The sequence below is a fragment of the Devosia neptuniae genome, assembly GCF_025452235.1.
Taxonomy (GTDB): Bacteria; Pseudomonadota; Alphaproteobacteria; order Rhizobiales; family Devosiaceae; genus Devosia.
Map to the genome: position 1 here is coordinate 3,257,000 of NZ_CP104965.1, position 461,373 is coordinate 3,718,372.

A 461,373-nucleotide genomic window follows, 5' to 3' on the forward strand; every position below is an offset into this window, starting at 1 on the left:
ACCGTTTCGACGGTTTCCGGTAGAGTAGATTCTGCATTATATGCAGGAATGACTACAGATATTGACGGTCTGTGCAAATTGTAACCACGATTCTGTCGTTAGAACCACTTTCGGCTACTACAATATTTCAAGTATGCTTGCGAATATATTGATTTCTCTGGACCAAAAGTGTGCGCCGCGTTGAATAATATATCAGGCTTACCCGCAGAGGTTTGTGGGCCGCCGCCGGTTCTGGCGGCCGCACCACTGATCGGCACAGCCCATGCACAAACGGCCTCCAACGCCTCGGCTCCTGGCCGGACAGCCGAAAACGCCGCCCGGCCCTAAGGCGTCGCGGTTATACGGTAACGGGCGGCCATTGGACCTTCCGAAACAGATAGAGTGGGCCAATGGCCGCCCGTCACGATCCGCTTTTTATGCAGGGTCCGGTTCAGGCGGTACCATTCTTGCAGGTCCGGCTGCCGAGTTTCCAACCCCACTGGACAGGCGCCCCCATCCCACGGTCTCCCCACCCGGCCCTGCGTCGGGGCCGCGTAACTGGCGGGGATGGGGGTATAGTGACATAGGGGTTTGGGGCGGGGATAAGTTTTTTGCAATGGCCGATTTCGACCCCATTGCGGTCGGTCGATTGGACTTGGCGAATTCCGAAAAGCGGACACTGTCAGACTACCCAACTATGAGGTGGCCGCAGCCACCTCCCACTTGGCACATCGGTCGCCCCTAGCACCATTGTAGAACCGAGCCAGATGCCAAAGCATCAATCTTGGGCTAGCGTTCAGGCGGAGGTAAACATGGCATTCGAGAGCACTACTGAAGACCAGCGGCAGGCAACGGCCGCCTCTCTCCTTTTAGAGATGGAGGAACTGGCTGCACGGATGCGGGCGATCATTGTCACGCAGCCACCGCACGACCTGCTGGGATACATCCAGGCGCAGCGGGTTATGGGTGCTATGTTTGAATTCGACGCGGAAAACCCGGAAGAAACGGACGCAGCGCGGTCAGACCTGATCAACGATAGCCAGTTCCTGCTTGAATACGTCCACGCTGTCCTCGCGTCGGACCCCGAGGCGGACGCGGAGTTCGACGAGGCCGCCTGTGTCGAACTTGGTGAACTCAGCAAGAAACTGCGAATGCAGGCCATCATCCACGCCATGGCCACGTCGGCAGACGCGGAAACCGGCATCTTTGGACCAAGCACGGCTGAATTGCAGTTCCGCGCGAAATCCAACTGGGTCATGCTGCGGGGAAATCGATACCAGGTCCTTGAAGGCGAATTTTTCGCCTATGTGCTGGCCCCCCACGACGGGATGCTGCGCGATGCCTATGGCGTGGGCGCCGCCGACATTGCGGCGGGCTTTCAGGATATGGCTGACGCTGCCCGTGCCGGCCACGCCAATGCCTTTGACGAGGTCACCAAACAGTTTGACGCCGCACAAGCCTTTGCGGAGGCGCGGGGGAAGTCGTTTGACGAAGCGGCGGCCGAGTGGGCCGAAATCCATGCCGCTGATATGAAGGCGGCGGCGCTTGCCATGGATGACATGGTCAAGGGTGGCACAAGCAACGTGAGCCGTCACACGAAGCTCCCCGGCGACCTTCTGGCCGACCTCGCCTACCGACGCGGCGAGGAAACGGAGTTCTTTAATCCCGGTCCCTATGCAGGGACACCATATAGGACGTTGCCCGCGCGGAAGAAGCCGCTGATCCAGCTAGGCGAGGAATACTACGCCGTCGACCCGTGCCTGCCTCGCGACGCTGGCTACCGGGCGTTGCTTTGGAACCTGCTGAATCGCAAGCCGGAGTACAAAAAGGACTTTGAGGGCCGCCAGAAGGCTTTGGGTGAGACCGCATTCGCTGACCTGCTATCTTCGCAGCTGGAGGGCGCGACGATCTACAACGAGGTCTACTACCGTGACCCCGTAAGCCGGCAGTGGGTAGAGAATGACACGCTCATTCTTCTCGACGACGTGCTGTTTCTGGTTGAGGCCAAAGCGGGTGCCGCCGCCACAATCGCCTCACCCGCCCTCGACTTCGATCGCCACGCGCAAGCGGTGCAGGACCTTGTGGTCAAGGCCTACAAACAGTGCAGGAGATTTTTCGACTATCTCGACTCCGCGGACGAGGTGCCGATTTTCACTTGGACGGGCAAGAAGTACCTCGAGTGCGGCCGCCTTCGGCGCGCGGACTATCGCGCCAAGTTTCCTATTGGCCTTACGGTGGAGTCGTTCTCGCCGTTTTCCGCCTTCTGCAAGGAACTGCCGGAAATCCTACCGCTACTGGGGAAGCACGCATTCGTGTCACTTTCAATTGACGACCTCTTCGTGCTGCGGCGATTCCTGCCCTCGGCCGGTGAATTTGCCCATTACATGGAGGTTCGCCAGGCCGTCGCCGCCATGCGCGGCGCCCACCTGTTCGACGAGCTGGACCATTTGGGAGCCTACATCTGGAAGAACCGCTTTGACATGGAGATCGCGGATCAGCAGCGGGCACAAGAGCGGCCCGGCCTCATAATCTGGGACGGCATGAGTGAGAAAGTGGACCGTCACTTCGAAGGGGAGGATTGGGAGGCGCGCCCCATTCCGCGCCAAGCCTTTCCTGACGGCGTTTTGCAGCTGCTCGCGGCTCTAGAAAAGACGGGCGCAGCCGGTCGGCTGGGGGCGGAGAGCCATATCCGCAACTACGATGAGAACACCCGTGTCGAGCTTGCCAAGATGCTTGAGAAGTGTCGTGGGACCCTCGAAGAGCATCCTGCGCGGTACTTTGTGATTGCGGGCGAAACTCCTCTGTTCGTGTGGCTTCAACGGGCAGATTCCCCTCTAGATTGGGCCTCGATGCAAGACAAAGCCAGTGCCGCGGCGATCGCCGTGCAGGCGATGAGTGTTGTCGGACTTGTGGTGGCGGCGCATGCGGGCGGCGACATCGTCGATGCGCGGCAGGTTCAAGTGGCGGTTCCAAGGACGAAAACCGCAGACAACGCGCACATATATAGGGATGCGGAACGGATGTCTGGCCGTGCCGTGACGCTCTAGCGAACGATCGGCGACTGCCTACCACGGAAGTTTGGGATGGGCGCCGCAAGGGGAGATTGGTGTGGCCATCGGGTACCAGACCGTCATGAGCGCTGGTTGTAGGTCAGCTGTGCCAATTGGCGGCTCATGTTCTTCCCGCTCCTGCGCCACCTACCGCAAAAGGTTCCACTTCAGAGTGCGCAACCCCACTCGGACCGTCCGGTTCTCGTCAGGCAGCTCCCAAAGCTGCCAGTCTGCAACCCACCCCATCTCTGCCATAGAAGCTAGCTTTGGAACGGCAGCTTTTGGGGATTGATCGGCACGCCTATCCGAACCAGCAATAGCAAAGACAGCCCGGTTTCCCGGGCTGCCTTGTTTTGCATAACAATTCTATGCGCAGCTACGGATAGTCTATTCGATCACGAGCACCCAGTCGTGGTCCCGCAATCCTCACACACCATGCAATGCCCGCTGACTTTCATCCGCATGGAATTGCAATTGCTGCACTGGTCGCCGGTATAGCCCTTCATCTGGGCTTCGGCGCGGAGCTGGTGTTTGTCAGCTGAGGGCGGCGGGGAGGGGATGGGCTCCAGTTCGGCGGCGTTGAGGGCCGTCGGGGTCGGGTCGATCTTGAGGGCCGTGGCCGAGCGCAGGGCGGTCACGGTCGAGGTCTGCATGGCCTGGACCGGATTGTACTGGTGATCGCCGGAGACGATCATCAGGCTCTTGTTGGCCACCTTGCCGCGGGTCATGCCGCGGGAGACAAAGCGCTCGGCGGGCACCGGAGCCGGGGCGGGCGCGGCAAGGCGCGCACCCTGGTCTTCGGCAACGCCCTTGCCGAGCGAGGTCGGGCTGTCCGGATTGACATGGGCGAGGTCGTTCCGGTCGAGATAGGACACGGCCAGTTCGCGGAACACATAGTCGAGGATCGACGTGGCGTTCTTGATCCGGTCATTGCCCATGACCATGCCGGCAGGCTCGAAGCGGGTGAAGGTGAAGGCCTCCACGAACTCGTCCAGCGGCACGCCATATTGCAGGCCCAGCGAGATGGAGATGGCGAAATTGTTCATCATCGCCCGGAAGGCAGCGCCTTCCTTGTGCATGTCGATGAAGATCTCGCCCAGGCGACCATCGTCATATTCACCGGTGCGCAGATAGACCTTGTGGCCACCCACAACGGCTTTCTGGGTATAGCCCTTGCGGCGATCGGGCATCTTCTCGCGATTGCGGACTTCGACTTCGCGCTCGATGATCCGCTCGACGATGCGTTCGGCAATGGCCGGGGCACGGGCGGCGGCGTTCATCGAGACCAGCTCTTCGGCCGAGTCCTCGTCGTCCTCATCATCGGCCGCGGCAAGCACGGACGAATTGAGCGGCTGGGAGAGCTTGGAGCCATCGCGATAGAGCGCATTGGCCTTGAGCGCCAGGCGCCAGGACAGCATGTAGCTTTCCTTGGCGTCTTCGACGGTGGCGTCGTTGGGCATATTGATGGTCTTGGAGATGGCGCCCGAGATGAAGGGCTGGGCGGCAGCCATCATCAGGATGTGGCTATCGACCGAGAGATACCGCTTGCCGATCTTGCCGCAGGGGGTGGCGCAATCGAATACCGGCAGATGCTCGTCCTTGAGGAAGGGCGCGCCTTCCAGCGTCATGGCGCCGCAGACATGGATATTGGCGGCTTCGATGTCCTTCTTGGAGAAGCCCAGGAACGGCAGCAGCTCGAAGCTGAAATCGTTCATCTGCTCATTGGTGACGCCCAGCGACTTGAGGAAATCGGCACCCAGGGTCCACTGGTTGAAGATGAACTTGATGTCGAAGGCCGAAGCGGTTGCAGCGTTGAGCGCGGCAATCTTGTCGTCGGTAAAGCCCTTGGCGCGCAGCGTGGTGGGATTGACGCCGGGAGCCTGGTTCAGGTTGCCATGGCCGACCGCATAGGCCTCCATTTCAGCAATCTGGGCTTCCGAATAGCCGAGGGTGCGCAGGGCCGGGGGCACGGCGCGGTTGATGATCTTGAAATAGCCGCCGCCGGCGAGCTTCTTGAACTTCACCAGGGCGAAGTCGGGCTCGATGCCGGTGGTGTCGCAATCCATGACCAGGCCAATCGTGCCGGTCGGGGCGATCACCGAGACCTGGGCATTGCGATAGCCATGCTGTTCGCCGAGCGCCAGAGCATTGTCCCAGGCGATCTTGGCGCGGGCGCTGAGGTTGGCGTCGGTCAGCGAGCCGTGGTCCAGCGGGACGGGGTTGATCGAGAGCTCTTCATAGCCTGACGCATTGCCATAGGCGGCGTTGCGATGGTTGCGGATGACGCGCAGCATATGCTTGGCGTTGCGCTTGTAATCCTTGAAGGGGCCGAGTTCCTTGGCCATTTCGGCCGAGGTGGCATAGCTCACGCCGGTCATGATGGCGGTGACGGCACCGGCAATGGCGCGGCCTTCGTCGGAGTCGTAGGGAATGCCCGAGGTCATCAGCAGGCCACCGATATTGGCGTAACCGATACCCAGCGTGCGGTATTCGTAGGAACGCTCGGCAATGGCGCGGCTCGGGAACTGGGCCATCATCACCGAGACTTCGAGGACAATGGTCCACAGGCGCACGGTGTGCTCGTAGGCGGCGGTGTTGAAGGTGCCGTCCTGGTTGCGATAGGGCAGCAGGTTCACCGAGGCGAGGTTACAGGCCGTATCGTCGAGGAACATATATTCCGAGCAGGGGTTCGATGCATTGATCGGACCGGCTGCGGGGGAGGTGTGCCACTCGTTGATGGTGGTGTGATACTGAATGCCCGGATCGGCCGAGGCCCAGGCGGCGTAACCGACCTGTTCCCAGAGGTCGCGCGCCTTGAGGGTCTTGACCACCTTGCCGGACTGGCGGGCCGTCAGGTTCCAATCGCTGTCATTCTCGACAGCCCTGAGGAAATCGTCGGTGACGCGGACGGAATTGTTCGAGTTCTGGCCGGAGACGGTCAGATAGGCTTCGCTATCCCAATCGGTATCGTAGATGGGGAATTCGAGATCGGTATAGCCCTGCTTGGCGAACTGGATGACGCGGTAGATGTAGTTCTCCGGCACCAGCGCCTTCTTGGCAGCGCGCACTTCGCGCTTGAGGGCAGGGTTCTTGGCGACGTCAAAGCAATCATCGCCCGTGCCGTCGCAATTCACGGCGGCCTTCATGATCGCCTTGAGGTGCTTGGAGACGACCTTGGAGCCGGTCACGAGAGCCGCAACCTTCTGCTCTTCCTTGACCTTCCAGTTGATATATTCCTCGATATCGGGGTGATCGATATCGATCACGACCATCTTGGCGGCGCGACGGGTGGTGCCGCCCGACTTGATGGCGCCGGCAGCGCGGTCGCCGATCTTGAGGAAGCTCATCAGGCCGGAGGACTTGCCGCCGCCCGAGAGCTTTTCGCCCGAGCCGCGCAGGGCCGAGAAATTGGTGCCGGTGCCCGAACCGTATTTGAACAGGCGCGCCTCGCGGACCCAGAGGTCCATGATGCCGTTTTCATTGACCAGATCGTCATTGACCGACTGGATGAAGCAGGCATGGGGCTGGGGGTGCTCGTAAGAGCTCTTGGACTGCACCAGCTTGTGGGTGAAGGGGTCCACATAGAAGTGGCCTTGGCCGGGGCCGTCGATGCCGTAGGCCCAGTGCAGGCCGGTGTTGAACCATTGCGGGGAGTTCGGCGCAACGCGTTGGCTGGCCAGCATGTAGCACAGCTCGTCGAAGAATGTGCGGGCGTCTTCCTCGCTGTCGAAATAGCCGCCCTTCCAGCCCCAATAGGTCCAGGTGCCGGCCAGGCGATCGAAGACCTGGCGGGAATCCATTTCCGAGCCATAGCGCTCGGCTTCCGGCAGCTTGGCGAGCGCAGCTTCGTCGGGGACGGAGCGCCACAGCCAGGAGGGAACGGAATTCTCCTCGACCTTCTTGAGAACCTTGGCGACACCGGCCTTGCGGAAATATTTCTGGGCGATGATGTCTGCTGCGACCTGGCTCCAGGTGGAGGGGATCGCGATGTCTTCGAGCTTGAACACGACCGAGCCATCGGGATTGCGAATCTCGCTCGTCGCCGAGCGGAATTCGAGCGACCCGTAACGGTCCTGATCAGCTGTCGTAAAGCGGCGTTCAATGCGCATTGTCGTCGTAATCCCCAATGTAGCAGGCACATAGGTGCCCGCGAGCCGAACCCCGGCTTCTCATTCAAATCTGTTTTGACGCTACCAACCCGGCGCCCGGTGCCCGGACTGCCGAAACTTGCCCCGTGCCTGGATTTGGTGACGGTCTTGTTGCCGCCACTCGCCTCCGGGACTTGTCCGCAACTGGAACGCTGCGGCCCGTCGAAAACACTCTGCCGATTCAAACCCAGCGTCAACGACAGAAAAACTAATTGTAGTGGTGGGGCGCTGGGCGGGAACTAGCTCTAGTAGGTGTAATATGTGGATTGCGGGGAAAATCTGCAAGGCATTTTGGACCATTGAGGGGTGCCGCAGTGACTATTTTTACCCTCCCGGAAACCCTCTGGCGAAAGACCAGAACAGTCCGCTAAAGCGGCGTAAAATCTGGCACTTCAGATGCCGCCATCACGCCGCAATCGGTGCAATTAACCATGCCCGGCAATGGCGCGAATCGCGTCACAATTTGAGTCAAGTTCATTATTCCGGGGCGGGTTGGCGTTGTGGATGCGCACAAGCTGTTGATGGCGCCACAAGGGCTAGGCGCAACCCGAGGTGCGTGGTACACCCGCACCAGATTGCAACGCCGTTCGCGGCATGAACTTGGTTAGCGGCATGAAGGACTTCCTGCTCGAAATCTTCCGGTGGTGGCATGGCCAGACCTGGGGAACGCGCCTGTGGATCTGGCGCTACGGCGACCTCGTCGGCACAGACGAATTGGGCAACAAGTACTATCAGGACAAGAAGGCGAACCGGCGCTACGTGACTTATGCCGGTCCCGCCGATGCCTCGGCGATTCCGCCCGGCTGGCATGGCTGGATGCATTTCCGCACCGACGTGGTGCCGACAGAGGCTAATTATGTGGCCCGCTCCTGGGAAAAGCCGCATGAGCCGAACCTGACCGGCACGGCCGCGGCCTATCGGCCCGATGGCAGCATGCTGAACAAGGGCGAACGCCCGCGCGTTACCGGCGACTACGACGCTTGGTCGCCTGAGTGAGAAAGCCGGCCACTTGCGCCTGACCGCAGTTGTTTTGACATCTGTTAAAGCGCTGATGCCTGTTGCGGCATTGGCGCTTTTGGCTTTTGCCGGCCCGGCCACGGCACAGCCGATTGCCAATCCGGTAGCGACGTTTGCCGGGCTGGACAAGATCACGGGCCGCATCACCCAATTCGACGTCTATATCGGGGAAACCGTGCTGTTCGGCGCCCTCGAGATCACGCCGCGCGCCTGTTACGACCGGCCATCGACCGAAACGCAGCGCATATCGGCGTTTCTGGAAGTGGATCAGCGAAGCCTGACAGGCACTTCCAAGCGAATCTTCACCGGATGGATGTTCGCCGATAGTCCGGCGCTCAATGCGGTGGACCACGCGGTTTATGATGTGTGGCTGATCGAGTGCAAGACCAGCTCGGATGTACCGCCGCCCGACGCGCGCGGTTAGCCACTTTTCTGTCTCCTCTGTCGAAAACGGCGACTATCGCACGTCATAGTGGCGAGGGGCGATTTCGACCGCTCAACAGGAGGAATGACCCATGCTTACATTGCCAGAGATCGTCGAGCGCCCGGCGCAGCCCTATGCCTTCATTACGTTCACCGTGCGGATGGATCAGATGAAGCAGCCGGCTGACGAGGGCTTTCCCGCCCTTTTCAGCTGGTTGGGCCAGCGCGGCATCGAGCCGGTAGGGGCGCCATTCTACAATTACCGGCGGATCAACATGAGCAAAACGCTCGATGTCGAGGCCGGCGTGCCCATTGCCAGGTCTGTGGAGGGCGAAGGGCGCGTCCAAACCGGCATGCTGCCCGCCGGCAAGTTCGTAACGCTTGATTGGTTCGGCCACTATGACGGGCTGATGGGCGCAAATGCCATGCTGATCGGCTGGGTTCGGCTTACCCAAACCGAGCTGGATATGAAGACTGAAGGCGAGGATGACTATTTCGCCTGCCGGCTCGAGATTTACGAGACTGACCCGAGTGAAGAGCCTGACCCTGAAAAATGGCAGACGCGGCTGGCATTCAAGGTGAAGGGATAGGGGCGCTGAGCTGGACGAGCGTTCAAAACAACTCGTCCAGCATCCGAAAATAGGCCATGCGTTCGCGGTCGGGCTTGGCGATGCCATAGGCGGCGAGGAAGGCGTCTGCCCAATGGGTGTCGAGGTTGAACACCAGGCTGCGATGGGCCAGTGCCAGATCCTGATAGCGGTCGGCTATCCCCAAACGGCCGCAATCGATGAAGCCGGTGAAAGCGCCATTGTCCGCGAGTAGATTGGGCAGGCAGGCGTCGCCGTGGCAGACCACCAGGTCTTCGTTGGCGGGGGCAGTCTGCCTTGCGGCGTCGAGAACCTGGATGGCGGTCCAGCCGGTACGATCATCATCGAAATCGTCTTCATCGACCAAGCCTGCCGCGACACGGACAGCAGCGCGGGACAATTGAGTTTCGATACGCTGGTCGAAGGAGCAATCGGCAATATTGAGGGCGTGCAGCGGCTGCAAGGCCTCGACATAGAGGTGAATGAGCCGGTCCGGGGACAGGTCACCGGAAGCCAGGTCATGGCCGGGGACGGCGGACATCAACAGCCAATGGGCGTCGGCATGATCGGCGACATCGATGATGCGGGGGCAGGGAACGCCGTGCTGCGCCATCCAGTCGAGGCGGGCGATCTCGCCCGGCAGCTCGGCCAAGGCCGTGTATTGCTCGCTCTTGACGAATAAGGGAGCGCCGCCGGCCGGCGTCAGCCGATAGACCGAGGCGTTCGATTCACCGATTGTCTGGCGTTGCCAAATCGCGTCGGCATATTTGGCACGCCAGGAAGGCGGAAGGTTTTCGGGGATCATTGGTCGCGGCGGTCCCATGCCGACCAGTCGCCCTCGAGTTGCAATGCCGCCGCCAATTGCTCTTCATATTCGGCGCGAGGGATTTCGACGCCCCCGAGCGAGGCCAGATGGTCGGTGACGAATTGCGTATCGAGCAGCACGAAGCCGCCGGCGTTCAGGCGCTCCACCAGATGGGCCATGGCCATCTTGCTGGCATTGGTGGCGCGGTGGAACATGGACTCGCCGAAGAATGCGCCGCCGATAGCCAGGCCATAGAGCCCGCCGACCAGGTTGGGGCCGTCCCAGACCTCCACCGTATGGGCGATGCCGCGGCGGAACAGTTCGCCATAGACGCCTCGGATGGTCGCATTGATCCAGGTGGAGCTACGGTCCTTGCCCACGGTGGCGCAGCCCTCGATCACGGCGGGGAAGTCGGTGTCGACGCGGATGACGAAGGAACTCTTGCGGATTGCCTTGCGCAGGCTTGTGCTGAGCTGGAAGCCATCGAGTGGAATGATCCCGCGATGTTCGGGGCTGACCCAGAACAGGTCCTCGTCCTCGGCATCCTCGGCCATGGGGAAAATACCGGCGCGGTAGGCGCGCACGATCAATTCCGGGGTGATCTCGACATCGAAGGGATTGGGCCGCGACATGCTCGATCCTTGCAAAAGAAAGGGCGCCGCAGCGCCCCTTCCATCAGACTTTGTTCTCGGCCAGGTATTTTTCAAGCCAGTGGATGTCGTAATTGCCCGCGATAATGTCGGGTTCTTTGATCAGCCGCTGGAACAGGGGCAGGGTGGTCTTGACGCCATCGACCACGAATTCGTCCACGGCGCGACGCAGGCGCTGCAGGCATTCTTCGCGGGTGCGACCGTAAACGATCAGCTTGCCGATCAGCGAGTCATAATAGGGGGGATCTTGTAGCCCTGATAGACCGCCGAATCGACGCGCACACCCACGCCACCGGCTGGGTGGTAGAAGGTGATCGTGCCGGGCGAGGGCGCAAAGGTCTGCGGGTCTTCGGCATTGATGCGCACTTCGATGGCGTGGCCATAGAACTGCACGGCGTCCTGCGTCATCGAGAGCTTTTCGCCCGATGCAACGCGGATCTGCTCATAGACGATGTCGATGCCGGTGATGCGCTCGGTGACCGGGTGCTCCACCTGCAGGCGCGTGTTCATTTCGATGAAATAGAACTCGCCATTCTCGTAGAGGAATTCGATCGTGCCAGCGCCTGAATAGGAGAGCTTGCGCATCGCGGCGGCACAGATTTCACCGATCCTGTCGCGTTCCTCGGGCAGGATGGTGGGGCCACCGGCCTCTTCCCAGACCTTCTGGTGACGGCGCTGCAGCGAGCAGTCACGCACGCCCAGATGGACGGCATTGCCCTGGCCATCGCCCAGCACCTGCACCTCGATATGGCGCGGCTTGCCGAGATACTTTTCCATATAGACGGAATCGTTGCCGAAAGCGGCCTTGGCCTCGGTGCGTGCCGTCGACCAGGCTTCGAGAACGTCTTTCTCGGTCTTGGCGACCTTCATGCCACGGCCACCGCCACCGGCAGTTGCCTTGATCAGCACTGGATAGCCGATTTCTTTGGCGGTCTTGATCGCCTCTTCGTCGCTTTCCACCGCGCCGGCGGAACCCGGAACGACGGGAATGCCAAGCTCGACAGCAGTCTTTTTGGCCGTGATCTTGTCGCCCATGATCTCGATGTGATGAGCGGACGGGCCGATAAAGGTGACGTTGTGCTCGGTCAGGATCTTGGCGAAACGAGCATTCTCGGAGAGGAAGCCATAGCCAGGATGGACGGCATCGGCGCCGGTAATCTCGCAGGCGGCCATGATGGCCGGGATATTGAGATAGCTATCCTTGGCGGATGGCGGACCAATGCAGACGCTTTCGTCGGCCAAGCGCACATGCATGGCATTGGCGTCAGCGGTGGAGTGCACCGCCACGGTCTGGATGCCGAGCTCCTTGCAGGCGCGCAGGATGCGCAGAGCAATCTCGCCGCGATTGGCGATGAGGACCTTCTGGAACATGGAAGTTCCCCCTTACTCGATGACGACGAGCGGCTCGCCATATTCGACGGGCTGGGCATCATCGACCAGCATCCGGGTAATGGTGCCCGAACGGTGCGCCGGAATCTGGTTCATGGTCTTCATCGCCTCGATGATGAGAACGGTCTGACCTTCGGAAACCTTGGTGCCGACATCGGCGAAGGGTGGCTTGCCGGGCTCGGGCGAGCGATAGGCGGTGCCGACCATGGGCGAAGTCAGGGTGCCGGGATTGGACGCGAGGTCCTCGACGGCGGGCACGGCAGCGGGAACCGAGCCGGCCGGGGCGATCGAGGTCGGGGCGGCATGCTGGGGCATGTACTGCATCGGCGGAGCCGCATAGGTCACGCCTTCATTGGCGTAGGAGCGGGTGACGCGGACCCGGAAGTCCTCCTGCTCGATCTCGATCTCGGCCAGGTTTTCTTTGTTGAGCAGTTCGGCAATAGACCGGATCAGATCCTGATCCACCTGCGATGACTTTGTCATTCTTCTATCTCTCCCGCGTTTCCCGCGTCGAAGCGTTATTTGAGTTTTTCGGCCAAAGCGTGGAGAGCCAGTCTATACCCCGCCGCCCCAAAGCCGCAAATGACGCCATAGGCGACAGCCGAGACATAGGAGTGGTGCCGGAACGGCTCACGCTGATGGATGTTTGACAGATGCACCTCGGCGACCGGCAGGCCGACCGCTTTGAGCGCGTCATGAATGGCGACAGAGGTATGCGAATAGGCGGCCGGATTGATCAGGATCGCGTCGGCAGTGCCGCGGGCTTCCTGAATCCAGGTGACCAGTTCGCCCTCATGATTGGACTGGCGGAAATCGACCGCAAGGCCCAGTTCGTCCGCCGCAGTGTGGCAAAGAGCATCGATATCGCTGAGCGTGGTGTGCCCATAGATATCGGGCTCGCGCATGCCGAGCAGATTGAGGTTCGGGCCGTTGAGGACGAGAACGCGCTTTGCCATTATTTTTGCCTTGTGCACCGGCCATTCCGGCCGACGCAAGGCCGGTTACACGAAATGCACCGAAAAGGCAAAAGGCGCGCGATATCCAGCGTGATCACCCTTGGCACTGTGCCTCGCCACATTCGCGCATATTGGCGATCCGCGAGCGCAATTCATCGATCCCGATAGCGCCCGGAATGATCTCATTGCCGATGATGTATGTGGGAGTGCCGGTGATGTTGAGTGCCTTGGCGATCTCGTAAGAGGTTTGGATCGCCTGGGAAACGCGGGGCTCGCCCATCTGCATTTCGAGGGTAACGGGGCTCAGGCCCAGTTCGCTCGCGGCAGTGAGGGCCGCACCCTTGTCCACCTGGCCACGAGCGGAGAACAGGGCTTCATGGAAGCTCCAGTAATCGACATCGGCCTTGCCGACCAGCACGGCCACGCGGGCGGCATCAATCGATTCGTTGGAGAGAATGGGGAATTCCTTGAGCACGACGCGCAGATTGGGGTCTTCGGCCAGCAGGGTCGCCAGATCGGGCAGGGCGCTGCGGCAATAGCCGCAATTGTAGTCGAAGAACTCGACCAGCGTGACATCGCCCTTGGGGTTGCCGAGCACGACCTGGTCGGGATCGTTGTAGATCTTGTCGCGCATGGAGGCGATGGCGGAGGTCGACTGCTCGCGCTGTTCGGCCTGCAAGGTGCTATCCAGGGCGACCGACATGCGCTGCAGGATTTTGGGGTCGCTCAGCAGATATTGCTCGATCAGGGGATTGAGCTGGGCCGGGTCGATCGCCGCGACTGCCTGGGGCTTTTCGGCCGCGTCGCGCTCTGCCAGGGCCGCATCAACGATGGCGCGCACGGCTACCGCATCGGTAGTCTGTGGAGCGGGCTTGTTGAAAGCCGAATAGCCGAGCGCCCCAGCCAGAATGCCCACCAGGGCGACGAGAGCGAGGGTGACGCGCGACATAGGGCAGGCTCCGGCTAGTTGGTTTCCTGCCTTCTAGCAGAGGTTTGCCCACAATAGCAGCCAGGGATGAACAGGCGGTGCGTCTCATTATCAATTGTTGTTGAGGCGCAACGCTGTTCGGGCTAGGCCGGATGAAACTCTGGAGCCTGCCATGACTGACGCGCCCAATGATGGCCTGATGCCTTTCCACGCCATGGAAATCCTCAAGCGCGCCAAGGCTATCGAGGCGTCCGGGCGCACGGTGTGCCATCTCGAAGTGGGCGAGCCCGGCGCGCCGCCGGCGCCCAAGGTGATCGAGGCGGTGCGCCGCGTGCTGCCCGACGCGCATGGCTATACCAATGCCAAGGGGCTGGGGGAGCTGCGCGAAGGGCTGACGGCCTATTATGCGGCGCAGCACAGCGTTTCGGTCGATCCCGATTCGATTGTCTGCACCATGGGATCGTCGGCCGGGTTCATCCTGGCGTTTCATACGGCATTCCGGCCTGGCGCCCGCATCGCCATCACGCGACCGGGCTATCCGGCCTATGTGAATACGCTGCTCGGGCTGGGCTTCGGCATCGCGGAAATCCCGCTGCATGCGGGCAATGGCTGGCGCCTGACCGGCGCGGACATTGCGGCGGCCCATGCGCGTGAGCCGTTCGAGGGGTTGCTCTTCGCCAGCCCCGCCAATCCCACCGGCGCGGCGGTCGATCGGGCAGGGCTAGCCGATATCGTGGCGACCTGCAAACGGCTTGGCGTGCGGCTGATCTCCGACGAAATCTACCATGGGCTGGATTATCGCGGCCCTTCGGTCAGTGCGCTTGAGCTGACGCGTGACGCCATCATCATCAACAGTTTTTCGAAATATTACTGCATGACCGGCTGGCGCATCGGCTGGATGGTGTTGCCGGATGAGCTGATCCGTCGGGCGGAAATCCTGCAGCAGAACCTCTTCATCTCGGCGCCGACGCTGAGCCAGATCGCGGCCACGGCGGCGTTGGGCGAGCGCGACTATTCGGAGCAGCAAAAGGCGGGCTATGCGGTCAACCGCGCGCTGCTGGATGAGGGGCTGCATAGTTTGGGCTTTGAGATCGGTAGCCCGTCCGACGGCGCGTTCTACGCCTATGCGGGGATTGGCCGGTTTTCCAACGATTCCATGGCGTTTTGCGAATCGATGCTGGAAGACGCCGGGGTCGCCATCACGCCCGGCATCGACTTCGACCGGACAGATGGCGCCCATTTCGTGCGGCTCTCCTATGCGGGCAAGCGCGAGTCTATCGAGCTGGCGCTTGACCGCATGGCTAAGGTTTTGCGGTAGCTACCGCGGGTTTTCCGCCCGGGCGAAGACGCGCAGGATATAGCCGTCCGGGTCCTTGGCGGCGAAGGTGAAGCCGAAATCCTTGTTGGACGGCTCCTGCACGATCGTGGCGCCGCGCTGCTTCCAGGTCGCGTAGGTGGCGCTCACGGCAGCCCTGTCGGGTTCGGTGAACGTCACTTCGACGCCACCGGCGGGCAGGGGCTTGGGCTCCATTTCGTCCTTGATCCACAGCCCCAGCTTGATGCCGTTGGGAAGGACATAGAGCACGAAGGTAGGGGCCTTCTCGACCGGCTGGATGTCGAGCAGGCGCGAATAGAATGTTTCGCTCTTGAGCGGATCGGCGACGGCAAGCAGGATGTAATTCAACGTGGTCATGGCGACCTCCTTGTTCTGATGGAGGTCACTCTAGGCGCAGGGACTGTCAGTTTCCGGCAGTGGCGTTCAGCTTTTCCTGGTGTAGAGGGCGCGCCATTCGCGCAGCATGACGGCCCGGCGTTTGGGGTAGCGCTCGGGGAGGCGTTCGACGGTCTCGATCCGGTCGACACGGAAGTGCCGATAGTCCTGCCGCAATTCGCACCAGCCGGCGACGATGCGAGCCTCCTCGAAAAAGCCGATCAGGAAGGGCCAGATCGTGCGGCGGGAAACCGCCTCGTCGAGGCTGCGATAGCCGATGGTGATCTTACGCTCGTCGCGGATAGCCAGGCGGATTTCGGCGGCATCGATGCTGTCGGCATTGGCGCCCTGCGGTACCAGCAGAGTGGTGGCCTCGACGCGATCGCGCAGGTCGGCGGGCAGGACCGAAGTGATCTTGCTCAGCGCCTGTTGGGCGGAGCTACTGAGGCGGCTATCCGACGAGCGGGCGGCTACCCAGCGGGAGCCGAGCACCAGAGCCTCGATTTCATCAGCGCTGAACATCAACGGCGGCAGGGTGAAGCCGGGGCGCAGCACATAGCCCAGGCCCGGCTCGCCTTGGATATCGGCGCCCTGGCCCTGCAGGGTCGCGATGTCGCGATAGAGCGTGCGGATCGAAATGCCGAGTTCGGCAGCCAGATCCTGCCCGCTGACCGGCGTTGAGCGGTTGCGCAGGGCTTGCAGTAGATCGAGAAGACGGGCGGCGCGGGACATGTCAGTGGTCCAAAAGGACGAAAGGCGGCACAGGTGCCGCCTTTCTGAAATTATTGTTGAAGTGGCCTAGCCGAGACCAAGCCGGCGCTGCCACCAGCCGACCTTCTTCTTTTCCGGCTCGTCGGGCGTATCACCCTCGGCCTTTGGCGCGCTGGAGGAGACAACAATGCCTTCCGCCGGCAATTCCTTCTTGGCGCGGCGCGGCTTGGGCGCTTCGGCCTCAGGCGCAGCGACCGGCTCGGCCGCAGCGGGCGCGGCTTGAGCCACGCTCGCGACTGGCGCGGCTTCGGCCGGTGCGGCGTCTGCCGCCTCAGCTTTGGGCTTGCGGGTGCGGGGCTTCCGCTTGGGCTTCTCGTCGCTTACCGGCGTTTCTTCCGGGGCCGCTTCAACGGGGGTGACTTCCGCCACCGCCATCTCGGCAGGCACTTCGGCGGTCTTGCGGGTGCGGCGCGTCCGCTTCGGCTTCTCGGCCGGCGCTTCGGCCGCAGGCTCTGCCTCTACAGCGACTGGCTCGGATGCAGCTTCGGGAGCAGGTGCTGCCTCGGCCACAGTCTCGCTGGTTGCTTCGACCGGCTCGGCATCGCCGGCAGTCGCGGGCGAACCCTCGCTGCCCTCAATGCCTTCCTCGCCCTCGCGGCGATTGCGGCGGCCACCACGGCGACCGCGACGGCGGCGCTTGCGCGGCTCGTCATCGGCACGGGCATCCGAGGATGCGGAGGCGGTATTCTCTTCGCCCTCTTCACCTTCATCATCGCTATCTTCGGCATCGGCCTCGATAGCGGGCTGCTGGGCGGCACGCTGCTGAGGCGGACGCTGACCACCTTCATCACCACGCTCGCCACCACGACGGCGGCGGCGACGGCGACGACGGCCTTCGCCGTTCTCGGCTGCCTGGCGTTCGCCGGCTTCGGCTGGTGCCTCTTCGGCCTGTTCTTCGTCTTCTTCCTCGATGATATCGTCATCGGCGCTGTCATCGATGACGGCGCTATCGACGCGGACATGCTCGGTGGCGCGCTGATCGGCATAGGCGGAGACCCGGGCCTCGCCTTTTTCGATGGCGAACTGGTGCCCGGTCATCTTGCTGTCGGCCGTGATGGTGATCGACAGCGTGTTGCGGATTTCCAGTGCCGTCAGCGTGTCGCGCTTGAAATTGAGGATATAGAGCGCGACTTCGATCGGCACGCGTACATTGATCGACTGGCCCTGGCGGCGCAGCACGTGATCTTCGATATGGCGCATGATCATCAGCGCCAGCGACTCGGTGGAACGCACCAGACCCGTGCCATCGCAGATCGGGCACTTATGGGTGGAGCTTTCGACCACGCCGAAGCGGATACGCTGCCGGCTCATTTCCATCAGGCCGAAATGGCTGATGCGGCCAACCTGGATGCGGGCGCGGTCGTCCTTCAGGCAGTCCTTGAGCTTGCGCTCGACGGCCCGATTGGAGCGGTTCTCCATCATGTCGATGAAGTCGATGACGATGAGGCCGGCCAGATCGCGCAGCCGCAACTGGCGCGCAACTTCGTCGGCCGCTTCCAGATTGGTCTGGAGCGCGGTGTCCTCGATATTGTGCTCCTTGGTGGAGCGGCCCGAGTTCACGTCGATCGAGACCAGGGCCTCGGTCGGATTGATCACGATATAGCCGCCCGAGGGCAGGGTGACCGTGGGGGAGAACATGGAATCGAGCTGGGCTTCGATGCCGTATTTGGAGAACAGCGGCTGATCTTCCTTGTAGAGCTGCACGTTTTTGGCGTGGCTCGGCATGATCATCCGCATGAAGTCCTTGGCTTCGCGATAGGCGTCATCGCCTGCCACGAACACTTCATCGATGTCCTTGTTGTAGAGATCGCGAATGGTGCGCTTGATCAGCGAGCCTTCCTCATAGACCAGGCATGGGGCCTGGCTCTTGAGGGTCAGTTCGCGCACGCTTTCCCAGAGGCGCATCAGATATTCGAAGTCGCGCTTGACCTCGGCCTTGGTGCGCGAAGCACCGGCCGTGCGCAGAATGACGCCCATGCCCTGCGGCACCTCGAGATCGCTGGTGATCTCCTTGAGGCGCTTGCGGTCGGCAGCATTGGTGATCTTACGGGAAATGCCGCCGCCACGGGCGGTATTGGGCATCAGCACCGAATAGCGGCCGGCGAGCGACAGATAGGTCGTCAGAGCTGCGCCCTTGTTGCCGCGCTCTTCCTTGACCACCTGCACCAGCATCACCTGGCGGCGCTTGATCACTTCCTGGATCTTGTAGTGACGGCGATTCTGGCTCTGGCGGCGGCGCTCGGGAACTTCCTCAAGCGCATCCGCGCCGCCGATCGATTCGACCGGTTCGGTATTGGCCGGTGCCTGCTCGATATGGCTGGCGCCTTCCATGTCCTGAGTATCGGTTTCGGCGTCCGGCTCGGTCACGCCTTCGGGCAGCGAGATATTCTCGTCGGCTGCCTCGTCATGGTGATCGTCTTCCTCGTGCTCTTCGCGCAGCAGGGCTTCGCGGTCGGCAACGGGGATCTGGTAATAGTCGGGGTGGATTTCGCTGAACGCGAGGAAACCGTGGCGATTGCCGCCATATTCGATGAACGCGGCCTGTAGCGAAGGCTCAACGCGCGTTACCTTGGCGAGGTAGATATTCCCCCGCAACTGGCGGCGGGTCGCCGATTCAAAGTCGAATTCCTCGAGCCTGTTACCCGATGTGACGACAATCCGTGTTTCTTCCGGGTGGATGGCATCCACCAGCATTCTCTTGGTAGCCATAATAAACTCCGCGCGCTCGCGCGCCGACAAGAGGCCGCCGGGAAGCCGGCATCCTTCTCATGGCGCTGTGCGAGGCGAATGGTTTGAAGGTAGTGGCGCGCGAAACGGAGGTGTTGGGTGCGCCGGCATAAATGGTCATGGCCGAGAGATGCAGCGTAGCAAAACGGCAATCGTTTACATCGATCGCGTCGCGTTTTGTCCGCCTGCGGGCCATCTGACCTCTTCCTATTGGGCTGCTCGCATCTAAAAATGCCAGCAGCCGTCCGGTCCGAACGGACCGAAATTTGTCGAGAAGCGCAGGATTTGCCGCTTCTGAACCGGCTTTCGGGAAGTCTCTTCGCCCCGTTGCCGGCCCACCTCCTGTGCCAATGTCGTCAGCCTCTAGCCAACGCGAACTGGTGCCGCAGGAAGCTTGCGCCTCATCTATAGCGTGTAGGGGGGTTGCAACAGATTGGCAACAGGAAAGTCAAAAAGCGCCTGTGCCCGACTTTTCAAACAGGCTTTATTGGCCCTCCGGGCAAATCATCGCATAAGAGCCTTGGCGCCGCAGAATCGCCCGAACTTTCTGGCATTGCGGCAGCCGTGACATAGGGGCAGTTCCAGTCTTGTTCAAATTTCTCCGCTCCATCAAATGGCCGGTGACCGCAATGGTGCTGGCTTGCGCTGTGCTTTCAGCCGCTGCAAGGGCCCAAGAGGCGACGCCGCTGCCGGCGCTGCCCAATGTGATGGACGTGCGAGTGTCCGACACGCCGGAGCGCGCGCGGCTGATCGTCGATCTGGCTGCCAAGACCGAGTTTGCGCTGGTATCGCTGGATGGGCCGAACCGATTGGCCATCGATGTGCGAGCCGCAACGTTTTCGGTACCCGAACCGACCGGCCAGCCGGCGGGCGAAGGGATTGTTTCGGGCTACGAGATCGAACAGGCGGCGCCGGACCGGGTCCGCACGATTCTGACGTTGGCTCAGCCGGCGCAGGTGCAGCAGGCTTATGTGCTGGACGCGTTCGAGGATCAGCCGGCGCGGCTGGTGGTGGATATTATTCCGGCGACGCCCGAGGAATTTGCCGCAAACGTCACCAAGGACAAGGCGGCCTCCACCGATATTGCCGCGGCCCCGGCGCAATCCACGCCAGCAGGTGGTTCTGAATTGCCGATCGCGACGCGCCCGCTGGTGGTGATCGATCCCGGTCATGGCGGCATTGATAGCGGTGCGGAAGCGGCCAACGGCATCAAGGAAAAAGATATCGTCCTCGCCTTTGCACTCAAGCTGCAGCAATTGCTCGTTGAGTCGGGGCGCGTGGACGTGGCTTTGACGCGCGAGGACGACACGTTCCTGCGGCTTGAGGAACGGGTGGCGCTGGCCCGCCGCAACAAGGCCGACCTGTTCATTTCGCTGCATGCCGACAGCTTCCAGCAGCCGGAAATCCGTGGCGCCAGCGTTTATACGCGGGACGAGAATGCGACCGATGTGCTCGACAAGGTGCTGGCGGACAATGAGAACAAGACCGACGTGATCGCCGGCTTCACCATGCCGCAAATGGCGCCGGAAGTGGTCGATATCCTGATCGACCTGATGCGGCGGGAAATGCGTAAGCAATCCTACATGGCCGCCCAGTCCATCGTGCATCAGCTCGAGCCCAGTGTGGAACTGCGCCGCTTTCCGGTGCGCCAGGCCGATTTCTTCGTGCTGCAGGCGCCCGACGTGCCCTCGGTGCTGATCGAGCTGGGCTTTCTGTCTAATGCCACGGATATGGCCAATCTGATGCAGAGCGACTGGCAGGAACGCACCGCCAATGCGCTGGCGCGGGGCATCTCGACTTATTTCGATAGCCTCAAGACCGACGAGTGATGTGATAAATCCGTCACGGCGGCGCTCAACGGCAGGGACCTGCCGATAAGTGCGGGCTTGTGATGCACATTCCGCGCGGCTTCTGGTATGATTCCAAACAGAAACGACGGGTGTTATCAGCGCCACGTCGGCGACGCTATGCGGGCATGCTGCCATTGATCGGGCAGGGCCCCGTGGAGAGACTATCTATATGCTGCGTTTGCTCGGCTGGTTCTTTGGCTTTGGTATGTTTTTGGCACTGGCCGCTGTTGCCGGCGGTGCCGTCTACCTGACGACTGTCTCTGCCGAACTGCCGGATTATACGGTGCTCAAGGATTACCAGCCGCCGGTAACGACGCGCGTGCACGCCGCCGATGGCACATTGCTGGCCGAATTTGCCCGCGAACGGCGGCTGTTCCAGCCCATCGAAACCGTGCCGCCGCTGGTGATCAACGCGTTCCTGTCGGCCGAGGACAAGGACTTTTACCGCCATGGCGGCATTGCCGTGGACGGCGTGTTCCGTGCCGTGCGCGACAATCTCATGGCGCGGATGGATGGCAATTCCTCGATCCAGGGGGGCGGTTCGTCCATCACGCAACAGGTGGCCAAGAACTTCCTGCTGACCTCCGAGCAGACCTGGGACCGCAAAATCCAGGAAGCGCTGCTGGCCATCCGCATCGAGTCGACCTTTTCCAAGGATCGCATTCTCGAACTCTATCTCAACGAGATATTCCTGGGCCTCAATTCCTATGGCGTCGCAGCCGCGGCCCTGAACTATTTCGACAAGGCGCTGTACCAGCTCGACCTGGCCGAAGCCGCCTATATCGCAGCGCTTCCCAAGGGGCCGAACAATTACCACCCCTTCCGCCGCCCGCAGGCCGCCATCGAGCGCCGCAATTGGGTGATCGATCGCATGGTCGAGAATGGCTATGCGACGCCGGAAGAAGCCGCGCTTGCCAAGGAAGAGCCACTCAATGTCGTGCCGCGCGCCGGTGGCAGCCAGCTCTATGCGGCGGAGTATTTCACCGAGGAAGTGCGGCGCGAACTGGCCAAGCTTTACGGCGAAGACCAGCTCTACGGCGGGGGGCTTTCGGTGCGCACGACGCTCGACCCCAAGCTGCAGGGCTATGCGCGCCGGGCCCTGATGGATGGGCTGATTGCCTATGATCACGGCCGGGGATTCCGCGAACCGGTCGCCAGTATCGAGATCGGCGAGGATTGGGGCCTTGCTGTCGCCAAGGTCAAGCCGCTCAGCGATGTGCCGGAATGGCAGCTGGCGGTGGTATTGGAAATGAACGGCAACGAGGCCCGGATCGGCTTGCGGCCCGATTCGACGGTGGACGGCGCCATTGCCGACGATCGGGTGGAAGGCACGCTGTCCGGCCCTGAAATCAAGTGGGTTTCCAAGCCGCTATCGAGCATTCTCAAGGTGGGGGATGTGATCTATGTCTCGCCCATAGTCGGCAAGGCTGGCATTTACACGCTGGAGCAGGTGCCCGAGATCGAAGGCGCATTGGTGGCCATGGATCCGCGCACCGGGCGCGTGCTGGCCATGGTGGGCGGCTTCTCCTTTGCCGAATCCGAATTCAATCGCGCCACGCAGGCGCTGCGCCAGCCGGGCTCCTCGTTCAAGCCAATCGTCTATGCTGCCGCGCTCGACAATGGCTATACGCCGGCCTCCGTAGTGCTCGACGCGCCGGTGGAAATCCGCAACTCGGACGGCTCGATCTGGCGGCCAGAAAACTACGCGCAGCAATTTTATGGTCCGCAAACCCTGCGGCGCGGCATCGAGCGCAGCCGCAACGTCATGACGGTGCGGCTGGCCAAGGATATCGGCATGCCGCTGGTGGCCGAATATGCCAAGATGTTTGGGGTCTATGACAGTATGCAGCCGGTGCTCGCCATGGCCCTCGGCGCCGGTGAAACCACCGATATGCGGATGACGGCGGCCTATGCGACCATCGCCAATGGCGGACGCAAGATCGTGCCGACGCTGATCGACCGGATTCAGGATCGCTATGGCGTGACGGTCTATCGCCACGACCAGCGCACTTGCGAGGGCTGCCAGGCGGAAGCTTGGAATGGGCAGGGCGAGCCGCGCATCATCGACAATCGCGAGCAGGTGCTCGATCCGATGACGGCCTACCAGATCACTTCGATGATGGAAGGCGTGGTGCAACGCGGCACCGGCACTGCCGCCAAGGTGCTCAACCGCCCGGTGGCCGGCAAGACCGGCACGACCAACGACTACAAGGATGCCTGGTTTGTCGGCTTTACGCCAGAGCTCGCCGTGGGCGTCTATGTCGGATATGACCAGCCGCGCTCCATGGGCTCTTCGGTGACCGGCGGCACGTTTGCCACGCCTATCTTTACCGAGTTCATGCAGAAGGCGCTGGCCGGCACGCCCGCCACCCCGTTCAACGTGCCTCCCGGCATGACGACAGCCTGGATCAATCCTAATTCGGGCGTGCAGGCCTATAATGGCGAAGGTGGCATCGAAGAATCCTTCAAGCCCGGTACCGGGCCGAACCTCGCGACCTCGGTGATTGGCCTGGGCGTCAATGCGGCCGATGCCATCCAGCGCCAGCAGGAGATGCAGCAGCAATATGGCAATGGCTATATGGCCCAGCCAAGTGCCGATTCCGGTCGCGGCGGCCTGTTCTAAGTGCCCGATTTCGTCGTCTATCCGCATCCCGCATTGAGCCGGGCGGCCACACCGCGTCCCGTGGACGACTCGATGCTGAAAGCAGGGGACCGGCTGCTGGCGGCGGCCAGGGAGGCGCAGGCCTATGGGCTGGCGGCGGCCCATCTCGGCGAGAATGAACCGCTGGCCGTCATGTCTATGGCGAGCGATCCAGCGCAGCGTGATTATCGGCTGTTGTACAACCCCGAGATCGTGGCGGTCGCTGAGGAAACAGCGAGTGGGCCGGAGGGATCGGTATCCATGCCGGGCATCGAAGTGGTCGTACAGCGGCCAGTCTGGGCCGAAATCGCCTATGATGATGCCGATGGTATCCGGCAGCGTGAGCGGCTCGAAGGCTTTGTGGCGCGAGTTGCGTTGCACGAGATCGAGCAGGTCAACGGCATCTTCTTTTTGAGCCGCGTATCGCGGCTGAAGCGCGATGCGGCTTTGCGCAAATTCGACAAGAGCCGGCGGGCATAATTGCCGCCGAAAGGTTGATCCTCAACCCGCACTCCGCTACACGGGGCGCCAGTTTTGAAGGAATAGACCATGCGTACGGAAATCGAAAAGACCGTCGCCGAAATCGAGCAGGTTCTGACCCTGCTGAGGAGGCATCTTTGACTGGGATACTGCAGAAGTCCGTCTCGACGCGCTGAACGCGCAAACCGAATCTCCCGATTTCTGGAACGATCCGGAAAAGGCCCGCGCTGCCATGCGCGAGCGCGACGAACTCGATGTGGCCGTCAAGGCGGTGCGCGAGCTTGAGGCCGGTATTCGCGACAATACCGAGCTGATCGAAATGGGCGAAGCCGAGGGCGACGCCGATATTGTCAAGGACGCCGAAGACGCGCTGATCGAGCTCAAGCAGACGGCCCGCCGTCGCCAGATCGAGACGCTGCTATCGGGCGAAGTCGACGCCAATGACTGCTATGTCGAAATCCATTCGGGCGCCGGCGGCACTGAAAGCCAGGATTGGGCCAACATGCTGCTGCGCATGTATACCCGCTGGGCCGAACGCCGGAAGATGAAGGTCGAGGTCATGGAAATGCATGACGGCGAAGAAGCCGGCATCAAATCCGCGACCATTCTGGTCAAGGGCCACAATGCCTATGGCTGGCTCAAGACCGAGAGCGGCGTGCATCGCCTGGTGCGTATCAGCCCCTATGACTCGGCCGCGCGGCGGCATACCAGCTTTTCGAGCTGCTGGGTCTATCCGGTGGTCGATGATTCAATCGACATCGAAATCCGCGAGTCCGACCTCAAGATCGACACCTATCGCGCCTCCGGCGCCGGTGGGCAGCACGTTAACACCACCGACTCGGCGATCCGCATCACGCACGTGCCCTCGGGCATTATCGTGGCCTGCCAGCAGGAACGCAGCCAGCACAAGAACCGTGCGACGGCCATGGCCATGCTGAAATCGCGTCTCTATGAGGCCGAATTGCAGAAGCGCGAAGAAGCGGCCAACGCCCAGGCGGCCAGCAAGACCGATATCGGCTGGGGCCACCAGATCCGTTCCTACGTGCTGCAGCCCTACCAGATGGTCAAGGACATGCGGACCGGGGTTGAAAGCGGCCAGCCCTCGGTCGTGCTGGATGGCGACCTCGACGAGTTCATGGAAGCCGCATTGGCGCAGCGCGTCGGTGTCGCAACGGACGTGGCGGAAGCCGAATAGGAGCCCCGATCTTCCTCCCTCCCCCTTGAGGGGAAGGAACGAGGGTGGGGTTCTGGATCTGCCACCGGCATGGAGTTCGTAGAGGGCGCAGAACCCCCACCCTAGCACTCCCCTCAAGGGGGAGGGGACTGGATCGTGGCTCGCGAGCTGGATGAGAAGCGGCTTAGCCCAGCAGGCCCGTCAGGCGCTTTCCAGCCTCGAGGAAGTTCTTGGGGTTGATGGCGACGTCGTCCTTCCGCACCTCAAAATGCAGGTGCGGGCCGGTCGAACGGCCGGTCGAGCCGACCCTGGCAATCGGGGTGCCGGTATTCACCCGCTGCCCGACTTCGCTCAGAAAACCCGACAGATGCCCATAACGGCTGATCAGGCCATTGGCATGGGTGACTTCCACCACATTGCCATAGCCCGATTTGACGCCGACAAAGCTGACCACGCCCGCGCCGGCGCTGAGCACACTGGTTCCGGTCGTGGCCGCAAAATCCATGCCGGAATGAAAAGCCCGCCGTCCGGTGAACGGATCGGTGCGATTGCCAAAGCCCGAACTCTGCCGGAAATTGCCGGATATCGGCATGTGAATGGGAGCGGTGTCGATGCTGTCGCGCGCCGCCTTGTAGCGCACCAGCGCCGCCATCACCGCATTGGCATCATCGATCATCGGCGAAGCTTCGGCCCCATCCACGGCAGCCAGCAGCGGGCCGCCGACACCATCCAGATCATCTTCGGGCAGGGTGACGCGAATGCCTAGCCCCGACAGCTCCGTCACGATATTGCGGGTGCGCTCGGTGGCCGTTTCGGCGATGGAAGTCATGGCAAATTGCGTCTCGCCCATCATCTGGGTAATCGCACTGGCGGTCGCGTCGATCTCGGCATTGCCGCTGCTCATTGCCAGAGGCGCGATGGCCGGAGCGCCTGATGCCGAGGGTAGGGCGGCGCTATCGATGCCCAATTGTCCGGCCTTGTCGACCAACACCTTGACCAGTTGGTGCTGCTCGATCAGCACTTCCTGCTGCTGGGACAATTCCTGCAATTGCAGGTTGATGTCGCCCGCCTGCGCATAGCTGCGCGAATGCAGCCGATCCACCTCGACGCGCAATTGCGCGATGCGATCTTCATAGGCGGCGACGACCTGATCGTTCTGGCGATTCCACAGCTTGGCGATGTCGTTTGAAAACAGAAATGCGGTGGCGGTCAGGGCATTGGCGCAGAGCAGGGCGGCGAACATGCCGTAAAACAGGGCCGGGCGGATGCCCTGGCGCACAGGAACTGACGCGGGAGCTGGACCGCCAAAACTGGCTGAATAACGCACGCAACATACCTCGCGACACCAACAACATGGTGAGCAAAGTATGGCTATGCATGGTTAATAAAGGCAAAAGCCGCGCTATTTTGCGGCCAGATGGGCATCCAGCGCGTCGAGCATTTTCTGCGCATGGCCGGCAATGCGGGTGGCTCGAATGATCCGCGCCGCCTTGCCATCGGCGCCGATAATGAACGAGGTGCGGATCAGCCCCATGAATTCGCGGCCATAGAGTTTTTTGAGCTTCCATAGGCCAAACGGCTCGATAGCCTTGTGTTCTGGATCAGCGACCAGCGGAACTGTCAGCCCGTATTTGGCCCGGAACTTGGTGTGGCTCGCCACGTCGTCGGGCGAAATGCCGGCTAAAACCGCTCCACGCCTGGCGAATTCGGGGGAGAGCGCCGAAAATTCCTGGTTTTCGTTGACGCACCCGCCCGAGTCGTCCTCTGGATAGAAATAGAGCACAACAGGCTTGCCGCGATGGCTCGCCAGATCAAAGGTCGAGCCATCATCCAGCGGCAAAGTGAAAGTTGGTGCGAGGTCGCCCTCTTGCAGTTCGGTCATCGCGATAGGTCCTGGCTTTTCGGGCTGGATGCTATTGGAGGTGTCGGCGCCATATTACAGCCGGTATCATCAGGCACTAGACCGCATTCTGCGGTTGATTCTCAGGGGTGCCAGCAGATACCGGCCGAGTTTCGATCTGGAAGCAAGTGAGCGCGTCAACCTTACCCGCAGACACGCCAATTGTACCGTCTGCGACAAGCGGACGACATCCCGTGCGCCATGCAGCCAAAGTCTGCGTGTGGGTGGTCGGCATTCCTGCGGCTCTGTCGCTGCTGCTCTATCTCATCCTGCTGATTACCCCGATCCGCTTGCCATTCGGCGGCGACGCGGTGCGGGCCTTCGCCCAATCGACCATGCCAGCCACCTCCAATCTGCAGCTTGGACAGATGGCGCTGGCGCTCGAGAATGGCGTCTGGCCGGTGATCCAGTTCTCGCCCGTGCAACTGACCGACACCAAGAGCGGCGCCAATATCTCCATCGAGGCGCTTGAGATCGGCTTCTCGCCGGCCCGGGCCATTTTCGGCCAGCCGGGCGCGACGATAACGCTGGTGCGCCCGCATGTGCAGGTGGTGCAGGACCTGTTCGGGCCGCGCGTCACTAGTTTTGATCTGATCGATGATCCCAATGGCGGCCCGCCGACCGTGCAGGTCAGGGAAGGCGAGGATGCCTTTCCAGCCGTCGATATTTCCCAGCGCGGCATTGATCTGAGCGGAGCGGCGCAGCCGCAGCAGATGCGCTCCGACAATGATTGGCTGATCTACAATCTGGAGACCAGCGAGCAGGGCATTGCCGACATTGTCGAGCATGCCGCGCAGGGGCGTTTCTCCAAGCTCGTGATCCGCGACGGCACGGTGGATATGAGCGACACCGTATATGGCCTGTTCCGGCAATTCGAGCACATCAATGTCGAAATCGGGCCGACACCGGACCGGCGCAATACCAATGGTAAATTCTCCGCCACGCTGGGCGGCCGCACCATGACGGGCAACCTGTCGCGCACTGTGGATGACGAGGGCGGCTCGCGGCTTGAGGCCGATGTCACCAATATCGATTTTGCCGCCTTCCTGCCCTTCATCGATGATGCAACGAGCCTTGCCGCCATCCGCGGTGCCGGGGCCTTGTCGATCGATGTGCGGTTCCAGCCGGCTGGGGGCAAGTTGATCGATGGTGCGTTCAAGATCGACCTGACTGGCCTCGACCTCCGCATTGCCGATGCCTATTTTCCCATTGCCAGCTCGATCCTCAGTATCAACTGGGCGCCGGAAAAGGGGCAATTCACGCTGGAAGACAGTGCCTTGCAGATCGGCAAGAGTTCGGCGCGCGTCTCGGGCGTGTTCGGCCTTGGCCTTGACCCCAAATTCGGCCCGACCACCGGCATAGCGCTCAAGGCGACCGACGTTCGCATTCAGCCGGACGACATGGAGGCGCCGGCGGAGCCGTTTGACAGCATGGAATTTTCCGGCTGGTCGGCGCCGCTCTATGGGGCGCTCGGTATCGATCGGCTGATCGCCCGCAAGGGCACGGCGAGCGTCGAAACGACGGGCCGTTTCGACATGCTGCAAAAGGGCCTGGGCGTCGATCTGACGCTGACCGGGCAGGGCATCAGCGCCGATGATGCCAAGCGGCTCTGGCCCTATGTGATGGGCACGGAAAGCCGCGACTGGTTTGTCGCCAATGTGACCGATGGCACGATCACCAACGCCCGGATGCGGTTCAAATTCCCGGTCGGCACCCTGGCGCTGGAGGGCGAGAACAAGGCCATCCCCAAGGACGCCATGCAGATCGACATGGTCGGGGCGGGCGTCACGGTCACCCCCACGGCCGAAATGGCGCCAGTTACCCTGCAAGGCGATACGCGCCTGCAGATCGATGACAGCAATGTCACCATCTCGGCCGGCGGCGGCCAGATCGAAACTGCGGGCGGCCCGCTCAAGGTGACCAATCCGGCGCTCGTGATGGACAATTCCGAGCCCACAGAGAGCATTATCGAGGTTTCCGGCGATCTGGAGGGTTCCATTCCCGCTCTCCTCGCCCTGACCCGCGAACAGCAGCCGCAGGCCATCGAGCATACGCCGCTCCCGCTTGATCTGGATTCACTGCAGGGCAGTGTCGATGCCGGACTGGTCGTGACCGTCAAGCTGCCCAATGAGGAGAGCGGCAAGGCGATGAATGTGGACTATGTGCTGAATGGTACGGTCTCGGACTTTGCCAGCTCGCAGCCCATCAAGGACCACAAGATCGGTAACGGCCAGCTTGCCTTTAGCGCTTCGCAGGCCGGCTATCAGGTGGGGGGGACGGCCGAGATCGACGGCATGAAGGCCGATGTCGAGATCATCGGGACGCTCGAAACCGAGCCGACCTTCCGCCTGTCCTCGGTCGTCAGCGCCGATGACCTCAAGGCAATGGGCTTTGATGCTTCGCCATATTTTGCCGGCACCATACGGGTGGTCGGCCAGCCCCTGGCGGATGGCTCGATCCAGGTCGCCGCCGATTTGCAGGATGCGCGGCTGACTATTAGGGATATCGGCATCTCCAAGGCGGCGGGCACGGCCGGCACGCTGCATGCCAATGTGAAGCAGGATGGCGAACTGACCGAGCTCAGTGGGGTCGATCTGGCATTCGGCTCGGTGCACCTAAAGGGCGGGATCAAGTACCACGCCACCGAGGGGCTGGAATCGGCCACTTTCGAGCAGTTCGCGCTGAGCCCGGGCGACAATGCGCAACTGGCGCTCGCCCCGCGCGAAGGCGGCTATTCGGTGCAGATCCGGGGCGCCCAGCTCGACCTCAAACCCATGCTCAAGCAATTCTTCGGGCTGGGCGAGGGCACTGGCGGGGTGCAATCCACCTTCACCCAGACCATCGCGCTCGATGTGAAGCTGGACCGCGCGCTTGGCTATTATGCCACCACCGCCTTCAATATGAATCTCGACCTGCTGCTGCGCGGCACCGATCTGCGCCGCGCCAACCTCACGGCGCAGTTCAGCGATGGCAATGCCGTGTCGGTGACGACCAATCCGACGCCCGATGGTCGCACCATGTCGGTGGCTTTCAATGATGCCGGGACCATATTGCGCCTGCTGGGCGTCTATTCGCAGTTGGCCGGCGGGGAGGGGAGCCTCGTGCTCAACACGTTCAGCGCGCAGAAAATGGATGTCGGGCAATTGCTGATGCGCCATTTCGCCATTGTCGACGAAGCCAATGTCGCCCAGGTGCTCGGCAACCATTCGGACTCCCGCGCTGCTATCTCCAGGCAGAACCGGCTCGATTTCGACAGCGCCAAGGTGGATTTTGTGCGCCGCTCGGACCGTGTCGAGGTGTCCAACGCCGTGCTGACCGGCAGCACGGTGGGCGGCACGCTGCGCGGCTTCATCTATACCAATCAGCGCCAATACGACCTGACGGGGACCTATGTGCCCCTGTTCGGGCTCAACAGCGCGTTCCAGAAGATCCCGCTGCTCGGCCCGTTGCTGGGCGGCCGCGATGGCGAAGGGCTGCTCGGGGTCACCTTCTCGGTCACAGGGGCGCTATCCAGCCCGGTCTTCCGCATCAATCCGCTCTCCGCCCTGGCACCGGGCGCGCTGCGCGAGCTGTTCGAATTCCGCGCCAACGAGCAGCCGCGCGTGGAATGAAAAAAGGCGCCCGAGAGGGGCGCCTTCTACGTTCAGTTGGACCGATTTAGACCGGCTTGATCAGCGCATGGCGCTTTTTGCCGACCGAGAGCTTGATGACGCCTTCGGGCAGCAGCGCATTGTCGCCAATGCTGAGCTTGTCGTCCTCGATCACTGCGTCATTGACCCGCACGGCGCCCGACTGGATGTGGCGACGTGCTTCGCCATTTGATCCGGCCAACCCGGCGGTGACGAGCGCGGCAAGAATGCCCAGCCCGGTTGCCAGCTCGGCATGCGACACCGTCGCGGTCGGCAGCGATAGATCAATGCCGCCAGCCTCAAAGGTCGCCGATGCCGTCGAGGCCGCCTGGATGGCCGCATCACGGCCATGCACGATGGCGGTGACTTCGGTCGCCAGCACCTTCTTGGCTTCGTTGATCTCGTTGCCGCCCAGGGCAGCGAGCTTGGCGATTTCGCTCAGCGGCAGGCGGGTGAAGATCTTGAGGAACTTGCCGACATCGGCGTCTTCCGTATTGCGGAAATACTGCCAGAAATCATAGGGGCTGAAGAGATCGCCATTGAGCCAGACAGCGCCGGAGGCCGACTTGCCCATCTTCTCGCCCGATGCCTTGGTCAGCAGCGGGGTCGTCAGCGCATAGAGCTGCTCGCCGCCCATGCGGTGGTTGAGGTCGACACCATTGATGATGTTGCCCCACTGGTCCGACCCGCCCATCTGCAACACGGTGCCATAGCGCCGGTTGAGCTCGGTGAAGTCATAGCCCTGCATGATCATGTAGTTGAATTCGAGGAAGCTCAGCGATTGCTCGCGGTCGAGCCGCAGCTTGACCGAGTCAAAGCTGAGCATGCGATTGACCGAGAAATGGCGGCCCACATCGCGCAGGAATTCGACATAGTTGAGCTTGAGCAGCCAATCGGCATTGTTGACCATGATGGCCGGATTGGAGCCCTCATAGTTCAATATGTTGCTGTAGACCTTCTTGATGCTCTCGATATTGGTGTCGATCTGCTCGACGGTCAGCAGCTTCCGCTGATCGTCGCGGAACGAAGGATCGCCCACCATGGAGGTGCCGCCGCCCATCAGGCTGATCGCCTTGTGGCCGGTTTCCTGCAGCCAGTAGAGCATGGTGACGGTGATCAGATTGCCGATATGGATCGAGGTCGCCGTCGCGTCATAGCCGACATAGCCGGTGATCGGCCCCTTGAGGGCGAGGGCGTCGAGCCCCTCGGGATCGGAAATCTGGTGAATGAAGCCGCGCTCATCGAGGACGCGCAGGAAATCGGATTTGAACTTGGTCATGTGACAGCCACTGAGGTTACTGAGACCTCATGGTGAGCTTGTCGAACCACGAGGTCGGTGCATACGGGACCTCGTCCTTCGACAGGCTCAGGATGAGGTCCCTCCAACGGATCGTAGTGTTCGCGCTGCTATTTAGCGCCCGCCGCCGGCGGCGATCTCCTGCCGGCGACGGTCGAGATAGTCGGCGCAGCGGGTGGTCAGATCATCGATCTTGCCTTCGAAGAAATGGTTCGCACCCTCAACGATCTGCTGTTCGATGGTGATGCCCTTCTGGGTCTTGAGCTTGTCCACCAGCTTCTGCACCGAAGTGGGCGGAGCCACGCGGTCCTTGTCGCCATGGATGATCAGGCCCGAGGAGGGGCAGGGCGCCAGGAACGAGAAGTCATAGAGGTTTTCCGGCGGCGCGACGGAAATGAAGCCCTCGACTTCCGGGCGGCGCATCAACAGCTGCATGCCGATCCAGGCGCCGAAGGAGAAACCAGCGATCCAGCAGCCGCGGCTTTCGCGGTTGATGATCTGCAGCCAATCGAGCGCAGCAGCAGCATCGGAGAGTTCACCAATGCCGTGGTCGAACATGCCCTGGCTGCGGCCGACGCCGCGCGAATTGAAGCGCAGCACGGCAAAGCCGCGTTCGGCGAACATGTAGAAGAGATTGTAGACGATCTGGTTGTTCATCGTCCCACCGAACTGCGGGTGGGGGTGCAACACGATGGCAATGGGAGCATTGGGCTCCTTGCCCGGCTGATAGCGGCCTTCCAGACGGCCCTCGGGCCCGTTGAAAATCACTTCTGGCATGGTCTTGTTCTTCCGGCCATTCGGCTCTGTTGGCGTGGTATTTCCAACCGTCGATCCGGCGGCACTGCGGCTTGACTAAGCGCGCCTTGCTGCCTAAAACATGGGTCGAAAAATCCAGTTTAGAATTATTCGAAACTTGGTTTTTGGCCGCAAAGCGGCCTGTGAGAGCGCCCCTTGTAATGAAGTTGGGCGGCAAATTTCAAGAAGTGTTTGGATTCGGCGGCATATCGGTGCCCCGAGGCTAGGCATGGAAGCCATGAGCGGCGCGCATGCGCCGATGAGAATTCGATGACGCGAGCGGCGATCTACCTCGATCACAATGCCTCGTCTCCGCTTCTGCCCGAAGCGCGGACGGCGCTGCTCGCTGCCCTCGATCTCACCGGCAATCCATCATCCGTGCATGGCCACGGCCGCGCGCTTCGCAACGTCCTGGATACCGCCCGCGCCCAGGTGGCGGCTTTGGCCGGGGCCGAGCACAAGCAGGTGGTCTTTACCGGCTCGGCCACGGAAGCCATCACCCAAGCCATTGTTGGCGGCGCCAGGATTTTCGGCAGCGACGCCATTATCATCAGTGCAGGCGAGCATGCGGCGGTCTCCAAGGCCGCTGAAGCCACTGGCCTGCCGGTACTGACCATCGGGCTTTTGGCCGATGGCCGCATTGATCTTGAGCAACTGGCCGCCATGCTGGCCGATGCTGACGTCAACGGCCGCACCTTCCTCGTCGCCTTCCATTGGGTGAACAATGAGACCGGCGTGGTCCAGCCCATCGGCCGGATCAATGCCCTGGTCGGGCCGACGCGTCACACACTGTTCATCGATGCGGTGCAGGCCTTTGGCAAACTGCCCCTCGAATTTGCCGCCTCGGCACCCGATATGATGGCTATCAGCGGCCACAAGATCGGCGCGCCGGCGGGCATTGGCGCGCTGCTGGTCAAGTCGCATGCCGATGTCGTTCGGCTCATTCCCGGTGGCGGGCAGGAGCAGGGGCGGCGCGGCGGCACCGAGCCGGCGGCCCTGATCGCCGCATTCGGCGCAGCCTCGGCGGCTTTTGCGAGCCGCTATGGCGCTGTTGATGTGGCGGGCCTGATTGGCCGGCTGGAAGCTGGTTTGAAGGCCATGGCGGACGATGCGGTGATTTTCGGCGCCGAGCGGCTTGGCAATGTGACCAATTTCGCCGTGCCGGGCATCAAGAATACCACGGCCATGATGGGCCTGGACCTGGCGGGGCTTTCTGTGTCCTCGGGTTCGGCCTGTTCGTCCGGCAAGGTCGGCCCCAGCCATGTGCTGGCCGCCATGGGCGTTAAGCCCGAGCTGGCCGAATGCGCCCTGCGGGTCAGCCTCGGCTGGTCCTCGACGGCAGAGGATGTCGATGCGTTCCTCGCCGGTTACCAATCCATCCTGTCGCGCCATCGCGCCCGACAGGGGCAAGCGGCCTGAGGCCGCAATAGTTTTTGACGGCTCACGGCGACCTTGAATCGCCTGTTGGGCAAATAGGAGAAGCCAATCATGGCGGATTACGACGATATCCCGACGCTCAAGGAAAACATTGATCGCGCCACCGTGGACTCGGTGCGCTCGCTCGATGTCGACAAGTACAAGTATGGTTTCGAGACCGATATCGAATCCGACATGGCCCCCAAGGGCCTGAGCGAAGATACCGTCCGCTTCATCTCGGCCAAGAAAAACGAGCCCCAGTGGATGCTCGATTGGCGCCTAGAGGCCTATCGCCGTTGGCTGACCATGAATGAGCCGACCTGGGCCAAGGTGCACTATCCGCAGATCGATCTGCAGGACATGTATTTCTACGCCGCGCCCAAGTCGACGCCGGCGCCCAAGAGCCTCGATGAAGTCGATCCGGCGCTGATCGCCATGTATGACAAGCTCGGCGTGCCGCTGAAGGAGCGGGAAATCCTGGCTGGCGTCGAGCGCCCCAAGGTGGCGGTCGATGCGGTGATGGACTCCGTGTCCGTGGTCACCACCTTCCGCGAGGAATTGGCCAAGGTCGGCATCATTTTCTGCTCGATCTCGGAAGCCATCCGTGAGCATTCCGAGCTGGTGCAGAAATACCTGGCCTCGGTCGTGCCGGTTTCGGACAATTATTATGCCACGCTGAATTCAGCCGTCTTCACCGATGGGTCCTTTGTCTACATCCCCAAGGGTGTGCGTTGCCCGATGGAGTTGTCGACCTATTTCCGCATCAACGAGAAGAAGACCGGCCAGTTCGAGCGCACGCTGATCATCGCCGAAGCTGACTCGTATGTGAGCTATCTCGAAGGCTGCACGGCCCCGATGCGCGACGAAAACCAGCTGCACGCCGCAGTGGTCGAGCTGGTCGCGCTCGAGAACGCCGAGATCAAGTATTCCACCGTCCAGAACTGGTATCCCGGCGACAAGGACGGCAAGGGCGGCATCTATAATTTCGTCACCAAGCGTGGTGATTGCCGCGGCGACAATTCCAAGATCAGCTGGACCCAGGTGGAAACCGGTTCGGCCATCACCTGGAAATATCCGAGCTGTATCCTGCGCGGCGACGGCTCGCGCGGCGAGTTCTATTCCATCGCCATTTCGAACGGCTACCAGCAGGTCGATAGCGGCACCAAGATGATCCATCTGGGCAAAAACACGTCCAGCCGCATCATCGCCAAGGGTATCGCCGCCGGCTTCTCGGACAATACCTATCGCGGCCAGGTTTCGGCCCATGCCAAGGCGAAGAATGCCCGCAACTTCACCCAGTGCGACAGCCTGTTGATCGGTGACAAATGCGGCGCCCACACGGTTCCCTATATCGAGAGCCGCAACGGCACGGCCGTGTTCGAGCACGAGGCGACCACGTCCAAGATTTCCGATGACCAGATGTTCTATTGCCAGCAGCGCGGCCTCAACGAGGAAGAAGCTGTGGCCCTGATCGTCAACGGCTTCGTGCGCGACGTGCTGCAGCATCTGCCCATGGAATTCATGGTCGAAACGCAGAAGCTGATCTCGATCTCGCTGGAAGGCAGCGTGGGATAATGGCCGACCAAACCAACCCGGTCATCTCGCTGGGCGGGCTCAAGCTCGACCAGTGGGAGCAGGGGACGCTTTACAAGTCCGCGGATACCTCGTTCGGCGCCCTTCTGGGGCTGCGCGGCCTTGGCATCAGCTACAATGAAGTGCCGCCCGGCAAATCGAGCTGCCCGTTCCACAATCACCATGTGGAAGACGAGCTGTTCGTGGTGCTGGAAGGCGAGGGCACCTATCGCTTTGGCGAGGCTCACCTGCCGTTCAAGGCCGGCGACGTGCTCGGCGCTCCCGCTGGTGGCAAGGATACGGCGCACCAGATCATCAATACCGGCCCGGTTCCGCTCAAATATCTGGGCGTCGCCAACAATGCCGCGACCGAGGTCTGCGAATATCCGGACTCGGGCAAGTTCCAGGTCACCAGCCGCCCGGCCGGTGCCGCCAATCGCCTCCGTCACTGTGGCCGCGAAGGCCAGAACCATCTCGATTATTGGGACGGTGAGCCTGGCGCTTGAAGCGCCGCTGCCGTCCACCCATTGGAGACTAAGTCATGACCACCCCAATTCTTGAAATCCGCAACCTGCATGCGCGCATCGAAGATCGCGAAATCCTCAAGGGCGTGAACCTGATCATTCCGCCCGGCCAGGTGCATGCCGTGATGGGCCGCAACGGTTCGGGCAAGTCGACGCTGAGCTATGTGCTGGCAGGCAAGGAAGACTACGAGATCACCGAGGGCGAAGTGCTGCTCGATGGCGAGAACCTGCTGGATATGGAGCCGTCCGAACGCGCTGCCGCCGGCCTGTTCCTGGCCTTCCAGTACCCGATCGAAATCCCCGGCGTCGCCACCATGACCTTCCTCAAGGCTGCGATGAACGCCCAGCGCAAGGCGCGCGGCGAGGGTGAACTCTCGACGCCCGACTTCATGCGTGCGGTCAAGACTGCCGGCACCGATCTGAATATCGACACCGATATGCTCAAGCGCCCGCTCAATGTCGGCTTCTCCGGCGGCGAGAAGAAGCGCGCCGAAGTGCTGCAGATGGCTTTGCTGGCCCCCAAGATGTGCATTCTGGACGAAACCGATAGCGGGCTCGATATCGATGCGCTGCAGGTCGTCTCCAAGGGCGTCAATGCGCTGCGCGCCGCCAATCGTTCCATGCTGGTCATCACCCACTATCAGCGCCTGCTGAACCACATCGTGCCCGACGTGGTGCATGTGTTTTCGGACGGCCGGATCGTGGAAAGCGGCGACAAGGACCTGGCACTGCAGCTTGAAGCCAAGGGTTATGCCGACTTCGACGGCGCGGCGGCCTGATCATGCGTCAAACCATGCCAGTCCGGCTCAATGCAGCCGAAGAAACCCTGATCGCCCAGCTCAAGAGCGTCGGCGCCGAGGCGGATGCGGAACGCATCAGCGTCGCCGGCCTGCCCACGCGGCGCGTCGAGAGCTATCACTATACCGACCTCAAAATGCTGCTGAAGGCCGTGCCGCCGTTGGCAGAGGCCGCTAACGAAGCCAGCGCGCCCGCGCTGCGCGTCGCCGGCGCCTATCAGCTGATGATCGCCAATGGCGTCGTGCAGAGCGGCACCACGGCTCCGGCCGGCATTATCGTTGGCTCGGCTGAGGGCTCGGCCCTCTCCACCCGCGACGACGTGCTGGTGCACCTTAACACGGCGCTGGTCCGCAACAGCCTGACCCTGACGCTGGAAAACAGCGTCGATCCGGTGATCCAGATCGACCATCGCAGCGAGGGCGAGGCCGCCCATGTCGCTGACTCGGTCAAGGTTTTCGTGGCCGACGGCGCTTCGGCGACGATTCTGGAAACCTTCTCGGGTTCGGACGCCGCCCACGTCAACAACCACGCCACCTATATGGCGCTGGGCAAGGATGCCGTGGTCACCCACATCACCGTCGACCTGTCGGGCCGCGCAAGCTCGCATTTCGCGACCAACGAATATCACCTGGCCGACGGCGCCAAGCTGCGGACGCTGGTGATCCATGCCGGTTCGGGCCTGAGCCGCACGCAGCTCTTCCCACGCTACGAGGGCGCCGGCGCCCATGGCGACATTACCGGGCTCAACCTAGTGTCGGATGGGCAACATAACGACATCACGATGGACGCGACCCACGCGGTGCCGCACACCACCTCGCAGCCGCTGTTCAAGTCGATTGCCCGCGGCCGCGGCAAGGCCGTGGTGCAGGGCCGGCTCGTCGTGGCCCGCGATGCGCAGAAGACCGATGCCAAGTTCATGCATCAGGGCCTGATGCTGTCTGACGAGGCTGAAATCCTCAGCAAGCCCGAGCTCGAAATCTATGCCGACGACGTTGTCTGCGGCCACGGTTCGACCTGCGGCAAGCTCGATGCGGATTCCCTGTTCTATCTGGTCAGCCGCGGTATTCCCAAGGCCGAAGCCGAAACCATGCTGGTGCGCGGTTTCCTCGAGGAGCTCGTTGATCCGATCGAGGACGAGGCGCTTGGCGAGGCTCTGCGCAGTGTCATCGATGGCTGGTTGCTGGCTGCAAAGTAACAGCAGCCGTCCGCATCGTAGGAAAATCAAAGGCGCTGCTAGCGCCGAGGAACGTGCATGACCTTCGATCTCGAAAAAGTCCGCGCTGATTTTCCGATCCTGTCGGAACAGATCCACGGCAATCGGCTGGTCTATCTCGATAGCGGCGCATCGGCCCAAAAGCCGGTGCAGGTGCTGGACCGGATGGATTATGCCTTCCGGCACGAATACGCCAATGTCCATCGCGGCCTGCACACGCTGGCCAACCGCGCGACCGAAGCCTATGAGGGCGGCCGCCATGCGGTGCAGCATTTCCTCAATGCGGGCCGGCCCGAAGAGATCATCTTCACCCGCTCGGCCACCGAGGCGATTAACCTCGTGGCCTCGTCCTTTGCCGGTCCGCGCATCGGGGAGGGCGATGAAATCGTCACCACGATCATGGAGCACCACTCCAATATCGTGCCCTGGCATTTCCATCGCGAGCGCAAGGGCGCGGTGATCAAATGGGTCGATGTGCGGGATGATGGCAGCTTTGACATCGACGCCTTCGAGGCGGCGCTGACCGACCGCACCCGTATTGTTGCCGTTACGCATATGAGCAACGTGCTGGGCACTGTCACCCCGATCAAGGACGTGATCACCATTGCCCATGCGCGCGGCATTCCCGTGCTTATAGACGGCAGCCAGGGCGCGGTTCACACCAAGGTGGACGTGCGCGATCTCGATGCCGATTTCTACGTCATGACCGGCCACAAGCTCTACGGCCCGACCGGCATCGGCGTTCTCTACGGCAAATACGATCTGCTGGCCGAGATGCAGCCCTATCAGGGCGGCGGCGAAATGATCGATGTCGTGACCATGGAAACGGTAACCTATAACGAACCGCCGCATCGCTTCGAGGCCGGCACTCCGCCCATCGTCCAGGCTATCGGGCTGGGCGCGGCGATCAAATATATGGACGATCTGGGCCGCGATGCCATTGCCGCGCATGAAGCAGATGTCGCTGTCTATGCCCATGAACGGCTGAGCCGGATCAATTCGCTGCGCCTGATCGGCACGGCGCCGGGTAAGGGCGGCATTTTCTCATTCGAGGTCAAGGGCGCCCACGCCCACGACATGGCAACGATTCTGGACCGTTACGGCATTGCCGTGCGCGCCGGCACGCATTGCGCCATGCCATTGCTCAAACGTTTCGGTGTCACCTCTACCTGCCGCGCCTCCTTCGCCCTATATAACGGCAAGGACGACGTGGACGCGCTGGTGGACGGCATCGAACGCGCCCAGAAATTTTTTGCCTGATTGGTATCGCTATGACCGACGAACCAGAAATCGCTCCGGCTCCGACCATTCCCGAGCCCCGCATTACGCCCAATGTTTCCGGCGGCCTGCCGGAAGCAGAGGTCGAACGCATCACCACCGACCTGATCGGTGCGCTCAAGACCGTCTATGACCCGGAAATCCCGGTCGATATCTACGAGCTTGGCCTGATCTACAAGGTTGATCTGGATGACGACCGCAAGCTGGTCATCGACATGACGCTGACGGCGCCCGGTTGCCCCGTGGCCGGCGAAATGCCCGGCTGGGTCGAAAACGCCGCTCGCGGCGTCGAAGGCATTCAGGACGTGACGGTCAACATGGTATTCGATCCGCCATGGGACGCATCCCGCATGAGCGAAGAAGCCCAAGTCGCGCTCAACTGGTGGTAAGATGAACCGGCCGCCCTTGCATGGCTTGGTAGAAACCTGCCTCTACGTCTCCGACGTGGTGCGCAGCCGCGAGTTCTACGTCAAGGTGTTCGGCTTCGAGCCGATGGGCGGTGACGACCGCATTCAGCCGCTCCAGGTCGGTCCGGGTCAGGTGCTGATTCTCTTTCGCCGCGGCGCCACGCTGAAGCCGATACCCGTTGGCGGCGGTTTCATCCCGCCCCATGACGGCGCCGGAGAACAGCATTTCGCCTTCGGCATAACTGAGGACGCCTTCGAGGATTGGAAAATCTACCTTGAAGGTCTACATATAGAGTTGGAAAGCGAAGTTGCCTGGTCGCAAGGTGGCCGCAGCATCTATTTCCGTGATCCGGATCGCCTTGTGGTCGAATTGATCACCCGGGGCGTCTGGCCGAATTACTAGAAGGATATGGCTTCATGGCCTTCAAGATTATGTCGCTGACCGATGCCGCTGCTGAGCGCATCACCGAAATCATCGAAGATTCGGACAAGCCGGTCATCGGCCTGCGCGTCGGCATCAAGAATTCCGGTTGCGCCGGCGTGGCCTACACCATGGATTATGTGTCCGAGCCGGTTAAGGGCGACGACCAGGTCACCGACAAGGGCGTCAATGTCTATGTCGACCCCAAGGCGACCATGTACCTGCTCGGCACGGTGATGGATTTCGAGCAATCCAAGATGAGCTCGGGCTTCACCTTCACCAATCCGAACCAGACTGGCGCCTGTGGCTGCGGCGAGAGCGTCACGCTCAAGGCTGCCGATCTCAAGGCCATTGCTGAGGCCCGCGTTCCCGCCTGATCGTCCGGTTGCACCTGCCCGGTATTTGCCCTAACAGGCGGGAGCAATTTGGCTCCAGCCCGTAGAGTATATTCCATGACCGGCCTGCCTCCGGCTCTCACCATCGTTCCGCCCGATCATCCGCTGGTCGGCCGGGTATCGCCTCCAGGTTCCAAATCCATCACCAATCGCGCTCTGCTGCTGGCCGCTTTAGCCAATGGCACCAGCCGCTTGTCCGGTGCGCTCAAGAGCAAGGACACGGTGCTGATGGCGGCCGCCTTGCGGCAAATGGGCGTGACGGTGGAGGAACCCGACGAAACCAGCTTCGTGGTGACCAGCAGCGGTCGCCTGCAACGGCCGGATGGCCCGCTCTTTCTCGGCAATGCTGGCACCGCGACCCGTTTCCTAACGGCCGCGGTCGCCACCGTCGATGGCGAAGTGATCGTCGATGGTGACGACGAAATGCGCCTGCGTCCCATTGGCCCGCTGGTAACTGCGTTGCAGTCCCTGGGCATTGATGCGGCCAGCCCAACCGGTTGCCCACCGGTTACCGTTCGCGGCAAAGGCAGCTTCGGGAAGGGGCGCGTCGAGATCGATGCGGGTCTCTCCAGCCAATATGTTTCCGCCTTGCTGATGGCCGCGCCATTGGGCGATGGGCCGATCACCGTCGCGCTGAGCGGCAGCGATATCGGCGCCCGCGGCTATGTCGATTTGACACTGGCTGCCATGCGCAGCTTTGGCGCCGATGTCGAGCAGATCGACGCCGGCTCCTGGCTGGTGCAGCCAACCGGTTATGTGGCCGCCAACCTGCTGGTTGAGCCCGATGCTTCCGCCGCAACCTATCTCTGGGGCGCAGCCGCGCTCACTGGCGGCAAGATCGATCTGGGCGTAGCCGCCGACGCCTTCACCCAGCCTGACGCCGCCGCACAGGCGGTCATTGCGCAATTCCCCAATATGCCCGCCGTCATCGATGGTTCGCAGATGCAGGACGCCGTGCCGACGCTCGCAGTGCTAGCCGCCTTCAACAATCATCCGGTGCGGTTCGTTGGCATTGCCAATCTGCGCGTCAAGGAAACCGACCGCATCCGCGCCGTCGCCAACGAGCTGAACCGCATCCTGCCGGGCCTGGGGACCGAGGAGGGGGATGATCTGCTCGTGGCGTCCGATCCCAATCTGGGCAGGCAGCTGGCGGGCAAGAATGCGCTTACCCGCATCCACACCTACCACGATCATCGCATTGCCATGAGCTTTGCCCTGGCAGGCTTGCGCCTTCCCGGCATCACCATCCTTGATCCGGCCTGCACCGGTAAAACCTACCCGGAATACTGGGACATGCTGGCAGGGCTGGGCGTCAAGCTGGAACCGGCCGCCTGATCAGGCGGCCGAAACGCCGTCCTTGGGACCATGCTGCTCGGCCAGATCGTTCTCGCTGACCACCTTGTTGCGGCCGGCATGCTTGGCGGCATAAAGGCAGCGATCGGCGCGCTCGAGCAGTGAAGAAGGCGTGTCCGAAGGGCGGAATGCCGCCACGCCGAACGAGGCCGTGATGCGGCCCAGCTTCTCATTGGTGGAGCGCTTGAGCAATTCCTTGGCCTGAATGGCCCTGCGGACATTCTCGGCGACGATGACCGCGCCTTCGAGGTCTGTGGAGGGCAGGATGGCGACGAATTCTTCCCCGCCATAGCGGGCGGCGAGATCCTTGCCCTTGATATTGGACTTGATGGTCATGGCGACCAGCCGCAGCACCTGATCGCCGGTCTGGTGGCCATAGGTGTCGTTGAACGTCTTGAAGTGGTCGATGTCGGCGATCAGCAGGCAGAGCGGCTGATGGCCGCTCTGCGCCTCGGCAACGGCGGCTTCCAGGCCCTCATCGAAGCTCTTGCGATTGGCGATCTTGGTGAGCGGATCGAGGCGCGATTCCCGCCGCACGTCATCCAGGTCGCGCTGCAGCGCGGCAATATCATCGCGCGAAGCCTCGAGCTTCTGCTCCAGCGCGCGGTTGGTGTCTTGCATGACACGGGTTTCCAGCAGCAGTCGATTGGCCAGCGATTGCAGGGCCTCGGTGGAGATATCCTGTTCGAGATCGCCGCTGGCTGACTGCAGCGAGCCGGAATAGGCGCTCGCCGTTGTCATGGCCGTGTCGATGGCATCGTGCACCGCTTCGATGCGGGCATGCATGCGCTCGGAAACGTCGGTTATGCGGTCGTTGACGTCGGACTTGAGGAATTCGTTGTAGAGCGCCTCCGCCAAATCCGCGGAAGGGGCATGCCCCTCCCGGAAAATGGCGTTGATCCGGCTGTTCAGGGACGGATTGACGCCCGTGGCATAGGTGTAAAGCAGTTCATAGAACTGCGGATAGGGCGGAATTCCGCTGCGCTTGAGCAGGTCGAAAGCGGCATTGGCATAGCCAAGCGCTCGTTTGAATTCCTGTCCGGACACCGCTTCCCTCGCGTCCCGTTGCGCTCACCCGGCATTTCTTGTCCCAGAAACCCGAATCTATACGGATAGATACAGGTCCCGTCGCGCTAAGTACAAGTGTAAGATCGCTTTTTACTGCGAGCTACATAGTCAACCGCTGTACTGATCAGGACGCGGTGCGTGTCGATCGCAGTAGAAACGCCGGCACTGGACCGTCATTGCCGAAGGGCGAGCTGGAATCGATGCCCGATTCGTCCATCTTCGGTTCTGCGGGCCGGCGATTGCGGCCGCGCGGGGACCGAGACTCTTCGTTGCGCGAAGGCTTGGCTTCCTCGCTTTGCGCCGGCTTGGCGGGCTGGCTCGGCGCGGCCGGCTGAGCTTCGGCGGGGGGCCGGCGACGCGAGCGAGACGCGGGCTTGGCTTCTGCCGGAGCGGGAGCAGGAGTTGCCTCGGCGCTTTCCGTCTTTACCGGGCTTGCTGCTGATTTTTCGGCAACAGGGCGTGGACCGCCACGGCGCGAGCGGGCAGGGCGCTTGGACTTGCTCTCTTCGCCAGCTTCCGCTGTCTCTGCCGAGGCAGGGGCGGCGGCACCAGAGGTTTCCAGGTATTCGATGGGCTTCTGGATCAGCTTAATGATGGCATCGAGATGCTTGCCGTCAGCTGGGGCTACCAGCGTATAGGCAACGCCGGAGCGACCAGCGCGACCGGTGCGGCCGATACGGTGCACGTAGTCTTCGGCATGCACGGGCACGTCGAAATTGAACACGTGGCTCACCGCGGGAATATCGAGACCGCGGGCGGCCACGTCGCTGGCCACCATCAGGGTCAGCCGGTTGGCGCGGAACGCATCGAGCGTTTCGGTGCGGCTCTTCTGGTCCATGTCGCCATGGAGAGCACCGACGCTATAGCCATGCCGCTCCAGCGAGCGGGCGAGGGTGGCCACATCGCGCTTGCGATTGCAGAAGATGATGGCATTGGTCAGCCCGGTGGCCGCATCGATGCGGGCGCGCAAAGCGGCGCGCTTGTCTTCGGGCTTGGATGACACTCTGACCAGCTTCTGGTCGATCGTGTCGGCCGTCGAATTCTGCCGCGCGACTTCCAGCTTGATCGGATCGCGCAGGAACTGGTTGACCAGCTTCTGCACTTCGGGCGGCATAGTGGCCGAGAACAGCAGCGTCTGCCGGCGGGCCGGGAGCAGGCTGCAGATCTTCTTGATGTCGTCGATAAAGCCCATGTCCAGCATACGGTCGGCTTCGTCGATCACCAGGATATCGACGCCGGTGAGCAGGATGCGGCCGCGGCCGAACAGGTCGAGCATGCGGCCGGGCGTGGCGATCAATACGTCAACGCCGCGATCCAGCTTTTTGATCTGGTCGTCAAAGGACACGCCACCGATCAACAGCGCCATGTTCAGCTTGTGGTTCTTGCCATACTTCTCGAAATTCTCGGCAACCTGCGCCGCGAGTTCGCGCGTCGGTTCGAGAATGAGCGTGCGGGGCATGCGCGCACGGGCGCGGCCGCTTTCCAGCAGCGTCAGCATCGGCAGCACGAAAGACGCGGTCTTGCCGGTCCCGGTCTGGGCGATGCCGATAATGTCCTTCTTCTGCAGGACGTGGGGGATGGCCTGCGCCTGGATTTCAGTAGGCGTCGTGTAACCCGCAGCGATAACTGCCTCGGTTACTTTGCTCGAAAGGCCCAGCCCGGAAAATTCGTCGGTCAAATTCAGTCGTTCCACTCAAAGCTGTTGCCCGATGCAGGATCCGCTCGAAACATTCAAGGCGGCGCACCGGGAAGAAAGCCGCAAACGGCGCAGGCATGATGCCGCGGTTTGCGTCAGCGGCGGACTGGAAAGGCAATCACACAAACAGTCCGCATACGGGAGGTGGCCACGAAAGCGAGAGCAACACGTGCTGGTCGACAGAGTGGCCCTGGGGCACCTTCAGCAAAGGCGGACTGTGTCCAATAAAACCAGCCGTCAAGCCGGAAATGCTCCAGCGGCGCGGACCATAGCGCAAAGGCCTTTCAAGTCAACGGCCTTGCAAGATTTAACATTAACTGCTGGCCAGATGGTCAAGATAAGTCGAGATTCACATCAGTGTGAGGCTCGACTCGCCTAGATATCGAGGTCCGTAACAAAGGCCGCGTTCTCCTGGATGAAGTCGAACCGCGCCTCCGGCCGATTGCCCATCAGGCGATCGACACTGATCTTGGTGGCATCCAGCTCGTCCAGGATTTTGACTTGCAACAGCGTCCGCGACTTGGGTGACATGGTCGTTTCGCGCAGATGCGCATAGGGCATTTCGCCCAGGCCCTTGAAGCGGGTGATGTCGACCTTGCTCTTGCCGGTGAACTCGGTGGCCATCAGTTCGTCCTTATGCGCGTCATCGCGGGCATAAAGCGTCTTGGGGCCTTGGCTGATGCGGTAAAGCGGCGGCAGCGCCAGGAACAGATGCCCCCCATCGATGAGCTTGGGCATTTCCTGGAAGAAGAAGGTCATCAGCAGCGAAGCGATGTGTGCGCCGTCTACGTCGGCATCGGTCATGATGATGATCTTGTCGTAGCGCAGGTCATCCTCGCGATAGCGATCGCGCGTGCCGCAGCCCAGGGCCTGGATCATGTCGGCGATCAACTGGCTGGCCGCCATCTTTTCGCGGCTGGCGCCGGCCACGTTGAGAATCTTGCCACGCAGCGGCAGCACGGCCTGGCTGGCGCGATTGCGCGCCTGCTTGGCTGAACCACCAGCCGAGTCACCTTCGACGATGAAGAGTTCCGCGCCCTGTGCCGCGCCCTGGGTGCAATCGGCCAGCTTGCCCGGCAACCGCAATTTGCGGGTGGCACTGGCGCGGTCGATCTCTTTTTCCTTGCGGCGGCGCAGGCGTTCTTCGGCCCGCTCGACCGCCCAGTCCATCAGCTTGCCGGCCTGATTGGGCGAGGCGGCGAGCCAATGATCGAACGCATCGCGCAAAGCCGTATCGACAATGCGGGTGGCTTCGCCGGAGGCCAGCTTGTCCTTGGTCTGACCGACGAACTCGGGCTCGCGCACGAACACCGAGAGCATGGCGCTGCAATGGGCGAACACGTCTTCGGCCGTCAGGATGGCAGCGGCCTTGTTCTTGGTCAGCTCGGCATAGTTCTTGAGCCCACGCAGCACGGCGGTGCGCAGACCGGTCTCATGGGTGCCACCATCGGGCGTCGGCACGGTATTGCAATAGGAAGACACGCCGCCGTCGCCCAGGGTCCAGGCGATTGCCCATTCCACCGCGCCATGCGAGCCGGCCTTGCCGGTGCTGCCCGAGAAAATGTCGTCGACAATGCGGGTTTCCCCCTCGATCCGCGCGGTCATGAAATCGCGCAATCCGTCGGGATAGTGGAACACCGCCTTGGCCGGTGCTTCCTCGGTGGCCAGGCTCTCATCACAGCTCCAGCGCAGTTCGACGCCGCCGAACAGATAGGCCTTGGCGCGCGTCATCTTGAACAGGCGGGCGGCCGAGAACTTGGCAGCCTCGCCAAAGATCTGAGGATCGGGGTGGAAACGCGTGGTGGTGCCGCGGCGATTGTTGACGCGGCCGAGCGCCACGATGTCGCCCTGCGGAATGCCGCGCGAGAAGGTCATGCGGTAAAGCTGCTGCTCGCGCGCGACCTCCACCACCATGTCGTCCGACAGGGCATTGACTACAGAAACGCCCACGCCATGCAGGCCGCCCGAGGTTTCATAGGCCTTGGAATCAAACTTGCCGCCAGCATGCAGCACGGTGTGCACGATTTCCAAGGTGGAGCGGCCTGGAAATTTTGGATGCTTTTCGACCGGGATGCCGCGGCCATTGTCGGAGACGGTGATGTAGCCATCTTCGCCGAAATGCACTTCGATACGGCTGGCATGGCCGGCAATGGCCTCGTCCATCGAATTGTCGATGACTTCGGCAAACAGGTGATGCAGTGCATTGATATCGGTGCCGCCGATATACATGCCCGGCCGGCGGCGGACGGGCTCGAGCCCTTCCAGAACCTCGATATCGGCCGCCGAATAGCTTCCTGCTACCGCTGGAGCGGCGGGCTTGGGCGCCTCGGGCTTTGCCCGTGGGCGTTCGGGTTCGATGGGGCCGCCGAAAAGGTCGTCTGCCTGGGACAATGCACTATCCGTATTAAAGCCCGAATCGGGCGATTCCGCCTTTTAACATATCTGATCCCGAGCGCACGCTGGTGCCCGATCGGCGGCTGTGCCTTGGAATTTCCACATATCTGAACGAATTATGAGCGGGCAGTTCGGCGCTGGTTCAGCATGCGTCTGCTATGCGGCAAGCTGATGTATCGCAGCCGGGAGATGGCCATGCGCAAAATCGGTTTAGCCCTGGTTTCTGTCTTATTCATGATCGGGGGAATGAGCGGCGCCGCGACAGCGCAGCCCTCTTTTGGCTTCGGCTTCCATTTCGGTGATGAACGGGAAGATTTCTTCCATGGCCGGGTGATCTGCCAGACGGACCGGCAGATCCGCAACACGATTGCTGCCGCTGGCTATACCGATATCTCGCTGAATGTGCCCAATGACGGGCTGATCAAGGTGCGAGCTACCCAGGGCGGCTGGGTCTATCAGCTCAATTACAACTATTGCCGCGCCTATATCAAAGAACGGATGCGCCTGCGCCCGGCGGGTTGAGCAGCATATCGGCACAAAACCGTCCCAAGATCGGGCGCCGTATTTACGTTCCGTTTGCTTCTTGAAAGCACTTTCTTAAACGCCCGCTGCTAAAACAGTGGACATACGGTTTTTGTCTGGAGTTGCCGTATGCGAGCCGATTGGGATCGTCGTTCTGCGTATCAAGCGAACCCTGCTGGCTCATTTCTCGGTGTTTGGCCGCATGCCGGATCAGGTATTGCGTACCGGCTGGCCAAGCTGTCCGTCCCGCGTTTTGGGGCGCTGACTATAGTTTCTGCCTTGTTCTATCTCATCTGACCGCCGCGAATTGATTTTCGCGGCGGCCGGGGCTATTGCTGCGTCATTGATCAACACCAGCACGGAGGAGGGCTGCATGAGATTTTCGTTCGAGCATCGTCAGCGCGGCCCCGTCGAGGCCCTGTGGCACAAGCTACAGGGCTGACCAGCGACTGGTACTGACACGTCTTCCTGTCTCCCATTCTGGTTTGCCCTTCCAGGCGGCGCATTGATTGCAGCCGCGCAGTGAATGCAAAGGCGCGCGAATATACAGCGCCAGACCAGTGAGACGAAAATGGGCTCGATCAGCCTCCGCAATGCCGGCCTTACGGCAACCGACACACTCTTCAGCAAACTCGACATCGTCATCGCCGAAGGCGACCGCGTGGGCCTGGTTGCCGGCAATGGCAAGGGCAAGACCACGCTGCTGCGCGCCATAGCGGGCAAGGGCGAACTTACCGAAGGCGAGATCATCTGCTCGCGCGGCCTGCGCATCGGCTATGTCGAGCAGGACGTGCCGGCGGGCATTCTCGATATGCCGCTTTACGATGCCGTCCTCGCAGTACTGCCTGAGACAGACCGGGCCAGCGATAGCTGGCGGGTGGACGTGGTGCTTGTCGATCTCGAAGTGCCCGACGATCTCTGGCAAAAGCCGGTACGGGAGTTGAGCGGGGGCTGGCAGCGCATCGCGCTGATCGCCCGCTGCTGGATCGCCGAGCCCGATGCATTGCTGCTCGACGAGCCGACCAACCACCTCGATCTGGGCAAGCTGCTGCTGCTGGAAAACTGGCTGGAGCGCGCGGCCCGTAACATCCCGGTTATCATTGCCAGTCATGACCGCGCGTTTCTCGACGCCACGACCAATCGCACGCTGTTCCTGCGGCCCGGCAATTCGGCCTATTTCCCGCTGCCCTATGGCAAGGCCCGCATGGCGCTTGATGAACTGGACGCGGCGGCCGAACTCAAGCGCGAACGCGATATGAAAGAGGTCGACCGGCTGCGCCGGCAGGCGGCCAAGCTGACCAATATCGGCATCAATTCGGGTAGCGACCTGCTGACGGTCAAATCCAAATATTTGCGCGAGCGCGCCAGCAAGATCGAGGACAATCTCAACGAACTGCACAAGGAGCGCTCGGGCGACATCAAGCTGAGCAATAGCGGCGCGCAGGCGCGGGTGCTGCTGGCCATCGAGAATTTCGACGTGACCACGCCCGATGGCCGCAAGCTGTTCCGTATCGACAAGCTGCATATTTTTCAGGGCGACCGCTTGGTGCTGTTGGGCCGCAATGGCACGGGCAAATCGCAACTGATGGGGCATCTGCATCGCGCCATGACGGGGCAGGACGTGCCCGGCATTCGCGTCAGCCCGCAGCTCAATGTGGGCTATATCGATCAGGCCATGACGCAATTGCCCAACAAGCTTTCGCCGCTGGCCTTCATCACCGGCCAGTTCGACAATGGCGACCAGCGCAGCAAGAGCCTGCTGGCCGCCGCCGGCTTCCCGGTGGAGAAGCAGGACAAGCCCATCGCGACGCTGTCTTTCGGGCAGCGGACCAGGCTGGGCCTCCTGGCGCTACGGCTGAGCCAGCCCAATTTCTATCTGCTGGACGAGCCCACCAACCATGTCGACATTGCGGGGCAGGAGCAACTGGAAAGCGAAATCCTGGCCCATGGCGCGACTTGTATCCTGGTGTCGCATGACCGCAGTTTCGTGCGCGCACTAGGGAGCCGGTTCCTGCAGATCGATGGTAAGAGACTGAAGGAAGTGGATGATCCGGAAGGGTTTTTCGCCGCAACCGTCGCAGGGTAGGCGGTTTAGCGAAGGGGCGGAGGGCAAAGACGCACGCTCATTGCCTTCGCCCCCTCGTTGCGGCTCAATTGGCGGTCAGCCAAAGCCCTCTTGCACTTTCCTGCGCGCAATGGCTTGCTACCTCCCTGGTAGGGGTCGTCATCAGGCTCCCTGAGGAGACATCATGATCGATCCCGCAATCATTCTGCCTTACATGCTGGCCTGTCTGCTGTTCTCCATCATTCCGGGCCCCTCCGTGTCGGTGGTCATCGCCAATTCGCTGGCCGGTGGTACGAGGGCAGGGCTGTTCACCATTCTTGGCACCGAATTGGGCATGTTCAGCATGGTCTTCATCGTGGCCATTGGCCTGGAAGCGGTGATGAGCGTCGTCTCCGGCGCCTTTGAAATCATCAAGATTGTCGGCGCCGCCTATCTGATCTGGATCGGCTGGAAGATGTTCCGCTCCTCCGGCCAGCTCAGCTTTACCGATGGCGCCCGCCTGCCGGTCGGTCGCTATATCTGGCAGGGCGTGCTGACCAATTGGTCCAATCCCAAAACCCTGCTGTTCCTCAGCGCCTTCCTGCCGCAATTCATCGATGTGAGCCGCCCCGCCTTCAGCCAGATCATGATCCTGGGCCTGATCGTCATGGCTGTCGCTACCGCCAGCGATTGCATCTATGCCGTGGCTGCAGGCCGGGCTCGCCACCTGTTGACCGCCGCCCGCGTGCGCCTGGTCAATCGCGTTTCCGGCGCAGTGCTGATGTGCGGCGGCGTCTGGCTGGCCCTGCAAAAACGCGCCTGATGGCCGGCAACTCGGTAGCGATTCAGGACCTGAACGACGCGCCCGAATTCAAACCCATCGTCACCGACCGAATCTGGCAGGCATTCTGGCGCCCATACGGCGCCGCGCTCACCGATGTCGAAACGGCCCTGGCCGACGTTCTGGCAGGCGGACCATTTCCCTTCAGTCTCGTCGCGACCGATGGCGAGGGGTTCACCGGCACTGTAACCGCCATAGAATCTGATCTCGACGCCCGCCCGCTGCTCTCGCCCTGGATCGCCGCCCTCTGGGTCGAGCCGGAAAAGCGCGGCCAGGGGATTGCCGAGGCGCTGGTCAATGCCGCGACGACAAGGCTCTTCGCGCAGGACCACTCGCCCCTCTATCTCTGTGCCAAGCCGCCTATGCGCGGCTTTTATCAACGGCTCAAGTGGGGCCTGATCGAGCAGGATGTCGGCCCTGATGGGCTCGATGTCTTTACGCTTCACGCGGTTCCGCGCTTGCATTGGGCCACCGACCCATGACACAAACCGCGCCAAACAGGGGGAAGGCCCAATGACCAAGCTCGTCGGATTTTATCCCGGCTCGTTCGATCCTTTGACCAATGGGCATCTCGATGTCATCGAGCGCGCCTGCAAGCTGGTCGATACGCTCGTCGTGGCCGTCGGCATCAATGCGGGCAAGAAGACGCCACTTTTTGCCCATTCCGATCGGCTCGAAATTCTCGAGCAGGTGCTCGCCCCGGTGGGCAAGCGCACCGATACCGAATTCAAAATCGTCGATTTCTCCGGCCTGATGGTCAATGCGGCGCGCGAGCACGGCGCCAAGCTGATCATTCGCGGTCTGCGCGACACCACCGATTACAATTATGAAATGCAGATGGTGGGCATGAACGCCCAGATGGCGCCCGATCTGCAGACCGTGTTCCTGCCTTCCAGCCCACCCGTGCGGCATATCTCGGCCACATTGGTCCGCCAAATCGCTGAAATGGGCGGCGATATCTCCGCCTTTGTCCCGCAAATCGTACTCAAGGCCCTGAAATCCAAATGATCGCCTTTACCCGCCGTTTTGCCCTGGTCGCCGCCGCTGTGCTGGCCGCAACCTTCGCCGCTCCAGCCTTCGCCCAGACCGGCACGCCACACCTAATCCTGACGCTCGAAAAGGGCGATGTCGATATCGAGCTGCTGCCCGCACTGGCCCCCAAGCATGTCGAGCGCATCGTGACGCTGACCAATGAGGGCTTCTACAATGGCGTGGTCTTCCACCGCGTCATCGACGGCTTCATGGCCCAGACGGGCGACCCGACCGGCACCGGCATGGGCGGCTCCGAACTGCCCGATCTGGCCGCCGAATTTACCGACAAGGAAAGCTTCCAGCGCGGTGTGCTCGGCATGGCCCGTGCGCAGGATCCGAACTCGGCCAATTCGCAGTTCTTCATCACCTATGCCGATGCCAGCTTCCTCGATGGCCAATACACCATCTTTGGCAAGGTCGTTTCCGGCATGGAATATGTCGACGCGCTGCCCAAGGGCACCGATCAGTCCGGCATGGTCCAGAACCCCGGCAAGATCGTCTCGGCCAAGATCGAATATAAGTAGGACAGCGCGGCGACCCGCTCGGGTTGCGCCAAACGCCAACATTCCTTACATGCGGGGCCAAGGCTTTCGACAAGCCTCCCCCAACACGAAAGTTGCAGAAAATGGCCGAGATCACCGATCCCGAAAACACCCTCGTCATCGAAACCACCAAGGGCAAGGTGGTCATCGCCATGCGCCCTGATCTGGCGCCCAATCACGTCGCCCACATCAAGAAGCTGGCACGCGAAGGCTTTTACGATGGCATCGTGTTCCACCGCGTGATCGATGGCTTCATGGCCCAGACCGGCTGCCCGCAGGGCCGCGGCACCGGCGGTTCGAAGTATCCGGATCTGAAGCAGGAATTCAATGCCGAGCCCCACGTGCGCGGCACCGCCTCGATGGCCCGCGCCCAGAGCCCCGATAGCGCCAATTCGCAGTTCTTCATCTGCTTCGGCGACACGCCATTCCTCAACAAGCAGTACACCGTTTGGGGCAAGGTCATCGAAGGCATGGAAAATGTCGACCAGATCAAGCGCGGCGAGCCCGTGATCAACCCCGACAAGATGATCTCGGTCAAAGTCGCCGCTGATATCGCTGCTTAAGCGAAGCTTGCGGATGAGGATATTTGGTCCTCATCCGCCTTTTAGGCCGTCAGCACCGAGCGGCGTCCACTCACCCCACCAGATAAAACAACCGCGCCACCGTATGGTCCCGCATGGCCTGCGCCGGCAGTTTGCCCGTTAGCGCGGCAACAACTTGCCCTGGATCGGCCACCGCACTCGCATCCACCACCACATTCTTGAACGCCGGCCGCAGTCCTTGCTTGGCCCCTTCAAGCAGGTCGAACAGCATGGTGCGCACGTCGCTGCGGCCGGCGCAGGCGATGCAATAGTCGCCATCGGCATGGCCGTGCCCGCTATTGGCGGGCAGGCGCAATAAAGCGGTGTCCGGGCCCAGCGCCAACAGGCGCGTGGGCTCGGTTACCAGGGTCACCGGGATCGGTTCGACGCGGCCCATGGCATTATTCCGCCGCCACGATGGCGGGGCCGGGGATGTAGTTGAGGATCGGGCCGAGCCAGCGTTCGACCTCCGCCACGGCCATGCCTTTGCGCTGGGCATAATCCAGCACCTGGTCGCGCTCCACCTTGGCCACGCCGAAATAATAGGAGTCCGGATGGCTGAAATAGAGCCCGGAGACCGACGAGCCGGGCCACATGGCGTAGCTTTCCGTCAGCGTCACCCCGGCATTCTTTTCGGCGTCGAGCAGGCGGAACAGCGTGGTCTTTTCGGTGTGGTCGGGCTGGGCCGGATAGCCTGGGGCAGGGCGGATGCCCTTATAGGGTTCGCCGGCCAGTTCCTCGGGCGAGAAGGTTTCGCTGGCGCCATAGCCCCAGAATTCGCGCCGCACCCGCTCATGCATGGCCTCGGCAAAGGCTTCGGCAAAGCGGTCAGCCAGCGCCTTGACCAGAATGGACGAATAATCGTCGTTCTGCTGTTCGAAACGCTCGGCAATGGCCACTTCTTCCAGTCCCGCCGTGACGACGAAGGCACCCAGATAGTCGGGCGTGCCAGCCGGCGCCACGAAATCGCTCAGGGCCATGTTGGGCTTACCATCGCGTTTGGAAAGCTGCTGGCGCAGGGTGAACAGCGTAGCCAATTCCTCGGCGCGGCCCTCATCCTTATACAGCCGGATATCGTCGCCCACCGCATTGGCCGGCCAGAAGCCGACCACGGCGCGCGGATGGAACCATTGCTCGTCGATGATCTGCTTGAGCATCTTCTGCGCATCGGCAAATAGCTGCCGCGCCGCCTCGCCCTGCTTTTCATCCTGCAGAATGGCGGGGTAGCGGCCCTTGAGCTCCCAGGTCTGGAAGAAGGGCGTCCAGTCGATATATTTCGCCAGCGTTTCGAGGTCATAGTCCTCGAACACACGCGTGCCAAGGAAGCTGGGCTTGGGCGGCGCATAGGCCGACCAGTCCGGCTTGAAGGCATTGGCGCGGGCCTTGGCCAGCGGCAGGCGCTGCTTTTCTTCCTCCGCCCGCAAGTGGGCATTGGCCGCCTTGGCGTATTCGGCGCGCACCTGCTCGATAAACGTCACCTTGGTGTCCTGCGACAACAAATTGCCCACCACGCCCACCGCGCGGCTGGCGTCGTTGACATAGACGGCCTGGCCGGTGTTGTAGCGCGGGTGAATCTTGACGGCCGTATGGACGCGGCTGGTCGTCGCCCCGCCAATCAGCAGGGGGATGTTGAAGCCTTCCCGCTCCATTTCGGCGGCCACATGCACCATCTCGTCCAGCGAGGGCGTGATGAGGCCGGAGAGCCCGATAATGTCGACCTTCTCGTCGCGCGCCGTCTGCAAGATCTTGGCCGTGGGCACCATGACGCCCAGATCGATGATCTCGTAATTGTTGCAGCTCAGCACGACGCCCACGATATTCTTGCCGATATCGTGCACGTCGCCCTTCACCGTCGCCATCAGCACCTTGCCGGCGCTCTTGCGGCCGGTGGCGTTGCCATCGGCATTCTTCTCGGCTTCCATATAGGGCAGCAGCAAAGCCACGGCCTGCTTCATCACGCGGGCGGATTTCACCACCTGCGGCAGGAACATCTTGCCCGAGCCGAACAGGTCGCCAACGATGCTCATCCCGGCCATGAGCGGGCCTTCGATGACATGCAATGGCCGCGGCAGCTTCTGGCGGGCTTCTTCGGTATCGGCATCGATATATTCGGTAATGCCATTGACCAGCGCATGGGCGATGCGGTCCTCGACGGACTTTTCGCGCCAGCTCAAATCCTTGGCGGCAACTTCCTTGCCGGCGGCGCCGCGATAGCGTTCGGCAAGCGCCAGCAGGCGATCGGTCGCATCCTCGCGCCGGTTGAGGATCACATCCTCGCAGGCGTCGCGGAGTTCCCGGTCGATGCTCTCATAGACCGCCAGCTGCCCGGCATTGACGATGCCCATGTCCATGCCATTCTGGATGGCATAGTACAAAAATACCGCATGCATGGCTTCGCGCACCGGCTCATTGCCGCGGAACGAGAAGCTCAGGTTGGAGATGCCGCCCGAAATATGCACATGGGGCAGGGTGTCGGTGATGATCTTGGTCGCCTCAAGGAAGGCGACGCCATAGCCATTATGCTCCTCGATGCCGGTAGCAACCGCGAACACATTGGGGTCGAACACGATATCTTCGGGCGGGAATCCCACCTCCTCGGTCAGCAGCCTATAGGCGCGCGTGCAGATTTCGACCTTGCGCTCCAGCGTGTCCGCCTGGCCCTGTTCGTCAAAGGCCATCACCACCACGGCAGCGCCATAGGCGCGCACGAGCCGCGCGTGATGCAGGAACTGCTCTTCGCCTTCCTTCATCGAGATGGAATTGACCAGCGCCTTGCCCTGCACGCATTTCAGGCCCGCCTCGATCACCTCCCATTTGGAAGAGTCGATCATCAACGGCACTTTGGCGATATCGGGTTCGGCGGCCAGCAGGTTGAGGAACTCGATCATCACCTGCTTACTGTCGATCAGGCCCTCATCCATGTTGATATCGATGACCTGGGCCCCGTTGGCCACCTGGTCGCGCGCGACATCGAGCGCGGCGGTATAATCGCCGGCAGTGATCAGCTTGCGGAAGCGAGCCGAGCCCGTGACATTGGTGCGTTCGCCCACATTGACGAAGGGGATGTCGCTGGTCAGCGTGAAGGGCTCAAGCCCGGACAGGCGCAGCAGCTTGTCGGCCTCGGGCACCACGCGGGGCTTGTGCTTACCCACCGCCTCGGCGATGGCGCGAATATGGTCCGGCGTCGAACCGCAGCAGCCGCCGACAATGTTGACATAGCCCGAGGCCGCGAAGCCTTCGATCTGCTCGGCCATGAATTCGGGCGTCTCGTCATACTGGCCGAAGGCATTGGGTAGGCCGGCATTGGGATAGGCGCAGATGAACGTATCGGCCACATCGGACAATTCGCCCAGATGCGCGCGCATGGCATTGGCGCCCAGGGCGCAGTTAAGCCCGATGGTCAGCGGATTGGCGTGGCGCACCGAATACCAGAACGCCGTCGGCGTCTGGCCGGAGAGGGTACGGCCGGAAAGATCGGTGATGGTGCCCGAAATCATGATCGGCACATCGATGCCGCGTTCGCGGAACAGCTTTTGTGCCGCAAAGATGCCGGCCTTGGTGTTCAGCGTGTCGGTGATGGTCTCGAACAGCAGCAGGTCGGCGCCGGCATCCACCAGCCCGGTTATGGCTTCGCCATAGGCCACGACCAGCTCATCAAAGGTGATGGCGCGGTGACCGGGGCTATTGACGTCCGTCGACATGGACGAGGTCTTGTTGGTGGGCCCAAGCGCACCCGCCACGAACCGCCGCTTTCCGTCCTCGGCTTCAGCCCGCAAGGCGGCGCGCCGTGCGACGAGCACGCCCTGGTAGTTGATGTCATAGACCGCGCTTTCACAGGCATAGTCCGCTTGCGCCACCGAGGTGGCCGAAAACGTGTTGGTCTCGGCGATATCCGCCCCAGCCATGAAATACTGGTAATGGATATCCTCGATCATCTGCGGTTCGGTTATAACCAGCAGGTCGTTATTGCCTTGCAGCGGCAGCGTCCAATCCTTGAACCGTTCACCGCGGAAATTTTCCTCGGTGAGTTTGAGGCGCTGAATCATGGTGCCCATGGCGCCGTCCAGAATCAGGATGCGCTCGCGCGCTGCCTCGGCCAGCGCAGTGCGGACCTCGTTCCAGTCGGGGATATGGGCGTTCTCATGCTGGCTCATCGCCATCACCTCGGTTCGATCGATATTTCCGGTGACATAAAGATATCTTTATATCCCTTGAGATGCAAGGACAGGAGCACTGCCACATTTTGCACTCAAGCACCGCCAATTTACGTCAAATGCTACGCTCAACGCTAACAGTCCGTTCCCTTTAACCTGGCTGAAACCAGAAAAGGGTTCTTTGCGCATTACGGCACGAGATCGCGTTATGATCTGTGCGTACCAGTGTGACCAGCGTAAGAGTTTGCGTACCGTGACGATGACCCCCTGGCGCCAAGCCATTCGCCTCGTGGCCCTCGGCGCCCTGATCGCCCCAACACTTGCGGCCTGCTATACCGGCGGCCTTGGCGCCACCGTCAAGCGCGGCGCCTTCAGCTCGAAAGAGTATGGCGTCGGCGTTTCTCCCCGCGTTACCAACAATCCCAATCCCCCCAAGGGCGGCGGTCGCTATCAGGTTGGCCAGCCCTATACGGTGCGCGGAAAAGTCTATGTTCCTCAAGAGGATCCGAACTACCGGGCTGTCGGCAATGCGTCCTGGTATGGCTCGGATTTTCACGGTCGCCGCACAGCCAATGGCGAGATATTCTCCGCCAATGCCATCACCGGCGCCCATCCCACATTGCCGCTGCCATCCTATGTCCGGGTGACCAATCAGGAAAATGGCCGCTCCATCGTGGTCCGCGTCAACGACCGCGGCCCCTATCTCCCCGGCCGCATCATGGACCTCTCCCACCGCGCCGCCGAGATGCTCGGCTACGTCAATAACGGCTCCACACAGGTGCAGGTCGAATATGTCGGCAAAGCCCCGCTCGAGGGCGACGACACCCGCGCTCTGCTGGCCAGCTATGACGGCCCGCCCATCTCCGGCGGCACGCGTTATGCCGATGGCACCAACAGCCTGGCCGACATGGCCGGCAATTTCTTCGGCAATCTATTCTCCTATTCCGACACCACGCCGCAGGCCCAGGACGCGAACATCGGCACGGCCTTCGCCGCCGTCAACGCCATGGCGACCAAGTCTCCCGACCTGCAGGATTGGGCCAAGTCAGTGGATGCCGACTCGCGCACGATCAAGCTGGGGCTGGGTGTCTTCTCGGACCAGGCCAATGCAATCGCGCTGTCCGAACAATTTGCTGTTATCGGTTCGGTTCTGGAAGAGCCAGTTTCCGTCAATGGCAAGCCAGCAACGCGGCTAACGCTGACTTATCTCAAGCCCGGCGTTGGTCGCGAAGACGCTATCGCGCTGGCACGAAAACTTGGCCTCGGCGACGTAAATCTCTATTAGTCTATAAAGCCGGCGCGGCTATCCTGGGTGCCGGCCCGAAAGGGATTGGAGGCCTGGTTCGTGAAGCTGATAGCGCCGATTATTGTCCTCCTGCTGGCGCTGACCGCGCCGGCTTTCGCGCAAGCCTCTTTCGACACCAAAGCTCGTTTCGCCATCCTCATGGATGAAGAATCCGGCACGGTGATTTTCCAGAAAGACGCCGACCTGCCGATGGAGCCGGCCAGCATGGCCAAGCTCATGACCATCGCCGTCGTCTTCAATGAAGTCCGGGCCGGCCGCGTCAAGATGAACGACGAGTTCTTCGTCTCCGAACATGCGTGGCGCACCGGCGGCGCGGCCTCCGGCGGCTCGACCATGTTCGCGGAGCTCAACTCCAAGATCAGCGTCGAAAACCTTATCCGCTCGGTGATTATTCAATCGGGCAATGACGCGGCTATCGTGCTGGCCGAGGGCATTGCGGGCTCCGAAACCAGCTTTGCCGCGATGATGAACGAGTTGGCCGAAGATATCGGGCTGGAAGGCTCGGTCTTCACCAATGCGACCGGTTTGCCGGACCCAAACATGCATGTAACGGCCCGCGATCTTGCCGATCTGGCACGCTACCTGATCCATGATTTTCCCGAATATTACCACTATTTCTCCGAGCCGGAGATGGAGTGGAACGGGATCAAACAGGCCAACCGCAATTCCCTGGTCGAGCTGGGAATCGGCGTCGACGGTCTCAAGACCGGGCATACCGAAGCCGCAGGCTACGGTTCGGTGATCTCCACCGACGATGGCGGGCGGCGGCTGATTGCCGTGGTGCATGGCCTCAAATCCATGGCCGAACGCACCGAAGAAGGGCGCAAGCTGATCACCTGGGGCGCCCGAGCTTTCGAGCGGGTTGCGGCTTATGCGGATGGCGCCGTGGTGGCTTATGCCAATGTTTATGGTGGTACGAGTGGCAGCGTCGGCCTGGTTGGCGAGGGAGAAATTGCCCTCTATCTGCCGCGTGGATCGCGCAAATGCCTTGGCGCATCAGTGGTCTATACGGGGCCGTTAATGCCGCCGGTCAATGCGGGCGACAAGGTTGCGGAATTGCGCGTGTTCTGCGACGAACAACTGGTACAGACCGCGCCGCTCTTTGCCGCCGAGACGGTAGAGCAGGGCGATATCGTGCGCCGTGCGACCGACGCGCTGAAGCAGCTGGCCTTGGGCTGGCTCTAAGACTGGGATAAAGACTGGCTGATGCTGGAAGCGCCAAAAACCAACCGGGCCCGTTTCATCACCTTTGAGGGTGGCGAAGGCGTCGGCAAATCGACGCAGGTCAAACGCCTGCTGGCCAATCTGCATCGCCTGTCCATCGAGGCCATGCGCACCCGCGAGCCCGGTGGCACGCCGCGGGCCGAAGCGATCCGCTCATTCATCCTGCAGGGGCGCTCGGAGAGCTGGGGCGCCGGGGCCGAGGCCGTGCTGTTCGCCGCTGCCCGCCTCGACCACGTCACGCAACTGATCGAACCTAATTTGCAAGCCGGAACCTGGGTTATCTGCGACCGCTTCCACGATTCGACCCGGGCCTATCAGGGCCTGACCGGCGGCGTCGATGACAAACTTATCCGCGGCCTCGAAACCCTAGCCCTCGACGGGCATACGCCCGATCTGACAATCATCCTGGATATGGATCCCGAAGCCGCCTTCAAGCGTGTGGCCTTGCGCGCCATCGAGGACGGGCTGGTCCAGACGGGCGATCGCTTCGAAAAGGAAGACCTGAATTGGCACAAGCGGCTGCGCGAGGGGTTTCTTGAAATTGCCCGCAACAACCCGGACCGCTGCGTCGTGATCACGGCCGAACAGAGCGCGGATGCCTTGGAGACCACGATCTGGGACGCGGTTTGCCAGCGGTTTCCCGAATTGCTGCGTGGTTCGCAGGCATGAGCGACCCGGACGCCATCGAGGATGTGCCGCTACCTGAGCGGCGCCAGCGGGCGCGTGGGCATGATGCTGCGCGCAACGCCATTTTTGCCAATATTGCCGAACGCCGCCTGCCGGGCGCCATCCTGCTGCATGGGCCGCAGGGCATAGGGAAAGCCACGTTCGCCTTTGAAATCGCCGCCGCGATTCTGGTGGCGACGGGCGATGAGGATGCCGGCCGCGTCGAGGAACAGGTAGCGGCAATGTCCCACCCCAACCTCTTCCTGCTGCGCCGCCGCCCCAAGGACGGCAAGGGTTATTACACAGTTATCCGCGTCGAGGACGTCCGCGAGGTGCGCGATTCCCTCCATCATACGCGGGGCAGGGCAGGACACCGGATCGCCATCATCGACAGTATCGACGACTGCAATCCATCAGCCGCCAACGCCCTGCTGAAAACGCTGGAGGAACCACCCGCGGACACCACATTCCTGCTGGTGTCGCACCGCCCCGGACAGCTCCTGCCGACCATCAAATCGCGCTGCCACAATCTGGCGCTGCGGCCGATTGCCGGTGCTGACGTCGCCGCCGTGTTGATGGAGCAGGGGGATGCCCTAAGCGAGGCCGAATTGCAGCGTGCCGTTGCGCTTGCCGGTGGGCGGCCACGCCGGGCGTTCGAGACGCTGGCGCTTGAGGAAGGCTCGGCTCTGGGCGCACTGCAGGCCTGGCTGGCCGATCCGCTGCGTCATCCGGCCGGTGTGAGCCTGCAATTGGCGGATGCCCTGGGCGCCGATGCGCAGGGCACCGAATTGTCGTTTGCCCGCGAAATGCTGGACGACTGGATGGCCGACGAAGCCCGCAATGCGGCCATGCAGACAGGCGCCCGCAAGCGCCTTGCCTCCGCCAACGAGCTATGGGACAAGGCACACGCCCTGCTCGCCGAGGCCGACAGCATCAATCTGGACATGAAACAGACGCTGGCCGCCATTTTCGATGCGATCAGAAAGCATGTTTCACTGACTGTTCCCGTTTCCGCCGAGCCACGATGACCGCAAAGCCCTTCTACGTCACCACAGCGATCTCCTATCCCAATGGAGCGCCCCATATCGGGCACGCCTATGAGATGATCGCGACCGACGCCATCGCCCGCTGGAAGCGGCTGGAAGGCCGCGAAGTCTATTTCCTGACCGGCACTGACGAGCATGGCATCAAGATGGTGCAGACTGCCGCAGCGCAGGGAGGTCACCCCGCGCGAGTTGGCCGATCGCAATTCCGGCGAATTCCGCCGGCTGGCCGAGCTGTTGGACATCTCTAACGACGATTTTATCCGCACCACCGAGCCGCGTCACCACGAAGCCAGCCAGGCGATCTGGTCCAAAATGGCCGCCAGCAATAATGGCGACATTTTCCAGTCGACCTATAAGGGCTGGTATTCGGTGCGCGACGAAGCCTATTTCGACGAGGACGAACTGACGGAGAAGGATGGCAAGCGCTTTGCCCCATCCGGCGCCGAGGTGAACTGGGTCGAAGAGCCGACCTATTTCTTCCGCCTGTCGGCCTATCAGCAGAAGCTGCTCGATCTTTATGAGAGCAACCCGGATTTCATCGCGCCCAAGGAGCGGCGCAATGAAATCATTTCCTTCGTCAAAAGCGGCCTGAAGGATCTGTCGATTTCGCGCACCACATTCGATTGGGGCGTTCCCGTGCCGGGCGCGCCTGGGCATGTGATGTATGTGTGGGTCGATGCGCTGACCAATTATATCAGCGGCCTGGGCTTTCCCGATGAGCAGAGCACGCTGTTCAAGAAGTTTTGGCCGGCCGATCTGCATGTGGTCGGCAAGGACATCATTCGCTTCCACACCGTCTATTGGCCCGCTTTCCTGATGAGCGCGGGCATCGATGTGCAGCATCGCGTGTTTGCGCATGGCTTCCTGACTGTGGACGGCCAGAAGATGAGCAAGTCGCTCGGCAATGTGGTCGATCCGTTTGAACTTGCTGAGGAATTCGGCGTCGATCAGCTGCGCTATTTCCTGCTCCGCGAAGTGTCTTTCGGGCAGGATGGCGATTATAGCCGCGATAAATTGGTCAACCGCGTCAATGCCGATCTTGCCAACAATCTGGGCAATCTGGCGCAGCGTTCGCTCTCGATGATCAACAAGAACTGCGATGGCCTGGTACCGGAATATGCCGGGGCAACGCCGGACGACGAGGCTATCGTGGCTGAGGTCGAGACGGCATTGGCCGAGGCGCAGCGGGCCATGGATGGTCAGCTGGTGCATGAGGCGGCGGGTGCGATCATTGCGGCGCTGAGTGCGGCGAATAACTACTTTGCGGCTCAGGAGCCGTGGGCGCTCAAGAAAACCGATCCGGTGCGGATGGGCTCAGTGCTCTATTTGACGGCAGATGTGGTTCGCCGGCTGACCATTCCGCTGCTTGCTTTCGCGCCGAGATCGGCCAATGCGATCCTCGATCAACTGGCTGTTCCGGCTGAGGAACGCATTCTGGCGGCCGCGCAGCTTGCCAATGGGCTGCAGACCGGCGCCGCTTTGCCGGTGCCCCAGGGCGTTTTCGCACGGCTCGAGCGCAAGGCTTCCTGACCATGCTGATCGATAGTCATTGCCATCTCGACTTCGAGGCCCTGGCCGGTGATATCGAGGGCGTGATGGCGCGTGCGGCGGCGGCGGGCGTCGATGGCATGGTGACGATATCCACGCGTGTGGATAACTTTTCCACATACGCAGCCATCGCGGAACGTTTCCAGAACGTCTGGTGCTCGGTCGGCACGCATCCGCATAATGCGGACCAGGAATTGCATATCCAGACCGAGGATTTGATCCGGCTTTCCGCCCATCCGCGCTGCGTTGCGATCGGTGAAGCCGGGCTCGACTATTTCTATGACAATGCGCCGCGCGAGGCGCAGGCCACCGGTTTGCGCCGGCACATTGCGGCGGCGCGATCCACAGGTCTTCCACTGGTTATCCACAGCCGCGCGGCCGATGATGACATGGCGGCTATCCTCGAAGAGGAGAGCGGGCAGGGGGCCTTCCCCTTCGTGCTGCATTGCTTCACGGCGGGCACGGATTTGGCGAACAGGGCGCTCGCTTTGGGCGGCTATATCTCGTTTTCCGGCATTATCACCTTCCGAAATGCCGAGGAAATCCGCGACGTGGCCAAGATCGTCCCGGCGGATCGCTATCTGGTGGAGACTGACGCACCATATCTGGCGCCGATTCCGCATCGCGGCCAATCCAATGAGCCATCATTCGTGCGGCATACGGCGGCAAAACTGGCCGAAGTTCGAGGCATCGATCTGGCGACGCTGGGTCAACAGACCACGGCCAATTTTGCGCGGCTCTTCGCCAAAACCGGTTTGAGCGCCTAGATGGCGGCTGCGCAACGGATCATCGCAACGATCCTGGGGTGCGGCTCATCGGGCGGCGTGCCGCGCATCGGCAATGTCTGGGGCGATTGCGACCCGGCCGAGCCGCGCAATCGGCGCCGCCGCTGTTCCTTGCTCATCGAGGGCTGGAGCGACGGCAGCAGCGAGCCGACACGGGTCCTGATCGACACCGGCTGCGATCTGCGCGAGCAGTTGCTGGATGCTCAAGTCGATCGCGTCGACGCCGTGTTCTATACCCATGAGCATGCCGACCACACCCATGGCATCGATGATCTGCGCGTATTGGCGTTGCACAATCGCCGCCTGGTCGACGTGTACTTCACCCAGGTCACTGGCGAACGCCTCCGCGAAGCCTTCGGCTATTGCTTCACCGCGCCGTCCGGCAGTTCGTATCCGCCCATCTTGAGCGCTCACACGATCGCGCCGGACGCGAAATGCATCGTGGACGGGCCGGGCGGCTCCGTCGCAGTCCAGGCCTTCGAGCAGACCCATGGCGATATTTCCTCGCTGGGCTTCCGCATCGGCGACTTTGCCTATTGCTGCGATCTGTCGGGCTTTCCGCCGCAGTCGCATGAGGCGATATCGGGTCTCTCGATCTGGGTCATCGATGCGCTACGGCCGACGCCGCATCCCAGCCACCTAAGCTTGCCTGAGACCTTGGACCTGATCGCCCAATTCGCACCCAGCCAAGCCGTGCTCACCAACATGCATATCGATCTCGACTACCGTGCAACCGAAACCGCAACGCCGGCAAACGTCACGCCGGCATTCGATGGCATGCAGATCGACGTGCTGTCCGGATGCATCCTCAATCGCTAGGTTTGTGGTGCAGTTGGCTTAAAGGCCCGCAATGCCTAGGCATTTTGATCCATTTTAGTTCCATAATATATATTATGCGAATGATGGATATACGACAGAGGCCACTGGCCAGACCCGCCCACTATGTCGTTCCGATAATCGCCGGCCCCGCCTAGCGACTGCCTGGTAGCGGCATGCGTTCAATTTCGGCGAGGACTTCGAGCATGCCGGCGACATTGTGCTCGGCGATCTCGCGGCCCTTTTCTGCTGTTGCGATAGACGCATCGCCAACTGCGCCGCCCGGATTGATGTCGGAGGCGATCCACGCATAGGTGTGGCCGAAAGCGCCGGTGGGCCGCAGATATTTGTATTCGGCCTCGTCGCGCGCTGCGATGGACACGAAGTTCTCGGCGCGGCTCATATCGACTAGATCGGGCCGGAAATGCAGGACGAGCGAGGTTTCGGCATCCCCGCCATGGATGCCGTGGCGGCGTTCGAGCTCGCTCAATAGCCCGGATGGCGTGAAGCGCCAGCCGCTTTTGACGGCCAACATGCCGGCTTGCACCCGCAGTTCGCGGGCGACGATGCCCATGATCTCTTCATTGCCGCCATGCGAATTGACGAAAATGATCTTGCGGACCCCTGCCCGCGCCACTTCCAGTCCGATCTGCGTCCAGGCGTCGATCAGATTGGCTGCCTTGTGGCTGATCGTGCCCTTGGCCCAGATATGTTCGTTGGATTTGCCAATGGCCTGAACTGGCAGGATGCGAATATCGAGCTCGGCCGGCGCGCGGGCCGCGAGCAGCTCCATCATCGACTGGTTGATGATCGTGTCCGTGCCCACCGGTAGATGGGGGCCGTGCTGCTCGACGGCCGCGATGGGCAGGATGGCAATGGTCTTTGCCGGGTCGATATTGTTGAAATCGGACGCGGAAAAGTCGGTCCACCAGATTTTGCGGGTCATAGAAAGGTCCTCAGGCCGGTCCGGCGGCAATGGCTTCGATTTCGACCACGAATTCGGGCCGGGCAAAGCCGGAAACAATCATCAGGGTCGAGGCGGGATAGGGCTCGGCGAACAGTACGTTGCGTACGCCCATATAGTCCGGCAGGTGCTCCCTGCCCGTCACATAGGCGTTGATGCGGATGATATTGGCGAGCGTCATGCCGGCCTCGCCCAAAATCGCCGCGATATTGTCAAAACAGATGCGCGTTTGGCCTGCGCAGTCGGGCGGCACAATCTTGTCTGCCCCAATGCCCAATTGGCCGGAACAGAACACCAGACGCTGCCCCGGCGGCACGACAATGCCGTGGCTGTAAGGCGCGAAAGGCGGATGAATCTGGTGGGGAGAGAGGGGCGTCGCCATAGTCAAAAACTTCCTTGAGGTGGCGATGCTAGCGTCCGGTAAACCGCTTGCCTAGCCCAAACTGCACAATTTGCATGCATGGCAGGCATTTTGTGCAGCTGCTCATTTTTTGACTTCACAACAGACCAAGACCGGGCCAACAATTGCGCAAGCGACGCGGTCGCACAGAAATTGGTCGTGGCTGCCCATAGCCATGCCGGGGAGCGCAACATGCACGATATTACCAAACTCGTCTCATCGTCGGTCCTGATCTTCGGTGCCCTGTCGGGTGCCGCCACGGCCCAGGACAAGGTCACATTCGGCACCAACTGGCTCGCCCAGGCCGAGCATGGCGGCTATTACCAGGCCGTCGCCGATGGCACTTACGCCAAGTATGGCCTGGACGTGACCATCCGCCAGGGCGGCCCGCAGGCGCCAAATGGTCAGCTCTTGGTTGCCGGTCAGCTGGACTTCTACATGGGCGGCATGGGCACCATCGACTCGGTATCGCGCGGCATCCCCGTCGTCACCGTCGCAGCGATTTTCCAGAAGGACCCGCAGGTCCTGCTGGCGCATCCCGATGCACCCTTTACTGATCTGGCGAGCCTGACCGGCGCCAGCAAGATGATCCTGGGCAAGGACAGCCTGTTCAGCGGCTTCTGGCCGTGGATGAAGTCGTCGATGGAAGGTTTCTCCGACGACAAATACGAGCCTTACACCTTCAATCCCGCGCCCTTCATCGCCGATCCGCTGGCCGTGCAGCAGGGTTATCTGACCTCCGAACCTTATGAAATTGAGCGCCAGACCGGCTGGGCGCCCAAGATTTACCTGCTCGCCGACTATGGCTACGACCCCTACTCCACCGCCATCGAAACCCGGCAAGAGATCGTCGACACCAAGCCCGACCTGGTGCAGCGCTTCGTCGATGCCTCGATCATCGGCTGGTACAATTACCTTTATGGTGACAACACAGCCGCTAACGACCTGATCAAGAAGGACAATCCCGAGATGACCGATGGTCAGATCGCCTTCTCGATCGCCAAGCTCAAGGAATATGGCGTGGTTGTATCAGGCGAAGCCGAGACCCAGGGCATTGGCTGCATGACGGCCGAACGCTGGCAGGCTTTCTATGACATGATGGTCAAGGCCGGCGTTTATGAAGCCGGTATTGATATCTCCAAGTCGTTCTCGACCGCATTTGTCTGCAAGGGCGTGGGTCTGGAACTGGCCAAGGCCGAATAGCACCGCGATCAATCGGCGCGGGCAATCCCGTCCGCGCTGTTTTGACCCTAATCCGGGTTCCGATATTGACCGATACATCAGCTGCCGTCGCCGCTCGTCCCATCGAGGTCGAAGCTCCTCGCGCCATCGTCTCGATGCGCAACGTCACCAAAGTGTTCTCCAACGGCACGCTGGCCCTCAAGGACATGTCGCTGGATGTGAAAGCCGGCGAGTTCATCTCGCTACTCGGCCCCTCCGGTTGCGGCAAGTCGACGGCCCTGCGCATCATTGCGGGGCTGGGTGCGCCAAGCTCGGGCAGCATCGATTGGCCATCGTCCAAGATCAACACCAAGGGCCTGCCCGAGGGCGATGTGGGGTTTGTGTTCCAAGACCCGACCCTGATGCCCTGGGCCAGCGTGTTCGACAACGTGCACCTGCCGCTCAAGCTCAGGGGCGTTTCCAAGGCGGATGCGCGCGAGCGGATCATGGAAGGGCTGGCCAGTGTCGGTCTGGCGGATTTCGCGAAATCCTATCCCCGCGAGCTGTCCGGCGGCATGCGCATGCGCGTCTCGATTGCGCGCGCCATCGTCACGCGGCCCAAGCTGCTGCTGATGGATGAGCCCTTTGCCGCGCTCGATGAAATCACCCGCCAGAAGCTCAATGACGACGTGCTGCGGCTGTGGCAGCAGTTCGGCATGACGGTGATTTTCGTCACCCACTCAGTCTACGAGTCCGCTTATCTGTCGAGCCGCATCGTGGTGATGCGGGCGCGGCCGGGCCAGGTGTTCACCGATATGCAGATCACCCAGCCCCCCGTTCGCGACCACGATTATCGCAATTCCGAGGGCTATCGGCAGACCTGCCAGACCGTTTCGGATGCGCTGCAACGCGCCATCCATGCTGCGGAGATCACGTCATGAACCAGATCAAGACCATCGCCCCAGCCGAAGCCGGCACTGATGCCGCCGTGGCTGCACTGATCCCGCGCGCCACCACCAATGAAAAGGTATTGCGCATCGCAGTCCCCCTTATCGCACTGGTACTGGCGATCACGGCCTGGCATTTGCTGGTCACGATCAACGGCATTCCCAAATACATCCTGCCTGGGCCGGTCGATGTCGTCATCGCGCTGTTCACCGATTCCGCCACGCTATGGCCCGCCCTGCTCGTCACCCTCAAGATCACTTTCATGGCCCTGGCTTTGGCGCTGATTGGCGGCGTCGGGTTGGCGATCCTGTTGGTGCAGTCGCGCATTCTCGAACTGGCGCTATTTCCCTTTGCAGTGATCCTGCAGGTGACGCCGATGATCGCCATTGCGCCGCTGCTGCTGATCTATGCGCCCGATACGCAGACTGCTTTGCTCATCTGCGCCTTTCTCGTGGCCTTCTTCCCCATCCTCTCCAATATGGCGCAGGGCCTCAAGAGCGTCGACCATAACCTCTTGAACCTGTTCGAGCTTTACGGCGCCTCGCCGTGGCAGACGCTGCTCTACCTCAAGATTCCGACCTCCATGCCCTATTTCATGGCCGGGCTGCGGATCGGTGGCGGCCTGTCGCTGATCGCGGCGGTCGTCGCAGAATTCGCTGCTGGCTCCGCTGGCCAGGGCGCAGGTCTCGCGTTCCGGCTGCTGGAAAGCCAGTACCGGCTCAATCTGCCCCGCCTCTTCGTTGCCTTGCTGATGCTGTGCGGCACCGGCATTGCCATCTTCGGGCTAACTTCGTTTATCTCCTGGCTGACGCTCCATCGCTGGCATGAGAGCGCCATCAAGCGGGAGAATTAAGGTTTTGACGATCACTATTCCTTCGACCGGCCGCTATGTGCTGGCCAATGCAAACGTGCCGGCAGCAGTGATGGGCGAGCCCGCCTCGGGTGCGCTTGTTCTGGTCGATATCGAGATTGCCGATGGCAAGGTCACCAGCATTGGCGCCGCTGGCAGCGGCCTGCTCGGGCCGGATCGTATCGATCTCGACCATGGCATTGTGCTGCCAGCCTTTGTCGACCTGCATACCCATCTCGACAAGGGCCATATCTGGCCGCGCAAGGAAAACCCCGATGGCACCTGGCTTGGTGCCCTGATGGCCGTCGGCGAGGACCGCAGTGCCAATTGGGCGGCGGCCGATGTCGAGCGGCGCATGGATTTCGCCCTACGCTGCGCCTGGGCGCATGGCACGGCCGCCGTGCGGACGCATCTTGATACGGCGCCGCCGCAGCATGAGATTTCCTGGGACGTGTTCGAGGCCGTACGCGAGCGTTGGGTGGGTCGGATCGAGCTTCAGGCGGCAGGTCTTATGGGGCCCGACACCATTCTTGACCCGGCGGCGCTTCGCGCCGTCGCCACACGCACCAAGGCGGCCAAGGGGCTGCTGGGCGGCTCCACGGGTGTTCACCCGGACAATCCCGCCATTATGCGCGCGCTGCTCCAAGTCGCTGGCGATTTCGGCCTCGATGTGGACCTACATATTGACGAAACCGGAGACCCGGCGGCTGACGCTTTGCAGAGCCTGGCCGATGCGGTGATCGAGACCGGTTTTACCGGCAAGGTGACGGCCGGGCATTGCTGCGCCATCGCCATTCAGCCCGAAGCGACGGCCATGGCAACCATCGAGCGCGTCGCGCAAGCCGGCATTGCTGTGGTCTCGCTGCCGATCTGCAACATGTATCTGCAGGATCGCCGCAATGTGGGCGGGGTGCGAACGCCGCGGTGGCGGGGTGTTACCCTGCTCAACGAACTCAAGGCGGCCGGGGTGCCGGTTGCCATCGCGTCGGACAATACCCGCGACCCGTTCTATGCCTATGGCGATCTCGACGGCTTTGAAGTCCTGCGCGAAGGCGCGCGGATTTTGCACTTCGACCATCCGCAGGCCGATGCCTTTACCTGGGCGCGCTCGGTCAGCGCCGAGCCGGCGGCCATTGGCGGCTTCAACTATTCCGGCACGATTAGCGCCAGGCTTCCTGCCGAGCTGGTGCTGTTCCGCGCCCGCACCTGGACCGAGCTGATGTCCCGGCCACAAACCGACCGCGTCGTGTTGCGCAATGGCGCTGTTATCGACACCACCCTGCCCGACTACCGTGAACTCGACGACCTGATGGGACGACACGCATGAGCATTTCAGATTTCCGCGCTGACCTTGGCGACATTCCAGTCGAGGATCATCCCCGCATCGTCCAGCAACGCAGCCGCGATCACTATTGGTATTCCCCGATACTGAAAGCCAAGCTCGATCATGTGACCGCGGAAATCGTGGTGTCGCCGCGCTCCAATGCGGAGGTGAAAACCGTCCTCGCCGCCGCGTTCCGCCATGGCGTCGCCATCACCCCGCGCGGGGCCGGTACCGGCAATTACGGCCAGGCCATGCCGCTTTCGGGCGGCGCCATGCTCAATCTGATGAATATGGACAAGGTCCTGGAGATCAAGCCCGACCGTGTGCGTGCCCAGGCCGGTGCGGTGCTCGAACAGATGGACCACCAGACGCGGGAATCCGTAAACGGCGAGTTACGCTTTCATCCCTCGACCTATCGCATGGCCAGCATTGGCGGCTTTATCGCCGGCGGTTCGGGCGGCGTCGGCTCGATCCGCTGGGGTGGTCTGCGCAATATCGGCAGCATTCTGGGGGTGAAGGTCATCACCTGCGAAGAGAACCCGCGCGAGCTGGATCTGGTGGGCGAGGACATCCTCAAAGTCGCCCATGCCTATGGCACCAATGGCATTATCGTTGAGGCGGAAATGCCCCTGACGCAGGCGCATGACTGGGTCGATATGATCGTCGGATTCGACGACTTCATTGAGGCCTGCCGCTTTGGCGGCGCGGTCGCGCTGCAGGATGGCTTGCTGGTCAAGGAGGTGGCGCCCTGCGCGGCCCCGATCCCGCAGGACTACTTCAACCGCCACAAGCCCTATATCCGCGATGGCCAATCCGTCGTGCTGCTGATGGTGGCGCCGGTGGCGGTGGACGCGATGACGCTGTTCGTGGCCCACCATAAGGGCGAAATGCTCTACCGCTCCGACGAGGCCAGCGCCGAAGAGCTCAAGCGCCTTCCGCCCGTGTACGAACTGGCGTGGAACCACACCACGCTGCGGGCGCTCAAGGTCGATCCGACGATCACCTATTTGCAGACGCGCTACCCAACCGTCGCTCATGTCGAAAAGATCATCTCGATCCTGGGCGATGAACTGCCCATGCATATCGAGGTGGGCCGGCAGGACGGCGTGGTCATGTATGGCGGCCTGCCGCTGGTGCGCTACACCACCGAAGAACGGCTCAACGAGATCATCCGCATCCACGAGGAAAACGGCTGCGCCGTATTCAATCCGCATCGCTACACACTTGAGGAAGGCGGCATGAAGCGGACCGATCAGAAACAGCTCGATTTCAAGCGCGAGGCCGACCCCAAGGGCATGCTCAATCCGGGCAAGATGATCGCCTGGGATGATCCGAATTTCGATTTCAATGCCGGCCGCGTCTGGCTGTTCGACGGCCTCAATCCAGTGAACGCCGCCTGATGCGCGTTCATGTGGTTCACGCTCACCCGGTGGAAACGAGCTATAATCGGGCTTTGTTCGATGCCGTGGTGGGCGAACTGACCGACAATGGACATGAGGTAGACGCTCTCAATCTTTATGACGAGCAGTTCGACGCGGTGCTGAGCCGCGAAGAGCGCCTGAACTATCACGAGGTGCCCGGCAATCTGACGCCGGCGATCAAGCCCTATGTCGATCGGCTGCGGGCGGCGGACGCCATCGTCTTTGTGCATCCGGTGTGGAATTACGGCTATCCCGCTATTCTAAAAGGATATTTCGACCGCATATTCCTGCCGGGCGTGTCCTTTGTGATGGAGGGCGGCGGGGATCGGGGCCGGCTGGTTCCGAACCTGACAAACATCAGGAAGGCGGTCTTTATCACCACCTACGGCGGCAATCGTTGGCGCACTATGCTCATGGGCGATCCGCCGCGCCGAATCGCGCGCCGCTGGGGTTGGGCCACCTTCCGGGGGCGAATGCCGCCGAAATATCTGGCGCTTTACGACATGAATAATTGTACGCCCGAGCAACTCACCGGGTTCATTCAGACGGTTCGCAGCGAGATCGGCAAGTTCTAGACTGCAACTCCGATTCCTAGCCACGAGCCCGCCATGCAGCCCTCCCGCGATATCTCCCGTCTGATCGAGATCATGGCGGCGCTGCGCAATCCAATGGGCGGTTGCCCCTGGGATCTGGAGCAGGATTTCTCGTCCATTCGTCACTACACGATCGAAGAGGCCTATGAGGTCGCGGACGCGATCGAGCGGCAGGATTTCTCCGATTTGCGGGAAGAGCTGGGCGATCTGCTGTTGCAGCCGATCTATCACGCGCAGATGGCCAGCGAGGCCGGTCATTTCGATATTGGCGATGTGATCTACGGCATTACCGAAAAGCTCATTCGCCGGCACCCGCATGTGTTCGGCGATCTCGACGCCAGTGATTCCGATGCTGCCAAGGGCCGCTGGGAGGCGATAAAGGCCGAGGAGCGCGCCGCCAAGGCAGCCCGCAAGGGCGAAACCACGCCTTCAGTGCTCGATGATGTCGCCGCGCCCCTACCCGCTCTGGCGCGCGCCGAAAAGCTCACCAGGCGCGCTGCCAAGGTCGGCTTTGATTGGCCGGACTATGCCTCCGTGCGGGCCAAGGCGGTCGAGGAACTGGATGAAGTCGATGAGGCTGTAGCTGCGGGAAACCCGGCGGCAGCCCATGAAGAGATCGGCGACCTGCTGTTTGCCGTCGTTAATCTCGCGCGCCACGCTGGAGTAGATGCCGAAGCGGCTTTGCGCGATGCCAATCTCAAATTCACCCGGCGCTTCCACTATGTGGAGGCCAGGTGCCGCGAGGACGATATCGAACCCGGCAATGCCGGGCTCGAACGTCTGGATGGCTATTGGAACGAGATCCGTAAGGCCGACAAGGCCTAGGCGTCGAGACCCTTCGATCCGGCCGTTGAAGCGTTCGAGGAACGCCGCTTTGTGGCGGGGTTCCACGCGCACGACGAAGCCGGAGCCTTTTTCGGTCGCCTCATCGCGCGAGATAATCTCGGCATGCGAGTGCAGCCAGCCGATGTCGCTGCCCGCGCTGTGTGGCACATGCACGTGATAGGTTCGGCTCTTTTCGGCAAGCGCGGCCTCGATGGCCAGCTTGAGCGCCTCCAGCCCCTGCCCCGTCTTGGCCGAAACCGGCACCACGGCCGCAACGCGACCGGCTGGGCTGATGGCAGCCAGGGCTTCCTCAGTCGAACCGTCCACGGTTCCGAGCAGATCGACCTTGTTCCAGACCTCAATGACCGGCGTGGTTTCCGCCGACACACCCAGGTCGCCCAGCACCTTGAGCACATCGAGCGCCTGCGCCAGATGGTCGGGGTTGGCCACGTCGCGGGCATGCAGGATCACGTCGGCATCGACGACTTCTTCGAGCGTGGCGCGGAAGGCAGCGACGAGGTCGGTCGGCAGGTCGGCGACAAAGCCCACCGTGTCGCTGAGCATCACTGCCCTGCCATGCGGCAATTCGAGCTTGCGCACAGTGGTGTCGAGAGTGGCGAAGAGCAGGTCTTCGGCAAACACCCCTGCCCCGGTCAGCGTGTTGAACAGGCTCGACTTTCCGGCATTGGTGTAGCCGACCAGTGCAACGATCGGGAATGGCGTGTCGTCGCGCTGACGCCGCTGCTGGGCGCGGGTCTTCTTGACCTTTTCCAGCCGATCCTCGAGCAGCACGATACGGTCGGTGAGCTGGCGCCGATCGCTTTCAATCTGCGTTTCGCCAGGGCCGCCCATAAAGCCCATGCCGCCACTGCCGCGCTGGCGCTCAAGGTGGGTCCAGGAGCGCACAAGGCGGCTCTTCTGGTAATTGAGGTGGGCAAGCTCGACCTGCAACACGCCTTCGCGTGTCGCAGCGCGCTCGCCGAAAATTTCGAGGATCAGCCCGGTGCGGTCCAGCACCTTGGTGCCGGTTTCCTTTTCCAGATTACGCTGCTGGATCGGGGTCAGCGCGGCATCGACCAAGAGCAGGTCGATCTCGTCCTCTTTGACGCGGGCCGCCAGGGTTTCGACATGACCGCCGCCGATAAACGTCGCCGGCTTGACCTCGCGCACCTTGACGATCTCGGAAAAGGCAATGTCCAGCCGGATTGCGCCAGCCAGGCCTTCAAACTCCGCCTTGCGGGCCTCGATGCTGTGCTGGGAGACAGCCCCGCGGACATCGGGGCAAATCAATCCGGCCCGTGTCGGTTGGGCGCGTTGGTCGATGAACGCCTGCGGGCCGCCCTTTTGGACGGCCTCGTCGTCGTCGTGAAAATCGCTCATATAAGCTCGTTAGTCGTCGTGGTTCTGTTCTGGATCGAACAGCTGGATCGGCGCGCCCGGCATGATCGTCGAGATGGCGTGCTTATAGACCAGTTGGGATTGGGCGTCACGGCGCAGCAACAGGCAGAAATTGTCGAACCAGGTGATGACACCCTGCAGCTTGACGCCGTTCACGAGGAAAATCGTGACGGGCACCTTCTGCTTGCGGACGTGGTTGAGGAAAGAGTCCTGGAGATTTTGTTGTTTTTCGCTAGCCATTTAGGTCTCTTTTCGCGGCATTTGTTGTCGCTGTTATAATTGCGCTGGCTGGTCCAGGCTGGGCGCGAAAGCCGATGCTCCGCCCCCATCGCAAAAGTGTATTCACTACACGTTAAACACTATGGCACAGAAGCCCAGGGCTGCCTACCCGCGCCTCATGCATAGCCTCCGCCCAATTTTCAAAGCCCCAGCGACTTGATTTTGCGGTGCAAGGCGCTGCGTTCCATGCCGACAAATTCGGCCGTTTTGGAGATATTGCCGCCGAAACGCTCGATCTGCGCCAGCAGATATTGCCGCTCGAACACCTCACGCGCGTCGCGCAGCGGCAGGCTCATCAGATGCGCCGAAGCGTCGGTATCGCCTACTGTGGGCAGCACTTCGCCAATGTCGGATGGCAGCATGGCGGCGGTGATCACCCCATCCTCGGGCTGCTGGTCCTTCATCAGAATCAGCAGGCGTTCGATGGAATTGCGCAATTGCCGCGCATTGCCCGGCCATTCCTGTGCCTGCAACACCGCAATCGCGTCATCGCCCACCGTCAGCCGCTGCAGATTATGCATGCGGCAGACCTGCTCGATAAAGACGCTGACCAGCGGCGGCACGTCCTCGCGGCGTTCCTTGAGCGGCGTCAGGGGGAGCGGGACGATGGAGAGGCGGTGGAACAGGTCCGAGCGGAACTCCCCGGCCTCGATCTGGGCCGCCACGTTCTGCGAGCTGGACGAAATGATGCGCACGTCGATCGGCACAGCCTGCGTACCGCCGACGCGATTGAAGCGGTTTTCGACCAGGGTGCGCAGCAGCGCTGCCTGAGTCTGGGCCGGCAAAGTGGTCACTTCCGACAGATACAGCGTGCCGCCATGGGCGCGTTCCAGCGCACCGACCTCAACCTTGAGGATGCCGGTCTTTTCGCGAGCTTCGCGGCCGAACAGCACGACCGGCACTTCCTCGGGCGCATAGAGCGAGGCGTTGATTTCGACGAACGGCGCGTCGGCGCGCGGGCTGCGCTGATGGATCAGACGAGCCACCAGGCCCTTGCCGGCGCCGGATGGGCCCGAGACAAAGATGCGCGAATTGGTCGGCGCCGACTTCTCGATAATGCCGCGCACCTGCTGCAAGGCCGGCGAGGTGCCCACCATGTCGATGCTCTTGCTCGCCGAGCGTTCCTTGAGCTCCGCAACCTCGTTGCGCAGGCGGGTGGCTTCCATGGCGCGCTGCGTGATGTGCAGCAGGCGATCAATTTTGAACGGCTTTTCGATATAGTCATAGGCGCCGCGGCGGATCGCCGAGACGGCGGTCTCGACATTGCCATGCCCCGAAATCATCACCACCGGCATGTCCGGGTGCTGGCTCTGGAAAACGTCGAGCAATTGCAGGCCATCGAGCCGCGAGCCCTGCATCCAGATATCGAGGAAGACCAGGCTGGGGCGGCGGCGGGCGATTTCATTGAGCCCGCTATCGGCATCATGGGCCTGACGGGTTTCAAATCCCTCGTCCTCCAGAATGCCGGCGATCAGGTCGCGGATGTCGTCTTCGTCGTCGATAATGAGAATGTCGAGTGCCATTACTTATGAACCGCCGCTGAAATAAGCGGCTCCTCCTGTTGCGAGGGGGCGGTCGATGCCGCATCGGCACCGCTCTCCTCGGACGTCTTGATTGGCGATTGCAGGGGCAATGTGAAGGTGACGCAGGCCCCGACCCGGCCGGTCGCATCAGGCTCGGCGTCGACCAGTTCCACTATGCCGCCATGTTGTTCGATGATTTTCGCTACAATAGCGAGACCCAGGCCCGTGCCCTTCTCGCGCGTCGTCATATAGGGCTCCAGCAGCCGCTGCCGGTTTTCGCTAGGCCAGCCCTTGCCATTGTCGGACACGTTGATCCGGGCATGATTGCCCTCCAACTGTCCTTGCACAGTGATGGTAGGTACCCAATCGGGTGAAGAACCTACGGATTCAAAGGCTTCTACCGCGTTCTTGATCAGGTTGGTCAGACTTTGCGAAATCAGGCGACTATCGAACCAGGCGCGGATCGGCGTCTCCGGCAGCTCGGTGTGGATAACCATTTCCGGCAGGCGGACGCTTTCGAGGAATACCGCCTGCCGAATGGTATCAGACAGGTCCGCCATTTCAGGCGCGGCCTCGGGCATGCGGGCAAAGGCTGAGAATTCATCGACCATGCGGCCGATATCGCCCACCTGACGCACGATGGTGTTGATGCATTTGTCGAAGACTTCGCGATCGTCCTCAAGTTTAGAGCCATAGCGACGGCTTAGCCGCTCGGCCGAAAGCTGAATGGGGGTCAGCGGGTTCTTGATCTCATGAGCGATGCGCCGGGCCACGTCGGCCCAGGCGCTGGTACGCTGGGCAGATTCGAGATCGGTAATGTCATCGAAGGTCAGCACATAACCCTTGGATTCGGCGATCGACCCCTCGCGGGTCAGCTGCACCTGATAGGTCCGCCGATCGGTCTCGTTGCCGAGCTGGATCTGATCGCGCACCTGGCCGCGGCGGGCCGAGCGGGCGCGCTCGAGGATGGGCGCCAATTGCGGCATGGCCACTTCGATCCGCTCGCCCATCAGGCCGATTTCATCGCGTTCCAGCATCTCGCAAGCGCGCGCATTGACCAGCGTGACGGCGCCGAACGGATCTAGCCCGATAATTCCAGCCGACACGCCTTCCACCACGGCTTCGGTGAATTGCCGGCGCTTTTCGTTCATCTCGCTGGCCGTCACCAAATCCTCGCGCTGCGATTTGAGCTGCAGCGTCATCTGGTTGAACCCATTGGACAAATCGCGCAGGTCCCCCCTGCCCTCCTGCACCGGAACCTGCACATCGAGATCACCGCGACTGACGCGGCTGGAGGCGATCATGAGGTTTCGGATCGGGTCGACGAAGCGGTTGGCAAGCGCAATGCCAATCCAGAGCGCGGCGAGCAGCAGCACCACAGCCAGACCGACATACATGATGGTGAAGGTGATCTGGAACACCAGCCGATTGGACGCATATTGCCGGTATTCGGTGATGTTCTCGTCGGTCAGCCGCATATATTCGAGCACTTCGGCATCGACCGGGCGGGCAACGAACAGATAGGTGTCGTCGTAGCCGCGCAGCTTGACGATGGAGCCGACCAAATTGGTGCTGCCCGGCGCAATCTGGCTCGGCACGCCTTCGACCACCCCTTGGGTAATGCCCTCCGGCAGCTTGGGATACGCCCCCTGCACATTGATCTGCGCCCGCATCAGCGTGTCGCCATCACCGTGAATGAGCGACGTGAAGGGCAGTGAACGGGTGACGGCCAGCGCGGTCAGGATACGCTCGAAACGGTCGCGATCTTCCTCGAACGTGCCGCGCGCCTGTTCGAGCTCGGTGGCCACCCAGATGATGTCGTCTCGCAAAACCTGCGCGTGCTCAAGCATATAGGAGCGAGCGACGAGGCGCGAGCTTTCCACCATGGCCCTGGTGCGCTCGGAGAACCATTGATCCAGCCCCTGGTTGAGCGAGAAGGTCGCGACCACTGCTACGATGACCGCGGGAATGGCGGCGACGATAGCGAACATCGTGACCATGCGGAGCTGCATGCTCGAGCCGGGCTGGCGCTGCGAGCGGGCCTGGATGAGCAGCACGGCCTCGGTAACAACCAGGGCGATCATCAGCAGGACCAGGATGCCGGTGACGATCCAGATGACGGTCCAGACGGTTGCCGAAGGCTCGATATTGGTCGCGCCCGACAGGATCAGGAACGAGATCGAGGACATCAGGACCGAGGCGAACACCACCACAAAACCCAATACCCGCAAGGGTCTGTTGGTATGTGCAGCAAAAAACGGCACGCGAGAGGAATGCGCCGCCTCGCTCCGCCGTGCTGGCGCAGCCTGGTTATCGATGATCGCCGTTTCCGTCATACAATGCCGCTTGGCACTCCATCTCCGCCACAGGAAGGCAGAGCCTGACCCAATTCGGGCAACCCTTCAAGACAATTGTTGCCAAAATGTGACAGTGTGATCAAACCGCCGCATTTTCGCCAGTGCGGCGAACGGTTTGTGAACAGCCGCATCAATTGCGGCGGCTGTGCTTGACGATCTCGATGCTGTGGGTGCGGATTTTCTTGCGCAGCGTATTGCGATTGAGGCCGAGCAGATCGGCCGCCTTGATCTGGTTCCCGCCGCAGGCATTGAGCGCCATGGCGATCAGCGGCGCTTCCACCCGATCGATCACCCGCTGATAAAGCCCCGCCGGCGGCAGGTTCGGCTCATATTCGCGCAGCAACTGGCCCACATGGGTTTCCACCGCCATGGACACGTCGACCGGGCCGGCCATGCCGTTGGTCTGCGGGCGCTCGGCGATATTGAGTTCGTTCTGCACGATCTCAGCCGAAATGCTTTCGTCCGCATAGAGGGCCGAGAGGCGACGGACGAGGTTTTCCAGTTCGCGGACATTGCCCGGCCAGGAATAGTTCTGCATCAGCCGGATCGCTTCGGGAGCGATGGATTTGACCGCCTCCCCTTCGCGCTGGGCGGCGTTGAGGAAATGCGTCGTTAGATCGCCGATATCGTCGATGCGCTCGCGCAGCGGCGGCAGGCGGATCGGCACGACGTTGAGGCGGTAATAGAGATCTTCGCGGAACAGGCCCTGCCGGATCATCTGGCTGAGATCGCGATGCGTAGCCGCAACGATGCGGACATTGGTCTTGATCGAGGATCGGCCGCCGACCATGGTGTATTCGCCTTCCTGCAGCACGCGCAGCAGGCGGGTCTGGGCATCCATCGGCATGTCGCCGATTTCGTCGAGGAACAGCGTGCCGCCCTCGGCCTGCTCGAAGCGACCTGAGGAGCGCGTATTGGCGCCGGTAAAGGCCCCCTTCTCGTGGCCAAACAGTTCGGCTTCGATCAGGTCGCGCGGAATGGCGGCCATGTTGATGGCAACGAACGGCCCGTTACGGCGCTTGCCGAAGTCGTGCAGTGCCCGCGCCACCAATTCCTTGCCGGTGCCGCTCTCGCCGGTGATCATCACCGTCAGGTCGGTCTGCATCAGGCGGGCCAGGGCACGGTAGATGTCCTGCATGGCGGTCGAGCGACCGACCAGCGGCATGGTCTCGCCGGGCTCCTCGGCCTTGCGCTCGGCTGTGGTCGGCTTTTTGGCATCGGCCAGGGCGCGCGCCACCACCGAAAGCACTTCGGTAATGTCGAACGGCTTAGGCAGATATTCGTAAGCGCCAACTTCAGAGGCGCGAATGGCCGTCATGAAGGTGTTCTGCGCCGACATCACGATCATCGGCAGATCGGGGCGCAGCTTCTTGATCTTGGGCATGACCTCGAAGGCATTGCCATCTGGCATGGCCACGTCGGTGATCAGGATATCGCCTTCGCCGCGGCTCACCCAATTCCACATGGTGGAGATATTACCGGTGGGGCGCACTTCGTAGCCGGCGCGGGTCAGCGCCTGGTTGAGCACCATGCGGATGGCCGCGTCATCATCGGCTAGCAGGACAACGTGGCTCATTTTGCCGATACCTCTTCAGAAGACGCGTTGAAGGCCCCGCTGGCGACGGGCAGGAGAATGCGGAAGCGAGTGCGGCCGGGGCGGCTATCGCAATCGATGACCCCGCCATGGTCGCCCACGATCTTGGCTACCAGGGCCAGGCCCAGGCCCGAGCCATTGAGTTTGGTCGTGACGAAGGGGTCGAACAGGAACGGCAGAATATCGGGCGGCACGCCGGGGCCATTGTCCTCGATGACAATTTCGAGCGGCAGCGAGATGCGCTCGGACACGCCCGTCACGCTGATGCGAATGCCAGGACGGAAGGCCGTGGTGATACGGATTTCCGGTTTCTGTGTGCGTTCAAGGGCTTCCGAAGCATTCTTGACCAGATTGAGGAAGACCTGAATGAGTTGGTCGCGATTGCCATAAACCGGCGGCAGCGAGGGATCGTATTCTTCCGAGAAGGCAATACCCCGGGCGACGCCATTGCGCGCCAGCAGTTTTACGCGGTCGAGAATGACGTGGATATTAATCGGCTCGCGCTCCATCGGGCGCTCGTCGCCAAACACTTCCACACGGTCGATCAAGCCGACAATGCGGTCGGTCTCTTCGCGGATCAGACGGGCCAGCGGAATTTCGTCGCTTGCCACGCTCTGCTCAAGCAATTGGGCGGCGCCGCGAATGCCCGAGAGCGGGTTCTTGATCTCGTGGGCCAGCATGGAGGCAAGGCCCGTCACCGAGCGCGCCGCGCCACGCGACACCATCTGGCGATCGATCTTGTCAGCCATGGTCCGTTCCTGGATCAGCAGGGCCACGCGGCCATCGCTATCCGAAAGCGGGCTAGCGAACACGTCGGCAATACGCTCATCGCCAAAGCGGGACGAGCCGACGCGGACGCGATATTCAGTCATCGGCCCACGGCGCAGGATGACGGTTTCAACGAGGCTAATAATGGGCGAGCCGAAGGCAATGAGATCGTCCAGCCGCTGGCGCGTCAAAACGCTCAGCGAAGCGCCAAAAAACGCCTCGGCGGCATAATTGACGAAGATGATCTGGCGGTCTTCGTCGCAAACGATGATGGGCTGCGGCAAAGCCTGCAGCACCGCAGTCGAAGGCACGCTGGCCAATTTGCTCGCATTCGTAGACGCGCTCATGCCGCCGCCTTCCATTCGCCCGAGAAAATCGCGCCGATCATCTCGAGCACATGAGACGGCGTTTCATTGTTGAGAAAGGCAGTGCGAGTCGGCTTGTCGAGCGCGATGCCGGCGGCCTCCAGATACCAATCCAGATGCTTGCGCGCGGCCCTCAGGCCCACCACCGTGCCATATTCGACCAGGATGCCCTCGTAATGCTCGGCAACCAGTTCGGCAAGCGCTTCACCCTGCGGTGCAGGCTGCGCCTCCCTCCCGGCCAGCGCAGCGCCAATCTGGCCAACTGCCCATGGGCGCCCTTGAGCACCGCGGCCGAGCATGACCGCAGCCGCACCGGATTGCTGCAGGGCCTCGCGCGCACTGGCAAAGTCCACAATGTCACCATTGACCACCACGGGCACGTCCACCGCCTCGACAACCGCCCGCACCAGTTCCCAGCGGGCATTGCCCTTGTAAAATTGCTGGCGGGTGCGGCCATGCACGGTGATCATCCGTGCCCCAGCATCGACGGCGCGGCGGGCGATTTCGGGGGCATTGAGGCTGTCATCGTCCCAGCCCAGGCGCATCTTGACGGTGACCGGTAGCGGCGTGGCGGCAACGACGGCATCGATCAGCGTCATGGCGTGGTCGGGCACGCGCATCAGCGCCGAGCCGGCATAGCCGTTAGTGACGCGCTTGGCCGGGCAGCCGAAATTGATGTCGATGATATCGGCGCCGGCATCGTGGGCGATCTTGGCACCACGCGCCATCCATTCGGCCTCGCAGCCAGCCAATTGCACCATGTGGGGCAGCGTGCCGGGGCGACCGAGCTTACGCACCATCTCTTCATTGCCCACGCCCAGGGCATTGCTGGCGATCATCTCGGAGACGACCATGCCAGCGCCGAACCGCTCTGCGAGGACACGAAACGGGCGATCGGTGATTCCCGCCATGGGAGCAAGCAAAGCATGACTGCGAACCCGATGGCTCCCAATGCTCAACTCGCAGGCAATTTCAGACAAGGACTGCCCCAGAAATGGTCATTTTTGAATTTCTGCCCGCACAATAATCAAAAGCGCCGCTAGCGCAACACCTTATGTACCGTTGCCGGGTGTGCGGCAGCCCTGCACTTGCCGCATGACACCGGCACGGCTAGACCAGATTCCTATGACGGTTTCCGGGTTGAGTGTCTGTTTCGATATGCGTCAAAAATCCATCGCCGTCATCATTGTCGCTGCTGGCCAGGGTGAGCGCGCGAGCGCCGGTGGAGCCCCCGATCCCAAGCAATACCGCAATGTTGCGGGCGTTCCGGTGCTGCAGCGGACCATCCAGGCATTTCTCGACCATCCGGCCATCGGCCAGATTCTCCCCGTTGTCCACGCAGGCCATGCAGAGCGCTACGCCGCCCTTGGCCTCAGCGACAACCGCCTCTTGGCGCCGGTACTCGGGGGCGGTACGCGGCAAGCCTCGGTGCTGGAAGGCATCAAGGCCCTGGCGCCGCTGCGGCCAGATCTGGTGCTGATTCAGGATGCAGCGCGACCCTTTGCGACCACCGACCTGATTGGCGACGTCATTGCGGTACTGGACCAATATGATGGCGCCCTGCCCGCTCTTGGTGTCACCGACACCATAAAGCGCTCGCTGGACGGCCGCCTGGTCGTTGCCACCGAGGACCGCAACCAGCTTCATGCCGCCCAAACGCCGCAGGGTTTCCGCTTCGGGCAGATTTTTTCCGCGCATATGCGCGCTTCCACCATTCGCCGCCAATTCACCGACGACGCAGAAATCGCCGAATGGGCGGGGCTCAAGGTCGCCATGGTGATGGGCGATCCCAACAACATCAAGATTACGCATCCCCAAGATTTCGAGCGGGCCGAGCGGATCGTTTCAGGAGATTTCGCTATGGAAACCCGTGTCGGCACCGGCTTTGACGTTCATCCATTCGAGGCCGGCGATGCCGTATGGCTGGGCGGCGTGCGCATTCCCTATAGGGCCAAGCTCAAGGGCCATTCAGATGCGGATGTGGCGCTGCATGCGCTGACCGACGCTATTCTGGGCGCAATCGGCGAAGGCGATATCGGCGTGCACTTCCCGCCGGCCGATATGCAGTGGAAAGGCGCGGCCTCCACTATCTTCCTCAAGCACGCTGGCGATCTCGTGACCGGGTTGGGTGGGCGCATCGTCAATCTTGACGTGACAATTGTCTGCGAAGGACCCAGGATCGCGCAACATGTGCCGGCAATGCAGGCGGTGATTGCCGAAACACTGGGAATTGCGACCAACAGGATCGCGATCAAGGCGACAACGAGTGAAAAGCTCGGCTTTACCGGGCGGGAGGAAGGTATCGTGGCCATGGCGAGTGCGAGTGTAGAAGTGCCGAGGGGGGATTGATGGCAGCCACGGCAGCGCGCGATCCCGGCAAGGAAGTCATCGATTTCCTCACCCAGGCCGGCAAGACTATCGTTACCGCAGAGAGTTGCACCGGCGGCATGATTGCCGCGGCGTTGACCGACGTTCCGGGCTCATCGGCCGCCTTTTATGGCGGTTACATCACCTACGCCAATTCCGCCAAGTCGCGCATGATCCAGGTCCCTGCCCGGCTCATCCATGATTACGGCGCAGTGTCCAACCAGGTGGCCCGAGCCATGGCGGACGGCGCGCGCAATACGGCGCGGGTCGATTTTGCGGTATCCGTGACCGGCATTGCCGGGCCCGATGGCGGCACCGAGAAGAAGCCGGTGGGCCTGGTTTATGTGGCGGTGTCGTCGGAGCTGGCCACGGTGGTGATCGAACACCGCTTCGGCGATATCGGTCGTGATGCCGTGCGCCGGGCCACTGTGGAAGCGGCGTTCGAGCTGATCCTGCAGGTGCTCAATAGCGACGACGACTAAAACTTAGTCGCCGATCAGCACAAAGGCATTTCCGTCCGGCGCCTGCATGACGGCCACATGACCTTGCTCGATGGGAAAGGGCTCTGCCAGCCACCGAACGCCTGGGCTCTGGCGCAATTGCTCATAAGCGCGGCGAACGTCGGCAACCCGTATTTCGACCTCAATCATCCGCCGATCAGGATGCGTGCTGAGTACAAGTTGCGAACTGGTCTTGTCGGGGAAATCCAGCCCGACCAAAGTCCAGGGCCTGCCGTCGTCAAGCAAGCGGTCGAGCCGCCAAGCCTCGGTCATGCCCATATCGCCAAGGAACGTCAGGGATGCCTCGATGTCGTCCGTATGCAAACAAACGCAATCGAGCCGTTCGAACATCGCTAATCCCCGTAGCGGCTGTCCGCCTCATCGGCGAAGGCGCGCATGATTTCGTCCTGCTTGGCGGCGAAAGCCGGCTCGGCCACAGCGGCGATCAGCGGGTTGGAAATCTTGAAGTCGATTTCGAAGCGTACGCGCGTGCCCATGCCCTCCGGCTCGAAGCTCCACACGCTATCGAGATAGGCAAAGGGGCCGTCCACCGCCTTGGCACGGATGGTCAGCGCTTCAGGATCGACAGTCACCCGGCTGGTATAGGCCTGGGTGATCGGGCCGAAGAACAGAGTCATCTTGGCCAGCCTTATATCGGCCGCGCCGGCGGCGGGGTCCTTGCGGACCTCCATCGCCTTGCAATTGGGGATGAAGCGCGGATAGTCCGACAGGTCGGCGACGATGTCGAACATGCGCTTGGGCAGATGCGGCACATGCCGTTCGAAAAAGCGTTTCATCAGTGGCCGAGCTTTGCCATCCGGGCTGCCTTGAGCTTGGCGAAGTCTTCGCCAGCGTGGTGGGACGAGCGGGTCAAGGGGCTGGACGAGACCAGGGAGAAGCCCTTGGCGGTCGCAACGGTGGCGTAGGACTTGAATTCGTCGGGCGTGACGAAGCGCTGCAGCGGATAGTGCTTCTTGGTCGGCTGCAGATATTGCCCGATGGTCAGGAAATCCACATCGGCCGAACGCAGATCGTCCATCAGCTGGAGCACTTCATTCCGCTCTTCGCCGAGGCCGACCATGATGCCAGACTTGGTGAACATGGTGGGGTCGAGTTCCTTGACCTTTTGCAGCAGGCGGATCGAGTGGAAGTAACGCGCGCCGGGCCGCACCTTGAGATATTTGGACGGCACGGTTTCAAGGTTGTGGTTGAACACGTCCGGCTTGGCCGCCACGACGATTTCGAGGGCCCCTTCCTTGCGCAGGAAGTCAGGCGTCAGGATTTCGATCGTGGTGCGTGGATTATGCGCGCGAATGGCCAGGATCACGTCGGCAAAATGCTGCGCGCCGCCATCGGCCAGGTCGTCGCGATCCACCGAGGTGATGACGACATGCTCAAGGCCCAGCTTCTGCACGGCGAGGGCGACCTTTTCCGGCTCACTCGCGTCGAGCGGGCCGGGCATGCCGGTGCGCACATTGCAGAACGCGCAGGCGCGGGTGCAGATTTCGCCCATGATCATCATGGTCGCGTGCTTTTTGGACCAGCATTCCCCGATATTGGGGCAGCCGGCTTCTTCGCACACCGTCACCAGCCCATGCTCGCGCACGATCTGCTGGGTTTCCTTGTAGACCGGAGAACCGGGCGCTTTCACGCGGATCCAGTCCGGCTTGCGCAGCACGACGCTGTCGGGCCGGTTGGCCTTTTCCGGGTGGCGCGGTTTGAGCGCCGAATTATCAATGAGCGTAACCAATTTTGGTCCTGACTGGGCAGAGCGTGCCCGTTATATCGCTCCCAAAGGCTGCCGGTTCAACCCGGTCTTTATGATGGGCTGCCCCTACTTGGCGACAACCCGCGCCACGATGATGACGACGATGGCGCCAATCGTTGCGGTAATGATCTGGCTCACCAGCACATTGCCGATGGGCAGTGAAATATTGGCCACCGACAGCAGCCAGCCCCCGACAAAGGCGCCAATGACGCCCACGATCAGGTTGCGCAACAGCCCACCGCCGCCGAGCAGCAGTCCGGCCAGCCAGCCGGCGACCAGGCCGATGGCCAGAAATATCAGTAGTTCCTGCATTCCGACGCTCATTGCATGATCTCCGCTATGTCGACCCATTCGCCGCCCCGGGCGGCTGAAGTGATAGTGGCCTGCACCAAGGCAAGCGAATGCAGATTGTCCTCGCCCGAGCTGAACCGGGCAGGAACCGAGCCGGACTCGATCACCTTGGCAATTGCCGCCAAAGTGCCGGTACGGTCGGTGAATTCGACGGGCGCCAGCGGAACGGCAACGGCTTCCTTGTCGCGCTCGCGCAGGCTCAGCCGGTCCGGGCCGGCCTTGCCCATGAAGTGATCGCGCGAGGACCAGATGATCTCGCCTTCCGAGCAATCCATGGTCCATTCGCCCGCCCATGGCGTCACCGGGCCGCTGCTCATCCAGCTGCCCCGATAGGAAACGATAGTACCCTTCTCGAATTCCAGCGTCGCCACGCCGATCGGGTGGTGACCGAAGGGGCTGGCCGCCGGGTTCCAGGTGCGGCAGGAGACGCGCTTGGGCTCGTCCGATAGCACCATGCGCATCAGGTCGAAATGGTGGATCGACATATCGGCCAGCAGCGGATCGGGCATATCCCAATAGCGGTAGCCCTGGCTTGGCGCGTGGCGGCGGAAATCGATGGAGACCAGGTTCACCGGCCCGAATTTCTGCGCGCCGATCAGCTCGGCTGCGGCAATCGGCGCCGGCTGGAAGCGATAATTCTGGCTGACCATCAGCACCCGGCCATTGGCCTTGGCGAGATCCACCAGTTCCTTGGCTTGCGCAATGGTCGAGGCGAAGGGCTTTTCGACCAGCACATTGAAGCCCAGCTCCAGGCACCGCTTGACCACCGGATAATGTGCCTCGGTGCGCAGCGTGCAGATGGCAAGGTCGGCTTCGACACCCTTGGCCGCCTCATCAAGGCTCAGGAAACAGCGCTTCTCCTCGATGCCGAGCTCACTCTGCACGCGCTTGACCGCGTCCGGATTGGAATCGACATAGCCCACCATGTGAATGCTGGGAACTTTGGGGATAACTTCCTTGGTCCAGCTGAATCCCCAGTGTCCGAGGCCGACTTGGATGGCTTTGACCATGTGGATAACTCCTTCAATTCCGTTGCTGTTGCGTCCCACCCTGCACGCGTAGCAGGGCGAGGTCGTGGCAACGGCGGTGAGCAGTTGCGCGCTAGATGTTCAGCGCGCGACCATAGGCGTCCAGAACGCTTTCCTTCATCGTCTCGCTCAGGGTCGGGTGCGGGAAGATGGTGTGGATCAGTTCTTCCTCGGTCGTCTCCAGGTTCATCGCGATGACGAAGCCCTGGATCAGTTCGGTGACTTCGGCACCAATCATGTGCGCACCCAGAAGTTCCCCGGTCTTGGCGTCGAAAATGGTTTTGACCAGCCCATCGGGCTCGCCCAGGGCAATGGCCTTGCCGTTGCCGACGAAGGGGAAGCGACCAACCTTGATCTCGCGACCCAATTCCTTGGCCTTGGCTTCGGTCAGCCCGACGCTGGCCACCTGCGGCTCGCAATAAGTGCAGCCCGGCACCTTGAGTTTATCGAGGCCATGGACCTTCAGGCCCGCAATCTTTTCGACGGTGATAACCGCCTCATGCTCGGCTTTGTGCGCCAGCATCGGCGGGCCGGCGACGTCGCCAATGGCCCAGATGCCGTCTACATTGGTCTTGCCGTAGCCATCGATGACAATGGCGCCGCGCTCGGTCTTGACCCCGACGGTCTCAAGCCCCAGCCCTTCGATATTGCACTGCACGCCGACAGCCGAGATCAGCTTGTCGCCCGCGATCTGCTGCTTCTCACCGGATTTCAGCTCGACATGGGCGACTACGCCGTCCTTGGTCTTTTCGACCTTGGCGACCTTGGCATCGGTCAGGATCTTGATGCCGCGTTTTTCCAGCCGCTTGCGAGCAAGGCCCGAAATCTCGGCATCTTCCACCGGCATGATCTGCGGCAGCAGCTCGATAATGGTCACTTCGGCGCCCATCGAGCGGTAGAAGGAGGCAAATTCGACGCCGATGGCGCCCGACCCCATCACCACCAGCGATTTGGGCATGGCGGCTGGTTTCATCGCCTCGAAATAGGTCCAGATCTTGTCGCCATCCGGCTCGATGCCGGGCAGCACGCGCGGGCGGGCGCCGGTGGCGATGATAATATTTTTTGCCTTGTACGTGCCCTCACCCAGCGCATTCTTGGGCACTGGCCCCTGCGGCTGCACGATGGCCTTCTTGGTCGGGGCGACCTTGACTTCGCCGGGCTTGGTGATGACCGCTTCGCCCCAGATGATGTCGACCTTGTTCTTCTTCATGAGGAACTGGACGCCATTGTTCATCTGCGCGGCAATGGCGCGCGAACGCTTCACCACGCCATCGATATCGACACCGAATTTCTCGACCGTCAGGCCGTAATCCTTGGCGTGGCTCATATGGCCGTAGATTTCGGCCGAACGCAGCAGCGCCTTGGTGGGGATGCAGCCCCAGTTCGAGCAGATGCCAGCCATATGCTCGCGCTCGATAATGCCCACCTTCATGCCGAGTTGCGCACCGCGAATGGCGGCAACATAGCCGCCCGGACCGGCACCGATGACGAGAAGATCGTATTGGTCAGCCATTTTGGCCTCCAGAGTTTGGCCTAGAGGCCGAGCATGGATTTGACGACAGGCACGAGCCCGACGCCGATGGCGCGGGTATTGGCCGCATCGAGATGAACGCCGTCAGCCGGGTCGGCCTTGGCCACCGTGGACGCGTCGAAGAAGCCGGTATTCCACTCCTGCGCACGGCGCGCATAGTGCGCGGCAAACTGGCTCGATTGCTCGAGCCCGTGTTGCAGCCCGCCGAAATGGCCGAGCATGTCGGCATTGTCGCTGTCGCAGATCAGCGGCGGCGCAACGAGGATAATCTGGGGCGCAGTTTCGCCCTTGCCGGCCGCCTGTCCCCGAATGATCTGCACCAGCCGGCGCAGGCCAAACGACGCCTCAAGCGCCGAACCGCACACGGCGGGCTTCAGATCATTAGTGCCCAGCATGATGATGACCAGATCAAGCGGCGAATGGCTGTCGAGCAGGGTCGGCAGGATGCGCGCCCCATTGCGATCGGCAGCGGCATACCAGTCATCCGATGCCGTCGTGCGACCGCCAAGCCCCTCAGCAATCACCCGCGCCTTGCCGCCCAGGCCCTGTTCGAGCACACTCGGCCAGCGATCTACATAGGCATGCCGCGGCCCATTGGGCTGTGGATTGGCGCCGTAGGTGAGGCTGTCGCCATAGGCGAGGATGGTTTTCATTGTCCAACGGCCGCCCGAATCTTGGCAATACGCTCAGTGAATGGCAGCGGACCTGGAACCACGCCTCCTGCCCGTAAGGAGAAAACATTGCCCGGTACGGAATCCACGAAGGCGTTAATTGCACCCGGGATAGACATGCAACCGCCTGGGCTACCGTCAAACTGCAAGCAGAGCAAAGAAACACCATCAACGTACCATCGCCCCGCTAGCACTTCAGTCTGGCGTGGCCGCCACGCCAAAACCTGGCCGTTGTCAGAAAAATAGGCAACAAACCGAGTCATCGGTATGACCTTTCTGGCGAAACCGTAGCTGTCCGGCAACCGCTCGATGAGCAGCGTGTGGCCAGCAAAAGCAGCTCTTACTTCCTCGGGGGCTGCTTCCAATACGGTGGTGCCGCGCGCCCCAACTATTTCCAAAGCAATCGCTGAAACGGTTGGCAGACAAAAGCTGAATAGGACAGCAGCCAACTTAATCAAACGCATCAATGCCCCCTAGGCCAGCATCATCACGGGATTTTCGATCAGGCCCTTGAACACGCCCAGCACTTCGGCGCCCAGCGCGCCATCGACGGCACGGTGATCGCAGGAGAGCGTGACGGTCATGAACTGGCCGATCTTTATCTGCCCGTTTTCGGGATAGACGCGTTCCTCACCAACGCCGACCGCCAGGATCGTGCCATGCGGCGGATTGATCACCGCGGCAAATTCCTTGATGCCGAACATGCCAAGGTTGGACACCGATGAAGCGCCGCCCTGATATTCATGCGGGGCCAGCTTCTTGTTGCGGGCGCGACCGGCCAGATCCTTGACCTCTTCGGAGATTTCGCGAAGCGTCTTGGTGTCGCAGGATTTGACCACGGGCGTGAACAGCCCGCCGGGCACCGACACGGCAACCGCCACGTCGCTGCGCTTGTGGTAAAGGATCGAGTCTCCGGCCCAGGTCGCATTGGCCGCCGGCACGCGCTGCAGGGCAACGGCCCAGGCCTTCATCACGAAGTCATTGACCGAGAGCTTGAAGGCCGGCTTGCCCTCCTTGCTCTTGGGCGCAGAGGCGTTGATCTGCTCGCGAGCCGCCAGGAGCGCATCGATCTTGCAATCGAGCGTCAGGTAGAAATGCGGCACCGTCTGCTTGGATTCGGTGAGGCGAGCCGCCACAACCTTACGCATGCCATCGTTTGGCACCAGCTCGTAGCTGCCTTCTTCGTAAAGCGCGATGACCTGGTTCTTGCTCATGCCGGTCGCAGGAGCCGCACCGGCCGACGCCGTCGCTGCAGCGGGCTTGGTTGCACCCTTGCCCGACTTGGCGGCCTCGACGTCCGACTTGACGACACGGCCCTTGGGACCGGAGCCGGCAATAGCCGACACATCGATGCCAGCTTCCTTGGCCAGGCGCCGGGCGAGTGGCGAAGCAAACACTTTGCCGCCTTCAGCCTTGGCTGGGGCACTGGAGCCTGAATTGGCAACCGGCGCCGGATCGGCCTTGGCGGTCGGCGCCGTCTGTGTTGCAGCGTCCGCGCGCATCACCGTGCCGGCATCGGCTTTTGGAGCATCAGCCTTGGTCGCTTCCGCCTTCGGGGCCTCGGCGGGCTTGCTGCCCCCCGCCCCAATGGCGCTGGCGTCTTCGCCTTCCTGCAGCAACACGGCGATAACCGCGTTGACCTTCACATTGTCGGTACCCTCGGCAACCATGATCTTGCCGATCTTACCCTCGTCAACGGCCTCGACTTCCATCGTGGCCTTGTCGGTTTCGATTTCGGCGATCACGTCACCGGAGGAGACGCTGTCGCCCTCCTTGACGTGCCATTTGGCAAGCTTGCCCTCTTCCATCGTGGGAGAGAGCGCCGGCATGGTGATTTCAATCGGCATCTCGTCTCTCCTTACGAGCGGTACGTCACGGCATTGACCGCCGCGATGACTTCATCGACGTTCGGCAGCGCCAGCTTTTCGAGGTTGGCCGCATAGGGCATTGGAACATCCTTGCCGGTCACGCGCATGACCGGGGCGTCGAGATAATCGAAGGCCTGTTCCATGACGCGGGCCGAAATCTCGGCGCCGATGCCCCCCTGCGGCCAGCCCTCTTCCACGGTCACGAGGCGGCCGGTCTTTTTGACCGACGCGATCACGGTGTCGCTGTCGAGCGGGCGCAGCGTGCGCAGATCGATCAGTTCGACATCGACGCCCGCCGCAACCAGCTTTTCGGTGGCCTGGGTGGCGTAGCGCATGCCCATCGAGAACGAAACGATGGTCACATCAGCACCCTTGCGGGCAATGCGAGCCTTGCCGATCGGCAGCACGAAATCATCGACCTTGGGGACCAGGCCCGTCGAGCCGTAAAGGATTTCGTTTTCGAGGAAAACGACCGGGTTGGGCGAACGAATGGCGGCCTTGAGCAGGCCCTTGGCGTCGGCGGCGCTATAGGGCGCGATGACGGTGAGGCCGGGAACGTGACTGTACCAGGCCGAATAGTCCTGGCTGTGCTGGGCGCCAACGCGCGAGGCAACGCCGTTCGGGCCGCGGAACACCATGGGCGCGGTAACCTGGCCGCCCGACATATAGAGCTGCTTGGCGGCCGAGTTGATGATCTGGTCGATTGCCTGCATGGCAAAGTTCCAGGTCATGAATTCGACGATCGGCTTGAGACCGGCAAAGGCCGCGCCCACGGCGAGACCGGCAAAGCCGTGTTCGGTGATCGGGGTATCGATGATGCGCTCGGGGCCAAATTCCTGCAGCAGGTTCTGCGTGATCTTGTAGGCGCCCTGATATTCGGCGACTTCCTCGCCCATCACGAAGACGTCCTTGTCGCGGCGCAATTCTTCAGCCATGGCCTCGTTCAGCGCCTGGCGCACGGTCATCTCGACCATCTCGACGCCTTCCGGCAGATCGGGATCGCTCTGGGCTTCAAACTTTGGCGCAGCCGGAACCGTGGCAGCAGCGGGTGCAGCCTCGGTCGCCTTTTCAGCAGGAACCACGGGCGCCTCAGCCGGCTCCGGCGCGGTCTGCGCGGCAGGCGCCGCATCGGCGGTTTCGCCTTCGGCCAGGATCAGCGCGATGGGCGTATTGACCTTCACCGCGTCCGTGCCTTCGGCGATCAGCAATTCCTTGACCACGCCTTCATCGACCGACTCGACTTCCATCGTTGCCTTGTCGGTTTCGATTTCGGCCAGCACGTCGCCGGATTTGACACTGTCGCCGACCTTGACCAGCCACTTGGACAGTTTGCCCTCTTCCATGGTGGGCGACAGCGCAGGCATCAGAATTTGGGGCATTTAACTCTCCAGCGAGGGGGCGCCGGGCATCGCGGCCACGCGGCGGGCAGGAATTTCAGGATTGGATTGGATAAAGGCAGTGGTGCTCTCTGCCGGCGCAGGGCGATTGGCGGACCAACCGCTCAGCACCAGGCCAAGCACCAGAAAGATCAGGAAGGCGATGACGGCGCGCTTGTAGATCGCCAGGGGCCCAGCCGCTTGCGGGCCGGCCTTGGCGTCGAGCTTGCTGAACTTCCACCAGCCGAGCGGAAAGAACGAGCCGATCTGCTCGCTGGCGGGCGCCAGGCGAGTGATTGCCATGGCCTGGACGACAGCCACGACCGCCGACAGGATGGCAAACAGCACGATGACGCCGAGCAGGATACTCACGCCGGCCTCCCGCCACGATCGATAACGGACGCCGCGAGGAATTGGGCTACACCCTCCTCCACGCGCCTGGCCAGCGCCTTGGGCAAGGGTTCGTAGCCATTGGCCATCAGCACTGTCAGCTCGCGATAGCGAAGCTGCAGATAGATCAGTGCGCGCAGCGCCAGCGGCCAGCTGTCGAGGTCTCGCGTATAGGAACGGACATCGGCCCGGTCATCACCGAGATAGCTGCGTGCGAAAATCGTCTGCTCGTCCGCCGCAAAGACATAGTCGAGAAAGTTGTAGTGATACTCGATGTCCCCGTTGGGGCGCGTGCCCACGTCCAGCCCATGGGTAATGGACACGGGTACGCCGTTGATACTCTCGACAATGTCGACAGGGCCGGTCATCAGACGCTGATGGTGATGTCGGTCCAGAGCTCGGATGCATCCGGCTCGGGATCGTTGGTCGCAAAATCGGCGGCTTCGGTAACGATGGCGCGGATTTCGCTTTCCGTTGCCTTGAGCGATTCTTCGGTTGCGTAACCCTCGGCCAGCAGCCGCGCCTTGATCTGCTCGATCGGATCGCGTTCCTGGCGGTACTTGGTCACTTCGTCCTTGGTGCGATACTTCGCCGGGTCGGACATGGAATGGCCGCGATAGCGATAGGTCAGCATTTCGAGGATGAACGGCCCCTTGCCGGAGCGGGCATGCTCGATGGCGCGCTTGGCGGCATCATAGACCATGCGCACGTCCATGCCGTCGACCTGCTCGCCCGGAATGTCGAACGAAGCGCCGCGCTTGGAGAAATCGGTGGTTGCCGACGAGCGCTCGATCGAGGTGCCCATGGCGTATTTGTTGTTCTCGATGATGAACACGACCGGCAGGTTCCAGAGCTTGGCCATGTTGAAGCTCTCATAGACCTGGCCCTGGTTGGCCGCGCCGTCGCCGAAATAGGCAATGGAGACCGAACCGTCGCCCTTATACTTGGCTGCAAAGCCCAAGCCCGTGCCCAGCGACGCCTGCGCGCCGACAATGCCGTTGCCGCCATAGAAGCGATGCTCGTTGGAGAACATGTGCATCGAGCCGCCCTTGCCGCGCGACAGGCCGCCCTGACGCCCGGTCAGCTCAGCCATGACGCCCTTGGGGTCGAGCCCCATGACCAGCATGTGGCCGTGGTCGCGGTAGCCGGTGATCTGGGCGTCCTTGCCCTTTTCGCTGGCCATGGTGATGCCGGTAACAACAGCTTCCTGGCCGATATAAAGGTGGCAGAAGCCGCCGATCAGGCCCATGCCATACATCTGGCCGGCCTTTTCCTCGAAGCGACGGATCAGCAGCATCTCGCGATAGGCTTCGAGCTCCTGTTCCTTGGTCAGCTGAGGTATGTTGGATTGCGTCTTGGCCTTGGTGGCCACAGCCTTACGCGCCATAGGGAACGCTCCGCATCGGAATGGATTTGCCGCAGGGCCCGAATTGGCCACACAACGCCATCATAGTGCAAGCGATTGGCGGAAAGCAATGCCCATGCGGTAGATCAGATCAATGCTAGAGGATTGAATCCGCTGATATAATTGCGTTTAACTGGTCTTTGGCTAATTCATCGAATTTACCGGAAAGCGGTTTACCGCTCACCGGATCAACCATGACGATAATGTCATTCGCATTGGCCATGTTCAGCAGCGCCCGCGCCCGCTCGGTGACGATGTCGGGATCAAGCTTGCGGCTATCCATCAGCGTCGAGCGGTGCCGGAACGCATCGATTTCCGCCTGTAGCGCCGCAGAGCGCGCCTTGAGCACATCGATATCAGCCAGTATCTGGCCCCGATTGTCGATGCCGAACTGCCCGCTGATCGCCGAATAGGCCAGATAGCCCTGAAACCCGAGCAAAGCCACAGTCATTGCCAATGGACGCCAAATGGCCGGACGTTTGAGACGGGTGGGCATGGGCAAACCGAATACTGAACGCGGCCAGTATGGCTGGCAATGCCTTAACGCGGGGTTGCGAAGCAGTGCGTTAGCCGACAGCTACGGTGCACCCAGCTTGGAGTGTGGTGCCACCACGGTCGGCGCCACCCCTCTCCTCAAAGCGCCACGTAGTCGATCTCCAGAAACCGCGCCACTTCCGGCACCCAGCGGTCCCGCACGAACGCAACATGCTCCGGATGCTCATTATAGCCGGTGTACGCAGCCTGATCGGCAAATTCCATCGAGAAGCCGAAGGCATAATCGTTCTTCGGACTGACCTGCCGCAACTGCTCGAACTTCTCGACGCCCGGAATGTCTGCCAGCACCTTGGCATCGCGGAGGAAGGCGCCCTCCTCCGCCGATCCAGCCTGATGCTTGAGCGTGAAGACGACCGTATGCCGGATCATGCTTCGGTCCCGATCGCTTCATTGGCAGCGATGGCCGCCATGTTGACGATGCCACGGCTGGTGGTGGACGGCGCCAGGATGTGGGCCGGCGAACGCGGCCCCATCAGGATCGGGCCGACCGAGAGCGCATTGTTCATTTCCTTGAGCAAGGTCATGGACAGGTTAGCCGCATCGAGGTTCGGGAAGATCAGCAGATTGGCTTCGCCGGTCAGGACCGTGTCCGGCACATAGCGCTCGCGCAATTCCTGGTTGAGCGCCAGATCGCCCTGCATTTCGCCTTCGACGATCAGGTCCGGAGCGACTGCCTTGAGCTTGTTGTAGGCCTCGCGCATCTTGTAGGCGCTGTCGCCGTCGCGCGAACCGAAGTTCGAATAGCTCAGCAGCGCCGCGCGGGCTTCGATATTGAAACGCTTGAGGTGGTCGCGGGCCTGCAGGGTGATGCGTACGATCTCGTCGGCGGTCGGGTCCTGGTGGACATAGGTATCGGCCAGGAAAAACGCGCCGCGCGGCATGATCAGCATGGAGAGCGCCGACACGTCATTGAGCCCGTCCTGCAGGCCGATGACCGAGCGGATATCGCGCACATGCTTGATAAAGCGCCCCTGCAGGCCACAGATCAGAGCATCGGCCTCGCCGCGCTTGACGGCCAGGGCGCCGATCACGGTCGTATTGGTGCGCACCATCTGGCGGGCGGTATCGGGTGTCACGCCGTCGCGGCCGACCAGCGAATGGAACAGCGCGACGTAGTCGCGATAACGCGGATCGTCCTCGGGATTGATAATCTCGAAATCGGTGCCGGGCTTGAGGTTGAGGCCGAAGCGCTCGATACGTGCCTCGATCACCGCCGGGCGGCCGATCAGGATGGGCCGCGCAATGCGTTCCTCGAGCAGCACCTGGGTGGCCCGCAGCACGCGTTCGTCTTCGCCATCGGCAAAGGCGAGGCGCTTGTTCTGCCCCTGGGCCCGGTCGATGATCGGCTTCATCACGAGCCCGGAGCGGAACACGAAGCGGTTGAGGCTATCGAGATAGGCCTTCCAGTCGGTGATCGGCTTCTTGGCCACGCCCGAATCCATCGCCGCGCGGGCGACGGCCGGCGCGATGCGCAGAATCAGCCGCTGATCGAACGGATTGGGAATGATGTGCTCGGGGCCATAGACGGCCGGCGTCCCCGAAGGCGAGGATTCCAGCCCCGGCTCATGCGCCAGCTTGGCGATGGCGCGCACCGCGGCCAGCTTCATTTCCTCATTGATCGTGGTGGCGCCGACATCGAGCGCACCGCGGAAAATGAACGGGAAGCACAGCACATTGTTGACCTGGTTCGGATAGTCCGAACGGCCGGTGCAGACCATGGCGTCGGGCCGGGTCTCCTTGGCCAATTCCGGCATGATTTCCGGGTTCGGGTTGGCCAAAGCCAGAATCAGCGGCTTGGGCGCCATCTTGGTCAGCATTTCGGGCTTGAGCGCCCCGGCCGCCGACAGGCCCAGGAACACATCGGCGCCGTCGATCACTTCGGCGAGGCTCGTCGCCTCGCTGGTGCGGCGGAACTGACCGCGCCACTTGTCATTGACGTCGTTGCGCTTGTGGGTGACCAGGCCATCCTTGTCGGCGACCCAGATATTCTCGTATTTTGCGCCGAGCGCGACCAGCACATTGAGGCAGGCAATAGCCGCGGCCCCTGCCCCGGACGTGCAGATTTTGACGTCTTCGATCTTCTTGCCGGCCAGTTCGAGTCCATTCAGCACCGCAGCACCGACAATGATAGCGGTGCCATGCTGATCGTCATGGAACACCGGAATCGGCATGCGCTCGCGCAGCGTTTCCTCGATTTCAAAGCAATCGGGCGCGCGGATATCTTCCAGATTAATGCCACCAAAGGTCGGCCACAGCGGCGCCACGGCATCGATGAATTTCTTGGGGTCGATCTCGTCGATTTCGAGATCGAACACGTCGATGCCGGCGAATTTCTTGAACAGAACCGCCTTGCCTTCCATCACCGGCTTGGATGCCAGCGCGCCAATATTGCCCAGGCCCAGAACGGCGGTGCCGTTGGAAATCACCGCGACCAGGTTCTGGCGAGAGGTATAGCGCGCCACGCTGTCGGGGTTTTCGGCGATTTCCTCGCAGGGCGCCGCAACGCCGGGAGAATAGGCCAGCGCCAGATCGCGCTGATTGCCCAGCGGCTTGGTCGGCTGGATTTCCAGCTTGCCCGGCTTGGGGAATTCATGGAAATGCAGGGCCGCTTCGCGAAGGGCTTTCCGCTGCTCGTTGATGTCGGTGGACACGAGGTATTCTCCTGGCGATCCGGCGGGGACCATCGGACAATGGATTGCCGGCACGCGTACGTGCCATCAATCCGGCAGGATGAAAAGACCTAATGTCCGAAGGGGACTTGCCTTCTAGGCAGCGCTGGCGACACTGGCCTCGCCGCGCCGCCGGGTAGGATGGGTCGCCTGCAGCGCCAGGGCCAGTTCCTTGAATGCCCCGACCTTGAGTGCCGGTGCAAAAATGAAACCCTGGGCATGCAACACGCCCCGCGCCCGCAGGTAGAGCGCCTGCGCTTCGGTCTCGACGCCCTCGGCCACGATCTCGCAATTGAGGTCCTTGGCCATGGCGATCAGCCCGTCCAGCACCGGCACCTGGGTCGTCTCCGGCTTGACCATATCGACAAACACCCGGTCGATCTTGATCACATCCACGCCAAGCGTGGCGAGATAGGCCAGGTTGGAGTGTCCGGTGCCCGCATCGTCCATGGCCAGCTTGGCGCCCAGCGCATGCAGCCCGGCAATCACACTGATCGCCACAGTCGAATTGGCCAGCGGGCGACGCTCCGTAATCTCGAACACCAGCTGCCGATAGGCGATCGGCGAGCCCCCGAAAATAGCCTGCACATCCTCGATAATGCTGCCATCGCGGAAATGCCCCTCGAACAGGTTGATCGACACCTTGAGGTCGGGCATCTGCCGGCACAATTCGCCCAGGTCGAACTTGACCTGCTGCATCAGCGACAGCGTCATCGGGATGGCGAGGCCCGTGACTTCGGCATAGTCGATGAACGCCCCGGGCGGCACCACTTCGCCATTGCGCTTTTCCCAGCGGCACAGCACTTCGCAGCCGACCAACTCGCCCGTTCGCAGGTTGATGACGGGCTGGTAATAGGGCTTGATCTGGCCACGGGCGATGGCGCGTTCCAGATCGAAAGCCGGCACGCGCGAGCGGCGAACATAATGCAGCGCCATCAGCAGAAATCCCGCGCTCATCAGGCAGGCCAGAACAGTGAAGCTCATATCGAGATCGGCGTAACCTGCGCGCACCACGGCGAACGGTACGGCGGCCTCGATCTTGAGCGGCAATTCCCCGGCAAAACTCTGCGCCGAAACGAATTCGGTAGCCCCCTGCCCGTCAAACGCCGTCGCGTCGCCCAGCGTGAACACCGAGGTGCCATTGGTCAGCACCACGCGCAGCATGCCGGCAGCGGGAATGGTTTGGGCCAGCCCCGCCTGGCTCTGGCCGACCAGCGGCACAAAGGCGGAAACCCGCCGCGTCGTGCCGAATACCTGCGTGATCTTGAGCGCGGGCATCGCCATCTGCCCCAGCTTCACCACGGTGATTGTCTCGGTATGCCCGGGGATCGGCAGGCTTTGCGACAGCGGCGAATAGGAAATCGTACGGCCAAAGGCGTCGCAATATTGGACACCGTCGGCATTCTCGACCAGCACCTGCTTGAGGTTGAGGCTGGATTCGATCTCGTTCTGCACATTGGCGACAAAGGTCGGCGTACAGAGCGAGGGGCTGGCCGCCAATATCCGCCGCAGCGAGGCCACAGCGTCCATCGCGCCAATTTCAATTTGTGAACTAACCAGGCTAGCGGATTGTTGAATAACGGCTTTTTCGCGAACCCGCACATAGGCGTCGAGCAGATAATCCACCGCCAGGATGGGCACAAACGCCAAAATGGCGCCCAACAGCATCAGGATGTGGGAATACCGCGACTGCACAAAACGAATCCGGGAAAATAGTTTCTCGCCGCCCTAGCGGTAACAACAGGCGTTTAACGCATCATTAACGCTGATTAACCGCCGGAAACGAAAAGGGCGGACACCGTCAGGTGCCCGCCCGCAATGGGTCTGCCGGCAGAGCCTATTTGTCCTGCACGTTCAGGCGGATGCTGAGCTCGCGCAATTGCTTGGCCGAAGCCGGGCTGGGCGCGTTCATCAGCAGGTCTTCGGCCTGCTGGTTCATCGGGAAGGCCGTGATCTCGCGCAGGTTCTGCACGCCGCAGATCAGCATGACGATGCGATCGACGCCGAAGGCTGCGCCGCCGTGTGGCGGAGCGCCATACTGGAAGGCGCGGTAGAGGCCGCCGAACTGCTCTTCGACCTCGTCGCGGCTCTTGCCGGTCAGCTCGAACGCCTTGACCATGGTCTCGGGCAGCTGGTTACGGATCGAGCCAGAGGCGATTTCGTAGCCGTTGCAGACCGCATCATACTGATAGGCTTTGATGGTCAGCGGGTCCTGGCTGTTGAGCGCCTCGATCCCGCCCTGCGGCATGGAGAAGGGGTTATGCGCGAAGTCCACGCGCTTTTCCTCTTCGTCCCATTCGTAAAACGGGAAATCGACGATCCAGCACAGGGCAAACTGCTCGGTATCGACAATGCCGATATCGGTTGCAGCCTTGGTGCGGGCCTCACCGGCAAACTTGTAGAACTTGGCCGGGCGGCCGCAGACAAAGAACACGGCGTCGCCATCGGCAAGGCCAAGCTGGGCCTTGATGGCGGCTGTGCGTTCTTCACCAATATTCTTGGCGATCGGGCCAGAGCCCTGCCCGTCCTTGAAGAAGATATAGCCAAGGCCCGGCTGGCCCTCGCCCTGCGCCCAGGCATTCATGCGGTCGCAGAATGCCCGGCCAATCGGCTCGGCGCCGGGCTTGTTCTTGGCCGGAATGGCCCACACTTCGACCTTGTCGTCAGCCTCGATTTGGCCGGCAAACACCTTGAAGCCGGAGCCGGCGAAATGCTCGGTCACGGCCTGCATTTCGATGGGGTTGCGCAGATCGGGCTTGTCCGAGCCATATTTGCGGATTGCCGTGTCATAGGGAATGCGCGGCCAATCCTTGGTCACGCGCTTGCCATCGGCAAATTCCTCGAAAATGCCGGTGATGACCGGGGTCATCGTGTTCCACACGTCTTCCTGCGTCACAAAGCTCATTTCCAGGTCAAGCTGGTAGAACTCGCCCGGCAGGCGGTCGGCACGCGGATCTTCGTCGCGGAAACAGGGCGCGATCTGGAAATAGCGGTCAAAGCCCGCCACCATCAGCAGCTGCTTGTACTGCTGGGGCGCCTGCGGCAGCGCAAAGAACTTGCCGGGATGGATGCGACTGGGCACGAGGAAGTCGCGTGCGCCTTCAGGTGACGACGCAGTGAGAATCGGCGTCGAATATTCGGCAAAGCCAGCCGTCGCCATTTCGCGGCGCATCGCAGCGATCACCTTGGTGCGCTTGACGATGTTGGCATGCAGCTTCTCGCGGCGCAGATCGACGAAGCGATACTTCAGCCGCACGTCCTCGGGATATTCCTGATCGCCGAACACCGGCAATGGCAATTCCTTGGCCGCCGAGAGCACTTCGATCTCGCGCACATAGATTTCGACCGCGCCGGTGGGCAGGTTCGGATTCACGGCTGCCGCGTCGCGCAGCTTCACTTCTCCGTCAATGCGCAGCACCCATTCGGCCCGGATTTTCTCGGCAGCGGCGAAGGCCGGAGAATCAGGGTCGATCACGGCCTGGGTCAGGCCATAATGGTCGCGCAGATCGATGAAGAGCAGGCCGCCATGGTCACGGATACGATGCACCCAGCCGCTGAGGCGGACGGTCTGGCCTGCGTCCTGGGCCGTCAGGGCCCCGCAGGTGTGCGAGCGGTAGCGATGTGTTGTCATGTCGGAACTCGGTAAAAGGCCGGAATCTTGGGCCGGAAAAGCGCATGGGTCGCCATGCTTGTCAAGTTTGGCTGGCCCAGGCGGTGGGGTTGCATCATCCTGCCGCGCTAACCAATTCCTTATGCTTAAAGATTCACTTCTGGAGTGACGCTCTCGCACCTGCTAGGAACAATCTTGACTATTTTGAGACGGAAACCGGTATGGACGCCATAATTTCCACAGATGCGCTCGCGGCCTTCTGCGATCGTGCCGCTAAGTTCGACTTCGTAACGGTTGATACCGAGTTCTTGCGCGAAACCACTTACTGGCCAAAGCTTTGCCTGATCCAGGCCGCGACTGATGATGAAGCCGTACTGATCGACCCGCTGGCGTCGGGGATCGATTTGACACCCTTCTTCGCGCTGCTGGCCAATCCGGAAGTCACCAAGGTGTTCCATGCCGCACGGCAGGACGTGGAAATTTTCGTCAAGCTGAGCGGCAAGGTGCCGGTCAATATTTTCGACACCCAGATCGCCGCCAGCGTGTGCGGCTTTGGTGATAGCGTGTCCTACGACAATCTGGTGCGCTCCATCACCAATGTCGAACTCGACAAGTCCTCCCGCTTCACCGATTGGTCGGCCCGCCCGCTTTCGGAAAAGCAGCTGACCTATGCGCTGGCCGACGTCACCTACCTGCGCGATATCTATCGCGAATTGCGCAAGCAGGTCGATGCCACCAAGCGCTGGGATTGGGTTGAGGATGAGCTGGGCGTGCTGCGCAGCATCGATACCTATGTCGTGCAACCGGACAAGGCCTGGGAACGCCTGAAGATGAAGATCAATCGCCCGCGCGATCTGGCGGCCCTCAAGGTGCTGGCCGGCTGGCGCGAAAAACGCGCGCAGGACAGCGATCAGCCGCGCAGCCGGATTCTCAAGGATGACGTGCTGTTCGAGCTGGCCATGCAGCGCCCGCTGACACCCGAGGCCTTCGACAAACTACGTGCCGTGCCCCGCGGCTTTGGCCGGAGTTCCGCAGCCGCCGAGATCATGGCGCTGCTCAAGGATGTCGAGGAGCTGGGCAAGGCCGAATTGCCGACCATGCCCGAGCGCTATCGCGGCCCCTCGCCCAAGGGCGCGGTGGGCGATCTCATCCGCGTGCTGCTTAAATCGGTGTCCGAGCAACATGGCGTCGCCGCCCGCATCATCGCCACCTCGGACGATATCGATGCCCTGGTGCTCGATGACGAAGCCGATGTCGCCGCCCTCAAAGGCTGGCGCCGCAAGCTGTTCGGCGAAAAGGCCCTGGCGATCAAACACGGCCGCGTCGGCCTGGTTGCCACCCGCAAGGGCATCGTCGAATTCCCCGTCGCGCAGGCGGAAGCGGCTGAATAGCCGCTTCGACTAGCTCGCGACGCTGATGAACGAGGCCTTGTAGCCTGCCAGGTTGGCGAACTGGTCCAGCCTGCCGCTCAGATGTTCGCCGTTCAGGAACGCGAAGTCCTGCGGCAGCACCAACGCCAACACGCTGCCATCCACTTCGAACCGGATGCGCGGCAGAATGCCCGGCATGGCTGCCGTCATCGGATAGGCCACCCGGAACAGTGCCCCGATCAGCTTGGCGCGCTGCGAGGCTTCGGGCGTGGCGAGGGCCAGCAATGGCTGGTTGATGCCCTTCATCTTGAGCCCGCCATAGCGCACGGCAATGACCTGGCACAGGAACGCCCGGCCGGGATGGTCGACGCCGGTCAGCGAGCCATACGCCACCGCATCGACACTCTGCACGCCGCGATAGTCGGGGTGAGCCCGCCAGGCAATATCCGCCAACAGGCACGCCACTTTGCGCAGCCGGGTTTCCTCGGCCGTTTCCACAATCCCCGCGATGGCGAAATACTGCCCGGTGAACTCGATCAGGTCATTGGCATGCGACGGCGAGCGCGAGCGCAACACGGAAAGTTCCTCGGCCGCCTGGATCAGCGGGTCGATGGCCTGTTCCTTGGCGTCGAGCAGGCCATGCAGATAGCCCTCGCGCACGCCCAGCGCCGAGAACATCACATTGGTGAAGGCGCCGGCCTTCAGCACTTCGCCCAGTACGGCGGCGCCGAACGGCACCAGATCGCGGCGGGAGGAACTGACGAATTCCGAGCCGGGATAATTCTTGAGCGAGCCGGCTTCCACGATCTCCGTGCAAAGCGCGATCATGTCCTCGGCAGGCACGGTATAATGCTGCACCATCTGCAGCGGATATTCGCGCAGCACCTGATGTAGCTTGGCCAACGAGCGCCAGGTGCCGCCAATGGCCGCAAAACTGTTGCCCGGCGCGACAGCCTTGAGAATGGAGGCTTCCAGCCGCTCCCGCACGATGCTCGCGGCCTTCATCGGATTGCCGTTGCTGTCGTCCTGCAGCCGGATCACGCCAAGCTCGTAGGATTCCCCGTCGGTATCGTTGCCGCTCTTGATGGCGGAAAGTTCAAGGCTGCCGCCGCCCAGATCGCCGACAATGCCATCAAAACCGGGAATGCCGGCCACCACACCCAGCGCCGCGAAATGAGCCTCGCGCTCACCGCTCAGCACCTGCACCTTGGTGTCCATGATGGCCTCGACGGCATCAACGAATTCGTCGCGATTGGCCGCGTCGCGCACCGCCGAGGTCGCCAGCACATAGACCTTGCCCACCCGCATCATGCGCGCCACCAGCGCGAAGCGCTTGATGGCTTCCAGCGCCTGGGCGACATTGGCGTCGGCCAGGCGCCCGGTCTGGGCAATGCCGCGCCCCAAGGCGCAGGCGGATTTTTCGTTGTAGAGCGGCGTCAGCGAGCGCGCGTGGCGCTCATAGACGACCAGGCGGACGGAATTGGAGCCGATATCGAGGACGGCCACGGGCTTGGCGCCCTTGATCCGTCCCTGTGCCGTAGGATCGGCATCGACCCCCCAGAATTGTGTCAAACCGTATCCTCGTCGCCCTCACCTATTCCGGCGCTGCCGCGACCCGACAGCGACGGATTGGTCATGAAATAATCGTGCGCATTGAACGGCTCTTCGCCTTCAGCCATGCGAATGCGGTGCGAACTGCCATCCGGCAATACTTCCCAGCTCTGCTGGTTGTCACGCAGATAGGCAACCAGAATCCGGTCCAGGATCTGCTTATGCACGGTCTTGTTGAGAATGGGCACCATGATTTCCACCCGCCCATCAAGGTTGCGGCCCATGATATCGGCCGACGAAATATAGACCCGCGCATTCGGATTGGGCATAGGCTCGCCATTGCCGAAGCAATAGATGCGGCTGTGCTCGAGGAAGCGACCGACGATCGATTTGACCCGAATATTCTCCGAGAAACCAGGAATGCCCGGCCGCAGGCAGCAGATGCCGCGCACGATCAGGTCGACCTTCACGCCAGCCTGGCTCGCATCATACAGCGCGTCGATTACCTGCGGATCGACCAGCGAATTCATCTTGAGCAGGATGCTGGCCGGCTTGCCCTGGCGGGCATGCTCGATTTCGCGGCCGATATCCTCGATCAGCGTCTGCCGCAGATTGACCGGGGACACCGCGATGGTCTCGAGCTCGGTCGGCCGGGCATAGCCGGTGATGAAATTGAACACCCGCGCCACGTCCCGTGTGATGGCCGGATCGATGGTGAAATAGCTGAGATCAGTATAAATCTTGGCGGTGATCGGGTGATAATTGCCCGTGCCGATATGGCAATAGCTGACCAGCTTGCCCTTTTCGCGGCGCACCACCTGGCTCATCTTGGCGTGGGTCTTGAGCTCGATAAAGCCGAACACCACCTGCGCCCCGGCCCGCTCGAGATCGCGCGCCCAGCGGATATTGGCTTCTTCGTCAAAGCGCGCCTTGAGCTCGACGAGGCACGTCACTGACTTGCCGGCTTCCGCCGCCATCACCAGCGCCTTGATGATCGGGCTATCCGACGACGTGCGATAGAGCGTCTGCTTGATGGCGACCACATCGGGATCGCGCGCCGCCTGCATCAGGAACTGCGCCACCACGTCAAAACTCTCGAACGGATGGTGGACCAGAATATCCTTGGCGCGAATGGCGGCAAAGCTGTCGCCATTATAGTCGCGAATGCGCTCGGGGAACCGCGCCAGATAGGGGGTGAACTTGAGGTCGGGCCGCTCGACATCGCAAACCTTGCGCGCATCGGCCAGCCCGAGGAAACCCTGCACCTCAAAGATATCGCCATCCTTGACGCCCAGTTGCTCGCCGATCTGGCGCTTGAGCGCCCGCGGCGTCGAGCTTTCGATTTCGAGCCGGATCACCTGGCCGCGACGGCGCTGGCGCAGGGCGGATTCGAATTCCACCACGAGATCGGCCGCTTCGTCGTCGATTTCGATTTCGCTGTCGCGGATGACCCGAAACGCGCCCGAGCCCACCACTTCGTGGCCCGGAAACATCTTGTGGAAGAACAGCTTGACCAGGGTGTCTATCGTAACGACTTCAGTCCGCCCTTCCGATACCAGCCCGCTGGGCAGCGTGATGAAGCGATCGAGATTGCCCGGAATGCGCACCAGGGCGGTCAGCGGCTGGTCGCTATCGGGCCGGCGCAGCTCGAAAGCCAGCGCCAGGCCCAGATTGGGAATGAACGGGAATGGATGGGCCGGATCGACTGCGATCGGCGTCAGTACGGGGAAGATTTCCTCGCGGAACAGCTTCTGCAGGTAATTGACCTGGTCGGCGCTAAGGTCATCTTCTTCGTGGATCACCACATTCTGCGCGAACAATTCCTCGCGCAGGCTCTGCCAATGGTCCTGCTGCTCCAGCTGCAGGTGCTGGGCCAGCGTGGCGATTTCCTCGAGCTGTTCGGCCGGCGTCAGGCCATCGGCGCTCTGCTTGGATAGCCCTGCCCGCAACTGGCCTTTGAGGCCGGCCACACGGACCATGTAGAATTCATCGAGATTATTGGCCGAGATCGATACGAAGCGCAGGCGCTCGAGCAGCGGGTGGCTCTCATTGCCGGCCTCTTCGAGCACGCGCATATTGAACTGCAACCAGCTGACTTCGCGGTTGACGAACCGGGCCGGACTGGTGCGCAGCGCTTCGGCATCGGGCACGCCGGCGTCCGCTTCGGCGAAATCGCTCATTTCATTCATCGTTCGGCCCATCCCAATCCTGTTCGTGCTGCACCGCGCCGCGAGCGACCGCGCGGCGGTCGAGCGCATCGGCGGCGATGCTGCGGGTAATGGCCGTACCCTTTGCCAAGGCCAGCCTATCCATGAGGTCAGCAAGAATCGCGACTTCCTCGGTAGAGCGCTCCATGCGCGCCACGAGGTAGCCGATGATTCTGGGATCGACCTTGATCTGCCGATCGCCGAACAGTTTCACGAACATCTGTGACAATTGAATGTCGTCCGTCATTTCGAGGCTGAACGCGGTCGCCCGCCGGGCCCGAGAGCGGACATCATCGGTCGCCAGCGGCCATTGCGCAACCTCTTCGCGCGCCGTCAGCAAGATGGCGCGCTGGTCGCGCATCGATTGGTTGAGCAGGTGAAACAGCCCCGCCTCGTCATAACCCAGCCGATCCACATCCTCGACAATCAAGGGGTGCTGCCCGCCCTGCGTCGCCAGCGCCTCCAACTCATCCACCCCCGCGAAATGTGCGCCGCTGCGATCGGCGAAAATTCGCGCCAGATGCGATTTGCCCGAGGCCGCGGCCCCGATCAGCAGCGTCAGCGGCTCGGACCAATGCGGAAAGGCCAGGATCCGCCCATGCGCCAGGGCATTGCCCTCGCCCACCAGGAAATCGCCTTCGCCCTGGGCCGGAACATGCGGCAGCTCGAAGGCAAGCTGCCCCCTTGCGGCACCCGTCTCGTCCATGTCAGGCCGCGCTGGCGTCGCCATCGGCGTCCCCATTGGTGCCTTGGTAGAGCGCGCTGGATTTGTATTTCTTGACGCCATAGCGGATCAGCACGGCAACGATCGCCGCCAGCGGCACTGCCAGTAGCAGGCCGACAAAGCCGAACAGGGCGCCAAAAGCCAGCAGCGCGAACATCAACCAGACCGGGTTGATGTTGATCGAGGAGCCGACCAGCTTGGGATAGAGAATATTGCCCTCAATGAATTGCCAGCCCAGGAAAATGGCGCAGACCGCCACCACCATCCAGTAATTGGGCCAGAACTGCACGATGGCGATGCCAACCGAAAGCGCGAAGCCGAAAGCGAAGCCCACAAACGGAATGAAGCTGAGCAGCCCGGCCATCAGGCCCACCGCTAATCCGAAGTTCAGGCCGAGCAGGCTCAGCGCCGTAGCATAATAGGCCGCGTCGATCAGCAGCACGCCGCCCTGCCCGCGAATAACGCCGGCCATGGACTTGTCGATATCGCTGAGGATGCCGTTGATTTCGCCTCGCGAATCCCGAGGCAGTAGCCCCTGCAAGCCGCGCACCATGCCTTCCCAGTCGAGCAAGAGGTAGAAAGCCACCACCGGGGTCAACAGCGTAAAGCCGATGACTCCGGCTCCGGTCAGGCCGATATTGACCAGTTCGGCCGGTAGCGTAGCGATAAAGCCAAGCACTTGCGTAGCCATGCCGCTGATGCTGGTCTGCAATTGGGCGGCCCGCTCCGGCCCCAGCCATTCGTTGATTTCGGGCGACCAGCGGGTGATCAGCGCCTGCAGATCGGTAACATAGCCCGGTAACCGCTGGATCAGACCGATCACCTGCTGGCCAATCAGCGGCACCAGCATGAAGAACAAGCTGACAAAGATGGTGATGACGCTCAGCAGCACGACTGCGGTGGCCCAACCGCGCCCGAAGCGCCACTTCTGCAACTGGTTGACCAGCGGGTTGAGCAGATAGGCCAGTGCCGCGCCCACCACAAAGGGCAACAGGATGCCGCGGAACAGCCAAAGCAGCAGCACCAGCACCACCAGGAATGCGACCCAGATCAAGACTTGATTGCGCAGTGTCATCTTGCCGTACGGCCCTTGCGTCGTGGTGGTGGAGAAGCTATCAGGCCGTCTAGCTTCCGGCGCCGGAGTTGGCAATCGCCTTGGCTTTCCGGTAATGGCTTTGCGCACGCTTTCCCCAAACGGTTCCAGGCCAATGTCCGATCCTCAAAACCTGACATCAAACGGTCTCTCATACAAGCAGGCCGGTGTCGACATCGATGCAGGCAATGCGCTGGTCGAGGCCATCAAGCCCGCCGTCCGCTCCACCAGGCGCCCGGGTGCCGATGGCGAGATCGGCGGCTTCGGCGGCCTGTTCGATCTGAAGGCCGCCGGATTTACCGATCCGGTTCTGGTCGCGGCCAATGACGGGGTGGGCACAAAGCTCAAGATTGCCATCGATACCGGCAATCATTCCACCATCGGCATTGATCTCGTGGCCATGTGCGTCAACGATATCATCGTGCAGGGCGCCGAGCCGCTGTTCTTCCTCGACTATTTTGCCACCGGCAAGCTGGATGTCGAACAGGGCACGGCCATTGTGTCGGGCATTGCCGAGGGCTGCCGCATTGCCGGCTGCGCGCTGATTGGCGGGGAAACCGCTGAAATGCCGGGCATGTATCACGGCAATGACTATGATCTGGCCGGTTTTGCCGTCGGCGCTGCCGAGCGCGGCACCCTCCTGCCCCGCCCCGACATCGCCGCTGGTGACATTCTGGTGGCCATTGCCTCCTCGGGTGTGCATTCCAACGGCTATTCGCTGGTGCGCAAGATTGTCGAACTGTCGGGCATTGATTGGTACATGGACGCGCCCTTCGCGCCCGGCCAGTCATTGTCCGAAGCCTTGCTCACCCCCACCCGCATCTATGTCAAGCCGCTATTGGCCGCGCTCAAGGCCGGCATCGGCATCAAGGCGCTCGCCCACATTACCGGCGGCGGCTTCATCGACAATATTCCGCGTGTGCTGCCCGACCATCTGGCAGCCCATGTCGATCTCAACGCCATCACCGTGCCCAAGGTCTATGCCTGGCTCAGCCACATTGGCGGCATGAACGAGCGCGAAATGCTGCGCACCTTTAACTGCGGCGTCGGCATGCTCGTTGCGGTAACGCCTGAAGATGCCGAAAAGCTGGTCGAACAGCTCAATGCCGCCGGGGAAACCGCTGGTATCGTCGGCAAGCTCACCGAGCGAACCGGCGAGCCGGTAACCTTTGAAGGCAAGCTCTCGCTGTGAGCCGCAAGCGCGTCGCCATCCTGATTTCGGGCCGCGGCTCCAATATGCAGGCGCTGATCGAGGCCGCCAAAGCGCCGGATTATCCGGCCGAAATCGTGGGCGTGCTCTCCAATCGCGCTGCCGCTCCCGGCCTGGCCCTGGCGGCCAGTCAGGGCATTGCCACCGCATCGCTGGCGCAGAGCAAATTTCCCAGCCGGGACATGTTCGAAGACATCATGACCCAGACGCTCGAAAGCTGGGATGTCGATATCGTCTGCCTCGCCGGCTTCATGCGCATTCTGGGCGAAGATTTCGTCAATCGCTGGGCCGGCCGGATGATCAACATCCACCCATCCCTTTTGCCGCTCTACCGAGGGCTGCATACCCACGAGCGAGCACTTGCCGACGGCGCCAAGGTGCATGGCTGCACTGTACACTTCGTGACCCCGGGCCTCGACGAGGGCGCCGCCATCCTGCAGGCCGAAGTGCCGGTCTTGCCCGGCGACACCCCGGACACCCTTTCCGCCCGCGTGCTGGTCGAGGAACACCGCATCTATCCCGAGGCCCTGCGCATGCTGGCCTCGGGCGAGATTGCGCCGCTTTAGTTTGGCAGCGCCGCGATAAACGCCGTCACCACGGCCGCCGAATTGGCCGATGCCAGCCCCATGAACGTACCCATCTCATTTTCGCCCTCGCCGCCACCGGCCAGGTCAGATAGCGAGCGGAACGCGATGAACGGCACCTTGTTGGCATAGGCAACATGCGCGACCGCCGCACTTTCCATGTCCAGCACCTGGGCCTCGAACGTGCCGAAGGCATATTCACGGAAGGCGGCGTTGTCGACGAAAGCCGCGCCCGACACGCCGTTGCCGCCGACATAGATGCCCGGCGCCGTCGTCAGGCATTTATTGGCCTCGACGCAGTCCTCAAGATTGATATCAGCCGCCACTTTTTCGGCTACGGCCAGCAGATCCGGGTCAACCGCAAACCAGAATTTCTCTTCCGGTTCAGCGCCTTCCCGGGCGACGCCGACATTCTGCGGGAAGATCATCCCGAAATTGGGAAACGGCGCCTCAAGGAATGGTGGCGGCGTGAATTCACCCTCCGCGGTCTCGCGCGCGAGGATCGCGTCGAGATATTGTCCCCACTGCGCAGGTACGATCACGTCCCCGATATGCCGCTCGGGATTGACGCCGCCAGCAATGCCGGAAAACACGATGCTTTCGAGGTTGAAGAAGTCCATCGCCAGTTGCGAGGTCATCGCGGCATTGACCATGCTGACCCCGGTCAGGAACAGCACGACCGGCTTGCCCTCGATCAGCCCGGTCGCAAAGGTCGTACCATTGACCGTATAGTCCTTGCGCTCGCTCAGCGCCTCCTGCAGCACAATCCATTCGGGCGCGAAGGCGGACATCACGGCGACACGCGGCGTGGCGTCCAGCGTTTCGGCGGCCAGCGCCGGGGCGCAGGTCAAAGCGGCAAGCAGAGATGCGGCAATCGTTGTTTTCAGCATGAGTCCCTCATTATTTGCCGGCAAAGACTAGTGAGCCCGATCCGGCCCGGCTATCGCCACCCTTGCATGGCTGCATCCCCATCAGCGGCGCTGATGACAGCCATCGTCAAAATCGGTTCGACCTTTGTTCTCACCGGGCGTAAGTTCCGCTCCTTAATGGGCTGGGGAGGAATCACATGGCCACGCGTGACTGGGCTTTGCTCATCTTTGTCGGCAGCATCTGGGGCTGCTCGTTCCTGTTCAACGCCATATTGATTCGCGAGCTGGGGCCGATCTGGGTCGCCGCCGGCCGCGTGAGCATCGCCGCCATTGCCAGCTGGGTCGTTTTCTTTGCCATGCGCAAGCCGCTGCCGCGTGATCCCATGCTTTATCTCAAACTGGGCCTGCTCGGCGTCTTCAGCTATGCCCTGCCCTTCACGCTGTTCCCGCTCGGCCAGGCCCACATTCCGAGCGGGCTCACCGCCATCATCAACGCGCTGACCCCAATCCTCACCGTCGTGGTCGCCCACTTCTGGCCCGGCGGCGAAAAGGCCAAATACAACAAAGCGCTCGGCGTCATTGCCGGCTTTGCCGGCGCGGCGCTGCTGGCGTCTCCCGCCCTCACCGGCGGGCATGCCGGCGACCAGTTGATCGGCATCGGCTTCTGCCTATTGGCCACGATCCTTTATGCTGTCACGCTCAATGTCGCCCGCAGCTTCCGCATGGTCGAGCCGACAACGCTGGCCACCATCGCCCTGACCGGCGCGGCGGTCGTCGCCGTGCCGGTCGCCTTTGCCGTCGAAGGCCTGCCCCATGCCACCCGCCCGGAAACCTGGGCCGCCTGGCTCGCCCTGGGCTTGTTCTCGACCGCATTGACCTTTCAGATCATGTACCGCCTGCTGCCGCGTATCGGGGCGACCAACTTCGCCTCCAACATCTTCATTTCCCCGGTCGTGGCCATCATTCTGGGCGTCACACTGCTGGGTGAAATCATCCTGCCCGTCCATATCGCGGGTATGCTGCTGGTCTTTGTCGGTCTGCTCTGCATCGATGGCCGTATCTTCAAGCTCGGGCGCCGCGCACCCGCCTAGGACCAATCGACATTGGCTCAGGCTGAGCCGAAAGTGGTGGTTTTCGAGAACCGGAGCGGAACGTACATTTGGGTACGTGAGCACCGGAAGCGCAGAAAACCGCCATTTGCAGGCCAGCATCAGCCAATGTCGGTTGGTCCTAGGGGCATTGGCCTTTTACCGCGCGGGCGCTACGATCCCGCCGCGGTAACTGGAGAGCAACCAGTGTTTCTCAAGACTGTCACCCCGGAGGAGGCGACCGGCGAGGTCGCCCGGATCTACCAACACGAACAGACCAGCATGGGCTTCGTCATGGAAGCCACCCGCTGCTGGACGGCGCGGCCCGAAGTGCTGCCGCTCTATGAACGGTTTTCCGAAGGCATCAAGGCCAATTTCTCGCTCGGCATGCGCGCCTGGCGCCTCATTACCTTTATCGCCGCCAAACAGGTCCCCTCGACCTATTGCACCCATGTCTACGCCCGTTCGCTGACCAAGGAGCTCGGCTCCAAGGACATGGTGCTCGCCCTGCAGCGCGACTATCGCTCGGCGGGGCTGTCGGAAAAAGAAGTAGCAATGCTGGCCTATGCCGAGCAGGTGGCCCGCGACGCGTCCAGGATCACCAAGGCTGACATCAACGCCCTGCGCGCCGTTGGCTTCACCGATGTCGAAATCTCCGACATCGCCCTCTGCGCCTCGTTCCGCGCCTTCATCAGCCGCTTTTTCGACGCAACGGGGGCAACGCCGGAGCCGGTATTCTTCGACGCCGACCCGGTGTTTCGAGATGCGATGACGGTCGGAAAGCCGATCTAACAACGCATATTGGAGGGGCATGCATTGCACGTTCCCTCCACCGCGATCCCTTCACCCCACGGAGATGAGAGAGTTGGGGAGGCCCCTACTCGATCCCGAGCTTCTTCTTCATCAGATCGTTCAACGCCTGCGGGTTGGCCTTGCCGCCCGAGGCCTTCATTGCCTGGCCGACAAACCAGCCGATCATGGTCGGCTTGGCCAAAACCTTGGCGACCTGATCGGGATTGGCGGCGATGATTTCGTCGACGATCTTTTCGATTGTCCCCATATCGGTCACCTGCTTCATGCCGCGGCGCTCGACGATATCGGCCGGCTCGCCCTCGGGCTCCTCGGCGATCACGATCTGCAGCAGGTCCTTGGCGCCCTTGGACGAAATGGTGCCTGCCGCGACCAGATCGACAATGCCGGCGATCTGGCTGGGCTTGAGGTGGGTCTCCCACACGGCCAGGCCCTGGCTATTGGCATAGGCGGCCACATCGGCATTGAGCAAATTGGCCACGGCCTTGCCGTCGCGCTTGGTGCCGCCAAAAGCCACGACGGATTCGAAATAATCCGCGGTTTCGCGATCCAGCGTCAGCACCATGGCGTCATAGGGCGTCACGCCATAGTCGCCGATGAAGCGTGCCTGCTTTTCGTCCGGCAGCTCGGGCAGCTTCTCAGCCAAGGCGGCGATGAAGGCATCGTCAAATTCGAGCGGAAGTAGATCCGGATCGGGGAAATAGCGATAATCATGCGCTTCTTCCTTGGACCGCATGGAGCGCGTTTCGCCCAGCTTGGGGTCGAACAGCCGCGTTTCCTGATCGATGCTGCCGCCATCTTCGAGAATATCGATCTGGCGGCGCGCTTCATATTCGATCGCCTGGCCGGCAAAGCGCACCGAATTGACGTTCTTGATTTCGCAGCGCGTGCCGAATTCGCCGCCGGGGCGACGCACCGACACGTTGACGTCGGCACGCATGGAGCCCTGCTCCATATTGCCGTCGCAGGTGCCCAGATACCGCAGGATGGTGCGCAGCTTGCTCAGGTACGCCTTGGCCTCGTCGGACGAACGCAGATCGGGCTTGCTGACGATTTCCATCAGCGCCACGCCCGAGCGATTGAGGTCGACAAAGCTCATATTGGGATGCTGGTCATGGATCGACTTGCCGGCGTCCTGCTCCAGATGCAGCCGCTCGATGCCGATCTCGATGGTCTCCCCGTCCACGTCGAGCAACACCTTGCCCTCGCCCACAATGGGGTCCTTGAACTGGCTGATCTGATAGCCCTGTGGCAGATCGGGATAGAAGTAATTCTTCCGGTCAAACACGCTGCGCTTGTTGATGGCGGCCTTGAGCCCCAGCCCCGTCCGCACGGCCTGGCGCACGCATTCCTCGTTGATCGTGGGCAGCATGCCGGGCATGGCTGCATCGACAAAGCTCACATTGGAATTGGGCGGATTGCCGAACTCGGTCGAGGACCCCGAGAACAGCTTGCTCTCGCTCGTCACCTGCGCATGCACTTCCATGCCGATGATCACCTCCCAATCGCCAGTCGAGCCAGCAATGAGGCGCTTCGGATGTGGGGTGCGGGTATCGATAAGAGTCAATTGAGCAGTCCTAGAGGCGGGACGAAATTATGAGTAACGCATAGTGCGATGATCTGTGGGATGCAATGGCTTGCCGCATCGCCAGAGACCTCATGGTGAGCCTGTCGAACCACGAGGTCGCGCGAGTGGAGGCCTGGTTGCCACGACCTCGTCCTTCGACAAGCTCAGGATGAGGTCTGCTGGTCGGTCGGAGCCGCCATTAATCCTCGTCGTCGATCTCGCCCTCAAAGGGGTCGAGCCGCTTTTCGAGGTGGACGCTCATGAAGGGCTCATGAGCCGCCCGGCCATCTGGCCGCAGCGCCAGGATGCGGTAGCCCTGCTTTTCGTAAAAGCGCACCGCGCGCACATTGTCAGCCGGCGTTTCCAGATGCACCCGGTCGGCGCCTTCGAGTTCCAGCATGGATTCCATGCGGCGCAGCAGCATGGAGCCGAGCCCATGGCCCTGCAATTCCGGCATCACGAAGAGGAACGGAATATAGGCCCGCCGCGCCGAGCGCGAACACCAGGCCACCGCAATGCCGTCTACTTCGGCAACGATAATGCGCGAAATGCTCTCCGACACAGCCTGGGCCAGCCGGCGTTGCTCAGCCTCGCGCATGCCGGGCTTTTCGGTCAGCAGCGGCAGAATCCCGCTTTCCCAGGCCCGATAGGCGATATCGGCCAGCCGATGGGCATCCTTGGGCTCTGCCTTGCGCATTGTAATACCGGGCATGGGACCTCTCCCTATTCCGCGCCTCGCCGGGCCGCGATGATGCCCTTCTCGTAATTGATGTTCCAGTCGATCAGGGTACGCCATACAAGTTCGGCCTGATCTTCGTCGAGATCAAGAGCCAAACTGCGATTGCGAACTTTCTCGATGATCGATTCTATCCGCGCGCGGTCGTGCGCCTCATGTGGATCGGTCTTGATCTGGGCCATGCGCGTCACATAGCGATGCCGCTCCGCGAACAGGCTGAGCAGTGCCTGGTCGATCCGGTCGATCTCGACACGGACATCGTCCTTGGTTTCACATTGGGCAGGCGATTTTAAAGCGGTCACGGCAATTTCCAGTCCAGTAAGGCTGTTGCTGGTTTGCACCGGCAGGGCGCGGATTTCAACTGTGCTGCGCGCTCACTCTTGGCGGAGCGCGCCGGCGGCGCTAATTTAGAACCGTAATCAAGGTCACGCCTTATGTCTAATCAGTCTGAGATCGTCTGAAGCCCCGTCCAACCGAGACGGGGCGAGAATGAACCAATCGGCCGTCCTGCGTGATGCGGGCGGCTGATCACGTTTGTTCGCGGGCTGCTTTATGCGCCCGCCGGCACAGGCCTCAGACTATTCATGGATATTTCCAAACACGAACAGCGGGTGCTGCATGCCCTCGCGCAGGGCGGCTGCATTGCGCTGCTCCGGGACGACAATGGCAAGGTGACCGGCCTTGAATTCTACAACCGCGATGGCTGGCTGATGAGCAATTGCACCCTGGTCCTGTTCAAAAAGCTCAAAGCCAAGAAGGCGATCAAATCATCCGGTGGCAAACCGTACCGGATCACCAAACGCGGCTTGGAACTGGTACGGAGCGAGGTGAGTAACCGGTAGCTGGCAGCGGTGGTTTGGGAGCATTCCCCAACCACCGCGTCATTCCGGCGTGTTGAATGGGCTCCGCGGCCTCGCCTCCCCACCGCCTCTCCCTCGGGCTCGACCCGAGGGCCACTCTCAACACGGCACAAACAACGAACGGCCTCGGGTCAAGCCCGAGGAAAACGCGGCTGTAAAAGAAACGCCCCCTAATGCCGCGTCACTTCACTCAACGCGGCCGCAATATGTTCCCATTCCTGCGAAACGCTCGCCGTTGCCCGCCGCTTACCCGCACGGCGATACCAGTAATCGGCATTGCCCATATCGGCTTCGATCCAGTGCATCAGGGCATGCACCCAATCAAATTGCTGCACGCCTTCCATGGCCTGCACAATGATATGCGCCTGTTCCCATTCGGGCCCCACGCGCAGGCTGCCCTTCTTGAGCCACCACAAAGCCTGCAGCGGCTTGCTCATGTCCTTGGGCGGCTCGGACCAGTCGAGCGAGGTAAAAATGTCAGAGGCCATCGGCGAAGTTCCTGTCGGCCCGGACGCCGCCATGGGCCGCGTCACAACCAGTTTCAATTTGTGCATGGTCGCCAAGTAGTGCGGATTTCAGCCGGGATCAAGTCACCCCGGCTTTTGCTCACCACCACGGCTTGGGCGAAAAGTCGGTGTCGGCGCTGCGCTCGATCACGCGAGCGGCGGCAAACAAGGTCTCTTCGTCGAACGGCTTGCCGATCAGCTGCAGCCCCAGGGGCAGCCCCTGCCCGTCCTTGCCGGCCGGCACCGCAATACCCGGCAGCCCGGCCATATTGACCGTCACCGTGAACACGTCGTTGAGATACATGGCGACCGGATCGGCAGCCAGCGCCTCATCGCCAATGCCGAAAGCGGCCGAAGGCGTTGCCGGGGTCAGGATGGCGTCGACACCGGCGTGGAAGGCATCTTCGAAGTCCTTCTTGATCAGCGTGCGCACCTTCTGCGCCTTGACGTAATAGGCGTCGAAATAGCCGGCAGACAGCACATAGGTGCCGATCATGATGCGGCGCTTGACCTCGCGGCCGAAGCCGGCGGCGCGGGTCAATTCGTACATATCGGTAATGTCTTTGCCCGATACGCGCAGCCCGTATTTGACGCCGTCATACCGCGCCAGGTTGGACGAAGCCTCGGCCGGCGCCACGATATAATAGGCCGGCAGGGCATATTTGGTGTGCGGCAGCGAGATGTCCTTGACGGTCGCGCCCTCGGCCTTGAGCCATTCCAGCCCCTGGCTCCACAGCTTTTCGATTTCGGCTGGCATGCCATCCATGCGGTATTCGCGCGGCACGCCAATGGTCAGCCCCTTGACGCCGCGTTCGACGGCAGCGGCAAAGTCCGGCACGGCCAGATCGACGCTGGTCGAATCCTTGGCGTCGAACCCGGCCATGGAGGTCATCAGTAGCGCAGTGTCTTCCACCGTGCGGGCGATCGGGCCGGCCTGGTCGAGCGAGGAGGCAAACGCCACCACGCCCCAGCGCGAGCAACGGCCATAGGTCGGCTTGATGCCGACGGTGCCGGTGAAGGCGGCGGGCTGGCGGATCGAGCCGCCGGTATCGGTGGCGGTTGCGCCGGCACAGAGCCAGGCGGCAACAGCCGCAGCCGAACCACCCGAGGAGCCGCCAGGCACCAGATTGGCATTGCTGCCTTCGGCGCGGATCGGATTAATCACCGGGCCGTAATAGGAGGTCTCGTTGGACGAGCCCATGGCGAATTCGTCCATGTTGAGCTTGCCCAGCATCACCGCGCCATCGCGCCAGAGATTGCTCGTCACGGTCGATTCATATTCGGGCTTGAAGCCATCAAGGATGTGGCTGGCCGCCTGGGTATGCACGCCCTTGGTGCCGAACAGGTCCTTGATGCCCAGCGGAATGCCTTCCAGCGCCCCGCCCTGCCCTTGTGCCAGCTTGTCGTCGCTGGCCTTGGCCATGTCGAGCGCCTGCTCGCCCGTCACCGCCACATAGGCGTTGAGCTTGGGATTGGCGGCATCGATCGCCTTGAGATAGGCGCCGGTCAGTTCGGTGGAGGTGAAGCTCTTGTCCGTCAGCCCCTTGCGGGCTTGGGCAAGGCTCAGTCTGGTCAGGTCAGTCAACGGGTATCTCGCTCAGATTGTCGCAGCGGTGGTAGAGAATCGCGCCGGGATTGCCGATCGGGCTGGTGGGTTCGTAGGTCCCCGACACCTGCATCATGGCGTCATAGGACGATACCACCTGGATGGTCTTATCGTCATAAGGGGTTATGGCGAAGGTGTCGGGATAAATTTCGTCCAAGCCCTCGCACACCGCCGAAGCGAAGAAGGACCGGTTGGTCGCGTGGGTTTTGACGTCGAAAAACTCGCAGCTATGCTCCAGCGACCGAATGCCGCCCGCAAAGGTCATCACCGAGACATTGGCATCGGACAGCGCGTCAGCGCCGTCCTTCTCCAGCGCCTGGCACGTCTCCGGCGTCGTCACATAGACCTTGCTCTGGTCGACGGTGAATTCAGGCTGCGCCAGCGCCGGAGAGGCCATGAAGCCCAGCGCCACAACAAGAATCGCCTTCATGCTGTCTGCTCCTGGCGAAGCGGCTTTTCAAAAAACGCTGACCACTGGCTGTCCGGATAGTCGAGGAACGGCCCGCGAGCGACAAATCCGCTGCGCGTATACAGCCGATGCGCCTCGGGCATGTCAGCCGCAGCACCCGTTTCGAGCATCAGCACGTCCAGCCCGCGCTCCTGCGCCAGCCCGACAATAGCCTCGAGCAACGCCGACCCGACGCGCTTGCCGCGCACCTCCGGATCCGTGAACATGCGCTTGACCTCGCCCATCCCAGCCGAATGCACCCTAAGGGCGCCGCAGCCAATGGCCCGCCCCGTCTCGTCCCGCGCGACAAACACACTTGTATCGGCGCCGGCCATCTGCTCGACCGTCAGCTTGAACTGGAATTCGGGCGGCGACAGCGGCAGCAGATGGGCATTGAGCTTGTCGATCAGCCCGCGCACGTCATCCTGCAATGGGGTCTCAATGGCGATCGAAACCGCCATTTACTCGACCACCTTCGGCACCATGAAGAAATTGTCTTCGCTGAGCGGTGCATTGCTGACGATCTTGTCGGCATAGCCGCCATCGCTGATCACGTCATCGCGGCGCCGCAGCGTCATCGGCGTCACCGAGGTCATCGGCTCGACACCCGAAACATCGACTTCGGCCAGCTGTTCTACAAAGCCGAGAATGGCGTTGAGCTCGCTCTGATAGCCGACGACCTCGTCTTCTTCGATGCGAATGCGGGCCAGGCGCCCAATGCGCTTTACAGTTGCGGCATCGACGGACATCTCAAACTCCAGAAAATTGCGGCACGATTTTCCGCTTCAATAGCAATGCGCGGCCACAAAATACAATGAAATTGGCTTATGCGCCGGATCAGACTTCCAGCGCCATGGACGGTTCAAGCGCCACCAGCCCCGTTCCGTCCAACCGGTCGCGCAATGCAGCCACCGCCACATCCACATCGGCCTCGCTACCACCCAGCACCAGCAGCTTGGGCGCCGAAGCCTCCAGCAGCCCCAAGCCAAGCCCGGTCAGCGCAGCCCCGTCGCCCAGCAGCACGACCACGGCATCGCCCGCCCAACGCCCCAGAACCGGCAATGCATCCGTTACCAATAATAGCGGCGGCTCGCCCACGGCATCGACCAGCGTAGCGCCCTGCCCCGCCCGAAAAACCGCAACAGTCTCCGGATCCGATCCCTCATCAAGCAACCGCGCCGGCCGCCGCGGTTTCCAGCGTGCCGCATCAACACCCGGCACACCATCCCCCCGCGATTCGAACTGCGCATCCGCCCCGGACACCAATTCCACCGCATCGATTTCCGCAGGCGCCGCCCCGGCATCCATCACCAAAATCTGCCCACCAATATGCATCCGCAGCGTCGTGCCGCCAAACCAGGTGAGTTTCATTTGAGCTTTCCTGTCGCCATTTACGTGGCGAGCCTATAGGACGGAACTAATGACACAAGCCAGAGCAGCATGACCGACGACGTCCCCGCCAATCCGCTCGAATCGATCCCCCCAACCGGACGGATCATGGGGCTCGACCTCGGCACGAAAACCATCGGCGTCGCAATCTCTGATGGCATGCGCTATTCGGCCACGCCGCTCGAAACCATCAAGCGCACCAAATTCACCCAGGATGCGATCCGCCTCGAAGAGCTGATCGCCCAGAATGCCATTGCCGCCATCATCCTGGGCCTGCCGCTCAATATGGATGGTTCGGAAGGCCCGCGCGTGCAATCCACCCGCGCCTTTGCCCGCAGCCTCGCGCAGCGCATCACCCTGCCCATCGCCTTTTGGGACGAGCGCCTTTCCACGTCCGCCGTCACCCGCATGATGATCGACGCCGACCTGCGCCGCGATCGCCGCGCCGAAATCGTCGACAAGCTGGCCGCCAGCTATATCCTGCAAGGGGCCCTCGATCGTCTGCGGCGGCAATAATCTACGCGAAAATCGCACAACCGCCTTGCCCCCCATCGCCCCCTCCGCTAGACCGCTGCAAATATCGCAGGATGGGAGCGCATGGCACAAACTCGCGCCAGCAAGACCGCAACGCCCGCCGGTTCGACCGGCGACTTTCCCCCATTTAACCAGCGCCATCTGCTTTCGATAGCCGACCTCAAGCAGCACGAGATTATCGATCTGCTTGATCGCGCCGAACGCATGGTTCCGGTCAGCCGGCAGGAGCGCAAGACGCTCCCCACCCTGGCGGGCAAGACGCAGATCAATCTGTTCTTCGAGCCATCGACCCGCACCCAGGGCTCGTTCGAGATTGCCGGCAAGCGGCTGGGCGCTCTGGTCATGAACATGTCGGTCAAGACCAGCTCGGTGAGTAAGGGCGAAACCCTGATCGACACCGCCACCACGCTCAACGCCATGCGCCCCGACGTCATCGTCGTGCGCCACTCGGCGGCCGGCGCGGTGGAACTCCTCAGCCAAAAGGTCGGTTGCGCTGTCATCAATGCCGGCGACGGTGCCCATGAGCACCCCACCCAGGCGCTGCTCGACGCCCTGACCATCCGCAACCACAAGGGCCGCATCTCCGGCCTGACCGTCGCCATCTGCGGCGATATCGCCAATTCCCGCGTGGTGCGCTCCAACCTGCTACTGCTCGGCGCGCTTAATGTGCGCACCCGCGTCATCGCTCCGCGCAATCTGCTGCCCGCCGGCATCGAACACCTCGCCACCGAAGTGTTCACCGACATGCGCGAAGGTCTCAAGGATGTCGATGTGGTCATGATGCTGCGCCTGCAGCATGAGCGCGCCAATGGCCGCATGATCCCCTCGGTCCGCGAATATTACCGCTTCTATGGCCTCGACGCCGAAAAGCTCAGCTTTGCCAAGCCTGACGTCATCGTCATGCATCCCGGCCCGATGAATCGCGGCGTCGAGATCGACCCCGCCATTGCCGACGGCCCCGCCTCGGTGGTCACCGAACAGGTCGAAATGGGGGTCGCCGTGCGCATGGCCGTTCTCGATGCCCTGCTGCCGGCCCGAAATAACGAGGGGAACCAGCCATGAGCCGCCCCCTCCTCATCGAAAATGCCCGCATCGTCGATCCGGCTTCGGGCACTGACCAACAAGGCGCCGTCCTCGTCGAAAACGGCCTGATTTCCGACATCGCCTTTGGCGGTCCGGTCGGCGTGCCCGAAGACGCTGAAGTCTTCAACGCCAATGGCCACGTGCTCTCGCCCGGCCTGATCGATATGCGCGTCTTTACCGGCGAGCCCGGCAAGGAATATCGCGAGACCCTCGCCTCGGCGGGCGAAGCTGCCGCTGCCGGCGGTGTCACCAGTTTCGTCATGATGCCCGATACGACCCCCGTGGTGGACGACGGCGCGCTGATCGATTTCCTGATCCGCCGCGCCAAGGCCACCAGCAAGGTCAACGTCCTGCCCGCCGGCGCCATCACCAAGGGGCTCGATGGTCAGGAAATGACCGAGTTCGGCTTGCTCAAGGAAGCCGGTGCGGTCTGCATCACCGATGGCCGCCGCTCGATCCAGTCCACCTCGCTGCTGCGCACCGTGATGAGCTACGCCGCCAATTACGGCCTCACCGTCGTTCATCATGTCTCCGACAAGGGGCTGACTGGCGATGGCGTGATGAATGAAGGCCTCTTCGCCACCATTCTGGGCCTCAAGGGCATTCCCCGCGAAGCCGAGACCATTCCCCTCGCCCGTGACCTGCAATTGGCGGCTCTCACCGGCACGAAATACCACGCTGCACAGATCTCCTGCGCCGCCTCGGTCGACCTGGTCGCCGTCGCCAAAAAGCGCAACACATCGGTTACCGCTGGTATCTCGATCAACAATCTGGCGCTCAACGAAAACGACATCGGCCGCTACCGCACCTTCTTCAAGCTCTCGACGCCCCTGCGCTCCGAGGATGATCGCCAGGCGGTCATTGAAGGCCTGCGCAATGGCACGATCGATACCATCCATTCCGATCATGACCCCCAGGATTCCGAGGTCAAGCGCCAGCCCTTCGCCGAAGCCTCGGATGGCGCGATCGGCCTCGAAACCCTGCTGGCCGCCGCTTTGCGACTGGTCCATTCCGGCGATGTCGACCTGCTGACAGTGCTGCGCGCCATGACCAGCCGGCCCGCCGACATTCTCGGCCTGCCATCCGGGCGCATCGCCAAGGGCGCCCCAGCCGATCTGATCGTCTTTGATCTGGATTATCCCTGGCAGGTCACCGAGCGCGAAATCCGTTCGCGTTCGCATAATACCTCCTTTGAAGGCGCGCGACTTGCTGGCAAAGTGCTGCGCACAATCGTGGGCGGGCAAACCGTCCATACCCATGTCGAGGAGAGCTGATCCGTGACGGATTCCTACGTGCCGATGTTCGCCAATTGGCTGTTTGGCGGCGCCATGCTGCCGGGCCTCGTGGTCACGCTGATCATTGCTTACCTGTTCGGCTCCATTCCCTTCGGCTTGTTCCTGACCCGCGCCGCCGGCCTGGGCGATATCCGCCAGATCGGCTCGGGTAACATCGGGGCTACCAATGTGCTGCGCACCGGTAATCGCCCGATCGCGGCGGCAACACTGCTGCTCGATGCCGCCAAGGCCGCTGTCGCGATCCTCGTGGCCCGCACGCTGCTTTATAATCCCAACCTGCCGGTGGGCGGCGATGCCGCCCTGCCGCTCTATCTGGCGGCACTGGGCGCGTTTCTGGGTCACTGCTTTCCCGTCTGGCTCGGCTTCAAGGGCGGCAAAGGCGTCGCCGTGATGATCGGTAGCCTCCTCACCCTGTCCTGGCCCGTTGGGCTGATCTTCTGCGGTGTCTGGCTGCTCATCGCCTTCACGCGCAAGCTCTCCTCCCTCGCGGCCCTCACCGCTGCCGCCACCGCCCCGATCTTTGCCTATGTGGTGGTCGATGAATGGCTGGCGGCCACGGCAGCCCTGCTGGCCATCCTGCTGTTCTACCAGCACCGCGAAAATATCATGCGGCTGATTGCCGGCACCGAGCCCAAGATCGGCTCGGAAAAGAAGGCCTCTTAGGCCTTGGCGCTGCGCTCGGGTGAAACCATGTTGACCCCCCCGCAGCGCGTCGCCTGGCTTCGCCTGCTGCGTACCGACAATGTCGGGCCGGTCACCTTCCGCCAATTACTCAATCGCTTCGGCTCAGCCGAGGCGGCGATTGATGCCCTGCCCGGCCTGCTCAAGCGCACTGGCAAGCCGCTGCGCATCACCACGCCATCCCAGGCCGAAGACGAGATTGCCGGGCTTGAGCGCTATGGCGCGCGCCTCGTTGCCACGGGCGAAGCGGCATACCCTGACCTGCTCAACCACATTCCCGCCTCCCCGCCGCTGGTCACCATGGCCGGCGGCGAGAATCTGGATTGGCAACGGACGGTCGGCATTGTCGGCGCGCGCAATGCTTCGTCCGCCGGCATCAAGATGACCCGTCTCTTGGCCACGGACCTCGGCGAGCGCGGCTACACCGTGGTCTCGGGCCTGGCCCGTGGTATCGACACGGCCGCCCACCAGGCCAGCCTCACCACGGGCACGATTGCCGTTCTGGCCGGTGGCTTCGACAAGATCTATCCGTCCGAAAATATCCCGCTCGCCCACGATATTCTCGACAATGGCGGCGCCCTGCTCACCGAAATGCCGCTGGGCTGGGAACCGCGCGCCAAGGATTTCCCGAGGCGTAACCGGCTGGTTTCCGGTCTGTCGCTCGGCATTGTCGTGGTCGAAGCCGCCAAGCGCTCCGGCTCGCTGATCACCGCTCGGCTGGCATTGGAACAGAACCGCGACGTGTTCGCCGTACCCGGCTCGCCCTTGGACCCACGCGCCGAGGGCGGCAATTCGCTGATCCAGCAAGGCGCCAAGCTGATCACCAATGCCGAAGACATCATCGAAACATTGGGCAGTGCCGATCCGGCCCGCAACGCCCTGTTCGATCCGCCATGGGAGCCAGACCTCGGCATCGAAGCTGCCGAGCCAGCCCCCGGCGACGACGAAAAATCCCGGCTGCTATCAGCCCTCAGCGCCACGCCCGTCGAGATCGACGAGTTGATCCGGCAATCCAGCCTCAGCGCCGGGACCATGCAAATGCTGCTGCTCGAACTCGATCTGGCCGGCCAGATCGAGTGGTCGAGCGGGCAACTTGTGGCGCTGAAATATAGCTGAGACTAGCGACCACGGTTGCGTTGATTGATGCCTGCGGTGCCATAGGGATAGTCGCCGACCACCGGCTTGCTCGCCGCATTCAAAGCATCAATGTCCGCCTGGCTCAGCTTGAGCGCCGCCGATTTGAGATTATCGGCCAGTTGCTCCGGCGTCCGCGCGCCCAGAATCACCGATGTCACTGCCGGCTGCGCCGCAACCCAGGCCAGCGCGACCTGCGCCATGCTGACCTTATGTGCCTTGGCGATGTCCTCGACCGCGCCGATCACCGCCCAGGTGCTGTCCTTGGCATTGCGCGCCTCGAAGGCCTCCATGCCGCGATTGGGGTTTTCGCCCAGCCGGGTTGCGCCCGTCGGCGCCTGATCGCGCTTATACTTGCCCGACAGCCAACCGCCACCCAGCGGGGACCAGGGCAAAAGCCCGATCTGGGCGTCGAGCGAGGCCGGCACGATCTCGTGTTCGATGTCGCGGGAGAGCAGGCTATATTGCGGCTGCAGCGTCACCGGCGGCTGGTAGCCATTAAGTTTGGCCAGATACACCGCCTTGGTCAGCTGCCAGGCAGTGAAGTTGGAAAAACCATAATAGGCAATCTTGCCGTTACGCGTCGCGTCATCGAGAAAGCGCAGCGTTTCCTCGAGCGGGGTCACCGCGTCGAAGGCGTGCATCTGATAGAGATCGACCTGCTCCACGCCCAGCCGCTTGAGCGAGGCATCGAGCGCCGAGCGCAAATGCTTGCGCGATATGCCCACATCGTTCCGCCCCTCCCCCATGGGAAACCGCGCCTTGGTGGCGATCACCACGCTATTGGCGCGGCTGGCATCGGCCTTGAGCCAGTTGCCGATAATGCTTTCGGACGCGCCGGCGTTGTAAACATCGGCCGTATCGATGAAATTGCCCCCGGCCGCCACATAATCATCCAGCAGGCGATGCGAGGTTGCTTCGTCGGCTTCCTTGCCGAACGTCATCGTGCCCAGGCACAAATGCGAGACGATCGTGCCGCTATTGCCGAGTTTGCGGTATTCCATGGTCCATTCCTCCTCGGGTGACCTGACATGCAGCCAGCGGCGAACTCACTGACGAGCTCAACGCACGATGGCCAGTTTGGCTGAATGTGTGAAACGGTTCGCCTGATGGGCGACCACCACCATTCCTGCACAGAACCGCCCGCCCTGACAAGGCTGCAACGTTGCACCTGCGCTTCTGCGTGGCGAAACCCCTTGGAAAGGCGTAGATTTGCGCGGCTCGTGATCGGCTCCGGGGGGAGGCCCGAACGGGCATGGGGAGATAAAAATGCCAAAAGTGTCCAACCTGTTCTTCAAGGCTGCCATTCTGTTCCTGATCGTGGGGATCGGGATCGGCATCCACATGTCGATCAGCCACAACCACAATGTGATCGGAGCGCACGCCCACATCAACCTGCTCGGCTGGGTCACCAGCGCCCTGTTCGGCGGCTATTACGCGCTCAACCCCGCCAAGGCCGAACGTCGCCTCGCATTCATCCACTTCGGTGTCTACACCACCGGCGTCGCCATCATGGCCGTCTCGCTCTACTTGCTGCTGCAGGGCGTCACCGCAGTCGAACCCCTGGTGGCGCTGAGCTCGCTGGTCGTCTTTGCCGGCGTGCTGATCTTCGCCTGGACCGTATTTTCCAGCGACACCCCGGCGGTTTCCCGCAAGGCGCGCCTCGCCTGATCCAACGACTTTGCTCGGTCCTTTTTACCGGGGGCCGAGCCCGTTTAGACAGGGGCCGTTGACACGACCCTCCGCCTTCACCATGTTGCGCCACCTCAAGACAAGCGGTTGCGGAACGGAATATCCATGAAGGTCGTCGTCGTTGAAAGTCCGGCTAAAGCCAAGACAATCAACAAATATTTGGGCTCGGGCTATGAAGTCCTGGCGTCCTTCGGCCATATCCGCGATCTCCCCGCGAAGGACGGATCGGTCCGTCCGGATGAAGATTTCGCCATGTCCTGGGAGGTCGACACGGCCTCCAAGAAGCGTGTTGCCGACATTGCCAACGCCCTCAAGGGTGCCGATGGCCTGATCCTCGCCACCGACCCTGACCGCGAAGGCGAAGCGATTTCCTGGCATATTCTGGATGTGCTGCGGGCCAAGAAAGCCATCAAGAAAGACACGACCGTCCAGCGTGTGGTGTTCAACGCCATCACCAAGGATGCCGTGACCGCCGCGATGGCTAAGCCGCGCGACATCGACATGCCGCTGGTGGACGCCTATCTCGCCCGCCGCGCTCTCGATTACCTCGTGGGTTTCACCCTTTCGCCCATCCTCTGGCGCAAGCTGCCCGGCTCCCGTTCGGCCGGCCGCGTGCAATCGGTGGCCTTGCGCCTGGTCTCCGACCGCGAAGCCGAGATCGAAAAGTTCAAGGCCGACGAATATTGGTCGGTTGAAGCCAAGCTCGCCCAAAAGGGCAAGAGCTTCCTGGCCCGCCTCTTCTCCGTCGATGGCAAAAAGACCGACAAGCTCGACATCAAGACCGGCGAAAACGCCGCCGAGCTCAAGCAATTGATCGAGGCCGGTCAGTTCAACGTCTCCAACGTCGAAAAGAAGCCGACCAAGCGCAATCCCTACGCGCCCTTCACCACGTCGAGCCTGCAACAGGACGCCAGCTCGCGCCTCGGCCTGTCGCCGTCGCGCACCATGCAGATCGCCCAGCGCCTCTACGAAGACGGTCTGATCACCTATATGCGTACCGACGCCGTTCAGATGGCGCCCGAGGGCATTGCCATGGCCCGCTCGGTCGTCGGCAAATATTTCGGCGAGGAATATTTGCCGGAAAAGGCCCGCATCTATCAGACCAAGGCCAAGAACGCCCAGGAGGCGCACGAGGCCATCCGCCCCACCGACATGTTCAAGCGCCCGGAAAATCTCAATCTGGATGCTGACCAGTCCAAGCTCTATGGCCTGATCTGGCGCCGCACGCTCGCCTCGCAAATGAAATCAGCCGAGATCGATCGCACCACGGTCGATATCGCCGTCAACGTGCCTGCCCGCCAGGTCGAACTGCGAGCCGTCGGCTCGGTCGTCACCTTCCCCGGCTTCCTCAAGCTCTATGGCGTCGAGGTCAAATCCGACGAGGATGAGGAAGACGAGGATAGCCGCGAACTGCCCCCGCTCGCCGTGGGCGACAAGCCCGATCTGCAATCGGTCGATATCGAGCAGCATTTCACCCAGCCGCCCAGCCGCTATACCGAAGCCAGCCTGATCAAGAAGATGGAAGAACTCGGCATCGGCCGCCCCTCCACCTATGCGGCGACGCTGACCACCCTTAAGGACCGCGACTATGTCCGCCTCGAGGGCAAGGCTTTGCATCCCGAAGATCGCGGCCGCATCGTCACCGCCTTCCTCGAGAGCTTCTTCACCCGCTATGTCGAATACGGCTTCACCGCGGGCCTCGAAGAACAGCTCGACCAGGTCTCGGCAGGCGAACTCGAATACAAGACTGTGCTGCGCGACTTCTGGAAGGATTTCACGCACGCCACCGACGAGATCAAAGATCTGCGCGTTTCCGAAGTACTGGACGCGCTGAACGAACTCCTCGCCAGCCGCATCTTCCCGCCCAAGGAAGATGGCTCGGATCCGCGCCGCTGCCCCACTTGCGGCACCGGTCAGCTCTCGCTCAAGCTGGGCAAATTCGGCGCCTTTATCGGCTGCTCCAACTACCCCGAATGCAAGCACACCATGCAGCTTTCGGACGCGGCCGCCGGCCAGTCCAGCGAAGCGGCGCAAGGCGATGGCATTCTGGGCACCGATCCGGAATCGGGCGAAGAGGTTTATCTGAAGACCGGCCGTTTCGGCCCCTATGTCCAGCTCGGCGAAGGCAAGGAGCCCAAGCGCTCTTCCCTGCCCAAGGGCTGGGAAGCGGCCACGCTCAATCTCGAACAAGCCCTCAAGCTGCTCTCGCTTCCCCGCGAAGTGGGCTTGCATCCCGAGACGCAGCTCCCCATATCCGCTGGCATCGGCCGCTACGGTCCCTTCGTCCTGCATGATGGCAAATATGCCAACCTGCCCGACGTCGAAGAGGTCTTCACCGTCGGCCTCAACCGCGCCGTCGACCTGATCGCCCAGAAAGCCGCTGGCGGCTTCAAGCGCGGCGGTGGCGCAACGGTCGCTGCCATCCAGACCTTCGAGCACGATAACGGCCCCATCACCGTCCGCGCCGGCCGCTACGGCCCCTATGTCAACCAGGGCAAGATCAACGCCACCATCCCCAAGGACGTACAGCCCGAGGCGGTAACGCTCGACCAGGCGGTGCAGTGGATCGCGGCACGCGCCGAAGCTACTGGGACCAAGGTGAAAAAGGCTCCGGCGAAGAAAGCCGCTGCCAAGAAGCCCGCAGCAAAAAAGGCGACGACTAAAGCTGCTGCTGAAAAGCCCGCCGCCAAGAAAGCGGCACCGAAGAAAACGGCGGTCAAGAAGGTCGTATCGGACGAGGATGTGCCGTTCTAGGCATCGCTCTATCCTCCTCACTGCGTCGCCCTCGGGCCCGACCCGAGGGCTGCTCTCTAAATGCGCCCCCTCAACCGCCCTTCGGGCACCTTCTCCGACGAGGGAGAAGGCGTGGCTCCGTGATTGGGTTGAATGCGGAGCCAACCCTCGCCCCTTGTGGGAGAGGGACAGATCATTCTGCGTTCAGCAGAATGATCAGGGTGAGGGGTTCTGCGCCCTCCCATGCCCAATAACCGGGGCCAACGACCGCGATCATGCCGCCCAAGCGGAATGCTCCGGTTGTACGCCCTACTAATCCAGTCCATATCTAGGTGATTAGGCAGTGCCCGCCATGCGAGCCGGACTGTCATCTAATTCAATACCCGGCGCTCCCATTCGGTGACGCGCCCATAGAAAGATACCCATGGCCCAAGTGCCACCCAAAAAACCAAAAAACACCTCCGGCCCCAGGCGCGCGCGACAGCCCGCTGCTGGCGCTCTGCCCACCCGCGAACAGCTGCTCGAAGCTCTCGCCCAGCAGTCCGACATCAAAGGCAAGCGCGATCTTGCCAAGGTCTTCGGCATCCGTGGCGACATGCGCCGGCCGTTCAAGGCCATGCTGGCCGAGCTTGAGGGCGAGGGGATCATTACCCGCACCCGCAAGGCCCTGCGCCGCACCGCCGCCCTGCCCCATGTCACCGTGCTCGACATCCCCAGTGACGCCGACCCGGACAATCTCCACGCCTTCCCCGCGCAATGGAACGAGGAAGAAGGCGAACGCCCACGCGTCGCCGTTATCCAGGGCCGCGACGCCCGCGTTGCGCCCGCCCCCGGCGACCGTATTCTGGCGCGCATCGATGCCGGCGAAGCCGAGGTGCCGGTCTATACCGCCAAGCCGATGAAAATCCTCGATAAGCCCCGCAAGGGCCAGATCGGCATTGTCCGCATGGACGATGATGGCGCCCGCCTGATCCCGGTCGATCGCAAGCAGAAGGAAATGCGGATTCCGCTAGGCGATCTGCTGACCGCCAGCGATGGCGATCTGGTCGAAGTCGAGGTCAAGCTATCCGGCCGCCTGATGATTCCGCGCGCCAAGGTCGTTGCCGTCATCGGCAATCCAATGTCGGAAGGCGCCATCAGCCTGATCGCTATTCATAATCTGGAAATCCCTTACCGCTTCCCAGCCAGCGTCACCCGTGAGGCCGAAGAGGCCAAGGAAGCAACGCTCAAGGGCCGCGAGGACTGGCGCGAATTGCCGCTGGTCACCATCGATCCGCCCGACGCCAAGGACCATGACGACGCTGTCTACGCCGAGCCCGATACGGACGCGGCCAATCCCGGCGGCTTCATTGTCTATGTCGCCATTGCCGACGTCGCCGCCTATGTCCGCCCCGGCACGGCACTCGACCGTGAAGCCTATCTGCGCGGCAATTCGGTCTATTTCCCCGACCGCGTCGTGCCTATGCTGCCCGAACGCATCTCCAATGAGCTTTGCTCGCTCAAGGAAGGCGAGCCACGCGCTTCGCTGGCTGTGCGCATGGTCATGGGGGCCGATGGCCGCAAGCGCAGCCACAGCTTCCATCGCGTGCTGATGCGCTCGGCCGCCAAGCTCAGCTACCAGCAGGCTCAGGCCGCCATTGACGGCAATCCTGATGACAAGACCGGGCCGATCCTCGAGCCCATCCTGCGCCCACTCTGGGCCGCCTATGCCGCCATGGCCAAGGCGCGCGACCAGCGTGGTCCGCTTGATCTCGATCTGCCCGAGCGCAAGATCGTGCTCGACGATAAGGGCCTGGTGAAGGATATCCGCATTCCCGACCGGCTCGATGCCCATCGCCTCATCGAAGAAATGATGATCGCGGCCAATGTGGCGGCGGCCGAAACGCTGGAATCCAAACGTTCGCCCCTGCTCTATCGGGTGCATGACGAGCCCAGCAGCGAAAAGCTGCAGGCTTTGCGCGATTTCCTCGGCTCGCTCGATATCGCGGTCAAGAAATCCGATTCCGTCCGCGCCAGCGATTTCAATGGCGTGCTCGCCCAATCCCGCAAGGCGGGTAATGTCGAGCAGGTCAGCGAGATGGTGCTGCGCAGCCAGGCCCAGGCTGAATATGCGCCCGAGAATTACGGCCATTTCGGCCTCAACCTGGATCGCTACGCCCACTTCACCTCACCCATCCGCCGCTATGCCGATCTCATCGTGCACCGCGCGCTGATCAAGGCGCTGGACCTGGGTAGTGATGGTCTGTCCGAGCAGGAAGGGCTCAAGCTCACCGGCATTGGCCAGCACATCTCGGCCACCGAGCGCCGCGCCATGCTGGCCGAGCGCGAAACTGCCGATCGCCTGCTGGCGCAGTTCCTTTCCGCTCAGATCGGCGCCCGCTTTGAGGGCCGTATTTCCGGCGTCACCCGTTCGGGCCTGTTCGTGCGCCTGCTCGACACCGGCGCCGATGGTTTTATCCCCGCCTCCACTCTGGGGCAGGATTATTACCGCTATGTCGAGGAGATGCAGTCCATGGTGGGCGAGCGCACCGGCGAAAAGTTCAGCCTGGGCGATCGCGTAACCGTGCGGCTACTCGAAGTTGCCCCGATTGCCGGTGCTATGCGCTTTGAATTGTTGTCCGAAGGGACGCGCGTCAATCCGTCATCTGTGCGTCGCGGGCAGAAGCGCCCATCTAGGAGTTACGGGCCCAAGGGCCGCAAAAAGAGGTGATGAAATGACCGCGGAGGTCACGACTTTGGAAGATCGGCAAACCTGGCAGGCCATCGGGCGCGGCACGATGTGCAAGTGTCCCCATTGCGGCAAGGGCAAGATGTTCAAGTCCTACCTCAAGGTCACCGATTATTGCGCGTCCTGCGGCGAACAGCTTGATCTGCACCGCGCCGACGATTTCCCGCCCTATATCGCTATCATGATTGTCGGCCACCTGCTGGTCGCCGTCATGCTGCACATGGAAATGACCTGGCACATCAATCCCATGCTCTATATCTACACCATGGTGCCGCTGGCTATCATCCTGCCGCTGGCCATTCTGCCCTCCACCAAGGGGGCAATTGTCGGTTTTCAGTGGGCCAGGCGCATGCATGGCTTCGGCCACCCGGCGCAAGCCTGAACTGCAGCTTGACAATCGGCGCTAAATCCGTAGGTTGCGCCCAAATTCCGGCGCTGCCATCCGCAGCGCCTTTGGTTTTGTGAAGGACCCGAAGAATGGCCAAAGCCGCCTCCGTAAAGATCAAGCTGGTGTCGACGGCCGATACTGGTTTCTACTACGTCACCAAGAAGAACGCCCGCACCCAGACCGAGAAGCTGTCGTACAACAAGTACGATCCGGTCGTGCGCAAGCATGTCGAATTCAAGGAAGCCAAGATCAAGTAATCTGGCGCCTTTGATCTGAAATGCAAAAGCCCCGCATCATCGATGCGGGGCTTTTTGCTGGTTGTCATTAGCGCGACAAATGCGACGTCGATGCTAGCAGTCCGTTAGCGTAAAGGCATAAGTGGCTGGTCCGGAGCGGCATGTCGAAGAGGCCACTCTATCCGCGTCCGGACCAGCCGCCCCACGGGGCTCAGGAGTTGCGGCATTCCCGAGACAGGCCGTAGGGAGCTGTGAGCGCGGATGCGTAAGTAGTGCCCCGCGGCTTGCTTGGACCCTACTCCGGCACCCCGGAAACTCAAGCAAATCCAGGCGTCTGGCGCCGGTAAGTTCTTGTTAATTATAACGGATAACCCTAACGCGTCCAATTGCAGCTTTCTCAAGCCGCGTCGAACACCACCCGGTTGCGGCCTTCGCGCTTGGCCCGGTACAGCGCCACATCTGCCCGCTTGATCAGCGTCTCCGGCGTATCGCTCAAACTCTCATTGAGCGTAACCCCAACCGACACCGTCACCCCGATCATCCGCCCCGCCCCAGCCTCAAAACTCCGCTCCGCCACCGACTGCCGCACCCGCTCGGCAATCGATTCTGCCTGCCGAACATCGGTATCGGGCATCAGCACCACGAACTCCTCGCCACCAAAGCGGCAGGCCAGATCGACCCCGCGGACGTTACGTTTCAATCGGTTAGCGAACTCCTTGAGCACGGAATCGCCGATATCGTGGCCATAGGTGTCGTTGACGGCCTTGAAGTGATCCACATCGAGGATCATCAGCGCCATATCGCGCCCCTGGCTCTGAGCCTTGCTCAGCATAACCCCCAGATGCCGCTCGAAATAACGCCGGTTATAAAGCCCGGTCATGTCGTCGGTGACGGCCATGGCCATGGTCTGGTTGACGCTGTGGCGCAACTCAGTGGCATAGCGCTGCCGTCGAATCTGCGTCCGCACCCGCGCCGCCAGCTCATTGCGCTCCACGGGCCGCATGATGAAATCATTGACGCCCAGATCAAGCGCCCGCACCACCTTGGGCCGGTCAGCCTCATCGGCCACCAGAATGATCGGCAGGTTGCGCGTATGCTCCAGCGTACGGATCTGCGAGCAGACCCGCAGCGGATCGAAATCGGTGAGCGACATGGTGATCAGCGCCAGCTCATACTGCGCGCCCGTCACCTGGAACACGGCGTCTGCCGGCTGGGTCAGCACGTCAACCCGGTGGCCGGGCGCCAGATAGGCCTTGATGCGCTCAGCGTGGCGCGCATCGGTATCGACGATCAGGATGGAGCCGTTGTCGGCGTTAATCTTGTCCATCGCGCGGAACGAATCCTCGATGGCAATCTGCTGGCCGGTCACGGCGCGAGAGCGCAGCTCATCGGTTAAAGACTTGAGCCGCACCAGGCTCTTAACCCGGGCCATCAACTGCATGTCATCGACCGGCTTGGTCAGAAAATCGTCGGCGCCGACCTCCAGCCCCTTGACCCGGTCGGAGGGCTGATCGAGCGCGGTGATCATCAGTACCGGCACGTGATGGGTGCGGGTATTGGCCTTGAGGCGGCGACAGACCTCGAAGCCGTCCATGATGGGCATCATGACGTCGAGCAGCACCATATCGACATCCGAGCTTTCGCAGATATCGAGGGCTTCCTGGCCAGACGAAGCGGTTACGACATCGAAATATTCCGCACTCAGCCGCGCCTCGAGCAGGCGGACGTTGGTGGGGATGTCGTCGACGATGAGAATGCGCGCAGTCACTTGGCAGCCTTCAGCTCATTGCCCACCCAGCAGCGTCCACCGCGGGTTCGGAGCAAGCCGGATCGGCCTTTGAAGACGACCGCTCAGGCAGGGCCAATATAGTGGGCAATAGTTTCCAGAAAATGAGGCACGGAGATGGGTTTACTAATGTATCCCTCGCAGCCGCCCTGCAGAATCCGTTCTTCGTCGCCCTTCATGGCAAAGGCGGTGACCGCGATAACCGGAATATGGGCCAATTCCTCGTCGTCCTTGAGCCATTTGGTGACGACCAGGCCCGAAACCTCCGGCAATTGGATATCCATCAGAATCAGATCAGGATGATGGGCGCGGGCTAGATCGAGCGCTTCCATCCCGTTCCGGGTCTGGATAACGGCATAGCCGCGCGATTCGAGCAGATCGTTGAACAGCTTCATGTTCAGCTCGTTATCTTCCACGATCATCACAGTCTTGGGCATCGATCCATCCTCGCGCCGCCGGGGCGCTGGCGACACTTCGCTTTGCCGCCCCGTTCAGCTACCATGCTATCTCTTACAAAACACCAAATGAGGCTTGGCGTTGCCCCGTACGCAGACTGCACAACCCGATGTGGCAAGCCTCGCCGATTCCTGCCTGGGCTATCTCGCGGAAAATCCCGATGAACTGCTGGCTTTCATGCAGTTTGCCGGTTTTGACCCCGATATGCTGCGCCGCTCCGTCGGCTCATCCGCGCTGCAGCACGGGCTCGTGGACTACTTTGCCTCAAACGAGTCGATTCTGCTCGCCCTCTGCGCAAATACCGGCATCACGCCCGAAGCGTTCATGCGCGTGTGGCAGCGCCTCAATCCATCGGGGTAGATATGGCGGTCGATTGGCTCTGCCGCGATTGCCTGGTCCATGGCTCGGCCAATGCGGCGCCACAGCGCTGCCCTGGCTGCGGTTCGCCGCGCTTGCGGGCACATGAGGAGCTGTTTGCACTGACGACGGCCCATGTCGATTGCGACGCCTTCTATGCGTCGGTCGAAAAGCGCGACGATCCTTCGCTGCGCGACAAACCGCTGATCATCGGCGGCGGCGTACGCGGCGTGGTGTCCACCTGCTGCTATATCGCCCGCCAGTCCGGCGTGCGCTCGGCCATGCCGATGTTCAAGGCGCGGCAACTGTGTCCCGACGCTGTCATCATCAAGCCCAATATGGCCAAATATGTCGAGGTCAGCCGCCAGATCAGGCGGCATATGGATGCGCTCACTCCGCTCGTGGAACCGCTCTCCATCGACGAGGCGTTCCTCGATCTCTCCGGCACCCAGGCCTTGCACAAAGCCCCGCCGGCTCTGGTGCTAGTCCGCTTTGCCAGGACCATCGAGACCGAGATTGGCGTCACTATTTCGGTAGGGCTTAGCCACAACAAGTTCCTGGCCAAGGTAGCGTCCGATCTCGATAAACCGCGCGGCTTTGCCGTGATCGGCGCTGCCGAAACGCTATCCTTCCTCGCACCGCAACCGATCAGCCTGATCTATGGCGTCGGCAAGGTGCTGGCGGAGACCCTGCGTAAAGACGGGCTGGTGACCATTGGCCAATTGCAGGACGAGCCGCCGGAAAATCTGATGCGCCGCTATGGTGAAATGGGCGCCCGGCTGGCGCGGCTGGCTCGGGGCGAGGATAGCCGCCGGATTTCTTCGGATAGCGAAATGAAAACAGTGACTTCGGAGACGACATTCAATACCGATATTAGCTCACTTGAAACCCTCTCTACCGAGTTGCTGCATGTCACCGAACGGCTTTCCGAGCGGCTCAAGGCCAAAAATATCGTCGGCGATACGGTGACGCTGAAATTGAAATCTGCCGGTTTCCGCTTGCGTACACGCGCCCGGCACTTGATGATCCCCACGCAGCTTGCCAGTGTGATCTACGAAACGGGGCTGTCGCTGCTGGGGCGCGAGATCGATGGCACTGCATTCCGGCTGATTGGAATCGGTGTTTCGGGTATTGAACCGGCCGACGGGACCGATCCGGCGGATTTGCTGGAGCCGGCAGTGGCCCGCAAGGCTGCCGCTGAACGCGCCATGGATCGGGTCCGTACCCGATTTGGCCGCGAGGCAGTGGTGCGGGGCAAGCTTTATGGAAAACGGCAGGCGCCGCCGCCGCTCGATATCGATGACGACCAGAACGAAGGTAAGACCAGATGACCAGCCCGATCGAAAAGCTCCGTGAATATGGCTATGAGCTACCCGCCCCCAAGGCGCCGGTGGCCAGCTATGTTCCGGTCACCCGGACCGGCAATATTCTTTATGTCTCGGGGCAGATTTCGAGCAATGAAGGCGGCGTGATCACCGGCCTTCTGGGTGACACGATGAATGTCGTCCAGGGAGGGAATGCCGCCGAACTGGCTGCGCTCAATGTGCTTTCGCAGATCGTCCATATGGGTGGCGTACCGCTGCAGGACATCAAGCGCATCCTCAAGGTGACGGTTCTGGTCGCCTCGACCCCCGACTTCACCGAACAGCATCTGGTGGCCAATGGTTGCTCCAACCTGCTGGTCGGCGTGCTCGGCGACAAGGGCAAGCATGCTCGCGCAGCCTTCGGCGTTGCGTCCCTGCCCTTCGGCGCAGCGGTGGAGATCGAAGCAGTCGTCGAGGTCTGAGTGTAACGCCAGCGTCACATTGCGGTGCCACTGAGGCCCGAACCCAAGATGAGGCACACCATGTCCGAACCGCTCTTTCCCCGTCCCGTTGCGCACCGTGGCCTGCATGATCGGGCAGCGGGCATCATCGAGAACAGCGCCAGCGCATTCGAGGTAGCCATTGCTGGCAATTTCGCCATCGAATGCGATTTGCAGCTCACCAGCGATGGTGTGCCAGTGGTGTTTCATGACGATGATCTGAAACGCCTGACGGGCAAGGACGGCGCGGTCGCCGATATCACCTGGGCCGAGCTGAGCGTGACGCCGCTGCTGGATAGCGCCAAGGGTGATTGTCCGCAGCGTTTCGAGGACTTTCTGGCACAGATCAATGGCCGGGCGCTGTTGCAGGTCGAGCTCAAGCATCAGCGCGACATTGGCGGCACGCAATTGCTGGCTCGCGCTGCTGCGGAGGCGCTCAAGACCTATACCGGGCCGGTGACCATTGAATCGTTCGACCCCAAGCTGATCACCCTGATCCGGCAATTCGGCTTTACCGGGCCGCGGGGCATCATTACCTATGATTATGAGCCCGATGACGGCGACAAGAACCTGACCGACGATCAGCGTTATACACTGCGCCATCTGCTGCATTGGCACGAGACGCAGTTCGATTTCATCTCCTGCGCGGCGGATGCACTTGAACTGCCCGCCATCAAGTTCTGGCGCGCCCTGGGTAAGCCCGTCACGGCCTGGACCATCCGCTCGCAGGCGGCAGCTGACGCGGCCCTGGCGCATGCCGACCAGATCGTCTTTGAGGGTTTCGACCCCGCCAAATCTACGTGATTGGACGGGGCTGCGGTCTTTTAATGCCGGGCAACGCGACCTATGTTAGCGAACCTGCTGACCTCCGCCCGGAGTTCCCGCTATCCCCTCCCCTTCGCTGACTGCAACGATCTATCCATCAACCGCGGCTATTCCCGCCGAGACTTGGAATGCCTTGGTGCCGTCCACAGGCGGCAAGACCGATAATCCGTTTCTCGACCATGCGTTCTTTCTGGCGCTGGAGCAGTCAGGCTGCGCCACGGGCCGCACGGGCTGGCAGCCGCAACACATCGTGCTGACCGACGCTGACCGGCCGGTGGGCATGATGCCGCTATTCCTTAAGTCCCATTCCATGGGCGAATATGTGTTCGACCATGGCTGGGCCGACGCCTATGAGCGCGCCGGCGGGAACTACTATCCCAAGTTGCAATGTTCGGTGCCCTTCACTCCCGCCACGGCGCCCAAGCTGCTGGTGCCCTCGGGCGATGCGGCCATTCAGGCCGCCCTGCTCTCCACCGCCCAGCAATTGGCCGAGCAGCGAAAAGCCTCCTCGGTTCACGCGACATTCGTACCGGAGGTCGAGGCCGACCTGATCGCGGGTGATGGCTGGCTGAAGCGGATGGATACGCAATTTCACTGGTTCAACCAAGGTTTTGTCAGCTTCGACGATTTTCTCGAAACGCTGTCATCGCGCAAGCGCAAGACCATCCGCCGCGAGCGCCGCGACGCCCTGGCAGATGGATTGACCGTCAAATGGCTGACCGGCAGCGATTTGATGGAGCATCATTGGGATGCTTTCTACGATTTTTATGAGGATACCGGCGCCCGCAAATGGGGCCGGCCCTATCTCAATCGCGAGTTCTTCTCGCATCTGAACCAGACCATGGCCGACCGCATCGTGCTGATGCTGGCCTATGACGGGTCGACTCCGATTGCCGGGGCGATCAATTTTCTTGGGTCGGACCGGATTTTTGGCCGCAATTGGGGCTGTACCCGGGACGTGCCGTTCCTGCATTTCGAGCTCTGCTATTATCAGGCCATTGACTATGCCATTGCCCACAAGCTCGCGGTGGTCGAGGCCGGCGCGCAGGGCGAGCACAAGCTGGCGCGTGGCTATGAGCCGACACCGACCTATTCGGTGCATTGGATCGCTCATCCCGGTTTGCGCCATGCCGTGGCCGATTTCCTCGAACATGAGCGCATGTCGGTGACGCACGAGCAACTGCTACTGGATGCGCACACGCCCTTCCGCAAAGGCGAGCGGACGGACCGCTAGCGCGGCGTGGCACTATCGCCACTTCCACCGGTCCGCCCTGCCCGCTATGTAGAATGCCATGATCTGGGATATTATCGTCTTCGCCCTACAGACTGCCTTGGTGTTCATCGTCTCGACAGCGCTATTCGATGCGCTGCATTGGACACTGCACAAATGGGAGGGATCGCGCTTCAAGCTGCTGCGCGTCTTCTCGTCGTGGCACTGGGTGCACCACAAATTCCTTGGGCTGGATATGCAGATCAATTCTGCCTATGCCAAGCAGAACATCTGGTTCCATATCCTGCCGGAATACCTGACCGGGATGGCCGGAACGCTGATTTTCCTCTTTGTTTTCCCCTGGCCTCCTGTCGCCTTGGTCGCGGCCATCCGCACCGTGATGCTGCTGATGACGCTCAAGGAAGAGGGCCTGGACTACAACCACATGTCGATGGATCGCGTCGGCGGACAGCAGGGCCTGCTCTGGGTGGACAATAATTACCACGCCATGCACCACGTCTATCCGCACAATTTCTTCTCGTCCTTCACCAATGTGTTCGACATGATCTTTGGCACGGGCTGCCAGATCGAGGGCCGGCATTTCCTGGTCACGGGCGCCTCGGGCGCCTTTGGCTCGGCCATGGTGGCAAAGCTCGAAAAGCTGGGCGGGATTGTCGAGACAGCCAAATCAGGCGTGGATTTCTCGGCCGGCAATTATGATGGCATGCGTGAAAAGCTGGCCCGGGCCGATGTGCTGGTCTTGGCGCATGGGGCCAAGAGCGACGATTGCTGGAATGCCAATTTCGTCACCTTCCGCGACCTGACCGAGCTGTTCACCGAAATGGGCAAGACGCGTCTGGCGCCATCCGAGGTTTGGGCGTTGGGGTCGGAGGTCGAGTTTCATGGCGATATGGGGCTGGAAGAGCTCAAGGCCTACTCAGTGTCCAAGCGGGCGTTTGCGGCCGTGGCGGGGCGTTATTATCGTTCTGACGCGTTGATTTATCGCCATATCGTCCCCTCCTCATTCACCTCGGCCATGGGCAAGGGTGCAATGAGTGCAGCAACGGCGGTGAATATCAGCCTGTTCTTCATCCGCCGCAGCTTCAAATATGTGCCGGCGACCTTTACCGGCCTCGCCGTCCTCAACTATTTCCGTTTTCGTTTTCAGAAGGGCCAGCCCGATCAGCTCGAGCCGGCGGAATAGACCATGACCTATGACCCCACCAATATCTTCGGCAAAATCCTGCGCGGCGAATTGCCGGCGCATAAGGTCTATGAGGACGATACTGCCCTGGTCATGATGGACATTTTTCCGCAATCGCGGGGGCATGCTTTGGTCATTCCGAAGGCCGCGTCACGCAACCTGCTGGATGCCGATCCGGCCGCGCTGGCAGCGGTGATCCCGCTGGTGCAGCGGGTGGCCAAGGCCGCCAAGACCGCGACTGGAGCCGATGGTGTGCGCGTGGCTCAGTTCAATGAGGCGGCGGCCGGGCAGACCGTGTTCCACCTGCATTTCCACATCATCCCGGTCTACGACGGGATAGCGCTCGGAACCCATGCCGGTGGCGGGCGGGCCGACGACGCGGAACTCATTGCATTGGCCAAGGACATCGCCGCAGCGCTTTAGCGCAGGCGTTAGTCCGGGCGGTGGACGACCGTCAAAGTCGCCAGAATCGCGGTGATCGCGATGATCATTAGCATAGCCATGGGCGCGTTCCTCCAAGCAGAAGAATGCGCCCAATGGCGATGGGGTTCAATAATCACAAAGAATGATCGATCACGAGGCCGTTGCGCAGCGTAACGATACGGTCGGCCTTGCGCGCAAGGTCGTGATTATGCGTCGCAATCAGGGCCGCGGCCCCTTCCGTCTTGATCAGGCTGCCAAGAGCAGCGAAGACCAGATCGCTGGTTTCGGGGTCGAGATTGCCTGTGGGCTCGTCGGCCAGGATCACCTTGGGATGATTGGCGGCGGCCCGGGCGATGGCGATGCGCTGCTGTTCGCCGCCGGATAGTTCTGCCGGGCGATGCGTTGCCCGCTGGCCCACGCCCAGCAGATCGAGCAGTTCCATGGAGCGCTTGTCGGCCTCGGCCTGGCTCTTGCCCGCGATCAGTTGCGGCATGGTGACGTTCTCAAGCGCGGTGAATTCAGGCAGCAAGTGGTGGAACTGATAGACATAGCCCACTGTGGAGCGGCGCAGCTGGGTGCGGCCGCGGTCGTTCAACTGGCTGGTCTTGATGCCCGTGATCTCGATTTCCCCGCCCTGCGGGCTTTCCAGCAGGCCCGAGAGGTGCAGCAGGGTCGACTTGCCGGCCCCGGAAGGCGCGACAAGGGCGACCATCTCGCCGCTTTTCACAGTCAGATTGGCTGCCTCGAGCACGCGAACGATGGTGTCGCCGCTGCCGTAATGGCGGTGGACGTCGGTCAGTACCAAATGCGGCTTACTCATAACGCAGGGCCTCGACCGGATCATATTGGGCGGCGCGCCAGGCCGGATAAAGCGTAGCAAGGAAACTCAGGCCTAAGGCCAGCCCAACCACCACAGTCACCTCAAGCGGGTCTGTCTTGGATGGCAGCGAGGACAGGAAGAACACTTCAGGCGGGAAGATGGCCACGCCCAGCGTGTTGGACACGAAGGCCCGGATCGCCTCGGCATTGGACGCCACTAGAAGGCCCAGCAGCAGCCCGGCTATGGTGCCGATAAAGCCGATGGTTGTGCCGGTGATGGAGAAAATGCGCATGATCGAACCGCGCGTGGCGCCCATGGTGCGCAGCACCGCGATATCGGAGCTTTTGTCCTTCACCAGCATGATGAGGCTGGAAATGATGTTGAACGCGGCTACGAGAATGATCATCGACAGGATGGTGAACATCACCACCCGCTCGACCTGCAGCGCCGAGAAGAAGGTCTCGTTGCGCTGCTGCCAATCCGTCAGGATCAGTGGGCGGGTGTTCGGGTCGGTCTCGATGCGCTGTCGCATGACGGTGGTGTTGTCAGGATCGTCGATGAACACCTCCGCGGCCGAGGCCTGGCCGACGCGGTCATAGGCGGCGTCGATCTGTGCATCCGTCGCCATGGGGTCAAGCGGCTTTTGGCCCGGCTTGAGCACGTCCTTGTAGAGCTTGAAATAGTCCTGGGCCGTCTCGATCGGCATGTACATGAAGAAACTGTCGAACTCGACCATGCCGAGATCGAAGATCACCGTCACCGGGTAGGAGCGGATCTGCGGCGTCGAACCGAACGGGGTCATGGCGCCGTCGGGATTGATGATCTGTACTTGATCGCCCAGCGACACGCCAAGGGTCTGGGCAAGCCGATAGCCGATGGCAATGCCGCCCGAGGTGTCCCAGCTGTCCCAGCCGCCCTGGCTGGCTGCGCCGTAGAGCAGCTTGAGCTTCTTGATATTCTCTTCGTCCATGCCGCGCACGGTTGCGCCGGTGGAGCTGCCCCGGCCCGAAGCCAGCACCTGGCCCTCAACGAAATAGGTGGCAAAGCTCACGCCGGGAATATTCTGGAGCGAGGCCACCGTCTCCTTGTAGTCGGTGAATTCCCGCTCGATCGGGTAAGCCGTGAAATGCCCGTTGAGGCCAAGAATTTTGGTCAACAGCTCGCCGCGGAACCCGTTCATCACCGACATGACGACGATCAATGTCGCCACGCCGATGGCGACACCCACCATGGTCAGGCTGGCGATCACCGAAATGAACGCCTCCTTGCGGCGGGCGCGCAGATAGCGGCCGGCGATCATCCATTCAAAGCGGGAGAAAGGCTTGGTGCCCTTGTTGAGCGCCGGCTGCCCCAGATCGGTCAAATGTCGGTCTTTCTTTGCGGTTCGATCAGGCCCTTGAGACGCGCGACGGCGTCGGCGATCGGCAACGTTTCGCGCTCGCCGGTCTTGCGGTGCTTAATTTCGGCCTCACCAGCCTTGAGCCCGCGCGGCCCCAGGATGATCTGGTAGGGAATGCCAATCAGATCGGCGGTGGTGAACTTAGCCCCTGCCCCCTGGTCACGGTCATCATAGAGCATGTCGAGGCCCGCAGCGGTCAGCTCTGCATAGAGCTTGTCGCAGGCGGCATCGCACTCGGCATCGCCCGCCTTGAGATTGATCAGCACAGCCTCGAACGGCGCCACGCTGACTGGCCAGACAATGCCGGCCTCGTCGTGGAAGGCTTCGATGATGGCTGGAACCACACGCGTCGGGCCGACGCCATAAGAGCCCATATGCACGGTGATTTCCTTGCCGTCAGGACCGGTCACGGTCGCCTTCATCGGCTCGGAATACTTGGTCCCGAAGTAGAAAATATGGCCAACTTCGATGCCGCGCGCAGAAACCCGAAATTCCTCGGGTACTGTCGCCTCGAACTCAGCCATATCAACCATTTCCTCGGTCGCGGCGTAAAGCGAGGTCCAGTCGTTGAAAATGGGCTTGAGATCCCCGCGGAAGTCGACGTCGGGACCGGGAATGGGCTTGTCGAGCAAGCGCTTATCGCAGAACACCGCGCTTTCGCCCGTATCGGCCAGCACGATCCATTCGTGGCTCAGGTCACCGCCAATAGGGCCCGTATCGGCACGCATCGGAATGGCCGTCAGCCCCATGCGGGCATAGGTGCGCAGATAGGCCACGAACATGCGTTCATAGGCTTTGACCGCGTCTTCCTTGTTCAGGTCGAACGAGTAGGCATCCTTCATCAGAAATTCGCGGCTGCGCATGGTGCCGAAGCGCGGACGGACCTCGTCGCGGAACTTCCACTGGACGTGATAAAGATTGAGCGGCAAGTCCTTGTAGGACTTCACATAGGTCCGGAAGATATCGGTGACCATCTCCTCATTGGTGGGACCATAGAGGAATTCGCGCTCGTGCCGATCCTCGATGCGCAGCATCTCTTTGCCATAGGCGTCATAGCGCCCGCTTTCGCGCCAGAGATCGGCCGACTGGATGGTCGGCATCATCAATTCGATGGCGCCGGAGCGGTTCTGCTCCTCCTCGATGATGGCCTTGACCTTCATCAGCACCTTGTAGCCGAGCGGCAACCAGGAATAGAGGCCAGAGGCCTGCTGCTTGATCATCCCGGCCCGCAGCATCAGGCGGTGGGAGGCGATTTCGGCATCCTTGGGAACGTCCCGCAGCACCGGCAAAAAATAACGAGACAGGCGCATTTCGGCTCCGCGACAGGATCGACTCATGGGTTCTCTTGATGCCCACTGAAATCCTACTCGTCCATCCGATGCAAGCATGGATGGCATGCAGAATCTAGGTGACAGCTATGGGACAAGTTGTTAGGGTCCGACGCAATAAAACAAAGGCGGTTAAAACCGCTGGACGTCGACAACGTCAAGGGAGGAGCGTTGGCAGCCGCTTTCATAGCGCGCCTAAGACCAGCGTATTGTCGAACAAACTCAATCCAGCGGGGCCTTGTGCCCCGCTTTTTTGTTTCCGCCGGCAGGATTGGACAAAAACATGGCCATAGCAGCGGATTTGAGGCGGTTGGCGCTGGTCCTGCCCGGCACGACGGAAACACCGCATTTCGAGCGGGCGGCGTTCAAAGTGGATCGCATCTTTGTGACCCTGGCAGCCGACGAATTGACCGCAAATCTTGCGCTGACGCCGGATGAGCAGGAGTTCAAATGCCAGCTCGCGCCGGACGTTTTTCAGTCGGTCGACAATGCGTGGGGCCGCAAGGGCTGGACGACCATTATCCTGGCCAATGCCACTGAAGCGGACTTGGCGGCGGCGCTCGCCATGGCGCATATCCACGCTATGGGCAAGACTCGGCGTGCCTAGCGGTTCCAGTAGTGATGCAGGGTTTCGTTGCCCAAGCCCCAGAACAGCAGGCCGGTAAAGACCACGGCCAGAGCCGTTGCCATTCCAACCTTGCGCCATAGGCGCGGGCTGACCGGTGCGCCGGGATCGGTGCCCGCCACGATCTCGCCCCCGGCTTCGGACTGGCTCTGATTGCCGATCGGCAGCACGGCGACAAAAGACAGCCACCAGATGACGAAGAATACGGCGAGCAATGAGCCAATCTGCATTTGAATTTCCTTAGGGGCGCTCTGCCCCGGCAGGCAAACGACGTGGCGCCGACAATAGCGCCCCGTGCTTTGTTCCGACAGCCCCACCAGCAACTTGCCGGTGGGACATTCCGTCTCGCCTAGACGCGGTGCACGAACACCGAGACGTTGGGCTTGCGGCCCCAATAGGCGTTGACCTCGTTGCGGATGCCCTTGAACAGGGCCGAGTTCAGCACTTCGGTATCGCTACGGCGCTTGGCCGGCACTGATTTCAGCACGCCGGCAATGGTGTCTTCCACCAGATCGGTAAGCGATTCATCTTCGGTTTCGGGCAGGCCTTCGATAACCAGATCGGGGCCGGAGACGACATGGCCCGAGCCATTGACGCAGAGGCTGACCACGATATGGCCGCCAAAGGACAGGCGACGACGCCCCTTCACGCCGCTTTCCTCGGGCGTGCAGAGCACCAGCCCATCGAGATAGAGCTCGCCGGTGCGCACTTCGGCCTGATGCACCATGGGCTCGGGGAACAGGCGAACCAGATCGCCATTGCGCGTTTCGCACACGTTGGCAATGCCAGCCTCGCGGCCCAACTTGGCATGGGCGTCCAGATGCATCGCCTCGCCATGCACGGGAATGAGCACATCCGGCTTGGTCCACTCATAGAGCTTGCGCAGCTCATCGCGACGGGGGTGGCCGGTGACGTGCACCAGGCCATCCTTCTGCGTGATGATCTCGATGCCCTTGTCGATCAGCAGGTTCTGGATATCGATGACTTCGCGCTCGTTGCCCGGAATGGCCCAGGACGAGAAGATCATGCGATCGCCAGCGGTCAGGTCGATCACGGGGTGCTCACCGCGGGCAATGCGGGCGATTGCGGCGCGCGCCTCGCCCTGGCTGCCGGTGCAGATCAGCACGCATTTGTCGCGCGGCACGCTCTTGTAGGCGTCCTGATCGAGCAGCGGCGGCAGGCCTTCAAGCATGCCCAGTTCACGGGCAATGCCGGTGATCCGGTGCAGCGAGCGACCGGACATCACCACCTGCCGGCCGGCCTTATGGGCGGCGCGGACGATGGAAATGACGCGGCCAACGTTGGACGCGAAAGTGGTGACGGCCACGCGGTGCGGCGCTTCGGCGATGAGGGCGGCGAGCGTTGCTGCAACCTCGGCTTCGCTCGGGCTTTCGCCGTCCTTCATGGCATTGGTGGAGTCGCAGATCAGTGCCAGCGGCGTGGTGCGATCCTGACCAATGGCTTGCAGGCGCGCCACGTCGGTGGGCGCATTGCCAACGGGCGTCGGATCGAGCTTCCAATCACCGGTATGCAGGGCACGGCCGACCGGGGTCGAGATCAGCAGGGCATTGGACTCGGGGATCGAGTGGGCCACGTTGATGGCTTCGATGGTGAACGGGCCGACGGTGAACGGCTTGCCCGGACGCATGATGGTGATGTCGACATTTTCGACAATGCCATCCCCTGCCCGCTTGGCAGCCAGCATGGCGGCTGTGAACGGAGTGGCGTAAACGGGCTTTTCAAAGCCCGGCCAGAGGTCGAGCACAGCGCCGTAGTGGTCTTCGTGGCTGTGGGTGAGGATCAGGGCGAGCACGTCATCGGCGCGCTCCTCGAGGAATTCGGGATTGGCCATGATCAGTTCGATCCCCGGCAGATCCGGCCCGCCGAAGCTGACGCCGCAATCGACGACGATCCATTTGCGCGAGCGCTCGGGGCCGAAGCCGTAAGCACCCATATTCATGCCGATCTCGCCAACGCCGCCAAGCGGCACAAAGACGAGTTCATCCCTTTGGGTTTTAGCCATGGGTCAGTTTAGTCCTTTCGGGCGTGGCGCCGGTCGCAACTTTGGTTGCCGGTCGCCGCGCTATAGTTGTGGTCAGCTTCGGGCGCTGGCCGTTGCCCCAAAATGCACGTCGCCCGCCGTGATCGCGATGCGACTATCATCATTGGCGCGGACGATCAGTCGCCCCGCGTCATCGATTGTTTCAAAAATCCCGCGCACAATGGCGCCGTCCTGGTTCACCGCTACGGGTGCACCAATGCCTGCGGCGGATTCGCGCCAACGCTTGAGCACGTCGCCAATGCCGCGGCCATCATCCCACAGCCGGAAGATTTCCACCCAGGCGTCGCTGAGCGCCTCGAACACATCCTGCGCGGAGCGCGTGACGCCGAGTTCGGCCAGGCTGGTCGCCGGATAGGGCAAATCGGTCGGCGCCGCAACAATATTGACGCCGATGCCAATGGCAATTGCATGGCGGCCATCGCCAAGCTTGGTTGCTTCAAGGGCAATACCGACCAGCTTGGCACCATCGGCCAAAACGTCGTTGGGCCATTTCAGCGCCACGCGGCTCCTGCCGTCGAGCCCTTCAGCGCCATCAAGGCCAACCTTAACGGTGCCGGCGGGCAGTACTCTGTCGAGGGCCACGCCGATAGCGACACCGGCCACAAAGCCCAATGTTGCAGCCAAAGCAGGGTCGGCGTCAGGGACGATCAGCAGCGTCGCCGCCAGATTGCCTGGTGTATGCACCCACACCCTGCCCCGCCGGCCGCGACCTGCCGTTTGCTCGGTGGCCACAAACCAGATGCCACCGGCATCGCCGGCCGCGGCTGCAGCTACGGCCTCGGCAGTGGTCGAGCCGATCGAGTCAAACGCGCGCAACCGATATCCGGCCGCGCGCGCTTTTGAACCCAGTGCGAAATCCGCCACCTAGAACAGGCTTCCCGCGGCGGTATGCGCGGCATCTGCCAGCGGGCTACCGACCGTGAAGTAATAGGTGACGATGAGGAAACCGCTCACCGCCATGATGATGTTGAGCTCGGCCGGAACCGCCGCGAACTTGCGGACCGGTTCGTCGAAATACATCACCTTGACGACGCGCAGATAGTAGAAGGCACTGACGGCAGAGGCCAGCACACCGATAACCGCCAGCACATAGAGCTGGGCATCGATAGCGGCCAGGAAGGCGTGCCACTTGGCGAAGAACCCGGCCAGCGGCGGCATGCCGATCAGCGAGAACATCAGGATGGCCATGATCGCGGCCACGAATGGCCGTGTCTGCGCGGCACCGGCCAGATCGTCGATATTCTCGACATAGCCCTCTTCGCTGCGCAGCGAGAGAATGCAGGCAAACAGCCCCACGGTCATGGCGACATAGATGGCCATATAGATCGCCACGCCCTCGACACCCACCTGGGTACCGGAGGAGAGACCCACCAAGGCAAAGCCGACATGGCCGATGGACGAATAGGCGATCAGGCGCTTGATCGACCTCTGGCCGATGGCGGCGAAGGCAGCCAACACCATGGAGGCGATCGAGAGGAAAATGACGATCTGCTGCCAGTCGTGGGAGATGGGCGCGAACGTATCCATCACCAGGCGAACCATCAGCGTCATCGCCGCCACTTTGGGCGCCGTGGCGAAGAAAGCCGTTACCGGAGTCGGCGCGCCTTCATAGACGTCGGGCGTCCACATATGGAACGGCACAGCCGAAATCTTGAAGGCGATACCGGCCAGCAGGAACACCACGCCGAACACCAGGCCGATGGAGCGGCCTTCATTGGCGATAGCAATGACGATTTCCTGCAGATTGGTGTGGCCGGTGAAGCCATAGAGGAAGGACGCACCGTAAAGCAGCATGCCCGAGGACAGAGCGCCGAGCACGAAATACTTCAAACCCGCTTCGGTCGCGCGGCTGTCGTCGCGCTTGATAGCCGCGAGCACATAGAGCGCCAGCGACTGCAATTCGAGGCCGACATAAAGGCTCATCAAATCGTTGGCCGACACCATCATCATCATGCCGAGCGTCGCCAGCAGAACGAGGATGGCATATTCGAACTTGTGCGTACCGTTCTCCACCGCATTGGGCAGCGAGAGCAGCAGCGCAAAGGCCGAACCGCCCAGCACCAGGACCTTCATGTAACGCGCGAAGCCGTCGGCGATGAAGACGCCGTTGAAGATCACGCCATCCACCGGCTGGAACATGACCAGCAGCGCCACGGCGGCCAGCAGCACGACCGCCAGATAGGAAATCAGCGGCGAGCGTTCTTTGTTGATGACCACGCCCACCAGCAGCAGCACGATCGCGCCGATTGCCAGCAGGATTTCGGGATAGGCAGGAGCCAGGCTCGCGAAATCGATAACGTCAGAGTTCACGGGACTCTCCTAGTGGGCAGCAGGCTCGGCGGCCGGCTCTGCAGCGGTCGCCGGGTCGGCATGTTCGAGTGGCGCTTGCGCGTCGGCCAGCGAAACGGCGGGGTCGAGGCCGACCGCCGTAGCGTAGTGAGTGACCAGATTATCGACCGCAGCGGCTGTCGTATCGAGGATCGGCGAGGGATAGAAGCCGAAGACGATGGTCAGCACGATCAGCGGATAGAGAATGATCTTTTCGCGCAGATTGAGATCGAGAATGGCCTTGAGGCTGTCCTTGGTCAGTGCGCCAAAAATCACTCGGCGATAGAGCCACAGAGCGTAGCAGGCCGAGAAGATCACGCCGAAGGCTGCGCCGAAGGCCACCCAGGTATTGACCTGGAACACGCCGATCATGGTCAGGAATTCGCCGACAAAGCCGGAGGTGCCGGGCAGACCGACGTTAGCCATGGTGAAGACCATGAAGGCGAAGGCATAGCGCGGCATGCGTTCTACCAGGCCACCATAGGCTTCGATATCGCGGGTGTGCATGCGGTCATAGATGACGCCGACGCAGAGGAAGAGTGCGCCGGAGACAATGCCATGCGAGATCATCTGGAACATCGCACCCTGGATGCCGAGCGCATTGCCGGCAAAAATACCCATGGTGACAAAGCCCATATGCGCCACGGACGAATAGGCGATCAGCTTCTTGATATCGGTCTGCACCAGGGCAACCAGCGAGGTCAGAATGATGGCCGCGACCGAAAGAAAGAAGACAATATTAGCGAACTGCGCCGAAGCATCGGGGAACATGGGCAGGCTGAAGCGCAGGAAGCCGTAGCCGCCAAGCTTGAGCAGAATGGCGGCCAGGATCACCGAGCCGGCGGTCGGCGCCTGCACGTGGGCTTCCGGCAGCCAGCGATGGAACGGCCACATCGGCATTTTGACTGCCAGCGAGGCAAAGAACGCCCACCACAGCCAGGGCTGCATGCTCTTGGGGAATTCATGCGTCAAAAGCTTGGTGATATCGGTCGTGCCGCCATTCCAATACATGGCCATGATGGCCAGCAGCATCAGCACCGAGCCGGTGAAGGTGTAGAAGAAGAACTTGTAGCTAGCCTGGATGCGGCGAGCGCCGCCCCAGATACCGATGATCAGGAACATCGGCAGCAGCGTGCCTTCGAAGAACACGTAGAACATGGCCAGATCGAGCGTGGTAAACACGCCGATCATCAGGGTTTCCAGGATCAGGAATACGATCATGTATTCCTTGACCCGTGTGTCGATGGATTCCCAGCTGGCCAGGATCGCAAACGGCATCAGCAATGCGGTCAGCACCACGAACAGCACCGAAATGCCGTCGACGCCGACACGATAGCCGATGGTGTCGCCAATCCAGGCATTGTTCACGACGAACTGAAAGCCCGGATTGGACGGATCGAACGTCTGCCACATGGCGAGCGAGAGCACGAACACGACCAGGGTCACGGCCAATGCAATCCAGCGGATGGCACTGAGCGAGGTCTTGGGCGTGAGCAGCAGCACGATTGCACCAACCAGCGGCAGCCAGGTCAGGATCGTCAGAATGGTGTTGTCGAAGGTCATCAGATCAGTCCCCCGGCCACGATGGCCCAGGTCAACAGCGCCGCAATGCCGATCAGCATGGCGAAGGCATAGTGGTAAACATAGCCGGACTGCAGCTTGGTGGCCCAGGAGGTCACATTCTGCACGCGACGGCCCAGGCCCTCGGTCAGCTTCTCATCGATCAGCCAATCGTCGAAACCCTTCCAGACGGCACGGCCGATCCAAAGTGCGGGCCTGACGAAAATCCGGTCGTAGAGCTCGTCGAAATACCACTTGTTGAGCAGGAACCGGTAAAGCGCCGGGTTCTGCGCAGCGAGGCGCTTGGGCGTCTCGGGCGAGCGGATATACATGTACCAGGCCGCGACGAAGCCGAGGATCATCGCAACCGTGGCACTCCACTTGACCCAGAGCGGGACATGGTGAGCAGCTTCGATGATCTCGTGATCGACCACGAGCGAGCCGGCGAAGAAGTGTTCGATATGCTCCACATCGTGGAAGAACATACCGTAGAACACCGCGCCCGCAACGACCGCGCCGAAGGCCAGCACATAGAGCGGCACCATCATCACATTGGGCGATTCATGAGCATGGTCATAGGCCGAGCCATGGCCGTGATCGTCATGAGCCGCGTGATCGTCGGCCAGCGGTTCATCGTGGCTGTCTCCATCATGGGCATCCACGTGATGACCATGGGCATGCCCTGCGTCGCGCGGCGAGCCGTGGAACGTCAGGTGGATCAGGCGCCAGGAGTAGAAGCTGGTGAACAGAGCCGCGATGACCAGCAGCCAGAAGGCGAACATGCCGCTATTGCCGCCGACCGCATAGGCCGCTTCGATGATCGAATCCTTGGAGAAGAAGCCGGCAAAGCCCAGCCATTCCGTGCCCGGAATGCCGACGCCCGTGAGCGCCAGCGTGCCGACGATCATCATGCGGTAGGTCCACGGAATCTTCTTGCGCAGACCGCCCATGTTCCGCATGTCCTGCTCATGGTGCATGGCGTGGATAACAGCGCCGGCGCCCAGGAACAGCAATGCCTTGAAGAAGGCGTGGGTGAAGAGGTGGAAGACACCGGCCGAATAGGCCCCTGCCCCGAGTGCCACGAACATGTAGCCGAGCTGCGAGCAGGTCGAATAGGCGATGACGCGCTTGATGTCGTTTTGCACCAGGCCCACCGTCGCCGCGAAGAAGGCGGTGATGGCACCGATGACCAGCACGACGGTCATGGCCGTTGGCGACGTCTCGAACAGCGGCGAGAAGCGCGCGACCATGAATACGCCGGCGGTCACCATGGTAGCGGCATGGATCAGCGCCGACACGGGGGTCGGGCCTTCCATGGCGTCCGGCAGCCAGGTGTGCAGCAGGAACTGTGCCGACTTGCCCATGGCACCCATGAACAGCAGCAGGCAGATCACCGTCATGGCGTGGAGGTCCCACGACAGGAAGCGGATGGTGGCAGTGGCGGCTTCGGGCACGGCATGGAAAGCGCCGTCGAAATCGATGTGGCCCAGCACCATGAAGGCGCCGAAAATGCCCAGGGCGAAGCCGAAGTCACCCACGCGGTTGACGACGAATGCCTTCATTGCGGCCGCATTGGCCGACGGCCTGGTGTACCAGAAGCCGATCAGCAGATAGGACGCCAGGCCCACGCCTTCCCAGCCGAAGAACATCTGCAGGAAGTTGTCGGCCGTCACCAGCATCAGCATGGCGAAGGTGAAGAGCGAGAGATAGGCGAAGAACCGATTGCGGTGCGGATCGTCGGCCATGTAGCCGATGGAATAGACGTGCACCAGGCTCGAGACCGTGTTGACCACGACCAGCATGATGGCGGTGAGTGTATCGACACGCAGCGTCCAACGCAGGTCCATGTCGCCGACCTGGATCCAACGCATGATCTCGACCTTGAGAACGGCCGTATGGCCGTCCGTCACAGCGCCAACCAACCCGCCGCCAAAGGCGACTGGCAGGAAAACGACCCAGGACAGTACAGCGGCAACCAGCAGGAGCCCCGTGGTGATGTACTCACTGGGCCGATGCCCGATGGTGCGCCCCAGCAGTCCGGCGATCAACGCGCCGATAAGGGGCAGGAAAACAATCGCTTGAATCATAGCGGAGGTTCTTAGCCCTTCATCATGTTGATGTCTTCAACCGCGATGGAGCCGCGGTTGCGATAGAAAATAACCAGGATCGCGAGGCCGATGGCGGCCTCGGCGGCAGCCACGGTGAGGATCAGCAGCGCGAACACCTGCCCCTGCAAGTCGTTGAGCTGCGCGCTGAAAGCGACGAAGTTCAAGTTGACGGCAAGCAGGATCAATTCCACCGACATCAGAATGACGATGACGTTCTTGCGGTTGAGAAAAATGCCGAACACGCCGAGCGTGAACAGAATTGCTGCTACGGTCAGGTAGTGACCGAGCCCGATACCCAAGCCCATATTTGCCTCCTACAGCCCTTGACCGCTTTTGACTTTGACGACCTTGACGGCCTCCGATGGCTTGCGCCCAACTTGCTCGAGCGGGTTCTGCCGCTTGACGTTGGGCTTGTGGCGCAGGGTCAGGACGATCGCCCCGATCATGGCCACGAGCAGCACGGCGCCGGCACCCTGGAACAGGAAGACATAGCGCGTGTAGAGCACTTGCCCCAGCGCCCGAATATTGTCCATGCTGCCATCGATGGGCAGCGCGGCGGCACCCGCAATTTCGGGGGAAACCACGAAGCTGCCGGCAACCAGCAGCAATTCGAGCAGCAGCACTACGCCGACCAGCATGCCAATGGGCGCATATTGCAGGAAGCCCTGTCGCATTTCGGCGAAGTCGACATCGAGCATCATGACGACGAACAGGAACAGCACGGCGACCGCGCCCACATAGACCACAATCAGGATCAGCGCCAGGAACTCGGCGCCAGCCAGCATGAACAGGCCTGCGGCATTGAAGAAGGTCAGGATCAGGAACAGCACGGCATGCACGGGATTGCGCGCAGAGATGACCATCACCGCCGAAGCGATGGCGATGGCCGAGAACACATAGAAGAAGAACAGTGGAAGGGTCATGCTCTTCTCTCTTATCGGTAGGGCGCGTCGGCAGCGAGATTGGCAGCGATTTCACGCTCCCAACGATCACCATTGGCCAGGAGCTTTTCCTTGGAGAAGTAAAGCTCTTCACGCGTCTCGGTCGCAAATTCGAAATTGGGGCCTTCCACGATCGCATCGACCGGGCAGGCTTCCTGGCAGAAGCCGCAATAGATGCACTTCACCATATCGATGTCGTAGCGCACTGTGCGGCGGGTGCCGTCATTCTGGCGCGGGCCGGCCTCGATAGTGATGGCCTGGGCCGGGCAAATGGCCTCGCACAGCTTGCAGGCAATGCAGCGCTCTTCGCCATTGGGATACCGGCGCAAAGCATGCTCGCCCCGGAAGCGCGGGCTGATATGACCCTTTTCGAAGGGGTAATTGATGGTCGGCTTGGGCGCAAAGAAGTAGCGCATGCCGAGGAAGAACCCCGACACCAACTCGGTCAGAAGCAGCGTGTTAAAGACTTGGGCGACACGCATCAGGCGACCCCTCCATGCCAGCCCCAGCCGGTCAGCTGGAGCACGAAAGCGACGATGACGACCATGATCAGCGACAGGGGCAGGAACAGCTTCCAGCCAATGCGCATGAGTTGATCGTAGCGGTAGCGCGGCACGATGGACTTGGCCATGGCGAACATGAAGAACACCGCGCTGAGCTTGAGAACGAACCAGATGACACCCGGAATCCAGGTGAAGGGCGGCAGGTCAATCGGCGATGTCCAGCCACCCAGGAACAGCACCGTGGTGAGCGCGCACATCAGCAGGATGGAGATGTACTCGCCCAGCATGAACAGCATGTAGGGCGTGGCCGAATATTCGGTCATGAAGCCGGCGACCAGCTCGGACTCGGCTTCAGGAAGATCGAATGGCGGGCGGTTCGTTTCGGCCAAGGCCGAAATGTAGAACACGATGAACATCGGAAAGAGCGGCAGCCAGAACCAGTTGAGGAAGGTCAACTGCGGCAGGCCGATCATATGGGCAAGGCCCATTTCGTACTGCGCCCGCACGATATCGCTGAGATTGAGCGAGCCGACGCAGAGCAGCACGGTGATGATCACGAGGCCAATAGAGACTTCATAGCTGACCATCTGCGCGGCGGAGCGGAGCGAACCGAGGAACGGATATTTCGAGTTCGAAGCCCAGCCGCCGATGATGACGCCATAAACGCCCAGCGAGGAAATCGCGAAGATATAGAGCACGCCAAGATTGATATTGGCGATGGCCAGCCCCTCGCCCACCGGCACTACAGCCCAGGCGGCAAGCGCCAGGGTCGCGGTTAGGAGCGGGGCGAACAGGAACAGGAACTTGTCCGCGCTGGCCGGAATGATCGCCTCTTTAAGGGCAAACTTCAGCAGATCGGCAAAGCTCTGCAGCAGGCCGAACGGCCCGACCACGTTAGGGCCGCGACGGATTTGCACGGCAGCCCAGATCTTACGGTCAGCCAGCAGGATGAATGCGGTGAAAACCAGCAGGCAGACCAGCAGCAGCAGCGTCTTGTAGACGAGGCCGACTTGCACGCCCCACCCCAGGATCGGGATGCCCAGCAGATAGTCGAGAGCGGTGGTAATAAAGTCCATTATGCTCCCCTACTCCGCTGCCTGGCGCAGGCCAGCGGCCAATGCGGCGGATTCGCCCATGACGGCGGATGCGCGGGCAATCGGATTGCTGAGATAGAAATCCGCCACCGGCGACACGAAAGCGGCCTTCTTGCCCTTGGGCGAAGTCTTGGCGAGCTTGGCGATATCGGCTGGCTTGCCTTCGGCAATGGCATCGATACGGGCCAGGTGCGGGAATTCCGCATACATGGCGGCCCGCAGCTGTGCCAGCGAATTGAAGGCCAGCGGCTGGCCGGCCACGGCCGACAGGGCACGGATGATGGCCCAATCTTCCTTGGCTTCGCCCGGCGGGAACACGGCGCGGTTGGTCACCTGCACGCGGCCCTCGGTGTTGACATAGGTGGCGCTCTTCTCGGTGTAGGCAGCGCCCGGCAGGATGACGTCGGCGCGGTGTGCACCATTGTCGCCATGGGTGCCGATATAGACGACAAGCGTCTCGCCGAGTTGGGACATGTCGACTTCGTCGGCGCCAACCAGGAACAGCACATCGACGCCACCGGCCAGCATGGCGGCGGTGTCAGCAGCACCCTTGGCCGGCACGAAGCCGACATCGAGCGCGCCGACGCGGGCGGCGGCATTGTGCAGCACGGCAAAGCCGTTCCAGCCGGCTTCGATTTCGGTGTTCGACGTCGCCAGCTTGGCGGCAGCAGCCAGCACATCGGCAGTCGCAGCGCCTTCACCCACGATCACCAGCGGCTTCTTGGCATTGGCCCAAAGCTCGGCAAAGCTGCCCTTGCCGGCGGTAAGATCAGCCAGCGAATCCGAGCCATTGCCCAGATGCTGCACAGTGTAGGTCAGATCGGCACTCTCGCCGATCAGGCCGATCGGCAAGCCGGTTGCGCGCCACACCTTGCGGATGCGGGCATTGAGCACAGCAGCTTCGCGGCGCGGATTGGTGCCGATCAGCAGGATGGCATCAGCCTGTTCGATCCCGGCAATAGTCGGGTTGAAGATGTAGGAGGCGCGGCCATTGGCGGGCGACAAGGCCGATCCGGCGGGACGTGCGTCGACATTGCCCGAGCCGAGCGAAGCCAGCAGCGCCTTGAGCGCATAGAGCTCTTCGGCACCGGCCAGATCACCGGCGATAGCGCCGATGCGGGCACCGGGCTTCTTGAGGGCCTTGGCGACGGTCTGGAAGGCATCATCCCAGGTGGTAGCGCCCAGCTTCTTGTTCTTGCGCACATAAGGGCGATCGAGGCGCTGGCTCTTGAGGCCATCCCAGATGAAGCGGGTCTTGTCGGAAATCCACTCTTCGTTGATCGCCTCGTTGATACGCGGCAGCACGCGCATGACTTCGCGGCCACGGCTATCGACACGGATGGCCGAACCAACCGCGTCCATCACGTCGATGGATTCGGTCTTGGTCAGCTCCCAGGGGCGGGCGTTGAAGGCATAGGGCTTGGAGGTCAGCGCGCCCACCGGGCACAGATCGATCACATTGCCCTGCAACTCGCTGGTGAGCGCCTTTTCGAGATAGGTGGTGATCTCGGCGTCTTCGCCGCGACCCAGCAGACCCATCTCGGCAATGCCGGCGACTTCGGTGGTGAAGCGGACGCAGCGCGTGCAGTGGATGCAACGGTTCATCGAGGTCTTGACCAGCGGGCCAATATACTTGTCCTCGACGGCGCGCTTGTTCTCGGCAAAGCGGTTCTTGTCCACGCCATAGGCCATGGCCTGGTCCTGGAGATCGCATTCGCCGCCCTGATCGCAGATCGGGCAATCGAGCGGGTGGTTGATCAGCAGGAATTCCATCACGCCTTCGCGGGCCTTTTTGACCATCGGCGTGTTGGTGAACATTTCAGGCGGTTCGCCATTGGGGCCCGGCCGCAAATCCTTGACCGACATGGCGCAACTGGCCTGCGGCTTGGGCGGACCGCCCTTCACCTCGACCAGGCACATGCGGCAATTGCCGGCCACCGACAGGCGCTCGTGATAGCAGAAGCGCGGGATTTCCGCGCCAGCGGCCTCGGCCGCCTGCATCAGCGTGTAATAGTCAGGAACTTCGACGAGTTGGCCGTCAACCTTGATATTTGCCATCAGCCTTACTCCGCCGCAATCGACGGCACAGCGCCATCGGAGGTGGACGAATATGTGTACTGGTCGATCCGCGCTTCGATGACGTGGCGGAAATTGCGGATCAGGCCCTGGATCGGCCACGCGGCAGCGTCGCCGAGCGCGCAGATAGTGTGGCCTTCGATCTGCTTGGTGACTTCGAACAGCATGTCGATTTCGCGCTTCTGGGCGCGGCCTTCGACCATGCGTTCCATCACGCGCATCATCCAGCCCGTGCCTTCGCGGCATGGCGTGCACTGGCCGCAGCTTTCATGCTTGTAGAAGGCCGACAGCCGCCAGATTGCCTTGATGATGTCCGTGGACTTGTCCATCACGATGATGGCGGCAGTGCCCATCGACGAGCCCACTTCACGCAACCCGTCAAAATCGACGATGGCGTTCTGGATTTTCTCGCCGGTGACGCAGGGCACCGAGGCGCCGCCGGGGATCACCGCCAGCAGATTGTCCCAGCCGCCACGCACGCCGCCGCAGTGCTTTTCGATAATGTCCTTGAAGCTTTCGCCCATGGCTTCTTCAAAGGTCGCCGGGCGGTTCACATGGCCCGAAACGCACATCAGCTTGGTGCCGGTATTGTTGGCGCGGCCGATCGAAGCAAACCAGGCGCCCGAACGGCGAAGGATTTCCGGCACAACAGCGATAGATTCGACGTTGTTCACCGTGGTCGGATTGCCATAGACGCCCATGCCGGCGGGGAATGGCGGCTTGAGACGCGGCTGGCCCTTCTTGCCTTCCAGCGATTCCATCAGCGCGGTTTCTTCGCCGCAGATGTAAGCGCCGGCGCCGTGATGGACGATGATGTCCAGGTCCCAGCCGTGGATATTGTCCTTGCCGATCAGGCGGGCCTCATAGGCTTCCTCGACGGCGCGTTCCAGATGCTGGCGTTCACGGATGAACTCGCCACGCACATAGATAAAGGCCAGATGCGCATCCATGGCGCGGGCAGCCAGCAAGCACCCTTCGACCAGGTGGTGCGGATCGTGGCGCAGGATTTCGCGGTCCTTGCAGGTGCCGGGCTCGGATTCGTCGGCATTGACCAGCAGGTAATGCGGGCGGCCGTCATTGACCTTGGGCATGAAGGTCCATTTGAGCGCGGTGGGGAACCCTGCCCCGCCACGGCCACGCAGGCCCGATGCCTTGACCTCATTGGTGATCCAGTCGCGCCCGGAGTCGATAAACTCCTTGGTGCCGACCCAGGCGCCGCGAGACCGCGCGCCTTCAAGGCCCCAGTCGCCCTGGCCATAGAGATTAGTAAAAATGCGATCCTTGTCAGCGAGCATGATCAGCCGTTCCGCTTCCGCAAGTATGAAAACCAGGCAGCCACTCCGATGGCCGCGCCAATGGCGCCCAGCAAAGCTGGCGGGGCACCTGGAATAAGATAAGCAACAAGGCCTTGGGCAATGATCATGGCAATAACCACAAAGCCTACGCCCATGGCGTAGTCCTTGCCGGTCAGCTTGCCAAATTCGATCTTGCCCTCAGCCATTTAGCGCGGGTCCTTCCCAAACACCTTGCGGTATTCTTCGATCCCGCCCTTGGCGAGTGCCTCGGCCTGTTGCAGCCAGTTGTCGCGCGCAACGCGACCCTTGAAGCTCAGCGAGTCCTCAACCTTGGCAATATCCTCGGCCGAGAGCTTTGCAACCTGGCTCCATTGGGTGATGCCCAAAGCGTTGAGACGGCCCTCGAGCACGGGGCCGACACCCGAAATCAGCTTGAGGTCATCCGGCACACCATCGGGGGCCTTGAACAGCGGCGTTGCGCCGCCCTTTTCTGCCACCGGATTGACTTCGGCAGGATTGGCCTTGGGCGCCTTGATCGCACGGGTCTTTGCGGTGCCGGCCGGCGTCGCACCATGCGCGGGCGCGGCATTTGTGGCCTTGCCGGGAGCCCTGCCCCCGTCGACCTTCGCCGCATCGGACTCGGCGCCGACTGCATTTTCCCGCATCGCCTTGTTGGGCTTGCCATTCGCCTTGGCCGCAATATCGGCGGCCTTGCGCTCGCCTTCGGCCTTGGCTTCGGAAACCTTAGCTGGCTGGGGCGTGCCCTTGATCGCCGGAGCAGATTCAGCGGTCACGTCCTTGGGCTTGGCCGCCGTGGTCGGCGCGGGGGCGGCTGGGGCCGCTGCGGGAGCCGCCGCATCTACTGGCGGCGGCGGGGGCACGAACTTCTCGCGCTTGGCGCTCGGCTTTTCCAGCAGAGTGGTGCGACCGCCTTCAGCAGCCGAATTGAGCCGCTCGATCTGCGAGCCCGCCTTGATCGTATCGCCCTTGCCGGCCTGGAAAGCATCGATGATCTCTTCGAGCCGTTCGGCCGTCAGGTCTTCATAAGTGTCGTGAAAAATCGCCACCATGGGCGCGTTGACGCAGGCGCCCGCGCATTCGACTTCTTCCCAGCTCAGCGTGCCATCTTCGTTGAGATGGTGCGGATCGTGATGGATCTTGCTCTTGCAGACCTCGATCAGGCCCTCGGCGCCACGCAGCATGCACGGCGTCGTGCCGCAAACCTGGATATGCGCCCTGCTGCCGACCGGCTGCAGTTGGAACTGGGTATAGAACGTGGCCACTTCGAGCACGCGGATATAGGCCATGCCCAGCATGTCGGCGATCGTTTCGATCGTCGCACGGCTGACCCAGCCATCCTGATCCTGTGCGCGCATAAGCAGCGGAATAACAGCAGATTGCTGACGGCCGGCCGGGTAAAGCCCGATCTTCCATTCCGCCCATTTGGCGTTGTCAGCAGTAAAGGCGAACGCGGCCGGTTGAACCGACTCGTCCGCAAGGCGACGCGCAACCATCAGCGATCAACCTCTCCGAACACGATATCAAGCGAGCCAAGGATGGCCGAGACATCAGCCAGCATGTGGCCGCGACACAGGAAATCCATGGCCGACAAATGCGCAAAACCCGGCGCGCGGATCTTGCAGCGGTAAGGCTTGTTGGAGCCGTCGCTGACGAGATAAACGCCGAACTCGCCCTTGGGCGCTTCCACGGCAGCGTAAACCTCGCCAGCCGGCACCTTGTAGCCTTCGGTATAGAGCTTGAAGTGATGGATCAGCGCTTCCATCGACTTCTTCATCTCGCCACGGCTGGGCGGCACGACCTTGCCATCGAGCGAGGACACCGGGCCCTTGCCATCGGCGGCGTTCAGCTTCGCCACACACTGCTTCATGATGCTGGTGGACTGGCGCATCTCTTCCATACGGATGAGATAGCGGTCGTAGCAGTCGCCATTCTTGCCGACCGGGATATCGAAATCCATTTCGGCATAGCATTCGTAAGGTTGGCTCTTGCGCAGGTCCCAGGCAGCGCCCGAACCCCGCACCATCACGCCTGAAAAGCCCATATTCCAGGCATCATCGAGATCGACCACGCCGATATCGACATTACGCTGCTTGAAGATGCGGTTATTGGTCAGAAGACTGTCGATATCGGCGAGAGCCTTGGGGAAGGTCTCGCAGAAGGTCTCGATATCGTCGATCAGCGCCTGCGGCAGGTCCTGATGGACACCACCGGGACGGAAATAGGCGGCATGCATGCGGGCGCCCGACGCGCGCTCATAGAACACCATGAGCTTTTCGCGCTGCTCGAAGCCCCAGAGCGGCGGCGTCAATGCGCCAACGTCCATCGCCTGGGTCGTGACGTTCATCAGGTGGGCCAAAAGGCGCCCGATTTCCGAATAGAGCACGCGGATCAGCTGGCCGCGGCGTGGCACTTCAAGACCCAGCAGCTTTTCGACGGCCAGGGCGAAAGCATGCTCCTGATTCATCGGCGCCACATAGTCGAGGCGATCGAAATAGGGCACGGCCTGCAGATAGGTCTTCTGCTCGATCAGCTTTTCGGTGCCGCGATGCAGCAGCCCGATATGCGGATCGACGCGCTCAACGATTTCCCCGTCCAGCTCCAGAATCAGGCGAAGAACGCCGTGAGCGGAGGGGTGAACCGGCCCAAAGTTGATGGTGAAATTGCGGACTTCGGCTTCAACGGTCATTGCTTGGCCTTCTCGTCACCGGGCAGCACATAGTCTGTACCCTCCCAAGGCGACAGATAGTCAAAGGTGCGGAATTCCTGCATCAGCTTGACGGGCTCATAGACAACCCGCTTGCGCTCTTCGTCATATTTGACCTGAACGAAGCCGGTGACCGGGAAGTCCTTGCGCAGCGGATGCCCATCGAACCCATAATCGGTCAGGATGCGGCGCAGGTCATTGTGACCGGAGAACAGCACGCCATAGAGATCGTAGGTCTCGCGCTCGAACCAGTCGGCGCCACGGAACACACCGGTAATGCTGGGCACCGGCATCGTGTCGTCGGTCGTCAGCTTGATGCGGATGCGCTGGTTCAACTGCGGGCTCATGAAGTGGTAGACCACGTCGAACCGCTCATCGCGTTCCGGGTAGTCGACCGCCGTCACGTCGGTGAAGCTAATGAACCGGCATTTTGCGTCATCGCGCAGGAAAGTGGCCACGGCCACAATTGCGTCGCGCTCGATGGTCAGTGTCAGCTCGCCATAGCTGATTTCGTTGGCAAGAATCACACCGCCCAAAGCGCCGGCAATGTGCTCGCCCAGCGCGGTCAGCGGATCAACCTGGATAACCTCATCCATGAAATGGGGTCCTAACGTTCGATGGTGCCGGTGCGCCGAATCTTCTTTTGCAGCAAGAGGATGCCGTAAAGAAGCGCTTCAGCGGTCGGGGGGCAGCCGGGGACATAGACGTCCACCGGCAGCACGCGATCGCAGCCGCGCACAACCGAATAGGAATAGTGATAATAACCGCCGCCATTGGCACAGCTGCCCATGGAGATGACATAGCGCGGCTCCGGCATCTGGTCGTAGACCTTGCGCAAAGCCGGAGCCATTTTATTGGTCAGCGTGCCGGCGACGATCAGCACGTCGGACTGGCGCGGAGAGGCGCGCGGGGCGGTGCCGAAACGCTCGATATCGTAGCGTGGCATCGACATCTGCATCATCTCGACGGCGCAGCAGGCCAGCCCCGTTTGCATCCACATCAGCGAGCCCGTGCGGGCCCAATTGACCAGTTGCGATACGGTGGAGACCAGGAAGCCCTTATCCGCCAACTCGTCCGTCACATCGGTGAAGAACGGGTCATTGGCGCCTGCGGGCTTATTGGTGCGCGGGTCAATGAGCCCGGTGGGGCGCGGCGCGACCAGCGTAGCGTTCTGTTCGCTCAATCCCATTCGAGAGCCCCTTTCCGCCATTCATAAATGAACCCGACGGTCAGAACGCCGAGGAAGATCATCATCGACCAGAAGCCGAACCAGCCAACATCCCGGAACGCCACGGCCCAGGGGAAGAGGAAAGCCACTTCGAGGTCGAAGATGATGAAGAGAATCGACACCAGGTAAAAACGGACGTCGAACTTCATGCGCGCATCGTCGAAGGCTTCAAAGCCGGCTTCGAAGGCGGAGACCTTTTCGGGGTCTGGGCGCTTCACGGCGACGATGAAGGGCGCCACCAGCAGAGACAGTCCGATAAGACCGGCAATGCCAATGAAAATGACAATGGGCAGATAGTCGCTGAGCAAATCAGTCATGCGGCAGCCTAACACTCAAGACCGACAGGAGAAGCCGGGAACGCGAGAGTTCTGCGAGCAATTGGGGCAAGCGAACCAACGCGGAAGTTGATGGCTTGGGATTAGACCTTTGGCTAGCGCGTTTCAAGGGAAAGAAAATATGAGAAGAATAATCATATATCGATAAGGCGTGAGAGCGCCAATTTGCCGTGCTGGCAGGCATTTCGGCGGTAAACATTTGCGTGAAAACGGGTGGTCGCGGCATACGCACTTGGTGCGCTGATGCTAACGGACTGTGCACGCTGGCGGTCCGGATAACGTGCTTGGCGTGCACCTTGAGGCAACCGAATCACGAATCCAAAAGCAAAACGGCGAACCACACACGAAGTGGTTCGCCGAATTGGGCTTACAAGATTTAGTCGACGGGGCGCGAACGCCCCGTCAGGTATAAATCTTAGAAGTGGTAGGAAACGCCGATCGTTGCCTTGGCAGCGTCGAAGAAGTCGTCGCCAACAGCGTCGTCGAAGTAGCCATAACCAACAACCTGACCGCGAACGGTGACAGCGTCGGAAACAGCAAGTTCAACACCGGCACCGAGCTGGTAGACGCCCTGGTTGTCGTCGCCGATGGCGCGATCTTCGAGGGTCTCAACGCCAACACCGGCCAGTGCGTACACCAGGACCGAGTCGGTCACGATGGCACCAACGCGACCGTTGATGAAGAAGTTACCAGCGCTGATGTCCTGGTCGAGGGCATTCTGGCCCCAGACGTATTCTGCAGTGCCTTCGAGGCCGAGCAGGATCGGGTCAGCAACGATGAAGTTCACGCCAACGTGAGCGCCGATGACGCCGTAGTTGTTGTCATCACCGAAGAACAGACCGCCGCCCTGGACACCAGCGTAGAGGCCATCCCAAGAGAAACCGGCTGCTTCATAGATCGGAGCAGGCGTGGTCGGGATGATGAGGTCGGCGGCCTGAGCACCACCAACGAGCAGCGCGGCAGCAGCCACACCGAGAGAAAGCGAACGTACAAACATATCTTGCACTCCCATAGAGTTAACCGTAGTCGACCGATAAATGCCCCACGAGAGGGCCGCTGACAAGCCTTACCAAGGGCAAATTTGGGGGCTCGGATAAGATTCAATGACCATTTGGGGGCTTGTGTTGCATCAATACCGCGCAATTGGTTCAATTTGATACAAATACGGCTTGATTGGCACTTGCCCGTGGCCACCAGACGGCAGAATCAGGGCATAGCGCCGGTCCAAAGCCTTGCCCAAAAACAAAATAGCCCTACCATAGGCAGGGCTATTGAACCACTTGTCAAGAATCAGAAGTGATAGTTCGCGCCAACGGTAAACTGGTTCTTGGCGTTATCACCCGATAGCGGGAAGCTGCGCAGATATTGCGCCTCGACCGAAACATTGCCGGTGATCGCCATTTCGACGCCGGCGCCGAACAGCATGTCATCTTCCTCGGGGGCGCCAAGGTCTAGGCCGTATCCACCCGCGGCATAAACGGCGACATCGTCGGTGACCGCCAGGCCAGCGCGGCCCAGGATCTGGCCATAGCTGGTTTCCCCGGCGCCGTCATTGCCCGCAAGGCCGTGCACGGCCACTTCGGCACCCAACAGATAATAGTCGAATTGAGCGTTGACGCCGGCCTGGACGCCCAGGCCGTATTGCGTGCCGCTGTCCTCGCCATGCTGCGCGACGCCATAGACGCCTGCATAAAAGCCGCTCCAGTCGAAGCCGGCTGACTCGGCAACGGGCATTTCAACGGGCGTAGAGGTGGGAACGGTGATCATGTCGGCCGCAGCAGCAGGCCCTGTCGAGAGGGTGGCGGTCAGCGCGGCGATAGCGAATGCGTTGAACAGTTTCATCGCTGTTCTCCCCTGCTATTGAGACCGTCTATGACAGGAACCCGCGATTTGCGTGCTTGGTTCCGTAGCGGCCCGACCACTTACTCCTACGCTGGCTTACTGGCAGAATGGCGCCCCTCGCGGGGCCAAAAAATGGCACTGCCAGCAGTTTGCATGTGACTCAGGGCCGGGCCGCGCGCCCTGCCCTTCTCTTTATAATGTGCCGACGAGCACCGGCTGGTCACGATATTCGTCGGGGAACAGCGCCTTGAGTGCCCCGATCTTGGGCAGGTCATTGGCCACGATATAGGGCCAGGTCGGGTTCAGCGTCAGGAAATCCTGGTGATATTGCTCGGCGGGATAGAATGCCTTGAACGGCTCGATGGTGGTGACGATCGGCCCCTCGAACAGCCCGGCCTTGTCGAGCTCGGCAATGTAGGTCCGGGCTAGCTCGGCCTGGGCATCGCTGACGGGAAAGATCGTCGAGCGATATTGCGTGCCGTGATCCGGGCCCTGATAATTGAGCTGGGTCGGGTTATGCGCGACCGAAAAATAGATCTGCAGCAATTGGCCATAGCTGACCACGGCTGGATCATAGGTCACCTCAACGGTTTCGGCATGCCCGGTGGTGCCGCTGCCGGTCTGCTCGTAAGTGGCGGTCTCCGCTGCGCCGCCCGAATAGCCCGAAACGGCATTGGTGACGCCGACCACGTGCTGGAACACGCCTTGCACGCCCCAGAAGCAGCCACCGGCGAATACCGCCGTTGCTGTTGGCCCGGATTCGGTGATGTCGCTGGAGGGTGCCGGAATGACGACCGGTTTCTCTTCGGCCCGCGCTCCTGCCTGCCAGGCGCCGAGCAATAGGACCGGCACAAAAAGCAACGCCGCCAGAGCAGCGCGGGTCAGCGGAGCAGTCAAGGGGATGGCGGATGATCGTACCATGAGACGGACCTCTGCGAGCTGATGTGCGCGGCTACACTTTATATATGGGCTAAAGCACGCGGTGGGGCAGCAGTATCACGTCGAAATGAAGCGGGGCGTGGCGGTACAAACCGCCACGCCCCTGCCCGCTATTTGAGGCCGGTGAAGAAGGCCGCGACCTCTGCCGCCCAGACCTGCGGCACTTCCAGCGCGGCGAAGTGGCCGCCGCTGTCGAGTTCGGTCCAGCGGGTGATGGTGTTGCCATCCTCGCTGAAGCGGCGAATGGCAACTTCATCGCGGGCGAAAACGGCCACCCCGGTGGGGACACCCGAATTCGGCTTGGGCGACCATGCCTCTGGGTCATGGGCGTTTTCGTAGTAGAGGCGGATCGAAGACGCAGCCGTGCCGGTGAACCAATAGATCAGCAGATTGGTCAGGAACTTGTCCCTGTCTACGGCATCGGGGCTATCGCCGAAGCCGGTGAACATATCGGCCAACCAGGCAATGAGGCCCGCTGGCGAGTCGGTGATGCCATAGGCCACGGTCTGGGGACGGCTGGACTGCAGGGCATTGAAGCCAAAGCGCTCGGCCATGAACTGTTGCAGGCGCTGCAGCCGGGTCTTTTCGGCATCGCTGAAGCTGGCGATATCGCTGGGCTCGATCGGGCCCATGGGAATGAAGCCCATGGTGGCGGCGTTGACATGCACGCCGATGACCCGATCGGGTGCGGCACGGGCAATGGCCGGTGCAATCACGGCCCCGGCGTCGCCGCCCTGGACGCCGAAACGCTGATAACCAATGCGCGACATCAATTCGAGCAGGGCATTGGCAATGCGGCCGTCATTCCAGCCGGCCTCGCGCGTCGGACCGGAAAAGCCGAAACCAGGCAGCGAGGGAATGACCAGATCGAAGCCGGCGGCGGTCAGCGGCGCGATAGCGCCGAGAAATTCGACAAACGAGCCCGGCCAGCCATGCAGCAACAGCAGCGGAATCGCATTCTGGGTGCCGGCCTTGACGTGCAGAAAATGAATGGTCTGGCCGTCGATCTCGGTGGTGAATTGCGGATGCTGGTTGATAGCAGCTTCCTGGGCGCGCCAGTCGAAGCCGTTTTGCAGGCGGTCGATCATGCCGGCGACGAAATCGGTCGTGGGGCCATAGCTCCAACCGGCGCCGGGCACTTCATTGGCGAGGATCGTATTGGCCAGGCGCTGGTGCAGATCGGCCAGTTTGGCTTCGGGGATGGCAATCTTGAACGGGGTAATGTCGGTCATTTGCTGCGTCCTTGCTGGTGTTGAAAGTGCATCCTTTCTAGCCAGCGGGGCGATTGCAGGATTGAAGATTTCCGACAAGTTTCAGTCGCAGGCGAGCCGACTGGGCGTCACACCCATAATGGCCTTGAGCGAGCGGATCATGTGCGGCTGATCGGCATAGCCGAGGGCAAAGGCCACATCGGCGGCTGGCCTCCCCTGCTGCAACAGGGCCAGTGCCTTTTGGGCGCGCTCGACCTGGGTGAAGGTCTTGTAGGTGAGGCCGGTGGTCTTGAGGAAGTGCCGCTGCATGGTGCGCTCGGACATGGCCATGGGATGACCCGAGACGACGGAGGCAACGAGGCTGTTATCCTCGACATGGCTGTGGCGCGTCAGCTTGTGCACGAAACCGTCGACCGTATCGAAAGTCGGTATTTCGAGCACGTCGGTGCCGAGCCAGAACCGGTCCCGGCCAATGGTCTCGAGCACAGTCCCCTTGTCGCGCATCTGCTCGCCCGGCATCAGCGACATATAGCTGCTGGCCTTGAAGGCAATGGAAAGGATCTCGTCGCCAGCCGTGTAGTGGTGGGTTACGGCTGATGTCGTCAGGCCGGTGCGCAGCACGATGGTGCTGTCCGCGGATTTCAGAATGGCAAAGTCCCAGCATCCGTCCGGGCGCATCAGCATGCTGCCGTCTTCGGTGAACCGTGTATGGGTCACCGATTGTACAATCGGCGACGACCAGCCGTCCAATCTCGTGACCTTGTTCATGCCACCCGCCCGATTTCGCTGGGCCAGTCTGCCAGATTTGTGAACCGGCGGAAATAGCGGGGCGCTACGACCCCAGCGCTGTCTCCAGCAGCAGGAGCTGGCTGGACAATTGTTCGGGCTCTATCGGCTTTCTGATAATGCCCAGCACGGCAGCGGCATTGGCCTTGGCGGTAGCGTCCTGGCCGGTGACGAACAGCGATGGTATGCCGCGCTGCTTGAGCCAGATGGCGGCATCGGGACCGGTGCGGCCATCGGCAAGATCGATATCGATCAAGGCGGCGTCCATCTGCAGCTGAGGAAAATTGCGTTTCAGGTCGGCAAAGCTGCTCAGCGAGCCGGCGAAAACATAGCCCATATCCTCAAGCAGAGCCTCGACGTGAAAGACGATGAGCGAATTGTCTTCGAGATAGAAGATGCGAAGCGGGCGGCGCGCGGTCATGGACGAGCACCCTTGCTTTCGTCAGGATCGGGCGGGGAGAGCCGGGACAAGGCGCCGCGAATGGTGCAGTGCAGCCCGGACGGGGCGTAGACAATGTTTGGGGGCTCACCAAAGAGCGAGCCGAGAGCCGACCGCATATATTTCGTTCCATATCCAGAGCGCGACGGCGGCGAAACGGGTGGCCCGCCGTTTTCGCTCCATTCGATGACCAAAAAAGCTTCGCCTTCCGCGGAAACGATCCGCCAATCGAGGTCGACCCGGCCATCGGGGAGCGACAGGGCGCCATATTTGATGGCGTTGGTGGCCAGCTCGTGGATGCACAGGGCCAAGGTCGTGCCGGCGTCCCGGGAAAGGGTTATGTCGGGGCCCTTCGCGGCAACCCGGCTACCGCCATCCTGGCGATAGGGCGACAGTGTTATGTCGACCACGGTTTTCAGCGATACCGCCTCGCCGCCGGATTCGAACACCACCGAATGCACCTTGCTCAGGGCGATGAGCCGGGCGGAAAAATCCTCCGCCAGTTGCTCGGCTGACCGGGCGCCCCGCAGCGTCATCTGGAACATCGAGGACACGCTGGCGAGGATGTTCTTGACCCGGTGATTGAGCTCGAGCCGGAGCGCGGTTTCCCGCTCGATATGGTCGCGTACATCGCGCTGGCGGAGCCGGGCAAGCAGCGCGGCCTGGATGCCGCTGACCAGCTCGAGCGCCGCCATGGGCCGCTGGTAGAACAGATGCCGGGATCGCGGCCAAGCGGCGCCGAGTTCGGCGCGGATGCGATGCTGGGCCGCAGCGCGATCCAGCAACACGATAATGGGCAATTCGGACCAGTCGGGCTGGTGCTCGAGATAGCTGGAAATGGCCGCGATGACGCCGGGCGTCAGCGCCTCATGGGTCGCGACGATGGCGCCCGGCGACTTTTCGAGCCAGCCGGGCAGATCCGCATCGTCGTGACAGCGCCCGACCGGCAGGCCGCGCTCGGCGAGCAGGGTTTCCATATAGAGGCCGTCCTGGCGGTAGGGCGCCAGGATCAGCACCCAGTCGAGCTCGCCAATGGCCGTCCTCGCCGGTCCGGTCATGTCTCTGGCAGCGGATTATAGGGAACCACCGTCACGCCCGAACTCTGGATGAACAATTCGCGGACATCCAGATCATGCGGGCCGTGGCGCTTCTTGACCACGGTGATGTTGCGCCGCAGGCGGCCATCATGCTCAACGATCCGCAGCAGCAGGACGGTGTCACCCAGGAAGCTCACATCGACATCGATGCCCAGATTTTGACCCAACAGGCCATGCTGGGCCACGATGAGCATGGTCAGCACCCCTGCCCGCGCCAGGTATTTGAGCAGCGTCTGGATATCGCGCACCGCCTTTTCGCGATGCGGCAGCGAATTGAGATAACCGGTGAAACTGTCGATCACCACGACGCGGGTCTTGTTCTCCTCGACCACGCGCTGGACGATCTGGCCGAACTCGCCGGGGGAAATCTCGTTGGGGTTGAAATCGTGGATGATCAACTGGCCATCCCGATGGAACTGGCGCAGGTCCATGCCAAGGCCTTCGGAGCGCCGGAAGAAGGTTTCGAGGCGTTCCTCGAACAGGAACAACGCCACGCTCTCGCCGCGCTTGAGGGCGGCGGTGGCGTAGAGCGAGGACATGGTGGATTTGCCGGTGCCCGACTGGCCGATCACCAGCGTGGTGGTGCCCGATTCCTGGCCGCCGCCGAACATTTCGTCGAGTGCGTCGACGCCCGACTTGATCAATTGCGGCTTGACCGTTTCGGACGCAGCGCCGGGGACGAGGCGAGGGAAGACCACGACGCCTTCGCGCTCACGGATGGCCATGTCGTGATAGCCGTCGGCAACGGGCACGCCGCGCATCTTGCTGACTTCGACGCGCCGGCGCACGCTGCCATATTCCTCGAGGGACTTGTCGAAGCGGATGACGCCGTGGGCGATACCTTCGACTTCCTCGCCATTGCGGTCGGGGCCGCTGGTCTGGGTGTCGAGCAGCAGGGCGACAACGTTCCGCTTGGCGAGGAAGGCCTTGAAGCCGAGCAGTTCGCGACGGAAGCGCGGGGTGTCGCCCGTGATCAGGCGGATTTCGAGCAGCGAGTCGTAGACCAGCCGATCGGGCTTGTGCTCTTCGATCGCCGCTTCGATGGCGCGCCGTGTTTCATCGAGCCGCAATTCGGCGGTCTGGAAAATGGTCTGATCGGCGGCTGAATTGACGGCGTCGGAGGCCGACAGCTCCTCGATGCGGATGCCATCAAGGCTCCAGCCATGGGAGGTGGCAATGGCGTTGAGCTCGGCGGCGGTTTGGGACAGGCTGACATAGATGCAGCTCTCGCCATTTTCGAGGCCGGCGCGCAGGAACTGCAGCGCCGCGGTGGTCTTTCCCGAGCCGGGGGCGCCTTGCAGAATGTAAAGATTGGAGGCCGGAAGGCCGCCGCGCAGGATTTCATCCAAACCGAGAATGCCCGTGCTGGCGACGGTTGCCTTCTTGTTTTTGGCCATTTTTATCTCCGGCAAATGGGCGTGACGGAGACTCAAGTCTGATCCGTTACCCGTCATGACGCTTTTAAGTTTGAACTAGGGAGTTGAGGATCGGGACGCGCGGGGGCTGACGTCCTCGCCTTTGCCAAACGCTCGAGTTTTTAAACGGTTGCACCGCCCCGGTGGGAACAAAGCTGGCCGGGTTCCGTTCTGTCCGTCGCTCCAACGGATTGGCTTCATAGATGTTTCGACCTGACGCTCTTGGCGCCGTGCCGTTTGGCAGCGGCACCCGTTTCTCGCTCTGGGCCTTGGGCCATGACGCGGCCGCAGTGGAGATCGAGGGCGTCGGAACGTTCGACCTGGAGCCCGTTGGAGACGGCTATTTCAGCACCGACATCCCTGGCATCGGCGTTGGCGCCCGCTATTGGTTCCGCATCGATAATGGGCCGCGCGTGCCTGATCTGGCATCGCGCTGCCAGCCGGAGGGCAATGACGGCCCGTCCGTGGTCGTTGCCAGCGATTTTGCCTGGAGCGATGCCGGCTGGGGCGGCGTCGAACGGCGCGACCAGGTGCTCTATGAATTGCATATCGGCGCCTTCACCCGGCAAGGCACCTGGCAGGCGGCGACTAGCCGGTTGGCGGCGCTGCGCGAATTGGGCGTCACCATTGTGCAGGTGATGCCGGTGGGCACGTTCAAGGGGCAGTTCGGCTGGGGTTATGATACCACCCTGCCCTATGCGCCATTCGCGGCTTATGGCGCGCCGGATGACATGCGAGCCTTTGTCGATGCGGCGCATGCCTGCGGCATCGGCGTCATTCTCGACGTCGTCTACAATCATGTCGGGATTGGCGACCATTATCGCGCTTACAGCGAGCACTATTTCACCACGCGCTACGAGAATGAGTGGGGCGCGAGCTTCAACTACGATGGGGAAGGCTCGCGTGCCGTTCGCGACTTTGTCACCGGCAATGCGGTCTATTGGATCAGGGATTTTCACCTTGACGGACTGCGGATCGACGCGGCGCAGGCCATGTTCGGCGCGAGCGAGGAGCATATCTTGGCCGAGATCACCCGGTCGGTACGGGCGGCCGCCGGCGGCCGGGCGACCTATGTCGTGGTGGAGAATCAACCGCAGGAACACCGGATGATCGATCCACCCGAACGGGGCGGCCACGGCATGGATGCCATGGTCAGCGACGATTTCCAGCATGCCGTGCGGGTCGCGGCGACAGGGCACAACGACTTCTACTATCGCGATTATCTGGGCACGCCGCAGGAACTGGTCTCGGCGGTCAAATACGGCTTCCTCTATCAGGGCCAGCGCTCGGATATGCGCGACAAGGCCTATGGCACCTATAATCTGGCGACGCCGCCGGAGCATTTCGTGCATTTTCTTGAAAACCACGACCAGGTGGCCAATTCGGCGCGGGGCTTCCGACTATCGCGCCTGATGTCCCCGGCCCGGCTGCGTGCCGTAACCAGCCTGTTACTGCTGGGGCCACAGACGCCATGCCTGTTCCAGGGGCAAGAATTTGGCGCCACCAATCCATTCCTCTATTTCTTCGGTGTCAGCGGCGACGATGCCCGCGCCGTTGCCGAGGGGCGGCGGAAATCGCTGACCAATTTCCCCGGCGTTGCCGACCCGGTAATGCAGGAACGGCTGCCCGATCCGGCAGACCCGGCAACATTCGAGGCCAGCAAGCTCGACTGGGCCGAGGCCGAACGCCATGCCGGCATTCTCGCCCTGCATCGCGACCTGTTGCGGATGCGGCGCGAAGACCCCGCCTTCTCGCAGGCCGGCGAAAGGCGGGTCGATGGCGCGGTGATTGGAGAGGCTGCCTTGTTGATCCGCTATTTCACGCCTGACCCCAGCGGTCATCGCCTGCTCCTGCTTAATCTGGGGCGGGATTTGCAGATTGGCGTGGTCGCCGAACCGTTACTGGCCCCGGCCGATGGCCATCGCTGGCAGGTGGCCTGGTCGAGCGAGCATCCCGACTATGACGGCGCTGGCCGGCGGCCGATCGATCCCGAAAAATTCTGGATATTACCCAGCGATTGCGCCCTGGTGTTGCGCAGCGAGCCCCGATCGTGATCGCGCCCCGCGCCAGCTACCGGCTGCAGCTCAACAAGCATTTCACCTTTGCCGATGCCACGGCGCTGGTGCCTTATCTCGACGATCTGGGTGTCAGCCATGCCTACCTCTCGCCCGTGCTCAAGGCCCGGCCCGGCAGCACGCATGGCTATGACACGGTCGATCATGGCCAGCTCAATCCCGAGCTTGGTCCGTTCGAGGATTTCCGCAGGCTGGCGCGGACCCTGCAGACGCGTGGCATGGGCATCATTCTCGATTTCGTGCCCAATCACATGGGGGTGGGCGGGGCCGACAACGCGCTCTGGCTCGACGTGCTCAAGCATGGGCCCGCCAGCCGCTATGCCGACTGGTTCGATATCAATTGGCATTCGGCCCGACCGGGTATGGAAGGCAAATTGCTGGTGCCCTTTCTCGGCGCGACCTATGCCGAGAGCCTTGCTGCCGGCTACCTGCGGCTCAAACCTGACGGGGAGGGTTTTGCCGTCTGGGCACATGATGGCGACAAGCTGCCGATCCGGCCAGAGGACGCCAGCGCGCTGCTGCAACACCATGGCAGCGCCGGTGCGGTCATCACCACCCATACCGGTCAGGCCGGCCATGCCGAAAGCTGGTCGGCGCTCGATAGCCTGATCGCGACGCAGCATTGGCGGCTGGTGCATTTCTCGACCGGGGCCGATGAGATCAACTACCGGCGCTTCTTCGTCAATAGTGACCTGGCGGGTATTCGCGTCGAGCGCCCCGACGTGTTCGCGCATGTGCATGCGCTGATCTTTTCGCTGATCGAGGAAGGGCTGGTTGATGGCCTGCGCATCGACCATATCGATGGCCTGCTGGACCCCAAGGGATATCTGGAAACGCTGCGCGCGCGCTGTCCACGCCCGATCTATCTGGTGGTCGAAAAAATCCTCGCGCCGCATGAGGCGCTGCGGAAGGATTGGCCGATCGATGGCACCACCGGCTATGAGGTCGGTGCGCAATTGATCCGCGTGTTGACGCGCGGTGCGGGCGAGCCGGCGGTGAGCCAAAATTATGCGGCATTCGTTGGCGAAGTGACCCCGCTGCATGAGGAGATTTACCACTGCAAGCTGCGCGTGATGGACAATGAGCTGGCCGCCGAACTGGCGGCGCTAGCCCGGTATTTTGCTGCCATAGCGTGGTCGGAGGCGGCTACGGCCGACTTGAGCGAAGCGGGCCTGCGCCGGGCCCTGCGCGAAATCATCGCCCAATTGCAGGTCTATCGCAGCTATGCCGACCATACTGGTATGACGGCGCGCGACCGGCGCGAGATCGGCTATGCGGTTGCTCGGGCGCGGCGGCAGCAAAAACAGATCCAGCCCATGCTGTTCGACTTCGTGGGGGCCGTGCTGGGTGGAACGCTGGGCGCAGCCTATGATCCCAGGGCGATTGCGCGAGCGGTCGGCAGGTTCCAGCAATATTGCGGTCCGGTCATGGCCAAGGGTTTTGAGGACACCGCGCTTTATCGCTATAACCGGCTCGTTGCGCTCAATGACGTGGGCGCGCATCCGGATCGGTTCGCGCTGTCCGTCGCCGCATTCCACGACAGCAATCGGCGGCGGCAGGCCAATCACCCCATCTCGATGCTGGCGACCTCGACGCATGACAGCAAGCGCGGCGAGGATATCCGCGCCCTCATCGCCGCCATTGCGGATGCGCCGGACCTGTGGGCTACGGCGGTGGCGGAATGGCGGGCCATGCTGGCGGTCGATGGCCGCGACACCATCCATCCCAATGACCTTTATCTGTTGTTTCAGCTGCTGCTCGGCGGCTGGCCGGTTTCGGGCGATGCCGATGATCTCTGCGCGCGCCTGCAGGGCGCCATGGTCAAATCGCTGCGGGAGGCCCGGCTGCGCAGCGATTGGGGTGTCAATGACACCGCCTATGAGGCCGCGGTGACCGGCTTTGTCGAACAGGCACTGGTCAATGATCGCTTTCTCGCCAGTTTTCAGGCGAGCAGCGCGCCGCTGCGCCAGACCGGCCAGCGCAAGGCGCTGATCCAGGCGGCGCTCAAGCTGACGATACCAGGCGTGCCCGATATCTATCGCGGCGCGGAGGATTGGGAGCAGAGCTTTGTCGACCCGGACAATCGGCGGCCGGTGGATTTTGCTGCCCTGGCCCGGCGGCTGGCGCAGCCATTGCCCGGACGGGATGACAAGCTGATCCTGACGCAGAGCCTATTGCAGTTGCGTCGCCGGCTATCTGGCCTGTTCAGCGAAGGCAGCTATGAGGCCGTGGATTGCGGCCCCGATGTGCTGGCGTTCCGCCGCCGGCTCGGTGCCGACGAGCTTGTGGTGTTGGCCGATCTTTCCCTAGGGCACGACGCGGGTCTTCCCACCATTGCGGACCTGCCGACTATCTATGGATCGGCGGCCGGGCCCGTCTGGATCATGGCGGGCAAGCGCTAGGCTATGTGCCTTCTACCGGGGCCACGGCGTAGATGCGGGCGGCGAAGCGCTGCAAATCGAGGGCGAGCTGCTCGGCGACGAGCAGGGTAGCGCCAGTCAATTGCCGGCGGGCGGGCGTGACCACGGCCATTTCCAGCGGGCTGAGGCGCAGGCCGGCGATGGGGACGGCCTTGACCAGGCCCTCCTCCAACTCCTTGAGCAGGCCGATGCAGGTGAAAAAGGCGATGCCGTCGCCGGACAGGATGAGGGGTTTCAGCATCATCTGGCTGTTGGTGGCCACAAAGGTGCGGCTGACGCGATCGAGCGAACCCAGCTCCCAGGCGATGATCGAGCTCATCACCTCGTGGTCGAGCTGGAGCAGCAAGCGAAACTGGGCGCATTCCTGAAGGGTGACGCTCGCCTGCCGGGCAAGTGGATGGCTAGAGGCCACGATGGCGCGCAGCGGCATTCGCACGCCGGTGACCACGTCGATATCGGGCGGCCGGGCGAGATCGAAGGTGATGCCGATATCGCAATCGCCCTCGGCAAGCAGCTTGAAGATCGTGTTGTAACTCTCTGTACGAATACGAAAATCGATCGCCGGATGCTGCTGGTGAAACCGCCGCACAAATTCCGGCAGGAACTGAATGCCCAGGCTATCGAGGCACGCGATGTGCACCCGCCCGGTGCGCTTGCCGCGCATTTCCCCGATTTCGGACCGCATCAAATCGAAATGGCGCAGCGTCTCGGTGGCGTGCCGCAGCACGATTTCCCCGGCATGGGTCAGGCGCAGGCCATCGGAAAAGCGCTCGAACAGGGGCGTGCCCAATTCGTCCTCGAGCTTCTTGATCTGCCGGCTCAGGGCGGAGGTTGCCACATGCAATTCCTCCGACGCCTTGCGGATAGAACCGGAGCGCGCCACCTCGGCAAAGTAGCGCAGGATGCTGGCATGCATGGCGGGCCTGTCGTGAAAAATCGCTTCGTTCCCCTAGTCCTAGCATGGCGCGGCAAATGCGCTACCGGCCTTGCCACACCGGGGCGCGCTTTTCCTGGAAGGCCCGCACGCCCTCGTCGGCATCCTCGCTGACCAGGGCGGCGATCAGTGCCGGGGTGCGCAGTGCCTGTGCCTCGGCCGGCGGCAGGTGGGCAGTGCGATTGACCGTCTGCTTTATGGCGCGGAGGGAGAGCGGTGCGCAGGCAACGATGTCCTCCACCCAGCGCTGCACGGCGGCGTCGAGTTCGGCCAGGGGCACCACTTCGTTGATCAGGCCATAGCCGGCGATTTCGGCGGCAGTGAAGCGCTTGCCGGTCAGCATGACGCCCATGGCCAGATTGTGCGGGATCTTGCGCTGCAGCTGGATCATGCCGCCTTCGAGCGGCAGGCGGCCGACACGGGCTTCGGGCAGGCCGAATTTGGCAGTGTCGGCGGCGATGACGATATCGCAGCCCAGCACCATCTCGAAGCCGCCGCCCAGCGCAAAACCGTTGACCCGGGCGATCAGCGGCACGTCCATGCTCTTGCGATAGGCAATGCCGCCAAAGCCGTGCGGATGGCTTTGCGACCAATATTGCAGTCCGGATTTTTCGATGCCGTTGTCGCCGCCCTTGAGGTCGGCGCCGGCGCAGAAGGCCTTTTCACCGGCGCCGGTCAGCACTACGCAGCTGACGTCGGTGCGGCTCTCGATGTCGAGCCACACCTTTTCGAGTTCGGCTTCGGTGGCCGGATCGACCGCATTCATCCGTTCGGGCCGGTTAAGCGTGACGCGGGCAACGCGGTCGGCGACGCTATACTCGACGTTCATTCGGCGGCTTCCTGCTTCAGTTCGGCCAGGATCGCTTCATTGTGCTCGCCCAGGGTGGGCGGCTTGAGGCGGATGGAGACTTGCGCATTCGACATGTCGATGGGCGAGCCGATGACCCGCACGGGACCGGCTGGCGTTTCACCGACCTCGAGGATCAGCTTGTTGATCAGCGTCTGCTCGTCGGCCAACGCCTCGGGGAGCGAACGCACTTCCGAGCAGAGAATGTCTACTTCTTCCAAGCGCTTGAGCCAATGTGCTGTGGTATTGGTTGCGAACTGCTGGCGGAATACGGCTTGCAGCGCCGGCCGCGTGGCCATTTGGGCGTCGAAATCCTTGTGCTCGGGCTTTTGCGACAGATCCTCAATGCCCAAAGCGGTGCAGATGTCCTGCAGAGGATTGGTTTTGAAGGCGCCGACCATGACGAGCGCGCCGTCGGTGGTTTCAAACACGCCGGTCAGCGGGAAGGCCGACCAGTTCAGCTCCTTGTTGCGCATCAGATGCATGGTGCCTTCCTGCATCTGCATGGCGATGAGCGAGCTATAGAGGCTGACGGCAACCTGCTGGCCCTCGCCGGTGCGGTCGCGATGAAGGAGCGCCAATAGGATGCCCTGGACCAGATGCATGCCGGCCGAGTAATCGGCCAGCGTTGTCGAATAGACGGCGGTGGGGTGGGTATTGTCGGATTTGCGCTCCATCACCCCGGTCAGGGCCTGGGCCAGGGTGTCCTGGCCGCCCTTGTGGCGGTAGGGACCTTCCAGGCCGAACCCGGTGCCCACGGCATAGACCAGCCGCTTGTTAATTTTCTTCAGATCGTCATAGCCGAAGCCCATGCGTTCCATCACGCCGGGGCGGAAATTGTTGACGACCACATCGGCGGTCCGCAGCAATTCGAGCACGGCGGCGCGGGCCTCGGGGGCCTTGAGGTCCAGCGCCAGGCTCTTCTTGTTACGGTTGAGCGAGGTGAAGACGGGGTTGTTGAGGCCGTCGGGGTCCGAGCCTAGCGACCAGCGCGACAGGTCGCCAATCTTGGCCTTTTCGACCTTGATCACCTCGGCGCCATAGTCGGCCAGCATCTGGGTGCAGCACGGACCAAGCATGACCTGGGTGAAATCCACGACGCGAATGCCATCGAGCGGAAGAGAACTCATTCTGCAGCCTCCAGAAAGAGGGCGTTGGCGGAGGGTATGTCGCCGGGGTCGGCGCCCTGGGCGCGCAGGCGCTGGCGGATTTCGGCGATGTCGGCATTTCGCACCGTGACGCCGCCATTAAGCGAGACCACGGCAGCAACGCCGGCAGCTTCGCCCATGGCCATGCAGGGCGGGATTTCGCGGCTCGACTTCTGGGCCTGGGGCGTCGCCGAATAGTGGCGACCGGCGACGATGAGCTGGTCGATCTCCTTGGGCAGCATGGAGCGATAAGGCGTGTAGTAATCCCGCCCGCGGCAGATCGTGTCCTCGAAATGCCGGCGGTGCATGACGTCGTCCTTGCTGACGACATAGGCGCCTTCTAGCAGGCGCGTCTGGCGCACGCCGGTCTGCGGCGCAAAGTCCACCACATAGGATTTTTCGAAACCCGGCATGTTCTCACGGGCGAAATCCAGCAGGCGGCCGATACGGGCCCTGCCCTCGAGTTCGGCGGCCGTGAGGTCTTCCACCTTCATGCCGCTCAGCTTGGGCATATGCGGGCAGTTAAGCCAGACAATGCCCGGCAGCGGCGTCTTGAGCCACCAGAAGGACCAGCACCCGCCGATCAGTCGCTTGGCTTCGTGATCGAGCGCCTTGAACTTTTCCGGCTCCTCGCGCTCGAAGCGCTCGGCCGCATCGGTATCAACCCCGCCCCAGCGGGAGACGGTGGTGAGGATGAAATCCGAACTGGTATGGGCCGCACCGGCACTGGCGGCGACGTCGAGGTCGCCAGTCGTGTCGATGACGACACTGCCCATGATGGCCTCGAGCCCCGCCTTGGTCTGGCAGACCACGCCGGTGATCCGGCCATCTTCGACAATGGCGGAGGAGAACCAGCTGTGGAGGCGGATCTTGACCTTGGCGTCGGTCAGCAGGTCGTAGGAGGTCTGCTTGAAGGCGTCGGGATCGAAGGCGGCGGCGTAGCAGACCGGGTGCGGATTGGGATTGCTCTGGACGTGAAAGTCGAACAGGCCCCAGCGCGCCCAGCGTTGCCAGGCTTCCGGCGTGTCCCGGAACTCGATGGTGCGATCATTCTCGCTCGGCACCACGGCCAGACCCTTGCGCTCCATGCGCTCGATCATCTCGACGCAGATGCCTTTGACGGTGATTTCAGCGCCATTGATCATGTCATCGAGCACCAGGACCATGCCACCAGCGGCAAGGCCACCGACATAGGGATAGCGCTCCAAAAGGGTCACGCTGGCGCCGTTGCGGGCGGCCGAGATGGCCGCCGAGATGCCGGCCGGGCCGCCACCGACGACGACGACATCCGACCGATCCACGACATTGACCTGCCGGGACGGCAAAACGATTGGGGATTGCATGATGTAAATTCCTCCTCGCGCCTATTCGGACGCGGCCGGCTTCCACCGGACGATGCGGCTTTCCGCCAATGAAACGAGTGAGAACAGGAGCACGGCGAGCAATGCCGCGATCACCACGGTGGCGTAGAGCAATGCCGAGCGGAAATTGAAGGTGGCGTCGATGATGAGCGCCCCCAGCCCATAGGTGGACCCGATCCATTCGGCGACGATGGCGCCCATGACGCAACTGGTTGCGGCAATGCGCAAAGCTGCGAAGAGGAACGGCAGGGATGCCGGAATGCGCACCTTCCACAGCACCTCATTGGGGCTGGCGGAGAGCACCCGCATCAGGTCCAGCATGGCGGGACTGGCTGACTTGAGCCCCTGAACCATGTTCACCAGCGTGGGGAAAAAAGCAGATCAGCGCCGCAATGATGATCTTGGGGGTGAGGCCATTGCCGAAGATGAGCACCAGGATCGGCGCCAGCGCGATGATCGGGATGGCCTTGACGAAGACCGCCAGCGGATAGACCGCCCGCTCTGCCGTGGGGCTATGCACGAACCAGATGGCCAACAGGATGGCAAACAAGTTGCCGAACACAAAGCCCAGCGCGGCTTCGAGCATGGTCGGCTGGACATTGCGCCAGAGCGTGCCGGCATTTTCGTAAAGTGCCACGGCAATGGCCGTGGGACTGGGCGCCATGAAGGTCGGCACGTTGAAGACGGTTACGCCCACCTGCCAGACGATGAGCAGGCCGGCCGCGGTGAAAATGACCGGCATGCTGCGCTGCAGACCTTCGCCGAAGCGATGGATGAAGCCTTCGTTCGGCTCGACGCCGCTCGCGGCGGGATTGGAGAGTGCGTCGGTCATAGACATTCCTCCAGCATCGAGCGCAGGCGCGCGGTGACGGTGATGAATTCGACGGTGTCGCGAATGGCGAGCGAGCGGCCGGTCGGGAAATCCACCTTCATGAAGTCCTTGACGCGCCCCGGATGCGCCTTGAGCATCAGCACGTGCTGGCCCAGGAACGCGGCCTCCGGAATGGAATGGGTCACGAAGACAATCGTGGTGCCCGTCTCCTGCCAAATGCGCAGCAGTTCTTCGTTGAGCTTGTCGCGAGTGATTTCGTCCAGCGCGCCGAATGGCTCATCCATCAGCAGGATGCGCGGTCTTGTCACCAGCGCCCGGGCAATGGCGACGCGCTGGCGCATGCCACCGGAAAGCTCATGCGGCAAAGCGTTTTCACGCCCGGCGAGGCCCACCATGGCCAGCAGCTTGTGCGGATCGTCAAAGCTGGCACCGGCCTTCTTGCCGACCTCGATCGGCAATCGCACATTGTCGATGACGCTGCGCCAGGGCAGCAAAGTGGCATCCTGGAAGACGAAGGCGAAATCGCGGCCTTCGCGGGCTTGCCGGGGCGAGCGGCCCAGCACCGAAATATCGCCACCGCTGGTGGGCACCAGATCGGCTATGGCCCGCAGCAAGGTGGATTTGCCACAGCCCGAGGGCCCCAGCATGGTGACGAAGCCGCCTTCGGGAATGTCGAGTGACACGTCGGACAGCGCGGTGACTTCGCCCCTGCCCTCGCCGAACCGCACGGAGACGTTTCGGATCGAGATTGCGGGGTGGGTCGCGCTCGTCTCCAGATTCTGTTCCAGTGCTGCCAACATGGTCAGCTCACCGCCTTGCGGGCATCGACAGTGGCGTCGAGCACCGAGAAGGTGACGATGTCGTCGAGCGTGGGCACAGTGCCGGAGAATTGCCCCAGATCGGCATAAGTCTTGATCTGTGCTTCCCAGAGCGCCCGGCTCATGGTGCCCCAGCCATCGGCCTTGGTCGTTTCACCGAAGGAATAATTGGACACAGCCTCGACCGCCAGCAGCTCGGGTGCGCGCTGCATGTTGGGATAGGCCTCCACCAGCATGTCCACGCCCTCTTCGTGGTTGTCGCGCACATAGGCCCAGCCCTTGGCGGCGGCCCGGGTGAAGCGGGCGAGCACGTCGCCATGATTGTCGATCTGGTCGTCGGTGGCGAAATAGACATTGGCGTAGAGTTGCAGCCCCGCATCCCACAGCATCAGCTCGACGGCATCGGGGCCAAGGATCTGCATGGCTTCGACATTGGTGTTCCAGCCGGTCACCACATCGGCCTGACCGGTGAGGAGCTGGTTCATGTCCGCGCCCATATTGACGATGGTAACCTGATCCTCGGCAATGCCATTGGCGGCCAGCAGCGCGCGCAGCAGGATGACGGCGGAGGGCTGGGTGGCGACCGTCTTGCCGATCATGTCCTGCGGCGTGCGGATCGGGTTTTTGCCCAGCGAGAAATAGGAGAAGGGGTGCTTCTGGTAACCCGCGAGGAATGCCTTGATGGGAATGCCAGCCGAGCGCGCCAACATGATGGCGGGGCTGGAAGAGGTCAGGCCCAATTGCGATTGGCCGGCAGCGACGCCGGCAACGCCATCGATATTGGGACCACCGGGAACGATTTCGAGCTCGACGCCTTCCTCGGCAAAGAAACCCTTCTTGATAGCGGCAACTTCACCCAGAATGCCGTTGGAGGCGAGCCAGCCGAGCTGCATGCGCACCTTGGCGACATCCTGCGCCAGACCCGCCTGCACGCCGATCAGGCTATGGGTGGCGGCCAAGCCCGCCAGCGCGGCGGTGCTCTGAATAAAACGGCGACGATTCATCGTAAAAATGGACATGAGCTGCGTTCCCTGTTGCAGTGTCCCCGGCTTTCCCTCTCCGGGTTGTCATCGCGACGTCACCGATGATGGCTCAGGATGCCGTTCTCAAGAAGTTCAAAAATTCGTGGTTTTAATTGCCGAAAAGGCAACGCTCGGAGCAATTTCTGCTTTGTTCGGGGATTAGCGCGCTGTCACGGCCTCGAGCAGCGCCTGTACGAGACGCTGACGCGGCGTACCGCGGCGCCAGACCAGGCCGACATTGCGCTTGGCATTGATCTCTTCGAGCGGCAGGGCCACGATATTGGGACAATGCGGCCAGGGCTTTGGCCAATCGGGCACGATGCCGACGCCCAGGCCCTGATCGACCATCACCGCAATGGCTTCGAGGGCGTCGAGCTCCACCAGGTCACGCGGCACGATGCCGGTGCGCCGAAGATAGATATCGACAAGGCGTCCGCCCCAACTGGCCCGATTATAGCGCAGGAAGGGGTGGGTGCTCAGCAGATCGGCAATGCTGCGGGCGGCCAGTTCGCGATGCGCCAGCAACACCAGCGGCTCGCGGCGGATGGTTTGCCACTGCATGGATTTGGGCATGACGAAGGGCGGCTGCACGATAATGGCCGCATCGAGCTCGCGGGTGCGGACCCGGTCGAACAGATCGGGGCTCGCGCCGGGGGCCAGGACCAGTTCGAGCCGGGGCGCCGATTGGCGCAGGCCGAGCAGCGTCGTGGGCATCATGCCCGTCAGGGCGGTGCTGATGCAGCCCAGCGTGAGGCGGCCGGCGGGTTGATCAGGCTGCGCCGCGATCTGCAGATTGGCGACCTCGCCCAAGATGCGCCGCGCCGGCTCGACCAGTGCGGCCCCGGCACTGGTGGGACTGACGCGCCTGCCGGCCCGCGCCACCAATGGCACGCCGATCTCGGTTTCCAGGGCACGCATTCTCTGGCCAACCGCAGCGGCGGTGATGCCGAGGCGCCGAGCCGCCTCCGCCATCGAGCCCTGCTCGACGACGCACACGAAGGTTTCAAGGAATTGCGTGTCCATCAATAAACATTAGCTATCGTCTCAAGATATGGGAAGACAGTTTTACCCGCTGCAATATGTGTGGATACTGCGCCACACCACTATCCGAGGAATGCCCATGTCCCTGTCCCCGCAAACCAATGGCGTCTACGCCATCGCCGCCACGCCGTTCCACCCCGATGGCGCGCTCGACACCGCTTCGGTCGACAGGCTGACTGATTTCTATGTGCAGTCCGGCGCGACCGGGCTGACCATTCTGGGCATTATGGGCGAGGCGCCCAAGCTCGAGCCGGAGGAATCGCTGCAAATCACCCGGCAGGTGGTGGGCCGGGCCGGTGTGCCCGTCATTGTTGGTGTGTCGGCGCCCGGCTTTGCGGCCATGCGGTCCTTGGCGCGCAATGTCATGGATCTCGGCGCCGCCGGCGTCATGATCGCCCCGCCCCCTGCCCTGCGCACCGACGAGCAGATCGTCACCTATTATGCGCAGGCCGTCGAAGCCATTGGCGAGGACATTCCGTTCGTCATCCAGGATTATCCGCTGACACTGACCGTGGTGATGACCCCCAATGTCATTCGCGCCATCGTCAACAATCATGCCTCCTGCGTCATGCTCAAGCATGAGGATTGGCCGGGACTGGAAAAGATCAGCAAGCTGCGCGGCTTCCAGAAGGCCGGCGAGATGCGCGATATCTCGATCCTCTGCGGCAATGGCGGGCTGTTCCTCGATTTCGAGATGGAACGCGGCGCCGACGGCGCCATGACCGGCTATGCCTTTCCCGACATGCTGATTGATGTCGTCACCATGCAGCAGCGCGGCGAACGCGATGCGGCGCATGACCTGTTCGACGCCCATCTGCCGCTGATGCGCTATGAGCAGCAGCAGGGCGTGGGGCTGGCGGTGCGCAAATATGTGCTGCAGAAACGCGGCGCCATTGCCAGCGATGCCCAGCGCAAACCCGGCAGCAGCCTCACCGCCGCCGCCAAGGCTGAAATCGAATATCTGCTGCAGCGCCTGGCCCGCAAAGATCCGCGTGCGGCGCTGTAATGGCCGCGCCCATTGAGCGAGGGGATAACGGGCGCTGGATCATGCCGGCGCCCATCAATGCGCATGACCATGGCTATGGCATCAGGACGCTCGACTTCGGCGCATTGGACGATGCGCTGGAGCCCTGGATACCGCATATGCGGTTGCGGCCGCGCACCGATCCGTACCTCGAGGCGCTGGTTGGCTTTGCCCGGCTGGCCCGCCAAGGCGTAGGCGCGACGATGCATTGCCACAATTCGCTCAATGCCGACCGCCTGGTGGAAGAAGCACAGGCGGTCTGCCGGGCGGCGGGCGATGTGGGCATCAGGCTGGGGCTGAGCTGCCCTTTGCTCGATTTTGATGCCTGGGCTTATGGCGGCGGGCCGGAGCGGTTGCGGGCCCATATGTCCGCGGATGAGTGGGAACTGGTGGGCGCGACGGCGCCGCACTACCGGCCGATCGAGGAGCAGCTTGCGTCGGTGCGGGCCATCGTCGACACCTGCTCCAGCGATATGGTCAGTGTGCAACTGGGGCCGATCGGGCCGCAATGGTGTTCGGACCGGTTGCTCGAGGCGATCGCGGACCTGTCAGCGGCGACGGGCCTGCGCATTCACATGCATCTGCTGGAAAGTCCCCGCCAGCGGCGCTGGTTGGACCGGCGCTTTCCCCAGGGCGTGCTGACGTTTCTTGATGAAATCGGTTTCCTCTCGCAGCGCCTTAGCGTCGCGCATGGGGTGCAATTACGACCAGCCGAATATGGCTTGATGATCGAGCGGGGCGTGCAACTGGTGTCCAATCCCTCCGCCAATCTGCGGCTGCGTTCGGGCATTGCGCCGGTGGCGGCGGCGCGGCGGGCGGGGCTTGCGGTCGCGGTTGGGCTCGATGGCACGGGGCTTGATGATGACCAGGATTGGTGGCGCGAGTTGCGGCTGTTCCATCTGCTGCATGGCGGCAACGGGCTTGCGCCGGAGTTGAGTCCACAGCAAACCCTGGACCGCGTCTTTGCGGCCGGGCGAACCGTGCTGGGGCTATCAGGCGAAGGTGATGCGGTGGAGTTGGACGGCGCGGCGCTGCTGGCCGATGCCATGTTTGATGACCTCGATCCGGCCAGTGTAATCCTGACGCGGGCGACCGGGCGGCACGTGCTCGACATGAACGTGGCGGGGCAAAGTGTCATCGAGAATGGCGCGCTGGTGCGGGTGGACTACGAAGCGTCCCGACTTGAATTGCGGCAACAGGCGCTGCTGGATCGGCCACGGCTTCTGGCGGAGCGGGAAAGGGTTCGGATCTTGGTCGAGGCGACCCGTCGCTATTATGCCGATTGGGGCTGGTGAGCGGCGACGACGGGGTGGTCGAGCGCCGTCGAGCGCGACTTTTCCCAACCGCCGGGCGAGCCCATATTCGTGACCTCAGGACCAAAAAAGTCCCGGTTTACGGCGATATAGTCTTTTTTCGCTTCGGCGATATCGCCTTCCCATGAAACGGCATCGACCGGACAGACCGATAGGCACAGACCACAATTGATGCATTCATCGGGGTGGATGTAGAACATTCGCCCGCCCTCATAAATGCTGTCCACCGGACAAACTTCGGCGCAGGCGCCGTCCTTGATATCGATGCAGGTCTCGGTGATCACATAGGTCATGGCTCAGGTCTCCCCGAGCCATAATGGTCACGTCAGCCGTTCGATAAAAGCGCTGAATATCGTACGACCGATTGCCAAAATGGCAACGCAGGCGGGTCACGCCGCGCTCAGCGCCGCCTTGATGAGGGCGTCGGGCGCGATCGGGGCGGCGAGTTGGTCGAAGGTGCAGCTTTGCGGTGCCTTGTCGGGTCGCCAGCGCAGGAAGCGTGTGCCGTGGCGAAAGCGATCGCCGGTGATCTGGTCGTAGGACACCTCGGCAACCAGTTCGAGCTGCAATGGCTCCCATTGGCTGGATCGTTCGGTGGACCAGCGGCTGGGCCCGCCCGGGGCTTTTCCGGTAAAGCCGGGTCCGCCTTTCAGGTCTTCGAGTTTTCTGGTCAGTGCCGGTTTGTCCTCGTTGGTGAAGGCCGAGGTGAAGCCGACATGATCGAGCTTCCCTTCCGCGTTGTAGAGCCCGAGCAATAGTGAGCCGACCAGCTTGCTGCCGGTGCCATAGCGGAAGCCGCCGACGACGCAATCGGCCGTGCGGATGCGCTTGATCTTGAGCATTGCGCGCTCGCCGCTGGCATAGGGCTCGTCCAGCCGCTTGGCGACGACACCATCCAGTTCATGCGTCAATTCGGTGAACCAGCGTTTGGCGGCGGCGCGATCAATGGTGGCGGGCGAGAGGCGCAGCCTACCGCCGGACGGCAAGCCTGCTACAAAAGCTTCGAGGGCAGTCCGGCGCTCAGCCAAGGGCCGGCCGAGCCAATGCACCCGGCCCTGATGCAGCAGATCGAACACCACCAATATTGCTGGCGTGGCAGCAGCGAGTTTGCGCACCCGGCTCTCGGCTGGGTGCAGGCGCTGCTGCAGGGCATCGAACGAGGCGACGTCGTCGATGGGCACGATCAGTTCACCGTCGAGGATCAGGCGTTGCGCTGGTAGGCTGTGGACCAAGGTTATGATCTCGGGGAAATAGCGCCCCAGCGGTTTGCCCGACTTGCCCCAGAGTTCCACCGCGCCACCGTCCCTGAGGGCGATGCAGCGAAAGCCGTCCCATTTGGGCTCGAATTGCCAGCCTTCCTCCTTCGGCAGGTCCGAAACCAGCCGTGCTTCCATTGGCGGAACAAATTCGAGGGCTGGCATGATCCGATCTCCTTGTCGCCGGCTGACCATCAGGCACTCGCCGGGGCACCTGATTGCAACCTTCCCGGAGCAATCCGGTTGCAGTTGCAGGAGCAGCCCATGCCATCCACCATCATTCAAAAGAGCCAGTACGATCCCCAGACACGAGTACTCTCGATCTGGCTGGCGACGAATGGAAAGCGGTACGACTATCTGGACGTACCGGCTGAAATTTATGATGCTTTCCGAGCAGCCTTTTCCAAGGGCCGGTTCTTCAATCGGCATATCCGATCCAGTTTCCTCGTTCGCGAGGGTGATATTGCTTCGCCTGCCAAGCACTAAATAGTGGACACGCCGCCTCGATATCCGTCATATCGGAAACGTAGCGAGGAGCGTGATGGTGAGTTCTAGCCCAAAGATCGGCCCGGTCATCCAGAGCGAGCGCAAGGCCAGACGGTTGACGCTTGAGGCACTGGCGGGGATGTCTGGGGTGTCGAAATCGATGCTGAGCCAGATCGAGCGCGGCGAGGCCAATCCCACTTTCGCGGTGCTGTGGAGCCTGACCCAGGCGCTGGGGCTGGAATTTTCCGACCTTATAGCGGGTGGCGCCACAGCCAATGAACATGACGTGATTGAAGTCACGCCTGCCCCGCATACGCCGGAAATCAAGAGCGGAGACGGGCTGTGCCGGCTCAAGATATTGAGCCCGCCAAGATTGGCAGGCCATACGGAATGGTATGCCGTCGAGATCGCGGCAGGTGGACGGCTGGACAGCGAAGCCCACGCCAAGGGTGCGGTGGAACATTTCACGGCCTGGACCGACGGGATAATTATCAGGAGCGGCCGGGGCGAAGCAGAAGTGAAGCGCGGCGAGACCGCACGCTACCCTGCTGACGTGCCGCATGCCATTTCAAATTCCGGGACCGAGACCGCGACGGGCCTGCTGGTTCTGCTCTATCGCTAGGTCCTAGAATTCCATTGTCGCGGCATTAATTCCGTTATATTGGAATATCCATCAGGAGGAGGTTCCATTGAATTCCGGTTTTCTCAAGCATCTGCAAGGCGAACTCGACGGCATAGCTGAAGCCGGCATGCTCAAGCGTGAGCGGCAAATCACCGGGCCACAGGGCGGGCGCATTGCGGTGGGCCATCGTACAATGGTCAATCTATGCGCCAATAATTATCTGGGCCTCGCTGACCACCCTGAAATCGCTACTTCCGCGATCGATGCCATCCAGCACTATGGCTTCGGCATGGCATCGGTGCGCTTCATCTGCGGCACGCTGGACCTGCATCGCGAGCTTGAGCAAGCCACGGCGAAATTCCTCGGCAAGGACGATTCCATCCTCTTCGCCGCGTGTTTTGACGCCAATGGCGGGTTGTTTGAAAGCCTGCTCGGGCCGGAAGACGCCATCATTTCGGACGCCCTCAACCATGCTTCGATCATCGACGGCGTGCGCCTGTCCAAGGCCAAGCGCTATCGCTATGGCAGCAGCGACATGGACGATCTCGAAGACCAGTTGAAGCTGGCCGTGTTGGAGGGCAGCCGCTTCCGCCTGATCGTCACCGATGGCGTGTTCTCGATGGATGGTCATATCGCCAAGCTGGCCGAAATCCGGGCGCTCGCCGACAAATATGACGCCATCATCGCGGTCGATGATTGCCACGCCACCGGGCATCTCGGACCCAAGGGCCGCGGTACCGGTGCGCTGACCGGCGCCGAGGTGGACATCATCACCGGCACGTTTGGCAAGACGCTGGGCGGCGCTATGGGCGGTTTCATCGCCGGACCGCAACAGGCCATCGACCTGCTGCGGCAGCGGGCGCGGCCCTATCTCTTTTCCAATGCGCTGGCGCCGGCCGTAGCGGCCGGATCGTTGAAAGCGCTCGAACTGGCCGACAAGGCCGATGATCTGCGCGCAACGCTGATGGCGCATACGAGGCGCTTCCGCGCTGGACTGGCCGAAGCCGGATTCGACCTGCTGGAGGGCGAGACACCCATCATTCCGGTGATGCTTGGCGAGGCCACCAAGGCGCAGGACCTGGCCGCGGCGCTCGACAAGCGTGGCGTTTATGTTGCGGGCTTCTTTTTCCCGGTCGTGCCCAAGGGCAAGGCGCGCATTCGCACCCAGATGTCGGCAGCGCTAAGCCAGGACGATGTGGACTTCGCCATCGGCGCCTTTGCCGAGGCCGGACGGGAATTGGGGATCATCTGATGAAAGCGCTCGTCAAGGCTAGGTCGGAACGCGGCATCTGGATGGAAGACCGGCCGATTCCCGAGATCGGACCGGAGGATGTGCTGGTCAAGGTGCACAAAACCGGCATCTGCGGCACCGATATCCATATCTATAATTGGGATGAATGGGCCGCCAAGACCGTGCCGGTGGGCCTGATCACCGGGCACGAATATGCCGGCGAAATCGCCGCCATCGGCACCGATGTGCGCAACCTGAAGGTCGGCCAGCGCGTGTCCGGCGAGGGCCATGTGGTGGGGATGAAAAGCCGCGCCAGCCGGGCGGGCAAATTCCATCTTGATCCCGAAACCAAGGGCATTGGCGTCAACCTGCCGGGCGCCTTTGCCGAATTCGTGAAAATACCGGCATTCAACATCATCCCCCTGCCCGACGGCATCGATGATGAGATGGGCGCCATTCTCGATCCGCTTGGCAATGCCGTGCATACGGCGTTGGCCTTCGACATTGTGGGCGAAGACGTGCTGGTGACGGGCGCCGGTCCGATCGGCATTATGGGCGCCGCCGTGGCCCGTCATGTGGGCGCGCGTCGCGTCGTGATCACCGACGTCAATCCCGAGCGGCTGAAACTGGCGGCGGAAGTGGCTGATGTCGTACCGGTCAATGTCGCCGATGAAGACCTGCGCGAGGTGATGGCAAAGCTCGGCATGAAGGAAGGTTTCGATGTCGGGCTGGAGATGAGCGGCTCGCCCGCGGCGCTCGACCAGATGATCGACCACATGGTGATGGGCGGGCGCATTGCACTACTGGGCGTGCCCGCACGGCCGTTCAACTTCGACCTGGGCAAGATCGTGTTCCGCATGATTGCGCTGCGCGGCATCTATGGCCGAGAAATGTTCGAAACCTGGCACAAGATGCTGGCCATGCTGGAATCGGGACTCGATGTCCGCAAGGTCATCACGCGCCGGATGAGTGCGGACGATTACGCCAAGGCGTTCGAGCTGGCCGCTGGTGGCGAAAAGGGCAAGATCGTTTTGGAGTGGTAGGCCGCCCTGCCCCACAAGTGCATTTTTTCACGTCCATTTGCCAAAAGAGCATGGGTTTCCGTGCGCCCGGCTGTCACAAACAGTAAAAGGAACCAGGCCCGCGCTGGTCTGCTGCGGTTTTTCCCACGGGTGATAGGTTTATGACGAATTGGTCCGACTCTGGCGCGTTCGCGTCGACACGGCGTGACTTTCTGCGTTCTGCCGGCGCGCTGACGCTCGGCGCGGCGGCCAGCGGGCTGCTGTTGCCGGCCAGCGCCATGGCGCAGGCGGCCACACCGAAAAAAGGCGGGCATCTGATCCTGGGGCTCGACACGGCGTCCAGTTCCGATCGCCTGGACCCGGCCTATTACACAGAAGCCTACCTCTATACCGTCGGTTTCCAGCTGTTCAATACGGTGCTGGAACTGGACGAAAGCGGCAAGCTGGTGGGCGCCCTGGCCGAAAGCTGGGAAGCGACCAAGCCCGATGGCAGCGCCTGGCTGTTCAAGCTCAAAAAGGGCATTCAGTTCCACAATGGCAAAGAGCTGACCGCTGCCGACGTGGTCTATTCGCTCAATCATCATCGCGGCGAAGACAATCCTTCGGGCGGCAAGGGACAGCTGATCCCGGTTACCGACATTGTCGCCAGCGCGCCCTATGAGGTCACCATTACGCTCAGTGCCGGCAATGCCGACTTCCCCTATGCGCTGGTCGACTATCACTTCGGCATCGGCCCCGATGGCGGCGATTTCGACAAGGGCGTGGGCACCGGCGCCTTCATCCTTGAAGATTTCCAACCGGGCGTGCGGGCGCTGACCAAGCGCAATCCGAATTACTGGCATCCCGACCGCGCCAATGTGGATTCGGTTGAAACCATCGCCATGAACGATACGACGGCGCGCGTGGCCGCGCTCATCAGTGGCTCGGCCCACATCATCAACCGCGTCGAACCGCGCACGGTGGGGCTGCTGTCCTCACGGCCAGGGATCAATATCCATGGGGCCAAGGAGAACACCATGTTCACCTTCCCCATGCTGACCAATGTCGCCCCGTTCGATAATCCAGACCTGCGGCTGGCGCTGAAATATGCGATCGACCGAGAGGCTATCCAGCAGAGCCTGCTGGTCGGCACCGGGGCCATGGGCAATGACAATCCGATTGCCTCGTGGAATCCGTATTTCGCAGCTGATATTCCGCAGCGCGCTTATGATCCCGAGCAGGCGGCGTTCCATTTCAAGAAGTCGGGCTTTTCCGGCTCGCTGCCGCTGTCGGTTTCCGACAATGGCTTCCCCGGTTCCGCCGATGCGGCCCAGCTTTACCAGACCGCAGCTGCTGCAGCGGGCATCACCATCGATGTCAATCGCGTGCCCTCGGATGGCTATTGGGATGAAGTGTGGCTCAAGCACCCATTCTGCGCGTCCAATTGGTCGGTGCGCCCCACGGCTGATGCCATGCTCTCGCTGGTGTTCCAGTCCGATGCGCCCTGGAACGAAACGGCCTGGAAGAACGAGAGTTTCGACAAGCTGCTGGCCGCAGCGCGGGTCGAACTCGACGAGACCAAGCGCAAGCAGATCTATCACGATCTGCAGCTTCAACTGGTGAACGAGGGCGGCGAGATCATTCCCGTCTTCGCCGATAACCTGTCCGGCGCGTCCGACAAGGTGGCCGGTTTCACCAATGTGCCGGGCGGCGGTGATCTCTCCGGCTATCGCGTTGCTGAAAAGGTCTGGCTCGAAGCCTGATCTGTTCCGGGCCCGGCGCAAAGCTGCCGGGCCCTTCGTTCTCTCGCATTCAGGAAATAGAAATGGCGCCTCGTACCGCCCCGGTCGAAACCGACACGGAGCTGCCGCCGGCTGCGGATGTTGTCATCATTGGTGGCGGCATTATCGGCATGTCGACGGCGATGTTTCTGGCTGAACAGGGCCTGCGCGTCGTCGTCTGCGAAAAGGGCGTGGTGGCGGGCGAGCAATCCAGCCGCAATGCCGGCTGGGTGCGCCAGCAGGGGCGCGATCCTCGTGAAGTGGCACTCTCCATGGCGAGCCTCGATCTGTGGCGCGGCATCGATGCGCGCGTGGATGGCGATACCGGGTTTCGCCAATGCGGCAGTCTTTATGGGTTTCGCACCGAGGCCGAATTGAGCCGCTATGATGCCTGGGTCGCCAAAGCCAAAGCGTTGGGCTTGGAGAGCCAGGTGCTGGATCGCGACGGTGTTGCGGCAATAGCGCCGGGGTTGGAGCGGGACTATCCGATTGGCCTCTATACCGAAACCGATGGTCGCGCCGAACCGCAAAAGGCCGTGCCGGCGATCACCGCCTATGCGCGCCGACTTGGCGTCACCGTGCTTGAGAATTGCGCGGTACGGGCGGTCGAGAAAACCGGCGGGGCCATCAGCGGTGTCGTGACCGAGCGTGGGCGCATTGTGGCTCCAAAGGTCGTGCTGGCGGGTGGCGCCTGGTCGAGCCTGTTCTGCCGCTCGCTTGGACTGCGGCTGCCCCAACTCAAGGTGATCGTGTCCATGCAGCGCACCGAGGCACTGGCCAATGGCCCGGATGTGGCGATCTGGGTGCCGGGCATTTGCTCGCGCCGCCGCGACGATGGCGGCTACACGATCGAGAATGGCGGCAAATATGTCGCCGATATCGTGCCGAACAGTTTCCGTTTTCTGCTCGACTATCTCCCCACCGTACGCCGCGAAGGCAAGGCGATGAGCCTGCGGCTGGGGCGCCGGTTCTTCAAGGAATTGGGCTATCTCAAGCCCTGGGGCGCCGATGGCATCAGCCCATTCGAGAAGGAACGTATTCTCGATCCAGTGCCCGATTCCGCCGTCATGGCCGCCGTGCCCCGTCTCATGGCCGAGCAGATGCCGGTGTTTGCCGGTCTTGCCATTGCCGAACAATGGGGCGGCTGTGTCGATGTCACGCCCGACGCCATTCCGGTCATTTCGCCGGTCGAGCAGGTGCCGGGCTTTTTCCTGTCGACCGGCTATTCCGGGCATGGCTTCGGGCTGGGCCTGGGCGCGGCACGGTTGACGGCCGATCTGGTCAGCGGGCGCGATCCCATCGTTGATCCGCACGATTTCCGCTTCTCGCGGTTTAGCGAGAAGGGCGGCGTGCATCTGGAATAGCGGGTTGGCGGGGATTGCCTTGACCCGGCCTACGCTGATAGCCCATGCGCCAGGATTTTGAGAGAGAGTGATGATCGACACGCCCCCGGTGGCCCCTATCCAAGGCGCGCCCTTGATCCCGGTTCGGCGGCGGCGCCCCTGCGGGCTGGCCTGCATGCTGATCCGGCGGGTGCTGATGGGGCTCGTGGTGCTCTGGGCCATTTCGGCACTGATCTTTGCCGGCACGCAAATCCTGCCCGGCGACGTGGCCACCGCCATGCTCGGCCAGCAGGCCACGCCTGAAGCGGTCGAAGGCATCCGCAAGGAGCTTGGTCTGGAACGCCCTCCCGTCGTGCGCTACGTGGCCTGGCTCGGTGGTGTGTTGCATGGCGATCTGGGCCGCAGCACCAGCAATAAGCAGGACATTGCCACCAGCATTGCCCCGCGCCTGGCCAATACGCTGTTCCTGGCGAGCGTTGCAGCCGCCATCGCCGTGCCGCTGGCCATCCTGCTCGGTCTCATCGCTGCCCGCTTCGCCGGCACCTTGGCCGACCGGGTGATCAATATCGTCACGCTGGGCGCCATCTCCCTACCGGAGTTTTTCGCGGGCTATCTGCTCATCGCGTTCTTCTCGATCACGCTCGGCTGGTTCCCCAGCGGCTCGACGGTGTCGCCCGATATGGGCCTCCTGCCCCGCCTCCAGGCCATCGCCCTTCCCGCCGCCACGCTGGTGATTGCTGTGCTTGGCCACATGATGCGCATGACGCGGGCGGCTTTGCTCAATGTCATGTCCGCGCCCTATATCGAAACCGCCGAACTCAAGGGCCTCTCCCCCTGGCGGGTGATCTGGAAACACGCTCTGCCCAATGCGCTGTCGCCCATTATCAATGTAGTGGCGCTCAACATGGCCTATCTCGTGGTCGGGGTCGTGGTGGTCGAGGTGATCTTTGTCTATCCCGGCATGGGCCAGTATATGGTCGATCACGTCTCCAAGCGCGACGTGCCCGTGGTGCAGGCCTGTGGGCTGATTTTTGCGGCGGTCTATATTCTGCTCAATCTGGTCGCCGACATTGCCGCCGTCATCGCCAATCCGCGCTTGAGGCATCCGCGATGAACCGCAAGCTTCGTCCATCGCCGCTGGTGCTGCTGGCCTTCCTCGTGCTGGCGCTCTTCATCGGCATTGCCGCCTTTGCGCCCTGGGTCGCCCCTTATGATGTCTCCAAAGTGGTCGGCGGCGTCTGGGAGCCGCCCTCGGCCACGGCTCTACTGGGCACTGACAATCTGGGGCGCGATCTGCTCTCGCGCATCATCTGGGGTGCCCAGATCACCCTAAGCGTTGCCGCTCTTGCCACTCTCATCGCCTTCATAGTCGGCGTGGCGCTGGGCCTCTTGGCCGCCATGCAGCGCGGTTGGGTAGATCAGGCCCTCTCGCGCGGCAATGATCTGCTGATGGCTATCCCCACGCTGATCTTTGCGCTGGTCGTCCTGGCCGTGCTGCCCAAAAATGTCGTCGTGCTGGTCCTCGTTATGGCCGCGCTCGATGCCACGCGCGTCTTCCGCGTCAGCCGCGCCGTCGCCACCGATATTGCCGTGCTCGACTATGTCGAAGTCGCCCGCATGCGCGGCGAAGGCTGGGGCTGGATCATGCTGCGCGAAATCCTGCCCAATGCGGCGGCGCCCCTCCTGGCCGAATTCGGCATGCGCTTCGCCTTTGCCGTGCTGTTCCTGTCGACGCTGTCCTTTCTGGGCCTGGGCATTCAGCCGCCCGTGGCCGATTGGGGAAGTCTGGTCAAAGAGAACAAGGATGGCCTGCTGTTCGGCATTTTCGCCGCGCTCATTCCCGGCGGCGCCATTGTTCTGCTGGCCGTCTCGGTCAATCTTATCGTGGACTGGGTGCTGACCCGGGCGGCGCATCTGCGTGGGGAACTTGGCAATGGCTAATGCCCTGCTCAGCGTCAGCGATCTCGTCATTGCGGCGGGCGAGACCGTTCTGGTCGACAAGGTGTCCTTTGATCTCGAACCGGGCCGTGTGCTCGGCCTGATCGGGGAATCGGGCGCCGGCAAATCCACTATCGGGCTGGCGGCCCTCGGCTATGGCCGCCGTGGCGTGCGCATTACCGGGGGCCGTGTGGTCCTCAACGGGCAGGATATCCTCCAACTCGGCAAAGCCGGGACACGCGACCTGCGCGGCGCGGCCGTGACCTATGTCGCCCAATCCGCCGCAGCCGCATTCAACCCCGCCCATCCACTGCTCGATCAGGTCATCGAAGCCAGCGTCTGGCACGGCATCATGAGCAAGGCCGACGCCATTGCGCGGGCAAAGAGCCTGTTCGCCATGCTCGGCCTGCCCGATCCCGAGCATTTCGGGCAGCGCTATCCCCATCAGGTCTCGGGCGGACAGCTGCAACGCGCCATGACCGCCATGGCGCTCTGCCCCAAGCCGCAATTGGTGGTGTTCGACGAACCTACCACGGCACTCGATGTCACGACGCAAATCGAAGTTCTGGCCGCTATCAAGCACGCCATCGCCACCACGCACACTGCCGCGCTCTATATCTCGCACGACCTTGCCGTCGTAGCCCAGATTGCCGATGACATTCTGGTACTGCGCCACGGCAAGACGGTGGAATCTGGCACCAGCGAGCGCCTGTTCACCGCTCCCGCAGAGGACTACACCAAGCGCCTGATGTCGGTGCAATGGGCCGAAAAGGCCATCGCCGCCCAGCCGGCCGAGCGGCTGCTCTCGGTCAGCAATATCCATGCTGGCTACGCCTCAGGCGCGGACGTACTCAGCGATATCAGCCTTGATGTCGGCACAGCGGAAACCCTGGCCGTGGTCGGGGAATCCGGTTCGGGCAAATCGACCCTGGCGCGGGTGTTGATGGGCCTGCTCCCGGCGCGCTCCGGCACCATTGCGTTCGAGGGCACTGAACTGGCCCCCGCGCTGGCCAAGCGCACGCGCGAGCAATTGCGCAATGTGCAAATGATCCACCAGATGCCCGATATCGCGCTCAACCCGCTGCAAACCGTGGGCACCATTATCGGGCGGCCGCTGGACTTCTATTTCGGCCTCAGCGCCAAGCAGAAGAGCCAGCGTGTCGCCGAATTGCTCGACCAGATCGAACTGCCTGCCAGCATGCTCAGCCGCTATCCCGGCCAGCTCTCGGGTGGTCAGAAACAGCGTGTTTGCATTGCCCGCGCGCTGGCGGCCAATCCGCGCCTCATCATCTGCGACGAGCCGACATCGGCGCTCGATCCGCTGGTGGCCGAGGGCATTCTGGCGCTGCTGATGCAGACCCAGCGCGATACCGGCACGTCCTACCTGTTCATCACCCATGACATCGCCATTGTGCGGGCTATCGCCGATAGCGTGGCGGTGATGCATCGTGGGCGGGTGGTCCGCCATGGCCGCAAGGCCGAGGTGCTGTCACCACCCTTTGACGCCTACACCGCTCAGTTGCTCGAATCGGTGCCGGAGATGAAAATCGGCTGGCTCGACGGTGTGTTGCAACGGCGCATGGCCAATCGGGTGGAAAGCTGAGCCTTTGCTTTTCCGCCATCCAATCCCCATTTTCCATGCGTGCCGCGCAGTCGCGACGCCATTGCTTCTCGAAGGACACCAAAAATGACACGACGCGGACTTCTGCTTGATGGCGGCATGGGGCGTGAGCTGGAGCGCATTGGCGCGCCGTTCCGCCAACCTGAATGGTCGGCTTTGGCACTGATGGAAGCGCCCGAATTCGTCACCCAGGCGCATGCCGGCTATATCGAAGCCGGCGCCGATGTGATCACGACCAATAGTTATGCCGTGGTGCCGTTCCACATTGGCGAGGAGCGCTTTGCTGCTGATGGCCAGAAGCTTGCGGCGCTTGCCGGGCGTCTGGCGCGTGAGGCTGCTGACGCGGCTAGGGATCGCAAGGTGCTGGTCGCCGGTTCGTTGCCGCCGGTATTCGGCTCCTACCAGCCGGACCTGTTCAACCCGGCATTGGCTGGCGCCTATCTCGATGTGCTTGTGGGCGGCATGGCGCCGTTTGTCGATGTCTGGCTGGCCGAAACCCAGAGTAGCCTCGCCGAAGCGCGCGCGGCCCATGCTGCGACCGCCAGCACCGGCCTGCCATTCTGGATTTCCTTCACCCTGCGCGACGACGTCTCTCCCGCCGAAATGGGCGAAGCCCAATTGCGCTCCGGGGAAACTGTGGTCGCTGCCGCCGAACTCGCGGCATCGCTGGGTGCCTCTGCCATGCTGTTCAATTGCAGCATGCCCGAAGTCATGACTGCGGCCATCGAGGCGGCCTCCAAGACCTTTGCCCGCTTGGGTGTTGATCCCCAGATCGGCGTTTACGCCAATGCCTTCCCGTCCCAGCAGGACGACGAAGAGGCCAATGCCGTGGTCACCGAAATCCGCGACGACCTCAACCCGGTGGCCTATGACCAATGGGCCCAGCAATGGGCCAAGGCCGGCGCCAGCATTATCGGCGGCTGCTGCGGCATCGGCACCGAGCACATCCACACGCTGGGCAAGCACCGCACCTGGTAAAGCGCTAGGCGAGCAGCTTCGCCGCTGCCAGCGACAAGGCCACCACACCCAGCCCGATCGAGCGTTCGTCGGGCTGGTAATCGGAATTGTGCAATCTGTCGTCGCGCCCCTGCTGGGACGCGCCGATGCCGAGCTGGAAGGCCGGCACCCGCTCGCCGATCAGGGCAAAATCCTCGGCGCCCAGCGACGCCCTACCCTGCTGCACCACATCGCCATAATGCTCGCGGATCGCTGCCATGGTGGTTTCAAGGATATGCGTATCGCTGACCAGCGAGGGCACGCCGCGCACATAGCTGATCTCGCATTCGACCCGCAGCGATGCCTCCAGCCCCTGACATTGCCGCCGCAACGCTGCCTCGATCAGGTCACGCGAGCGCTTGTCCTGGGTCCGCACCGTGCCGCGCAACATGCAGCTATCGGGAATGATGTTGTGGGTGTCCCCGGCCTGGATCGCGCCGATGGTCAGTACTGCCGGATGCATCGGGTCGATCTCGCGGGACACGATGGTCTGGAGCTGCAACACCAGATGCGCTGCCGCGACAATCGGGTCCACCGTCTGATGCGGCCGCGCTGCATGGCCCGACGACCCGCGAATGACGATATCGAATTCGTCCGAGGACCCATTGGTGATCCCGGTGATAAAACTGAACGTGCCCGTCGCTTCGTCCGGGTGATTGTGAAAGCCCAGCGCCATGTCGACGCCGTCCAGCACGCCATCGACAATCATCGCCGCCGCGCCGCTTTCAGAGGTCTCCTCGGCCGGCTGGAACATCAGCTTGATGCGGCCCGAAAGCTGGGGCGCGACCTGCTTGAGCACCGCACCAATTCCGATCAACGTGGCGGTATGCAGATCATGCCCGCAGGCGTGCATGCGGCCGGCAATCGTTGATGCATAAGGCAGGCCGGTCTGCTCGTGGATCGGCAGCGCATCCATGTCGGCACGGATCAACAGCGTCGGCCCCGGCCGGCCGCCCTCGATCACCCCGACCACGCCGGTTCGCCCGACCCCGGTCTGGTGGGTGATCCCCAGCCGGCTCAATTCCCGCGCGACTGTGGCGCTGGTGCGCACTTCCTCGAAGGCCGTTTCGGGATGGGCATGGATATCGCGCCGGATTTCGATCAGCCGCGGCTCCTCATCGGCCGCAATCTTTTCGACCAGACCTGCCAGGTCGTTGAAACCACCACTCACGATTCGATCCTCATCACACAGCCTGTCGTAACGATTGGCGCCGCATTTGACGAGTGCGCGCGATGCTGACCGGAACCTGCCGGAACTTCGCAAAAGCGTTGCTGGTATCGATCTTTCGGCGGCATTATCGGCCACGTATAAGGCCGGGGATGGATCGTGCAGATGCACCTAAGGCGTCGGGGAGAATATTTTGAGCAATTCCGAACGGATCGAGCAGCTGCTGGCCGCCATGACGCTGGAGGAAAAGGTGTCCATCCTTTCCGGCGAGGATTTCTGGAGTGTGCCGGCCATTGAGCGCTTCAATATCGGTAAGCTGCGCGTGACAGACGGCCCCAATGGCGCGCGTGGCGGCGGTTCGCTGATCGGCGGGGTGAAGTCGGCCAGCTTTCCGGTCGGCATCGCGCTGGGCTCAACATGGAATGTGCCGCTGCTCGAAGAGATCGGCGCGGCGCTGGCTGATGAGGTCAAGTCCAAGGGCGCGCATATGCTGCTGGCGCCCACGGTGAACATCCACCGCTCGGTGACCAATGGCCGCAATTTCGAGTGCTATTCGGAGGATCCGTTCCTTACGGCCGAACTGGCGGTCGGCTATATCAAGGGACTGCAGAGCCAGGGGATCGGCGCCACGATCAAGCATTTCGTGGGCAATGAAAGCGAGATCGAGCGCACCACCATTTCGAGCGAAGTGGGTGAGCGGGCGCTGCGCGAAATCTATCTCATTCCCTTCGAGGCGGCGGTGAAGCAGGCCGGCACCTGGGGCGTCATGAGTTCCTATAACCGGCTCAACGGCACCTATACCTCGGAGCATAACTGGCTGCTCGGCACCGTGTTGCGTGATGAATGGGACTATGATGGCATCGTCATGTCCGACTGGTTCGGCAGCCATTCCACAGCCGAGACGGTAATTGCCGGGCTCGATCTGGAAATGCCCGGCCCGCCCCGTGACCGCGGCCAGAAACTGGTGGATGCGGTCAATGCCGGCACTGTCGACCCGGCGATCGTGGACCAGCGGGTGCTGGCCATGCTGCGGCTGATGGAGCGCGTCGGCTCGCTCGATGACCACCGCCCGCATGCCGAACGCGCCGATGACCGGCCGGAAACCCGTGCGCTCATCCGCCGGGCCGGGGCCGAGGCCGCTGTGCTGCTCAAGAATAACGGCGTGCTGCCGCTGGCCGGTGAAGGCAAGATCGCCGTGATCGGCCCCAATGCCAAGACCGCGCAGATCATGGGCGGCGGCAGCGCCCAGCTCAACGCGCATTATCGCATTTCGCCCTGGCAAGGGCTGGTTTCAGCCCTTGGCGAAGACCGCCTGAGCTATGCGCAGGGCTGCACCAATGAGCGTTTCCAGCCGGTGCTGCGTGGGGATTTCACCGTCGAATATTTCGACAACGAAAAACTGGCGGGCACGCCGGTGCATATCGGCACGCAGGAAGAGGCGCAGGCCTTCTGGATCGGCAATGTGGGCGACGGCAAGGTGGACCCACTGCATTTCTCGGCGCGGATCACGGGCCAGTTCACCCCCGAGGTGAGCGGCGAGCATCGCGTGGGCATCTATTCGGCTGGCTTCGCCAAGGTGTTTGTCGATGGCAAGCTGATTGCCGACGCCTGGACCGACTGGAGCAAGGGCCGCACCTTCTTTGAGGAAGGCTCTGACGAAGTCGTCGGCTCGGTGACCTTGGAGGCCGGCCGCAGCTATGAAGTGGTGATCGAATTTGCCACCAAGGCATTCGCCACGCTGGGGCTTGCAGCCTTCGCCTGCGGCATTGGACATCCCTTGGGTGACGAGGCCATTGCCGAGGCGGCGCTGGCGGCGCGCGATGCCGATGTCGCATTGGTCATTATCGGCCGCAACGGCGAGTGGGATACCGAAGGCAGCGACCTGCTGTCGATCGAGTTGCCGGGACGGCAGAACGAGCTGGTGGCGGCGGTGGCCCAGGTCAATCCAAACACCATCGTGGTGCTGCAGACCGGCGGACCGGTGGAAATGCCCTGGATTGGTTCGGTCGCGGCAGTATTGCAGGCCTGGTATCCTGGGCAGGAAGCCGGCAATGCCATCGCCGATGTGCTGACGGGCGTCGCCGAACCCGGTGGGCGCCTGCCCCAGACCTTCCCGGTTCGCTGGGCCGATAACCCGGCGCATAGCCAGGATCGCGAAGTCTATCCGGGGCTCGAGGGCAAGGTGCGCTATGAGGAAGGTATCTTCGTGGGCTATCGCCATTATGACCGGCTGGGCTTGACGCCACTATTCCCCTTTGGCTTCGGGCTGAGCTACACCAGTTTCACGCTGTCCGACCTTGTGGTGGACGATAGCCGGTTCGAGAGCGATGGCGAGGTCAATGTGAGCCTCGCTGTGACGAATAGTGGATCGCGGAGCGGCTCGGCCGTCATCCAGCTTTATGTCGGTGATGAAGCCTCGTCCGAACCCCGCCCGGCCAAGGAACTCAAGGCATTCCACAAGGTGCAACTGGCGCCGGGCGAAACCGGCAAGGTGACCCTGAAACTTGACGCCCGCAGTTTCGCCTATTTTAGCGAGACCGGCCACCACTGGGTGGTGGAAGCTGGCGCATTCACGCTGCGGGCGGGCCTATCCTCGGCCGACCTGCCGCTGAGCGCCAGCGTGGAGCGGAAAACCTCGACGGTGTTACCGGTTTAGGCGGCGCCTACCTGACCTTGATGACCACCTTGCCCTTGGCACGACCCTGTTCGATATAGGCCAGCGCCTCGTTGGTCTGTTCGAACGGGAAGACGCGGTCGATTACCGGGCGGATGATGCCGGCTTCGATGAGCGCCGTGATTTCGGCCAATTGGGCGCCATTGCCGGCCATGAACAGGAAAGAATAGCGGAGACCGGCGCGCTTGGCTCGCCGCCGGATGCCAGCGCTGAGCAGGCGCAGGACCAGCTTCAGCAGCGGGTTCAGGCCCTTCTCGCGGGCAAATTCGGGATCGGGCGGGCCGGAGATCGACACTGCAACGCCGCCGGGCTTCAGTATCCGCAGCGACTTTTCGAGCGTCTTGCTATCCTGGCTGTTGAGGACGACGTCATAGCCGGACAGGACCTGCTCGAAGTCGTCCTTCCGATAATCGACGACGATATCGGCACCGAGGCTTTTGACCAGATCGGCATTGGCCGCGCTGGTCGTCGTAGCAATTGTTGCGCCCAGGTGTTTTGCCAATTGAATGGCGATAGTGCCAACGCCGCCTGAACCGGCCTGAATGAAAACCTTCTGACCCTTACGAAGGCCCGCCCGTTCGACCAGCGCCTGCCACGCAGTCAGCCCCACCAGCGGAATGGAGGCCGCCTCTTCCATGCTGAGGTTTTTTGGCTTTAGCGCCACGTCCACCTCGTCCATGGCGATATATTCGGCAAACGTGCCGATCCGCCCATCGCGCGGCCGGGCATAGACTTCATCACCCACATTGAATTTTTTGACCTTTGCACCAACGCGGATGATCACCCCGGCCACGTCATGGCCGGCGGTGAAGGGTGGCTTATAGGGCACGATGAGCTTGAATTCCCCGTCTCTCAGCATGGAATCCAACTGGTTCAAACTGGCGGCATGGACCTGCACCAGCACGTCATTCGGCCCGACCTGCGGCTCTGGAACATCGCCAAGCCGGAGGGGAGCTTTCTTGGCATAGCGATCGATGATGAAGGCTTTCATTTTCGTGGCTTTCCGAAATGTAACGAGCCCCATCGGGTTCGCCGCTATTGTATTACGTCCATTTAGTAATATTATGGTCATATTGCAATAGTCGATCCAAGGAGATCCCATGCGTTACGAGAAGGGCCGAAAAGACGCGTCGCGCCAGCGGATCATGGACGTCGCGACGGAGAAGTTCCGCTCAGACGGCATTGCTGCATCAGGGCTTGCCGGCATCATGAACGCGGCAGGACTGACCAATGGTGCGTTTTACCCCCACTTCCCGTCCAAGGCGGCGCTGGTCCGCGAAACCCTCGCGGCAGCGCTCAAGGATCAGTCGGACCAGACACGCGACCTGCTGGAAGCCGGCGGGCTACCACTGGCCATCGACGCTTACCTATCGGCAGAGCACCGCGACAATCCGGGCACAGGCTGCGCTTCAGCCGCACTCTTGCCGGAAATCGCGCGAGAGCCCGCCGAAACGCGCGAGGTATATACCGAGCATGTCCTGAAGCTCATCCGCCTCGTTGCGGCACAGCTTCCAGGCGATGCCAGCGAGCGCGAAGATGTGGCCTTTGGCATTTTTGCGACCCTGATCGGCGCGCTTGAGCTGTCGCGCGCCGTGGAGGGGGCCGAACTCTCGGACCGCATTCTTGTCGCTGGTGCGGCGGCGGCAAAGCAAATGCTCGCGCCCCATCAAGGCCAGCCAGCCAAGGACAAATTGTCATGAAGCATCAGGACGTACCGACCAGCACGATCAATGTCGGCGGCACGATATTCGCTTATCGGGAGCTCGGACCCAAGACAGGCGTGCCAGTGATCTTTCTCACCCATCTGACGGCGGTTCTGGACAATTGGGACCCAAGGGTGGTCGATGGCATCGCGGCAAAACGCCATGTCATTACCTTCGACAATCGCGGCGTCGGCGCATCGGAGGGCAAGGTTCCCGATACGATCGAGGCCATGGCCCGCGACGCGATCGCCTTCATCCGGGCGCTTGGCTTCACGCAGGTCGATCTGCTGGGGCTTTCGCTGGGTGGCTTCATCACCCAGAAGATTGTGCAGCTGGAGCCGCAGCTCGTTCGCAAAATCATCCTGGCGGGCACCGGGCCAGCCGGCGGCAGCGGCATCGACAAGGTGACCCAGATCACCATTTTCGACATGCTCCGCGCCGCACTGACCTTCAAGGATCCCAAGAACTACCTGTTCTTTAGCCAGACCCCCAATGGCAAGAAGGCGGCGGGCGCGTTCCTGCAGCGCTTGAAGGAGCGGACCGCCAATCGCGATAAAGCCATCTCGCTTGGTGCCTTCTACCGGCAGCTCAGGGCCGTGCATGCCTTTGGATTGGAGCGACCTGCTGACCTGTCACGCGTAACGCAGCCAGTGCTCGTGGTGAATGGCGATCAGGACCGGATGGTGCCCACCAGCAACTCGATCGACATGTCAAAGCGCTTTCCCAATGCCGAACTGGTTCTCTACGCGGATGGCGGGCACACGGCGATTTTCCAGTACCACGAGGCATTCGTGAACAAGGCGCTGGAATTCCTCGGCACCTAGCGATGTGCCCTCTGCCTCAACTGGCGAGGGCTTCCAGAGCGCCCGCCTCCCGCACCGCAATGTCGGCCATGGCCAAAGCCGCTTCACGGGTCTTGGCGGCGGCGATGAAGCGGCCATTGTGGCAGAAGCTCGCGCCCACCACGCCGCAGGCGGCCTCCAGATCGCCATTGGTCAAGCCGGCCCAGGCGGCCGGCAGATCGGCCCGCACCTCAAAGCCTTCATCGGCCTGCCGGATCGTGGTCAGGCACCAATCCTTGTCGCGCGGATGCACGACGAACAACAGGTGATCGGCACCGGCCTTTACGATAGCCGGACGGAACGGCATGCCCATGGGCAGTTCCAGTACACGCCCCTGCCCTGCGGTCTCGATGGCCTGCTCTACCAACGCCTCGGCCCGCAACTTTGCGGCACTCCGCGCTATTCTGGCTTCAACGAAACTGCGCGCAATGGCCAGGGCAGCGTGGAAGCTGCGATCCTCGGCCTCGGGGTCAGTCTCGTCAAAAACCGGTTTGAGGGTTTCCAGCAATGCCGGCAGGGTCAACCCCGTCAGCGGCCCCGATGGGCTCAGCGCACCATTGTCCACCAGATCGATCGGCAGCACGAAGCTGCCATCGAACGCCGCATGCACCACTTCGATATGGGCCTCAGGAAGGCCTGAAGCGGCAAGATAATCGCGGCCGAAATGCTTCCAGATCAGGCCAAACGAGGAATAAGGCTGACCATCCTCGCGTAGCGGAGCGCCGCGCTGATGGTGATCGAATATCTGCGCCGCTGCATCATAGGCGCCGCCCACATCATAAATGACGCGATCGGCTCCGGCCGTGATCCACTCCGGCGCCCGGCTGCGGACCAGCCGCGCCTGCGGAAAAAGCCGGGTCAGGATGACGCTGGACAGCAATTCATCGGCATGGAAGCCACCGGAATGGGTGACGAGGAAATCTGGAATCATGCCGGAATGCGCCTTGTGTTCGCGGAGGGACCGCTTGTGTCGCGCACCAGATAGCGTTGCAGGCGCCGGGCGGCAATGTGCAGCCGGCACTTTTCTCGCCTCAGTTCGGGAGAAGCCCCTGCGAAAGACATGCCGGCCTGGCCAGATCCGTATGAGCGCCTAGAAGACCTTGCCTTCCTTGAGGTGGGTCGTCGTGCCGTTCAGCAGGTAATCGCCGACGATGCGGGATTTGTGCAGCAGCGGATTGTGATTGAGCACGGTGCGGATATTGCGCCAGTGGCGATCGAAATTGTATTTGCGCGAGGTGACCGAGCCGCCACCCAGTTCGAACATGCGCTCGGCGGTGCGGGGGCCGAGCTGGCCCAGGACGATCTGCACCCGTGCCGTGGTGAGCGCGCTGGCGAGCAGCGACGCTTCGATCTGGGCCTCGTCATTCGTCGCGAAGGCCGCGACCGTGTGATCGAGGGCGCGAGCGCCTTCGGCCAGCAGGGCATCGATGGCCAGGGAGTTGGCGGCGATCTCGCCGATCACCTGTTGCACGAAATGGTCTTGGCGGGCGGTTTCCGCGGTGCTGTGGGCGGCGGAGCGGGCCTGCTTGCGTACATAGTCCAAGCCATCGGCCAACACGTTGCGCACGGCGCCGCCGGCGCTGGCCGCCAAGTGAAGCTGGCGGAGCGTCGAGCAGTGACGACCGACGAGATTTTCGAGGCTACGGCGGGCGAATTCGTGCGGGAACACTTCGACATTGTCGAGGATGACGCCACCACTGGCGGTGAGGCGCTGGCCCATGCCGTCCCAATCGTCCAGAATCTGAATGCCCGGACGATCGACCGGCAGCAGCACCCCAACAATCTGTCCGCCTTCATCGAGCGCGCTGAACGAGGCGAAATCGGCAAAGGCCGTGCCGGTGGCGTACCATTTTCGGCCATTGAGGCGGAAGCTGTCGCCCTGGCGAACGATGGTAGTGGTAACCTCTCCCGGCCGGGCCGTGCCCTGTTCGGTATGGGCGCCGGCAAACAGCTTGCCGGCCAGGATCAGCTCGATGGCCCCGGCGTCCCGCTGGGTGGGCGCGCTGAGGACGACGTTCTCGACATAGTTGAAATGCGAGCGCAGGGCGTGGGCGACGTTGGAACCGGCCGCGCCAATGGCGGCGATCAGTTCGATATAGTCGACGACCGAGCCGCCCGGTCCGCCCAGGGCGACCGGAACGCGCAGCGCGCTGAGCCCCGACTCCCGGAACAGGCGGAAAGCCTCGAATGGCAATTGCCGGTCGAGATCGCGCTGGGCCGCGCCCTTGGCGATCTCGGCCACCAATGCCGGCACTCGCGACAGCAAGTCCTCACGCGAGGGCCGGGGTTGGATTGGGCGTTCTTTAAGGAGGGAGGTCATGGTTCAGCGCGCTCCGATCATTGCTGCAGCCAGATGTCGGCGCCGTTGCTCCATAGGTCCTCGACGCCCACCTTCAGGTTCTGCACGCGCTTGTCATAGATGGTGAGCACGGCGGGCGTGACGATATCGAGCGTGGGCAGATCTTCCACCACGATGCGCTGGAACTGGTTGAACAGCTCGACGCGCTTGGCCTGATCGACCTCGACGGCCGCCGCTTCGAGCAGGCGGTCGACTTCGGGGTTGGAATATTTCGAGCCATTGGTGAAGGGCACGCCGGGCTTGAAATTCTTGGACCAGTAAAGCCGCTGGATGCCCACGGTAGGATCATAAAGATTGCTCATGCCCTCGATGGCGATGTCGAAATCGCGATCGGTGAACACGCGCTTGACGAAGGTGGCGAAATCCTGCGTGCGCAGCTCGACCTGGATGCCGACCTTGGCGAGGGCCTGGGCGAAATATTCGGCGGTCTGCTTGGGCGGGCCCGAGGGCTGGGTCGGGTCGATGAACAGCTTGAAGCGCCAGCCATCGGCGCCCTTGGGATAGCCGGCCTCGTCGAGCAGGGCATCGGCCTTGGCCGGATCGAACTCGTATTTGGGCAGATCGGGCGTGAAGAAGCGGGTGAGATCGGGGCTGACCGGGCCATCAAGGCGGGTGGCGTAGCCGAGATAGATGGTGTTGACGATGAAGTCCTTGTCCACCGCATGGGCAATGGCGTGGCGCACCTTGATATCGGCCAGATAGGGATTTTCGAGATTGAATTCGGCGCGGGCAATACTGGGGGAATAAGGCGCAGGGCGGGTATCGACCACCAGGTTCGGATTGGCCTTGAGGCGCTCGACATCGGTCAGCGGAATATTGGTGGTCGAGACCTGAACTTCGCCGGTTTCGATGGCGGCGACGGCAGCGGCCGGATCGATAATGAAGCGGAAGATGATCTGGTCAAGATGAGGCTTGGGGGCGCCCCAATAATTCTCGTTACGGGTGAACAGGGCGTGGCTGCCGCGCACCCACTCGACGAATTTATAGGGTCCGGTGCCGATCGGCGCCGCATTGTGCGGGTTCTCGGGAATATTGGTGCCTTCATAGAGATGCTTGGGCACGATCGGCGCTTCGAAGCTGGCAAAGGCGCTGAGCAGGAATGGCGCGGGCTTGGAGAGGATCAGTTCGACCTCGTTGGGTGCCAGCACATTCGCCTGTTCGACCGAGGCAAAGGTGGCGCGACCGCGGGGATGATGCTCCTTGAGCGCCAGGATTGAGAAGGCGACGTCTTCGGCGGTGAAATCCTCGCCGTCATGCCACTTCACGCCCTCGCGCAGCTTGAACCAATAGCGCAGGCCATCCTCGGCGACGGTCCATTCGGTGGCCAGCAGCGGCTGCGGATTGAAATCCTCGTCATAGGTCAAAAGGCTCTCGGTGGCCTTGCCGCTGATGTAATAAGCGGCGCCGGCGCTGTGGGCGATGAGCACCAGCACGGGAGGCTCGGTGCCGATATTGATGGAGATGCTGCCGCCCTGCACGGGCTCGCTCTGTGCAAAGGACGGCCCGGACCAGGCAGTAACCGCAGCGATGGCAGCCGTGGACAACAGGAACGCGCGGCGGGTGAGCGGCAATATGCGCGGGTTGCGGATCGACATCAGAAGTATTCCCCGTTGATGCGGCCTGGCTCAGGCACGGGCCGCAGATGATCTTGGCCACCCAAATCGGGGAGGCGGCTTAAAGCATATAATCTCTAGTAATTTAATCGAGATACTAGATTGCTGCCGTTTCGACACCGGAGAAAAAGCGCGGGTGCGACGCGGCGCCTGGGGAGAATAATATGGCGGCGAGGCGTGCCGAGGCGGGTTGGCGACCCGAGGCACCACGCGCCGTTCAGGCGAAAGATTTTCTGCGTCCCGGCAGAGTGCCGAAATGTCGCTCCGCGTCGGCGTCCGAAAACGCAATCGACAATCTCTATCAATTGAATAGACTTAAACCCCGCACACGAGGTGAACCATGACCGTGATCGAAACCGGCAAATCGCGCATTGCGATCAATCCCCGCATTGTCATGCGTAGAAAGGCTGCCGAACTGCTGGTGCTGGCCGGCACGAGCCTGGCCTTTGTCTTCGCGCTCGCCATCGCCTTCGGCTTCATCAGCGGCTGAGCCAATCACCAGGAGCTTTCCAATGGCATCCGAATTTATCGGTCACACTTCCAATCGCGAGGGCTCCGACATCGTGCCCACGAGCGGCCCGGTGATCGACAAGACCTATATAAGCAATCACGTGCAGGCGGCGGAGGCGGCCGGGATCGACCGGCTGCTGATCGGGCAGTTTGCGCAATGGCCGGATAACAACCAGATCGCCGCCTATGTGTTCGGCCAGACCGAGCGGATCGGCGCCCTACTCGCGCATCGCCCGGGCCTGATGGCGCCGACGCTGGGTGCGCGGCAATTGGCGACGCTGGACCAGTTTTCCGAGGGCCGGGTTTGGGTCCACATCATCACCGGCGGCTCCGATGCCGATCAGGCGCGGGACGGCGATTTCGAGGATCACGACACCCGCTATGCCCGCACCGACGAATATATCGAGGTGCTCAAGAAGGTCTGGGAGAGCGACGCTCCGTTCGACCATGAGGGGCGGTTCTACAAGTTCAAGGGCGCTTTCAGCCAGGTGAAACCGTTCCAAAAGCCGCGCATTCCGATTTCGTTCGGCGGCTCGTCGGACGCGGCCATCGCGGTAGCCGGCAAGCATGCCGATATCTATGCGCTATGGGGCGAACCGCTCGATGGCACGCGCGAAACCATTGCCAAGGTGCGCGCCGCCGCCATTGCCAATGGCCGCGATCCCAATGCCATCCGCTTCACGCTGGCTTTCCGCACCATTGTCGCCGAGACCGAGGACCAGGCTTGGTCCAATGCCGCCGACATCCTCGAAAAGGTAAAGGCCGGCGTGGCACGGCAGGCGGGCGGCAATGGCGAGAAGCTACCGGCCAATGTCGGGTCGGTCCGCCTGCGGGAAGCGGCCAAGCGCGGCAAGGTGCTCGACAAGCGGCTATGGACCGAAGTGGCCGAAGCCAGCGGCGCCGGCGGCAATTCCACCGCTTTGGTCGGCAATCCCGAACAGGTGGCCGAAGCCATGCTCGACTATTACGACGCCGGCATTTCCAACTTCCTGGTGCGCGGCTTTTATCCCACCGCCGACACGGTGACCTATGGCCGCGATGTCGTGCCGCTGGTCAAGGCCGGCATTGCCGAACGCGAAGCAAGGAAGGTCGCCGCAGAATGAGTACGTCGCTCGATATCGTCGATATCCATACCCATCTCTGGCCGCCAGCCTGGGGCGCGGGTGGCAAATATGCCAAGCCGGCCGGTTCGTTCTCGCCCGAGATCTTCCGCAAGATCACGACGCCGGCCGCATTGGTCGATGAATTCAAGGCGGCCGGGGTGTCGCTGGCAGTGGTCACAGCGACTATCGAAAGCCTGTTCGGCACCGAGGGCCCGGTGGATTTCGGCGCTATCGCCGAGGCCAATGACTGGCTTGCGAGCCTGATCGCGACCGAGCCGTCGCTGGCGGCCTTCGCCGTCACCGACGTGTTTGCCGGTGAGGCAGGTGCGCGAGAAGCCGAACGGGCCATCGTCGATCTGGGGCTCTCTGGCCTCGTCATCGACTCCTCGCGCGGGGGTAAGTTCCTGGCCGACCCATCGGCCCGGCCGACGCTCGAGGTGGCGGCGCGTCACCGCGTGCCGGTCTTCGTGCATCCGGTGGCCCATCCCAATTCTGATGTGCTGATCGCCGGGGCCGGCATGCTGGGCAATTCGCTGGGCCGCGGCTTGATGAATGGGGTGGCGTTCCTGTCCATCATCCAGTCGTCCATTCTCGACGACCTGCCCGATCTGCATCTGGTGTTCGCGACGCTTGGCCTGGGGGGTGTCGTGCAGGCGGCGCGTGGTGGCATCTATGGTCGCACAGAGCGGCAGCGGCAGCCGCGTCCCAATATCTATTTCGACACGATGGGCGCCGATCCGGCCATCGTGCGCCTGCTGGTGGGTTTCTTTGGCGCCGAGCGCGTGCTAGCCGGCACCGATTGGCCGATCTTGCCGGCGCTGCAGGCGGAAAGCCTGGCCGCCAATCTTGCCGAAGCGGGTCTGAACGAAGCCGAGCAGCGGCTGGTCGCCGGTGGCAATGCGCGGCGCCTCCTGGCCCTGCGCAAGACGCAGGCACAGGCCGCCGAATAAGCGGATAGTTCGTAGTTTCGCGCCGGCCAAGGCAGCATAGCAAAAGGCCCGCAGATTGCTCCGCGGGCCTTTCATATTCAAACGTTTGGCGCTTACGCGACCTTCTGGGTCCGGCTCAGGGGAATGACCTGGGCGGTGCCGGCGGCGGAGCGGGCGACGCGACCTTCGATGGGGTGGCCCGGATCGGTGAAGCCGGGCGTCGAGGGATGGCCGGTTGCGACCAGGCGATCGACCAGCGCTTCATCTTCGGCATCGAGCTTGACGTCGAGCGCCCGGATATAGCCATCCCACTGCTCTTCGGTGCGCGGACCGGCAATGGCCGAGGTGATGAGCTGGTTGTTCAGCACCCAGGCCAGCGCGAAATCGGCGGCGGCGATGCCCTTGGCTTCGGCATGGGCGGCAACTTGCTTCGCGATGGCGATGGATTCCTCGCGGAATTCCACATCATGCATGCGCTTGTCGCCGCGGCCGGCGCGGGTATCGGCGCCTGGTGCCTCGCCGATATTGTATTTGCCGGTCAGGATGCCGCGCGCCAGCGGGCTATAGGAAACATTGCCCAGGCCATTGGCCACGGCGGCCGGCAATTGCTCGGCCTCGGCGGTGCGATTGACGATGTTGTAGAGCGGCTGGCTGGCGATCGGGCGGTCAATGCCGAGCTGGTCGGCCAGATAGGCCACTTCGGCAATGCGCCAGCCGCGGAAGTTCGAGACGCCGAAATAGCGCAGCTTGCCGGCCTTGATCAGGTCGGCAATCGCCCGCACTGGCTCTTCCAGCGAGGCATCGAACACGGCGCGGTGGAAATAGATGATGTCGATATAATCGGTCTTGAGATTACGCAGGCTGTTTTCGACCGTTTCGAAGACCCATTTGCGCGAATAGCCGCCCTTGTTGGGGTTCTTGCTGCGCGAATTGACGAATTTGGTGGCCACGACCCAGTCGTCGCGATTGGCCTTGATGCCCTGGCCGACCACCTGCTCGGATTTGCCGTCATGATAGACGTCGGCGGTATCGATGAAATTGATGCCTTGGTCATGTGCCTTGTCGATGATGCGGAACGCAACATCGTCGGGCGTCTGGTTGCCAAACATCATGCTGCCGAGGGTGATTGGCGACACCTTGAGGGCGCTGCGCCCGAGGTAACGGTAGTCGACCATTGCTATTCTCCGTAAGCTAAGCGACGCGGCTGCGTCTTGTGGGGATAGAAGCGAAATGTGCCGTTAAGTGGCGGCGAGTTCGCGTGCTGCACGCGGATGGGCCACGCGGGCACCACCCTTGTCATTGGCCGCGGCGATCAGCGCGCGGGTATAGTCGGTTTTCGGCGACCGCCAGATGGTCCTGTGGTCGCTCTCCTCGACGATCCGGGCATCCTTCATCACGATCACCCGGTCTGAGACGTACTGGACCACGGCAAGATCGTGCGAGATGAAGAGGTAGGATAGACCCAGCGAGGTCTTGAGGTCGACCAGCAGATTGAGAATCTGCGCCTGGATCGAGACGTCAAGCGCCGAGACCGGTTCGTCGCAGATGACGAGCGACGGCCGCAGGATCAGCGCGCGGGCAATGCCGATGCGCTGGCGCTGCCCGCCGGAAAATTCATGCGGGTAGCGATCGGCGACATTGGACGGCAGGCGAACATGCTCGAAGGTTTCGTTGAGACGGCGGCGGCGTTCCGCAGCGTCCCTGACGCCGTGCACGATCAGTGGCGCCTCAAGAATGTCGCGGATGGTCTTGCGCGGATTGAGCGAGCCAAACGGATCCTGGAAGATCATCTGCAGGTCGCGCCGCACCGGCTGCAGCTGATTGGGCGAGAGCGCGGTAATGTCCCGGCCTTGGAAGACGATGCTGCCCTGCTGGGTATTGACCAGTCGCATGATGGCCTTGGAGAGGGTCGACTTGCCGCTGCCGGATTCGCCCACAATGCCGAGGGTTTCGCCCTTGGCGAGAGTCAGCGAGACATTGTCGAGCGCCCGATTGGCGCGCTGTCTGGTCTGGTAGGTCACCGAGAGGTCGCGCACGGCCAGCAGGGGTTCGGCAGTGGCAGGCGTCGTTGGCAGGCGTTTTGCCGGCGGCTTCACGTCGTAGACATTGCGGCCATCGGCGCCGCGCACCACACGCACCTCGGCGAGTGACTGGGCGGAGTAGTGCACTTCCTCGTCGAGCCGAATGGAGGCCTGGGTCAGACCGCTCGTATAGGGATGCCGGCCGGGCCGGAACAGGTCGGGCGTCGCCAGCTCTTCCAGCTTGTCGCCGTGATACATGACCACGACCCGATCGCTCCAGCGCGACACCAGGCCCAGATCGTGGGTGATGAGCAGCAGGCCCATGGACAGCTTGTGGCGCAATTCATCGAGCAGTTCGAGAATCTGCGCCTGGATCGTTGCGTCGAGTGCGGTGGTGGGCTCGTCAGCGATGAGCAGCTTGGGCCTGCAGGCCACGGCCATGGCGATCATCACGCGCTGGCGCTGGCCGCCGGAGAGCTGATGGGGGAAATCATCGACGCGTTTGGCCGGCTCGGGGATTTTCACCAGATCAAGCAGTTCGATGGCCCGTTCGCGCGCCGCCTTGTGCGACAGTTTTTCATGCAGGCGCAGCACTTCGACGATCTGGTTGCCGATGCTCGCCACCGGATTGAGCGAGGTCATCGGCTCCTGAAAGATCATGGCGATGTCGCGGCCGCGCACCTTGCGCATGTCACGTTCGGAGAGGGCCAGCAGGTCCTGGCCTTCGAAACTGATGCGGCCATTGGGAATCCGGGCGTTGCGGGGTAGCAGGCGCATCAGCGCCAGGGCGCTCAGCGATTTGCCGGAGCCGGATTCGCCCACCACGGCCAGCGTCTCGCCGCGGTCGATGTGAAAGTTCAGCCGTTTGACCGGATCGGTTGTGCCGAAACGGATGGTGAGATCTTCGACGTCCAGCAGGCGGCTGGTATTGGCTGGGCGGGACTGCGCCAGCGTCGGGGTGATCGCGTTCATGCCCGTTCCTCCGAAAAGCGTGGATTGAGGGCGTCGTTAAGGCCATCGCCGATCAGGTTGAGCGCCAGCACGGTGAAGACGATGGCAAGACCCGGCAGCAGCGTCAGATACCAGGCGGTGCGGATCAGCTCACGGCCGCTGCCGATCATCGAGCCCCAGCTGACCACGTTGGGATCGCCCAGCCCCATGAAGCTCAGCGCCGATTCCATCAGGATGGCCGTTGCCACCATGACCGAGGCGGTGACGATCAGCGGCGGTAGAGCATTGGGCAGCACTTCCTGGAAGATGATGCGGGCATTGCCGAAGCCCAGGCTACGGGCGGCCATGACGTAATCCTTCTCGCGAATGGCGCGGAATTCGGCACGGGTCAGGCGCGCCACCATGGGCCAGCTGACAATGGCGATGGCGATGGTCACGGTCAGTGCGGAGGGCTGCAGGATGGCGACCAGCACGACAAGCAGCACGAAGTTCGGCAGCGTCTGGAATATCTCGATGATGCGCACCAGCACGTCATCGACCCAGCCGCCAAAATAGCCGGCAGTCGCCCCGACCAGTACGCCGACGGTCAGGCCCAGCGCAGTGGCGGCAAGCCCCACGAACAGGGAAATGCGCGAGCCGTGGACAATGCCGGCCAGCACGTCGCGGCCCATGGAATCGCTGCCCAGGGGATAGGCGGCGTCTTGCCCGGGCCACAGGAAAGGCTTGGTCACCATGCCCAGCGGATCGCCGGGGAAGATAAGGGGGGCAATCAGCGCGATGACGACCATGATGCCCAGGAAGACCAGGCCGAACAGCGCATTGGGATTGCGCAGGAACAGCCTCAGTTCACGCCAGCCGGCCGGGACGGTAACGGTGGCAGTGAGCGTGGTGCGCGCATCGGGGGCTCGCAGATTGTGCCATTCGGGCTTGGCCGGAGCCTCCGGCCTGGCCGGAACGGCGCCAACGCCGAGATCGGTCGTGGACATCAGTGTTCTCCAATCCGTGGGTCGAGCCAGGTCTGCAGCAGGTCCACCACCGCATTGGCGAAAATCACCAGCAGCGAGGACAGCAACAGAATGCCGAGCAGAACCGTGTAGTCGCGGCCCATCACGGCCTCGAAGGCGAGCCGGCCCAGACCTGGCCAGCTATAGACCGTCTCGACCACCACAGCCCCGCCCAGCATGCCGCCGATATGCATGCCAGCCATGGTGGTGATGGGAATGAGCGCATTGCGCAACACGTGGCGCAGAGTCACCGCAACGGGCGAAAGCCCCTTGGCGTAAGCGGTGCGCACGAAGTCCTGGCTGCGGACTTCCAGCATGGCGGCGCGGGTCAGACGGGCGTAGATGGCAACGTAAAACAGCGCCAGCGAAGTGGCGGGCAGCACCATATAGCGTGCCTTGTCGACGATAGCGGCCCACCCCGTGAGGTTGGAGCCGATGGTCCCTGCCCCGCCGCTGGGCAGCCAACCCAGCGTTACCGAGAACAGCACGATTAGCATCAGCCCGATCCAGAAGCCGGGAATTGAATAGAACAGCAGCGAGAAGATCGACAGCAACCGGTCCGGCAGGCGGCCGGCGAAGAAGGACATGACCGAACCCAGGGCAAGGCCGATCAGGATGGCGATGGCCAGCGCCATGGCCATCAGAGTCAGCGTGCCCGGCAGGCGCTGGCCGATCAGGTCCATGACCGGCATGCCATAGCGCGGTGAAAACCCTAGGCTGAAATGGGCGAGATTGTTGAGATAATTGGCGAGCTGGACCAACACTGGATTGTCGAGCCCGAAGCGGGTCCGCAATGCAGCCATGGATTCTGCGGTGGCAGAACCCGCCTCCCCGGCCATCAGGTCGGCCGCGTCGCCAGGGGCCAGTTGCAGCAGGAAGAAGTTGAGGATGATGATCCCCAGAACGGTGGGGATAGCCTGCAACAACGTTCGCCGCAACGATCGGGCGGTTCTGGCCAGCGCTGACATAAGCAAGCTCTCTTGATGTGCTTCGAATGGCCGGGAACGGCCGGTTGCTGCGACAAGCCGGGGCGGTTCGCAGCTCCTGAATTTTATTGTTGACTAACTTTATAGGCTTTGTCAAACGTGTTTCAGAAAATCCATCCTGTCATTACGGCTTTTCAGGAACTAGCTTCCTCAATCAGGCGAATATGATCTTCTGTAAGCAAGTTTTTGCCAATCCAAGGGTGGGTGAGCAATTTTCAACTCTCTGCACTGCAGGGCTTGGAAAATGCTCTTCGGCTGGATTGAGACGCAGCGGCCGGCAGCGACGGCCATCACCGACGGAGAGGCATGATGACGCTCAAGAATGCAATTTCGGAAATCTGGTACACGCGCTGCCCGGTGCCTACGCCGGTGGGGCTCGCAGTGCAACTAGGCCTGCTTGATGAGACCTTTGCGCGCGAAGGCATCAAGCTTAACTCGATCATCGACAGCAAGGATCGCGCCGTTCGGTCCAGCCATTTCGATCATCACCTGAGCTATTCCTTCCGCCATGGCGGCAATGTGCCGCCGATCCGCGCCCGTTCGGAAGGCAATCCAACCCGGCTGGTCGGCATCACGTGGACCGACGAATTCCAGGCCATCATCACCCTGCCTGAGACCGGCATCAAGACGACGAAGGACCTCGTCGGCCGCCGCTTCGGCGTGGCGCGCCGCCCCGAAGGCATTGTCGATTTCATGCATGCGACCGCGCTCAAGGGACTGGTTTCGGCGCTCTCGCTGGAAGGGCTCTCGCACAAACAAGTCGAGATCGTCGATATCCATCTGACCGATTCCGTGCTGGACGGGCGCGAGGGGCCGCAGCTCTATGGTCTGCGCAATCGCCAGGCTTATGGCGCCGAAATCGCGGCGCTGCTGCGCAGCGAGGTCGATGCAATTTATGTGAAGGGCACGCCGGGCATCAGCGTCGCGAACCTGTTTGCTACCCACACCGTGGCCGAGTTCGGTTTCCATCCCGATCCGAAAATCCGCATTAATTCCGGCTCGCCGCGGGTGCTGACTGTTGACGAGCGCCTCGCCGAGGACCGGCCCGACCTCGTCACCAAGCTGATCGGCACGCTGCAGCAGGCCAGTGCCTGGGCTGAAACGCATCCCGACGACGTGCGTCGCTTCGTGGCTAGGGAAGTTGGAGCCTCCGAGGAAGTAGTCGCGGCTGCCAACGGCCCCGAGCTGCATCGCCATCTCGGCATAGGGCTTGAGCCCGAGTTGATCGACGCCATCGGCCACTACAAGGATTTCCTGCATGAATGGGGGTTCCTCAAGGCCAATTTCGACATCAACGACTGGGTCGATCGCCGTCCCTATGACGCGCTCGACGCCCGCGCTGTCGCCTGAACGGAGCCAGCCATGACCACGGATTTCGCGCCCTACCTGGAAAAGGCGGAGCAATTGGGCAAACGGTTTGCCCTGACCGCCCGGCATTATGACGAAACTGGCGATTTTCCTTTCGCCAATTTCGACGCACTCTATGAGGCGGGCCTTCTGGGTCTGGTGACAGCCACCGAGCATGGCGGGCTGGGCGGCGGGTTGAGCGAGGCGCTGGCGGTGGTTTCGTCGGTAGCGCGAGGCGAACCCTCCACCGCCCTGGTGCTGGCCATGCATTACAGCCAGCACTATTCCATGCGCGCCTCCGGCAAGTGGCCGGACCACTTGATCGAGCGGGTCACCAAGGCCAATCGCGACGGGGTGGCGCTGCTCAATGCCGCTCAGGTCGAGCCTCGCGTCGGCTCGCCCTCGCATGGTTCGCCACCCGAAACCATTGCCCGCAAGGTGGGCAATCAGTGGCGCATCACAGGCCACAAGACCTATGCCACCGGCATTCCGCTGCTGAAATGGGTTGCCGTGCTCGCCATCACCGACGAGCCCGAGCCACGTCTTGGCTCGTTCCTCGTGCCGACCGATGCCGATGGCATTCGCGTCGAGAAGACCTGGAATGCCACCGGCATGCGCGCCACCAATAGCGATGACCTCATCCTCGACGATGTTGCTATCCCACTTGAAGACGTTATTGACATCGCGCCGGCCAGCGAAGGGCTCAGGCGCGATGAACGTCAGGGTGCCTGGTATTTTTCGCTGGTACCGGCGATTTATGATGGCGCGGCGCGCGGTGCCCGCGACTGGCTGATCGAATTCACCACGACCCGCGCCCCGGCAAGCCTGGGCGCGCCGCTATCCACCCTGCCCCGCATCCAGGATGGGTTGGGTCAGATCGAAGTCTGGCTCACCACCAACCGGCGCCTGCTGCGATCGATCGCCGAGGATTATGACAACGGGCGTCCATTCGGCCCCGACGCCGCGGCGGTCAAGCATGTGGTGATCGAGAATGCCATCGCGGTGACGACGCTGGCGCTCGATCTGGGCGGCAATCCCGGCATCAGCCGCGACAATCCGCTGGAGCGCCACCATCGCGATGCCCTTTCGGGCAAGGCGCATGCGCCGCAGAACAACATGATCCGCATCATTCTGGCCAAGGCGGCATTGGGCCGGCACGCCGCGGCAAGCGCCACGCCGCTTGAGCCCGTTCCGGTGCGCACGCACCTGCCACCCCGCCTCGCCGTCGTCGGCAGCGCGTGATCGGAGCCCCTGATGAGCCAATCAGTCTGGTATACCCGCTGCCCCGCGCCCACCCCGCTCTCCATCGCCTACCAGCTCGGCTGGGTGGAACAGCAGTTCAAGGAGGCGGGCGTCGGCGTTCGCTCGATCCGCGATAGCAAGGATCCCGCGGTGCGGGAGAGCCATTTCACCCATGCGCTGGATTTCTCGTTCCGCCAGGGCGGCAATATTCCGCCGCTCTGGGCCCGTTCGGGCGGGCGGCAGACGCAGGTCGTCGGCGTAACCACAACCGACGAATTCCAGGCCATCATCGCCCTGCCCGGCTCCGGCATCGCCAAAGGCAGCGACCTTAGGGGCCGCCGCATTGGCGTGCCGCGCAAGCCGGGCGAGCGCATCGATTTCCAGCGCGCCACCGCGCTCAAGGGCATTGTCTCCGCGCTTTCGCTCGAGGGGCTGTCTCACACCGATGTGGAACTGATCTATCTCGACAGCCCGGAAGCCAGTTTGATCGAGACCGGCAATGCGGCCTTCCTCGGTCTCAAACGCCGCTATCCCTATGGCGAAGAGCTGCTAGCCTTGGCCAGCGGCCGGATCGACGCCTTTTTCGTCAAGGGCGCCGAGGGACTGGTGCTGGCCAACCAGATTGGCGCAGTCGTCGTGTCCGAATTCGGCTTCCATCCCGATCCACGCATTCGCGTCAACAATGGCACGCCGCGTCCGCTGACAGTCGATGCGCTCTTTCTCGAGCAGCCCCCGGACCTCGTGGCTGATCTCGTCGCCATTGTCGGCCGCGTTGCGGGCTGGGCCGAGGCACACCCGCATGATGCAGTACGGCTGATCGCCAACGAGATCGGTGTCGGCGAGGACGCCGTCTGGGCCGCCAACGGGCCAGATGTGCATCGCCATCTTGCTCTGACCTTGGATGACGAGCAGGCAGTGGCCTTCGCCCATTTCAAGACCTTCCTGCTCGAATGGGGTTTTATCCCGGCTGATTTCGACGTGGCAGGCTGGTTCGCGCCGGCTCCCCTGGAGGCGGCTACACGCCGCAATGCGGCATGAGCGCCCCGATCCTGGTGACCGGGGCCACCGGGCGGCTGGGCCAATTGGTAACCGCAAGGTTGCTCGAACAGAACCAGCGCGTCCGGGTCTTCACCCGGAGGCCCGAAGCGGCGCGGGCCTTGTTCGGCGCCAGGGTCGAGATTGCTCCAGGCGATTTCGCCGATCGGGATTCGTTGCATAAAGCGCTGGCCGGCACCCGCAAGCTTTTCCTGCTGTCCCCGATCAGCGAAAGCCTAGTCGAGGAACAGATCGCCGCGGCCGGCGCCGCCGCTATCGAGGGCGGCTCACGCATCGTCAAAATTTCGGGGTCCGACTGGACCATCGATCCGCCGGGCGTCTCGATTTCGGGCGACGCCCATGCGGCGGTCGAATGGCATCTACGCGGCCTCAGTATCGAACATGTCTGCATCCGTCCCAATGCCTGGATGCAGGTCGCACTCCTCAACACGATCAGGCAGGCCATGACTGGCCAAGTGCTCAATGCGCGACATGGCACAGCCCGCGTCGCCTATATCGACGCCCGCGACATTGCCGATGTGGCCGTGCATCAATTGCTGGCGCCACGAGTCGCGGACAAGCCGCTGATCATCACCGGCAACGAAGCCGTTTCGATCCGCGATATCGCCGGGATCCTGGCGCGTGTGCTGCACCGGCCGATCGGAGTTGCCGAGACTTCGGGAAGCGTCGCGCCGCTGCTGGGTGATGGGTTCGAGCATCGCGCCGTTGCCCAGTTCGGTACGTTGATCGCCGCCGGCCGGGCGGCCACGGTCACCCGCGTAGTGCCCGAACTGCTCGGCCATGCGCCACGCACGGTCAAAGCCTTCATCACCGAACATTTCGCCGCCGACGCGGCGCTTGCAGGCTAGCCGTTCGCGGCCGAATTAGAGAAAGACCCATCATGTCCATCGTCGTCTTCGGCGCGTCCGGCAATATCGGCAGCAATATCCGCAAGGAGGCGTTGTCGCGCGGCCATCGCGTCACGGCGGTTACCCGCTCGGCCAAGCTGGCGCCAGAGCCTAACCTGACGGCGCTTTCGGCCGATATCGCCAATGCCGACGATGTCGCAAAGATCGCCGCAGGCCACGACGCGGTGATCAGTGCCTATAGCCCGGGCCTGCGCAACTACTCTGCGGAAGACGCGGCCGAGTTGATCCGCAAGGCCCATGACGGCCTGTTCGCTGGCGTCAAGCAGGCGGGGGTCAAGCGGCTGATCATCGTGGGTGGCGTGGGGAGCCTCGAGGCCAGTCCGGGCGTCGATGTGGTCGATAGCGATTTCTACCCGGCCGGCCACAAGGCGCATACTTTGCGCAACCGCGAGATCCTGCGCAGTCTCAAGCGGGGCGAGCATGACCTGGACTGGACCTATGTGTCGCCGCCGCTCACCATCAAACCTGGCGAGCGCACCGGGCGCTTTCGGCTCGGCGGCGATCAATTGCTGCGCGACGACGATGGCGAAAGCCGGATTTCGGAAGCCGATTTCGCCATCGCCGTGCTCAATGCGCTGGAGCAGAACACCTTCATCCGTCAGCGTTTTACGGCGGCGTATTAAGCGTAGGTCTAGCGCAATTGATCGGGGCTTTCCGGGCCGAGGACGAAATGTGCATTGCGCCGAAAGGCTTGCTTTCCGCGACTGACAGAAAATCATTCTTTTGAATTCCGCCGAGTAGCCGGATGCTCGAGGCAGCATTTGACCACAGGAGCTCCGGCATGACCCATCGCACGATCAGCAAGCAGACCCTTATCGATTGGCTCGGCGATGGCGCCGAATTGGCAGTCCTCGACATTCGCCCCGCCGCGGATGTCGGCTACGCCTCCCCGCTTTTCGCCACCAATCTACCGGCCGACCGGCTCGACGCCGAAATCGACCGCTTCATCCCGCGCCGCGTCGTGCGCACGGTACTGGTCGATGACGGCAAGGGCACGGCCCAAGCCGCCGTCGCCCGCCTCGCCGCTGCCGGATGGAGCAATATCCAGGCCCTTGAAGGCGGCATTCCCGCCTGGATCGAAGGTGGCCTCGACAATCTGCCAACTTTCGACATTCCCGGCGTCCCCTTCGTCACCAAGGTCCGCGACGAAAAGGGCACCCCGGTCGTCACCGCCACCGAACTCCAGGCCCTGCGCGACAAGGGCGAAGACGTAATCGTGCTCGATAGCCGCACGCTGCCCGAATACACCAGGGAGCACGTCCCCGGCGCCGTCAGCGTCCCCGGCGCCGAACTGGTCCTGCGCTTCAAGGATCTGGTCCCCTCGGCCAGCACCAAAGTTCTGGTCTCCTGCGCCGGCCTGCCCCGCGCCATCCTCGGCGCCCAGACGCTGATCGATGCCGGGGTGCCCAATTTCGTCGCCTATCTCGATGACGGCACCAAGGGCTGGACCAATGCGGGCCTCAAGCTCGAAACCGGCAAAACCGCCGCCTATGGCGAGGCCAGCGACACGGCCAGGCAATTCGCCGCCGAGCATATCGAAACCCTCTCCAAAGACGATAGCCTGCTCTATATCGATCAGGCCAATGCCGACGCCTGGGTGAACGACAAGAACCGCACCACCTACTTCCTCGATGTCCGCACCCCCGAAGAGTTCGCCGCCGGCCATCTGCCGCGCTCGATTTCCTCCGAAGGCGGCCAATTGCTCGGCGTCGCCTATCGCACCATCGCCGTGCGCGGCGCCCGCGTCATCCTGGTCGATGACCTGCTCGGCGTCCGGGCCAAGACCGTCGCCCATTGGCTCAAACGCCGCGGCTACGAAATCGCCATCCTGCTGCACGATTTCGAACAAGCCAAACTCAGCGCCGTCGCCTGATCCCTGCCGGAAGAATTGCTTTGCCCAACCGCAAAGCAATTCTTCCTCGCGCGTCGGCCGCTACCCTTACGTCCCTCCCGGAGATTTCCCCATGTCCTCGCTCTGGACACCCCGCCGGCGCCATTTTCTCGGCCTATCCGCCGCCGCCCTCGGCGCCGGCCTGTTGGCCCGCCCCACCCTCGCCCAATCGCCCCAGCATGGCGGCACGCTCGTGCTGCTATCCGGCAGCGAGCCGCCGACCCTCACCGGCATCGTGCATACCGGCGTCACCGATTTCACCGGCAAGCACAGCGAAGGCCTGCTGACCTATGATTTCGATCTCAACCCATTGCCGCTGCTGGCCACGAGCTGGGATGTCGCGCCCGACGGGCTGACCTACACATTCGGCCTCCGCCCCAATGTCAAATGGCATGACGGCCAGCCCTTCACCGCCGCCGACGTCGCCTTCTCGCTCGCCGCGATCAAGGAAGGCCACCCGCGCGGCCGCGTCACCTTCGCCGCCGTCTCCGATATCCAGACTCCCGACGATCTGACGGTCATCCTCAAGCTCGCCAAGCCAGCCCCATACCTGCTGACCGCCTTGGGCTCCTCGGAAACCCCCATCGTGCCGCGCCATCTCTACGAAGGCACCAAGGTCGACGAAAACCCACATAACAATGCCCCGGTCGGCACCGGCCCCTTTATCTTCAAGGAATGGGTGCGCGGCAGCCATGTCGAGTTCGTCCGCAACGAAAATTATTGGGATGCGCCAAGGCCCTATCTCGATCGCCTGATCATCCGCTTCATCACTGACCCGGCCGCTCGCGCCATCGCGCTGGAAACCGGCGAGGTCCATATCGGCGCCAGCACACCCATTCCGCTCAGCGATCTGGCCCGCTTCGAAACGCTGCCCAATATCGCCATCGAGCGGCGCGGCTATGGCTACAAGAACAATCTCTCGCGCATCGAATTCAACTTCGAACACCCCTTCTTCAAGGATGTGCGCGTTCGCCAGGCCTTCGCCCATACCATCGACAAATCGGTCATCCACCAGACCGTCAATTTCGGCTATGGCTCGGTGATCGAGGGGCCTATCGTTCCCTCGCTGGCCAAATATTTCGTCCCCAATCTCAAGACCTATGCCATCGACACGGCCAAGGCCGAGAGTCTGCTCGACGCGGCCGGCTTCCCGCGCGGCACCGACGGCATTCGCCAGCGCATCACGCTCGATCCCCTCGGCGGGCAGGACCTCTACAAGCGCGGCGGCGAATATATCAAGCAGGCCCTGGCCAAGGTTGGCGTCGAGGTCTCGCTGCGCTCGCAGGATTTCGCCACCTATATCAAGCGCGTCTATACCGATCGCGATTTCGATTTCACCTATCACGGCATGAGCAATCTGTTCGATCCGACAGTGGGCGTGCAGCGCCTTTATTGGAGCAAGAACTTCAAGCCCGGCATCCCCTTCACCAACGGCTCCGGCTACAATAGCCCCGCCGCCGATGCCCTGCTCGAAGCCGCCGCCATCGAAACCGATCCAGCCACCCGCTTCCAGCAATTCGCCGATTTCCAGGCGCAAATCATCGAAGACCTGCCCGATATCAGCGTCGTCAGCTCCCCCGACCTCACGCTCTACGACAAGCGCATCGCCGACCATACGACCGGTGCCGAAGGCATCGCTGGGAGCCTGGCCTACGCTCACTTCACCGCCTGACACAGCGGGAAGAATTCCTTTGCCCAGCACAAAGGAATTCTTCCTCGCGCGTCGCGCAAAGCCTGACATTGTTTACCAGCCGCGCGGCTTGCCGCCGGCGCATCCCGGATCATTGCCATGACCAATATCAGCCAAGCCTGGGGCGCCGGCCCATCCGACCGCTTCGAAACCCTCGCCGCGCCATTCCGCCCCATCTTCGCGCGTATTCGCGAGCGGGCGGTGACCCGCGATGTCGAACGCATCCTGCCGCGCGAGGAGATCGGCTGGCTGCGCGATGCCGGATTTTCAACGCTCCGCCTGCCCGTGGAGCATGACGGCCTGGGTTTCACGCTACCGGAACTGTTTGGCCTGCTGATCGAGCTTTCCGAAGCCGACCCCAACATCACCAATGCCTTTCGCAGCCATCTCGGCTTCACCGAGGACGTGCTGAACGCGCCCGCCAGCCCGTGGCGCGATGCCTGGCTCAAGCATCTGGGCAACCGCGAAATTGTCGGCAGCGGCTTTTCCGAGCTTGGCGAAGGCAAGATCGGCACTTGGTCGACGCGGCTGGTGCGCCACGGCGACGGCTGGCTGCTCAATGGCGAGAAATATTACACAACCGGCTCGCTTTATGCCGACTGGATCACGCTGGGCGCGGCCGATGGTGAGGGCAATCCTATCGGCGCGCTGGTGCCGACCGGCGCGGAGGGCGTCGAAATTCTCGATGACTGGGATGGGTTCGGGCAGGCGCTCAGCGCCAGCGGCACGGCGCGGTTCAAGGACGTGGCCATCAGCGATGACCTGTTGAAACCCACCGCCCTGCGCTTTCCCTATTCCGGCGGCTTCTTCCAACTCGTGCATCTGGCGAGCCTGGCCGGAATTGGCCGGGCAGCGGCGGGCGACCTGTCGCGTCACGTGGCCGAGCGCAAGCGCGTCTATGGCCGGGGTAATGCTGCACGGACAGCCCAGGACCCGCAGGTGCTACAAGTGGTCGGCAAGGTGCGCGGTGCGGCCTATGCCGCTGGCGCCATTACCCTTAAGGCGGCCGACGCGTTGCAGCGCTCCTATCAAGCCCACCAATCCGGCGACGCCGATGCGAAAGCCGAGGCCGACCGCAATGCCGATCTCGAGGTCAGCCAGTCGGTGACGGTGGTCACCAGCCTCATTCTCGACGCCAGTACCATCCTTTTCGACGCATTGGGCGCCTCGGCCGCCAAGCGCAGCCATGGGCTGGACCGCCACTGGCGCAATGCACGCACCATCGCCTCGCACAATCCCCGCATCTACCACGATCGCGTTGTCGGCGACTTCGCCGTCAATGGCACCACGCCCGCCCCGCATGGCGGCATCGGCGTGGCCGATACCACGCAGCAAGCGAAAGCAATCGCATGACCACGACGACACGCCGGCTCAATCTCAATGTCGGCATCAACACTACCGGCTATCTCGGCAATGCCTGGAAATATCGGACCGGTACCAAGCACGACATCAACGACCCGGATTATTACCGGCGGCTCACCGAACTCGCCCATAAGGGTGTGTTCGATGCGGTGTTCTTTTCCGATCACCCGGCGCTCGCCACCGATCCGAACGGGCGGCCCTTCCACACTATCGACCCGCTGATCCTGAGCACGGCGCTGGCGGCGCAAGTACCCGATATCGGCTTCGTCGTGACCATGTCGTCGAGCTACAATTCGCCCTTCAATCTGGCGCGGCGGACGCAGTCGACCGACATTATTTCCGGCGGCCGCCTGATCATCAATATCGTCTCCTCGTTCAATCCGGCCGTCGCCGCCAATTTCGGCAGCGAACCGCTGCCGCCGCGCGCCGCGCGCTACGCCAGAGCTTCGGAATTCCTCGACGTGGCCAAAAAACTCTGGGCCAGTTGGGATCCGGCGCGGGAGGGCGAGGTGCCGCCCGAACGGTTCTGGGATGCGTCGAGCGCCCATGCCATCGATCATGAGGGCGAGTATTTCACCATCAAGGGCCCGCTCAATGTGCCGCGCGGTCCGCAGGGCCATCCGGTAATCGCCCAGGCCGGCGCCTCCGAAGGCGGCATCGACCTGGCGGCCCGGCACGGCGAGATCATCTATTGCAACATCCTGTCGCGTCCGGCTGGGCAAGCCTTTGGCAAGAAGGTGAAGGATCGCGCGATCGCTTTGGGTCGCGACCCCGCCGGTATCCGCATCGTGCCCGGACTGGTCGTTATCCTGGGCGAGACGCGTGAGCAGGCCTTACGCAAGCACGAATTGTTTAGCGGCGCCGGCTCCGAGGACGGGCTGCTGGCCCGCTTTGCCAAGGAGAACGGCATTGATCCGGCCGATTTCGATCCCGATGCGGTGCTTGTTGGGGCTAATTTCATCCCCGACCAGAACCGCCTGATGGCAGTCGGCATGGGTCTGGGTCTGTCGGAATTGCTGACCCACGAAAAGCTCACCGCCCGCCAGGCCGTGCGGCGCTCGGAGGGACACCATCGCCTGCTGCTGGGCACGCCCGAGGAAGTGGCCGACGCGATCATCGATTTCTGGGCCGACGGCACGGTGGACGGCTACACCCTGCAGCCGCCCCGTGCGCCGGACGATATTGCCGAATTCGTGGAAAAGGTCATACCGATCCTGCAGGACCGCGGCGTTTATCCGCGCAGCTATGAGGGCAAGACCATCCGCGACCGCTACGGCCTGCCCTACCCGGCCTAACCCGCAACAACATCCGGGCCTCCGCCCGCTAATCGCCAAGCACCATGCCGGTGATGCTGCTGAACCACGTGTTCAGACATCGCAGGCCCCAGCGTACAGCGAAGCCCTCGCTCAACCGACCTCCCCCAAGGTGCGAGGCTGATTACTTCACCTATTTGCCCGACAACGCCCTGTGCGAAGCCTGGGGATGCACGGCTGTATCAACGGGCTATACGCATTTTGCCGGACTCGGCCTATCCACCGGTCCGGCATCCCTATGATCACCATTTCGTCTGGCAAAGGGGCCGGGCGTTTTCCCAACCCAGACGGAGTTTGTGGAAGTCTCAATCTTTCGCTTTCGCCGAGGAAACCATGCCACGCACCAAGCTTACCGGCCAAGAAATCGTCCAGCCGTAGAAGCGAATCCTGGGGCGGAGGCATGACGGCATACGTTGATTGGCGCACTCGAGTTCCCAAATGCGTTTGCAGGAAGGAACGCGGGCGAGGGGGCGCGGCGTCAGGATTTGCTGGCAACTATTTTGGTCAACTCGATACCGGCCAGCGAATTTGAATCGCCCAAATCGCGAACACTGTCCATGTGATGACGACCCGCGATCAGGCGGTACGAGACGTCGAGCCCTTGGCGCCCGAGGCGCCTGGTGAACGCGCCGGCCTGATCGTGAAAGGGCGGTGTTTCGCGTGAGCCGACCAATACTGAAACGCTCGTCCCGGTATCATAGGTCTGGCGCAGCGGCGTGAAGCGGCGCACTTCCTCGTCGGTGAGGGCGATCTCGGCTTGCAGGAATGACTTCTGCAACGGCGCCAGGTCGTAGAGCCCGCCCAACAGCAGCGCAGCCTGGATGCCCGATGGGGCGCCGGCGCGGAACAGCATGCAAGCAAGCTGGGCCCCGGCCGAATGGCCGCTGACCGTAAAGCGGGACGGATCGCCGCCGAAGGCGCCGATATTGTCCAGGACCCATTGTTTGGCCCGGCTAACCTGATCGACGATCGTGGCCATCCGCACGCCCGGCATCAGCCCATAGTCCACGATGACCGCGATAGCGCCCGCCTCGGTCACCGTCTCGGCTACGAGCGAATAGTCCCGCTTGGAAAACATGCGCCAATAGCCGCCATGAATGAACATGTGGACCGGCAGAGGACCGCTCGCTCCGGGCGGCACGAAGATATCCAGTGTTTCGGAGGCGCCGTCGCCATACCCCGCTTCGCTCATCCGCAAGCGCTCGCGCGTGGCAGCACTGCGCGACACGATGTCGGCAACGACCATGTCGAAATCTGGCTGGTGTCCACGTATTCGGAAGGGATCTTTCTCCATCTCGGCCTCTCTAGAAGCTCGCGGCGATGTATTTCGCCTCCATAAACTCAGCGATGCCGTGATGCTGTCCGCCTTCGCGACCCAAGCCACTCTGTTTGACGCCTCCAAATGGTGCGGCAGGGTCGGAAACCAGTCCCCGGTTGAGGCCGATCATGCCGGCCTCGACTTTGCCCGCGAACCGCAGACCGCGGCCGACATCGCCGGTGTAAATGTAGGCTGCAAGGCCGTATTCGGTGTCATTGGCGCGGGCGATGACCTCGTCCTCGGTCTCAAAGCGCGAGACCGGCGCAACCGGGCCAAAGATTTCCTCCGATGCCATGTCGGCATCCCGCGGCACCTCGGTCAGCACCGTGGGTTGATAGAAGAAGCCGCGCTCGTTTGGAATCTGGCCACCGCAGACGACCTGGGCGCCCCGCTTGACGGCGTCTGCGACCAGACGGTCGATCTTGTCGACGGCTTTTTTGGTGATCATCGGGCCGCAATCGGTGGCCGCGTCATAGCCGGCGCCGATCTTGAGGGCCTGCATGCGTCCAGCAAGCCCGGCGACGAACGCGTCATGGATGCCCGATTGCACATAGATGCGGTTCGCGGCGGTGCAGGCCTCGCCGGCATTGCGCATCTTGGCGATCATCGCACCATCAAGGGCGGCGTTCAGGTCCGCGTCGTCGAACACGATGAACGGCGCATTGCCGCCCAATTCCATGGCGCATGAAATCACATGCTTGGAGGCCTCAGCGAGGAGCGCACGGCCGACGCTGGTCGAGCCGGTAAACGACAGCTTGCGCACGCGGGGGTCGGCAAGGATGGCGGCGGTCAAAGGCCCGGGCGCGGTGGTGGTGATGACGTTGACAACGCCGGGTGGCACCCCTGCTTCTTCGTAGATGGCGGCGAGGGCGAAAGCCGTCAGCGGCGTCTCGGAGGCCGGTTTGAGGATAATAGTGCATCCCGCTGCGAGCGCCGGTGCGATCTTGCGCGTCGCCATGGCGGCGGGAAAATTCCACGGCGTGATGAGCAGGCAGATGCCGATGGGCTGATAGTCGACGATGATCCGGTTGGTTCCGGCCGGGGCCGTGCCAAATTCGCCGGTGATGCGCACGGCCTCTTCGGCATTCCACCGGAAGAATTCGGCCGCATAGGCGACCTCGCCACGGGCATCGCGAAGCGCCTTTCCATTTTCCATGGAAATGAGCATGGCGAGCATCTCGGCCCGCTCGACCATCAGCTCGAAACAACGACGGAGGATCTCGGAGCGCTTGCGTGGGGCGGTATTGCGCCACCCCTCGGCAGAGCTAGCCGCCGCCTCGACTGCCGAGCTCGCGTCTTCGAGCGTCGCGTCAGGAACAGAGGCCAGGACCATCTCGGTGGATGGATCGACAACGTCGATAACCCTGCCGCCGTGAGCGGGCTGCCATTGCCCGTTGATGTAGAGGCCTCTTGCGCAGGCCTGGATGTCGGGAATCGTGGTCATGGTGCCGTACCGTTGTCTTGGGCTGCCGCAGCTACGAAATCGCCGTCATATGCGGCCTGGATCAGGCCGGTCATGGCGGCAAGATCAATGGGGCGGGGATTGTTCTTTATGAGCCGCTCGATGCCGATCGCCTGCTGAGCCGTCCACTCGATTTTATCGCTTTGCAGCCCGAGTTCCGACAGCGTGCGCGGAATCTTGATGGCGGCAAATATCCGCGTCACCGCGTCAATAGCAGCCTGGGCGTTCTCGCCGTCGCTCCTGCCTTGGGTGGCCAGCCCGAGTGCAGACGCCACTTGAGCCAGTTCTGGTGTGCATGCAGGTCTATTGTAGGTCATCACATAGGGCAGCAGCGCCGCTACCCCCAGGCCATGCGCGGTGTGCGTCAACGCGCCGAGTGGATACTGGATAGCATGCGCCGCCGCCGTGCCGGCCGTACCGAATGCGCAGCCTGCCGCGGTTGCCGCCATCATCACATCGGCCCGCGCGTCCTCATTGCCGCCATCGGTGAACGCCGTGACCAGGCTCCGGCCGAGCAGCTTGATCGCCAGAAGCGCGAAATGATCGGTGAATGCGGATTTGCCGACAAAGACATGGCGTTGCGCCAAGTCCGCAGCGGGCTCACGACGGAGCGCGGTAAAGGCCTCGATCGCGTGCGTCAGCGCGTCGGCGCCGGCGATGGCGGTCAGCCCCGCGGGGCAGGAATAGGTCAGTTCAGGATCGCAGATTGCCGCTGTCGAGATCAGGTATGGGCTCGATATCCCCACCTTCAGCGTCCGCTCGGGGTCAGAGATCACGGCGACGGGCGTCACCTCCGAGCCAGTTCCGGCAGTCGTCGGCACCAGGATGACTGGCAACACCGGCCCCGGAACCTTGAACTCCCCGTAATAGTCCTGGAGCCGGCCGCCATGCGTGAGCAACAGGGCCGAGCATTTGGCAAAGTCGAGGCATGAACCCCCGCCGATGCCGATGACCATATCGGGGGCGAACTCCCTCGCCTGCTCGGCGCCTTCAGCCACGCTGTCGCGCGGTACGTCCGGCAAAATCGTGTCCTGGACAAGAATCTCGATGGAGGCGGCGCGCAGGCTGTCCATCATCACGGCGAACACCGACGTGGCGGCAAAGCGTTCATCGGTACAGACCAACGCTCGCCTGCCGGTGCGCGCCGCAACACTGGCAAGGGCAGAGCGCTGGCCTTTGCCGAACAGGACTTCGCGCGGAATACGCAGGGCGCCGTAGAGGGACATCACAGCCGCTCCTCGCGTCTACATCTGGCGATTTCCGCCTGCACAAACTGCCCCCGAAACCAGCCCAAGATCCCCTCCCCGGTGACCCATACATCAAATCCTATAGGATATAGCATTGCTTGCTGTCGAGTCTCGTGCTAGCAGTTTTTTCGATGAACGGCGGTATTTCCATCTGATGGCTACGAGCGACATATACGGCGAAAACACTGCACTGGCGCGCCCCGCGAGCCTGGCGGGCGGGGTATACGAAGCTATTTTCGCGCAACTGATGTCACTGAAGATTGCGCCGGGAGCGCGCATCACCGTCGATAGTCTGGTGCGCGAAATGAACGTGTCGCAAACCCCGATCCGCGAGGCGCTGGGGCGCCTTGAGGGTGAGGGCCTCGTGCTCAGAACCCACCTCGTGGGATACCGCGCGACGCCGCAGATCACCCGCAACGGTTTCGACGAACTTTATGAACTCAGGCTCGCGCTCGAGCCGGACGCCGCCGCCAAGACTGCAGCCGGCATGGACGATGCCCGCCTGTCAGAAATGCGAACCCTGGCAAGCGGCATGGCTGGGAACGCTGGCGCTGACGAGCAATTGCGCTATTCGGATTTCGCGCGGCAGGATGCCGAGTTTCATGATCGCGTTCTCCAGTTTGCCGGTAACGGCCTGATCCGCGAGACGCTGCGCCTGCAGCATGCCCACTTCCACATCTTCAGGCTGATGTTTCACTGGCGGGTGACCGCTGAGGCGCTCGACGAACACGATGCGATCATGACCGCGTTCGAGCAGCGTTCGCCAGAGGCGGCGCACGAAGCGATGCGTCGGCACATCATCAATTCAAGGGCTCGGCTGTTGCCGGCCTTCGACTAATTCAAATCTGTGGCAAGCGGGTTGGTACTCGCTGGGACAACAAGGAGGAATTGTCATGCCCGCCAAGAAAATCTTGATGCTCACCGGTGAGTTCACCGAGGAATACGAAATCTTCGTCTATCAGAAGGGCATGGAAGCGGTGGGCCATACGGTTCATGTCGTTTGCCCCGACAAGAAGGCCGGGGATCGCATCAAGACCTCGCTGCATGATTTCGAGGGCGACCAGACCTATACCGAAAAGCCCGGTCACTATGCCGATATCAACAAGACGTTCTCGGAAGCCGAGGCGCAGGTGGCCCAATATGACGCGGTCTACTGCGCCGGTGGCCGTGGCCCCGAATATATCCGCACTGACAAGCGTATCCAGGCGCTTGTTCGCCATTTCCATGAGACGAACAAGCCGATCTTCACGATCTGCCATGGCGTTCAAATCCTCATCGCCGTCGACGGCGTGGTGCGGGGCAAGCGCGTGGCGGCCCTGGCGGCGTGCGAACCCGAAGTGACGCTTGCGGGTGGCACCTATGTCGACCTGTCGCCCACCGACTCGCTGATCGACGGGACCATGGTGTCGGCCAAGGGCTGGACGGCCCTAGGCGCCTTCATGCGCGATTGCCTCAAGGTTCTGGGCACCGAGATCAAACTCTGAGCTGTGCTCTCAAAGAAAAGCTCCCCCACAATGTGGGGGAGTTTTGTCATGTAGCCACCGGACGGAGGGTGCGACCAGTTTGGGTCAGGCCGCGTCCCAACCATCGCGCATAAGGCGATAGCCTTTGCGATAAACGTCCTCGGGTGTCTCGAAGAGCGGACGCCAGATTTTCGTCGCCGCGGCAAGATCGGGCAGCGCCGAACCGAAGGATTCGATGGTCATCCAGCGATCGTAGCCGGCTGACTTGAGCGCCTTGAATACCGACGCGAAGTCGATGTGGCCGGCGCCCGGAACCCCGCGATTGTTCTCCGAAATGTGGACGTGATTGATCTGCCCGAACGTCGTGGGGATGACATCGACTATCGAATCTTCTTCGATATTGAAATGGAACGTGTCGTAGAGGTAGCCGACATTGGCGGCGCCGACCCGCTTGATGAGGTCCGCAGCCTGGGCGGCCGTGTTGAGGAAATAGCACTCGAAGCGGTTGAGCGGCTCGATCGATATTTCGATGCCAGATTTGGCAGCATACGCGCCGGCCTGTTTCAACACCTCGGAGACACGGTCAATCTCCTCGGGCTGGGGACCGCGGCCACTGAACTGGCCGAGCGGCTGGTGAAAGGGCCCGGCAAACATGGTCCCGCCCAGCGCCTCGGTGCAATCCGTCAGCCATTTGAGGTGGCCAAGGGCCCCTTCCCGCTCGGCTGCATCGGCGCTGACCGCGCTTTTGCCGCCACCCGGCATGATGCCGACGCCCTGCCCGACCAGACCGATATCCCTCAGGCGTCGTCCCAGCTTGCGGAAATGCTCTGGATCCCCCTCGAACATCGGAACCTCGACCCCGTCATAGCCGGTGGCCTTGAGGTCTTCGATGATGGCCATGTGCTCATCGGTGACGTGCGTGGCCCATAGCAGCAGGTTGAAGCCGAGCTTGACGCTCAAAGCTGCACCCACTTGCCCGACATGCCCGAGGCGATGATCGCGTCACAGATGCGGTTGGTTTCGAGCGCGTCGCGGAAGGTCGGCGCGGCCGGCTTGCCGGTCCTCAGCCCGTCGAGGAAATCGGCCACCTGGTGGGTGAAGCTGTGCTCATAGCCGATGATGAGGCCTGGCACCCACCACTTGCCCAGATAAGGATGATCGCCATCGGTCACCAGAATATTGGTCCAGCCTCGCTGCGCGCCTTCGATACTGTGGTCGAAAAATTGCACGCGGTTCAGATCGTGCAGATCCCAGGCCAGCGAGCCCTTCTCGCCATTGATCTCGAGCGTGTAGCCGGCCTTGTGGCCGCGGGCGTACCGGGTCGATTCAAACGTACCAAGCGAGCCATTTCCGAAGCGCGCGAGCACCGCCGCCGCATCGTCGATGCCCACCGCCTGCTTCTTGCCAGTCTCTGCGTGCACGCGCTCCTTGATGAAAGTTTCAGTCATCGCGGTCAGCGAGGTGATGCCGCCATTGATCCAGATCGCGGTATCGAGGCAATGGGCCAGCAGATCGCCGGTGACGCCGGAGCCCGCCGCCTCGACATCGAGCCGCCACGTCGCGGCACCGCCCTGCGGCACGTCTGGCGAGATCGTCCAGTCCTGGAGGAATTTCGCGCGGTAGTGGAATATCTGACCGAGCCTGCCAGCCTCGACCATGTTCTTGATCAGCGTCACCGCCGGCACGCGGCGGTAATTGTACCAGACCATATTGGGGACGCCGGCCTGCTCGACCGCGTCCACCATCGGCTTGCCTTCGGCCTCGGTGCGCGCCAGCGGCTTTTCGCAGAGCACCATCTTGCCAGCCTTGGCAGCGGCGATGGCGATCTCAGCGTGCAGGTCATTGGGCACGCAAATATCGATCGCGTCGATATCCTTGCGCTCGATCATCGCCTGCCAGTCGCTCTCCTGGCTCTCATAGCCCCACTGCTCGGCGAAATGGCGGAGCTTGGAGACGTTGCGGGCCGCGGCGGCCTTCAGCACCGGACGATAGCCGGTGTCGAAGAAGTGCGAGACATTGGCCCAGGCGTTGGAATGGGCGCGGGCCATGAAGCCATAACCCACCATGCCGACATTGAGTTGCTTGGTCATTAGGTCCCCTTCTATTCACGCCAGCCGTGGGCGTCGCGAACCTGCACCATCTGGCCCAGGATTCTGTTCCAGGTTTCCTGCGACTCCATCACCGCGTTGGGGAACATGCAGCCGTCCCAGCAGATGTGGCGCATCGTCTTGGTCAGCTCGCCCTTCTCGTCGCGCAGCCAATAGCCGGCATGCTTGACCACATCGAGCCGGCCATTGGGATCATCGACCTGGCAATGGCGGCCGGTCTTTTCATGATCGCCCGACCCGAAGGTGGTGCCGTCATTCTGGGCGACGTGGAAATCGAGCGTCCACGGCCGAAGCGCGTCGGCAACCTGCCTGTAGGCCGCGTCCAGCGCCGGCTTGTCGGCCCAGTCGAAATCGGGCGGCAGGATGCGATCCTTCTCGGCATTGGCGCCAAGCACAAACAGCATCGAATGGGCCATATCGGCCTGGTAGCCGACGACGCCGGGCATCCCGACCATTTCGAGCAGCTTCAGGTTCTCACGCCAGGAATGCATGCCGCCCCAGCAAATCTCACCTTCGGCAACGATGAACTCGCCATGGGCCTGCGCGATCCGGCCTGCCTCCCGGAAGGTCGCGGCGATCTTGCGTGTATTGCCCTCGGGGTCCTGGTCCCAGGCCTCGACGCCGGTCGAACTGTCGACGCGGATGCCGCCGCTTGGGCGAATGCCGATTTCACGCATCCACTGCCCGATCTGGCAGGCCTTTTTCACCTGAGTGAGGAAGCGCTTCACCTCGTCGGCATCCCCCATGGCCGAGCCGCCGCCGGCGCCGCCCCAGATGGGAGCAACGAATGAGCCGACCTCGAGGCCGAAGCTGGCGATATGGTCGGACACGCGCTTGATGTCGTCCGGGCTGGAATCGATCGAAATATGAGGATCGGCAAGCCACAGATCGACACCGTCAAACTTCTGACCGCCGGCTTCGGCGCCGGCGGTCAGCTTGAGGAGCGTGTCGAGGGGAATGATCGGCTCTGAATCCGGGGCGCCCTTGCCGACCACGCCGGGCCAAGTTGCATTGTGCAGCTTGGGATAGCTGTTATTGGATGCCATGCTACTCCTCCCAGAGTATGTGCGGCCACCCTTTTCAGGCAGCGTTGTGCGCCAGGTTCATGCCCGAGTTTGCATCAAAGAAGATGACCTTTTCCGGGTCCCAGGTGAAGCGCACATCTTCATTGACCTGAAGCTGCGCCTGCTTGGACACTGTGGCATGGAAGAACTTGTCGTTGACGCGCAGGGTGATGATCTTTTCCACGCCGTGGTTCTCGATGTCCTGCACGCGCGCTGAAACAGGTGCTCCGCTTTCCAGATGCAGGTCCTCCGGACGCACGCCAAACAGCAGCGGCCGCCCTTCCCCGGCGCTTGCCTTGGCTGCTCCGAGCGGCAGGCGGGCTCCGATGGCGCTGGCCGCGTCGCCCGAAACCTGACCGTCGATAAGGTTCATAGGCGGCGAGCCGACAGCCCGGGCGACGAAGGTGTTGACCGGGTTGTTGTAGATTTCATAGGGGGTGCCGACCTGAATGAGCTGGCCGTCGGTGAGCACGCCGATCTTGTCGCCCATGGACATGGCCTCGACTTGGTCATGCGTCACGAACAGGAAGGTGGCGCCCAGATTGACCTGCAGGCTCTTGAGCTCGGTGCGAAGGACTTCGCGCAGCTTGGCGTCGAGTGCCGAAAGCGGCTCGTCCATCAGGAACAGCCGCGGCTTGCGCACGATCGCGCGGCCAATAGAGACGCGCTGCATCTCGCCACCTGACAGACGGTCCGTCTTGCGATCCAGAAGATGCTCGATGCGCAGCGTTTTTGCGACACGGGCGATTTGCGCATCGATCTCGACCTGCGGGGTTTTGCGGATCGGCGACTTGAGGGGAAAAGCCAGGTTTTCCCGCACAGTATAGCGTGGGTAGAGCGAATATTGCTGGAGGACCAGAGCGACGTCGCGTTCGGCGGCACCCCAGTCGTTCACTTCCACTCCGTCGATGAACACCTGACCGGAATCGGGTTTCTCGAGACCGGCGACGACACGTAACGTGGTGGTCTTGCCCGCACCGGTCTGGCCGAGCAGCACGAAGAACTCGCCATCGGCGACCTCGAGGCTGAGGTCCTTGAGGGCGGTGTGGGTGCCAAAAGTCTTGGTGATATTCCTGAGCTGGATATTGGCCATCAGAACCTCACTCCCAACGAGATGCCGGACGTCACGTCAAAGAAGTGCGCTTGTCCGGGATCGATGCGTGCCCATACCTTTTGGCCGGACGCACTGACGAAAGCGCTTTTGGTGCGCGCCCGCAGAATGCCGTCGCCAACCTTGAGGTCGACAATGTCATGGGAGCCAAGCGGCTCGATGATGCCGGCAACCAGTTGGACATAGCCGTCCTTGGCATCGCGCGAAATCAGGACGCCCTCGGGCCGCACGCCGAGCATCAACTTGTCTTTCTGGACGTTGGCTGCACTCAGTTTTCCGGCGAGTTCGGCGGGGAAATCGAAGGCAACGGCAGTGCCGTCGAGGCCGACCTGCACCCGCCCTGCCGCCTCGCGGATATCGGCAGTCTTCATGTTCATCACCGGACTGCCCACGAATTGCGCGACGAACATGTTCGCCGGGTATTCGTAGACGTCGGCCGGCGTGCCCAATTGCTGCAGTATGCCCTCATGCATGACCACGATGCGGTCTGCGAGCGCCATGGCCTCCACCTGATCATGCGTCACGTAGACGGATGTGGAGCCGTTTTCGACGTGAAGCCGCTTGAGCTCCACGCGCATGGTTTCGCGCAGCTTGGCATCAAGCGAGCCGATTGGCTCATCGAGCAGGATGCCCTTGGGGCGGCGGACCAGCGAGCGGCCGATGGCGACGCGCTGCATGTCCCCACCCGACAATGCCGACGGACGGCGCTTGAGCAGGTGGTTGATCCCCAGCGATCCGGCCACCGACCTCACCGTGGTGTCGATTTCCGCGCGGTTCATTCGCACGGCCCGCAAGGGGAAGGCCATGTTCTCGTACACGGTCAGGTGCGGGTAGAGAGCATAGTTCTGGAACACGAAGGCGACGTCGCGTTCCGCCGCACGCAGGGTCTGCACCGGCTTGCCATCGATCAGGATATCACCTGAATCGATGTCTTCCAGACCCGCAATGGCTCGCAGGGTGGTCGTCTTGCCGCAGCCCGATGGGCCCAGAAACACGACGAACTCCTTGTCCTTGACGGTCAGGCCGACATCGCGAATGACGTGCACCGGCCCGAAATGCTTGTCGACGTTACGAAGTTCTATCTCAGCCATGACCGGCCCCCGTCTTTATGGTCTGCGACAGGGACACCGGCCCGGTGTCGTCTTCATCCACACGCTCGAGTGGCGGCGCGATGTGCACGGACACGTTGAAGGCAATGAGCCCGATCAGCATGACGAGAACGCTCCAGCTGTGCAGGAACGCCACCCATGGCTGGCAGAGGAACAGGATGCCCAGAATGCTGACCACGATCGAGGCCGGCCCGAGGAACTTCTGATTGAATACAGCAATGTTCATTTGCGGATTGCACCAAAGCTCATGCCGCGCAGCAGATGGTTGCGGAGCAGGAAGGTGAAGATGGCGACAGGCAGCAGGAACAGCACCGTGCCGGCGGCTATAACAGTCCAGTCCTGCAGGCCAGTCCCGACCTGGCTGGGAATGAACGGTGGGGCGGTCTGCGCTCGCCGATTGGAAAGGATCAGCGCGAAGGCATATTCGTTCCAGGCCGTGATGAAGCAAAACACGGCCGTTGCGGCGATGCCCGTTGCCGCCTCGGGCAGCACGATCTTGAAGAAGGCCTGCATGCGCGTGTAACCGTCGACCAGCGCGGCCTCTTCATATTCCTTCGGAATTTCGTCGATGAACCCCTTCATCAGCCACACGGCAAAAGACACGTTGAACGCGGTGTAGAGGATGATGAGGCCGATATGGGTGTCGTTGAGCCCGACCGCCCGGTACATCAGGAACATCGGGATGGCGACGACCACAGGCGGCAGCATGCGGGTCGAGAGAATGAAGAACAGGAGATCCGCCTCTCCCTTGACCCTGAAACGCGAGAATCCGTATGCGGTGATCGTGCCAAGGGACACAGCGAGCAGCGTCGAGGTGATCGCGATGATCAGCGAGTTCGCGAAGCGACTGGGATAGGCCGAGAACACCACATCGCCATTGCCGTCGCGGGCGAGCCGCTCGCCGCCGTCGAGAACCAGTTTTTCCCACCATGGCGCAGCTTCATAGACCTCGGGCGTCACTGGCGCCGTCAATTGCGCGCGCTTGGTGAACAGCTTGACGAACGGGGTGATTTGCGGCTCGAACACCACGGTGGGCGGCACCGACGTCGCCAGCACCAGTGGCTTGAACGCCGTCGTGGTGATCCAATAGATCGGCGACAGGAAGATCAGGGTAATAACGATGACCGCGCCGATGGCGATGCGGTTGCCCAGACGCCCGGCGCGCGTTGAAACGATGGCCATTCTAGCGCTCCTTCGCCTTGTTGAGATACTTGACGTAGATATTGGTGATGCACAGCACCATGATCAGGATGATGTAGGCGAGGGCCGACGCGGGGCCGGTCTGCCACTGCTGGAATGCCATCTTGTAAAGGCGCGACGAGATCAGCTCGGCCTGCGGCTGGCCGGTCATGACGAAGGCGATGTCGAACGTCTTGAAGGCCTCCATGGTGCGAAAGATCACCGCGATCAGCAGGATCGGCGCCACCAACGGCAGCGTGATGCGGAAGAAGGTGTAGAACCGCCCGGCGCGATCGATCGAAGCCGCTTCGTAGAGGTGCTTGGGCACCGCGCTGAGGCCCGCAAGCGACAGCAGCATGACAAAGGGCGACCACATCCAGATATCGGTAATGGCCACCGAATAGAGCGCCAGGCTCGGATCGGTCAGCCAGGCAACCTTGCCCAGGCCCAGCGCATGGTTGAGGATGCCCCAGGACGGATCGTAGATCAGCTTCCAGAACAGGCCCACGACTACTGGCGAGAGCATCATGGGCAGCAATAGCAGGGTTGTCAGCAGCCCCTTGCCCGGAATGGGCCGGTTGAGCAAAAGCGCCAGACCAAAGCCGACGATAAACTGGCCAGTCACGGAGACGACCACATACCAAAGCGTAGTCGCAAAACTGCGCCAGATCACCGGATCGGCCAGCACGTCCACGTAGTTTTTGAGCCCAACGAAATTGACCGGATCCTTGCTCGACGCGCGAAAGTCGGTGAACGAGAAACCCAGTGAATAGAGCAATGGAAAGACGTTGAAGATAATAAGAAACGCTACGGTCGGAATGACGAACAGGTTTCTGATGGTGATGTCGCTCCACCCCCGCGCCGCGGCGCGTGAGCCCGAACTGAGCGGTGTCATCATGTGATTCAATGCACGATCCCCCCGGTTGAAATGCCCGGGGAGGCAATGCCTCCCGGGGCAAAATTCGTGACTATTCGGCCGGATAGCCGGCTGTCTTGAGGGTTTCGACCCAGGTCGCCGCGAGCTTGTCGAGGGTTTCCTGCGCCGTGCCGTTGCCATTCACGACATATTCGAACAGGCCCTGTTGGCCCTCATCGAGCAGCTCGGCATATTCAGGCAAAGCCCAGAAGTCGCGGACCTTGAACATCGTCTCGTAGAATGCCTTGTTGTAGGGGGTGGCATTCTGGAACTCGTCCGACTTCAGGATCGCGGCCGAAGCCGTGTAGCCGCCGAGTTCGGCCCAGCGTTTCTGGGTCTCGTCCTTGACCAGCCAATCGAGGAATTTCATCGCCTCGTCCTGGTTCTGGCTGTACGAGATGAGCGAGATGCCCTGGCCACCAAGAGCGGCAAAGTCATCCCCACGCGGGCCGGGCGGGTTGGCGAAGAAGCCCATATTGGCGGCATGCGGATTGGTCGCTTCGTTGAGCAGCGAGGGGAAGAACGCAAAGAAGTTCATGCCCATAGCCACCTGACCCTGTGCAATCGCCGTGTTCACTTCGGCGAAGAACGCATTGCCCCAGCCCGGAGGGCCGAAACCGAAGAGCTTGCGGTAGTCCTCAAGGCCTTCCACGGATTCCGGCGAGTTCAGCAGTCCGCTCACCTTGTAGCTGGCATAATCGCCGAGCGAGCCGCCATAGGAGAAGATGAAGTTCTCGACACCCATCATCAGAGCATCGCCCGTAGGCTGGGTATAAATCGCAGCGCCGTAACGGTTCTCGGCGGGGCGGTTGAAGAACTCCGCGATGTCGAGGATCTGCTTCATGGTGGTCGGCACAGCAAGATCGTAGCCGTACTTGGCCTTGAAGTTGGTCATCTCGGTCGGATCTTCGAACCAGTCCTTGCGGTAGGCCCAACCGACGGCGTCGCCCTCCAGCGGCACCGACCAGTAATGGCCCGAGCTATCCGGATATTCGGAATAGAACTTCATGGTGGCCGGAGCCATGGCTTCGGTCAGGTTGTGCTCTTTGACGAAGTCGGTGAGCTCCACATAATGGCCACCGGTCGAGGCCGCCCCCAGGAATTGGCTGTCGCCGACCACGAGATCATAGGCCGAGCCCTGAGCGTTGAGTTCAGTGAACAGCTTGGTCTGAAAGTCTGGCCAGGGAACCGTATCGACGGTAACCGTCACGCCGGTCTCGGCCTGATATTCATTCACGAGTTCCTGCAGATAATTTGCAGGGTCCCATTCAGCCCACAGAATGGTGAGTTCCTGAGCCTGTGCGGAAACCGCACCTATCGTCATCAAGCTTGCACCGGCCAATAGACCGGCAATGGTCTTGCGCATAGTTTCATCTCCTCCCTCGGGATGCACTGTCTCGCTGCTAGCGAGAATTTTGCTGCGTAATGATCAGGCACTATGACAAGACGACCCCTCCCTAAGTCGTGCTTCCGCCTCCTCAGTCTCCGGCGACATCGAAGCCCGACTATTATTGTCGGTTGCCTCTCCCCCCGCCCTTCGCACTGGCCACGCCGCCTTTGGCGGTCATTGGCTCAGCTCGGCTTCTTTTCCCCTGCGGCCTCTGCTTCGGCCGCATTCACCAGGGCCAGGGCCGCCCATTGCGCGACAGCCTCTGCCTCCGCTGCGGCCAGCCCCCAGATGTCCCGCAGGACGATGATCACCTCGACGCCAAAGACCAGCGACAAGGCCTGTGACAGCCGCAGCCGCTGTGCCCGCGACAGCGTGTCCGCCATCGGCTTGGTCGCCCGCATCAACAGGTCGACACGGTGGCCACGCGTAAACTGCGGCTCGGCGCCAAGCGTCCCCACCTGCCGCCGCGCCCACTGGTCGAGCGAGAGCTTAAGGGCGGCCTTGAACGTTGCCTCGAATTCGTTGATCCGCGGCATCGAGGAGGCCAGCAAATCTTTCACCCTGGCACGGGCGTCGTTCTCGTCCGTTTTCCAGTCAAGAATCGGCCCGAGAGCCTCATCGACAACCGCGTGGACAAGCACGGCCTGGCTCGGGAAATACCGATAGGCCGTTGCCCGTGAGACCCCTGCCGCCTCGGCCACTTCACTGACCGAAGGCGTGACGCCCGATTGCATGAGGGCCGTGGCGGATTGGAGCATGAGCCGGCGAGTGCGTGCCCTTGGCCCGCGCTCTGTCGCCTCCCCCTTTTCCGTGCTGGCCGTTTTGGCTCGTTGACGTAAGACTGGCATATCAATATGATACACGCATCTCATTTTTGAGCAATAGCATAGAAATTGCCGCAACAATAATGGCGCGACGCTCCATCAAGAGGGCCAGGGCGGGGGAACGAATGGGCCATATCCTGGTGGTGGGCACCGCCGACACGAAAGGCGAAGAGCTCGCCTACCTGGCGTCATGCGTGCGCTCCGCAGGCGGGCATGCGCTGGTCATCGATGTCGGTACGCGGGCGCCAGCTATCGCGGTCGATATTGCAGCAACCACCGTTGCCGCCGCCCATCCGCAAGGCATAACCGCCGTTTTGGGGAGCGACGACCGGGGCACCGCCGTGGCGGCCATGGGTGAGGCTTTCACACGCTATGTGGCGGGCCGTTCCGACATTGCGGGCATGGTGGGCATCGGCGGCGGCGGCGGAACATCGATCGTGACGCAGGGCATGCGGCAATTGCCGCTCGGCATTCCAAAGCTGATGGTATCGACGCTCGCGTCGGGCGACGTTTCGGGCTTTGTCGGCGTGTCGGACATCGTCATGATCCCGGCTATCACGGATATGGCTGGCCTCAACCGACTAAGCCGCAGCATTCTCAACAATGCGGGCCAGGCGATCGCGGCGATGGTGGCTCACCCAGTTGAGCAGGCCCAAGACAAGCCGGCTTTGGGGCTCACGATGTTCGGCGTTACCACGCCCTGCGTCACCGCCATCGCAGCCCAGCTGCGCGACGACTACGACTGTCTGATTTTCCATGCCACCGGCACCGGCGGACGCACAGTGGAAAAGCTCGCCGATAGCGGCCTGTTGCACGGCATGCTGGACATCACCACGACCGAGGTCTGTGACCTGCTGTTCGGCGGCGTACTTCCGGCAACCGAGGACCGGTTCGGTGCCATCGCCCGCACCAAGCTGCCCTGCGTGATGTCGGTCGGTGCCGTGGATATGATCAATTTCTGGGCACTCGAGACAATGCCGGCCCACTATGCCGGCCGGCGCATCTACCGGCACAATCCCAATGTCACGCTGATGCGCACGACGGTGGAAGAGAACGTCGAAATTGGCCGCTGGATCGGCGACAGGCTGAACCAGTGCCAGGGCCCGGTGCATATGCTGCTACCCCAGAATGGTGTGTCGGCGCTCGATATCGAAGGCGGCGCGTTCTGGGACCCGGCGGCGGATGCGGCCCTGTTTGATGCGCTGGAGCAGACCGTCCACCACACAGCGAGCCGCCGCGTTACGCGTCTGCCGTTCCACATCAATGCCCCTGAATTCGCCGATGCGGCCGTTCGCTCGTTTCGCGAGATTTCCCCCAACTAAGAGAGCCTTTATGCCCGTCATCGACCGCAAAACCATCCTTGCCAAGTTCCGCTCCATGATCGAGGCCGGTGTGCCCATCATCGGTGGCGGCGCGGGAACGGGCATTTCCGCCAAGGCGGAGGAAGCCGGCGGCATCGACCTCATCATCATTTATAATTCGGGCCGCTATCGCATGGCGGGTCGAGGCTCCGCAGCCGGACTGCTCGCCTATGGCAATGCCAATGAGATCGTCAAGGAGATGGCGGTCGAAGTGCTCCCGGTCGTCAAGACCACGCCCGTGCTTGCCGGGGTCAACGGCACCGACCCGTTCATCCTGATCCCCCGCTTCCTTGCCGAACTCAAGGAGATGGGTTTCTCGGGCGTGCAGAACTTCCCCACCATCGGGCTATTCGACGGGTTGATGCGGCAGAGTTTTGAAGAAACCGGCATGAGCTACCAGCTCGAAGTCGACATGATTGCTGAAGCGCACAAGCTGGACCTGCTGACCACGCCCTATGTGTTCAACCCTGCCGAGGCCACAGCCATGGTCAATGCCGGCGCCGACATCATCGTGGCCCATATGGGCGTGACCACCGGCGGCACCATCGGCGCAACGTCGGCCAAGTCGCTCGACAATTGCGTCGGCGAGATCCAGGCCATCGCCGATGCGGCACGCAGGGCGCGCAGCGACATCATCGTGCTGTGCCATGGCGGGCCGATCTCGATGCCGGAGGACGCCCGCTATATTCTGGAACGCTGCCCAACCTGCCACGGCTTTTATGGCGCCAGTTCGATGGAACGCCTGCCGGCGGAGACCGCAATAAAGGCGCAGGCAGAGGCCTTCAAGAACCTGCGGACTGGAACACCAGCCTGAACGGAAGGATCACCCATGACCAAGCCGAACTATTTCGTCTACCCCAAGGACGTCGAGGCCTTTGGCTTCGATTGGGGGCAGCTGTCGCTGACGATCGGCCCCGATACCAATGGCGCGTCGCGTTTCTCGGGCGGCGTTGTAAACCTGCCGAGCGGTCAGGGGCACACGCGTCACAATCATCCGGGGGCCGAAGAGATCATTTTCGTCATAGCGGGCGAAGGCCAGCAGATGGTGGAAGACGAGCTTGGCAATCCGATCATTGCCGAGGTTCGGCCCGGCTGCACCATATATGTGCCTGAAAGCCGCTTTCATTCCACCAAGAACACCGGCGGCGGCCCCATGCAGCTTTTCGTGGTCTACTCGCCGTCCGGTCCCGAACGCGCGCTGAGGGAACTCCCCGACTTCCGCATCATTCCCCCAGGAACCGGACGGCGAGCCTGAGCAAAACGTCAATTCTCGGTAGCCCTCTTGCCACGCACCAGCGATATGCAAACGAGCGCAGCTCTGGTCTGCCCGCTCCGGCCCTCGCACGCAATGCCAAGCTGTGCTGTGGCGCCGCTCGAGGCTGAAAGTCCGGCAATGTCAGCATCGACCGTCGGAGGAGCTCTGAGCAGGCGGTCAGCGTTCGTGCTTCAGGGCATACTTGGCTCAGCTTGCCGTGGAGCTCCACGGTGATGCGCCGATTTTTCGGAATCGTTCGGGCCAGCCATATAGCAAAGGCACGTCGGTCGATGATTTCCGAGATGTTCGTTACGCAGAATTTGGCGAACGGCGAAACCCTGGCCACGACTTCCGCCGCTCAGAAGCAGTTGAGGCCATTGTCGGTGGCAGAACTGCCGAGGCTCTGTCTCACACTATGGGAACACCCTGAGTGCATCGAATACGCTGTTTGCAACATACGTGCCCGTTAATGCCGAGACGATTCGTTCCGTCATCGAGGCGCGCAGGCGGGGCCGGACCAAACTGCGGCAACAGAACGCATCACGACCAAAAGTGGGAACACGCCGCGGAAACGAGTGGGAACTGGCCATCAAGACCGGCGCCACCATTCCAAAGTCTTCAATCAATTGAAGGGGAAAGGTGGCGCGAGAGACGGGGCTCGAACCCGCGACCTCCGGCGTGACAGGCCGGCGCTCTAACCAACTGAGCTACTCCCGCAGCGGCAAACTCGACTTGTCTGCGCAACGTGGGGTCGATGTACCCAGCCCCCCATGTGAAGTCAAGCGGCGAAAACCGCCTTTCTTGAAGAAGTTTCAGTGGCCTGTGGGAAACTTTCGAACCGGGGCGTTTCGCGGCCATGCCAGGCTTTCCCCGCTACCTATGGCCTTGGCAGTACTAATTATTAACGCCACGCAAACTCCAGGTAGTCACTCACGCGGAAGTGAGCTTATGATGGTTGCTGCGAGACGATTCAAAGTTGTCGGTGTCAAAACCGTGGAGGCCAACATTGTTTTTTAAGCCGAACTCCAAGCGCCAACTCATTGTATTTTCAACAATTTCTAGCTCACTATTGTTGGGCAGCGCGGGCAGCGCCACGGCAGCCTGCGTATTTGTCGTCACAGCGGGAGACGACACCTATGTGTGCGACTCGGGCACCTCTGCCGGCTTCTTCGATCCCGGTGGCAATAATAGTTTGACGCTGCCCGCCGGCGGCACTGGCGTCATTACCAGTACGGTTTCCTTCGGTGCGGGCGCCGACTCGGTGACGATCCGCTCGGGCACGACCGCGAGCATCGAACAGGGCAGCGGCATTGACCATTTTGAAATGAGCGGCGGCACCGTTGCCGCCCTGCAGCAAGGCGATGGCTACGACACTTTCCTGATGACCGGCGGCACGATCACGGGCGCTTTTGTCGACGGCGACTACGCCGAGCAGAGCGGCGGCACCATTGGCCGTGTCGACATGAAGCTTGCTGACAATTTCTATTATCTCAGCGGCGGGCAGATTCTGGGCAATCTGGTCACCGGCTTTGGCCTCGACACCATCGTGGTGTCCGGCGGCGCCATTGGCGGCAATATCAGCACCAGCGGCGGCAATGACGTGATCCGAGTGTCGGGCGGCTCCATTGAGGGAGAGATTCGCGCCAGTTTCGGCAATGATACCTTCGACTGGACCGGCGGCGCTATTTTCAACAACGTATTGATGGGCGCCGATTCCGATGTGGCGACGCTTGGCAATCTGAGCGCGGCCACCATTGCGGCTGCCGGCAACATCGATGGCGGCGAAGGCGCCGCAGCCGGCGCACCTGTCGCCAGCGACACTCTGAAATTCGAGAACAGCTCCGCCATCAATGACGGTCAGTTCATCAATTGGGAGACCATCCAGCTCAACAATGGCTCGCGCCTTAGCCTGAGCGACAATCTGGTGCTCGGCGATGCGACCAGCCTGACCGGCCGGCTCGATATCGATTCGAGCAGCTATCTGATTGCCAGCGGCGCCGCCAATATCGCCCCTGCCGTGGCGGGTTCGCTGGTTCAGGTCAACAATGCCGGCGTCATCCAGATGACGCAGCTTGGCGCGCCGAACCCGACCGATACCCTGACGATCCAGGGCAATTACACCGGCATCGGCGGCTCGGTACTACTCGACACCTATCTGGGTGTGGATGGGGCGCCCTCGGACAAGCTCATCATCTCCGGTGGGCTGGCTAATGGCCTTACCGGTATTGGCATCGTCAATGCCGGTGGCCCCGGTGGCGGCACCACGGGCAGCGGCATCATGGTCGTGCAGGCGACGAATGGCGGCAGCACAGCCGTCAACGCTTTCGTGCTCGACCGCGCTGTTGCCGCGGGCGCCTACGAATATTTCCTGTTCCGCGGTGGCGTTGCGGCAGGCGAAGAGCAGAACTGGTATCTGCGCTCGCAGCTGCTGCCCGTCCCGGTCCCCCTCCTCCGCCGCCTGAGCCCGTGGCGCCCGTAGCGCCCGGCGCGATCAACCCAGGCGAGACCCCGGTAGCCCCTGTGCTGCCCACGGCCCCGGTCGATCCGGCGCCGGATCCGGAAGCTCCCGCCGTGGTGCCGCCGCCTGCGGCCACACCCGAGCCTTTGCCAACAGCGCCTGAGGACGGCCCGCTGCCTCCGGGCTCGCCGCCACCGGCAACGCCGACAATGCCGGCTCTGACGTCGGCAGGATACGCCATCGTTGCACCGACCAGCCACGCGACCTTGCCGGATGCCTCGCTGCTCCTGGCGGGTGGTGTCGTGCCGCTCTACCGCATCGAGGCGGCCAATTACGCGGCGCTGCAGCCCTCGGCCTATCTGCTGGCGATCGAATCGCTGTCCACCTTCCATAATCGCCGCGGCGAGCAGGCCTATCTGCCCAATGCCGATACCGAAAAGCGCAATGCCTGGTTCCGCGCGCTGGGCAGCTCGCTGACAGCCGGTTGGTCGGGCACCGTGGCGCCGAGCTTCGATGGCACCATTGGCGGCTTCCAGGCCGGCACCGATCTCTATTCTGTCGTCGGCGAGGATGGCTCGACCACACAGGCCGGCGTCTTTGCGGGTTATTCGCATATGAGCGGGGATCTGCGGGGCTTTGCCCTGGGCTGGGCCAATTACGATACGGGCACGCTGGGCCTGGGGGCCGCATCGGTCGGCGCCTATGCCACCCGTGTCAATGAAAACGGCTTCTACCTCGATGGCGTGCTGATGGCGTCCTATTATACCGGCGACGTCACCTCGACGCGCGGCGTGGGCATCGATGTCGATGGCTACGGTCTCACCGGATCCATCGAGGCGGGCTACCCCATTGCCCTGGGCGGCGGCTGGGCTATCGAGCCGCAGGCGCAGGCCATCGTGCACTATGCCAATTTTGGCGATGCCAGCGATCCGTTCGCCGATATCAGCTTTGACAGCAGCACCATGCTGACGGGGCGGCTCGGCGCACGGCTCTATAACCGCATCGAGACCGAGAACGGCTTCATCCAGCCCGAACTGACCGCCAATCTCTGGCAGAACCTGGGTGATTTCACCACGCGGCTCGACAATGACGTGCTGACCACCTCGGGTGATTCGACCGTGCTTGAAATCGGCGCCGGGGTGACCGGCGAGCTCAACGACAAGTTCAGCTATTTCGCCAATGCCAGCTATTCGTTCGATGTGGCCGGCGGCGATCGCTCCGGCGTCACCGCACGGGTCGGGCTGCAACTGAAATGGTAAGGGGAATGGTGGGCGATGACGGACTCGAACCGCCGACATCCTCGGTGTAAACGAGGCGCTCTACCAACTGAGCTAATCGCCCGCTGGCCCACTGGGCCGGCGTAAGGCGCCCTGATTAGGGCGGGATGTGCCGCCCGTCAACTGGCAGCAGCAAAAGAATTGGCCCCGGCGCAATGCGCACGGGGCCGATCACTAAAGCGAACTTTCGTTCTTATTAGTTGATCGCGTCCTTCAGGCCCTTGCCGGGCTTGAACTTGGCCTGGTTGGAGGCCGGGATGCTGATCTCTGCACCGGTCGCAGGGTTGCGGCCCGTGGATGCCTTGCGCTGCGACACCGCAAAGGTGCCGAAGCCGACGAGGCGGACTTCTTCGCCAGCCTTGAGCGAGCCGGTGATTGCCTCGAACACTGCGTCAACCGCTTCGGCGGCCTGTGCCTTGGTGATCGTCGCCTTGTCGGCAACAACGCCAACCAGATCGTTTTTGTTCATAGCGTTTCCTCACAGTGAATGCCCGCCCTCTGTGGCGAACCAATCGCCGCAACCCTTTTGCGATTCTGCATGAAAGGCAAGGAATTCCGGGCGTTTTGACGTGCCAGACGGTGCAAAACCGTTATTGGACCGGAAAAACCGCCCCGGCAAGTCCGGTTTACCCGGTTTTGCCCCGTTTTCCGGGCTTTGCCGGAGGTTTTCCGCCCTATTCCGCGCTTAGTGGAACCGGCCGGTGCGTGCGCCGGATTCCCAGCATCAATGGCAGTGCCAACAGATAGATGCCCGCCCCGACAATCCAGGTGAGGCCGGGCCAGCCGCCGCGCAGCTGGAAATAGACGAAGCTGAAAAACAGCGGGCCGAATACCGCAGCCAGGCTCACCAGGCTCGCCAGCACGCCCTGCAACTGCCCCTGCTTGTCCGGGCCGACCTGGGTCGTGGCCAGCGATTGCAGCGCCGGCATGCCGATGCCGCCCAGCGCAAAGAGCGGCGCCAGGGCGAAGAGCACCCAGCCCTGGGTGGCCATGCCCAGAATCACCAGCGCCGTCAGCTCGCATGCCATGCCGACCACCAGCGCCCAGCGCTCGCCTAGGCGAGCCACTGCCGGGCCGGTGAGGAAGGCCTGTGCGCCGGCGTGGAACACGCCGAACGCACCCAGGGACAGGCCGATCATCATGCCGTTCCACTTGAAGCTGTCCTCGCCGAACAGCGCCCAGATCGTGCCGTACATGGTGCCGACGAAATTCATGATGACGAAGATGGCCATCAGCGGAATCAGTGCCTTGAAGGTCAGCGCCCATTTCAGCGGCTTGAATGGATTGAGTGTGTCGAGATCGAACCTGGCGCCGGGCGTGCCATGGCGCGATTCGGGCAACACGAACAGCGCCAGCGCGAAGTTCACCCCATTCAGCAGCGCTGCCGCAATGAAGGGCGCCCGCACCCAGAAATCGCCGAGTACGCCACCTAGCACCGGACCGATGATGAAGCCGATGCCGAACATGGCGTGGAATAGGCCAAACCGCCTGGCGCGCTCCTCTTCGCTGGAAATGTCGGTGATATAGGCGGTCGCCACGGCCATATTGGCGCTGGTAATGCCCGAAATGGCCCGCCCCAGGACCAGCATCCACAGCTGCGGCGCGAAGGCCATGATCAGATAATCGATCGCGGCGCCGGCCAGAGAGACCAGCAGGACCGGGCGGCGACCAAAGCGGTCGCTCAATACGCCCAGGACCGGCGAAAACAGGAACTGGCACGCCGCATAAAGCGCCAGCATCAAGCCAAGCAGCGTCGCCACCTCGTTGACGTGGCCGACATCGCGCAGCAGCGCCGGCAGGATCGGGAAAATCAGCCCGATGCCGACCGCATCCAAAGTGACGGCGGCAAGAATGACGACGAGTGCCTTGTTCAAGGTCTTGGCTCCATGGCTTCACCCACCGCGCCGGGACCATAGCGTCCGGCCCTCCGGGCAGGCACATTGATGTAACTGCTTCACAAGGACGTTACAAGAGCGCGTACATGCTTTGTTCTTGGGTGTCCGAGCGGCCAGCAGTTCTGCGCGTCCGTGCTGACAGAGTTTGGCAGCAGCAAAGCCCGCCACTTCATGCGCGGTGGCGCCCACCCCTCTTGTGCGCGGATGCCAGGCGCAGCAATTGCTGGAACTTGGGACATGCCATGTGGTTCTCCGCCGGGCACTCGGCGACGTGCCGCAGCGCATCCCTCAGAGTTGCCAGGCCACGGATCTGCACGTCGATAGCGTCGGCGCGCTGCTGCAGCTCCGCGCGCGGCAGCTCTGGAGCGCCATTGGCGTTGAACATGCCCTTGATCTCATCAAGCGAGAAGCCGGCCGCTTTCCCCAGGGCAATCAACGACAGTTGCGTTACGGTTTCCGGCTCGTACTGGCGACGCAGGCCGCGCCGCGACACCGGCGCGATGAGGCCGACTTCCTCGTAATAGCGGAGGGCCGAGGCCGGCACGCCGCTGCGTTCCGACAAAACGCCGATGTCGAGCAGTTTCACTCTTGACCTCAAGTTGACTTGAAGTGGGATTGTAGCGCCCGCTTCACCCTGCCTCAAGAGGAACCTATGCAATCCGGGCCCCACCGAACCGCTACACCTGCCACGCTGATCACCCTGGCCGGCGCTACATTGCTCGCGTCGCTGGGCATCAGCATCGCCACGATTGCCTTGCCGACGCTGGCGCTGAGCTTCCCGTCCACCCTGGCGGAGCTGCAATGGGTAATCCTGGCCTACCTGCTCTCGATGACGGTGACGATCGTGTCTGCCGGCCGCTTCGGTGACTTGTATGGTCACCGTCGTGTGCTGCTGGCGGGCATGGCGGTGTTCGCTCTTGCGTCGGCGCTGTGTGCCGCCAGTCCGAACCTGGGGCTGCTGATCGCGGCGCGTGCCCTGCAGGGCGTGGGCGGCGCCATCATCACCGCCTTGCCGATGTCCATTGCGCGCGACGTGGTGCGCGAAGATCGCATGGGCGCGGCCATGGGGCTGCTGGCCGCCATGTCGGCGGTCGGTACGGCCCTTGGCCCCTCGCTGGGCGGCATAGTGATGGCCAGCCTTGGCTGGCAGGCAGCATTTGGCCTGTTAGGGCTGGGGGGCGCGGCGATCCTGCTCCTGGCGCTGCGGGCGCTGCCGGCAAGCCTGCCTCCCATGCCAAGGCCGCAGATGGACTGGGCCGGCGCCATGCTCCTGAGCTTGACGCTGGGGCTTTATGCTCTTGCCGCTACCGGAGCGGGTCTTGCCGCACCATGGAATGGCGCTGTCCTGCTGGTGCCCGCAGCCGTGGCATTGTTCGCCTTTATCCGCGTTCAGCAGCGCTCGCCTCATCCCCTGGTGCCGCTGGCGCTGTTGCGTGATCGGGCGATCGGGGTTGGTCTGGGCATGAACGTGCTGTTGGGCACCGTCATGATGTCCACTCTCGTGGTCGGGCCGTTCTTTTTGAGCTTCGCGCTGGGATTGGATGGAACACTGACCGGCCTGGTCATGGCCGTGGGCCCGGCGACTGCAGCGCTTGCCGGCGCTCCGGCGGGGCGCATCGTTGACCGGCTGGGCACCGGGCGCGGGCTGCTGCTCGGGCTCGCCGAGACGATTGTGGGCTTTCTGCTGCTTGCTTTCCTGCCGCGATGGACGGGCATGGCGGGCTATGTCGGCGCGTTGATCGTGTTGACGCCCGGCTTCCAGCTGTTTCTGGCGGCAAACAATGCCGCGGTCATGGTTGCGGCGCCCGCTGCCCAGCGCGGTGTATTGTCGGGGCTGCTTGGCCTGTCCCGCAATTTGGGCCTGTTGACCGGCGCGTCGCTGATGGCGACGATATTCACCGCCCTGGTGGGCACCGGCCAGATCGCGCAGGCAGCGCCCGCCAGCATCGGCACGGCCTTCACGGCGAGTTTCCTTATTTCTGCGGGCCTCGTAGCGCTGGCCATGGCATTGGCGCTGCTCGGCCGGCGCCGCGTTGCAGTTGCTTCGTAAGCAATAAAAAACGGCGGCCCTCGCGGACCGCCGTTCATTTTTATCGCTCGCGAACCGCTTAGTGCGGCAGGCCGGTCGTTGCGTCTTCCACGGCTTCCACCGTGGTCGAGACGGCGGGAGTGGCCTCATCGAAGTTCCACTCGATCGGCTCTGGCTGGCGCACCAGGGCGCGCTTGATCACCTGGTCCATCTTGGAGACCGGCACGATTTCCATGCCTTCCTTGACGATGTCCGGGATCTCGGCGAGATCGCGCACATTTTCTTCGGGGATCAGCACAGTCTTGATGCCACCACGGAGGGCCGCAAGCAGCTTCTCCTTGAGGCCGCCGATGGGCAGCACCCTGCCACGCAACGTGATCTCGCCAGTCATGGCGACATCGTTGCGCACCGGAATGCCTGTCATCACCGAGACGATGGCAGTGGCCAGACCGATACCAGCCGACGGGCCATCCTTGGGGGTGGCGCCTTCGGGCAGGTGGACGTGGATGTCACGCGTGTCGAACATTGGCGGCTTGATGCCGAAATCGATCGAGCGAGACCGCACATAAGCGGTCGCAGCCGTCAGCGATTCCTTCATCACTTCCTTGATGTTGCCGGTGACCGTCATGCGGCCCTTGCCCGGCGTCATCACGCCTTCGATGGTCAACAGCTCGCCACCAACAGAGGTCCAAGCCAGACCGGTCACCAGACCAACCTGGGATTCCGCCTCGATCTCGCCGTGCTTGTAGATATCGGCGCCGAGATACTTGGTCAGCTTGTCTTCGTCGATAACAATCGACTTGACCTTGGTCTTGACGATCTCGGCCACGGCCTTGCGCATCAGCTTGCTGATTTCGCGCTTGAGGTTACGCACGCCCGCTTCACGGGTGTAGCGCTGGATCAAGGCGGTCAGCATCTCGTCGCTCAGCTCGAACTCGCCATGGGCAAGCCCGTTTTCCTTGAGCGTCTCCGGGATCAGGTGCTGCTTGGCGATCGCATGCTTCTCCTGCTCGGTGTAACCCGAGAGGCGAATGATCTCCATGCGGTCCATCAGCGGGCCGGGGATGTTCAGGGTGTTCGACGTCGTCACGAACATCACGTCAGAGAGGTCATAATCGACTTCGAGATAGTGATCGGCAAAGGTGTGGTTCTGCTCCGGGTCGAGCACTTCAAGAAGTGCCGAGCTCGGATCGCCACGGAAGTCCTGGCCCATCTTATCGATTTCATCGAGCAGGAAGAGCGGGTTGGACTTGCCCACCTTCTTGAGCGACTGGATCACCTTGCCAGGCATGGAGCCGATATAGGTGCGGCGGTGACCGCGGATTTCGGCTTCGTCCCGAACCCCGCCCAGCGCCATGCGCACGAACTCACGGCCGGTCGCCTTGGCGATCGACTTGCCGAGCGAGGTCTTGCCGACACCCGGAGGGCCGACGAGGCACAGGATCGGGCCCTTCAGCGAGCCGGTACGGCCCTGCACAGCCAGATATTCAAGGATGCGTTCCTTGACCTTCTCGAGGCCATAGTGATCCTCGTCCAGAACCTTTTCGGCCAGGGCCAGGTCACGCTTGACCTTGCTCTTCTTGCCCCAGGGCAGGCCGAGCAATGTATCGAGATAGTTCCGAACCACAGTGGCTTCCGCCGACATCGGGCTCATGGTCTTGAGCTTCTTGAGTTCGCCTTCGGCCTTGAGCTTGGCTTCCTTGGACAGCTTGGTCTTGGCGATGCGCTCCTCGATCTCTGCGATCTCGTTGGAGCCTTCTTCGCCGTCGCCCAGTTCCTTCTGGATCGCCTTCATCTGCTCGTTGAGGTAGTACTCGCGCTGCGTCTTCTCCATCTGCCGCTTGACGCGGCTGCGGATGCGCTTTTCCACCTGCAGAACGCCGATTTCGCCTTCCATCAGGCCAAGAATCTTCTGGAAGCGCTCGATGACCGAAACGGTCGAGAGCAAATCTTCCTTCTCGTTGATCTTGATGACCAGGTGGCTGGCAATGGTGTCAGCAAGCTTGGAGTGGTTCTCGATCTGCCCAACGGCAGCGACAACCTCGGCCGAGATCTTCTTGTTGAGCTTCACATAGCTCTCGAACTCGGTCTGGGCCGAACGCGCCATGGCCTCGACCTCGGTCGGATCTTCGACCGGCTCGGGCAGCACGGAGGCTTCAGCTTCAAAATAGTCCACGGTCTGCAAATAGCGATCGATGGTCGCGCGGTTCAGGCCCTCAACCAGCACCTTGACGGTGCCGTCGGGGAGCTTGAGCAATTGCAGCACGGTGGCAATGGTGCCGGTCTCGAAAATCTGGTCCGGGGTCGGATCATCGTCCTGCGCATTCTTCTGGGTCACCACCAGAATGTGCTTGTCGTCACGCATGACTTCTTCGAGCGCCTTGACCGATTTCTCGCGGCCGACGAACAGCGGCACGATCATGCCGGGGAAAACGACGATGTCGCGCAGGGGCAGAACTGGGTACACCCGGTCCCGGCTCGCATCGCCAGTGGCGGGATTGACGTCCGTCATCTCGTATCCTTTCCGGGGCGCGCGGGAGGAAGGAGAGGATGCGCGCCCGTTATAGACAGCTCCAACATCGATGTTGGGCTGATTCCCGTTAATAAATAGGTTCGCCTATGGAGGCCGCAAGTCAACCTTTGCAGAAATGTCACGGTTAACTTGTGAACGCACAGGAGATATGCGGCCGGCCCCGGAAACACCGGTGTGCCTTGGCTGCAAGGTGGGTGTGGGAAGACCTTTCCCTATATATACCCATCCTCGGTGCCATTCCGGCGCAGGTCGGAATCCGTACTGAAGATCATCCCACGCTGGATGTGCGCAGGACACTACGGACCTGGATCCGGAATGACGCCGAGGTTGTTTAGTTGCGGTGGCATGACCACCTTGCCCCTTCCCCATATCGGCACCATGATCCATCCAAACAAGGACCCTACCCTATGACCACACGCCCGCGCCGCATCGATCTTCTGGGCATAGCCACGGCCGCAGGCGCTTCGGTGCGCGGGGCCGGCATGGGACCTGAGGCCTTGCGGGTGGCCGGGCTGATTGAGGCGCTCGTGGATCTGGGCCATGAAGTGGCCGATTTCGGCGACCTGCGCCGTCCGCATACCCTCCCCGGCACCAGCCCTGCCAGCTGGCGCCTGCCGGACGAGCGGCGGGCCGACGTGCTCGACCTGGCCGCCCGCTCCAGCGACCAAGGACTCGATATTCTCAAGGCCGGTCACTTTCCGGTGTTCCTGGGCGGCGATCACTCGATTGCCATGGGCACCGTGTCCGCTGTGGCGCGCCATTGCGCGGATAGCGGCAAGCCGGTCTTTGTGTTGTGGATCGATGCCCACGCCGATTTCAACACGCCCGTTACCTCCCCCAGCGGCAATCTGCATGGCATGCCGCTCGCACTGCTCTGCGGCGAGCCAGAATTCGACGCGGAGTATCGCGGGCCTTGGCTGGGCCGGATCGATCCGAAAAACGTCGCGGTGATCGGCGCCCGCTCCATCGATCGCGAGGAACGCCGGCTACTGGCGGCGCGGGGTGTCGACACCATCGACATGCGGCGGATCGACGAAATGGGCGTGGTCGCGCTGATGCGCGGTTTCCTCGACAAGGTGAAGGCCGCTGGCGGGCATTTGCACGTCAGCCTTGATGTCGACGCCATGGACCCATCCATCGCCCCAGGCGGTGGCACGCTGGTCCCCGGCGGGCTCAGCTATCGCGAGGCGCACCTGATCATGGAGATGCTGCACGATAGCGGCACTGTAGGCTCGCTGGACGTGGTGGAACTCAATCCCTTCCTCGACCATGGCGGCAAGAGCGCAACCCTGCTGGTGGACCTCGTAGCGAGCCTGTTCGGCCGGCAGATCATGGGTGAGGAGCCGGGGCCGGTAGCATTCGTCACCGAGGGCGAGATCGAGGGGTAAGCCCCAAACAAAAACGCCGGGCTCAGCGCCCGGCGTTTTCAATTCAGACTGGAAAAACTCACGCCGTCGCGGGCGCTTCGTCCTTCTTGCGCTCGGAATAGATGTAGAGCGGGCGGACGTCCTTGCCGCGCACAACATCTTCCGAAATCACCACTTCTTCCACGCCTTCGAGCGAAGGCAGGTCGTACATGGTGTCGAGCAGAATGGCTTCCATGATCGAGCGCAGGCCGCGGGCGCCGGTCTTGCGCTCGATTGCCTTCTCGGCGATGGCCTTGAGGGCATCCTCGTGGAAGGTCAGCTCGACCTCTTCCATCTGGAACAAGCGCTGATACTGGCGGACCAGGGCGTTCTTGGGCGCGGTCAGGATTTCGATCAGGGCGGCGATGTCGAGGTCTTCGAGAGTCGCCAGCACCGGCAGACGGCCGATGAATTCGGGGATCAGCCCGAACCGCACCAGATCTTCCGGAGCCACATCAGCAAGAACCTGGCCGACGCGACGGTCATTGGGGTCCTTGACGGTGGCCGCAAAGCCGATGCCCGAGCCTTCGCCACGTGCCGAGATGATCTTCTCGAGCCCGGCAAAGGCGCCGCCGCAGATGAACAGGATATTGGTCGTGTCCACCTGCAGGAATTCCTGCTGCGGATGCTTGCGGCCGCCCTGAGGCGGAACCGAAGCCACGGTGCCTTCCATGATCTTCAGCAGTGCCTGCTGCACGCCTTCACCCGAAACGTCACGGGTGATGGACGGATTGTCGGACTTGCGGCTGATCTTGTCGACTTCGTCGATATAGACGATGCCGCGCTGCGCCTTTTCGACATTGTAGTCGGCCGACTGCAGCAGCTTGAGGATGATGTTCTCGACGTCCTCGCCGACATAGCCCGCCTCGGTCAACGTGGTCGCGTCGGCCATGGTGAAGGGTACGTCGAGGATGCGCGCCAGCGTCTGGGCCAGCAGGGTCTTGCCAGAACCGGTCGGTCCGATCAGCAGGATGTTCGACTTGGAAAGCTCGATATCCTGGTTCTTGCTGGAATGGTGCAGGCGCTTGTAGTGATTGTGGACGGCCACGGAGAGCACGCGCTTGGCGCGATACTGGCCGATGACGTAGTCGTCGAGCACCTTGCAGATTTCTGCGGGTGTCGGCACGCCATCGGAGGACTTGACCATGGAGGTCTTGTTCTCTTCGCGGATGATGTCCATGCAGAGCTCGACGCATTCATCGCAGATGAACACGGTCGGCCCGGCGATCAGCTTGCGAACCTCATGCTGGGATTTCCCGCAGAACGAGCAGTAAAGCGTGTTCTTGGAGGATTCGCCGTTCGTTGTCTCTTTGGACATCTAGTTACTCCCGGGGGCGCGAAACCCCCAAAATTCAGCGGTACCAACGACGGTAACGCCCGAGGCCTAAAGAAAGTCTAAGCCGAACCGACCTTAAAGGCCGATCCGGCTGTGTGCAATTGCACTCACGTCACAGTCAACGCAGTGTCACCAAACGCTGTTAACAGCGGGAACTCAGCTGCCTTCCGGAACGGCGCGCTTTTCAAACACGCTATCGATGAGGCCAAAGGTCTTGGCTTCTTCGGGGCTGAGGAAGCGATCGCGCTCCAGAGCGCTCTCCACTTCTTCGTAAGTGCGGCCGGTGTGCTTCTCATAAATCTGATTAAGACGACGCTTCAAGCCCTCGACTTCCTTGGCATGAATCATGATGTCGGTAACCTGACCCTGATAGCCGCCGGAAGGCTGGTGGACCATGATGCGCGAGTTCGGCAGGCTGGTACGCATACCCGCTTCACCGGCTGCGAGCAGGAGCGAACCCATGGACGCGGCCTGCCCCATCACCATGGTGGCGACGGCCGGACGGATGAACTGCATGGTGTCGTAGATCGACAGGCCAGCCGTCACCACGCCGCCAGGCGAATTGATATAGAGCGCGATTTCCTTTTTCGGGTTCTCTGATTCGAGGAACAAAAGCTGGGCCACGATCAGGCTCGCCATGTTGTCCTCGACCACGCCGGTCACGAAAATGATGCGCTCGCGCAGGAGGCGCGAATAGATATCGAAGGCGCGCTCGCCTCGATTGGACTGCTCGACCACCATGGGAACGAGCGTATTCATGTAGATATCGTGCGGATCTCGCATGTGATGCCCCTTTGCTGCGCCGGGTCGCGTGGATACCGGGCAAGCCATCTTCGGTTGGAACATTTCTGCCGGACCAGGACATCCAGGGCCTGGCGGAAATGTCGAAATTTCGAATCAGCGCGACTGGCCGATTGCAGACGATGCCGCCTTAATGTGCGGTAAAGCCAGAGATAGGCGGCAATGGGGCGCGCTTCAATAGGGCGCGCCCAGCTTGTGACGGCAAGGTGAATGGGCGGCTAGCGATAAACCTGGCTGCGATGACCGACACCCAGCACTAGGATGACAAGGCGTCCGTCCTGTAGATCGCAGATGATCCGGAAATCTCCGACGCGATAGCGCCAAAGCTCTCCGAGCTTGGAGCCGGCCAATGCCTTGCCCAATTGCCGCGGATTATCGAGGGTCGCGACGCGGTCCCGCAAATAGTTGCGAATTCGCGTGGCATCCTGCCGATCGAGGCGCGCGAATTGCCGGGCGGCATGTTCGTCTACCTCAATCGTCCAGGCCAAGACGCTTGCTCAGTTCATCCAGGCTGGTGGTTTTGTTGTCGCCTGCCGCGCGGCGCTTGAGCACGTCCTCGGCCAGGTACAGGTCCTCGAGATCCTGGACATGCTCCTCCACGGCTTCGCGAATATAGAACGTCGCCGTGCGGCCCGTGCGATTCGCCAAGGACTGCAGCCGATCATAGAGTTCGTCGGGAAGCCGAACGGCCGTTTGCTTGGACATGGCATCTCCGGGGTTGGTATACATGTATACCAACCGATCGACGGCGGCAATATCCCGGACTAAGCCGAGAAACTGACCGCCACGCCCTTCTTCTTGAAATAGGACTGCATGATCTTGCGGCCCTGCCGGTTGGACTGCGCCAGCTTGGCGGGCTCGAACACGGCTTCCTTGGCGCCTTCAGCCGCCATGGCTGCCTTGAGCGCCGCGATATGGGCGTCCAGTTCGTCATTGTTGTTCTTGATCGAGGCGTAGATGTTCTCGATGGCTTGGCTCAGGGTCAGGTCGCTCACGGCAAGGTCCTTGGTCGCTTTTGTGCTTTCAAGACATGATTAGCACCCGCTTGCCAAGCCTTTTCGGCGCATTTTGAGGAGTGGGCAAGCCAAATGGTCGCCCACTCCCGCGGCGTTCCGGGTCTAGGCAGGGTTGAAATCGGGCCGGGCCTGACCTGTTTCGCTGTGACGATGCGCCTCCATCAGCGGCCGGATGACGACCCGGGAATGCGCGGCGATGGGGTCATCAGCGAACAAGGACACGGCCTCGGCCATATCCCTGGCCTCGATCAGCAGGAAGCCGCCGATGACCTCCTTGGCCTCGGCATAGGGGCCGTCCATCACCGACATCGTCATGCGCTGGCGCCGGTCGATACTGGCTTCTCCAGCTTCGGCCAAGGGCGAGGCGATGAGCAGGTGGCCCCCGCTCCGCAGCTTGTGGTCGTGCTCGATAGTGGCGTCGTCGACGCGCCGCATCTCATCCGGGGTGAGATCGGCAAAGGCATCGGGGGCAAAATAGACAAGGCAGAGAAATTTCATGGTCGGTCTCCCGTGGTTGAACATCACCCCGACGAGCGGCAAATCGTCAACTCGACTATTTTTCTGCTTGTTACCGCACGATTGTCAGTCCGTTATGTCGGGCATTGATTTCCCCTACCCGGTTACCGCATTCATGGCCGCCATTGTCCAGCTCAAGCCTGTCGAAAACGTCCCCCAGCATCGTCGAAGCAGTGCCGATCCCCGCGATCCCGCTTTTTACCAGAACCCCTACGCCTTCTATGATCGACTGCATGCGAGCGACCCAACCTTCTTCTGGGACGAATATGGCCATTGGTGCTTCGCCGGCTTCAAGCAGGTCAGCGCCCTGCTGCGCGACAAACGGTTCGGCCGCGAAATCCTGCATGTAGCGACACGCGAAGAGCTCGGGATGCCCGATCCCAAGCTGCATACGCAGGCGTTTGATCTCACCGAGAAATACTCGCTGCTGAACCTGGAGCCGCCCGGTCATACCCGCCTGCGCACCCTGGTCAACCGGGCCTTCGTGTCGCGCCACGTCGAGCAGCTGCGACCCAGAATTATCAAACTGGCCAATGAATTGATCGATGGTTTTGAAGGTCAGGATGAGGTTGATCTGATCAAGGCCTTTGCTGCGCCGATGCCCGCCATCATCATTGCCGAAATGCTGGGTCTTTCCGCCGAGGCGGCGCCGAAACTGCTCAACTGGTCCAACCGCATGGTGGCCATGTATATGTTCGGCGTCAGCCATGACACCGAGCTCGACGCCAATGACGCCGCGCAAGACTTCATGGATTACCTGCAGCTGGCGATTGCCGAGCGCCGCAAGCAGCCACGCGAAGACCTGCTGACCCATATGCTGACCGCCGAGCAGAATGGCGAGCGGCTGAGCGACGAGGAGGTGATGTCGACGGCTATTCTGTTGCTCAATGCCGGGCACGAGGCGACCGTTCACACCACCGGCAACGGCGTGAAATCCGTCCTCGAAAGCGGCATCGATCCGGCGACGCTGTTCACCAGCGACGAGCAGGCTGCGGCGACGGCGGAGGAGTGCCTGCGCTTTGACGCGCCGCTGCATATGTTCACGCGCTATGCACTGAGCGATCTCGAATATGAGGGCATTCAGCTGCGCAAGGGTGACGTGATCGGCCTGATGCTGGGCGCCGCCAACCGGGACCCTGCCCGCTTCGCCAATGCTAATAGCTTCGATCCGTTCCGCACCGATGGCGCCAATGTCAGCTTCGGCGCCGGCATCCATTTCTGCATCGGCGCGCCACTGGCCCGCATCGAGCTGCAGGTCGCGTTCAGCGAATTGTTCCGGCGGCTGCCGAAGCTAAGGATCGCGCAACAGCCGCAGTATAACAATGTCTACCACTTCCACGGCCTGGAAAAGCTGATGGTGCGCTGGCGCTAGGCTAACGCACCAATCGCCTAGTCCACCGCCTCAGCCAATTGCTCAAGCACGGCATGGGTCGCGGTAATCCGCGCCGGAATGGGGAAGTTCTTATTGGCAAGCATGACCACACCGATCTTCCTGTCTGGGACGAACGCCACATAGGCGCCGAAACCGTTGGTGGAGCCGGTCTTGTTGAACAGCGCCGGCCCCTCCGGAGCGGCCGGCGGAACAAGGGCCTCGGCTGGATTTGGCTTCATGGCCATGTCGGACGAGTTCCCCGCCAACAGGCGCTCAAGCGACACCGGGAACGGATACTGCTCCCAGCCTAACCCCTGCACCATCTCCCCGGCCCGGAAATAACCAATATGCGTGCCTTCGACGGCGCGCTGCACCAGCGGCGCCAAGGTGTCGGGCGCAATATTGGCCTCGACGAAGCGCATCATATCGACTGTCGAAGATTTCACTCCATAAGCCTCCGCCGCCAGCCAGCCCGGATTAACGCGTGTGGGCTTGCCGTCCTTGTTATAGCCCCAGGCGTAGCGCGCCATCGCTGCCTCGGGCACCTTGATGTAGCTGTCCTCCAGGCCCAGCTGCGGAAACATCTCGGTTTCCATCAAATGGGCAAAGTCGTCATTCAGTGCCAGCGCGGTGAGATGGCCGAACAGCCCGATACTGGGATTGGAATAGCGCCGTTGCTCGCCCGGCGTAGCGTCGGCCGTCCATTGCTGAAAATAGCTTTCCATCCCGCCGGCCCCATCGGTGAACTGCAATGGCAATCCGCCGGCCGTATAGGTCGCCAGATGCAGCAGGCTCGCCTTGTCGATCGCTGCGCCGTCAAGCTCGGGCAGGTATTTGGATGGGTGATCGTCCAGCGCGAGCCGGTCAAGAGCGTCGGCATAGGCGCCCAGCGTTGCCGTAAAAGTCTTGCTGACCGAACCAAGCTCGAACAGCGTGTTCTCCGTCACCGGCGCCCCCGTATCCTTGGCCGCCACGCCGTAATTGAAGAAATATTGCTGGCCATCGACACTCACGGCGACGGCAATGCCGGGAACGCCGTGCTGCTCAAGCAGCGGCCCGAACGCTGCATCCACTGCCGCCGCGATGGCGGCGGGTGGTTCCGCAGCGAACACGGCGATAGACGAGAGGCAGGTCGTGACGGCGGCCAGCGCGAGAGGCGCGGCTATCCTATTGGTAATAAACAATTTACTTTCTCCCGGACGGACAGATTTGAGCGTCGGGAGCAAGCCGCGCCAATGTGGCGAGACTTAGGGTCGGATGGTTGCCATCCACAATGTCATTCCGGCGCAGGCCGGAATCCATGCTGTGCAATTTCCCCGCGCTGGATGGTGGTGATGGCCACCGGCATCGATCCGGCCCGCGCCAGGACGACGGTGGGGGAGGACGGATACTGGCTATTCTGCCCGGATCAGCAGGGACGAATCCCCGTACGAATAAAACCGATATCCGTTGGCGATGGCATGCTCATAGGCGCGGCGCATCGTGTCCATGCCGGCAAAGGCGCTGACCAGCATGAAGAGCGTGGATTTGGGCAGGTGGAAATTGGTCATCAGCACATCCACGGCGGCAAAGCGGAAGCCGGGGGTGATGAAGATATCGGTGTCGCCGCTGAAAGGGCGCAGCGTGCCGGTGGCGCGGGCGGCGGTTTCGAGCAGGCGCAGGCTCGTAGTGCCGACGGCGACGATGCGCCCGCCCAAGGCTTTTTTGGCCAGGATGCGTTCGACCGTCGCAGAATCGATCTCGCCCCATTCGGCATGCATGACGTGATCGTCGGTGTCGTCCGCCTTCATGGGGAGGAAGGTCCCTGCCCCCACATGCAGCGTCACGCGCTCGATGGTGACGCCTCTGTCGCTCAATTGCTGGAGCAGGCTTTCAGTGAAATGCAGCCCAGCCGTGGGGGCCGCGACGGCGCCGTCTTCGGCGGCATAGACGGTCTGGTAATCGACCTTGTCGCGCTCCTCGATGCTGCGCTTGGCGCCGATATAGGGCGGCAGCGGCATGGCGCCGTGGGCTTTGATGGCTTCGTCGAGCTGGGCGCCGCCGAGATCGAATTCGAGCGTTACCTCGCCAGTATCGCCCTTGCCGGCGACGCGGGCGGTGAGCGCATCGGCCTGGCCATTGCCCAGTTCGAGCTGGTCGAGCACAGCGAGGCGCTTGGCCGGCCGGGCGAAGGCGCGCCAGGTATGGGCGTCAACGCGCTTATGCAGGTTGAAGGACACCGAGGCCCGGTTTTCGCCGCGAATACGGCTGCCGCGCAGCTCGGCGGGTAGCACACGGGTGTCGTTGACCACCAGCACATCGCCGGGATGCAGCAGTGTCAGCAGGTCAGGAATATGGCGATCGCTGAGGCCATGGATTGGATCGACCACCAGCAGGCGCGCACTATCACGCGGCTCGGCCGGATGCAGGGCAATCAGCTGCTCGGGCAGCTCGAAGTCAAAATCAGAAACACGCATGGCGGCTCACTAGCATGAGTGGGCGGGCGGGGGAATGTGCGGAACACTATGCCCGGCCCGCGACGTCGTAGTTTGCCAGAGTGACACGGTGGGGATGAGGATTGGTGCCAGGACGAAGCGCTCCCTACCCCTCGAACCGCACCAGCGGCGTGTCCAGCCGCAAATATAACGGATGTTTGGGGCTGCCATCGGCATTGGTGCCGAAGCACCAGAGTTCCGTGCCGTCGGCCTTGAGCGCTTCGACGATTGCCTTGCCGGCGGGCGCCAGCGCCTTGTTGAGCTTGCCGTGGCAGAGCACGACGAAATCGGCCTCTGCTGCCGCCGCGCGGATGGCCGGCAAGTTTGCTTCCGACACCGCCACAACGCCCGGCGCCAGCAGCATTTTGGGATCGGTGGCGCGGTAGTCGCCTACATTGGCTTTCACCATGGCTGAATAGCCCTCGCGCTGGGCGAAGGTCCACTCGCGGGCGCAGGTGGGGTCGTTGACCGTGGCGTCGGCAGTGCTCGGATTCATGCCGATGAACAGGATGTAGCGGTCCGGGAAGGTCTCCCCGGTCCAGCGGCGCATCAGCTGGCGGTAGCGGCCGTCGGCGCTGAAGGTGGCGTCGCCCTTGACGCCTGCCATCAGCGGCAGGCGCACCTTGCCGCCGGGGTCGTGACCGGCTCCGTCACTCATGCGGTCAGATCACTGGGGGGCACGAGGCCATTGATCAGCGAGGCCGTGGTGACGGTGTTGGCGAGGAGGCACGCAATGGTCATCGGGCCGACGCCGCCAGGAACGGGCGTGATCGCACCGGCCACCGCGGCGGCTTCCGCGAAGGCGACGTCGCCGAGCAAGCGCGTCTTGCCTTCGCCACGCTCGGGCGCGGGGATGCGGTTGATGCCGACATCGATGACGGTGGCGCCCGGCTTGATCCAGTCGCCCTTGATCATCTCTGGACGACCAACGGCAGCGATGACGATATCGGCCTGGCGCACGATGCCCGGCAGGTCGCGGGTGCGGGAATGGGCCATGGTGACGGTGCAGTTCTCGCGCAGCAGCAATTGCGCGACCGGCTTGCCGACCAGGTTCGAACGTCCGACCACCACGGCGTGGAGGCCCGACAAATCGCCCAGCGTATCGCGCAGCAGCATCAGGCAGCCGAGCGGCGTGCAGGAGACAGGTCCGGGCAGGCCGATGGCCAGCTTGCCGACGCTGGCGGGGGTGAAGCAATCGACATCCTTGGCCGGATCGATGGTCTCGATGATCTTCTTGGGATCGATCTGGTCGGGCACCGGCAATTGCACGAGAATGCCGTGAATGGCCGGATCGGCATTGAGTTTCTGTACCAGCGCCAGCACTTCGGCTTCGCTGGCGGTTTCGGGCAGCTCGTATTTTTCCGAATGCATGCCCATTTCGACGGTCTGCTTGGCCTTTTGGGCCACATAGACCTGGCTGCCGGGATCGTAGCCAACAATGACGACGGCCAGCCCCGGGGTGATGCCGTGTTCGGCCTTGAGGCGCGCCACGTGACCGGCAATGCGGGCGCGCAGGCCTTCGGCATAGCTTTTTCCGTCGATGATTTTGGCGGTCATGGTCGCTCCTCGTGAAATAATCGGCTGGGCCTGCACGTTTGGTTCACTGCAATAGGAAATGCCGCCCGCTTCGTCCATCCCCCGCAGCCGCCCGAGCTTGACGGGGAGCACTTGCCGTAGCCATGCTGGGCTCAGGCGCGAGACTCGACGCCATTTTCGGCGTGCGCCTCAGGAGGGATGAGCATGTTGAAACGTATTGTCGTAGCTATTCTGCTTTGTCTGACCATGTTCGCGCCGAGTGGCGCCTTTGCCCAGGCCGAACCGCGCGTCGTCGTGCCTGATTATCCGGGTGGGGCGGCTTTTGGCGGCTGTTATCGCGTCAATACAAGGCTATACGGGCCTTACCGGCTGACATTCTGCCTGCAGCAGCGCGGCGTCTACCAGGTTACCGGCGGCGGCGTGACCTGCAATGGGCGGCTCGACTGGCGCGTGTCGGGCCGCGATATCAATGTGCAATTGCGGCGCACCTCGTGCGGCAATGGCGTAGCCTGGAGTGCCGATCGCATGACCTGCCGCCCTGCGGGCCTGCTGGGCGGCATTATCGGCTTCGTCATCGTGCCGGGCATTCCCAATATCGGCACGTTGCGCTGCACGTATAGCCCCACCGTGCCGCAATACCGGCCGGTGACCTTCACCGCGCGGCGCTATAGCTGAGCCGAAAAATTTGGGCTGCGACGACATCTCTGTCATCGCAGCCCTATGGAACGTCAGCCTGCCGCGCTGTTGAGGGCTTGGGGGACAAGCGGCCTGCGCAACATTCCTCGCTCACCGGTTTTGCATGGGTCGTTTGCCGTGCCGATGAACTGCGTAAAAGATGGGAGCCAAATGCGGCAAGAAAAGCCCCCTTCACTCGGTTGTGAGAATATTTGTGGAACGGGCCAGCGGTTGCCCCATGGCCGCGAAGCTGTCATGCCAGAAGACTAGGCATTACACGACCAAACAGCGATTCCGCTAGACGGCTCGGCCCAATCCGGGGCCGGCAAACCGAGAGACGCAGATGACCACGATCAGCCCGCCCCGCCTCGAAAAGCAGTCCTTCACCGACCCGGAAAAAGCCTGGGCGCACCTGGCGGAAATCTATCACCGCAATACCAGCTTTATCCGCGAGCATTTGAGCGCGCTGGCCAAGGGTGTGGTGCCCGAGGGGCGGGTGCGCGCGTGCTATCCGCAGGTGGAAGTGCGCTCCACCAGCTTTGGCAAGGGCGAGAGCACCCTGCCCTATGGTTATCTGCATACGCCGGGCATTTATCGTACGACGGTGACGGCGCCGGACCTGTTCCGCACCTATTTCCAGGAGCAGTTCACCGTCATTCTCAAAAACCATGGCGGCACGATCGATATTGGGGAGTCCGATACGCCGATCCCGCTGCATTTCGCGGTCGCCGCCAATGAGCGGATCGATGGGGAAGCGCTCAACGCGCTCAATATTCCGCTGCGCGATGTGTTCGACGCGCCGGACCTGAACAATACCGACGACGAAATCGCCAATGGCACGTTCGTGCCGCCCAAGGGCGGACCCTACCCGCTATCGGCGTTTACCGCGCCGCGGGTCGATTATTCGCTGTTCCGACTGAGCCATTATACGGGCACCGATGCCGGGCATTTCCAGAACTTCGTGATTTTCACTAATTACCAGTTCTATATCGACGAATTCTGCCGCGTCGCCAAAGAGCATATGCGGAGTGGCCATGCCCATTACGAGAGCTTCATCGAGCCGGGCAACGTGATCACCGACAATGCCCTGCGCGGCGGCGGCATCAATGGCACGGCCCCGGTCCGCTCGCCCCAGATGCCCGCCTACCACCTGACGGCGGCGCGCGGCCGCGGCATCACCATGGTCAATATCGGCGTCGGCCCGTCCAACGCCAAAACCATCACCGATCATATTGCCGTGCTGCGCCCGCATGCCTGGATCATGCTGGGGCATTGCGCGGGCCTGCGCAATTCGCAGGAACTGGGCGATTATGTGCTGGCGCATGCCTATGTGCGCGAGGATCACGTGCTGGATGCCGACTTGCCGGTTTCGGTGCCCATCCCGGCGTTGGCCGAAGTGCAGGTGGCGCTCGAACAGGCGGTGGAAGAGATCACCCAGACCGAGGGGCTCGAAACCAAGCGCATCATGCGCACCGGCACCGTGGCGACGTTCGACAACCGCAATTGGGAATTGCGCGACCAGGTGGAAATCACCCGCCAGCTCAGCCAATCGCGCGCAGTGGCGCTGGATATGGAAAGCGCCACCATTGCCGCCAACGGCTTCCGGTTCCGCGTGCCCTATGGGACCTTGTTGTGTGTGTCGGACAAGCCGCTGCATGGGGAGCTTAAGCTGCCCGGTATGGCCTCGGACTTCTACCGCACGCAGGTGAACCGGCATTTGCAGATCGGGCTGCGGGCGATGGAGATTCTGCGGGATCAGCCGGCGGAGCGGTTGCATTCGCGGAAATTGCGCAGTTTTGCGGAGACGGCGTTTCAGTAGGGGCGGCACGGGCCCACGCTCGATGTCACCACCCCCACGAAGTCATTCCGGCACAGGCCGGACTCCAAGTCTGTGGCGCACCGCATCCATCCAGCGCTGGGATGGCCTTCAGCATGGATTCCGGCCTGCGCCGGAATGACATCGTGGTTGGAATGGCTTCGTGGACAAGAAAAAGCCCGGCATCGCTGCCGGGCTTTTTCGTTCGCGGGATGGATTCGATCAGGCGTCGCTGCGGCTCAATAGGGCCTTCCAGATGATGGCGCCCAAAGCCGCACCGATCAGCGGGGCAACGATGAACAGCCAGACCTGACCCAATGCACCATTCTGCGCGAAGATGGCAGCGGCGATCGAGCGGGCCGGGTTGACCGAGGTATTGGTCACCGGGATCGAGATCAGGTGGATCAGCGTCAGTGCCAGGCCGATGGCGATCGGCGCGAAGCCGGCCGGGGCCAGTTTGGACGTGGAGCCCAGGATCACGATCAGGAAGAAGGCGGTGAGCACGATTTCGGCCACCAGGGCCGCGACCAGGCTGTAGCCGCCAGGCGAGAGTGCGTCATAGCCGTTGGAGGCAAAGCCGCCAGCGGTAAAACCGGCAGTGCCCGAGGCGATGACATAGAGCACCGCCGCACCAAGAATGCCGCCGACCAGTTGAGCGACCCAGTACGGCACCAGATCCTTGTATTCAAACTTGCCAGCAATCGCCAAACCGAGCGAAACGGCAGGATTGAAGTGCCCGCCGGAAATGCCGCCAACTGCATAGGCCATGGTCAATACAGTCAAACCAAACGCCAATGCTACGCCAAGATAACCAATACCAACGTCGGGCACGCCCGCCGCAAGAACAGCTGCACCGCAGCCACCAAATACAAGCCAGAATGTACCAAATGCTTCAGCAGACAAACGTTGAATCAACTTGAGCCCTCCTCATGATTCGCCGTAAAAATCATACTCTCCAAAACGTTAGCGGAAAATGCGCAAAAAACAGGGACCGGCGCGATGTACTCGCGCCGGTCCCTGTTTCATCTCGTCTTGTCGCTTGGCGGCACGAAGTCCGCATACTTGGCGCGAGGCGTCAATAGTTTCACTTGGCCGGCTTTACCTTCTTGACGGGCGGCGTGTGGAGGCTCACGACCTGAACCAGCTTGGGCGCCGCTTCGACCACACGGCGAGCGATGGGGTCGATTTGCAGCGTCTTACCCTCGGCCACTGACTGCATGGCATCCACCGGCATGACCTCGAAGGCGCGGCCATGCGCCTTGCCCTTCTTGACGAAGTCATAGGCCCGCGCCTCCAGTTTGCCGCCACGTAGATCAGCGAGCCTGTCGGCAGGCCCGGCGACGTCCTCGGTGTGGAGGATATCACCGGAGGATTTGTCGTAGACGACCGCGCGCATGAAGGAGGCCGGCTCAATGCGCCAGCCGGAACCGGTATCGTATTCGCGCACCACCATACGGGCGCGCGTGAGATTGATATTGGACTGATCGAGGCCGCCGACGATCTTGAGCCGCATCTCTATGCGCCAGACGCCGTCACCGAAATAGTAGTCATCGGCCAAACCGTAGGTGTTATTGACCGATATGATCCGGGCGCCGCCACCGCCGTCCTGATAGGCGCTGAGAGCGCATTCGGCCATCAACCCCGCCGGGGGATCAATGAACAGCTCGACATTGGCCGTGCCTGTCTGCAGGAAATTGCGGTGATAGACCGTTGCCCAATAAACCCATTGGCGCGCCATGATGACCTCCCGTGCCTGGGAGGAAAGCTAGCAAGCACAAGGCCCGGGGCCATCCTTCAAATGAAGGAGGCCGGCATTTGGCCGGCCTCCGTCTTGTAGCTTAGCGGCCCTTGACGACCGAGAAGCCGGCATACTTGGCGGAGGCGCCAAGCTGTTCTTCGATGCGAATAAGTTGGTTGTACTTGGCCAGACGATCCGAACGGCTGAGCGAGCCGGTCTTGATCTGCCCGCAGTTCAGAGCCACGGCCAGATCGGCAATGGTGGAATCTTCGGTTTCGCCCGAACGGTGCGACATCACCGAGGTATAGCCGGCGCGGTGCGCGGTATCGACGGCATTCAGCGTCTCGGAGAGCGAGCCGATCTGGTTGACCTTGACCAGGATGGAATTGGCCACGCCCATCTTGATGCCCGATACGAGGCGCTCGGTATTGGTGACGAACAGATCGTCGCCCACGAGCTGCACCTTCTTGCCGATGGCGTCGGTCAGGGCCTTCCAGCCCTCCCAATCGTCCTCGGCCATGCCGTCTTCGATAGTGATGATGGGGTAGCGCGCAGCCAGGTCCGCGAGGAAAGCTACGTTTTCGTCGGACGAGAGGGACTTGCCCTCGCCAACCATCTCGTACTTGCCGCCCTTGTAATATTCGGTGGCAGCGCAATCGAGACCGAGGAAAATGTCCTCGCCCGGACGATAGCCGGCCTTTTCGATCGAGCGCATGATGAAGCCCAGCGCGTCTTCGGCAGAACCGAGGTTCGGCGCGAAACCACCCTCGTCGCCCACATTGGTATTGTGGCCTTCGGCCGACAGGCCCTTCTTGAGCGTGTGGAAGATCTCCGAGCCGATGCGGACGGCATCAGCCAGGTTTTCCGCGCCGGCGGGCAGGATCATGAATTCCTGCATGTCGATCGGGTTGTCGGCATGCTCGCCGCCATTGATGATGTTCATCATCGGCACCGGCAGGACATGGGCGTTCGGGCCGCCGATATAGCGGTAGAACGGCAGCTCGCTCGACTCGGCAGCCGCCTTGGCCACAGCCAGCGATACGCCGAGAATGGCATTGGCACCGAGGCGCGACTTGTTGGGCGTACCATCCAGTTCGATCATGGCCTGATCGACAGCCAGCTGGTCCAGCGCATCCATGCCCTGGATTTCGTCGAAGATCGCCGTGTTGACGTTCTCGACGGCCTGCAGCACGCCCTTGCCGTTATATTTCTTGCCGCCATCGCGCAGCTCGACGGCTTCATGCGCGCCGGTCGAAGCGCCCGAGGGGACCGCAGCGCGGCCGAAGCTGCCGTCGTCGAGCACCACATCGACTTCGACGGTCGGATTACCGCGGCTGTCATAGATCTGGCGGCCTTGGACGTGGATGATTGACGACATGGAAAGCCCTCTCCCGTTGGGGTTTGCTCGATATGGCCGCTTTCCTAGACGCAGAGTGTGACAAGGGAAAGGGGGCGCACGTAAAATATCGTGCGGTGGGTGTGGCGAGGCTGGGTGCCAGCCTCGCCTCTCGTATCAATCCGGCGTCTGCCGAATGAAGCCGAAAGCCAGCAGCGTGATCACCGCGGCCAGGATCATGTAATAGCCCACGGCATGCAGACCGAAATTGGTCGCCAGGTAGGTTGCGGCATAGGGCGCCAGCGAGGCGCCGAAAATGCCGCCCAGATTGAAGGTCAGCGACGCGCCGGTATAGCGCACGGCCGTGGGGAATGGCGCGGCAAGGGCCGTGCCCAGCGGGCCATAGGTCAGGCCCATCAGGGCGAGACCGATGCAGAGGAAGCCCAGCACGCCGATCACATTGCCCGAGCCGAACAGCGGCGCGATCAGCAGGCCGAAAATGGCGATCGAGAGCGACACGCCCACCATCACCCGGCGCATGCCGAAACGATCGGCCAGCACGGCCGAGATCGGGATGAACAGGCCGAAGAACACCACGCCTACCATCTGCAGGATGAGGAATTCCTCGCGGCTATAGCCGAGTGCCGAGGTGCCCCAGCTCAGCGAGAACACCGTCATCAGATAGAACAGCACGAAGGTGGCCAGCGCCGCCATGGTGCCGAGCAGCAGGCTCATCTTGTGGTGCTTGAACACATCGAGGAACGGCACTTCGACGCGTTCGGCCTTTTCGACGGCGCGAGCGAATTCCGGCGTCTCGGTGATCTTGAGGCGGATGAACAGGCCAAAAATCACCAGCAGCGCGCTGGCGAGGAACGGTACGCGCCAACCCCAGCTCATGAAGGTCTCTTCACCCATGAAATGCGCAAGCACGAGGAAAATTGTGGTGGCGAAGAAGAAGCCGACCGGCGCGCCCAATTGCGGGAACATGCCATACCAGGCCTTCTTGCCCTCAGGGGCGTTTTCGGTGGCGAGCAGCACGGCGCCGCCCCATTCCCCGCCCAAGCCAAGCCCCTGCCCCAGCCGGCACAGTGCCAGCAGTAGCGGCGCCATCACGCCGATCTGGCCGTAAGTCGGCAACACGCCGATCAGCACGGTCGAAATACCCATGGTCAGCAAAGCCGCGACCAGCGTGGCCTTGCGGCCGATCTTGTCGCCGAAATGGCCGAAGAACGCCGCGCCGATCGGGCGCGCGAAAAAGGCGATGGCGAAGGTGGCGAGCGAGGAGAGCAGCGCCGAAGTGTCGTCGCCCGCCGGGAAGAACAGATGCGGGAATACGATCACCGCAGCGGTGGCGTAGATATAGAAGTCGAAAAATTCGATGGTCGTGCCGATCATGCTCGCGGCGAGGATGCGGCGAGCGGAATTGGGCGGTGGCACGGCGATGCCGCTGGCGGCATCCGTGGCGATGGTCATGGCGATATCCTGGCGCGCTTGAATGCTGGGCCGAGCATGGCGGCCGGCAAATCTCGCGGGCGCCCGAACGATCATTGCCAGCCCGGTAGAGAACCGGACAGCCGGGGTGTACCGCAGGGTACGGTTCACATCAAGACCAAATGTGCCGCGGGATTTGGTGGCGGGCTCTAGGGGATGCCGGCGGCACAATCCCCAAATATCCGCGCCAGCCGGCTTGCCAACGTAATAATATTACATCTAGGGTCAAAACGTAATGTAATAACATATGGACATATCGCCTATGCGCTATCCCGCCCTTCTCGCCTGCACGGCCCTGACCTTGATGGCCGGCGCCGGCCCAGGCTTTGCCGATGATGTCACCGCCTGGCGCCTGTTTGTCGCCGACCATGCCGCAGCCAAGGTCACCGCCATCGATCTGGGCACTGACGCTACTCTCGACACTTTTGCGCTGGAAAGCCCCGGCGTGCTCTACACCACGCCCAGCAACCAGGCGGTCTATGCCGTGCAAGGGGCGGTCAATCTTGTGTCGGCCATCAGCAGCGGCATCGAAATCGAAGATCATGGCGATCACGGCGATATTCATGTCGCGGCGCCAGCGGCCATTGCCGCCGCTGTTGCGGGCGAAAAGCCGGTGCATTTCGTCGAGCACCATGGCGAGATCGCGCTGTTCTACGATGGCGAAGGCGTAGCGCGGCTAGTTTCGGAGCAGGATTGGCTGGACGGCGACGACAAGCTGGCTATCCGCGAAATCGATACCGACGCACCCCATCATGGCGTCGCCATTCCTTGGGGCAAGTATGCGCTCGCCACCGATTTTGCGCCCAATGGTGAGACCACCCGTCCGCAGGGCATCTTTGTCTATGACGCGCAGAACGCCAAGGTGGGCGATCTCTACGAATGCCCGCTGCTGCATGGCGAAGCGACCTCGGGCAATATCACCGCCATTGCCTGCGCCACGGGGCTACTGATTGCCACCGGCTCGGGCGCGCCCGAGATCACGCACCTGCCCTATCCGGCGAGCCTGCCCGAGGGCAATGTTTCGACGCTGCTGGGCGGGGTTGGGCTGCAATATTTCCTGGGCAATTATGGGCCCGACAAGGTCGTGCTGATCGATCCGACCGAGGCCGACGCCTTCCGGCTGATCGAATTGCCGACGCGCCGCGTACATTTTGCCGTGGATCCGCAGCAGCCCAAATTTGCTTACATCTTTACCGAGGATGGCAAGCTGCATCAGCTCAATGTGCTGTCGGGCAAGATCGCCAAGTCGATCACGCTCACTGAGCCCTATTCCATGGATGGCGAATGGAGCCTGCCGCGGCCGCGCATTGCGGTGGCAGGCCATGAGATCGCCGTGACCGATCCGCTCAAGGGCCTGGTGCACATCGTGGATGCCAGCACGTTCGAACTGGATCGCGACATTCCGGTCGAGGGCCTGCCCTACAATATCGTCGCCATCGGCGGCTCGGGCGCGACGCACTGACCAAAATCCCGGCCACCTTGCGGGGTGGCCGTTTCCATTCAGGTGACCCCAAATGAACCGCCTCCCCGTAACGGTCCTGTCCGGCTTTCTTGGCGCCGGCAAGACGACGCTTCTCAATCACATCCTCAACAATCGCGAGGGGCGGCGCGTCGCCGTCATCGTCAACGACATGAGCGAGGTCAATATCGACGCCACGCTGGTGCGCGAGGGCGGCGCCAATCTGTCGCGCACCGATGAACAACTCGTCGAAATGAGCAATGGCTGCATCTGCTGCACGCTGCGCGGCGACCTGCTCAAGGAGGTCACCAAGCTGGCCGAAGCCGGGCGCTTTGATTACCTGCTGATTGAATCCACCGGCATTTCCGAGCCGCTGCCGGTTGCGGCCACCTTCGATTTTCGCGACGAAAACGGCGTCAGCCTCTCCGACATCACCCGGCTCGACACCATGGTGACGGTGGTCGATTGCGCCAATCTGCTGCGGGATTACGGCTCGGTGGATTTTCTGCGCGACCGCGGGCAGACCATGGGGCCGGAGGATGAGCGCGCGCTGGTCGATCTATTGGTCGAGCAGATCGAGTTTGCCGATGTCATCGCGCTCAACAAGGTCTCGACGGCGAGTGCCGACGATCTGGTTGCAGCGCGAACCATCATCAAGGCGCTCAATCCGGTGGCGCGGGTGATCGAAACCGACTTCTCCGATGTGCCGCTGGATCAGGTGCTCGATACCGGATTGTTCAGCCTGGAAGCCGCCGAGCAGAACCCGCTTTGGTTCAAGGAACTCAATGGCTTCACCGAGCATATTCCAGAAACGCTTGAATATGGCATATGCTCATTCGTCTATCGGGCGAGGCGCCCGTTCAATCCCATGCTGCTGAACAGTTTCATCACCAAGAGCTGGGCCGGCGTGATCCGCTCCAAGGGCTTCTTTTGGCTCGCCACGCGACCCGATCTGGTTGGAGAACTCAGCCAGGCCGGCGCATTGGTGCGCACCAGCCGCCGCGGCATGTGGTGGGCCGCCGTCCCCAAAACCCGCTGGCCGGACGATGCCGACTGGCGCGCATCGATGGCGCCCTATCTCGATGCGGAATGGGGCGACCGGCGGCAGGAAATCGTGTTTATTGGCGCCGGCGACATGGACGAGGCCGCTATCAGGCGCGACCTCGACGCCTGCCTGATCCCGGCCAAGGGTTTTACCCCGACCGCCTGGCAAGACTTGCGCGATCCGTTTCCCGCCTGGTCCTGAAAACAGAGCGGCCGGGACGTTACCACCCCGGCCGCTCTTGCAATGCGCGATGCATCAAACCAGGTGGCTGGCTTCCTGCTCGGTCGGGATCCGGCCGTTCGGGGTCAGCTTGTTCACCGCATCGGGCAGGGTCTTGGCCAAACGATCGAGCAATTCCTGCTTGCTGAGGCCGGTCTGCCGGGTCAGCGTGTCGATGGTATCGGCGCCCAGCGTCTGCTCGAGGCTATTGGGATCAATCTCCTCATTATCGCCATCCTGCACCCAGCTTTGCGCCTTGGCGCCCTGCCCGCTATTGTTGAAGCGGTCGACGAGATCGCCCAGGCCGCCGCTGAGCACGCTGCCCAGTCCACCGGCGCCAGCCGCGCCGCCAAGCATGCCGCCCAGATTGCCCAGCATGCCCTCGAGTCCGCCGGTTCCGGGCACGCCTTGGCTAGGCGCGGTGCCGGCCTGTGGATTTCCCACACCGGTCTGCCCGTTGCCGAGCCGCCCGCCATCACCGGCGCTGGTCTGGCCATTGCCCAAGCCGCCGAGCAATTCGCCCAGCTTGTCCCTGTTCTGAAAACCTGCCACGGCCAGCAGGCCGAGCAGCGCAACCATTGACGGCATTCCCTTGGCCATGGCGGCCTCCTTTATGTTGAGCGCTTAACGGCGCCGAGCGACAAGTCCCCAGACAAACAACACGATAATGGCGCCGACGACCGCACCGATCAGCCCCGCGCCTTCGCCCGGTGCATACCAGCCAAGGGCCTGCCCGAGATAGGAAGCAACGAAGGCACCGACGATGCCCAAAATGGTGGTCAGGATGAAGCCCGAGGGCTCATTGCTGCCCGGCATGATGAACTTGGCGATGACGCCCGCGATGAACCCGATAATGATCGTCCAGATGATACCCATGACTGACTGTCCCTAGTTGAAGGTGATCAGCAACGCGCCGTGCGCCCGGCAGTTCCCTTTTCCGTATAAAGGCAAGGCCATGGACGAATGAAACCCGCCGGCGCTGGGCCGGCGGGTTGAATGAGTTGCCGCGATGCCGCGCCCTCAATCGTCTTCGACGAACACTTCCTTGCGCTTGCGCCGAATCGAGGGCAGCACGGCGATGACCACTGCCAGCAGTGCCAGACCCAGCAAGGTTGCTGAAATCGGGCGCTCGAGGAACACCATCGGATCGCCGCGCGAGATGATCATGGCGCGGCGCAGATGTTCCTCCAGCAGCGGCCCAAGAACGAAGCCGAGCAGCAGTGGCGCCGGCTCGCAGCCGAAGCGGATCAGCACATAGCCGACCACCCCGAAAAAGCCGATGGCGAAGACGTCGTAGATGTTCTGGTTGATCGAGAAACACCCGATGCAGGCGAACAGCACGATGGCCGGGAACAGGGCACGATAAGGAATGGAGAGCATCTTCACCCACAGCCCGATCAGCGGCAGGTTGAGCAGCACCAGCAACACATTGCCGATCCACATCGAGGCGATAATGCCCCAGAACAAAGCCGGCTGGTCGTTGATGACATTGGGGCCGGGCGTAATGCCCTGCAGGATAAACGCCCCCACCATCAGCGCCATTACCGGATGGGCCGGAATGCCCAGCGTCATCAGCGGGATGAATGAGGTCTGCGCGGCGGCATTATTGGCCGATTCCGGACCCGCGACACCTTCGATGGCGCCGTGTCCGAATTCCTCGGGCGTCTTGGACAGGCGTTTTTCGGCCGAATACGAGGCGAAGGACGCCAGGATATGTCCGCCACCCGGCAGGATGCCGAGTACCGAGCCCAAGGCCGTGCCGCGCACGACCGGGGCCGCGATGCGTTTGAAGTCGTCCTTGCTGAGCCACAGATTCTTGACGGCCTTCACCATCACGTCTCGGCCCTTCTCGTTTTCGAGATTGCGCAGGATTTCGGCGACGCCGAACACACCCACGGCGAGCGAAACGAAATTGAGCCCCGAATAGAGTTCGCGAATGCCCAGGGTGAAGCGGGGCTGGCCGGTATAGATATCCTGTCCCACCATGCCCAGCAGCAGGCCCAGCACGATCATCGCCAGCGCCTTGAGGATGGACCCGTGCGCCAGCGCAATGGAGACCAGCAGACCCAGGACGATCAGGGCGAAATATTCCGGCGCCCCGAAATTGAGCGCCGCTCGCGCAAGGGGCGGTGCGAAGAAGGCCAGCAGCAGCGTGCCAACCGTGCCGGCAAAGAACGAGCCAAGCGCTGCGGTCGCCAAAGCCGGACCCGCCCGGCCCTGCTTGGCCATCTGATAGCCGTCGATCGCCGTCACTGCCGACGAGCTTTCACCCGGCAGGTTGATCAGGATCGCCGTGGTCGAGCCGCCATATTGGGCGCCATAGTAGATGCCGGCCAGCATGATCAGCGCCGTTGCGGGCGACAGCGAGAAGGTGATGGGCAGCAGCATGGCGATGGTCGCCGTCGGCCCGATGCCGGGCAAGACGCCGACCAGGGTGCCCAGCAGCACGCCGATGAAGCAGTAGAAGATATTGATGGGGTCGAGGGCGACCGAAAAGCCCAGCCCAAGCGAAGCAATAATGTCCATGATTGGGTTCCTACTGCCCGAGCCAGGGGCCGAACATCGGCACGCTCATGCCGAGGCCGACGACGAAGATCAGCGTGCACATCACCGTCAGCGCCACCGCCAGGATGATGGAGAACAGGGGCGAATTGAGCCGGCTGGCCATGGCCGCACCAAACGAGCCGATCAGCACCACCGGCACGAAGCCCAGCCCCCGAATGGTCAGCCCGAAAAACACGATGACGCCGATGATCAGCGCCATGCCCCGCCAGGGTGGCGCCAATGGCTTTTCCGCATCGGGCTTTTTCCAGCCGCTGGCGGCAACGCCGAGCCCCAGCGCGACGAGCACGCTGCCCAGCAGCAGCGGCATGAAGCCGGGTCCCATGCGAAACGCCGTGCCGGTCTCGTAATTGAGCGCCTCGATGGCGAAATAGGCGCCCGCCGCGACAAAGATGCCGCCCGACACGAGGTCCTTGGTCGAAAAATTGGAAACCATAGCTGCCTCCTCCCCTGTTCTTTGTCGCCTCCGCGCCCCGAAGGACGCGAAGGCGCGCATGCGGTTAGTCGGCGTAAACGCCCGCAGCTTCGATGACCGCGCGCCACAGCTCGATCTGGCTGGCCAGCATCTGCGTCAGTGCGGCCGGGGTTGCCTCTTCGGCAGTGACGGGCACGGTGCCCAGTTCGGCAAAGCGGCTCACCACCGTCTCATTGATCAGTGCCTTCTGCAGCGAGGCTTCAAGCTTGGCGATGATGGCCGCGTCGGTACCGGCGGGGGCATAGAGCCCGTGCCACACGCCGATCTCAATATCGAGGCCGCCTTCCTTGAGCGTGGGCAGATCAGGCAGGTTCTGCAGACGGGTCAGCGTGGTCACGCCATAGGCCTTGACCTCGCCGGCCTGGATCTGGCTGGTCGTATTGGTGGTCTGGTCGCAGATCATGTCGATCTGGCCGCCGATAATGTCGGTCGTAGCCGGGCCGGCGCCCTGATAGGGCACGGTGGTCATCTGGGTGTCGAGCGCATCCATCAGCAGCATGCCGCAGAGCTGGCTGGCCGAACCGATGCCGGCATTGGCATAGGTGACGTTCTCGCCATTAGCCTTGATATAGGCGGTCAGCTCGGCCAGCGTGTTCGGCTCGAAGTCCTTGCGGGCCACCAGCGTCATGGGCACGGCAGTGATCAGCCCGATCGGGGCAAAGTCGGTGACCGGGTCATAAGGCAGGCTGCGATAGAGGCTCGGCGCGGTGGACATGCCGATATGGTGCAGCAGCAGCGTATAGCCGTCATTGGGGGCAACCGCCACCTGGCCAGCGCCGAGCGTGCCACCGGCGCCGCCCACATTCTGGATCACCACCTGCTGGCCCAGATCATTGCTCATCACTTCGGCAACGAGGCGGGCGACGGTATCGGTCGGGCCGCCGGCGGAGAACGGCACCACGACGGTGATCGGCTTGGTGGGGTAGTCCTGCGCCAGGGCCGTGCCCGTCAGGCTCGCGCCCGTCAGCATCAGGCCGGCGGCAAGGGACAGCATTGTCTTGTTCATTTTGGTTCCTCCCGAAAGATCGCGCTCCTCGCGCACCCCTCCCTAAGCAGCTTCCGTGCCAGATCGCTCAAACCCCTGCATTGCAAGCATATCACCAATGCAGCAGTGCAGTAGCATGAAGCATTTCAGGCAATTTCTTGCCAGCGACCGCTGCCGACTTGGCAAAAATCCGCCAATGGCATAGGACCAATCGTGGAGGATCTGCACGATGGCTGGCCGGACACTGCCTTTGTCACCCTATCAGCGCCTGCTGATCGCGGTTGGCTGCGCCGTTGTGCTGCTGGCCTCATGCCTGGTCGCCTATGAAATTGCTCTGCAAAGCGGCATTGCCGCGGCCCACGACACCAGCGAGCGGCGCCTGCAGATTTTCGATCGCATGCTCGAGGCCAATATCGAGCGCTATCACTTTTTGCCCACGACGCTTGCTCAGGCCTCGGAAATTCGTGACGTGCTGGCGCACCCCGAAGACGACGCGCTGCGCGCCCGCGCCAATGGCTTTTTGTCCAATATGGGCGGCACCGCCGCAGCCGAGGAACTGTTCATCGTCGATGTGAACGGCCGCTCCATCGCCGCCAGCAATTGGTGGACGCACCAATCCATGGTCGGCCGCCACTATGCCGAACGCCCCTATTTCCAGGAGGCCATGTTCGACGGCGCCGCCAAATACTACGCCGTCGGCATCACCACGGGCGTACCGGGCTATTTCATCGCCAACCGCATCGACGGTCCCGAGGGTCCGCTCGGCGTCGCCGTGGTCAAGATCAACCTGGGGGAAATCGAAGCCGTGTGGTGGCGCTCGGGCGAGCTGATCGGCATTTTCGACAGCAATGACGTGGGCATTCTCTCCACCCGCCCCGATTGGCGCTATCGCACGCTGGTCGACACCCATCCCAGCGGCCTCGAAACCCTGGCGCGCGACCAACGCTATCTCGGCGTCGCCATCAATGGCCAGGGGATCGTGCAATCGATCGAGCCTTGGCGCGGCACCGAACTGGCCGTGCTGCGCAGCGGCGATAGCGAGATTAATGGCGAGTTCCTGGTCGATCGGCTGCGCATGCCTTTGCATGGCTGGCGCCTGCTGTCCTTCGTGCCGCTGGGGCCGATTTCCAACTGGGCCTGGACCGCGACATTCTTTGTCGGCGTTGCGGTCGGCGCCATCCTGCTGGCGGCCATGTTGTTCATGCAGCGCCAGCGCCTGATCCGCGCCCGCCTCGAGGATCACGACCAGCTCGAGCAGCGCGTCCTGCTCCGCACCAGCGAATTGCAGGAAGCCAATAGCCGGCTTGCCGGCGAAATCGTCGAACGGCAGGAAGCCGAAAAAGCCCGCCAGGCCGCCCAGCAGGGTCTCGTTCAGGCCGCCAAGCTTGCCACCCTCGGCCAGGCGCTGGCCGGTGTCGCCCACGAAGTCAGCCAGCCCATCGCCGCCCTGCGCACCCAGACCGCCAGCGCCAAGCTCTTGGCGCGCGGCAAAGTGCCCGAGCTTGCGGATCTGTTCGGCAGCATGGAGGGCGTGATCGGCCGGCTGGTGGCGCTGACCGGGCATCTCAAGACCTTCGCGCGCAAGGAGACTGAAATCTCGATCCAGAGCGATGTCGTTCACATCGCCCACAATGCCATCGAGCTGGCCAACCATTTCCGCGAAGACCCCAGCCTCACCATCACCCTCGACGCGCCACCGCATGCCCTGATCGTCACCGGCAACCCGGTTCATATCGAGCAGGTGCTGGTCAATCTCATCTCCAATGCCGCCGACGCCATGGCCGGGCTCGAAGACGCCACCATAAAGATCACTGCGCGCGACATGGGCCAGCACGCCGTCATCAGCGTTGCCGACAACGGCACCGGCATCGATCCGGCCATCATCGACACCCTGTTCGACCCCTTCGTCACCACCAAGGAACCCGGCCGCGGGCTGGGCCTGGGCCTCTCCATCTCCTATGGGCTGATCCGCGAAATGGGCGGGCGCATCGAGGTTGAAAGCCGCCAAGGCGAGGGCGCGACCTTCACCATCACCCTGCCCCTCGCTGAGATCACCACGCCCCAAATCAGAGACTTCGCATGACAACCAAAACATCGGTGATGATCGTCGAGGACGAGGGCATTGTCCGCAACGCGCTCGATCAATGGCTCAATCTGTCGGGCTTTGCCGTCACCACTGTCGGCAGCGCCCGCGAAGCCATGACGCGCCTCGGCGACGCCCAGCCCGAAGTGGTCATTTCCGATGTGCGCATGCCCTCGGTCTCGGGCCTCGACCTGCTCGCCCAGATCCGCGACAAGGACCCCACCACCTCGGTCATCCTGATCACCGCCCATGGCGACGTGCCCATGGCCGTCAAGGCGATCCGTGACGGCGCCTACGATTTCCTGCAAAAGCCCTATGAGCCCGAACAGCTCGTCAGCGTCATCGAGCGCGCCGCCGAACAGGCCCGTGTCCGCCGCGAACTGGTCAATCTGCGCCGCCGGCTCGATGGCGGCGCCGCCGAATTGTCCAACCGCCTCATCGGCTCCTCCCCCGTGATGGAGGATTTGCGGCAGCTCATTCTCGACGTCGCCGCCATCGACACCGACGTCATCATTCTGGGCGAAACCGGCACCGGCAAGGAAGTCGTCGCCCGCGCTCTGCACGATTTCTCCCCCGCTCCGCCGCCCCCTTCGTCGCCGTCAATTGCGCCGCCATCCCCGCCGAGCTGATCGAAAGCGAACTCTTCGGCCACGAAGCCGGCGCCTTCACCGGCAGCGCCGGACCGCGCATCGGCAAGTTCGAATTCGCCAATGGCGGCACGCTATTGCTCGACGAAATCGAATCCATGCCTCTGCTCGCCCAGGCCAAGGTGCTGCGCGTCATTCAGGAGCGCACAGTCGAACGCGTCGGCTCCAACCGCCAGATTCCGCTCGATCTGCGCATCATCGCCGCCACCAAGGTCGATCTGCTCGACGAAGCCGAAGCCGGCCGCTTCCGCGCCGATCTGCATTATCGCCTCAATACCGCGAGCATCGCCGTGCCCCCACTGCGCCAGCGTGGCGAAGATGCCCTGTTGCTGTTCCACTATTTTCTGGAACTGGCGCAGAAGCGCTTCAACCGCCCCTCCCAGCCCCTTCATCCCGCCGATATCGAGGCGCTGTCCCGCTATGCCTGGCCCGGCAATGTACGTGAACTGAAGACCGTGGCCGACAAATTCGCCCTGGGCCTCTCCAGCGCCAATTATTCCATCCAGAGCGCCATCGGCGTCAGGCCCGGCGCACCGGACGAGAGCCTCAACCTTGCCGACCGGCTGGCGCAATATGAGCGCAGCATCATCGAAGCCGAACTGCGCAAGCACGATAATTCTATCGCCGACACGGCCGACGCGCTGGGCGTTCCTCGCCGCACGCTGAGCGAAAAGATGACGCGGCTGGGGGTGCGGCGCTAGGACAAGTGAAGCGGTTTACGTCGCCAATGGCGCGGTGTTGGAATAGCTTTCCCAAAATGCCGCCACTATCCGAAAGGCATTTCGATCCAAATGAGCAGCAAGCATGGATAGACTACTGATCTTGTAGAGTTTTCTAACCTCAAGCGATATGTCTTTTACTAGATGGCGCTGACCCCAAGGGCAGGCCGACACATAAGGAGCTTTCCAGCCATGTCCCCCATTTCGCGCCGCACTCTGCTGGTCGCTACCCTGCTCGCCAGCGTGGCCCTCACCCCGGCAGCCTTCGCCCAGGATTTTGACGCCAATGCCACTATCCGCATCGGCTCGCTCTACGAACCGCAGAACCTCGACAACACGGCCGGCGCCGGCCAGGGCATCAATGAAGCCTTCAACGGCAATGTCTACGAAGCCCTGTTCCAGCTCACCGACAAGGGCAGCGTCGAGCCGGCCCTGGCCGCCGATTATACCGTCAGCGACGATGGCCTGACCTACACCTTCACCCTCAAGGATGGCGTCACCTTCCATTCGGGCGATCCGCTCACCGCTGCCGATGTGAAATACTCCATCGAGCGCGTCACCGCCGAAACCTCGAAAAGCTCGCGCAAGAAGAGCCTCTCGACCATCACCGCCATCGACACCCCCGATGACAAGACCGTGGTGATCACCCTCTCGGCCCGCTCGATCTCGCTGCCCTATAATCTGAGCTATGTCTGGATCGTCAACGATGCGGCCGCTGATATCACCGCCACCGAAGACGGTACCGGCCCCTATACGCTGGAAGAATGGCGCCGCGGTTCAGCTCTCGCGCTGGCCCGCTTCGACGGCTATTGGGGCACGGCACCCAGCAATGGCGAAGTGATCTACACCTATTTCACCGATGCCACCGCGCTCAACAATGCGCTGCTGACCAATGCCGTCGACGTCATCACCTCGGTGCAGAGCCCGGATTCGCTGGCTCAATTCGCCGGCAACCCGGCCTATACCGTCACCGAAGGCGCCTCCACCACCAAGGAACTGCTCGCTTATAACGATCGCGTCGCCCCCTTCGACAACGTCAAGGTGCGCAAGGCCCTGGCCCGCGCCGTCGACAAGGCCAAGCTGCTCAACTCGATCTGGGGTGATTACGGCACGCTGATCGGCTCCTTCGTGCCCCCCACCGATCCCTGGTATGTCGATCTCACGGGCGTCGATGCCTATGACCCCGACAGCGCCAAGGCCCTTCTGGCCGAGGCCGGCTATCCTGACGGCTTCACCTTCACCCTCGACACCCCCGATTACGATCCGCACCCACTGGTCGCCCCGTTCCTGCAGACCGAGCTGGCCAAGGTCGGCGTGACGGTAAACATCAACATCATCACCGCCAATGAGTGGTACACGAAGATCTACCAGGAGCACAATTTCGAGGCGACGCTGCAGGAGCACGTCAACCACCGCGACATCGTCTTCTACGGCAATCCCGACTTCTACTGGGGCTACAACAATCCCGAAGTGGTCAAGCTAATCGCCGATTCCGAAGCTGCCAGCTCCATCGACGAGCAGACGGAAAAGCTCACCGAAGCCAACAAGCTGATCGCTGAAGACGCTGCCAGCAACTGGCTCTACCTCTATCCGCAGATTGTGGTTTCGGCAGCCAATGTCACCGGCTATCCGGTCAATGGACTGAACTCGCAGTTCTTCGCCTATGGGATCAAGAAGGCGAACTAAGCTACAAGAGCCCCGATATCGGAGTACCCCCACCTAGCCTCCCCCTGATAGGGGGAGGAACCGTTTTGTGGTTGGACTCTATCGCGCCCAAGAGTGGAGAGATCCATCCCCCTATCAGGGGGAGGCTAGGTGGGGGTACTTCGATCCCTCCGCCATCCCCCAGTGGCCCACCTTCCCCCAATGCGCTACCCTGCCCCAACTGACTCGGAGGCCATCCCCATTCTCGCTTACACACTGCGCCGCTCGGTCATTCTCATCGCGTCCCTGCTGATCGCGGCCGTCGTGCTGTTCGTCGTGCTGCGCCTGCTGCCGGGTGATCCGGCCAATGCCCTGCTCGGCGTCGGCGCCACTGAGGCGCAGATCGCTGCCGCCCGCAGCCAGGTCGGCTCTGATCAGCCGCTTTACAGCCAATTCGTCTCCTTCATCGGCAATCTCGCCCGCTTTGACCTCGGCACCTCCTTCGTCAGCCGCGCCTCCGTCATCGGCGAAATCGGCGACCGCATGTCGGTCACCCTGCCGCTTACCTTTCTCGGCTTCCTGCTGGCCCTGGCCCTCGCCATTCCCCTCGGCATCATCGCCGCCGTCCGCTCCGATCGCTGGTATGGCGGACTGATTTCCGTGGTCTCTCAGCTCGGCATCGCCATCCCCGTCTTCTGGGTCGGTATCCTGCTGGTTACGCTTTTCGCCATCAACCTGCGCCTCTTGCCCTCGGGCGGCTTCCCGCTGCGCGGCTGGACCAATTTCGGCGAAGCCGCCGTGGCCATGATCCTGCCGGTCCTCACCATTGCCCTGGTCATGGCGGCCTCGGTCCTGCGCTATGTCCGCGCCGCCACGCTCGACGTGCTCGGCAGCGATTACCTGCGCACCGCCCGCGCCCTCGGTTCGTCCTTCCCCGAGGCGCTGATCCGCCACGGCCTGCGCAACGGCGCCGTCCCGGTCATCTCCATTCTGGGCATCGAACTCGCCAGCACCTTCCTCGGCGCCGTCGTCATCGAACGCGTCTTTAGTCTCCCGGGCCTGGGCTCCATGCTCCTCCTCGCCATCCAGCAACGCGACTATCCAAACGTGCAAGGCGTCCTCTTCATCTCCACCCTCCTCGTCCTGCTGATCGGCTTCGCCGCCGACCTGCTGCAGCGCTTCATCGATCCGCGCCTGCGCGACCGTGGAGCCGGCACACCATGACCACGCTTGACGTCACCACGCCCAAGCGCCGCAGCTACGGGTCCCTCACCCTCTGGGCGGGCCTGGCGCTCGTGGGCCTCCACATCGCCATCGGCCTGCTCACCCTCGTCTGGACGCCCTACGACCCCACCGGCATGAGCGGCGGACGCCTCGAAGCCCCATCATGGCTGCATTGGGCCGGCACCGACCGCCTCGGCCGCGATTTCCTCACCCAGATCATGATCGGCTCGCGCATCGCCCTCATCGTGGGCACCGGCGCCGTCGCTATCGGCGTGCTCATCGGCGTCACTCTGGGCATTCTCGCCGCCTTCGCCAGCAAACTGCTCGACGACGCCCTCGCGGCCACCCTCGATATCCTCATCGCATTCCCCACCCTGCTCATCGCCATGCTGGTGGTCGCCGCCAGCGACACGGCGAACCTGGCCTCCGCCATCATCGCCATCGGCATCGCGCTCTCGGCGATCGTCGCCCGCCTCACCCGCATTCTCGCCAAGCGCGTGCTGCTGATGGATTACATCACCGCCGCCCGCACCTCCGGCTCCTCCTGGCCCGCTATCGTCTTCGGCCATATCCTGCCCAATATCTGGCCGACCCTATCGGTCAATTTCGCCCTGCAATTCGGCCTCGCCGTCATTGCTGAAGCATCCCTCTCCTATCTCGGCCTCGGCGCCCCGCCGCCCAATGCCTCCTGGGGCCGCCTGCTGCAGGAAGCTCAGGGCACGGTCTACACCGCCCCCATCGGCGCCATCGCCCCCGGCATTGCACTGGTCTCGCTGGTCATCGGCATCAACCTCCTCGCCGATGGCCTGCGCGACAGCATCGACCCCACAAGGCGCGCCCGATGACCGCTCTCCTCGCCATCACCGGCCTCACCCTCAGAACCAGCACCACCACGCTGGTCGGCAACCTCAACCTGACCATCGCTCCCGGCGAACGGCTGGGCCTCATTGGGGAATCCGGCTCCGGCAAATCCCTCACCGCCATGGCCGCCACCGGCCTGCTGCCCTCCAGCATCAAAGCCACCGGCTCCATCACCCTCGCCGGCCAGCAGATCATCGGCACCCCCGACCACCAGCTCAATCACCTGCGCGGCACCGCCGTCGCCGTGGTCTTTCAGGAGCCGTTGACCGCCCTCGACCCCCTCATGCGCATCGGCCGCCAGATCGCCGAGCCCTTGCAGCGCCGCGCTGCCCGCGACGGCAATCCGCTCTCCGGCACGGCGCTAGACCAAGCCATTCTCGACCTCATGGCCGATGTCGCCCTGCCCGATCCCCAGCGTATTGCCCATGCCTATCCGCACGAAATCTCCGGCGGCCAGCGCCAGCGCGTCGCCATCGCCATGGCGCTCGCCTGCCGCCCCGATCTGCTGATTGCCGACGAGCCGACCACCGCGCTCGACGTCACCACCCAGGCCGAAATCCTGCGCCTGCTCGATAGCCTGGTCCGCCAACGCAACATGGCCCTGCTCTTCATCAGCCACGATCTGCCAGTCGTTGCCGGCATTGTCGATCGCGTCGCGGTCCTACGCCGCGGCGTCATCGTCGAAACCGGCCCCATTGCCGAAATCTTCGCCCGCCCCCAACACGATTACACCGCCACCCTCGTCGCCGCTGCTCACGCCTTCGACGCCGCCTTGGGAGCCCAACCATGAGTCTCCTCAGCGTCCAGGACGTCACCTTCGGCTACAACACCAGCAAACGCGTGCTCGACGGCGTCTCCCTCACCATCGAGCCCGGCGACAGCATTGGCCTCGTCGGTGAATCCGGCTCAGGCAAAACCACCCTGCTCCGCCTGCTGCTCGGCCTCACCCGCCCCTCCAGCGGCTCTATCACCTTCAACGGCGCCCCGCTCGATCCGCGCAGCCCCCGCTTCATGCGCGACTATCGCCGCCAGGTGCAGGTGGTCTTTCAAGACCCCTATTCGTCGCTCGACCCGCGCCAGAATGTGCTCTCCATCGTCTCCGAGCCGCTACGTGCGCTTCGCATATCCGGCGACCATCGCCAGATGGTGTCCGACGCCATCGCCTCGGTCGGCCTCGAACGCACGATCCTGGGCCGTTACCCACACGAATTCTCCGGCGGGCAGCGCCAGCGCATCGCCATCGCCCGCGCCATCGTTGCCGGCCCCAGCCTGCTGCTGGCCGACGAAGCGGTCAGCGCGCTTGATCTGTCCACCCGCATCCGCATCGTCGATCTGCTCAAAAGCCTCAGCGAGCAGATGACGCTGGTCTTCGTCTCGCACGATCTGGGCGTCGTCGCCGCCCTCTGCCAAAGAATCGTCATTCTCGAAAAAGGCCGCATCGTCGAAGCCGGCGCCACCGCCTCTATTCTTGCCAATCCGCAACACCCATATACGCAGCGGCTGCTCAGCAGCGTGCCGCGCATGCCCGCCTGAAGGAATTTTTTGCCATGTCCGATTATCTCGCCGCCCTTGACGCCTGGAAGGCCAAGCGCCTCGCCAATCTCACCGCTTCCGATGGCTGGCTCAACATTATCGGCCGCTTCTGGCTCGCCGAGGGCACAGTCACCGTCGGCACCGCCGCGGATAACGACATCGTCCTCTCCGCCGGCCCCGCCCATGTCGGCTCGATCACGCAAGCTCCTGACGGCAAGGTCACCTATACCCCTGCCGATGGCGGTGCTCCGCAAGCCATCAAGCTCGACAAGCACCATCCCCCGCGCTTCACCGCCGGCTCGTTGCTGCTCGAAATCACCACGCTCAACGGCGAAAACGCCCTGCGCGTCCGCGACACCGCCTCGCCCGAGCCCGCCCGCTTCCCCGGCATCGATTATTTCCCGGCCCAGCCCGAATGGCGCATCGTGGCCGATTGGGTCCCTTTCGCCACCCCCAAGGGCATGACGGTGGACACCACCAAATCCATCCCCACCGATATCGAAGCCACCCACAAGGCCGTCTTCACCCATGACGGCCAGACCTACGAGCTGATCGCCACCCACGGCACGCCGCAATCACCGCAATTCGTGCTGCGCGACCCGACGTCGAAGGACTCCACCTACCCCGCCTCGCGCTTCCTCTTCGGCGAAGACGTCACCGACAAAACCATCGTCCTCGACTTCAACAAAGCCATCAACCCACCCTGCGCCTTCACCGAACACGCCGTTTGCCCCTTGCCGCCGCCGGAAAACGTTTTGCCCTTCCGCATCGAGGCCGGCGAGAAGCGCCTGAAGGACAGCCACTAAGCAGACCCAGCTACGACCGCGTCCTTCGACATCCTGAGCTTGTCGAAGGATCAGGATGAGGTCTACTGGAAGCATCGCGATCTTAAAGTAGACCTCATTGTGAGCCCGTCGAACCACGAGGTCGTGCCCCAATCCACCTCCCTCCCCCTTGTGGGGAGGGGTTGGGGGTGGGGGTTCTGCGCCCAGCGCCGACACGCATGTGTGGCCAACCCACGATGTCATTCCCGCGAAAGCGGGAACCTCTGTTTGGGATGCAAAAGAAGAAAACGAAGGTTCCCGCTTTCGCGGGAATGACATCGTGGGGTGGTGAGATTTGGGGATAATTACCCCCCCAAAATCCCCCGCGCCCGCGCAATCACCGGCGCATCCACCATCTTCCCATCCACCACAAACGCGCCCTCATTGCGCGCCGCGGCCGCAATTACCCGTCGCGCCCAATCCAGCTCATCCGCACTCGGCGCAAACGCTGCATTGAGCACCACCACCACAGACGGATGCACGCAGCTCGCCCCGTCAAACCCATGCATCCGCGCCTCGCGCGCCGCCTCTGCCAAAGCCTGCGTATCGGCATAATCCGCCGTCGACCGTAGCAGCCCAAATGACAGTCGCCCCTCCGCCTTGGCCGCGTAATGCACCATCAGCTTGGGAAATTTCAGCACCTCCGGCACAGGCTGCGCGCCCAGCAAAAACGCCAGATCCTCCCCACCCGTGCTCAGCGCCATCACCCGCGGCGCCCGCGCAATCGCCCGCGCATCCAGCACCGCCGCCGGGCTTTCAATCAATGGCACAAAAACCATCTCCTCTCGCCGCAACGCTACTTCCAGCGGATGCAAATGCGCCGCCAGTTCGCGCAGCGTCTCCGCGTGCTCCACCTTGGGCACGTATAACCCAAACGCCCCCGCCCGGCACGCCGCTTCCGCGTCCCCCAGCATCAGCGCCGGATCGGCATTGATCCGCACGAACACCTTGGCCCCATTGCGTCCCACTGACGGCACCGCCTCAGCCAGCCGCGCCCGCGCAGCGGCCTTGTCGGCCGCCATCACCGCATCCTCGAGGTCCAGAATGACCGCATCGGCCCCGCGCTCATGCGCCTTGGCGATGAACCGCTCCGAACTCGCCGGCACATAGAGCAGCGAGCGGATCATGCCCCCGTCTCCATCGCCGCGGCGATCTGCCCTTCATCAAGCCCCGCCTGGGCCAAAACCTCGCGCGTATGTTCGCCCAGCCCCGGTGCCGGCCGCCGCCAAATGCCCGGCGTGCCCGACATGCGCGGCACGATATTATGCATCGGCAGCGTACCGAATTCGGCATCCTCGACATCGACGATGATTTCGCGCTCATCAAAATGCGGGTCCGCCATTGCATCGGCAATATTGAAGATCGGCCCCACAGTCGCCCCCGATTTGCGCATGATATCAAGCGCCTCGGCGCTGTTCCGCCCAGCAAACCACCCGCCAATCGCTTCGTCCACCAGCGCGCGGTTCTTCACCCGGTCCGAATTGCTGGCAAAGCGCGGATCGTCATTCATGTCGCCGCGCCCGATAATCTCGAAAATCCGCCGCGCCACCGCCGGCGTCGAGCCCGACAGCGCCAGATATTTCCCATCGGCACAGCGATAAACATTGCGCGGCGAGGCCGTATTGGACGCACTGCCCACCCGCTGCTTGATCTTGCCGGTCACCGCATGAATGGCCGCTTCCGGCCCCAGCACCGAAAACATCGGCTCCAGCAGCGACAGGTCAATCACCTGCCCCCGCGCCCGCCCCTGTTGCCGCGCATAAAGCGCCATCGTCGTGGCCGACGCGCCATAAATCCCCGCAATCATATCGGCCAGCGCCAGCGGCGGCAGCACCGGCTCCCGATCGGGAAATCCCGTCCGATCCGCAAACCCGCTCATCGCCTCGACAATCGTGCCAAAGCCCGGCAACTGGGCATAAGGCCCGGTTTGCCCAAAGCCGGAAATCCGCACAATGATCAGATCAGGATTACGCTCAAGCAGCGCCTCGGGCGCCAGCCCCATCGCCTCAAGCGTGCCCGGCCGATAATTCTCGATGAACACATCGGCCCCGTTGACCAGCGCCCACAGCGCCGCCATGGCCGGCCCGTGCCGCAGGTTCAGCGCCACCGACCGCTTGTTGCGCCCATAGGTCTTCCAGAACAGGGAATGCCCGTCATCCTTCCAGTCCCGCAGCGGATCGCCATCATGCCCCTCGATCTTGATGACATCGGCGCCGAAGTCGGCAAGCTGCAGGCTAAGCATGTTGCCGGCCATCAACCGCGACAGATCGAGCACGCGAATGCTATCAAGTGGCCCGGTGGCTGCGGGGTCGAATGTTTTCTTTGGACCGTGCATCAGCGCAGCCGCAATCCGCTGTTCTTGTCAAAAATCAACAGCCGCGGCGGATCAATATGGAGGTGGATCTTCTCATCCGGGCTCAACAACTCATGATCCCGCACCACAATGGAAATGTCCTCATCCCCAATCCGCGCCAGCACTTCCTGCGCATCCCCGGTCGGCTCGACCACCACCACATTGGCCGGCACGCCAACATCCGCCAGCGTAATATGCTGCGGCCGCACGCCATAAACGATCTGCGTCCCCGCCGGCACATCCAGCGCCGTGCCCAATGGCAGCGTCGTGCCATTCTTCAGCGCTACATCCGTGCCGCCCTGGTAAACCGCCTCGAACAGATTGATTTCGGGCGAGCCGATAAAGCTCGCCACAAACAGGTTCACCGGATTGTTGTAGAGCTCCAGCGGCGCCCCGGCCTGCTCGATCTTGCCGCCATTCAGCACCACAATTTTGTCGGCCATGGTCATGGCCTCGGTCTGGTCATGCGTCACATAAATCGTGGTCTTGCCCAATCGCTGATGCAGCCGCTTGATCTCGCCGCGCATCTTTACGCGCAGCTTGGCGTCGAGGTTCGACAGCGGCTCATCAAACAAAAATGCCCGCGGATTGCGCACGATGGCCCGCCCCATGGCGACACGCTGCCGCTGGCCGCCGGACAGTTCGCGCGGCAACCGGTTGATCAGCTTTTCCAGCCCCAAAATCTCCGCCGCCTCGTCCACCCGCTTCTTGATCTCAGCCTTGGGCGTGCCGGCGAGCTTGAGCGCGAAGCTCATATTGTCGGCCACTTTCATATGCGGATAGAGCGCATAATTCTGGAACACCATGGCCAGGTCCCGTTCCTTGGCCGGCATATTGTTCACCACCTTGCCGCCAATGGTGATCTGCCCGGAGGTAATGTCCTCAAGCCCGGCAATCATGCGCAACAAGGTCGATTTCCCGCACCCCGAGGGCCCGACCAGCACGACAAATTCGCCATTGCCCATTTCAAGAGAAATGTCATTGAGCACAGTAACTTGCCCATAAGATTTTCCAACGCGCTTGAGCTCGATCTCAGACATTCTGGTCTCCTCCGAGGGGGAACGCACGAGGCGCTCCACCCCCACCATGTCATTCCCGCGAAAGCGGGAACCTCTGTTTCACTTGCGGCTTACGCCGTCTCGACAATCTCAATCCGGCCAACGCCAATCCGCCCGGCTGAAGCCAGTCGAATGCCCGTCATGCCGTAGGCGTAGCTTGCGTCCGCTGCTTCGATCAGCACCTTGCCATCGACAGCAAAGCTTAGCCGGTCACCCTTGAGCGTAAACTCAAACGAATAGCTCTTGCCGGTTTCGACCTTGAACGGCGCTCGCGCCAGCACGGTGCTGCCGAAATCCTCCTTGAGGATCACCACCTCATCGCCCTCGAACCCGGCCGCATAGAACCGCCCCGTGCCCTGCACCCGCGCCGTCACCAGCTGCGAGATACCCGACAGTCGCTGCACATCGGCCGTCACGCTCAGGTCCCGCGCATAGTAATGCCCGGTCCACAGATCGGCGTCCGTCGCCGTATGCCCCTGAATGCGGTCACCCGACTTGCTCCAGTGCCCCCGGTTCCAGGTAAAGCGCGTGATGGAGCCCAGCTCCTGCACTTCCCGCGCCGGCTCGATCACCGTCTTGCCCGCTCCACCGATCTGGAAATCGGCCAGGAACAGCCGCCCCAGGAACTTCAGCCGCCCGAAATATTCGATGGAAATACCCACCTCGTCGATTGCCTCATCGCCTTCCGGCACCACAAAGCTGATCTCCTGCCAGCCCTCGGCCGATGGCACATGCCAAGCCCCCGTCTCCTCGATGGCCCCGCTCATCGTCCGGCGGATATAGGGCGCAATCCGCAGATTGCCGTCGCCATTCCACGGATCGAGCCACACCTTGAAGCTCACCGTCTGCCCGGCATCGAGCACCGGCGAGAACATCGGGCGATAACGCTCATCGTCAAAATCGGCCCGGCGGTAGAATGGCTTCCAGAATACCCGGCCGCCCTGCCCGCGCTCCAGTCGGTCGAGCTGGATTTCCAGCGACCCGCGCGCCCCCTCGGTATGCCGCTCCGTTCCGCCCTTGAGCGTGATCTGGTTGAACCCCTCGGTGCGGAAACCATGTGTCGCTCCCGGCAGATCGAAATCGAACCGCACCCCACGCCGCGTCATGTCTTCCAGCCACAGCGCCGGCACATCACGCCCCGCCAATTGCAGCGCCAGCACCGTCAATTCCCGCGCAAAGCTCGGGATATCGACAATGTTGATCGAGCCGACAATGCCCGACGCCACCAGGAAATCATTGATCGGCTTGCGATACTTGTCCCAGCCCGGCTGCAGCCCCTCGAACGTGCCGACGATCGCGCCCGCATTGCCCGCATTACAGTCCGTATCCCAGCCCGCCATGGTCGCAATCTCGACCGTGCGCGGCAGTTCGCCCTTGCCATAAAGGATCGACATGATGGTCACACCCGCATTGGGAATGATGTGGCAAACGCCCGGATAGCGGTCATAGCCCCACTCGGCCGTCAGCATGTCGCGGCAAGCGCGCCAATCATCGGGATTGGCCCCGTAGAAGTCGATCACCGCCTGGCAAACCCGCGCATAGGTCGAGCTTGCGTCGATCGTCCCCATCGCCGTGGCGATAATCTCGTCAATCGACTTCGCCTCAAACGCCGCCGCAATCGCCGCCGCGCAGAACCGCGCGCCATTGAGCCCGTCGCCATCATGGGCCACCGATGCCGCCATGGCCGACATATCCGCCGCCTTCTGCGGATTGCCCGGATTCACCCAGCCCCAGCTATCGATGAAAATCTGCCCGCCGATCTGCTCGGCCACAGTCGTCCCGTTCTGCGCAATCGAGCCCGATTGCGGCGCCGGAATGCCCGCTCGCAGGTTCCGATAAGCCGTGTGCTCGGTCGAAACGCCAAACCCGCCCCACCAATACATGCCATGCTCTTCGGCGGCATAGTTCAGCCAGGTCTTGCCGACATCGGCCGCGGTCGCGTTCAGCCCATAATCGCGCAGCGCCCGAATGAAATAGACCGGACCATTGGTGTCATCATCCGCCGCGAAGTTCTTGAAATCGCGCAGATATTGCGTCACCTCGCCATAGGTCTTCTGGATGCGCTCATAGCTCCAGATGGTCGGCTCCACCGGGGCGCCCAGGCGCACGCCAATGGCCTTGCCGATAAAGCCGGCATAGATTTTTTCAAGAATTTGGATTTCGGAGAGCATCAGAAAAGTCTTTCAAACAAGAGTAAGGCGAGCGCGCTGGCGCGCTTCGGCGGCTTGGTGATCGGCCGTGAGAATGGTCTTGGCCGTTTCGGTAAAAGCATCGGCCGATGCGGTCAGGTCGAGCCGATTGGCGCTATCGAGCAGCGCCCGGTCTTCAGCGAGAATGACGCTTTCGCCATGCAGCGCGCCCAGGATCGCCCCGGCCATGACGCCGATTGAATCCGTATCCCGCCCCGAATTGATCCCGTCTTCGATCGACACCCGGAACGCCCCGTCATTGAGCAGGCAAAAGCCCAGCGCCAGCGGCAGCTCCTCGATCGCATTGAGCCGGCTGGGCCGATAGGCGTCGGTCAGCCGCCCCACCCGCTCGGGGCTGTGGTTCACATCGTCCCCCATGGGCGAATATTTGGCGATAGCCGCATGGAACGCGTCGCATACCGCCGCATGGCTCGCGCCGGTGCCGCGCAACTCGCGCGCAATCGCGGCAATCTCCACAATGGCGTTGCGTGTCCCGTCCTTGGCCACGCCAATCGCCGCGTCGACAATGGCGTCAATGCTGGTATTAGGCACAAAAGCCGCCGCCACCGCCGCCGCCATCACCCCGGCCGCTTCCAGCCCAAAACTCTCCTGGTGTCCCGAAGCAAAGGCGATCGCCTCGTCATAGGCCGCCTTGGGGTCCGCCGCATTAGTCACGCCAATCGGCGCGATATACATAGCCGCCCCGCAATTGACCATGTTCCCGATCCCGCCCTGCCGCGGGTCGCACGAACTCAGCTGATGTCGCTGGAAAATCCACTTTTCGGGGTAAAACAGCCGGTCGATCAACATCGCCTCGCGCTGCAATTCAGGCACCCAGCGCGGCTTCCAGGCGATCTCGCGCACCATGCCGTCCGCCATGTCCCAGGCGTCCAGATGCCGGCGCACATCGGCGTAAATGTCCATCAGCGCCAGCGTCATCAGCGTGTCGTCGGTGACAATGCCGTCCCCGCGCACCCGGTTATTGCGCGCCTCGGGCGCCATATCCATCTTGTGCCAGCGCGTCTTGAGCGAGGTCACCCGGCCATAACGCGCCCTGATATCGGCCGCCGACAGCTTCTCCACCGGCGCGCCGAGCGCATCGCCCAGGGCAATGCCGTGCAACATGGCGCGGACCCGGCCGCGAAGGGAATTTGGCATGTATTCAACTTTCACTTCTGACAGTCGCCCCACCCTCTATCCTCCATGGGAGGAGAGGGATGGAGGGTGAGGCCCCTGTCGTTACTCAGATGCCTACTTCAACACAGTCCGCGCATACTCATTCAGCCGGCTCCCGCCCGCCGCTTCCCATTCCGCGACATAGGCATCCCACTGGTCCATTCCGGCTTCACCGGAGATGAACTTGTAGACCCAGGCGCGATAGACGCTTTCGGTAGCATCGAGGTCCGCCGCATAATCAGCCGGGAACACAAACGCATTGTCCGGCTTGAAATTGTCCGACACCTGCTTGAGCGAGGCTTGTGCGGCTTCGCTCATCCAGGGGGTCGGCGGCGTCCAATTGGCGGCTGCAAAGAACCGCGCATACCAGGTGCTGATCTTGTCGGTCATCGTGTAGGTGTCGCCCGACTTGGTATATTCCTCGCCTTCAAAACCGAGGCGGTCGAGCAATTGGCCTTCCGGGCTCGCCATGAAATCGAGCAGCGCCATCACCGTGTCCTTGTGCTCGGAGAGCGAGGACATGGCAAAGCCGCGCGCTTCCTTGGATACGTCGATGGCCTGATTGCCCTGCCCGGCCGGCCCCTTGGGCGGCGCCAGCAGCACCAGTTCAGTGCCTGGATGCACCTGGCGCATCTTGCCGCCATAAATGTCGATGACTTCCGCGGACGAGCCGAAGATCACACCGGCCTTGCCGGTATAGAACTTGTCTTCCTTCACATCGAATTTGGACGTGATGTATTCGGGGTCAAACAGGCCCTTCTCGCGCAACGAGGCATAGAAGGCGATCTTGTCCTTCTCCTGGCTGGTAATGCGGGAATTGACCCACTCGCCAGCCTCATTCTTCATCCAACTCCCGGTCACCCCGAAGGCCTGGTTGAAGATGGAATCCAGCTCATTGGTATTGTCGGCCGTGGTCACGCCATAGGTATTGGCCACCCCGTCGCCGTCGAAATCACCATCCTTGATGGCGGTGAACAGGGCGACATAATCCTCAACCGTCTGCGGCGCCGGCAGGCCTGACTTTTCCAGCCAATCCTTGCGGATCACCGGCTGCGGCATGCGCGGCGGATAGACGTAAAGCAGGTACGGATAATTGGCCAACCGCTCCACGTTGTGGGGGTACAGCGCCGCCTTCAGGTTCGGCGATTTCTCGATCCAGGGCGTCAGATCTTCCAGAATCCCCTGCTCCACCATCTTGGCGTCGCCACCCTGGAAATAGATCAGGTCTGGAATATCACCCGACAGCAGCATGACGCTGAGCGCATCGGCATAGCCGGAGCTGGGCAGGTCAACGATCTGGATATCGATCTCGGTCCCCTTGGCCGCCATCGCTGCCTCGATCCGCTCGATATGCTTCACATCGGGTGGATTGGTACTCACCAGATCCTTGCTGACCATCCTTATCACCACCGGCTCGGCAAATGCCGGCGCAATGGCAAATGCCAGCGCACTCGTCGCCAGCAACAGTTTCCTCATAAGCATTGCAGTCTCCTCCTAGTGTTTTTGGTAGCCACTCAGCCGCTTGCGCGGGATTTTGGTTGTGTCTCGAAAATTCCCCACCCACCGTGTCATCGCGGAGAGTGGAAATACCGGTGGCCTCATCCCTTCAACGCCCCCGACATCGTCCCCTTGGTGAAGAACTTTAGAATCAGCGGGTAGATCACCAGGATCGGCACAATGGTCAGGATGATCATCCCGGCCTTGAGCGCCCGCAGGTCGATCTGGCTGGCGCCCGTGTAGTTGTTCGCCGCGTCCACCCCGACAATGGCCAGCTTGTCCCCGCCGATCACGAATTGCCGGAGCACCACCTGCAGCGGCCACTTGCCCTGATCAGTGATGTAGATCATCGCCCGGAAAAACTCGTTCCAGTGGAACACGATGTAGAACAGGGTGATCGTCGCCAGCGCCGGCTTGGCCAGCGGCAGCACCACATACCAAAAGGTCTGGAACGCGTTGGAGCCGTCCAGCTCGGCTGCATCGAGCAATTCCTGCGGAATTTCTTCGAAGAACCGGATCAGGATGATCAGATACCAGGCATTGACCAGCTTGAAGAAGATCACCGACCAATAGCTGTCCAGCAGCCCCAGCCGCTTGTTGACGAAATAATCCGGGATAATGCCGGGGTCGAACACGATGGTGACCAGCACCATGATGAACAATATCCGCCGCCCCGGCAGGCCCGGCCGCGATAGCCCCCAGGCCATCAGCGCCGTGAAGATGATGTTGAGCAGCGTGCCCGCCCCGGTGATCAGGATCGAATTCAGCAGCCCTGCCCGCACATTGGGGTGGTTGATCAATAGCGTCCATACATCGAACGACAGTCCACGCGGCAGCACTTCCATGCCGCTCATCCCCGGTAGCTTGGCCGGGTCCGATAGCGACACCGCCAGCAGGTTCAGCAGCGGCTGTACCGTCACCACCACCAGCAGCAGCAGCGTCGAAACGATGATCGCATATTCCACGCGCTCGAGCGGGGTGCGGCGATTATTGGCGGCCATCACCAGACTCCCTTGCCGGTCAGTCGTTTGGAAAACAGATGCGCCAGCAGGATCAGCAACATGCCCAGCACGGCCTTGAACAGGCCCGCCGCCGTCGCCAGCGAGTATTCCCCGGTCTGCAAGCCGATGCGGTAGACGTAGGTGTCAACGATATCGATCTGGCTGCGCACCACGTCGTTGGAGAAGTTGATCACCTGGTTGAGGTCGGCACTGAGGAACATGCCGGCATTGAGGATGAACAGCGTGGCAATGGTCGGCACGATCCCCGGAATGGTCACATAGAGGATTTTCTGCCAGCGATTGGCCCCGTCCATTTCCGCCGCGTCATACAGCGCCTGGTCGATGGCGATGATCGCTGCCAGATAGAGCAGGCTGTCCCACCCCGCCGAGCGCCACATTTCCGAGAACACCAGTACCCAGCGGATCGCGCCGGTATCGGTCATGTAGGATTTCGGCTGCCCGCCAAAGAAGCCGGTAATGTCGTTGACCACGCCATCGCTCGGTGACAAGGCCGCGATGAACACGCCGGCGATCACCACCCAGCTCAAGAAGTGCGGCAGATACACTGCCGACTGGATGAATTTGCGCAGCGATCCGCTCCGCACTTCATTCAGCATCAGCGCCACCACGATCGGCACCGGAAAGACGAACAGCATTTTCATGCCGGAAATGATCAGCGTGTTGACCAACACCTGCCAGAACACTGGCGAGGTGAACAGCACCTGGAAATGCTTCAGCCCCACCCAGATATTGGGCGGGATGATCCGCACCTGCTCGAACGCGATCTTGGCTTCCCAGATCGGCAGATAGTGAAACAGGATGAAGAAAATGATGCCCGGCGCCATCATGGCGTAATAGGGCCACCATTGCCGCACCTTCGCGCCGAAACCGCCCGTCGATGCTAACAGTCCGTTAGCAGATTCGGCCTCTGCGTGCGCGGGAACGTTCCCAATGTCAGGCGCCGTAACGCGGCGCAGCCCTGGCTTCACAACCATCCTCAGTCCTCCCTACCCCGCAGCAACGCGCTTGGGGGCTGGCACCGACAGATCGGCGAGTGAGCCTCGCTCTATCAGCCGGCACGGCATATAGATCCGGCCATGTTCGGGCCGGTGTTCGATTTCGTCGAAGAGCTGTTCCACTGCCCGCACGCCGATTTCGCGGCCCGGCTTGGCAATCGTGGTCAGCCCCGGCCAGGCAAATTCGCCCGACGGAATGCCGTCAAAACCAATGATCGATACATCTGCCGGGCAATTCAGCCCCGCCTCGCGCACCGCCATCATGGCGCCCAGCGCCATCATGTCATTGGCAGCAAATACACAGACATGCCCGACATGCGGCCGCTCCAGCAGTCGCCGCATTGCCTCGCGCCCGCCCTCGACCGTGTATTCGCCATCTTCCATGGCCAATATGCCGGGGTCGATATCGCGTTCCACGCAATGCTCATGCACCGCCCGCAAGAACCGCGCCCGCGCCAGTCTCGACTTGGGTCCGACGATAAAGCTTGGCGCAGAATGTCCTTTTGAAACAAGATGATCCATCCCAAGCCTCACAGCCTGGGTGATATCCGAACCGACGCTCGATATGTCGGCAAACCGTTCGGCGCTCGATCCGATGAACACGAATGGCAGCCCAAAACGATGATGATCGTCGAAATTATCGGCCACCGGATTGATGATCGCGCCATCCACCCGCGCCCGCCGCAGCGTACCAATATGGGTGGCTTCCTTGGCCGCATCCCAGTCCGACGAGAACACCAGCAGCGACGCGCCACTCTCCGCCGCCCGGTCCTGCGCGCCGCGCGCTACCTCACCCCAGAACGGGTTGGTGATATCGGGAATGACCAGCCCAAGCATGCCCGAGCGTCCCGATCGCATGCCCACCGCCAGGTGGTTGCGCTCATAGCCCGTCGCCGCCGCCGCGCGCAAAACCCGCTCGCGCGTCTCGTCATTGATATTGCCCGAACCGGCAAGCGCGCGCGCCGCCGTGCTCTTGGACACGCCAGCGCGTTCTGCCACATCAATGATGGTCGGCCGACGATTGCGGCTGCTATTCATAAACCCATCCCAAAACGGCTTCTGCTGGCCATTTCCATTGATGGGAACGTTACCGCGAATCCAAATCAAGTCAATAACTTTGTGCGGCCGCATTAGCTTGCAGCCAAAACGCGATAAAAATCAAAACCTTACCGCATGTGCAAAACCACGCCCACTGGTTGGCAGATTGCAGAACACCGGACTCGCGGGCAGCTTCCCACCTCCGATCACAACAAAATTCCTGGAAATTTCACTCAAACCCATGATTTCGTCGCACCCATCATCCAAGGATTGCCGATGATGTTCCGCAGCCTCCTCCTCGCCTCCTCAATGCTCCTCGCCGCACCCGCCTTCGCGCAGGACGCAGCGCCCTCGCGCACGCTGACTGAGGTGCTGGAGGATGCCGAACGGCTGGGGCCACTGGAAACCGTGATCGTCTCGCAGAACGGCGAAATCATCGCCGAGCGCGGCTATGACGGCCATAGCCTCGACGCCCCGACCAACATAAAATCGGCTTCAAAAACAATCATTTCCGCCCTGATCGGCGTCGCCATCGAGAAGGGCATTCTCGAAAGCACCGACCAGAAGATCGCGCCAATCCTGCGCGATGACCTGCCCTCCAATGCCGATCCGCGCATCGAGGACATCACCATCGGCGACCTGCTGACCATGCGCGCTGGCCTGGAGCCCACCTCGGGCGTCAATTACGGCCGCTGGGTCGCCAGCGATAACTGGGTTCGCGCCGCCCTAGCCCGCCCCTTCGTCGATGATCCGGGCGCCGGCATGCTCTATTCCACCGGCTCCAGCCACCTGCTGTCAGCCATCCTCACCCAGCAAACCGGCCGCTCCACCCTGGCCAATGCCCGCGAATGGCTCGGCGCGGTCCCCAGCTTCGCCATCGCCAGCTGGGACCGGGACCCACAAGGCATTTATCTGGGCGGCAACCAGATGGCCATGACCCCACGCTCACTGCTGGCCTTTGGCGAGCTCTACCGCAATGGCGGCCTCGCCCCCGATGGCACAAGCGTCATCTCGCAAGCCTGGATTGACCAATCCTGGTCTCCACACACGCGGTCCATCCGCACTGGCGACAGCTACGGCTATGGCTGGTTCTTGCGCAATATCGGTGGTGAAGATACCCGCTTTGCCTGGGGTTTTGGCGGCCAGATGCTCTACATCGTGCCTGCGCTGGACCTGACCGTCGTAATGACCTCGGACGAAACCACCGGGGCCGCCAATACCGGCCACCGCGACGATCTGCACAACCTGCTGGCCGAAATCATCGCCACCATAAGTGATGCGGAATAGGCCCCTACTCGTCCTCGCCCCGCTTATGGGCATTGGTCCGCTTGTCCACCAGCGCCTTCTCGGCCTCGGCCAAGGTCTTCTCGGCCTTGGTCCGCCCAAACTTGACGCGATTCTCCACCGCCAGCGCCTCTTTGTCAGCCCGAGCCTTCGCCTTACGCGCCTTGGACAGCGAAATAATCTCAGCCATATCTAGCTTACCTCCGGACGGTCCAGCCGAAGATAGACGCTGTGGCACCATTCGTCACCCAGCAGGAATGTGTTCTCGGCCCGCCCGGTCTCGATGAATCCGAGCTTACCCAACACGCTCAGCGACGCCGCATTGCGCGGGTCAACATCGGCATCCAGATGCGTCGCCGCCGTATCGGCAAAGGCATAGGCAATAAACGCCCGCGACGCCTCGGTCGCTAGCCCCCGCCCCCAACAGTCCCGCCGTAACATGAAACCGAAATCGGGCAGCCGCCCAGCTCCAACCGTGCCGATGGCCTCGCCATCCAGCACCATGATGAAGTCCTCGCCGCCATTGGCCGTGCGCTCAAGCATCTTGTCGAGCCAGCGCCTTGTCACCTCGCGGTCGGCATGCGGCAATGTCGACCAATACCGCATCGCCTGCGGGTCCGACATGATGGCGAACATTGCCTCCAGGTCGCTCGCGAGCGGCCGCCGTAACAGCAGCCGCTCACTGCGTAATTCCATCAGACCAGCCGGCTCTGTTCCATCGCAGCCGCAATGAAGCTGGCGAACAGCGGGTGCGGCTCGAACGGCTTGGACTTCAGCTCCGGGTGGAACTGTACGCCGATAAACCATGGGTGATCGGTGCGCTCGACAATCTCGGGCAGCTTGCCATCGGGCGAAACGCCGGAGAACAGCAGGCCGTTTTTCTCGAGCAGCTTGCGATAGTCCATGTTGACTTCGTAGCGGTGGCGATGGCGCTCGGAAATGCGCGTGGAGCCATAAATATCGGCCACACGGCTGCCGCGCGTCAGCTGCGCCGGATAGGCGCCCAACCGCATCGTGCCGCCGAGATCGCCCTCGGAAACGCGCTTTTCGGTGTCGTTGCCCTTCACCCACTCGGTCATCATGCCAACGATCGGCTCCTTGGTCGGGCCGAATTCGGTGGACGAGGCATTCTTGATGCCGGCGGTATTGCGGGCCGCTTCGACGCAAGCCATCTGCATGCCAAAGCAAATACCGAAATAGGGCACATCCTTGACACGGGCAAAGCGCGCCGCTTCGATCTTGCCGGCCGAACCACGCTCACCGAACCCGCCGGGCACCAGTATGCCGTGGACATGCTCGAGATAGGGTGCCGGATCGTCGCGCTCGAAGACCTCGCTATCGATCCACTGCAGGTTGACCTTGACCTTATTGGCAATGCCGCCATGCGCCAGCGCTTCGCTCAGCGATTTATAGGCGTCCTTGAGGCCGGTATATTTGCCCACAATGGCGATATTGACCTCGCCTTCCGGGTTATGCAGGCGGGCCGACACATCTTCCCAGGCCTTGAGATCCGGCGCGGGCGCATCGGTGATACCGAAGGCGGCCAGGATTTCACGATCCAACCCTTCCTTGTGGTAGGCCAACGGCACATCATAGATCGAGGCGACGTCGAGTCCCTGGATAACCGCGCTTTCGCGCACGTTGCAGAACAGCGACAGCTTCTTCTTCTCGCCCTCGGGGATCGGGCGGTCGCAGCGCACCAGCAGCACATCCGGCGCAATGCCGATGGAGCGCAGCTCGCGCACCGAGTGCTGGGTCGGCTTGGTCTTGAGCTCACCGGCCGAGGGAATGTAGGGCATCAGCGTCAGATGCAGGTAGCAGGCGTGGCCGCGCGGCAGATCATTGCCAAGCTGGCGGATCGCCTCGAAGAACGGCAGGCCTTCGATGTCGCCGACCGTGCCGCCGACTTCGACCAGCACGAAATCGAACTCGTCATTGCCTTCAATGACGAAATTCTTGATCGCGTCGGTGACGTGCGGAATGACCTGCACAGTCGCGCCGAGATACTCGCCCTTGCGCTCCTTGGCCAGGATGTCGGAATAGATGCGACCGGTGGTGATGTTGTCGCGCTTGTTGGCCGCCCGGCCGGTGAAGCGCTCATAATGGCCCAAATCCAGATCGGTCTCGGCGCCGTCGTCGGTGACGAACACCTCACCGTGCTGGGTGGGCGACATCGTGCCGGGGTCCACATTGAGATAGGGGTCAAGCTTGCGCAGCCGCACCTTGTAGCCGCGCGCTTGCAGGACTGCGCCAAGCGCCGCCGATGCAAGACCTTTACCCAATGAGGAGACCACGCCTCCGGTGATGAATACGTACCGAGCCATGGGCGTTCACCTTAATCACATCGTCGTCGATTCGTAGAGCCCGCGTGCGGCTCTACACAAAAGAAGAAGGGGATGTTTCCATCCCCCTCTGTCGCTACGCCTTGCGGCGGTTAGTTGGTCGCCGGAGCGGCCGGTGTTTGTGTCGGCGTCTCCGCCGGAGTCGTGGGAACCGGCAGGTCGCTATTGGCGGCCGGAGCAGTCGTTGTCGTATCGGTCGCTGGGGCCACAGTGCCGATGTCCTCGGTCACCGGATCGGCGCCAGCCGGAGCCGTCGGGTCGGTCGCGGGAACCGGCAGATCAGACGTCGTGCCGCCCTGCAGCGAATTGAGCGCATCGAGCACGCTGGTCGGTGCGGTCTGGTCGGTGCCCTGCACGGCGCGTTCGAGAATACCCGAAGTGCCACGATCAAATTCGCTGAGCACGGTCAACCCGATCGCCGTTGCGAAAAACAGCGTCGCCAGAATCGCCGTGGTCCGGGTCAAAAGGTTGGCCGAGCCGCGAGCGGTCATAAAGCCGCCGCTGCCACCACCAATGCCCAGCGCACCGCCCTCGGAGCGCTGCAGCAGGATCACCGCGATCAGCGCCAGGACGATCAGCAGATAGGCAACAATCAGGACGTTCGCCATCGTGTCTCAGTTTCAGGTCGTGTCAAAAGATGGCGCGTCTTACACGCCTCGTGCCGCAATTGCCAGAGGCCGGGCGGAATTTCCAACCAGCCTCTGCCGTCTCGCGCTTATTATACGGCGGAGATAATGGTGTAGAAGTCCTTTGCCAAGAGGCTGGCGCCCCCAACAAGCCCGCCATTGACGTTTTCAATGGCCAAAATCTCGCGCGCATTCTGCGGCTTGAGCGAGCCGCCATAAAGAATGCGGATGGCGAGGCCCTTGTCCGCGAACCGGTCGACCAGAATGGTGCGGATGCGATTGTGCATCTGCGCGATTTCTTCACTGGTCGGTGTGCGGCCTGTGCCGATCGCCCAGACGGGTTCATAGGCGACGATCACCTCATGTTGACCGGCGTGATCGGGAATCGAACCGGCGAGCTGGGTGGCGACCACGGTTTCGGCTTTGCCGCTATCGCGCTCGGCCTCGGTCTCGCCAACGCAGATGATAGGCTTGAGCCCGGCGCCGATGGCGGCTTCGGCCTTGGCGCGGACGGTAGCATCGGTTTCGGCATAAGCAGCGCGGCGCTCGGAATGGCCCACGATGACATATTGCGCGCCGGCATCGGCCAGCATGCCGGCTGCGATATCCCCGGTATGGGCGCCTGAGGCTGCGGGATGGCAATCCTGCCCGCCGGCCAGAATGCCTGATGTGGCGCCCTGGCGGGCGACGGCCGCCAGAATCGTTGCAGGAGGACAGATGACCACGACGGCGCGGGGCGCTTCACCGGTTGTCAGCATTTCTGCCAGGCTCTGGAGTTCGTCCAGCGAAGCGCGAACGCCGTTCATTTTCCAGTTGCCCGCGATCAGCGGCGTCAATGTCGTTGTCACTCTTAATACTCCTGCCTCTTGCACCAGAGCGGGCTTTGCCCTAACCCCGAACGTCAAATTGGATTACTAGTGCCCACCCGCTGCTGCGGTAAAGCCTAGATACGCGTTATGGAACGTCTGACATGCTCGATAGTTTGCGCGGTTTTGCAAAATCCTGGCCCGGTAAGGTCATGGGTGCTTTTCTTTTGGTGGGCATTGCCGGGTTCGGCATCAACAATGTCATCACGGACCTGGGCACCAACACCGTAGCACGTGTCGGCAATGAGGAAATCAATTCTCGGGAATTCCTGCGCGCCTACCAGAACCAGATGAACCAGGTGGCCCAGCGGCTGGGGTCAGTCCCCACCCAGCAGGAAGCCGTGAGCCTGGGCATTCCCTCCATGGTGCTGCAGAGCCTGGCGCAGGACGCGGCCCTCAGCCAGATGGCGAATAATTTCGGGCTCGGCGTTTCTGAGCAGAAGCTTAGCGAAATGCTGCGCGAGGACCCGTCCTTTGCCGGCACGCTCGGCACGTTCGACCCCGCCGCCTTCACCCAGGTGTTGCAGCAGAGCGGCCTGACCGAGGCCGAATATTTTGCCGACCAGAGCAAGGCCGCAGAGCGCCAGCAACTGGTGCTCTCGCTGTTTGGCGATACCAAGCTCTCCGCCACGGCCTCCAACCTGGTCAATCGCTACGCTGCCGACCAGCGCACCATGGATTATTTCGTCATTGGCGACACCAATATCGAAACACCCGCCGCGCCGACCGAGGCAGAACTGGTCGCCTATCTCACCGAGCATCAAGCCGACTATCGCACCGTTGAAACCCGTACAGTGCAAATGCTCGAGCTGTCGCCCGCGAGCCTGGCTAAAACCAAGACCATTTCCGACGATGCCATTGCCGCCGAATACGAGCGCACCAAGGCCAGCCTCAATACGCCCGAGACCCGCACCATTCAGCAGGTCGCGCTCAATCCCGAGCAGGTCACGGCCTTCGAAGCCGGCCAGACCGCTGGCACGCCCTTCGAAACGCTGGTGACCACTGCCGGCTTGACGCCGACCGAGCTTGGCACCCTGGCGCAGTCCAACATCACGGACGCCGCCCTCGCCACCGCCGCCTTCGGGCTGCCGCAGGGCGGGTTCGCCATCATCGATGGCATTGGCGGCAAGCGAGCCATTCATGTCTCGGCCATTCAGCCGGCCCGCGCGCCTACGCTGGCCGAGGCCCGTGACCAGATCGCGCAGAATCTGGCTCTGGCCGAAGCGCGCAATGAAGTGTCCGACGTTCTCGACCAAATCGAAGAATTGCGCGCCGCGTTCCAGCCGCTGACCGACATTGCGGCCCGCTTCAACCTCGATCTCTATGAGGCCAATGTGACTGCCGGCGGCGGCGAACTTTCCGTCGTCCCCGGCCTCACTGACGCCGACCGCCCCCGCGTTGCCCAGGCTATTTTCAAGGCCGAAGAGGGCAAGCTGACCCCGGCAACCCAGTTGGCCGGCAGTGCCAATCTGTGGTTCGACCTGGTCAAGATCGATCCGGCACGCGACCAGACGCTTGATGAAGTGCGCGAGCAGGTGACGACCGCGATCACCACCGAACGTACCAATGCTGCCCTCGCCACCGCGCAGGACGCCGCTGTAAAGCGCATCGAGGCTGGCGAAGCCATTGCCGATGTGGCCGCCTCGCTCGGGGTATTCCCGCAGCTAAGCACCCAGTTCACCCGCTTTGGTTCGCAGGACCAGACCATTGACCAGACGGTCGCAGCCGCGGCCTTTGCCGGCGGCGAGGACCATCATGGCGCCGTGGTCAGCAATAGCGGCGAGCATATCGTGTTCCAGGTCACCGCTGTGACGCCAGCCGAAGGCGGCCTGGCCGAGCAGGCCAATGCCAGCCTCGAAAACGAAGTGCGGATCGGCATCTATGGCGATTTCGTAACCGCCGTGCGCGACGAAGCCGGCTTGCGCGTCAATGAGCAGGCCTTGCAGCAATCGCTTTCTCTCCTCACCGGCGCGCAATAGCGCCGGCCCAACCCAACTGGAACACCTGACGATGGGCGACGATTCCTACCAGCGCTTTGCCGAGCAATACGAAGCCGGGAAATCGCAGATCGTCTGGCGTCGCATCGTGGCCGACCTCGAAACGCCGATCGGCACCTATCTGAAGCTGGCACAGGACCGCACCAACACCTTCCTGCTCGAATCAGTGCAGGACGGTGCCATTCGCGGCCGCTATTCGATCATTGGCCTCTTGCCCGATGTCATCCTCAAGGTTGAGGCCGGCCAGGCGTCCATCAATCGCACGGCCCAGCTCGATCCGGATCATTACGAGCCGCTGAGCGAAGCCCCACTCGACGCGCTACGTACCCTGGTGGCCGACAGCAAGATCGACGTGCCGCCCGGCCTGCCGCCGCAGTCGGCCGGCATCTATGGCTTTTTGGGCTATGAGATGGTCCGCTATATGGAAGTGCTGCCCAACAGCAATCCGGACCATCTGGAGCTTCCCGAAGCGACCTTGATGCGTCCCTCGCTGCTGGCCATCTTCGATACGCTCAAGGACGAGCTTTACCTGACCGCTCCCATCTTCGTGCGGGAGGGCGTCACCGCTCGCCAGGCCCATGAGGCTGCCGAGGCCCGCATCGAGGAGGCGATAGCCCGTCTGGGCCGCGCTTTGCCCACTACAGCCGCTCTGCCCGACCTCGAGAGCATCGCTGTCACCAGCAATACCAGCCGCGAGGAATATTTCGCGATGGTGGCCAAGGCCAAGGACTACATCACGGCCGGCGATATCTTCCAGGTCGTGCTGAGCCAGCGGTTCGAGGCTGAATTCACCCTGCCCGCCACAGCGCTCTATCGCGCGCTGCGCCGCACCAATCCCAGCCCCTATATGTATTTCCTCGATTTCGGCGGCTTTGCCATTGCCGGGTCGAGCCCGGAAGTGCTGGTCCGTGTGCAGGACGGCGAGGTCACGATCCGCCCCATCGCCGGCACCCGCAAGCGTGGCGCTACCCCGACGCGGGATCAGGAACTGGCCGCCGAACTGCTCGCCGACCCAAAGGAACTGGCCGAACATCTGATGCTGCTCGATCTGGGCCGCAACGACGTCGGCCGCGTCGCCAAGACCGGCACGGTCAAGGTCACCGACAAGTTCTTCCTCGAATTCTATTCCCACGTCATGCACATCGTTTCCAACGTGGTTGGTGTGCTCGATCCCAAATACGACTTCGTCGATGCCCTCTCGGCCGGTTTCCCGGCGGGCACGGTCTCCGGCGCCCCCAAGGTTCGCGCCATGGAAATCATCGATGAGCTGGAAAAGTCCCGCCGCGGCATCTATGGCGGCTGCGTCGGCTATTTCAGCGCCGATGGAACCATGGACACCTGCATCGTGCTGCGCACCGCCATCGTCAAGGATGGCAAGCTCTATGCCCAGGCCGGCGCCGGCATTGTGGCGGACAGCAAGCCCGAACTCGAACAGCTCGAATGCGAAAACAAGGCCCGCGCCCTTTTCAGCGCCGCCGAGGAAGCGCTACGCTATGCCGGCGAGGCGAGGATCGGGCAATGAGCGAAACTTTTGAAGACCTCATGGTGAGCTTGTCGAACCATGAGGTCGGGCGAGTGGAGGCCGGTGCCACGACCTCGTCCTTCGACAGGCTCAGGATGAGGTCTACCGAAATTCATCGATGGCGGGACGAGTTCTGAAAACGGCGGTTCCCGCTTTCGCGGGAATGACACCGTGGTTGGAATTTGTCTTTAGTGGAAAGTCCCGAACATGACCCGCACGCTCGTCATCGATAACTACGACAGCTTCACCTACAATCTCGTCCACTTCCTCGGAGAATTGGGCGCCGACGTTACCGTCTACCGCAACAACAAGATCACCCTTGATGAGATCGCCGCCATGGCGCCCGAGGCCATCGTGCTGTCTCCCGGCCCCTGCACGCCCAACGAAGCCGGCATTTGCCTCGCCGTCATCGACCGCTTCAAAAGCCAGATCCCGATCCTGGGCGTGTGCCTGGGCCATCAGGCCATCGGCCAGGCCATGGGCGGCGACGTGATCCGTGCGCCGCATCTCGTGCACGGCAAGACCAGCAAGATCCATCACACTGGCAAGGGCCTGTTCCGCGGCCTGAACAATGACTTCGAGGCCACGCGCTACCACTCGCTGATCGTCAAGCCCGAAACCCTGCCGCAAACCCTGCAAGTCACCGCCACCACCGATGATGGCCTGATCATGGGCATGCAGCACAAGACCCTCCCGGTTCATGGCGTGCAGTTCCACCCCGAAAGCATCGCCTCGGAAAATGGTCACGCTTTGCTGCAGAATTTCCTCAACATTGCCCGTGACTTCAACGGGCAGAGGGCTGCGTGATGGATATCAAAGCCGCCCTCAACAAGATTGCCGACCGACGCGACCTGACCGGCGAAGAAATGCGCGCCGTAATGCGCACCATCATGGCTGGTGAAGCCACGGCCAGCCAGATCGGCGCCTTCCTCATGGGTATGCGCATCAAGGGCGAAACGGTGGGTGAAATCGCCGCCGCGGTCTCGATCCTGCGCGAACAGATGGTGCCCGTCGAAGCGCCTGAAGACGCCGTCGATATTGTCGGCACCGGCGGCGATGGCGGGGGCACGCTCAATATCTCCACCGCCAGCGCCATCGTCGTCGCCTCCATTGGCGTCCCCGTCGCCAAGCATGGCAACCGCGCCCTCTCCTCCAAATCCGGCGCCTCGCAGGTGCTCGAAGCCCTCGGCGTCAAGCTCGACCTGACCCCGGCCGAAATCTCCCGCTGCATCGCCAAAGCCGGCATCGGCTTCATGTTCGCGCCTAGCCACCACCCCGCCATGCGCCATGTCGGCCCCTCGCGCGCCGAAATGGGCGTGCGCACCATGTTCAACCTGCTTGGCCCCCAATCCAACCCGGCCGGCGTGCGCCGCTACATGCTGGGCGTCTATGCCGAGGAATGGGTCGAACCGGTCGCCGCCGCGCTGCTCGCCAATCGGGCCATCAAGGCCTGGGTCGTTCATGGCAGCGATGGTCTCGACGAAATCACCGTCACCGGCCCCAGCTTCGTTGCCCAGATCGCCAATGGCGACCTGCGCAGCTTCGAAGTCACCCCGGAACAAGCGGGGCTCAAACGTCACGATTCCAAGGATTTGCTCGGCGGCGATCCTGCCTATAATGCGGCGGCCATGCATGCGCTGTTCGATGGCGCTCCTGGCGCTTATCGTGACATTGTATTGCTCAATACGGCGGCAACCCTCATCGTGGTCGACAAGGCTGCCGACCTCCGCGAAGGCGCGGCCATGGCCGCCGAAGCAATCGACAGCGGCAAAGCAAAACAAACCCTGGCCCGCCTCGTGGCGGTTTCCAACGGACAGGACCAATGAGCGATATCCTGCAGCAGATCGAGGCCTATAAGCGCGAAGAAATCGCCGCGGCCAAAGCCATGCGCCCCTGGGCCGAGGTGGTGGCGCAAGCCCATGACCAGCCCGCGCCCCGCGGCTTCATCAGCGCCATCAAGGCCAAGCGCAGCCAGGGACAATATGCCCTGATTGCCGAGGTGAAAAAAGCCAGTCCCTCCAAGGGTCTGATCCGCCCCGATTTCAATCCGGCCGAAATAGCCCGCGCTTATGAAAGCGCCGGCGCCGCATGCCTCTCGGTGCTGACCGACCGCCCTTCCTTCCAGGGCTCGCCCAGCTACCTGATCGAGGCTCGTGCCGCCACGCGCTTGCCCGTTTTGCGCAAGGACTTCCTGTTCGAAACCTATCAGGTCGCCGAAGCCCGCGCCTGGGGCGCCGATTGCATCCTCGTCATCCTCGCCGCCATTGGCGACGACGTGGCCCGCTACCTGCTCGACGCCGCCGCCGAATGGGGCATGGATGCGCTCGTTGAAGTCCATGACCAGCTCGAACTCGACCGCGCCCTGGCTTTGGGCGCCGAGTTCATCGGCATCAACAACCGCAATCTGCGCACCTTCGAGACCACGCTCGACACCTCGATCAATCTCGCCATCGGCGTGCCGAAAAACGTCCTCCTGGTCAGCGAAAGCGGCATTATGAGCCACGACCATGTGGTCAAGCTCGAACAGGAAGCCGGCATCGGTACCTTCCTCGTCGGCGAAAGCCTGATGCGCCAGGACGATGTTGCCGCCGCCACCCGCACCCTGCTGATGGGCGCGCCTGAGGTCGTTCGTTGATGGCTGAGGCCGGCCTTACGCATCTGAACGAGCGCGGCGAAGCCCATATCGTCGATATCGGCGACAAGGCCTCCACCAAGCGCCGCGCCGTCGCCCAGGCGCGGGTCATCGCGCAGCCGACAACCATCACGGCGATCATGGGCGGAAGCCTCAAAAAAGGCGACGCCCTGGCCGTGGCCCGTATCGCCGGCATCATGGCCGCCAAAAAGACGTCCGAGTTGATCCCGCTCTGCCATCCGATCCCGCTCACCAAGGTCAGCGTCGACATCTCGGCCGAGAGCGACACCACCATCCGCATTGAAGCCACGGCCGAAACCACCGGCCAGACCGGCGTCGAAATGGAAGCGCTCGTCGCCGCCTCCACCGCCGCGCTGACGCTCTACGACATGGCCAAGGCCATCGACCGCGCCATGGTGGTCACCGACATCTGCCTCCTCGAAAAGTCCGGCGGCAAGTCCGGCGATTTTACGCGCGCGCCATGAGCCTCTTGCCCGTCGAAGACGCCATCGCCGCCATTCTCGCTCGCGTACCCGCCGTGCAGCCCGAAAGCGTCGCCCTGGCCCACGCCAATGGCCGCGTGCTAGCGAAAACCCTGTTCGCCACCCACGACCAGCCCCCGTTCAATGCCAGCGCCATGGATGGCTACGCCGTCCGCGCCGCTGACATCGTTCCCGGCCATCGGCTGACGCTGATCGGCACTTCCCAAGCCGGCGCAGGCTTTTCCGGCAGCGTCGCCGCAGGCCAATGCGTCCGCATCTTCACCGGCGCTCCGGTTCCGTCCGGAGCCGACGCCGTCATCATGCAGGAAGAGGCGACGGTAAACGGCAATCTGGTGAGCTTTGCCGAGCAGCCCAAGCCCGGCCGCAGCATCCGCTCCATTGGTAATGACTTCGCCACCGGCGATGCCCTGATCGAGGCTGGCACCCGCATGGGCCCGATGCAACTGGCCGTGGCTGCCGCCGCCAATGCCCCCAGTCTTACGGTGGCCACGCGCCCGCGCATCGCTCTGCTCGCCACAGGCGACGAGTTGGTGCTGCCTGGCTCGCCACTCGCGCCCGATCAGATCGTTGCCTCCAACAGCTTCGGTCTCGCGCCCATGTTCGCGCCCTATGCCGCGGAGGTCACCGATCATGGTATCGCCCGTGATGACCGCGCCGCCCTGCGCGCCAAGCTCGAATCAATCTTCGCCGCCGAGCCCGATATCCTGATCACCACCGGCGGCGCCAGCGTGGGAGACCACGATATCGTCCAGGAAATTCTGCTCGAACTCGGCGTGACCCTCGACTTCTGGCGCATCAACATGCGCCCGGGCAAGCCACTAATGTTCGGCACCCGCGGCAAGACGCTGATTTTCGGTCTGCCGGGCAATCCTGTCTCGGCCATGGTCACCGCCACCGTCTTCATCAAGCCGGCCTTGCGCAAATGGGTCGGCTATGTCGAACAACCCAACTGGCGCCTGCCTTTGGCTGGCCCCACGCCGCCCAATTCGGCGCGCCGCCACTTCATGCGCGCCCAGCTCGTGCACACACCCACCGGCCCCGAATTGATGCCAATCTCCCAGACCGACAGCGGCCATACCTCGTCCCTGTCAAATGCTGACATGCTGATCATCCAGCCAGAATCCGACCCCGGCGCTCATGCCGGTTCGATTGTGGAATCCATTGAGATCGACGCATTTTGACTGTCGATCCAAGAAAATCGCGATACCGGCGCTGGGGATATTGCGGAACATAACTGGAACACGTATAGTCGTTCTGCCTATGTTCCGAATCCCTGTGGAGGGCCGCCAATGCTGACGCGCAAACAACACGAGCTGCTGATGTTCATCCACGAACGGATGAAGGAAAGCGGCATCCCTCCCTCATTCGACGAAATGAAGGACGCGCTCGATCTGGCGTCCAAATCCGGCATTCACCGCCTGATCACCGCGCTGGAAGAGCGCGGCTTCATCCGCCGCCTGCCCAACCGGGCCCGCGCCCTCGAAGTGGTCAAGCTTCCCGATTCGATGAACCCTTCCCTGGGCGGCCGCAAGGCGCGCTTCGAGCCATCGGTCATCGAGGGCACACTGGGCAAGGTATCCAACCCGCCGGCGCGCCAATCTGTTGGCGACGATTACGCCCGTCCGATCTCGATCCCCGTCATGGGCCGCATCGCCGCCGGCACGCCCATCGAGGCGATCCAGACCCACTCCCACACCATCATGGTGCCCCCCGAAATGCTGGGCGCCGGCGAACACTACGCGCTGGAAGTGCGCGGCGATTCCATGATCGAGGCCGGCATCTTTGATGGCGACACGGTCCTGATCAAAAAGCAGGAATCGGCCAGCACCGGCGAGATCATTGTCGCTTTAGTCGATGATGAAGAAGCCACCCTCAAGCGCCTGCGCCGCAAGGGCAATACCGTCGCCCTCGAAGCTGCTAACCCAGCCTATGAAACCCGGATTTTCCCGCCTGACCGGGTCAAGGTCCAGGGACGCTTGGTGGGGCTGCTGCGGAAGTACTGATAGTGGATCGCGCCACGCCTGAAGCGGTGATGGCAGCTTATGCCGAGCTCATCAACCAGCATGATTTTGAGCTGCTGACATCGTTGATCGATGACGACGCGACCTTTTGGTTCAGCTCTGGCTCCTACCATGGCATGGAGTCAGTGCGAGCCGCCTTCGAGCGGACCTGGCAGCGCTTATCAGACGAAAGATATTGGCTGGAAGACGTCCGCTGGATCGCCAAGGCCGATGCGGCGGCAAGCTGCATCTATAGTTTTCATTGGCAAGCGGTCATCGAAGGGCAACTGGCGCAAGGCAGCGGCAGAGGAACGACCGTTCTCGGCAAGCGAAGAGGCGTCTGGCGCATAGCACATGAGCATTTAAGCGCCTTTCCCGAATAAAAAGGCCCGCTGGTTTAGCGGGCCTTCCTGTTTCTGAGACTTAACGTGCCTAGTGATTATCCCGCGGAATCCCATTGGTCTGGGCAATCCGCTGGTACTTTTCAGCTGGCTTCAAAATAGCGCCGTCGCCGAGCTGGCCGACGATGCCGCGCTGGATTTCCTGCCATGGGGTCTGATGCTTGGGATATTTGTACCCGCCCATCGATTCCAGATCTGCCCGGCGCGTGGCGATTTCCTCGTCGGAAATCAGGATATTGGCCGTGCCGGTATTGAGATCGATGCGTACCCGGTCGCCGGTCCGCAGGATGGCGAGATTGCCACCGGCGGCCGCTTCGGGCGATGCATTGAGGATCGAGGGCGAACCCGAAGTGCCCGACTGGCGGCCGTCGCCGATACAAGCCAGCGCATGGATGCCCTTCTTGATCAGATAATCAGGCGGCCGCATGTTGACGACTTCCGCCGCGCCCGGATAGCCGATCGGGCCGGCGCCGCGCATGAACAGCAGGGTATGTTCGTCGATTTCGAGGGAAGGATCGTCGATCCGGTGGTGGTAATCCTCCGGCCCGTCGAACACCACGGCCTTGCCCTCGAACGCGCCGGGGCTGGCCGGATTGTTGAGATAGCGGTCGCGGAATTCCGAGGAAATCACGCTGGTCTTCATGATGGCGTTGTCGAACAGATTGCCACGCAGCACCAGGAACCCGGCTTCAGCCTTGAGCGGATTGTCGAAGGAGCGGATGACCTTGTCGTCCTGGATCGTGCTGTTGCGGCAGTTCTCGCCGATCGTCTTGCCATTGACGGTCGGCGCGTTCTCACGGATCAGCCCCTGGCCCATCAACTCGTTGACCACTGCCGGCACGCCGCCGGCATGGTAGAAGTCCTCGCCCAGATATTCGCCAGCCGGCTGCATGTTGACCAGCAACGGCACCTTGTGGCCATAGGTCTGGAAATCCTGCAGTTCCAGCTCGACGCCGATATGCTTGGCGATGGCCTGGATATGGATCGGGGCATTGGTCGAACCGCCGATGGCCGAATTGACCACGATCGTATTGATGAAATTGTCTTTGGTCAGGATGTCGGAGGGTTTGAGATCCTCATGCACCATGTCCACGATGCGCTTGCCGGTGCGATAGGCCATTTCCTGGCGATCGCGATACGGCGCGGGAATCGCGGCCGAACCCGGCAATTGCATGCCCAGCGATTCCGCCAAAGAATTCATCGTGCTCGCGGTGCCCATCGTGTTGCAGAAGCCCGTCGACGGCGCCGAAGACGCAACCAGTTCGATGAACTGGGCATAATCGATCTCGCCAGCCGCCATCATCTGGCGGGCCTTCCACACAATAGTGCCCGAGCCGGTGCGCTCGCCCTTGTGCCAGCCATTGAGCATCGGCCCAACCGACAGCGCAATCGCGGGAATATTGACCGTCGCCGCGCCCATCAGCATGGCCGGAGTGGTCTTGTCGCACCCAATGGTCAGCACGACGCCATCCAGCGGATAGCCGTAAAGCACTTCGACCAGGCCCAGATAGGCCAGGTTGCGGTCGAGCCCGGCGGTCGGCCGCTTGCCGGTTTCCTGGATCGGATGCACTGGGAATTCAATGGCAATGCCGCCAGCTTCCCGAATACCTTCGCGCACGCGTTCGGCCAGCACAATGTGGTGGCGGTTGCAAGGCGAAAGATCGGACCCCGTCTGTGCGATACCAATGATCGGCTTGTCCGACTGAAGCTCTTCGCGCGACACGCCAAAGTTCATGTAACGCTCGAGATAGAGCGCTGTCATGTCTGGATTGTCAGGATTATCGAACCAAGCGCGCGAACGCAGCTTCTGGGGCTTGCTGGCAGTCATTTCCTCATACCTCACTGTCCGCGCTGGCGGATCGTGCCTCAACGATTGCAGCTTTCTAGCATGCCCACAGCGGGAGTGAACGGAATTCTGCCGAAAAATCATACTTTTTAGAGGCGCACGAAAAAGCGCTATGCAATGTTCCAAAACGCGTCTGCTCGCTTACCAAATGAGGAGACGAAAACCTGCGACTGGCCTTTGTTCTGTCGCGCCGGCAGCCGCAGATTCTGGCTGGCTCCACCGGCGCTCTACGATTAGGGTCGCGCCGCTGGGATAAGGCATGCGGCTCAGGGGGAGTAATTTTGACTGATATCGTGGATTGGGTCGCCGTTGATTGGGGCACCTCGAACTTGCGCGCCTGGGGCATTGCTACCGATGGCGCGGTGGCGTTCTCGCGCAATTCCCCCAAGGGCATGGGCAAGCTCACGCGCGAGGACTATTCCGCCGCGCTGAGCGAATTGCTCGACGGGGTCGCCAGTACACGCGCCGGCGCCATCGACGTGCTGGTCTGCGGCATGGCCGGCGCCCGCCAGGGGTGGCTCGAAGCCCCCTATCTCGAAGCCCCCACCGATCTGCGCCATCTGCTCGCGGGTGCTGTCCAGCCGGCCATGCCCAACACTCGTTTCGCGGTCTCGATTCTCCCTGGCGTCTGCCAGAAGAACGGCGCGGACAATGTGATGCGCGGCGAAGAAACCCAGTTGCTCGGGCTCGCCTCCCTGCGGCCCGGCTATACCGGCGTGGTCTGCATGCCCGGCACCCATTCCAAATGGGCGCAGCTCAACGGCACCCGCATCGATCATTTCGCTACCGCAATGACCGGCGAATTGTTCGAAATCCTCAGCACCCATTCGGTGCTGCGCCATTCCCTCAATGGCAATCTCGATGGCCCCGGGCGCGCCGAAGGCTTTGCCGCCGGTGCCGAGGCCGGTCTCGAGCGCCCGCAGGAATTGCTCGGCCAATTGTTCCAAGTCCGCGCCGGCTCGCTCCTGTCCGGCCGCGCGCCCGATTGGTGCGCCGGCTTCCTGTCCGGCCTGTTGATCGGCACCGAGATCGGCAGCAATCGTCATCTGATCGGTGCCGAACCTGTGCCATTGATCGGCTCGGCCGCACTTTGCGCGCTTTATGCCGATGTGCTCGCCAAAACCGGCGCAACAGGCATCCCCGTCGACGCAACAGATGTGGTGCTGGCCGGCCTCAAAGCCGCCCGCAGTGCCATCGTCTGATCGGAGTTACCCCAATGAATCACCGTCATATCATCGCCATCCTGCGGGGCATCACCCCGCCCGAAACCGTCGCCGTCTGCGAGGCGCTGGTCGCCGCCGGTATCACCATGATCGAAGTGCCGCTCAATTCCCCCGACGCGCTGACCAGTATTGCACTGGCCTCCAACGCCCTGGGCGACAAAGCCGCCATCGGCGCAGGCACCGTGCTCACCAAAAAGCAGGTCTGGGCCGTGGCCGATGCGGGGGGCACATTCATTGTTTCGCCCGACACCAATAAAGCGGTGATCGAGGAGACGGTGCGCATCCAGATGCTCTCCTATCCCGGCGTCTTCACCCCCACCGAGGCATTCCGCGCCATCAAGGCGGGCGCCACGGGGCTCAAGTTTTTTCCCGCCGAAGTGCTGGGTGCCAAGGGCATCAAGGCGATCAAGGCCGTGCTACCGCCGGAAATGCCGATCTATGCGGTGGGTGGCGCCAACCCCGACAATTTCGACGAGTTCTTCGCCGTGGGCTGTACTGGCTTTGGCCTGGGCACCTATATCTACAAGCCCGGCATGGACGTGGCCCAGGTCGCCGAGCGCGCCGCTATTGCTGTCGCCGCCTATGACAAGGGCCTGGCGCAATGACCCAGACAGCAAAACTCCTGCTCGATAGCCAATGTGCCCTGGGCGAAGGCCCGATCTGGCATGCAGGCCGCCAGCAGTTGTTCTTCTTCGATATCAACGAGCAGACACTGTTCGCCGTGACCGCTGCGGGCGAGATCGCCGACAGCTGGTTGTTCAACGAGATCGTGGCTGCGGCAGCCATTGTGGATGACCACACGCTGGTGTTGGCCACCGAAACGGGTCTCAAGCAGTTTGATCTCGCCACTGGCGGCATGAACCGCATCAACGAGATCGAGGCCGACAACGCGCTGACCCGCACCAATGACAGCCGCGTGCATCCCTCGGGCGCGTTCTGGATCGGCACCATGACCAAGAGCGAAACGGAAGCGCCAATCGGTTCGGTCTATCACTATCGCAACGGCACGCTGACCACGCTCAAATCCGGAATCAAGATCCCCAACGCGACATGCTTTTCGCCGGACGGCAGCATCGCCTATTGGAGCGACACGCCGACCAAAAAAATTATGCAATGCCCCACCGATCCGGCCACCGGCTTGCCGACCGGCGATTGGACCCTCTTTGCCGACGTCTCGGATCATCGCGGCTATCCTGATGGCGCCGTGGTCGATAGCGAGGGCTATCTCTGGAACGCCCGCTGGGGTGGTTCCTGCGTCGTCCGCCATGCGCCCGATGGCTCTATCGACCGCGTCATCGAAGTTCCCGTCAGCCAGGTCACCTGCCCCGCTTTCGGCGGTCCTGATCTAAAAACGCTGTTCATCACCACTGCCAACAAGAATCTCAGCGCCGAACAACTCGCCGCCGAGAAAGTCGCCGGTGGCCTGTTTGCCATTGCCGTCGATGTCGCCGGCCTTCCTGAAACTCCGATTGCCCTTTAGAGCCACAAAATGACCCCTGCCCTTGGCGTTTGCTATTACCCCGAACACTGGCCCGAAGACTGGTGGGACCGCGACGCCGCCCGCATGGCTGAGGTCGGCATCAAATTCGTCCGCATCGGCGAATTCGCCTGGTCCAGGTTCGAACCCAGTCCCGGCGACCTGCATTTCGATTGGGTCATCCGAGCCATGGATGTGCTCGGTCGTCACGGCCTCAAGGTCGTCTTCGGCACGCCCACCGCCACGCCCCCGCGCTGGATGGTCGACAAGCACCCCGATATGCTCGCCGTCGATGCCAATGGCCGCAAAAAGGGGTTTGGCTCACGCCGCCACTACGATTTCTCCCATCTCGGCTATCGCGAGGAAGCCGCCCGCATCACCCAGCTGCTGGCCGATGCCGTCGGCAATCATCCCGCGCTTGGCGGCTGGCAAACCGACAATGAATATGGCTGCCACGGCACCACCTATTCCTATTCCCCCGCCGCCGAAGCCGGGTTCCGCACCTGGCTCGAAGCCCGCTACGGCACGATCGAAGCCTTGAACGAGGCCTGGGGCAATGTCTTCTGGTCGATGGAATATAATCGTTTCGACCAAATCGAATTGCCCAACCTGTTGGTCGCCGAAGCAGCGCCCGCCCACGATCTGGATTTCCGCCGCTACGCCTCCGACCAGGTCGCCGCCTTCAACAAGGTGCAGTACGACATCCTCAAGACCAAGCGGCCGGACCTGCCGGTCATCCATAATTTCATGGGTCGCTATACCGAGTTCGACCATTACGACGTGGCCGAAACGCTCGATGTCGCCAGTTGGGATGCCTACCCGCTCGGCCACCTTGCCCAGAGCGACGAGCCCGAGGACGTCAAGCGCCACTATATGCGCCAGGGCGAGCCCGACTATCAGGCCTTCCACCACGATCTCTATCGTTCCGTCGGCCATGGCCGCATGTGGATCATGGAGCAGCAGCCTGGCCCGGTGAACTGGGCCAATTTCAATCCCGATCCACTCCCCGGCATGGCCCGTCTCTGGGCCTGGGAAGCCTTTGCCCACGGCGCCGAAGTCGTCTCCTATTTCCGCTGGCGGCAGGCCCCGTTTGCGCAGGAGCAGATGCATGCCGGCCTGTTGCGGCCAGATAGCGAACCGGCGCCAGCCTATCATGAAGCCAGCCAGGTCGCCGCAGAACTGCGCCAGACCGCCATCGCCGGCACAGCCGCCAAGGGCCGCGTTGCTATCGTTTTCGACTATCAGAGCGAGTGGGCCTGGCAGATCCAGCCTCAGGCCAAGGGTTTTAGCCACAGCGCCCATGTCCGCGCCGTCTATGCCGCCTTCCGCAAGCATGGCGTCGATATCGATATCCTGTCGCCCAGCACCAAGAGCTTTGCGGGCTACGACATCGTCGCCATTCCCGCGCTCTTTGCCTGGAATGACGCGCTGCGCGAGGCCATTGCCGACTTTGAAGGCCACCTCCTGCTTGGCCCCCGCTCCGGCTCCAAGACGCAGAACTTCGCCATTCCCGCCGCCCTGGCGCCAGACCTGCCGAGCAATCTGCTCGACGCCAAGGTGCTGCGCATCGATAGCGTCGATCCGACCCTTGAGGTGGAAGTTCGTGGCGGCGGCGGCGCCGTGCGGCATTGGCGCGAGCGCATCGAAACCCGCGCCGAGGTCGAAATCGAGGATGCCGACGGCTGGCCCGTGCTGATCGCGCAGGGCAAGCTGCATTACCTGGCCGCCAGCGGCAACAAGGCACTGGTTCAGCGCATCGTCGATTACCTGATCGCCGAGGCCGACGTTCCCACGCTATTGCTGCCCGCCGGCGTTCGCTCCCGGGTTCGCGACGGCTTCCGCATCTATGTGAACTACGGCTCCGGCGCTGCTGTGCTGAACCCGGCCGCCGACGAATCCGGCTATGTGCTGGGCACAGCTGAAATGCCGGCCGCTGGCGTCACCGTGGCAAAACTCGCCAAGGCCTCGTAGTATTGGGAACGGCGGTGCGGATCTCGAACCGCCCCGCCGTTTCATCCCAACGCAGCCAATGCACCCCGCCCGTCCGCAGCGCCGCCGCGTCGATATATTGTGCCACAGTACACGTCGCCGGCACCCTGATGCGGCTGATCACCAGATCATGCGTTGGGCAATCCTCGGCGAAGGCCGCCGCGCTCTTGATGACGGCGATTGAAAATTCCGGCGTTGTCGCCACACAGGCAATGCTGTCGCAGCGCGCCTCCGCCAGCCCTTCGCCAATCGCTTCCTGATAATGCTGGCTCCACACTTCCACGGCAAAGCTGCCCGCGCGCCCGGTCACCAGCCCGACGCCTTCGGCGCCGCGTAATGCGACGGCCTGCGTCGTGTCGGCCACCAGGATATCAGGCCGCTGATCGAGCCCCAGCAGCAGGATCAGGGGCAGCGCCACCACCGGCCCCAACATCCGCCACCAATTGCCGACAAAGGCAAACCAGGCCAGCGCAGCAACGCCGATCAGGATGGCGACAGGCGTAAGCAGCGGGTTACCAGTCAGCCCTTCGCTCCAGCCGGCCACCAGCACGCCGCCACCCACCATGCGGTCGATTCCCCACCCCATGATGGATACAGCGGCCCCTTCGATGCCGAAGGGCATCAGCAGGACCGAGATTACGGCAAATGGCATGATGACGAGGCTGACCACCGGCAGCACCAGCACATTGCCGATGACGCCGAGCGGCGCCGTCTGCTGGAAGTGATAGGCGGAGAAGAGCAGCGTCGCCAGACCGGCAATGAAGCTGGTCATCGCGGTCACCCAGACCGTGCTGCCCATGCGCAGCAGCCAGCCGCTCTGCCCCTTTACCGGCCGGCGCGGCAGCTCAAAATACCCGATCAACCCAACCACGGCAGCAAAAGACAGCTGGAAACTGGGCCGGAATACGCTGGCCGGATCGATCAGAATGATCGCCAGTGCGGCGAACGCCACGTTGCGCATGGTCAGCGCCCGCCGCCCCGCCAACACTGCGCCAAAAATCAGCGCCAGCATGATGGTGGAGCGCAAAGCCGGCACATTGGCCGGTCCGCCCGCCAGCATGAGATAGCCGGCCGCAGCAACGAGCCCGCCAATGGCAGCCAGTTTCTTGACCGGCAGCCGCGTGCCTAAAGCCGGCACCGAGGCCAGTCCCAATCGCAACAGCCAGAACACCCCGCCCGCCACGATCGACAGGTGCAGGCCGGAAATCGAATAGATATGCGCCAGCCCCGACTCGGCCAGTATATCCCGCGTCTCGTCGCTCAGCGCACTTTGGTCGCCCATCACCATGGCCCGGCCGATCGCTGCCGTGTCGCCATCGAGCACCGCATCGATCCGCGCACCGATGCTGAAGCGCAGGCTCTCAATCATGCGGCTTGCATCAAATCCGCTGGCTGGCGTCACCAGTGTAAAATCGCCAATCACCGAGCCATAGGCGCCAATGCCGGAGAAATACGAATGAAACTGCCCGTCATAGCCGCCGGGCAGAACCGGCCCCGGTACGGGCGCCAGCCGGAACCGGCCGGATATGGTGTCGCCCAGTTCCAGCGCCGGCTCGGCAGGCACCAGCAACCGCGCTTTGGTGATTGCCACCGGCCGCGTCGCTCCTATCGGCACTAGGTTCGACACAACAATCCGGCGCTCCTCCGCATTGGCCGAGATGATCTCGTCGACCCGTGCCTCAAACTCGCCATAGGCAGGAAATGCGAGCATTTGCGTGCCGAACAATGCGCTGTGAATCGGCAGCAGACAGAACCCGGCCCAGAATGCGCCGAGCAATGCGACTACGGGTAAGGCCCGGAACCGCCAAGCCATGGCCACTGCCACGCCGAGCACCAAAGCGACGCCGATCAAAGCCTGCGGCAGCGGTTCAAACGGCAATTGGGCATAAGCCGCCAGTCCGAAAATCATGGCGAAGGGCAGCAGTACAAACAGCCGCCGCGTTGCGATGGCAGTAGATAGTCCATCGTGGAGCGAGGCCAAAACGCTGCCGCGGCCTTTAGTTAGCGGCCATACTTGCCGTTTTACCGGAACTGGATTCGGCCGGAGGCGCGCCCGCTCCGGCGCGGTTCTCGGCTCAAGTGTTTCTGCCCCCAGCACCCGCCTAGCCCCCGCCCTTGCGCTCGTGCCCCTCTATGGTACACACGGCTCGCAAATTCGTCCAAACTTTCCGGTCGCCATGTCTCAGGTTGTCACCCGCTTCGCTCCTTCGCCCACCGGCTATCTACACATTGGCGGTGCCCGTACGGCGCTGTTCAATTGGGCCTATGCCCGCAAGACCGGCGGCAAGATGCTCCTGCGCATCGAAGACACCGATCGGGAACGCTCCACCGAAGCCGCCGTCGTGGCGCTGATCGACGGCCTGACCTGGCTCGGCCTCACCTGGGAAGGCGAGCCGATCAGCCAGTTCGGCCGGGCCGCGCGCCACGCCGAAGTGGCGCATGAGCTGGTGAAAATGGGCCATGCCTATTATTGCTATTGCTCGCCCGCCGAACTCGACCAGATGCGCGAGGAAGCCCGCTCTGCCGGCAAGCCGCCGCGCTACAATGGCTATTGGCGTGATCGCGATCCCAAGGAGGCCCCGGCCGGCGTCGAGCCCGTCATCCGCATCAAGGCCCCGCTCACCGGCGAGATCGTCGTCGATGATCACGTGCAGGGCAAGGTCGTGTTCAAGACCGAGAACCTGGATGATTTCATCATCCTGCGTTCCGATGGCACGCCCACCTATATGCATGCCGTAGTGGTGGACGATCACGATATGGGCGTCACCCATATTATCCGTGGCGACGACCACCTGACCAATGCCGCCCGCCAGATCGTCATCTACAACGCCATGGGCTGGTCCATTCCGGAGATGTCCCACATCCCCCTGATCCATGGCCCTGATGGTGCCAAGCTCTCCAAGCGCCACGGCGCGCTGGGTGTCGAGGCCTATCGTCAAATGGGTTATCTGCCCGAGGCCTTGCGCAATTATCTCGCTCGCCTGGGCTGGAGCCATGACGACGACGAGATTTTCTCCACCGAGCAGATGGTGGAATGGTTCAGCCTCGAAGGCCTCAACAAGGGCGCCGCGCGCTTTGACTTCGTCAAGCTCGAGAGCATTAACGGCCATTATATCCGCGAGGCCAAGCCGGAATACCTCTACGACATCATGATCGCGACGGCCGAGGAAGTCGGTCGCCTGACGGATCTCGAAGGCCTGGTCGCCAATAAGGCCACGGCCCTCGCCGCCCTGCCCGAGCTGCAGCCGCGCGCCAAGACCATTCTTGAGCTGATCGATCTGGCGCAGTTCATCTATGCGTCACGTCCGCTTGCTATCGACACAGCGGCATCGGCTCTGTTGACCCCCGATGCCCGCGGCGTTCTGGCCGATATGGAAGAAACCCTGCGCGGCCTCAACGAGTGGAGCGTGCCAGCCATCGACGCCGCCATGCGGGCGCTCGCCGAAGCCAAGGGCCTCAAGCTGGGCAAACTCGCCCAGCCCCTGCGCGCCGCCCTCACCGGCCGCACCGTTTCGCCGGGCATTTTCGAGGTCATGGTATTGATCGGGCGCGATGAAAGCATGGCCCGCCTGACCGACCAGACCGCTGCTCACTAGAGCGCGAGGAGGGTAAGCGCTGCTTACCTATCGATTGCATCGCGGGGGCGAAAACTGATACCTCTCCCGCATGCTGCTACGCAGATTTGCCGGCCCAGCCCAACCGAAATTCCTTCCCTTCGGGCGCGCGGCCAACGAGGAGAGCTGAATGACCGATAAAGTCGCCAAACTCGTCATCGGGGACCAGACTTACGAATTTCCGGTACTGGCCGGATCCGTTGGGCCTGAAGTAATCGACATCCGATCTTTGTACGCCAAAACCGGGCTGTTCACCTACGATCCCGGCTTCACCTCGACCGCAGCCTGTGACAGCGCGATTACCTATATCGACGGCGACAAGGGTGAATTGCTCTATCGCGGCTACCCAATCGACCAGCTCGCCGCCAAGAGCAACTACCTCGAAGTCTGCTATCTGCTGCTCTATGGCGAGCTGCCCAGCAAGGCTCAGATGGCCGAATTTGAAGAGCTGGTAACCCGCCACACCATGGTGCATGAACAGATGCACTATTTCTACCGTGGCTTCCGTCGCGACGCTCACCCAATGGCTGTCATGACCGGCGTGGTCGGCGCCATGGCTGCGTTCTATCACGACTCCACCGACATCAATGATCCGCAGCAGCGCGAGATCGCCTCGATCCGCATGATCGCCAAGATGCCGACGATCGCTGCCATGGCCTACAAATATTCGATCGGCCAACCCTTCGTCTATCCGCGCAACGATCTCGATTACGCGGCCAATTTCCTGCATATGTGCTTTGCCGTGCCGGCCGAGGAATACAAGGTCGATCCCCGCATCGCCCGCGCCATGGACCTGATTTTCACGCTCCATGCCGACCACGAGCAGAATGCCTCGACCTCGACCGTGCGCCTCTCCGGCTCGTCCGATGCCAATCCCTTTGCCTGTATCGCCGCCGGCGTTGCCTGCCTGTGGGGCCCGGCGCATGGCGGTGCCAATGAAGCCGCGCTCAACATGCTCAAGGAAATCGGCACCGTCGACCGCATCCCCGAATTCATCGCTCGGGCCAAGGACAAGAACGATCCGTTCCGCCTGATGGGTTTTGGTCACCGCGTCTACAAAAACTTCGATCCGCGTGCCACGGTGATGCAGGCAACAGCCAAGGAAGTGCTCGACATTCTGGGCGTGCACAATAACCCAACGCTGCAGGTCGCCCAGGAGCTCGAAAAGATCGCGCTCGAGGATCCCTATTTCATCGATCGCAAGCTCTATCCGAACGTCGATTTCTATTCCGGCGTCATCCTGGAGGCCATCGGCTTCCCCACCTCGATGTTCACCGTGCTGTTCGCCGTCGCGCGCACCGTCGGCTGGATTTCGCAGTGGAAGGAAATGATCGCCGACCCGCAGAAGAAAATCGGCCGCCCGCGCCAGCTCTACAATGGCTCGCCAGCTCGCGACTTCACGCCCGTCGCATCGCGCTAGGCGTCTGCCTCTACAAGTCTGCGGCCCCATCCTTGTTCGAGGATGGGGCCGTTTTCATGAGCACTATTCGGAGTTGAGCGCTTAGCCTCGCCACCAGGCAAGGACCCGATCGGCAGGGTCCTGGCGCGGGGATTCAGGTTCGCCATGTTCCATCAGGTCTGACAACTCGCCAAAAGCGGCAATCTGTGCCTGGCGGGCTGCCTTGTCGTCGAGCAGGTTGCGCACCGCTCCGGTCAGCTCCGTGGCGTCCGGTTGCGACAGGACCAGTTCTGGCGCCGCCGCTCGCTTGAGCACGATATTGGGCAGGCCGACCATGGGCCTATTGATCTTCTCGTAGACCCGAGCCTGATGTCCGTCCATGACATAGCTGATGACCATCGGCACACCCGCCAAGGCCAGTTCCAGCGTCGCCGTGCCGGAAACGGCTAGCGCCAGCACCGCCCGCTGATACAGCGCGGCTCGCTCCGAGCGCTCGGCAATCACCGTGACCGGCACGGGCCAATCCGCCACTTCGCGGCGCAGCCGCTCGGCCAGGATCGGCAGGGTTGGGATAACAAAGCCGGTCACCGCGGGGTGATTTGCCACTTCTGCGGCGACCTGCCGGAATAGCGGCAAATGTCGCCGCAACTCGCCATCCCGGCTGCCCGGCAGCAAGACCAATGGTCCTGCTTCCACCGCGTCCCGCTGCTGCAAGCGCTCGCGCAAAGCCGGATGGCCGACATAGGCCGTTGGCGGCCCGCCCAGCTGGGCCATCACTTCGGGCTCGAAGGGCAAGACAGCCAGCACCTCATTGAACAGCGGCGTGAGCTTGGCCGCGCGCCCGGGCGAACGCGCCCAGACCGAGGGCGCTACATAGAGCAGGATCGGCTCAGCATATTTCATAGCGCGCAGCCGCCGCGCCAGCAGCGCGGAAAAATCCTGGGCGTCGAACAGCACCACAATATCGGGCTGGCTCGAGCGGATCACCCGCGCCGTCTGCTCGATCCGCCACAACAACAACGGCAGGCGCAATAATACATCGGTAACGCCCATGACGGATAGATTGCTCATCGGAAACAGCGAGCGCAGCCCCTGCCCGATCAGCTCATCGCCGCCGACCCCGCTCAGGTCCAGTGCCACCCGCTCGCACAGGCGGCGGACCAGGTCGGCGGCAATCCTGTCGCCGGAGGGTTCGCCGGCCAGCACGAACAGCTTGAGCGGCCTGGCCATGGGCAATGTCATGCGGCGCTCCGCTGCTGGCGCCTAATCGAGCGTGGGACCGTTGCGCGGCAACAGGATCGGGCGATCCGACGCAGCGGCGATGAAGGCCACGACGTCCTGCACCAGGGCATTGCCCTTGAACAATTCGGCCGCATCCTCGACGCGCTCGCGCAACGTGCCTTCGCTGGCAAAGATCATGCGATAAGCCGCACGCAGCTTGTGGATTTCTTCGCGATCGAACTTACGGCGCTTGAGGCCAACGAGATTGAGCCCCGTCAGCACCGCACGGTTGCCAACCGCCATGCCGTAGGGGATCACATCGCCATCCACCATGGAATGGGCGCCGATAAAGGCGTGCGCGCCAACGCGGGTGAATTGATGCACCACGCAATTGCCGCCGAAGATGACATTGTCACCAACCTGGCAGTGCCCGGCAATGCCCACATAATTGGCCATAATGACATTGTTGCCGATGATGGCGTCGTGCGCGACATGGGCGCTGGCCATGATCAGGCAGTCATTGCCGATCTTGGTCAGCATGCCGCCGCCTTCGGTGCCCGGATTGAGGGTCGCACCCTCGCGGATCGTGCAGCGCTCGCCGATCACCAGGCGCGAATTCTCGCCGTGATATTTGAGATCCTGCGGCTGCAGGCCGACCGAGGCAAACGGAAATATGCGCGAGCCCGCGCCGACCTCGGTATTGCCATCGATGACGACGTGGGACACCAGTTCCACATTGTCGTGCAGGATGACCTTGTCCCCCACGATGCAATAAGGGCCGATTTTGACGCCTTTGCCGATGCGCGCGTGCTGCCCGACAATTGCCGTCGGGTGAATTGCGGCATCGCTCACGGTGTTGCCTCGATGATCATGGCAGTGATCTCCGCCTCCGCGATAACGGTGCCTTCGACGATGGCCTTGGCTTGGTAGCGCCCGACATTACGTCGGCGCTGGATCTTGGCGATATGGAATTCGATGACGTCGCCGGGGCCTGCCGGTTTACGGAACTTGGCCTTGTCGACGCCCAGCATCAAGACGATGTTCTTCTTGCCGCCGCCAGCATCGTGCTTGATCACGATCGCGCCCGCAGTCTGCGCCATGCCCTCGATGATCAGCACACCGGGGAAAATCGGATTTTCGGGAAAATGGCCTTGGAAGATGGGTTCGTTGAACGTGACGTTCTTGATGCCCACGGCCGTCTCATCGCCGTCGATCTTGATAATCTTGTCGATCATCAGGAACGGATAGCGGTGAGGCAGGCTCCTGAGGATTTCGGCAATGTCCATCGCCGCCAGCTCAGTACCCTCTATCGCGCTGTCGGTCATCCCCGCTTGTCCCCTTTTGTCAGTTTGCGCATTGTGGCGATCTCGCGCCAGAAATCTCTTATATCCTGCGCCGGAGCTCCGGCAAGTTTGGATCCGGCAGGCCAGTCCTTGGTGACGGCTGCCCGGCCGTGGATCACCGAGCCCGACCCGATCGTCAGATGGCCGGAGGTGCCGGCGCCGCCGCCCATCAGGACGCTGTCGCCAATCACGGTCGAACCCGCCAGCCCGCTCATCGCCGCGATGATGCAATTGCGGCCAATCCGACAGTTATGACCGATCTGGACCAGATTATCGATCTTGGTGCCTTCACCGACCATGGTGTCGCCCAGCGCCCCCCGATCGATGGTAGAATTAGCGCCCACTTCAACGCGGTCCTGAAGCAGGACCCGGCCCAATTGCGGCAGCTTGCGGTTGCTGATGCCGAAATCCAGCCAGCCGAACCCTTCGGTACCGATGCGCACGCCGGACTGGATGACGACATCATTGCCGATATGGGCACAATCGATGGTGCAATTGGCCGCGATAATGCAATTGCGGCCGATGGTGACGCCGGCACCGATGACCGTATTAGCGCCGATGATCGTGCCGCGACCGATTTCGACCCCGGCGCCAATCACCACATTGGAGCCCAGCGTCACATCGCGCTCAAAGATCGGTGCGCCAAGATCGTCCCGGCCGGCCGAAATGATGGAGCGCGTGTTGGACGGATAGAGCTGATCGAGAATATCGGCAAACAGGTGATGGGGCTTGTCGGTGACAATCGCCACGCTGCCGGCCGGAACGGCATCGCGCAATGCCGGCAAGACGATGACGGCGCCTGCCGAGGTCTTGCGGAGAGCCTCGGTGTAACTGGCGTGGGCAGCTAGGGCGAGATCGCCCGGAGCGGCAAGATCCAGCTCGGCGACACCCGATATTGCCGGGTTGGCCTGCTGGGAGGGCAGCAATTCACTGCGGCCCACCGCAGTCAGGATCGCGCCAAGCGTGGCCGTTCCGGCAAAACGATGAAATCGGGTATCGACCATGATGTCACTTAAAAAGATTGAGCCGCGGCGCTACCGCCCCGCGGCTCAATAACTGAGTCACTGCACTTTAGCCTACAGCAGAGTCTGCAGGGTCAGCTGGAACAGCTGGGTGCGGTCGTCGGTCGACTTGTTCAGCACGTGGGCGAAGTCGCCACGCAGCGGGCCGAACGGCGAGTCCCAGATCAGCGAGGCGCCGATCGAAGTCCGCCACGGCGAGTCAATGCTCTCCGGATCAACCGCATTGCCATTCGTATTCGGCAGGCTGCCATCATCGATCCAGGCAGCATCAGCCCAGATTGCACCCGACAGACCATAGGTCTCCGGCAGAACCGGGATCGGGAACTGGATTTCAGCAGACAGGCCAGCATACATGGTGGCGCCCAGATACTGGTCACCCACAATACGCGGACCCAGGCCACGGCTTTCAAAGCCACGGATCAGTTGCGAACCAGGCAGGAAAGCTTCGACGACATTGACGCCATTGTCGCTGAAGTCGTTGATCACGCCAGCCTGGCCCCTGACGCTGGCAACGATGCCGCTGTCGTCAAGCAGAGGCACGAAGTAGCGGGCACGAGCTTCGCTCTTCAGCAGGTTGTGATCCCAGCCGATATATTGCTGAGTAAAGGTCGCATAGAGACCGCTCGTCGGCTTCTTGGTGTCGTCCAGGCCATTCCAGGTCAGCGTGTAGCCAACGAATGCCTTGTAGAACTCATCGCCATCATTGAGCAGCAGCGACTTATAGGTACCGTCCGTATCGGAGATCAGCTTGCGCTCGGCACCAGCGAACACCGTCGCCGACAGGTCGCCCATGATCGGCATGCTGGCACGCAGCTGGCCGCCGGTCGCCTGGACGCCATAATAGTTCCGCGAGGATTCGTCGGTGATGCGGTGATACGCATCCACGCCGGCAGCAACCTTGAGGCCCATGAAGCGAGGTTCGGTGAACGAGAAGTCGAAGGTACGACCCGATTCCGACGCGCCGATTGCAGCGCGCAGATACTGGCCACGACCCAGGAAGTTGCGTTCTGTCAGCGAGATTTCGCCCAGAATGCCTTCCGAAGTCGAGTAACCGGCCGTCGCGCCATACTCACCCGTCGACTGTTCGGTCACGGCAATGTTCAGCACGACCTTGTCGGCGGCAGAGCCAGGAGCGGTCGAGAGCTGCACGGCGGAGAAGAAGCCGAGCGCTTCGATATTCTTGCGGCCACGGATCACCATGGAACGGTTGAAGGGGTCGCCTTCACCGAATTCCAGTTCGCGACGGATCACGAAGTCGCGGGTCTTGGTGTTGCCGGTGATGTTGATGCGCTCGACATAGATGCGAGCACCCTCATCCACCAGATAGGTGACATTGAAGCGGCCATTAGTGACATCACGATCGAGACGAGCACGGACGTCGGCAAAGGCATAGCCCTGCGAGGTGGCCTCGTAGGACATGTCCTCGATGGTCTTCTGCAGATCGGTAACCGAGTAGCCGCCACCCTCACGGGTATCGACCGAACCGGTCAGCGCATTGGTGTTGAGGCCATCGATGCTGGTCTCGATGCCGACATTGCCGAAGGTGTACTTCTGGCCTTCATTGATGGTGAAGTTGATGAAGTAGGCATTGCGCGAGGCATCGAACTCACCGACCGAAGTCACCTGCGTGTCGGGATAGCCGCGATTAGCGTAATAGAGGCGGATGCGCTCACGGTCGACGGCGAGCTTCTGCTCGTCATAGCTGTCATCCTTGAAAAGCCAGCTCAGGAAGCCGGTTTCCTTGGTGAGCATCGCGCCCTTGAGATTGCCGGAATTGAACGCATTGTTCCCGGTGAAATTGATTGCAGCGATGCCGGCGCGATCGCCCTCATTGACCACGAAGGTCACGCGGACGCGGCCATCCGGAATAACTTCGGTGCGCGCCGTAACCGACACGCCGCGGAAGCCATCGCGATCATAGGCCTGACGGATGCTTTCAGTATCGGCTGCGAGGCGCTGCTGGGAGAAGATGCCCGAAGTGGACATGTCCACCATGGTGAGCAGCTGCTTGTCGGAGAAACGACGGTTTCCCTCGAACAATACCGAGCCAACAAGCTGTTGTTGCTGGGCGTGAGCAGAGACAACGCCAAGAAGCGGAACACCAGAACCTGCCAGCGGGGCAGCGCCCAGGATTGCCAGCGCCAAGAAAGCGCCGCGCATCAGCTTGGTGGGGTGGATCATATTTTTATTGCCTTCTGCGACCAGGCCCAAGGGCTCGCCATGCACAGCGCTCCCCCAAGCAAACTCCATTACACCGTTTTACCGTCTTTTTAACCAACGGCAAGGCGGAAGCCTCGACGCGGTTAGCAAATGATTGGTGCACTTGTATTCCTGCAACACCTTGCGAACCAAGGTTAACCAAAGGCTAACCCAGAGTTCTCAGATAGGCAAACAGGGTGTCGTTAAAGAGCGTGAACACCATGAGAGCCAGGACCAGGGCAAACCCGAAACGGAACCCTATTTCCTGAACTTTCATGCTGAGCGGACGCCCTCGCACGGCTTCGACGAGATAGTACAATAAGTGCCCGCCGTCGAGCATAGGTACGGGTAAAAGGTTGAAGATTCCGATATTAAGCGACAACAAGGCTGTCAGATTGATCAGCGCGATGATGCCGAGCGTCGCCACTTCCCCGGAAACCTTGGCGACTTTGACCGGGCCACCCAATTGTTCGACATCGCCGCGGCCGACGAAAAAATCGCCTAGGAAGGCGCCGGTGCGCTGCACGATGAAGCGAATTTCTTCCACCGTCATGCCAATCGCCTCGATTGGACCGGGCCGATAGAGGCTCACATCGGCCTGATCGACATTCCGACTCACCCCGATGCGGCCGATCCGCTGGTTGTTCCCGAAGCGATCCTGCACCTCGACGGCTTCGGGCGTCAGCTCAATGGTCTGGTCCGCACCACCACGCTCGACGACGATGCTGACTGGCCGCTGCGGTGCGGTGGCGATAAAGCGCTGGAAATCATCGAAGCCATGCACGGCATAGCCGTCGACCGACACGACAGTGTCACCCGCTTCCAGCCCCGCCGCCTCGGCAACCGAGGCCGCCACTACTTCCCCGATCACCGGGGGAATGGTGTAGCGGCCATAGCCGAGCAGCAGGACGTAGAGAATGACAAAGGTGAGGATGACGTTGGCGATGGGGCCGGCAGCCACTACGGCGATGCGCTGCCACACATTCTTGTTGGCGAACAGCCGCGGCGCGAGTTCGGGATCAACGTTGGCCAGCGCCTCATTGTCCGGCACGCTGGCAGCATTCATATCCCCGACGAACCGCACGTAACCGCCGAGCGGAATTGCGGAAATCCGCCAGCGCGTGCCGTGCTTGTCGTCCCAGCCGATCAGTTCCGGGCCGAAGCCGACGGAAAAGGTCTGGATCGCCACCCCATTCCAGCGCGCCACCAGGTAATGCCCCATCTCGTGCACGAACACGATGACGGTGAGCACCGCCAGGAACGGAATGACGTAGGAAAGCAACCAGAAGGCGAAGTCGAACATGTCGTTCCTTATCGATCCGGCCACCTTGGCGGCCGGGTCATCACCAGTAGAGCAGGCCCTGGGCCACGGCGTCAAAGCCGCCATGCAGGCCGCCCACGATCAAAACCAGCAAGACGCCAAATGTGAGGCTATCGAGCCGGTCCATCAGGCCGCCATGACCCGGAATAATATCGCCGCTGTCCTTGATGCGGAAATGACGTTTGATTGCGCTTTCGCCCAGATCGCCCAACTGCCCAAGAACGCTGATCGAGGCCGACAGCACGAGGCCGATCCACCATGGGGAATCCGTGATGATAATCCATAGCAACAGCCCTGCCCCGGTTCCGAGCGCTAATCCACCGAGTGCGCCCGACCAGGTCTTGGACGGCGAGATATCGGGCGCGAGCTTTTCCCCACCGATCTGCCGGCCAGTAAAAAAGGCTGCAGAATCAGTCATCCACACCACCGTGCCGAGGTAAAGCCCGGCCCAGACGCCGTGGATCGTGGTGCCCCGCATCATCAGGGCGGCAATGATGATGGCGCCGAAAATCACCAGCCCAAGTACACGCCACCAGATCCCTTCGCCGCGCATTGCCAACGCGACGACACAGGCCACGGCGATGACGGACATGCTGCCCAGCGGCCCGAATAGCGGGAAAACCACCCCGGACAGCGCCACCAGCCCGATCAGCGCCATGCCGCCGGGCGTCAGTGGCGCCCGCGACACCATGGTTTCCCATTCGCGATAGACGCCGCCAAATACCCCGCCGACCACGGCCGAAAACACATAGCCGCCCAGATAAAGCGCGGTGGCGGTCAAGGCAATCAGAACGGCAGCGGAGGCGAGACGCGGCCCGAGATCGGACCACAAGCGGCGGCGATTGGCAGAAGGTTCTGACGAGGAATCGCCTGGATTGGTCAAGGTGATGCCGCCTCGATACCGCCGAACCGCCTGACGCGCTGGGAGAAAATCTCCAGCACACGAAGGAATGTGGCCTCGTCGAAATCGGGCCAATACTCATCCACGAAGACGAATTCCGAATAGGCTGCCTGCCAGAGCAGGAAATTGGAAATGCGCTGCTCGCCGCTGGTGCGGACGATCACGTCGGGATGCGGAATGCCGGTTGTATAGAGCGCCGCTTCGATTGTGGCCTCGGTAATGTCCGATGGCGCCAGCCGGCCGGCTGCGACTTCGGCAGCAATCCGCCGTGTCGCGTCGACGATTTCGGCCTTGCCGCCATAGTTGAAGGCGACGATCAACACGAGGCCGGTATTGGCCGCCGTCTTGGCCTCGACATCGTCGATCAGCCGGATCAGGGAGGGCTCGAGCCCGTCGCGCGAGCCGATGATGCGTACCTGCACATTGTTGCGGATCAGCCGCTGCAAATCCGATGCAACAAAGCGGCGCAACAGATTGAAGATGAAAACAATCTCATCCTTGGGTCGCGTCCAGTTTTCCGACGAGAAACTGAACACGGTGAGGTTTGCCACGCCGTAATTGATGCACAGCTCGACGAGATTGCGCAGCGCCTTGACGCCCTCGATATGCCCCTCGGTGCGGCGCTTGCCGCGCGCTTTCGCCCAGCGGCCATTGCCGTCCATGATCACGCCGATATGCGCCGGAATGCGCAGCGACGCAGGCGGAGCGAGTTCGGCAATGCTGGCGGGGTCGATGGACATCCACGCTCTCCTGGCGCAGTGGGCGCAAGCTTAGACCTGCATGATTTCCTGTTCCTTGGCAGCGACGACACTATCGATTTCGGCCACGGCCGCATCGGTCGCCTTCTGCACCAGGTCGGACTGCACACGGGCATCGTCCTGGCTCATATCGCCGTCTTTTTCGGCCTTTTTGAGAATGTCCATGCCATCGCGGCGGATATGGCGCACTGCAACGCGGGCCTGTTCGGCATAATTGTGGGCAACCTTGGTCAGGTCGCGCCGGCGCTCTTCATTGAGTTCGGGCAGCGGCACGCGGATAATCTGCCCCTCCCCCATCGGGTTGAGCCCCAGGCCGCTATCGCGGATCGCTTTTTCGACGGCGTTGGCCATGGAGCGATCCCACACCTGCACGCTGAGCATGCGCGGCTCCGGCACCGTCACGGTAGCCACCTGGTTGAGCGGCATGCGCGAACCATAGGCTTCCACCGTTACCGGCTCCAGCAGGCCTCGCGCTGGCGCGGCCCGTGCGCAGTCCGGCCAATTCCTCGCGCAGCGAGGTAATGGATTTCTGCATGCGATTTTTGAGTTCGCTCAGGTCGTAGCTGACGGCCATGGCTAAAGTCCTTCTCGTCTAGTTCGATGCGCTGACCAGGGTGCTGCGGGTCTTGCCGGCAAGCACACCGGTCAGCCCGCCCGGATCGTCGAGCGCATATACGATTATCGGCATGGAATTGTCGCGGGCAAGCGCGAAAGCCGCCGTATCCATAACCTTGAGGTTTTTCCCGATGACTTCGTCATAGCTGACGGTGTCATAGCGGCGCGCGTCGGGGTTCTTCATCGGGTCTTCGGTATAGACCCCGTCGACCTTGGTGCCCTTGAGCACGACATCGCATTCGAGTTCGATGGCGCGCAACGTCGACGCGGTGTCAGTCGTAAAGAATGGGTTGCCGATACCGCCACCCAGCACCACCACAAAACCATCTTCGAGCGCCGATTTGGCGGCGCGAGCGGTAAAGGTGTCGGCCACATTGGGCATCGTCACGGCGCTGAACGCCTTGGATTTAATGCCCTGGCGGGAAATCGCATTGGACAGCGCCAGCGCGTTGATCATGGTGCCGAGCATACCCATAAGGTCGGCGGTAACGCGATCGGTGCCATCAGCAGCGCCCGCCATGCCGCGGAAGATATTGCCGCCGCCCACCACGACACCGATCTGCACGCCTGTATTGGCGACATCGGCGATCTGCTTGGCGATGGCCTGCAAAAAGGGTGGTTCGATACCGAAGGAATTATCCCCCGCCAGCGCTTCGCCCGAGACCTTGAGCAGAATGCGTTTGTAGGCAGGCGCCATCGGCGAACCCCTTCAAGAAAAATTGTTTTGGGGCACCGAATCCGGCGGCACCCGCGCGACACTAGGCAATCGTGCTGCCAAGGGGAAGCACTGAACCTGTGCAAATTGTAGCTAGGCGAGGTTTCTGCGCTCAATCCCCGGCCAAATCATGGCCAGACGGAGAGCAGCGGACGGGCCCGAAGGCCCATCCGCAAGTGGCTTACTTGACGCCGGCAGTAGCGGCGACTTCGGCGGCAAAGTCGGTCTCGACCTTCTCGATGCCTTCGCCCAGTGCGAAACGCACGAACTTGGTCAGCTTGATCGGAGCGCCGACATCCTTCTCGGCGTTCTTGAGCACGTCGGCGACCTTGGTTTCGCCATCGACGACGAACACCTGCGACAGCAAGGTGACTTCCTCGAAATACTTGCGCATGCGGCCTTCGACCATCTTTTCAGCGATCTCGGCGGACTTGCCCGATTCCTTGACCTGCTCAAGAATGATGGCGCGCTCGCGAGCGACCACATCCTGGTCCAGTTCTTCGGGGGCAATGGCCTGCGGCTGGGCGGCAGCAATGTGCATGGCGAGCTGCTTGCCGAGAGCCGACAGGGCAGCCTTGTCACCGGTCGACTCGAGAGCCACCAGGATGGCGATCTTGCCGAGACCCGGCTTGACCGCGTTATGCACATAGCTTTCCACCACGCCGTCCGTGACCGAAACGGTCTGGGTACGGCGCAGGTTCATGTTCTCGCCGATCTTGGCGATGGCTTCGGTCAATTCGGCCGAAACCGAATGGCCCGAACCGGGGAACGGCATTTCGCCGAGCTTGACCACGTCGCCATCGGCGTCGAGCGCCAGCTTGGCAACATTGCTCACGATCGACTGGAACTGCTGGTTGAGCGCAACGAAGTCGGTCTCGGAATTGACTTCGACGGCAGCCGCGGTGGTGCCATTGGTGGCGACGCCAACCAGACCTTCGGCGGCAACGCGGTCAGCCTTCTTGGCAGCCTTGGCCAGGCCGCGCGTGCGCAGCCAATCGACTGCTGCTTCCATGTCGCCATTGGTTTCGGCCAGGGCCTTCTTGCAGTCCATCATGCCGACGCCGGTCGCGTCACGGAGCTGCTTAACCAGTGCTGCTGTGATTTCCATGGGTACACCTCTTGGCGGCCCCTCGCGGGGCCGCATATTTCAGATCAAAACGAAATCGGATTTAGCCGACTTAGTTGACACTTGCTTCGTCGGCCGGCAGGTCTTCAGCCGGAGCGCGCTCGGAAGCACCCAGATCCGCGCCGAGAGCCGAGGACGAACGGCCGATGCCGTCGATCGCAGCCTTGGAGACCAGCGACACATAGAGCTCGAGAGCGCGCGACGCGTCATCATTGCCCGGGATCGGGTAATCGACGGTGTCGGGATCGCAATTGGTGTCGACGATAGCCACGACCGGGATACCCAGACGACGGGCTTCCTTGATCGCGTTGGATTCCTTGTTGGTGTCGATGACGAACAGCAAGGACGGCAGGTTGCCCATGTCCTTGATACCGCCCAGGTCGCGCTCAAGGCGTTCCTGCTCGCGGCTCATCATCAGGCGTTCCTTCTTGGTGCGCAGCGCGAGTTCGTCTTCGCTCAGCGACTCGAGTTCGCGCAGACGCGAGATCGAGTTCGAGATGGTCTGCCAGTTGGTCAGCGTGCCGCCGAGCCAGCGCGAGTTGACATAATACTGAGCCGACTGCTTGGCGGCATCGGCCACCAGGGGAGCGGCCTGGCGCTTGGTGCCAACGAACAGCACGCGGCCGCCGTCAGCAACGGTGTCCGAGATCAGTTGCAGCGCGCGGCTCAGGGCCGGCACGGTCTGGCTCAGGTCGAGAATGTGGATGTCATTGCGAACGCCGAAAATATAGCGCTCCATCTTCGGGTTCCAGCGATGCTTCTGGTGACCAAAGTGAACGCCTGCTTCGAGCAATTGACGCATAGAAAAATCGGGCAGTGCCATGATGGCTGCTCCTTGTTTACCGGTTGATGCCTCCACGAAACATTGCGACGGTCTCCCGCCACCGGATGGTTCTTCAGTTTCCCGAAAAGCCTGTCTCGTGTGTGAAATCGCGCTGACACGCAGTCAAACGCAGGGGCGATATAGGGGAAGCGGCCTCAGAAGGCAAGCGCTACCGCGATCAGGACTTACCCGGTTTGGCCGGCTCGATGGCGGTGAAGGCCAGGCCAACCTCGTCTTCACTGCGCCAGACCACGCGATAGGGTTCGATCTGGTGGCGATCAGGGATCAGGATATAGGCCGCGTCGGGAATATCCTCGGTTGAGGCGAAGGACAGCTTAGCGCCCTCCGGCGAGATATTCCGGATCGTGCCGGTTTTGCGGACAATGCCGTCCTCATGCACCAGGGTGGTTTCGACCTTGGCGGCCTGACGCGGCACTTTGCGACGCTCGATCTTGGGAGTGGGTGTCATGACCTTTGCCCGGTTGCACCTATGTTCTAGCGGTTTTGAGTCACTATCGGATTACACAATTCGATGCGTTTTTAGCTATCCTGCAAGGACCGCTTCGTGAACTGCGAGCCTGTTTCCGCCGGCGCGACATCGCGCTAACCTCGCTACTCGCAATAGGAGGTGGAGCGATGAAATTTGGTGTGATGGGAACCGGACAGGTCGGTACAACTATTGGCGGCAAGCTGCAGGCGCTGGGACATGATGTGGTCTTCGGCTCGCGATCGCTAGAGGGCGGCAAGGCGAGCCGCGTCGGTGCTGAAACCGGCATCAGGGTCGCGAGCCACCAGGAAGCCGCCGAGCACGGCGAATGGATCGTCAATGCCCTGCCCGGCGAACATGCCATCGCCTCCCTGACGGGCTGCGCGCTGGACGGCAAAATTCTCGTCGATATCGGCAATTACGAAGCGGCTGTCGACGGCCCCATCGCCATGCCGCTCGGCCAGGCGCTGCAGGCAGCCTTTCCGGCGGTGCGATTGGTCAAGACACTCAACAGCGTCAGCGCCCATCTCATGGTGGATCCCGACAGCCTGGGCGCGGACCACAGCGTCTTTCTCGCCGGCAATGATGCGGCTGCCCGAGCGGAGGTCGAGACCTTGCTACGCGCGTTCGGCTGGCGCTCGATCCTTGATCTGGGGGATTTGGAAGCGTGTCGCGCCATGGAGGAACTGGTGCCGATGTGGATGCGCCTCTTCGGCAAGTTCGGTGATCCCAACTTCAATTTGCTGGTAGTGCGACAGGGCTGAAAGTTATCCACAAGAACGGAATATCCGTTTCATTGCGACAGCGATACGGATGGTACGTTCGAATAACGCGGAGGGTGAGGGTGCGCCATGCCGCCCGTATTGCCGCAAAATCGAGCACGCGTGCAGTGGGATTCCGCGCCCACGCCACGCCGCACCCGTCCTTGCAAACGGCCGAGCGGCGGGCTGTTACACGACCGTCGCAAACTTATGATTACAACGCGGCCGCCGAGACGTTGTGTCCGGTAGCGGGTTTCCACTTGCACACGCTCGCAATGGGTAGTTAGTCTTGCTTCCAGCATTGGCACAAGACCGATGAAATCTGCGGGCGGAACAAACCGTCGAGTGGAACATCCGTTCGAAAACGGACTTTGGGAGACAACAACGATGAAACGGCGTGATTTCATGCTCGCTGCCGGCACTGCCGCCGGCGCCCTTATGCTGCCCCGCATGTCGTTCGGTGCCGAGGGCACGATCGACTGGTACACCAGCTCGGATCAGAACGTGCTCGACTTCTGGACCAATGTGGTGAAGCCGAAGTTCGAGGCTGCAAATCCCGGCCTGATGCTGAACCTAGTCGATGGTGGCGATGGCGCCGGTGTCGCTGCGATTGGCGACCGCGCTCTGGCGGCCCTGGCCTCTGGCGCCGATCCGCAGGCTGATATCTTCGAGGGCTTCGACACCCGCGTGACGGTCGATGGTATTGCCAAGGGCCTCTATGTCGATTTCGAAAAAGCCGGCCTTTCCAACTATTCCAAGATCAATCCGCTGGCTTTCGATACGCCGACCAACCTGCCCTATCGTGGCTCGCAGGTTTTGCTGGCCTATGACACCACCAAGCTCGATCCGGCCAATGTGCCCAAGACCTGGCCGGACCTGGTCGCCTGGATCAAGGCGAACCCCGGCCAGTTCATCTATAACCGTCCCAATAAGGGCGGCTCGGGCGGCAATTTCGTGCGCCGCGCGATTTTCGAGGCGAACGGCAAGGACCCGAGCAAGTTCACCGTCGACAATTACACCCAGGAAACCGGCGATGCCATGCTGAACCCGGCATGGGATATCCTGAAGGACCTGGCCCCGTCCCTGTTCGATGGCGGCGCCTACACTTCGGGCAATACCCAGTCGCTGCAGCTGCTCGGCCAGTCGGCCGTGACCATGATCCCGACCTGGTCCGATCAGGCCCTTTCAGCCATTTCGCAGGGCGTGCTGCCGGAAACCACAGGCCTGGTTCAGCTCTCCGATCTCGGCCTGCCGGGCGGTTTCACCAAGATCGCCGTGCTGAGCAACGGCGTGAACAAGGAAGCGGCGCTCAAGCTGTCCGATTTCGTACTCAGTGAAGAAATCCAGTCGGCCGTGCTGACTGAACTGGGTGGTTTCCCCGGCGTGTCCTGGGACTATGTCTCGGCCGACCTGCGTGAGAAGTTCAAGGATATCATCCCCAGCTCGATCCCGTTCTTCCCCGGCGGCGACTGGGAAAAGGCTGTCAATGATGGCTGGTATCGTGCTGTTGCTCCGAACGTGGATCCCAATTCGTGACAGCGGTCACCTCCGGCCCGATCGCGGCCGCGCCGGCAACTCGCAAGAGGCCAATTGGCCTCTTGCTCGTCGCTATTCCCGTGCTGATGGTGATCTGGCTGGTGATCTGGCCGATCATTTCGGCTGTCATCACCACGCTCTGGGTCAAAACTCCGGAAGGCGACGCCTTTTCGGTAGACACCTATCGCTTCTTCTTTTCCGACGGCTATAGCCTGTCAAACCTGTCGCTGACGCTATGGACCACCGGTGTTTGCGCCATTCTGCTGCTGATCGTCTGCCTGCCGATCGCGCTGTATCTGCGCTTTTCCAATAGCCGCGTTGCCGCCTATGTGCAGGGCCTCGCCATCTTCCCGATGTTCGTGCCCTCGATCATTTTGAGCTTTGCCTTTATCCGTGTGCTCGGCCCCAATGGCACCGTTGACTTGCTACTCAACTCGGTCGGCCTGCCGCATATCCGCACGCCCTACCTCACCCCCTGGGGGCCAGTCATTGGCCTGGTCTGGGACAATATCCCGCTGACCGTGCTGATCCTGCTGTCGGGGCTGGGCGCGGTGTCCAACCAGTCCATCGAGGCGGCGCGGGATGTCGGCGCAGGGCGCTTTGCTGTGCTCTGGCACATCATCCTGCCGCGCATTTCCAATTCCATCCTTGTCGCCATCTCATTCGCCGTGCTCGGCATTTTCTCGGCCTTTACCCTACCCTATGTGCTGGGGCCGGCGGCGCCGGAAATGATGGGGCCGTTCATGCAGCGCACCTTCCGCGAATTGTTCGAGCCGCGCACCGCCATTACTCAAGCCGTTGTAACCTTCGGGTTCTGCATCGTGTTCGGGCTCTTTTATGTGCGCTCCGTCGCCAAGAACAGGACGACCTGATGGCCGCCACTCTCGCTCGTCCGAAATGGGACTGGACCGGCATTGTCTTTGCCGTCGTGCTGACGCTGGTCATCGTGTTCCCGCTCATCGTGGTGGGGACATGGGCCTTTACCAATGTGTGGCGCTACCCCTCGGTCATTCCGCAGGAATTCGGCCTCAAATTCTGGAACCAGACGCTGGCCCGTGCCGATGTCTGGAGCTCGATCACCACCAGCCTGACGCTGGCGGCGACGGTGACGTTCCTGTCCGCCCTCATCTGCCTGCCGGCGGCCTATGCCTTTGCGCGGCTGGATTTTCCGGGCCGGAACCTGCTGTTTTTCTCGTTCCTCGCCGGGCACGCCTTTCCCAAATTCGGCCTACTGGTCGCCATTGCCGGCATTTTCCTGCAACTCAACCTCATCGGCACGTTCTGGGGCGTGGTGTTGATCCAGCTCGTGGGCACGTTGCTGTTTATGATCTGGATTCCGGTCGCCGCCTTCCAGGCGGTTGACCGGCGCATGGAGGAAGCGGCGCGCGATGTCGGCGCTTCGCCATTCCGGGTGTTCTGGTCGATCACCCTGCCCCAGGCCGGGCCGACCATTGCGGCGGCGATCCTGCTCTCCTTCGTTGGCACTTTTTACGAAACCGAAGGCGCCTGGCTGATCGGCGCGCCGCAAGTGCGCACCCTGCCGGTGCTGATGATTTCGTTCATCAACAACCAGCCGGTCATCCAATATGGCGCCGTGCTGTCGGTGTTGCTCTGGGTGCCCAGTTTCATTGCCCTGCTGTTCGCGCGCCGCGTGGTCAATTCGGGATCGTTTGCCCGCGGTTTCGGCGGCTAGGAAGTCTCATGTCCGTTCTCAATATTTCCGATGTCTCCAAGGTGTTCAGCACGACGCGCGCCGTGGATTCGTTCTCCCTCGATGTCGCCGATGGCGAGTTGGTTTGCCTTTTGGGGCCGTCCGGCTCCGGCAAATCCACCCTGCTCCGCATGGTTGGCGGCTTTGAACAGCCGTCGAGCGGGTTGATTACCATTGATGGGCAGGAGATCACGCATCTCCCGCCGGAAAAGCGGCCGACCGGCATGGTGTTCCAGAGCCATGCGCTGTGGACGCATATGAATGTGTTCAAGAACCTGGCTTTCGGGCTCAAGCTGCGTCGCCTGCCCGCCGATGAGATCAAGCGCCGGGTGGAAGGCGTGCTGGAACTGGTTGGATTAGGTGGCTATGGCACGCGGTCGGTGACCCAGCTTTCGGGCGGCCAGCAGCAGCGTGTGGCGCTGGCGCGGTCGCTGGTGCTGGAGCCCAAGATTTTGTTGCTGGATGAGCCTTTTGCCAGCCTTGACCAGCATTTGCGGGAGCGGCTGCGCGAGGAAGTGCGCGACATCCAGCAGCGGCTCAAGATTACGACGCTGTTCGTGACGCATGGGCAGGACGAGGCGCTCTCCATGGCCGACCGGGTTGTGGTGATGCGCGATGGCAAGATCGAGCAGGCCGACCGTCCAGACGTGGTCTATCGCGAGCCGCGGACGCCCTTTGTGGCTGGGTTTATCGGCACGATGAACCTGCTGGAAGGCAGCGTTTCCAATGGCGTTTTCAACCGCGCCGGATTCAGTTTTCCGCTGCCCGTTGCCGATGGCCCGGCAATACTGGCCATCCGCCCGGAAGCGTTGGACCTTACGGCCGTTGCCGAGAATGGCCAAGCGAAGGTGCATCGGGTGACCGATTACGGCACCCATGGGCTGGTTGATCTGGAACTGCCGGATTCCACGCGCCTCAAGGCGTCGGTTGCGCATCCCGATCTGTTCAAGACCGGGCAATCCGTCACACTGACGCCGCGCGCCGTCGCCGCTTACCGTGACCACGACCTCATTCATCGCAGCTGATATGACCGATCCCATCACTATCGGCCGCAATGGCCACAAAACCTGGCTGAAATGGCATCGTGGCCGTCGCCGTGCGGGCGATCCGGCCTTTACCGGAGAGCGGATTTTGGAAGGCATGCGGCTGGGGGCGAGTGTTGAGGTGGACCTCGTCATCCATGCCGACCGCGGCTATGCGGTGCTGCATGATCTGAGCGTTGAGCGGGAAACCACCGGCACGGGCAAGGTGGCTGAATTGAGTGCCGCGCAATTGCGGACGTTCCATCTGCGCGATGAGGATGGCAAGCCGCTTGAGCAGAAGGTCATGCTGCTGGAAGATTTGGCGGCGTTGCTAGCCAAGGAAGGCGCGCATCCTGATGCGCTGCTGCAGCTCGACTATAAGGAAGATGCCCGCGTTCTTGATGAGCGTGCGATCAAGACGTTCAAGGACAGCGTTGGCCCAGTGGCTCGCTACATGATCCTGTCATCGGGAGATGCTGACTCGGTGCGATTGCTGAGTGAGGGCGTGGATGGGCTGCGGATCGGTTACGATCCCTGCCATGATGGCGCGCTGGAACGCCTGGCCATTTCGCGTGATTTTGTGGGCTTTGTGGCTGACGCCATCGCGGCCTCGCCCAATGCCGAGATGATTTATCTCGCCTATCCGCTGGTGCTGGAGGCGCACCGGCAGGGTTTTGATATTGTCGCGGCCTTCCATGCGCATGGTCGCCGTATTGATGCCTATACGATCAAGGCGGCGAATGCGGATTCCCGCGTGGCCGTTGAGCGGCTGCTGGCGCTCAAGGTGGATCAGATCACCACGGACGATCCCGAGGGCCTTGCGGCCCTCGTTGCCGGATAATTTGGCCCATGGGCCTGGAGATAGATATGCAGTCCTACGATGCCGTGCTCGCCGATATGGTCGCTGTTGCCCGCCAGGCAGGCGAGCTGACGCTGGGTTATTTCAAGCGCTTCCGCGACCTCGAAATCGGCATCAAGGGACCGGCGGACTTTGTCTCCGAAGCCGACATGGAATCCGAAAAGCTCATCCGCAAATTCCTGTTCGAGCGCTACCCGAACTGGAGCTTTACCGGCGAGGAATTCGCCCCGGTGACGGGCACGGACCCCGAATATCGCTGGCTGGTCGACCCTATCGATGGCACGACCAATTTCATCAATGGCATGCATTACACCATCTCGATTGCCCTGCGGCGTGGCAATGAGACGGTCTGCGGCGCGCTCTACAATCCGGTGTCCGACGAGATGTTCACCGCGATCAAGGGCGAAGGTGCCTTCATGAATGGCGAGCCGCTCAAGGTCAGCGAGCAGAGCGATATCGGCCTGATGAATGTCGGCACGGGCCTTGCGACCTCACGCCTGTTCACCTTTCCCGGCTTCTATCAGCGGCTCGAACAGATCCGCGATCCGATCAGCTCGGTGCGTATTGTCGGCAGTTCCGCCAATTCCTGCGCCTATGTCGCGCTGGGCCGGCTGACTGGCTATTACGAGGAATCGGGCCTGGTCGATTGGGCAGTCGGCGTGTTGCTGGTGCAGGAAGCCGGCGGCATTGTTACCGATTGGTGGGGGCGCGGGCCGGAATTCTACGAAAAGACCGGCTGCGTCATCGTCGCCAACAAGGCGACCCACGCCTATCTGATCGACAAGCTCAAGGACGCGCCGCGCAAAGACCCAGCTGACTAAGCCAGGCGGCGGCTTATGTCGGGCTAAATTCGACTTCCCACATGCGGGGCCAATAGACGTCGTCGTAAAAATCGGGCGGGATCGGCGACATGCGCGAAATCGCGCGTGACGCCAGATCGATCTGCTGGGCGAGGTGCTGGATGACCTCGGGCATGGGTCGCCCGGTGATGAATTCGCGCGTGCGCCACTGATCGAGCTTGAGATAACGCAGGCGGCGCCTGGCTTCGGCCTCTACGTCTTCGACGGAGACGGGATCACTACTGTTCTCGACGACTGCGAAACGCACTTTTGGAACTCAATACGAACACGAACGGCATGATCGCCGCCATAGGTGTCTTCACTTTGTCATGCCGGCGTTACCGAAGCGGTAACGCCAATCTGTTGCGTGCTAGTTTGCGGCCATGTCGATTCTCTACGTCATGGCCGCCCCGGCCGAATACGGCCCTCACCTGCGCGAACGCATCACGCCGCTGATGACGGGGATTGGTCCGGTCGAGGCTGCAATCGTGGTGACACGGGCGCTAGCGGAGGCGAAAGCGGCGGGCAGCTTGCCTAGCCTGGTTGTTTCACTGGGATCTGCGGGTTCGCGCACGCTGGAGCAATGCGAAGTCTACCAGGCCTATTCGGTGAGCTATCGCGACATGGATGCCTCGGCACTGGGTTTTGCCAAAGGCCAGACGCCGTTGCTCGATCTGCCACCGGTCTTGCCGCTGTTTCCGCTGGTCGACGGGCTAAAAGGCGCCAGCCTTTCGACCGGCGCCAACGTCGTTTCAGGTGCCGCTTACGATGCTATCGAAGCCGACATGGTGGATATGGAGACCTATGCCACCTTACGGGCGTGCCAGAGCTTTGAGGTGCCTTTGCTGGCGCTGCGCGGCATTTCCGACGGGGTAGCGGAACTGAACCACTTGGCCGACTGGACGCAATATCTGTATATCATCGACGAAAAGCTGGCCGCCGCCGTCGATACGATCGAAGCGGCATACGGCCGAGGGCCCTAGTTTCCGGTCTGCGCCTTCTTGTCGCGGCGGGCGCGGCGCCAAGTGGACCATTTGCGGGTGCCGCGGACGATGGCGTGGTTGACCGGCCCCTGCAGGAAGACCAGGTCGAGCGCCAGGAGCAGCAGGCCCAGCGGCAGCATCCAGAGGCCCAGGACCGGCAGGAAGCTGAATATGCCCCCAAGGACCAGCAGGAAGCCGAGCGGAATACGAATCCAGCGCGCTTCAGGGCGACGCACACGTTCGAGCCAACCAGCGGCGAAGCCGGGCGCGCGGCGTTGTATCTTGTCGAATTGCCGGTTGAGACGGGCGTGGCTCTTGCTGCGCATGGGCTATCCCTTGTTGCCGTCGCGTTGAACTATAGCTGGTGTTTCAATCTGACTTTCCAAGGCCCGTAGCGCAATTTCGGCAATTCGCCAATACGGCCATTTGTCCTGCTGCCGGAACCATTGGCGCGAGGCCGAGTTGATCGGGGACAGTAAAAACTATGGGAAAGTCACAATGGCAACTTCAGCAAGACGCGCTATCAAACAGATTGAAGAGGCCGGCGACGACATCTCGGATAACCTCGTCCGGCAGATCGCGGCCCTGCGCAAGGAAATCGCCGGCATTGCCGATGCGGTCAGCGATTATAGCGACCATGGGCTGCATGACGTGCAGCACAATGCGTTGGCCTTGGCCAATGAAGTGCGCCACCAAGGGGCGGCCGTTGCCAAGCAGGTAAGCCGGCAGGCAGGCGTTGCGAGCCGTGCCGCGCGGGACCATCCGGTGCCGCTGATCATCGCCCTGGGCACGATTGCCCTACTCTCGGCGCTCGTTTTCCGACGCGATTAGCAGCATTAAGGCTTTGCTAACCGTGCCAGTCACCGTTTCCTTAATCGTACAGAGTCATTTTCGGTCAAACTTGCACCAATGCAACAGACCGGAGATGACCCATGCACTTTACGTCGAAGGCGCTTTTGCGCGTCGCCGCTTTGGCTGTCGTCGCGACCAGTCTGGGGGGCTGTAGCTTCCTCGGCCTCAATTTCGGCATGGCCCAGCTCAGCGAAAAAGAATGCCTGATGCGGGCAATGTATTTCGAGTCCAACCGCTCGAGCTCTGAAGGCATGCTGGCAGTGGGCACCGTGGTGATGAACCGTCTGCAGGATGCCCGCTATCCCAAGTCAGTCTGTGGCGTGGTGGGGCAAAAGAACCAGTTCGCCCAAGGCGTCTTGACCAAGAAGATGACCGATAGCGGGGCCGTATTGGCCTCGCAGGTTGCCGATCAGGTGCTGCGCGGCGCGCGGCATCCCGGCGTGCAGAATGCGCAGCATTTCCACACCGCCGGCCTGCGCTTCCCGTACAACAATATGCATTACGTGCTCGAAGCTGGCGGCAACGAGTTCTACGAAAAGTACTAGCTGCCGTGGCTTAGCCTAGAAGTCGCCGCCCAGATCGAAATCGTCGTCGCCGCCGAAATCGGCATCACCGGCGTCCGTTTCGTCCGGCGTAGCCTCCAGCGGCTGGTCGGCTTGATATTCGGATGCGTTGGCATCGCCGCCCAGCATGCCAGCAATTGCCGAGCCGAGCAGCAGACCACCCGTCACGCCCAGCGCTGTCTGCGCCGCGCCGGCCAGAAAGCCGCCACCCTGCCCGCGACCAACATCCCTGTCGCCGCCCTGCTGATCCCAAGGGCCACGCGCCCGTCGGCTGGGCCGGGCTGGCTCATCGCCACCAAATAGACCACCGAGAAATCCGCCGCTGGGTTGCTGCTGTGCTTCCAGTTCCTCAATGCGCTCGCGCGCGGCGCGAAGGGCCTGTTCCTGAACCAGAATGGTCTGGGCCATATAGTAGGGAGACGGCGGATAGTCGCGCAGACGCTGCTGGATCAAGGCCTCCGCCTCGGCTTCGCGCGGCGGGCTTTTGCTGGCCGCTGCTTCGATTCGGTCGAACAGGTCGTCTATGGCGTCGCGTTCCTGCTGATTCAGCATTGTCGGGCTCCCTGACATCTCGTCGTAACAAGGAAATGGGAAACACCATCCGATGTTGCAACCGCGCGGAAACTACGATCTATGCAAAGAATTCAAGCTGCCGCGAAGATGCCGCAAAGTTGACCGAATTTCGTCCAGCTTCGTGCGGTAACGAAGCGGTGATCTATAGACCTAACATCATAAAATTTATGGGAGATTGTCGATGAATTCAAAGTTCCTGCTGCCGCTGGCCGCTCTTTCCATGTTTGCGCTGGCCGCATGCAGTGATCCGAAGACTCCGGACGCACCTGCGGCCACGACCGAGACCACGGCACCCGCTGCCGCGCCGGCCGCTGCGCCGGCTGCCGCTCCCGCAGCAGCACCCGCGGCTCCCGCTGCCGGTGCCGCCACGATGACTCCGGAGCAGGCCATGCAGGCGGTGCAGGCTCAGGCTGCCAGCATGACTCCCGAACAGAAGAACGAAACGATCGCCGCTGCCCGCAAGGCTGCTGAAGACGCCGGCAAGGCCCAGGGCCTGTCCGAAGAGCAGATCAAGCAGGCTGCCGACATGGCTGAGCAGGCCACCAAGCAGATGCTCGGCGTTCAGTAACAGCACCGTTTCCGATCTGAGACTCTGGCCCCGCGATCCATTGGATTGCGGGGCTATTTCTTGGCGCTCAGGCGCAAGACATAGCCGATCACCACGGCGATCGATTCATAGAGCTCGAGCGGAATGGTTTCATCTAGCTCGACCCCGCTCAGGGCTTCGGCAAGCATCGGATTGGCTTCGATGACCACGCCATGCTCTTGCGCCATGGCGATGATGCGTTCGGCCACCAATCCCCTGCCCTTGGCGATGACGCGCGGAGCATCGCTGGTGCCTTTCTCATATTGCAGCGCCACAGCCAGAGCGCGCGGTTTGATGTCCTCGCTCACGTCTGGGCATCCAGGAAATGGCCGGATGGCGCAGGGGCGGCGGAAGGCTCGCCCCGACGCACGATGATGGCGCCAGGCTGCAGGCCAGTGGCCGCAAGGGCGCCCCGCAATTGCGGTAATTCACTTTCCAGCATGACGGCGGTTTCGGGCTCACTGGCCCAGAGCATGACGCCGGTGGCTTCACCGCGCAACGAGACGTGCGCGCCCACTTCGCCAAGCGCTGGCAGATTGAGGGCGAAGCGCATTTGCCAGCCGCGCTCGCCGTCCTGCTCGGCATTGCCTTTGCCGTCGCGGTGGATCTGCATTTGCAGCAGGGTCTGGTGGTTGCCGATCAGCACCGGCAAATCAAGGCTCCAGTCCCCACCCGGCTTACCAGTGGGATCAGGTAGCGACGCATGCTGATGCAGACGCATGCGGGACAAGGCAGCGTCGGTGCGCTCCAGCAGCATTTTGCCGGCTTCTTCCGACGTGGCGGCCGGATCAATGCCAGAAGGTTCATGCGCCGAGCGGGCCCGCAATACACCGCCACGAACCGGCGGCGCCATCATTGCCGCTGCTATCGGCGCCGCCTGTTGCCCAAGCCAATTGGTCAGCGTCTGGCGCAGGGTCAACAGCGCCGATTTCATGTCGGTCTGGTCCGGCACGCGGCCCGCAGCCAAGGCGCTTTCCTGAAAGATGCCGGAGCTGAGGACGGCTTTCTGCAAGGTTGCACCATTGAGCGGTGCGTTTAAAGACAGCCGCCCAGCCAGCACCTGCTGGGCGGCCCGCGCCACGGGTTCCGGCAACGCGACTTTCCCGGCGATTGCAGTCACGGCAGCAGTGAGTGCGGCCACGCTGCCCTGCCGTTGAGCGGAGGTCTGGACCATCTGCGCCAATGCGGCCTGGGGGGTGGTTGGGGGCTGTGGTGCCGGGCTGGCGGGAATTGGCGCGTTGGTCGCGGGCGACGAGATGGCTGGCTGCGGCGTGGGCTTGGCGGTAACTGGGGCTATGGCAGGCGCGGGGACCGCGGGAGCCACGAGGGTGGTTGGCGCTTGCTGGATGGTTGGCGTGGGGGATGAGATTGGTAACAGATTGGCTACGGCTGGTGGAGACACCAGGGACGGTGGGACCTGGCCCTGGGGTTGCGCCACTACGGCGGGTTGCTGGGGCGTTGTTGTTGCGACAGGTGCAAGCGGCACTGCGCCCTGTGGCGGCACGAACGCTGGTGGGGGCGCCGCCTGAGGCGCTGAACCGGGCAAGGTTGGGGCGGGGATTGGGGCCGCCGCAACTGGCGCGATCGGCACCGATACGGCCGGCAATGTAGTCGGCGGCAGGGTCGTGGGCACGGCTATGGTTGGCAGTGGGATGCTGACCTGAACTGGCAGCGGCGCGGCGGGGATGGTGCCGGGTTGGACGGGCGCGGGAAGCGGCTGGAGCGCGAGGCGTTGCTGGCTGCCGCTGCCCTGGACCTCCAATTGCAGGACCATTCCGGGCTTGGTGGGAATTGGCAGCACCAGATTGAGCATCTGGTCGCCGATTTGCACCTGGGTGCCGCCATTGGGCGCAGGGCCGAGGACTTTGGCGGCGATGACCTGCCCCGGCTGCAAGGCCAGCGCCTCAAGCGCGCTATTGCGCGCAGCGGCGACCAGCGTTGGAAATTGCGAGGAAATCGGCATGGAGCGCCCGCGCCTCCGCCGCCCCATGCGGCTTGGTAAACAAGCCTAGCAGAGGAAATCCTAAGGCCGCGGTAAAATGGGTGCAGGCGTTAGCGCGAGGTGAAGGCCCTAATGCGGGCGGATATCGGTGTAGCTCTTGGTGGCTGGCTTGCCGCGGAAGGTGACCCAGAAGAAGTTAAGCGTATAGGTGCCCGCGGTGCGGAATACGCCTTCCTGCTCGAGGCGGCGGCCCGAAGTCTTCATCTTCAGCGCAAAGGTCCATTTGACGCCGCCGACCTTGGACAGCCGCACTGCCACGTCGGTGTCTTCGCCGAAGAATTCGATCGTGCGATCATAGCCGCCGACCTGCTCCCAGGCGGCGCGCTTGAACACGAAATTGCCGCCCTGCACCACCGAGCCCACCCGCAGGATGAAGCGGTTGAACACGTAGATCAGATAGGTGAGGCCATAGAACATGGTCACCAGGAACCGATTGAAGCGGCTCATGTCGTAATAGACATAGGGGCCGCTGAGGCAGACCAGCTTGGGGTCCTTGGCGAATTCGGCGATGACCGTATCGAGCCAGCCTTCGGGCACCACGGTATCGCTGTCGATATTGGCGATCAGGTCAAAACCCTTGGTGGCGGCAAAGCCGGCGTCACGGGCATTGACCAGGCCCTTTTGCGGTTCATCGACTACGCGGACGCTGGGAAAGCTACGGGCGATCTCGCCGGTGCGGTCGGTGGAGGCGTTGTTGACGACCACGATATCGGCGTCGGCGCCGGCGCGCGCGACCTCATCGACCACGGATTGCAGGCATTTGCCGATCAGCGCTTCCTCGTTATACGCCGGGATGACAAATGCCAGTTTCATGGATGCCTCGTGGTGTCGCGGAATCTGCCAATAGCGTTTGCAGCGCGCCGCGGCAATGTTTTCCCGCTGCTTGCGCAGCAGTCTGGGGCTCCGGCGGATTTTCGGGCCAAGAATTGTCTGCTATCAATGAAAGGTGTGCGGCGCCGATTGACTTGCCTGTTCCAGGGTAATGCGAAAGATCGTGCAATGATCATCACCCGAATACTGTTTATCGTCATCGGCTTGGCCTTTGCGCTGATTTTGGTTCCAGCGGCCAATGCGGCGGGTGAGGGTACGGCCGTGGGCGTCAAGCCGGACGCGGTGGCGCGCATCAGTTCAAGCGACCGGATTCTGGAAGTTGGCAGCGACGTTTCGGTGGGCGAACTGATCGTCACCGGCGGTTCGGGCCAGGTGCAGATCGTTTTTGCCGATGGCACCAGGCTGGTCGTTGGACCGGGCAGTTCGCTGCTGATCGAGACTTATCTGCTGTCGGGGCCGAATACCGCCAGGAAGCTGGCGATCAATGCCTTGGGCGGCAGCTTTCGTTTTATCTCGGGCAATAGTCCGAAATCGGCCTATTCGATCGAAACCCCCACTGCGGCCATCGCGGTTCGCGGCACCGCGTTCGATCTGATCGTTACCCGCCAGCAGACACTTGTCATGCTCTATGAGGGCGCGTTGCAGCTCTGCCGCAATGCCGGGCAATGTGCTCAATTGGCTGAGCGCTGCGCCGTGGGCTACGCAAATTCCAGCGGCGCGGCGGGTCTATCCATGCAGGACACAAGGCGGCCGCAGGTGATCGCCGGCTTCGGCTATTCGCGGTTGCAGCGGCAATTGCTGCCCGATTTCCGCATCAGCGGCGCCGGCCGGTGCCAGGATGTTGGAACTGCCGAGTCGATCAACAGCCTGGGCGATTCGTCTGACCGGTCCGATGACGACAGTGACGCGCCGAGCACACCGACGACGCCCAACACGCCGAGCACCCCATCCAATCCGAACACGCCCAGCACCCCAACGGCGCCAGGCGGCCCGAATTCGCCTACTACTCCCTAGCGGCGATCAGCCGAGATAGTCGCTTTTGCCGACCGGCACGCCATTGTGCCGGAGGATGGCGTAGGCCGTGGTGACGTGGAAAAAGAAGTTGGGCAGCGCCCGCTGCACGACATAGTCCTCACCTGACAGGGTGACATCGCCGGCCCGGAGCTTGAGGGTGACCGGACGGGTGTCGGAGCCTTCAAGGTCTTCCGGCTTGACCGTTGCCAGCAGGTCGAGCGTCTTGCGCAGGCGAGCGCGCAGCTCGTCGAACGTGGCTTCGTCATCGGCCCAGGACGGAACGGGCTGGCCGGAGAGGCGCGATACGCAGCCCTTGGCATGATCGGTGGCGATCTGCAGCTGGCTGCGGAAGGGCAGCATATCGGGCGCCAGGCGGGAGGCGACGAGCACGCCGGTGTCGAAATTGCGCTCGGCCGCATAGGCGTCGGCCTTGTCCATGATTGCCAGCAGATTGGTCAACATGCGCGTGAAGAACGGCACTGTCATGCCGTACATCGAGATGGTCATCGAACTTATCCTGATTGTCTGTTCCCGAATGGGAAGACTCTTGTGCGCCAGCTGGTTTGGCGTGACAAGTAGCGTCTCCCGGTGTTGGTTTTGAGGACGCATGAGCAAGACGACCGACGAGGCTCCCCAGAGTCGCTTTGCCCGGCTGCGGTCCACCCTGCGCCTGCTCTATCATGGTCAATCGCCCACCGCGCAACGCTTCCAGGCCGCGGCGCTGATTGTCGATCTGGCCATCATCGTCTTCTTCATTCTCACCCCGTTGCTGCGCGAGAATGCCTCGTTCCTGTGGATCGATTATTCGATCGCCGCGCTGCTGGCGGCAGACCTAATCGCCCGCGCGCTAGCCTCCACCGATGTGCTGCGCTGGATGCGGCAATTTCCGGTGATCATCGACATCTTCATCCTGTTGACGCTGCTGGCGCCGACCTGGCTGGTCAATCTAGGCTTTTTGCGCATCATGCGGCTGTGGACGCTGACGCGGTCCAGTTCGTTTTGGCGACCGCTGCGCAAGCGCGGGCTGGAGACCTATCAGCCCACCGTGCAGGCGGTAATCAACCTGCTGGTTTTCCTCTTCGTGGTGACCGGCTTTGTCTACACCGCCTTCGCCAATGAGGATTCCGGCATAGCGGGCTATGTCGATGCGCTCTATTTCACCGTAGCCACGGTCACCACGACGGGGTTTGGCGATATCGTCCTGCCCGGCACCTGGGGCAAGCTGGCTTCGATCGTCATCATGATCATCGGCATTTCGCTGTTCGTGCGATTGGCTCAGTCGATCTTTCGGCCATACAAGGTTCACTTCCCCTGCCCGCAATGCGGGCTGCAAAAGCACGATCCAGACGCCGTGCATTGCAAGGCTTGCGGGCATGTCCTCAACATTCCCGATCACGGCCACGATTAGCGCAGCACGGCCAGCCGCACGCGGAAACATGCGCCGGGAAGCGGGCCGGCGACCAGATCCAGCGAACCGTTCATGCGGGCCACGATCTGCCGGCTGATAGCGAGGCCTAGGCCGGCGCCGCTTTGATCGGCTGAACCATGCTGTCCGCGCGAGAATTTTTCAAAGATCAGACCGCGTTCGGCCTTGCCGATGCCGGGGCCGTTGTCGGCTATTTCCACGACATAGAAACCGGCGCGGGTGGATGAAGTGACGCGCAGGATCGGGCTTTCGGCGTCGTTATATTTCACGGCGTTGGAAATGATGTTGATGAAGACCTGGCAGAGCCGATCGCCATCCCCGTCCACCATGGTTGCTCGCGCCCGGCTGCCGAACTCGACGCGCATGCCGCGCTGGCGCAGCAGCGCGTCGCAAACTGACAGGGCGCGTTCCAATGCCGCCTCGGCGTCGGTGGGGACATTTTCCCACGTTCGTTCGCCGCGTTCTAGCGCGCTGAGATCGAGGATTTCGTCGAGCAGACGGGTCAGCCGCAGGCTCTCCTGGTGGATGGTGGAGACGAAGCGGTGGCGCTGTTCCTCATCGAGTTCACCCTTGTCGAGCAGGATTTCCGAGAAGGAGCGGATCGAGGTCATCGGGGTGCGGACTTCGTGGCTCACCTGGCTGAGGAAATCGTCTTTCTGGGTGTCGAGCACGCGGAGCTGGGCATTGGCGTCTTCAAGCTGTTGGGCGGTGGAGCGCAGCTCGGCCGAGGTCTTTTCCAATTGCTGGGAATATTCGATGACCTGCTGGGTTTCGTCGGCCATCTGCATGACCTCTTCGAGCGAGACTTCGACGCCGGAAACCACCTTGGACAGCATGACATGGGCCGAGGCCGCGCCGATCGAGCCGGCCAGTTCGCGCTCCAACCGGCCGATAAATTCGGGCGAAGGCTCAAGCATGGCTGGCTCCACCCCACTCTCCCGCGCAGCGGTTTCGAACAGGGCAGCAGCGCGGCGTTCGCCCAGTACGCGCTCGGCGACGAAATAGAGGTCGTTGGCCGTGGCGGCGCCCCGCATGAAATTGCGCGGCGCGATATTGCCGCGACGGAACACGTCGACAAAGACATTGGCCTGGATGCGTTCGAGCGTCGACTGGCTGGTCAGGAGCGAACCCACGACCAGGATGAAGGTGTTGAGCGACAGGCTCCAGAAGGCCGCGTGGGTGAGCGGGTCGAAACCGTCCAGGCCGAACAGGGCTTCGGGCCGCAGCCAGGAAATGCCCCAGGGGCCGTCGCGTAACAATTCGGCTACCTGTGGCGAGACGGATTCGAACGACGGCAGGAAGCTGCTCCAGACCCAGATCACGAAGCCTGCGGCGATGGCGGCGGTGGCGGCTTTGAGCGAGGCATCGCGCCAGAACAGCGCAGCGAGGACGGCGGGGAAGAATTGGGCAATGGCGGTGAAGGAGATCAGCCCAATCGGGGCCAGCGCGTCGGAGTCGCGGGTGAAGAAGAAGTAGAAAAACCCCAGCGACAGGATCAGCACGATGGAGAAGCGCCGCGCTACCAGCAGCAGGTGGCTGACCCCCTGCCCGTCCCGGCCGCTGGGGGTGAGCCGCAGCACGATGGGCATGACGATGTGGTTGGACACCATGATGGAGAGCGCGATGGATTCGAGGATGATCATGGAGGTCGCTGACGAGAAGCCGCCAATAAAGGCGAACAGGGCCAACCCGCTCTGGCCGGCGGCCATGGGCAGGGTGAGCGCGAACATGTCGGGATTGGCGCCGGCGGGCATCGTCGTCAGCCCATAGAGCGCGATGGGCAGGATGAAGATGCTCATCAGCATCATGTAAGCGGGGAAGGCCCAGCCGGCGACGCGGAGATGGTTTTCGTCGGAGTTTTCGACCACAGTCACCTGGAACTGGCGCGGCAGACAGACGATGGCGGCGATGGAGAGGCCAAGGGTGGTCAGCCAACGATCGTCGAAGGTGTTTTCGGCGTCGAGCGTGAAGCCCTGCTCGGCCGCATTGCGGAAGATGGCCTCGAAGCCGCCGCCGATGAAAACCACGAATATGCCGACGGCGAGGAGCGCGGCGAGCTTCACCACGGCCTCAAAGGCGATGGCCGCGACCACGCCATGATGCTGTTCCTTGGCGTCGACATGGCGTGTGCCGAACAGAATGGTGAACAGCGCCATGGCCGCCGCGACACCGAGCGCGAGACCCACATCGTCGATGCCGGCAAGGCTCCCCTGCCCGAATTCGGAGGCTCCGGCGACGGCCTGGATGGAGGAGGTCACGGCCTTGAGTTGCAGGGCGATATAGGGCGCGATGCCAATCACCGCGATGCAGGTGACCAGCACGGCAAGGCGACTCGACTTGCCGAAGCGGGAGGACAGCAGATCGGCGACCGAGGTGATGCGCTGGAGATGGCTGATGCGCACGAGGCGCCGCAGCACGAAATACCAGCCGACGAATACTATGGTGGGACCGAGATAAATGGTGAGGAATTCGAGCCCGCTGCGGGCCGCATTGCCGACCGCGCCATAGAAGGTCCAGCTGGTGCAATAGACCGAGATGGAGAGCGTGTAGACGGCGGGGGAATGGAGGAACGATTTCTTCCGCTCGCGGGCGCGGCGGTCCCCGAAAAAGGCCAGCACGAAGAGCAGGCCCACATAGGCAACGGCCGTGGCGATGACGAAGTCGGCCGAGAGCATTAGTCGCGCTCCCCGGGATCGACGCTGTCGCGCGGCATCCAATGGGTCAGCAGCGCCGTGGCGGCAATAATCAGCGCCCACCAGGCGAACAGATAAATGACGACCTGCGGCACGCCGAAATGGCTGATGGGCTGGCTGAAGATATAGACCAAGGGCGGCACGATCAGCAGCGTGCCGAACACGGTCAGCACCAGCATGGCGGCTTCGAGCTTACGCCGCTCGGCCATGATTACCCAGCAGGCGCCGCACGGCCCCAACGACGTCGGCATTGGCATAGGGCTTGGTGACGAATTCGTTGGCCCCCAGCTCCTCGGCGATGCGCTTATCCTGCTGCTGGCCCTTGGCCGTCAGGATCAGCACCGGCAGCAGGCGCGTATCGGCGCTGGCGCGAATGGTCTTGAGCACGTCGAAGCCACTGCGTTTGGGCAGCATCACATCGAGCACCAGCACGCGCGGTTGCAGCCGGCGCACGCCTTCGAGTACCGCCTCGCCATCAGTGACCGAACTGATCGTCCAGCCAGCACGCCGCAGGATGAAATCGAGCGATTCAAGAATGCTCGGCTCATCCTCGGCAATGAGTATGTCGATTGCCAAATTTCCCCCTCATATCCGCAGTCTCCCCTCCGCAGATCGCGACACTAAAGCGCAATCAGCTGGAATCGCCAAGCTGAAAACCCGGGGGCAGCAGTGGAGCGCGGATTTCCCCATTCGCTCCCGTTGGTGAAAGCGCTTCCTCCTGCCGGCTCGGACATTCACGCCGCGTGCAGAGCCGGCAGCTGGGGCCGACGGGAACGTCCGCGGATGTGTCGGAGAGATCGAGACCCGAGCCATAGATAGTGCGGTCGGCATGCAGCACGTCGCAGGCCAGCATGATCGACGCGGTGGGTGCCTGTTCGCGGAAAGAAGCCGTGCGGCGCTGCACGGTGCGGGCGATGAACAGGTAGCGGGAGCCGTCGGAGAAGCGGACCACTTGCCGAACCGGCGTTTCGGGCGTGCGGAAAGCGCCATAGATGGCCCAGAGCGGGCAGGCATGGCCGCTATTGGGCAGCAGCAGGCCCGGCAAGGGAAAGTGCTTGGTAAGCCGCCCGGCGGGGTCCGAGCGCAGGAAGCCGAAGGGTACGCCCTCCTCGCCCGGCCGCCGCAGGGTCACCAGCCGCTGGGCGACCTGCTCGTAGCTGGCGTGGTAGATCTGGCAGAGGTGATCGATATCATAGGCCGCCGCCTCAGCATGTTGGCGGAACCGGCCATAGGGCAGGATCATCGCGCCGGCGAGGTACGAGCCCAAGGCGCGGGAGGCGAGGCGTTGCGCCACGGGGGATGAGAGCCGGGCGTTCTTGAGTTGCTGGGCAATCGCGTCTGGTGCGGCGAGTTCGCCAAAGAGCCGGGCAAGCTGGAATTGGCGGGTGGCGAGCTTGGTCGAGCCTTGCAGCCACATGATACGCTGCTGGCCGTCGAACCGGTATTGGCCGGGAAAACCCTCGGGTGCAGTGCCGCCGATGTTGACGCTGATGCCGAAGCGTTCCTCCAGCAATTGGGTCAGGGTGGCCATGCCGAAGGGGCCGGCTTGCTCGATCTCGTCGCGCAAAGCGTCGGCGGCGATTTCGAGTTCGGGGAAGTGATTGTTCTGCTCGATCAGCAGATCGTCGATCTCGCGGGCTGGCGAAATATCGCTTCTATCGCGGCGGGCAATGTCGAATTGACCGATCAAATTGCGGGCCACGTCGGTCAGCGCCAGCGTTTCGCGGCCGATGGCGGCGAGGAATTGCTGGCGTTCGGCCTCGCCCAGATCGGGCACGTCGACCAGGATTTCGGCGCTGGAGCGGATGGCGGTTACGCCCGAGAGTATCTGGTGCAGGAACTGCGACAATAGCGGGTCCGAGCGCAGGCGATCGGCATAGGCATCGGCGCTGAGCTGGGCGCCTGTATAGGCCCGGTGCATGCGCGCCAGGGCCGCCCCGCTGGCGGGGTATTGGGCGACCAGTTCGCGGCGCTCGTCGGGGCGGAAGGACAGCGACTCAAGCATAGGGTCGGCAAAGGCTTCTTCGAGGTCTTGCAGCAGCTTCTGCTCGGCGCGGCCGGCCAGCTCGTCGATATCGATATGTAGATGCTGGGCGACGCGATTGAGCAGAGCCCCGCCGATGTCACGCTTGTTGTTTTCGATCAGGTTGAGATAGCTCGGCGAAATGCCGATCAAACGCGCCAGCGCCGCCTGCGAAATCTTCAACGATTTCCGGCGACTGCTGATGCGAAAGCCAATTGGCGCGCGCATGAGAAGAGCCCTCCCAGCCGGCGCTCTGTCAATGCATTGACTATTATTGCGCCAGACGAGTGCAATAATTTACAGAATATTGCTGCGATTACAATGCTGTATTGCCAGCGTTTGCAGGGACGGCAAATACTCCCAACGCGGTGAGTGATTGGCTATGCATCAATTACCCCGCGCCAATGAGGAGGAAATCGATGACAGTTTTCAAGCGCGGCCCCAGCCGTCGCCGTGTGCTGCAAACCGGCCTGGCCGGTATTCTCGCGACCGGCGTGGCGCCGCTAGTTTTCAGCCGTGGCGCCTGGGCGCAGGAGTTCTGCAACAACCCCACCGGCGACACCGTTACATTCGGGCTCAACCTGCCGCTTACCGGCGCCTATGCCGAAGAAGGCGCCGATGAGCAAAAGGCCTATCAGCTGGCCATCCAGCACCTCAATGGCGAGGGTGATGGCGGGCTGATCAGCGTGCTCACGCCCACCGCCCTCAAGGGCAATGGCGTGCTGGGCAAGAAGGTCGCCTTCGTGACCTCGGACAGCCAGACCAAGGCCGACGTGGCCCGGGCCGGCGCCACCCGCATGATCGAGCGCGACGGCGCGGTGATGATCACCGGCGGATCGTCCTCTGCCGAGGCCATTGCCGTGCAGGGCCTGTGCCAGGAAATGGGCGTCATCTTCATGGCGGGTCTCACCCATTCCAATGACACGACCGGCAAGGACAAGAAGCGCTACGGATTCCGCCACTTCTTCAATGCCTATCAGTCCGGCATCGGGCTAGCCCCGGCCATTGTCAACGAATATGGCGCTGATCGCCGCGCCTATCACCTGACCGCCGACTATACCTGGGGCTGGACCCAGGAAGAATCCATGAAGGCGGCCACCGAAAAACTCGGCTGGCAGACGGTGCAAGCCGTACGCACGCCCTTGGGCGCGGCGGATTTCTCGCAATATCTGACGCCCATCCTCAATTCGGGCGCGGACGTCTTGATCCTCAACCATTACGGCACGGACATGGTCAATTCGCTGACCCAGGCGGTGCAGTTCGGCATGCGCGACCGGCAGGCCAACGGCAAGGATTTCCAGATCGTCACGCCACTTATCTCCGAGTTGATGGCCAAAGGCGCCGGCGACAACGTCAAGGGCATTTTCGGCACCTCGAACTGGCACTGGAACCTGCAGGATCCGGGCACCGTGGCCTTCACCAAGTCGTTCGGCGCGGCCTATGGCGCCCCGCCCTCGCAGGCGGCACACACGGCCTATGTGCAGGCATTGCTCTATGCGGACGCCGTCGAGCGCGCCGGCACATTCTATCCGCCGGAGGTGATCAAGGCCCTCGAAGGCTTCGAGTTCGACGGCATGGGCAATGGCCCCACGCTGTATCGCGCCGAAGACCACCAGTGCATCAAGAATGTGCTGGTGGTGCGCGGCAATGAGAACCCGACCAGCCAGTTCGACGTGCTCAACATCTTCAAGGAAATCCCGCGCGAGGAAGTGGCCTATGACCCCGCCATGTTCGGCGGCGATCTCGGCCCGGCCGAGCCGGCAGCCATGTGTTGATCATGCCGGCCCGCCCCTTTGAAAGGGCGGGCCGCACCTAAGCTCGGCCTATCGCCTGGAGCGGACCATGTTCGAAGTCATCTTTCTGCAATTCCTCAACGGGCTCGACAAGGGCGGCGCCTATGCGTTGATCGCGCTGGGGCTGACCTTGGTGTTCGGCACGTTGGGCGTCGTCAATTTCGCGCATGGCGCGCTGTTCATGCTGGGCGCGTTCTGCGCCGTCATGGTGCGGCAATTCCTGACGCTGGAGACGGTCACCATCGATCCGGAACAGCTATCGCCCTGGGGTTCGCCGCTCGAAATCCGCGAGCCGCTGGTGCAAGCCTGGTTCGGCGATTTCGGTGCGGTGCTGGTGAATTATTCCGTTCCCGTCTCGCTCATCGTCACCATTCCCATCATGCTACTGGTGGGCATTGCGCTTGAGCGCGGCATCATCAAGCACTTTTATAAACGCCCGCATGCCGAACAGATTCTCGTGACTTTTGGCCTCGCCATCGTGGCGCAGGAACTCATCAAGTCGGTTTTCGGGCCCAATCCCATTCCCCAGCCCATGCCGGCCGACCTGCGGGGCGCGGCCGATATCGGCGCCTGGCTGGGCATGCAGGCCGGCGTCATCACCTACCCTATCTGGCGGCTGGTCTATTTCCTCTTTGCCACCGTAATCATCGGCGGCGTGTTCGCCTTCCTGCAATTCACCACATTCGGCATGGTGGTCCGTGCCGGCATGGCCGACCGCGAGACGGTGGGGCTGCTCGGCATCAATATCGACCGCCGCTTCACCATCATGTTCGGCCTGGCCGCTGTGGTCGCGGGCATGGCCGGCGTCATGTACACCCCCTGCTCCCGCCCAATTATCACATCGGCATGGACTTCCTCGTCCTCAGCTTCGTGGTGGTCGTGGTGGGCGGCATGGGCTCATTGCCCGGCGCGGTGGCGGCGGGGTTCCTGCTGGGCATTCTGCAATCCTTCGCCTCGCTGACCCAGGTCAAGGACCTCATTCCGGGCATCGACCAGATCATCATCTATCTCGTCGCCGTCATCATTCTACTAGTTCGTCCGCGCGGCCTGCTCGGCCGGCGCGGCGTGATGGAGGCGTGATATGCTGGTGATATCCCGCAAGGACCTGCTGCTGTTCCTCGGCTTCGCAATCGTCGTGCTCGCCATGCCGATCTGGCTGCAACCGTTCGGCGCCGCCTATCCCGACCTGTTGAACCGCTTCACCATCTTTGCCATCTTCGCGGTGGGCTTCAATATCCTGTTCGGCCTCACCGGCTATCTCAGTTTCGGCCATGCGGCGTTTTTCGGCATCGGCTCCTATGCGGCGGTCTGGTCGTTCAAACTGCTCAGCATGGACGCCGTGCCGGCGATGATCTTTGCCATCGTCATCTCGGGCCTGTTTGCCCTTGCCATCGGCTTTGTGAGCCTGCGGCGCTCAGGGATCTATTTCTCCATCCTGACGCTGGCCTTTGCGCAGATGAGCTACAATCTGGCTTATTCGGTGCTGACGCCGATCACCAATGGCGAGACCGGGCTGCAGCTCACGCTGGCCGATCCGCGTTATCTCGATCGCGCTTTCTCGGCGGCGCCTGCGGGCCTGCCCTCGCCCACTTTGTTCGGGGCCCCGCTCACCGGGTATGCCGGGTTCTACTTCTGCGCCGGCTTCCTCATCATCGCCTTTTTCATCGCCCAGCGCATCACGGGCTCGCCCTTCGGGATGATGCTCAAGGGCATCAAGTCCAACCAGACGCGCATGAACTATACCGGCTTCAACACCAAGCCTTATACGCTCGCCGCCTTCGTGATTTCGGGCATGTATGCAGGTCTGGCTGGCGCCCTGCTCGCCATCACCGATCCATTGGCCGGCGCCGAGCGCATGCAATGGACCGCCTCGGGCGAAGTCGTGCTGATGACCATCCTGGGCGGCGCGGGGACACTTGTCGGGCCGGTGATCGGCGCCTGGCTGATCAAATATTTCGAGAACATCTTCTCGGCCATCAATGACGGCATTCTCATGCGTTTCTTCGCCTTCCTGCCCGATGGAGCCGATCATGTGGCGGTTACTATCGCCAGCAAGTTCGTGGGCGAAGGCTGGTTCCTGACGCTGGGTCTGGTCTTCGTGCTCATCGTGGTCTTCCTGCCCGGCGGCATCATGGAGGGCGTGCGGCGCATCGCGGCGCTGTTCAACCGCTCTCCCAAAAAGCCACGGCATACGCCCGCCCAAGTGCAGCCCGCAGAATAGGACCAGACCGATGACCAATCCCAATGTCGTTCTGCACGTTGCCGATGTTCACAAGCGCTTCGGGGGCCTGCATGCCCTGGCTGATATCGATTTGCAGGTCGAGGAGGGCCAGACCCACGCCATTATCGGCCCCAATGGCGCGGGCAAATCCACCCTGCTCAATGTCATCATCGGCAAGCTGGCGCCGACCAGCGGCACCGTGGTGTTCGATGGCGCGATCCTCACCGGTCGCAAGCCATTCGAGATCAACCAGCTCGGCATCGCCCGGGTGTTCCAGACGCCGGAGATCTTTTCGGACCTCAGCGTGTTGCACAATGTGATGATCCCCGCGCTCGCCAAACGCGATGGCGCGTTCAAGCTCAACATGTTGCGCGCACTCGATAGTGAGACCGGCATCCGCGCCGAGGCGCAGGACATGCTGGAAGATGTGGGCATGACCAGCAGCCGCGATATGGCCGCCGGCAGCCTCAGCCGTGGCGACAAGCGCCGGATGGAACTGGCCATGTGCCTGATCCAGCATCCACGCCTGTTGCTGCTGGATGAACCCACCGCCGGCATGAGCCGCCACGACACCAATACGACCATCGAATTGCTCAAGAAGATCAAAAGCCGCGGCATGACCAAGGTGATCATCGAACACGACATGCATGTGGTGTTTTCGCTGGCCGACAAGATTTCCGTGCTGGCGCAGGGCCGCATCATTGCCGATGGCACGCCCGATCAGGTGCGGGGCAATCCAAAGGTGCAGGAAGCCTACCTCGGAGGGACCCATTGATGAGTGCAATCGCCATGGAGACCCAAATTCTCGGCAATAGCCAGGCCGCAAGTATCGAGACCACGCGGCCGTTCTTTTCGGTGCGCGACATGCACGCCTATTATGGCGAGAGCTATATCGTGCAGGGCATTTCGCTCGATGTGCGGCAAGGCGAAATCCTGGCCCTATTGGGCCGCAACGGCGCGGGCAAGACCTCGACGCTGCGCACCATTGCCCGCACCGATGATCCGCAGATGCGGCAGGGTGAAATCTGGCTGGATGGCAAGCCCATCCACCAGATGAAGAGCTTTGAGGCTGCGCGGGCGGGCATTCAGTTAGTGCCCGAGGATCGGCGCATCATTGCGGGCCTGACGGTCGAGGAGAATATCGCCCTCGCCAAGGTTGCGCCCGGCAATGGCTGGAGCTTTGAGCAGATTTACCAGAGCTTCCCCCGGCTTGCCGAACGCCGCAAACAGGACGGCGCGACACTGTCCGGCGGCGAGCAGCAAATGCTGGCCATCGCCCGGGCGCTGGCGCGCGACCTCAAGCTGCTCTTGCTCGACGAGCCTTATGAGGGGCTGGCGCCAGTGATCGTGCAGGAGATCGAACGGATCCTGCATTCGATCAAGCCGCTGGGCATTACCACGATCATTGTCGAGCAGAACGCCGTCGCGGCCCTCAAGCTGGCCGACCGGGCTGTGATCCTCGATACCGGCGAAGTCGCCTTTTCCGGCACGGCCAAGGAGGTGTTGGACAATACCGAACTGCGCCACGAATATCTGGCCATCTGATTTCGGCCACGAGCTACCCTGGGTCTTTCGACCCAAAGGCATTCCGCCGATTTCACCTCTCCCATAGGGAGGCCCAGGGTAAACTTTACGCAGTGGGCGGCTCGGGGGGCTCCGCCGCGATTTCGATCCCCTCGCCTTCGAGCGCATCGCGCACTTCGCGCGCCAGATCGACCGCGCCAGGCGTGTCGCCATGAAGGCATATCGAGCGGGCGGAGGATTTCAGCACCGTGCCGTCGATGGCAACCAGCTCGCCCTTTTGCGCCAGGCGCAGGCAACGCTCGATCACCGCGTCCGTGTCGTGCAACACGGCGCCCTCCTGGTTGCGGGGCACCAACAGGCCTTCAGCCGTATAGGCCCGGTCGGCATAGGCTTCGCGGATCAGCGGCATGCCGACGGCTTTGGCGGCCCGCACCTGCTGGCTATTGTCGAGCGCCAGCACCGCCATTTTGGGATTCATCGCCTGAATGGTGGAGAATATGCCGACGGCGAAAGCCAATTCCTCGGCCGTCTGGTTTGCCAGCGCGCCATGCAGCTTCACATAGGAGAGCGGCACGCCAACTTCGTCGGCGATGAACCGCACGAGGAAGAGTTGCGAGCGAATCTGGCCGAGCAATTGATCGAGCGGCATGACAATGCGGAAGCGGCCGAAGCGTTTGGGATCGGCATAGCCGGGATGGGCCCCTGCCCGCACGCCGCGCCCCTTGCAGATTTTGAGGATGTGCCGAATGGTCGGCGCATCGCCCGCATGGCCGCCACAGGCTATCGACGCGCTGGAGACAATGGCCAGCAGGTCCTCGTCGGTCCCCATGCCTTCGCCCAGGTCAGCATTGAGATCGATACTGGTCATTGCGCGCCGCTCCTCAGCAATTGGTGCGCATGGTCCACGTTGATGGACTGGAAAGCAACCGGGGCACCCGGTCGCAGCTGCGCGAAGCGGTCGAGATCGACGCTTGCGATAGTGGCGATGCGCGGATAGCCGCCAGTGGGCTGATGATCGCGCATCAAGACGACGGGCGTGCCATCGCCCATGATCTGGATATCGCCCGGCACCACGGCGTCGGACACCAGCGACAGAATTTTTGCCTTGGCGAATATGCCTGTTGGGTCGGTCAGGCGGACGCCCATGCGGTCCATCTGGGGTGCGATGGCGAAAGTGGCGGTGAGGAATTCTCGGCGGAGTGGGAGATCGAACATGTCGGCATGCAGGCCCCAGATGACGCGGATGGGGCCGTCATGGCGTCGGGGTTCGATGGCTGAGTCTTTCAACGACGAGCCGACGACTCCCAGAGTCAGCACGTCCCCGGCCTTCAGCGCGCGGCCATCCAGGCCACCGATCATCGCTCGCGTGCTGGTTGAGAGGCTTCCCATCACGACAGGCAGATCGAAATTGCGGTCGAAACGCAGATAGCCGTAATTGCCCCATTCGCCAGGGGTGATGGAGAGCTTGTCGCCGGCCTTCAGCTCGACGCGTCCAGGCCAAGCTAAAGGTGCACCGTTATGCGCGGCCCTGAAACTGCCGCCGGCCATGGCTGCAACGAAGCGACCCTTGCTGACCTCGATGTCGAGCCCTGCGGCGGTGAACTCGATGGCGGCATTGCTGTGAGCGCCGGCCAACGCGCCTGCATGCCGAAAAGCGCCGGCATCCATGGCGCCCGAGGCGCTGATGCCGTGGGGTAGCATGCCGAAGCGCCCTGCATCCTGAATGGTGCTGAGCGGGGCGGCCCGGCAAATGGTCAGAACTGGGCTCATGCCAGCGCCTCGAATACGAGCTGGTCACCGGGAGCGAGCGTGGTGGGTGGCAGCGCCGCAACGTCGAAATTTGCGAAATCAGTGTGGCCGATGACGTGCCAACCGGTGGGGATTTCGGTTGCCGCGATAGCGGTCTGCCCGGCGGCGAAGAGGACGCTGCCCTTGGGCACTGACCGGCGCACAACGCTGCGGCGCGGCAGCACCAGGGTTTCGGGGTGAAAGCCGCAATAGACGAAGCCCGGCGCGAAACCGGTGGCGAGGACGCGTAGCGTAGTGGCGTTATGTGCTGCCACGAAGGCGTCAGCCGTCAGGCCCAAAGCCGCCGCCACCTCATCGAGGTCAGGACCGGCTTCGCCACCGAAATGGGTGGGAATGATCCTCGTCGGCGGCGATGTAACCTCATCCACCGAAAGCCCGAACAATCGCAGCCGCACTTCGCCCATGAGTGTATTCAACGCGACAGTCCTGGGATCGTAGCGCAACAGCACGGAAACCAGGCTCGGCATCACTTCGACCACACCGGGCACGGGATCGCGGGCAAGCGCTTGCGCACAGGCAATCGCAGTCCAATTGGCCTGGTCGGTCAAGGAGGTTGCAAAGCGGATCAGCAGGGCTGCATCGCCAAGAGGCAGCAGCGTGGGCGGGGGCAGTATCGGTAAAGGGGCCGGGCCGGCCATGGCACAGCTTCCTGCATGGGGCCGGTCCTGTCGGACCTGCCCGGATGGGTCAACCCGGTCAATTGGGGCGAAGGCTCTGCTTGCCCCCGGAAGACCGTTTGTTCACGCCAGTACCCAAGGGCACCAGCCAGATATGACCGGCCGGGCTTGCCCGGTCAGTTCGGATCCCTGCCGTCCTGTTCGACCACAGCATCAAACAATTGCCGGGCCTGCCCAGCACCAATCGCCTCGATGGCGACAGCTGCTATGGCGGCGAACAGTTCCGCGATTTCCTGGGGGTCGGTGATTTCGGCATCGTCGTCTTCAGCATCAGCGTTGATCAGAGTAAACACAATAACGCGCCTCCAAAGTAGCCAACGGATCGATTGTGACGCGATTCCCCTTACAGATTGAATAATAGAAATTCGCCCATGCCCATCCGGCGGGCAATTGCCAGAAACGGCAGCGGAGCTTACTCTTCGCCCGCTTCGAGCTTCTCCAGATAAGATTCGATATCTTCCAGCGTTGCCGAAAACGGCAGCGGCATGTGGCCATAAATGACCTTGAAGCTCTCATCGTCCCTGATGGCGTGACCGCCCTTGCCCTGCTTGGCCGTGAGCTTTTCCGCCGTCAGAATGGTCAGGCCATAGCGTCCTGCGGTCCGCTTCAGGCGGCGCATTCGCGATGCTTCGAATTCCTTGCGGCTCACTGTTTGACCTTCTTGAGAGAATTTGGCGGGTAGGGAGGGATTCGAACCCCCGGAACGCTTGCACGTTCGCCGGTTTTCAAGACCGGAGCAATCAACCGCTCTGCCACCTACCCGTTGGAGGTCAGCGTTTAGCGGTTGATCGCAAAACTGTCTAGGGCAGTAACACGACCGAGCCGGTGGTCTGCCGCCCTTCGAGGGCACGATGGGCTTCGGCGGCGTCCTTGAGGGCAAAGGTCTGGTTGACCGCCACCTTGATCTTGCCGCTGGCAACCGCTTCGAACAAGGCACCGGCCGCCACAACGAGCGCGGAACGTTCGGCGACATAGTGAGCGGTGGTCGGCCGGGTCACATAGAGCGAGCCCTTGCGCGAGAGCACGGTCAGATCGGGAATCGACACCACGCCCGAGGCATTGCCGAAGCTGACCATCAGGCCGCGCGGGCGCAGGCAATCGAGCGATTTGTCGAAAGTGGATTTACCCACACCGTCATAAACCACATCGACGCCCCTGCCCCCGGTCAGTTCCTTGACCCGCTCGGCAAAGTCCTCGGTGGTATAGTTGATTACGGCATCGCAGCCATTTTCGAGCGCCAGCGCCACTTTCTCAGCGCTGCCCGCCGTACCGATGACCCTGGCGCCAAGTGACTTGGCCCATTGCGTGGCGATCTGCCCCACGCCACCGGCTGCGGCATGCCACAAAATGGTTTCGCCGGCAGCCAGCGGCCAGGTCTGAAACAGCAGGTAATAGGCGGTGAGGCCCTTGAGCATGATGGCGGCGGCGACCTGGTCATCCACGCCATCGGGAATGGCGACGATGCGCTCGGCATTCAGCAGCCGCTCGGTGGCATAGGCGCCGATCTGTCCCTGATAGGCGACGCGATCGCCGACGCTGAACTCGGTGACGCCCTCGCCCAGCGCCGTCACCACGCCCGCGCCTTCACTGCCGGCAACAAAGGGCAGCTTTTGCGGGTAAAGACCCGACCGCTGATAGGTATCGATGAAGTTGAGCCCGACGGCGGTCTGCCTTACCGCAACCTGCCCCGGCCCAGGAGCGGCCAGCGGCCACTCCTCGTAGCTCAGAACTTCGGGGCCGCCATGCTGATGGACGACGATTGCCTGGCTCATGACTTGGGTACCTTGGGCTTGCGCGGTGCCGATTTCGGCCGCGACTGCGCCTTGGCGGTCGGCGTGGCCTTGGTGCGCGGCTTGGCGGCAGCGGCGCCGGTCTGCGCGGCAATGGCACCGGTAGCGCCGGTAAAGGGCGCGACCGGCTTGGGAGCGTGCCCGCCCTTGTTAACCCGGCGCTGCTTGGCGAAAATATTGACCGCCTCGACCAGCACCGAGAAGGCCATGGCCGAATAGATATAGCCCTTGGGGATGTGGAAGCCCAAGCCATCGGCCACCAGCGTCACGCCGATCAGCAGCAGGAAGGCCAATGCCAGCATTTTGGTGGTGGGGTGGTCGGCCACGAATTTGGCGATGGGACCGGATGCTACGAACATCACAGCGACGGCGACCAGCACGGCCGCAACCATCACGACCACCTGGTCGGGCGGCACCATGCCCACGGCGGTGATGATCGAATCGATGGAGAACACCATATCGATCACGACGATCTGCAGGATAATCGCCTGCAAGGTCGCCTTGGCCTTCTCCTTAAGGTCCAGTTCGTGCGGCTCTTCGATGGCCGCGTGCATTTCGTGGGTAGCCTTGTAGATCAGGAACGCGCCACCAGCGATCAGGATCAAGTCCTTCCACGACAGGGCGAGCCCGAACAGGGTGACTACCGGGTCCTGCAATTGCACGATCACGCTGATCAGCAGCAGCAGGATGATGCGGAACACCAGCGCCAGGCCAATGCCGAGCTTGCGGGCAAATTCGGCCTGCTCGCGCGGCAGGCGCGAGACGAGCACGGAAATGAATACGATATTGTCGATGCCCAGCACGATCTCCATGACCGTCAGGGTTGCAAAGGCGATCCACACATTGGGATCGGCCAATAGCTCAAGCATTTCCGGCTCCGTTCCGAGTCTTTGATCGCAATATACTTATGCGGTGTGCCCGCAGGGGGGAAGGCAGCATGGCCGCGATTTTCTCTGCGGCAGAAAGCGCATGGCGGTGTGCTGGTCTGCATGAGGGGCGCGGTGATAGTCTGGCTGTCCAAACAGCTTTGCGAGTCATAGCCATGGAATCGTTTACCCCGCTTTCGGCTGCCATTGGCGGCGCGCTCATCGGCCTTGCGGCCGCCGTGCTGTGGCTCGGCAATGGCCGCATCGCCGGAATTGCCGGCATTTTCGGGAATTTGCTGCCCGCATCGCATAATGCGCTGTGGCGGCTTGTGTTCCTCGTCTGCCTGATATTGGGGGCGTTTGCCACGGCGCGGTTCTTGCCCGGGCTAGGTGCCGGCGGGGTCGACCCAGTCCGCCTGGTCGAAGCGCCGGCCGCCTGGGGCGTTCCAACCCCGATCTGGCTCGCCATTGCCGGCTTGCTCACCGGCCTGGGCACCAGAATTGGCAATGGCTGCACCTCCGGCCACGGGGTGTGCGGGCTGGCGCGACTGTCCGTGCGTTCGCTGGTTGCTGTCGGCGTGTTCTTCGGCGTCGCCATCATCACCGTCACCATTACGGGGATCGTCTGATGTCCGGCTTCAAGCTGCCCTATCTCGCAACAGCGGCGTTCAGCGGCGTGCTGTTTGGCACCGGGCTTTACGTCTCGCAGATGGTCAATCCGCTCAAAGTCCTGCGCTTTCTCGATTTCACCGCCATCCCCACGGGCGGCTGGGACCCCAGCCTGGCTTTCGTGATGGTTCCGGCCGTCCTCGTCATGTTCATTGCCGTGCGCCTCGGCAAGCACAGACAAGCGCCATTGTTCGATACGCGATTTCATGAACCGGCATCCAAGGCGATCGACACGCGATTGGTCGGCGGCGCAGCGCTGTTTGGCGTCGGCTGGGGCATGTCGGGCATTTGCCCCGGCCCCGCGATCTCGCTACTCGCCTTCATGCCCGACAATCTCTGGATATACCTCGTGGCGCTGGCGGTCGGCACCTGGGCCGGGAGCTTGGTCATGCCCCGCGCAACCCCTGCGGCGGTGACACAATGAGCGCCTATGACGCGGACGCCATCATCGTCGGCGGCGGCCTTGTTGGCGTTGCCACCGCGATTGCCGTGGCCAAGGCCGGGCTCAAGACCATCCACCTGGCACCAACCGGAGCACCGGACCGTCGCACCTCGGCGCTGATGATGCCCAGTGTGGATTATCTAATTGCGGCTGGGCTGATCGATGATCCCGCCGATATCGGCCATCCCCTGACCCAAATCCGCATCATCGACGCCACCGGCCGGCTCATTCGTGCGCCGGAGGCGCTGTTCGATGCGCAGGAAGCCGGGCTCTCGGCCTTTGGCTGGAACTTCGCCAATGCCCGCCTGCTGGAGCGATTCCACAGCGTGGCGGCAACCCTCGATGGGCTCGAAACCCGCAATATGGGCGCCACGGCGTTTGCCGCCGGTGACGTGGGTGGAACGCTGACACTAGCCGATGGCAGTACGCTCTCGGCGCCGCTGATTATCGGCGCGGATGGCAAGTCGTCGCTCGTTCGCTCCGCGGCGGGGTTTCCGATCCACGAACACCAGTTCGAACAGGCGGCTTTGGTCTGCGATCTCGATCTCGGTCGCCCCATTGGCGGCACGTCCATCGAGTTTCACTATCCCGATGGCCCCTTCACCCTGGTTCCGGCCGGCGACGCGCGGGCCAACCTCGTCTGGATCGATGAGCGGGCGACGCTGGAGGCCGCCCGTAGCAGTGGGCCGGAGGCGCTAGCAAAACTCTTTGCAGAGAAGTCGCAACGCCTGTTTGGCAGCATCCAGCTGGTCACGCCAACCCATGTCTTCCCGCTCAGCACGCTCAGCGTCAGCAAGCCTGGCAGGCAGGGTGTGGTGCTGGTGGGTGAAGCGGCACACGCCTTCCCGCCCATCGGCGCCCAGGGTCTTAACCTGGGCCTGCGCGATGTGGCTGATTTGGCCGGCGCCTTGCAGGGCGTGGATCGAACCCAACGGGATTGGGCCGACAAAGCCAGCGAGAGCTATGCCAGCCTGCGCGCCGGCGATCTGGCCCGCACCGGCACCATGGTCGACGCGCTGTTCCGCTCGCTGCTGGCCGATATGTTGCCGGCCCAAGGGCTGCGTGCCGGTGGGCTATGGGCGTTGCGCCTGCTGCCGGCCTTGCGGAAGCAGGCCTTCACCATCGGCATGGGCAATCGCTGAAAAAGCAAAGGGCGCGGTTTCCCGCGCCCTTCAAATTCTATTTCGCTTTAGCGCTTACGGCGTAGCTGGAGCCGGAGCCGGAGCGGCGCCTTCGGCCGGCGGGGTTGCGCCAGCGGCCGGAGGCGTCTCGCCATTGAGCTGCTTGCGCAGTTCTTCGGCACGATCCTGCAGCACCTGCTCGAGAGCATTGGAGCCGCTGGTTTCCTGACGGAACTGGTCGAAGGTCAGTGCAGCGTCGCCATCATAAGTCGAGGTGAAACCGGCCAGGTTGATCTCGATGGTGAGATCTTCGTTCTGACGGTTCTTGGCGGTCAGCTTGAGCGTGCCCCCTTCTTGAGCGAATTCACATACTGCTCGTTGATCACCAACTGGGTGGCGCACGAGGTGGGGTCGCACAGCATATAGGGCACGCGGATCGGCTTGGCGCCGTCGATCTGCCAGGTCAGGCCGAACGGCAGCAGCACGCCGAGCGGAACGGCGGCAACGGCGAGCAGGCGGCTTTCCTGGCCCGGATCGTCGCGCAGCAGGAACGAGCCGAGGAACTGGCCATTGGCCAGCACGACCTGGCGCATGATGCAGGCCTTCTGCCCATCGGGCAGCGGATCGCAAACCTTGAGCCAGTTCTGGCTCGCTACGCCGGGAGGCGTGGCAGCGGGAGCAGCAGCACCATCGGCCGGGGGCGTCCCGGCAGCCGGAGCGGCCGGTGCCTCAGCGGCCGGCGCGGCCGGTGGCGGCGTGGTTTCCTGGGCGAAAGCCGACAACGGGGACAGCATCAGCGCGGCCGCCGCAAAACCGGCGACGAGGGGTTTCCTGAACTTCATAGAATATCCTTGGCTTCCTTGGCGGTCCCGGCGACGTTCTGTCACCATTAAAATTGAACTGCCCTTCAAGTGCTGAAATCGGGCAATAACATGACCGATTGTCATTGCCAAAGCATTATGGCCGCCCCTCATAACAAGGACTTGATCAAGCCGCATTTTCGGCCAGTTTCGCCATGCGCGACAATATTGCCGCGGCGCCCTTGAGACGGGCATCCGGCGTGGGCCAATTGCGGGCGAAGACCAGCTTCTGATCGGGCTTGATGCGGACCTGACTGGCCGGGTCCGAAACCAGCCTGACCAGCGCGGCAGGGTTGGGAAATTCGTTGTTGCGCAGGGTGATAACCGCGCCCTTGGGGCCGGCATCGACCTTTTCGACATTGGCCTGGCGGCACAAAGCCTTGACCAAGATCACCTTGAGCAAGGCCTCGACCTCTTCCGGCAAAGGCCCGAAGCGGTCGATCAATTCGGCGCCGGCGGCGTCGATGTCGCGAATATCGGTCAGATCGCCCAAGCGCCGGTAGAGCTGCATGCGCAATTGTAGATCGGGCACATAATGCTCGGGAATCATCACGGGCATGCCCAGCGAAATCTGCGGGCTCCACTCGTTTTTGTCCTCGTAGTCCTCATCGCCATTCTTGAGATTGGCGACCGCCTCTTCGAGCATGGCCTGATACAGCTCGTAGCCAACCTCGCGGATATGGCCCGATTGTTCGTCGCCCAGCAGGTTCCCTGCCCCGCGGATATCCAGATCATGACTGGCCAGCTGGAAACCTGCGCCCAGGCTTTCGAGCGATTGCAGCACGCCCAGCCGCCGCTCGGCGGTATCGGTCAGCTTCTTGTCCGCCGGCACGGTGAACAGCGCATAGGCGCGCGCCTTGGCCCGCCCGATTCGGCCACGGATCTGATAGAGCTGTGCCAGTCCAAAATGATCGGCGCGATGCACGATCAACGTATTGGCGTTGGGAATATCAAGCCCCGACTCGACGATGGTGGTGGCCACCAGCACGTCGAACTTGTTGTCGTAAAAGGCATTCATGATGTCATCGAGCTCGCCCGGCGGCATTTGCCCATTGGCGACCACGAAGCTGACTTCAGGCACCTGCGCCTTGAGGAAATCAGCGATCTCGTGCTGATCCTTGATGCGCGGCACGACATAAAAGCTCTGCCCGCCGCGATATTTTTCGCGCAGCAGCGCCTCGCGGATCGACAGCGGATCAAAGGGCGAAATGAAGGTACGGATCGCCAGCCGGTCGACCGGCGGCGTCGCCAGCAGCGACAGGTCGCGTACTCCGGTCAGCGCCATCTGCAAGGTGCGCGGAATCGGGGTCGCGGTCAGCGTCAACACGTGGACATTGGCCTTGAGCTCTTTGAGGCGCTCCTTGTGACCCACGCCGAAATGCTGCTCTTCGTCGATGATCAGCAGGCCCAAATCCCTGAATTTTATGGTCTTGCTGAGCAAAGCATGCGTGCCCACCACGATATCGACCTGGCCGTTATCGAGGCCTTCCTTGGTGGCCTTGAGTTCGGCGGCGCTCACCATGCGCGAGGCGTGGCGCACCCGCACCGGCAGGCCGGCAAAGCGCTCGGAGAAGGTCTTGAAATGCTGCCGGGCCAGCAGCGTCGTCGGCACGACAACGGCCACTTGCTTGCCCGAAAGGGCCACGGCAAAGGCTGCGCGCAGGGCCACTTCGGTCTTGCCGAAGCCAACGTCGCCGCAGACCAGCCGGTCCATGACCCGGCCCGAGGTCACGTCATCGAACACCGCCTCGATGGCGGCCATCTGGTCTTCGGTTTCCTCATAGGGGAAGCGCGCGGCGAATTCGTCATAGGCGCCGGGGTTGATCTCGACCACATCGGCGCGCGTAAGCAGCCGCGCCGCCGCGATCTTGATGAGCTGCTCCGCCATTTCGCGGATGCGCTTCTTGAGCCGTCCCTTCTTGGCCTGCCAGGCCACGCCGCCGAGCTTGTCGAGCGTGGCATTGGCGTCTTCGGCGCCATAACGGGTCAGCAGCTCGATATTTTCGACCGGCAGATAGAGCTTGGTATCGCCAGCATATTGCAGCTCGACGCATTCATGCGGCGCGCCGCCTGCCTCGATGACCTTGAGGCCGAGGAAGCGGCCGATACCGTGATCGACGTGCACCACCAGATCGCCGGCATTGAGGCTTGCTGCCTCGGTCAGTGCATCGCTGGCTTTCTTCTTGCGCTGCGGGCGCAGAATGCGTTCGCCAAGAATGTCCTGCTCGGAGAGCAGCAGCATGTCCTTGGTTTCAAAACCGGTTTCGAGCGGCAGCACGACCAGCGACGTCGTGGCGGCGCTGGTGGTCTCGGCATCGCGCCAGTTTTCCGCCAGCCGCGGATTGGTCAGGCCATGGTCCTTGAGCACCTGCACCATGCGGTCGCGGGTGCCCGTGCTCCAGCAGGCGACGACGGCGCGGCGGCCGCTGCGGCGCTCGGCCAGCAGGCGGTCAACAACGGACTGGAACAGATTGGTGTCGGTCGCCTGTCGCTCGGCGGCGAAGCTTGGAGCGATGTGGCCGCCAGCATCGTCCGATGCCTTGGTGCCGGGCGCTAGGAACTGACTGAGCTGGATGACCGAGGCGCCGGCCAGTGCATAGGGATGCTGATCGACAGCATACAGCAGTTCGGGCTTGACCGGCTTATAGGGCGCCCCTGCCCCGGCAACCACGGGCAGGAGCCGCGCCGCCTCGCGGGCTTCGTAATAGTCGCGCACCTGCGTCACGCGATCGGCATAGGCCTCGGCCGCCTGTTCATCGAACACGAAGGGCGCGTCGCCGACATAGTCGGCCAGTGTATCGAGATGTTCGTAGAAGAAGGGCAGCCAATGCTCGGTGCCCGAATAACGCGAACCGCCGCTGACCGAGGCATAGAGCGTGTCATCGACCGTGTTGCCGCCAAAGGTCGCCGTATAATTCTGGCGGAAGCGGCGGATGGTTTCCTCATTGAGCACGACTTCGCTCATCGGGGTGAGATCGACGCGCTTCAGCGTGCCCGTCGTGCGTTGGCTATCCGGATCGAAACTGCGGATCGATTCGAGTTGGCTGCCGAAAAAGTCAAAGCGCAGCGGCGCTTCGGCACTGGCCGGGAACAGATCGACCAACCCGCCGCGCACGGCATATTCGCCCGATTCCCGCACGGTCGGCACGCGCAGATAGCCATTCTTGGCCGCCCAGCCGATCAGCTTCTCGCTCTCGACGATGCGGCCGGAAACGGCCGAAAACGACATGGTCTCCACCACGTCGCGTGGCGGCACTTTCTGGATCAGCGCGTTGACCGCGGTCAGCACGATGGCGCCCTTGGCCGCGCCCGAAGTCAGCGCCGCCAGCGTGTTCATCCGCGCGGCAATAGTGACATTGTTGGGCGACACCCGATCATAGGGCAGACAGTCCCAGGCCGGCAGCGTCAGGATGGTGTGGCCGGGCAGCATGGCGGTGATGATATCGGCCATGCGCTGCAACCGCCGCCCGTCGCGCGCGACGAAGACAATGCTTGCTGCATCGTCCGGCGCGGCGCTCAGCCGCTGTTCCACCAGGCGCAACAGCACCATGGGCTGCATGCCATCGGGCACATTGGAGATGGTACGCGTAGGCCGCAGCGGCACGACTTCATTCATTTGGACACGCGCGCCTTGTGCTCCGCAATCACCCGGTCGAGCAGCGCGATATCAACATTGTCCGGCGGGACTTCCTGGCCCATGACCCATTTGAGCAGATGGGGATCCTCTTCCGCCATCAGCGTCTCAAGCCGATCCAGCTCGGCCTCATCCATGCCCTCGGTATGCTCATCGGCAAATGGCCCCAATACGAGGTCCATTTCCCGCGTGCCGCGATGCCATGCCCGATAGCGGATTTTCTTGCGGCGCATAGCAATGTCTTCACCGGCTGCCATTTGATGCGCCATGATTCCAAACTTCCCGATTTGTTCCCCTCTGTTTACGCGGAATGAGCCGGCTTGTCAGCCATCAATGCCGGTGGGGTGACGGGCTTGCCGTCGAACGCTAGTTTCGGTCGGGAAAGAGGCAAATCGAATCGTGTCACGCCCCGAAAGCCTATCGCCGCTGTTCCGCTCGCTGCACTCCATCAAGGGCGTCGGCGACAAGCTGGCTGCGCTGTTGACGCGGTTTTTCGGCGCGCCCGAGGGCCAGGAGGCCATTGCGCTCGACATATTGATGCACATGCCCAGTGGCGTGGTAGATCGGCGTCGGCAGGTCGGCATTGCCGAGGCCTATCTCAACCAGATCGTGACGCTGCGCCTGCATGTCGATCGCCACCAGCCCCCGCCGCGGGGCAAGCTGCATGTGCCGCATCGCGTGTTTGCGCATGACGATACCGGCGATATCCAGCTGGTGTTTTTTCGCGCCCAGGGCGGCTGGGTGGAAAAGGCACTGCCCATTGGCGAAGAGCGGTTCGTCTCGGGGCAGATCGGCTTTTTCAACGGCGAAAAGCAGATCACCCACCCCGACTATGTGGTGGAACCGGCCCAGTTCGCGACCTTACCGCTGGTCGAGCCGGTCTATCCGCTGACCCAGGGGCTGAGTTCCAAGGCGCTGGGCAAGCTGGTGCGGCAGGTCGTGGACAGCGTGCCGGAACTGCCCGAGTGGATCGACGCGGAAACGCTAGCGAAGAACAAGTGGCCCAGTTTTGTCGAGGCTATGCGCTCGGTACATCTGCCCGAGCAGCCTGCCGAGGCCGAGCTATGGGGGCCGGCCCGCATGCGGCTGGCCTATGACGAATATTTTGCGGGCCAGCTCACCCTGCAATTGGTGCGCTCAACCATGACTGCCGCGCGCGGCATTGCCCGGGTGTTTACCGGCGAGATCACCGAGCGGGTGACTCATGCCCTGCCCTTCTCGCTGACCGAGGGGCAGCAGCAGGCGGTGAGCGAAATCCGCGCCGACCTCGCCTCGCCCGATCGCATGTCGCGGCTGCTGCAGGGCGATGTCGGCTCGGGCAAAACGGTTGTCGCGCTCATGGCCATGGCGGCCGTGGCCGAGGGCGGCGCGCAATCGACGCTGATGGCGCCCACCGAAATTCTCGCCACCCAGCATTTCAAGACCCTCAAGCCGCTCTGCGACATGGCGGGGCTTGGCTGCGAATTGCTCACCGGCAAGATGCCGGCCGCCGAGCGCCGCGCCATTCTCGGGCGCATCGCCAACGGCGAAACCACCATTGTAGTGGGCACGCACGCCCTGTTCCAGAGCGGCGTCGAGTTTCACAATCTGGGGCTGACTGTCGTGGACGAACAGCATCGTTTCGGCGTGCATCAGCGCCTGGCGCTCTCCGACAAGGGCCGCCACACCGATCTGCTGGTGATGACGGCGACGCCCATTCCCCGCACTCTGGTGCTCACCCATTTCGGCGACATGGCGGTCAGCGTGTTGCGGGAAAAGCCGCGCGGACGCCAGCCCATCGACACCGCCGTGCTATCCATTGGCGACTATGGCCGCGTCATCGCCCGCCTGCAGGCGCGCCTCGCCGAAGGCGCCCAAGCCTTCTGGGTCTGCCCGCTGGTCGAAGAGAGCGAGCATCTCGACGTTGTCTCGGCCGAGGACCGCTTTGCCGAATTGCAGAAAGTGTTTGGCGATCAGGTCGCGCTGGTGCATGGCCGCATGAGCGCCTCTGCCAAGCAGGAGGTGATGCAGCGCTTTTCGGCCAATGAATTGAAGCTGCTCGTCGCCACCACGGTCATCGAAGTGGGCGTCGACGTGCCCAATGCCTCGATCATGATCATCGAACATGCCGAGCGCTTCGGTCTGGCGCAACTCCACCAGCTGCGCGGCCGCGTCGGGCGCGGCTCGGTGCGCTCGGCCTGCCTCCTGCTCTACAAGGAGCCGCTCAGCGAAACCGCCAAAGCCCGCCTCGACACCATCAAATCCACCGAAGATGGCTTCGAAATCGCCGAACGCGATCTGGAACTCCGCGGCCAGGGCGACGTGCTGGGCACCAGACAATCCGGCATGCCCGGCTACCGCCTCGCGGTGGCGGACGTTCACCGCCACCTCATCGACTACGCCCATGACGACGCCAAGGCGCTACTGGCCCGCAATCCAGGCCTGACGGGTGCAGAAGGCGATGCGGCGCGGACGGCGCTTTATCTGTTCCGCAGGGACCTCGCGATCCCGCTCATCCGGGCAGGCTAAGCCCTATTCCACCGTCACCGACTTGGCCAGGTTCCTCGGCTGATCCACGTCCGTGCCCATGAACACTGCCGTGTGATAGGCCAGCAGTTGCACAGGGATCGTCGCCAGGATTGGGGCGACGAAGCTATGCACATGCGGGATCAGGATGATATCCGCCACGCCGTGCCCGACATGCTCGGCGCCTTCGGCATCGGTGATCAGGATGATCTTGCCGCCGCGGGCCGAGACTTCCTGCATGTTGGAGAGGGTCTTATCGACCAGCTCGTCCGATGGCGCGACGACGATCACCGGCATGGCTTCATCGACCAGCGCGATCGGGCCGTGCTTGAGTTCACCTGCCGCATAACCTTCGGCGTGGATATAGCTGATTTCCTTTAGCTTCAGTGCTCCTTCCATGGCGATAGGGAACATCGGGCCGCGGCCGAGATAGAGCACGTCCTTAGCCTTGGAGAGGCGCTTGGCGATGTCCATGATCTGGCTCTCGGCGCCCAAGGCCGCCGATACGGCTGCCGGCAATTCGACGAGCGAGCGCACCAGCTCAGTTTCCTTCTCGACGCTCAGCACGCCACGGGCCCTGCCGGCCGCGATTGCGAGGCTGGCCAGGGCGGTGAGTTGCGCGGTCAGCGCCTTGGTCGAGGCGACGCCAATCTCGGGGCCGCACAGGATGGGGAAAACCACGCCGGATTCGCGGGCAATGGTGGATTCCAGCGTATTGACCAGGCTGGCCACATGCTGCCCCTGCCCCGCGCAATACCGCAAGGCAGCCAGCGTGTCGGCGGTTTCGCCGGACTGGGAGATGAACAGCGACAGTCCCCCCTTTTCCAGCGGCGGTTCGCGATAGCGGAATTCGGAGGCCACATCGATATCGACCGGCAGGCGCGCATAGCGCTCGAACCAGTATTTGGCGACCGCGCCTGCGAAATAGGCCGTGCCGCAGGCGCTGATGGTCAGCCGAGTCAGGTCGGAAAAATCGAAGGGCAGTGTCTCGCGGATGGCGACCCGTTCGGCACCCATATCCACATAATGGCTGAGCGTGTGCGAGATGGTTTCGGGTTGCTCGTAGATTTCCTTGGCCATGAAATGGCGGTGATTGCCCTTGTCGACCATCAGCGCCGAAGTCTGCGAAATCTGCTGCTCGCGCTGCACAATAGCATCGAGACCGTCGCGGATAGTGACGCCGGTGGGCGTGATCACGGCCCAGTCGCCATCTTCGAGATAGGTCAGGCGCGAGGTGAAGGGGGCCAGCGCCATGGCGTCGGAGCCCAGATACATTTCCGTCGTGCCATAGCCGATGGCCAGCGGAGCACCATGGCGGGCGGCGATGAGCAGGCTTTCCTCGCCCTTGAACAGGAAGGCCAGCGCGAAGGCCCCCTTGAGCTTTTTGAGCGTGCGCGCCACCGCCAGTTCGGGATCGGCGCCATTGGCCAATTCGCGGCTGACCCAGAGCGCTACGGATTCCGTATCGGTCTGCGTCTTGGGCAAATAGCCGTCCTTGGCGAGGTCGGCCAGCATTTCGCGGAAATTCTCGATGATACCGTTGTGGACGACAGCCACGCGCTCGGTGGCATGCGGGTGGGCATTCAGCTCGGTCGGTGCGCCATGGGTAGCCCAGCGGGTGTGGCCGATGCCAATGCGTCCATGGAGCGGCTCGAAGGCCAGCTTTTGCGCCAGATTGCCCAGCTTGCCCTCGGCCCGGCGGCGGCTGATGGCGCCATGTTCGAGCGTGGCGACGCCGGCGCTGTCATAGCCGCGATATTCGAGGCGCTTCAGCGCATCGACGAGGCGACCGGCGACCGGCTCGCTGCCGACGATACCAACAATGCCGCACATGGTCTTATCCCTTCTTCGACTGCTTCTTGGCCGCAGCCTTGGCGAAAATCTCTTTAGCGCGGCCAGGCTTTACCGCCTGCCGAGCTCGGCCCAACGCCAAGGCGTCGGCCTCCACATCCTCGGTAATCACGCTGCCGCTGGCGACCAGTGCTCCGTCGCCAATCGTCACCGGCGCGACCAGGGACGAATTGGAGCCGATAAAGGCATTGTCGCCGATAATGGTCTGATGCTTGTTGTAGCCGTCATAGTTCACGGTGATGACACCAGCGCCAATATTCACCTCGGCGCCAACCGTCGCGTCCCCGATATAGCTCAAATGGCTGATCTTGGCGCCTTTGCCGATCTTGGCCTTCTTGACCTCGACGAAATTGCCGACCTTCACGTCCTCGCCCAGATCGGCTTCCGGCCGTAGCCGGGCAAAGGGGCCGACGGATGCATTGCGGCCGATATGGGCACCTTCGATATGGCTGAAAGCATGGATCACCGCACCCTGCTCGACCACCACGCCAGGGCCGAACACCACATTGGGCTCGATCGTCACATCGCTGGCAATTTCGGTGTCATAGGAGAACCAGACGCTTTTGGGGTCCTTGAGCGTCACGCCTGCCTTCATGAAGTCTTCGCGCCGCACGTCCTGGAACAGGCCCTCGGCCCGCGCCAGTTGGCTGCGATCATTGACGCCCATGACGTCATTTTCCGGGGCAATGCCGTAGCCGACCTTCTTGCCGGCAGCATTGGCCAACTCGACCAGATCCCCGAGATAGTATTCGCTCTGGGCGTTATTGTTCTCGACCTTGTCGATCAGGTCGCGAAACACCTCGGCGCGGAACGCCAGAATGCAGGCATTGCACAGCCGGATGCGCCGCTCTTCCTCGCTCGCATCCTTATGTTCGCGGATCGCCAGTAGCGTTTCACCATCGGTGATGAAGCGACCATAGCCGGTCGGGTCCTTCGGCTCGAACCCCAGAATCGCGACATCGAGCCCGGCATCAAGCCGGTCCAGCACGACGCGGAAATTGCTGCCGCGCAGCAGCGGGTGATCGCCATAAACCACCGCAATATAGCCCTTGGCAGCCTCAAACGCCGCGCGGGCCATGGAAGCAGCGTGCGCCGTGCCTTTGGCAATGGTCTGCTCGAAATGCTCGATCGCCGGGTCCATGGCCGACACCGCCTTGCGGATCTGCTCGTGCCGGGGGCCGGTGACCAGCGCGATCTTGCTCGAACCGGCTTCGCGCGCTGCCCGCGCCACATGCCCGACGATCGGCATGCCCCCGACGGGGTGCAAAACCTTGGGCGTTGTCGATCGCATGCGGGTGCCTTCGCCCGCGGCAAGAATGATCGACAGCAATTCAGTCATGAAGCGTTCTCCGAGGCACGATCTTCTCGTCGCCGATTTTCACAAATTTATGGCACGCAAGAGTTGGCGAACCGATAACAGGGGCGCCATTGTAATATTCGACGCAAGACTTGATTCGACTGCGTCGCGGGGTGGCGGCATTGGCTAACGCATCGGAACAATTCCGGCAATCGGATGTCACCACTTGGGGACTTGTGGCGCTGATGATTGGCGGCGTCGCCGTATTCAGCGCCAATGTGTCGGCAATCATCCCGCCCAGCCTGCTGGCAGGCCTGCACAAGACCCGCATTGAGGGCGCCTCGGTCGAGCAATTGCGCAGCGATGTGGCTCAATTGCGCAGCGAAACCCTGCGCCTCAAAACCGAAAACGCCACCCTGCTGACCCGGTTTTCCCTGCAGGAGCAATCGGGCGGCGAGGTAACGCGCCGCGTTGGTGCGCTCGAAGTCAGCATTCCCCGCCTGCTCGAGGCCGTCCCCGATAGCGCCAATATCGACCGCAGCACGCTGACCTCGTCCATTGGCGATGGTAATGCCGTCATCTTTGCGGCTGAAGGCGGCTCCGTCAAAGTCAGCCAGCAGCCCATGCCCCAGGCCTTGCCGGCCGTTGAGCAGGCCCTGCCCGACCCGATCGAAACCGCTGGCATCGATAGCCAACCGGCCGTAGCCTTCGGCATTGCGCTAGGCGCGGAAATCGCCGCTGGTGACGCAAACCTGGCCTGGAACGACATCTCAAGCAAGGTCGGCCCGCTCCTCCTCGGCCTCGCACCGCGTCTGGCGGATCAATTGGACAGCGACGAGAAGCGCCTTGTCGTTGGCCCGATAGCCGATATTTCCGCGGCTCGGGCGCTGTGCACAAGGCTGGAAACCGTATCGATTTCGTGCACGCCGATGCCGTTTACCGGCTCACCTCTCCCCAACTGAGGCAGCAAGTGGCGCAATTGCGGTTGACAGCGGAAGTTGTCTGGCTATGTTCCGCCGCAGCGCCGATGGCGTTGGCCGTTTCGGTCTGTGCCGGTAGCTCAGTGGTAGAGCATTCGACTTTTAATCGAATGGTCGAGGGTTCGACCCCCTCCCGGCATACCATCTCCCCTCTTCATCATCTGGATCGTGCCCGTGTCGCAAGGTAGTCTCGATCTACTCAAGGTGCTGGCCGTCACCGCGCTGACCTTCGCGGTCGGCACGCTGGTGATGCTCTATGTCATCCTGCTGCTGGCCCAGTATGGCGCCAACTTGCCGATGGTCGGCTCGCTGCCCCTGCGCGCGCCGCCCGAGATCGTGCCGCTGCTGGCCGACAATCGCCTGTTCACGACCTTGGCTGCCGTCCATGTCACCGCGACCGGGCTGGCCTTGCTCATCACCAGCAACACCATCGACATGGCGCTGCTGATCGTCTCCAAGGCCGTGACGGTGGTGATCACTGCGCTATTGGGCTTTGTCGGCGGCCACATGGCCTATCTGCAGCTCACCGAAGGCACGGCCTTCGCGCTGTCGCCACTGACGCCGGTAGCGATTGTGCTGGTCGGGTTCTGGGTGTTGTCGACAATACTGAGCGTGCCCACCCTGCGCCAATTGGGCAATCTGCGTTTCGTTGTCGCTATCGGCCTGGTGCTGGTGGGGCCACTGGTGCTGGTGGCACTTTAGGGCACGAATCCCCACCTCCCGTCGCCTTCCCCCCGTCCTGCCTCCACCCACGGTGTCATTCCCGCGAAAGCGGGAACCTCCGTTCCGGGATGCTCGGGAAGAAAACAGAGGTTCCCGCTTTGGCGGGAATGACACGGTGGGGAGGACCTATTGTGAGAATGCGCCCACTTAAGCCGCCAGCGTCACCACGACAGCACCACGTGGCGTTGCCACCACCGTGTGTTCATATTGCACGCAAGGGGCGGATGGCGTGCTGACCAGCGTCCATTCGTCATCGTCGGACTTCTGATCGGCCATCTTGCCACCCAGCGACAGGAAAGGCTCGATAGTGAAGACCAGGCCATTATTCATGCGGCGGCGCTCGGTCTTGTCAGGCCAGGTGGCGATCTCGCCGGGCTCGTCATGGAGGCTATCGCCAACGCCATGGCTGGCGAGATTGCGGATCAGCGTATAGCCGCCCTTTTTGGCGAATTTGCCGATAGCGTCGCCAATATCAGCCAGCGGAGCACCGGCTTTGACCGCGCGGATGCCGGTCCACATGGCCTTCTTGCCGTCGCGGCACAGCGCGTCGAGGCGCTTGTCGCCAACGCCCAGCACAAAGGACGCTCCGGTATCGGCGAAGACGCCGTCTTTTTCGGCTGAGACGTCGATATTGACCAGATCGCCTTCGCGCAGCACCCGATCGCCGGGAATGCCGTGGGCGATTTCCTCGTTGACCGAAATGCAGGTGGCGCCGGGGAAATCATAGGTGATCATCGGTGCCGAGCGCGCACCATGCTCGGCCAGCAGCTTTGCGCCGAATTCGTCGAGCTCAGCCGTGGTCATGCCCGGACGCATGGCCGCAGCCATGGCGTCGCGGGTGATGGCGCAGATGCGGCCGATGGCCTTGAGCCGTTCAAGCTGTTCTTCGGTGGTGATCGTCAAGCGTCTAGCCCTTGTTGGCGAGATAATAGGCTAGCAGGCCCTGGGTGGAGCTGTCATGCCCCTCCCCGCTTTCCTTGCCTTCGACCTTGGGCAGCAGCGCCTTGGCCAATTGCTTGCCCAGTTCCACGCCCCATTGATCATAGGAATTGACGTTCCAGATGACGCCCTGGGTGAACACCTTGTGCTCGTAAAGCGCCACCAGCGAACCCAGCGTCTCCGGCGTAAGCTGCTGATAGAACAGGGTATTGGACGGGCGATTGCCGGGGAATACCTTGTGCGGAGCCAGTTCCTTGATCGCGGCCTTGTCGAGACCCTGCGCTTTGAGTTCGGCGACGACCTCTTCCTCGGTCTTGCCCAGCATCAGCGCTTCGGACTGGGCCAGAACATTGGCAACCAGCTTGTCGTGATGCGGCGGCAGCGATTCATGTGGCCGGGCGGCGATCAGAAAATCGGCCGGAATGACGTCTGTGCCCTGATGGATCAGCTGGTAGAAAGCGTGCTGCCCATTGGTGCCCGGCTCGCCCCAGACGATGGGGCCGGTGGACCAGGCGACGGGCTTGCCAGCCAGCGTCACCGACTTGCCATTCGATTCCATATCCTGCTGCTGCAGATAGGCGGCAAAGCGGCTCAGACGCTGGTCATAGGGCAACACGGCATGGGTCGAGAAGCCCCAGACATTGCGATACCAAACACCCAGCAAGCCCATGATTACAGGCAGGTTTTCCTCCAGCGGGGTGCTGAGAAAGTGCCGGTCCATGGCGTCGGCACCCCGAAGGAAGGCGGCGAAATTGTCGTAGCCGACGGCCAGGGCGATCGGCAGGCCGATGGCCGACCAGACCGAATAGCGGCCACCGACCCAATCCCAGAAACCGAAAATGCGGTCTTCGCGGATGCCAAATTTCTGGCTGGCGGGAATATTGGTCGAGACGGCGGCGAAGTGATCGGCTACGGCAGCATCACCCAGCGCATCGGCGATCCACTTGCGGGCCGAACCCGCATTGGTCATCGTCTCATCGGTGGTAAAGGTCTTTGAGGCAACGATAAACAGCGTCTTCTTGGGGTCGAGGCGCTTGAGAATATCGTGGATATGGGCGCCGTCGACATTGGAGACGTAATGGGCGCGCAGGTCGGCGCGGGTATAGGGCTCGAGCGCCAGCGTCACCATGGCGGGGCCCAGGTCCGAGCCGCCGATGCCGATATTGACGATATCGGTGAACTGCTCGCCGCTCTGCCCACGGATTTCGCCATTGCGGACAGCGTTGCTAAAGCTTTCGATATGGGCCAGCACCGCGCGGATGTCGGGCATCACATCCTTGCCGTCCACCGGCACCGGATGATCGCCCTGATAGCGCAAGGCCATATGCATCACCGCGCGATCCTCGGTGATATTGATATGTTCGCCTTCGCACATCTCGTCGCGGCGTTCTTCCACCCCGGCGGCGCGCGCCAGGTCGAACAGGGCGGCCATGACTTCTTCGTCGATGCGGTTCTTGGAATAGTCCAGCAGGATGCCCGCGCCTTCAGCCGAATAGCGCTTGAACCGGTTGGGATCGACCGCGAACTGCACGCGCATGGGCTGTTCGGCCAGGCGCTTCTTGAGCTTGCCAAGGGCTTCGAAGCCCGCTTTGCGCCCGGATTTCGCCATGACGTTGAACCCTTTTTCTGAACGTTAAAGAACCGGCAGATCGCCAGCGGCCCATGCCGCGCGCGTTTCTGCCGCAAAATCGGTAAACCGGCCGGCCTCGATGGCAATCCGGCAGCCCTGCACCAGCTCTTGATAATAGTGCAGGTTAATCTGGGAAAGGACCATCGCGCCCAAAATCTCTTCAGTCTTAACAAGGTGATGGAGATAGGCGCGCGAAAAGCGGCGGCAATTTGGATTGGGCGAAGCCTCGTCGATCGGACGGGCATCATCCTTATGCCGCGCATTTTTCAGATTGATGACGCCGAAGCGGGTATAGACGTGGCCGTGGCGCCCGGCCCGTGTGGGGTGGACGCAATCGAACATGTCGATGCCCCGGCCAATGGCGCCCAGAATGTCATCGGGCTTGCCAACGCCCATGAGGTAGCGCGGTCGATCCGTCGGCAACTCAGGGGTGATATCCTCAAGCACGCGGAACATCACCTCCTGTGGCTCGCCCACGGCCAGGCCCCCGACGGCATAGCCGTCAAAGCCGATGGATTTGAGCCCCTGCGCCGAGCGAGCGCGCAGCTCGGCGTCGTCGCCGCCCTGCACGATGCCGAACAGGGCGCGATTGAGCTGGTTGTTGAACGCGGTCTTGGAGCGATCGGCCCAGCGGAGTGAGAGCTCCATGGCGCGCTCGATTTCCCTGCGCTCAGCGGGCAGCGCAATGCACTCGTCGAGCTGCATGATGATGTCGCTATCGAGCAGGGTCTGGATTTCGATGGAACGCTCGGGCGTCAACTCGTGACTGGAACCATCGATATGCGATTTGAACGTCACGCCGCGCTCGGTCAGCTTGCGCAATTGGGCCAGCGACATGACCTGGAAGCCGCCGCTATCGGTGAGAATGGGGCGCTCCCAATCCATGAACGTGTGCAGACCGCCCAGCGAAGCGACGCGCTCGGCGCCGGGGCGCAGCATCAGGTGATAGGTATTGCCCAGCAGGATATCGGCGCCGGTGGCGCGGACCTGTTCGGGATACATGGCCTTGACGGTGCCGGCCGTGCCCACCGGCATGAAGGCGGGGGTCTGGATATCGCCGCGCGGCATGTCGATACGGCCGCGCCGGGCCAAGCCGTCGGTGGCGGAAAGGGTGAAAGTGACTTGTTTCATGGGCGCAGGTTCTAGACAATTGCCGGGCGCGCGACAATGCATCTCGATCAGGCAGAAAAAACTACGGATTCGCAAACTTCTGCCAAAGGTTTGATGGCGCGGTGGCGTCTAACGATTATGTCCAACTCGATTTCCCGGTGACCTGATGATCCGACTACCTGTTCTCGCTGCAACTCTGGCCCTGCTTGCCGGCCCCGCCTTTGCCCAGGATACCGGCCCGCTGGGCGACAAGGTCGGGCAATTTGTCGGCTCCGGCGAAGGCGAGCTGAGCGCCGAAATCACCCATTTGCAGAACGACGTCTACGCCATCTCGATCACTACGACCGTGCCGATGGAAAATGACATCCCTGGTTGCGGCGGTGGCATCAACGGCGAAATGATCATGGATGAAGCAGGCGGCAATTTCTTCGTCGAGAACGAGGATTACGAAGCCAATTCGACCAGCCCGCTGACCAATGAGCGCTATTGCGAAATCGGCGTCAATTTCGACGAAGACGGCTTCCTCAACCTCGAGGAACGCAGCGGCTGCATCTCCTATCACGGCGCGTCCTGCGGCTTTTCCGGCCAGTTGATCAGCGTGAATGCGATAAACTAGACTCACGCCAGAGGCCGGGCGCCTGCCCAAGGAGCACATCACGATGAGCACCGAGAGCGACGCCCGGTTCTGGGACCGGACATCCCGCCATTATGCTGCTTCCGCGATGGCGGACCAGGCCGGATATGAACGCACGCTGGACCGCACCCGCGCTGTCTTGCGCCCCGATTCGCGCGTGCTGGAACTGGGCTGCGGCACAGGAAGCACCGCGCTTCTGCTGGCAGGCGATGTCCGGAGTTACCTGGCGACCGATCTTTCCGCAGCAATGATCGCCATTGCCGAGGAAAAACACGCCGCCAAGCCTCTTCCGGCGCTGTCCTTCCGATCCGCGACCGCCGAGGCGCTGATGCCTGAAGCAGGCCAGTTCGACGCGGTCCTCGGCTTCAGCTATCTCCATCTGGTCCGCGACCTGCCCGCCACCCTGCGGCAGATCCATGCGCTGCTCGCCGACGACGGCGTGTTCATCTCCAAGACGCCCTGCGTGGGTGAAATGAACCCGCTGATCCCGATGCTCCTGCTGCCGGCCATGCGCGCCATCGGCAAGGCCCCGCATGCCAGCGTGTTCCGCGCCGCAGAGCTGGAGCAGCAGATCAAAGCTGCAGGATTCGACATCGTCGCGGTGGAAAAGCACGCGACCAAGGGGAACGATTACCGCCCCTATATCGTGGCGCGCAAAAGCGCTTAGAGGCTCGCCAAAACACCCGGGATCAGCAGCGGCAGGTCTTCGCTGATCAGCCCTGGCCCGCCAAAACGGTTCGCGGCTTCCGCATGCAGCCACACGCCGGCGCAGGCGGCTTCCCAGCCTGCCATGCCCTGCCCCGTCAGCCCGGCGATGATGCCGGCCAGCACATCGCCCGAGCCAGCCGTGCCCAGCCATGCGGGCGCATTGGCATTGATGGCCGCGCGGCCATCGGGCGCAGCGATCACCGTGTCGCTGCCCTTGAGCACGACGATAGTGCCTGAATGCGCGGCCGCGGCCCGCGCCATGTCGAGCTTGCCACCCGGCACATCGCCAAACAGCCGCTGGAACTCGCCCTCGTGCGGCGTGATCACCACCGGGCGTGGCTTGGCCCGAACCGCCGCGAACAACGCGCTCGCGTCGCCCGAAAAGCTGGTCAGCGCATCGGCATCAAGCACCACTGCGGCCTCCGCAGCCAACACCGTCAGCACATTGTCCCGCGTCTGCTGCCCAATCCCCGCCGCCGGCCCGATCACCACCGAGCGCACCCGCTTGTCGCCTAGCAATTCCGCCAGCGCGGCCGTGTCCGCAGCCGGCTTGAGCATGATGGCCGTGACATGGGCCGCATGCACCAACAGCGCCTGCTCGGAGCCGGTCAGCGACACCAGCCCCGCCCCGGCCCGGAACGCGCCCATAGCAGCCAACCGCGCCGCCCCAGTCTGCAACGGCCCGCCCGAGACCACGACACAATGGCCGCGATCGAATTTGTTACCCTCCTCGCCTGGCGCGGGCAGCGACCATAGGCTGGGCGTATTCTGCCAGGCGTTTGGGGCAATCTGGTTGAGCACGCCATCGGGAATGCCGATGTCGCCCAGCACCACCTCGCCGCACAGCGTACGCCCCGGCTGCAGCAGATGGCCGGGCTTGAGGCGGAAGAAGGTCACCGTCATTTCCGCCTGCATAGCGGCGCCGCGCACCCGGCCCGACGCGCCGTCAATGCCGCTGGGCACATCAATGCTCACCACCGGTCGCGAACTGGCATTGACCGCCTCGATGATCTCCTTGAACGCACCTTCCACATCGCGGTCCAGCCCGGCGCCCAGCAGCGCGTCCACCACCAGATCGGCATTCTCGATATCGGCTGCCGTGGGCGCCTCCACCCGGCCGGTCCACTGGCCCGCGACCACCGCCGCATCGCCCTTGAGCGCCTCGCGCGAGCCGATCAGCCGCAATTGCACCGGCCAGCCGCGCTGTTTGAGCAGCCGCGCCACGACGAATCCATCGCCACCATTATTGCCTGGTCCGCACAGCACCAGGGCCGAACGCTGGTAATAGCGCTCGGTAATGGCCTCGACCACGGCCTTGCCGGCCGCCTCCATCAAGGCCAGCGACTTGACGCCGCCCTGCACGGCAAGGCGATCGGCCTCGGCCATCTGGCTGGGGGTGAGCAGGATATCGGTGCTGGAAGCAATCAACGGGGTAACTCCGAATTTCCAACAGACCTCATGGTGAGCCTGTCGAACCACGAGGGCGTGGCACTGTGGCAGGTTTGACCCCGTCCTTCGACAGGCTCAGGATGAGGTCAAACACAGCGTCCACAGCAAAAACAAAAAGCCGCCCATTTCTGGGCGGCTCTCAAAATTCGGGCCTAGATCAGAACACCTTAGTGGTGGTGCTCTTCGGGAACCTCGTCCTCGTCAGCCTGGATCAGCTTGGCGAGTTCGGCGCGGGTCATCTTCTTGTCGGTGATTTCGCCCAGGCTGGCGACATAGTCGACGACCTTGTTCTCGAACACCGGTGCACGAAGACCGGCAAGAGCCTGCGGGTTCTTGCGGTAATAGTCATAGACCTGCTGTTCCTGGCCGGGGAAGCGGCGCACTTCGGCGATCAGTGCCTGCTGGTGCTCTTCCTCGGTGACGTTGACGTCGTTCTTGTTGCCGATTTCGGCAACGACCAGGCCCAGGCGCACGCGGCGCTCGGCGATCTTGCGGTACTGCTCGCGAGCGGCTTCCTCGGTGGTGCCTTCGTCTTCGAAGGAACGGCCGTGGCTTTCCACTTCGTGCTGCACGCGGCTCCAGATGGTCTCGAACTCGGCGTCGACCAGCTGGGCCGGGACGTCGAACTTGTGACCGTCATCGAGAGCGTCCAGAATCTGGCGCTTGACGTGCTGGCGGCTCATCGAAACGAGCGCGGCTTCCATCTGTTCCTTGACCGCATTGCGCAGGGCAGCGACGTCTTCAACGCCGAGGCGCTTGGCGAATTCGTCGTCCAGCTCGCCCGTATTGGGGCCATCGACATGCAGCACGGTGACGTCGAACACGGCGTCCTTGCCGGCAAGCTCTTCGCTCTGGTAGTCGGCTGGGAACGTCACTTTGACTTCCTTGGAGCCGCCCTTCTTGACGCCGATCAGCTGCTCTTCAAAGCCGGGGATGAACTCGCCCGAGCCAACAGTGAGATGCGCATGGTCGGAAGTGCCGCCGTCGAAGGGCTTGCCGTCGATCTTGCCCACGAAGGACAGACCCAGGCGATCGCCGTTTTCGACAACGCCTTCATCGCCCTTGTCGGTATAGCCACGGTTCTGGGCGAACACGCGATTGACTTCGGCATCCAGCTCTTCGTCGGTGACTTCAACGACGGGCTTGTCGAGCTTGACGCCCTTAAGATCCATCAGTTCGACCGGGGGCAGAACTTCATATTCAACCACGAATGCCAGGTCGGCATTGCCGTCGAGCACTTCGTTGATCACGGCCTGATCTTCAGGCAGGTCAACCTTGGGCTGAGCGGCAGCGCGTTCTTCGCGCTTGTCCAGGGTCTCGGAGACGGTCGCGTTGATCGCGTCGGTCATCACTTCGCTCATGGCGGAGCGGCCATAGACCTTCTTGAGATAAGAGGTCGGCACCTTGCCCGGACGGAAGCCCTTGATATTGGCCTGGCCCTTGAGCTCCTGGAGCTTGGCATCGAGGCGTGTGACCAGGTCGGCGGCCGGAATGGTAACGCTGAGCTTGCGCTTCAGGCCCTCATTGAGGGTTTCGGTAACCTGCATTCGGTTCAATCCCGTATTCAATTAATGTCAGGGCCAGTGTCCAATTGTGGTGCGGGTGGAGGACTCGAACCTCCACGCCTTGCGGCGCTGGAACCTAAAGGCAAGTCGCCGGAATTACTTAGGCAGATTTTCTCTGCAATTCCAGTACCTTACCCTCTTCCCGAGGCTCAATACTTCCCACCACACCATTGCCGTGGCACGACACATTGTCATGTGGCATAGACCCGGTGGCCGGTGTGGCTCGCGTATAGATGCTATTCCGGCGCGGTGCAAGGGCAGCAATGGCCAGTCCTAGGGCGTCTGCCTGCAGGTGGACGTACTTCTCGGTGGTCTCCAATCGGAGGTGACCGGCCAGCATCTTGACGATCAGCAGGTTGACGTTGTGGTCGTTCACAAGCCGCGAGCAGAAGCTGTGGCGCATGGCATGAGGCACGTACTCGTCGTCGTCGGTGAAGCCCAGAGTTTCCCGCATCGCGTCCCATGCTCGACGCAGCCGGTCCTTATCGAAGCCAGCGAACAGCAGGCTCCGTGGCTCGTCGCCCATGCGGCGAAGGATAATGCTGAGGGCGCGGTCGGTGAGCGGGATGCGACGAGTGTTCAGGGCCTTGGTGCCCCGGTCCACCTTCGTGGCTGACCCGCGCAAGACGATGGTGTCGCCATCGAGATTGTGACCGCGCAACGCTAGAGCCTCACCCTGGCGCATGCCGGTGTCGTAACTGAGGACGATGTAGTCCAGCAGGTCTTGCTGGCCCTCGGCCTTGCAGTAGGCGATCTGGTCGGCCTCTTCTGCGTAGGTGAAGACCCGTTCGCGGCCCTGCCCCACCTTGAAGAAGGGGATGACCGGCAGCTTGGTAGTCCTCCAGCCCTCGTTAAGGGCATGGTTCAGGGCCATCCGCACCGTCGAGAGCTTCTTGTTGATCGTGGTGTCGGGGTAGCCCTCGTCCCGCAGCGTGGCAATGGCAAGGTTGATTGTGTGGGTGCTGATCTTGTCGATCTCGGTCTCGGCTCCGATAATCTTGATCATGTGGCGCGTGTTGATGGTCGCGCCACTCTCACCCTTGGTGTTTCGCCAGTGATGGTCAATCAGGTACTCACCTAGCTTGCCGAACTGCTTGATGACGTAGACGCCTGAGCGGCCCTCAGCGGCCTCGCCCATATCGGGCAGTTCGCCTTTGGTGAGACGGAGCTTGGTGTCCAGCTCCCAGGTCTTGGCCTCGATTTCAGATGTGAATTGGCGGCGATAACGCTGCCCTTTATGGCTGACTGCCACTTGATAGGATTGACCCCGCAGGGTGATCGGCATTATGGCACCTCCAGTGCGCGTGTGGCGAAATTGGTAGACGCAGCAGATTTAGGTTCTGCCACCTAGGTGTGGAGGTTCGAGTCCTCTCACGCGCACCAACTTCACTTCTTCGGATTGATCTTGCCGCGAGTGTTGCCCTCAGGGGCAGCAGCCATGGCCTCTTCGTGCATGCGCTCGATATCCAGACGGGCGTCGATGTCTGCCCCCATAGAGAACGTGCCCTCGATCTGACGGGCCATCTTGGTGAGCAGTTCCTTGCCCTTAGTGGTCAGGTAGATCAGCCGCCTGCGGGTCTCACGCGGGTCAGTGACGGCCTCAATCAGGTTGAGCCCGGGCTTACCCAGACGGTGGTACTCGGACAGCGCCGCGATGTTGCGCGAGACCGAGGCGTGGGACAGGCCGGTCATTTTGGTGAGGTCGGCCATGGTCAGGCCCGGGCGCATCGCCACGGAGAGCAGGATGTCGGCCTGCTGCATTGGCATGTCAGCACTGACGGCGCGGAGCAGACGGATGCTGAGCCTCACTGAGCTGCGACATGGGGGTGTTTGCAGGGACGCCAATGGCACCCGCTACGGTTGAGATGTAGTGGCCTGTGTTGTTGCCGTCCGATGCCGGGGCGTAGCGGGAGATCGCCTGCTCGATGGACATGCCTGCGTATCCGGGGCTCGTGAAGAGCAGCGACTGCTTGGCGGCACGGCCAGCCTCGTAGGTCGGGAAGACGGCGAAGCGGCCATCAGTGCCGACCGCACCGTGCGACTTTGCGAAGTCCCCGAACTCGATATTGCCGGGGTTGTTGTTGCGCCAGTTGCGGGAGCCCTTGAAGGTGTAGTTCAGGCCGTCCGAACCTTTGACCGTGGTGAAGCCAGCACCAGCCTCAACCACCCCGGCGAACGAGAACGAAGCGCCTGAGGGGTTGGTGGGCGTGGCCGTGGCGTCCGGGGCCTGGGGCTTAGGAGCATCGGGCTGCGGGCCGGTTGGGGAAGCGGGCAAGGTACCTGCCGCCCAGTTGCCAGCCCAGCCAGCCTCAATCGCCTGGGCGAACATCGGGTTGATGCTGGAGCCACCGGTCGTCGGGCCCCACATGGCCTTTGAGCCGCCACCAACGTGGACGCCCCAATCATAGTGACCGATGCCGGTGAAGCCCGCTGCGGCAGCATTCTGCAGGAAACGGGCATAAAGCCCCTGGTCATCGCCAGGGCGGATGGGCTTGCCATCGCGGACCAGGACGAGATCGGAGGTGTGACCGTGGCCGGTGTGATCGACATCGTGCCGGTCGCTGCCGGTACGTGGACCGGGAGTGCCTTTCGGAACCTGACCAGCCGAGGTGATGTCGATGGTGAGTGCGGGGTCGGTGCGCTTCACCACGTCCATGAGCTGGGTCACGTAGTCGCCCGAGAGCGGGAGCTGACGGGTTGAGCCCAGGCGGTAGTTCACGCCGGGAAAGAGTGTCTGGTTAGCCATAGGTGTCCCTTGAAATGAAAAGGGCCACCCGAAGGTGACCCTGAGTTAGTTGTTGAGGAGACTTCCAGTCGTCCCCAATTGCTGCAGGATGCCCTGCTGCGTGGGCGCTAGGCCCTGCGTGGCCTGCTCGGTGAGGAGCTGATCAGTCCGAACGGTGTCGAGCGCGGCACCCTGGTTGGTCTGCTGGGTGTTCTGTAGCTCTTCCAGCTTGGCCTGGGTGCGAGCATCAACCGCCTGCTGCATGGACTGCAGGGTGATGTAGCGCCGCTGGACGTTCTCGACCGGGTACGGAACCCCACCCTTGTAGACGAGCATCCAAACACCCGAGCCGTTGGTGGCCGGGGCAAGCGTCAGCTCGTCAGCGTCGAGGCCATCTAGCTCATCGGGGAAGTCGCGGACGTAGTCCTCGATCACCGTCTTAGCCAGCTCCTCGAAGTTCGGGGGGATGTGCCGGTCGTTGGTCGGAACCCACTGGCCGTTGACGGCGACGTGGCTGTTCAGGAAGTCCTTCTTGGCCTCCTCACCTGCCGCCTTGCCGGTCATGGTTCCCATGGCCCCGTACTCGGCCTGACGCCGGGTGATGAAGTCCGAGACGATTGCCTCGTTGTTCGCCGTGCCCTTGCCGATGCCGAACCAGCCACCACCACCATCACCGATATCCCGCACGATGCCTTCCAAGTCCTCCTTCTTGAGGGAGGTCATAGGGTTGCTGATCGGCGGGCTGCGGACGATGTTGGCCGCGTGGCTGAGCGCTTGGGATTCGTCCATGCCACCGAGCTGCACCGCAGTCCGATAGGTCTCGTAGAACCGCTTCACCTCCTCGTCCTGAATGTGCCGCGAGAGCAACATCGGGGACTGAGCATGGAGCTGGGTGTAGAGCTTCGCGCCTTCCACGAGTTGCGGCGGGGGCTCGCCCGAGAGGGACCAAGCGTGGCCCGCGACGGACCCTGCGGACAGGAGCTGCTGCCACTGCGGGTTCTCGATGCCTGCCATGGTGAACTGGCCTGCCATCAGCGAGAGCTTGCCCCCCTCGTCCAGGCCCTGGTCATCAGCAATGGCGTTGACCTGTTCGACGATGTCCTCGGCCAGCCACTTCTGCTGTTCCTGTACGGTGACCTGAATGGGCTCGCCCTTCTCGTTGCGGACGGTACCAGCTTCGAGGAACGGGACGCGGCCACTCTCGACGAGCTGGAGGTTCTGCCCCCGGAGGTCGATCTTGTCGCGCCACGCCTGGGTCTCCAGAGCCGCCTTGTCGGCAGCGGTGGCAGCGGCTTGCTGTGCCTGGACGAGGTTGTTCTGGCTCTGCCGCACGAGTGCAACGACACCAGCCTCGGTGTAGACCCCCGGGTTCTCCTTGTGGAACGTGAACAGCTCCTCATCATTGAGGGTGCCAGCCTGGGCCAGCCCGTCGAAGTAGGTCATCGCCGTGAGAGACGCCTGACGGTTCAGCTCTTCACGCTTTGCAGTGGCCACTGAAAGCACCTTGGCGGCACCGGCAGCGAACCTACGGTCCTCCGAGATAGGCGCGAGCATGGCATTGACCATGTCGAGGTTGCCCTCATTGGCGAACTGCTCGGCCACTGCCAGCCACTCGGCGTCCTGCTCGTGGAGGGGGATGTTCAGGAGGTCGGCGTTCCCAGCCATACGGCCACGGAGGTCGGTGACGATCTCCTCAGGTGGACGGCCATCGGCCAGCATCTGCTTGGCGTTGCCCAGGAAGACATCGTAGACGCCGCCCTTGGCATTCTCGACCGCAAGCTGGGACACGTCAGCCGTGTGCTGGCCAGCAATCTTGCCACGGAAGGTCTCCATCTGGGGCTGATACCCGCCCATGAAGTATTCATTGTCACCGTACTGCTGCAGGTCTTCGGCAATGGCCGTCGAGATGAACTCGTCCAGGTTGCCGTTCTGCTTGTCGAAGTTGGTGTAGTACTCCTGGGTCAGCTCGTTGGTCCGATAGAGGGCCTGACGCTCACCGAACAGGCGCATGCCCAGCTCAGCCCGCAGCCCGGCATGGACAAACCGCTCCTTGGCATAGAAGTCGCCATAGGCCGCCTTTCCGGCCAGCAGAGGCGTCATGTCCGGCAGGCGGAAGCCGCTGATGTCCTCGCTAAAGGCCGACAGAAACCGCGGCAGATCGCGCGCATTATAGGCCTCGAACTGCAGCTGGACACATTGCAGTGGCGTCATCATAGTCATTTTCGGCCCGGTTCTTTCAACGAGGGAGTGGCAGATGCACAAAATCTGTGCATCACGACGCTATTTTGATCATAGACTGCACACTGGTGGTGCTTATAAACTTCAGCATAAGCCGGCAAGTCTTTAGCAACACAATCTTTTTTATGTTTGTGTCAGCGTGGCACAGGCCATGCATACGGGATGGCGGTATCCGCCTAAATCAGGCACGTGGAGGCTCAATTGAAAAAAATCGAGGCTATCGTAAAGCCGTTCAAGCTCGACGAAGTCAAAGAGGCGCTGCAGGAGGTTGGCCTGCAGGGCATCACCGTTACCGAGGCGAAAGGCTTCGGCCGGCAAAAGGGCCACACTGAACTTTATCGCGGCGCCGAATATGTCGTGGATTTCCTGCCCAAGGTGAAGGTCGAGGTCGTGTGCCCCGACGAGCTCGCCGAAAAAGCCATCGAAGCAATCCGCAACGCAGCACAAACTGGTCGCATTGGCGATGGCAAGATCTTCGTTTACTCGATCGAGCAGGCTATCCGAATCCGCACCGGCGAATTTGGCGACGACGCGCTCTAAGGGCCCTCCCCTTTAGAAGCGACGCGCCCGAGACAAACAACAAGCATTCCGATTTAGACAGGGGAAGACCTAATGACCACCGGAAGCGACCTCCTTCAGAAGATCAAAGACGAGAACATCAAGTATCTCGACCTGCGCTTCACCGACCCACGCGGCAAGCTGCAGCACGTCACGCTCGACGTGTCGATCGTCGATGAGGACCTGTTCGAAGAAGGTACCATGTTCGACGGTTCCTCGATCGGTGGCTGGAAGGCCATCAACGAGTCCGACATGGTCCTGATGCCCGATCCCAATTCGCACTATATGGACCCCTTCTTCGGCGCGTCCACGCTGGTGGTGAACTGCGACATTCTCGAGCCCCTGACCTACCAGCCCTATAGCCGCGATCCGCGCACCACGGCCAAGAAGGCCGAAGCCTTCCTCAAGGCATCGGGCATTGGCGACACGGTCGTGTTCGGCGCCGAGCCGGAATTCTTCATGTTCGACGACGTGAAGTATTCCAATACCCCGTTTAAGGTGGGCTTCGAGGTCGATCACCCTGAGCTGCCGTCCAACAACGACACCGCCTATGAAGCCGGCAATAACGGCCACCATATCGGTCTGAAGAAGGGCTATTTCCCGGTTCCCCCGCTCGATAGCGCGCAGGATATCCGTGGCGAAATGCTGGCTGCCATGGCCGACATGGGCGTGGTCGTCGAAAAGCACCACCACGAAGTGGCTTCGGCCCAGCACGAACTCGGCATCAAGTTTGCGCCGATGATCAAGGCTGCCGATGACGTGCAGATCTACAAGTACGTGATCCACCAGGTTGCCAATGCCTATGGCAAGACCGTGACCTTCATGCCAAAGCCGATCTTCGGCGACAATGGCTCGGGCATGCACTGCCACCAGTCGATCTGGAAGGACGGCAAGCCGCTGTTCGCCGGCGACCAGTATGCTGGCCTGTCGATGGAAGCGCTGTATTATATCGGCGGTATCATCAAGCACGCCAAGGCGATCAACGCCTTCACCAACCCGACCACCAATAGCTACAAGCGCCTGGTGCCGGGCTTTGAAGCCCCCGTGCTGCTGGCCTATTCGGCCCGCAACCGCTCGGCGTCCTGCCGTATCCCCTTCGGCCAGTCGCCGAAGTCCAAGCGTATCGAAATCCGCTTCCCCGACCCGCTGGCCAACCCATACCTGGCCTTCTCGGCCATGCTCATGGCCGGCCTCGACGGCATCAAGAACAAGATCCACCCCGGCGAGCCGATGGACAAGGACCTGTACGAACTGCCGCGCCAGGAACTGATGCAGATCCCGCATGTCTGCGGTTCGCTGCGCGAAGCCCTGACGAGCCTGGATGCCGACCGCGAGTTCCTGCTCGCCGGTGGCGTGTTCGACAACGACCAGATCGACAGCTATATCGAGCTGAAGATGACCGAAGTCGTGAAGTTCGAGCAGACCCCGCATCCGGTCGAATACGAAATGTACTACTCGGCTTAAGCCGCTTTCATGCGATGAGAAAAGGGACCCGAAAGGGTCCCTTTTTGTTTGGGGAGGTCTCGTGGGCTCACTGCAAATTCTGCGGCACCCCGTCCGCGATCTCGTAGTAATCCCCCTTGTCCGCCACGAAGATATGCATGGCCAGCTTGGTATGCGTGGGCGTGTCGAACGCGCCCAGGGAGATGCCGATCCAGTCGCGATGCACCGGATCGAAGAACAGCGACGAGCCGCAGATCGCGCAAAAGCCGCGCCGGACCTTTTCCGACGAATGATACCAGGTCACATGCTCCCCGCCCTCGATCGCCACCGCCGAGCGCGGCACGTCGACGCCGGCTTCATAATGCCCGGTATGCTTACGGCACTTGGTGCAATGGCAGGCCGAGCCCATGGGCAAAGCGCCCGCGACCGTAAAGCTGATGGCGCCGCATAGGCACGAGCCCTTGTTCATATTTGCCTCCCATTGGTCAGCTACTTTCGCAATGCAGGTGCGAACGTGTCAAACGAGGAGCGTGCGCCTAAACTCACAAAAACGGGGTTCCACTTCCGCGGGAATGACACCGAGAGAGAGAGGCCGGTTCCGCGCGGAACCCCTCCACCCACAATGTCATTCCCGCGAAAGCGGGAACCTCCGTTTCCTTCACTTCCTCAGATAGACCAGCCAACAAAAAGGGCGCCGCAGCGCCCTTTTCTTTATTCGTCAGCCGGCCTCGGGCGCCTCAGGAGCTTCCGGGGTGTCCGGAGTTTCCTCGTCGTCCTCCGGCTCGCTGATATGCTCGACCGACACCACCTTTTCGTCTTCCGCCGTGTCGAAGACGATGACGCCCTGGCTGCCGCGCGAGACGATGCGGATCGGCTTGTCGCCGCCGACCGGCAGGCGGATGGTCTGGCCGCCATCGCTGATCAGCATGATCTGGTCGTCGTCGGCCACGGGGAAGCTGGCGACCAGATTGCCGTTGCGCTTGTTGACCGCCATGGCGACGATGCCCTTACCGCCACGCCCGGTGATCCGGTATTCGTGGCTGGAGGTGCGCTTGCCATAACCGTTTTCGGAGATGGTCAGGATGAACTGCTCGATGGCAGACATCTGGGCGTAACGTTCCTGGCTGAGTTCGCCGGCAACCACATCGCCCTCGTCCGCCGAACCGGTTTCCTCGCTCTCGCCTTCGCCACGCACCGCACGGCTCATCTTGAGATAGGCGGCGCGTTCTTCGGCCGTGGCGTCGGAGTGGTTGATGACCGCCATGGAGATGACCACGTCGTCCTTGGCCAGTTGAATGCCGCGCACGCCCATGGAATCGCGGCCCTTGAACACGCGGACATCGTCCACCTGGAAGCGGATGGCCTGGCCCAAAGCCGTGGTCAGCAACACGTCATGATTGGCGGTGGCCGTTTCGACGCCGACGATCTGATCGCCTTCATCGAGCTTCATGGCGATCTTGCCGTTCTGGCGCACTTCGACAAAGTCGGCCAGCGAGTTGCGGCGTACCGTGCCGCGCGTCGTGGCGAACATGATGTCGAGGTTTGCCCAGCTATCCTCATCCTCGGGCAGCGGCATGATCGAAGTGATCCGCTCGCCCTGCTCGAGCGGCAGGATATTGATCAAGGCCTTGCCACGCGCGTTGGCGGCTGCCAGCGGCAGACGCCACACCTTGAGCTTATAGGCAATGCCGCGGCTGGTAAAGAACAGCACCGGCGTATGGGTATTGGCGACGAACAGGCGGGCGACGAAATCCTCGTCACGGGTCGCCATTCCCGAGCGGCCCTTGCCGCCACGATTCTGTGCCCGATAGGTCGAGAGCGGCACGCGCTTGATATAGCCGCCATGGGAGACGGTGACGACCATGTCTTCGCGGGCGATCAGGTCCTCGTCGTCGAAATCGCCGGCAACGTCGGAAATCTCGGTGCGGCGGGGCGTAGCGAATTGATCGCGGATGGCGATCAGTTCTTCGCGGATAATGGTCTGCACGCGTTCGCGGCTGCGCAGGATATCGAGATAGTCCTCAATCTCGGTGCCAAGGCCATTGAGTTCGTCGCCGATTTCGTCGCGACCCAGCGCCGTCAGGCGGGCCAGGCGCAATTCGAGAATGGCGCGGGCCTGTTCCTCGGAGAGATTGAACGTGTCGTCGTCATTGATACGGTGGCGCGGATCATCGATCAGCGCAATCAACGGCGCCACATCGGCGGCCGGCCAGCGGCGGGTCATCAATTGCTCGCGCGCCGTCGCCGGATCGGGCGCGGTGCGGATCAGCGCGATGACCTCATCGATATTGGCAACGGCAACAGCCAGGCCGACCAGGATATGAGCGCGGTCGCGCGCCTTGTTGAGCAGGAACCGGGCGCGGCGGGTCACCACTTCCTCGCGGAAGGCGATGAAGGCCTCGAGGATTTCCTTGAGGTTCATCAATTGCGGCTTGCCGCCATTGAGCGCCACGAAATTGCAGCCGAAGGACGATTGCAGCTGCGTGAAGCGGTAGAGCTGGTTCAGCACCACATCGGCCAGTGCGTCGCGCTTGATCTCGACCACCACGCGCATGCCTTCGCGCGAGGATTCGTCGCGCATGTCGGCAATGCCCTCGATGCGCTTGTCGCGCACCAGTTCGGCGATCTTTTCGACCAGGGTGGCCTTGTTCACCTGATAAGGCAGCTCGGTGATGATGAGCGCCTCGCGCTCCTTGCGCACTTCCTCGACCGACACGCGCCCACGCACCAGCACCGAGCCACGGCCCGTCTCATAGGCGGAGCGGATGCCGGCGCGGCCCAGAATGATGCCGCCCGTCGGGAAGTCGGGGCCGGGCAGCACTTCAAGGATTTGCTCGGTGGTAACCAGGGGATTGTCGAGCAGCAACAGCGCGGCGTCGATCGTCTCACCCAGATTATGGGTTGGGATATTGGTGGCCATGCCCACGGCGATGCCGCCGCCGCCATTGACCAGCATATTGGGAAACCGCGCCGGCAGCACGGTCGGCTCATGCTCGGAGCCGTCATAATTGTCGCGGAAATCGACCGTGTCCTTGTCGAGGTCATCGAGCAAGGCATTGGTGATGCGCTGCATGCGCACTTCGGTGTAACGCATGGCGGCGGGCATATCGCCATCGACCGAGCCGAAATTGCCCTGCCCTTCCACCAGCAATTCGCCCATGGAAAAATCCTGGGCCATGCGCACCAAGGCCATATAGACGGCGCTGTCGCCGTGCGGGTGGTATTTACCGATAACGTCGCCGACCACACGGGCCGATTTGCGATAGGGCTTGTTATATTCGTAGCCGTTCTCGCTCATCGAAAACAGGATGCGGCGATGCACTGGCTTGAGCCCGTCGCGCACATCGGGCAGCGCCCGGCTCACGATCACGCTCATGGCGTAATCGAGATAGGATTTGCGCATCTCGTCGGTGATCGAGATCAGGGAAATGTCGGACGGCTGCGGCGCACCGGTTCCGTTGTCAGGCGTATCGGTCACTGGGTGATTCTTGGTTGTTCGAACTAGCCAATATGTAAGCGATCTCGGCCAAAAATGCTAATTTTTGCCGGGGGAAGCTGTGGAGAGGTCCAATCAGCCGGCCTTGGCCACCGGCTGCCGCGACTGGCGGTAGCGGGAACCGAATTCCCCAAGTGCCTGGAAGGCCGGTCGCAGGGTGAAGCCCAGTTCGGTCAGGCTATAGGCCGCAGAAGCGTCGGCGGACACGCGCAGGACGAGGCCGGCATATTCGAGCTCGCGCAGATTGCGCGTCAACTCCTTCGGATTGATGCCGGGAACTGCCTTGAGTAATTGGTTGTAGCGGTGCGGCCCGGCCAGGAACAGCGTGCGCAGCAGGCTCAGTTTCCACTTGCCCGCCAGAGCCACTATGGCGGCATCGAGTGGGCAATCCTGCGGCGGCATGCCGGGCTCGGCGGGTGCAGCGGCGGGTTGATGGCCTGGTTCATGCAACATGGGGCGACCTTTGCTTACCTCGCGGTGCGTTGTTTGGCGCAGCCGCAGCATCGAGATAGTCGCGACCGGCGTCAAGAGAAGGGCCGGGCGCGAAAGGAATGCAAAATGCAGCAAACGGCACTTGTTCTTGGCTCCAATGGCATGATCGGCAGGCGGCTGGCACCCATGCTGGAAAGCCGTGGCGTAGACGTCCGCAGCGCGAGCCGGAGCGCTACCGGCGCCAGCCATTTTGATTGGCACGACAAGGCCACCTATCGGCCGGCGCTCGAGGGCAATAGAGCGGTCTATCTGGTCATTGCCGATCCCGGCGCGGAGCCGGACGCGACAATCTTGCCGTTTCTCGAAGAGGCGCGTCTGGCGGGCGTGGGCAAGATCGTTGCGGTATCATCCTTTGGCGTTACCTTTTCGGGCGAGCCAGACACGTCCCCACGCCGCCGGCTCGAGCAGTTGATTGCCCAAAGCGGTCTGGATTGGACCATTCTGCGTCCAGGCGGGTTCAACCAGAACTTTTCCGAAAGCTTTCTGTTGCCGGGCATCATGCAGGCCGGCATGGTGGCTACCGCGACGGGCAGCGGGCCAGTGGCGTTTGTCGATGCCGGGGATATTGCCGCGGTGGCGGCGATAGCCCTGACCGAGAGCGGACACGAGGGCCAGCATTATAGCCTGACCGGGCCGGAAGCGCTGACCTTCGCGCAAGCGACGGCAGTGATCGCCGAAGCCGCGGAGCGGCCGATTGCCTATCAGGCGCTGTCCGAGGCGCAATTTGCCGGCATTCTGGCAGGCGCCGGCATACCACCACACGCCATCGCCATCATGGTGCGCGACCAACTCGCAATCAGCCGTGACGAAGCAGCTGTCGTCTCTGCCACCGTGCCGGAACTGACCGGGCGCAAAGCCCGGACCTTTGCAGACTTCGCCAAAGCGGCGGCGGCCGTCTGGCGGGCTTGACCGCCCAAAGCAAAGCGTATTTACTCAATTACGTAATTACAGGCTTGAGCAAATATGCAAGATCACCTCAGCATCACCTTTGCGGCCCTGGCCGACCCGACGCGGCGGGCCATTCTGGCCCGGCTGACCGAGGGGCCGGCCACGGTCAACGAACTGGCCGAGCCCTTCGCCACCACCCTGCCCACCGTCTCGCGGCATCTTAAGGTGCTTGAGGAAGCCGGGCTCGTGGTCAAGGAGCGCTCGGCGCAATACCGCCCCTGCCGGCTCGACACCGCGCCGCTGGAAGCAGCCGATCAGTGGATAGAGCGATACCGCGCCTTTTTCGGCGAACGGTTCGATCGGCTGGGTGCCCAACTCGACGCGATGGTCAAAGCCAAAGGAGAACAGCCATGACAGCGCAGAAACGCGGCTTCACCCTGACCCGGATCTATCCGGTGCCGCCCCAGGACGTCTTCGCGGCGTGGACCGAGCCCGATCAGCTTGCATGGTTCTTCAATCCCGGCATGCCGGTCGAGCAGCCGCCCGAGGTCGATCTGCGCGTTGGCGGCGCCTGGCGGCAGCTTATGGTCGAGCAACCCGGCAAGTCTTACATGACCGGCGGGATTTACCGCGAGATCGATCCGCCGCGAAAGCTGGTGTTCAATTTCGGCGCGGTCGGGGGATGGCCCGACCTGGCGCATGGCCTCGACGATGCGCTCCTCGTGACCTTGCTGTTCAACCCGGTGCCGGGCGGCACGGAAATGGTGTGCCGCCTGGAAGTGCCGGCCCATGTCAGCGATGACAAAGCCCGCGAATGGTTTGCACTGGGCATCGAAGCCGGCTGGACGCAGACCGTGGATCGCCTGGTTTTCAGCCCGGTTGCGTGAGGTCGGGGACAGCAACCGGTCGGCGCCCCATCTGGCGAAAGCTGGGCACGGCCAGGGGCGCCGATGTGGCCACCAGATAGAGCAAGGCGGTAACGCCCAGCGCGGTGGCGATGCCCCAATTGTCGACCAGCACGCCCGCATAGAGCCCGCCAAACGGGATCAGCGCCCAGCTCAAGGCCCCCGCCAGCGCCACCACGCGTCCCACCATGGCGGGCGGTGTGCGTTCGAACAGGATGGCTGAAATGATCGGGTTGATGAAGCCGGCGGCCAATCCCCCCAGCAGCAGGACCGCCACGATGGCCGGCAGCGGCAAGTTGACCGCATAGATGCCCATGGCCAAGGGACCCGCGCAGAAGAAGCCTAAAGTGTACAGCAGCAGGCGCGGCAGACGCGGGCCGTAGATTGCCGCCAGGGCCGCGCCCACTATGGCAGAGCCCGAAAAAGTCGCGAGCAGAATGCCCACCCAGGCCACATCCAGCCCTGCCGTGCGCACCCAGACCGGCAGGAGCACTATGGAATAAGCCTGGTCGAACAGGTTGGTAAAGGCGATCATGATCGTCAGGCCGAGCAGCACCGGGTCCCGCCGTAGCACATGCCAGCCACCGGCCAGTTCGGCGCCGTAACTGGTGGCAATGACTGGTTTGGGCTCGGCTGCCGCAATGCGAGCCGGCAGCCCCGCTGCCAGCACCAGCGCCGAAAGCAAGAAAGCCAGTGCATTGACCAGCAGCGCGGGCCCCGATCCCAATAGGCCGATCAGCACGCCCGCGGCGGCGGCGCCCAAAGTGCCGGCCAGCCGATCGCTTGCCCCCACTACCCCGGTGATCCGCTCCAGCGGCAATTGCCCCATGGCGGCCACGGCGGGCACCAATGCCATCTTGGACGCATCCGATGGCGCCCGCAGCACCCCGATCAGCGCCACCAGCGGCAACAGCACCCAGATCGACAGCAGCCCGGCCCAATAAAAGAGCGGCACCAGCGAGACGGCGAACATCGACAGGCAATCGCACCACACCGCCACTCGCCTGGCCCCAAGCCTGTCGATCAGGGGGCCGCCCAGCGCCTTGGCCAGCACATAGGGCAGCATTTCGGCAAAGCCGACCAGCCCGGTTAGCACCGGGCTGCCGGTGGTGGTCAGCACCAGCCATGGAATGGCGATGGCCGACAGGCGGGTCCCGGAGGTGGACAGCACGGTGGCGACGGACAGCGCCACAAAGGAGCGAGGCATGGTCACGGCTGATCTGGCTCCGTTTGCTCTGTCGCCAGCGGGGCGGCATTGAGAATAATCGAAAACGGTCGATGGTCCGGCGGCAAAGGCGTTCCCAGTGGAGGCGCCGACGCCAATGCCTGGGCCATCAGCGCCTGGATCTGCTCGATCAGCGCGGCCGCCGCCTCCGGCGTCATGGCGATAGTATAGTCACTGACGCTCGAGGCCTTGCGCCATGCCGTCGGCAGGCGGGCATAGCCATCGTGTGCCGCCTGCATCTGGGCCATTTGCCAATGCAACGCGGCCTGCTGGAAGGCCAAGCCGGCATCGAGCGCTTCACCCTCGACATGCTCGCCCAGAAAGGACGTCACCTCGTGCCGGGCGCGCCACCAGCGGTCGCGCCGGTTGCCCTGCCCTACGGCCTCCTCGATGAAGCCGTGCAGCGCCAGCTGCCGCAAATGATAACTCGTCGCGCCCGAATTCAGCCCCAGCCGCGCCGCCAGGCCTGACGCCGTCGCCGGCCCATCGACCCGCAACAGCCCCAACATGCGCAACCGCACAGGATGCGCCAGCGCCTTGAGCGCGGTGGGATCGGGACTTACCTGGCTAACCTGACGTTCAGGCATGGCGAACCTCTTTCGAGGCCGCACATTACATCGCAAAGATATCTTTGCAAAGATTTGTTTGCGAATGCACCCGAAGGTAGCGGCTTAGCAAAATCGAACGCTATAGTACCGGCACTGTGGGGGATATCAGCACGATGCCAAACGCATTGCGAAAGCCGCAGGCCCTTGCGGCCGGAGACCGGATTGCGACAGTGTCGCCCTCATGGGGTGGGCCAGGCACGTTTCCGCAGCGCTACGAAACCGGCAAGCGGCAGCTTGAGGCCGTGTTCGGCGTGAGCGTCGTCGAGATGGCGCATACCTTAGCGGACGCCGATTGGATTTCGGCCAATCCGCGCGCCCGGGCCGATGACCTGATGGCGGCCTTTGCCGATCCGTCCATTGCGGGCATTTTCTGCACCATTGGCGGGGACGATTCCATCCGCCTGCTCCCCTATCTCGATCTGGCGGTGATCCGTGACAATCCCAAGGTGTTTCTGGGCTTTTCCGACACGACGAGCCTGCACCTGGCCTGCTTTGCTGCGGGGCTGACCTCGTTTTACGGCCCCAGCATCATGGCCGGCTTTGCCGAAAATGGCGGCATGCATGACTATACGGCGGATGGGGTGCGGCGGGCGCTGTTCAGCACTGACCCACCCGGCCTCGTGCCGGTGAATAGCGAGGGCTGGACGGCCGAGCGTTTGGACTGGGGCAATCCTGTGCTGCAGGGCCAGCGGCGTGTGTTGCAGCCGGCCGATCCGGTGCGCGTGCTGCAGGGCAAGGGCATCGCGCAGGGACATTTGCTGGGCGGATGTGCCGAGGTGCTGGAAATGGTCAAAGGCACGGCGTGGTGGCCCTCGCTGGATGCGTGGCGCGGCGCGATCCTCTTCATCGAGACCTCCGAGGAACCGCCAGCGCCGGGCTTGTTTCACCGTTGGCTGCGCAATTATGCGGCACAGGGCATTTTGGGCGTGCTGAACGGCATCGTGCTGGCGCGGCCGGACCCCGAGGGTGACGCAACCTATCGCGAAAAGCTGGAGGCGGCACTCATCGCGGCGCTGGCGGAGGCCGGGCTGACCGACCTGCCAGTATTGTCGGGCCTCGATTTCGGCCATACCCAGCCCATGCTCACCCTGCCCTATGGCGTGCAGGCGCGGATCGACTGCGGCACCGGGCGAATGAGCATTCTGGAGGCCGGCGTGGTGTAGCCCAGACTGGTCATTACACAACCACTACACTATGCAGGGCCATGGCAGATACTTATCGGGCGTGGCTTCGCGGGGCGGAAAAGTGGCAGAACATTGCGGTGATCGATCTGCGATCGCTGGATGGCGTCGGCAAGATGCTGCAATCGGCGGGCCTCAAGACGCTGGGTGAAATCGACGAAATGGAGGGCCCCGAGCTGCTGAAGCTGCCGGGGCTCGGCGTCGGCGTCATCCGGCGGGTTCGCGGCATCATTCGCAATTGCAAGGCAGAGGAACGGCGGCGCAGATCGGCAACGGTTTCGTTACGCGTCCGGCCGCCGCGGGTGGCGCTTTAGCCTGCGCTAAATCTCCTGCGCAATCTCCCAGACATGGCCGGAGGGATCCGCAAAGGCGGCCGTGCGGCGGCCCCAGTGCCGATCCATCGGGCCATTGAGGAAAGTCACACCGCGGCTTTGCAGCTCGGCATAGGTGGCGTTGACGTCATCGACCCGAACGGTGAGCAGCATGCGGGCGCCCGAGGTCGCAGCGCCGACCGGCGAAGGGGTGACCAGTTCGGGGGCCTGACTGGCGGCGAGCAGATTAAGCATGGCCCCGGAGAATCTGAGCAGCGCCGAGACAGGGTCTTCACCGATAATTTCGGCGGCGAAGACCTTTTGATAGAAGGCCTTGGCGGCGGCGATATCTTCGACAAACAGGGTGACGACTTCGATTGCATTCAGGCGCATGGGGAATTCCCTTCCGATTTGGCTGGCCGGCAAATGGCCGGTTCACCGCCTCGACGCGTGGGCGCCCATAGCTTCGACTATTATTCGTGAAAAAAAACTGAGCGATCACGCAGCCTGGTCAAACTCGGTGCGGGAGCGATCGATATCGGCAAAATTCTCGTCCGCCCAGCGGATCAAATGACCGAAGGGAACGATGACGGATTCGCCCAAAGCGGTCAGCCGATACTCCACCGATGGCGGCTTGGTGTCGAAGACCTGGCGGGAAACCATGCCGTCGCGTTGCAGGTCGCGCAGCGTCTGGGTCAGCATTTTCTGGGAAATATCGGGGATTTCACGGCGCAGCTGATTGAAGCGTTTGGGGCCGCTGGCCAGCGTCATCACCAGCAGCATGCTCCACTTGTCGGAAATCTTGTCGAGCACACCGCGCACCGGGCAATTGCCGACCGGCTGGCCCACATTGGCGCTCCATTTTTCAACAAAGACCGTGGCTTCTTCGAGTGCGGCGCGCATGGTGGTTACCTTGAGGTGACGTTGTCCCGGCAAAGTGCCTCCTTTCGCGTCGTGAGCAGACGCACTAGATAGCACTCTCTATTCGATACTTACTCTCTCAGCGCCTGTGCTGCAAGGGAGCGGTGTTTTGACCAAGGAGAGAGACATGGCAGACTTCAAGAACAGCACGCTATTGGTAACCGGCGCCTCGGGGCAATTCGGGCGCCTCGCGGTAGAAGAATTGCTGGCGCGCGGCGCTACCAAGCTCATCGCCGGCACGCGCGATCCGGCCAAGTTGGCCGATCTGGTCGCCCGCGGCGTTGAAGTGCGCCAGCTCGATTTCGATGACAAGGCCAGCCTTGCCGCCGGCTTTGCCGGGATCGAACGCGTGCTACTGATCAGCACCGATGCGGTGGGCAACCGCGTGGCGCAGCACAAGAATGCGGTGGAAGCGGCCAAGGCCGCCGGCGTCAAGCACGTGGTCTATACTTCCGCACCCAATCCGCGCCCCAATCCGGGCACCGGGGTTTCGCCCGAGCACTATTGGACCGAGGTGGCCATTGCCGCTGCCGGGCTCGATTTCACCTTTCTGCGCAATCACATCTATGCCGAAATCAGCCTGCGCGGCGCTGCTCCCGCCATCGGCTCGGGCCAGCTTTATGACGCCACCAATGGCGGGGGGCGCTCCTATGTGACGCGGGCCGACGCCGCCCGCACCGCAGCCGGTGCGTTGCTGACGGCGCAAGGCCAGGCCATTTTCGACGTGACCGGCCCGGTTGCCGTGACCCAGGCAGAGCTGGCAGCCGAATTCGCCAAGGCAAGCGGCAAGCCGGTGGCCCGCGTCGGGTTGAGCGGCGAGCAGTTGCGCGGCGGCCTGATCGCCGCCGGCCTGCCTGAAGGCATGGCCGATGTCATGGTGGCTTTCGACGTGGACGCCGCCGATGGCTACCATGCCGTCGTAACCGACACGGTCGAACAGTTCAGCGGCCGCAAGCCAGAAACGCTGACAGCGTTTCTCGAGGCCAATCGCGCAGCTTTGGTGGGGTAATCATCCCCGCCCGGCCCAACCACCGGGCCTCCCTTCTCCCCTCGTGGGAGAAGGTGCCCGAAGGGCGGATGAGGGGGCCTTTCTTCGGCCACCACGCATAGGATGTCGCAGTGCCTCTCACCCCGATTGCGCCCCACCCACGGTGTCACCCCGGCGCAGGCCGGGGCCCATCCTGAGATGTGACTACAGCCGCAAGGCGTGTGGACTAAAAGGGGCTCGCGTCAGGCGATCTGGCGGCAAGTGGTAATATCTCGAGATGGGCCCGGCCTGCGCCGGGTGACATCGTGGATGGCTCGGGTTTTAGCGACGACCCTCCCACCAGAGCTACTCTTCTCCGGCATCAGTCGCAGAACGCCGCAAGTCCCGCGCCCTGCTCTGCAGCGCGGGCAAGCATCCCCCGCATCGTCTTGAACGCAGCCGCCCGCCCGCCGTCAATGCCAAGCGTGCCGGCATTCGCGCTGAACACACCCAGCATCGTCATGACCTGGTCAGGGCGCAGCAGCGTGTCCTCGAAATAGCCGAGCCCTCCCCCGCTTGCCTGCATTGGTCGAACACGCTGGCCAAGGCGCGATGCACGTCGAGGTCGATAGAGCCCGCATGGACCAAGCCCTGCGGGCCCTCGGGCATGGCTGTGCAGGAAGACGGCACGAGGTAGATGTCGAGCATGGCTTACCGCTTGTTTGAGAGACATGGGCGCAGGTGTCGGGGCCGCGTTCAACATGGCAGCATCAAGCTATCGTCGTCGAGAGGCGCCCCACTTGTCTCAGCATGCTGGTGACAACCTCGCCCCCTCTTCCGCCGCCGCTGGACGCTCCCGTGCCAAACCCGTAGGACTGCCGCAACGGCGTGCTCGTTGCGGAGTCTGGTCCTTTGATTGGTTCGTGGTTCAAGCGCTTTTGGGCGCGGTTGGTATACGATCGCTCGATCGGCTTTGGGCTTGAGCATATCGGGCTGACGACGCTGCGCTATCCGCGCGCCGTGGCGCTGGCGGTGCTAGCCTTCACAGCCCTTTGCTTCACCCAGGTGCCGCGTGCCTGGGTCGATGGCGACCTGCTGCGCATCTATGCCCATTCCGGGCATTATTACGATGCCTATGAGCACCTGTCCGACACGTTCGGCACATTCGAGAATGACCTCTACGTGCTGGTCAGTTCGCCCACGCTGACGCGGCCGGAAACCCTCGAGCAGGTGCGCGAGCTGGCATTCGACCTCGAGCTCAACGAGTTCGCTGTGGGCACCATGTCGCCCTTCACCCTGCGCAAGCCGGAAGGCGCTGGCACCTCGGTGCCCGCCGTGCCCGAGGGCATGACCGAGATTGCCCAGGTCGCGCGGGCGCTGACCGATCTGCAGCAGAACGACCCGATGATGCGCAATCTGATCACGCCGGACCTGACCGGCGTGGTGCTGATCCTGTTCCCCAATCAGGATATGGTGCGCGAGCATGGCAACAAGGCGCTGATCGCGTCGGTGCGCGACACCATCGCCTATTATGCCGGCAGCGATATCAATGTGGAACTGACCGGGCCGCCGATCTGGACCACCGAAATGGTCAATGCGGCGGTATCAGACCAGATCAAGTTCACCCTGTGGGGCTTCGGGCTGGGCTCGTTGATCGCGCTCTTCGCGCTGCGCTCGGTGCCCGGGGCGCTGATGGTGGCGGCGACACCCTTCCTCGCCGTGATGTGGACCATGGGGATGGTGATCCTGTTTTTCGGATCGTTCTCCTTCCTCACCATCATCGTCACGACCCTGGTGCTGGTGATTTCCTTCGCGGAATCGATGTTCTTCATCTTCAACTGGCTGGCCTATTGGCGCGACGGCATGGAGCCCAACAAGGCCGTGGACGCCACCGTCAAGCTGGTCGGGCCAGCGACGGCGCTGACCATGCTGACGACGCTGGTCAGCTTTGCCTCGCTGGCGCTGACGCCGGGCCAGGGTATTCGCGAATTTTCTATTGCCGGGGCCATCGGCTCGTTCCTGCTCTTCGTCTGCCTCATGACCTTCATGCCGCTGATGCTGAAGGCCGCGATCCGCATCGGCTTCAAGGCGCCGCGCCGCGTCAGCCCGGTGCTGACTGCACCACTGCCGCTAAGCTGGTTTCTCGCCAGCCGGTTCGGCCGGCCGATCGCCATTGCGGCCATTATCGTCACGCTGTTGCTGTTCATTCCCTATGCGCTGATCCAGCCGCATTTCTCGTTCGAGGATTTCGTGGCGCGGGATTCAAGCGCCCTGGCCACCGCCGCAGAGATCGATAGCGGCGTGGGCGGAGTAGCCCCGATCTATATCCGTGTGCCGCTCAAGCAGCATGACCCCAATGTGGGCGCGGAGGATTTCGAGACCATCAAGGCGGCGCACCAGATTCTCGAGCGGCATCTGGGGCAGAACAAAGTGATCTCGGCGGCCAGCGTCAGCAATTACACCGATGCCGGCTTCAGCCGCGAGGACGTGCTGGAATCCGTGGGGCCGTTCATGCGGCGGCGCTTCGTCACCGACGATGGCAGCCAGGCGCTGGTGACCGGCTTCATGCCGACGATTGTGGATTCCGACGCACTCAAGCAATTGGTCGAGGATGTCGATAACGAGCTGGCCGCAGCCGGCGTCGAGAATGCCGAGATCGGCGGGTTTCGCGTCCTCACCACCTTTGCCACCGACCAGATCGTGCGCGGATTGCAGCTTGATCTGACGCTGAGCGTGTTGGTCAATCTGGCGCTGATCGGCTTTGCCTTCCAATCCTTCAGGGTGGCGCTGGCGTCGGCCATTCCCAACCTGTTCCCCGTATTGGGCACCGAAGCCTGGCTCTATTTCAGCGGGGCCGGGCTGCAATTGACCACGGTGATCGCGCTCACCATCGCCTTCGGCATAGCAGTGGACGATACGGTGCATCTCCTATCGCATTATCTGCATGCGCGGCGGGAGGAAGGGCGCTCCCATCTGGAGGCGGTCAAACACACGCTGGAGCGGATCGGCGGCGCCATCGTCGCCACCACCATCATTCTCTGTTCCGGTGTGATGATCGTGGTGTTCTCAGACCTGCCGCAGGTGGCGCTGTTCGGCACGCTGTTCGTCTCGACGCTGGGATTTGCGCTGATCGGGGATCTGTTCATCCTGCCGGCTCTGCTGGCGGCGGGTGGCAAGTTCTTCCAGCCGCTGGGCCGTATCCGCGTGCGCATGGCCGATCATGATCCGACGCCCGACGATCCGAGCGGGGATGCGGCCACCGAAGTTATCCGCCCTAATCCAAGCACGACTTAGTGCCCCGTCTTGCGCGCAAATTTGCCGCCCGATTACAAGAATGAAACGATGATTCGGCCTTCTGACTGGAGCCTTGCTGCATGACCTTTTTTGGACCTCTGTCGCGTGCGCTGGCACTGGGCCTGCTCATTGTGGGCGCCCCCGCCCTGCCCGCCTATGCGGCGCCGGCCGATGTGGCACTGCTCAAATCCTATATCGGGGAATGGCGCGGCCGCGGCACAGTCACGGGCGCCAATTCCGAGACGGTGGTGTGCCGCCTCTCGCTCAAGCCAGGCAATCAGGACAAGGTCAATTACACCGGCCGCTGCACCGTGGCCGGCAGCCAGCTCTCGATGAATGGCACCATTGCCTATATCGATGCGAGCAAGCGCTATGAGGCGGCCATGACCTCCAATGTCGCGTTCTCCGGCATTGCCGTTGGCCTCAAGCGCGGCGGCGGGTTGATTTTCAACCTGCGCGAGCGCGACCAGGACGAAGAAGGCAAGGAAATCGGCATCACCGCGCAGATCGCGCTCAATGCCGACGCCATCGACGTCAATTTCGAGGTCATGTATATCGCGACGGGCGAATATCTGCGCGCCGAAGTGCCGTTCAGCAAGTAATCGGCCGCGATCACAAGCTGTTGAAAGCATGAAGTCTTAACCGTGTGTGAGATAGCGTTCGACAGAACTTGAACACCCAGGACGAGCGCACGTGCGCCCCATGCAATTATCCGCCGCATCTATGGGCAATCCGCCAACCGGCGATGGCGGCCCCACGGCGCTAGAGGCACGGCTTGAGCGGGTCCGCCAATTGCTCGGCATTGACGGTGCCCTGCTGGCCCTGGCCGGCGGCGAGACCATGCAGGTGCTCTGGCATGCGGGCGCCTCCGCCGAAATCGAGGGCGAACTGGCCGGGCTGCACCGCCGCGCCGGCCTGCGCACCACGCCCCTGATCGTTCCCGATATTGCCGCCGAAGGCTCCCCGGGCTTTGTGCGGTTTTACGCCGGCATTCCGCTGACGCTGGGCGAGGATAGCCCCCATTTGCTGCTGAGCCTGTTCGACACCAGCCCGCGCGGCCCGGCCATGGCCGATCAGCTCGCCGCCCTGGCGCAGGAAGTGTTTGGCGGCGATGCCCTGCAACGCGCGCAGGCGACGATTGCCCGGCTCGAGGCGGAATTGGCCGAGCGCGAGCGGACCGTTGCCGAGCTGCTCGCCATACGACGGCGCCAGATGCAATTGGTGGACCGCGCCTCCGAGACCGCCCGCATCGGCATCTGGGAATGCGATCTCAGCGACAACAGCCTGCAATGGAGCAACGGCGTCTACGACCTGTTCGAATTTCCCCGCGGCGCCAAGGTGAGCCGCGAAGAGACCGTCGCCTGCTATTCGCCGGCCTCGCGCGAGGCCATGGAACGCGCCCGTGCCAAGGCTATTGCCGAATGCAGCGATTTTGCGCTCGATGCAGAAATCACCACGGTGCTGGGCCGTCGGCGCTGGATGCGGCTGACCGGCACGGTCGAGGCCGAAAACGGCGTGGCCGTGCGGATTTTTGGCATGAAGCAGGACATTACCGAGGAAAAGCTGCTCGCCGACCGGACACGCTATCTCGCCGAATTCGACGTGATGACGGGCCTGGCCAATCGCAGCCAGTTCCAGGCGCGGCTGGCCGATCTCGATGGCGGTTCCGGCCACGCCCCCATCGGGGCCCTGCTGCTGGTCGATCTCGATAATTTCAAGCAGATCAACGACACCTATGGCCACGCCTTGGGCGACGAATGCCTCAAGGAAGCCGCCTCGCGCCTGCGCGACGCCTGCCCCGGCGCCGAACTCGTCGCCCGCATCGGCGGCGAAGAATTCGCGGTGCTGCTCGGGCAGGCTGGCAAAAACCATATCGATGAAGTGGCCGAACAGATCGTGCTGGAAATCAGCCGCCCCTTCATGCGGCTGGGCCAATCCCTGGCGCTCAGCGCCTCGGTGGGCATAGCCTGCGCCGACGGCGCCCCGCCCCCCGACCTGTTCAAGCGCGCCGACACCGCGCTTTACGCCGCCAAGGCCGCCGGACGGAATACCAGCCGGACGTTTCATACCGGCATGCCGTATACGGTGAATTAGGGGCGCTTAGCCTCTCAGCGGGCGCTCCTCTCCAAGATTGGGGCTCTCGTTACCCCCACCTAGCCTCCCCCTGATAGGGGGCGGGACCGCCTTGTGATCGTGACTCGATCCAGTCCCAAGAGTGGAGAGATCCCTCCCCTATCAGGGGGAGGCTAGGTGGGGGTACTGAGATGCCGTCCCCAGACCTGACCGTCGTTCGGCCCCTCTGAAGATAAAGTCCAGAGATCGTGGCTCTCGTCACCCCTCCCTGCCCTCCCCATCAAGGGGTTGAACCCGGCGGATGTGGCCACGCCCGAGCAAAAGAAAAAGGAGGCCACCGCAGTGACCTCCTTCTCAATTCCTACCAAGCCCGCCTAGCCTCAGAACGGGATATCATCATCCATGCCGCCGGGCTCGAAAGCCGGGGCGTTGGAGGCCGGGCGCTGGGCGCCGCCGCCACCCGCAGGACGGGCACCGCGGAAGCCGCCATTGTTGTCGGCGCTGCGGAAACCGCCATCGCCACCACCGCCGCCGGCATTCTCGCCTTCACCGCGCCCATCAAGCAGGGTCAGGTTCGAATTGAAGCCCTGCAGCACGATTTCGGTCGAATATTTGTCCTGGCCGGACTGGTCCTGCCATTTGCGGGTCTGCAACTGGCCCTCGATATAGACCTTGCTGCCCTTGCGCAGATAGCTTTCCGCCACGCGGGTGAGGCCTTCCGAGAAGATCACTACCCGGTGCCACTCGGTCTTTTCGCGCTGCTCGCCGCTGGTGCGATCCTTCCAGCGCTCCGAGGTGGCGATGGATAGGTTCACCACCTTGCCGCCGCTCGGCAGATTGCGCACTTCGGGATCGGCACCCAGATTGCCGACGAGGATCACCTTGTTGACGCTGCCTGCCATAGCAAAAATCCTTTCAATTCAGTCCCGGGCCGCTGTGCCGCCAGGACGCTCACATATCTCGTTGCCGGGGCGACAAGCCCCGTGATCGCCAGACCTTACTCCGCTCTGCTTCGCCCCGCGCGCCAAACTTGGCGTTTTGAACAGAGTGATGCCAAATTCGCCATTTGTTCCCTATATGTTCCATTCGTAGCTTTGAGTCAAGCTAGTGGGCGTGGGATAGAAGGCTTTAGTGCTAGCGGGTACCCGCTAGCACTATATAGGGCTTAATTGCCCTCTTTCTCGACCTGGCGTCGGACCTCGGAGTCAGTAAGGGCAATTTGGCGGTCGAACAAAAACTGCAGTAGGTCTCCGCCTGCCGCATCGTTCAGCGCCTGCGAGCTTATGCCATCGACATCAGCTTGTGCTCGACACATCTCCGCTTCTTGGGCCATTGCCGATTTGTGCTCGTGATAAAGCGGCGTGTTAAGATTATTGCTGACCCACTCTTCAAGCCACTCACTAGCATCCATATTCACCGTACTCCCTGTGCGTATCACTCAGCATACAAGCGAATCCGCTTGTATTCCGAACGTTGAAAATTGACCAATTTCAAACTGAAACACGGCCGTCAAGACCACTGCTGACACAGTTTGTCAGCAGGGCTCGGCCAAGCCAGCACGGACTTTCCTCACCCCACGCGAGACCATGATTGGACTACGCCCAGGCGCTCTGGCTCTACTTTATCCTGCTGTTCGGCATCATCATCGTGCCCGGCATGGATATGTTCTTCGTGCTGGCCAATGCGCTGACCGGCGGCCGGCGGGCGGGCCTCATGGCGACGGCCGGGATCATGCTGGGCGGCGCGGTGCATACGCTGTTTGGCGCGTTGGCGGTCGGCGTGCTGACGCAGTTGCCGGCCGAAGTGTTCCGGGCAATGATCCTGATCGGCGCAGCCTATATGGCCTGGATCGGCTATACGCTGGTGCGCAGCTCCATCACGGTCGATCATATCGGCAAGGCGCCGAGCCGCTCGAGCTGGGTGGCGTTCCGGCAGGGATTGATCACCTGCCTGCTCAATCCCAAGGCCTATATGTTCGTGGTGGCGGTGTTTCCGCAATTCATCCGGCCGCAATTCGGCCCGCTCTGGCGGCAGGCGCTGGTGATGGGCGTGATGACGGTGCTGATGCAGATGCTCATCTATGGCGGCCTGGCGCTGGCCGCGGCCAAGGGTCGCGACGCGCTGATCGGCAACCCGCAGGTTACCCAATGGATCGGCCGGGGCGCTGGCGTGTTGTTCATCCTGGCGGCGGCGTTCGCCGTCTGGCATGACGTGTTCGGCCATGTCGGGACTTGACCGAATCCAGTTTGTTCCTTTTACGTTCTTGTGCGATAAGGAAAGGCGTTTTGCGCAAGCCTGCCCTGACACGATAAGGTGACGCCGGCGCTCAAACGCCCGGTAAGATGGCCGCTTGCGGCCAAGGCGGCTGGCTCCTATCTCTGCAAGCTGCCAGCCCAACGATGCGAATTTAATTTGCCGCCCTGTGCCCACACGGCGCAGCCAGCCATGGACGTCCGACAATGATGCAAAAGCCCAGCCAGAACCGAGAGATCGTCGTGCGCGGCGCCCGCGAGCACAATCTCAAGGGCATCGACGTCCGCTTGCCGCGCGACAGCCTGATCGTGATGACGGGGCTGTCCGGCTCCGGCAAGTCCTCGCTGGCCTTTGACACCATCTATGCCGAAGGGCAGCGTCGCTATGTGGAGTCGCTGAGCGCCTATGCGCGGCAATTCCTCGAAATGATGCAGAAGCCCGATGTCGAGCATATCGAGGGCCTGTCGCCGGCGATTTCCATCGAGCAGAAAACCACCTCGCGTAACCCGCGCTCTACGGTTGGCACCGTCACCGAGATCTATGATTATCTGCGCCTGCTCTATGCGCGCGTCGGCATTCCTTATTCGCCGGCTACGGGCCTCCCCATCGAAAGCCAGACCGTCAGCCAGATGGTGGATCGCACGCTGGAACTGCCCGAGGGCACGCGGCTGTTCCTGCTGGCGCCGATCGCGCGCGGCCGCAAGGGCGAATACAAGAAAGAATTGGCCGATCTGCTGCGCAAGGGCTTCCAGCGCGTCAAGATCGACGGCGAATATCACGAGATCGAGGATGCGCCGGCGCTCGACAAGAAGTTCAAGCACGATATCGAAGTGGTGGTGGACCGCGTTGTGGTCGGCCCCGATATTGCCGGCCGCCTGGCCGAAAGCTTCGAGACGGCGCTGAAGCTGGCCGATGGCATCGCGCTGATCGAATATGCCGACGAGAAAAACGAGGATGGCACGCCGCGCCAGACCACCTTCTCGGAAAAATTCGCCTGCCCCGTTTCCGGCTTCACCATTGCCGAAATCGAGCCGCGCCTGTTCTCGTTCAACAACCCATTTGGCGCCTGCCCGGTTTGCGATGGCCTGGGCACCGAGCAGAAGATCGACCCCGACCAGATCGTGCCGGATGCGACCATGTCGCTCAAGGACGGGGCTATTCTGCCCTGGTCCAAGACCAGTGCGCCTTATTACCTGCAGACCCTCTCGGCCGTGGTGAAGCATTTCGGCGCCTCGACCGGCACGGCCTGGTCGGACCTGCCCTTTGAAGTGCAGCACGCCGTGCTCTATGGCACGGACAAGACGCCGATCAATTTCGTCTATGACGATGGCCTACGCCAATACAAGACGACCAAGCCCTTTGAAGGGGTGATCGGCAATCTCGAGCGCCGGTATAAGGAAACCGAAAGCGCCGGCATGCGCGAGGAAATCGAGAAATACATGTCGGCCAAGCCCTGCGTGGCATGTGGCGGCTATCGCCTCAAGCCCGAGGCGCTGGCCGTCAAGATCGATGGCCTGCATATCGGGCAGGTCACCGAGCAGTCGATCCGCAATGTCTCGAACTGGTTCGCCGCCCTGCCCGAGCGCTTCACGCCCAATCAGAAGCAGATTGGCGAACGCATCCTCAAGGAAATCACCGAGCGGCTGAACTTCCTCAACGATGTGGGGCTGGAATATCTCTCCATGTCGCGCAATTCCGGCACGCTGTCCGGCGGGGAAAGCCAGCGCATTCGCCTCGCCAGCCAGATTGGCTCGGGCCTGACCGGCGTACTTTATGTGCTCGACGAGCCGAGCATTGGCCTCCATCAACGCGACAATGCCCGCCTGCTCGATACGTTGCGCCGGCTGCGCGACCTGGGCAACACGGTCATCGTCGTCGAGCATGACGAGGACGCGATCCTCACCGCCGATTACGTACTCGATATCGGGCCGGGCGCGGGTGTGCATGGCGGCCATATCGTGGCCGAAGGCACGCCGCAGGACATTCTCAATCACCCCGATTCCCTGACCGGCAAATATCTCTCCGGCCGCATGGGCATTCCCCTGCCGGCCGAACGGCGCGTGGCCAAGAAGGGCAAGGCGCTCAGCGTCAAAGGCGCAACGGGCAATAATCTGAAGAACGTGTCGGTGGATGTGCCGCTGGGCATGTTCGTCGCCATCACCGGCGTGTCCGGTGGCGGCAAGTCGACGCTGATGATCGACACCATGTACCAGGCCATTGCGCGGCGCTTGAACGGCGCCCGCGTGGTCCCTGCCCCGCATGACAGCCTGACGGGACTCGAATTCCTCGACAAGGTCATCGATATCGACCAGAGCCCGATCGGGCGCACGCCGCGCTCCAATCCGGCCACCTATACTGGCGCCTTCACGCCGCTGCGCGAATGGTTTGCCGGCCTGCCGGAGAGCAAGGCGCGCGGCTATGGGCCGGGGCGGTTCAGCTTCAACGTCAAGGGCGGGCGCTGCGAGAAGTGCGAAGGCGATGGTGTGCTCAAGATCGAGATGCACTTCCTCCCCGACGTCTACGTCACCTGCGATGTGTGCAAGGGCAAGCGCTACAATCGCGAAACGCTCGAAGTGCAGTTCAAGGGCAAGTCGATCTCCGACATCCTGGACATGACCATCGACGAAGGCGTCGATTTCTTCTCGGCCGTGCCGATCATCCGCGACAAGTTCGCCACCCTCCAGCGCGTCGGCCTGGGCTATGTGAAGGTCGGCCAGCCCGCCACGACTCTGTCAGGCGGCGAGGCGCAGCGCGTCAAGCTCTCCAAGGAACTCTCCAAGCGCGCCACCGGCCGCACGCTGTACATGCTGGACGAGCCCACCACGGGTCTGCATTTCCACGACGTGGCCAAGCTCCTCGAAGTGCTGCACGAGCTGGTCGATGGCGGCAATACGGTGATCGTCATCGAGCATAATCTCGAAGTCATCAAGACCGCCGACTGGGTCATCGATCTGGGCCCCGAGGGCGGCGATGGCGGCGGCGAGATCGTCGGCGTCGGCACGCCTGAGGATATAGCCGCCAATCCGCGCTCGCATACCGGCACCTTCCTCAAGGAAATCATGGCGCGGCGGCCCATGCGCACGAGCCAGGCGGCGGAATAATTTTGGCCTCAAGGATGAGGATGGCCGCTCCGTGCGCCATCCTCATCTCGGCGTCAGCATTATCCGTCCTCAACGCTAGCAGTCCGCTAACCAATTCCCGCTGCATGTCATCAAGCGCCAATTTCTGCGCATCAGACCTAAGTCTAACACTATTATGACGAAGCGCGGATCAGGCCATGCGCCGACTGCATGATGCGTCTGTAGTTTGCGCCATGGCCTTTGCCAACGAACAGGATCATGTTCCGGTTTGTCGCAGACCTCCATGAAGGAGCTGACCGATGTTTATCCGAGCCGTGTGGCGCAAGAAGCGCCTGGTCGATATCAAGCAGACATTGCGTGAAACGGATGTGCCATCTGCGCGAGACGCAGGGCTACTGGGGATTTGCGCCCCCGACTTCACCCAGATGACCAAGGCGCTGTTCGACCGCTGAGCAAGCGCTACAGATGGCAGAAGAGGCGGCCGCTGGTTCGCCGCTGGCTAGCCATATGCCCGCCGCAGCGCTTAACCGGAAATGAACGAGCCCGGTTAATGCCCCGCGCAGAATGCATAGCTCGTTTGACCAATCTCCCACTGCTCATCTTGCAAGTCCTGCCCTAAATATAAGCTCGTAAACAAAGGAGACTACCAAATGGACATCCGTAAGACTTTCAAGAAGTGGGCCGCCTATCAGCAGACCGTCCGTGAGCTTGCCGCTCTCGACAATCGTCAGCTGAACGACCTTGGTATTTCGCGCACCGACATCAATCGGATTGCTCGTGACCATGCCAGCTCGCTCTAAGATTTGCCGCACTGAACTTTCAGACATAGCAAATCGAACACCCGCTTCTCTCTGAGACGCGGGTGTTTTGCTTTCTGCCGCCGATCAGAACGCTAACCTGCCGACCAGCTCGGCATAATCCACCATCACCACATCGCGAAACGCCCGCCGTTGCTGGAGCAACTGATACCACGCCTCGACATTAGGCGTGGCGGGACGCTCGATATCCATGGTGAACCAGCGATAGAGCGACACGCCCGCCACGATATCGGCGTAGCTCAGTTCCTCCCCCGCGACATAGGGATGCCGCGCCAGATTGGCATCCAATGTCCGCAAGGGCGTCAGCGTACGGGCATGTGCTGCCGCTATGGCCGTAGCATCGTGCTGCGCCTTGGGCGTACGCACCAATAGCCAGAACAGGTTGATCCATGCAGGCTGGAAGGTCGTCGCGGTCCAGTCGGCCCATTGATCGACAATGGCGCGTTGACGGGGATCGGCGCGCCACAGCGTATCCCCGCCATAGGCGGCGGCGAGGTATCGCACCGTTGCATGGCTCTCCCAGACCGTCAGGTCGCCATCCTGCAAAGTGGGGACGACGCCATTGGGATTGAGCGCGCGATAGGCCGGCGTGTCGAGGCCACCAAAGGAGCCGCCGACGGGCTCATGACGATAGGGCAGTCCAAGCTCTTCGATGGTCCAGAGCGTTTTCTGGACATTGCACGAATTCTTGCGGCCCCACAGGGTCAGGTTTGGACTCATCTTTTCCTCCCAAGCCGAGCCAAAGGTAGAGTTTGCGGCCTATTGCGCAAGCAGCAGTTGCGCGCTCCCGTCAGGCTTGGTATCTGCCGACCATGTCCACATCAGAACCAATTCATATTATCGGCGGGGGTCTCGCCGGGTCCGAGGCCGCGTGGCAGGCTGCTGAAGCCGGCGCCACGGTTATCGTCCACGAAATGCGCGGCGTACGCAGCACCGATGCGCATAGCACCGATAGCTTTGCCGAGCTCGTCTGCTCCAATAGCTTCCGCTCCGACGACCACGAGCAAAATGCTGTTGGCCTGTTGCACGAGGAAATGCGACGCCGCGGCTCGCTGATCATGCGCGCGGCCGACTTGCACAAGCTACCGGCCGGCGGCGCACTGGCCGTCGACCGACATGGCTTTTCCGACGAAGTCACCCGCGCCATTCACAACCACGCCAATATCACGGTGGTTCGCGAAGAGATTGCCGGCTGGCCGCCGGAGGACTGGAAGAATGTCATCATCGCCAGCGGGCCGCTGACCTCGCCAGCCCTGGCCGATGCGATCCTGGCCAAGACGGGCGAGGATGCTTTGGCCTTCTTCGACGCCATCGCCCCGATCGTCCACAAAGACAGCATCAATATGGACATTGTCTGGGCGCAGTCGCGCTATGACAAGGCGGGTCCAGGCGGCACGGGGGCCGATTACCTGAACTGTCCGATGAACAAGGACCAGTATTACGCCTTTGTCGAAGCGCTGAAAGTGGCGCCGCTGCATGAGTTCAAGGATTGGGAAAAGGTGCCGTATTTCGACGGCTGCCTGCCCATTGAAGTCATGGCCGAGCGCGGCGTCGAAACGCTGCGGCATGGGCCGATGAAGCCGGTGGGGCTGACCAATCCGCGCGATCCCCTGGTCAAGAGCTATGCCATTGTGCAGCTGCGGCAGGACAACGCGCTGGGCACGCTGTGGAACATGGTCGGGTTCCAGACCAAGATGCGCTACGGCATCCAGGCTGAGATTTTCCGCATGATCCCGGGGCTGGAGAATGCGCAATTTGCCCGGCTGGGCGGGTTGCATCGCAATACATTCCTCAATTCTCCCAAAGTGTTGGGGCCTGACCTAAAACTCAAGGCCGATCCGCGCATTCGCTTTGCCGGACAGGTCACGGGCGTCGAGGGCTATGTGGAAAGCGCGGCGGTGGGCCTGATCACCGGACGGCTGGCTGCGGCGGAAAGCCGGGGCGAGAGCCTGGCGACGCCGCCGCTGACGACGGCGCTTGGCGCATTGGTGGCGCATATTACCGGCGGGCATATCGAGGCGGAAGGCTATAGCGGGGCACGCAGCTTCCAGCCGATGAATGTCAATTTCGGGCTATTTCCCGAGGTGACGGTGACCAAGCCAGAAGGTGCTGGACGTTGGCGCGGCAATGACCGGACGATTGCCAAGCGCAAGGCAATTACCGCGCGGGCGCTGGAAGATTTGAAGGGCTGGGCGTAAGCGCCCTTCCCTCCAATCGTTCATCCCGCTACCGGTTCCGCAGCGCCCACCACATCAAACGCGTGATTTTGCGCCAGTCGGACTCGTCAGCAGCTGGCGCGAAGGCGTTTGGGGATTTGTCCAGGCGCGCCAGTTGCGCTTTCAACACCGCTATCGGAGCGAAGGCGGGCTTAAGGTGGCCGGGAAGCGCGGCGATGGCGGCTTCGGCTTTGGCGAGGTGGCCTTGGGCCAATTCTGTGATCTGGCCCAGAGCCTCGACCAGACCTTCGCTTTCCTGGCCAGAGAAGATTTCACGTTCCTGCACGGCATTGGCGGCCAGGATCGACCAGGGCAGCATGATCCGGCCCTGCGAGGCCGTGTAGCCGAAGGCTCTAATATGGCCGATCATGGCGTGGGCGACGCCCAGATGGCCGGCGGCGTCGCCGGTTTCGACCGGTTCGCCGTCATTGAGGATCATCGCGGCGAGCTGGTAAAGCGTCGAAGTGGTTTCGCCCGCGTAGCCCTCGAAACTCTCCAGATCCGGCATGGGATCGTCATAGAGATCGAAGCGCCGCGCAGCGATGAGGCGCTGCAAGGTGCCGGCGGGAATGCGATAGCGCGCCATGGTATCGAGCAAGGCATCGGCCACCGGATTTTGCCTGACATCGCCATGGCCCTCGCCATCGACGGCATCGGCCCACCATTGCAGTCGGATTTCGCCAGGCGCGGGATTGGTGACGCGGTCACGCACCGAGGCGACGTCAGCATTGAAGGCGTAGAGCGCGGTGACGGCGTCGCGCCCTGCTCCGTTCAGGACCAAGGTCGCAAGGTAGCGATCGCGGTCATTGGTGCGCAGGTCCGCAGCGGCGTGGACGAAGCTCTCGGCAGCCATCAGCGCGCCCGATCCACGGCGATCAGTGCCGCAGCGACGGCGCGTTGTTCGCCAAACAACACATTATAGGTGCGGACGGCGCCGCCGGTGCCGATGGCTTCGACAATGACATTGCGCTCCCGAAAGGCTTGCCGGATAGCGGGATCGAGCGCGGCGATATCATGGCCCAGGCCGATGAACAGCACGTCGATATCGTCGGCCACGGCGAGTACCGGCGCCAGGCTTTCCAGCGTAAGTTGGGCCGGGGCGGTGACGTCCCAGGCGAACATGCCATTGGGCAGACAGAGCAGCGAGCCCCGATGCGACATGCCGGCAAAGCGAAAACCGCCATTGCCATAGGCATCGAGGCCAACCTGCTCGGGATAGTGTCCCGCCTCAATCACAATTAGACAGCTGCCCCATCGGCAGGCTTGCTCTTTTTGTCCGCGTCATCGGCGTCGGTCTTCGACTTGAGGCCGAAATTGATCAGGATTGGACCGTTGACGATGATCGAGGAATACATGCCGACAAAGCAGCCGAAGGTCATGGCGATAGTGAAACTGCGAATGACTTCGCCGCCGAAAATGACCAGCGGAATCAGCGCCAGGAACACGGTGAACTGGGTCAACGTGGTGCGGACAATGGTCTGGTTGATCGACATATCGATCAATTCCGGCAGCGGCATCTTGCGATGCTTGCGCAGATTTTCTCGAACGCGGTCGGACACAACCACCGTTTCGTTGAGCGATAGGCCCACCAATGTCAGCACCGCCGCGATGGAGGTCAAATTGAACTCCAATCCGGTCAATGAGTAGAGCCCGATCGTCATGATGACGTCGTGCGTGGTGGTAGTGACGGCTGCCAGGGCGAATTGCCATTCGAAGCGGAACCAGATGTAAATCAGGATCGCAACGAGCGCGACGATGACCGCGATGGCGCCCTTCCATGCCAACTCGCCCGACACGGTGCCGCTAACCGCCTCGGTGCTGCGAATGGTATAGTTTTCGCCCGCGAGCGCATCTCGCACCTTGGACACGGCCACCTGGTCAGCATCCTGGCCACCTTCCTGCGCCTGAACGCGGACCAGCACGTCTTCGGGTGTGCCAAAGCCCTGAACCTGGATTTCGCCAAGGTTGAGGCCATCCAGCGTTTCACGGATCTGCCCGACATCGGCCGGACCACCCTCATGCTGGACGACAATGGCCGTGCCACCAACAAAGTCGATACCCAGGTTGAAGCCCTTGAAATAGGCCGAACCGATGGAGAGGACGCTCGCGACGATCGAGAAGGCGATCACATAGCGGCTGATCTTCATGAACGGGATTTTGGTCCCGTCCGGAACGAAGCGGAAATGCTGGATCTTGAGCGTCTTGGGGCGACGCGAGCGATACCACAGGCCCACGAAATACAGCGTGACCATGTAGGACGTGAAAAGAGAGGTGAGAATGCCGAGCGCCAGGGTGACGGCAAAGCCCTGCACCGGGCCTGAGCCCAGGAAGTAGAGCACGATGGCCGCTATCAGCTGGGTCAGGTGGGAGTCGATAATGGTTCCCCAGGCCCGCTCGAAGCCCGCATTGATCGATTGCAGCGGCGATCTGCCCGCCTTCTGCTCTTCGCGCATGCGCTCGTAGATCAGCACGTTGGCGTCAACGGCCATGCCGATGGTCAGCACGATACCGGCGATACCGGGCAGAGTCAGCGTTGCGCCCAACATGGAGAGCGCGCCGAAGATCAGCACGATATTGAGGATCAGCGAGATATTGGCGAAGACGCCGAACAGGCCATAGGCGATGACCATGAAGGCCACGACGAGAACCGAGGCAACGACACCGGCGGTGAGGCCGTGCTGGATGGAGTCTGCGCCCAGGCTGGCGTCGACGGTGCGTTCTTCAACGATATCGAGGCTGGCCGGCAGTGCACCGGCGCGGAGCAGCACGGCGAGATCATTGGCCGACTGAGTGGTGAAATTGCCGCTGATCTGGCCGGAGCCCTGGGTGATGGCCGACTGAATGACCGGGGCGGTGATGACGGTGTTGTCGAGCACGATGGCGAAGCGCTTGCCGATATTGGCCGAGGTTATCTGGCCGAACGTCACTGCGCCGCGCGTATCGAAGCGGAAGCTGACCACAGGCATGGCGCGCTGCTGGTCATAGCTGGGCTGGGCATCGACAAGGGATTCGCCACCAAGCGCCACGTCTTCATAAAGTAGTTCGCTGCCGCCATCCTGGCTGGGCAGGATCATCGTGCCGGCGGGCAGCCCCTGGGCCTGCGCCGTCGCTGCCGACATGCCGGGATAGACCATGTGGAAGGTCAGACGCGCGGTGCGCGAAATAATGTCCTTGAGACGGGTGGAATCGCCGAAACCGGGAACCTGCACCAGAATGCGGTTGGTGCCCTGACGCTGAATCTGCGGCTCGGTGGTGCCCAGCTCGTCAATACGATTGCGGATGACTTCGATGGACTGCGCGACCAGCGAGGAGGTACGCTGGCTGATGCCTTCGGGGGTCAGCGTGATGGTCAGCTTGCCGTCGGGCGTCTCGCCGAAGGCGAATTCATTGACGCCGCCGACCGCGAACATGCCGTTGGAAACGGTGTTCTGCAGGCTTTCGATCAGCGTCTTGGCCTGTTCCTTCTGGGTCGGATCGGTCAGCTCGATGGCGATCGAATTGGTCGCCGGATCGGTGGTGATCAGATTGCCGATGCCGTTCTGGCTGGCCAGAATATTGCGGGCATCACGGCGCACACTTTGCAGGCGCTCGGTGACGATGCCTTCTTCACTGACCTGCAGCAGCAGGTGCGAACCGCCCTGCAAATCAAGACCCAGAACCACTGTCTGCTTGGGCAGGAAGCTCGGCCAGGCGTCGCGCACATCCTGTGGCAGGAAACTGGGAACAGCGAATAGCACGCCCAGCAAAGCAACGATGGCGATGACAGCAGTACGGATCGGCGAAAATTGCATCTGTGCAAGTCCTAGAGGCAGAAAAGCCGGAGCCCTTGGGCTCCGGCGAAGGGTGGCTGCTTACGCAGGCTTGTTGTCGTTGACCGGCTCGGCCTTGGAGCGCACGTCGGAAATCATGCCGCGCACCAGCTTCACCTTGACGCCTGTAGCGATCTCGACTTCGAGGTCCTCGCCATCGACAGCCTTGGTCACCTTGCCGACGATGCCGCCGGTGGTCACAACCGTGTCGCCGCGGCGGATGGCCGACAGCATGGCCTGCTGAGCCTTGAGGCGCTTCTGCTGCGGACGGAAAATCAGCAGCCAGAAAATCACCACCAGCAGCAGGATCGGCATGAGCTGGATGAAAATGTCGGTCATGCCGCCACCCGCTGCGGGGGCGCCGGCTGCCTGGGCATAAGCTGGCGTTACAAACATGAAGCGTGCTCCTTATCTTTTCTTTTTAACTTGTGGAGGGGTCAGCGCCAGAAACCGGCATCGTGTAACGATGCAAGTGGACGCATATGGGCCTGACTGCACTTGCGCCCCGGTCAAAATCGCGCGGACTATACATTTGCACCCTAGCGATTGCAAAGGCATTCGCGGAGCCGCAAATTGCCGCGCCGACGACGAGGATAAAGACTTGAAGAGCGAAGACCAACTCACTGAAATTGCTGCATCCCTGGCTCGAATTGCCCGTTCACTGGAGGCGCTGGCGCCGGAGGCGCCGGACGTGGCGCCGACGCTCGGGAGCGAGGATGCCTATCATTGGGATGGCGATGCCGGATTCTTGATGGCTGTGCCCAAGGTCGCCCGCGTGCCGCTGGGCATGCTCAAGGGAATCGATGCGGTGCAGGATATCCTGCTCAAAAACACCGAGCAGTTTGCCCGTGGCCATGGCGCCAATAATGCGCTGCTGTGGGGCGCGCGGGGCATGGGCAAGAGCTCGCTGGTCAAGGCGATCCATGGGGATATCACCGCGCGCGAGGGATTTGAGCGGCTGGTGCTGATCGAGATCGCGCGGGAGGATCTTGAAACCCTGCCCGCCCTGATGCGGCTGATCGGCAAGGAGACGGCGCGGTTCATCGTATTCTGCGACGATTTGAGTTTTGATAGCGGCGAGACCAGCTACAAATCGCTCAAGACGATCCTTGATGGCGGGCTCGAAGGACGGCCGGACAATGTGCTGTTCTACGCCACGTCCAACCGCCGACATTTGATGCCGCGCGACATGATCGAAAATGAGCGCTCGACGGCGATCAATCCCGGCGAGGCGGTGGAAGAGAAGGTGTCGCTATCGGACCGGTTCGGGCTATGGCTGGGCTTTCACAATTGCGACCAACCGACATTCCTCTCGATGGTGCAGGCCTATGCCGACCATTATGGGCTGGGGCTGGACGAGGAAACGCTGCGGGCGCGGGCGATCGAATGGTCGGCAACGCGTGGCGCAAGGTCGGGCCGCGTGGCGATCCAGCTGGTGCGGACGCTGGCGGGGGAGATGGGGAAAGCTGTTTAGGTCGCCCTGCCCCACAAACAAAAATCCCCGCCGAGGCGGGGATTTTTTTATGAGCGGTTTGTCGCGCTTAGCTGGCGAGCAGCGGCATGGGATCGACCGGGGTGGCGCCCTTGCGCAGTTCGAAGTGGAGCTGCGGCTGGGTGACCGAACCGGTCATACCGGCAGCACCGATAGTGTCACCGCGGCTGACATTGGCGCCCTTGGCGACGCTCATCGACTTGAGATGGGCATAGGCTGAGACATAGCCATTGGGATGGCGGATCAGGATCAGGTTGCCGTAACCTTCGACGCCTGAACCGACATAGATCACCGTGCCATTTTCGGCGGCCTTGATGGCGCTGCCTTCGGAGGCTTCGATATTGATGCCGGTGCCACGCGAGGCGGCAAAATCGGTCAGCACGCGACCGCTGACGGGCCAACGGAACTTGGTATTGCCCGACATTGCAGGCTCGGCAGCCGGCACATTGGCGACCTGGGTCGGCGCGGGTGCCGGAGCTGCCTGCTGCGGGGTCGGAGCGGGCGTCGCAGCAGTCTGCAGCGTATTGGGCGCGGCGGTTGGCAAGGTCTGCTGCAGCGGAGCGGGCGCCGGATTGGTAGAGGCGACCTGGACAGGTGCGGGCGCCTTGGTGGCGAGCAGATCAGCGCGGCCCGGAATGATGACCTTCTGGCCCACCACGATCTTGTCGGGGGACGAGAGCCCATTGGCCAGCACGAGGGCCTGGGTGGTCACGTCATAGCGGCGGGCGATGGTATAAAGCGACTCGCCGCTGGCAATGGTGTGGGTGAACGTGCCGCCAGTGGCGGCCGGTGCAACCGTGGGAACGGCGCTATTGGTCGGCAGGGTGCCGAGCGTGGAGGGCGACGGCATCGGGGCCGCCGCAGCGAAGGCGGGCTGAGCTTGCATGGCTGGCTGGGATCCCATTGGAGACGGAGAACTCAATACAGGAAGGTCTTGGGACTGCACGGTGGGCGCTGTGCCCATCGCGGTTACTGGCGCCATTGGCGCAAGCGGCTGAGTGTAACCCGTCTGGACCGGCGAATTCCAACCGCCACCGACATTGGCCGGGGGCAGGAACTGGTTCTCGGCAACCTGCGGCGCACCGAGGCTGGACGGCATGGGCTGGGTGTAACTTGAAGGAGAGTTCTGCGGCACAGAGGCTGTCGTCGTCTGATCGCCGAATGTACGGCTCCCAAAGCTGGAACAACCGGAAAGGGCAACGGCGGCAGCCACCAGGCCAACCATCGCAACTGCACCTTTCGGTGCCCGACGGGATACGCGGATACTCATCAGCTCACTCGTACGCAGGTACTCAACACGAATTTGAGACTAAGCCGGTAAGGTAAAGACGAGTTTAAAGCCGATGCGATTTGAGCAAAATCGGATGGGGTGGATTCTGGATTGGGTAAGGTTAAGAGTGCTGAGTGCCTCACACCCACCGTGTCATTCCGGCGCAGGCCGGAATCCATTCTGAAGGCCAGCCGCGAACATCGCGTTTGTCGTCAGAGCATAGCATGGATTCCGGCCTGCGCCGGAATGACATCGTGGGTGGGGCACTTCCGGTGGCCCACCCGCTTCGGCCTAAAGCGCCAGCTTGCCTTTGAGGCGTTCGGTGGTGTCCATATCCGTCTGCTGCAACAGCAACGGCGTCACCGTGATGGCCTTGTCCTGGCGCAGGACTTCGAAATCGTGGGTGGGATCGAGTGGCAGCGGCGTTTCGGGAACGGCGACGAAGAATTTACCCGCGTTGTCGCTGGGGTAGTAGCGGAATGGCGACCGCGAGAAGCGTTGGTGCTGGACCACGGAGATGCCGGAGACTTCGTCGGGCGGGCACCAGGGGAAATTGACGTTGTAATAGGTCTGCCGACCCTCGACGACGGCGAGGATGGCACGGACGGTGGCGGCGCCATAGCGAACGGCATTGGCCCAATCGACTTCGCGGCCATGTTCGTAATTGTTGGCCTGGCTCATGGCGATGGCGATAGCGCCCTGCAGTGCCCCTTCCCGGGCGCCAGCGGCGGTACCCGAGCAGTTGATGACATCGCCCAGATTCTGGCCGGCATTGACGCCGGACAGGATCAGGTCGGCAGGCCGGTCCAGCAGATGTGTCATACCGGTAACCACGCAATCGGCGGGGGAACCGCCGATCACCGTGAAGGTGCGGTCCGCGCGCTGTTCGTAATGCAGTTCGCGACCGAGGGTAAAGCGGTGCCCTGCCCCGCTTTGATTGCCATCGGGCGCGACGATCCATACATCGTCGCTGATAGCGCGGGCGATATCGGCCATGACGGCGAGGCCCGGCGCATCCACGCCATCATCATTGGTGAGCAGGATGCGCAAGGCCATTAGCGACCGCCGATCGAGGTGAGGCCGCCCATATAGGGCTGCAGCACTTCCGGCACGAGGACGGAGCCGTCCTCTTGCTGGTAGTTTTCGAGGACCGCTATGAGGCAGCGGCCGACGGCCGTGCCCGAACCATTGAGGGTGTGCACGAAGCGCGGTGCCTGCTTCTCGCCGGCGGGACGATAGCGCGCATCCATGCGACGAGCCTGGAAATCGCCGCAGACCGAGACCGAAGAGATTTCGCGGTAGGTATCCTGGCCGGGGAGCCAGACTTCGAGGTCGTAGGTCTTCTTGGCGCCAAAACCCAAGTCCCCGGTGCAGAGTGTCATGACGCGATAATGCAGGCCCAGCTTTTGCAGCACGGCTTCGGCGCAGGTCAGCATGCGCTCATGCTCGTCCACCGAAGTTTCGGGCGTGGTGATCGACACCATCTCGACCTTGTTGAACTGATGCTGGCGCAGCATGCCACGCGTGTCGCGGCCGGCCGAACCGGCTTCGGAACGGAAGCACGGGGTCAGCGCGGTGAGGCGCATGGGCAAAACTTCTTCGCCAAGAATGGATTCTCGGACGAGATTGGTAAGCGGAACTTCGGCCGTGGGGATCAGCGCCAGCCGGCCGTCACCATGGGGCGTGAAGAATAGGTCTTCTTCAAACTTGGGCAGTTGGTTGGTGCCGTAGAGGGCGTCATCCTTGACCAGCAGCGGCGGCTGGACTTCGGTATAGCCATGTTCAGTAGTGTGCAGGTCGAGCATGAACTGGCCGAGGGCGCGTTCGAGGCGGGCGACCTGGCCCTTGAGCACGACGAAGCGGCTGCCCGAGAGCTTGGCGGCGAGCTCGAAATCCATATCGCCATTGGCCGCGACGCCGACCTCGTAATGCTCCTTGGGAGCAAAGGCGAAGCTGGGCTTGGGGGCGCGGGCCTTAGCGGCCGTAGCGGGCGAACCGTTGGGGCCGAAATATTCGACATTGTCGGTTTCATCGACGCCGTCGGGCACATCTTCGAAGGCCAGGTTGGGCAGGACCGAAAGGGCATTGCGCAACTCGAGTTCGACGGCGCGTTCGTCCGCTTCGCCCTGGGGGATGAACTCCTTGAGGGCGGCGACTTCGGCCATTAATTCCGCTGCTTTGGCCTCGTCTTTCTGGGCCTTGGCCTGACCGATTTGCTTGGAGAGAGCGTTGCGCTTTTCCTGGACCTCATTGAGGCTAGCGATGATTTCCCGGCGGCGATCATCGATGGCAAGCAGATCGGAGGAGCGGACCGATACGCCCTTGCGCCGCGAAATGGCGGCGTCGAATGCTTCGGCGTTGGCACGGATCCACTTGATATCGAACATCGGTTGATACGGGACGTCGCCCGCCTCTCTAGTTGCAGGGCTGGAGCACTGGCCTGATGGCGCGCCCAAGAAACCATCAGAACATGACAGAACGCTGCCACGACCTCCTCCGTCGCAACGCGCAGGACGAGGTCCGTAAATTTTGATCCCTAGGACGAAGACTCGTCGCTCGGGCTCAGATCGGTCGCGGAAGATGCGGCAGCCGCGGCGGCGCGCCGACGCTCGACCATGCGCACGGACAGGATCGAGAGTTCGTAGAGCAGGTACATGGGGACAGCAAGGCTGATCTGGGAAATCGGATCGGGCGGCGTGATCAGCGCGGCAAACACCAGAATGGCCACAATGGCGTAGCGGCGGCCCTTCTTGAGCAGGTCGACATGCACGAGATCGATCTGCGCCAGCAGCGTTAGCACGACAGGCAACTGGAAACAGGCACCAAACGCCAGGATCAGCAGCATGGCGAGGCCAAGATATTCCGAGACGCTGGTCAGCATCTTGATGTCGTCGGTCTGCATGCTGGCGAAGAAATGCAGCGCCATGGGCAGCACGGCAAAATAGACCAGAGCCGCGCCAGCGATGAAGAAGATCGGCGTGGCAATGAGATAGGGGATGAATGCCTTGCGCTCGTGCTTGTAGAGGCCGGGCGCCACGAACATGTAGATCTGGCTGGCAATCACCGGGAAGCCCAGGAAAATCGCGCCGAACAGGGCCACGTTCAGATAGGTGAAGAACAATTCCTGGGGCGCCGTATAGATCAGCTCGGCATTGGGAATGGCCCGCATATAGGGGATCAGCAGTGCGTCATAGATATTGCGCGCGAAAATGAAGCAGATGACCATCAACACAATGATGGCGACCGCCGAATAGATCAGGCGTTTACGCAGCTCGATCAGGTGCTCGAGGAGCGGGGCTTCGCTACCGGCCAGTTCGTCTTCGACCGGCTTGCTCTTGTCTTCGATCTGCGGAGTGGCGTCGGCCATGGTCTATTGGTTTCCGGCTTTCGCTTCAGTTGCGAGCGGCTTGGGCTTGGCGGTGGCTTTTGGCTTTGCTGCAGCTTTGGGCTTTGTAATTGCTGCCGGCTTGGCGGCGACACGCTTGGCCGGAGTTGGCTTGGCCTCGGCTGGCGTGGGGACTTCGGCAACAGCCGGTTTAACGGCCGTTTTGCGCACAGCCGGCTTTTTAGGAGCCGCTGCTTTGGGGGTTTCAGTCGGCAAGGGCGCCAATTGGGTGGTGATCACCGGGCGGGTCGGCGCGGCTTTCGCCTTAACCGGGGCCTTGGGTTTAGCCGACGCCTTTTTGGGCGCGGCAACCGCTTCGGTGGTGGTCATCAGCGGAGCAGCCGCGGCCGCAGGCGCTGCGATGCCGGCGGCGGCCTTGATCTCGTCCACCACGCTTTCGACCTTGGGGTCGGCCGGCTTGATAATGCCGCTCGGCTTCTGCCCGGTTGGGGTGATGGTGTTGAATTCGCGCCGGATTTCCTCGGCGGTCTTCTTGAGCGGGCTGGTCAGCGAATTGCGCAGATTACGCACTTCATCCAAGCCGGTGGTCTTGTTGATCTCGCGCTGGAACTCATTGCCCATGCGGCGAATTTGGCCGATCACCTTGCCGACGCGGTTCATCACCACAGGCAGGTCTTTGGGGCCGATGAAAATCAGCGCCGCAAGACCGATGACCAGCATCTCTGTCCAGCCCAAGCCGAGCATAGTGTTCTATTCCTTAGAAGGCAGCGCGGCCCTTGGGCCGCGGGCGAGCCGTGGGCCGCAGCGAGCAGGACGCAATCAGGCGTCCTTGCTACGGTCTACTTCGCGAGCATCGACTTCGGCAGAGGTGGTAACCCGTTCCGCCGGCTTGGTCTCTTCATCGCGCATGCCCTTCTGGAAGGCTTTGATGCCGGAGGCGACTTCACCCATCATTCCGGAAATCTTGCCGCGACCAAACAGCAGCACGACAACAACGGCGATAACGAGAATGCCCCAAATTCCTGGCGCGTGCATATTGGACTCCCTAGACGTTCAGACGCGTGACACGCGATAGATATAGCGAGAAATAGGTTTAATCTCGGCCAAACACAAGAACGTGTTCCTCGTTGAGAGTTATGAACACGTCTTGGCCCACAGTAATGTCGGCTCTGGCGGGCTGGCGCAGAACCAATGGCGCCTCGATCCCGTTCACCTTGACCTCGCAGATATCGATGCCGATGGCGTCGCGCTTGGCGACAAGGCGGCCCGGCGTGCCGGGGCCGGAGGTGGATAGATCCGCGCCGCCGGTGGGGCGGATGGCGATGGTGACGGCCGTGCCATCGGCCAAACCCGGCGTGGCAACGGGGCCTAAAGGCGTGAGCGCCCGGCCGTTGACGACGATGGATTCGATTTCGCTGAGCGGGGAAAAGAAACGCGCGGCGTTGAGATCGACGGGGTGACGGTAGATTTCGGCGGCGGTGCCGATCTGGGCGATGCGGCCCTGGCGGAGCAAGGCGACACGGTCGCCCAGGACCATGGCCTCCTCGGGATCGTGGGTGACGACGAGGCTGGTGGCGTGGGTTTCGCGGAGGACGGCGAGGGTTTCTTCGCGCACCGTTTCACGCAAACGTGCATCGAGACTGGAGAAAGGCTCGTCGAGCAGGAGCACTGCGGGGCGCGGCGCGACGCTGCGGGCGAGGGCCAGGCGCTGTTGTTGGCCGCCTGACAGCATGTGGGGATAGTCGGCTTCGCGGGCGCCCAGGCCGACGCGGTGGAGGGCCGAGCGGGCTTGGGCCAGAGCGGCGGTGCGGCCGAGGCGGCGCAGGCCGAACAGCACGTTTTGCAGGACTGTGAGGTGTGGAAAGAGCGCAAAGTCCTGAAACATCAGGCCAATTCCGCGCCGGTCGGGCGAGGTGGTGGCGCCGGGAGATGAGACGGTCTGGCCGTTGATCAGCAAGGCGCCGGCGTGAACGGGCTGGATGCCGGCGGCGACGCGGAGGGCGGTGGATTTGCCTGAGCCTGATTCCCCGAGCAGGCAAACGATCTCGCCGGGTTCGAGGCGGAGGGAGAATTGGTCGAGCACCACCCTGCCCCCGAGGTGAACGGAGACCTCGGCGAATTCGAGAGTGGCGGCGAAGCTGACGCCGGCGGTGCCGCGGGCGCCCCAGCTGCGCAGTTCGGTAGAATTCGGCACTATGAATTGTCCTCGAGGTCTTCGTCGCCGGGCTCGAGCGGGTCTTCGTCATCGCGCAGGGCGCCTTCGAAGGGGAGCGGGATTTGCAGGCTTGGCGGAAGGCGGTTGGAGAGGAGGCCCGAGCCTTTGAGCTCGTCGAGGCCGGGGAGGTCGCCCAGGGCTTCGAGGCCGAAATGATCGAGAAAAGCCTCGGTCGTTCCGTAGGTTACGGGACGGCCGGGGGTGCGGCGGCGGCCGCGCATGCGAATCCAGCCGGCTTCGAGCAGCAGATCGATGGTGCCCTTGCCGGTGGCAACGCCGCGGACTTCTTCGATTTCGGCGCGGGTGGCGGGCTGGTGATAGGCGATGATGGCGAGGGTTTCGAGGGCGGCGCGGGAGAGCGGGCGGGTTTCCTGTTCTTCGCGACGGAGCAGGAAGCCGAGGTCTTCGGCGGTGCGGAAGGCCCATTTATCGGCGCGACGCACCAGGTTTACACCCCGGCTGGCGTAGCGCGATTGCAGCTCTAGCAGAAGCGCAGCAACATCTGCCCCTTCACCCAAATATGCTAACAGACTGTTAGCATCGAGAGGCTCCTTAGACGCAAAAAGCAGCGCTTCGAGGATGCGCAAATGCCGCTCGGTGACTTCACTCACGGCGTGTCACTCTTGCGGCGGCGCATGAAAAGCGGCCCGAATGTCTCGGTTTGGCGCAGATCGATCTTGCCCAGGCGCACCAGCTCGAGGCTGGAGGCGAAGGTGGAGGCGCGAACGGTGGTGCGTTCGGCCGGGGTCGCCAGATATTCGGCAAGGTAAGTGTCCATGGCGACCCATTCAAAACTATCACCGATGAGGCGCTGGAGGATATCTCGTGCCTCCTGCAGCGACCAGACGGTGCGTTGCAGGGGGGTGTAATCGGTGGTGGCGCCGCGTTCGCGCTGGCCGGCATAGGCCTTGAGCAGGTCGTAAAGCGAAGCTTCCCACAGGCTCTTGCGATTGATCTCGATGGGCTCGGGCTCGCCGCGGGCGTAAATCTGGAAGCCGAGGCGCGGGCGGTTCATCAACTGGCTGGCGGCACGGCGCATGGCTTCGAGGCGCTTGAGGCGGAATTGCAGCATGGCGGCCAGCATTTCGCCAGACGGTTCTTCATCGCTGGGCGCCTGGGGCACCATGAGGCGGCTTTTGAGATAGGCAAGCCAGGCGGCCATGACGAGATAATCGGCAGCGACCTCGATGCGCTTCTCGCGGACGGTCTCGATGAATTTGAGATATTGCTCGGCCAGGGCCAGCACGGAAATGGCCGCCAGATCGACCTTCTGACGGCGGGCGAGATCGAGCAGCAGATCGAGCGGGCCTTCATAGCCATCGACATCGACATACATGACGTCTTCGTCGGCTGGCGCCGCCGGAGTATCGAACCAATCGGTCTGTGGGCTCGTCATGTCAGTCGGTGGCCGCCTTGCAAGATATGCAAGCAATCCTTGGCGGTTGGGCTGGTCAGCGTCAAGCTTTGCGCCGGACGTTGCGTGGTTTTGCCCCGGTACTAAAGACCGGGGCCAACCTTACTACATCGTGAAGCAGTCGCCGCCGGCGGCTTTGACTTGGGTGCACATGTCGTTGGCCGACTGGATGGAGTTGGCCGGAACGCGGACGCGGTAGAAGACGCCGCGGGCGCCAAGGTCGACGCGCTGGACTTCCATATTGGCGCCGCCAAAGAGCGGGCCGAAGCGGGAGACCATTGCCTGGGCCGTCTGGCGGGCTTCGGCTTCGCTGCGCTGGGAGGCGAGCTGGACATAGGCGGGAGCGTCGTTGGGCAGCGCTTCGACTTCGGTGGCGCCGGCCGGGATGGCGGCAGTGCTGGCAGCGGGTGCCGGGGTCGGCGCGGGCGTTGCGGCGGGTTCGGCGGCATTGTTGATGATGGCATCGACCGTGGTGGCAGGAGCCGCGGAGGCCGTCTGCTGAGCGAAGCTGGCCGGACGGGTGCGCGGCACGATGGTGGTCTTGCCCGCGATCGGATTACCGGCGGCATCAACGGCCGGAACGGTGGAGCCAGGGGTTACCGGCGTCACGGGCGGGACCACGGGGGTGGGTGCCGGCGTGGGCGTCGGTTCAGGCTGGGCGGCAGCGGCGAGCAGTTCGGGGCTGGCGGTTTCAGCACCGGGGACGGCGGGCACATTGGGACGGTCAACCGGTAGAATGGCCGAGCCGGCAACGGTTTCCTCGCCGCTGACAATGGTGCCATCGGGACGCACGGTGACGGTGCGGACCTTGCGATTGGCCAGGCCTTCTTCGCTGACGGATGGCGTGGACGCGACCTGGGTCACTTCGTTGACGTCGGCCTGATCGCGCGAGACCAATTGCTCGTCGCTACCGGGCTGGACGCCGTCGATTTCGTTGAAGACCACCGATTGGTTGGCAGCGGCCGTTGCCGGCTGGGCAGCGGGCGTTTCCTTGATCGGGGTGGCGTCGGCCGTGAGTACGGGTGGCGGACCACTTTCCCCGCCCATGCCCAGGACCCAATAGAGACCAAAGCCAGCGAGCGCGAGCAGCACGACGGCGACAACCGGACCGGCCAGCGCGCGGGAAAAGTTGAAACTGCGCGGCGCGCGCGGGGCGCGTTCGGCCTTGACCCGGCGCTTACCGGGCTTGGCCTCTTCGGCATCTGCCGTTTCGACCCAGCCGATATCGGCGCCGGTCGCGGCGGCGGCGGCCAAAATGGTTTCGTCGACATCTGAAACGGGGCGTGGCGAGCGGGCGGCCGACTGCTGCGCCAGCGTGGGCGTGGCAAGACTGCGTAGCGCAGGGCTGGCCAGGGGCCGCTCTTCGGCGGGCCTGGCTGGGGTGGGTGCATCGGAATCGACGCGGACGGCGCGGCCGATCAGGTTTTCGATTTCATCGATCGGATCGGAGCCGAGCGTATCGTCAGCGGCGCTTTCGACGGCGGCAGGCGTTGCTGCAACCGGGGCCTCGATGCGCGGCTCGGACGGCGTCGGTGTGGGCGCAACGGCAGCGGGCGCTGCCGGGCGCGAGCCCAGGCCGAACACCGGCGGAATCTTGAAGCTGTCGACCTGCGGCTTAGGCGCGGGCTGCGGGCTGTCGAAGCTGGGCTGGCGGCGCTCATCCTGGTCGACGACAAGACCGCCCGAGACGGCCGGACGGGCCGCCTGCGGCGCGGGAGCTGTTACTACCGGCGCAACTGACGCAGCCGGGAGCGTGGGTTCGGGCTGGGTATCGCCCAGCAGCTCGGCCGCGATCAGATCGGCAATGCTGTCATAGTCGCTGCTAGTGGGCGCGGAAGGCGCGGCAGGGGGCGTGGGAGCCGGAGCAGGTGCGGCAACGGTCGGCTGCGGCGCGGGCTTGGGAGCCGGTGGCACGGGGGAGCTGACGGGGGAGCTGACCGGGGATGACCTGGGTGCGAAATCCAGGTCAAAATTGAAAGCATCGGGCTCGCGCCGGGCTTCGGCGGGAGCCGGCGCGGCAGGGGCTGGAGCAGCGGGCGCTGCTGTCTCGACCGGCTTAGCCGTGACGACTGGCGCGGCAGGGCTTTGTTCAGGCTCGCGCCGCGGCGGAACAGGCTGTTGCGCAACCGGCTGCGGCGCCGGGGGCGCTTCGGCAGGACGATTGAAGTCGAAACGCGGCACGGGCGTTGGACTGGCTGCGGCAGGCGACTCGCCGCCCGGAATACGAACCGGGAACGGCGTGGGCTGAGGGGCGGCTGGCTGCTGAGGGGCGGACGGCGCAGGGGTATCCGTGCGCGCATCCTGCGCCATCAATTTCGCGAGTTCTGCGATCAGGTCGTCTGCGTCAGATTGTCCGGCCATTGGCTGCGGTTTCGCTGTTGTCATCAAGCAGCGCCTTCTTGGTTACTGCAACGGCGCCCAATATAGGCATTTTGCCGCGAGTCATCACAGTAATGCGCCCGAATTATGAAAGCTCAGTCGGGGCGGAAACGCCTAGAATTGCTAGGCCATTCACCAGAACCTGACGGACGGCGTCGACGAGCGCGAGTCGAGCCAATGTCAGCTTTGGATCGTCAGCGTTAACAAACCGCAAAGATACATCATCCTTGCCCTTTGCCCAGAAGCTATGGAAGGCGCCAGCCAGGTCATGGACGTAGAAGGCGATCCGATGGGGTTCATGCGCCACGGCGGCCGCCGTGACGGTGCGCGGCCAGGCGGCCAGGACCCGCACGAGGTCGAGTTCTTCGGGGGTCTGGATCAGCTCGATTTCGGCCTTGGCCAGCGCTTCGGGTGACAGATCGAGGGCGGGCAGATCGCGATTGGCGGTCTTAAAGATCGAATAGGCCCGAGCGTGGGCATACTGGACATAGAAGACCGGATTATCGCGCGTCTGTTCCTTGACCAGAGCAAAGTCGAAATCCATCGCCGCGTCATTGCGCCGGAACAGCAGCATGAAACGGGTGGCGTCGGCACCCACTTCATCCACCACATCGGCCAAAGTCACCAAATCGCCGGAACGCTTGGACATTTTGAACGGCTCGCCGTTCTTCATCAGCCGGACGAGCTGGCAGATGCGCACATCCATATCGGCGGCATTGAGCGAGACCGCCTTGGTGGCGGCCTGCAGGCGTTTGACATAGCCGGAATGGTCGGCGCCGAGCACATTGATCATGTGCTTGAAGCCGCGCAGGAACTTGTTGCGGTGATAGGCGATATCGGCGGCGAAATAGGTGTAGGACCCGTCCGACTTGATCAGGGGGCGATCGACATCGTCGCCATAATCGGTGGCGCGGAACAGGGTCTGCTCGCGATCTTCCCATTCGTCGGGGGTCTTGCCCTTGGGAGGCTCAAGCCGGCCTTCATAGATCATGCCTTCCTGGCGCAGCCAATCGAGCGTGGTGTCGATGGCGCCGCCCTGCCCGTGCAGGGTGCGTTCGGAGAAGAATACATCGTGATGGATATTGAGCTTGGCGAGATCCGCCTTGATCAGCTCGAGCATGGCGGCCAGCACCCGGTCCTTGACCAGGGCCAGGGCTTCGGGCTCGGGCTTGGACAGCAGGCTATCGCCGAACTCTTCCTTGAGCGCCTGGCCGACTGGGATCAGGTAATCGCCGGGATAGAAGCCCGGCGGAATCTCGATGGTTTCGCCCAGGGCCTCGCGATAGCGCAGGAAGGTGGAGCGGGCGAGCGTGTCGATCTGGCTGCCGGCGTCGTTGATGTAATATTCGCGGGCCACTTCGTAGCCGGAATAGGCCATGAGCGCCGCCAGCGTGTCGCCGAAGACGGCGCCGCGGGTGTGGCCGACATGCATGGGGCCGGTGGGATTGGCCGATACATATTCGATATTGACCGCTTCCCCCTGCCCTAGCGTCGAGCGGCCGTAATCATCGCCCTGCTGGGCGATGGACCGCAAGACCTGATGCCAGATGGGCGTGGCGAGGCGGAAATTGATGAAACCGGGGCCGGCGACCTCGACGGCGGTGACGTCCGGGTCCTTGCCGAAATGCTCGGCCAGGGTGGTGGCGACTTCGCGCGGATTCTTGCCTAGCGGCTTGGCGACGACCATGGCCGCATTGGTGCTGAGATCGCCATGGGCGCTATCTCGCGGCGGCTCGACCACGATGCGGGCCAGAAGATCGGCACCAACTTCGGGGTAGAGAACCGAGAGGGCGTTGGAAACGCGCGCAGCGAAAAGGGCGAAAACGTCCATGACAAACCTGAAAGTAGCGGAGCGCCGGGGTTAGCGGAATTCCACCCGAGCGTCAAACAGCCGGGCATATTCGTCGAGAGCATAGGGATCGGTCATGCCGGCGATGAAATCGGCGACAATGCGGGCGAGAGCGGTGTCGGTGGTGGCATTGGCGGCGGCAATGCCCCAGCGGCCGGGGAGATCGCGGGATTGCATGTAGCGGGCGAAAAGGTCAGTGACGACGGCCTCGCTCTGGCGCACGGGGATCATCACCGATTCATGGCGATAGACGCGCTCGAAGAGGAATTGCTTGAGGCCGCGTTCGGCTTCGGTGGTGGCGGGAGAGAAGGTGAGTAGGGTCTTGCCGGCATTGCGGACGTCTTCGACGGTGGTGACGCCAGCGGCGGCGATATTGGCGGCGGTGGTGGCGATGACGTCTTCGATGGAGCGGGTGATGAGGCGGCGCTGGACTTCGTGGGCCTGCCGGTTTGGTGCGATATCGGGATAGCGGGCGAGGACTTCGCGGACCACGGGGCCGGCCAGGGGTACATCAGCGAGGTCATCGAGGACGATGAGGCCGGCGCGCAGGGCGTCGTCGATATCGTGGGCATTGTAGGCGATGTCGTCGGCAATTGCGGCGGCCTGGGCTTCGAGCGAGGCGTGGGTGGAGAGGCGCAGGTCGGCACTGGCGGGGATGTCGTCGAGGCCGGCGGGGAGGCCTTCATGGGCGTATTTGCCATAGGGGGCGCCGTCGGGGTGGATCAGCGGGCCATTGTGCTTGAGGATGCCTTCGAGGGTTTCCCAGGTGAGGTTGAGGCCGTCATGCTCGGCATAGCGGTTTTCCAGGCGGGTGACGGTTCGGATGGCCTGCATATTATGATCGAAGCCGCCAAAGGGGCCCATGACCGCATGCAGCGCGCGTTCGCCGGCGTGGCCGAACGGCGTGTGGCCCAGATCGTGGCTGAGCGCGACGGCTTCGGCGAGGTCTTCATCGAGAAGCAGGGCGCGGGCCAGGGAGCGGGCCATCTGGCTGACTTCGAGCGTGTGGGTCAGCCGGTTGCGGAAGTGGCGGCCTTCGTGATGGAGGAACACCTGCGTCTTGTGCTGCAGGCGGCGGAAGGCGGTGGAATGGATGATGCGGTCGCGATCGCGCTGGAATTCGGAGCGGGTGGGACTGGGGCCGGTGCCGTAGAGGCGGCCCAAGGTGAGTTCGGGCTTGGATGCGTAGGGCGCGGTTTCGCTCATCGGTGATCACAAGCCCCTTTTCATTCTCGGCAAGAGTTACTATTTTAGCCTGACCGTTATGACATTACGAACGGCATGGATTGCAAATGACCGAAGCTATGGTTGCCCCCACCCAAGTCGTGCTGACCGATCGCGCCGCCAAGCGCGTGTCGCGCATTCTTGCCAAAGAGCCCGAAGGCACGGTGTTGCGCATTTCGGTGGCGGGCGGTGGTTGCTCCGGATTTCAGTATGAATACAACCTCGTACAGGAAAAGGCGGCCAGCGACGATATCGTTCTGCAAAAGGGCGACGCGGTGGTGCTGATCGATTCGATGAGTCTGGAATTCATGGGCGGATCGGAAATCGACTTCGTGGACAGCCTGATCGGCCAGGCTTTCGAGATTCGCAACCCGAACGCTGTGGCCTCCTGCGGCTGCGGCACGAGTTTCGCCGTTTAGCTTCCCCTTCCGATAATGCCCGGCTAACGTCCTCCAAAATTGGAGGAATCGGCATGGATATCGAACAGCGTCTGGATCAAACGGTTGCACGGGCAATCGCGGAAAAGCGCATTGTCGGTTCGGTGCTGATTGTCCGCAAGGACGGCAAGGTAGTCTACGAAAAAGCACAAGGATTTGCCGACCGGGAAGCCGGGCGGGCGATGGCGCTCGACGCGATTTTTCGGCTGTCGTCGCTGACCAAGCCGGTGATTGCGGCGACGGTGCTGGCGCTGGTGGATGCGGGCAAGCTGAAGCTGGATGATCTGGTGACGGCGCATTTGCCCGAGTTCAAGCCGGCTTTGGCTGATGGCAGCCTGCCTGAGATCACCATCCATAATCTGTTGACGCATACGTCTGGGCTGAACTCAGCGCAGATATTGAGTGCGGATGAGCAGGCCGCTGGGGTCAATCGCTGGCATTTGGGGGGCGAGGAGATTATGGCGCGGATTGGCGCCCTGCCCTTGCTATTTGCGCCCGGCACGGCGTGGTCCTATGGGCCATCCATTGATGTGCTGGGCTTCATTGCTGGTAAGCTCGTGGGTGGCACGCTGGAGGATGCGACGCGGCGCTATGTGACCGATCCGCTGGGCATGGGTGATACGCGGTACGGCGTGACGGACAAGGCGCGGCTGGCAGCGGCCTATGCGGATAGCCCGGGTGGCGCGGTGTTGATGAGCGATCCGCATAGAGTGCCGAACATGTTTGGCGGGGTGACGACGTTTGATCCCGGCCGGATATTTGATGCCAAGGCATTTCAATCGGGCGGTGGCGGCATGGCGGGCACGGGGCCGGATTTCATGGCGCTGCTGGAAGCGCTGCGAACGGGTGGCGGCCCGATCCTGAAGCCGGAAACGCTGCGGGAGGGATTTGCCGACCAGACGCCGCAACTGGCTTTTTCGCAGACGCCGGGCTGGAAATTCAGCTATTTCGGCGCCTGGCTGGATGATCCGAAACTGGCGCAATCGCCGGCGGCGCGGGGGACCAATCGCTGGGGCGGCATTTACGGGCACAATTGGTTTGTCGATCCGGAGAATGGGCTATCGGTGGTGTCGATGTCCAATACCGGGCTTGAAGGCTGCGACGGGCCGTTCAAGGATGAGGTGCGCGACGCTGTGTATGCCGGGCTGAAATGATTGCCCGCCCGGCTCCAGCCCATTCGTTTTGCCCCTTTTGAGAACAGCCATGTCTTATTCAGTCGACCGCGTTATCGACGATGCCATTGCGCAGAAATCCATTGTCGGGGCCGAGATATTGGTCGCCAAGGCGGGCAAGGTGATCTATCGGCGCGCGGCCGGGTATTTTGATCGCGAAGCTGGTATCGCCATGCCGGAAAACGCGATCTACCGGCTGGCTTCGGTGACCAAGCCGATTGTGGCGACCACGGCCTTGGCGATGATGGATAAGGGGCTGCTCAAGCTGAGCGACCGGGTGGATCGCTATTTGCCCTATTTTCGGCCACGGCTGGATGATGGCTCGATTGCCGAGATCACGCTACACCATTTGCTGACGCATACTGCGGGACTGGCCTACGGTTATCCTGACGATCCGGCGATCACGACGGGACTGGGCAATACGGACCTTGATCACGAGGCCAATCTGACGCGTGTGGCCCAACAAAAGCTGCTGTTCAAGCCGGGCACGGCGTGGAGCTATTCGTTTGCCATCGACGTGCTTGGGGCCGTGTTGGCCAAGGTGCATGGCGGCATGCTGGAGGACGCGGTGCGCGCCTATGTCACTGGGCCTTTGGGCATGAGCGAAACGGGGTTCTTCGTGGCCGACCGCGCCCGCCTCGCCCGGGCCTATGCCGATGACACGCACGAGCCGGTGCCGATGGAAGACACCCATGTGGTGATCGGAGAAAATGGCGATGGGGTGCTGTTTTCGCCGATCCGCATTTTCAACGAGAAGGCATTCCAATCGGGCGGTGCGGGCATGGCGGGAACGCCCAGCGATTTGCTGAAGCTGTTTGAGGCGTTGCGGCTGGGCGGCCAGGGGATTTTGCGGCCGGAGACCGTGGCGCTGGCAACACGCAACCAGATCGGGGACCTGCCGCGCGACGCCAAGGGGCAGCGGTTTGGTTATCTCAGCGCGATCGTGGATGATCCGGTGGCGGCGGAGACACCATCGGCCATCGGCACCTATAATTGGGGCGGGGTTTACGGCCATTCTTGGCTGGTGGACCCGACCAATGAACTGGTGATTCTGTCGATCAGCAATACGGCGCTGGAAGGCTGCACGGGCAAATTCCCGACCAATGTGCGCAATGCGGTCTATGCCGATTTCGTGCAATAACAGCACGCACACAGAAGGAGAGCGCCATGCGCATTGCGACCTGGAACATCAATGGCATCAAGGCGCGGCTGGAAATCCTGCTGACCTGGCTGGCGCAGGAAAAGCCGGACATTGTGTGCCTGCAGGAAATCAAGACGGTCGATAAGGGCTTTCCGCGGGCCGAGATCGAGGCGCTGGGCTATAATGTGGAAACGCATGGCCAGAAGAGCTGGAATGGCGTGGCCATCCTGTCGCTGATCAAGTTCGACGAGGTGACGCGCGGGCTGCCGGGCGACGATTCGGATGAACAGGCGCGGCTGATCGAGGGCGTGTTCTCGGTGGAGACCGAGGCGATCCGGGTGTGCAATATCTACCTGCCCAACGGCAACCCGGTCGATTCCGAGAAATTCCCCTATAAGCTCGCCTGGATGGACCGGCTGACCAGCTTTGTCGAAGATCGGCTGGCGCTGGAAGAGCCCTTCGTGCTGCTGGGCGACTTCAACCTCATTCCTGCGCCGATCGATGCGCATGATCCGCAGGCGTGGTGGGGCGATGCGTTGTATCGCCCGGAAAGCCTGGCGCGATTCCGTACGCTGACCAATCTGGGCCTGACCGACGCATTGCGGGCGACCACGGCCGAGCCGGCCTATACGTTCTGGGATTTCCAGGCGGGCGCATGGCGGCGCAATGCAGGCATTCGCATCGATCACCTGATGCTGTCCGCACAGGCGGCCGACCGGCTGGACGGGGTGACGATACACAAGGACGTGCGCGGCTGGGACAAGCCGAGCGATCACGTGCCGGTGGAAGGGCAGTTCAGCTTTTAGAGGAGGCGGCTATGGCGACGGCAACGATTGTCGGGCTCAATCACGATCTGCGCGGAAAAAAGTCCTACGTGCAGTTGGTGTGGGACGATGAGGCGGATAAGCGCCTGTCCCTGCCGGTGCCGTATGGCTGTAGTTTTGCCGATTTGCCGGCGGAGACGGAGAAGGCTGTGAAGGCGCTGTCGGCGGAGACTGCGGCGTTGGTGATCAAGTCGGCGGAGTGAGGGGCCTTCGGCAGCGTTGGAGGTTCGCGCAGTCGAGGATCGTCCGCCGCTTGTGCCGTGTTGGGAGCGGCCCTCGGGTCGAGCCCGAGGGAGATGCGGTGGGGAGGAGAGGCTTCGGCTGGATTCCGGCCTGCGCCGGAGTGACATTGTGGGCGGGGGCATTGTGCCGCGACCTCGTGGTTCGACGGGCTCACCATAAGGTCTACTTTAAGGCCGGTTTTTCTGTAGACCTCGCCCTGAGCTTGGCGCAGCATTGAGCGCGGTCCAGACCAAGAGTGTCGAAGGACATGGCAAGCAGCCGGCACGTTCCAGCGGAAATCATATATATAGCGGGCTAGACTAAGACACAATTCAGGGCTTTCTTGAGGGGCGTTACTCTTCGCGCCATTCAAGGGTTATCCGTGGTTATTTACGCTTATCCGGCTCGGTCCAATACAAAGATAAATCCCTTCAACGCCATATTGTCTGATGCGCTGGAGGATCTTGGCTATACCGTGACTGATCCCAGCCACGCCCAAGGCGTGTTTGGCAGAGCCGACGTAGTCCTCATAAACTGGCCGGAAGCGGCCACCCAGCAAAAGTGGGGGATCGCTATCAGGCGGTCCTTTTTTCAATTGCTGACCCTGATCATACAAAGACTGCGTGGCGCAAAGATCGTCTGGATTGCGCATAATTCAACGAGCCATGACAGCGTTCGGCCAAGGATTGAACGCGCCTATATGCGGCTTGTGGTGCGGCTTCTGGCTGGCGTGGTGTTTTTGACCAAGGGGTCCAGGGCGCCGAGCATCGAGCAGCATCCGGGCCTGGAGAAATTGCCCTATGTCATCATGCGGCACCCGCTTTATGGCGACCACTATCCCCCCTCCCCGAGCAAGGAGGTGGCGCGATTGGCGCTGGGGCTGCCGGCCGGGCGGAAGATCGTCGGCATGGTTGGCGATCTCAAATCATATAAGGGGATCGACGATTTCCTGGTCGCCTTCGGCGCTGCCGAGGGTGGTGAACTGGATGGCTTATTGGCGGGGAAAGCGCAGGAAGCGGGGCTTGTCGCCAGTATCAAGGCGTGTGCAGCGCGTGTGGCGGAACGGGGTCGGATGCTGGTTCACATCGACAGGCGCGCGAGCGACCAGGAATTGGTCACGGCCCTGGCGGCGCTGGATCTGCTGGTGCTGCCATATAAGGGCGGCGAGAATTCGGGCGTCGCAATCCTGGCGGCTGAACGCGGCACGCCGATCCTGGCAAGGCCTATCCCGGGGATATTAGAACTAGGTGATGTCCTGGGAGCGGCGGTCCAATCCTATGCGGGAGAGCTTGGCGGAGCGGAGCTGGTAGCGGCGGTTTCTCAAGCGACGGCGCCGACAGAGGTGGTCCTTGAGAAATTTAGGCAAGATCATTCGGCCGCGGCGGCTGCCAAGGCTCTACAGGGCCTGTTCGAGGTCATCTAATTCATACCCAACCAAGAGCGGCCATGTTCCGCTGTCGCTAAACAGAGGTTCCCGCTTTCGCGGGAATGACACTGTGGGTTGGTGGAGTGATATCGTGGAGCGGCGCCGTAGAGGTGGCAGCGGCATCGATGATGCCAGCCGCCTTGCTCGACTTTAGAAGCCCGCGAATTGGGGGGCGATGCTGGTGGCGAGTTTGGTGGCTTCGCCTTGCTGCTCGGGCGTAGCGATGGAATTGGCCTGGTTGATCAGGTCGTTGATCCAGGCGGCATCGGCGGTGCCGGTGCAGCGCTGCTGGGCTAGGTTGAGCCACATCAGGCCCTCGATGGGCTGGGCTTCGATGCCTTCGACGCCGTTGAACAGCAGGCGGCCAAGCTGGGCCTGGGCGGGGCAATGGCCCTTGCGGGCAGCCAGTGAGAACCAGCGTGCGCTTTGCAGCGGATTGACGCCCAGCTCATCGGCATTGAGGTAAAGCAGGCCGACGCGATATTGGGCATCGGCATCGCCGAAATAGGTGGCGGCGTGCAGCAGCAGAGCGTGCGAGCGCTCGGCATCGGCGGGTATGCCAGCGTCGGGCAAGCCTTCCTTGTAGTAATCACCGACTTTGACGAAGGACTGGGCCACAATGTCGGATTCGACGCCGCGCGGCGCCGCGTCGGCATGTTCGTTGGCAATCTGGGCGAAATAGCCAAACGCCTTGGCAGGGTCCTTGGCGACGCCTTCGCCATTTTCATACATGGTGCCGAGCTGCCACATGGCCATGGGCTGGCCGGCTTCGGCGGCGTTTTCGAGGGCGGCGAGCAGGGCAGCGCCGGACACGCCACCGCCTGCCCCATCGAGCATATTGGCCATATCCAGCGCGGCATCGGCCGCGGTCTGCGCGTGCGCGGGCGTGATCGACATCGCCAAGGCGAGCGTCAGTGCCGTCGCAACGGAGATCAGGGAGGTATCCCTAATAGTCCGCATCATACTCCTTTTGCCTGCAGTCAAGCAGGCGGGCGTCGCTTGTGCGGCCCGGAAATCCGGGCTCATGATGGGCGCGCCAGACCGGCCGGCGGCGTCCCTTGTTGGTTTCAGCCAGTTTCTGCCGCGCGAGGCGGCGTGGAAAGCAGGCGTTAATGTTTTGGTAAACCCAGTTTGTGACCGGATTCCAGCCGTGCCGATCACAACTCGGCGCTTGGCTTGCCGAAACTCGGCAGGAATTGTCGCTGCTGGGTCAATCACGTCCAAAGTCTCACCCTCCCCGGCTCAAACTGCTTGTGTTTCCTGACTCTTTTACTGTCAGGACCACAAATAGACGGCTGCCGGTTCCGGCATGGGGGAGGAATGTAGAAGCGTGCGCTGACGCGCCATCGCCACAGACCATCCGCCCCCAGATGCCTATGCCGTCTCGTTTAGGGTGAGATTGTGGCGGGAAACATCGCGAAAGTGTTGACGAGGCCACCGCGCCAAGTGAATCGCCGACGCTGTTGCTGAATCGTCACATTTTGTCGCAGGCTAGAGCCAGTGACGGCCGCGCATCCACCAGATGATGCCGAGGGCAAGGGCCACAAGCCCGAGGCAGACGAGCCAGAAGGCGCTGTCGTGATCGGCAAAGGGAATGCCGGAGACGTTCATGCCCAAGGCCCCGGTGATCAAGGTCAGCGGCATGAAGACCACGGTGACGGCGGCGAGGACCAGCATGATGCGGTTCATCTGCTCGGCGCGATCATCGATCATCTGTTCGTGCACGAGGACGGCGCGTTCGGACAGGGCCTGTAGCTCATCGCCCATGCGGGCGGAGCGGGCCGAGGCTTCGCGCAGGCGCAGGCGATCCTTGGCGGTGAAGAAGGACAGGTCTTCGATTTCGAGCGTGTTGAGCACGTCGCGTTGCGGCCAGACCAGGCGGCGGAAATTGATCAGCGTGCGGCGCAGATGTTCGAGATTGTCCTGGGCCTTGGTGTGATTCTTGAGGATCAGGGCTTCCTCGATCTCGTCGAGGCCATCGCCCAGCATTTCGATCAGCGGCTCGAGCCTGTCCGCGGCCCGCAGGCCCAGGCGGGCAACCAGATCGGCGGGCGAGACCGGCGCGTGGTGGGACTGCTCCCAACGGGGCAGCCCGAGGAAATCGAGAATGTTGAGCTCGGTCGCGATGATGACGCGGCCCTTCTCGATCCAGAGGGTGAGCAATTGGCGACCGACATCGTCGGGGGCGGCGCCGGGACGGGCGACGCGGAGCATGACCAGGGCCTTGTCCTCCATCACCGTGCAGCGGGCGCGGGTGCTGGGAGCGGTCAGCAGGTCGGCGTTGAAGGCGCCCAACTCCTCGCGCAGCCAGACCTTGAATTCGGGCGATTTGGAATTGCCCACGATGAGCTTGAAGCCGCGTAGCGGCACGGCGGGTGCCGTCGCCGAGGGCTCGTGGCGAGTAACGCCGCCCTTGCCATCGAACACCAGGAGCGCGCCAACGCCCACCATGCCGTTGAACACGGAGCGGGCGGGCGGCTGGCGCGGGATATCATCCATGGCGGTTTTTAGCTCAGGCGCTTGAGGGCTTCGGCGATACGATCGCGCCGATCGATGGCAGCTTCACGACGGGCCTTCTGCTCCTCGATCACTTCCTCGGGCGCCTTGGCGACGAATTGCTCATTGCCCAGCTTCTTGTCGATCTGGGCGACTTCGCCGTCGAGCTTGCCGATCTCCTTTTCGAGACGGGCCTTTTCGGTGGGGATGTCGATGAACTCGGCCAGCGGCAGGGCCCAGGTGGCTTCGCCTACGACGAATTGCGCGGAGCCGCCGGGCACATTGGCCTGGGGCGAGATTTCCTCGAGACGGGCCAGGCGGGTGATCAGCGAGGTGCCGGCGACGAGGCGGGCCAAAGTGGTTTCCCCTGTCCCAACCACCACCATGGGCAGCTTGGCGCCGGCGGGCACGTTCATTTCGCTGCGGATGGAGCGGACATTGGTGATCACGTCGATCAGCCAGGTCAGCTCGGCATCGGCGGCGGGGTCTTCGAGGCCGGACAGGTCAGGCCATTCGGTCAGAATCAGCATGCTCTCGCGGGCCGGGCCGAACTTGCCGGTTTCCGCCCACAGCTCCTCGGTGACGAAGGGCATGAAGGGGTGCAGGATGGTCAGGATCTGGTCGAGCGCCCAGGCGGCGGTGGCGCGGGTTTCGGCCTTGGCGGCTTCGTCGGTGCCGTTGAAGACGGGCTTGGCGAATTCGACGAACCAGTCGCAGAAGGTGCCCCAGACGAAGTCATAGGCGGCGTTGGCGGCTTCATTGAACTTGTAGTCGACAATCCCCTGGGTGACGGCGGCAGCGCCGCGTGCGGTGGCGCCGACGATCCAGCGATTGAGCGGGAGCTTGTTGGCGCGTGGGTCGTAGCCCTCGACGCGACGGCACTCGTTCATCTCGAGGAAGCGGGCGGCATTCCAGATCTTGGTGACGAAGTTGCGGTAGCCCTCGACGCGATTGATGGCCAGACGAATATCGCGGCCCTGCGCGGCCATGGCGGCGAGGGTGAAGCGGGTGGCGTCGGCGCCATATTGGTCGATGAGCTCGAGCGGGTCGATGACATTGCCCTTGGTCTTGCTCATTTTCTGGCCCTTTTCATCGCGGACCAGGGCGTGCATGTAGACCGTGTGGAAGGGTTCTTCCTCGAGGAATTCGAGGCCCATCATCATCATACGGGCAACCCAGAAGAAGATGATGTCGAAGCCGGTGACCAGAACGCTGGTCGGGTAATAGCGCTTGAGCTCGGGCGTTTCGTCGGGCCAGCCCAGGGTCGAGAAGGGCCAGAGGGCCGAGGAGAACCAGGTATCGAGCACGTCATCGTCGCGCTTGATCGGGGTCGGCTTGCCATAATGAGCATCGGCCAAGGCCTGCGCCTCGGCTTCGTCATAGGCGACGAATGCCTCGTTATCCGGGCCGTACCAGGCTGGAATCTGGTGGCCCCACCAGAGCTGGCGCGAAATGCACCAGGGCTTGATGTTTTCGAGCCAGGCGAAATAGGTATTTTCGTATTGCTGGGGCACGAATTTCATGCGGCCTTCGCGCACCGAAGCGAGCGCCGGCTCGGCCAGCACATCGGCCTTGACCCACCATTGATCGGTCAGGAAGGGCTCGATGACGACGAGTTTGGACTTCTCGTCATGGGGCACCATGATCTTCTTGTCTTCGATGTGGTCGAGGCCGCGCGTGGGGTCTTCCTCCGCCAAGGCGGCCAGATCGGCGACGATGGCCTTGCGCGCGGCGAAGCGATCCATGCCACGATAGGCGGCGGGGATGGCTTCGGCGGAAACGATCTCACCGCGCGTGGTGAAGACGTTGATCTGTTCCAGATTGTTGCGAACGCCGACCTCGAAGTCGTTGAAATCATGGGCCGGGGTGATCTTGACGGCGCCGGTGCCCAGAGCGGGATCGGCATATTCGTCGGCAACGATCGGGATGCGGCGACCGACCAGCGGCAGGGTGACGAACTTGCCGACCAGCGAGGCATAGCGCGGGTCTTCGGGATGCACGGCAACGCCGCTATCGCCCAGCATGGTTTCGGGGCGCGTGGTGGCGACGATGATATAGTCGCGGGTTTCCCATTCGGTGGGCTTGCCCTCTTCATCGTGGGCAATCGGGAACTGGTAGGTGGCGCCATCGGCCAGGGGATAGCGCAGGTGCCACATATGGCCCTTGATCTCGATGTTCTCGACTTCGAGATCGGAAATGGCGGTTTCGAGCCCCGGATGCCAGTTGACCAGGCGCTTGGCACGATAGATCAGGCCGCGCTTGTGCAACTCGACAAAGACCTTGGTGACGGCGCGGACCATCTGGTCGTCGGCGGCGCCGTTTTCGCCCATGGTGAAGCGTTCGCGGGAGAAATCAGCCGAGGCGCCGAGGCGCTTGAGCTGGTTCATGATGGCGCCGCCGCTTTCGCCCTTCCATTCCCAGATGCGTTCGACGAATTTCTCACGGCCCATTTCGCGGCGACCGGGCTGCTGGCGTTCCATCAGCTGGCGCTCGACGATCATCTGGGTGGCAATGCCGGCGTGATCCATGCCGGGCTGCCACAGCACGTCCTTCTTCAACATGCGGTTGAAGCGGACCAGGATGTCCTGAATGGTGTTGTTGAGCGCGTGGCCGATATGGAGCGAGCCCGTCACATTGGGCGGCGGGATGACGATGGTATAGGTTTCGGCGCCGGGCTTGGCCCCTGCCCCGGCCGCAAAAGCATTGGCCTTGAGCCAGTCGGCAGAAATGCGCGCCTCGACGGCGCCGGGCTCATAGGTCTTTTCAAGCATCAGGTCACTCGCAACAGCAACGACCCGCCAACGGATACCGGGCGGGCCGAATAAAAGGTTTGGCAGACTTCAAGCAAAAGCGCGGTGCGGGGTCAACTGAAAGCGCAACCGAAGAAGCGGAGGATACCCCCTCCTAGCCTCCCCCTGATAGGGGGAGGGACCGTTTTGTGGTCCTGGCAGTATCGCTGCCCGCAAAGTTCTCTTAGTCGCCGCGGGAGATGCGGGCGATTTCTTTTTCTACCATGCGTTCGACGACGGAGGGCAGGTTTTCGTCCAGCCATTCCTTGAGCATGGGGCGCAGCATGTCGCGCATCAGGGATTCGATGGTAGCGCCGGGATTACCAATGCCCAGGCCAGTGAGCCGGGTGATGGAATTGCGGACAGCGGCCTTGGTGGCAGGCTCCAGCAATTCCTCGGCCATTTCGGCAGTGAGGGTCGGATCGGGCAGCGGTGCCGCCTGTGCTAGCGGCGGACGCGGGCGGAACGGCTCTGGTTCGGGTGCAGCACGGACCGGCTCGGGCGCAGCGCGTACGGGTTCCGGCTCGGGCGTGAAAGGAACACGGGCGGAGGGCGGCGGATTGAAGGAGGGCAGCTCGGGCACGGGTTCCTCGGCGGCAAAGGTCACATCGTCCGGCTCGACCAGCGGCGCTGCAGCAGCGGCCACGGGCGGGGCAACATGGTTTTCCGTATCGGCCAGGATGTCGTCGAAGCTCAGGCCTTCGCCCTCTTCGTCGTCCACGATCTGGGTGGTCGAGAGCGCCAGCGGCTCGATGTCGTCGAGCATGTCGCTGAGATCGCGATCGAGCGGGCCGGGAGCGGCGACGGCCGGGGCCGCCTGCATCGGCGGGGGAGCGGCCTGGATGGCAGGCCGGCGCGGCACTCCAGCGGCATCGTCATCGGCGATGATCTGCCGGATGGACGACAGGATTTCGTCCATGGAAGGTTCTTTTGCTGCCGGCTTGTTCATAAGGGCCTCTTACTCATGCGCGCTGGAACCGGAACAGGACCATCCGCCATCGCGGCCCCACCTGATTCGTTGCCATCAGCTTAACGCCGCCGCACACAATAAGGAATCGCGCACCCGCCACGATTTGCGATCTTCCACTAAAAGTTGTGGCCGGGCAGAGCCCAGCCACAAAATACGGATCGCGGTGGCGTAGATGTTACTCGGCGACGGTGCGCAGTTCCTGCCAGACGTCCTCGACGGCGTTGTTGTACTGCACCGCGGTCTTGACCTCGACGGGAAGGCCCAGATTGCTGGCGGTGAGGCGGCCCATGGAGGAGAGCAGCGAGAAGGTGGCGATGACCTTGTTGGTCTGGGCGTTAATCAGCGATTCACGGGCGGTGGTCAGTTCGGCCTGCGAATTGAGCACGTCCAGCGTGGTGCTGGTGCCCAGGTCGCGTTCCTGAATGGTGCCTTCGAGCACTTCGCGGCCGGCGGAAACGGCGGCCGTCGCGGCGGAGATCTGCGCATCGGCACTCTGGATGCCGGCCCAGGCGGCGATGACGGCTTCGCGGATCTGGTCATAGGCCGACATAGCGTCAACCTCGGACTTGATCTGGTCGAGATTGGCCTGGCGCACACCGGCACCGATGGCGCCACCGGCATAGATCGGCACGGTGATGGAAAAACCCAGCTTGCCGCTGATGCCCTGCAAGGCATTGGTGCCGGAGAGCGCCGTGCCGATCTGGCCGGAAACGGTGGCGGTGGGGCCGAAGGCGGCAGAGGCGGCATCGCTGCCGGCCTGCGCGGCGCGAATGGCAGCCTTGGCCAGCATGATCGCCGGGTGGCCGGTTTCGGCTTCCGAAAGGGCGCCCTGCAGGCTGTTGGGAATCAGGCGGCTGTAATTATGGGACGCGTCGAGATTCTGCGGCGGGGCGCCGACATAGCGGGCAAAGGTCGCCTGGCTGATTTCAAGGCTGGCCTGGGAAGCGCGATAGGTCGCGTCGCCTTGCGCCAGACGGGCTTCGGCCTGGGCGACATCGATGCGGGTGCCCTCGCCCACATCCAGCCGATCTTTGGCCGACTGCAACTGCGCCTGGTAGAAATTGACGTTTTCCTGGCGCAGGGCGACGAGCTGGCGATTGCTCAGCACATCCATATAGGCCTGCACGACGGCCAGCAGCACGTTCTGCTCGGTGTTGCGGATCTGGTATTCGGCAGCTTCAGCACCGGCGCGGGCAGCTTCGATCTGCGCTTCGGTCTTGAAGTTGTCGAAAATGGTCTGGTTGTAGGACAGGCCGGCCGTGCTCAGCGTGCTGTCGGTAAAGTCGCCGCCGGCGATCGACCAATCATAGGTGCTGCCGACCGAAGCGCCGATAACCGGCAGCTTGCCGGCGCGGGCCAGCGCCACGTTTTCGGCCGAAGACTTGGCAGCCAGATGGGCCGAGGCCAGATCGGGCGCATAATTATACGCCGCAGTCAGTGCCTGGGTGATCGATTGCGCCTGGGCGCCGCCAACACTCCACGCCGCCAAAGTCAGGGCCAGCACACTTGCGACCAAATTTTTCCGCATAACCATCGCCCCGGTCTCCAGACACTCAACACTATTGCGCCGCAGATGTGGGTACACAACCTTCTGCGGCAAGCCCTACCAAAATTTAAGGCACGATTAATGTTGTGACGTGATCGGGGAGCAACACCCCGCGCCACAATCGGCCTTCAGAACACAAATTCAACCGGGCGCGGCCCGGCATAAAGCGGTGGCAGCGTGGCGTTGAATTCCGCCCGCGCCGCAACTTTACCGCCAGTTTTCACGAATATATGGGCGATGGCAACGCTGCCTTCACGCATGAGAGCAATGAGGCGACCGCCTTCACCAAGCAGATCGAACAGGGCCTCGGGCACCGCATCGACGGCGCCTTCGAGCATGATGACATCATAGCGCTGGCCTGACACAGCGGCCGCCGTGCCGGGGATCACACTGGCATTGAGCAGGCCCAGTTCGGCCAGATTTTGCGTCGCGGCGGCGGCCAGGGCAGCATCTTCCTCAATGCCGGTCACCGCCTGGCAAAGCCCGGCGATCACGGCGGTGGAATAGCCGGTCCCTGCCCCCAGATCGAGAACCCGATCGGCCGGCACAATCTCGGCCAGTTGCAGCAGCTTGGCGAAGGTGGCGGGTGCCGGCATGAAGCGCGCCGAACCGGCGGCGCCCAGGGGCTGCACATCATCTATATAAGCGAGAGGGCGGCGGGATTCGGACAGGAACAGTTCGCGCGGCAAACGCCCCATCTCCGCCAGAATCCGGCGGTCGGTGACGTGGCTGGTGCGCAATTGATTGTCCACCATGAAGCGGCGCGCGCGCTCGTAGTCCACCATTCAACAAGGCCCTGCCGGATCAAACCATATGCCGGACGTGAATATCCCTCGCCCCAAATGATGGCAAGTACACTTATTATACCGCGACAATATGAACAGGGGATTGCAAAGGCGCGATGGCTGCCTATGGGCCTATTGCGTCTGGTTGTCGGCAGCGACCGGGGTTTGGTTGGCGCCGGGGGACACGCCGCCGACGCGGGACGAACCCATGGCCGACATGGAGATGAAAAACAGCGCGCCGGCTACCCAAAGCACCGCCACGCCCAGGAAAAACGGTTCGAGAAACGCGCCGTCACTATAATGCCGCTCGGCCATGATAGCCTCCTTCATGCTTCTATATGGAGAGCAACCCGCAGCCCGCCCTGGCGGTTGCAAATGGCGCTGGCCGCGAAGCATGGCTGGAGCGGATTTCAGAAAATTCCGAAGCCGGCACAGATCACTGTTCGGAAAATAACGCTTCAGAAACCTGAGGTATTGCATAACCCCTTGGCGCGCCGTAGATAGCAGCGCCTAGAGGCCACGTGGCGGAGTGGTGACGCAGCGGATTGCAAATCCGCGTACCCCGGTTCAATTCCGGGCGTGGCCTCCAATAGCAGTTTTCACTTGCCGCTGATGCGGTAGGCACCACCGGAAGCGTGGAACAGGCCGATAGCCAGCAGGCCAATCGATAGGCCGACCGCGCTGGCGACCGGGTTTGCAACCAGGGTTGCGCATTGGAAGAGTGCCAGTCCTCCTGCCAGGTTGAACAGAATCCATCCGCCAACAAGATTGGGGACTGCGCCCTCGCCGGCGAGTGATGGATAATTTTTCCTGCTGATACCGCTGACGAAATGGGGAATACCGTTGCCGAACAACACCCCAATGAGCACGGCAATGCCGAATGCCAACCACATGACGCTCTCTCCCATCAGGCCAGATTGACCTGCGCGTTCTACTTGGCGTGGGGTGAGTTGATTTTCAAGCTGGGATGGCCTGTAGGAAGCGGCCTCAAAGGCCGACCGAGAGAGCGGTCTTGTTGCGGCGGGGACCGCTCTCTCGTGGGCGTTCCCGGTTCATCCGGGCTCCCGCAAGTTGTGTAGCCTAGCGTGCCTGAACGCCAGCAAAACCATTCGTTCACCTTAACAGCAGCAATTTTACCGAACGGCCCGCCCTGCACTTTGTGCTTCACGCGCGCGGGCAGCTTGCATAGGTTTGCCCGGCCTTGTCTGTCGGGGCCGCATTGCCGCTCTATCCTGGGGGAACGCCGTGACGCATATACCAGCCGCCATCGCCGATGGCCGGCGCGACTATCTGCAACCGATCATGGCCGGCGCGCTGGCCGCCGTGGTGGGCTATGCTAGCACATTCACCCTGGTTCTGGCGGCGCTGACGGCGGCCGGCGCGTCCCCACAACAGGCGGGCTCGGGGCTGTTCTCGGTGTGCCTGGCCATTGGCGTGCTCAATATCGTGGTCAGCTCGCGGCTCAAGCTGCCGATCAGCTTTGCCTGGTCGACGCCGGGCGTGGCATTCATTCTGACGGTGGGCGAGCCGGTGGGCGGATTTCCGGCGGTGGCTGGGGCGTTTCTGGTTGCGGCGGGGCTGATCGTGCTGACGGGGCTGATCAAGCCGCTGGCGCGGCTGATTGCGGCGATTCCGGCTGCTATCGCCAATGCCATGCTGGCGGGCATGCTGCTGACGCTGTGCCTGGCGCCGATCAATGCAGTGGCCGAAATGCCGCTGCTGGCGCTGCCGATTCTGCTGGCCTGGGTGATCGGGCTGCGGTTTGCCAAGCGCTATGCCGTGCCGATTGCCGTGGTGGTGACGGGAATCGTGCTGGCAACGACGACGCGTCTGCCGCCGGGAACGCTGGACGGGACGTGGCCGAGTCTGGTGCCGGTGATGCCGGTGTTCACCTGGGACGCTATCATCCGCATCGGGTTGCCGCTTTATATAGTGACCATGGCGTCGCAGAATCTGCCGGGGCTGGCGGTGATGAAGGCCAATGGCTTTGAGTTGGCGCCGGCGCCGCTGTTTGTCATGACCGGCATTGCCAGCGCGGTGACGGCGTTTTTTGGCGGGCATACGAGCAATCTGGCGGCAATTACCGCCGCAATTTGTGCCGGGCCGGAGGCGCATCCGGACAAGAGCAAGCGCTGGCCGGCGCCGGCTGCGGCGGGAGTTTGCTATCTGTTTCTGGGGGCGGCGGCGAGCTTGGCGGCGGCGTTTATCGCGGCCTCGCCGCCATTGCTGATTCAGGCGGTGGCCGGGCTGGCGCTGCTGTCGAGCCTGGCGGCGGCGTTGTCAGGGGCCCTCGCGATCGAGGAATCGCGGCTGCCGGCGATCTTCACCTTTGTCACCACCGCATCGGGAATCACCATTTTGGGTGTCGGCGCGCCGTTCTGGGGGCTGGTGGGCGGGATCGCCATTTTGATTCTGCTGCGGCTGGGCATTGCCCGGCCCAAGGGTCCGGAGGGCATGTGAGCGCGCCCTACGCCGTCATCATCGCGGGCGGCCAGGGGCAGCGGCTGGGCGGCGTGCGCAAGGGCGATTTGCGGATCGGCGGGGTGAAGCTGGTCGAGCGGGTGCGGCTGGCGTTGGGCGATGTGGCGGAGCCACTGCTGCTGGCGACTGGGCCGGATGGAGATTCGTCGGCGGATGCGGGCTTGCTGGCGGTTCCTGATCTGGATGGACCGGTGGGCGGGCCGCTGGCCGGGTTGGCGGCGGCTGTGGACGCGCTGCAGCGCCGGGGGGTGCACAGCGGCGTACTGGTTTCGGTGGCGGTCGATACGCCATTTCTGCCGCAGGGATTCGCGGCGGCCATGGCGGCGGCGCTGGGGGATGCGGCGGCAGTCTATGCTGCGTGGGATGACGCCTTCTATCCGCCCAATGCGGCATGGAGGCTAGAAGCGCTGGGCGCTCTGCCCGGTCGGGTTCGTGCTGGTCTGTCGGCACCCAGCCTCAAGGCGCTGCATCAAGAGCTTGGAGCGCGCCGCCACGACTGGCGCGAGCGCTATGAGCAGGACCCATTTGCCAATCTCAACACGCTGGCAGACCTGATCGCGCTGCAGCGCCGGGCGCGTGAGCCGTGACAGCAATGTGAAGTTATTCACACCGGGCTGCAAAGAGGGCTTGGCAAAGCAAATCAAGTTCGGTACACGGACCTCGCCTTCGCAAGAAGGCCACCGAAAGTCTTCCGCGATAGCTCAGTTGGTAGAGCAAGCGGCTGTTAACCGCTGGGTCGTAGGTTCGAGTCCTACTCGCGGAGCCAATCGGTCGAAATACAAAAAGCCCAAGCCGGTCACCTGGCTTGGGCTTTTGTTTTGCTCCCTGCCAGCCGTGGCATTGCCTCGCCGCAGACGCGGGTTTAGGGAGGACATCACCCTGACAGAAAGGCGCCTTTCATGACCAGCAACGGCAATGGCAGCGATATCGACGGCGAAAGCCAGATCACCCTGACCCGCACGATCGACGCCCATATCGATGACGTGTTCGCGGCCTGGACCGATCCGGCGCTGATCGAGCAATGGCAGGCCGACGAGGCCGAGTTCGACGCGTTCGAGGGCGGCGAATATCGCTTCGTGACCTTTGGCGACGATGAAGACCCCGAGCAGCATGTGGTCAGCGGCGATGTGCTCAAATTCGTCGAGAACGAAAAGCTCGTCATGTCCTGGGTCAGCAAGGACGAGGACGAAGACGACAGCGATATGATCTTCGTGCTCGAAATCGACTTCAAGGCGATCGGCGAAGACCAGACCAAGGTGACCATTACCGAGCGTGGCCTGGCGCATGCCGATGCGGAATCGCGCATCTTTTCGATCGAAGCCTGGAATGCGGCACTGGAAGCATTGGCCGAGGTTATGGAATAGCGGGCGGATGGCGGGAATGATATTCCCGCCGATGACGCTATCGGCCAAAAGCCTTGCCTGACAATGGCTTGCGGCGAAATGGCATGCCATTCCCCTGCCGAAGGCTTGCGGCCATGAGTGGCGGCACATAGGTTCGCAGACAGTCCTTCAGAGATTGTCGATCCATGGCCAAGCACGAAGACCTGATTTCCGCGATCGGCAATACGCCGCTGATCCGTCTCAACCGCGTATCGGCGCTGACCGGCAGCGAAATCTGGGGCAAGGCGGAGTTTCTCAATCCTGGCCAATCGGTCAAAGACCGCGCGGCGCTGTTCATCATCCATGATGCGGTCAAGAGCGGTGCACTGAAGCCCGGCGGCACGATTGTGGAGGGCACGGCGGGCAATACCGGCATCGGGCTGACGCTGGTGGCCAATTCGCTGGGCTTCAAATCGGTGATCGTCATTCCCGAAACGCAGAGCCAGGAAAAGAAGGACGCGCTGCGCCTTTATGGCGCCGAGCTGATCGAAGTCCCGGCCAAGCCGTACAAAGACCCGAACAATTACATCAAGATTTCCGGCCGCCTGGCCGAAAAGCTCAACAAAGAGCTGCCGGAAGGCGCGATCTGGGCCAACCAGTTCGACAATGTGTCCAACAGGCGGGCGCATGTGGAAACCACCGGCCCCGAAATCTGGCAGCAGACCAATGGGCGGATCGATGGCTTTATCTGCGCCGTGGGGTCAGGGGGCACGCTGGCCGGCGTCGCCGAAGCGCTGCGGGCGCGCAGCAAGGATGTGAAGATCGGGCTGGCCGATCCGGAAGGCGCGGCGCTGTATAATTTCTACGCGCATGGAGAGCTGAAATCCTCGGGCAATTCGATCACCGAGGGCATCGGCCAGGGCCGTATCACGGCGAACCTGGAAGGGCTGACCGTGGACAATCCGTACCAGATTTCGGATGCCGAGGCCTTGCCTTATGTGTTCGACCTGCTTGAGCACGAGGGCCTGTGCCTGGGCGGCTCGAGCGCCATCAATATCGCGGGCGCCGTCCGCATGGCGCGGGATCTGGGGCCGGGCAAGACCATCGTCACCGTGCTGTGCGACTATGGCAACCGCTACCAATCCAAGCTGTTCAACCCGGAATTCCTGCGCGGCAAGGGATTGCCAGTGCCACGGTGGTTGGAAGAGCGGACGCCGATCGATATTTCGAGTGTGATCGCACCGGCGACGGTCTAGGCCGCTGCTGGCTTCGTGCCACGACCTCGTCCTTCGACAGGCTCAGGATGAGGTCTACTTGGGCTGTTTGGGTGCCGCGCAGCGCGCCCATTGTTCAACGCCGCTTGGCTGATACAGTGGCCCACCACGACTCCGGGCGGGCACATTGGTCGGCATTGAATATATTCTGGGCGCTATCATCGCGGATTTGCATGTTTTTGCGGCGATAACGGCCGCGATTTATCTGCTGGCGCTGGTTTGTGCGATTCGTGAAATCATGAATTCGCGGACATCGCAGGGCTCCATCGCCTGGCTGCTGTCGCTGACTGCATTGCCCTTTCCGACGGCTTTCATCTACCTGATCTTCGGGTGGAAGGCGTTTGACGACTATGCCACCGACCGCATCCGCAATGGCCGGTCCGCACGCCCGCTGCGGGCCAAGGACCTGGCGCTGATCGACCGGGAAACCAGCCATCTCTGGCCGGTACAGACCAAGGTATCGGAAGTGCCCTTCCTCACCGGCAATGATGTCGAACTGCTGGTCGATGGTCGCGCCACGTTCGATTCCATTTTCGAAGGCATCGCCAAGGCCAAAGAATACCTGCTGGTACAGTTCTATATCGTGCGCGACGACGCGCTGGGGCAGGAACTGGCCGAGCGGCTGATCGAGCGGGCGCAGGCGGGCGTGAAGGTCTACCTGCTCTATGACGATGTGGGCAGCACGGGCATGCCCAAGCGTTATCGCACGCAATTGCGCGAGGCCGGGATCAAGGTCGCCGGGTTCAACCAGCGGCACAAATTCCTGCGGTTTTATGGGCCGATGCGGATCAATTATCGCAATCACCGCAAGATCGTGGTGGT

The 461,373-nt window shown here is 62.3% G+C and carries 427 protein-coding genes, 7 tRNA genes and 7 pseudogenes (2 of these 441 only partly in view); 193 read left to right on the forward strand and 248 right to left on the reverse strand.

The genetic code is table 11. The features are described 5' to 3' along the window. On the reverse strand, positions 1-77 hold the 5' end (the start) of the coding sequence (locus N8A98_RS18830; RefSeq protein WP_262167617.1) for a glycosyltransferase family 2 protein. The gene continues 991 nt to the left of window position 1, outside the view; the window shows 77 of its 1,068 coding nt (coding positions 1-77); the start codon lies at positions 75-77; the stop codon falls past the left edge of the window. A 714-nt stretch (positions 78-791) separates the two neighbouring features. Here N8A98_RS18830 and N8A98_RS18835 point away from each other — a divergent pair. Further along, positions 792-3,026, forward strand: coding sequence for a hypothetical protein (locus N8A98_RS18835; protein ID WP_262167619.1), 2,235 nt, complete (start codon positions 792-794; stop codon positions 3,024-3,026). Between the two features lie 398 nt (positions 3,027-3,424). Here N8A98_RS18835 and N8A98_RS18840 read toward each other — a convergent pair whose 3' ends face one another. After that, positions 3,425-7,138 carry a vitamin B12-dependent ribonucleotide reductase gene (locus N8A98_RS18840; protein WP_262167622.1) on the reverse strand — a complete coding sequence of 1,238 codons (3,714 nt, stop codon included), beginning with the start codon at positions 7,136-7,138 and terminating at the stop codon, positions 3,425-3,427. A 651-nt stretch (positions 7,139-7,789) separates the two neighbouring features. Here N8A98_RS18840 and N8A98_RS18845 point away from each other — a divergent pair. The 3 genes from N8A98_RS18845 to N8A98_RS18855 all read left to right on the forward strand — a co-directional run bounded on the left by N8A98_RS18845 (position 7,790) and on the right by N8A98_RS18855 (position 9,207). Continuing rightward, the gene (locus N8A98_RS18845) at positions 7,790-8,173 is read left to right on the forward strand and encodes an NADH:ubiquinone oxidoreductase subunit NDUFA12 (protein ID WP_262172066.1); all 384 of its coding nucleotides are present in this window, start codon (positions 7,790-7,792) and stop codon (positions 8,171-8,173) included. A gap of 34 nt (positions 8,174-8,207) precedes the next feature. Then, entirely contained in the window at positions 8,208-8,618 is a 411-nt protein-coding gene (locus tag N8A98_RS18850; RefSeq protein WP_390888783.1) for a DUF2155 domain-containing protein, read from the forward strand. 91 nt (positions 8,619-8,709) lie between these two features. Next, complete coding sequence (locus N8A98_RS18855) at positions 8,710-9,207, forward strand: GyrI-like domain-containing protein (RefSeq protein WP_262167624.1); 498 nt, start codon at positions 8,710-8,712, stop codon at positions 9,205-9,207. A 22-nt stretch (positions 9,208-9,229) separates the two neighbouring features. On the opposite strand, the gene N8A98_RS18860 is transcribed toward N8A98_RS18855, so the two are convergent. From N8A98_RS18860 to N8A98_RS18885, 6 genes and pseudogenes are all read right to left on the reverse strand, one after another. After that, positions 9,230-10,009 carry an APH(3') family aminoglycoside O-phosphotransferase gene (locus N8A98_RS18860; protein ID WP_262167626.1) on the reverse strand — a complete coding sequence of 260 codons (780 nt, stop codon included), beginning with the start codon at positions 10,007-10,009 and terminating at the stop codon, positions 9,230-9,232. Continuing rightward, entirely contained in the window at positions 10,006-10,641 is a 636-nt protein-coding gene (gene aat, locus N8A98_RS18865) for a leucyl/phenylalanyl-tRNA--protein transferase (RefSeq protein ID WP_262167628.1), read from the reverse strand. The genes N8A98_RS18860 and aat overlap by 4 nt, the downstream gene beginning before the upstream one ends. Before the next feature lie 43 nt (positions 10,642-10,684). After that, positions 10,685-12,030 (reverse strand): annotated as a pseudogene (gene accC / locus N8A98_RS18870) (acetyl-CoA carboxylase biotin carboxylase subunit). A gap of 12 nt (positions 12,031-12,042) precedes the next feature. Beyond that, positions 12,043-12,531, reverse strand: a complete 489-nt coding sequence (gene accB / locus N8A98_RS18875) for an acetyl-CoA carboxylase biotin carboxyl carrier protein (protein ID WP_262167630.1) — start codon at positions 12,529-12,531, stop codon at positions 12,043-12,045. 35 nt (positions 12,532-12,566) lie between these two features. Next, on the reverse strand, positions 12,567-13,004 hold the full coding sequence (gene aroQ, locus N8A98_RS18880; RefSeq protein WP_113120276.1) for a type II 3-dehydroquinate dehydratase: 438 nt from the start codon (positions 13,002-13,004) through the stop codon (positions 12,567-12,569). A 94-nt stretch (positions 13,005-13,098) separates the two neighbouring features. Beyond that, positions 13,099-13,953: a DsbA family protein gene (locus N8A98_RS18885; RefSeq protein WP_262167632.1), complete on the reverse strand. Its 855-nt coding sequence runs from the start codon at positions 13,951-13,953 to the stop codon at positions 13,099-13,101. A gap of 151 nt (positions 13,954-14,104) precedes the next feature. Here N8A98_RS18885 and N8A98_RS18890 point away from each other — a divergent pair, with 151 nt between their 5' ends. Further along, positions 14,105-15,250 (forward strand): pyridoxal phosphate-dependent aminotransferase, encoded by a 1,146-nt coding sequence (locus N8A98_RS18890; RefSeq protein ID WP_262167634.1) that lies wholly within the window; start codon positions 14,105-14,107, stop codon positions 15,248-15,250. Here the strand turns inward: N8A98_RS18890 and N8A98_RS18895 are convergent, their stop codons facing one another. The 3 genes from N8A98_RS18895 to N8A98_RS18905 form a co-directional block, all read right to left on the reverse strand. Beyond that, on the reverse strand, positions 15,251-15,625 hold the full coding sequence (locus N8A98_RS18895) for a VOC family protein (protein WP_262167637.1): 375 nt from the start codon (positions 15,623-15,625) through the stop codon (positions 15,251-15,253). 66 nt (positions 15,626-15,691) lie between these two features. Next, on the reverse strand, positions 15,692-16,375 hold the full coding sequence (locus N8A98_RS18900; RefSeq protein WP_262167639.1) for a helix-turn-helix transcriptional regulator: 684 nt from the start codon (positions 16,373-16,375) through the stop codon (positions 15,692-15,694). Between the two features lie 66 nt (positions 16,376-16,441). Continuing rightward, complete coding sequence (locus N8A98_RS18905; RefSeq protein ID WP_262167641.1) at positions 16,442-19,123, reverse strand: Rne/Rng family ribonuclease; 2,682 nt, start codon at positions 19,121-19,123, stop codon at positions 16,442-16,444. 605 nt (positions 19,124-19,728) lie between these two features. On the opposite strand from N8A98_RS18905, the gene N8A98_RS18910 reads away from it, so the two are divergent. From N8A98_RS18910 to prfB, 4 genes are all read left to right on the forward strand, one after another. Then, a complete protein-coding gene (locus N8A98_RS18910) occupies positions 19,729-20,970 on the forward strand; it encodes an N-acetylmuramoyl-L-alanine amidase (RefSeq protein ID WP_262167643.1) in 1,242 nt (413 codons plus the stop codon). 190 nt (positions 20,971-21,160) lie between these two features. After that, on the forward strand, positions 21,161-23,614 hold the full coding sequence (locus N8A98_RS18915) for a penicillin-binding protein 1A (protein ID WP_262167645.1): 2,454 nt from the start codon (positions 21,161-21,163) through the stop codon (positions 23,612-23,614). A 60-nt stretch (positions 23,615-23,674) separates the two neighbouring features. After that, positions 23,675-24,112 carry a peptide deformylase gene (locus N8A98_RS18920; RefSeq protein WP_262172068.1) on the forward strand — a complete coding sequence of 146 codons (438 nt, stop codon included), beginning with the start codon at positions 23,675-23,677 and terminating at the stop codon, positions 24,110-24,112. A gap of 69 nt (positions 24,113-24,181) precedes the next feature. After that, positions 24,182-25,307, forward strand: a protein-coding gene (prfB, locus tag N8A98_RS18925) for a peptide chain release factor 2 (protein WP_113120284.1) whose coding sequence is annotated in 2 segments (ribosomal slippage) — positions 24,182-24,250 and positions 24,252-25,307 — 1,125 coding nt in all. Because the reading frame shifts where the segments join, the coding sequence is not laid out codon by codon here. Between the two features lie 163 nt (positions 25,308-25,470). On the opposite strand, the gene N8A98_RS18930 is transcribed toward prfB, so the two are convergent. After that, complete coding sequence (locus N8A98_RS18930) at positions 25,471-26,613, reverse strand: M23 family metallopeptidase (RefSeq protein WP_262167648.1); 1,143 nt, start codon at positions 26,611-26,613, stop codon at positions 25,471-25,473. Between the two features lie 75 nt (positions 26,614-26,688). Then, positions 26,689-27,168 (reverse strand): peroxiredoxin, encoded by a 480-nt coding sequence (locus N8A98_RS18935; protein ID WP_262167650.1) that lies wholly within the window; start codon positions 27,166-27,168, stop codon positions 26,689-26,691. A 212-nt stretch (positions 27,169-27,380) separates the two neighbouring features. On the opposite strand from N8A98_RS18935, the gene N8A98_RS18940 reads away from it, so the two are divergent. After that, positions 27,381-30,797 carry an AsmA-like C-terminal domain-containing protein gene (locus N8A98_RS18940; protein WP_262167652.1) on the forward strand — a complete coding sequence of 1,139 codons (3,417 nt, stop codon included), beginning with the start codon at positions 27,381-27,383 and terminating at the stop codon, positions 30,795-30,797. A 46-nt stretch (positions 30,798-30,843) separates the two neighbouring features. Here N8A98_RS18940 and tyrS read toward each other — a convergent pair whose 3' ends face one another. Next, positions 30,844-32,094 carry a tyrosine--tRNA ligase gene (tyrS, locus tag N8A98_RS18945; RefSeq protein ID WP_113120288.1) on the reverse strand — a complete coding sequence of 417 codons (1,251 nt, stop codon included), beginning with the start codon at positions 32,092-32,094 and terminating at the stop codon, positions 30,844-30,846. Positions 32,095-32,226: 132 nt separating this feature from the next. Then, positions 32,227-32,889 carry an alpha/beta hydrolase gene (locus N8A98_RS18950; protein WP_113120289.1) on the reverse strand — a complete coding sequence of 221 codons (663 nt, stop codon included), beginning with the start codon at positions 32,887-32,889 and terminating at the stop codon, positions 32,227-32,229. Positions 32,890-33,177: 288 nt separating this feature from the next. Here N8A98_RS18950 and N8A98_RS18955 point away from each other — a divergent pair, with 288 nt between their 5' ends. The 10 genes from N8A98_RS18955 (at position 33,178) to aroA (ending at position 42,266) form a co-directional block, all read left to right on the forward strand. Beyond that, positions 33,178-34,326, forward strand: a complete 1,149-nt coding sequence (locus tag N8A98_RS18955) for a cysteine desulfurase family protein (RefSeq protein WP_262167659.1) — start codon at positions 33,178-33,180, stop codon at positions 34,324-34,326. Between the two features lie 69 nt (positions 34,327-34,395). Continuing rightward, the gene (sufB, locus tag N8A98_RS18960; protein WP_113120291.1) at positions 34,396-35,898 is read left to right on the forward strand and encodes a Fe-S cluster assembly protein SufB; all 1,503 of its coding nucleotides are present in this window, start codon (positions 34,396-34,398) and stop codon (positions 35,896-35,898) included. Beyond that, positions 35,898-36,401 carry a cupin domain-containing protein gene (locus tag N8A98_RS18965; RefSeq protein ID WP_262167662.1) on the forward strand — a complete coding sequence of 168 codons (504 nt, stop codon included), beginning with the start codon at positions 35,898-35,900 and terminating at the stop codon, positions 36,399-36,401. Before sufB ends, N8A98_RS18965 begins: the two co-directional genes overlap by 1 nt. A 47-nt stretch (positions 36,402-36,448) precedes the next feature. Next, positions 36,449-37,198: a Fe-S cluster assembly ATPase SufC gene (gene sufC, locus N8A98_RS18970; protein ID WP_035097067.1), complete on the forward strand. Its 750-nt coding sequence runs from the start codon at positions 36,449-36,451 to the stop codon at positions 37,196-37,198. 2 nt (positions 37,199-37,200) lie between these two features. Further along, the gene (sufD, locus tag N8A98_RS18975) at positions 37,201-38,412 is read left to right on the forward strand and encodes a Fe-S cluster assembly protein SufD (RefSeq protein ID WP_262167664.1); all 1,212 of its coding nucleotides are present in this window, start codon (positions 37,201-37,203) and stop codon (positions 38,410-38,412) included. A 57-nt stretch (positions 38,413-38,469) separates the two neighbouring features. Further along, positions 38,470-39,690 carry a cysteine desulfurase gene (locus N8A98_RS18980; RefSeq protein ID WP_262167666.1) on the forward strand — a complete coding sequence of 407 codons (1,221 nt, stop codon included), beginning with the start codon at positions 38,470-38,472 and terminating at the stop codon, positions 39,688-39,690. A gap of 11 nt (positions 39,691-39,701) precedes the next feature. Continuing rightward, positions 39,702-40,097, forward strand: a complete 396-nt coding sequence (locus tag N8A98_RS18985; protein ID WP_035096953.1) for an SUF system Fe-S cluster assembly protein — start codon at positions 39,702-39,704, stop codon at positions 40,095-40,097. A 1-nt stretch (position 40,098) separates the two neighbouring features. Continuing rightward, positions 40,099-40,518 carry a VOC family protein gene (locus N8A98_RS18990; protein ID WP_262167671.1) on the forward strand — a complete coding sequence of 140 codons (420 nt, stop codon included), beginning with the start codon at positions 40,099-40,101 and terminating at the stop codon, positions 40,516-40,518. A gap of 14 nt (positions 40,519-40,532) precedes the next feature. Then, a complete protein-coding gene (locus N8A98_RS18995; RefSeq protein ID WP_262167673.1) occupies positions 40,533-40,913 on the forward strand; it encodes a HesB/IscA family protein in 381 nt (126 codons plus the stop codon). A gap of 75 nt (positions 40,914-40,988) precedes the next feature. After that, positions 40,989-42,266: a 3-phosphoshikimate 1-carboxyvinyltransferase gene (gene aroA, locus N8A98_RS19000; protein WP_262167675.1), complete on the forward strand. Its 1,278-nt coding sequence runs from the start codon at positions 40,989-40,991 to the stop codon at positions 42,264-42,266. On the opposite strand, the gene N8A98_RS19005 is transcribed toward aroA, so the two are convergent. The 3 genes from N8A98_RS19005 to parE all read right to left on the reverse strand — a co-directional run bounded on the left by N8A98_RS19005 (position 42,267) and on the right by parE (position 47,439). Beyond that, on the reverse strand, positions 42,267-43,331 hold the full coding sequence (locus N8A98_RS19005) for a GGDEF domain-containing protein (RefSeq protein WP_262167676.1): 1,065 nt from the start codon (positions 43,329-43,331) through the stop codon (positions 42,267-42,269). It lies immediately after the preceding gene. A gap of 145 nt (positions 43,332-43,476) precedes the next feature. After that, positions 43,477-45,030, reverse strand: a complete 1,554-nt coding sequence (locus N8A98_RS19010) for a DEAD/DEAH box helicase (RefSeq protein ID WP_262167678.1) — start codon at positions 45,028-45,030, stop codon at positions 43,477-43,479. Positions 45,031-45,423: 393 nt separating this feature from the next. Beyond that, positions 45,424-47,439 carry a DNA topoisomerase IV subunit B gene (gene parE / locus N8A98_RS19015; protein WP_390888784.1) on the reverse strand — a complete coding sequence of 672 codons (2,016 nt, stop codon included), beginning with the start codon at positions 47,437-47,439 and terminating at the stop codon, positions 45,424-45,426. 198 nt (positions 47,440-47,637) lie between these two features. Between parE and N8A98_RS19020 the strand changes: the two genes are divergently transcribed. The 7 genes from N8A98_RS19020 to N8A98_RS19050 all read left to right on the forward strand — a co-directional run bounded on the left by N8A98_RS19020 (position 47,638) and on the right by N8A98_RS19050 (position 52,986). Continuing rightward, positions 47,638-47,964: a hypothetical protein gene (locus N8A98_RS19020; protein WP_262167679.1), complete on the forward strand. Its 327-nt coding sequence runs from the start codon at positions 47,638-47,640 to the stop codon at positions 47,962-47,964. A 571-nt stretch (positions 47,965-48,535) separates the two neighbouring features. Then, positions 48,536-50,050 (forward strand): ATP-binding cassette domain-containing protein, encoded by a 1,515-nt coding sequence (locus tag N8A98_RS19025; protein ID WP_262167681.1) that lies wholly within the window; start codon positions 48,536-48,538, stop codon positions 50,048-50,050. Positions 50,051-50,213: 163 nt separating this feature from the next. Continuing rightward, complete coding sequence (locus tag N8A98_RS19030; RefSeq protein ID WP_262167683.1) at positions 50,214-50,831, forward strand: LysE family translocator; 618 nt, start codon at positions 50,214-50,216, stop codon at positions 50,829-50,831. Then, entirely contained in the window at positions 50,831-51,331 is a 501-nt protein-coding gene (locus N8A98_RS19035; protein ID WP_262167684.1) for a GNAT family N-acetyltransferase, read from the forward strand. Before N8A98_RS19030 ends, N8A98_RS19035 begins: the two co-directional genes overlap by 1 nt. A gap of 31 nt (positions 51,332-51,362) precedes the next feature. Further along, the gene (coaD, locus tag N8A98_RS19040) at positions 51,363-51,857 is read left to right on the forward strand and encodes a pantetheine-phosphate adenylyltransferase (RefSeq protein WP_113120305.1); all 495 of its coding nucleotides are present in this window, start codon (positions 51,363-51,365) and stop codon (positions 51,855-51,857) included. Further along, positions 51,854-52,405 (forward strand): peptidylprolyl isomerase, encoded by a 552-nt coding sequence (locus N8A98_RS19045; RefSeq protein ID WP_262167686.1) that lies wholly within the window; start codon positions 51,854-51,856, stop codon positions 52,403-52,405. Before coaD ends, N8A98_RS19045 begins: the two co-directional genes overlap by 4 nt. A gap of 101 nt (positions 52,406-52,506) precedes the next feature. Beyond that, the gene (locus tag N8A98_RS19050) at positions 52,507-52,986 is read left to right on the forward strand and encodes a peptidylprolyl isomerase (protein ID WP_262167688.1); all 480 of its coding nucleotides are present in this window, start codon (positions 52,507-52,509) and stop codon (positions 52,984-52,986) included. A gap of 70 nt (positions 52,987-53,056) precedes the next feature. Here the strand turns inward: N8A98_RS19050 and N8A98_RS19055 are convergent, their stop codons facing one another. Together N8A98_RS19055 and metH are read right to left on the reverse strand one after the other, a co-directional pair. Next, positions 53,057-53,401, reverse strand: a complete 345-nt coding sequence (locus N8A98_RS19055; RefSeq protein ID WP_262167689.1) for a P-loop NTPase family protein — start codon at positions 53,399-53,401, stop codon at positions 53,057-53,059. 4 nt (positions 53,402-53,405) lie between these two features. Further along, the gene (gene metH / locus N8A98_RS19060; protein ID WP_262167691.1) at positions 53,406-57,158 is read right to left on the reverse strand and encodes a methionine synthase; all 3,753 of its coding nucleotides are present in this window, start codon (positions 57,156-57,158) and stop codon (positions 53,406-53,408) included. Positions 57,159-57,417: 259 nt separating this feature from the next. On the opposite strand from metH, the gene N8A98_RS19065 reads away from it, so the two are divergent. From N8A98_RS19065 to N8A98_RS19095, 7 genes and pseudogenes are all read left to right on the forward strand, one after another. Continuing rightward, positions 57,418-58,443 (forward strand): septal ring lytic transglycosylase RlpA family protein, encoded by a 1,026-nt coding sequence (locus tag N8A98_RS19065; RefSeq protein WP_262172072.1) that lies wholly within the window; start codon positions 57,418-57,420, stop codon positions 58,441-58,443. 60 nt (positions 58,444-58,503) lie between these two features. After that, complete coding sequence (locus N8A98_RS19070; RefSeq protein WP_262167693.1) at positions 58,504-59,649, forward strand: D-alanyl-D-alanine carboxypeptidase family protein; 1,146 nt, start codon at positions 58,504-58,506, stop codon at positions 59,647-59,649. Positions 59,650-59,670: 21 nt separating this feature from the next. Beyond that, positions 59,671-60,357, forward strand: coding sequence for a dTMP kinase (gene tmk, locus N8A98_RS19075; protein WP_262167694.1), 687 nt, complete (start codon positions 59,671-59,673; stop codon positions 60,355-60,357). Then, positions 60,354-61,382, forward strand: a complete 1,029-nt coding sequence (locus tag N8A98_RS19080) for a DNA polymerase III delta subunit-related protein (RefSeq protein WP_262167696.1) — start codon at positions 60,354-60,356, stop codon at positions 61,380-61,382. Before tmk ends, N8A98_RS19080 begins: the two co-directional genes overlap by 4 nt. Next, positions 61,379-62,930, forward strand: a pseudogene (gene metG / locus N8A98_RS19085) (methionine--tRNA ligase). The gene N8A98_RS19080 and the pseudogene metG overlap by 4 nt, the downstream one beginning before the upstream one ends. A gap of 2 nt (positions 62,931-62,932) precedes the next feature. Continuing rightward, positions 62,933-63,715 (forward strand): TatD family hydrolase, encoded by a 783-nt coding sequence (locus N8A98_RS19090; RefSeq protein WP_262167697.1) that lies wholly within the window; start codon positions 62,933-62,935, stop codon positions 63,713-63,715. Continuing rightward, complete coding sequence (locus tag N8A98_RS19095) at positions 63,716-64,552, forward strand: MBL fold metallo-hydrolase (protein ID WP_262167699.1); 837 nt, start codon at positions 63,716-63,718, stop codon at positions 64,550-64,552. A 151-nt stretch (positions 64,553-64,703) separates the two neighbouring features. Here N8A98_RS19095 and N8A98_RS19100 read toward each other — a convergent pair whose 3' ends face one another. Both N8A98_RS19100 and N8A98_RS19105 read right to left on the reverse strand, forming a co-directional pair. Next, positions 64,704-65,495, reverse strand: coding sequence for a creatininase family protein (locus N8A98_RS19100; RefSeq protein ID WP_262167700.1), 792 nt, complete (start codon positions 65,493-65,495; stop codon positions 64,704-64,706). A 10-nt stretch (positions 65,496-65,505) separates the two neighbouring features. Next, entirely contained in the window at positions 65,506-65,895 is a 390-nt protein-coding gene (locus N8A98_RS19105; protein ID WP_113120475.1) for a RidA family protein, read from the reverse strand. Between the two features lie 210 nt (positions 65,896-66,105). Between N8A98_RS19105 and N8A98_RS19110 the strand changes: the two genes are divergently transcribed. The 7 genes from N8A98_RS19110 to mazG all read left to right on the forward strand — a co-directional run bounded on the left by N8A98_RS19110 (position 66,106) and on the right by mazG (position 73,035). Further along, positions 66,106-67,116, forward strand: a complete 1,011-nt coding sequence (locus N8A98_RS19110) for an ABC transporter substrate-binding protein (RefSeq protein ID WP_262167704.1) — start codon at positions 66,106-66,108, stop codon at positions 67,114-67,116. A gap of 134 nt (positions 67,117-67,250) precedes the next feature. Further along, on the forward strand, positions 67,251-68,015 hold the full coding sequence (locus tag N8A98_RS19115) for an ABC transporter ATP-binding protein (RefSeq protein WP_262172073.1): 765 nt from the start codon (positions 67,251-67,253) through the stop codon (positions 68,013-68,015). Next, the gene (locus N8A98_RS19120) at positions 68,012-68,875 is read left to right on the forward strand and encodes an ABC transporter permease (RefSeq protein WP_262167706.1); all 864 of its coding nucleotides are present in this window, start codon (positions 68,012-68,014) and stop codon (positions 68,873-68,875) included. Before N8A98_RS19115 ends, N8A98_RS19120 begins: the two co-directional genes overlap by 4 nt. Positions 68,876-68,879: 4 nt before the next feature. Then, on the forward strand, positions 68,880-70,199 hold the full coding sequence (locus N8A98_RS19125) for a cytosine deaminase (RefSeq protein WP_262167708.1): 1,320 nt from the start codon (positions 68,880-68,882) through the stop codon (positions 70,197-70,199). Further along, positions 70,196-71,596, forward strand: a complete 1,401-nt coding sequence (locus N8A98_RS19130) for an FAD-binding oxidoreductase (protein WP_262167710.1) — start codon at positions 70,196-70,198, stop codon at positions 71,594-71,596. Before N8A98_RS19125 ends, N8A98_RS19130 begins: the two co-directional genes overlap by 4 nt. Continuing rightward, positions 71,596-72,192, forward strand: coding sequence for an NAD(P)H-dependent oxidoreductase (locus N8A98_RS19135; protein WP_262167712.1), 597 nt, complete (start codon positions 71,596-71,598; stop codon positions 72,190-72,192). The genes N8A98_RS19130 and N8A98_RS19135 overlap by 1 nt, the downstream gene beginning before the upstream one ends. Before the next feature lie 33 nt (positions 72,193-72,225). Then, complete coding sequence (gene mazG / locus N8A98_RS19140) at positions 72,226-73,035, forward strand: nucleoside triphosphate pyrophosphohydrolase (RefSeq protein ID WP_262167714.1); 810 nt, start codon at positions 72,226-72,228, stop codon at positions 73,033-73,035. A 261-nt stretch (positions 73,036-73,296) separates the two neighbouring features. Here the strand turns inward: mazG and hflX are convergent. The 7 genes and pseudogenes from hflX to dusB form a co-directional block, all read right to left on the reverse strand. Then, a pseudogene (hflX, locus tag N8A98_RS19145) lies at positions 73,297-74,415 on the reverse strand (GTPase HflX); the annotation flags it as partial. A gap of 9 nt (positions 74,416-74,424) precedes the next feature. Beyond that, positions 74,425-74,673, reverse strand: coding sequence for an RNA chaperone Hfq (gene hfq / locus N8A98_RS19150; RefSeq protein WP_035096785.1), 249 nt, complete (start codon positions 74,671-74,673; stop codon positions 74,425-74,427). 179 nt (positions 74,674-74,852) lie between these two features. Continuing rightward, the gene (ntrX, locus tag N8A98_RS19155; RefSeq protein WP_262167719.1) at positions 74,853-76,235 is read right to left on the reverse strand and encodes a nitrogen assimilation response regulator NtrX; all 1,383 of its coding nucleotides are present in this window, start codon (positions 76,233-76,235) and stop codon (positions 74,853-74,855) included. After that, positions 76,235-78,571 (reverse strand): sensor histidine kinase NtrY-like, encoded by a 2,337-nt coding sequence (locus tag N8A98_RS19160; protein WP_262167720.1) that lies wholly within the window; start codon positions 78,569-78,571, stop codon positions 76,235-76,237. The genes ntrX and N8A98_RS19160 overlap by 1 nt, the downstream gene beginning before the upstream one ends. Before the next feature lie 151 nt (positions 78,572-78,722). Further along, complete coding sequence (gene ntrC, locus N8A98_RS19165) at positions 78,723-80,168, reverse strand: nitrogen regulation protein NR(I) (protein WP_035096789.1); 1,446 nt, start codon at positions 80,166-80,168, stop codon at positions 78,723-78,725. After that, entirely contained in the window at positions 80,165-81,301 is a 1,137-nt protein-coding gene (locus N8A98_RS19170) for a two-component system sensor histidine kinase NtrB (RefSeq protein WP_113120523.1), read from the reverse strand. Before N8A98_RS19170 ends, ntrC begins: the two co-directional genes overlap by 4 nt. Further along, positions 81,298-82,230, reverse strand: coding sequence for a tRNA dihydrouridine synthase DusB (gene dusB, locus N8A98_RS19175; protein WP_113120465.1), 933 nt, complete (start codon positions 82,228-82,230; stop codon positions 81,298-81,300). The genes N8A98_RS19170 and dusB overlap by 4 nt, the downstream gene beginning before the upstream one ends. 247 nt (positions 82,231-82,477) lie before the next feature. On the opposite strand from dusB, the gene N8A98_RS19180 reads away from it, so the two are divergent. Together N8A98_RS19180 and N8A98_RS19185 are read left to right on the forward strand one after the other, a co-directional pair. Further along, the gene (locus N8A98_RS19180) at positions 82,478-83,668 is read left to right on the forward strand and encodes a bifunctional 2-C-methyl-D-erythritol 4-phosphate cytidylyltransferase/2-C-methyl-D-erythritol 2,4-cyclodiphosphate synthase (RefSeq protein WP_262167727.1); all 1,191 of its coding nucleotides are present in this window, start codon (positions 82,478-82,480) and stop codon (positions 83,666-83,668) included. Beyond that, on the forward strand, positions 83,668-84,168 hold the full coding sequence (locus N8A98_RS19185; protein WP_113120463.1) for a CinA family protein: 501 nt from the start codon (positions 83,668-83,670) through the stop codon (positions 84,166-84,168). Before N8A98_RS19180 ends, N8A98_RS19185 begins: the two co-directional genes overlap by 1 nt. A 3-nt stretch (positions 84,169-84,171) precedes the next feature. On the opposite strand, the gene N8A98_RS19190 is transcribed toward N8A98_RS19185, so the two are convergent. The 18 genes from N8A98_RS19190 to aspS all read right to left on the reverse strand — a co-directional run bounded on the left by N8A98_RS19190 (position 84,172) and on the right by aspS (position 101,429). After that, positions 84,172-84,537 (reverse strand): VOC family protein, encoded by a 366-nt coding sequence (locus N8A98_RS19190; RefSeq protein ID WP_262167730.1) that lies wholly within the window; start codon positions 84,535-84,537, stop codon positions 84,172-84,174. Positions 84,538-84,539: 2 nt separating this feature from the next. Beyond that, positions 84,540-84,983 (reverse strand): type II toxin-antitoxin system RatA family toxin, encoded by a 444-nt coding sequence (locus tag N8A98_RS19195; RefSeq protein ID WP_262167732.1) that lies wholly within the window; start codon positions 84,981-84,983, stop codon positions 84,540-84,542. Then, entirely contained in the window at positions 84,983-85,936 is a 954-nt protein-coding gene (gene lipA / locus N8A98_RS19200) for a lipoyl synthase (RefSeq protein ID WP_262167734.1), read from the reverse strand. The genes N8A98_RS19195 and lipA overlap by 1 nt, the downstream gene beginning before the upstream one ends. An 84-nt stretch (positions 85,937-86,020) precedes the next feature. Continuing rightward, the gene (locus N8A98_RS19205) at positions 86,021-86,278 is read right to left on the reverse strand and encodes a GlsB/YeaQ/YmgE family stress response membrane protein (RefSeq protein WP_262167736.1); all 258 of its coding nucleotides are present in this window, start codon (positions 86,276-86,278) and stop codon (positions 86,021-86,023) included. Continuing rightward, on the reverse strand, positions 86,275-87,315 hold the full coding sequence (locus tag N8A98_RS19210; RefSeq protein ID WP_262167738.1) for a Gfo/Idh/MocA family protein: 1,041 nt from the start codon (positions 87,313-87,315) through the stop codon (positions 86,275-86,277). Before N8A98_RS19210 ends, N8A98_RS19205 begins: the two co-directional genes overlap by 4 nt. A 91-nt stretch (positions 87,316-87,406) precedes the next feature. Continuing rightward, positions 87,407-88,846 (reverse strand): dihydrolipoyl dehydrogenase, encoded by a 1,440-nt coding sequence (gene lpdA / locus N8A98_RS19215; RefSeq protein WP_262167740.1) that lies wholly within the window; start codon positions 88,844-88,846, stop codon positions 87,407-87,409. Between the two features lie 20 nt (positions 88,847-88,866). After that, on the reverse strand, positions 88,867-89,517 hold the full coding sequence (locus tag N8A98_RS19220; RefSeq protein WP_262167742.1) for an SGNH/GDSL hydrolase family protein: 651 nt from the start codon (positions 89,515-89,517) through the stop codon (positions 88,867-88,869). Continuing rightward, positions 89,514-89,999, reverse strand: coding sequence for a hypothetical protein (locus N8A98_RS19225; protein ID WP_262167744.1), 486 nt, complete (start codon positions 89,997-89,999; stop codon positions 89,514-89,516). Before N8A98_RS19225 ends, N8A98_RS19220 begins: the two co-directional genes overlap by 4 nt. 9 nt (positions 90,000-90,008) lie before the next feature. Continuing rightward, positions 90,009-91,382 (reverse strand): pyruvate dehydrogenase complex dihydrolipoamide acetyltransferase, encoded by a 1,374-nt coding sequence (locus N8A98_RS19230; protein ID WP_262167746.1) that lies wholly within the window; start codon positions 91,380-91,382, stop codon positions 90,009-90,011. Between the two features lie 11 nt (positions 91,383-91,393). Further along, complete coding sequence (locus tag N8A98_RS19235) at positions 91,394-92,782, reverse strand: pyruvate dehydrogenase complex E1 component subunit beta (protein ID WP_262167748.1); 1,389 nt, start codon at positions 92,780-92,782, stop codon at positions 91,394-91,396. Next, the gene (locus tag N8A98_RS19240; RefSeq protein WP_262167750.1) at positions 92,783-93,151 is read right to left on the reverse strand and encodes a hypothetical protein; all 369 of its coding nucleotides are present in this window, start codon (positions 93,149-93,151) and stop codon (positions 92,783-92,785) included. Beyond that, complete coding sequence (locus N8A98_RS19245) at positions 93,148-93,537, reverse strand: hypothetical protein (RefSeq protein WP_262167752.1); 390 nt, start codon at positions 93,535-93,537, stop codon at positions 93,148-93,150. Before N8A98_RS19245 ends, N8A98_RS19240 begins: the two co-directional genes overlap by 4 nt. Beyond that, positions 93,537-94,556: a pyruvate dehydrogenase (acetyl-transferring) E1 component subunit alpha gene (gene pdhA / locus N8A98_RS19250; RefSeq protein WP_262167754.1), complete on the reverse strand. Its 1,020-nt coding sequence runs from the start codon at positions 94,554-94,556 to the stop codon at positions 93,537-93,539. Before pdhA ends, N8A98_RS19245 begins: the two co-directional genes overlap by 1 nt. 115 nt (positions 94,557-94,671) lie before the next feature. Then, positions 94,672-95,025 (reverse strand): FtsB family cell division protein, encoded by a 354-nt coding sequence (locus N8A98_RS19255; protein WP_262167756.1) that lies wholly within the window; start codon positions 95,023-95,025, stop codon positions 94,672-94,674. Positions 95,026-95,207: 182 nt separating this feature from the next. Next, positions 95,208-95,498: a Dabb family protein gene (locus tag N8A98_RS19260; protein ID WP_262167758.1), complete on the reverse strand. Its 291-nt coding sequence runs from the start codon at positions 95,496-95,498 to the stop codon at positions 95,208-95,210. Next, positions 95,495-97,813, reverse strand: coding sequence for an NADP-dependent malic enzyme (locus tag N8A98_RS19265; RefSeq protein WP_390888785.1), 2,319 nt, complete (start codon positions 97,811-97,813; stop codon positions 95,495-95,497). Before N8A98_RS19265 ends, N8A98_RS19260 begins: the two co-directional genes overlap by 4 nt. An 81-nt stretch (positions 97,814-97,894) precedes the next feature. Beyond that, a complete protein-coding gene (locus tag N8A98_RS19270) occupies positions 97,895-99,493 on the reverse strand; it encodes an EAL domain-containing protein (protein WP_262167759.1) in 1,599 nt (532 codons plus the stop codon). 142 nt (positions 99,494-99,635) lie between these two features. Beyond that, the gene (aspS, locus tag N8A98_RS19275; RefSeq protein ID WP_113120446.1) at positions 99,636-101,429 is read right to left on the reverse strand and encodes an aspartate--tRNA ligase; all 1,794 of its coding nucleotides are present in this window, start codon (positions 101,427-101,429) and stop codon (positions 99,636-99,638) included. Between the two features lie 200 nt (positions 101,430-101,629). Between aspS and rnd the strand changes: the two genes are divergently transcribed. Next, on the forward strand, positions 101,630-102,799 hold the full coding sequence (gene rnd / locus N8A98_RS19280; RefSeq protein WP_113120445.1) for a ribonuclease D: 1,170 nt from the start codon (positions 101,630-101,632) through the stop codon (positions 102,797-102,799). Between the two features lie 9 nt (positions 102,800-102,808). Here rnd and N8A98_RS19285 read toward each other — a convergent pair whose 3' ends face one another. Genes N8A98_RS19285 through N8A98_RS19300 form a run of 4 tightly spaced genes read right to left on the reverse strand, consistent with a single transcriptional unit; the run spans position 102,809 to position 108,335 of the window. Next, positions 102,809-104,350 carry a Ppx/GppA phosphatase family protein gene (locus N8A98_RS19285; RefSeq protein ID WP_262167761.1) on the reverse strand — a complete coding sequence of 514 codons (1,542 nt, stop codon included), beginning with the start codon at positions 104,348-104,350 and terminating at the stop codon, positions 102,809-102,811. Further along, entirely contained in the window at positions 104,347-106,518 is a 2,172-nt protein-coding gene (locus N8A98_RS19290; protein ID WP_262167763.1) for an RNA degradosome polyphosphate kinase, read from the reverse strand. Before N8A98_RS19290 ends, N8A98_RS19285 begins: the two co-directional genes overlap by 4 nt. Beyond that, positions 106,511-107,266 (reverse strand): P-loop NTPase family protein, encoded by a 756-nt coding sequence (locus tag N8A98_RS19295; RefSeq protein WP_262167766.1) that lies wholly within the window; start codon positions 107,264-107,266, stop codon positions 106,511-106,513. Before N8A98_RS19295 ends, N8A98_RS19290 begins: the two co-directional genes overlap by 8 nt. Beyond that, entirely contained in the window at positions 107,244-108,335 is a 1,092-nt protein-coding gene (locus N8A98_RS19300) for an AI-2E family transporter (protein WP_262167768.1), read from the reverse strand. Before N8A98_RS19300 ends, N8A98_RS19295 begins: the two co-directional genes overlap by 23 nt. 133 nt (positions 108,336-108,468) lie before the next feature. Here N8A98_RS19300 and purM point away from each other — a divergent pair, with 133 nt between their 5' ends. Both purM and purN read left to right on the forward strand, forming a co-directional pair. Further along, positions 108,469-109,545, forward strand: a complete 1,077-nt coding sequence (gene purM / locus N8A98_RS19305; protein ID WP_262167770.1) for a phosphoribosylformylglycinamidine cyclo-ligase — start codon at positions 108,469-108,471, stop codon at positions 109,543-109,545. Positions 109,546-109,589: 44 nt separating this feature from the next. Next, the gene (gene purN, locus N8A98_RS19310; protein WP_262172076.1) at positions 109,590-110,129 is read left to right on the forward strand and encodes a phosphoribosylglycinamide formyltransferase; all 540 of its coding nucleotides are present in this window, start codon (positions 109,590-109,592) and stop codon (positions 110,127-110,129) included. Here the strand turns inward: purN and N8A98_RS19315 are convergent. Continuing rightward, the gene (locus N8A98_RS19315) at positions 110,126-111,037 is read right to left on the reverse strand and encodes a 5'-methylthioadenosine/S-adenosylhomocysteine nucleosidase (protein WP_262167772.1); all 912 of its coding nucleotides are present in this window, start codon (positions 111,035-111,037) and stop codon (positions 110,126-110,128) included. The genes purN and N8A98_RS19315 overlap by 4 nt on opposite strands. 176 nt (positions 111,038-111,213) lie before the next feature. Here N8A98_RS19315 and N8A98_RS19320 point away from each other — a divergent pair, with 176 nt between their 5' ends. Next, on the forward strand, positions 111,214-112,107 hold the full coding sequence (locus N8A98_RS19320) for a DMT family transporter (RefSeq protein WP_262167775.1): 894 nt from the start codon (positions 111,214-111,216) through the stop codon (positions 112,105-112,107). A 204-nt stretch (positions 112,108-112,311) separates the two neighbouring features. Further along, positions 112,312-112,896 carry a carboxymuconolactone decarboxylase family protein gene (locus N8A98_RS19325; protein WP_262167776.1) on the forward strand — a complete coding sequence of 195 codons (585 nt, stop codon included), beginning with the start codon at positions 112,312-112,314 and terminating at the stop codon, positions 112,894-112,896. 85 nt (positions 112,897-112,981) lie between these two features. Here N8A98_RS19325 and gatB read toward each other — a convergent pair whose 3' ends face one another. The 3 genes from gatB to N8A98_RS19340 form a co-directional block, all read right to left on the reverse strand. Beyond that, the gene (gene gatB, locus N8A98_RS19330) at positions 112,982-114,481 is read right to left on the reverse strand and encodes an Asp-tRNA(Asn)/Glu-tRNA(Gln) amidotransferase subunit GatB (protein ID WP_262167778.1); all 1,500 of its coding nucleotides are present in this window, start codon (positions 114,479-114,481) and stop codon (positions 112,982-112,984) included. Positions 114,482-114,680: 199 nt separating this feature from the next. Continuing rightward, a complete protein-coding gene (locus N8A98_RS19335; protein ID WP_162740085.1) occupies positions 114,681-115,193 on the reverse strand; it encodes a GNAT family N-acetyltransferase in 513 nt (170 codons plus the stop codon). An 11-nt stretch (positions 115,194-115,204) separates the two neighbouring features. Beyond that, positions 115,205-115,519: a chorismate mutase gene (locus tag N8A98_RS19340; RefSeq protein WP_262167780.1), complete on the reverse strand. Its 315-nt coding sequence runs from the start codon at positions 115,517-115,519 to the stop codon at positions 115,205-115,207. 282 nt (positions 115,520-115,801) lie between these two features. Here N8A98_RS19340 and N8A98_RS19345 point away from each other — a divergent pair, with 282 nt between their 5' ends. Beyond that, a complete protein-coding gene (locus tag N8A98_RS19345) occupies positions 115,802-116,059 on the forward strand; it encodes a YjhX family toxin (protein ID WP_262167782.1) in 258 nt (85 codons plus the stop codon). A gap of 188 nt (positions 116,060-116,247) precedes the next feature. Here the strand turns inward: N8A98_RS19345 and N8A98_RS19350 are convergent, their stop codons facing one another. The 6 genes from N8A98_RS19350 to N8A98_RS19375 all read right to left on the reverse strand — a co-directional run bounded on the left by N8A98_RS19350 (position 116,248) and on the right by N8A98_RS19375 (position 120,008). Further along, complete coding sequence (locus N8A98_RS19350) at positions 116,248-116,565, reverse strand: hypothetical protein (protein WP_113120432.1); 318 nt, start codon at positions 116,563-116,565, stop codon at positions 116,248-116,250. Between the two features lie 118 nt (positions 116,566-116,683). After that, a complete protein-coding gene (gatA, locus tag N8A98_RS19355) occupies positions 116,684-118,168 on the reverse strand; it encodes an Asp-tRNA(Asn)/Glu-tRNA(Gln) amidotransferase subunit GatA (protein WP_262167784.1) in 1,485 nt (494 codons plus the stop codon). Next, on the reverse strand, positions 118,161-118,619 hold the full coding sequence (locus tag N8A98_RS19360; protein ID WP_262167785.1) for a hypothetical protein: 459 nt from the start codon (positions 118,617-118,619) through the stop codon (positions 118,161-118,163). The genes gatA and N8A98_RS19360 overlap by 8 nt, the downstream gene beginning before the upstream one ends. Beyond that, positions 118,616-119,098 carry a GNAT family N-acetyltransferase gene (locus tag N8A98_RS19365; protein ID WP_262167786.1) on the reverse strand — a complete coding sequence of 161 codons (483 nt, stop codon included), beginning with the start codon at positions 119,096-119,098 and terminating at the stop codon, positions 118,616-118,618. The genes N8A98_RS19360 and N8A98_RS19365 overlap by 4 nt, the downstream gene beginning before the upstream one ends. Then, positions 119,099-119,386: an Asp-tRNA(Asn)/Glu-tRNA(Gln) amidotransferase subunit GatC gene (gene gatC, locus N8A98_RS19370; RefSeq protein WP_262167788.1), complete on the reverse strand. Its 288-nt coding sequence runs from the start codon at positions 119,384-119,386 to the stop codon at positions 119,099-119,101. Positions 119,387-119,474: 88 nt separating this feature from the next. Next, positions 119,475-120,008 (reverse strand): hypothetical protein, encoded by a 534-nt coding sequence (locus tag N8A98_RS19375; protein WP_262167789.1) that lies wholly within the window; start codon positions 120,006-120,008, stop codon positions 119,475-119,477. Positions 120,009-120,077: 69 nt separating this feature from the next. Between N8A98_RS19375 and ruvX the strand changes: the two genes are divergently transcribed. The 5 genes from ruvX (at position 120,078) to dprA (ending at position 124,735) form a co-directional block, all read left to right on the forward strand. Next, positions 120,078-120,542: a Holliday junction resolvase RuvX gene (gene ruvX, locus N8A98_RS19380; RefSeq protein ID WP_262167791.1), complete on the forward strand. Its 465-nt coding sequence runs from the start codon at positions 120,078-120,080 to the stop codon at positions 120,540-120,542. 81 nt (positions 120,543-120,623) lie between these two features. After that, positions 120,624-121,622 (forward strand): aspartate carbamoyltransferase catalytic subunit, encoded by a 999-nt coding sequence (locus tag N8A98_RS19385; protein WP_262167793.1) that lies wholly within the window; start codon positions 120,624-120,626, stop codon positions 121,620-121,622. After that, positions 121,619-122,917, forward strand: a complete 1,299-nt coding sequence (gene pyrC / locus N8A98_RS19390; protein ID WP_262167795.1) for a dihydroorotase — start codon at positions 121,619-121,621, stop codon at positions 122,915-122,917. Before N8A98_RS19385 ends, pyrC begins: the two co-directional genes overlap by 4 nt. Positions 122,918-122,971: 54 nt before the next feature. Then, a complete protein-coding gene (gene plsY, locus N8A98_RS19395; RefSeq protein ID WP_262172078.1) occupies positions 122,972-123,601 on the forward strand; it encodes a glycerol-3-phosphate 1-O-acyltransferase PlsY in 630 nt (209 codons plus the stop codon). Positions 123,602-123,628: 27 nt separating this feature from the next. After that, entirely contained in the window at positions 123,629-124,735 is a 1,107-nt protein-coding gene (gene dprA / locus N8A98_RS19400; RefSeq protein WP_262167796.1) for a DNA-processing protein DprA, read from the forward strand. A gap of 2 nt (positions 124,736-124,737) precedes the next feature. Here dprA and N8A98_RS19405 read toward each other — a convergent pair whose 3' ends face one another. Beyond that, positions 124,738-125,757, reverse strand: coding sequence for an aldo/keto reductase (locus N8A98_RS19405; RefSeq protein WP_262167798.1), 1,020 nt, complete (start codon positions 125,755-125,757; stop codon positions 124,738-124,740). 265 nt (positions 125,758-126,022) lie between these two features. On the opposite strand from N8A98_RS19405, the gene N8A98_RS19410 reads away from it, so the two are divergent. From N8A98_RS19410 to rpmG, 5 genes are all read left to right on the forward strand, one after another. Beyond that, a complete protein-coding gene (locus N8A98_RS19410) occupies positions 126,023-126,424 on the forward strand; it encodes a hypothetical protein (RefSeq protein WP_262167800.1) in 402 nt (133 codons plus the stop codon). Between the two features lie 126 nt (positions 126,425-126,550). Further along, complete coding sequence (gene topA, locus N8A98_RS19415) at positions 126,551-129,199, forward strand: type I DNA topoisomerase (RefSeq protein WP_262167802.1); 2,649 nt, start codon at positions 126,551-126,553, stop codon at positions 129,197-129,199. 403 nt (positions 129,200-129,602) lie between these two features. Next, a complete protein-coding gene (gene rnr / locus N8A98_RS19420) occupies positions 129,603-131,888 on the forward strand; it encodes a ribonuclease R (protein ID WP_262167805.1) in 2,286 nt (761 codons plus the stop codon). 4 nt (positions 131,889-131,892) lie between these two features. Further along, complete coding sequence (locus N8A98_RS19425; protein WP_262167806.1) at positions 131,893-132,288, forward strand: DUF983 domain-containing protein; 396 nt, start codon at positions 131,893-131,895, stop codon at positions 132,286-132,288. A gap of 95 nt (positions 132,289-132,383) precedes the next feature. Continuing rightward, positions 132,384-132,551: a 50S ribosomal protein L33 gene (gene rpmG, locus N8A98_RS19430; protein ID WP_035096841.1), complete on the forward strand. Its 168-nt coding sequence runs from the start codon at positions 132,384-132,386 to the stop codon at positions 132,549-132,551. Between the two features lie 376 nt (positions 132,552-132,927). Here rpmG and N8A98_RS19435 read toward each other — a convergent pair whose 3' ends face one another. Continuing rightward, positions 132,928-134,298: a PleD family two-component system response regulator gene (locus N8A98_RS19435; protein WP_262167810.1), complete on the reverse strand. Its 1,371-nt coding sequence runs from the start codon at positions 134,296-134,298 to the stop codon at positions 132,928-132,930. An 83-nt stretch (positions 134,299-134,381) separates the two neighbouring features. Next, entirely contained in the window at positions 134,382-134,753 is a 372-nt protein-coding gene (locus N8A98_RS19440; protein WP_262167811.1) for a response regulator, read from the reverse strand. Between the two features lie 130 nt (positions 134,754-134,883). On the opposite strand from N8A98_RS19440, the gene N8A98_RS19445 reads away from it, so the two are divergent. The 7 genes from N8A98_RS19445 to N8A98_RS19475 all read left to right on the forward strand — a co-directional run bounded on the left by N8A98_RS19445 (position 134,884) and on the right by N8A98_RS19475 (position 140,595). After that, positions 134,884-135,132 carry a DUF3572 family protein gene (locus N8A98_RS19445; RefSeq protein WP_262167813.1) on the forward strand — a complete coding sequence of 83 codons (249 nt, stop codon included), beginning with the start codon at positions 134,884-134,886 and terminating at the stop codon, positions 135,130-135,132. Positions 135,133-135,134: 2 nt separating this feature from the next. Further along, positions 135,135-136,460, forward strand: coding sequence for a DNA polymerase IV (locus N8A98_RS19450; RefSeq protein ID WP_262167814.1), 1,326 nt, complete (start codon positions 135,135-135,137; stop codon positions 136,458-136,460). Beyond that, entirely contained in the window at positions 136,457-136,915 is a 459-nt protein-coding gene (locus tag N8A98_RS19455) for a RidA family protein (protein ID WP_035096850.1), read from the forward strand. The genes N8A98_RS19450 and N8A98_RS19455 overlap by 4 nt, the downstream gene beginning before the upstream one ends. Before the next feature lie 60 nt (positions 136,916-136,975). Then, entirely contained in the window at positions 136,976-137,737 is a 762-nt protein-coding gene (locus N8A98_RS19460; RefSeq protein ID WP_262167816.1) for a glycerophosphodiester phosphodiesterase family protein, read from the forward strand. A gap of 82 nt (positions 137,738-137,819) precedes the next feature. Continuing rightward, positions 137,820-138,992, forward strand: a complete 1,173-nt coding sequence (locus tag N8A98_RS19465) for a GNAT family N-acetyltransferase (RefSeq protein WP_390888848.1) — start codon at positions 137,820-137,822, stop codon at positions 138,990-138,992. 58 nt (positions 138,993-139,050) lie between these two features. Then, complete coding sequence (locus N8A98_RS19470) at positions 139,051-140,172, forward strand: hypothetical protein (RefSeq protein WP_262167819.1); 1,122 nt, start codon at positions 139,051-139,053, stop codon at positions 140,170-140,172. 3 nt (positions 140,173-140,175) lie between these two features. After that, positions 140,176-140,595, forward strand: a complete 420-nt coding sequence (locus N8A98_RS19475) for an HIT family protein (protein WP_113120412.1) — start codon at positions 140,176-140,178, stop codon at positions 140,593-140,595. A 133-nt stretch (positions 140,596-140,728) separates the two neighbouring features. Here the strand turns inward: N8A98_RS19475 and N8A98_RS19480 are convergent, their stop codons facing one another. Genes N8A98_RS19480 through proS form a run of 3 tightly spaced genes read right to left on the reverse strand, consistent with a single transcriptional unit; the run spans position 140,729 to position 144,124 of the window. Beyond that, a complete protein-coding gene (locus N8A98_RS19480) occupies positions 140,729-141,415 on the reverse strand; it encodes an ABC transporter ATP-binding protein (protein ID WP_262167822.1) in 687 nt (228 codons plus the stop codon). After that, a complete protein-coding gene (locus N8A98_RS19485; RefSeq protein ID WP_390888786.1) occupies positions 141,408-142,778 on the reverse strand; it encodes an ABC transporter permease in 1,371 nt (456 codons plus the stop codon). Before N8A98_RS19485 ends, N8A98_RS19480 begins: the two co-directional genes overlap by 8 nt. Then, on the reverse strand, positions 142,775-144,124 hold the full coding sequence (proS, locus tag N8A98_RS19490) for a proline--tRNA ligase (protein ID WP_262167823.1): 1,350 nt from the start codon (positions 144,122-144,124) through the stop codon (positions 142,775-142,777). The genes N8A98_RS19485 and proS overlap by 4 nt, the downstream gene beginning before the upstream one ends. A gap of 301 nt (positions 144,125-144,425) precedes the next feature. On the opposite strand from proS, the gene N8A98_RS19495 reads away from it, so the two are divergent. Then, positions 144,426-144,749, forward strand: coding sequence for an MmcQ/YjbR family DNA-binding protein (locus tag N8A98_RS19495; protein ID WP_262167825.1), 324 nt, complete (start codon positions 144,426-144,428; stop codon positions 144,747-144,749). On the opposite strand, the gene N8A98_RS19500 is transcribed toward N8A98_RS19495, so the two are convergent. The 26 genes from N8A98_RS19500 to N8A98_RS19625 all read right to left on the reverse strand — a co-directional run bounded on the left by N8A98_RS19500 (position 144,746) and on the right by N8A98_RS19625 (position 170,733). After that, complete coding sequence (locus tag N8A98_RS19500; RefSeq protein WP_113120408.1) at positions 144,746-144,997, reverse strand: DUF1467 family protein; 252 nt, start codon at positions 144,995-144,997, stop codon at positions 144,746-144,748. The two genes, N8A98_RS19495 and N8A98_RS19500, sit on opposite strands and share 4 nt — an antisense overlap. 119 nt (positions 144,998-145,116) lie before the next feature. After that, the gene (locus N8A98_RS19505) at positions 145,117-146,790 is read right to left on the reverse strand and encodes a ribonuclease J (RefSeq protein WP_262167826.1); all 1,674 of its coding nucleotides are present in this window, start codon (positions 146,788-146,790) and stop codon (positions 145,117-145,119) included. Positions 146,791-146,862: 72 nt separating this feature from the next. Then, a complete protein-coding gene (locus N8A98_RS19510; RefSeq protein WP_262167828.1) occupies positions 146,863-147,645 on the reverse strand; it encodes a biotin--[acetyl-CoA-carboxylase] ligase in 783 nt (260 codons plus the stop codon). A gap of 48 nt (positions 147,646-147,693) precedes the next feature. Beyond that, complete coding sequence (nuoN, locus tag N8A98_RS19515; RefSeq protein WP_262167829.1) at positions 147,694-149,139, reverse strand: NADH-quinone oxidoreductase subunit NuoN; 1,446 nt, start codon at positions 149,137-149,139, stop codon at positions 147,694-147,696. A gap of 9 nt (positions 149,140-149,148) precedes the next feature. Next, positions 149,149-150,720, reverse strand: coding sequence for an NADH-quinone oxidoreductase subunit M (locus N8A98_RS19520; protein ID WP_113120405.1), 1,572 nt, complete (start codon positions 150,718-150,720; stop codon positions 149,149-149,151). Continuing rightward, positions 150,720-152,804: an NADH-quinone oxidoreductase subunit L gene (nuoL, locus tag N8A98_RS19525; protein ID WP_262167830.1), complete on the reverse strand. Its 2,085-nt coding sequence runs from the start codon at positions 152,802-152,804 to the stop codon at positions 150,720-150,722. The genes N8A98_RS19520 and nuoL overlap by 1 nt, the downstream gene beginning before the upstream one ends. Before the next feature lie 11 nt (positions 152,805-152,815). After that, complete coding sequence (nuoK, locus tag N8A98_RS19530; protein ID WP_113120516.1) at positions 152,816-153,124, reverse strand: NADH-quinone oxidoreductase subunit NuoK; 309 nt, start codon at positions 153,122-153,124, stop codon at positions 152,816-152,818. Positions 153,125-153,139: 15 nt separating this feature from the next. Further along, entirely contained in the window at positions 153,140-153,748 is a 609-nt protein-coding gene (locus N8A98_RS19535) for an NADH-quinone oxidoreductase subunit J (protein ID WP_113120403.1), read from the reverse strand. Between the two features lie 11 nt (positions 153,749-153,759). Then, positions 153,760-154,248 carry an NADH-quinone oxidoreductase subunit NuoI gene (gene nuoI / locus N8A98_RS19540; RefSeq protein ID WP_262167832.1) on the reverse strand — a complete coding sequence of 163 codons (489 nt, stop codon included), beginning with the start codon at positions 154,246-154,248 and terminating at the stop codon, positions 153,760-153,762. Then, entirely contained in the window at positions 154,248-155,345 is a 1,098-nt protein-coding gene (gene nuoH / locus N8A98_RS19545) for an NADH-quinone oxidoreductase subunit NuoH (protein WP_262167834.1), read from the reverse strand. The genes nuoI and nuoH overlap by 1 nt, the downstream gene beginning before the upstream one ends. A gap of 9 nt (positions 155,346-155,354) precedes the next feature. Continuing rightward, on the reverse strand, positions 155,355-157,421 hold the full coding sequence (gene nuoG / locus N8A98_RS19550) for an NADH-quinone oxidoreductase subunit NuoG (RefSeq protein ID WP_262167835.1): 2,067 nt from the start codon (positions 157,419-157,421) through the stop codon (positions 155,355-155,357). Between the two features lie 5 nt (positions 157,422-157,426). Further along, positions 157,427-158,734, reverse strand: coding sequence for an NADH-quinone oxidoreductase subunit NuoF (gene nuoF, locus N8A98_RS19555; RefSeq protein WP_035096874.1), 1,308 nt, complete (start codon positions 158,732-158,734; stop codon positions 157,427-157,429). 2 nt (positions 158,735-158,736) lie between these two features. Then, positions 158,737-158,940: a hypothetical protein gene (locus N8A98_RS19560; protein ID WP_113120400.1), complete on the reverse strand. Its 204-nt coding sequence runs from the start codon at positions 158,938-158,940 to the stop codon at positions 158,737-158,739. Then, complete coding sequence (gene nuoE / locus N8A98_RS19565; RefSeq protein WP_262167838.1) at positions 158,941-160,248, reverse strand: NADH-quinone oxidoreductase subunit NuoE; 1,308 nt, start codon at positions 160,246-160,248, stop codon at positions 158,941-158,943. Further along, positions 160,248-161,441, reverse strand: a complete 1,194-nt coding sequence (locus N8A98_RS19570) for an NADH-quinone oxidoreductase subunit D (protein WP_113120398.1) — start codon at positions 161,439-161,441, stop codon at positions 160,248-160,250. The genes nuoE and N8A98_RS19570 overlap by 1 nt, the downstream gene beginning before the upstream one ends. Next, the gene (locus N8A98_RS19575; RefSeq protein ID WP_262167841.1) at positions 161,438-162,055 is read right to left on the reverse strand and encodes an NADH-quinone oxidoreductase subunit C; all 618 of its coding nucleotides are present in this window, start codon (positions 162,053-162,055) and stop codon (positions 161,438-161,440) included. The genes N8A98_RS19570 and N8A98_RS19575 overlap by 4 nt, the downstream gene beginning before the upstream one ends. Positions 162,056-162,066: 11 nt before the next feature. Beyond that, a complete protein-coding gene (locus tag N8A98_RS19580) occupies positions 162,067-162,648 on the reverse strand; it encodes a NuoB/complex I 20 kDa subunit family protein (protein WP_113120396.1) in 582 nt (193 codons plus the stop codon). Further along, positions 162,639-163,004, reverse strand: coding sequence for an NADH-quinone oxidoreductase subunit A (locus N8A98_RS19585; protein WP_035096883.1), 366 nt, complete (start codon positions 163,002-163,004; stop codon positions 162,639-162,641). Before N8A98_RS19585 ends, N8A98_RS19580 begins: the two co-directional genes overlap by 10 nt. A gap of 433 nt (positions 163,005-163,437) precedes the next feature. Continuing rightward, positions 163,438-164,019, reverse strand: coding sequence for an outer membrane protein (locus N8A98_RS19590; protein WP_262167844.1), 582 nt, complete (start codon positions 164,017-164,019; stop codon positions 163,438-163,440). 293 nt (positions 164,020-164,312) lie between these two features. After that, the gene (locus N8A98_RS19595; RefSeq protein WP_262167846.1) at positions 164,313-164,864 is read right to left on the reverse strand and encodes an outer membrane protein; all 552 of its coding nucleotides are present in this window, start codon (positions 164,862-164,864) and stop codon (positions 164,313-164,315) included. A gap of 192 nt (positions 164,865-165,056) precedes the next feature. After that, positions 165,057-165,785, reverse strand: coding sequence for a peptide-methionine (S)-S-oxide reductase MsrA (msrA, locus tag N8A98_RS19600; RefSeq protein ID WP_262167847.1), 729 nt, complete (start codon positions 165,783-165,785; stop codon positions 165,057-165,059). 128 nt (positions 165,786-165,913) lie between these two features. After that, the gene (locus N8A98_RS19605; protein ID WP_262167849.1) at positions 165,914-167,035 is read right to left on the reverse strand and encodes an epoxide hydrolase family protein; all 1,122 of its coding nucleotides are present in this window, start codon (positions 167,033-167,035) and stop codon (positions 165,914-165,916) included. Positions 167,036-167,116: 81 nt separating this feature from the next. Next, positions 167,117-167,782 (reverse strand): helix-turn-helix domain-containing protein, encoded by a 666-nt coding sequence (locus N8A98_RS19610; RefSeq protein WP_262167850.1) that lies wholly within the window; start codon positions 167,780-167,782, stop codon positions 167,117-167,119. A gap of 64 nt (positions 167,783-167,846) precedes the next feature. Continuing rightward, positions 167,847-168,221 carry a response regulator gene (locus N8A98_RS19615; protein ID WP_262167852.1) on the reverse strand — a complete coding sequence of 125 codons (375 nt, stop codon included), beginning with the start codon at positions 168,219-168,221 and terminating at the stop codon, positions 167,847-167,849. Continuing rightward, on the reverse strand, positions 168,218-169,297 hold the full coding sequence (locus tag N8A98_RS19620) for a sensor histidine kinase (protein WP_262167855.1): 1,080 nt from the start codon (positions 169,295-169,297) through the stop codon (positions 168,218-168,220). Before N8A98_RS19620 ends, N8A98_RS19615 begins: the two co-directional genes overlap by 4 nt. After that, positions 169,294-170,733: a DUF7125 family protein gene (locus N8A98_RS19625; RefSeq protein WP_262167856.1), complete on the reverse strand. Its 1,440-nt coding sequence runs from the start codon at positions 170,731-170,733 to the stop codon at positions 169,294-169,296. Before N8A98_RS19625 ends, N8A98_RS19620 begins: the two co-directional genes overlap by 4 nt. Before the next feature lie 221 nt (positions 170,734-170,954). Here N8A98_RS19625 and treZ point away from each other — a divergent pair, with 221 nt between their 5' ends. Together treZ and treY are read left to right on the forward strand one after the other, a co-directional pair. Further along, positions 170,955-172,805 carry a malto-oligosyltrehalose trehalohydrolase gene (gene treZ / locus N8A98_RS19630; protein ID WP_262167858.1) on the forward strand — a complete coding sequence of 617 codons (1,851 nt, stop codon included), beginning with the start codon at positions 170,955-170,957 and terminating at the stop codon, positions 172,803-172,805. Then, on the forward strand, positions 172,802-175,228 hold the full coding sequence (treY, locus tag N8A98_RS19635; RefSeq protein WP_262167859.1) for a malto-oligosyltrehalose synthase: 2,427 nt from the start codon (positions 172,802-172,804) through the stop codon (positions 175,226-175,228). Before treZ ends, treY begins: the two co-directional genes overlap by 4 nt. A 1-nt stretch (position 175,229) precedes the next feature. Here treY and N8A98_RS19640 read toward each other — a convergent pair whose 3' ends face one another. The 8 genes and pseudogenes from N8A98_RS19640 to N8A98_RS19675 form a co-directional block, all read right to left on the reverse strand. Beyond that, a complete protein-coding gene (locus N8A98_RS19640; RefSeq protein ID WP_113120386.1) occupies positions 175,230-176,162 on the reverse strand; it encodes a LysR family transcriptional regulator in 933 nt (310 codons plus the stop codon). Between the two features lie 61 nt (positions 176,163-176,223). Further along, positions 176,224-177,009, reverse strand: coding sequence for an enoyl-CoA hydratase-related protein (locus tag N8A98_RS19645; RefSeq protein ID WP_262167861.1), 786 nt, complete (start codon positions 177,007-177,009; stop codon positions 176,224-176,226). Further along, positions 177,006-178,157 (reverse strand): CaiB/BaiF CoA transferase family protein, encoded by a 1,152-nt coding sequence (locus N8A98_RS19650; protein WP_262167862.1) that lies wholly within the window; start codon positions 178,155-178,157, stop codon positions 177,006-177,008. The genes N8A98_RS19645 and N8A98_RS19650 overlap by 4 nt, the downstream gene beginning before the upstream one ends. Further along, positions 178,154-179,518, reverse strand: coding sequence for an FAD-dependent oxidoreductase (locus tag N8A98_RS19655; protein ID WP_262167864.1), 1,365 nt, complete (start codon positions 179,516-179,518; stop codon positions 178,154-178,156). The genes N8A98_RS19650 and N8A98_RS19655 overlap by 4 nt, the downstream gene beginning before the upstream one ends. A 21-nt stretch (positions 179,519-179,539) precedes the next feature. Continuing rightward, a pseudogene (locus N8A98_RS19660) lies at positions 179,540-180,278 on the reverse strand (ABC transporter permease). A gap of 86 nt (positions 180,279-180,364) precedes the next feature. Beyond that, positions 180,365-181,168 (reverse strand): ABC transporter ATP-binding protein, encoded by an 804-nt coding sequence (locus N8A98_RS19665; protein ID WP_262167866.1) that lies wholly within the window; start codon positions 181,166-181,168, stop codon positions 180,365-180,367. A 2-nt stretch (positions 181,169-181,170) separates the two neighbouring features. Further along, positions 181,171-182,205 (reverse strand): ABC transporter substrate-binding protein, encoded by a 1,035-nt coding sequence (locus tag N8A98_RS19670; RefSeq protein WP_262167868.1) that lies wholly within the window; start codon positions 182,203-182,205, stop codon positions 181,171-181,173. A 162-nt stretch (positions 182,206-182,367) separates the two neighbouring features. Next, positions 182,368-183,231, reverse strand: a complete 864-nt coding sequence (locus N8A98_RS19675) for a LysR family transcriptional regulator (RefSeq protein WP_262167870.1) — start codon at positions 183,229-183,231, stop codon at positions 182,368-182,370. 97 nt (positions 183,232-183,328) lie between these two features. On the opposite strand from N8A98_RS19675, the gene N8A98_RS19680 reads away from it, so the two are divergent. Continuing rightward, positions 183,329-184,255, forward strand: a complete 927-nt coding sequence (locus tag N8A98_RS19680) for a dihydrodipicolinate synthase family protein (protein WP_262167872.1) — start codon at positions 183,329-183,331, stop codon at positions 184,253-184,255. Continuing rightward, complete coding sequence (locus N8A98_RS19685; RefSeq protein ID WP_262167874.1) at positions 184,255-185,568, forward strand: amidohydrolase family protein; 1,314 nt, start codon at positions 184,255-184,257, stop codon at positions 185,566-185,568. Before N8A98_RS19680 ends, N8A98_RS19685 begins: the two co-directional genes overlap by 1 nt. Here N8A98_RS19685 and fdxA read toward each other — a convergent pair. After that, positions 185,547-185,879, reverse strand: a complete 333-nt coding sequence (gene fdxA / locus N8A98_RS19690) for a ferredoxin (RefSeq protein ID WP_262167876.1) — start codon at positions 185,877-185,879, stop codon at positions 185,547-185,549. The two genes, N8A98_RS19685 and fdxA, sit on opposite strands and share 22 nt — an antisense overlap. A 96-nt stretch (positions 185,880-185,975) precedes the next feature. Continuing rightward, positions 185,976-187,007, reverse strand: a complete 1,032-nt coding sequence (locus N8A98_RS19695; protein WP_262167878.1) for an ATP-dependent DNA ligase — start codon at positions 187,005-187,007, stop codon at positions 185,976-185,978. Between the two features lie 99 nt (positions 187,008-187,106). Between N8A98_RS19695 and N8A98_RS19700 the strand changes: the two genes are divergently transcribed. The 10 genes from N8A98_RS19700 (at position 187,107) to N8A98_RS19745 (ending at position 197,843) form a co-directional block, all read left to right on the forward strand. After that, positions 187,107-187,328 carry a KTSC domain-containing protein gene (locus N8A98_RS19700; RefSeq protein WP_262167880.1) on the forward strand — a complete coding sequence of 74 codons (222 nt, stop codon included), beginning with the start codon at positions 187,107-187,109 and terminating at the stop codon, positions 187,326-187,328. 55 nt (positions 187,329-187,383) lie between these two features. Beyond that, a complete protein-coding gene (locus N8A98_RS19705; protein WP_262167882.1) occupies positions 187,384-187,950 on the forward strand; it encodes a helix-turn-helix domain-containing protein in 567 nt (188 codons plus the stop codon). A gap of 67 nt (positions 187,951-188,017) precedes the next feature. Beyond that, positions 188,018-189,202, forward strand: coding sequence for a glycine C-acetyltransferase (locus tag N8A98_RS19710; protein ID WP_262167884.1), 1,185 nt, complete (start codon positions 188,018-188,020; stop codon positions 189,200-189,202). Then, positions 189,202-190,224: an L-threonine 3-dehydrogenase gene (tdh, locus tag N8A98_RS19715; protein ID WP_262167887.1), complete on the forward strand. Its 1,023-nt coding sequence runs from the start codon at positions 189,202-189,204 to the stop codon at positions 190,222-190,224. The genes N8A98_RS19710 and tdh overlap by 1 nt, the downstream gene beginning before the upstream one ends. 140 nt (positions 190,225-190,364) lie before the next feature. Further along, positions 190,365-191,945: an ABC transporter substrate-binding protein gene (locus tag N8A98_RS19720; RefSeq protein ID WP_262167889.1), complete on the forward strand. Its 1,581-nt coding sequence runs from the start codon at positions 190,365-190,367 to the stop codon at positions 191,943-191,945. A gap of 62 nt (positions 191,946-192,007) precedes the next feature. Then, the gene (locus N8A98_RS19725) at positions 192,008-193,327 is read left to right on the forward strand and encodes an NAD(P)/FAD-dependent oxidoreductase (protein ID WP_262167891.1); all 1,320 of its coding nucleotides are present in this window, start codon (positions 192,008-192,010) and stop codon (positions 193,325-193,327) included. 154 nt (positions 193,328-193,481) lie between these two features. Further along, a complete protein-coding gene (locus N8A98_RS19730) occupies positions 193,482-194,420 on the forward strand; it encodes an ABC transporter permease (protein ID WP_390888849.1) in 939 nt (312 codons plus the stop codon). Further along, entirely contained in the window at positions 194,417-195,247 is an 831-nt protein-coding gene (locus N8A98_RS19735; RefSeq protein ID WP_262167895.1) for an ABC transporter permease, read from the forward strand. Before N8A98_RS19730 ends, N8A98_RS19735 begins: the two co-directional genes overlap by 4 nt. Beyond that, complete coding sequence (locus N8A98_RS19740) at positions 195,240-196,847, forward strand: ABC transporter ATP-binding protein (protein WP_262167897.1); 1,608 nt, start codon at positions 195,240-195,242, stop codon at positions 196,845-196,847. The genes N8A98_RS19735 and N8A98_RS19740 overlap by 8 nt, the downstream gene beginning before the upstream one ends. Positions 196,848-196,931: 84 nt before the next feature. Next, positions 196,932-197,843, forward strand: a complete 912-nt coding sequence (locus N8A98_RS19745; protein ID WP_262167900.1) for a homocysteine S-methyltransferase family protein — start codon at positions 196,932-196,934, stop codon at positions 197,841-197,843. 4 nt (positions 197,844-197,847) lie between these two features. Here the strand turns inward: N8A98_RS19745 and N8A98_RS19750 are convergent, their stop codons facing one another. Further along, the gene (locus tag N8A98_RS19750; RefSeq protein ID WP_262167902.1) at positions 197,848-199,032 is read right to left on the reverse strand and encodes a M20 metallopeptidase family protein; all 1,185 of its coding nucleotides are present in this window, start codon (positions 199,030-199,032) and stop codon (positions 197,848-197,850) included. Positions 199,033-199,261: 229 nt separating this feature from the next. On the opposite strand from N8A98_RS19750, the gene N8A98_RS19755 reads away from it, so the two are divergent. Further along, positions 199,262-201,685: a beta-glucosidase gene (locus tag N8A98_RS19755; RefSeq protein WP_262172082.1), complete on the forward strand. Its 2,424-nt coding sequence runs from the start codon at positions 199,262-199,264 to the stop codon at positions 201,683-201,685. A gap of 7 nt (positions 201,686-201,692) precedes the next feature. Here N8A98_RS19755 and N8A98_RS19760 read toward each other — a convergent pair whose 3' ends face one another. Further along, complete coding sequence (locus N8A98_RS19760; RefSeq protein WP_262167904.1) at positions 201,693-202,694, reverse strand: NADP-dependent oxidoreductase; 1,002 nt, start codon at positions 202,692-202,694, stop codon at positions 201,693-201,695. 109 nt (positions 202,695-202,803) lie between these two features. Here N8A98_RS19760 and N8A98_RS19765 point away from each other — a divergent pair, with 109 nt between their 5' ends. Continuing rightward, positions 202,804-203,403 (forward strand): TetR/AcrR family transcriptional regulator, encoded by a 600-nt coding sequence (locus N8A98_RS19765; RefSeq protein ID WP_262167906.1) that lies wholly within the window; start codon positions 202,804-202,806, stop codon positions 203,401-203,403. Continuing rightward, positions 203,400-204,230, forward strand: a complete 831-nt coding sequence (locus N8A98_RS19770) for an alpha/beta fold hydrolase (protein WP_262167908.1) — start codon at positions 203,400-203,402, stop codon at positions 204,228-204,230. Before N8A98_RS19765 ends, N8A98_RS19770 begins: the two co-directional genes overlap by 4 nt. A gap of 16 nt (positions 204,231-204,246) precedes the next feature. On the opposite strand, the gene N8A98_RS19775 is transcribed toward N8A98_RS19770, so the two are convergent. The 3 genes from N8A98_RS19775 to N8A98_RS19785 form a co-directional block, all read right to left on the reverse strand. Then, positions 204,247-205,179, reverse strand: coding sequence for an MYG1 family protein (locus N8A98_RS19775; protein WP_262167910.1), 933 nt, complete (start codon positions 205,177-205,179; stop codon positions 204,247-204,249). Between the two features lie 159 nt (positions 205,180-205,338). Further along, on the reverse strand, positions 205,339-206,568 hold the full coding sequence (locus N8A98_RS19780; protein ID WP_262167911.1) for an acyl-CoA dehydrogenase family protein: 1,230 nt from the start codon (positions 206,566-206,568) through the stop codon (positions 205,339-205,341). A gap of 17 nt (positions 206,569-206,585) precedes the next feature. Then, complete coding sequence (locus N8A98_RS19785; protein ID WP_262167913.1) at positions 206,586-208,202, reverse strand: ABC transporter substrate-binding protein; 1,617 nt, start codon at positions 208,200-208,202, stop codon at positions 206,586-206,588. A gap of 358 nt (positions 208,203-208,560) precedes the next feature. Here N8A98_RS19785 and N8A98_RS19790 point away from each other — a divergent pair, with 358 nt between their 5' ends. Genes N8A98_RS19790 through N8A98_RS19800 form a run of 3 tightly spaced genes read left to right on the forward strand, consistent with a single transcriptional unit; the run spans position 208,561 to position 210,783 of the window. Next, positions 208,561-208,710, forward strand: coding sequence for a hypothetical protein (locus N8A98_RS19790; protein WP_262167915.1), 150 nt, complete (start codon positions 208,561-208,563; stop codon positions 208,708-208,710). Positions 208,711-208,732: 22 nt separating this feature from the next. Beyond that, positions 208,733-209,833, forward strand: a complete 1,101-nt coding sequence (locus N8A98_RS19795; RefSeq protein WP_262167916.1) for an LLM class flavin-dependent oxidoreductase — start codon at positions 208,733-208,735, stop codon at positions 209,831-209,833. Continuing rightward, the gene (locus N8A98_RS19800) at positions 209,830-210,783 is read left to right on the forward strand and encodes an amidohydrolase family protein (RefSeq protein ID WP_262167918.1); all 954 of its coding nucleotides are present in this window, start codon (positions 209,830-209,832) and stop codon (positions 210,781-210,783) included. The genes N8A98_RS19795 and N8A98_RS19800 overlap by 4 nt, the downstream gene beginning before the upstream one ends. A 92-nt stretch (positions 210,784-210,875) precedes the next feature. Here N8A98_RS19800 and N8A98_RS19805 read toward each other — a convergent pair whose 3' ends face one another. From N8A98_RS19805 to N8A98_RS19820, 4 genes are all read right to left on the reverse strand, one after another. After that, positions 210,876-211,937, reverse strand: a complete 1,062-nt coding sequence (locus tag N8A98_RS19805; protein ID WP_262167919.1) for an aldo/keto reductase — start codon at positions 211,935-211,937, stop codon at positions 210,876-210,878. 63 nt (positions 211,938-212,000) lie between these two features. Continuing rightward, on the reverse strand, positions 212,001-213,755 hold the full coding sequence (locus N8A98_RS19810; RefSeq protein ID WP_262167921.1) for an ABC transporter ATP-binding protein: 1,755 nt from the start codon (positions 213,753-213,755) through the stop codon (positions 212,001-212,003). Then, positions 213,752-214,720, reverse strand: a complete 969-nt coding sequence (locus N8A98_RS19815) for an ABC transporter permease (protein ID WP_262167922.1) — start codon at positions 214,718-214,720, stop codon at positions 213,752-213,754. The genes N8A98_RS19810 and N8A98_RS19815 overlap by 4 nt, the downstream gene beginning before the upstream one ends. Continuing rightward, positions 214,720-215,706: an ABC transporter permease gene (locus N8A98_RS19820; RefSeq protein ID WP_262167924.1), complete on the reverse strand. Its 987-nt coding sequence runs from the start codon at positions 215,704-215,706 to the stop codon at positions 214,720-214,722. Before N8A98_RS19820 ends, N8A98_RS19815 begins: the two co-directional genes overlap by 1 nt. 327 nt (positions 215,707-216,033) lie before the next feature. On the opposite strand from N8A98_RS19820, the gene N8A98_RS19825 reads away from it, so the two are divergent. The 9 genes from N8A98_RS19825 (at position 216,034) to N8A98_RS19865 (ending at position 226,515) form a co-directional block, all read left to right on the forward strand. Continuing rightward, complete coding sequence (locus N8A98_RS19825; protein ID WP_262167925.1) at positions 216,034-217,074, forward strand: ABC transporter substrate-binding protein; 1,041 nt, start codon at positions 216,034-216,036, stop codon at positions 217,072-217,074. Between the two features lie 12 nt (positions 217,075-217,086). Then, positions 217,087-218,313, forward strand: coding sequence for an acyl-CoA dehydrogenase family protein (locus N8A98_RS19830; protein ID WP_262167927.1), 1,227 nt, complete (start codon positions 217,087-217,089; stop codon positions 218,311-218,313). A gap of 12 nt (positions 218,314-218,325) precedes the next feature. Further along, entirely contained in the window at positions 218,326-219,351 is a 1,026-nt protein-coding gene (locus N8A98_RS19835) for an ABC transporter substrate-binding protein (protein WP_262167929.1), read from the forward strand. Continuing rightward, the gene (locus N8A98_RS19840) at positions 219,348-220,217 is read left to right on the forward strand and encodes an NmrA family NAD(P)-binding protein (protein ID WP_262167930.1); all 870 of its coding nucleotides are present in this window, start codon (positions 219,348-219,350) and stop codon (positions 220,215-220,217) included. Before N8A98_RS19835 ends, N8A98_RS19840 begins: the two co-directional genes overlap by 4 nt. Before the next feature lie 32 nt (positions 220,218-220,249). After that, entirely contained in the window at positions 220,250-220,900 is a 651-nt protein-coding gene (locus N8A98_RS19845; RefSeq protein WP_262167932.1) for an NAD(P)-dependent oxidoreductase, read from the forward strand. Positions 220,901-221,058: 158 nt separating this feature from the next. Next, positions 221,059-222,150 (forward strand): rhodanese-like domain-containing protein, encoded by a 1,092-nt coding sequence (locus N8A98_RS19850; RefSeq protein WP_262167933.1) that lies wholly within the window; start codon positions 221,059-221,061, stop codon positions 222,148-222,150. Between the two features lie 91 nt (positions 222,151-222,241). Continuing rightward, positions 222,242-223,840, forward strand: a complete 1,599-nt coding sequence (locus tag N8A98_RS19855; RefSeq protein ID WP_262167935.1) for an ABC transporter substrate-binding protein — start codon at positions 222,242-222,244, stop codon at positions 223,838-223,840. A 117-nt stretch (positions 223,841-223,957) separates the two neighbouring features. Continuing rightward, complete coding sequence (locus N8A98_RS19860) at positions 223,958-225,211, forward strand: acyl-CoA dehydrogenase family protein (protein WP_262167936.1); 1,254 nt, start codon at positions 223,958-223,960, stop codon at positions 225,209-225,211. Next, complete coding sequence (locus N8A98_RS19865; protein WP_262167938.1) at positions 225,208-226,515, forward strand: NtaA/DmoA family FMN-dependent monooxygenase; 1,308 nt, start codon at positions 225,208-225,210, stop codon at positions 226,513-226,515. Before N8A98_RS19860 ends, N8A98_RS19865 begins: the two co-directional genes overlap by 4 nt. 496 nt (positions 226,516-227,011) lie before the next feature. On the opposite strand, the gene N8A98_RS19870 is transcribed toward N8A98_RS19865, so the two are convergent. From N8A98_RS19870 to N8A98_RS19880, 3 genes are read right to left on the reverse strand one after another with little or no spacing between them, the layout of a single operon-like run. Beyond that, the gene (locus tag N8A98_RS19870) at positions 227,012-227,827 is read right to left on the reverse strand and encodes an alpha/beta hydrolase (protein ID WP_390888787.1); all 816 of its coding nucleotides are present in this window, start codon (positions 227,825-227,827) and stop codon (positions 227,012-227,014) included. A 10-nt stretch (positions 227,828-227,837) separates the two neighbouring features. After that, positions 227,838-229,295 (reverse strand): NAD-dependent succinate-semialdehyde dehydrogenase, encoded by a 1,458-nt coding sequence (locus N8A98_RS19875; RefSeq protein WP_262167941.1) that lies wholly within the window; start codon positions 229,293-229,295, stop codon positions 227,838-227,840. Beyond that, positions 229,292-230,539 carry an iron-containing alcohol dehydrogenase gene (locus N8A98_RS19880; protein ID WP_262167943.1) on the reverse strand — a complete coding sequence of 416 codons (1,248 nt, stop codon included), beginning with the start codon at positions 230,537-230,539 and terminating at the stop codon, positions 229,292-229,294. The genes N8A98_RS19875 and N8A98_RS19880 overlap by 4 nt, the downstream gene beginning before the upstream one ends. A 175-nt stretch (positions 230,540-230,714) precedes the next feature. Between N8A98_RS19880 and N8A98_RS19885 the strand changes: the two genes are divergently transcribed. Next, positions 230,715-231,398, forward strand: a complete 684-nt coding sequence (locus N8A98_RS19885; protein ID WP_262172083.1) for a GntR family transcriptional regulator — start codon at positions 230,715-230,717, stop codon at positions 231,396-231,398. A 55-nt stretch (positions 231,399-231,453) separates the two neighbouring features. Then, positions 231,454-232,044, forward strand: coding sequence for a DJ-1/PfpI family protein (locus N8A98_RS19890; RefSeq protein WP_262167944.1), 591 nt, complete (start codon positions 231,454-231,456; stop codon positions 232,042-232,044). Positions 232,045-232,128: 84 nt separating this feature from the next. On the opposite strand, the gene N8A98_RS19895 is transcribed toward N8A98_RS19890, so the two are convergent. From N8A98_RS19895 to N8A98_RS19940, 10 genes are all read right to left on the reverse strand, one after another. Then, positions 232,129-232,983, reverse strand: coding sequence for a sugar phosphate isomerase/epimerase family protein (locus N8A98_RS19895; RefSeq protein WP_262167946.1), 855 nt, complete (start codon positions 232,981-232,983; stop codon positions 232,129-232,131). Next, positions 232,980-234,113 (reverse strand): Gfo/Idh/MocA family protein, encoded by a 1,134-nt coding sequence (locus N8A98_RS19900; RefSeq protein WP_262167947.1) that lies wholly within the window; start codon positions 234,111-234,113, stop codon positions 232,980-232,982. Before N8A98_RS19900 ends, N8A98_RS19895 begins: the two co-directional genes overlap by 4 nt. Positions 234,114-234,124: 11 nt before the next feature. Continuing rightward, positions 234,125-235,177: a TIM barrel protein gene (locus N8A98_RS19905; RefSeq protein WP_262167949.1), complete on the reverse strand. Its 1,053-nt coding sequence runs from the start codon at positions 235,175-235,177 to the stop codon at positions 234,125-234,127. A gap of 34 nt (positions 235,178-235,211) precedes the next feature. Continuing rightward, positions 235,212-236,288: an ABC transporter ATP-binding protein gene (locus N8A98_RS19910; protein WP_262167951.1), complete on the reverse strand. Its 1,077-nt coding sequence runs from the start codon at positions 236,286-236,288 to the stop codon at positions 235,212-235,214. Continuing rightward, positions 236,288-237,397, reverse strand: a complete 1,110-nt coding sequence (locus N8A98_RS19915) for an ABC transporter ATP-binding protein (protein ID WP_262167952.1) — start codon at positions 237,395-237,397, stop codon at positions 236,288-236,290. Before N8A98_RS19915 ends, N8A98_RS19910 begins: the two co-directional genes overlap by 1 nt. Next, positions 237,390-237,641: a hypothetical protein gene (locus tag N8A98_RS19920; RefSeq protein WP_262167954.1), complete on the reverse strand. Its 252-nt coding sequence runs from the start codon at positions 237,639-237,641 to the stop codon at positions 237,390-237,392. The genes N8A98_RS19915 and N8A98_RS19920 overlap by 8 nt, the downstream gene beginning before the upstream one ends. After that, positions 237,638-238,597, reverse strand: a complete 960-nt coding sequence (locus N8A98_RS19925; protein ID WP_262167955.1) for a carbohydrate ABC transporter permease — start codon at positions 238,595-238,597, stop codon at positions 237,638-237,640. Before N8A98_RS19925 ends, N8A98_RS19920 begins: the two co-directional genes overlap by 4 nt. 1 nt (position 238,598) lies before the next feature. Continuing rightward, positions 238,599-239,489: a carbohydrate ABC transporter permease gene (locus N8A98_RS19930; RefSeq protein ID WP_262172085.1), complete on the reverse strand. Its 891-nt coding sequence runs from the start codon at positions 239,487-239,489 to the stop codon at positions 238,599-238,601. Between the two features lie 73 nt (positions 239,490-239,562). After that, positions 239,563-240,876 (reverse strand): ABC transporter substrate-binding protein, encoded by a 1,314-nt coding sequence (locus N8A98_RS19935; RefSeq protein ID WP_262167956.1) that lies wholly within the window; start codon positions 240,874-240,876, stop codon positions 239,563-239,565. Positions 240,877-241,082: 206 nt separating this feature from the next. Beyond that, positions 241,083-241,748, reverse strand: a complete 666-nt coding sequence (locus N8A98_RS19940) for a TetR/AcrR family transcriptional regulator (protein WP_262167958.1) — start codon at positions 241,746-241,748, stop codon at positions 241,083-241,085. Positions 241,749-241,849: 101 nt separating this feature from the next. Between N8A98_RS19940 and N8A98_RS19945 the strand changes: the two genes are divergently transcribed. From N8A98_RS19945 to N8A98_RS19955, 3 genes are read left to right on the forward strand one after another with little or no spacing between them, the layout of a single operon-like run. After that, a complete protein-coding gene (locus N8A98_RS19945; protein WP_262167959.1) occupies positions 241,850-243,046 on the forward strand; it encodes a Tm-1-like ATP-binding domain-containing protein in 1,197 nt (398 codons plus the stop codon). Between the two features lie 10 nt (positions 243,047-243,056). Next, positions 243,057-243,899 carry a phosphoenolpyruvate hydrolase family protein gene (locus N8A98_RS19950; protein ID WP_262167961.1) on the forward strand — a complete coding sequence of 281 codons (843 nt, stop codon included), beginning with the start codon at positions 243,057-243,059 and terminating at the stop codon, positions 243,897-243,899. A 15-nt stretch (positions 243,900-243,914) separates the two neighbouring features. After that, entirely contained in the window at positions 243,915-244,340 is a 426-nt protein-coding gene (locus N8A98_RS19955) for a cupin domain-containing protein (RefSeq protein WP_262167962.1), read from the forward strand. Between the two features lie 640 nt (positions 244,341-244,980). On the opposite strand, the gene N8A98_RS19960 is transcribed toward N8A98_RS19955, so the two are convergent. Next, positions 244,981-245,057, reverse strand: a tRNA-Asp gene (locus N8A98_RS19960). 352 nt (positions 245,058-245,409) lie between these two features. Here N8A98_RS19960 and N8A98_RS19965 point away from each other — a divergent pair. After that, a complete protein-coding gene (locus N8A98_RS19965; protein ID WP_262167964.1) occupies positions 245,410-246,819 on the forward strand; it encodes an autotransporter adhesin family protein in 1,410 nt (469 codons plus the stop codon). 41 nt (positions 246,820-246,860) lie between these two features. After that, complete coding sequence (locus tag N8A98_RS19970) at positions 246,861-248,057, forward strand: autotransporter family protein (protein ID WP_262167965.1); 1,197 nt, start codon at positions 246,861-246,863, stop codon at positions 248,055-248,057. 6 nt (positions 248,058-248,063) lie between these two features. Here the strand turns inward: N8A98_RS19970 and N8A98_RS19975 are convergent. The 4 genes from N8A98_RS19975 to N8A98_RS19990 form a co-directional block, all read right to left on the reverse strand. Then, positions 248,064-248,139 (reverse strand) — tRNA-Val (locus N8A98_RS19975). A 132-nt stretch (positions 248,140-248,271) separates the two neighbouring features. Then, positions 248,272-248,544 (reverse strand): HU family DNA-binding protein, encoded by a 273-nt coding sequence (locus N8A98_RS19980; protein WP_035096919.1) that lies wholly within the window; start codon positions 248,542-248,544, stop codon positions 248,272-248,274. Positions 248,545-248,749: 205 nt separating this feature from the next. After that, entirely contained in the window at positions 248,750-249,949 is a 1,200-nt protein-coding gene (tet, locus tag N8A98_RS19985; protein WP_262167966.1) for a Tet(A)/Tet(B)/Tet(C) family tetracycline efflux MFS transporter, read from the reverse strand. A gap of 190 nt (positions 249,950-250,139) precedes the next feature. Then, entirely contained in the window at positions 250,140-250,556 is a 417-nt protein-coding gene (locus tag N8A98_RS19990) for a helix-turn-helix domain-containing protein (protein WP_262167968.1), read from the reverse strand. A 66-nt stretch (positions 250,557-250,622) separates the two neighbouring features. On the opposite strand from N8A98_RS19990, the gene N8A98_RS19995 reads away from it, so the two are divergent. After that, positions 250,623-252,020, forward strand: a complete 1,398-nt coding sequence (locus tag N8A98_RS19995; protein ID WP_262167969.1) for an MFS transporter — start codon at positions 250,623-250,625, stop codon at positions 252,018-252,020. A gap of 58 nt (positions 252,021-252,078) precedes the next feature. On the opposite strand, the gene lon is transcribed toward N8A98_RS19995, so the two are convergent. Beyond that, on the reverse strand, positions 252,079-254,511 hold the full coding sequence (gene lon / locus N8A98_RS20000) for an endopeptidase La (protein WP_262167972.1): 2,433 nt from the start codon (positions 254,509-254,511) through the stop codon (positions 252,079-252,081). A 428-nt stretch (positions 254,512-254,939) separates the two neighbouring features. On the opposite strand from lon, the gene rocF reads away from it, so the two are divergent. Beyond that, positions 254,940-255,920 (forward strand): arginase, encoded by a 981-nt coding sequence (rocF, locus tag N8A98_RS20005; RefSeq protein WP_262167973.1) that lies wholly within the window; start codon positions 254,940-254,942, stop codon positions 255,918-255,920. Positions 255,921-255,978: 58 nt separating this feature from the next. Here rocF and clpX read toward each other — a convergent pair whose 3' ends face one another. The 6 genes from clpX to N8A98_RS20035 all read right to left on the reverse strand — a co-directional run bounded on the left by clpX (position 255,979) and on the right by N8A98_RS20035 (position 259,589). Next, positions 255,979-257,256 carry an ATP-dependent Clp protease ATP-binding subunit ClpX gene (gene clpX / locus N8A98_RS20010; RefSeq protein ID WP_113120316.1) on the reverse strand — a complete coding sequence of 426 codons (1,278 nt, stop codon included), beginning with the start codon at positions 257,254-257,256 and terminating at the stop codon, positions 255,979-255,981. 174 nt (positions 257,257-257,430) lie between these two features. After that, on the reverse strand, positions 257,431-258,057 hold the full coding sequence (locus N8A98_RS20015) for an ATP-dependent Clp protease proteolytic subunit (RefSeq protein ID WP_262167975.1): 627 nt from the start codon (positions 258,055-258,057) through the stop codon (positions 257,431-257,433). Positions 258,058-258,293: 236 nt separating this feature from the next. Then, the gene (locus N8A98_RS20020; protein WP_113120314.1) at positions 258,294-258,563 is read right to left on the reverse strand and encodes a type II toxin-antitoxin system RelE family toxin; all 270 of its coding nucleotides are present in this window, start codon (positions 258,561-258,563) and stop codon (positions 258,294-258,296) included. Further along, a complete protein-coding gene (relB, locus tag N8A98_RS20025; RefSeq protein WP_113120504.1) occupies positions 258,547-258,780 on the reverse strand; it encodes a type II toxin-antitoxin system RelB family antitoxin in 234 nt (77 codons plus the stop codon). Before relB ends, N8A98_RS20020 begins: the two co-directional genes overlap by 17 nt. 59 nt (positions 258,781-258,839) lie before the next feature. Next, a complete protein-coding gene (locus tag N8A98_RS20030) occupies positions 258,840-259,070 on the reverse strand; it encodes a hypothetical protein (protein WP_262167977.1) in 231 nt (76 codons plus the stop codon). Positions 259,071-259,193: 123 nt separating this feature from the next. Next, entirely contained in the window at positions 259,194-259,589 is a 396-nt protein-coding gene (locus N8A98_RS20035; RefSeq protein WP_262167978.1) for a YciI family protein, read from the reverse strand. Between the two features lie 133 nt (positions 259,590-259,722). Between N8A98_RS20035 and N8A98_RS20040 the strand changes: the two genes are divergently transcribed. After that, positions 259,723-260,979, forward strand: coding sequence for a cytochrome P450 (locus N8A98_RS20040; protein WP_262167980.1), 1,257 nt, complete (start codon positions 259,723-259,725; stop codon positions 260,977-260,979). Positions 260,980-260,996: 17 nt separating this feature from the next. Here N8A98_RS20040 and ampC read toward each other — a convergent pair whose 3' ends face one another. From ampC to N8A98_RS20060, 4 genes are all read right to left on the reverse strand, one after another. Next, positions 260,997-262,163 (reverse strand): class C beta-lactamase, encoded by a 1,167-nt coding sequence (gene ampC / locus N8A98_RS20045; protein WP_262167981.1) that lies wholly within the window; start codon positions 262,161-262,163, stop codon positions 260,997-260,999. A gap of 210 nt (positions 262,164-262,373) precedes the next feature. Then, entirely contained in the window at positions 262,374-263,435 is a 1,062-nt protein-coding gene (queA, locus tag N8A98_RS20050; RefSeq protein ID WP_262167983.1) for a tRNA preQ1(34) S-adenosylmethionine ribosyltransferase-isomerase QueA, read from the reverse strand. A gap of 124 nt (positions 263,436-263,559) precedes the next feature. After that, on the reverse strand, positions 263,560-264,111 hold the full coding sequence (locus N8A98_RS20055; protein ID WP_262167984.1) for a DUF1643 domain-containing protein: 552 nt from the start codon (positions 264,109-264,111) through the stop codon (positions 263,560-263,562). Then, complete coding sequence (locus N8A98_RS20060; protein WP_262167986.1) at positions 264,108-265,010, reverse strand: bifunctional methylenetetrahydrofolate dehydrogenase/methenyltetrahydrofolate cyclohydrolase; 903 nt, start codon at positions 265,008-265,010, stop codon at positions 264,108-264,110. The genes N8A98_RS20055 and N8A98_RS20060 overlap by 4 nt, the downstream gene beginning before the upstream one ends. 183 nt (positions 265,011-265,193) lie before the next feature. On the opposite strand from N8A98_RS20060, the gene N8A98_RS20065 reads away from it, so the two are divergent. After that, complete coding sequence (locus N8A98_RS20065) at positions 265,194-265,664, forward strand: hypothetical protein (protein ID WP_262167988.1); 471 nt, start codon at positions 265,194-265,196, stop codon at positions 265,662-265,664. Between the two features lie 343 nt (positions 265,665-266,007). Further along, entirely contained in the window at positions 266,008-267,483 is a 1,476-nt protein-coding gene (locus tag N8A98_RS20070) for an AMP nucleosidase (protein WP_262167989.1), read from the forward strand. A 219-nt stretch (positions 267,484-267,702) separates the two neighbouring features. On the opposite strand, the gene aqpZ is transcribed toward N8A98_RS20070, so the two are convergent. The 4 genes from aqpZ to N8A98_RS20090 form a co-directional block, all read right to left on the reverse strand. Next, a complete protein-coding gene (gene aqpZ, locus N8A98_RS20075; RefSeq protein WP_262167991.1) occupies positions 267,703-268,395 on the reverse strand; it encodes an aquaporin Z in 693 nt (230 codons plus the stop codon). A 169-nt stretch (positions 268,396-268,564) separates the two neighbouring features. Continuing rightward, on the reverse strand, positions 268,565-269,218 hold the full coding sequence (locus tag N8A98_RS20080; RefSeq protein WP_262167992.1) for a hypothetical protein: 654 nt from the start codon (positions 269,216-269,218) through the stop codon (positions 268,565-268,567). Between the two features lie 100 nt (positions 269,219-269,318). After that, the gene (gene eno / locus N8A98_RS20085) at positions 269,319-270,596 is read right to left on the reverse strand and encodes a phosphopyruvate hydratase (protein ID WP_262167995.1); all 1,278 of its coding nucleotides are present in this window, start codon (positions 270,594-270,596) and stop codon (positions 269,319-269,321) included. Positions 270,597-270,731: 135 nt separating this feature from the next. Continuing rightward, on the reverse strand, positions 270,732-272,027 hold the full coding sequence (locus N8A98_RS20090) for an MFS transporter (protein WP_262167997.1): 1,296 nt from the start codon (positions 272,025-272,027) through the stop codon (positions 270,732-270,734). Positions 272,028-272,307: 280 nt separating this feature from the next. Between N8A98_RS20090 and N8A98_RS20095 the strand changes: the two genes are divergently transcribed. Beyond that, complete coding sequence (locus N8A98_RS20095) at positions 272,308-273,507, forward strand: hypothetical protein (protein ID WP_262167998.1); 1,200 nt, start codon at positions 272,308-272,310, stop codon at positions 273,505-273,507. Positions 273,508-273,559: 52 nt separating this feature from the next. Then, positions 273,560-274,750, forward strand: a complete 1,191-nt coding sequence (locus N8A98_RS20100) for a GTP-binding protein (RefSeq protein WP_262168000.1) — start codon at positions 273,560-273,562, stop codon at positions 274,748-274,750. 54 nt (positions 274,751-274,804) lie between these two features. Here N8A98_RS20100 and N8A98_RS20105 read toward each other — a convergent pair whose 3' ends face one another. From N8A98_RS20105 to N8A98_RS20125, 5 genes are all read right to left on the reverse strand, one after another. Further along, on the reverse strand, positions 274,805-275,368 hold the full coding sequence (locus tag N8A98_RS20105; protein ID WP_262168001.1) for a YidB family protein: 564 nt from the start codon (positions 275,366-275,368) through the stop codon (positions 274,805-274,807). Between the two features lie 24 nt (positions 275,369-275,392). Further along, on the reverse strand, positions 275,393-275,644 hold the full coding sequence (locus N8A98_RS20110; RefSeq protein WP_113120494.1) for a GlsB/YeaQ/YmgE family stress response membrane protein: 252 nt from the start codon (positions 275,642-275,644) through the stop codon (positions 275,393-275,395). 144 nt (positions 275,645-275,788) lie between these two features. Beyond that, positions 275,789-277,294, reverse strand: coding sequence for a tripartite tricarboxylate transporter permease (locus tag N8A98_RS20115; protein WP_262168003.1), 1,506 nt, complete (start codon positions 277,292-277,294; stop codon positions 275,789-275,791). A gap of 10 nt (positions 277,295-277,304) precedes the next feature. Beyond that, positions 277,305-277,766, reverse strand: a complete 462-nt coding sequence (locus N8A98_RS20120; protein WP_262168005.1) for a tripartite tricarboxylate transporter TctB family protein — start codon at positions 277,764-277,766, stop codon at positions 277,305-277,307. A 64-nt stretch (positions 277,767-277,830) separates the two neighbouring features. Beyond that, positions 277,831-278,811, reverse strand: coding sequence for a tripartite tricarboxylate transporter substrate-binding protein (locus N8A98_RS20125; RefSeq protein ID WP_262168006.1), 981 nt, complete (start codon positions 278,809-278,811; stop codon positions 277,831-277,833). Between the two features lie 208 nt (positions 278,812-279,019). On the opposite strand from N8A98_RS20125, the gene N8A98_RS20130 reads away from it, so the two are divergent. The 9 genes and pseudogenes from N8A98_RS20130 to N8A98_RS20165 all read left to right on the forward strand — a co-directional run bounded on the left by N8A98_RS20130 (position 279,020) and on the right by N8A98_RS20165 (position 288,307). Further along, the gene (locus tag N8A98_RS20130) at positions 279,020-280,873 is read left to right on the forward strand and encodes a sensor histidine kinase (protein WP_262168008.1); all 1,854 of its coding nucleotides are present in this window, start codon (positions 279,020-279,022) and stop codon (positions 280,871-280,873) included. Between the two features lie 17 nt (positions 280,874-280,890). Continuing rightward, positions 280,891-281,933, forward strand: a pseudogene (locus N8A98_RS20135) (sigma-54-dependent transcriptional regulator); the annotation flags it as partial. A 42-nt stretch (positions 281,934-281,975) separates the two neighbouring features. Then, entirely contained in the window at positions 281,976-282,221 is a 246-nt protein-coding gene (locus N8A98_RS23305; RefSeq protein WP_315974558.1) for a helix-turn-helix domain-containing protein, read from the forward strand. 210 nt (positions 282,222-282,431) lie between these two features. After that, positions 282,432-283,925: an ABC transporter substrate-binding protein gene (locus tag N8A98_RS20140; protein WP_262168009.1), complete on the forward strand. Its 1,494-nt coding sequence runs from the start codon at positions 282,432-282,434 to the stop codon at positions 283,923-283,925. A 180-nt stretch (positions 283,926-284,105) separates the two neighbouring features. Continuing rightward, positions 284,106-285,107, forward strand: a complete 1,002-nt coding sequence (locus N8A98_RS20145; RefSeq protein ID WP_262168011.1) for an ABC transporter permease — start codon at positions 284,106-284,108, stop codon at positions 285,105-285,107. Beyond that, the gene (locus tag N8A98_RS20150; protein WP_262168013.1) at positions 285,104-285,952 is read left to right on the forward strand and encodes an ABC transporter permease; all 849 of its coding nucleotides are present in this window, start codon (positions 285,104-285,106) and stop codon (positions 285,950-285,952) included. Before N8A98_RS20145 ends, N8A98_RS20150 begins: the two co-directional genes overlap by 4 nt. Continuing rightward, positions 285,949-286,758: an ATP-binding cassette domain-containing protein gene (locus tag N8A98_RS20155; protein WP_262168014.1), complete on the forward strand. Its 810-nt coding sequence runs from the start codon at positions 285,949-285,951 to the stop codon at positions 286,756-286,758. The genes N8A98_RS20150 and N8A98_RS20155 overlap by 4 nt, the downstream gene beginning before the upstream one ends. After that, complete coding sequence (locus N8A98_RS20160; protein ID WP_262168015.1) at positions 286,755-287,501, forward strand: ABC transporter ATP-binding protein; 747 nt, start codon at positions 286,755-286,757, stop codon at positions 287,499-287,501. Before N8A98_RS20155 ends, N8A98_RS20160 begins: the two co-directional genes overlap by 4 nt. A 14-nt stretch (positions 287,502-287,515) precedes the next feature. After that, positions 287,516-288,307: a DUF1684 domain-containing protein gene (locus N8A98_RS20165; protein WP_262168016.1), complete on the forward strand. Its 792-nt coding sequence runs from the start codon at positions 287,516-287,518 to the stop codon at positions 288,305-288,307. A gap of 323 nt (positions 288,308-288,630) precedes the next feature. On the opposite strand, the gene N8A98_RS20170 is transcribed toward N8A98_RS20165, so the two are convergent. The 9 genes from N8A98_RS20170 to N8A98_RS20210 all read right to left on the reverse strand — a co-directional run bounded on the left by N8A98_RS20170 (position 288,631) and on the right by N8A98_RS20210 (position 299,653). After that, positions 288,631-289,452 carry an HpcH/HpaI aldolase/citrate lyase family protein gene (locus N8A98_RS20170; RefSeq protein ID WP_262168017.1) on the reverse strand — a complete coding sequence of 274 codons (822 nt, stop codon included), beginning with the start codon at positions 289,450-289,452 and terminating at the stop codon, positions 288,631-288,633. Then, positions 289,449-290,660, reverse strand: coding sequence for a CaiB/BaiF CoA transferase family protein (locus tag N8A98_RS20175; protein WP_262168018.1), 1,212 nt, complete (start codon positions 290,658-290,660; stop codon positions 289,449-289,451). Before N8A98_RS20175 ends, N8A98_RS20170 begins: the two co-directional genes overlap by 4 nt. Next, on the reverse strand, positions 290,660-291,718 hold the full coding sequence (locus tag N8A98_RS20180) for an ABC transporter ATP-binding protein (RefSeq protein WP_262168020.1): 1,059 nt from the start codon (positions 291,716-291,718) through the stop codon (positions 290,660-290,662). Before N8A98_RS20180 ends, N8A98_RS20175 begins: the two co-directional genes overlap by 1 nt. An 89-nt stretch (positions 291,719-291,807) precedes the next feature. Then, positions 291,808-293,907 (reverse strand): ADP-ribosylglycohydrolase family protein, encoded by a 2,100-nt coding sequence (locus N8A98_RS20185; protein ID WP_262168021.1) that lies wholly within the window; start codon positions 293,905-293,907, stop codon positions 291,808-291,810. 12 nt (positions 293,908-293,919) lie between these two features. Then, entirely contained in the window at positions 293,920-295,083 is a 1,164-nt protein-coding gene (locus N8A98_RS20190) for an ADP-ribosylglycohydrolase family protein (RefSeq protein WP_262168023.1), read from the reverse strand. Positions 295,084-295,176: 93 nt separating this feature from the next. After that, positions 295,177-296,583 carry an extracellular solute-binding protein gene (locus tag N8A98_RS20195; RefSeq protein ID WP_262168024.1) on the reverse strand — a complete coding sequence of 469 codons (1,407 nt, stop codon included), beginning with the start codon at positions 296,581-296,583 and terminating at the stop codon, positions 295,177-295,179. Between the two features lie 116 nt (positions 296,584-296,699). Beyond that, positions 296,700-297,599: a carbohydrate ABC transporter permease gene (locus N8A98_RS20200; protein WP_262168026.1), complete on the reverse strand. Its 900-nt coding sequence runs from the start codon at positions 297,597-297,599 to the stop codon at positions 296,700-296,702. Beyond that, entirely contained in the window at positions 297,599-298,594 is a 996-nt protein-coding gene (locus N8A98_RS20205) for an ABC transporter permease (RefSeq protein ID WP_262168028.1), read from the reverse strand. Before N8A98_RS20205 ends, N8A98_RS20200 begins: the two co-directional genes overlap by 1 nt. A 12-nt stretch (positions 298,595-298,606) precedes the next feature. Then, a complete protein-coding gene (locus N8A98_RS20210; RefSeq protein ID WP_262168029.1) occupies positions 298,607-299,653 on the reverse strand; it encodes a LacI family DNA-binding transcriptional regulator in 1,047 nt (348 codons plus the stop codon). 279 nt (positions 299,654-299,932) lie between these two features. Here N8A98_RS20210 and N8A98_RS20215 point away from each other — a divergent pair, with 279 nt between their 5' ends. Continuing rightward, positions 299,933-300,940 carry a serine hydrolase domain-containing protein gene (locus tag N8A98_RS20215; RefSeq protein WP_262172086.1) on the forward strand — a complete coding sequence of 336 codons (1,008 nt, stop codon included), beginning with the start codon at positions 299,933-299,935 and terminating at the stop codon, positions 300,938-300,940. Positions 300,941-300,944: 4 nt separating this feature from the next. On the opposite strand, the gene N8A98_RS20220 is transcribed toward N8A98_RS20215, so the two are convergent. From N8A98_RS20220 to tpiA, 5 genes are all read right to left on the reverse strand, one after another. Then, positions 300,945-301,127: a DUF4169 family protein gene (locus tag N8A98_RS20220; RefSeq protein WP_262168031.1), complete on the reverse strand. Its 183-nt coding sequence runs from the start codon at positions 301,125-301,127 to the stop codon at positions 300,945-300,947. Between the two features lie 2 nt (positions 301,128-301,129). Continuing rightward, positions 301,130-301,633 carry a GNAT family N-acetyltransferase gene (locus N8A98_RS20225; protein ID WP_262168032.1) on the reverse strand — a complete coding sequence of 168 codons (504 nt, stop codon included), beginning with the start codon at positions 301,631-301,633 and terminating at the stop codon, positions 301,130-301,132. Beyond that, positions 301,633-303,261, reverse strand: a complete 1,629-nt coding sequence (locus tag N8A98_RS20230) for a CTP synthase (protein ID WP_262168034.1) — start codon at positions 303,259-303,261, stop codon at positions 301,633-301,635. The genes N8A98_RS20225 and N8A98_RS20230 overlap by 1 nt, the downstream gene beginning before the upstream one ends. Positions 303,262-303,371: 110 nt before the next feature. Further along, the gene (secG, locus tag N8A98_RS20235; RefSeq protein ID WP_262168035.1) at positions 303,372-303,887 is read right to left on the reverse strand and encodes a preprotein translocase subunit SecG; all 516 of its coding nucleotides are present in this window, start codon (positions 303,885-303,887) and stop codon (positions 303,372-303,374) included. A gap of 110 nt (positions 303,888-303,997) precedes the next feature. Continuing rightward, the gene (tpiA, locus tag N8A98_RS20240) at positions 303,998-304,753 is read right to left on the reverse strand and encodes a triose-phosphate isomerase (RefSeq protein WP_262168037.1); all 756 of its coding nucleotides are present in this window, start codon (positions 304,751-304,753) and stop codon (positions 303,998-304,000) included. 122 nt (positions 304,754-304,875) lie between these two features. Here tpiA and N8A98_RS20245 point away from each other — a divergent pair, with 122 nt between their 5' ends. From N8A98_RS20245 to N8A98_RS20285, 9 genes are all read left to right on the forward strand, one after another. After that, positions 304,876-306,750, forward strand: coding sequence for a peptidylprolyl isomerase (locus N8A98_RS20245; protein WP_262168039.1), 1,875 nt, complete (start codon positions 304,876-304,878; stop codon positions 306,748-306,750). 31 nt (positions 306,751-306,781) lie between these two features. After that, positions 306,782-308,290 (forward strand): anthranilate synthase component I, encoded by a 1,509-nt coding sequence (trpE, locus tag N8A98_RS20250; protein ID WP_262168040.1) that lies wholly within the window; start codon positions 306,782-306,784, stop codon positions 308,288-308,290. Positions 308,291-308,497: 207 nt separating this feature from the next. Next, positions 308,498-309,097, forward strand: coding sequence for an anthranilate synthase component II (locus N8A98_RS20255; protein WP_262168042.1), 600 nt, complete (start codon positions 308,498-308,500; stop codon positions 309,095-309,097). Then, positions 309,094-310,116 carry an anthranilate phosphoribosyltransferase gene (trpD, locus tag N8A98_RS20260; protein ID WP_262168043.1) on the forward strand — a complete coding sequence of 341 codons (1,023 nt, stop codon included), beginning with the start codon at positions 309,094-309,096 and terminating at the stop codon, positions 310,114-310,116. The genes N8A98_RS20255 and trpD overlap by 4 nt, the downstream gene beginning before the upstream one ends. After that, complete coding sequence (gene trpC, locus N8A98_RS20265; RefSeq protein WP_262168045.1) at positions 310,113-310,925, forward strand: indole-3-glycerol phosphate synthase TrpC; 813 nt, start codon at positions 310,113-310,115, stop codon at positions 310,923-310,925. The genes trpD and trpC overlap by 4 nt, the downstream gene beginning before the upstream one ends. After that, a complete protein-coding gene (gene moaC / locus N8A98_RS20270; RefSeq protein ID WP_262168046.1) occupies positions 310,925-311,407 on the forward strand; it encodes a cyclic pyranopterin monophosphate synthase MoaC in 483 nt (160 codons plus the stop codon). The genes trpC and moaC overlap by 1 nt, the downstream gene beginning before the upstream one ends. Continuing rightward, on the forward strand, positions 311,404-312,606 hold the full coding sequence (locus N8A98_RS20275) for a molybdopterin molybdotransferase MoeA (protein WP_262168048.1): 1,203 nt from the start codon (positions 311,404-311,406) through the stop codon (positions 312,604-312,606). The genes moaC and N8A98_RS20275 overlap by 4 nt, the downstream gene beginning before the upstream one ends. Positions 312,607-312,714: 108 nt before the next feature. After that, the gene (gene lexA, locus N8A98_RS20280; protein ID WP_113120662.1) at positions 312,715-313,428 is read left to right on the forward strand and encodes a transcriptional repressor LexA; all 714 of its coding nucleotides are present in this window, start codon (positions 312,715-312,717) and stop codon (positions 313,426-313,428) included. Positions 313,429-313,430: 2 nt separating this feature from the next. Further along, positions 313,431-313,808, forward strand: a complete 378-nt coding sequence (locus N8A98_RS20285) for a YybH family protein (protein WP_262168050.1) — start codon at positions 313,431-313,433, stop codon at positions 313,806-313,808. Between the two features lie 49 nt (positions 313,809-313,857). Here N8A98_RS20285 and N8A98_RS20290 read toward each other — a convergent pair whose 3' ends face one another. Then, entirely contained in the window at positions 313,858-315,654 is a 1,797-nt protein-coding gene (locus tag N8A98_RS20290) for an IlvD/Edd family dehydratase (protein ID WP_262168052.1), read from the reverse strand. A 299-nt stretch (positions 315,655-315,953) separates the two neighbouring features. On the opposite strand from N8A98_RS20290, the gene N8A98_RS20295 reads away from it, so the two are divergent. Genes N8A98_RS20295 through N8A98_RS20310 form a run of 4 tightly spaced genes read left to right on the forward strand, consistent with a single transcriptional unit; the run spans position 315,954 to position 320,343 of the window. Further along, entirely contained in the window at positions 315,954-316,874 is a 921-nt protein-coding gene (locus N8A98_RS20295; RefSeq protein WP_262168053.1) for a 2-dehydro-3-deoxygalactonokinase, read from the forward strand. 14 nt (positions 316,875-316,888) lie between these two features. Then, positions 316,889-317,500, forward strand: a complete 612-nt coding sequence (locus N8A98_RS20300) for a 2-dehydro-3-deoxy-6-phosphogalactonate aldolase (protein WP_262168055.1) — start codon at positions 316,889-316,891, stop codon at positions 317,498-317,500. Continuing rightward, entirely contained in the window at positions 317,497-318,375 is an 879-nt protein-coding gene (locus N8A98_RS20305; protein ID WP_262168057.1) for an SMP-30/gluconolactonase/LRE family protein, read from the forward strand. Before N8A98_RS20300 ends, N8A98_RS20305 begins: the two co-directional genes overlap by 4 nt. 9 nt (positions 318,376-318,384) lie before the next feature. Next, positions 318,385-320,343, forward strand: coding sequence for a beta-galactosidase (locus N8A98_RS20310; protein ID WP_262168059.1), 1,959 nt, complete (start codon positions 318,385-318,387; stop codon positions 320,341-320,343). Here N8A98_RS20310 and N8A98_RS20315 read toward each other — a convergent pair. Continuing rightward, positions 320,312-322,342: a ComEC/Rec2 family competence protein gene (locus N8A98_RS20315; RefSeq protein ID WP_262168061.1), complete on the reverse strand. Its 2,031-nt coding sequence runs from the start codon at positions 322,340-322,342 to the stop codon at positions 320,312-320,314. The two genes, N8A98_RS20310 and N8A98_RS20315, sit on opposite strands and share 32 nt — an antisense overlap. A 196-nt stretch (positions 322,343-322,538) precedes the next feature. On the opposite strand from N8A98_RS20315, the gene gltX reads away from it, so the two are divergent. After that, a complete protein-coding gene (gltX, locus tag N8A98_RS20320) occupies positions 322,539-323,957 on the forward strand; it encodes a glutamate--tRNA ligase (protein WP_262168063.1) in 1,419 nt (472 codons plus the stop codon). Positions 323,958-324,105: 148 nt separating this feature from the next. After that, positions 324,106-325,395, forward strand: coding sequence for a citrate synthase (gene gltA, locus N8A98_RS20325; RefSeq protein ID WP_113120670.1), 1,290 nt, complete (start codon positions 324,106-324,108; stop codon positions 325,393-325,395). A gap of 81 nt (positions 325,396-325,476) precedes the next feature. On the opposite strand, the gene N8A98_RS20330 is transcribed toward gltA, so the two are convergent. From N8A98_RS20330 to N8A98_RS20390, 13 genes and pseudogenes are all read right to left on the reverse strand, one after another. Then, positions 325,477-326,616 carry a lipid-A-disaccharide synthase gene (locus N8A98_RS20330; protein WP_262168066.1) on the reverse strand — a complete coding sequence of 380 codons (1,140 nt, stop codon included), beginning with the start codon at positions 326,614-326,616 and terminating at the stop codon, positions 325,477-325,479. A gap of 21 nt (positions 326,617-326,637) precedes the next feature. Further along, a complete protein-coding gene (gene lpxA / locus N8A98_RS20335) occupies positions 326,638-327,447 on the reverse strand; it encodes an acyl-ACP--UDP-N-acetylglucosamine O-acyltransferase (protein WP_113120672.1) in 810 nt (269 codons plus the stop codon). Then, the gene (fabZ, locus tag N8A98_RS20340) at positions 327,444-327,920 is read right to left on the reverse strand and encodes a 3-hydroxyacyl-ACP dehydratase FabZ (protein ID WP_262168069.1); all 477 of its coding nucleotides are present in this window, start codon (positions 327,918-327,920) and stop codon (positions 327,444-327,446) included. The genes lpxA and fabZ overlap by 4 nt, the downstream gene beginning before the upstream one ends. Next, positions 327,917-328,942, reverse strand: coding sequence for a UDP-3-O-(3-hydroxymyristoyl)glucosamine N-acyltransferase (lpxD, locus tag N8A98_RS20345; RefSeq protein ID WP_262168071.1), 1,026 nt, complete (start codon positions 328,940-328,942; stop codon positions 327,917-327,919). The genes fabZ and lpxD overlap by 4 nt, the downstream gene beginning before the upstream one ends. A gap of 72 nt (positions 328,943-329,014) precedes the next feature. Beyond that, positions 329,015-331,141, reverse strand: coding sequence for an outer membrane protein assembly factor BamA (bamA, locus tag N8A98_RS20350; protein ID WP_162740106.1), 2,127 nt, complete (start codon positions 331,139-331,141; stop codon positions 329,015-329,017). Between the two features lie 184 nt (positions 331,142-331,325). Then, positions 331,326-332,462: an RIP metalloprotease RseP gene (gene rseP, locus N8A98_RS20355; RefSeq protein ID WP_262168074.1), complete on the reverse strand. Its 1,137-nt coding sequence runs from the start codon at positions 332,460-332,462 to the stop codon at positions 331,326-331,328. A 40-nt stretch (positions 332,463-332,502) separates the two neighbouring features. Beyond that, positions 332,503-333,363 carry a phosphatidate cytidylyltransferase gene (locus N8A98_RS20360; protein WP_262168076.1) on the reverse strand — a complete coding sequence of 287 codons (861 nt, stop codon included), beginning with the start codon at positions 333,361-333,363 and terminating at the stop codon, positions 332,503-332,505. After that, positions 333,360-334,121 carry an undecaprenyl pyrophosphate synthase gene (locus tag N8A98_RS20365; protein ID WP_035096695.1) on the reverse strand — a complete coding sequence of 254 codons (762 nt, stop codon included), beginning with the start codon at positions 334,119-334,121 and terminating at the stop codon, positions 333,360-333,362. Before N8A98_RS20365 ends, N8A98_RS20360 begins: the two co-directional genes overlap by 4 nt. Positions 334,122-334,151: 30 nt before the next feature. After that, a pseudogene (gene frr / locus N8A98_RS20370) lies at positions 334,152-334,713 on the reverse strand (ribosome recycling factor). 18 nt (positions 334,714-334,731) lie between these two features. Next, positions 334,732-335,451: a UMP kinase gene (gene pyrH / locus N8A98_RS20375; protein WP_262168080.1), complete on the reverse strand. Its 720-nt coding sequence runs from the start codon at positions 335,449-335,451 to the stop codon at positions 334,732-334,734. Positions 335,452-335,650: 199 nt separating this feature from the next. Continuing rightward, positions 335,651-336,577 carry a translation elongation factor Ts gene (gene tsf, locus N8A98_RS20380; protein ID WP_262168082.1) on the reverse strand — a complete coding sequence of 309 codons (927 nt, stop codon included), beginning with the start codon at positions 336,575-336,577 and terminating at the stop codon, positions 335,651-335,653. Positions 336,578-336,647: 70 nt separating this feature from the next. Further along, positions 336,648-337,418, reverse strand: a complete 771-nt coding sequence (gene rpsB / locus N8A98_RS20385; RefSeq protein ID WP_262168084.1) for a 30S ribosomal protein S2 — start codon at positions 337,416-337,418, stop codon at positions 336,648-336,650. Positions 337,419-337,596: 178 nt separating this feature from the next. Then, on the reverse strand, positions 337,597-337,887 hold the full coding sequence (locus N8A98_RS20390) for a PilZ domain-containing protein (protein WP_262168086.1): 291 nt from the start codon (positions 337,885-337,887) through the stop codon (positions 337,597-337,599). A gap of 167 nt (positions 337,888-338,054) precedes the next feature. On the opposite strand from N8A98_RS20390, the gene N8A98_RS20395 reads away from it, so the two are divergent. The 7 genes from N8A98_RS20395 (at position 338,055) to N8A98_RS20425 (ending at position 344,615) form a co-directional block, all read left to right on the forward strand. Beyond that, a complete protein-coding gene (locus N8A98_RS20395) occupies positions 338,055-338,669 on the forward strand; it encodes an NADPH-dependent F420 reductase (protein WP_262168089.1) in 615 nt (204 codons plus the stop codon). Positions 338,670-339,053: 384 nt separating this feature from the next. Then, positions 339,054-340,202 carry an extracellular solute-binding protein gene (locus tag N8A98_RS20400; RefSeq protein ID WP_262168091.1) on the forward strand — a complete coding sequence of 383 codons (1,149 nt, stop codon included), beginning with the start codon at positions 339,054-339,056 and terminating at the stop codon, positions 340,200-340,202. An 86-nt stretch (positions 340,203-340,288) separates the two neighbouring features. Further along, positions 340,289-341,074: an ABC transporter permease gene (locus N8A98_RS20405; protein ID WP_262172088.1), complete on the forward strand. Its 786-nt coding sequence runs from the start codon at positions 340,289-340,291 to the stop codon at positions 341,072-341,074. Then, the gene (locus N8A98_RS20410) at positions 341,074-341,895 is read left to right on the forward strand and encodes an ABC transporter permease (protein ID WP_262168094.1); all 822 of its coding nucleotides are present in this window, start codon (positions 341,074-341,076) and stop codon (positions 341,893-341,895) included. Before N8A98_RS20405 ends, N8A98_RS20410 begins: the two co-directional genes overlap by 1 nt. Before the next feature lie 8 nt (positions 341,896-341,903). Continuing rightward, positions 341,904-342,938, forward strand: coding sequence for an ABC transporter ATP-binding protein (locus N8A98_RS20415; RefSeq protein WP_262168096.1), 1,035 nt, complete (start codon positions 341,904-341,906; stop codon positions 342,936-342,938). 1 nt (position 342,939) lies between these two features. After that, positions 342,940-343,776, forward strand: coding sequence for a glycerophosphodiester phosphodiesterase (locus N8A98_RS20420; RefSeq protein ID WP_262168097.1), 837 nt, complete (start codon positions 342,940-342,942; stop codon positions 343,774-343,776). 26 nt (positions 343,777-343,802) lie between these two features. Continuing rightward, a complete protein-coding gene (locus N8A98_RS20425) occupies positions 343,803-344,615 on the forward strand; it encodes an inositol monophosphatase family protein (RefSeq protein ID WP_262168099.1) in 813 nt (270 codons plus the stop codon). A gap of 13 nt (positions 344,616-344,628) precedes the next feature. Here the strand turns inward: N8A98_RS20425 and N8A98_RS20430 are convergent, their stop codons facing one another. Beyond that, positions 344,629-344,901, reverse strand: coding sequence for a hypothetical protein (locus N8A98_RS20430; RefSeq protein ID WP_113120689.1), 273 nt, complete (start codon positions 344,899-344,901; stop codon positions 344,629-344,631). 115 nt (positions 344,902-345,016) lie between these two features. Between N8A98_RS20430 and N8A98_RS20435 the strand changes: the two genes are divergently transcribed. After that, positions 345,017-345,616 (forward strand): 5'-methylthioadenosine/S-adenosylhomocysteine nucleosidase, encoded by a 600-nt coding sequence (locus tag N8A98_RS20435; protein ID WP_262168102.1) that lies wholly within the window; start codon positions 345,017-345,019, stop codon positions 345,614-345,616. Here N8A98_RS20435 and N8A98_RS20440 read toward each other — a convergent pair. After that, positions 345,613-345,942, reverse strand: a complete 330-nt coding sequence (locus tag N8A98_RS20440) for a hypothetical protein (protein WP_113120691.1) — start codon at positions 345,940-345,942, stop codon at positions 345,613-345,615. The two genes, N8A98_RS20435 and N8A98_RS20440, sit on opposite strands and share 4 nt — an antisense overlap. 172 nt (positions 345,943-346,114) lie before the next feature. Between N8A98_RS20440 and N8A98_RS20445 the strand changes: the two genes are divergently transcribed. Further along, on the forward strand, positions 346,115-346,447 hold the full coding sequence (locus tag N8A98_RS20445) for a hypothetical protein (protein WP_262168104.1): 333 nt from the start codon (positions 346,115-346,117) through the stop codon (positions 346,445-346,447). Between the two features lie 101 nt (positions 346,448-346,548). After that, entirely contained in the window at positions 346,549-347,013 is a 465-nt protein-coding gene (locus tag N8A98_RS20450) for a cell wall hydrolase (RefSeq protein ID WP_113120693.1), read from the forward strand. A 15-nt stretch (positions 347,014-347,028) separates the two neighbouring features. On the opposite strand, the gene N8A98_RS20455 is transcribed toward N8A98_RS20450, so the two are convergent. Continuing rightward, positions 347,029-347,583, reverse strand: coding sequence for a DUF2076 domain-containing protein (locus N8A98_RS20455; RefSeq protein ID WP_262168107.1), 555 nt, complete (start codon positions 347,581-347,583; stop codon positions 347,029-347,031). 202 nt (positions 347,584-347,785) lie between these two features. Here N8A98_RS20455 and N8A98_RS20460 point away from each other — a divergent pair, with 202 nt between their 5' ends. Further along, positions 347,786-348,172: a hypothetical protein gene (locus tag N8A98_RS20460; protein WP_262168108.1), complete on the forward strand. Its 387-nt coding sequence runs from the start codon at positions 347,786-347,788 to the stop codon at positions 348,170-348,172. Between the two features lie 53 nt (positions 348,173-348,225). Here the strand turns inward: N8A98_RS20460 and N8A98_RS20465 are convergent, their stop codons facing one another. The 3 genes from N8A98_RS20465 to N8A98_RS20475 form a co-directional block, all read right to left on the reverse strand. Next, positions 348,226-348,498: an EscU/YscU/HrcU family type III secretion system export apparatus switch protein gene (locus N8A98_RS20465; RefSeq protein WP_262168110.1), complete on the reverse strand. Its 273-nt coding sequence runs from the start codon at positions 348,496-348,498 to the stop codon at positions 348,226-348,228. Further along, a complete protein-coding gene (gene fliK, locus N8A98_RS20470; RefSeq protein WP_262168112.1) occupies positions 348,495-350,153 on the reverse strand; it encodes a flagellar hook-length control protein FliK in 1,659 nt (552 codons plus the stop codon). Before fliK ends, N8A98_RS20465 begins: the two co-directional genes overlap by 4 nt. Before the next feature lie 108 nt (positions 350,154-350,261). Further along, positions 350,262-351,005 carry a glycosyltransferase family 2 protein gene (locus N8A98_RS20475; RefSeq protein WP_262168114.1) on the reverse strand — a complete coding sequence of 248 codons (744 nt, stop codon included), beginning with the start codon at positions 351,003-351,005 and terminating at the stop codon, positions 350,262-350,264. A gap of 186 nt (positions 351,006-351,191) precedes the next feature. On the opposite strand from N8A98_RS20475, the gene N8A98_RS20480 reads away from it, so the two are divergent. Beyond that, positions 351,192-352,037 carry a FecR family protein gene (locus tag N8A98_RS20480; RefSeq protein WP_262168116.1) on the forward strand — a complete coding sequence of 282 codons (846 nt, stop codon included), beginning with the start codon at positions 351,192-351,194 and terminating at the stop codon, positions 352,035-352,037. Between the two features lie 6 nt (positions 352,038-352,043). Here N8A98_RS20480 and N8A98_RS20485 read toward each other — a convergent pair whose 3' ends face one another. After that, the gene (locus N8A98_RS20485) at positions 352,044-352,544 is read right to left on the reverse strand and encodes a DUF1993 domain-containing protein (protein ID WP_113120698.1); all 501 of its coding nucleotides are present in this window, start codon (positions 352,542-352,544) and stop codon (positions 352,044-352,046) included. Positions 352,545-352,644: 100 nt separating this feature from the next. Here N8A98_RS20485 and N8A98_RS20490 point away from each other — a divergent pair, with 100 nt between their 5' ends. Next, the gene (locus N8A98_RS20490) at positions 352,645-353,445 is read left to right on the forward strand and encodes an ion channel (RefSeq protein WP_262168118.1); all 801 of its coding nucleotides are present in this window, start codon (positions 352,645-352,647) and stop codon (positions 353,443-353,445) included. Here N8A98_RS20490 and N8A98_RS20495 read toward each other — a convergent pair. The 4 genes from N8A98_RS20495 to N8A98_RS20510 are packed head-to-tail and all read right to left on the reverse strand — an operon-like array spanning position 353,442 to position 358,362. Continuing rightward, positions 353,442-356,138 (reverse strand): sensor histidine kinase, encoded by a 2,697-nt coding sequence (locus N8A98_RS20495; RefSeq protein WP_262168120.1) that lies wholly within the window; start codon positions 356,136-356,138, stop codon positions 353,442-353,444. The genes N8A98_RS20490 and N8A98_RS20495 overlap by 4 nt on opposite strands. After that, complete coding sequence (locus N8A98_RS20500) at positions 356,138-356,365, reverse strand: hypothetical protein (RefSeq protein WP_262168121.1); 228 nt, start codon at positions 356,363-356,365, stop codon at positions 356,138-356,140. The genes N8A98_RS20495 and N8A98_RS20500 overlap by 1 nt, the downstream gene beginning before the upstream one ends. Further along, positions 356,349-356,732: a response regulator transcription factor gene (locus N8A98_RS20505; RefSeq protein WP_262168123.1), complete on the reverse strand. Its 384-nt coding sequence runs from the start codon at positions 356,730-356,732 to the stop codon at positions 356,349-356,351. The genes N8A98_RS20500 and N8A98_RS20505 overlap by 17 nt, the downstream gene beginning before the upstream one ends. 55 nt (positions 356,733-356,787) lie before the next feature. Continuing rightward, positions 356,788-358,362: a helix-turn-helix domain-containing protein gene (locus tag N8A98_RS20510; protein ID WP_262168125.1), complete on the reverse strand. Its 1,575-nt coding sequence runs from the start codon at positions 358,360-358,362 to the stop codon at positions 356,788-356,790. Positions 358,363-358,598: 236 nt separating this feature from the next. On the opposite strand from N8A98_RS20510, the gene N8A98_RS20515 reads away from it, so the two are divergent. The 5 genes and pseudogenes from N8A98_RS20515 to N8A98_RS20535 all read left to right on the forward strand — a co-directional run bounded on the left by N8A98_RS20515 (position 358,599) and on the right by N8A98_RS20535 (position 363,738). Further along, complete coding sequence (locus tag N8A98_RS20515) at positions 358,599-359,954, forward strand: substrate-binding protein (protein ID WP_113120704.1); 1,356 nt, start codon at positions 358,599-358,601, stop codon at positions 359,952-359,954. Positions 359,955-360,021: 67 nt separating this feature from the next. Further along, a pseudogene (locus N8A98_RS20520) lies at positions 360,022-361,052 on the forward strand (branched-chain amino acid ABC transporter permease). Position 361,053: 1 nt separating this feature from the next. Continuing rightward, entirely contained in the window at positions 361,054-362,193 is a 1,140-nt protein-coding gene (locus N8A98_RS20525; RefSeq protein WP_262168127.1) for a branched-chain amino acid ABC transporter permease, read from the forward strand. 10 nt (positions 362,194-362,203) lie between these two features. Continuing rightward, entirely contained in the window at positions 362,204-362,968 is a 765-nt protein-coding gene (locus N8A98_RS20530; RefSeq protein ID WP_113120707.1) for an ABC transporter ATP-binding protein, read from the forward strand. Between the two features lie 14 nt (positions 362,969-362,982). After that, positions 362,983-363,738 (forward strand): ABC transporter ATP-binding protein, encoded by a 756-nt coding sequence (locus tag N8A98_RS20535; RefSeq protein ID WP_262172089.1) that lies wholly within the window; start codon positions 362,983-362,985, stop codon positions 363,736-363,738. An 85-nt stretch (positions 363,739-363,823) separates the two neighbouring features. Here N8A98_RS20535 and N8A98_RS20540 read toward each other — a convergent pair whose 3' ends face one another. From N8A98_RS20540 to N8A98_RS20575, 8 genes are all read right to left on the reverse strand, one after another. Further along, complete coding sequence (locus tag N8A98_RS20540) at positions 363,824-364,585, reverse strand: LamB/YcsF family protein (RefSeq protein ID WP_262168129.1); 762 nt, start codon at positions 364,583-364,585, stop codon at positions 363,824-363,826. Beyond that, positions 364,582-365,487: a 5-oxoprolinase subunit C family protein gene (locus N8A98_RS20545; protein WP_262168131.1), complete on the reverse strand. Its 906-nt coding sequence runs from the start codon at positions 365,485-365,487 to the stop codon at positions 364,582-364,584. Before N8A98_RS20545 ends, N8A98_RS20540 begins: the two co-directional genes overlap by 4 nt. Further along, on the reverse strand, positions 365,484-366,164 hold the full coding sequence (locus tag N8A98_RS20550; RefSeq protein WP_262168132.1) for a 5-oxoprolinase subunit B family protein: 681 nt from the start codon (positions 366,162-366,164) through the stop codon (positions 365,484-365,486). The genes N8A98_RS20545 and N8A98_RS20550 overlap by 4 nt, the downstream gene beginning before the upstream one ends. Positions 366,165-366,319: 155 nt before the next feature. Beyond that, positions 366,320-366,496: a hypothetical protein gene (locus tag N8A98_RS20555; protein WP_160172770.1), complete on the reverse strand. Its 177-nt coding sequence runs from the start codon at positions 366,494-366,496 to the stop codon at positions 366,320-366,322. A 119-nt stretch (positions 366,497-366,615) separates the two neighbouring features. Further along, a complete protein-coding gene (locus tag N8A98_RS20560; RefSeq protein WP_262168136.1) occupies positions 366,616-366,822 on the reverse strand; it encodes a hypothetical protein in 207 nt (68 codons plus the stop codon). 53 nt (positions 366,823-366,875) lie between these two features. After that, positions 366,876-366,965, reverse strand: a tRNA-Ser gene (locus tag N8A98_RS20565). Positions 366,966-367,003: 38 nt separating this feature from the next. Continuing rightward, positions 367,004-367,975 carry a quinone oxidoreductase family protein gene (locus N8A98_RS20570; protein ID WP_262168138.1) on the reverse strand — a complete coding sequence of 324 codons (972 nt, stop codon included), beginning with the start codon at positions 367,973-367,975 and terminating at the stop codon, positions 367,004-367,006. Then, positions 367,972-368,862, reverse strand: coding sequence for a TerC family protein (locus N8A98_RS20575; RefSeq protein ID WP_315974521.1), 891 nt, complete (start codon positions 368,860-368,862; stop codon positions 367,972-367,974). The genes N8A98_RS20570 and N8A98_RS20575 overlap by 4 nt, the downstream gene beginning before the upstream one ends. A gap of 173 nt (positions 368,863-369,035) precedes the next feature. Here N8A98_RS20575 and N8A98_RS20580 point away from each other — a divergent pair, with 173 nt between their 5' ends. Genes N8A98_RS20580 through N8A98_RS20590 form a run of 3 tightly spaced genes read left to right on the forward strand, consistent with a single transcriptional unit; the run spans position 369,036 to position 371,112 of the window. After that, positions 369,036-369,488, forward strand: a complete 453-nt coding sequence (locus N8A98_RS20580) for a YeeE/YedE family protein (RefSeq protein ID WP_262168139.1) — start codon at positions 369,036-369,038, stop codon at positions 369,486-369,488. After that, positions 369,488-369,952, forward strand: a complete 465-nt coding sequence (locus N8A98_RS20585) for a DUF6691 family protein (RefSeq protein WP_262168142.1) — start codon at positions 369,488-369,490, stop codon at positions 369,950-369,952. Before N8A98_RS20580 ends, N8A98_RS20585 begins: the two co-directional genes overlap by 1 nt. Next, a complete protein-coding gene (locus tag N8A98_RS20590) occupies positions 369,949-371,112 on the forward strand; it encodes an FAD-dependent monooxygenase (RefSeq protein WP_262168144.1) in 1,164 nt (387 codons plus the stop codon). The genes N8A98_RS20585 and N8A98_RS20590 overlap by 4 nt, the downstream gene beginning before the upstream one ends. Positions 371,113-371,166: 54 nt before the next feature. Here the strand turns inward: N8A98_RS20590 and N8A98_RS20595 are convergent, their stop codons facing one another. The 4 genes from N8A98_RS20595 to N8A98_RS20610 all read right to left on the reverse strand — a co-directional run bounded on the left by N8A98_RS20595 (position 371,167) and on the right by N8A98_RS20610 (position 375,842). Then, positions 371,167-371,493: an invasion associated locus B family protein gene (locus tag N8A98_RS20595; RefSeq protein ID WP_262168145.1), complete on the reverse strand. Its 327-nt coding sequence runs from the start codon at positions 371,491-371,493 to the stop codon at positions 371,167-371,169. Then, positions 371,424-371,933 carry an invasion associated locus B family protein gene (locus tag N8A98_RS20600; RefSeq protein WP_262168147.1) on the reverse strand — a complete coding sequence of 170 codons (510 nt, stop codon included), beginning with the start codon at positions 371,931-371,933 and terminating at the stop codon, positions 371,424-371,426. Before N8A98_RS20600 ends, N8A98_RS20595 begins: the two co-directional genes overlap by 70 nt. A gap of 145 nt (positions 371,934-372,078) precedes the next feature. Further along, positions 372,079-375,567, reverse strand: coding sequence for a transcription-repair coupling factor (gene mfd, locus N8A98_RS20605; RefSeq protein ID WP_262168148.1), 3,489 nt, complete (start codon positions 375,565-375,567; stop codon positions 372,079-372,081). Further along, positions 375,564-375,842, reverse strand: coding sequence for an FAD assembly factor SdhE (locus N8A98_RS20610; RefSeq protein WP_262168150.1), 279 nt, complete (start codon positions 375,840-375,842; stop codon positions 375,564-375,566). The genes mfd and N8A98_RS20610 overlap by 4 nt, the downstream gene beginning before the upstream one ends. Positions 375,843-375,984: 142 nt before the next feature. Here N8A98_RS20610 and recG point away from each other — a divergent pair, with 142 nt between their 5' ends. After that, positions 375,985-378,093 carry an ATP-dependent DNA helicase RecG gene (gene recG, locus N8A98_RS20615; RefSeq protein ID WP_262168152.1) on the forward strand — a complete coding sequence of 703 codons (2,109 nt, stop codon included), beginning with the start codon at positions 375,985-375,987 and terminating at the stop codon, positions 378,091-378,093. 3 nt (positions 378,094-378,096) lie between these two features. Here recG and glmS read toward each other — a convergent pair whose 3' ends face one another. Together glmS and glmU are read right to left on the reverse strand one after the other, a co-directional pair. Beyond that, positions 378,097-379,923 carry a glutamine--fructose-6-phosphate transaminase (isomerizing) gene (gene glmS, locus N8A98_RS20620; RefSeq protein ID WP_262168153.1) on the reverse strand — a complete coding sequence of 609 codons (1,827 nt, stop codon included), beginning with the start codon at positions 379,921-379,923 and terminating at the stop codon, positions 378,097-378,099. A 4-nt stretch (positions 379,924-379,927) separates the two neighbouring features. Further along, entirely contained in the window at positions 379,928-381,280 is a 1,353-nt protein-coding gene (glmU, locus tag N8A98_RS20625; RefSeq protein WP_262168155.1) for a bifunctional UDP-N-acetylglucosamine diphosphorylase/glucosamine-1-phosphate N-acetyltransferase GlmU, read from the reverse strand. A 140-nt stretch (positions 381,281-381,420) separates the two neighbouring features. Between glmU and N8A98_RS20630 the strand changes: the two genes are divergently transcribed. From N8A98_RS20630 to N8A98_RS20640, 3 genes are all read left to right on the forward strand, one after another. Further along, positions 381,421-382,200 carry a hypothetical protein gene (locus N8A98_RS20630; RefSeq protein ID WP_262168157.1) on the forward strand — a complete coding sequence of 260 codons (780 nt, stop codon included), beginning with the start codon at positions 381,421-381,423 and terminating at the stop codon, positions 382,198-382,200. 87 nt (positions 382,201-382,287) lie between these two features. Beyond that, a tRNA-Lys gene (locus N8A98_RS20635) sits at positions 382,288-382,362 on the forward strand. Positions 382,363-382,392: 30 nt separating this feature from the next. Continuing rightward, positions 382,393-382,920 carry a hypothetical protein gene (locus N8A98_RS20640; RefSeq protein ID WP_262168158.1) on the forward strand — a complete coding sequence of 176 codons (528 nt, stop codon included), beginning with the start codon at positions 382,393-382,395 and terminating at the stop codon, positions 382,918-382,920. A 168-nt stretch (positions 382,921-383,088) separates the two neighbouring features. On the opposite strand, the gene map is transcribed toward N8A98_RS20640, so the two are convergent. The 3 genes from map to tgt are packed head-to-tail and all read right to left on the reverse strand — an operon-like array spanning position 383,089 to position 386,641. After that, positions 383,089-383,844 carry a type I methionyl aminopeptidase gene (gene map, locus N8A98_RS20645; protein ID WP_262168160.1) on the reverse strand — a complete coding sequence of 252 codons (756 nt, stop codon included), beginning with the start codon at positions 383,842-383,844 and terminating at the stop codon, positions 383,089-383,091. Positions 383,845-383,848: 4 nt separating this feature from the next. Continuing rightward, positions 383,849-385,489 (reverse strand): glucose-6-phosphate isomerase, encoded by a 1,641-nt coding sequence (pgi, locus tag N8A98_RS20650; RefSeq protein WP_262168162.1) that lies wholly within the window; start codon positions 385,487-385,489, stop codon positions 383,849-383,851. A gap of 24 nt (positions 385,490-385,513) precedes the next feature. After that, positions 385,514-386,641 (reverse strand): tRNA guanosine(34) transglycosylase Tgt, encoded by a 1,128-nt coding sequence (tgt, locus tag N8A98_RS20655; protein ID WP_262168163.1) that lies wholly within the window; start codon positions 386,639-386,641, stop codon positions 385,514-385,516. A gap of 145 nt (positions 386,642-386,786) precedes the next feature. Between tgt and N8A98_RS20660 the strand changes: the two genes are divergently transcribed. Both N8A98_RS20660 and N8A98_RS20665 read left to right on the forward strand, forming a co-directional pair. Continuing rightward, entirely contained in the window at positions 386,787-387,236 is a 450-nt protein-coding gene (locus tag N8A98_RS20660; RefSeq protein WP_262168164.1) for a hypothetical protein, read from the forward strand. A gap of 43 nt (positions 387,237-387,279) precedes the next feature. Then, positions 387,280-387,921 carry a class I SAM-dependent methyltransferase gene (locus N8A98_RS20665; RefSeq protein ID WP_262168166.1) on the forward strand — a complete coding sequence of 214 codons (642 nt, stop codon included), beginning with the start codon at positions 387,280-387,282 and terminating at the stop codon, positions 387,919-387,921. On the opposite strand, the gene N8A98_RS20670 is transcribed toward N8A98_RS20665, so the two are convergent. From N8A98_RS20670 to N8A98_RS20680, 3 genes are all read right to left on the reverse strand, one after another. Then, entirely contained in the window at positions 387,918-389,390 is a 1,473-nt protein-coding gene (locus N8A98_RS20670) for an NAD(P)H-hydrate epimerase (protein ID WP_262168167.1), read from the reverse strand. The genes N8A98_RS20665 and N8A98_RS20670 overlap by 4 nt on opposite strands. 188 nt (positions 389,391-389,578) lie before the next feature. Then, complete coding sequence (gene tig, locus N8A98_RS20675; RefSeq protein ID WP_113120732.1) at positions 389,579-390,958, reverse strand: trigger factor; 1,380 nt, start codon at positions 390,956-390,958, stop codon at positions 389,579-389,581. Between the two features lie 118 nt (positions 390,959-391,076). After that, positions 391,077-392,261, reverse strand: coding sequence for a tyrosine-type recombinase/integrase (locus N8A98_RS20680; RefSeq protein WP_262168169.1), 1,185 nt, complete (start codon positions 392,259-392,261; stop codon positions 391,077-391,079). A 15-nt stretch (positions 392,262-392,276) separates the two neighbouring features. Between N8A98_RS20680 and N8A98_RS20685 the strand changes: the two genes are divergently transcribed. Beyond that, positions 392,277-392,359, forward strand: a tRNA-Leu gene (locus N8A98_RS20685). A gap of 3 nt (positions 392,360-392,362) precedes the next feature. On the opposite strand, the gene N8A98_RS20690 is transcribed toward N8A98_RS20685, so the two are convergent. Genes N8A98_RS20690 through N8A98_RS20700 form a run of 3 tightly spaced genes read right to left on the reverse strand, consistent with a single transcriptional unit; the run spans position 392,363 to position 395,915 of the window. Further along, positions 392,363-392,737 (reverse strand): MarR family winged helix-turn-helix transcriptional regulator, encoded by a 375-nt coding sequence (locus N8A98_RS20690; RefSeq protein ID WP_262168171.1) that lies wholly within the window; start codon positions 392,735-392,737, stop codon positions 392,363-392,365. A 7-nt stretch (positions 392,738-392,744) separates the two neighbouring features. Then, the gene (locus N8A98_RS20695) at positions 392,745-393,722 is read right to left on the reverse strand and encodes a hypothetical protein (protein WP_262168172.1); all 978 of its coding nucleotides are present in this window, start codon (positions 393,720-393,722) and stop codon (positions 392,745-392,747) included. Between the two features lie 45 nt (positions 393,723-393,767). Next, entirely contained in the window at positions 393,768-395,915 is a 2,148-nt protein-coding gene (locus tag N8A98_RS20700; protein ID WP_262168174.1) for a hypothetical protein, read from the reverse strand. 225 nt (positions 395,916-396,140) lie between these two features. Between N8A98_RS20700 and N8A98_RS20705 the strand changes: the two genes are divergently transcribed. Both N8A98_RS20705 and glnA read left to right on the forward strand, forming a co-directional pair. Further along, positions 396,141-396,479, forward strand: coding sequence for a P-II family nitrogen regulator (locus tag N8A98_RS20705; RefSeq protein ID WP_035079039.1), 339 nt, complete (start codon positions 396,141-396,143; stop codon positions 396,477-396,479). Positions 396,480-396,551: 72 nt separating this feature from the next. Further along, positions 396,552-397,961 carry a type I glutamate--ammonia ligase gene (gene glnA / locus N8A98_RS20710; RefSeq protein WP_262168179.1) on the forward strand — a complete coding sequence of 470 codons (1,410 nt, stop codon included), beginning with the start codon at positions 396,552-396,554 and terminating at the stop codon, positions 397,959-397,961. A 67-nt stretch (positions 397,962-398,028) separates the two neighbouring features. Here the strand turns inward: glnA and N8A98_RS20715 are convergent, their stop codons facing one another. From N8A98_RS20715 to N8A98_RS20725, 3 genes are all read right to left on the reverse strand, one after another. After that, entirely contained in the window at positions 398,029-398,409 is a 381-nt protein-coding gene (locus tag N8A98_RS20715) for a GFA family protein (RefSeq protein WP_262168180.1), read from the reverse strand. 249 nt (positions 398,410-398,658) lie between these two features. After that, the gene (gyrA, locus tag N8A98_RS20720) at positions 398,659-401,418 is read right to left on the reverse strand and encodes a DNA gyrase subunit A (RefSeq protein WP_390888788.1); all 2,760 of its coding nucleotides are present in this window, start codon (positions 401,416-401,418) and stop codon (positions 398,659-398,661) included. A gap of 93 nt (positions 401,419-401,511) precedes the next feature. After that, positions 401,512-401,889: a winged helix-turn-helix transcriptional regulator gene (locus N8A98_RS20725; RefSeq protein WP_262168182.1), complete on the reverse strand. Its 378-nt coding sequence runs from the start codon at positions 401,887-401,889 to the stop codon at positions 401,512-401,514. 105 nt (positions 401,890-401,994) lie between these two features. Here N8A98_RS20725 and N8A98_RS20730 point away from each other — a divergent pair, with 105 nt between their 5' ends. The 3 genes from N8A98_RS20730 to N8A98_RS20740 are packed head-to-tail and all read left to right on the forward strand — an operon-like array spanning position 401,995 to position 403,703. Further along, positions 401,995-402,837, forward strand: a complete 843-nt coding sequence (locus N8A98_RS20730; RefSeq protein ID WP_262168183.1) for an NAD(P)H-binding protein — start codon at positions 401,995-401,997, stop codon at positions 402,835-402,837. A gap of 54 nt (positions 402,838-402,891) precedes the next feature. Next, positions 402,892-403,230: an ArsR/SmtB family transcription factor gene (locus tag N8A98_RS20735; protein ID WP_262168185.1), complete on the forward strand. Its 339-nt coding sequence runs from the start codon at positions 402,892-402,894 to the stop codon at positions 403,228-403,230. Further along, positions 403,227-403,703: an SRPBCC family protein gene (locus N8A98_RS20740; protein ID WP_262168186.1), complete on the forward strand. Its 477-nt coding sequence runs from the start codon at positions 403,227-403,229 to the stop codon at positions 403,701-403,703. The genes N8A98_RS20735 and N8A98_RS20740 overlap by 4 nt, the downstream gene beginning before the upstream one ends. Here N8A98_RS20740 and N8A98_RS20745 read toward each other — a convergent pair. Continuing rightward, the gene (locus N8A98_RS20745) at positions 403,687-404,934 is read right to left on the reverse strand and encodes an MFS transporter (RefSeq protein ID WP_262168188.1); all 1,248 of its coding nucleotides are present in this window, start codon (positions 404,932-404,934) and stop codon (positions 403,687-403,689) included. The genes N8A98_RS20740 and N8A98_RS20745 overlap by 17 nt on opposite strands. Further along, positions 404,931-405,533, reverse strand: a complete 603-nt coding sequence (locus N8A98_RS20750; protein ID WP_262168189.1) for a winged helix-turn-helix domain-containing protein — start codon at positions 405,531-405,533, stop codon at positions 404,931-404,933. The genes N8A98_RS20745 and N8A98_RS20750 overlap by 4 nt, the downstream gene beginning before the upstream one ends. 191 nt (positions 405,534-405,724) lie before the next feature. Here N8A98_RS20750 and N8A98_RS20755 point away from each other — a divergent pair, with 191 nt between their 5' ends. Further along, positions 405,725-406,717, forward strand: coding sequence for a S66 family peptidase (locus tag N8A98_RS20755; protein ID WP_262168191.1), 993 nt, complete (start codon positions 405,725-405,727; stop codon positions 406,715-406,717). Positions 406,718-406,758: 41 nt separating this feature from the next. After that, positions 406,759-407,049: a hypothetical protein gene (locus tag N8A98_RS20760; RefSeq protein WP_262168192.1), complete on the forward strand. Its 291-nt coding sequence runs from the start codon at positions 406,759-406,761 to the stop codon at positions 407,047-407,049. A gap of 6 nt (positions 407,050-407,055) precedes the next feature. Here the strand turns inward: N8A98_RS20760 and N8A98_RS20765 are convergent, their stop codons facing one another. Further along, complete coding sequence (locus tag N8A98_RS20765) at positions 407,056-407,439, reverse strand: VOC family protein (protein WP_262168194.1); 384 nt, start codon at positions 407,437-407,439, stop codon at positions 407,056-407,058. A gap of 105 nt (positions 407,440-407,544) precedes the next feature. Beyond that, entirely contained in the window at positions 407,545-407,982 is a 438-nt protein-coding gene (locus N8A98_RS20770; RefSeq protein WP_262168196.1) for a winged helix-turn-helix transcriptional regulator, read from the reverse strand. A 112-nt stretch (positions 407,983-408,094) separates the two neighbouring features. Here N8A98_RS20770 and N8A98_RS20775 point away from each other — a divergent pair, with 112 nt between their 5' ends. Further along, complete coding sequence (locus tag N8A98_RS20775; protein ID WP_262168197.1) at positions 408,095-408,976, forward strand: SDR family oxidoreductase; 882 nt, start codon at positions 408,095-408,097, stop codon at positions 408,974-408,976. 340 nt (positions 408,977-409,316) lie between these two features. Here the strand turns inward: N8A98_RS20775 and N8A98_RS20780 are convergent, their stop codons facing one another. Continuing rightward, positions 409,317-409,520 carry a hypothetical protein gene (locus N8A98_RS20780; protein WP_262168199.1) on the reverse strand — a complete coding sequence of 68 codons (204 nt, stop codon included), beginning with the start codon at positions 409,518-409,520 and terminating at the stop codon, positions 409,317-409,319. Between the two features lie 326 nt (positions 409,521-409,846). On the opposite strand from N8A98_RS20780, the gene N8A98_RS20785 reads away from it, so the two are divergent. The 3 genes from N8A98_RS20785 to N8A98_RS20795 all read left to right on the forward strand — a co-directional run bounded on the left by N8A98_RS20785 (position 409,847) and on the right by N8A98_RS20795 (position 414,322). Further along, the gene (locus tag N8A98_RS20785; protein WP_262168200.1) at positions 409,847-412,228 is read left to right on the forward strand and encodes an efflux RND transporter permease subunit; all 2,382 of its coding nucleotides are present in this window, start codon (positions 409,847-409,849) and stop codon (positions 412,226-412,228) included. An 80-nt stretch (positions 412,229-412,308) separates the two neighbouring features. After that, a complete protein-coding gene (locus N8A98_RS20790) occupies positions 412,309-412,830 on the forward strand; it encodes a hypothetical protein (RefSeq protein WP_262168201.1) in 522 nt (173 codons plus the stop codon). Between the two features lie 100 nt (positions 412,831-412,930). Then, positions 412,931-414,322 carry a diguanylate cyclase domain-containing protein gene (locus N8A98_RS20795; protein ID WP_262168202.1) on the forward strand — a complete coding sequence of 464 codons (1,392 nt, stop codon included), beginning with the start codon at positions 412,931-412,933 and terminating at the stop codon, positions 414,320-414,322. Positions 414,323-414,681: 359 nt separating this feature from the next. Here the strand turns inward: N8A98_RS20795 and ssb are convergent, their stop codons facing one another. Both ssb and N8A98_RS20805 read right to left on the reverse strand, forming a co-directional pair. After that, the gene (ssb, locus tag N8A98_RS20800) at positions 414,682-415,203 is read right to left on the reverse strand and encodes a single-stranded DNA-binding protein (RefSeq protein WP_262168203.1); all 522 of its coding nucleotides are present in this window, start codon (positions 415,201-415,203) and stop codon (positions 414,682-414,684) included. A 263-nt stretch (positions 415,204-415,466) separates the two neighbouring features. Continuing rightward, a complete protein-coding gene (locus N8A98_RS20805; RefSeq protein ID WP_262168205.1) occupies positions 415,467-415,712 on the reverse strand; it encodes a hypothetical protein in 246 nt (81 codons plus the stop codon). A gap of 179 nt (positions 415,713-415,891) precedes the next feature. Between N8A98_RS20805 and N8A98_RS20810 the strand changes: the two genes are divergently transcribed. The 4 genes from N8A98_RS20810 to N8A98_RS20825 all read left to right on the forward strand — a co-directional run bounded on the left by N8A98_RS20810 (position 415,892) and on the right by N8A98_RS20825 (position 420,434). Continuing rightward, a complete protein-coding gene (locus N8A98_RS20810; RefSeq protein WP_262168207.1) occupies positions 415,892-416,536 on the forward strand; it encodes a LysE family translocator in 645 nt (214 codons plus the stop codon). A gap of 227 nt (positions 416,537-416,763) precedes the next feature. Continuing rightward, a complete protein-coding gene (gene uvrA / locus N8A98_RS20815; RefSeq protein ID WP_262172092.1) occupies positions 416,764-419,655 on the forward strand; it encodes an excinuclease ABC subunit UvrA in 2,892 nt (963 codons plus the stop codon). A 278-nt stretch (positions 419,656-419,933) separates the two neighbouring features. Next, positions 419,934-420,086: a hypothetical protein gene (locus tag N8A98_RS20820; protein ID WP_162740095.1), complete on the forward strand. Its 153-nt coding sequence runs from the start codon at positions 419,934-419,936 to the stop codon at positions 420,084-420,086. Positions 420,087-420,284: 198 nt separating this feature from the next. Then, positions 420,285-420,434 carry a DUF1127 domain-containing protein gene (locus N8A98_RS20825; RefSeq protein WP_081917282.1) on the forward strand — a complete coding sequence of 50 codons (150 nt, stop codon included), beginning with the start codon at positions 420,285-420,287 and terminating at the stop codon, positions 420,432-420,434. A gap of 84 nt (positions 420,435-420,518) precedes the next feature. Here N8A98_RS20825 and N8A98_RS20830 read toward each other — a convergent pair whose 3' ends face one another. Continuing rightward, positions 420,519-421,172 (reverse strand): glutathione S-transferase family protein, encoded by a 654-nt coding sequence (locus N8A98_RS20830; RefSeq protein ID WP_262168209.1) that lies wholly within the window; start codon positions 421,170-421,172, stop codon positions 420,519-420,521. A 92-nt stretch (positions 421,173-421,264) separates the two neighbouring features. Here N8A98_RS20830 and trmFO point away from each other — a divergent pair, with 92 nt between their 5' ends. After that, the gene (gene trmFO, locus N8A98_RS20835) at positions 421,265-422,650 is read left to right on the forward strand and encodes a methylenetetrahydrofolate--tRNA-(uracil(54)-C(5))-methyltransferase (FADH(2)-oxidizing) TrmFO (RefSeq protein ID WP_262168211.1); all 1,386 of its coding nucleotides are present in this window, start codon (positions 421,265-421,267) and stop codon (positions 422,648-422,650) included. Positions 422,651-422,678: 28 nt separating this feature from the next. Here the strand turns inward: trmFO and N8A98_RS20840 are convergent, their stop codons facing one another. From N8A98_RS20840 to yajC, 4 genes are read right to left on the reverse strand one after another with little or no spacing between them, the layout of a single operon-like run. After that, positions 422,679-423,521 carry a phytoene/squalene synthase family protein gene (locus N8A98_RS20840; RefSeq protein ID WP_262168212.1) on the reverse strand — a complete coding sequence of 281 codons (843 nt, stop codon included), beginning with the start codon at positions 423,519-423,521 and terminating at the stop codon, positions 422,679-422,681. Then, a complete protein-coding gene (locus tag N8A98_RS20845; RefSeq protein WP_262172094.1) occupies positions 423,521-423,907 on the reverse strand; it encodes an Mth938-like domain-containing protein in 387 nt (128 codons plus the stop codon). Before N8A98_RS20845 ends, N8A98_RS20840 begins: the two co-directional genes overlap by 1 nt. Beyond that, positions 423,907-426,459: a protein translocase subunit SecD gene (secD, locus tag N8A98_RS20850; protein WP_262168214.1), complete on the reverse strand. Its 2,553-nt coding sequence runs from the start codon at positions 426,457-426,459 to the stop codon at positions 423,907-423,909. The genes N8A98_RS20845 and secD overlap by 1 nt, the downstream gene beginning before the upstream one ends. 60 nt (positions 426,460-426,519) lie before the next feature. Beyond that, the gene (gene yajC / locus N8A98_RS20855) at positions 426,520-426,873 is read right to left on the reverse strand and encodes a preprotein translocase subunit YajC (RefSeq protein ID WP_113120595.1); all 354 of its coding nucleotides are present in this window, start codon (positions 426,871-426,873) and stop codon (positions 426,520-426,522) included. A gap of 205 nt (positions 426,874-427,078) precedes the next feature. On the opposite strand from yajC, the gene N8A98_RS20860 reads away from it, so the two are divergent. Next, positions 427,079-427,951 (forward strand): ATP-binding protein, encoded by an 873-nt coding sequence (locus N8A98_RS20860; protein WP_262168216.1) that lies wholly within the window; start codon positions 427,079-427,081, stop codon positions 427,949-427,951. A 67-nt stretch (positions 427,952-428,018) separates the two neighbouring features. On the opposite strand, the gene N8A98_RS20865 is transcribed toward N8A98_RS20860, so the two are convergent. From N8A98_RS20865 to N8A98_RS20920, 12 genes are all read right to left on the reverse strand, one after another. Then, a complete protein-coding gene (locus tag N8A98_RS20865) occupies positions 428,019-428,855 on the reverse strand; it encodes a M23 family metallopeptidase (RefSeq protein ID WP_262168217.1) in 837 nt (278 codons plus the stop codon). Positions 428,856-429,530: 675 nt separating this feature from the next. Next, entirely contained in the window at positions 429,531-430,295 is a 765-nt protein-coding gene (gene surE / locus N8A98_RS20870; RefSeq protein ID WP_262168219.1) for a 5'/3'-nucleotidase SurE, read from the reverse strand. Next, entirely contained in the window at positions 430,295-431,626 is a 1,332-nt protein-coding gene (gene serS / locus N8A98_RS20875) for a serine--tRNA ligase (RefSeq protein WP_262168221.1), read from the reverse strand. The genes surE and serS overlap by 1 nt, the downstream gene beginning before the upstream one ends. 149 nt (positions 431,627-431,775) lie before the next feature. Then, positions 431,776-432,606, reverse strand: a complete 831-nt coding sequence (tatC, locus tag N8A98_RS20880; RefSeq protein ID WP_262168222.1) for a twin-arginine translocase subunit TatC — start codon at positions 432,604-432,606, stop codon at positions 431,776-431,778. 3 nt (positions 432,607-432,609) lie between these two features. After that, complete coding sequence (tatB, locus tag N8A98_RS20885; protein ID WP_262168224.1) at positions 432,610-433,329, reverse strand: Sec-independent protein translocase protein TatB; 720 nt, start codon at positions 433,327-433,329, stop codon at positions 432,610-432,612. Positions 433,330-433,404: 75 nt separating this feature from the next. Beyond that, positions 433,405-433,620: a twin-arginine translocase TatA/TatE family subunit gene (gene tatA, locus N8A98_RS20890; RefSeq protein WP_035098482.1), complete on the reverse strand. Its 216-nt coding sequence runs from the start codon at positions 433,618-433,620 to the stop codon at positions 433,405-433,407. 58 nt (positions 433,621-433,678) lie between these two features. After that, positions 433,679-434,779 (reverse strand): ABC transporter ATP-binding protein, encoded by a 1,101-nt coding sequence (locus tag N8A98_RS20895; protein ID WP_262168226.1) that lies wholly within the window; start codon positions 434,777-434,779, stop codon positions 433,679-433,681. Further along, positions 434,779-435,411 carry an SMC-Scp complex subunit ScpB gene (scpB, locus tag N8A98_RS20900; protein WP_113120603.1) on the reverse strand — a complete coding sequence of 211 codons (633 nt, stop codon included), beginning with the start codon at positions 435,409-435,411 and terminating at the stop codon, positions 434,779-434,781. The genes N8A98_RS20895 and scpB overlap by 1 nt, the downstream gene beginning before the upstream one ends. After that, a complete protein-coding gene (locus N8A98_RS20905) occupies positions 435,408-436,196 on the reverse strand; it encodes a segregation and condensation protein A (RefSeq protein WP_262168227.1) in 789 nt (262 codons plus the stop codon). Before N8A98_RS20905 ends, scpB begins: the two co-directional genes overlap by 4 nt. 123 nt (positions 436,197-436,319) lie before the next feature. Beyond that, positions 436,320-438,128 carry an SPOR domain-containing protein gene (locus tag N8A98_RS20910; protein ID WP_262168229.1) on the reverse strand — a complete coding sequence of 603 codons (1,809 nt, stop codon included), beginning with the start codon at positions 438,126-438,128 and terminating at the stop codon, positions 436,320-436,322. Positions 438,129-438,678: 550 nt separating this feature from the next. Further along, positions 438,679-440,424: an arginine--tRNA ligase gene (argS, locus tag N8A98_RS20915; protein ID WP_262168230.1), complete on the reverse strand. Its 1,746-nt coding sequence runs from the start codon at positions 440,422-440,424 to the stop codon at positions 438,679-438,681. Between the two features lie 30 nt (positions 440,425-440,454). Further along, on the reverse strand, positions 440,455-441,648 hold the full coding sequence (locus N8A98_RS20920; protein ID WP_262168232.1) for a deoxyguanosinetriphosphate triphosphohydrolase: 1,194 nt from the start codon (positions 441,646-441,648) through the stop codon (positions 440,455-440,457). 86 nt (positions 441,649-441,734) lie between these two features. On the opposite strand from N8A98_RS20920, the gene N8A98_RS20925 reads away from it, so the two are divergent. From N8A98_RS20925 to N8A98_RS20950, 6 genes are all read left to right on the forward strand, one after another. Further along, positions 441,735-442,085, forward strand: a complete 351-nt coding sequence (locus tag N8A98_RS20925) for a HesB/IscA family protein (protein WP_262168233.1) — start codon at positions 441,735-441,737, stop codon at positions 442,083-442,085. Positions 442,086-442,138: 53 nt separating this feature from the next. Beyond that, positions 442,139-443,257, forward strand: a complete 1,119-nt coding sequence (locus N8A98_RS20930; protein ID WP_262168235.1) for a serine hydrolase domain-containing protein — start codon at positions 442,139-442,141, stop codon at positions 443,255-443,257. A 49-nt stretch (positions 443,258-443,306) separates the two neighbouring features. Next, a complete protein-coding gene (locus N8A98_RS20935; RefSeq protein ID WP_262168236.1) occupies positions 443,307-444,416 on the forward strand; it encodes a serine hydrolase domain-containing protein in 1,110 nt (369 codons plus the stop codon). A gap of 26 nt (positions 444,417-444,442) precedes the next feature. Next, a complete protein-coding gene (xth, locus tag N8A98_RS20940; protein WP_262168238.1) occupies positions 444,443-445,222 on the forward strand; it encodes an exodeoxyribonuclease III in 780 nt (259 codons plus the stop codon). 11 nt (positions 445,223-445,233) lie between these two features. After that, a complete protein-coding gene (locus tag N8A98_RS20945; protein WP_262168239.1) occupies positions 445,234-445,443 on the forward strand; it encodes a hypothetical protein in 210 nt (69 codons plus the stop codon). Between the two features lie 362 nt (positions 445,444-445,805). Beyond that, the gene (locus N8A98_RS20950) at positions 445,806-446,885 is read left to right on the forward strand and encodes a glycosyltransferase family protein (protein ID WP_262168240.1); all 1,080 of its coding nucleotides are present in this window, start codon (positions 445,806-445,808) and stop codon (positions 446,883-446,885) included. A gap of 153 nt (positions 446,886-447,038) precedes the next feature. Here the strand turns inward: N8A98_RS20950 and N8A98_RS20955 are convergent, their stop codons facing one another. The 7 genes from N8A98_RS20955 to N8A98_RS20985 all read right to left on the reverse strand — a co-directional run bounded on the left by N8A98_RS20955 (position 447,039) and on the right by N8A98_RS20985 (position 455,789). Then, complete coding sequence (locus N8A98_RS20955; protein WP_262168241.1) at positions 447,039-447,851, reverse strand: tetratricopeptide repeat protein; 813 nt, start codon at positions 447,849-447,851, stop codon at positions 447,039-447,041. A gap of 528 nt (positions 447,852-448,379) precedes the next feature. After that, on the reverse strand, positions 448,380-449,387 hold the full coding sequence (locus tag N8A98_RS20960; RefSeq protein WP_113120613.1) for a CorA family divalent cation transporter: 1,008 nt from the start codon (positions 449,385-449,387) through the stop codon (positions 448,380-448,382). An 8-nt stretch (positions 449,388-449,395) separates the two neighbouring features. Then, positions 449,396-452,155, reverse strand: a complete 2,760-nt coding sequence (locus N8A98_RS20965) for a valine--tRNA ligase (RefSeq protein WP_262168243.1) — start codon at positions 452,153-452,155, stop codon at positions 449,396-449,398. 202 nt (positions 452,156-452,357) lie between these two features. Continuing rightward, positions 452,358-453,122 (reverse strand): PopZ family protein, encoded by a 765-nt coding sequence (locus N8A98_RS20970; protein WP_262168245.1) that lies wholly within the window; start codon positions 453,120-453,122, stop codon positions 452,358-452,360. A 196-nt stretch (positions 453,123-453,318) separates the two neighbouring features. Further along, positions 453,319-454,671 (reverse strand): TolC family outer membrane protein, encoded by a 1,353-nt coding sequence (locus tag N8A98_RS20975; protein ID WP_162740100.1) that lies wholly within the window; start codon positions 454,669-454,671, stop codon positions 453,319-453,321. A gap of 146 nt (positions 454,672-454,817) precedes the next feature. Continuing rightward, on the reverse strand, positions 454,818-455,474 hold the full coding sequence (locus tag N8A98_RS20980) for a protein-L-isoaspartate O-methyltransferase family protein (protein ID WP_262168247.1): 657 nt from the start codon (positions 455,472-455,474) through the stop codon (positions 454,818-454,820). Positions 455,475-455,606: 132 nt separating this feature from the next. Next, the gene (locus N8A98_RS20985; protein ID WP_262168248.1) at positions 455,607-455,789 is read right to left on the reverse strand and encodes a hypothetical protein; all 183 of its coding nucleotides are present in this window, start codon (positions 455,787-455,789) and stop codon (positions 455,607-455,609) included. Positions 455,790-455,989: 200 nt separating this feature from the next. Here N8A98_RS20985 and N8A98_RS20990 point away from each other — a divergent pair. Then, positions 455,990-456,063: transfer RNA gene (locus N8A98_RS20990), tRNA-Cys, on the forward strand. A gap of 10 nt (positions 456,064-456,073) precedes the next feature. Here the strand turns inward: N8A98_RS20990 and N8A98_RS20995 are convergent. Then, positions 456,074-456,367 carry a hypothetical protein gene (locus N8A98_RS20995; RefSeq protein ID WP_262168250.1) on the reverse strand — a complete coding sequence of 98 codons (294 nt, stop codon included), beginning with the start codon at positions 456,365-456,367 and terminating at the stop codon, positions 456,074-456,076. 352 nt (positions 456,368-456,719) lie between these two features. Here N8A98_RS20995 and N8A98_RS21000 point away from each other — a divergent pair, with 352 nt between their 5' ends. The 6 genes from N8A98_RS21000 to cls all read left to right on the forward strand — a co-directional run. Further along, a complete protein-coding gene (locus tag N8A98_RS21000) occupies positions 456,720-457,934 on the forward strand; it encodes a benzoate/H(+) symporter BenE family transporter (protein ID WP_262168251.1) in 1,215 nt (404 codons plus the stop codon). Continuing rightward, the gene (gene mobA, locus N8A98_RS21005) at positions 457,931-458,542 is read left to right on the forward strand and encodes a molybdenum cofactor guanylyltransferase (protein WP_262168253.1); all 612 of its coding nucleotides are present in this window, start codon (positions 457,931-457,933) and stop codon (positions 458,540-458,542) included. Before N8A98_RS21000 ends, mobA begins: the two co-directional genes overlap by 4 nt. 103 nt (positions 458,543-458,645) lie before the next feature. Continuing rightward, positions 458,646-458,721: transfer RNA gene (locus tag N8A98_RS21010), tRNA-Asn, on the forward strand. A 133-nt stretch (positions 458,722-458,854) separates the two neighbouring features. Next, entirely contained in the window at positions 458,855-459,319 is a 465-nt protein-coding gene (locus N8A98_RS21015; RefSeq protein WP_262168254.1) for an SRPBCC family protein, read from the forward strand. A 164-nt stretch (positions 459,320-459,483) separates the two neighbouring features. Continuing rightward, positions 459,484-460,533, forward strand: coding sequence for a cysteine synthase A (locus tag N8A98_RS21020; protein WP_262168255.1), 1,050 nt, complete (start codon positions 459,484-459,486; stop codon positions 460,531-460,533). Positions 460,534-460,678: 145 nt separating this feature from the next. Further along, positions 460,679-461,373 carry the 5' end (the start) of a cardiolipin synthase gene (gene cls / locus N8A98_RS21025; protein WP_262168256.1) on the forward strand. Its footprint extends 757 nt past the window's final position, so the window shows 695 of its 1,452 coding nt (coding positions 1-695); its start codon is at positions 460,679-460,681; its stop codon lies beyond the right edge, outside the window.

Coding starts and splice junctions, on each gene's coding strand:
- N8A98_RS18835 (WP_262167619.1), top strand. CDS start 792: ATGGCATTCGAGAGCACTACTGAAGACCAGCGGCAGGCAACGGCCGCC.
- N8A98_RS18840 (WP_262167622.1), bottom strand. CDS start 7,138: ATGCGCATTGAACGCCGCTTTACGACAGCTGATCAGGACCGTTACGGG.
- N8A98_RS18845 (WP_262172066.1), top strand. CDS start 7,790: ATGAAGGACTTCCTGCTCGAAATCTTCCGGTGGTGGCATGGCCAGACC.
- N8A98_RS18855 (WP_262167624.1), top strand. CDS start 8,710: ATGCTTACATTGCCAGAGATCGTCGAGCGCCCGGCGCAGCCCTATGCC.
- N8A98_RS18860 (WP_262167626.1), bottom strand. CDS start 10,009: ATGATCCCCGAAAACCTTCCGCCTTCCTGGCGTGCCAAATATGCCGAC.
- aat (WP_262167628.1), bottom strand. CDS start 10,641: ATGTCGCGGCCCAATCCCTTCGATGTCGAGATCACCCCGGAATTGATC.
- accB (WP_262167630.1), bottom strand. CDS start 12,531: ATGACAAAGTCATCGCAGGTGGATCAGGATCTGATCCGGTCTATTGCC.
- aroQ (WP_113120276.1), bottom strand. CDS start 13,004: ATGGCAAAGCGCGTTCTCGTCCTCAACGGCCCGAACCTCAATCTGCTC.
- N8A98_RS18885 (WP_262167632.1), bottom strand. CDS start 13,953: ATGTCGCGCGTCACCCTCGCTCTCGTCGCCCTGGTGGGCATTCTGGCT.
- N8A98_RS18890 (WP_262167634.1), top strand. CDS start 14,105: ATGACTGACGCGCCCAATGATGGCCTGATGCCTTTCCACGCCATGGAA.
- N8A98_RS18895 (WP_262167637.1), bottom strand. CDS start 15,625: ATGACCACGTTGAATTACATCCTGCTTGCCGTCGCCGATCCGCTCAAG.
- N8A98_RS18900 (WP_262167639.1), bottom strand. CDS start 16,375: ATGTCCCGCGCCGCCCGTCTTCTCGATCTACTGCAAGCCCTGCGCAAC.
- N8A98_RS18905 (WP_262167641.1), bottom strand. CDS start 19,123: ATGGCTACCAAGAGAATGCTGGTGGATGCCATCCACCCGGAAGAAACA.
- N8A98_RS18915 (WP_262167645.1), top strand. CDS start 21,161: ATGCTGCGTTTGCTCGGCTGGTTCTTTGGCTTTGGTATGTTTTTGGCA.
- N8A98_RS18935 (WP_262167650.1), bottom strand. CDS start 27,168: ATGACCGAACTGCAAGAGGGCGACCTCGCACCAACTTTCACTTTGCCG.
- tyrS (WP_113120288.1), bottom strand. CDS start 32,094: ATGACCAAGTTCAAATCCGATTTCCTGCGCGTCCTCGATGAGCGCGGC.
- N8A98_RS18950 (WP_113120289.1), bottom strand. CDS start 32,889: ATGCCAGAAGTGATTTTCAACGGGCCCGAGGGCCGTCTGGAAGGCCGC.
- N8A98_RS18955 (WP_262167659.1), top strand. CDS start 33,178: ATGACGCGAGCGGCGATCTACCTCGATCACAATGCCTCGTCTCCGCTT.
- sufB (WP_113120291.1), top strand. CDS start 34,396: ATGGCGGATTACGACGATATCCCGACGCTCAAGGAAAACATTGATCGC.
- N8A98_RS18965 (WP_262167662.1), top strand. CDS start 35,898: ATGGCCGACCAAACCAACCCGGTCATCTCGCTGGGCGGGCTCAAGCTC.
- sufD (WP_262167664.1), top strand. CDS start 37,201: ATGCGTCAAACCATGCCAGTCCGGCTCAATGCAGCCGAAGAAACCCTG.
- N8A98_RS18980 (WP_262167666.1), top strand. CDS start 38,470: ATGACCTTCGATCTCGAAAAAGTCCGCGCTGATTTTCCGATCCTGTCG.
- N8A98_RS18985 (WP_035096953.1), top strand. CDS start 39,702: ATGACCGACGAACCAGAAATCGCTCCGGCTCCGACCATTCCCGAGCCC.
- N8A98_RS18990 (WP_262167671.1), top strand. CDS start 40,099: ATGAACCGGCCGCCCTTGCATGGCTTGGTAGAAACCTGCCTCTACGTC.
- N8A98_RS18995 (WP_262167673.1), top strand. CDS start 40,533: ATGGCCTTCAAGATTATGTCGCTGACCGATGCCGCTGCTGAGCGCATC.
- aroA (WP_262167675.1), top strand. CDS start 40,989: ATGACCGGCCTGCCTCCGGCTCTCACCATCGTTCCGCCCGATCATCCG.
- N8A98_RS19020 (WP_262167679.1), top strand. CDS start 47,638: ATGCGCAAAATCGGTTTAGCCCTGGTTTCTGTCTTATTCATGATCGGG.
- N8A98_RS19025 (WP_262167681.1), top strand. CDS start 48,536: ATGGGCTCGATCAGCCTCCGCAATGCCGGCCTTACGGCAACCGACACA.
- N8A98_RS19030 (WP_262167683.1), top strand. CDS start 50,214: ATGATCGATCCCGCAATCATTCTGCCTTACATGCTGGCCTGTCTGCTG.
- N8A98_RS19035 (WP_262167684.1), top strand. CDS start 50,831: ATGGCCGGCAACTCGGTAGCGATTCAGGACCTGAACGACGCGCCCGAA.
- coaD (WP_113120305.1), top strand. CDS start 51,363: ATGACCAAGCTCGTCGGATTTTATCCCGGCTCGTTCGATCCTTTGACC.
- N8A98_RS19045 (WP_262167686.1), top strand. CDS start 51,854: ATGATCGCCTTTACCCGCCGTTTTGCCCTGGTCGCCGCCGCTGTGCTG.
- N8A98_RS19050 (WP_262167688.1), top strand. CDS start 52,507: ATGGCCGAGATCACCGATCCCGAAAACACCCTCGTCATCGAAACCACC.
- N8A98_RS19055 (WP_262167689.1), bottom strand. CDS start 53,401: ATGGGCCGCGTCGAACCGATCCCGGTGACCCTGGTAACCGAGCCCACG.
- metH (WP_262167691.1), bottom strand. CDS start 57,158: ATGAGCCAGCATGAGAACGCCCATATCCCCGACTGGAACGAGGTCCGC.
- N8A98_RS19065 (WP_262172072.1), top strand. CDS start 57,418: ATGACCCCCTGGCGCCAAGCCATTCGCCTCGTGGCCCTCGGCGCCCTG.
- tmk (WP_262167694.1), top strand. CDS start 59,671: ATGCTGGAAGCGCCAAAAACCAACCGGGCCCGTTTCATCACCTTTGAG.
- N8A98_RS19080 (WP_262167696.1), top strand. CDS start 60,354: ATGAGCGACCCGGACGCCATCGAGGATGTGCCGCTACCTGAGCGGCGC.
- N8A98_RS19090 (WP_262167697.1), top strand. CDS start 62,933: ATGCTGATCGATAGTCATTGCCATCTCGACTTCGAGGCCCTGGCCGGT.
- N8A98_RS19095 (WP_262167699.1), top strand. CDS start 63,716: ATGGCGGCTGCGCAACGGATCATCGCAACGATCCTGGGGTGCGGCTCA.
- N8A98_RS19100 (WP_262167700.1), bottom strand. CDS start 65,495: ATGACCCGCAAAATCTGGTGGACCGACTTTTCCGCGTCCGATTTCAAC.
- N8A98_RS19105 (WP_113120475.1), bottom strand. CDS start 65,895: ATGGCGACGCCCCTCTCTCCCCACCAGATTCATCCGCCTTTCGCGCCT.
- N8A98_RS19110 (WP_262167704.1), top strand. CDS start 66,106: ATGCACGATATTACCAAACTCGTCTCATCGTCGGTCCTGATCTTCGGT.
- N8A98_RS19115 (WP_262172073.1), top strand. CDS start 67,251: ATGCGCAACGTCACCAAAGTGTTCTCCAACGGCACGCTGGCCCTCAAG.
- N8A98_RS19120 (WP_262167706.1), top strand. CDS start 68,012: ATGAACCAGATCAAGACCATCGCCCCAGCCGAAGCCGGCACTGATGCC.
- N8A98_RS19130 (WP_262167710.1), top strand. CDS start 70,196: ATGAGCATTTCAGATTTCCGCGCTGACCTTGGCGACATTCCAGTCGAG.
- N8A98_RS19135 (WP_262167712.1), top strand. CDS start 71,596: ATGCGCGTTCATGTGGTTCACGCTCACCCGGTGGAAACGAGCTATAAT.
- mazG (WP_262167714.1), top strand. CDS start 72,226: ATGCAGCCCTCCCGCGATATCTCCCGTCTGATCGAGATCATGGCGGCG.
- hfq (WP_035096785.1), bottom strand. CDS start 74,673: ATGGCTAGCGAAAAACAACAAAATCTCCAGGACTCTTTCCTCAACCAC.
- ntrX (WP_262167719.1), bottom strand. CDS start 76,235: ATGGCACTCGACATTCTCATTATCGACGACGAAGACGACATCCGCGAC.
- N8A98_RS19160 (WP_262167720.1), bottom strand. CDS start 78,571: ATGACGGAAACGGCGATCATCGATAACCAGGCTGCGCCAGCACGGCGG.
- ntrC (WP_035096789.1), bottom strand. CDS start 80,168: ATGAGCCACGTTGTCCTGCTAGCCGATGATGACGCGGCCATCCGCATG.
- N8A98_RS19170 (WP_113120523.1), bottom strand. CDS start 81,301: ATGAGCGCGTCTACGAATGCGAGCAAATTGGCCAGCGTGCCTTCGACT.
- dusB (WP_113120465.1), bottom strand. CDS start 82,230: ATGGCGGGAATCACCGATCGCCCGTTTCGTGTCCTCGCAGAGCGGTTC.
- N8A98_RS19180 (WP_262167727.1), top strand. CDS start 82,478: ATGCGTCAAAAATCCATCGCCGTCATCATTGTCGCTGCTGGCCAGGGT.
- N8A98_RS19185 (WP_113120463.1), top strand. CDS start 83,668: ATGGCAGCCACGGCAGCGCGCGATCCCGGCAAGGAAGTCATCGATTTC.
- N8A98_RS19190 (WP_262167730.1), bottom strand. CDS start 84,537: ATGTTCGAACGGCTCGATTGCGTTTGTTTGCATACGGACGACATCGAG.
- N8A98_RS19195 (WP_262167732.1), bottom strand. CDS start 84,983: ATGAAACGCTTTTTCGAACGGCATGTGCCGCATCTGCCCAAGCGCATG.
- N8A98_RS19205 (WP_262167736.1), bottom strand. CDS start 86,278: ATGAGCGTCGGAATGCAGGAACTACTGATATTTCTGGCCATCGGCCTG.
- N8A98_RS19210 (WP_262167738.1), bottom strand. CDS start 87,315: ATGGTCAAAGCCATCCAAGTCGGCCTCGGACACTGGGGATTCAGCTGG.
- lpdA (WP_262167740.1), bottom strand. CDS start 88,846: ATGGCTGACCAATACGATCTTCTCGTCATCGGTGCCGGTCCGGGCGGC.
- N8A98_RS19220 (WP_262167742.1), bottom strand. CDS start 89,517: ATGAAAACCATCCTCGCCTATGGCGACAGCCTCACCTACGGCGCCAAT.
- N8A98_RS19225 (WP_262167744.1), bottom strand. CDS start 89,999: ATGCGTTTGATTAAGTTGGCTGCTGTCCTATTCAGCTTTTGTCTGCCA.
- N8A98_RS19230 (WP_262167746.1), bottom strand. CDS start 91,382: ATGCCGATTGAAATCACCATGCCGGCGCTCTCTCCCACGATGGAAGAG.
- N8A98_RS19235 (WP_262167748.1), bottom strand. CDS start 92,782: ATGCCCCAAATTCTGATGCCTGCGCTGTCGCCCACCATGGAAGAGGGC.
- N8A98_RS19245 (WP_262167752.1), bottom strand. CDS start 93,537: ATGACCGGCCCTGTCGACATTGTCGAGAGTATCAACGGCGTACCCGTG.
- pdhA (WP_262167754.1), bottom strand. CDS start 94,556: ATGGCGCGTAAGGCTGTGGCCACCAAGGCCAAGACGCAATCCAACATA.
- N8A98_RS19255 (WP_262167756.1), bottom strand. CDS start 95,025: ATGACTGTGGCTTTGCTCGGGTTTCAGGGCTATCTGGCCTATTCGGCG.
- N8A98_RS19260 (WP_262167758.1), bottom strand. CDS start 95,498: ATGATCCGGCATACGGTCGTCTTCACGCTCAAGCATCAGGCTGGATCG.
- N8A98_RS19265 (WP_390888785.1), bottom strand. CDS start 97,813: ATGGTCCCCGCCGGATCGCCAGGAGAATACCTCGTGTCCACCGACATC.
- aspS (WP_113120446.1), bottom strand. CDS start 101,429: ATGACAACACATCGCTACCGCTCGCACACCTGCGGGGCCCTGACGGCC.
- rnd (WP_113120445.1), top strand. CDS start 101,630: ATGGACGCCATAATTTCCACAGATGCGCTCGCGGCCTTCTGCGATCGT.
- N8A98_RS19290 (WP_262167763.1), bottom strand. CDS start 106,518: ATGAATGAAATGAGCGATTTCGCCGAAGCGGACGCCGGCGTGCCCGAT.
- N8A98_RS19295 (WP_262167766.1), bottom strand. CDS start 107,266: ATGGCGACGCCAGCGCGGCCTGACATGGACGAGACGGGTGCCGCAAGG.
- N8A98_RS19300 (WP_262167768.1), bottom strand. CDS start 108,335: ATGACACTGCGCAATCAAGTCTTGATCTGGGTCGCATTCCTGGTGGTG.
- purM (WP_262167770.1), top strand. CDS start 108,469: ATGTCCGATCCTCAAAACCTGACATCAAACGGTCTCTCATACAAGCAG.
- purN (WP_262172076.1), top strand. CDS start 109,590: ATGCAGGCGCTGATCGAGGCCGCCAAAGCGCCGGATTATCCGGCCGAA.
- N8A98_RS19315 (WP_262167772.1), bottom strand. CDS start 111,037: ATGCTGAAAACAACGATTGCCGCATCTCTGCTTGCCGCTTTGACCTGC.
- N8A98_RS19320 (WP_262167775.1), top strand. CDS start 111,214: ATGGCCACGCGTGACTGGGCTTTGCTCATCTTTGTCGGCAGCATCTGG.
- N8A98_RS19335 (WP_162740085.1), bottom strand. CDS start 115,193: ATGCCCGGTATTACAATGCGCAAGGCAGAGCCCAAGGATGCCCATCGG.
- N8A98_RS19345 (WP_262167782.1), top strand. CDS start 115,802: ATGGATATTTCCAAACACGAACAGCGGGTGCTGCATGCCCTCGCGCAG.
- N8A98_RS19350 (WP_113120432.1), bottom strand. CDS start 116,565: ATGGCCTCTGACATTTTTACCTCGCTCGACTGGTCCGAGCCGCCCAAG.
- N8A98_RS19360 (WP_262167785.1), bottom strand. CDS start 118,619: ATGAAGGCGATTCTTGTTGTGGCGCTGGGCTTCATGGCCTCTCCGGCG.
- N8A98_RS19365 (WP_262167786.1), bottom strand. CDS start 119,098: ATGGCGGTTTCGATCGCCATTGAGACCCCATTGCAGGATGACGTGCGC.
- gatC (WP_262167788.1), bottom strand. CDS start 119,386: ATGTCCGTCGATGCCGCAACTGTAAAGCGCATTGGGCGCCTGGCCCGC.
- N8A98_RS19375 (WP_262167789.1), bottom strand. CDS start 120,008: ATGAAACTCACCTGGTTTGGCGGCACGACGCTGCGGATGCATATTGGT.
- ruvX (WP_262167791.1), top strand. CDS start 120,078: ATGACCGACGACGTCCCCGCCAATCCGCTCGAATCGATCCCCCCAACC.
- N8A98_RS19385 (WP_262167793.1), top strand. CDS start 120,624: ATGGCACAAACTCGCGCCAGCAAGACCGCAACGCCCGCCGGTTCGACC.
- pyrC (WP_262167795.1), top strand. CDS start 121,619: ATGAGCCGCCCCCTCCTCATCGAAAATGCCCGCATCGTCGATCCGGCT.
- plsY (WP_262172078.1), top strand. CDS start 122,972: ATGCTGCCGGGCCTCGTGGTCACGCTGATCATTGCTTACCTGTTCGGC.
- dprA (WP_262167796.1), top strand. CDS start 123,629: ATGTTGACCCCCCCGCAGCGCGTCGCCTGGCTTCGCCTGCTGCGTACC.
- N8A98_RS19405 (WP_262167798.1), bottom strand. CDS start 125,757: ATGGAATACCGCAAACTCGGCAATAGCGGCACGATCGTCTCGCATTTG.
- N8A98_RS19410 (WP_262167800.1), top strand. CDS start 126,023: ATGCCAAAAGTGTCCAACCTGTTCTTCAAGGCTGCCATTCTGTTCCTG.
- topA (WP_262167802.1), top strand. CDS start 126,551: ATGAAGGTCGTCGTCGTTGAAAGTCCGGCTAAAGCCAAGACAATCAAC.
- rnr (WP_262167805.1), top strand. CDS start 129,603: ATGGCCCAAGTGCCACCCAAAAAACCAAAAAACACCTCCGGCCCCAGG.
- N8A98_RS19425 (WP_262167806.1), top strand. CDS start 131,893: ATGACCGCGGAGGTCACGACTTTGGAAGATCGGCAAACCTGGCAGGCC.
- rpmG (WP_035096841.1), top strand. CDS start 132,384: ATGGCCAAAGCCGCCTCCGTAAAGATCAAGCTGGTGTCGACGGCCGAT.
- N8A98_RS19440 (WP_262167811.1), bottom strand. CDS start 134,753: ATGCCCAAGACTGTGATGATCGTGGAAGATAACGAGCTGAACATGAAG.
- N8A98_RS19450 (WP_262167814.1), top strand. CDS start 135,135: ATGGCGGTCGATTGGCTCTGCCGCGATTGCCTGGTCCATGGCTCGGCC.
- N8A98_RS19455 (WP_035096850.1), top strand. CDS start 136,457: ATGACCAGCCCGATCGAAAAGCTCCGTGAATATGGCTATGAGCTACCC.
- N8A98_RS19460 (WP_262167816.1), top strand. CDS start 136,976: ATGTCCGAACCGCTCTTTCCCCGTCCCGTTGCGCACCGTGGCCTGCAT.
- N8A98_RS19470 (WP_262167819.1), top strand. CDS start 139,051: ATGATCTGGGATATTATCGTCTTCGCCCTACAGACTGCCTTGGTGTTC.
- N8A98_RS19475 (WP_113120412.1), top strand. CDS start 140,176: ATGACCTATGACCCCACCAATATCTTCGGCAAAATCCTGCGCGGCGAA.
- N8A98_RS19480 (WP_262167822.1), bottom strand. CDS start 141,415: ATGAGTAAGCCGCATTTGGTACTGACCGACGTCCACCGCCATTACGGC.
- proS (WP_262167823.1), bottom strand. CDS start 144,124: ATGCGCCTGTCTCGTTATTTTTTGCCGGTGCTGCGGGACGTTCCCAAG.
- N8A98_RS19495 (WP_262167825.1), top strand. CDS start 144,426: ATGGCCATAGCAGCGGATTTGAGGCGGTTGGCGCTGGTCCTGCCCGGC.
- N8A98_RS19500 (WP_113120408.1), bottom strand. CDS start 144,997: ATGCAGATTGGCTCATTGCTCGCCGTATTCTTCGTCATCTGGTGGCTG.
- N8A98_RS19505 (WP_262167826.1), bottom strand. CDS start 146,790: ATGGCTAAAACCCAAAGGGATGAACTCGTCTTTGTGCCGCTTGGCGGC.
- N8A98_RS19520 (WP_113120405.1), bottom strand. CDS start 150,720: ATGACCTTCGACAACACCATTCTGACGATCCTGACCTGGCTGCCGCTG.
- nuoL (WP_262167830.1), bottom strand. CDS start 152,804: ATGATTCAAGCGATTGTTTTCCTGCCCCTTATCGGCGCGTTGATCGCC.
- N8A98_RS19535 (WP_113120403.1), bottom strand. CDS start 153,748: ATGACCCTTCCACTGTTCTTCTTCTATGTGTTCTCGGCCATCGCCATC.
- nuoI (WP_262167832.1), bottom strand. CDS start 154,248: ATGCGTGTCGCCCAAGTCTTTAACACGCTGCTTCTGACCGAGTTGGTG.
- nuoH (WP_262167834.1), bottom strand. CDS start 155,345: ATGGACTTTATTACCACCGCTCTCGACTATCTGCTGGGCATCCCGATC.
- nuoG (WP_262167835.1), bottom strand. CDS start 157,421: ATGGCAAATATCAAGGTTGACGGCCAACTCGTCGAAGTTCCTGACTAT.
- nuoF (WP_035096874.1), bottom strand. CDS start 158,734: ATGCTCGCTGACAAGGATCGCATTTTTACTAATCTCTATGGCCAGGGC.
- N8A98_RS19560 (WP_113120400.1), bottom strand. CDS start 158,940: ATGGCTGAGGGCAAGATCGAATTTGGCAAGCTGACCGGCAAGGACTAC.
- nuoE (WP_262167838.1), bottom strand. CDS start 160,248: ATGGTTGCGCGTCGCCTTGCGGACGAGTCGGTTCAACCGGCCGCGTTC.
- N8A98_RS19570 (WP_113120398.1), bottom strand. CDS start 161,441: ATGACCGTTGAAGCCGAAGTCCGCAATTTCACCATCAACTTTGGGCCG.
- N8A98_RS19575 (WP_262167841.1), bottom strand. CDS start 162,055: ATGGATGAGGTTATCCAGGTTGATCCGCTGACCGCGCTGGGCGAGCAC.
- N8A98_RS19580 (WP_113120396.1), bottom strand. CDS start 162,648: ATGGGATTGAGCGAACAGAACGCTACGCTGGTCGCGCCGCGCCCCACC.
- N8A98_RS19585 (WP_035096883.1), bottom strand. CDS start 163,004: ATGACTGATTTGCTCAGCGACTATCTGCCCATTGTCATTTTCATTGGC.
- N8A98_RS19590 (WP_262167844.1), bottom strand. CDS start 164,019: ATGTTTGTACGTTCGCTTTCTCTCGGTGTGGCTGCTGCCGCGCTGCTC.
- N8A98_RS19595 (WP_262167846.1), bottom strand. CDS start 164,864: ATGAAACTGTTCAACGCATTCGCTATCGCCGCGCTGACCGCCACCCTC.
- msrA (WP_262167847.1), bottom strand. CDS start 165,785: ATGGTACGATCATCCGCCATCCCCTTGACTGCTCCGCTGACCCGCGCT.
- N8A98_RS19605 (WP_262167849.1), bottom strand. CDS start 167,035: ATGACCGACATTACCCCGTTCAAGATTGCCATCCCCGAAGCCAAACTG.
- N8A98_RS19610 (WP_262167850.1), bottom strand. CDS start 167,782: ATGAACAAGGTCACGAGATTGGACGGCTGGTCGTCGCCGATTGTACAA.
- N8A98_RS19615 (WP_262167852.1), bottom strand. CDS start 168,221: ATGACCGCGCGCCGCCCGCTTCGCATCTTCTATCTCGAAGACAATTCG.
- N8A98_RS19620 (WP_262167855.1), bottom strand. CDS start 169,297: ATGACCGGACCGGCGAGGACGGCCATTGGCGAGCTCGACTGGGTGCTG.
- N8A98_RS19625 (WP_262167856.1), bottom strand. CDS start 170,733: ATGGCCAAAAACAAGAAGGCAACCGTCGCCAGCACGGGCATTCTCGGT.
- treZ (WP_262167858.1), top strand. CDS start 170,955: ATGTTTCGACCTGACGCTCTTGGCGCCGTGCCGTTTGGCAGCGGCACC.
- N8A98_RS19640 (WP_113120386.1), bottom strand. CDS start 176,162: ATGCATGCCAGCATCCTGCGCTACTTTGCCGAGGTGGCGCGCTCCGGT.
- N8A98_RS19645 (WP_262167861.1), bottom strand. CDS start 177,009: ATGAACGTCGAGTATAGCGTCGCCGACCGCGTTGCCCGCGTCACGCTT.
- N8A98_RS19650 (WP_262167862.1), bottom strand. CDS start 178,157: ATGAGTTCTCTTCCGCTCGATGGCATTCGCGTCGTGGATTTCACCCAG.
- N8A98_RS19655 (WP_262167864.1), bottom strand. CDS start 179,518: ATGCAATCCCCAATCGTTTTGCCGTCCCGGCAGGTCAATGTCGTGGAT.
- N8A98_RS19665 (WP_262167866.1), bottom strand. CDS start 181,168: ATGTTGGCAGCACTGGAACAGAATCTGGAGACGAGCGCGACCCACCCC.
- N8A98_RS19670 (WP_262167868.1), bottom strand. CDS start 182,205: ATGTCCATTTTTACGATGAATCGTCGCCGTTTTATTCAGAGCACCGCC.
- N8A98_RS19675 (WP_262167870.1), bottom strand. CDS start 183,231: ATGGACACGCAATTCCTTGAAACCTTCGTGTGCGTCGTCGAGCAGGGC.
- N8A98_RS19680 (WP_262167872.1), top strand. CDS start 183,329: ATGTCCCTGTCCCCGCAAACCAATGGCGTCTACGCCATCGCCGCCACG.
- N8A98_RS19685 (WP_262167874.1), top strand. CDS start 184,255: ATGGCCGCGCCCATTGAGCGAGGGGATAACGGGCGCTGGATCATGCCG.
- fdxA (WP_262167876.1), bottom strand. CDS start 185,879: ATGACCTATGTGATCACCGAGACCTGCATCGATATCAAGGACGGCGCC.
- N8A98_RS19695 (WP_262167878.1), bottom strand. CDS start 187,007: ATGCCAGCCCTCGAATTTGTTCCGCCAATGGAAGCACGGCTGGTTTCG.
- N8A98_RS19700 (WP_262167880.1), top strand. CDS start 187,107: ATGCCATCCACCATCATTCAAAAGAGCCAGTACGATCCCCAGACACGA.
- N8A98_RS19705 (WP_262167882.1), top strand. CDS start 187,384: ATGGTGAGTTCTAGCCCAAAGATCGGCCCGGTCATCCAGAGCGAGCGC.
- tdh (WP_262167887.1), top strand. CDS start 189,202: ATGAAAGCGCTCGTCAAGGCTAGGTCGGAACGCGGCATCTGGATGGAA.
- N8A98_RS19720 (WP_262167889.1), top strand. CDS start 190,365: ATGACGAATTGGTCCGACTCTGGCGCGTTCGCGTCGACACGGCGTGAC.
- N8A98_RS19725 (WP_262167891.1), top strand. CDS start 192,008: ATGGCGCCTCGTACCGCCCCGGTCGAAACCGACACGGAGCTGCCGCCG.
- N8A98_RS19730 (WP_390888849.1), top strand. CDS start 193,482: ATGCTGATCCGGCGGGTGCTGATGGGGCTCGTGGTGCTCTGGGCCATT.
- N8A98_RS19735 (WP_262167895.1), top strand. CDS start 194,417: ATGAACCGCAAGCTTCGTCCATCGCCGCTGGTGCTGCTGGCCTTCCTC.
- N8A98_RS19740 (WP_262167897.1), top strand. CDS start 195,240: ATGGCTAATGCCCTGCTCAGCGTCAGCGATCTCGTCATTGCGGCGGGC.
- N8A98_RS19745 (WP_262167900.1), top strand. CDS start 196,932: ATGACACGACGCGGACTTCTGCTTGATGGCGGCATGGGGCGTGAGCTG.
- N8A98_RS19755 (WP_262172082.1), top strand. CDS start 199,262: ATGACGCTGGAGGAAAAGGTGTCCATCCTTTCCGGCGAGGATTTCTGG.
- N8A98_RS19760 (WP_262167904.1), bottom strand. CDS start 202,694: ATGAAAGCCTTCATCATCGATCGCTATGCCAAGAAAGCTCCCCTCCGG.
- N8A98_RS19765 (WP_262167906.1), top strand. CDS start 202,804: ATGCGTTACGAGAAGGGCCGAAAAGACGCGTCGCGCCAGCGGATCATG.
- N8A98_RS19770 (WP_262167908.1), top strand. CDS start 203,400: ATGAAGCATCAGGACGTACCGACCAGCACGATCAATGTCGGCGGCACG.
- N8A98_RS19775 (WP_262167910.1), bottom strand. CDS start 205,179: ATGATTCCAGATTTCCTCGTCACCCATTCCGGTGGCTTCCATGCCGAT.
- N8A98_RS19780 (WP_262167911.1), bottom strand. CDS start 206,568: ATGACCTCCCTCCTTAAAGAACGCCCAATCCAACCCCGGCCCTCGCGT.
- N8A98_RS19785 (WP_262167913.1), bottom strand. CDS start 208,202: ATGTCGATCCGCAACCCGCGCATATTGCCGCTCACCCGCCGCGCGTTC.
- N8A98_RS19790 (WP_262167915.1), top strand. CDS start 208,561: ATGACCGTGATCGAAACCGGCAAATCGCGCATTGCGATCAATCCCCGC.
- N8A98_RS19795 (WP_262167916.1), top strand. CDS start 208,733: ATGGCATCCGAATTTATCGGTCACACTTCCAATCGCGAGGGCTCCGAC.
- N8A98_RS19800 (WP_262167918.1), top strand. CDS start 209,830: ATGAGTACGTCGCTCGATATCGTCGATATCCATACCCATCTCTGGCCG.
- N8A98_RS19805 (WP_262167919.1), bottom strand. CDS start 211,937: ATGGTCGACTACCGTTACCTCGGGCGCAGCGCCCTCAAGGTGTCGCCA.
- N8A98_RS19810 (WP_262167921.1), bottom strand. CDS start 213,755: ATGAACGCGATCACCCCGACGCTGGCGCAGTCCCGCCCAGCCAATACC.
- N8A98_RS19815 (WP_262167922.1), bottom strand. CDS start 214,720: ATGTCCACGACCGATCTCGGCGTTGGCGCCGTTCCGGCCAGGCCGGAG.
- N8A98_RS19820 (WP_262167924.1), bottom strand. CDS start 215,706: ATGTCAGCGCTGGCCAGAACCGCCCGATCGTTGCGGCGAACGTTGTTG.
- N8A98_RS19825 (WP_262167925.1), top strand. CDS start 216,034: ATGACGCTCAAGAATGCAATTTCGGAAATCTGGTACACGCGCTGCCCG.
- N8A98_RS19830 (WP_262167927.1), top strand. CDS start 217,087: ATGACCACGGATTTCGCGCCCTACCTGGAAAAGGCGGAGCAATTGGGC.
- N8A98_RS19835 (WP_262167929.1), top strand. CDS start 218,326: ATGAGCCAATCAGTCTGGTATACCCGCTGCCCCGCGCCCACCCCGCTC.
- N8A98_RS19840 (WP_262167930.1), top strand. CDS start 219,348: ATGAGCGCCCCGATCCTGGTGACCGGGGCCACCGGGCGGCTGGGCCAA.
- N8A98_RS19845 (WP_262167932.1), top strand. CDS start 220,250: ATGTCCATCGTCGTCTTCGGCGCGTCCGGCAATATCGGCAGCAATATC.
- N8A98_RS19850 (WP_262167933.1), top strand. CDS start 221,059: ATGACCCATCGCACGATCAGCAAGCAGACCCTTATCGATTGGCTCGGC.
- N8A98_RS19855 (WP_262167935.1), top strand. CDS start 222,242: ATGTCCTCGCTCTGGACACCCCGCCGGCGCCATTTTCTCGGCCTATCC.
- N8A98_RS19860 (WP_262167936.1), top strand. CDS start 223,958: ATGACCAATATCAGCCAAGCCTGGGGCGCCGGCCCATCCGACCGCTTC.
- N8A98_RS19865 (WP_262167938.1), top strand. CDS start 225,208: ATGACCACGACGACACGCCGGCTCAATCTCAATGTCGGCATCAACACT.
- N8A98_RS19870 (WP_390888787.1), bottom strand. CDS start 227,827: ATGGAGAAAGATCCCTTCCGAATACGTGGACACCAGCCAGATTTCGAC.
- N8A98_RS19875 (WP_262167941.1), bottom strand. CDS start 229,295: ATGACCACGATTCCCGACATCCAGGCCTGCGCAAGAGGCCTCTACATC.
- N8A98_RS19880 (WP_262167943.1), bottom strand. CDS start 230,539: ATGTCCCTCTACGGCGCCCTGCGTATTCCGCGCGAAGTCCTGTTCGGC.
- N8A98_RS19885 (WP_262172083.1), top strand. CDS start 230,715: ATGGCTACGAGCGACATATACGGCGAAAACACTGCACTGGCGCGCCCC.
- N8A98_RS19890 (WP_262167944.1), top strand. CDS start 231,454: ATGCCCGCCAAGAAAATCTTGATGCTCACCGGTGAGTTCACCGAGGAA.
- N8A98_RS19900 (WP_262167947.1), bottom strand. CDS start 234,113: ATGACCAAGCAACTCAATGTCGGCATGGTGGGTTATGGCTTCATGGCC.
- N8A98_RS19905 (WP_262167949.1), bottom strand. CDS start 235,177: ATGGCATCCAATAACAGCTATCCCAAGCTGCACAATGCAACTTGGCCC.
- N8A98_RS19910 (WP_262167951.1), bottom strand. CDS start 236,288: ATGGCCAATATCCAGCTCAGGAATATCACCAAGACTTTTGGCACCCAC.
- N8A98_RS19915 (WP_262167952.1), bottom strand. CDS start 237,397: ATGGCTGAGATAGAACTTCGTAACGTCGACAAGCATTTCGGGCCGGTG.
- N8A98_RS19920 (WP_262167954.1), bottom strand. CDS start 237,641: ATGAACATTGCTGTATTCAATCAGAAGTTCCTCGGGCCGGCCTCGATC.
- N8A98_RS19925 (WP_262167955.1), bottom strand. CDS start 238,597: ATGGCCATCGTTTCAACGCGCGCCGGGCGTCTGGGCAACCGCATCGCC.
- N8A98_RS19930 (WP_262172085.1), bottom strand. CDS start 239,489: ATGACACCGCTCAGTTCGGGCTCACGCGCCGCGGCGCGGGGGTGGAGC.
- N8A98_RS19935 (WP_262167956.1), bottom strand. CDS start 240,876: ATGCGCAAGACCATTGCCGGTCTATTGGCCGGTGCAAGCTTGATGACG.
- N8A98_RS19940 (WP_262167958.1), bottom strand. CDS start 241,748: ATGCCAGTCTTACGTCAACGAGCCAAAACGGCCAGCACGGAAAAGGGG.
- N8A98_RS19945 (WP_262167959.1), top strand. CDS start 241,850: ATGGGCCATATCCTGGTGGTGGGCACCGCCGACACGAAAGGCGAAGAG.
- N8A98_RS19950 (WP_262167961.1), top strand. CDS start 243,057: ATGCCCGTCATCGACCGCAAAACCATCCTTGCCAAGTTCCGCTCCATG.
- N8A98_RS19955 (WP_262167962.1), top strand. CDS start 243,915: ATGACCAAGCCGAACTATTTCGTCTACCCCAAGGACGTCGAGGCCTTT.
- N8A98_RS19980 (WP_035096919.1), bottom strand. CDS start 248,544: ATGAACAAAAACGATCTGGTTGGCGTTGTTGCCGACAAGGCGACGATC.
- N8A98_RS19995 (WP_262167969.1), top strand. CDS start 250,623: ATGCAATCCGGGCCCCACCGAACCGCTACACCTGCCACGCTGATCACC.
- lon (WP_262167972.1), bottom strand. CDS start 254,511: ATGACGGACGTCAATCCCGCCACTGGCGATGCGAGCCGGGACCGGGTG.
- rocF (WP_262167973.1), top strand. CDS start 254,940: ATGACCACACGCCCGCGCCGCATCGATCTTCTGGGCATAGCCACGGCC.
- clpX (WP_113120316.1), bottom strand. CDS start 257,256: ATGTCCAAAGAGACAACGAACGGCGAATCCTCCAAGAACACGCTTTAC.
- N8A98_RS20015 (WP_262167975.1), bottom strand. CDS start 258,057: ATGCGAGATCCGCACGATATCTACATGAATACGCTCGTTCCCATGGTG.
- relB (WP_113120504.1), bottom strand. CDS start 258,780: ATGTCCAAGCAAACGGCCGTTCGGCTTCCCGACGAACTCTATGATCGG.
- N8A98_RS20035 (WP_262167978.1), bottom strand. CDS start 259,589: ATGAAATTTCTCTGCCTTGTCTATTTTGCCCCCGATGCCTTTGCCGAT.
- N8A98_RS20040 (WP_262167980.1), top strand. CDS start 259,723: ATGGCCGCCATTGTCCAGCTCAAGCCTGTCGAAAACGTCCCCCAGCAT.
- queA (WP_262167983.1), bottom strand. CDS start 263,435: ATGCGTGTTTCTGATTTTGACTTCGAGCTGCCCGAGCAGCTGATTGCC.
- N8A98_RS20055 (WP_262167984.1), bottom strand. CDS start 264,111: ATGAGTGACGGAGCCGGTCACGACCCCGGCGGCAAGGTGCGCCTGCCG.
- N8A98_RS20060 (WP_262167986.1), bottom strand. CDS start 265,010: ATGACCGCCAAAATCATCGACGGAAAAAGCTATGCCGAAGGCCTGCGC.
- N8A98_RS20065 (WP_262167988.1), top strand. CDS start 265,194: ATGTTGAAACGTATTGTCGTAGCTATTCTGCTTTGTCTGACCATGTTC.
- N8A98_RS20070 (WP_262167989.1), top strand. CDS start 266,008: ATGACCACGATCAGCCCGCCCCGCCTCGAAAAGCAGTCCTTCACCGAC.
- N8A98_RS20080 (WP_262167992.1), bottom strand. CDS start 269,218: ATGGCGCGCCAATGGGTTTATTGGGCAACGGTCTATCACCGCAATTTC.
- eno (WP_262167995.1), bottom strand. CDS start 270,596: ATGTCGTCAATCATCCACGTCCAAGGCCGCCAGATCTATGACAGCCGC.
- N8A98_RS20090 (WP_262167997.1), bottom strand. CDS start 272,027: ATGACCATCGCCACGGATGCCGCCAGCGGCATCGCCGTGCCACCGCCC.
- N8A98_RS20095 (WP_262167998.1), top strand. CDS start 272,308: ATGCGCTATCCCGCCCTTCTCGCCTGCACGGCCCTGACCTTGATGGCC.
- N8A98_RS20100 (WP_262168000.1), top strand. CDS start 273,560: ATGAACCGCCTCCCCGTAACGGTCCTGTCCGGCTTTCTTGGCGCCGGC.
- N8A98_RS20105 (WP_262168001.1), bottom strand. CDS start 275,368: ATGGCCAAGGGAATGCCGTCAATGGTTGCGCTGCTCGGCCTGCTGGCC.
- N8A98_RS20110 (WP_113120494.1), bottom strand. CDS start 275,644: ATGGGTATCATCTGGACGATCATTATCGGGTTCATCGCGGGCGTCATC.
- N8A98_RS20115 (WP_262168003.1), bottom strand. CDS start 277,294: ATGGACATTATTGCTTCGCTTGGGCTGGGCTTTTCGGTCGCCCTCGAC.
- N8A98_RS20120 (WP_262168005.1), bottom strand. CDS start 277,766: ATGGTTTCCAATTTTTCGACCAAGGACCTCGTGTCGGGCGGCATCTTT.
- N8A98_RS20125 (WP_262168006.1), bottom strand. CDS start 278,811: ATGAACAAGACAATGCTGTCCCTTGCCGCCGGCCTGATGCTGACGGGC.
- N8A98_RS20130 (WP_262168008.1), top strand. CDS start 279,020: ATGGCTGGCCGGACACTGCCTTTGTCACCCTATCAGCGCCTGCTGATC.
- N8A98_RS20140 (WP_262168009.1), top strand. CDS start 282,432: ATGTCCCCCATTTCGCGCCGCACTCTGCTGGTCGCTACCCTGCTCGCC.
- N8A98_RS20145 (WP_262168011.1), top strand. CDS start 284,106: ATGCGCTACCCTGCCCCAACTGACTCGGAGGCCATCCCCATTCTCGCT.
- N8A98_RS20150 (WP_262168013.1), top strand. CDS start 285,104: ATGACCACGCTTGACGTCACCACGCCCAAGCGCCGCAGCTACGGGTCC.
- N8A98_RS20155 (WP_262168014.1), top strand. CDS start 285,949: ATGACCGCTCTCCTCGCCATCACCGGCCTCACCCTCAGAACCAGCACC.
- N8A98_RS20160 (WP_262168015.1), top strand. CDS start 286,755: ATGAGTCTCCTCAGCGTCCAGGACGTCACCTTCGGCTACAACACCAGC.
- N8A98_RS20165 (WP_262168016.1), top strand. CDS start 287,516: ATGTCCGATTATCTCGCCGCCCTTGACGCCTGGAAGGCCAAGCGCCTC.
- N8A98_RS20170 (WP_262168017.1), bottom strand. CDS start 289,452: ATGATCCGCTCGCTGCTCTATGTGCCGGCGAGTTCGGAGCGGTTCATC.
- N8A98_RS20175 (WP_262168018.1), bottom strand. CDS start 290,660: ATGCACGGTCCAAAGAAAACATTCGACCCCGCAGCCACCGGGCCACTT.
- N8A98_RS20180 (WP_262168020.1), bottom strand. CDS start 291,718: ATGTCTGAGATCGAGCTCAAGCGCGTTGGAAAATCTTATGGGCAAGTT.
- N8A98_RS20185 (WP_262168021.1), bottom strand. CDS start 293,907: ATGCTCTCCGAAATCCAAATTCTTGAAAAAATCTATGCCGGCTTTATC.
- N8A98_RS20190 (WP_262168023.1), bottom strand. CDS start 295,083: ATGCCAAATTCCCTTCGCGGCCGGGTCCGCGCCATGTTGCACGGCATT.
- N8A98_RS20195 (WP_262168024.1), bottom strand. CDS start 296,583: ATGCTTATGAGGAAACTGTTGCTGGCGACGAGTGCGCTGGCATTTGCC.
- N8A98_RS20200 (WP_262168026.1), bottom strand. CDS start 297,599: ATGGCCGCCAATAATCGCCGCACCCCGCTCGAGCGCGTGGAATATGCG.
- N8A98_RS20205 (WP_262168028.1), bottom strand. CDS start 298,594: ATGGTTGTGAAGCCAGGGCTGCGCCGCGTTACGGCGCCTGACATTGGG.
- N8A98_RS20210 (WP_262168029.1), bottom strand. CDS start 299,653: ATGAATAGCAGCCGCAATCGTCGGCCGACCATCATTGATGTGGCAGAA.
- N8A98_RS20215 (WP_262172086.1), top strand. CDS start 299,933: ATGTTCCGCAGCCTCCTCCTCGCCTCCTCAATGCTCCTCGCCGCACCC.
- N8A98_RS20220 (WP_262168031.1), bottom strand. CDS start 301,127: ATGGCTGAGATTATTTCGCTGTCCAAGGCGCGTAAGGCGAAGGCTCGG.
- N8A98_RS20225 (WP_262168032.1), bottom strand. CDS start 301,633: ATGGAATTACGCAGTGAGCGGCTGCTGTTACGGCGGCCGCTCGCGAGC.
- N8A98_RS20230 (WP_262168034.1), bottom strand. CDS start 303,261: ATGGCTCGGTACGTATTCATCACCGGAGGCGTGGTCTCCTCATTGGGT.
- secG (WP_262168035.1), bottom strand. CDS start 303,887: ATGGCGAACGTCCTGATTGTTGCCTATCTGCTGATCGTCCTGGCGCTG.
- N8A98_RS20245 (WP_262168039.1), top strand. CDS start 304,876: ATGCTCGATAGTTTGCGCGGTTTTGCAAAATCCTGGCCCGGTAAGGTC.
- trpE (WP_262168040.1), top strand. CDS start 306,782: ATGGGCGACGATTCCTACCAGCGCTTTGCCGAGCAATACGAAGCCGGG.
- N8A98_RS20255 (WP_262168042.1), top strand. CDS start 308,498: ATGACCCGCACGCTCGTCATCGATAACTACGACAGCTTCACCTACAAT.
- trpC (WP_262168045.1), top strand. CDS start 310,113: ATGAGCGATATCCTGCAGCAGATCGAGGCCTATAAGCGCGAAGAAATC.
- moaC (WP_262168046.1), top strand. CDS start 310,925: ATGGCTGAGGCCGGCCTTACGCATCTGAACGAGCGCGGCGAAGCCCAT.
- N8A98_RS20275 (WP_262168048.1), top strand. CDS start 311,404: ATGAGCCTCTTGCCCGTCGAAGACGCCATCGCCGCCATTCTCGCTCGC.
- lexA (WP_113120662.1), top strand. CDS start 312,715: ATGCTGACGCGCAAACAACACGAGCTGCTGATGTTCATCCACGAACGG.
- N8A98_RS20290 (WP_262168052.1), bottom strand. CDS start 315,654: ATGACTGCCAGCAAGCCCCAGAAGCTGCGTTCGCGCGCTTGGTTCGAT.
- N8A98_RS20300 (WP_262168055.1), top strand. CDS start 316,889: ATGAATCACCGTCATATCATCGCCATCCTGCGGGGCATCACCCCGCCC.
- N8A98_RS20305 (WP_262168057.1), top strand. CDS start 317,497: ATGACCCAGACAGCAAAACTCCTGCTCGATAGCCAATGTGCCCTGGGC.
- N8A98_RS20310 (WP_262168059.1), top strand. CDS start 318,385: ATGACCCCTGCCCTTGGCGTTTGCTATTACCCCGAACACTGGCCCGAA.
- gltX (WP_262168063.1), top strand. CDS start 322,539: ATGTCTCAGGTTGTCACCCGCTTCGCTCCTTCGCCCACCGGCTATCTA.
- gltA (WP_113120670.1), top strand. CDS start 324,106: ATGACCGATAAAGTCGCCAAACTCGTCATCGGGGACCAGACTTACGAA.
- N8A98_RS20330 (WP_262168066.1), bottom strand. CDS start 326,616: ATGACATTGCCCATGGCCAGGCCGCTCAAGCTGTTCGTGCTGGCCGGC.
- fabZ (WP_262168069.1), bottom strand. CDS start 327,920: ATGACCGACAGCGCGATAGAGGGTACTGAGCTGGCGGCGATGGACATT.
- lpxD (WP_262168071.1), bottom strand. CDS start 328,942: ATGGTCGATACCCGATTTCATCGTTTTGCCGGAACGGCCACGCTTGGC.
- bamA (WP_162740106.1), bottom strand. CDS start 331,141: ATGATCCACCCCACCAAGCTGATGCGCGGCGCTTTCTTGGCGCTGGCA.
- rseP (WP_262168074.1), bottom strand. CDS start 332,462: ATGTTCGACTTCGCCTTCTGGTTGCTTTCCTACGTCATTCCGTTCCTG.
- N8A98_RS20365 (WP_035096695.1), bottom strand. CDS start 334,121: ATGTCCATCGACCCCGCCAGCATTGCCGAACTCGCTCCGCCTGCGTCG.
- pyrH (WP_262168080.1), bottom strand. CDS start 335,451: ATGGCGCCTGCCTACAAACGCATTCTGCTCAAGGTCTCGGGCGAAGCG.
- tsf (WP_262168082.1), bottom strand. CDS start 336,577: ATGGAAATCACAGCAGCACTGGTTAAGCAGCTCCGTGACGCGACCGGC.
- rpsB (WP_262168084.1), bottom strand. CDS start 337,418: ATGGCACTGCCCGATTTTTCTATGCGTCAATTGCTCGAAGCAGGCGTT.
- N8A98_RS20390 (WP_262168086.1), bottom strand. CDS start 337,887: ATGACACCCACTCCCAAGATCGAGCGTCGCAAAGTGCCGCGTCAGGCC.
- N8A98_RS20395 (WP_262168089.1), top strand. CDS start 338,055: ATGAAATTTGGTGTGATGGGAACCGGACAGGTCGGTACAACTATTGGC.
- N8A98_RS20400 (WP_262168091.1), top strand. CDS start 339,054: ATGAAACGGCGTGATTTCATGCTCGCTGCCGGCACTGCCGCCGGCGCC.
- N8A98_RS20405 (WP_262172088.1), top strand. CDS start 340,289: ATGGTGATCTGGCTGGTGATCTGGCCGATCATTTCGGCTGTCATCACC.
- N8A98_RS20410 (WP_262168094.1), top strand. CDS start 341,074: ATGGCCGCCACTCTCGCTCGTCCGAAATGGGACTGGACCGGCATTGTC.
- N8A98_RS20415 (WP_262168096.1), top strand. CDS start 341,904: ATGTCCGTTCTCAATATTTCCGATGTCTCCAAGGTGTTCAGCACGACG.
- N8A98_RS20420 (WP_262168097.1), top strand. CDS start 342,940: ATGACCGATCCCATCACTATCGGCCGCAATGGCCACAAAACCTGGCTG.
- N8A98_RS20425 (WP_262168099.1), top strand. CDS start 343,803: ATGCAGTCCTACGATGCCGTGCTCGCCGATATGGTCGCTGTTGCCCGC.
- N8A98_RS20435 (WP_262168102.1), top strand. CDS start 345,017: ATGTCGATTCTCTACGTCATGGCCGCCCCGGCCGAATACGGCCCTCAC.
- N8A98_RS20440 (WP_113120691.1), bottom strand. CDS start 345,942: ATGCGCAGCAAGAGCCACGCCCGTCTCAACCGGCAATTCGACAAGATA.
- N8A98_RS20445 (WP_262168104.1), top strand. CDS start 346,115: ATGGCAACTTCAGCAAGACGCGCTATCAAACAGATTGAAGAGGCCGGC.
- N8A98_RS20450 (WP_113120693.1), top strand. CDS start 346,549: ATGCACTTTACGTCGAAGGCGCTTTTGCGCGTCGCCGCTTTGGCTGTC.
- N8A98_RS20455 (WP_262168107.1), bottom strand. CDS start 347,583: ATGCTGAATCAGCAGGAACGCGACGCCATAGACGACCTGTTCGACCGA.
- N8A98_RS20460 (WP_262168108.1), top strand. CDS start 347,786: ATGAATTCAAAGTTCCTGCTGCCGCTGGCCGCTCTTTCCATGTTTGCG.
- fliK (WP_262168112.1), bottom strand. CDS start 350,153: ATGCCGATTTCCTCGCAATTTCCAACGCTGGTCGCCGCTGCGCGCAAT.
- N8A98_RS20475 (WP_262168114.1), bottom strand. CDS start 351,005: ATGAAACTGGCATTTGTCATCCCGGCGTATAACGAGGAAGCGCTGATC.
- N8A98_RS20480 (WP_262168116.1), top strand. CDS start 351,192: ATGATCATCACCCGAATACTGTTTATCGTCATCGGCTTGGCCTTTGCG.
- N8A98_RS20485 (WP_113120698.1), bottom strand. CDS start 352,544: ATGACCATCTCGATGTACGGCATGACAGTGCCGTTCTTCACGCGCATG.
- N8A98_RS20490 (WP_262168118.1), top strand. CDS start 352,645: ATGAGCAAGACGACCGACGAGGCTCCCCAGAGTCGCTTTGCCCGGCTG.
- N8A98_RS20495 (WP_262168120.1), bottom strand. CDS start 356,138: ATGCTCTCGGCCGACTTCGTCATCGCCACGGCCGTTGCCTATGTGGGC.
- N8A98_RS20500 (WP_262168121.1), bottom strand. CDS start 356,365: ATGGCCGAGCGGCGTAAGCTCGAAGCCGCCATGCTGGTGCTGACCGTG.
- N8A98_RS20515 (WP_113120704.1), top strand. CDS start 358,599: ATGACAGTTTTCAAGCGCGGCCCCAGCCGTCGCCGTGTGCTGCAAACC.
- N8A98_RS20525 (WP_262168127.1), top strand. CDS start 361,054: ATGCTGGTGATATCCCGCAAGGACCTGCTGCTGTTCCTCGGCTTCGCA.
- N8A98_RS20530 (WP_113120707.1), top strand. CDS start 362,204: ATGACCAATCCCAATGTCGTTCTGCACGTTGCCGATGTTCACAAGCGC.
- N8A98_RS20535 (WP_262172089.1), top strand. CDS start 362,983: ATGGAGACCCAAATTCTCGGCAATAGCCAGGCCGCAAGTATCGAGACC.
- N8A98_RS20540 (WP_262168129.1), bottom strand. CDS start 364,585: ATGACCAGTATCGATCTCAATGCTGACCTGGGCGAAGGCATGGGGACC.
- N8A98_RS20545 (WP_262168131.1), bottom strand. CDS start 365,487: ATGAGCCCAGTTCTGACCATTTGCCGGGCCGCCCCGCTCAGCACCATT.
- N8A98_RS20550 (WP_262168132.1), bottom strand. CDS start 366,164: ATGGCCGGCCCGGCCCCTTTACCGATACTGCCCCCGCCCACGCTGCTG.
- N8A98_RS20560 (WP_262168136.1), bottom strand. CDS start 366,822: ATGCGCCGCCTGAAGCGGACCGCAGGACGCTATGGCCTGACCATTCTG.
- N8A98_RS20570 (WP_262168138.1), bottom strand. CDS start 367,975: ATGAGCCAGGCAATCGTCGTCCATCAGCATGGCGGCCCCGAAGTTCTG.
- N8A98_RS20575 (WP_315974521.1), bottom strand. CDS start 368,862: ATGCTTGAGCTATTGGCCGATCCCAATGTGTGGATCGCCTTTGCAACC.
- N8A98_RS20580 (WP_262168139.1), top strand. CDS start 369,036: ATGGAATCGTTTACCCCGCTTTCGGCTGCCATTGGCGGCGCGCTCATC.
- N8A98_RS20585 (WP_262168142.1), top strand. CDS start 369,488: ATGTCCGGCTTCAAGCTGCCCTATCTCGCAACAGCGGCGTTCAGCGGC.
- N8A98_RS20590 (WP_262168144.1), top strand. CDS start 369,949: ATGAGCGCCTATGACGCGGACGCCATCATCGTCGGCGGCGGCCTTGTT.
- N8A98_RS20600 (WP_262168147.1), bottom strand. CDS start 371,933: ATGAAGTTCAGGAAACCCCTCGTCGCCGGTTTTGCGGCGGCCGCGCTG.
- mfd (WP_262168148.1), bottom strand. CDS start 375,567: ATGAATGAAGTCGTGCCGCTGCGGCCTACGCGTACCATCTCCAATGTG.
- N8A98_RS20610 (WP_262168150.1), bottom strand. CDS start 375,842: ATGGCAGCCGGTGAAGACATTGCTATGCGCCGCAAGAAAATCCGCTAT.
- glmS (WP_262168153.1), bottom strand. CDS start 379,923: ATGTGCGGCATTGTTGGTATCGTCGGCAGCGAGCCGGTCGCCGGTCGC.
- glmU (WP_262168155.1), bottom strand. CDS start 381,280: ATGACTGAATTGCTGTCGATCATTCTTGCCGCGGGCGAAGGCACCCGC.
- pgi (WP_262168162.1), bottom strand. CDS start 385,489: ATGGCGAAATCCGGGCGCAAAGCGGGCTTCGAAGCCCTTGGCAAGCTC.
- tgt (WP_262168163.1), bottom strand. CDS start 386,641: ATGAAACAAGTCACTTTCACCCTTTCCGCCACCGACGGCTTGGCCCGG.
- N8A98_RS20660 (WP_262168164.1), top strand. CDS start 386,787: ATGATCCGACTACCTGTTCTCGCTGCAACTCTGGCCCTGCTTGCCGGC.
- N8A98_RS20665 (WP_262168166.1), top strand. CDS start 387,280: ATGAGCACCGAGAGCGACGCCCGGTTCTGGGACCGGACATCCCGCCAT.
- tig (WP_113120732.1), bottom strand. CDS start 390,958: ATGCAGGTTACCGAAACCCTCAATGAGGGCCTGAAGCGCAAGCTCAGC.
- N8A98_RS20680 (WP_262168169.1), bottom strand. CDS start 392,261: ATGCCGATCACCCTGCGGGGTCAATCCTATCAAGTGGCAGTCAGCCAT.
- N8A98_RS20690 (WP_262168171.1), bottom strand. CDS start 392,737: ATGCAGCAGGCCGACATCCTGCTCTCCGTGGCGATGCGCCCGGGCCTG.
- N8A98_RS20695 (WP_262168172.1), bottom strand. CDS start 393,722: ATGGCTAACCAGACACTCTTTCCCGGCGTGAACTACCGCCTGGGCTCA.
- N8A98_RS20700 (WP_262168174.1), bottom strand. CDS start 395,915: ATGATGACGCCACTGCAATGTGTCCAGCTGCAGTTCGAGGCCTATAAT.
- glnA (WP_262168179.1), top strand. CDS start 396,552: ATGACCACCGGAAGCGACCTCCTTCAGAAGATCAAAGACGAGAACATC.
- N8A98_RS20715 (WP_262168180.1), bottom strand. CDS start 398,409: ATGAACAAGGGCTCGTGCCTATGCGGCGCCATCAGCTTTACGGTCGCG.
- N8A98_RS20725 (WP_262168182.1), bottom strand. CDS start 401,889: ATGTTGCATGAACCAGGCCATCAACCCGCCGCTGCACCCGCCGAGCCC.
- N8A98_RS20730 (WP_262168183.1), top strand. CDS start 401,995: ATGCAGCAAACGGCACTTGTTCTTGGCTCCAATGGCATGATCGGCAGG.
- N8A98_RS20735 (WP_262168185.1), top strand. CDS start 402,892: ATGCAAGATCACCTCAGCATCACCTTTGCGGCCCTGGCCGACCCGACG.
- N8A98_RS20740 (WP_262168186.1), top strand. CDS start 403,227: ATGACAGCGCAGAAACGCGGCTTCACCCTGACCCGGATCTATCCGGTG.
- N8A98_RS20750 (WP_262168189.1), bottom strand. CDS start 405,533: ATGCCTGAACGTCAGGTTAGCCAGGTAAGTCCCGATCCCACCGCGCTC.
- N8A98_RS20760 (WP_262168192.1), top strand. CDS start 406,759: ATGGCAGATACTTATCGGGCGTGGCTTCGCGGGGCGGAAAAGTGGCAG.
- N8A98_RS20765 (WP_262168194.1), bottom strand. CDS start 407,439: ATGCGCCTGAATGCAATCGAAGTCGTCACCCTGTTTGTCGAAGATATC.
- N8A98_RS20775 (WP_262168197.1), top strand. CDS start 408,095: ATGGCAGACTTCAAGAACAGCACGCTATTGGTAACCGGCGCCTCGGGG.
- N8A98_RS20780 (WP_262168199.1), bottom strand. CDS start 409,520: ATGCAGGCAAGCGGGGGAGGGCTCGGCTATTTCGAGGACACGCTGCTG.
- N8A98_RS20790 (WP_262168201.1), top strand. CDS start 412,309: ATGACCTTTTTTGGACCTCTGTCGCGTGCGCTGGCACTGGGCCTGCTC.
- N8A98_RS20795 (WP_262168202.1), top strand. CDS start 412,931: ATGCAATTATCCGCCGCATCTATGGGCAATCCGCCAACCGGCGATGGC.
- ssb (WP_262168203.1), bottom strand. CDS start 415,203: ATGGCAGGCAGCGTCAACAAGGTGATCCTCGTCGGCAATCTGGGTGCC.
- N8A98_RS20805 (WP_262168205.1), bottom strand. CDS start 415,712: ATGGATGCTAGTGAGTGGCTTGAAGAGTGGGTCAGCAATAATCTTAAC.
- uvrA (WP_262172092.1), top strand. CDS start 416,764: ATGCAAAAGCCCAGCCAGAACCGAGAGATCGTCGTGCGCGGCGCCCGC.
- N8A98_RS20820 (WP_162740095.1), top strand. CDS start 419,934: ATGTTTATCCGAGCCGTGTGGCGCAAGAAGCGCCTGGTCGATATCAAG.
- N8A98_RS20825 (WP_081917282.1), top strand. CDS start 420,285: ATGGACATCCGTAAGACTTTCAAGAAGTGGGCCGCCTATCAGCAGACC.
- N8A98_RS20830 (WP_262168209.1), bottom strand. CDS start 421,172: ATGAGTCCAAACCTGACCCTGTGGGGCCGCAAGAATTCGTGCAATGTC.
- trmFO (WP_262168211.1), top strand. CDS start 421,265: ATGTCCACATCAGAACCAATTCATATTATCGGCGGGGGTCTCGCCGGG.
- N8A98_RS20840 (WP_262168212.1), bottom strand. CDS start 423,521: ATGGCTGCCGAGAGCTTCGTCCACGCCGCTGCGGACCTGCGCACCAAT.
- secD (WP_262168214.1), bottom strand. CDS start 426,459: ATGCAATTTTCGCCGATCCGTACTGCTGTCATCGCCATCGTTGCTTTG.
- yajC (WP_113120595.1), bottom strand. CDS start 426,873: ATGTTTGTAACGCCAGCTTATGCCCAGGCAGCCGGCGCCCCCGCAGCG.
- N8A98_RS20865 (WP_262168217.1), bottom strand. CDS start 428,855: ATGCAAGCTCAGCCCGCCTTCGCTGCGGCGGCCCCGATGCCGTCGCCC.
- surE (WP_262168219.1), bottom strand. CDS start 430,295: ATGGCCTTGCGCATCCTGCTCACCAATGATGATGGCGTGGATGCGCCG.
- serS (WP_262168221.1), bottom strand. CDS start 431,626: ATGTTCGATATCAAGTGGATCCGTGCCAACGCCGAAGCATTCGACGCC.
- tatC (WP_262168222.1), bottom strand. CDS start 432,606: ATGGCCGACGCCACTCCGCAGATCGAAGACAAGAGCAAGCCGGTCGAA.
- tatB (WP_262168224.1), bottom strand. CDS start 433,329: ATGCTCGGCTTGGGCTGGACAGAGATGCTGGTCATCGGTCTTGCGGCG.
- tatA (WP_035098482.1), bottom strand. CDS start 433,620: ATGCACGCGCCAGGAATTTGGGGCATTCTCGTTATCGCCGTTGTTGTC.
- N8A98_RS20905 (WP_262168227.1), bottom strand. CDS start 436,196: ATGACGAGCCCACAGACCGATTGGTTCGATACTCCGGCGGCGCCAGCC.
- argS (WP_262168230.1), bottom strand. CDS start 440,424: ATGGACGTTTTCGCCCTTTTCGCTGCGCGCGTTTCCAACGCCCTCTCG.
- N8A98_RS20920 (WP_262168232.1), bottom strand. CDS start 441,648: ATGAGCGAAACCGCGCCCTACGCATCCAAGCCCGAACTCACCTTGGGC.
- N8A98_RS20925 (WP_262168233.1), top strand. CDS start 441,735: ATGACCGAAGCTATGGTTGCCCCCACCCAAGTCGTGCTGACCGATCGC.
- N8A98_RS20930 (WP_262168235.1), top strand. CDS start 442,139: ATGGATATCGAACAGCGTCTGGATCAAACGGTTGCACGGGCAATCGCG.
- N8A98_RS20935 (WP_262168236.1), top strand. CDS start 443,307: ATGTCTTATTCAGTCGACCGCGTTATCGACGATGCCATTGCGCAGAAA.
- xth (WP_262168238.1), top strand. CDS start 444,443: ATGCGCATTGCGACCTGGAACATCAATGGCATCAAGGCGCGGCTGGAA.
- N8A98_RS20945 (WP_262168239.1), top strand. CDS start 445,234: ATGGCGACGGCAACGATTGTCGGGCTCAATCACGATCTGCGCGGAAAA.
- N8A98_RS20955 (WP_262168241.1), bottom strand. CDS start 447,851: ATGATGCGGACTATTAGGGATACCTCCCTGATCTCCGTTGCGACGGCA.
- N8A98_RS20960 (WP_113120613.1), bottom strand. CDS start 449,387: ATGGATGATATCCCGCGCCAGCCGCCCGCCCGCTCCGTGTTCAACGGC.
- N8A98_RS20965 (WP_262168243.1), bottom strand. CDS start 452,155: ATGCTTGAAAAGACCTATGAGCCCGGCGCCGTCGAGGCGCGCATTTCT.
- N8A98_RS20970 (WP_262168245.1), bottom strand. CDS start 453,122: ATGAACAAGCCGGCAGCAAAAGAACCTTCCATGGACGAAATCCTGTCG.
- N8A98_RS20975 (WP_162740100.1), bottom strand. CDS start 454,671: ATGCGGAAAAATTTGGTCGCAAGTGTGCTGGCCCTGACTTTGGCGGCG.
- N8A98_RS20980 (WP_262168247.1), bottom strand. CDS start 455,474: ATGGTGGACTACGAGCGCGCGCGCCGCTTCATGGTGGACAATCAATTG.
- N8A98_RS20985 (WP_262168248.1), bottom strand. CDS start 455,789: ATGGCCGAGCGGCATTATAGTGACGGCGCGTTTCTCGAACCGTTTTTC.
- N8A98_RS20995 (WP_262168250.1), bottom strand. CDS start 456,367: ATGTGGTTGGCATTCGGCATTGCCGTGCTCATTGGGGTGTTGTTCGGC.
- N8A98_RS21015 (WP_262168254.1), top strand. CDS start 458,855: ATGACCAGCAACGGCAATGGCAGCGATATCGACGGCGAAAGCCAGATC.
- N8A98_RS21020 (WP_262168255.1), top strand. CDS start 459,484: ATGGCCAAGCACGAAGACCTGATTTCCGCGATCGGCAATACGCCGCTG.